This is a genomic window from Kordia aestuariivivens (assembly GCF_014397005.1).
Lineage (GTDB): Bacteria > Bacteroidota > Bacteroidia > Flavobacteriales > Flavobacteriaceae > Kordia > Kordia aestuariivivens.
In genome coordinates this window covers 1-379,465 of the sequence record NZ_JACGWS010000005.1, presented here as the reverse complement: position 1 = coordinate 379,465, position 379,465 = coordinate 1, and the positions used below count along the sequence as shown (strand labels likewise).

Below are 379,465 nucleotides of genomic sequence, written 5' to 3'. Positions count from 1 at the left end.
ACTTGGAGGTAAAAGACTTAACTGATCTTGACAATAGGTCTTAAAAATAACTTTTCTGCTCATTCTTAAAGTTAAGAATTACTTCAAAAAATTGCAAAAAAAAAGACTGCCTTTTCAGACAGCCTCTGTTTTATTAAGTTATAGATTACTTTTTAATTATTTTTCCAGTAAATGTTTTTTCTTCTGAAATGACTTTTATAAAATAAATTCCTTCAATAAAATTTGAAATATCAACTTGAAATTTACTTGTATTTGATTGTTTGAATTGATTAGAATACATCAATCCTCTACTCATACTATAGATTTCTACTTTGAAATTTTGAATTACCTCAGTTAATTCTACAGTTACAATACTGGTTGCAGGATTCGGATATAAAGTAATTGGAATATCTTGTTGTGACGGTTTGTATTGAGGAATTAATTTTGGCGTAGGAGCTAAATTAAGTGCAGTCTCAAAATAGTTAGCTGTTGCAATTGTTCTGCTTTGAAAATTCCCTGTACATCCTTCAATATAAGACCTAAATACACTTCCTGAACGCGCTAAGAAATTATGAGTCATTAATACTTCATTTCCAGCATGATATATTCCTGTGGCGGAAGATTCTATAGTGTTTGAAAGTGTAATAGTTTGATTCGCTTGTTTAGTCTCAGTCTGCCCCGAATTAACATTTGCAGTTATGGTAGCATTTTCTGGACATTCTTCTATTAATTGAAATGGAGAAGTATACGTAAGGGTTTGTCCAGATCTATTATCTGTCCAAACAGGATATACCTGTCCACCTCTTGCAGAGATTCCTAAATAATCACCCATATAACCGCCAGCCAATCCTGGAATTGGAGCAGGAGTAAAGGCTACATCACTTACTCTAAAATCTTCCCAAGTATTTCCTCCATTTGTAGAGGTAGCTACCCAAGCTTCAACTTGCGCAGCACCAACATCTCTATCGTCATAAAAAATTACACTTAAATCTCCTGTAACAGGATCGCATGTAATCCATGGAAAATACTGCACATTTCCAATAGGATCTTGATTTACTCTTATCGGTGCCGACCATGTATTCCCTTGATTGGTAGAACGAATCATATATACACTAATGTCATTCCCTGTATTAGTTCCTGGTACGCCTTGATTGCTCCAAACTACATAAATGTTTCCATCATTGAGACCTCCGCTAATATCTACTGCCATCACAGGGAAGGAGTTTGTTCGCATATTTTTCCCATGAGGATTTGCTAAACCTCCAGTAAAACCAGGTTGCCAACGTATTCCTCTGATATTATTTTGGATACGTGTAGCGGCAGTAAAAGTTACGCCCCCATTAGTAGATCTTGCAAAACCTATAGCGTTTTCTCTAGCTGGGAAAGCATCATAAATAGCCCAAGTAGCATATACTTCTCCATTAGGTCCCGTTTGGATATTTACACCTTGATTAAACCTTACAGCATTAACAGCATTACTTATCGTTATGGGAGCTGACCAATTTTGTCCATCGTTCGTAGACCTAGATAATGCAATTTCTCCTTGATTTCCAGTATTTCCACCAAATAATGCTAAGGGAGTCCAAGCACTGTAAAGATTACTTTCAAATGCGCTTGTAGTGCTATTATCAACCCACAAGTGATTTTTGTCTAATAATTCATTTGCACCTGGATTTGCTATCATTGTAGATGTCCAAGTTGCTCCATTATTTGTAGAGATGGAGATGCCTTGACCTGAATTTGCAGCGATATTACCTATATAACTTACGCCATTATTATTTATAGCTGCCGCTGGATCTCCTCTATTATTTCCGCCTGCACCTCCGGTATTACCAACCCAATTGATGCCGCCATCGAAACTGAAGAGGGCATTTGTCCCAAATACAGTTCCATTGACTTCAGAATTATTTGAATTTAGTGCAATTTGATTATTCATTGGATTTACGAAAACGGAGTTTTCACTCTGAGAAACATTGTTTCCTGTTAGTAAAACTACATCTGGAGAATCTACAACGCCCATTTTTGAATTTATTATGGAACCTTTTTTCGTAGGTTTTTTAGATGGAACATTAGGGTTGAAAGGAGTTTTTCCTTGTTCAGCGCTTTCCTTCCAATAACGCCAATTGTCTATCGCTTTATTAATATCTTCTTTTTGAGCATGCGCCCACTGTGTGAAACTTATGCAGAAAAAAAATAGTAGTAAATAGTGTATCGTTTTTTTCATAATTATATTATTTACTTTCTTTTTTCAACATCTTTTTCAATAAAACCTTCATTTCATTTAGTTGCTCTTGCTGTGATTCTAAAATACGCTGCTGGTCTTCTATATTTTTATTTTGTTCAATAATATATAGCGTTAACTCTTCAATTTTTTCTTGTTGTATTTTTGTAATATCACCTAAATTTAATCCTTCAGTTTCTACTGTTTTTGCAGAAGGTACATTTGGTAAATGTCCATTTTCATTTATGTAGCTTTCTACCTCGCTCAAAGGTTTTAATTCGTATTCTTTTTCAAACACATAATCAGCCCAATCAGTTCGTACACGAACTTCTTTTGCTAGGATTCCTCCATTTACAAATAGTTTGTAATTTTGGTTAATATATATAGTAGGTGCGTAAGGTGTTCCAATATTAATATATCCTTGTTGCGGCTTTACGTGAAAAAATGCATTTAGTACGTCTGATCCAACAGTGGTGCTACCAACTACAAAATCTTGGAATACACTCAGCTTTTGTGTCACGTGTTCATCTCCATTTATTTTTAAGTAGTTAGTTGAAAAATCGCCATGAATGAGTGGATTAGATGTGTTGGAATTATCTATGTATAGTTTATTGCTGCCTAATTCACTGTAACCCGCATTCATACCAAGAAATATATTTCCTGTACCTGAAACGTTGCTGTATCCTGAACGGTACCCAAAAAAAGTATTGTTGTTACCTGTTACATGATTATACCCAGAAGCATTTCCTGTAAATGTATTGTACGAACTTGTTGTATTTCTAAATCCTGCTGAAGTACCAATAAAAATATTATTTCCTCCAGAAGTATTTGATTTTCCAGCACTACTTCCAATAAAAACTCCACTTGAGCCATAATTAACATCTCCAGCATAGCTACCCATAAAAGTGTTAGAATATCCTGAATTTCCTGTTCCAGTTCCAAAATAGGTGCTTCCATAACTTCCTGTTGCGGCATTTAATCCAGCCGTAGTAACTCCGTATTGAAAGTTTTGTACATGTGTTTCCTGTCCAATGAGTAGCATTGGTAAACTGATTAAAATTGTTAAAAGTAAATTTATTTTCTTCATGGTAAATTGGTATTTGGTTAATATTGATTTTAGTTATATCTAAAACTATACTTAATATCCTTTACAAGAAGTATAAATAAACGTCTACATTTTAAGGTTTTAACTTTCTTTTTGTTTGAAAATGTTTCTTATTTTATTAAAATAAAAGCTTTATAAATTTGATATGGCGTAGTTATGAATATTAATTTATGAAGAAGTTTGCAAGGATGATATGTAGACTTCGAGAATCTAAGTCTATAAACAAAAAAACTCCCATGTTTCCATGAGAGTTTATATATATTATAAGTGCGCTGAAACACTCGAAGCGAGTGGTAATTTAGCTTGTCGAAATTAATCTTCAACAATTACCCATTGTCCTTTTGAAATCAATGGTTCTGCTTGTTTGTACTTTACCGTTTTGTTTTCGCCTGTCATTACATTTTTAATCGTCACACGTTCGTTACGACCAATTTTTGGCTTATCGCGAACAATAGTTTCTGTAACTTGCGGACGTTGTCCTTGCGATTGTTGCATCGCTTGACGATTTGCAGCCGCTTTTTCATCACTATTTAATACTTCTTCTTTAGAAGTTTTATAGTTTTCTTTTTTACGTCTTTGCTCACGTGCTTCTTGAATACGATCTGGATTGTTGTCTGCCAATTCTCCTTTAAACAAGAATGATAAAATTTCACGATTGACTTTATCAATTACATCTTTAAACAATTCAAATGCTTCAAATTTGTAGATTAATAACGGATCTTTTTGTTCGTGCACAGCCAACTGAACTGATTGCTTTAATTCGTCCATCTTACGCAAGTGCGTTTTCCAAGCATCATCAATAATAGCTAACGAAATATTCTTTTCGAAATCTGTTACCAATTGTTTTCCTTGAGAATCATACGCATCTTTTAAATCACTGACAACATTCAATTCTTTTGTTCCATCAGTAAACTTAACAACAATTCGTTCGTATTTGTTTTCTGGGTTTTCATACACTTGTCTGATCACTGGATAAACCGCTTCCGCGTTTTTCTCCATTTTCTCATTGTAGTGTTTGAAAGCAGCTGTGTATACTTTTCCAATGATTTCTTGCTCTGTCATTTTCTCAAATTCCTCAGCAGAAATTGGACTTCCGATAGAGAAGTAGCGAATTAACTCAAATTCAAAGTTTTTATAGTCGTTAGCGGCTTTGTTTGTTTCCGTAATGATTTCGGTAGTGTCATACACCATATTCGAAATATCTACCTTTAAACGCTCTCCGTGTAAGGCATGGCGACGACGTTTGTACACAACTTCACGTTGCGCATTCATTACATCATCATATTCTAACAAACGTTTACGAATTCCGAAGTTATTTTCCTCCACTTTTTTCTGTGCACGTTCAATAGATTTTGTCATCATGGAATGCTGAATTACTTCACCTTCTTTCAATCCCATTCTGTCCATCATCTTGGCAACTCGGTCAGAACCGAATAAACGCATCAAATTATCTTCTAAAGAAACATAAAACTGTGAGCTTCCTGGATCTCCTTGACGACCAGATCGACCACGTAACTGTCTATCTACACGACGAGAATCATGACGTTCTGTACCAACAATGGCTAATCCGCCAGCGGCTTTTACTTCTTCACTCAACTTAATATCCGTTCCACGACCTGCCATGTTTGTTGCAATCGTAACTTGTCCTGGTTCTCCAGCTTCCGCTACAATATCTGCTTCACGTTGGTGTAGTTTCGCGTTTAATACATTGTGTGGAATTTTACGAATAGAAAGCATTCTTCCTAGTAATTCCGAAATTTCAACCGAAGTTGTACCAATTAACACAGGCCTTCCTTGTTTAGACAATTCAGTTACCTCATCAATAATGGCATTGTATTTTTCACGTTTTGTTTTGTAGATTAAATCTTCTTTGTCTTTACGTGCAATAGGTCTGTTTGTTGGAATTTCAACAACATCCAATTTGTATATTTCCCATAATTCTCCTGCTTCTGTAACCGCCGTACCTGTCATTCCTGATAGTTTGCGGTACATTCTGAAGTAATTCTGTAATGTTACTGTTGCAAAAGTTTGTGTAGCATCTTCAATTTTCACATTTTCTTTTGCTTCAATCGCTTGGTGTAATCCGTCAGAATAACGACGTCCATCCATGATACGACCAGTCTGCTCATCAACAATTTTTACTTTGTTGTCCATTACTACATATTCTACATCTTTTTCAAAAAGTGTGTAGGCTTTTAGTAATTGACTTAAGGTATGAATACGTTCACTTTTTACTCCGAATTCACGGAAAAGTTCTTCTTTGAGTTCAACCTCTTTTTCTTTTTCTAATTCTTGCGCTTCAATTTTGGCAATTTCTCCACCAATATCAGGCATTACAAAGAAATCATTATCATTGCTTCCTGCAGATAAATATTCAACTCCTTTGTCTGTAAGATCAATTTGATTGTTCTTTTCTTCAATCACGAATAATAATTCTGCATCTACTTTGTGCATTTCGCGATTGTTGTCTTGCATGTAAAAGTTCTCCGTTTTTTGAAGTAGTTGTTTTACACCTTCTTCACTTAAGAACTTGATTAATGCTTTATTTTTTGGTAAACCTCTGAAAACTCTTAATAATAAAAATCCACCTTCTTTGGTATCACCATCTTTGATCATTTTCTTAGCTTCCGCTAAAACACCTGTTAAATACTGACGTTGTTTTCCAACAATGTCAGCAATTTTAGGCTTTAAATCATTAAATTCATGTAAATCTCCTTGCGGAATTGGTCCAGAAATAATCAATGGCGTACGCGCATCATCAACTAATACAGAATCGACCTCATCGACAATTGCATAGTTATGCGGACGTTGTACCAAATCGTTTGGCGAATGCGACATATTATCACGCAAGTAATCGAAACCAAATTCATTGTTTGTTCCGTAGGTGATGTCAGCTGCGTAGGCTTTTCTTCTTGCTTCAGAGTTTGGTTGATGGTAATCAATACAATCAATGGTAAATCCATGGAATTGGAATATTGGTGCCATCCACGCGCTATCACGTTTTGCTAAGTAATCATTCACAGTTACCAAATGCACACCTTTTGCTGGTAATGCGTTTAAGTAAACAGAAAGTGTAGCAACCAAGGTTTTTCCTTCTCCTGTTTTCATCTCGGCAATTTTACCTTGATGCATGGTAATTCCACCAATTAACTGTACATCGTAGTGAATCATATCCCAAGTGACTTCCTTTCCAGCGGCATCCCAAGAGTTTTGCCAGATAGCATTGTCGCCATCAAGTGTTACATAATCGTGAAGTCCAGATAATTCTCTGTCGTACGGAGTTGCCGTAACATTTAGTTCCTTGTTATTTGTAAAGCGTTTTGCAGTTTCTTTAACCACAGCAAATGCTTCTGGTAAGATATCAAACAAGACAGCTTCCGTTATTTCGTATTCTTCGTCTCTAAGTTTATCAATTTCTTGATAGATATCTTCTTTACGTTCGATATCTGAAATTGATTCAGCTTCTTCTTGTAGCGAAGCAATTCTTTCGTTATTTTCTTTGCACGCTTCCGCGATTTGCGTTCTAAAGTGTGTTGTTCGAGCTCTAAGTTCGTCAAGCGTTAATTGTGACAATTGCGCTTCGTGCGCTTTTATCTTATCAACAATAGGCTTGAGTCCTTTTATATCTTTCTTGGATTTATCTCCAACAAAGACCTTTAACACTGAATCTAAAAAACTCATGGTTTATGTGGTTTTACATTAAACAAAAAAAAGTCTCAATATGGAGACTTTTTCCTTGTTTAACTTGTTTTAATATTCATCTTCGTTCCAGAGATAATCATCATCTGTAGGATAATCTGGCCAAATTTCTTCGATAGATTCATAGGTTTCACCTTCATCTTCGATGGATTGTAAGTTTTCAACAACCTCTAAAGGAGCTCCTGTTCTAATTGCATAGTCAATCAACTCATCCTTTGTAGCTGGCCAAGGAGCATCACTTAAGTGAGACGCCAATTCTAATGTCCAATACATATTTTTTGATATTAATTTTTTGCAAAAATAAATTTTTAAATGAAAAAGTCAAGTAAAAAAATCATTATTTACACATTATTTTTAAGAACGTTTTTTTAAGGATATGTATTTCCTTAATTTTTAGGTGATTACGAATTCTTTTTAGGAATCCATTTTATCTCGTTTGCTTGTAGATCATGGGACAACTTTCGTGCCAATACAAATAGATAGTCAGAAAGTCGGTTTAAGTATTTTAATGTATGCTGATCAAAAGGCTCAATTTCATAAAGAGCTGATGCTAAACGCTCTGCACGACGGCATACACAACGGGCAATGTGACAGAATGACACGGTTTGATGTCCGCCAGGCAAGACAAAGTGCGTCATTGGTGGCAATTCATCATTCATAGTGTCCATTTCTTTTTCTAACACAGCAATGTTGTCTTCTGAGATTCTAGGAATGTTCAATCGGTCTTTTCCGTTCTTTAAGGTTGCCTTTTCAGGATCGGTCGCTAAAACAGCTCCAACAGTAAACAACAAATCTTGAATTTCCATTAAAACCTCTTGATAGTGCGGATTGATTTCCTGATCTCTGATTAATCCTATGTGTGAATTGAGTTCATCAACAGTTCCATAACTATCAATTCGGATGTGGTGTTTGGGAACGCGTGTGCCGCCAAATAGGGCAGTTGTTCCTTTGTCACCTGTCTTCGTATATATTTTCATCTTTTCTTTTCGTAGCTTTTGGTTTGTGGTTTTCTTTTCTTTTTCTTTCAAAATGATCTTTCAGCTTTTTCTCAGTTTTCCTATTGGTGAGATATACAAATAATCCACCAATGAGTAATGCTGCTGGAAGTTTCCAATCAATCATCTTTAGGTTCTTTTTTTTGTTCTAAATGCTTTTTCATAAACACTTTGTTCTTGCGACTCATAGCACGCTTTTTATTTTTACGCGTATTTACAAATAAAAATGGCGCAAGTATAACGACGATCACGATGACAATAATTAAATCTCTCATCAGTTTGTTATTTATTTTGTTCCATCAACATGGTTAAATGCATACATTTATATAAATGACGATCATTTGTTTGTGATTGTTCCCAATCTTTTTGATGTAATTTTTTAATATAATTTAATCGCTTTGCAGCGCTCATCGGAATTAAATTCAAGAAAAACGCCCATTTTGAACTTCCTAAGATGGCTCTGCGTTCCACAACTTTAAATTCTGTATGAAAACGTTTGACTGTTTTTTTTGAAAATGGCCATTCCCAATCAGCATCTGACTGAAAAGGTCTGTACATTCCACGAATGATGCGCAATGGCCAACTTGTCTTTAACGGATCATACGAGATGAGTTTTCCATCAGCAGCTAGTTTTTCTTTGAGTTTCCCAAATAATAGGTCCAAACTTTCAAAATGGTGCAACACGCCATACGCGTATATAATGTCAAAGTCATTTTCTGCAAATTCGGGCGATAAAAAATCAATCGCTTTCGCTTCTGCATTTGGAAAATCTTTCAAGCGTTCGTTCAATTGTCCGATGGCTTTATCGCTCAAGTCAATTCCAAGATAACTTTTGGAATGTTCGGCTAGGTATAAACTCAAGTGATTTCCAGCGTAACAGCCTAAATCCAATACTTTTTTGTCTGACAAATCGCCCAACCAAGTTTTGTGCTTTTCATATACTTGCTCGTTGATTTGGAGCTCTTTTCTAAAATCAGATAATAATTTATTCCGCATAAAAGACCAAACTTTTGTCGCAGCATTCTTCTTCTTTACATTGTAAAATTCCTTCTGCTTTTTGTTCGTCTCTAAGACTTCTTCTAATTGTGTATTGCTCACTTTTTTGATTTTTTCGGGGCTAAACTACTAAATTACTTTATTTCTAAGAATTATGCTTAAATTTTGTTGTGAATCTCTTTGTATATTGTTTAGTCTAACACATATATTTTTTGCGTAAAACCGTGTGTTGTTAAGTAATTTTGTATTTCTTCTGCGTTTATTTTTTTGATAACGATTGCGTCGTATGTTGCTAGTTTTGACTTTAATTCGTCAATAGTATGCAAAGTTGTTAATTGCTTAAAGGTAAAAGGCTCACTGTTTGTTTGTACTGGTAACGCTTCATATTTTAAATGATACAGCGAAATATCTTCTATATTATCATACGTGATATACGCAATGTTTTGAATTTTTTCTTTGCTGATGAATGGTGCAATTTGTTTGCCAATACTAATTCTACTTTTCACACTTTCACTTGGCGTAGATTGTACTAAATTAGAAAAGAAAGAACGCGGTAAAACCATCATAAAAAATACTAAAACCGCAATTGCGTAATATGTGTACCTTCTTTTAGAATTATGAGTTAAAATGCTTAAAAAGAAAAAGAACGCTAAGAGCAAACTTCCCATGTAACGATAATAACTAGCCAATTCTCCTGCTTCTTTTTGCGTGATTTCATAAAATACAAAAGCATAAATGAATAGTAATAAAATTGCATAGCCAATAATGGCAAATAACATGGTTGTTAGTAATATTATGAAACTATATTTTTTCGGGAAATATGATAAAATCCGCTTGCGATGAAACAACACAATACTTGCGAGTAACGCAATGATAAAAAGTGCGCTAATGTTTATATTTGAAGCATCTTGCAGAAATGAAAGGTTGATTCCTGTGTACTTTTTTAGGTCTTTTTGAAGTGTTGCAGGTTTTAATACAGCACTTCCAATTTCTTGTTCACCAAAGAAAAAAGCATTTACAAACGAATCTCGAATACCATCATAATGTGCTGGAGGATTCATAATATTTTCCAAAGTAATTTGAGAAGTCGTTTTTGAAATTGGTTCTGCATTTTTAATAGAAATGTATGCTTTCCAACTTCCAAAACAGCCAAAAACAATCAATCCCGCCAATACTAAAGGTTTTATTTTTTGTAGAAATTGCTCACGAATGTTACTCGTAAAGAGATAATTTAGACCAATACAACCTAAACCAATTACGCTAAATAATATTCCGATCGGTTTTGTGAGTGTCAATGCGGCAAGTAAAACTGCTGTTAGCAATAATGCCTTATTTTTATCTTCAAGCAAAAAATAGATTGCCAAACTACTTCCTAAAAGCATTGCTATTGTATTATCTGCGTACAGAAAATAAATAGGCGTACATAATACTTGATACGCCACAAAAAGCATAATAGTTGTCAAGATTATATTGAGATACATTTTTTGACGTTTGTAGCAAATCATTGGGATAAAAGCCAACGAAAAAATAACATGCGCCGAAATACTGATGCCTTCATGCAAATTACCAGCAATTGTTTTATTAAAATAGTATTGAATTAGTGTTGTAATTCGCGGATATTCTGGGAAATCAGTAAAATTCAAGCCATAAATCTGATCAGTAATGACCAATTCTTTTAGCGCAACTGCCCAAAAACTAAACTCGTCCCAAGCGGAAAAATACGAATTTCCATAAGCCAAGAGACTTATCCCGAAAAGGACAATAAACAAACGCAACGGAAATTCTAGTAAAACTTCAGTTCGGTTACTTTTAAAATAGTGAAACGTGTAATACCCAAAACTCACAAAACCTAACACATATAAAAGATACGCGACTATTTGCAAGATATTAAACATCATTGCAATTGTCAATAAAATGCCAATACTGCAAAACGTAAGAATAGGCGTGAAGCCAGCATAAATTTTAAATTTACGCTGCATAAACAACATGCTTCCCAAAAGCGAGCATAATAATAGTATGGATTTTATAACGAGTAGTAGCATACAATTACAAACGTACAATAAAATGTTCTTTTACTTGTTCTTGACGAAAAAATACAAATCCCCAAAAAAAGGTGTCAATAGTGACCGTAACTTTCGGATGGTTTTTAATGATTTCCCACGCTTCCGACATTTCTTGACTCCAATGAATATCATCAAAAATAAATAGCGAATCGTTGTTTGCCGTTGTCAATAATTGTTCAAAATAACGAACTGTTGCTTCTTTTTGATGGTTTCCGTCAATGTAAACCAAGTCATAGCTCGTATTTGTGAGTTTTGCTAGCAAAGTTGAAAATTCGTCAACATAAACAGTTACATTCGTCAACTTATATTTTTTAAATTGCTTCTGCGCGATTGCTGCCGTTTCAGGACAACCTTCTAAAGTAGTAACTTTGGTTGCTTCTTTCATTGCAATCGTTGCCATTCCTAAAGAAGTTCCGAGTTCTAAACTATTTTTTATCCTAAAGTAGGAGACAAGTCGCGCTAACAGTTTGCCACGTTTTAGTGTAATTCCAGCATTTTTCGCGATGGCGGAAACTTTCCGTTTATTAGATGAAAAGACTCTGCTTCCAGCACCAAAATCTTTGACTTCAATTTCTGTGTGATCGTTTAATACATCGTTTCGATACTTTGAAATGGTTTGATACATTTCTTTTGATTCTTTATCGTAAAAACATTTCGTAATCAAATCATACACAAAAGGCGAATGCACACCATGTTGATTGGTGGATTTTATCAAAAATCTGAAATATGCAAAGATTTGATACCACATAGTTATGCTTCCATTTTTGCAGCCAATTCAAACCAACGTTCCGTTTTTTCTTCCGATTCTTTGATGATTTTCTGCAATTCTATTGATTTCTCTTGAATTTCTTCCTGCGACAATTCACTTGTCACAAAAAGTTGTTCTATCGTTTCTTTTTGCTCTTCCAAACGCTGAATGTCTTTTTCCAAACGTTTGTATTCTTTTTGTTCGTTGTGCGTCAATTTCTGATTTCCATCATCTTGTCGCCACGATTGCTTTTCTTTCTTTTCTCCTGCATTTTTACTTTTAGATTCAGGCACCACACTATCTTCATACACTCTAAAATCGGTGTAGTTTCCAGGGAAATCTTCAATAACGCCGTCTCCTCTAAAAATAAATAAGTGATCTACAATTTTGTCCATGAAATATCTATCGTGAGAAACCACGAGTAAACAACCAGGGAAATCGAGCAGAAAACTTTCCAACACATTGAGCGTAACAATATCTAAATCGTTTGTCGGTTCATCGAGAATTAAAAAATTAGGATTTTGAATCAAAACAGTACATAAATACAAACGTTTTAGTTCGCCACCAGATAATTTCTCAACAAAATCATATTGACGTTTTCTACTAAACATGAAGCGTTCTAGCAATTGCGCTGCCGAAATTAACTTTCCTTTTTTCAACGGAATGTATTCTCCAAACTCTTTAATAATGTCAATTACTTTTTGACCTTTTTTCGGATTGATTCCACTTTGTGTGTAATAGCCAAATTTCGTCGTTTCACCAACCACCACTTTTCCAGCATCTGTGTCTAAGTTTCCAGTAATCATATTCAAAAACGTAGACTTTCCAGTTCCGTTTTTCCCAATGATACCAATACGTTCTCCTTTTTTAAAGACGTATTCAAACTTGTCCATTAATACTTTATCTTCAAAGGATTTAGAAATATTATGGAGTTCCAGAATTTTACTTCCAACGCGTTCCATATTAATTTCCAATTGCACTTCGTGGTCGTTACGACGTTTGTGCGCTCTTTCTTTGATATCGTAAAAATCGTCAATTCTCGATTTTGATTTCGTCGTTCGTGCTTTTGGCTGACGACGCATCCAATTCAGTTCTTTTTTATATAAATTCTTGGCTTTTTCTACCGAAGCTTGCTCTGAAGCAATGCGCGCTTCTTTTTTCTCTAAATAATACGAATAACTTCCTTTGTAGCTGTATAATTGACCATCTTCCAATTCTACAATTTCATTACAAACTCTTTCTAAAAAGTAACGATCGTGCGTCACCATGAAAAGTGTAATGTTTTCCTTTTTGAAATATTCTTCTAACCATTCAATCATCTCTAAATCTAGATGGTTTGTTGGTTCATCCAAAATTAACAAATCGGGTCTGTTGATTAAAACTGTCGCTAAACCCAATCGTTTTTTCTGTCCACCAGAAAGATTACTCACTTTTTGCGATAAATCTTCTAGCTTAAGCTTGAATAAAATTTGCTTGTATTGCGTTTCAAAATCCCAAGCATTGTGCGCGTCCATCTTTTCAAATGCATGTTGATACGCTTCTGCATCATCCGGATTGAGCAATGCTTTTTCGTAATTGGCAATAATGTCCAACACAGGATTATCAGAGGCAAAAATGGTTTCTTCAACCGTAAGTTTTGGATCTAAATTTTCTTTTTGAGAAAGAAATGCTACATGAATTCCTTTTCGAGTCACAATTTGCCCGCTATCTGCTTCTGCATGTCCTGTAATGATATTTAATAAAGAAGTTTTTCCAGTACCATTCTTGGCAATAAAAGCAACTTTTTGATCTTTATTAATTCCAAAAGAAATGTCATTAAACAATACGCGTTCTCCAAATGACTTGGAGATATTTTCAACAGATAAGTAATTCACTTTATATATATTTTTTGCAAATTAAAAATAAAAAGATCATATAAGTCGCATAGAATTTTATTATTACTGTGTAAAACTTATATTTGCTAATTAAACTAATAGAATTTATTAATGAAATTGAAAGCCTCAATATCTATTTTAGTTACATTCTTTTTGCTAACTTCTTGTGTTTCCAATAAAGATTTGACTTATTTTGGTGATAAAGGTAACGGAGATGAGTTACTTGCTCAGAATATAAAATTAAACGAAAAACCTTATAGAGTTCAAATTAGTGATTTGCTATCCATAATGATTAAATCGTCTGATCAAAAATTGGTAGCGATGTTTCAACCAGTAGCGAGCGAAGATGGTTCTAACAATGGAACTTCCGAGCAAAGTTTATATTTTAATGGATTTACGGTAAGTAAGCACGGAAATATTGAAATTCCTACGCTTGGAAAGATGAATGTCCTCGCTTATACGTTGACTGAGATAGAAGAAGCAATCAAGAAAAAGTTGTTAGAAGATTATTTCAAAGAAGAAGCGGACCTTTTTGTTGTGGTAAAATTAGCAGGATTACGATTTACAGTTACGGGAGAAGTTGGTAACACAGGAATCTATGTTCTATACCAAGATCGTGTAAATATTATTGAAGCATTGGCAAGTTCAGGAGATATTACTACGGTTGGAAATAGAAAAGATGTATTGATCATTCGTCAATATCCTCAAGGACAAAAAATACATCATATTGATCTCACAAGTATTGAAGCATTTAACTCTCCATATTATTACATAAAACCTAATGATATGATTTATGTAAAGCCATTAAAACAAAAATCTTTAGGAACAGGAACAACGCTTATACAATCTATAACAACAATTGTTACGGTATTATCATTGGTAACAAGTGTAATAGTACTATCTAGAAATTTATAGTGATATGGAAGAAGAATTTGAAGAATTAAAATCACAAAATTCCTTCGATATCAAGGCACTTGCTTTTCGAGCGCTAAATTATTGGTATTTGTTTGTGATTACATTAGGAATAGCTTTCGTTGCTACGTATTTTTATAACAAGCAATTGGAACGAATTTATAGAGTAGAAAGCTTAATTTCTATAAAAGAAGAACAAAACCCTTTCTTTTCGTCGAGTATGAACCTAACGTTCAATTGGGGCGGTGCGAGTGACAAAGTAGAAACCATCAAAACAATTTTAAAATCTAGAGGACATAACGAAAATGTGGTACGTGTTTTAGAATCGTATATTCATTATAAAAAACAAGGCGAATATCGTTTAGAAGACATTCACACAAATGCGCCATTTATAGTCAGTTTGGATGAAAATCATCCGCAAATCCTCAATACGCCTATAAAAATTGTATTTACTGGTGACCAAAAATATACAACAACTATCGACTTTACCAATGCAGAAAGTTTTTCCAGTATAAATTATAAATTGAATAAAGCTGTTGGCATTATTCCTAAAGAAGAAGTGTTTTCTGATGATTTTGTTATAGATGAAGAAGCGGCTACAGATTACTATAAATTTGCACTCACGCCACGAAGAAATACAAACATTGAGGTTGGAAAAGAATATTTTGTTGTATTTACAAGCTTAAATTCTGAAATTTCCAAATACAGAGCTATCGCAGTCAACTTAAAAGTACAAGGAGCTTCTATGTTGGTGCTAAGTTTAACAGGTCCGAATAGAGCTATTTTAGCGGATTATTTGAATGTTACTTCAGAAATTTTAAAAGAAAAACAACTTGAAGAAAAGAATCAATTTGCAACCAATACGCTTGCGTTCATTGATAAAATGATTACTGGTGTAGAAGATTCTTTGCGAAAAGACGAATTAAAATTAAAAAAATACAAACAGGATAACAAAGTATTCAATCCATCCTTAAAAGGAGAAGAAGTTTTTGCTAAGCTGAATAAATATAGTATTGAGAAGAATGATTACATGCTGAAGCTTCAATACTACAAATTACTAGAAGATTATTTAATCAATAGTACAGATTTCAGATCGTTGCCAGCGCCAGCTTCTTCTGGAATTGAAGATGCAAATATTGTGAACAATGTATCTAAAATCGTTGGATTATCAATTAAACGTGCCAAACTAGGAGAAACCGTCAAAAATGATGTTTTCTTTAAAGAAATAGATCAAGACATACAATCCACAAAGAGCGTATTGCTTGAAAGTGTAAAATCTGCACGTTCATCTATAGATATTGATATTTCTAATGTCAATACTAGAACTGCAAGAGCAAATGCCGAATTTAGAAAGCTTCCAGAAGAAGAACAACAATTGTTCAATATTGAACGTAGTTATAAATTAAGTGAAGCTTCATATACATTATTATTGGAAAAGAAAAACGAAGCAGGAATTGTAAAAGCAGCCAATGTTTCGGATGTAAAAGTTATTGACAGTGCTAAAGATTTAGGGCAAGGATCAATTATGCCAAACACTCAAAAAAACTATTCCGTTGCACTATTTCTTGGACTATTAATTCCGATGGCATTTGTATTTCTAGTCACTATTTTAGACAATAATATCAATACGCCAGATGATATAAAAAACTTATCTAACATTCCTATTTTGGGAATTGTCAGTCGTAGTAGAGCTGAAACAAATTTGGCGGTATTTGAAAATCCTAAATCTTCGGTAGCAGAATCATTCCGTGGAATTCGATCAAGCTTGCAATACATTTACAAAAATATAGATAAAAACAAAACAAAAACTGTAATGGTCACTTCTTCAGTTAGTGGAGAAGGAAAAACATTTTGCTCTATCAATGTAGCATCTGTATTATCATTAACAGGAAAAAAGACAATTTTAGTAGGATTAGATTTGCGTAAACCTAAAATTTTTGGTGATTTTGGGATTACCAACGAATTTGGTACAGTAAATTATTTGATCGGACAAAAAACATTAGATGAAGTAATTCAACCAACAAAATATGAAAATTTAGATATTATTACGTCTGGACCAATTCCGCCAAATCCTTCAGAATTATTAATCAGTCAGCAATTAGACGAATTTATTGGGGAACTTAAACAACGGTACGATTATATCATTTTAGATACGCCGCCAGTAGGTTTGGTTGCGGATGCATTAGACCTCATAGATCACGTTGATGCTACTATATATATGATTCGACAAGATTATACAAAAAAGGCAATGTTGAATATCATCAATGATAAATATAAAAAAGGAGAAGTGAAAAATATAAGTCTTGTATTCAATGATTACCGCCAAAAAGCGAAATATGGTTATGGTTATGGATACGGTTATGGCTACGGTTATGGCTATGGAAGTTATGGAAATGGCTATCATGAAGACGAACAAAAAACAGTATTGTCGAGACTAAAAAGTCTTTTCCGAAAAAATAAAAACTAAACATCCCCAAACTATGAAATGCTCTAAAAAGTATTTCAGAACAAAGCGATTATGACGATATTAGGAATATCCGCATTTTACCACGATTCTGCCGCAGCTATCGTCCAAGATGGAAAAGTAATAGCAGCAGCACAAGAAGAACGTTTTACACGAAAAAAACACGATCCAGCGTTTCCTACGAATGCCGTTTCGTATTGTTTGGAACATGCTGGTAAAACAATAGATCAACTAGATGCGGTTGTCTTTTATGACAAACCATTATTAAAATTTGAACGTTTACTAGAAACCTATTATGGCTTCTCGCCGAAAGGTGTAGCGTCATTCATCACAGCAATTCCGGTGTGGTTGAAGGAGAAAATGTTCCTAAAAAAATTGATCAAAGATGAACTCAAAGAAGTACAATCGTTTGACAAGAAAAAACTAAAATTACTCTTTCCAGAGCATCACTTATCACACGCGGCAAGTGCATTTTATCCGTCGCCTTACGAAAAAGCAGCAATCTTAACCTTAGATGGTGTAGGCGAGTGGGCAACCGCTTCCATTAGTGTTGGAGAAGGAAAAAACATTAAAATGCTCAAAGAATTGCAATTTCCACATTCTGTTGGATTATTGTATTCTGCATTCACATATTTCTTAGGATTCAAAGTAAACTCAGGTGAATACAAACTCATGGGGTTGGCACCTTACGGGAATCCAGATTCGGAACGTGTTCGTAAATTCAAAGAAATCATCAAAACGAAACTCATCAAAATAAATGATGACGGTTCCATTTGGTTAGATCAAAAATATTTCAACTATGCGGTAGGTTTACGCATGGTGTATGATGACAAATGGGAAGCATTGTTCGGTTTCCCACGAAGAACCTCAGAATCTGAATTTGAACAACAACATTCCGATCTCGGTTTGGCAATTCAGGAAGTTACGGAAGAAATCATCATCAAACTTGCAAAACACGCCAAAGAAATCACAGGAGCCGATTATTTATGTATGGCTGGTGGAGTTGCACTAAACTGTGTTGCAAACGGAAAATTACAAAACGAAAACATATTCAAAGAAATATTCATTCAGCCAGCGGCTGGAGATGCTGGAGGCGCATTAGGAGCTGCATTAACGGCGTATCATCTATACTTTGAACAAGAACGTGAAATTGTACCAACAGATGCAATGCAAGGTTCGTATTTAGGTCCTGAATACTCAGACTTAGATGTAGAAAATATCAACAGGAAATACAGTGCAGTAGCAACACATTATTCAGATTTTAATGAATTAACAAAAGATGTTGCAACATACATTTCAGAAGGAAACGCCATTGGTTGGATGCAAGGACGTATGGAATTTGGTCCACGTGCATTGGGTCGAAGAAGTATCTTAGGTGACGCACGAAATCCTGAAATGCAGAAAAAACTCAACCTAAAAATAAAATATAGAGAATCGTTCCGACCGTTTGCGCCTTCAGTTTTGGCAGAAGATGTAAACGAATTTTTCGATTACGAAGGAATTTCGCCATACATGTTATTGGTGCATAAAATTCACCCAAAAATAAAGCATGAAGTTCCAGCAAACTATAACGAGTTGCCAATTCGTGATAAACTATATGTAGAACGTTCTTCATTGCCAGCAATTACGCATATTGATTTCTCTGGAAGAATTCAAACGGTTCACAAAGATACGAATGCTGAATATTGGGAATTGATCAATGAATTCAAGAAAATTACGGGTGTTGGCGTTGTGGTTAACACAAGTTTTAATGTGCGTGGAGAACCGATTGTTTGTTCACCAGATGATGCATATCGTTGTTTTATGCGAACGGAAATGGACTATTTAGTCATTGGAAACCATGTTTACAAAAAAGAAAATCAACCAAGTTGGCAAGATGCGGATGATTGGAAAGAAGAATTTTTATTAGACTAATTATTGTGTGGAAAACAATAAAATATAACCTAATTATACTATTAGTGCTTTTAGTGCTAGTTGAAGTGATTTTGCAGTTTTTTCCTGTGCCTGATCCGTACGAGAATGCGAAGAAAAACATGTTCTTTCCAACAGTTGGAAACCAATATATTGAATCGCAGTTCGATCAAAATTTAGCATTGCAATTTGCTACGGAAGATGGTTTATTAGGATTTGATACTTATAAAGAAACAACCAACTTTACAATCAATAACTATGGTTTTCGTGGTGATGAACTCATCGTGCCGAAACCAAACAATGAATACAGAATTTTCGCTATTGGCGGAAGTTCTACGGAAAGTTTATACATTGACGACACAGACGTTTGGACGCATGTATTACAAGAAAACCTGAATCGTGAAAATGATTCTACAATAGTAAAAGTATACAACGCAGGAAAATCAGGCGATAACATTCAAGATCATTTGGCAATGTTGTCACACCGAATCATTCACTTGCAACCTGATGAAGTCATTGTTTTCTGTGGAATAAATGATGTGACACGTTTAATGTTAGACAAAAATCCACTCAAATTCAATGTAACGAAAAAAGAAGACGCTGAAGTCAGTTTTGGAAACATGTTGGGTGTTTTTATGTATGAATTTCAAATTCCACGACGTTTATACTACGCGTTCAAAAGTAAAGATGAAGCGTTGGAAACGATAGAAATTCAATCGAACTATCGAAAAAAAGTAACCAAAACACAAGCGCGACCTGTTGAAAATCAGCTACCTGAAACCGATTATGGAAATTACAGTAATAAATTAAAATCGTTGATCGGTATTTGTCAAGCAAATGATATAAAGCTTATATTTGCGACGCAAGTAGTGACTTGGGATACGGAAGAAGAAGCATTGAAAAACTGGCATTGGATGACGTCCCGTGGCGGTATTCGATACAATGCGAAGAAACTGCAACAAAAAGTAGATAGCATCAATGCAATTACGGTGAATCAAGGGAAACAATTCAATATTCGGGTATTCAAAACAGATTCCATCATTCCAAAAACAAGCACGTATTTGTATGATGATTGCCATTTTAATCCTGAGGGAAGCAAAAAAATGGGCGACGAACTAGCGAAATTTATAAAAGACAAAAATAAATAGATTATGGAGTTTTTGAAGGACATGTTTAATTTCTTAAAAGAACGAAAAAAATTCTGGCTTTTGCCAATGATTATCGTATTACTACTATTAGGTGTCATCTTAGTATTAGCAGGTGGATCTGCCGTAGCACCATTTATTTACACATTATTCTAGTATATGAAATGAGCCTTAGTAATCAGTTGGTGCCAACCGATTTGATTATTGGCGAATTCCATTTGGCTTAATTCATAAAATAAAAAATATCAAATGAAAAAAGAGGATAATTCAAAAGTATTATTGGTTATTATTGCTGGGTTTTTAATAATCTCAGCCGTGCTAGAGTTTTACTATTTAAAAATTGATGCTGCAAAATATGTACGTTATGTTGCGTTAGGAATTGGTACAGCTTCTTTTTTCCCACCATTAGAACGATTAGTGGTTTGGATTTGGGAAAAAATTGCCATGGTTTTAGGTTGGGTCAATACAAAAATTATCCTATCAGTTGTGTTTTTTATCTTTCTGACACCATTTGGAATACTGTCAAGAATATTCTCAAAAAACGCATTACAACTCAAGCAAAGCTCTAAAACCACATTTGTAGAACGTAATCATACCTACACCAAAAAAGATTTAGAAAATATTTGGTAACCTAAAACAACCCAATTTGGACAAGCCCCAAAAAAATAATACATGGTTATTTGAAATATCTTCAAAAAGCAATCTCCTAGATTTCAAATTCAAAGAAATTTGGCAATACCGAGATTTACTGATGCTTTTTGTACGTCGTGATGTGGTCACACTATACAAACAAACGGTTTTAGGACCATTGTGGTATTTAATTCAACCATTACTAACGTCGGTTATATTTACGCTCGTATTTAACGGAATTGCAGACATTAGCACAGGAAGTGTAAATGCTTTTTTGTTTAACCTTGCGGGAATTACCATTTGGAATTACTTTGCAGAATGTCTCAAAGCGACTTCAGATACCTTTAAAAAGAACGAAAACATCTTTGGGAAAGTTTACTTTCCAAGAGTTATCATGCCGTTATCAATTACGGTTTCCAACTTATTAAAACTAGCAATACAATTACTAATATTTATTGCTTTCTATGTATACTTTTCATTAAGTGGCGATGCAGGAACGGTTTCAATATACATTCTGTGGACACCAGTGATCATTCTCATCATGGGAATGTTGGGCTTAGGTTTCGGAATGATTATTTCCTCCATGGTGACAAAATATCGCGATTTAACATTCTTAGTACAATTTGGAATTCAACTATTCATGTACATTTCGGCAGTAATGTATCCAATTGCAATTGTAAAAGATAAATTACCAAGTTATGTTTCTTGGTTGGTAGAATACAATCCGTTAGCACATGTAATAGAATCGTTTCGATACATGGTTTTTTCGGGCGCATACATGAAAGATCCAACAAACGATTTTTCGTCAGTTAACATTCTAGCGATGTTAGTGGTGGCTTTCGTTATCTTTCTTTTCGGACTCATTATATTCAATAGAACAGAACGTAATTTTATAGATACGGTATAATGGAGGAAAAAGAAGTCATATTACGCGTAGAAAATCTATCCAAACAATATCGTTTAGGTGTTATTGGAACAGGAACCATCAGTCACGATTTGAATCGTTGGTGGCATAAAATTCGTGGAAAAGAAGATCCATATTTACGTATAGGTGAGCGCAACAAACGTGCTTCCCTTGGAAAAACGGACTATGTTTGGGCAATCAAAGATGTAAATTTTGAAGTGCGTAGCGGAGAAGTACTAGGTATCATTGGAAAAAATGGTGCAGGGAAATCTACCTTGCTAAAAATTCTATCCAAAGTAACGATGCCAACAACGGGAATCATTCGTTCCAAAGGTAGAATAGCTTCCTTATTAGAAGTTGGAACCGGATTTCATCCAGAATTAACTGGAAAAGAAAACATCTTCCTAAACGGCGCTATTTTGGGAATGACCAAAGCCGAAATCAAAACAAAATTTGACGAAATAGTAGAATTTGCGGGTGTGCAACGGTATGTAAATACACCTGTAAAACGATATTCTTCTGGAATGAAAGTACGTTTAGCATTTGCCGTAGCTGCACATTTAGAACCTGAAATATTAGTGGTTGATGAAGTATTGGCAGTTGGTGATGCAGAATTTCAGAAAAAAGCCATTGGAAAAATGCAAGACATTGCCAAAGGTGAAGGACGTACGGTTTTATTTGTAAGTCACGATATGGATGCTATTCAAAAACTAACACAACGTACAGTTGTATTGTCAGATGGAGAAGTACTATTTGATGGCGATACGGAAAAAGCGATTCAAGCATACCTAAATCAAGGATTAGATACAAAACCATATTGTGAATGGGAAGATATGGATACTGCACCAGGAAACGACTTTGGTCGATTAAAATCGGCGGCAGTTCGCAATGAAAAAGGTGATTTATGCAATCGTTTCAGTGTTCGGGATGATATTTATGTAGAAGTTTCCTATTGGGATTTAAACACAGAATACAACAATACTGCAATAATTCATGTCGTAAACGAACGCGGACAACGTTTATTTGCGTCCAATGAATTCAATGCGCCAGATTGGTTAGACTTTCACAACAAAGAAAAAGGAATTGTGACGGCTACCTGTAAAATTCCACGTCATTTATTAGCAGAAGGACAATTCAATCTATTAATTGCGGTTGGAAATTACAATCCAGAAATCATTCACGCCATTGAAGATAATTTATTAAGTTTTGAAGTATTTGATGATACAACAGGCGATGGTGTTCGTGGACCTTATGCAGGAAAATGGCCTGGTATCATGCGTCCAATGTTAGCGTGGAACATAAAAAAAGAACCTTTAGACTCTAAATAACCTACGAATGAATCAAGCATATATAAAACTTCGAAAAGATATCATTGCATTGATTGAAGGTGAAAACCTCAAAGTCTTGGATGTTGGTTGTTCTAATGGAATCAATGGAAAATGGCTGCTCGATCAAGGAATGGCAACCGAAGTTATTGGTATAGAAACACACAAAGAATCGGTTGTAAATGCCAAACAAAATATCACGCAAGTCATTGAAAAAAGTATTGAAGACGAAGCATTGTTGGAAAGCTTGAAAGGTCAAGAATTCGATTATATCATTTTGGGCGATGTATTAGAGCATCTAATTGATCCGTGGCATGCACTGTCATCTTTGGAAAAATCGTTAAAATCGTCTGGAAAAATGATCATTTCATTGCCAAATGTACAACACTTAGAAACCTTAATTCACTTAGCATTCAAAGGGAAATTCCCGTACGAACCAAGCGGATTATACGATAAAACACACATGCGTTGGTTTACGCTGAAAAACATAGAAGAATTAGTCGATCAGGCAGGAATGGAAATTGAAGAATTAACGCGTGTAACACGTTTTAGAGCGTACAAAGGTGGATTTCCAATCATTCCGAGAATCTTCAAAAAACTTGGATTGTTCAAAAACTTCTTTACATTTCAGTACGTATTTCGCTGTGTAAAAAAATAACATGCTATTTTCAGCCATCATATTATCCAATACAAAAAGTCAGTCGATTTTCGATATGACGCTTCATTGTATTGAAACAATGATAAAAGCGGAAAAAGACAATACAAATGTTGAATTTGAGGTTTTATTGATAGAAAGTAACAAGCAAATTCACGATTCAGCGTTTCAATTTCCTGACTATGTAAAAGTCATCATTCCAAAAGAAAATTTTAACTTTCATGCCTTTTTAAACATTGGAATTAAAGCGTCAACAGGCGAATTTGTTGGTTTATTCAATAACGATTTAATCTTTAAAAAGAATTGGTTCACGGAAATTCTAAACGTAAAAAAGAAACATCCAAAGGTAGAATCGTTTTGCCCTGTAGATTATGATTCTAAATTTACACCTAAAAGTTTCTTCAAAGAAGCACCGTATCTATTTGGATATAAAGTTCGCCGTCATATAGTTGGTTGGTGTATCATTGCTGAAAAAAAACTATTTAAAAAAACGGGTTTATTAGATGAGCGGTTCAGTTTTTTCTATGCAGATGATGAATACAGTTTGATGCTTCAGAAATACAATAAAAAGCATGTCGTTGTGGCTGCGTCTGAGGTTTCACACTTAGAAAGTAAAGTTTCCAAAGAGCTAACACAGAAGAAAAGTGCTTTTTTTGACGATGTAGAAATTCCTGAAAAGGACATCCCAAGATATATATTTACGGAACAAAATCGTTGGATGTTGGTACGTAAAAAACTCTTGGAAGGTCACATCATTTTTCATAAAAAATGGGGAAGTCCGAAAATGGTTGCCATAAAATCAAAAATTGGACGTATTTTCATGGCAAATGGACTCGGTTTTCTCAATAAATACTTCATGTAGATGAATATTATCTTCCTTGTAAATAACACCAAAATTTCACCAAACGCGAATGGTGGCGCTTCGGTATATTTCAGTCACTTGGAATTATTGGCGAAACTTGGGTATAAGGTGCATGTGTTATTGGTAGATTTTAGCGACAAGCCAAATGGAGAAATCTCATCAAAAGTAAATTCTGAGTATATTCAAGAAATAAAAGGATTTTACAGTGAAATCAATCACTTTCAAGTAGCGCAAATTCATCCAAAAGGAATTGTGAATCGAATCAAAACGGCGATTTCAGCTCCTGAAAAATTTGAATATTTCTTTGTAAATTCTCAAAATGAAAATCTTTTAAAAGAATATATTTCTAAACATAAAATAAATCTCGTTTGGGCAGAATGGCGTTGGACCGCAATTTTAGCGCAGTATTCAAACCTAACAGTTCCGATTGTTTACGCACATCACGATTGGGAATTCAAACTGAGAAAATTAAAAAGTAGTTTATCATTGCTGGAAAAATTCCACCTCAAGCAAAAGAAAAGAGTAGAGTTGGACTTAGTTAAAAATGTTGCTGCCTGTATTTCAGCTTCGTTCACGGAAACGGAAGAAATCAAAGCGTACGGAAATCCAAAAGCATTATACATTCCGTTGACATACCAAGAAGTAACAATAACTCCAAATGATTCAGAAACTCCGTCAATTGTGCATTTAGGCGGCATGGGAACTACGGCAAACAGAATTGGTTTGGAACGTTTCTTAGAAGTATGTTGGGACGATTTAAAACAAAAAATTCCAACAATAGAACTAAAAGTAATCGGAAACTTGAAATATGCTTCCGATTCCTTAAAAAAACGATTAAAAGATCCGCAAATTAACTGTGTAGGTTTTGTGGAAGATTTGCAACCGGAATTAAAAGCGTACGATATTCACATCATTCCATGGGAATACAACACCGGAACGCGCACACGAATTCCGTTGGTTTTCAATTACGCGCAAGTATTAGTGTGTACAAAAGCGGCGGCAAGTTGTTATCCTGAAGTCATTCATGATGAAAACAGTATTTTAAGTGACGATTTAAACCAAATGAAAACACAATTACTAGATTTGTATAAAAACCAAGAAAAGCTGATATTTATAGGCGATAATGCTCGAAAAACGTTTCAAAACCACTTCACTGTTGATCAACAAGTTGAGAAATTGAAGGAGTTTGTGGAGTCAGTTGTCGGTTATGAGTTATGAGTTATGAGTTTTGGGTTGTCAGTATTAAGTTAATAAACAGATAAAATCATATAAAGATTTAGATACATATAAGGTCGCTTTTGATTTGGCTATTAAAGTGCATCATAACTAGAATGTATTTCGCAATTACAAATGATAAAAGAAATATACGAAATAGATGAAGTGACAACTTTACTATCTGATTATGAACAATTAGGAGGAAAACTATATAATTTCATCAAATATGTAGAAAAAGATTGGAAAACAACTAAAAATTAAGCATTTTCAACACACAACACACAACACACAACACACAACACACAACACACAACACACAACACACAACACACAACACACAACTGAGAAAAAATGAAAAAAACCTACATCATAGCAGAAATCGCACAAGCACACGACGGAAGTCTCGGCATGGCGCATGCGTACATTGATGCTGTGGCAAAAACGGGCGCGGATGCAATCAAGTTTCAAACGCATATCGCTGCTGCGGAAAGTAGCGTGCACGAACCTTTCAGAGTAAAATTCTCCAAACAAGATGCAACGCGTTACGAATACTGGCAACGTATGGAATTTTCGTTGGAGCAGTGGAAAGGGCTCAAAGCACACTGTGATGAAGTAGGGCTCGATTTTATTTCGTCGCCATTTAGCAATGCAGCAGTGGATTTGTTAGAAGAAGTTGGCGTAAAACTGTATAAAGTAGGTTCAGGTGAAGTCAATAATTTTCTATTATTGGAGAAAATCGCGAATACCAAAAAACCAATTATCATTTCTTCGGGAATGAGTTCGTTTGCTGAATTGGATGAAACAGTAGCGTTCTTAAAAGGAAAAAACTGCGAATTCTCCATCTTACAGTGCACAACGTCATATCCGACAGCGCCTAAGCAATTTGGGTTAAACGTTATTCAAGAATTAAAAGAAAAATATCAGGTTTCTATTGGTTTTTCAGATCATTCTTCAGGAATCGAAGCGGGAATTGCTGCTGCGACTTTAGGTGCGGAAATTCTAGAATTTCATGTGGTTTTTGACAAAGAAATGTTCGGTCCAGATGCAAAATCATCCTTAACATTTCCAGAAACGACACAATTAGTAAAAGCAGTCAGAAACATTGATGAAGCGTTGAATCATCCAATAGATAAAAAAGACAATTCGCAATTTTCGGAACTCAAACAAATATTTGAAAAATCATTAGCGGTTAATAAAGACTTGCCAAAAGGACATATCTTGACGTTTGATGATTTGGAAGCGAAAAAGCCAAAAAATTACGGAATCCTAGCGTCAAAATTTCAAGAAGTTATTGGTAAAAAGCTTGTGAAATCTATGAAACAGTGGAATTTTTTAAATGAAGAAGATATTCATGAAGCCTAAAAAAGTTGCCATTATACAATCAAACTACATTCCTTGGAAGGGTTATTTTGATATGATAAATAATTCCGATGTTTTTGTAGTGTATGACGAAATGCAATATACCAAAAACGATTGGCGAAATAGAAACATTATCAAAACCCAAAATGGAACACAATGGCTCACAATTCCAATACAAATGAGCGGGAAATTTGGGCAAAAAATAAACGAAACGGAAGTTTCTAACCAGATATGGCGAAAGAAACACTGGAAAACGATTGTTCAGAATTATAACAAAACGCCATATTTTAATACATATAAAGAAGTTTTTGAACAGTTATATTTAGATGTTTCAGCGACAAATTTGTCAGAAATAAACATTTCTTTTATCAAAACAATCAATAAAATATTGAATATTGAGACTGAAATTATTCAAAGTAAAGATTTGCAATTTAAAGGAAGTAGAAATGAACGATTGATCGAAATTTGTCAACAACTAAATGCAACAACGTATATTTCTGGTCCGAAAGCTAAAAATTATATGGATACTGAATTGTTTGAAACTCATAATATCAAAATAGAATGGGTTGATTATTCAGGATATCCAGAATACCATCAAAAATATTTGCCATTTGAACATGGTGTAACTATATTAGATTTAATATTCAATGAAGGCCCAAATGCTCATAAATTCATGAAAAGTTTCTAAAATGGACATATCGATTGTTGTGCCAGTATATAATGGCGAAAAAACCTTAGAAGCGTTGCATTCACAAATTGTTACATTTTGTGAAGCAGAACAGCTAAAACATGAAATTATTTTTATAAACGATTGCGGCCCTGACAATTCACTCACTGTCTTAAAAAAGCTAAAAGAAGCATTTCCTGAACATATAAAAGTGATAGAGTTGACTCGAAATTACGGGCAGCATAATGCTATTATTGCAGGTTTTACGGCGTGTTCTGGTGAAATGATTATTACGATGGATGAAGATTTGCAACATCAACCAAAAGACATCAAACGTTTGCTGAGTAAGCAAAAAGAAGGAGATTACGATGTTGTGTATGGTGTGAACGAATCCTTAGAGCATTCACGATTTCGGAATATAACTTCTAGAATTCTGAAAAAAGTCCTTTCCTATGCTATTGAAAATTTACACAAAGAGTATTCTGCTTTCCGATTAATTAAACGTGACATTGCGTTGCAATTGGTTGGCATGCGAAATTCATACACATTTTTAGACGGTTATCTAAGTTGGATTACGAATAATGTAGGTAGTACTAGAGTAGAGCACAAAGAACGATTTGCAGGCGAGAGTTCGTATACAACGAAAAAGTTGGTTGAACATTCGATCAATATTCTCTTTACATTTTCAAACATTCCAATTCGTATCTTATCCTATTCGTCCATTTTGATATTTTTTATCACTTTAATTTACAGTGTGTATATTGTGGTTCGGAAGTTAATATATGATGATTTAATTGCAGGTTTTCCAACCTTAATTATCGCTGTCGGAATTGGCGTGAGTTTTCTTTTACTAGGTTTAGGAATTATTGGCGAATACACATACAGAATCAATTTGAAAACGACCAAGAGACCAAATTATACCATCAAGAAATAGCATATGAATACTATCAAATTGGCATACATAGGATATGGAGTTTTGGGAAAGCAAGTTGAAAATTTGCTAAAAAATGCAAACATCAAGGTTTCAGAAACGCTAATTTTTGATGATGTGCAAGCGCAGAAAAGCGCTGACAATTCATATAAATTTGATGCATATAAAAGCAAATTACCTCACGATTATTTAGTCTGTATTGGTTTAGGTTATAAATATTTAGCACTCAAACAAGAAATTCAAAATCATATAAAAAAACAAGAAAATCTGTTGCTAACATTTGTGCATCCAAGTAGTTATGTTGCTTCTGATGCAATTATTGAGCAAGGTGTAATTATTTATCCAATGTGTACTATTGATGCCGGCGTGACTATAAAATCGGGTGCTTTAATTAATAATTCAGTCACTATTTCACACGATACAACTATTGGAGAATGCTGTTATATTTCGCCTGGCGTTGTAATTTCTGGTCGTGTCTCTATTGAAGAACGTACCTTTATCGGAACAGGTTCTCTAATTTCAAATGATGTCAATATTGGCGCTGATTCTGTGATAGGAATAGGAAGTTCGATAACAAAAACAGTACCTGCAAAAACAAAAGGTTTGGGAAATCCTTTCCTTCTGAAAAATATACAATTGTAATGATACCATTCAACAAACCATACATCATAGGAAATGAGCTTTCATACATTACGGATGCGGTTCAATGTGGGAAAATTTCTGGAAACGGAAAATACACCAAACTATGTCAAGAATTCTTTGAAAACGCTTACGGATTCAAAAAATGCTTGCTGACCACTTCATGTACAGATGCGTTGGAAATGGCGGCAATATTGCTCAATATTGTTCCAGGTGACGAAATCATCATGCCAGCGTTTACCTTTGTTTCTACTGCAAATGCATTTATATTACGAGGCGCAAAAATTGTATTTGTTGATAGTAAAGACAGTAATCCAAACATTGACGAAACGAAAATAGAAGCGTTAATCACAGAAAAAACAAAAGCAATTGTCGTTGTACATTATGCAGGAATTCCATGCAATATGGACTACATTATGAATATTGCAAATACAAATAATCTATATGTAATTGAAGATGCTGCACAAGCGATTGATTCGTTTTACAACGGAAAAGCACTTGGAGGTATTGGACACATGGGAACATATTCCTTTCATGAAACCAAAAACATTCAATGTGGCGAAGGTGGCATGTTGATGATTAATGACGAAAAATTTAAAGAACGCGCAGAAATCATTTGGGAAAAAGGAACCAACAGAGCTGCTTTTTTTCGTGGCGAAATTGACAAATATGGTTGGGTTGACATTGGCTCTTCGTTTTTGCCATCTGAACTCAACGCAGCGTTTCTATTTGCACAATTAGAAAACTTAGAAAAAATTCAATCCAAACGAAAACAAATTTGGAACGCATATTACGTAGGTTTACAATTGCTTGAAGAAAATGGACATCTGCAATTCTTCAACTTAGAAGAACATGTTTCTAATGGACACATGTTTTATATGGTTTGTAAAAATTTAGAAGAGCGCAAACAACTCATTCAACACCTAAAACAGCACAACGTACATGCAGTTTTTCATTACCAATCATTACATCTAAGCAATTACTTTGCAGATGAACATGATGGTAGAACGTTGGGAAATGTTGAAAAATATTCAAATCAACTCGTACGATTGCCTTTATATTACGATCTAACGATTGAAGAAGTAGAAAAAATAATAAAAGATATCAATGCTTTCTATGAAGTATAAATTCCCATCAAAAAAGAAAAACATATACTATCTTATTTCTGTATATTATATATTCATATTTGCAATTCTTTTCTTTACTTCTTTAAATTATAACTATGTAGAAGGTGACGATGCGTCTATCATTTTACACCACTTATTTGGAAGAGATGCGGCACTGCAAAAACCATTTTCATCTTATCATTCACTATTTGATACATACCTTGGTTTCTTTGGTTTGGCAAGTGAAGTTGCTTACCGAAAATTTGCGTTGCTTTCCACGTTCATCATGACGTTGGCTTCGTTGTCAGTATTGTCATATTGTGTATTAGTAAAAACGAAACAGACCAATTTAAAAGGCACTTTCTTTCTTTTAATGTTAGTTCCTTTCATGATACCAGAATTACTATTTGAAGGATTATACATAAATCCAACGATGCATTCTTTCTTCTTTTTACTATTATCTTATTGCAGTTTATTGCACTATTTCAAGAAAGGAAAAAACTATTTTTTAATACTTACAGCGATTGCATTCGGAATTGCAACAGGATTTAGATGGGTAAACGGATTCTTTATTTTCTTTTTACTAGCAGAATTGTTCTTGCATTACAGTCAAGTCAACAAAATCGAAAATAAAAACGTCTTTACTGATAAAAGGTTTTACGCAACAAGTATTATATTTGGCGTAAGCTGTATACTTACGATACTGACTTTTATCGCTATTTCAGGATATTCTATTATTGACATCAAAGACACATTTCTTTTTGCGAGGTCATACATGGCGGAACCAATCAGTACGAGTACAAAAATAAAAGCTGCATTCATCAATAATTTTACATTCTTAACGCCAGCTTGTGTCATTTTATTCATCCTAGGAATCGTTGCAACAATAAAAAAAGAAAGCAAGCTCTTATTGCCCCTGTTGCTAACATATTTGCCTTTTGCCATTCTAATAACAGCGGTTGGAACATTTAAAACAATGATTTTTGTATTTCCTGCTTTTCTGTTAATTGTACTTACAGGATGGAATTATTGTTCGAAACGTGTTCGCTTATTGATACTTATTGTCATCTTTATTCCGTGGCTAATAGGCGTAAAAGTGAATTACAATAACGTAGTTTGGGGACCAGATTTTACATTCTCAATCAAAAATAATTCAGACAAAAAAACAGCAAATTCAGACATTGGAATCACGCTGCATGGTGGTTTGGCAATTCCAACACCTGAAGGGCCAAGACCGTTAGGTGGTTTCTTTTCTGTACTTTTGGGTGGAGAATGGTATGCAATTGTTGAAAAAATAAATCAAGAAAGAGAAGACGCTTTTCAATTTGCTATAAAAAATAATGTCCGAATTCTTCAAGGTTCAGATCATTGCATGATGTACACAAAACTCTTTGAAAAAGGATATACAAGTAATGATCCGCTGTTTTATACTAAAAATGGCTTATACTGTGAACGAACATTTACAAACGCAACGGGCGATCAATTAGAAGTAAACTTTTTTATCTTGCGAGATAATCTATACGATAAAGCATCTATGATACAATTTGGGAATGAGAAAATGGTATTTTACTCCGTGATTCCAAACTTTCTAAGCAAATTAGAAAATAAATATCAAGAGCAATTTCAACGAAAAGGTGCTTTTTGGGGAATATTAGAAATTGAAGAATAAGCACACGATGAAAAAAAGAAAAATATGTGCTGTCGTTACAGCAAGACCATCTTACAGTAGAATAAAAACTGCGTTAAAAGCAATTCAAGAGCATCCAGAACTCGAATTACAGTTAGTTGTGGCGGGTTCGGCATTGCTTGGACGTTACGGAAATGCTGTCAATGTCATCGAAAAAGATGGTTTTAAGATCGATGAAAAAGTGTTCATGGTATTAGAAGGCGAAAGCCCAATGGCAATGGCAAAAACTACTGGTTTGGGCGTCATGGAACTTTCAAATGTATTCTACAATCTAAAACCCGATGCGGTCATTACGATTGCAGATCGTTTTGAAACCATTGCAACGAGTATTGCGGCGGCATATCAAAACATTCCATTAGTTCACATTCAAGGTGGAGAAGTGACGGGAAACATTGATGAAAAAGTACGTCATGCAAATACTAAATTAGCTGATTTACACTTGGTTGCTTCGGAAGATGCAAAAGAAAGAGTCATCAAGCTAGGAGAAGATGAAGACTATGTTATCAACACAGGATGTCCGTCTATTGACATTGCCAAAGAAGTATTAGCTGCTGTAGATCACAGTTTCAATCCGATTGAAAAATATGGTGGCGTTGGAGCTGATTTAGACCTTTCTAACGGATATTTAGTCGTGATGCAACATCCAGAGACAAGTCGTTATAAATCGGCAAGAGAAGACGTATTATGTACGTTAAAGGCGATTCATGAGCTAAACATGCCAACTTTTTGGTTTTGGCCAAACGTAGATGCAGGTTCGGATGGAACTTCGAGTGGAATTCGTCATTTTCGTGAAGTAAACGATCCAAAAAACATTCGTTTCTTCAAAAACATGGAGCCAAACGACTTTTTGCACTTGCTAAAAGACAGCGATTGTTTGATAGGAAACTCTAGTGTCGGAATTCGCGAATGTTCCTTTATTGGTGTACCAACAGTAAATATTGGAACACGTCAAAATCGTCGTAAACGTGGGAAAAATGTAGTAGATGTCGCATACGATACTGAACAAATAAAAGAAGCGATTCACGAACGAATTGCTAAAAAAGGAAGACTTTCAGAAGAAATTTACGGCGATGGAAACTCTGGAAAACGCATTGCAGACGCACTGGCAAACACAAAACTAATTGCGCACAAAACGATTATGTACTAATGTTATTCAACTCATTAGCGTTTCTCATATTTCTGCCAATAGTATTTAGCTGCTATTGGTTTTTGCTTCAAAAACAGCTCAGATATCAAAATATCTTAATTCTTGGAGCAAGTTATGTGTTTTATGGTTGGTGGGATTGGCGATTTTTATCCTTAATCATTTTCAGTACAATCGTTGATTACTCAGTTGCGAAAGCAATGCATAAGGCAACATCAGATTCCAAACGAAAATATTTTTTATACATAAGTTTAGCAATAAATCTCGGATTATTAGGGTTTTTCAAATACTTCAATTTCTTCATAGAAAGTTGGGTTGATCTCTCGCAAAGTATCGGTTTACGAGCTAATATAAGTACGCTAAGCATTATTTTACCTGTTGGAATTTCATTTTATACGTTTCAAACCTTAAGCTATACAATTGATGTATATCGTAGAAAAATTGAGCCAGAAACGGACATTATAAAATTCTCTGCATTCGTAGCGTTTTTTCCGCAATTAGTTGCCGGACCTATAGAACGTGCGAGTAACTTATTACCACAATTTTCATTAAAACGGACCTTTTCCTATGAAAAAGCAGTTTCAGGAGTTCAACTTATATTGTGGGGATTATTCAAAAAAGTAGTCATTGCAGATTCATGCGCAACCTATGTAAATATCATTTTTGAAAATAGTGAAAACTACAATTCGAGCACACTAATTTTGGGGGCAATATTCTTTGCATTTCAAATATATGGTGACTTTAGCGGTTATTCAGACATTGCAATTGGCGTTGCACGATTGTTCGGTTTTGATTTAATGACAAACTTCAAAAAACCCTATTTCTCAAGAGACATTGCCGAATTTTGGCGCAGATGGCACATTTCATTGTCCACTTGGTTTCGCGATTATGTGTACATTCCGCTTGGCGGAAGCAAAGGAAGTTTAGGAATTAAAATTAGAAACGTATTTATCATATTTTTGGTCAGCGGATTTTGGCATGGTGCCAATTTGACATTCATCTTTTGGGGATTATTAAATGCACTATTTTTCATTCCACTATTATTATTAAACAAAAACCGTTCAAACACAAACACCGTTGCAGAAAACCATGTATTTCCTTCATTATATGAGCTTTATCAAGTGGTAAGTACATTTATCATTGTAACGTTTGCTTGGATATTTTTTAGAGCAGAAAACTTAAAAGCAGCGTTTACATACCTTCAACATATTTTTGAATGGACAACAGACAAAATCACATATGGCTGGAATTTAGAAATTCTCATTCTTTTAATCCTATTCATAGTCATCGAATGGGTCACACGTACAAAAGAAACGCTACAACTACAAAATCCGTATTTTAGATGGATCTATTATATCGGAATTACACAACTGATTTTATTCTACGGTGCTAAAAACAATGTGGTAGATTTTATTTATTTTCAATTTTAGATGAAACAATTTTTAAAGAAAATAACACTATTCGGAATCGTATTCATAGTAGTAAACGCACTAATTTTTGTGAGTTTACAACGTGAAAGCTTTGGGTTGGTCACTGAAAACAATCGAACTTCATTCATTGAAAATCAAGTGCATACGCCTAAAATAATAATTTCTGGCGGTTCCAATGTTGGCTATTCGTTGGATTCAGAATTGTTATCTAAAAATTTACAGCAAGAAGTGTACAATGTTTCATTTTCAATCTCGCATGACTATGAATATGTGTTGAATTATATCGCTTCAAGCCTTAAAAAAAACGACACATTCTTGTACATTCCTGAATATGATCAATATTATATCAACAATGAAAACACAATGTCAGATGCGCTTTGCGTGAGTATTTACAACAAACCATCAACCTTTCAATACCTGAACTTTCAGCAAAAAATAAATTTTCTAACGAAAGTTCCAAAACTAAACATTCTGTTGCTTTACAAAAACCTGAAACATCTAGTTTCTAACAAAACTATCATGTTAAAAACGGATAATCGTGGTGATTATGTAACACATTTAGAGCAATCTGCAACTTGGAAAAAATCAGCAATCACACGCTATGAAAAGTATAAGTATGATCATAAATTGAGCAATCAATTCAAAAATGCATTACTCAAAGCGCAAAAAATAGCCGAAAGTAATGGTGCTATTTTTTACATATCATATCCTTCCATCGCACAATCACAGTACGACGAGCGTTTTTCAAAAGATTTAAAAAAATTCTACAAAAACAGTGGTTTAAAATTGATTGGACAACCAGAAACCTATATCTTTTCAGACGATTTAATATTTGATCATCCGTATCATTTGACGAAAGAAGGACGGAAAAAGCGAACTCAATTTTTAACAAAAGACATTCAAAAAGGATTTACACAAAAATAGAATGAAAATCTTAGCAATCATACCGGCAAGAGGCGGAAGCAAAGGTGTTCCAGGGAAGAATAAAAAATTACTTCTTGGAAAACCGTTAATTCAGTACAGTATTGACGCAGCGTTGCAATCAAAACACATTACGGAAGTTGTGGTCACGACGGACGATGAAGAAATTATTTCTATTGCTAAGTCGCTTGGTGCGAATGTTCCCTTTGTAAGACCAAAACACTTGGCGGAAGACACAACGCCAACATTACCAGTCATTCAGCACGCAATTTCACACTTTGAAGCGGAAGGAAAACTGTTTGATGCGATCTGTTTATTACAACCAACAAGTCCATTTCGACCCAAAGGTTTTTTAGACAAAGCGCTCGAAACATTCATAGAAAAACAAACAGACGCGTTAATTTCTGTATTAGAAGTTCCACATCAATACAATCCGCATTGGACGTTTGAACCAAATAAAAATGGTATCTTAGAGATAGCAACTGGCGAAAAAAACATCATTCCCAGACGACAAGAATTGCCAAAAGCATATCATAGAGATGGAAGTATTTACATCACAAAAACGAATATCATTCAAAATGAAAATTCTTTATACGGAAATTCACTATCTTATATAGTTTCTGATTCAGCATACTATGTAAATATTGATACGCAAGAAGATTGGCAAAAAGCGGAGGAATTAGCTAAAAACATTACACTTTGAAATTTGAAAAACATACCATAACAAACTTTCATATTTCCTTTGACAAAAAAGCATTTCATGTGGAATTGTTCAAAGCGGAAAAACAGGGAAGTACATTGTATTGGATTGAAGATGATCACTACGAAATCATTTGGTATTCGTCAGATCATCATGAAGAAAAAATTAGAGATTTCTTAGAAAAATTACACTATCATTTTGAAGAAACGCTAGAAAGTATATACAATTATGTTGGTGGTATTTTTGAAATTTTTATTCGCAATAAAGAAAATCATAAACTATTAATTGTAAATGATTTATATGGTGTAAATGGAAGTTTTAGTTTAATTAAAAATAATCAACTTAATTTCTTCTTAAACTTTCAAAATTTCAATCAACTTGAAGTTCCTTTAGAATTAGATGTAATTGGTTTGCAAGCACACTTTGCGTTTGGGTATCAAGTGAAACCATTTCCATTACCATACAAAAATATTACACAAATTGAAGGCGGGAAACTCCATACATTTGATTCAGCATTAAAACACGAAACAACAGCTTTAGCAATCAACTTTTCAAACAATAAACCATCATTTTCGTTAAAAAATGGTATGAATGCTACTGAAAAGCTATTCATTGGTGCCACTGCAGGAAAAGATAGTTTGGCATTGTTAAGTCAAGTAAAAGAAGGAAGCGAATATATAAAAGCAGGAAACTTCGGGAATATCTATTCCGCAGACGTCATTCAAGGAAAGGAAATCGCGGTCAATCTCGATTTAGAATATAAATATACAACCTTGTGTGATGAAGACGAATTTGAGCACTATGCAAGGCAAATAGCGATGATTTCTGGCGGATTGGCAACAGTTTCGTACGTAGACATGTTAAAATTTGTTGATGAAGGAATTCCAGAAAACTACAGTTATGTCATGGGTGAAGCAGGCGAGTGCGTGCGTATGTTTTTCCCAGAAGATACCAATCTAGCGAAAGCGATGCATAACTATTTAACGCCAAAAGAATTTTTATTAGATTCATTTACAAATGATTATCTAGGTTTTTTAAATCAATATCCTGAAAATATTTCATCGGCTGTTGCCGAAAACTACACAGGAAACTCCAATGCTGAAATCTTAGTCAATTTTTACAGAAACGGACGTTTGCCAGGCAATTTTGGAAACAGACACAAGCTTTTATCCGTTTTTAGAGATAAAATTACACCGTTTTTACATGAAGATTTCATCAAGCAAACGCACAATTTGCCTCATGAACGCTACGAAAATGATAAAATTCATGAGCAAATCATTTATGATAGTAACCAAGATTTATTGCAATTCTTTAAAAACCCGATCAAGTCCGAAATCTCTGTGCAAGGTTGGAATGAACGTATTTCTGACGATACAGGAAACGTGTTGTATAAGCTCTTGGAAAAACACATTCACGCCTTAAAAACTGTCTTTGACATGGAAAAAGTATTACAACTTGTAAAAAAGCAGCAAAAAAGTCCGAATAGAGGTGTCTATTTTCTTTTTAGAATCGTTTCAATGGCTATATTTGTCGACAGTATCAAAAACGCTGTTGCCCCATGCGAAAAAAGATAATTTCCATATTTGTTGGATATCAAAGTTTTGAAAATCATTACGCAAGTGATTTCTTTGAAGTTCCACAAGAATTTGACATGTTGGTTTGGCACAATGTGAAATCGTCTGCATTGGAAAAATTACCGAATTCTATTCAAACACAACAACTTCCAAGCTTTGATTATCAAGGGAAAACCGACTTTTTACGCTATCTAAAAGCAAAAACAACCTTACGTTACAACGACAAAGTTCAAGCGCGAAAAGATCATTTATTATATAGAGTTTCACCTGGGAAAAGTAATTTGAAGAAGAAACTAAAATTTGATATAATTAGTTTTTTATCACGTTTTTACGCTTCAAAAAGTGGAATTCAAAAATTAGAAGACAAATTCTTCAAGCAAACTAGAATTTCTAACTATTACAAAGAATGTTTAGCGTATTTAAAAGCTGAAAAACCAGACATCATTTATTGTTCGCATCAAGTGTCAAGTTTATCGCTCGCGCCTGTATTGGCGGCACGTGACTTAGGAATTCCAGTAGTAAGTTTTATTCACTCTTGGGACAATCTTCCGAAAGGAAACAAAATGCTAAAAGCCGATCATTACTTTGTTTGGAGTGATTATATGAATGCCGAAATGCAGCAATATTACACGGATGAAGTCAACGAAAATAAGATTACAGTTACGGGAACGCCGCAATTTGCATGTTATACACAATCTGAATATTTAATTGAAAAAGATTTATTTTATAACGCATACAAGTTGCCAAAAGACAAGAAATTGCTTTGTTTCTCAGGAAATTTTACGTCTATCGGAATGGATGATCCGTTGTATTTAAAAGATCTAGCGGAAGCTGTAAAAGCGCATAATCAAACGAATACTGAGCAATATCATGTGATTTTACGGGCGAATCCTGCGGATTACAATCAAGGATTCATCCCAATTTTGGCACACTATAAAGATGTCATTACGGAAGTCATTCCAACTTGGAATCATGAAGAATTTCCGTTGCCAGAAACCTATAAAGTCAATTCAAATTTAGGCGTTTTATACAGTACATTACAATATAGTAGCGCGATTTTCAATATTGGTTCTACGATGGCGCTTGACGCAATTTTACTCGGAAAACCAGCGTATTACTGTCATTACAAGCAACCAAACGGGCACAAGGATTTCAATATTGATCGTTTGTATCAATTTGTACATTTCAAAACGTTTGATAAACATCCGAAAGCTGTTCATATTTTACAATCTAAAAATCAAATAATCAATATGTTACAAGATTTTGATACCTTAGAAGTACAAAATCGCGAGGAACGCAAAAAATGGGCAGAAAGCATTGCTGCACATCCATTAGAAAACGTACAACAGCGCATGTATACAGCGTTTCAAAACCTATTGAGCTAATGCATATCGGTTTTTTACTTCCCGAATATCCACACGAAAAACTCCCGAAAGCTGCGGGAATAGGAACGAGTACGAAAAATTTACTCAAAGCGTTGGTTGATGCAGGAATTAAAATTACGGTATTTACGTATTTTCAAGATCATCAAGAAGTATTTCAAGATGGAAAAATCACGATTCATAAAATAAAATTGCGGAAATATCCTGTGTTGACATGGAAAATCAACGAAGGAATTATTGAAAATTATATCAACAAAATCATTAAAAAAGATCAAATTGATGTGTTGGAAGTAGTTGATTGGACAGGCATTTCGGCAAATATGACTTTCAACATTCCACAAGTAATGCGTTTGCACGGAACAGATACGTTTTTCTGTCATTTAGAAGGCAGAGAAATTAAAAAAGCAAATTACAATCGTGAGAAAAATGCTTTTCAAAAAGCAGATAAAATCATTGCAGTAAGTCAGTTTGTAGCAGAGAAAACGAATTCGTTATTTGCTGAAAGTAAGCAAGTTAAAGTCATTCCAAACGGAATTTATATGAATGATTTTCAGCCAGATATTACAAAGCGAAAAGTGGGTGTTATTTTATATTTTGGAACTTTAATTCGTAAAAAGGGAATTTTAGAATTGGCACATATTTTCAATGAATTGATTCAGAAAAATAGTAATTGCAGTCTGTTAATCGTTGGAAATGATGCGATTGATGCTAAAGAACAGCGTTCTACATGGGAAATCATGCAAGAGCAATTAAGTGAAATAGCTTTACAGAAAACCAATTACGTTGGAAAAGTCAATTACGACAAAATGAAGGAATTGATCAATGAAGCGAGTGTTTGTGTATTTCCTTCGTTGGCAGAATCGTTCGGAATGGTTACAATTGAAGCGATGGCAATGGAAAAACCATTCGTAACTACCGATTATCCTTGGGCAAAAGAAATCGTAGTAGATGGAGAAACTGGTTTTTTGGTAAACCCAAAATCGCATAAAAAGTTTGCAGAAAAAATTAACCTATTATTGATCGATGAAGAATTTGCTTCCAATATGGCAAAAAATGCCCGAAAAGAAGCCGTTGAACGATTTGATATTATGAAAATTGCGCAACAAAATATAGAAGTGTACGAATCACTAATTGCAAAAAATGATTAAAAAAGTACTCAAAAAGCTTAAAAAACGACGAAAAAAGTTCCAAAGTCACCCATTAATTAATGGAAATGGATATGATGCGTTGTTTCGATATATAAAATTTAATGCGATTCAAACGATCAAACCGAAAACCAGAATTTACAATTGGATTCACGGTTTAAAATTTTATGCTAAAAAAGGTGATGCAGGAATTGTTTCAAATATTTACATAAAACTAGCTGATTATGAGGATTCTATGTTTTTGATGCATCATTTGCATGAAAATGATCTATTTGTTGATATTGGGGCAAATGTTGGACATTTTACGTTATTAGCTTCTGGAGTTTCCAAAGCGCGAACAATTGCGATTGAGCCAATTCCGAATACCTATGAAAAGCTTCAAAAAAACATCAATCTTAATAACTTACAAGACAAAGTTGAGTGCTTAAATATTGGTTTAGGAGAAGATAAAGGCGAATTGAAGTTTACAAAAGGCTATGATGTGATGAATAGAGTAGCGCTTGAAAATGAAAATGTGCCTACAATTTCGGTTCCTGTCCAAAAACTAGATGAAGTATTGCAAAATGAACAGCCAACATTTTTAAAAATTGACGTTGAAGGTTTTGAATATTATGTTTTAAAAGGCGCAACAGAAACCTTGAAAAAAGAATCACTAAAATATATTCTGTTAGAATTCAATAATTCGGGTTCTAGATTCGGAATTTCAGATGAAAAAGTCTTTGATTTTGTGACTTCGTACGGATTCAAACCACTTTCGTATCATGTTGATAAAAAAGAAGTTACCTTAGAAAATTCATTTCGAACAGATAAATTCAACACCATATTCATCAGAGCATAAACTATTATGAAATTCACTCTCATTATATGTACATACATGCGCCCGAAACCATTGCAAACACTTTTGCAATCGGTTACGGAGCAAACTTTGTATCCTGATGAGATTTTAATCATTGATGGCTCAACAAATGATGAAACGAAAGCAATGCTGGATGAAAATCCATACAAAAATCTAATCTATTTTAAGGTAGACGATTCAGAACGTGGCTTGACAAAACAACGCAATTTTGGTATCCGAAAGGTTACCGAAACTAGTGAAATCGTTTGTTTCTTGGATGATGATACGATTTTATCAAAAACATACTTTGAAAACCTAATCGGAACGTATAAAGTGTATCCAAAAGCTTTAGGTGTTGGCGGTTACATCACAAATGAAGTCAAGTGGACGCAAATTACAGAAACAGAAAAACCTACGTCTACATCATTTTATTATGATGGTTGGTTTAGAAGTGAACCTTTGCGTTTCCGAATACGAAAAAAGCTAGGATTACTCGATGATACGAAACCGTGCATTATGCCAACTTTTGCACATGGAAGAGCTGTAGGGTTCTTTCCGCCTTCAGGAAATATATATCATGTAGAAGTTTTTATGGGCGGCGTTTCGTCGTTTAAAAAAGAAATTTTTAAGCAACTAAATTTTTCCACTTATTTTGACGGATATGGTTTGTATGAAGATACCGATTTTACATTGCGCGTATCAAAATTGGGTCAATTGTATCTCAATACGGCGGCACAATTAGAACATCATCATGATGTTGCTGGTCGACCAAATCAGTATAAATATGGCAAAATGGTTGTCAAAAATGGTTGGTATGTTTGGCGTGTAAAGTATCCGAATCCGACAGTAAAAGCAAGAATAAAATGGAATGTAACCACTTTGTTCTTGGCGTTTCTCAGATTTACAAATATATTTACCCATCAAAATAGGATGGAAGCCTTTACTGAATCCGTTGGTAGAATAGCGGCTTGGTTCACATTATGGTTTCAAAAACCCCAAATAAAGTCATGAGTTTGCTCAAAACTATATATAAAATGCTGCCGTCAAAAGGCTTGAAAGAATCGCTTAAACAAGTGTATTTTAATGCAATTCGCAAGGAAAAATTTAAGCGAACTAGCAAAGGGTATTCGACTATATTTTCAGGTGAATTAGAAGTTGTAACAAAACTTCCAATGTATTATGTTGTCAAAGATATCAATAGATACGAGACGTTTTACACCGTTAAAAAAGACGATATTGTGATTGATGCTGGCGCGAATCATGCGTATTTATCTATTTATTATGGTAAAAAAGTTGGCGCAAGCGGAAAAGTATTTGCTTTTGAACCAGACGCGATTAATATTGTGGAAATGGAAGCGAATATTGCATTAAATTCAAGTGTTAAAAATATTCAAATTCAAGAAGAATTAATCTGGAATGAAAACACAAAATTAGAATTTTTTGAGGCTGGAAGTGTTTCTTCATCTATTCACTACAAACCTGAAAATGCTACCGCTATTTTAAAAGATGCCATCACGATTGATTTTTTCCAAAAACGTGAACAATTAGATCGTTTAGATTTCATCAAAATGGACATTGAAGGTGCCGAAATTGAAGCGATGGATGGTTTGGTTGAAGTGCTAGAAAAATTTAAGCCAAACTTCGCAATCGCAAGTTATCATTGGGTAAACGAGGAACAAACTTATAAAAAAGTAGAAGCTTTTTTCAAAGCAAAAAAATATCCGTACAAAACCGTTTTTTATAAAGACGGAGAAGTCATAACCTTTGCAGGAAATAGCATTGCCTAACATGAATTTTTTAATCGTCACACACGTTTTACACGCCAAAAAGGAGGCGAAATTCTTTGCATACGCTCCGTATGTGAAGGAAATGAACTTGTGGTTAAAATACGTTGATAAAGTCACGATTGTTGCGCCATTGTTGCCAAACAAAGAAATTCGTCCGATAGATATTGCCTACGAACACGATCAGATTGATTTTAGACCGATTCCAGCGTTTAATTTATTAAGTGTCAAGTCGAGCTTGAAAGCGCTTTTGGTGTTGCCGATTATCTTTTTTAGAATTATTGCCGCTATGCGAAAAGCAGATCATATTCACTTGCGATGTCCTGGAAACATTGGTTTGATTGGTTGTGTGGCACAAATTTTCTTTCCGTCAAAAACAAAAACGGCGAAATACGCAGGAAATTGGGACCCAAACAGCAAGCAACCTTTTAGTTACCGATTGCAAAAACGAATTTTATCAAATACGTTTTTGACAAAAAATATGAACGTTTTAGTCTATGGTGATTGGCAGCATCAAACAAAAAATATCAAGTCATTTTTTACGGCAACGTATAGAGATACAGACAAAGAAGCAGTTAATGTTCTTACATTAGATGGAATTATCAAGTTTAGTTTTGTCGGTTCATTATCAACAGGAAAACGTCCGTTATTAGCGGTTCAGATCATAGAAGATCTTAAGAAACGTAGTTACAATGTACGATTAGACATTTATGGCGATGGCGTGATGCGAAACGAATTGGAACGTTATATAGAAAAAAATAAATTACAAGAATACATTATATTACATGGAAATGTAGCTGGTGAACAGATTCAAAAAGTACATAAAACATCACATTTTATGATGCTGCCTTCAAAATCGGAAGGTTGGCCAAAAGTTGTTGCAGAAGCTATGTTTTGGGGAAGTTTACCAATTGTGACTAAGATTTCCTGTGTTCCGTATATGTTGGATGAAGGAAATCGTGGTATTTTGATTGATCCAACTTTGGAAAATGCAGTAACCGAAATTGAAAATGTATTGAATGATTCCGAAAAGTATCAAGAAAGTGTACAGAATGCAATTGCATGGAGTCGCACATATACGCTTGATACTTTTGAACAAGAACTAAAATCATTGTTATAAATGCTCAACGTTTACACAGATACCAATTTTATAAAAGCACATTCAAAAGGAGAGAAGTTTCCGTTGATTTATGCCTTGTTATTTGATGAACGAAACGAGTTTCCAGAAGTAAAAAACTATTATCAAATCGTTGAAAATATTCAAGAAGCTGAAGTAGCTTTTTTACCATTTTCATGGAATTATTACTTAAATAATAACTTGCAGTCAGAAGCAGAACGATTTATAAATCAATGCTATACAATTAATTTAAAAGTATTAACGTATGTTTCTGGTGATGAAGGTGTAATGCCTACGAATAAAGATGTATACGTTTTTAGAAATAGTGGTTATAAAAGTAAAAAGTTGGCGAATCAGATTGCGTTTCCGGCGTTTTTTAAAGATCCATTGGTGCATTATATTGAGAAAGAAAACCATCAGGTTCGGATAAAAGGTGAGAAACCTGTGATCGGATTTGTTGGGCAAGCAACGCCAAATTTGTTGAAAGCTGCGAAAGATATTGGCTTGATTGTCTATCGAAACCTAAAATATCATTTAGGAAAATCGTTATTAGAACCGCAACAATGGTTTGCTGCGCCATTTATGCGTTATAAATATTTGAAACGATTAGAGAAAAATACAAAGATTGAAACGAATATTATTTACAGACAACGGTATAGAGCTGGCGTGCGAAAAAATCGTTCTGTTGATAAAACGACGTATGAATTTTACGAAAACCTCAATGATTCCGATTATATTTTTAATTTGCGTGGTGCGGGAAATTTTTCAGTTCGATTTTATCAAACATTAGCGATGGGACGAATTCCTGTTTTGATTGATACCGATTGCTTGTTACCACTGGAAGGAATCATTGATTGGACGCAACATTGTATTCGCATTCCGCAAGGAAAGGAACACGAAATGGAACAACGATTATTGGAGTTTCATCAAAATTTGACACAGGAACAATTTGAACACATTCAGAAAGAAAATAGAAAATTATGGGAAGAATATTTAACCTTAACAGCATTCTTTGCTAGGATTCATGATCTTTTGAAAAATGGAAAATTGTAGCCTTTGAGTGCCTCAGGCTACTTATTTCTCGATACAAATTTGTTTTACAAATTCACTCGAAATGACGGTTTAGAACAAATTATAAATTATTTTACTCATAAACTCATAAACTCATAAACTCATAAACTCATAAACTCATAAACTCATAAATGAAAACCCTTCAAGTCATAGACACTTTAGATACCGGCGGCGCTGAAAAGTTAGCCGTTACGTATGCGAATGCGTTGGTAACGGAAGTGGAAGCTTCGTTTTTGTGTGCAACACGAAAAGAAGGGTTGCTGAAGAATCAGGTTTCAGAAGAAGTTGGGTATTTGTTTTTGAATCGGAAAAGCACGTTTGATTTCGCTGCTATCAAGCGATTGAAAGCTTTTATTAAAGAAAATGAAATTGATATTGTACATGCACATGCAACTTCGTTTTTTATAGTGTTTTTGACGAAAATGATCTATCCGAAGTTTAAAATGGTTTGGCACGATCATTACGGAAATAGCGAGTTTTTGTCTGAAAGAAAGTCGTTTGCACTAAAAATAGCTTCATATGCGATGAATGGAATTATTTCTGTAAATCAACAGTTGAAAGAATGGGCAGAAGGAAACTTGGCAATTGATAAAGTAACGTATTTATCAAATTTTCCTGTAAAGAACGAAACAGTAAAAGCAAGCACAAAATTGCATGGAATTGATGGAAAACGCATTGTGTGTTTGGCAAATTTACGTCCGCAAAAAGATCATTTTTTATTGTTGAGAGCTTTTAAAAGTATTCAAAATGCACAAAAAGATTGGACAGTACATTTGGTAGGAAAAGATTTTGAAGATGAGTATTCGAGAAAAATTAAATTATATATTCACGATCATGGATTGAGCGAAAACGTGTTTGTATATGGAAGTAGGGAAGATGTTTCACATATTTTGGCGCAATGTGCTATTGGTGTGCTATCTTCACAATCTGAAGGTTTGCCAATTGCATTGCTAGAATATGGACTGCATGAGTTAGCCGTGTTGGCAACCGATGTCGGCGAATGCAAACGCGTTGTTTCTGACGAAACGAAAGGGTTTTTAGTAGCTTCTAAAAATACAGAAGCTTTTACAAAAAAGTTACAGTATTTGATTGAAAATGAGAACGATCGTGCCGCAAAGGCAAAAAAAATGAATGAACATATTCAGCAACATTTTGCACAAGAAGCAATTGTGCAACAGTTAATTACATTTTACAGCGAATTGTAATGAGTAAGCAAAAAGAAATCATGGAAAAACGCTTGGCGGCACTAGGAAAATCTACGTTTCTTAAGTTGACGCTATTTGCCATTTTGGTTTCTTATTTCTACAATGTGGCAGTAATGCAATACAGTGTTACCGGAAATAATGAAATGCGATTGTATGATTTTGTGGGGATGTTGGTTATGTATCATTTTTATCAAAATAGAGTCATTTTGCTTTGGTTTATAAAGCGTGAAAAGTATACACATTACTTGTGGATTTTTATTCAATGGGCTATGTTTACGATGATTTTCACGTTTTTCACTAGTTATTTGATTGGGAAATTTTTGTGGATTTTACGAACCATATTATTCATGTATCATTTCTTGATATTTTACTTTTCGTTTGTGTTTTTCCTGATTCTTTTGCGGGATATGAAAATATTACGACAATTTATATATTTACATATTATTATGGCAATTATAGCTTCGTTAGTCGTGTTGTTACAGCACTTTGGAGTCGTTGCTTATTTATGGAGTGATGTGGACAGAAAATCATACGGAGGCTTTTTATCAGGGATTTTAGGACCAAATAAGATTGTATTAGGAATGGTCATGATGATTTCCATTATTACATTTATTGGAGTTTTTATTCAGAAAGAATTAAAAATCAACAAAATAATATTGATTGCAGGAATTGTTTTTACGTTAATTGGCTTAGGTTTAAGCGGTTCTCGGACGAGTTATGTAGGCGTTTTGATTTTTTTGATCTATTTCTTTGTGCGTTCTACGGGGAAATTTATTTATATGTCAATTGTTATCGGAATAGCAATTATAGGGATTACCAATTACGATCCAGAAATATTTTCAATTGTTACCGATGTGTTTGAAGGAAGAGTTGTCAATAAAATTTCAGATCCAACGTTGATTGCGAGTGGTGATGTAAACCAATTGTACGAAGATTTAGGCGCAGGACGAAAAAACTTGTCTTTAATGTATGTTGATTATTTGTTTAATCACATATATGTTGTTCCATTTGGCTCTGGATTTAACAACTTTATATTGGTTGGAAATTCGGCACATAATATTTACTTAACATTGATTAATGAAGTTGGTTTGGTAGGTTTGTATTTCTATGTTCGTTGGTTGTTAAGTTACTTAGGTTTAGGATTCAAGCGTTTCAAATATTTAGAAATCACGCTCAAAGGTTTAGTGATTGCGACCATGGTGACATTATTATTTGGAGAACAATTATATGTTTACCGCCCTGTTTTTGCTATATTGGGCTTGTTTTTATTTGCAACAGCAATATTACTAAGCCCTCGATATTACACAAAGTCATGACAAACTTTTCCGAACATAAAATAGGTGTTGTTATTCCATACTATAATGCAGCAAAGCATATAGAAAAAGTAGTGGAAAAACTGCCCGAATATATTGATACCATTATCATTGTAGATGATTGTGGAAAAGAACCCTTACCCGAAAATTTAGTTGCAGAAACAAAATTAACAGACAGAATTGTGGTTGTAAAAAACAAGAAGAATTCTGGTGTTGGTGGCGCAACTAAAAGTGGTTTTAAAAAAGCCATCGAATTAGAGCTTGACTATGTTATAAAAGTAGATTCGGATGATCAAATGGATAGTGCATTCATTCCTGACTTATTACGTCCATTGATTGAAAATACCGCAGAATACGCAAAAGGAAATCGTTTCAAAGACTTTAAAGCATTGCGGCAAATGCCGTTGACGCGAAAAATAGGCAACTTAGGACTTTCCTTTTTGATAAAAGCTGCTTCGGGATATTGGAATAATTTCGATCCAACAAATGGCTTCTTTGCGATTAAAGTAGATTTACTAAAAAAACTAGATTTCAATAACATTCATCGTGATTATTATTTCGAATCTTCACTAATTTCAGAATTGTATTTTCATGAAGCGAGAATCAAAGATGTACCAATGCCAGCCAATTATGGCGATGAAAAATCGAGCATGCAAGTCTGGAAAATACCATTCATCTTCATTCCAAAATTGACAAAAACATTCTTTAAACGTATTGTGAAAAGTTACTTCATTTACGATTTCAATATTGCCTCTATATACTTATTATTCGGTTTCCCGATGTTTCTCTTTGGGTTGATATACGGAGTTTATAACTGGATTCATTACGCTTCCATAGGCGAATTTACACCAACCGGAACTATCATGTTAATTACGGTTTCGCTAATTCTTGGGTTTCAATTACTTTTGCAAGCCATTCAGTTTGACATCTTAAAAGCTCCAAAATCTGTGTCATGAATCGCAAACATAGCATCGTAATTTTACTCAATATATGTATTGCTTTCGGATATTATTTGGGGAATTTATCCGTAAACGAAACACACTTAAGTTCAGATTTACATAACATCATTCCAATCTGTCTCAAAATTGATGATCCAACGTTGTTTCAACAAGATACTTTTTTGAATGACATTAACAATGTAAAATATTACACACCTTTCTATATTGAAACGCTGCGTTTCTTAGCAAAATTCACCGATGGAAACTATGTGCAAGCGTTGAATTTATTGACGTTTATTTGTCACATTCTATTTGGATTGCTTTGGTATTTCTTACTATTTAGAATCACGAAAAACTTTTGGGTTGCACTTTTTGTGTCTTTGCTCATGCGCGGAATTGTTTGGATTCCAGGTTTTGAATATTGGGGAATTTCCGATTTATGGTCCATGTTGCCACGTGTTGTATACTATGCAGTTTTACCATTGCCATTTTTACTCTTAAATTTTAAAAACAACACAAAATTATATCTAGCAGCATTTTTGGCAGGATTGCTTTTTAACTTTCACCCAATCACAGGTTTAAGTGGAATATTGCTCTTCATCGGATTCATTTTTTGGTATTCGTATCTAGAAGAAAAACGTTGGAAAGCATTATTTCGTAAGCAAAACATACTTTCTTTAGTATTTATTTTTATAGGAATGGTGCCGTTTTTTCTAAGCTATGTCACAAATATTTCCGTAAAAACAGATTACGATTTAACCTTATACAAAGAAGCATTGGCATTAAAATATCCAAGCTTTATTACAGAGCCAACTACTTTTTGGAAAGAATGGTTTACATTCAAATATGGCGCTTACTTTTCAATCGTTTTTGCGTTTGTTGTACTCGCGTATTTAAAAGGAACACACAAAGACCGATTGCGAAGTAACTATTTAATTGGTTTGGCTGCTTTACTATTCATACTTCCAAACTTGGCAACGTTTATTGAACTTGCAGTAAATTCTATGTTTGATTTGAATATTAGAATGTCGTTTCAATTAGTTCGGATGCAGAAACTATTAATTTTGGCGATCTATTTTGCAATTGCATTCATCTTGGATATTTTATACAGAAATGAAAACTTTAAAAAAGTCTTTCCGTATATTTTTGGAGGATTTCTATTGATCTTAATTTTTGGAAAACATAGTGAATTTGACAAATTTCCATTCGTGTCAAACGATATTATCAGACGCGTATTGCCAAACTCTTTAAGTGTTGGAAGCATTGAAAACGGGCAAGAAAGTGAAGATTTGAATGAAGTATTAATTTACATTCGTGAAAACACGCCCAAAGATGCTGTATTTTTTGCGCCCGATATTGGTAGATCAGGTGGAGAACGTTCGGTTGTTTTAGACAGTAAAGGCGCTAATATGTTGATTGAAGGAAATCCAAAACGATTTGTGCAATGGTATCATGACTATCAAACATTCAACACATTACCACGCTTAGAATCAAACCAATATTTACGTGATTATGGTGTAGATTATGTATTAATTTATATAGATTTGCCAGAATTTGAATTGCTGTTTCAAAAAGGAATATGGCGAGTGTATAAAGTGACAAAATAGTGTGAAGCTTCTAAAAAAAATCATAGGACTTATTTTCATTCTCGGAATACTATTTTCGGGCTACATTGGCTATTGTTACTTTATGAAAAAACCAGTGCCATTCTTCGGACGAAAAATAACTGGCGCGTATTATTCAATTGCTAACGGAACTTCCACAAATCCATTGCAATGGAATATAAAAGATGCAAAAGTATTTAATAGAGACACAAATAACATTCCGTCATCATTGCTCATGGCAGATCCTTTTTTACATCAAAAAGATGGAAAATGGTATGCTTTTTTTGAAATTATGAGCGGAAAACATGCCGATATTGGTGTTGCCGTAGAAGAAAATGGACACTGGAAGTATCTAGGAATTTCCCTTGATGAAACGGTTCACTTATCATATCCGTTTATCTTTGAAAAAGGAGGAACAACGTATATGATTCCTGAAACAAAACGTCATGGACAAGTGCGATTGTACAAAAGCACGAACTTTCCTTTCGATTGGGAAGTTGAAAAAGTATTGATTGAAGATAAGCGCCTAGTTGATGCAACTTATCTTGAAAGAGATGGAGTTTCGTATCTTTTCGCCACAGAAAATCAAGATTTACGATTGTACATTTCTGATAGTTTATTTGGCGATTTTAAAGAACATCCAATGTCGCCTGTACGTTCAGGAAACTATACACGTTCTGCAGGTCGTGTGTTGCAAGATGAAGGAAAGACAATTCGCTTTGCACAAGATCATTTTGGAGGTTACGGACGTGCGGTTTATGGTTTTTCAATCGATTCAATCTCAAAGACATATTACAAAGAAACGGTATTAAAAAATAACCCAATTCTAAAAAATCAAGGAGAAACTTGGGCAAAAAATGGAATGCATCACATAGATATTCATAAATTGCCAAACGGAACGTATAAAGCCATTTTTGATGGTTATGGATATGGAACAGAGAAAATTACGTTTAGCCTAAAAAACAACTTTTAACCTACAAGAAACATGAAAGCAACAAAGAAAGTTTTCAAAACAGAAATTATAAAACGCCTAAAAGCACAAGGAACTGACGAAGTTTTATCAGAAGCGGCTTTGCCTGCGTACGCGCATAAAAACCCACTAATTGATCATATCTTTTGGAAGCGTCTAAAAGTAGTTGCTGATTATGTGAAAAAGAAAAAAAATGGTACGCTAAAAGTATTAGATTTTGGTTGTGGAACAGGAGTAATGTCGTATGAATTGGCTTCAAATTCACACGAAGTTGTTGGCTTGGATTTAGACTTGCGACCTGTGCATTTACTCAAACAAGCGATCAAATATCCTGATTCTATTACTTTTATGGAAGGCGATTTGTTTGATAAAGATTTAGAAGAAAACTCGTTTGATGTAGTTATTGCGCTTGATGTTTTAGAGCACATGAACGATGAACAGCTCATAAAATACATGGAAAAGTTCAGAAGTTTACTAAAAGATGATGGTGAAGTAATTATTTCAGGACCTACGGAAAACTTTTTGTATAAAATAGGAAGAAAGCTTGCCGGACAAGATTTCACAGGAGATTATCACGATTCTGAAATACAATCAATTCGTAAAATTGTAAGCAAAACGTACAAAGTAAAAAGTTTGGCAAAAATATTACCAATCTTACCATTATTTGATGTCTTTGTAGCGCACAAAAAAGCATGATAGTTTATGTTGGAAATATCGTTTCTGGTCACGGAAAAACGGCAACAACCATTGAAACCTTAGGGAAATTACTCCAAGAAGATGGTTTTGAAGTGCGATTGACTTCCAATAAAAAAAATAAAATCCTGCGCATGTTTGACATGCTTTGGACGGTTTTTAAATACCGAAAAAAGGTAACTACTGTTTTAATTGATACATATAGTACATCCAATTTTTACTATGCATATTTGGTGAGTAAGTTGTGTATATTATTGAAAATCAAGTATATTCCGATTTTACATGGTGGAAACTTAGAAGAACGTTTAAAAAATAGCAAATCTAAAAGTGACACAATCTTCAAGAATGCAAAAGTGAATGTGTGTCCGTCATTATTCTTGAAAACTACATTTTCAAACTACGGTTACACAAACTTAGTGCATATTCCAAATAATTTAGAATTAGATCAGTATCCTTTCAAGAATCGTGAAAACGTAAAAGCAAAACTTTTATGGGTGCGATCGTTTGCCGAAATATACAATCCACAACTCGCTGTTCGGGTAGTGCACAGTTTGAAAGCTAAAGGAATTGAAGCTTCTTTGTGTATGGTTGGACCCGAAAAAGATGCTTCTTTTCAAAAAACAAAACAGTTGGCTTCAGAACTCAATGTTGAAGTCACATTCACGGGGAAACTCTCAAAACACGATTGGGTTTCACTTTCTGCGGAGTACGATATCTTTATAAATACTACAAATTTTGACAATACGCCGATCAGTCTCATTGAGGCAATGGCGCTCGGAATGCCGATTGTTTCCACGAATGTTGGTGGAATTCCATATCTAATCGAAGATCAAAAAGATGGTTTATTAGTCAAACAAAATAGTGTAGATGAAATGGTCAACGCGATTGAAAACCTTGTAAAATCTCCTGAATTAGTTCAAAAGATCACTCAAAACGCAAAAAATAAAGCAACGCAATTCGATTGGGAAGTTGTGAAATTGCAGTGGAAAGCGTTATTGTCAGATTCTTAGACTTCTTTTTTAATTTGATAATTTGAAAATGATGTTTCAAAGCCATCTCGACTGCGCTCGATGTGACATTTAGTAAAATTCGAAATTCCAATCGTCAGTTCGAGCGCATTCGAGAACAATTTTGAAATGTAATTTTCAAATTATTACATCTTCAAATTAACGAATTGATCACTTTACCTTCAATAACACATTTATACTTCCTGCTAACAACTCTTCTTCGGTGTAGTTTTCGAAGTCTTTGTGGAGCGTTAATTCCTTGAATTTTTTATACTTCTCAGAAGCTGTATCGCAGGTGTCATAATCTAACGAAACGACTTCAAAACCAGCTTCATCAAAGATTTCTAAATAATCAGGCAAGCGCAATCGATTGTGATAATCAAACTTTGTATGTTGCTCTTTCCATTCCTCAGGACTATACTTTAAAAAGTCATAATACGAAAGCGATGTATCGTTGTAAGCTCTGTGATCACTTGGCGAAATCATGTGCAAAATATAAAACGGCTTTGGCAATTTTTGCACAAAATTTTCATGAATCCGCAACAATTCTGCTGGTGGAATGTGTTCTAAGACAAATCGAGAAAAAATCAAATCAACCGCATCATTTGAAAGTGAATCTGGGTTTGCTAAATCCTTGTTCGGGTAGTATTTAATAGTGCTTGGCAATTTATACCTACCTTTTTCCGTAGTAACATCAATTTGAAACTTATCTTTAAAATACGCGTTTAGTTTCGCAATGGTTTTTGCATCGTAATGTTCGTTAATATCATACGTAACCACATTGGAAGCTTCTGCAAAATACGTGAAAAAGTAAGGAATAATCGGAGCCCAACCTGAACCTAATTCGAAAACTGTTTTGTCTTTTAATTCAATATTGGCTTCTGCCAAAATTTTTAAAGCTTCCTGAAATGAGCGATCATTCGTCTTAATTTTATAGTTTACACTGTTTCTGTTTAGAAACTTCTGTAATTGGTGATAAATACCGTAGCCAATCTTGTTGGGCAAGATATCTAACGATTTAAAAATTAAAGACTTGATTTTATGATTCATGAATGATCGGGTTCAATTGCAAAATAACAAATAAAAAATGATTATTTTCATCTGTTTATCTATATTAGATTAATTTTGTCAGATGGAATTTGTCTATAATCATATCAGTCGATCATAATTGATTGTTATGGCACATTTTATAACAGATTCGTTTTTAAAAAACCATGCTTCATAAACTCATTTTCAATATTGGCGAACGTTTACGGAATCCTTCTATTCGGAAGTGGTTTGCGTTTTTGAAACAGTCAGAAGCTTGGTCTATAGAACAATTAGAAACCTATCAATTAGCACAATTAAAGGAACTGATTTCTTTCGCGAAAGCAAATTCAACATATTATAAAGATAAATTTAAAAGTATTGATAGTAAGTCATTTAAATCTTTAGAAGACATTCAACAATTGCCGTTATTGTCAAAACAAGATGTGATTCAGTTCAACGAAAAAATTCACACGAAACATACCTTTAAAAAAGTATTTACCGCGACAACTTCAGGTTCTTCGGGCGATCCACTAGTGTATGAACGTGAAGAAAGTGCTGATTCTTTCAACAGAGCGTCTATTTTTAGAGGTTATTCATGGCATGATGTGCAGCCTTGGGAACGCAATGGTTATTTTTGGGGATTTGACTTTTCACGATTTAAACGATTCAAAATAAGTGTTTTAGATGCATTACAAAATCGTTTCCGCGTGTTTGATTACAAAGAAAAAGCATTCAAACGTTTTGTGCATAAATTGCAGCGTGCACGTTACATTCACGGGTATTCTTCCATGATTTATCAAGCTGCAAAGCTCATTAATGATAAAAAGTTGCCAAAACCGAAACATATTAAAATGGTGAAAGGAACTTCGGAGAAAATTTACGACAGTTATAAAGCCGAAATTGAAGAAGCGTTTGGTGTGCCAATTATTAGCGAATATGGCGCTGCAGAAACTGGTATTATTGCTTTTGAATGCCAAGAAGGAAACATGCATATTAACATGGAAGGTGTTTTTGTAGAAGAAATTGATAATCAAATTGTGGTGACGAATTTGCAAATGAAAACGTTTCCAATTATTCGCTATCAATTGGGCGATTATATTGAATTGGCAGCTAAAGATAGCAAGTGCACTTGTGGTAAGTCGCATTACATTCTTAATGAAGTCACCGGAAGAATAGGAACAAACGTCTATGGAAAGAAAGAAATTTACCCAAGTCTTTATTTTTATTATATTTTTAAAAATTTAGGAAAAAAACATCACCTAAAACTTACGTATCAAATTATCCAAAAAGAAAAAGGAATCCTTATATTTAACCTCGAAGAAAACCTAACTGACAAACACGAACAACTGCTAAAACAAGAGATTTTCAATTATTTTTCCGATGATATTACCTACAATATCAATCAAAATGTGAAGAAAAAAGCTGGCGACGGCAAAACTAAAAGTTTTATCTCTTATATTTAGTACTACATTATGGCCTCAAAATCTAACATACATTTCGAAATCTCGGAACGAAAACTGCTACTTAGGGTTGTTGATGTAGCTGCGCTATTTTTTGGTTTATACATCGTATCCAATATATTTGATTTTGATTATTTTATGATCAGGAAAGAGCGCTGGTTATGGATGGTAGTTTTGGTGTTGTATTATGTGCTTTTCTCTACAATTTTTGAATTGTATAGTTTGCAGAAATCAAGTCGCTATGACACTACGTTTCAAGGCATTGTGCTTACGGTTTCTATTACCGTATTGTGTTATTTATTGACACCTTTCTTTACACCTGAACTGCCTGAAAATCGATTGCAAATTATATATTTTTTCTTAGCAATTTCTGTCGCGATCTTTTTGTGGCGTTGTGCGTATATTTTCTTTATTTCTTCACCAAGATTTTTCAAAAATATCTTATTGATCGGAAGTACGGAAGAAATTAAAATTATGTCCGATGCAATTCAAAAAAACACAAAATACTATAAGATTGTTGGTTATATAGATTCAAGTTTAAACTTAACAATTAAAAGTAACGAATTAACTGATATAGAAGAAATTACAGATTTGAATCTGAAAGAAGTTGTCCAGGAAAAAGCAGTTTCAGAAATTATAATCGGAAGTAATGAACGGGAAGAATTGAGCAAGCCATTGTTTGATGGTTTGATTGCTTTGTTAGAAACTGGTTTGCCGATTAAAGAATACATACAAGTGTATGAAGAATTGACATTTCGCGTGCCTGTACAATATATTGGAAAAGATTTTTACAAGTATTTTCCGTTTAGCCGAAGCAATCAAAACAAGCTATATTTGTTTGCGCATCGGTTGTTTGATATTGTTTCTTCGATATTTGGATTATTGGTAAGCTTATTATTTCTTCCGTTTATACTCATTGGAAACTTGATAGGAAATCGTGGTCCATTATTATATACACAAAAACGTGTTGGGAAAAATGGTGTGCCTTTTAAGATTTACAAATTGCGTAGTATGGTGATTGATGCAGAAAAAGATGGTGCAGTTTGGGCAGCAAAAAATGATGCACGGATTACGAAATTTGGTAGTTTCTTGCGGAAGTCGCGATTGGATGAAGTTCCACAGTTTATCAATGTTTTAAAAGGCGAAATGAGCATGATTGGTCCACGACCAGAACGTCCTTCATTTGTAAAAAAACTTTCGGAAAGTCTCACCTTTTATGAAATTCGACATGTAGTAAAACCAGGTGTAACAGGCTGGGCGCAAGTAAAAACCGAGTACGGCGCTTCTATGGAAGACAGTTTGCGTAAGCTTCAATACGACTTGTATTATATAAAACATAGAGGGTTTTTCTTAGATTTAAACATTATTGTCAAAACCTTGAGTACTGTGTTGTTTTATCGTGGGCGATGATTTTCTGGACTTGATTAGACTTTGTTAGACTGACTTAGATTTTTAGACTTGTTGGATTAGAAACTAACTAACAAACTATTTCAAAACGTCTCTACGAGTGATTTTTTAGAATGAAATGAAGAAAAGGTGTATCGAGAAGTACTATGAAAATAATATCTTTTGCCACGAATTCACAAATGTTTTTTTAGTTTATTTATTCTTATAACAGAGTAACCTGTCTTTGCAGTAGATTTTAAATAGTGACGGACTACATTTCTTAAAATTTTTCTATCTTAGAAGAAGAAAGAAAAACACATCATTTTTTCTCTCTATATTTCCTCCAAATGAATTGATTCAACATCAATGAAAATAAACTAAAAACTCGTTTTAGAAGCGGAATATATGGCAACAAATACATTGAACTATCAATACAATGCGCTTTCAAGTTTACAAAAGAAAGCTGGACAAGAAAATTTACTATTATCAAAGTTTAATGAAGTTCACAAAGGAAATTCTCCTTGTTTTTTCTGGGGAAAACTCAATAATCCGTATGAATTGTCAAGATGTTTAATTACACTTTCAAACATTGTACAATCAAGTTTTAACTTATCACCATTTCAATTGGCATTGCTAAAAGATCCTATTGTAACAGCCGGAAATAATCAAATACGATTTGAAGGTTTTTCACATTGCGCAGGCGTGTACGCTAGAGTAGATGTATTGGAAAATGGACAAGATGGCGAATTCATCGAAAACGGAACAACCAACGTAGATTTTAATACGCCGTTGATTTCTGAATTGGGAAAGATTAAAAAAAATGACGAATTAATCTTATCTGTCGGACAAAAAGAAGTTGGTTTTCATAAAGAAGGCGAGAGTTTTATAGAACGAAAAGTACCATTGCCCACAAAATGGATTAAAGGATTAACGACAGTTCAACACTATTTCTCAGAATCAGATTATGCGTTGACACTGAATAGAATTCAAGCATTGCAACTTTTTAAAACGATTCCTTCTGGAAAAGTAAAAATCGATTATTATCTAATCAAAAGAGGAAGTAAATACCTGTTTAGTCCGCTAAAAGCAGCAAACGCAGTCTGTATTGGCGGAATTCATCGATTAAAATTATTGCAGCCATTAATTCCATTGATCAAAGAATTAAAAGTATATCCACAAAAAGATATGCAATCGATCACCTTTACATTATGTTTCAACGAATTGAATTTCGTGTTTTCTCTTTCGAGAGATTTCTGGCGTGGATTTTCTGGAGAAGGTGCAGCTTTGGAAGCATTAATAGAAGATTTGCCAGATTCATTAGTACAAGCATTTGACAATTATTCATATACAAACCAAGAATTTAATCCAACATTACTTTCGTTTGAAGAAGGCATTGATATTTCTAAAATAGACAAATTGGCCACTAAATTATCCGCGATGGGATTGTTAGGCTATGATTTGGACAAAAACGGATTCTTCTACCGAAGATTGCCTTTCAAGCTAGATCGAATTCTATCCTTAAACCCAAGATTAAAAGGCGCAGAGAAACTTCTGGAAGAAAATAAAGTAGTTATCACTTCAAAAAAAGATAACGAAATAGAAGCAAAGGTAGCTGGTAGCGGCGTACAACATTATGTAGTTTTAAAAGGCGATACGCAAAAATGTACCTGTACTTGGTTTAGTAAAAATCAAGGTGAACGCGGTGCCTGCAAGCATATCTTGGCGGTAAAGAAAAAAACAAAATCTTAAGTATATGTTTATAGAAGAACTGAAAGATATTGTAAAGCACGAAAAAGATGTCGTTCCTTTTTTGAAGAAATTGACTTCAAAAGAGAAAAGAGAATTTGTTCCTGAGCTAAAAAAGTTAGCAGATATTGTATTTGAACGCAGAGATGTAACGGAGAAAACGAAATGGGGAATGTCGTATTCTTCAGAGTCAACACATACGGATAAACAACGAGCAATTGTTGATATGGCGCGTTTTGTCTGTTTTAATAAGACAGAAGCAAGAAGAATTTTTACAAACAATAACTTTCTTTCTAATGATGATGTAATTGCAAATATACTTCCATGGTTTATACCTAAATGGTATAGTGATTTACTCAATGAAACTAATTCTTGGGGTTTGACTTATGAAAAGCTAATGCTATTATATTCTAATGGTTATTTAGAACCATCTAGCGAGCTGATTGTAGCCAGATTACCAAGTATTATTGTGAAAAGTAGTTGGGAAAATAAAGAGCATAAAAGTTTTTACACACCAGAAGTTTTAGAGGAGTATAAAGAGACCTTAGAAACACATATTTGGTATTTATTTGAAGCCGAATCTGGGATTAATAACTTTAATTATTATAACAAATTTGACAATCATAAAGGAGTAGACGATGCTTGGATATATACGATAATCAATCTCGTAGAGAAACAAAAACTAGATCGTGAAAAAACGCTAATTGCCACAATTTACACGGCTACAAAAGGATTTAATCAAAACTTAAGTGGTTGGTTTTTTGATTTACTTATAAAATTAAACCCAACAAAAGAAGAAGTATTGCGCTTGCAAGATGAATTTTATGCAGCTTTAAATGCGCCACATTCGAAAGTCGTAAACACAGTTTTAAAATACTTTAAAATCGTTGCGACGGATAAAAAATTTAAGCATGCAACTTTTGTTGAAAATGCTTCTATATTATTGAGTTCAGAAGTGAAATCGGTGGTAAGTTCTAGTTTAATGATGTTGGATAAAATTGCAAAAACACATGCTTCATCTCAAAGTATTGTTTGTAAAACTGCGTCAGAGGCATTGTTACACACGGATGAAAAGATTCAAGTTAGAGCTGCAAAGATTATTGAAAAATATGGCGATTCGACAAATGAAGAATTGCGAGACGAAATAGAAATGTACACTGATGGTTTGTTGTATGCTGCCAAAGAAATTCTGAGCGAATATATAAGCGCCGAAACTGAAGAAACCAATGAAGAAGAAATTGACGCAATTGAAGAAATAACAATACTTTCAGAAGAAAATAAATTACCAGTATATGAAACGATAGATGATCTTATTTTCTTTGTGAGTCAGGCAATAGATAATAATGAAGTCTATCACATTGATTTGTTATTGGCGAATTTACCAAAATTGAACCTTTTGATCAATTCAGAAAACGCATCAAGATTAGCTCCAATTTTAAAACGCTCTTTTGATCTTGTATTTATTACAGAATGGATTACACAAGTTGGAAATATTGAGGTTGCAGCAGCAGATTACATCAATGATTTTGGTAAAATGTTGGTGCGAAAATATCCTGCGGAGTTGCGAGACTTCTGGAGATATACGGTAGAAAAAACGAAAGATATCAGGCATTATGAACGTGATAATAAAGATTACTCAGTTGAATTAGAGAAGCGCTCCATTCCGGGGTATATTTATAATTTGTATCGTTTTTTATTCATAAGATCGAAAGAATTTATCCAAAAAGGACAAGCATTTCCGTTGTTATCAACGCCAACACATACGCCATGTTGGATTGCTCCAGCAGTATTTTTGGATCGAATTCTCCAATATCAAAATACAAATAAGAAGTTTGATTTCAACGATTATCAAATCGCGATTGGTCGTTTGCCGATTACTGAATGCACCAAAGAAATTACTGAAAAAATTGCTCAAATTCAATCCAAAGAACTCCAAGAAGTACTGCGCTACCATTTTAACTTGACAAGTTTAAAAGAAAGCAAGATTATGCGACCAGCATTGTGGATGCAAAGCATTTTGAGTAAAAAAAATGCGGAAGATATCAACTATTTTGAGGAAGATTTAGGTTATTCATTACAAAAAGAAATGGCTTTCTATACTTGGGCATGTATGTCGCGAGAACGTACCTTTAAATTATATGATTATCAAGCTGGAAAATATACAAATGAAAAAGTAACTGAAAAGAAATTATATTTTAATGAATTTCTCCCCAAAAAATTTGAATATGCATCTTTACTTACGAGTATAAAAGATTTTTTCAAAGGCAACAAACGCAAAGTTGTACATCAAAATAGCATCTACAAATTTATCCGCATTAGAAAGCAGCAATTTACAACCTTAATCCAGCCAAATGATGATTTGAAGTTTTTGCTTTTAACACCAAACAATCCATGTGTTTTTTTAAGTCAAGTGATTCATAACAACCTGCAGGAATCCACATTTTTTGATGAAGGCACCAGAAAGAATATGATCAATATTTTAAAAGGATTGTATGAAATATGGAATCGTGAGGATTATTTTGAAACGACGTATTTGTTTCTGGCAACAGGATTTTTGTGTAGTGATAAAGTAGCAAGAGACATTGCGGCAGAAATCTGGATAAAAGCAAATTCAACAGCAACGATGAATAATGTGCTTTTAGGTAAAACGCTAGGGAAACTTCAATTTGGGGATTATGCACCAATGAAACGATTCACAGATCTGATCACAGAAAGCATGTTTGCCATATCTACACTACACAATAAGCGTTTGTTTGAACTTATAAATGCAATGATTAGCACGATGAATGATACGCCAATACGAGGCGTAAAAAAACTATTAGAACTCTTTTTAGAACTCAAACGCACATTCCCAGAAGCTGCAATTAGTGATGAAACGACAGAGAAACTGACTGTTTGGAAAACTTCAAAAACGTTGAAGGCTGTTGTGGAGAAGTTGATTTGATTAGTTTGAAAGATGCATACTTACACTTCCTTCAACCTCAAAAAGTAATACGTCAAATACGCATACCGAACTGCCAACGCAATCAATAAGGGAATAGCGGCTAACGCAAACTGTTCAAAATCTATCAGCCATAAGAAAGTTAATACAACGAGTAATACCAACAAAAAAGCAGAATGTCTCCACAATGCTTTGCATTCTTGTTTTTTAGCTAAGAATTTGTACGCAAACAATACATTTGGTGCAAACAACCAGAATACGTTCATGTTTGTGTATGTCGCGGTATGGTCAGTAGCAAACCAAAGTAATAGAATCACAATTCCAGCGATTCCATTGACTAATAATATGGTGAAATCTAGCCAGCGTGTGCGTTTACTGTTTTTATAATCAAGAAAAGTAATGATCAAAACAATCAATAGTAAGATGGAGAATATTATGTATGGACTAAATAGTATATTTTTGCTTGTAGCAGCGTTTTCAGGCGCTTCTAAGATCAAATTGGTTTCTTTGACTAATGGAGTACCGTCTTGTTTTGTGGCATTCGCAAACGCTTTAAAAACATATTCGGGTAAAAACTGGTATTCTTTCGGTTCCGCAACTTTATCAATGACAGCTCCTAAAGCAATGTCAATTCCGAAACTTGACCACGAATTGGAATCTAAGTTAGCGTGAATTAAATCTCTAAAGCTATTTTCTTCGGTTAAATGATCTTCATTAAAAATAAATGCATCTCCAAAATTCTCTTGAATAATGTCTCTTTTTTTCGTCGCACAATTATTGAAGAAGAAATCATATTTATAATTCCTGTTTTCTTCTTTGTAATTATTCTCTAAGTATTCAAATAACTGTCGGACTTGTTCCGGAGTGAAATCTAACACTTGGGCTTTTACCCAACGTTTTTCTTGTTTATAGGTATATATAAATCTTTTAAAACTACTTCTGCCAAGTTGATACGGAAGTTTTCCGCGTGCAAATTTTACATAAAATAAAGGTGTGTCAAAATCAAAGGTTCCGTAGTTGTAAACCATATCATAACCATACACAGGATCTTGGAAACGAAATGCGCTATGTCCAAAGGAAGAGTACAATTCTTCGCCAGCACTACAAGTTATGACTGAAAAATAGGCTTCTGAAGATATTTTTACACGATTTGCTTCTTGCCCAAACAGCATTCCTGCATATAAAAAGAGTAGAAGTAGACTCGCTTTTTTCATTATCTAAATAAGCTCCAATCGATTTTTAATGAGAATACATTTGAATACACAGCTGCGCTTTGATCACCAATATCTGTCAACGCGTAATCAACTTGAATTCCTTTGTATTTAAAACCAATTCCAATATTTGGTTGAAACGTCAACGATTCAGAACCAAAATTGTTTTCGTTTTGGAAATTTCCAACGCCAGCGCGTAAAAATACCAAATCGGTATAGGCAAATTGAAGTCCGACAGCAGGCGTAATACTTGCAAACGAAGTAGAAATGATGTCATTTGTTTCTGCAAAACGCATGTTTAAATCCACTTCCGCCGTTAAGGTATAATCATAACTAAACGTAAATGATCGCGCAACTCCGAATTGTAATTTAGGAATCGTAATTTCGGTAGTTTCTGGTAAATCTTGTGTTGGAATTTGATCGCTTACAGCGCTGAATAAATCTTCATCAATGCTCCACGTGTTGAATGTTGTCGTGATATCACGTGCCATCAAACCAAATTTCCAATCTTTATGTTTAAATTGAATTCCTAAGTCAAATCCAAATCCCCAAGAAGAAGCAAAATCCCCAATAATTCTACGAATTACTTTGGCATTAATTCCATAATTTAATCCTTGTACGGGCAATTTTCGTGCATACGAAAACGTAATTCCGTAATCGGCAGTAGAGAAGAGGCTGATTCTATTAAAATCAATATTTCCTTGACTATCAATTAATTGTGTAGTATTTAAGATATCATCAACTCCAAAACGAATTAATGAAATTCCCCAAGCACTTCTATCGTCAATTGGCATTGCAAACGCAGCATAATCATACAAAGCAATATTTGCAAAATAACTAGAGTGCATTAACGCCATTTGTTTGTCTTCCAAACCGATCAATCCCGCAGGATTCCAGTATCCAGAATTTACGTCATTAATATTAGCAACAACGGCATTTCCCATACCAAAAGCGGCAGCGTCAACACCAATATTCATAAATTCATTGGAATACTTAGCAACAGATTGACTGTACGCTTGGTGGGTAATTATTATAAAGAGGAGAACTAATGACTTTTTCAAGAGTGTAATTTTTTATACAAAGATGCAATTTTCTAACCTAATAAACTCAAAAAATACACAGATATTGTATGGATTCACAGAACATTTTCACTTCTTTTCAGTGGAGTTTATAAACTTTAATTATTTTTACAAAAAATCAGATACATGAATATCAAGAAACACATTCCAAACTTTATCACTTTATTAAATTTATTTTGCGGTTGTTTGGCTGTAATTTTTGCGGTGAAAAATCAATTAGAAATTGCCGCATTTTTTGTGTTTTTAGGAATATTTTTTGACTTTTTTGACGGCCTGGCAGCCAGATTGTTGAAGGTGCAAAGTGAATTGGGTTTACAACTAGATTCGTTAGCAGATATGGTAACCAGTGGTGTTGTTCCCGGAATTTTCATGTATCAATTATTTAACAGATCCTTAGATATACACGAGAAAGTGAACGACGGACATTCTTGGTCAGATTCGTGGCATTGGTTTCAAAATGAAGTACAATTATTGCCGTTGTTTGGACTTTTAATTGCGCTTGCTTCTGCGTATCGCTTGGCAAAATTCAATATAGATGAAAACCAAACCTCATCGTTTATCGGATTGCCAACTCCAGCAAATACCTTATTAATCATCTCTTTGCCATTAATTTTAATGTATCAAGGAAGTGAAATTGTGGATGCGATCATTTTAAACAAATGGTTTTTAGTGGGAATGACCTTAGTAAGTAGTTATTTACTCAATGCAAACATTCCGTTATTTGCCTTAAAATTTAAAGATTGGAGCTTTAAAAACAATGCTGTAAAGTATATTTTCTTAGCAATATGTATTGCATTATTACTCTTTTTACACTTTTTAGCCATTCCGATTATTATTTTGCTATACGTAGTACTTTCGATTATTAAGAAGTAAAAAATAAAACGAACCGCGAAGTTCGCTTTAAAGTTTTAGATGTCTCCATCAGTAGCACCAATGAAACCGCCAACGATTAATTGAGCGTTTTCGATTTGGTAGTGTGCAAGTTGATTTAATGCTTTCATAATAATGAGTTTTAAAATTAATAATGAAGCTAAAGTAGTAGAGTAGTGCTAGTAATAATAATTAAGTATCTGACAATTCACGGAATTATCAGATATAGAAAAAGTAAAAACTAATTAGTATTATAGTTTTATATGAATGTATTCTTGAAAAATTAGAAGGTTCTCTTTATAAAATTATATAGAATTCATATTAATTATAAAACACGAAAAAGGCGGTATTCTTTAATTAGAATACCGCCTTTTTTATGAAATTTGATGTTATTATTTATAACAAAACATTACTGCACAGTTACCGTAAACGTTGATGAAATATCCGTTTCACCACCTGCATCTGCCAAACCTGTATTTGGTTTTGTTGGCTCATGACGTAAGGTTACTGTAAATGTTCCAGTGCTTGCTGCGCCAGTTGTTAAATCGAAAGTAATTCCTAACGGATTCATATTTGCATCAAGATCATAATTTGATGTTGTCAAATCTAAGCTTGCGTTTGTTGTATAAAAAAATTGGTGTTCTTCAGCTTCCGCCTGTACTTCCGACGTAATATTATCCGCAGGCGTAACCGTTTCGTTTAACAAAACTACAGCTCCGTTATAGGTTGTCATTGCGGCTAAATCACCAGACACAGTAATTACTGGATCATTTGGTCCATCTCCATCCAAATCACTTGATTCTAATGTAATTGCTGTTCCACCACCAGTTGGCGTTAATGTAACTGTTACGGTTGTAATCAGTTCTTCTTCATTCACAGGAACTGGAGCGTCATCATCACTAGAACATGCGATAAAGAGTGAACTAAATAGGGTAATAATTACTAAAGTTGAAAATTTATATGTATTCATAGTTGTCTTTTTTTAATACGTTATTTTTAAATTGATTGAAAAATTTCTACCCAAATCATCTGCATAATAACGCACACGGTTTAAGTAATTTCTATAATTAGTATTGAATATGTTTGAAACAGATACACCAACATTTAGCATAGATGTTTTACTGAGCTTAAAATCAGCACTAGAATTTAAGTGTAGTAAATGGTATGCGTCTGGTGACGTACTTACATCTACCAATTCTTGGGTATTTGTTTCTGGAATGAAAACTTCAAAATTATTGTCTGGGAATTCATTTTGTCTAAATGTATATTCACTTTTGACTTCAAATCTGAAGTTTTTAAAATTACTATTTTGATATACTAAGCCATTTGTAATATTTACAGGTGGAATGTCTATCAAAGGAAGATCTAATGTTCTGTCATATCCTTTTACCATTGAAAATTGATGAAAGAAATTCAAATTTTTCGTGAATACAAGTGACGCGTCAATGTCAACTCCTAATAAGCGAGCATCAGTTTGTCGGTATTCCCATACTTGGAAGTTGCCACGTATGGTTTGTTGAATTTCTGTTGGTTCAATGATCATAAAATCATTGATTAAATTGATATATGGATTGATTGAAAAACCAAAGACAGTTCCTTTTTTTTGCAATGTTAATGACACTTTGTGTGCGATTTCCGAATTGAAACGTACATCTCCTAATTCTATGCGCGATGCGGAATGATGCAAACCTTCACTAAATAATTCTGATGGATTTGGTGCGCGAGATACCAACGAATAATTAGCAAATAGTTTGTATTGATCATTAAATGTATAGCGAATACCTAATGTTGCGGAAGCATTCGAAAAGTTTAGTTTTGGATTTGTCAAAATTTGGTTTCCAAATTCTTCTACAATAATATCAGGAATTAATTCATCATAGTTTCGGTCTTCCCAAAAAGAAGTGCGGTAAAATTTTTGCGCATCGATATGAATATAATCAAAACGACCGCCAAATTCTACCAACCAATTCTCATTAATAGATATATCGGCAATACCATAAATTCCAACATTAATTCGTTCATAATCTGGAATTAATCTTCTGACACCTGTATTTGGGTTGGCAATATTTTCTTGATATTGCGTCATCAAACCAGTTTTCAGGTTAAAAAGATCAGTATTGTTTGTATCTAAGTCAAGACGTATTGTATGTGAATTCAGTGTTAAATCTAATGATGCATTATCAGTATCATCACCACGTCGCACATCGAATTCCAAACGGTTATTTTGTTGAAAATCGTATTGGAAACTAATTTTCCCTAATTTTTTAAAGTTTTTAAATCCACGTATTTTAAATAGATGATGTGTTACATCTTGCTTTGGAGCGTCTATTTTATATGTGAAATCTCTAATAATTAATGGAATACCACTATTAATGGCACGCACTTGGTCACTTGCACCGCCAATGTGCGACGCACTCAAAATGCCAATTTCATTTTTAAAGAAAGAATAATACGCTTCTACACCATAATCAAAACGATTGATCCCAATTCTGGCAGCAATGTTTCGACCAAAAACACCCGTATTGCTCAGTACATAATCTGGAGCTTCATAGTCGCCGTAGCGTTTTAGCGTTCCTTGTACTGAACCATACCAACCATTCTGGTAGCTTTTGGTAAGTGTAGATGTCAAAATTCCGCCACGACCATTTGTTGCGGCAGACATGAGCGTTTTTCCATATATTGTATCTTTTACAGGAATTTTGGAAGCTTCTGTAATTATGATCCCACCAACGGCATCACCACTATATTTTAAGGAACCAGCACCTTTAATAAGGGTAATATTACCGATAGCATTCACATCAACACTTGGAGCGTGTTCAGCTCCCCATTCTTGATCTTCCATTCGGACACCATTATTCATCACAACAATACGACTACTGTGTACACCATTTATAATAGGTTTTACTACAGCATTTCCTGTATTGAGAGAAGAAACACCACTCAACGTATTTAAAATGTCTCCTAAAGAGCCATTACTATAACGATCTAATTGTTTTTCCGTTATTTTTTGCTCGAAATTTGTTTTGGTTTTTCTTCCATAAATTGAAGCATTTAACGTAATTGCATTTAGCTCTTCTAAGTGATGTTCTAAACGAAAGTTTTTTTCCGTATTACCAGAAACCTTCACTTTAAAAGCTTGTGTTGCACAATTAGGGTGTGATATTTGGATTGAGTACGTTCCTTCGCAGAGTTTCGTAAAAGCAAACGTTCCATCAATTGAGGACTGCGTTACTTTTTCAAATCCGGCGATAATAAGCGTTGCGCCTGGAAGCACAGAATCATCATGTAAATCAATTACTTTACCAGTCAGTGTAAAATTGCAATTTTCTTGTGCTTTTGCAAAAAGTCCACTACATAGCAGTAATATATAGATATATTTACGCATGTAAATTCTTAATTAAAAAATAAAATGTTTTAAAATGTTTTAAATCAAGAAAAGATTGGTGGTGCACGTAATTGTTTGCTCGTAAGCGGTGCATAATTACATAGAGGCGTAGTGGAGCCTAATGTTGTTTTGAAAATTATTGGAGGCAATTCTAATTTTGGAAGACTTGTAACTTCATAAATGAAATTTGTAAAGTGATAAGTACACGAATCACAATGCAGATTGCCTTCATGAATGTGTGCTTTTTGTTCTTTACACCAAGTGTACTCGTGATCTTCCGTTAATTGATGTGAAAACTGTATCAAAGAAGGCAACACCAATGTTACAACGAACAGTGATGCTATGGTAATTTCTTTTATTTTTTGTACAACTTTCATAATTTCTCCTTGCAATCTTAGTGAAATTAACCACTAATGATCTTAACAAAAGTAACGAATACTTTTATGTAAAAAAAATTAACTTTTTTAGAATTCACGCTTTAGACAAAGTAGGAGCGGTTTGTTAAAGAGATTCAATTCAATTTATTAGATTTAAAAATCGAGTTTCTTTTCTCGCAACTCAAAGTTTTGTCCTAAATACACTTTTCTAACCATTTCATCTTCAGCCAATTCTTTTGGTTTTCCTGCTTTTAATATGTTTCCTTCAAACATTAAATAGGTTCTATCGGTAATCGCTAATGTTTCTTGTACGTTGTGATCGGTAATTAAAATTCCAATGTTTTTATTTTTTAAATGTGCAATGATTCGCTGAATGTCTTCTACTGCAACTGGATCAACACCAGCAAAAGGTTCATCCAACAATACAAAACTAGGGTCTGTTGCTAAGGCACGTGCAATTTCAGTACGTCTTCGTTCTCCACCAGACAATAAATCGCCACGGTTTTTACGAATGTGACCTAAACCAAACTCTTCAATGAGCGATTCCATTTTCATGACTTGCTCTTTCTTTGATAGTTTGGTTAATTGTAATACACTTAAAATGTTTTCTTCAATGCTTAGTTTTCTAAATACAGAAGCTTCTTGCGCCAAATAACCAATTCCGTTTTGCGCACGTTTGTACATTGGATAATTGGTGATTTCCATATTGTCCAAAAAGATTTTTCCGCCATTAGGCTTTATCAATCCTACAATCATGTAAAAAGAAGTAGTTTTTCCAGCTCCATTTGGACCTAGTAAACCAACAATTTCTCCTTGATTTACTTCCAATGAAATTCCTTTTACAACTTTTCGTCCTTTGTAGGACTTCATGATACTATCGGCTCTTAAAATCATATATTTTGTTCATTAAACAGCGTAAAAATACTATTTTCAGTAGAACACTGATACTTTTTAATACTAAATTAACGTCGCTAAATCTATATCTTATCTAAACTCTAACAGCGAAGCGATCTAAATTCTAGTAGCAAAGCGGTCTAAAATCTAATTTTGCGATTGTTCTTCTAATGCTTCCCAATATTCGTAGGCTCTGCGTAAATGTGGAATTACGATTGTTCCTCCAATTAAAGTTGCAATACTTAAGGTTTCCATCACTTGTTCTTTGCTCAAACCTTCTTTGTAACATGCTTCTAAATGATATTTTACACAATCATCACAACGCAATACAGTAGAAGCTACCAAACCTAGTAATTCCTTAGTTTTTACATCTAAAGAACCTTCTGAAAAAGCATTTGTATCTAAGTTAAAGATTCGTTTGATTACTTTGTTATTGTCTGCTAAAATTTTATCATTCATTTTAGCACGATATGTATTAAATTCCTCTACTTGATTGCTCATTTTTTAATTTCTTTTTTAAATTTTTCTCAACTCTTTTTGATATGATGATTCCTACTTGGTACAGCAGCATTATTGGAATCGCTACCACAATTTGACTGGCAACATCGGGCGGCGTAATAATAGCGGAAAGAATTAAAACGACAACAAGCGCATGTTTTCTATACTTGCGTAAGAATGCAGGTGTGATTAATCCTAATTTTGATAGGAAATAGATGACTAGTGGTAATTCAAATACCAATGAAATCCCTAGTAATGTGTTTGTTAATAGGCTAATATGCGATTGTGCTAAAATTGTATTTTTTATCTGATCAGTAATCTTAAAGTTATAGAAAAAATACGATGACATTGGCATAATTACGTAGTAACTAAATAATAATCCGATGAAAAATAGGAATGAAGCTAAGAAGATAAACCATCTTGATTTTCCGCGTTCTTTTGGACTTAACCCAGGAGCGATGAATCGCCACATTTCATATAAAACATACGGAAAGGCAAGAATTAACCCTAGAATTAACGCTGTCCAAATTGCCATGGTAAACTGACCCGTAACATCAATATTGACCAAGTCATCATCAAATGTTAGTGAACAAAAGTCGCTATCGAGACCTATTAATTGAAAAGAATCACAGAAAAACTGATAGGTTACAAAAGTTCCATCTAAATGTACAATTAATAAATTGTCGTAAATAGGTTCTATGTATATAAATACAACACACGCTATGATAAATATGACTGCAAAACTGCGGATAAGATGCCATCTTAGTTCTTCTAAATGATCTAAGAATGACATTTCGTTTTTGTTTTTCCCCATTATAAGATTCCTTCTTTTACTAAATCATGCAAATGTACGATTCCTTTGTATTTTCCAGCCTCTTCTACCATTAATTGTGAAATTCCGTTGTCTTCCATGATTTCTAAGGCTTCAACCGCCATTGCATCGTTTTCAACTCGTTTTGGATTGGACGACATAATATTTGTAGCTTTCAAGTCGCCAATAAAATCATTATCAGCTAACATACGTCGAATATCTCCATCCGTAATGACTCCAATAATTTCATTTGTTTCATTAATAACGGCAGTTGCGCCCATCATTCCTTTGGAAATTTCTATAATGACATCTTTTACAGAACTATCTTCGTATACTTTTGGTTTTTGATTCACGGAAGCTAAATCACTTACGCGTAGGTATAATTTTTTCCCTAAAGCACCACCTGGATGATATTTTGCAAAGTCCTTGCTTGAAAAACCTCTTAGTTCTAATAAACAAACCGCTAATGCATCTCCTAAAACTAACTGTGCAGTTGTGCTTGTTGTTGGCGCCAAATTGTTTGGACATGCTTCTTTTTCCGCGTACGCGTGCAATACATAATCGGCTTGTATGCCTAAAAATGATTCTTTATTGGATGTAATTGCGATTAATTTATTGTTACTATTCTTAATCAAAGGAACTAACACTTTGATTTCGGGAGTATTACCACTTTTTGAAATACAAATTACAGTATCATGTTCTTGAATGATTCCTAAATCACCATGAATTGCATCTGCGGCATGCATAAAAATTGCTGGTGTTCCTGTGGAATTCAGTGTTGCAACGATTTTTGTGGCTATGTTGGCACTTTTCCCAATTCCTGTAACGACAACTCTTCCATTAGATTCATAGATATATGAGACAGCTTCTGCAAACTCATGATCAATTAAAGGAATTAAATTTTGGATCGCATCACATTCTGTTTGAACGGTTTGCTTGGCAACACTAATAATGTTATCTTTATATTTCAAAATGAATAAATTTAAAAAATTGTTGTTACTAAAGAAAATAGTATCTTTAGTGTATGCAAATGTATGTAAAATAGTAAAAAGATAGAATGAGTTTAGTAGAAATTGACTTATATAAGGAACTAAAGAAGCACTTCGGGTTCGGTCAATTCAAAGGACTACAGGAAGAAGTTATTAAAAGCATCATCAGCAATAAAAACACCTTTGTAGTTATGCCGACGGGCGGTGGTAAATCTTTATGTTACCAATTGCCAGCGTTAATGACAGAAGGAACTGCTATTATTGTTTCTCCCCTAATTGCCCTAATGAAGAACCAAGTAGACGCGCTCAGAGGAATATCTTCTCAGGACGGTATTGCACATGTATTGAATTCTTCGCTTACCAAAGCAGAAATCAGACAGGTAAAAGAAGACATTACAAATAAGGTTACAAAACTGTTGTATGTCGCACCAGAATCATTAACTAAAGAAGAAAATGTAGAGTTCTTACGAACTGTTAAAATTTCTTTTATGGCAGTTGATGAAGCCCATTGTATTTCAGAATGGGGACACGATTTTCGTCCCGAATACAGAAATCTTAAAAGTATTATTGGAAAAATTGGAGATAATATTCCAATTATTGGACTCACAGCGACCGCGACCCCAAAAGTGCAAGAAGATATTCTTAAAAACTTAGGAATGTCAGATGCAAAAACGTTTAAAGCGTCGTTTAATAGACCTAATTTATATTACGAAGTACGCCCAAAAACAAAGAATGTAGATGCAGATATTATTCGCTTTGTAAAGCAAAATGATGGTAAAAGCGGAATTATATACTGTTTGAGTCGTAAACGTGTAGAAGAATTAGCGCAAGTACTTCAGGTAAATGGAGTGAATGCAGTTCCATATCATGCTGGATTGGATCCAAAAAAACGCGCCAAACATCAAGATATGTTTTTGATGGAAGACTGTGAAGTCGTGGTTGCAACGATTGCATTTGGTATGGGAATTGACAAACCTGATGTTCGATTTGTGATTCATCATGATATTCCAAAAAGTATTGAAAGTTATTATCAAGAAACTGGACGCGCTGGAAGAGATGGCGGTGAAGGTCATTGTTTGGCTTTCTATTCCTATAAAGATATTGAAAAGTTAGAAAAATTTATGTCTGGAAAACCTGTTGCAGAACAGGAAATTGGACATGCGCTTTTACAAGAAGTGGTTGCGTATGCAGAAACTTCTATTTCTAGGCGAAAATTTATATTACATTACTTCGGTGAAGAATTTCCAGATGATGGAGAAGGAGCAGAGATGGACGATAATGTTCGTTTTCCGAAAAAGAAAGTAGAAGCTCAAGATCAAGTAGTTAAGTTGCTAAAAACGATTCAAGATACAAAACAGACGTATAAATCGCGTAATGTTGTCAATGTATTGATTGGAAATGAAAATGCATTGATTAAATCACATAAAACGCATTTACAACCTTTTTTTGGGTTAGGAAACGCATTCAATGATAAATATTGGATGGCGTTAATTCGTCAAGTCTTAGTTGCTGGTTATCTTCGAAAAGATATTGAAACGTACGGCGTTATCAAGTTAACAGACGCAGGGAAAGCTTTTATAGAAAGTCCTGAATCATTTATGATGACGGAAGATCATGACTTTATTGATGCAAATGATAATAATATTATTACCGCTTCAAAAGGAAATGGTGTCGTTGCAGATCAAAAATTGATGACGATGTTGAAAGATTTGCGGAAGAAAGTAGCCAAACGCTTAGGAGTTCCGCCGTTTGTGGTTTTTCAAGATCCTTCTTTGGAAGATATGGCACTGAAATATCCTATTTCGATTGATGAAATGAAGAATATTCATGGCGTAGGAGATGGAAAAGCAAAGAAGTATGGTAAAGACTTTATCGATTTCATCAAAAAGTATGTTGATGAAAATGATATTCTTAGACCTGATGATTTAATCGTAAAAAGCACTGGAGTTAATTCTGGTTTAAAATTATACATTATTCAAAATGTTGATAGAAAGCTTCCGCTAGATGATATTGCAGCTTCAAAAGGTCTTAAAATGGTTGATTTCATTAAAGAAATGGAGCAAATTGTTTACAGTGGAACTAAGCTAAATATAAGCTATTGGATTGATGATATTTTAGATGAAGACCAACAAGAAGAAATTCATGAATATTTTATAGAATCTGAAAATGACAAAATTTCTGCTGCAATGGAGGAGTTTGATGGCGATTACGACGATGAAGAATTACGTTTGTATCGGATCAAATTTATCAGTGATGTAGCAAATTAACATACGACACAACAAGTTGTCAAAATTAAAAAAAGCTGTTTGAAGTAATATCAAACAGCTTTTTTATTGTTTTAAATTTTTTATAGAAAACCAGTATTTCGGGCTTGTTCTAAAAGTGATTCATCACCTTTCTTTTCTACATCAAATACTTCTTTTAAGTGTCGTTTGCGCTTTTCTATTGCTGCAAGTGATAGTGGAATGTATTCTGTTAAGTTTTTTGTTTTTATTCCTTTCGAAAGGTGGAATAGGATATTACGATCAATATCATCCAAGACAACTTCATTGATAATTCGCGTACGAAGTAATTTTGTTACTGTATGACTGTAATATGGCGGATCGGTCAATACTACTTGAAACGCACGCATTAATTCATCGGAAGTTACATCACTTTTTACTAAGAAACCATCTGGATTAATGTTTTTGAGAATATTGTGAATTCTGAAGTTATTATTAAACATTGTTAGAATCACAACTTTTGCGTCTGGAAGTAGTTCTTTTACTTTAATTCCTAAATCTTCTCCTGAAATAATTTTCCCATCACTTGATGGAGGTAATTTTATATCTAAAAAAACGACATCATACGGAGTTCCAGTAGATGCATTTTTAATTTTGCTAAATGCACCGTCACAACTGTCGGATGTATCAATCCGTAGTGTCATTTCATCGGAGTTAATGCCGAGTAAGGCATTTTTATAGCCTTCGATGATCATTGGATGATCATCTACAATTAATACTTTTATATCTTTCATATGTAAGGTTAAGTTCTACGTCATAGGAACGTCAACACTAATAGAGGTTCCTTTACCTGGAATTGAATTTATAGTAAATTGTCCATGAAGTAAAGCTACTCTTGATTTCATATTTTTAAGTCCTATACCGCTACTTCTTTTTTCTTGGTCAAAACCAACGCCGTCATCTTTAATGGTAAGGATAATATGATCATCATTCTTTTTAAAATCTAGTATTACGTTTTCTGCTTGCGCATATTTATTGATATTTTGAATAGATTCTTGTACAATTCGATAGATATTTATTTTAATATGCCCTGGAATATCTGTCCATACAATACGATCATCATCTTCAATTATATATTTAAAGTTAGTTATTTTCGACTGTTCCTCCAAGAGATTTGCAATCATTGTGCTATAACTCGTTGTAGAATTGAAATTATCGATCCCTAATTCATGCGAAATATTCCTTACTTCTTCCTCAATGCTTTGAAGTTCATAGATATATTGTTCTCTCATTTTCTTTGAACTCAAGTCATCTTTACTATTCAAACTTCCCAAGCTGAGTCGTGTACCAAATAATCTTCCAAGGATTCCGTCGTGTAATTCGAGAGAAATCCGTTCTTTTTCACGTTTTCTTCCTTCTTCAATTTTATCTTGCTGATCAATCATTAAGTTGTAAATCTCCTCATTGGCACGCTGTTGTTGCTGTTCCATTTCGAGTTCTTTATTACGAGTTCGCTGTTGCGTAATTACATAAATAAGGAAGCCAAAGAAAATCAGTGCTGTTGAAGTAGCAACAATCCAAGTGTTTTGAATGCTTAATTTTTTATTTTCAGTTATAACCACATCTGTTTCAAACTTGATACGAGCAAACTTATTCCGGATACCACGTTCGTAGATAACTAAACTATCGTTGAGTTTTATATACTCATTCAAGTATTTATTACTATTGTTAGGTTCTATTTTTGCAAGCAGTTTGTAATTATCTAAAAGGTGATCATATGATTTAATTTTTTTTCCTAATACCATTGCTTCCGTTGAAAATTTTAAACTTTGTATGGTATCTTTCTGTCGAAGATAATACTCCGAAAGGTGAATTTTATTAATAAGAAGTCCTACGGAAATATTGAGACTGTCTCTAATGTGCAAAGCTTTATAAAATAGATCAGGTAAATCATCATGATCATTTAATATAAATTTTGAATATGCCAAGTTATCTGTCAATGTTGCGTACAGTCTAGTATTTTTATAATAAATACTATCATAATTTAATCCTTCTTTGTATTTTTTAATAGCCAAAGCATGATTGCCTAAATTTCTGTAAACAATACCTATATTATTTAAAATAGTAGCTTCTCTTATGTCATCCTTACTACTTTTTCTGAGATATTCTAGTGAATCTTTATAACATTTAATAGCTTTTTCGTACTCTTCTAAATTATTATATATGATGCCAAGAAGGTTATAACAATTATATAAACTATTATAATCCTTTTGATCTTGAAATATTTCGATGGCATTTATGATTGCAATTTCACTTCCTGTATAATCCCTAACATCTTTTTGAATTTGTCCAATATTAAACCATATGGAAGCTACTTTTTTTAGTTCACCTATACTACTAAATATTTTTTTTGTGTTGTTGTAGAAATAGTAAGCACTATCAAGCTTTTTATTCTTTTTATAAAAAGCACCCATGTCCCAATAATGGTCGCCAAGCGTAATAGAATCTTTAAGTTTAGTAGATAACAAGACGCCTTCTTTGTTTACTTTTTTAAACATGAATTCATCATTAATTCTGTAATATGCATAAGATAATTTAGAATAATACACGTTTTTCAAAGAGTCATTTGATTCTCTTTGTGCTATTCTATATGCCTTGTCTAAAGAATCTTTTTTAACTTCAAATGAAAGACTTCTATCTTTAAAAATGTTTGATAAGTCTAAAATTCTTTTACTCGTTTGAGAAATTAGTACATTACATAAAAATAGTATAAAAAGTAGACAATATTTTTCTTTGGTTTTGAATATCAAAATAAGTAGGTGTTTGTCACAAATTTATCTTTTTTTTATTTAATATAAAAGCCTTCCGGTGGAAGGCTTTTATATTTAAACGAAATATGGTTGATTAATTTCCTTGTCCACTACCTTGACCTCTGTCAACTTCTGGATCTTCTTCATCTCCAGTTCCAGTTACATTTTCAAATATAGTATCATCTCCTGCATCAGAAGTGCTGTTTGGCTCACATGCTATAAATCCTAAGTTTACTACTAATAATAATGCGAATAATCCGAATACTTTTTTCATCTTTTTAAATTTTAATTAAGTTAGTTACTAGTTATTTTGTTACTCATTTTTTCCTACTACTATGAAAAGTCATTTTTTTAATGATTTTTTTAAGCTATTACCGTAATAGACTTCTTTTATAAAACCATATTTTCACAAAAAAATAAGCTTCTTTTTTATTTTAATGAAAACTCTCTTATTCTTGTTAACACCCAAAAGTTAAATTGTTTTCACTAAATTTTAAATTTAAAATCAAGCTAACTATCTGATAATCAGCAATTGAAATTAAACAGATTTTTAACTTGATTCTTAAATCAAGTTAAAGTCAAAAAATTTGGTTTCGCTACGGTTTTTCGATAAAATAAATATGGGATTCCAATACTATTATTAAAAAGATTATTTTCAACAGTGTATTTTGTAATTGTATTTTGATGCGTATCTTCGCACTTTAAATTAAAATATATATAATGGAAGACGGTTTATACGCAAAACTACATACGAGTAAAGGAGAAATCTTAGTAAATTTAACTTATAAAAGAACACCAGGAACAGTTGGTAACTTTGTTGCTTTGTCTGAAGGACAATTAGAAAATAATGCAAAGCCACAAGGAACTCCGTATTATGATGGATTAAAGTTTCATAGAGTTATTCCAGATTTTATGATTCAAGGTGGTTGCCCACAAGGAACTGGTACAGGAAGTCCTGGATATACTTTCGATGATGAAATTCATCCAGAATTGACACATAGCGAACCAGGAGTTCTATCTATGGCAAATGCCGGACCAGCAACTAATGGCAGTCAATTTTTTATTACACATATTCCAACTCCTTGGTTAGACGGAAAACATACCGTTTTTGGTCATGTTTTTCATGGACAAGAAATTGTTGATACAATCGCACAAGGTGATCATATTGATAAAGTTGAAATTATTCGTGTTGGAGCTGATGCAGAAGCTTTCAATGCTATAGAAGCATTCCGTTTATTTGATGGAGCAAAAGCAGCACGCATCAAAGCAGCAAAAGAAAAAGAAGAAAAAGAATTAGCAGAAATCGCAACAGGTTTTGATGCAACTGAAAGTGGATTACGTTATAAAATAATTCAAAATGGAGACGGCGTGCAAGCTGAAAAAGGAAAAACGGTTTCTGTACACTATAAAGGAATGTTTCCTGATGGTGGCGTTTTTGATTCTTCATACCAAAGAAATAAACCAATTGATTTTCCATTAGGACAAGGAAATGTAATTCCAGGTTGGGACGAAGGTATCGCTTTATTGAAAGTAGGAGATAAGGCTCGATTTGTAATTCCTCCACATTTAGCGTACGGTGAAAGAGGAGCTGGCGGCGGCGCTATTCCACCAAATGCTACGTTAATGTTCGATGTAGAACTAATGGATGTAAAATAAATAATACAAAACGCTCTGAAAATCTCAGAGCGTTTTTTTATACAATTATAAAATATGGATTTAGAAAAATTAAAATATCCTATCGGAAAAATTCAAATTCCAACTATAATAACCGCTGAACATATTTCAAATTGGATTACTATTTTAGAAAATTTCCCTGTACTATTAGAAAATTTAGTTACAAATCTTTCGCCTTCACAATTAAATACGCCATATCGCCCTGGCGGTTGGACAATCCGGCAAGTAATTCATCATTTAGCTGACAGCCATCACAATAGTTACACACGATTCAAATGGACACTAACGGAAGATCAACCTGTAATTAAAACCTATTACGAAGATCGCTGGGCTGAGCTATTTGATAGTAAAACTGCGCCCATCAAACTTTCGTTAGATTCTCTAAAGGCATTACACGCAAAGTGGACGTACTTTTTAAAAGGATTAACAGTTGCAGATTTAGAGCAAATTTTTATTCATCCGGATGGAAATGAAAAAGTAAGTCTCAAGGAAAACATCGGAATCTACGCGTGGCATTGTAATCATCATTATGCACATATTGAACAATTAATGATTCGTGAAGGTTGGAAGTGAAATTTTAAATGCTGAATTTTAAATTATTTCTCGACACAAAATTCTATCGAATTTCACTCGAAAAGGTGATTAGTTATAAACTAAAGAATTATTTTTTTCATAAACTCATAAACTCATAAACTCATAAACTCATAAACTCCTACTGAATCCACTTAATTCCACAACCAATACTAGGTTTTTGACTTTCTGAGATTTTTTCTCCATTCAGTAACGCATCTAAAGCGGTACGAATATCATTTCCAGTAACAGGAATTCCGTTATTTGGACGCGAATCATCTAATTGTCCTCTATATACTAATTTCGAATCATTATCAAAAATATAAAAATCAGGTGTGCAAGCTGCATCATACGATTTGGCAACTTCCTGTGTTTCATCATACAAATATGGAAACGGGAATTGATGTTTCTGTGCGTTCAGTTTCATTAAATATGGCGCATCCGCGGGATAATTGACAACATCATTACTCGAAATTGCAACAAAACCAATTCCTTTCGCTTGATAATCGTTGGCTAATTTTACAATTCCTTCATTTACATGAATCACAAACGGACAATGATTGCAAATAAACATAACAACCGTTCCGTGTGTTCCTTTTGTATGTTCTAATGAAATTGGTTTGTCCGTAATTGTATCAATTAAAGTGAAACTTGGAGCTGTTGTTCCCAAAGGAAGCATATTTGAAGGTGTAAGTGCCATTTGAAATATTGTTTTTAAAAGGGTAAATTTACTCAAAAAAATACAATGGGAGATTTAACTTGGAACGATTTTGAAAAAGTAGACATGCGCATTGGAACTATTATCGAAGTGAACGATTTTCCAAAAGCCAGAAAACCATCATATCAACTCACAATTGACTTTGGAAAGGAAATCGGAATTCGTAAATCATCTGCGCAAATTACCAAACGCTACACAATAGAAGAATTAATTGGCAAACAAATTATGGCTGTCGTTAACTTTCCAAAAAACAAATTGCGAACTTCTTTTCAGAATGTCTAGTAATGGGTGCAGTTGATGGCGATGATGTCATTTTAATGCAACCTTCTGCAAAAATCCCAAATGGTTTAAAGGTTTCGTAAACATATAGATTTTAAATGCTAAATGTTTAATTTAACTCATAACTCATAACTCATAACTAGATTTACATCATATCCGAAAAGAAAATTGCATTCATCAACAACTTATTCGTTCCGTACCAAAAGGCTCTAAAGTTAGTGTTGTCTGTAAAAACAATCACGCGTCCGCTTCCCATTCTAGAAGTTTGAAACGGAACGGTATTTTTTAAATTTTCTAAATTTTCCTCTGAAATATATCCGCTTAACAATGGATTATCTGTGTACTGAATAGGATTATTATAGCTTTTTTCATTGGGCGTGATGAATAACGTAGTGTTTCTAAACATTGGCAATTCGTCTTGTAAATAGCCAAAGTTGATCGGATGTGAACGATCGATTTTTGTATTAAAAATTGCACCACCAATCACTTGTGCACCATTGTGATTTCTTCTGTCTTCAAACGAAACATTTTTTGCATCAAGCTCTGTCTTTTTAAAATCGAGTGTAATGAATTTTTTATCGCTTAAAAAACGACTTGCATTGCGATATCCAATAATCGTTCCGCCACTTTTCACCCAAGTTTTCAATTTACTGGTGTGTTCTCTCGATAGCGAAGAAACATTTGGTAAAATAATATGTGTGTATTTATCTATGTTCATTCGACCAAAATTGCGAACATCAAGTTTTGTCAATGGAATTTCATACCGTTGATCGAACAAATGCCAAATTTCTCCAGCATCATACGAATTGATATTATCGCCAATTAGCATTGCAATTTTTGGTTGTTTGATCGCTTTAAAATTATTACTTCCCAAATCGATTCCTTCGGTTAAACCAGAAGAAACTGCGGTAATATTCAAGTGACTTTTGTTGGCAACATACGTTAAAAACTTTTTCATTTGTTGCGCATCTAATCGTTGATTTTGCGCAGGAATCATAATTGTTCCGTAATCATAATTTACACCTTCAAGTGTAAACGGTTTCATGGCAACTTTTGCGCGCAATCCTTTCGCTTTAATGAGTGCTAATGCTTTTGGTGAATAATATTCATTCCATTCAAACAAATACGCATAATTTCCACGTCCATTAACGATTCCGCTTGGCGCTTTTAAGTCCGTAACTTTGTTTCCTGCATTTGAAATAGAACCCAATTCATCGTGCGACAAATTGAACGCTAAGGGTAATGTCCACGCAGAAACATCATAAAACAAACTATCTTGAAATTTCGTGCGTTTCTCAAACATTGCTTTAATCAATCGGCTTTGACGTTGATTGGTTGGAACAATAAAACTTGCACCTTTTTTATACGTTTTTCCGTTCTGTGTAAAATCATTTTTTACTTCATGAAACGTAATTTGGTGTCGTTGCAACATCTCTGCAAAATGATACGTTTTTGCAATATCTTTTTCATCTCCAAAAACAATCGCTTTCGAGGAATTTGAAGTTGCTTCGCGTTTTGCATCTTTATAAAATTGTTGCTGATACTTTAAAATAGACGTTCGCATGTTTTGAGCAGCTTCTAGGGTAGACAAAGCGGCTGTAAATTGATTGCGAATCGCAAATGGAAAAGTAATCAAACCATTTTCACTTTCCTGAACGTGTCCGCGTGCGCTTCCTTGTTCAAATAAAATTCCGATACTTCCATTAATATCTGGAAACGTAGAACCTTTTCCATAATAAAAATCGTCAAAACTTTCTTCTGTATAATATAAGGAACCGATTTTGTCAAAAGCTTTTGCGTGATAGGTTGCAATTTCTTTCGTTAAATCTTGATTCATTTGTGGTGTTAATGGATGTGTTCGCGAAGGAATTCCTGGTTGAAAGAAAAACGACGAATTGGAACCCATTTCGTGATGATCTGTCAAAATATTCGGCATCCATTGGTGAAACGATTTAATCCGCGCTCTCGATTCTGGCAATTGCACAGGCAACCAATCTCTATTCATGTCAAACCAATAATGATTCGTGCGTCCGCGTGGCCAAGCTTCGGCAAACTCTCTATCGTTCGGATCGGTAATCAAATGTTCGCTTTTATGCATATTTACCCAACCCGCAAATCGCTGTAAACCATCAGGATTAAACGATGGATCTAATAAAACAACGGTATTTTCTAGCAAATTATCAATCTGAGTTCCTTCGGCTGCAGCCAAATGATATGCAAGCAGCAACGCTGCATTACTTCCGCTAGCTTCATTTCCATGAATGGAAAATCCTTGATACACCACAATTGGCATATTGGAAACATCTGCGTTTTGTCCGCTCGTTTCCGTTAATGAAACATGATTTTTTCGAATCGTCTCTATATTTTGATGATTTTTAGGCGAAGTAATCGTTAATAATAATAATGGACGATCTTCAAAGGTTTTTCCGCGATCTTCCAAGGTAATTCGATCAGAACTATTTGCAAGTACTTTCATGTACATGACTAATTTATCATGTGTTACGTGCCATTTTCCAACTTCATGACCAATCACGCTTTGTGGTGTTGGAATGTTTTGGTTATACGTAACTCCTTGTGGTACATAGTACGAAAGTGATGTTTTTTGTTGAGCACTTACTGTGAAAACACTCGAAAAAAGAACTAAAAAAACAAGCTTTATAAATTGAGACATTTGCTAAATTTGGTTGGTTTGAAATGCAAAAATCAACTATTTACTATCCAATTCAAAACGGGAATCCCGTATTTAACAAAAAAGAGTGTTTTTAATGTTAAATTATAAATGTTGAACTTTAAATTTAAAAGTGACTTTTACAAAATAATTTTTGATGATTTGAATTTTGAAACAAACAAATTAGGAATTATCAAAAGAACAGCGAACCGAAGTTCGCTGTTGCATGAAAAGTAATGTTATATTTCACATGGATTTGTACGTTTACTTTTTTCTGGAGGTGGTGGCGGACAGTTGTAAGAAGGATAACAAGGTCCTACGGTTGAGTGATTAATGGCTCCACCAGAAACTTTATGAGCATCTAAAATTGAAATATTTCTTTTGTTTAGATTTAAAGATCTAAGATTCTTTTTTTTCATGATATAAAATTTTATGAGTTATGTAGTAGAGTTCAAAGAGTAGAAAATCGTTACCCAATACATATTGAAATTTTTAATTAAAAATGATTTCTCTAAAATAATCCTTGATGATTTTGATTTGAATTTTGAAACGAGTAGTTTCGGTTGTTTCAAGAATATATTGTGAACAATTGCCAATAATGACAAAACTCGAAATAGTAACAGAAAGACTTACCTTAAGATTGATTAAGTCATCAGATTTGAATTCGGTTCATGAATTGCATTCTTTTCCTGAAGTAGATGCATACAATACATTGGGAATTCCAACAAACATTTCAGAAACGAACAAAATAGTCCAAGGTTGGATTGCTGATCAACAACAAAGCGAAATTGAGAATTACATTTTTGCAATTGAACATACATCAAATGGAGAATTCATAGGTTTATTTGGGTTCAAGCTTGGAAATAAAAAATACAAAAGGGCAGAAATTTGGTATAAAATTCATCCGAAATTTTGGAAAAAAGGTTTTGCAACAGAAGCTGTAAAAGCAATACTAGATTTTGGATTTGAAACACTCAAATTACACCGAATAGAAGCTGGATGTTCTGTCCATAATATAGGTTCCATCAAAGTGCTTGAAAAAGTTGGAATGATCCGAGAAGGTCGTGGAAGAGAAGTATTGCCTTTAAAATCGGGTTGGTCAGACTGTTTTGAATATTCCATATTGGAAATGGATGAACGAAAATAAACGTAATGTTACATTATGAAAAATCAATTACTAACTTTTATAACATTTATAATTTGTTTTACGGCTTGTAAAAGTTCTTACCGTCAAAATGCTTCGGAAACTATTAGTTTCATTGGAAAAGAAATTAAATCATACAAATCTGAAACACGTAATTATGTTGATGATGAAGCTTTCCATATAAGTGTATTGGTAGTATCAAAGGATCTTTTACCAAAACAAGAAACCATACGAGTTTATGATAATCGACCTTTGGGTAGAATAAAAAAAGTTGATGGCTATGATTATATTGAATATGTTCTTTCATCACCAATTTTTGAATTAAAAACAGATGACAAAGGGAAATTGGACCTTTATTTTGTTTCTGAAAAAGAATGCAAACTTGTATTTAGTTTTGGACACATAGTTATTAAACCAATTATTGGTAAAACTCTTGCAATAACAGTTTTTTCAGGAACATAGAAATATGCTTGAATCTGTCTACCATATCCAAAAATCTAACAGGTCTGAACAAGTCAAAAACGCCCAAAAAGTCTATCCAAAATAAAATTATAATATCTACACATAAATACTATATTTGCACCACGAAATTTTTTTATCAAAATTAAGACATGAAAGCTGGAATTGTAGGATTACCAAATGTTGGAAAATCAACCTTATTTAACTGTTTATCGAATGCGAAGGCACAAAGTGCAAACTTTCCATTTTGTACCATTGAGCCAAATTTAGGTGTAGTAAATGTGCCAGATGCACGAATTGAAAAGTTAGAAGAATTGGTAAAGCCTGAACGAGTGATGCCAGCAACGGTTGAAATCGTGGATATTGCCGGATTGGTTCGTGGAGCTAGTAAAGGTGAAGGATTGGGAAATCAGTTTCTTGGAAACATTCGTGAGTGTAACGCCATCATGCACGTTTTGCGTTGTTTTGATAACGATAATATTATTCATGTTGACGAAACCGTAGATCCAATTCGCGATAAAGAAACGATTGATATTGAACTACAATTAAAAGACTTAGAAACGGTTGAAAAGCGCTTAGAAAAAGTCAAAAGAGCTGCAAGAACAGGAAATAAAGAAGCGCAAAAAGAAGAAGCTGTACTTGTAAAATTTAAACTAGCTTTAGAACAAGGAATTTCTGCAAGAGCTGTTGAAGTTTCGGATGATGAAGCAGAATTGATGAAAGGTTTTCAATTATTAACAGCAAAACCAATCTTATATGTATGTAATGTGGATGAAGCTTCGGCTAAATCTGGAAATGCGTATGTTGACAAAGTAAAAGAAGCAATAAAAGACGAAGATGCTGAAATCATTGTATTAGCTGTTGGAACTGAAGCGGATATTGCTGAATTGGAAGACTATGAAGAACGTCAATTATTCTTAGAAGATATCGGATTAGAAGAAGCAGGTGTTTCTCGTTTAATTCGTTCCACGTATAAATTATTAGATCTACAAACCTACTTTACAGCTGGTGTAAAAGAAGTTCGCGCTTGGACGATTCCTATTGGTGCAACGGCGCCACAAGCAGCTGGAGTTATTCATACAGACTTTGAAAAAGGATTCATTCGTGCGGAAGTAATCAAATATGATGACTATGTAACTTATGGAAGTGAAGCAAAAGTAAAAGAAGCTGGAAAGCTTTCTGTTGAAGGAAAAGCTTATGTTGTAAATGATGGAGATGTAATGCATTTTCTTTTTAACGTGTAATTTTTTCTTTAGAAATACCTTACTTATACTAATAAAATACAAAGCGAACTTCGGTTCGCTTTTTGCTTATAAACAAATACTTAGCTAAAATTTTTGTATTTCATTTCCTTCATTAATGCTTAAAAAAGTACGATTAAACATTAAAATTTTTATACTATAACAGTAAACATTTAGACACATTCCGTTCGTAACTTAACATGGTAACCAAATAAATTAAATTATCATGAAAAAAATTACGTACGCACTCAGTGCACTGTTAATGCTATTCGTTATGAATACGCATGCTCAACAATCTGTAATCGATAACTTAGACGAAACTTTCGATTCCGCAGAAATCATTCGCATTGAAGCAAAAAGAGTAAAAGCTGCTTTAAAAGTATTAACTGTTGATTATTTAGTAAACAACAATGTCAATGCAGATGTAGCTACTTATCTTCAAATTATGGATGTAGGTATGGAAGTTGTAGAAGAATATAGCGATGAAGTAATTTATTACATTGGGCAAGCTGCACAAGGAAACAGCAATATCGATCCTAGTAGCATTCAAAGTAAAGCTTCTACCATTGAAGGAAATGAAGATTTCGTTCGTAACAAAAGTGCGTTACTAGCAACGGAAATTCAGCAAAACAACAGAAATACGGCGCGTCAATTAATCCGTGAAATCCGCGCATTACTCAACAATCAAATTGCACTTGCAAAAGAAATCAAAACGGAGGCAACTGCTTTAAAATCGTTGGCAATCACCTACAATGTTCGTGTTGAATTAGTGGACGAACGTACAGGCGCACCAGTTCCAGCAGGAACATTACCAGGATATGTAGCAACAAACCAAGCAACTGGCGAGAATATTTATCCTGATTATTACGATTTCAACTTGTTCTTCAATTTACCAGCTGGAACATATCGTTTTGATGCATACGATGGCTACTTTGATGGTGCTTCAAGTAGCACGGTAACTTTAGATACGAGCCTTGTTGGAAATGATGGATTCATCGTTGTAACGCTTCGTTATTGGTCAGAATAAAAGGCAATTATTAAAAATCATTTAAAAAAGCGCAATATTCACAAAAATATTGCGCTTTTTGTTGATTATTTTCAGTCGTTCATGTTTTATTTTTTGATGGTATGTAGTATATTAGCATCCAACCCTAATAGCACCTCAATCAATGACAGGAGACACACAATATACCGAAGACAACATACGTTCACTTGACTGGAAAGAGCATATCCGCATGCGTCCTGGAATGTATATCGGAAAATTAGGTGACGGTTCTTCTGCAGATGATGGAATTTATATTCTTGTCAAAGAAGTTTTAGACAATTCTATTGATGAATATGTCATGGGCGCAGGAAAAACGATTGAAGTTTCCATTCAAGGAACAAAAGTGATCGTGCGCGATTACGGTCGTGGAATTCCTTTGGGGAAAGTAGTTGATGTAGTTTCCAAAATGAACACAGGAGGAAAGTACGATTCCAAAGCGTTTAAAAAATCTGTTGGACTAAATGGAGTTGGTACCAAAGCAGTAAACGCATTATCTTCTTATTTTAGGGTAGAATCTTCTCGTGATGGAAAATCGAGTGCTGCGGAATTTGAACAAGGAAACCTAATTGATCAAGAATTTTTAGATGAAACTTCTCGCAGACGTGGAACAAAAGTTACGTTCATTCCGGATGAAGCTATATTTAAAAACTATAAATACAGAACAGAATATGTTGCGAAAATGCTTCGTAACTATGTATATCTAAATAGAGGATTGACGATTCTTTTCAATGGAGAAAAATTCTTTTCTGAAAATGGTTTAAAAGATCTTTTAGAAGACAACAATAACAAAGATGACATGTTATATCCGATTATTCACTTAGAAGGTGATGATATCGAAGTAGCAATCACACACAGTAAAACACAATACAGCGAGGAATACCATTCGTTTGTAAACGGACAACATACCACACAAGGTGGAACGCATCAAGCAGCATTTAGAGAAGCAATTGTAAAAACCATTCGTGACTTTTACGGAAAAAGTTTTGAAGCATCTGATGTGCGTAAATCAATCATTTCTGCGGTCAGTATCAAAGTAATGGAACCAGTTTTTGAATCGCAAACAAAAACTAAATTGGGTTCTACAGAAATGGGTGGAAATTTACCAACAGTTCGTACCTACATCAATGATTTTGTTGGGAAATATTTAGACAACTATTTACACAAAAACCCAGATGTAGCCGATAGTATGCAGCGCAAAATCCTGCAAGCAGAACGCGAACGCAAAGAACTATCTGGAATTCGGAAATTAGCGAAAGAGCGTGCTAAAAAATCAAACTTACACAACAAAAAACTACGTGATTGCAGAGTCCATTTGGGCGATATAAAAAAAGATAGACGTTTAGAATCTACCTTATTCATTACTGAGGGAGATTCGGCTTCGGGTTCTATCACAAAATCACGAGATGTAAATACACAAGCTGTATTCAGTTTGCGTGGAAAACCATTGAATTCGTATGCAATGTCAAAAAAGATTGTATATGAAAACGAAGAATTCAACCTATTGCAAGCTGCTTTAAACATTGAAGAATCTTTGGCAGACTTGCGTTATAACAACATTGTGATAGCAACAGATGCCGATGTCGATGGAATGCACATTCGGTTATTACTCATTACCTTTTTTCTACAATTCTTTCCAGAATTGATCAAAGAAGGACATTTGTATATCTTGCAAACACCACTATTTAGAGTTAGAAACAAAAAAGAAACATTTTACTGTTACAGTCAAGCAGAAAAACAAGCCGCCATAAATAAGCTTTCTGGAAAACCTGAAATTACACGATTCAAAGGATTGGGAGAAATCTCACCTGATGAATTCAAACATTTCATAGGAGAAGACATTCGCCTAGATCCAGTAATGTTAGATAAAGAAACCTCCATTGAAGAATTATTACAATTCTACATGGGAAAAAATACCCCTAATAGACAAGAATTTATTATTAACAATCTAAAGGTGGAACTGGACCTCGTAGAAGACAAATAAAGGGTATACTATGCGGTTTGATAACGCAAAATCAAGAAAGTGGATATCATTTCTCTACTTTTTTTTGGTAATAGGAAGTATTATAGCAATGCTGTATCTTTTCATTTTTAGAGAAGATTCCAATAAAATCAATATATGGTATAGTATTCCTGTTTCTTTGGTTATTTTTCTTGGATTTGTGTACAGTACGGCAAAATATTTTGAATTTGATAGTGACGGAAATGTATTAACGTTTATCAACAAAGGATTATTCATCTCAAATTTCATCAATTACAGAGAGCGAAGAGCTGAATTTCCAAAAGAAAAACTAAAGCGATATCGAATACAGAATTACATCATATTTAGTACACTCTATATCTATGTCAGATCAAGAAGCAACAAAACCAAGCGTGTACATTTTAATATCTCATTATTGAGCGGAAGAAAAAAGAAAGCGCTAAAAAAATCATTAGACAAAGTCATAAAGCATAACAAGGAAATTTCTTAATGGAAGAACATAACGACGAATTACCTGCTGAAAATCAGCAACATGATAACAATGTGCAAGAGACAATTACCAAAGTTACAGGAATGTACAAAGACTGGTTTTTGGATTATGCATCTTATGTAATTTTAGAAAGAGCAGTGCCTGCCATCGAAGATGGTTTTAAACCTGTGCAGCGACGTATTATGCATTCAATGAAAGATTTGGATGATGGACGTTACAACAAAGTTGCCAATATTGTGGGGCACACGATGCAATATCATCCGCACGGAGACGCAAGTATTGCTGATGCGATGGTACAAATTGGTCAAAAAGATTTATTGATTGATGCGCAAGGAAACTGGGGAAACATTCTCACAGGTGACCGCGCGGCAGCTTCTCGTTATATTGAAGCACGTTTATCAAAATTTGCGTTGGATGTTGTGTTCAGTCCAAAAATTACTGATTGGCAACTATCGTATGATGGACGTAGAAACGAACCTGTCAATCTTCCAGTAAAGTTCCCATTACTCTTAGCACAAGGCGCGGAAGGAATTGCGGTTGGTTTATCCACCAAAGTATTACCACACAACTTTATAGAACTGATTGATGCTTCCATCAAACATTTACAAGGAAAGCGTTTTCAAATTTACCCAGATTTCCCAACATCGGGAATTATGGACATCAGTAATTACAATGACGGATTGCGTGGTGGAAAAGTTCGCGTTAGAGCAAAAATTTCACAACTAGACAAAAATACGCTAGTCATTACTGAAATTCCTTTTGGAACCAATACGTCTTCTTTAATAGAATCGATTCTAAAAGCGAATGACAAAGGGAAAATAAAAGTCAAAAAAATTGAAGATAACACGGCCGCAGATGTAGAAATCTTAGTGCATTTGCCAAACAATATCTCACCCGATAAAACCATTGATGCTTTATATGCTTTTACAAACTGTGAAAGTTCTATATCACCATTGGGTTGTATCATTTCTGATAATACACCTTTATTCATTGGCGTTTCAGAAATGTTGCGAAGATCAACAGATCATACGGTTGAATTATTAAAATCTGAATTAGAAATTCAACTAGAAGAATTACAAGAGCAATGGCATTTTGCTTCGTTAGAACGAATTTTCATTGAAAACAGAATCTATCGTGAAATTGAAGAAGAAGAAACATGGCAAGGAGTTATCAATGCTATTGATGAAGGTTTAAAACCACACATTACGCATTTAAAACGCGCCGTTACGGAAGAAGATATTGTTCGATTGACCGAAATTCGTATCAAGCGTATCTCAAAATTTGACATTGACAAAGCACAACAAAAAATTGATGCTTTAGAAGATACTATTGCGGAAGTAAGACATCATTTAGCAAACCTAATCACGTATGCAGTTGATTACTTTACACGTTTAAAAAAGCAATACGGAGAAGGAAAAGAGCGTAAAACTGAAATCAGAATCTTTGATGATGTTGATGCGCGAAAAGTAGTCATTCGAAATACAAAACTCTATGTAAATAGGGAAGAAGGTTTTGTTGGAACTTCCTTACGGAAAGATGAATATGTAACAGATTGTGCTGATATTGATGACATTATCGTATTTACTCGTGATGGAATCATGCAAGTGACCAAAGTAGATGCGAAAACATTTATTGGTAAAAACATCATTCATGTTGCCATCTTCAAGAAAAAAGATAAAAGAACCATTTACAACATGATTTATCGTGATGGAAAAAGTGGTCTAAGTTATATAAAACGTTTTGCTGTTACTAGTGTTACGCGTGACAAAGAATACCATTTGACACAAGGAAACAAAGGTTCAATGGTTACGTATTTCTCTGCAAACCCAAATGGAGAAGCAGAAGTAATTACGGTTATGTTACGCCAGGCAGGAAGTATCAAAAAACTAAAATGGGATATTGATTTTGCAGATTTATCAATTAAAGGTAGAGCTGTTAAAGGAAATATTGTAACGAAATATTCTATCAAACGCATTGAACTCAAAGAAAAAGGAGTTTCTACCTTAAAACCTCGTAAAATTTGGTTTGATGATACGGTACAGCGCTTAAATGTTGATGCTAGAGGAGAACTCATCGGAGAATTCAGAGGTGAAGATCGTTTATTAATCATCAATCAAAAAGGAGAACTCAAAACCATTTTACCTGAATTGACCACGCATTTTGACGATGATATGATTGTGTTGGAAAAATGGAAACCAAAAAAACCAATTTCAGTTATCTATTTTGATGGAGAAAAAGAACGCTATTATGTGAAACGTTTCTTGGTTGAAAACACGTCAAAAGTTGAATTGTTCATTACGGAACATCCAAAATCACAATTGGAAATCGTAATGACTGATTGGCGACCAGTGGCAGAAGTTGTTTTCTCTAAACAACGCGGAAAAGAGCAAAAACCTCCAATGGAAATCAATATGGAAGAGTTTATTGCTGTAAAAGGTATAAAAGCGCTAGGAAACCAATTAACCACTGATAAAGTTCGCCAGGTCAATACCTTGGAATCGTTGCCGTATGAAGAAGAAGTTGAACTTCCACCTGAAGAAATAGAAGTAATCGATGAAGAAACTGTTGACGGAACTGAAACTATTGAGAAACCAAAAAGCGATACTGATTCAGGCGAAGAACCACCAATTGCTGGTGACGGACAAATTGGATTGTTTTAGACTTGTTCCCACTTAGGCGGGAATCTATTAGCAATTAACTAGAATACAACAGATTCTTTATTACTTTTCATAATGACGTATGATTTCTTATATACGTCAGATCGAGTGATTTTTGAATGCAATGAAAAAAATTGTATCGAGATTACTTTCAAGGAACATTTCTATATTTCAAAAAAGTCAACCTTTATTCAAATTCGTTAATATTTATCGGGATTGACTTATTGCATGTTGCTTATTCTTACTTTAGAAATACATAAAGGCGTTATCTGAAAAGCCTGAATAGAGTAAGAATCAAAAAAAACGAACATCATGTTAAAAAAAATTTTAAACATACAAAATGCAGAAACATTGAGTAAAGAAACACAATCAAAAATTAATGGAGGTATTATGATTTATTGCGATCGCGATTCTGATTGTCCACCAAATTGGGCATGTAGTGGTGGAGGATTTTGTTGTCCGGATCACTACTAATATTTGCAAATTGTTTTAGGGAACAATTATAAAGCGTCAATTTATCTTTGGATTGACGCTTTTTAATTTTTTTAGAGTTGTGGTACAAGAATTTTGCTCTATATTACACGAAATACTTAACAGAAATCGACTTTACTAACCCACTTATTTACGGAGTACCTTGCTTTTTAGGATTAATTGCACTTGAATTAACTTATAGTAAGCATGTTACAAAAGAAAAGAAAACGCTCTATAAATGGAAAGATTTAGCAGCTAGTATTAGTATGGGAATTGGTTCGGTCATTTTGGCTCCCTTAACTAAAACGATTGCTGCAATTGTTCTTCTTAATTTTGTTTACGAACTATTTAATCCAATTATAGGTGGTGTTCGTACCAATATCATGGGATGGGAATCGTTTGGTTATGCTTGGTATGTTTGGCTACTTTGTCAACTCGCAGATGATTTTAGTTATTACTGGTTTCATAGGCAAAATCACAACATTCGTATATTATGGGCTGCTCATGTTGTCCATCATTCATCAGATAATTTTAATTTAGGAACCGCTGTACGGAATGGCTGGTTTACCATTTTCTATAAAACATTTTTTTATATGTGGATTCCTGCAATTGGTTTTGCACCAGAAATGCTAGTCGTTTGTTTAGGAATAGAAGCTTTATGGCAATTTCAGCTGCATTCGCCTTACGTACCAAAGTTGGGAATTATAGAAAAAGTATTTAATACGCATACAATGCATCAAGTACATCATTCTAAAAATATTGAGTACATGGATAAAAACCATGGTGGATTTTTAAACATCTTCGATAAGATTTTTGGAACATGGAAAGCACTTGATGAAAATATTGAAATTAAATTTGGTGTTACGCATCCGCCTAATTCTTATAATCCTTTGGTAATCCTAACGCATGAGTATAGAGATATTTGGAAAGATCTTAAGAAATCTAAGAATTGGTACCATAAGTTTATGTACATCTTTGCAGCACCAGGTTGGAGTCATGATGGAAGTACTTTAACCATTAAGCAATATAGAAAACGACTTAAAGTAGATTTGACAACTGCTGATTTGGCTATTTCGGTAAAAAGTTAATTCTCATGTTCTCCTAGAAATATTTTTCATGAGTTATGAATTGTTTTATTGTGCCTAAACTAGCATATTGAAGTTAAAACGAAAACGATAAATGAGTCAATACGTCTTTTCAATTAGGGAATGAGCCAATGTCCATGAAAAGCAGTTTCAAAAATTGCAAAGGCTAACAACCAATTTTCTTCTTCTGCAGTTGGCGTGTCGGTTAACGTAATAATTGGCGTACCGAAACCTAAATCTTCAAAAACACCTTGCACAGAAGGATTATAATCAATATCATCATAATTTGGCGCGACATTAATCGTTGCCAATTGCCGTCCATTTAACGTTAGCGGAAAAAGTCCTTCACCCAAACGATGATGTGTTGTTTTAAACAATTGCAAGTCAAAAGAAGCTTTTATCGGATGTTTTGCGTGACCGATTGCAGTTTCATTCGCATTATAAATAGTTCCTGTTTTGTCGAATCGGCCTAAAAGTTCTTCATTACAATAAAACGTAGCTTCCAAGCCTGTAAAATCAAAATAAAACGTTTGTTTTTTTGTCATCGCGTATAAATGACCTTTCGTATGCATGCCGCGTTCAATACGTTCAAAAGCGACAATTGGTTTGCGTTGTTCGTTTAAAATAACACCTGAAAGTTTATAATACGTAACTGCTTTTGTATAATTAAAAACCATCGCATCCGTAACTTGACGAAACATTTCCGCTTTGTGCGGATGCAACTCTTTGCGTTTTTTCAACACATTGTCATATAGTTGTTGCTTTTCATTCTCGATAAATTCCGCAGTTTTAGGAGTGGTTGACTTTTTAATCACAAACGCAATTAACACGGTAAATCCACCGACAAATAAAATCGTTAAAATGATGATGATGGTAAAAAATGTGCCCATATTTGGTTTGCCAGTTTAAAATATCCGTTTCAAAAATCCTTTTTTATTTTCGTCAATCTTGCGCAATACAGCTTCTCCTTCAAATTTAAGCATATTAATTGACGTTGGATTTCCTAACAAATTAATTACAGAAGTATCATGTGCATCAATCGTGATGGATTCTGTTGCGTTGATCACTACTTTAGCTTGTTCGGTTGCCGTGACACTAATTTCTTTTGCAGTGAATTGTGGCGCGATAAATTCACCTTTTTCTTTCACTTCCAAAAATAAACTATCGGTTTGACCTTCTAACAGTACTTCCGCAAATTCCACACGCGAAGTTACTTTTGTAGCAGTTACGTTGGCTTTAATGTTTGAATCTTCAAAAGCGGTCAAAATCAATTCATTGGTATTAATTTGATACTGTTGTTCCGCATTTCCAAAGCTATTGATGGCTAACGAATCCGATTTAATTTTCAAATCAACTTCTGCGTCGCCCATGACGTTAATTTCTGCTTTGTTGATGTTTAATGTAGTGAGCGATTTCAATTCCGCTTCACTTTCAACATGAATGTGTTGTAAGCTATCCGAAATTGTTACGAAAATTTCTAACTTCTTACGACTGCGAATGTCTTTCGTTGTGGAAATACTTAAGGTTCCATCCACAACTTCAATAGAAAATACTTCATGTAAGTTTTCGTCTGTAATAACTTCCACTTGCGGCGATGTTCCGTTGATCAAAGTGATTTCGAGCGCTTCTTTCACTTCCAAGGCCGTAAACGGATCTAATTCATAAATCACAGTGGTGACTTCACGATTTCCTTTAATTTTCTCTTTCTTCTGTGCAAACGTTGAAATCGTTACGAATAGGAGGAATGTAGTAATTATATGGTGTTTCATGTTTTTTTATTTTAGTGAAACTCAATTTTTAGAAGCCTTTTTTGGCGAGCTAAAAATTGTAAGTTGAACTAACTCCGTTGAAGAACGGAGTCTGGTTTTAATATTTTTTATTCTTCCTTACAAAAATAGTATTTCGACTCCGCTCTATGCAAGTTGTTTGTTGTTTTTTTATCGAAAAGTGTACCAATTGTGATTTTTGGCGATAAAATGATTTGAATTGTCGGTGAATGTGTCGAAGTTGAATGGTTTATAAAACTTAGTATTTGTAGTATAGTTTAACTTAAATATGTAAAATTTAGATTGTTAATTATGTAATTTTGCATACACTTCTAATATAAAAATTAAATTAATATAACAAAATGAATATATTTAAAAAGAAACTAGAAGATTCAACTCCAAAAGAATTGAATTTCGAACCGATAGAATTATTTCAAACTTTATTTCATAAAGAAGGATATGCCTACTTAAGAGGAATACAAGAAGAGGTATTAAATTCTTGGCATAAAGATAGGAATCAAAGAGATGTTCTTTGTAAAATGAATACTGGTTCAGGTAAAACCTTAGTTAGTTTATTGATGCTATACTCTAAAATGGTTGAAGGAGTAGGGACAAGTCTTTATTTGTGTCCTGATAAACAACTTTTAGAGCAAACTAGAAAACAAGCTTTACTTTATGGAATTCCGATTTGTGAAATAGAAGAAGGAAATCAATTCCCTAATGATTTTTTAAATTCAAAAAGTATATTACTTTGTACTTTTCAAAAGATGTTTAATTCTAGATCAATTTTTGAAAGAGACAATATTGAAGTTGGCTCAATTGTATTAGATGATGCACATGTATGCTTAGATATAGCTAGAACAGCAACTACAATTCAAATTCCTTTTAAACATAAACTAAGTGATCGAATATTAAATCTTTTTGATAACGATCTCAAATATCAAGCTCCTGGTACATACCAGAATTTATTAAAAAATGATCCATATGCAAAAATAATGAAAGTTCCATATTGGTCTTGGTTGTCTAGAAGTCAGGAGTTACTGGAATTAATTGGTGAATACGATGATGATAAGGAGATACTCTTTTTTAAATGGGGTTTAATTGCAGATGACTTGAAGTCTTATGATTGTTTTGTCGGACCAAATGGATTAGAAATTGCGCCAACATATGTGCCTTTTCATAATGTAAGAGCTTTTAATGAAGCTAAGCATAGATATATTTTATCAGCCACTTTTGAAGATCAAATTGATTTAGTAAAGGATCTTGGAATTAGTAAAGAGAGTATTGAAAATGCTCTTATCCCTAAAGATCGTAAGGATGTAGGTCAAAGATTAATTTTGGCTCCTAACAGATTTGATTCAAATATAAAAGAGGAAAATATATTATTAATGGCAAAAGAGTACGCAAATTCTGGAATAAATGTTGTTGTTATGATTCCTTCTAGAAATAGAGCTAAAAAGTGGAAAGATATTGGTGCTACTATAATTGAAAATGAGCAAATTAACGAAAGTATAGAAGAATTAAAATCTAAAAAAGGAGGTTTGTATGTCTTAATGAATAGATATGACGGTGTAGACTTAAATGGAGATATGTGTAGAGTACTAATTTTAGACGGATATCCTTCATTTGCATCATATAAACAATCGTACTCTGAATTGAGACTTGAATCAGTTAAGTCATCATTAAAAGCACAAATAATTGAACAAGGTCTAGGAAGAGCAGTAAGGTCTGGAAGTGATTATTGTACTGTGTTTTTGATGGGTAAAAAATTATTACAATTCGTTGGGAATAAATCAAATTTAAAATATTTTACTCCCGTTACTAGAAAACAGTTGAATTTAGGCCTTACTATTTTAGAAGGTGAATCTAAAGAAGATTCAATAAAGACGATAAAAGATACTGCCTATTTATGCTTAACTCAAGATCAAGATTGGAGAAAATATCATTCTGAAATACTATCTCAAACAGAAGCTGATATTTCTGATGATAGATTGATTAAAAATCTGGAAATAGCAAAAATCGAATCTGATGCTATATCAAAATATAGGAGTCGAGATTTTCAAGGTGCATCTAGTATGATTATGAATGATATCGTTGATGCTTATTCTTTGACAAGTAAACAGAGAGGTTATTATTTTGAATTAGCAGCTCAATTACTCTATCAAGGAAATACCGTAAAATCAAATGATCTTCAACTTAAAGCATCAAGCACCACATCTCATATGCTTCAATCTATAAACGGTTACAATTATACTAAAATTTCTGGTGGAGAGGAGCAGGCTACTCAAGTATTAAATTTTGTTAAGCAATTTGATACAGCTCAAGATTTTAAGATTTATTTTGAAGACATTCTTGATGATTTACAATTCAATCCTGATATACATCATAGTAAATTTGAATTCTCACTAGCAGAAGTAGGTAGATTATTAGGCTTTCATGCACAAGAACCTGAAAAAGAATTTGGAAATGGACCAGATGTATTATGGGCCATGACAGATAATCATTTTTTAGTTTTGGAAGCTAAATCTAGAGCGATACATAGTGAAATAACAAGAGATAATATTGGGCAATTATTACAGTCAGGTGAATGGTTTAAAAAAGCATATGGTAATGCAGCGAATTATAATTTAGTAACTTTACAATCTCCAAGTATTAAAGGTTGGAATGTAAATCCAAGTGAAAACACTAGAGTTATTGATGAAAAATCTCTACTTTTAGTAAAGGATAATTTAAGGCAATTTGCTGAAGGAATAATTAATTTTGGGTGTGCATCAGCCACTAATAAAGAAATAGTAAAATTATTAGGTATTCATGGTTTTACATCGTCTGGATTTAGAAAAAAATTTTTAAAATCAATCACAGCAAAAAAAGGATAAATTATTATGAGTAAACCATCTAAATTCAGTTAATTTTTATGGTTTACTTATTTTTATGTATTATCACAAAAACTTAGCCTTCAACTCCGGCGTAGGAATCGTACAATGATCTTGCTTGCCAAACCATTTGTAACGATTTTTCGCAATAAAATTATACACCACATTGCGTAAGGCTTCCGGAAAAATATAAAACGCTTGCATCAATTTCCATGCGCCACCAAAATGCTTCATGATTTTTAAAGCCGCCGTAGACTTATGATAATACGCAACGCCAGGTTCATACAAAATAATAGAATCTAACTTGGAAGCGTCTATTTGTAAGTGATTCTGAATCGCAACACCAATATCCGATTGCAAAGACGCAAAGCGGAAAATATCGTTTTTATCATGTGAAATAATCTTGTTCACAGAATCATTACACAAATTACAAACTCCGTCAAATAATACTATTTTTTTATCTTTTGGTAAGGTGTCAATCATAATTATAACGTTTCCAAACAGGAATACAAAGATACGATAATGAAATTGTAAATTAAAAAGGTTAAATTTTAAATGTAAAAGTTAGGAAACTAGGAAGTCAAAGTACTTCTCGATACAATTTTCTCATGAAAATTACTCGAAATGACGTTTTACAAAACAAACAAATCAATGAACAAACGAATTACCAAAAAGGAAAGCAACAACGAAATTATAAATCTAAAATGTGTCACATCGAGCGCAGTCGAGATGTAAAAGGTTAAATTTTAAATTAAAAAGTAATTTGGTTAATAGCAAGAAGATTTCAACATTCCAAAAGTAAAGCGCGTCCAAAAGCAAAGCGATACTAAGAGCGAAGCGATTCAAAAAGCAGAGCGCGTCTAAAATAATCAAAGATTATTTCATCGCCTGCACCAACTCCAATTGATCCACAGAAATCGTCGTGGTAAACATTCCGTAATTCACAACGGCTTTTCCTCTTTCTAGCGTATCAATACTTCCAACTGCTTTTCCGTCGTGCATCCGAACGCGATCGCCAACTTTTAAAACAGGTTTTGGCTTGGAAGCTTCCTTTTTAGCAGCTTTCTTTTTCTCTACTTTCTTTTCTTCACGAATGACTGCAACTTTCTGAATGACTTCTTTCTTAGCCGTTTGTTGCTTAACTTTATGTATTTTCTTTTCCTGTACCGTTTGTTTTTTGCGTTTCGAATTCTCGGTTTCTACAATGCGTAAAAACTCAGAAATCAACGGACGTTTCTTTTTTGTATCAAAATAGCGATCGGCAATTTCGTTGATTTTATTCCCTAAATGAATCATTCGCTTATCATGATCGTATAATTGTTGGTAGCTTTCCAACTTCGTTTTTGTCTTGGTATTCAAAGCTTCCAAACGTTCGTTTTCTTCGCGCGCTTTAATTTCTTCTTCCTTCAATAATTTAGAAGTTTTCTCCATCGCGCTGCGTTCTTTCTGCAATTTTGCAATAGTTGCATCAAAACGAACTTTTCCACGTTCAATTTTCTTTTTAGCTCTGTTGATCAAACTATACGGAATTCCGTTTTTCTGCGCGACTTCAAACGTAAAAGAACTTCCAGCTTGACCTAACGCCAATTTATACACAGGCAATAAGGTTTTATTGTCAAACAACATATTTGCGTTGGTTGCATGCGGCAATTCGTTTGCCAATAATTTTAAGTTTGAATAATGCGTCGTGATGATTCCGAATGCTTCTCGTTCGTAAAAGACTTCTAAGAAGGTTTCTGCCAACGCGCCACCCAATTCTGGATCACTTCCAGTTCCGAATTCGTCAATCAAAAATAAGGTTTTATTATTGCATCGTTTCAAGAAATAATTCATCTGCTTCAAACGATAACTATACGTACTTAAATGATTTTCAATAGATTGATTATCTCCGATATCTGTCAAAATTCGTTCAAATAAACATACTTTACTGCGTTCATGCACCGGAATTAACATGCCACTTTGCAACATCACTTGTAACAATCCGATGGTTTTCAGCGTGATACTTTTTCCACCTGCATTTGGTCCAGAAATGACAATAATTCGATTGTCACTTTTGAGTTCAATAGTTTGCGGATAGGTTTTTTCGTTTCGTTCTTTATTCGTCAAATAGAGGAGTGGATGATACGCATCTTTCAGAAATAATATACGTTCTTCTGAAATTTCAGGCAAAATCGCATCCATAGATTCGGCGTATTTTGCTTTGGCATAACTCACATCTAAATCACTCAAAAAGTCTTGATATTGGGCTAAAAGCGATGCAAACGGACGAATATAATCAGTGAGTTCTTTTAAAATTCGCGTAACTTCTTCTTTTTCTTCATATTCCAAATTGGTCAACTCACGTGAATATTGCAGCGTAATTTCTGGCTCAATATATACAATGCTTCCCGTTTTAGAATTTCCCATAATGGCACCTTTGACTTTACGTCGATACATGGCTTTTACGGCTAAAACTCTACGATTGTCTACAACCGTTTCACGAATTTCATCTAAATAATCTGCTTGATTGTATTTGCTCAAGGCAGAAGAAAAACTCTGATTTATCTTTCCTCGAATGCTTAAAATTCCGCGTCGTATTTGTCCCAAACTCGGTGAAGCTGAATCTTTTACTTCGCCAAAACGATTGATCACACTATCAATTTGTGTGACTAAGTCTTTGGTAAATTCAATTTGTTCCGCTCTTGATTGTAAGGTTGGATAGTATTCTTGAAACTTCTTGAAAAACTTCAATAATAAATTTACAGCACTAGAAATCGCAGAAATCTTACGAAATCCTTGAATCTCCAAGAAACTATTTTCAATCGCTAATAACTTAATTTCCAATGAAATTCCATCAAACCCATGATTAGGAATCACGTTTTCGTTTGCAAAAGAGGCTAAATATTCATTTACGCACGCCAAATTCGTCAGCAATACATCTTTGTCCTCAAAAGGTTGTGTATTGTTAATTTTTTGCTTTCCGAATGCGGTAATAGCATGTGTTGAAACCTGTTGTAAAACCGTTTCAAATTCTAAATCATCTAATGTTTTGGAATGTATTTTAATCATTGTAAATTTGGACTAATTGTGAATCTGTAGGATTGCACAGATTTAAGCCGGTTGCAAAGGTACTTATTTAAAATTTTATTTAGAAATATGCAGAAAAAGATAATGTAGTAAGTTTTCAAATACTTTTTGATTAAGGTAAAAATGATGTTGATTTTGTTTTTTTCTTTGTGAAAGAAAAGAACATAAAAATTATAATAAAGACATGAATATAAAATTAGACGAAAGTTGGAAACACCATTTGAATGATGAGTTTGAGAAACCATACTTTAAAGAATTGTCAACTTTTGTAAAATCTGAATATGCACAATATCAATGTTTTCCTAAAGGGAAAGATATTTTTGCAGCATTTGATCATTGTCCATTTCACCGTTTGAAAGTCGTTATTATTGGTCAAGATCCGTATCATGGCGAAGGACAAGCCAATGGTTTGTGTTTTTCGGTCAGTGATGGAATTTCGCATCCACCATCATTACAGAATATTTTTAAAGAGATTAAACGTGATATCGGAATTGCACCGCCAGTTAGTGGAAACTTAGAGCGTTGGGCAAAACAAGGTGTTTTATTGTTAAATGCAACGTTGACAGTTCGTGCGCATGAAGCTGGGAGTCATCAAAAGCAAGGTTGGGAAACGTTTACGAATGCTGTGATTCAAATGATTTCAGAGAAAAAAGAAAATATTGTGTTTTTACTTTGGGGCGGATTTGCCAAGAAGAAAGGAGCAAAGGTTGATACCAATAAACATTATGTATTAACGTCTGGTCATCCGTCGCCATTAAGCGCAAACAGAGGTTTTTGGTTTGATAACAAGCATTTTAGTCGTTGTAATGATTATTTAGTCAGTAAACGTATTGAGGGAATTCGTTGGTAAATTTATTTTCATAAGAAATTAAATTTATGCTGCACTTTTACATTGAGCGGAGTCGAAGTGTGATTCAGTAGCTTATTATGTAAAAACGGTATAAAACACAAAAAGCTTGCAACACTAAATGTTGCAAGCTTTTATATATAATATATTCGGATATATTCTTTTTAGTAAACTTCTACACATGAAGCATCTTCAGTAGCTGTCATGATGTAGTTTTCTTTTGCATCGTCTGTATCTGCAAAGTTAACTCCTTTTCCCATACAGTTAGATCCACATGATGCTAGTAATAAACCTGCTGCTACGATTGATAAGATTGATTTTTTCATAATGATAGTTAGTTGTAATGTTAATAATCTGATAAATTGGTTTGTTTTAGAAAGTAATGTTTTGCCCTTACTACTTTCTGATATCAAATGTACTATGAGAACCGTTAATCGAAACATTTAATCGTTTACCTGTTTAAATTATCGTCAAGTTACATAAAAACGTCATTTTTGGTCGATTCGCAGAAGGAAAAGAACCATTCGTCGACACTTTTCCCCTTTCGAAAAGGGGAAAAAGCCCCTAAGAAAACAGGCGTTTCTACGCGGGTCAACAGGTAACATGTTGACCTACTGTAATTAACAATATAAATAGGCTGTGTAAAAAAAGCGTTCGGTTGAACGCTTCGACGAATGGTAATCGTAAGTTTTCAATTTAGATTATTGAAATTCAATTTGTACTTTTATTAAGTAAACATTGGATTAATAATACTATTCTCAATTTTTTCTTTTCTTTTACTTTGCTCGCACAAAGAAAAGAAACAAAAGAAAGTGCGCTTTTTCCATAGGTATTTTTAGCTGAAAAAGCTAAAACCGTATGTGTTTTCTAAATTTTTTAGTTCACGATTTTCTATTTTAAATTAATGAGTTCATGAATCTACGATTTCCAAGGCTTCAAAAATTTTTAACGAAAAACACCTACTATACTGCGGAAAAAGAACATATTACTGTGAAAAAAATTATTATATATTTTTTTGAATTGAAGTAAATTGAAACTATAAAATTTTATGTGTAAGCTTTTCGTAATCCCACTTTTCAGGAATGATAGCTAAGCTGAGAAGTTTGTCTTGTACTTTTGTAATGGTTTTTTCATCGATGAGTTCCTGACTCCATTCCGTAAGCGACAACCATTTTTGAACATCTTCTAATTGTTGCTCATAGCGTGTGGCAATCATTTGATCAATCTCAGGAATTTGTTTTAAATCCGACGTCATTTCGTTGATAATGCGCAATATCGTTTTAACGGTTTCTTCATCTTCAGCTAATAATTCATTTCGCACAGCAATAACAAAACATGGCCAAGGCGTAGGACAATCGTCAACTCTTCTAAAAATTCCTTGATCTACGAGTGGTTTTGTGGTAAAATGTTCCCACATGAAGTAATCACCTTTTCCTTTATTTAAACCGTCAATGGCGCCTTCTAAGTTATTGATGACTTCAAAACCTAAGTTATCCGTGTCCCAACCGTTATTTTCGGCATTGATATATGCCATTAAGTGCGAACCTGAACCATACCGACTAATTGCGGCATCAGTACCTTTTAAATCGTTTATGGTGTTGTATGTTGAGTCTGCAGCGACGTGAATTCCCCAAATTAAAGGCGATTGCACAAAAGTTTGTACTATTTTAGAAGGATTTCCATCAATAATATCTTTTATGATTCCTTCGGTAAGAATGACGGCAATGTCAATTTTTTCACTTCTAAGTGCTTTACACATTGCGCCAGTTCCGCCAGGATAATCTTTCCATCTCAAACTGATTCCTTCTTTTTCGTAGGCACGTTCTTTTAGTGTAAGATACCAAGCTAAGTTGAAATGCTCAGGAACACCACCAATATTTATTTTCTTCATTTGAGGCTTTTATATTATACTAATTTACCTAAAGTATATTGAATCAATGTATCGACTGTTTGTTTTGGTGCTTTGCTAAATTGCCCCAAAGGTCTGTTTGCAATGATCGCATTCATAGAAATAGCGCGATGTCCTAATAAATTTGCCAATCCGTAAATTCCAGCAGTTTCCATTTCTAGGTTTGTTATTTTTTTATCTTGATGATTAAAATTAGCTAGTTTATCATTTAGCTGTTCATCTTGAACGTTTAAGCGTATTTTTCTACTTTGCGGACCATAAAAACCAACATTTGTAGCTGTAAATCCTGCTATTGTTTGTTCAGATGAAAGTTGGTCGATTAATGCTGGATTGCCTTTCACTACATACGGAATTGATTTTTTGGGAGACCATTCGGTTTGTTTTACAAAAGCTTCTGCAATTTCAGTATTTAATACATGATCACTTTCGTAGAAGTGTAATAAGCTATCAAAACCAATTGCCAATTCGCTAATGACAAAACTATCTAAAGGAACATCAACTTGTATAGAACCGGAAGTTCCAATGCGAATGATATCAAGTTGTGTAAGGGTTGATTTCACTTGTCTCTTTTTGAAATCTACATTGACAAGCGCATCCAATTCATTGAAAACAATGTCAATATTATCGGTTCCAATTCCTGTTGATAGTACTGTAATACGTTTTCCTTTGAGTGTTCCTGTGTGTGTTACAAATTCACGCTTTGCCTTTTTTACTTCAATGGTGTCAAAATATTTACTGACCGCAGAAACTCTGTCTGGATCACCCACAACAATTACCGTTGATGCGATATCTTCTGGAAGAAGATTTAAGTGATAAATACTTCCGTCAGGATTTATAATTAACTCAGATGCTGCTATATTACTCATGTTTTGTAAGTATTTGTTTTGATGGATGATAGCAATATTCATATTTTTTACAATTGCCAAAAATGGTATCATCCGTAAGTTGATCATAGAAACTTTTTATATGATCCATGGCTAAAAGCCCGTGTCTATTCAATACTAAACGATCGTTTTTTGTTTCAAAGAAAGAAGCTAGTTTAGTAATTATATTTCGTATTTGTAAATCTCCAAAGCCATAATAACCTTGATATTGCAAGATGTAGCCTGTTAGTTGTAGCGTATTTTTGATTTCTTCTTTGTGAATAATTTTAAGGATATGCGTTTCTAATACATTCAATCCACTTTCTACAGATGGAAATCGTTTTAAATGCGCATTGATACAGTTTGTTAAGTACGGAAATGAAGATTTGACCATTACATATCTTTTAAAACTTACATGATCGTTTGTACAATATAAGCGCCATAATTCATCTGCCAATCTCAGGTCTTCTTTTGTAAGCTCTATTTTGTTTGTGTAATGATCGCTTAATTGTTCGTCGGTTAGTTCTCCCAATCCTTTTAGGTTGGTTTCTCCTTCAATCCAACCGCTGCATACTAAGTAGATAGGTGTTGAAAGTCCTAATTGTCTCAAATAGCTCAACGCTGCAATCATATTAATGTGACAGAATAAATCGTATTCAAACCATAATACAATCGATGTATATTTCGTGTAATCTGTCGTTAATAATGGTGTCAAAAAAGAAGTTGTATAGGTTTCTTCTGTTGCATTGAATTGTTGTAAATAGGCAATGCGTTCGTTTTTAAACGCTTCTGATTTTAAATCAAAAACGGTTTTTCCTTCGCACAACATTTCACGCCAAACGAGTTGATCGTCGTGAATTTCGATAGCTTCTAGTCGTTCAACTAAGCTATCACCATTGAGAATATGTAGTATTTTATGATTCATTTATCCGCCAACACGTTTTACATTATATCCTTCTTTTTGTAGAATTTGAACAATTTTATCACGATAATTCCCTTGAATGATAATTTCATTGTCTTTCACGCTTCCGCCAACGCCACATTTTACTTTTAACAGTTTTCCTAGCGCTTTTAAGTCTTCTTCAGTACCCGCAAAACCTCTGACAACAGTTACAGTTTTCCCACCACGACCTTTGTTGCTAAAGTGCGCTTCTAAGTATTGTTCGTTGTTTGCTAAGGTTTCATCAGCTGCATCATTCTTCAATTCAAAATCATCATTGGTGGAAAATACAAATCCACCTAAATCTTCTAAACTACTGAGTTTTTTCTTTGCCATGTATCGTTTCTTTTACGTTTTTCATCAATCAGTAAAACGCACACAATTATTTTGGTTTAAATATACTGAATTTACACGATGAGAAATATGAATTTTGTCATAATTCCTTTCAAAAAATAACACTAATAGCAATGCCATTAGTGTTATGAAAGATATTCGGAAATAGTTCGTTTTTCCTTGCGGTTGTTATTTTTTTACCAAACCTAGTTCAATGAGTCGCTGACTTAAAAATTCGCCAGCAGTAATATCATCAAATTTCTTTGGATTGTTTTCATCAATACAGTTTTCTAAGCAATCGAGCGGCATTTCGCTAATCGGATGCATAAAGAACGGAATAGAGTAGCGTGAGCTTCCCCAAAGTTCTCTTGGCGGATTTACCACTCTGTGTATGGTAGATTTTAGTTTGTTATTACTGTGACGCGATAACATATCACCTACATTAATGACCAATTCATCCGGATTCGCAATGGCATCTAACCATTCACCATCATGACGTTGTACTTGCAATCCTTTTCCATGCGATCCCATTAATAAGGTAATCAAGTTGATATCGCCATGCGCTGCGGCACGAACAGCATCTTTTGGTTCGCTTGTAATTGGTGGATAGTGAATTGGACGTAAAATACTGTTTCCGTTTTTGATGAAATTATCAAAATAAAATTCATCTAAATCTAAGTATAGAGCCAATGCACGTAATACATAAACGCCTGTTTTTTCAAGCATTTTGTAGGTTTCTTTTCCAACTTTATTGAATTCAGGCAATTCATTAACCGTAACATTAGCTGGATATTCAGCTTTTAGTTTATCATCGTCTTCTACATATTGACCAAAATGCCAAAATTCTTTTAAATCGCCAACTTTTCTGCCTTTAGCACTTTCTTTTCCAAACGAAACATATCCACGTTGTCCGCCAATTCCTTCTATTTCGTAACTACTTTTAGTCTCTATTGGTAACGAGAAGAATTTTTTGATTTCGTCATATAAATTATCTACTAATGTTTCGCTCAAAAAATGTCCCTTTAAGGCAACAAAACCAATGTCTTCATAGGCTTTTCCTATTTCATCAATGAATTTTTGTTTTCTTTTAGGATCATCAGACAAGAAATCAGTAAGATCTACACTTGGGATATTTTTCATGTAATTCAAGTTTAAATAGTTGAGAAACGCATGGTTGACTGTAAAACCAATTGTTAATAACTTTATAGCTGTTAAACGCTTGTTTTTACAAATGTAGCTAAAAATATACGGTTGAAAAAAGAGAGTTATTAACAATTTTAAAAATTCTTAGATTGTGTTTTGATGAACCGTTTTTTTTAGTCATTTTTGAATATCTATTTAATATGCATTATAACAATGCCAACCACAGAACAAACCATGTTATATAAAAAGGGAAATTTGACCAACGAAACGTTGATCTCGCTATATAAGAAAATGCTGAAACCGAGAATGATAGAAGAGAAGATGCTCATCTTACTTCGTCAAGGAAAAATCTCAAAATGGTTTGGCGGAATAGGGCAAGAAGCCATTGCTATCGGTGTAACTTTTGCGCTTACAAAAGATGAATATATCTTACCAATGCACCGAAACTTAGGTGTTTTTACAACGCGTGAAATTCCGTTGTATCGTTTGTTTTCGCAATGGCAAGGAAAAGCAAATGGATTTACAAAAGGTCGCGATCGAAGTTTTCACTTTGGAACGCAAGAGTTTAATATTGTGGGAATGATTTCACATTTAGGACCGCAATTAGGTGTTGCAAGTGGAATAGCGTTAGCAAACAAATTAAAAGAAAATAAACATGCCTGTGCTGTATTTACAGGTGAAGGTGGAACAAGTGAAGGAGATTTTCATGAAGCACTCAATGTAGCTTCTGTATGGAGTTTGCCTGTATTATTTTGTATTGAGAATAATGGTTACGGACTTTCTACACCAACATCAGAACAATATAATTGTGAAGATTTGGCAGATAGAGGCAAAGGCTACGGCATGGAATCGCATATTATTGATGGAAATAATATTTTGGAAGTGTATACGAAAGTTTCTGAATTAGCCGAAAGCATTCGTGAGAATCCGAGACCAATTTTACTCGAATTCAAAACGTTTCGTATGCGTGGACACGAAGAAGCAAGTGGTACAAAGTACGTTCCGCAAGAATTAATGGACGAATGGGCAGCTAAAGATCCGTTAGACATGTATCGTAATTTTTTACTGTTTGAAGGATTGCTTACTTCGCAAATTGATCAAGTGTATAAAACACAAATTACAGATGAAATCAACGAAAATCTACAACTTGCTTTTGAAGAAGAGAAAATAACTTCTACTAAAAGTAATGAATTAAATGATGTATATCAAAACTATACATATCAAGAAGTTAATCCAAATAATAAAGAAGAAAATATTCGTTTTGTAGATGCAGTTTCTGAAGGTTTGAAGCAATCTATGGAAAAGCATGATGACTTAATTATCATGGGGCAAGATGTTGCTGAATATGGTGGTGTTTTTAAAATTACAGATAAATTTATTGACTTTTTTGGAAAAGAACGTGTGCGCAATACACCAATTTGCGAATCTGCAATTGTTGCTGCGGCATACGGACTTTCAGTGAACGGAATGAAAGCTGTGATGGAAATGCAGTTTGCGGATTTCGTTTCAAGCGGATTCAACCCAATTGTAAACTTATTAGCAAAATCACACTATCGCTGGAATCAAAATGCAGATGTTGTGGTGCGAATGCCTTGTGGCGCAGGTGTTGGCGCAGGACCTTTTCATTCGCAAACAAACGAAGCTTGGTTTACAAAAACACCAGGATTAAAAGTGGTTTATCCAGCATTTCCGTATGATGCCAAAGGATTATTGGCAGCAGCGATTAACGATCCGAATCCTGTGTTGTTTTTTGAACACAAAGCCTTGTATAGAAGTGTGTATCAAGATGTACCAACAGATTATTACACATTACCATTGGGAAAAGCTTCTGTATTGAAAGAAGGAACTGACATAACCATTATATCGTATGGAGCAGCCGTGCATTGGGCATTAGATACGTTGGGGAAGAATCCTGAAGTTTCTGCGGACTTGATCGATTTGCGTTCGTTACAACCGTTAGACACCGAAGCAATTTACGCTTCCGTAAAGAAAACAGGAAAAGCAATCATCTTACAAGAAGATTCTTTGTTTGGAAGTATTTCTAGTGATCTTTCAGCAATGATCATGGAAAACTGCTTTGAATACCTTGACGCGCCTGTAAAACGATTGGCAAGTATGGAAACTCCAATTCCGTTTGATCAAAGCTTAGAACAGCAATATTTAGCGAAGAACGAGTTTGAAGCGGCTTTGATGGACTTGTTAGCGTATTAGATAGCTTAGATTTTTAGATTCTAATCCAAATCCTAATATTATATAATTAAGCAATCAAAAAACACCAGATGCACAAGATTTTCTTCAAATTCATACAACGATTCTTTTTTATCTCATTTTTTATAAATGTGCATGCGTTAACGGCTCAGTCTTTTGGGTATCTAAACCAAAAGGTGGATGTTTCAGTTCATCAAAACAAAGCATTTAAGTTTTCAGCAAGTATTAGAAAAGATACTTCTGATAAATACGCATCAACCTATTTATATTTGACTTTAAGTAACAGTTTGACTAAAGGTAAATCGTTACTATTTGAATCAACAGAGAATATGCCAGTAAGTAAAAATTGGCAGACGTTTACAATTGATGGTACGATTGATCCAACTGCGACTTCTCTTTTGTTTGGAATGACGTGCATGAACCACGGGAAATATTTTTTTGATAATTTCAAATTAGAGATTCAAAATGAAGATGGAGTTTGGGAAGAAATATCAATTATAAATCCTTCTTTTGAAGATAACCTTGATACTAAAAAACCTGTTTGGGGCAATACATCTATGGATTCTAATAGAGAATTTACTGCTAAGATTACTAATGAAAATCCAAACAGTGGTAACTATTGTTTAAAAATTGAACTAAAAGATTTTTATGGCTCAAATGATGAGAATGGGGCTTTTGTATATGTAAATGGCGTAAAATTATATTATGAAATTTATGGAGAAGGAAGTCCGTTATTATTATTGCATGGAGCCGGACAATCTATAAATGCTTTTAAAGATCAAATAGATTTCTTTTCAAAACATTATAAAGTAATTGCGCTCGATAGTAGAGGTAGAGGACGATCGACAGATAATGATGAAGAACTGACTTATGTAAACCAAGCAAAAGATGTAAAAGAATTTCTAGATGAGTTAAAGCTAGATGCTGTGGATATTATTGGTTGGAGCGACGGCGGAATTATAGGATTGATCTTTGCTATGGAACATCCTGAAAAAGTTAAAAAATTAGTAGCGATGGGCGCAAATATTCATCCAGATGGTTTATTTCCTCAACGGTTGAAAGAACATAAAGAGACTTTAAAGAAGCTAGAAATTGATGAGAAATCAAAAAAAACTATCAATTATAAGATTTATAAACAACTGATTAATTATCCACAGTTAAAGTTTGAAGATCTTAAAAAGATTGTTTCTCCAACGTTAATAATGGCGGGCGACCACGATGTCATTACAGATTTGCATACCGTGAAAATTTTTCAATCGATTCCAAAAGCAAATCTGGCGATATTTCCAAGTGAAACACATTGGTTTCCTGCAGCGAATCCAACATTGTTCAATAATACCGTATTTGATTTTTTACAAAAAGATTTTAAGAAGCCTAATAGATACTAAATTTGAAATCTCATCAAAGTTGCTGGAATCCTATTGAATTGAAAAATAAACTACCGTTAAAATTAATTCTTACATCTATGTACGCCATTTAATACAGGCGTATACAATTCGTAGACAGGTACTATTTTAGTACGATGCAAAAAATATTTATACAATTCAATAGCCTATATTTATTGAGGTACTTCCAAAGAATATAAATTATTGAAATTTATGAATGCACACGCTGAAAAAATAAATACAAACAAAAACCAATCCGTTGCAAATACTATTTCTAAAAAACAGCACACAAGTAACTCTTCTTTTCAATTTACGGATAATCGACCTGAAGCTGTAGCACAACTAAAATTACAAAACATGATGACTAACATCCCAAAAGTTAGTCTCACGAGTCAATTACAGAAGAATGTTACGTTTACTGGAAAAACCATTCAGCTCGTCAATCGTTTAACAATGCATTCAGCACCAAAGGACACAAGGTTATCGGGTGGAGGAAAAGGTTCTTCAGTTAATACAGGGAAAGAGGTAAGTGCAGTTATTGCTTCGAAAAATTTAACAGACATGAAACATTCTCGTGATGCATTAAAAAGGTCTATTAAAGTAAGAAGTAATTCTATGAACCCCGACGATAAACACGCAGGAAGAATAGCTCAAGAAAAAAGATGGCTGGCAAGACTAAATAAAGCTATTGCACCATTAGAAGCAGCTAGTACTGAACAAAGAAGAAGAATGCTAATGGGACGCAGACCAGGACCATCAGCACCACCATCTAATGTGCGAATGCCTGCAAATGCTGGATGGGGCGGAATACGCGCAGCAGCTCCAGCACCAGCGCAGCAACCAATACGATTTACACCACATGAAGAACGTCACGCGCTTGGATCTCTTTTAGATGATATCAATGCATAAGGTGTGAAATTTTTAACGGATATATAGCTATGTTCATTCATTGCAAAAATATATTTTCTGTAAAACCATGATTGCAGTGTAACAAACTTTAAAAATGATTGTCTACTTTTAAAGTCTCATTAGTTTTACTGCATGAAAAAATTAAATCCGTCCATCAAACATCACAGCCTAATAGGAGCATTTATTAGTGTTTGGATTTTTCTGTTTGCTTTTTTTATACGTCCTTTTGAACATGGAACAATGGATTTACAGGTATGGATTAAAGTCAGTCTTGGCTTTAGTTTAGTAGCCTTTCTATGTTATGGTTTGACAAGTTTTCTGCAAAAATTTGTATATCAAAAAGTTTCAGAATGGAGTATTCGACTCGAAATAATGAGTTTGCTTTTTTTCTATATATTATATACCATAAGCACGTATATCTATTATAAAAGCTCCATTATTAAAGGTATTTATGATTTTTTTGAATTTTTCACTGAAATCATTTTAATCGCCTCTTTAATTCTAACGCCAATACTCATCTTAGTTAGAATATATTCTATAAAATTAATTCCTGAAACAAGCGATGCTATTACCATTAAAGGAGATAATAAATTAGACATTTTAAAGATCAAACAATCGGAACTGATTTGTATTTCAAATTCTCAGAATTATGTTGAAATTTTCTTTCTGGAAAATGGTCAATTGAAATCAAAATTAATACGAAGTTCATTGAAAAAACTTGAAACAAATTTTGACTTTTTAATTCAAGTGCATCGTTCACACTTGATTAATCCCGCACACTTTAAATCGTGGAAAGATTCCACCACTATTTCATTGACACAACTAGAAATTCCTGTTTCAAAAAATTACAAAAGCCGTTTATTGGCATTATAATTTGTACCTAAAAAGCCGTTTTTTGTACCAAAACAGTACGTTTTCACCTAAAAAGACACGCTTTATACCTTCACAAGTAAATCATACATAAGAACGCTCATTTGATATTATTTTTGGCATTCATCAATCTAAAAATTTAATCAAATGAAAAAACTAGCTTGGCTCATTTTCGTGGGCTCCTGTTTATTATTTAGCTTTCAACCTGTAAAATACTTTTTAGCAGACGGACCTATTGGTTTATTAAATTCAAAACCACTAGATAGTAATATGTATAAAATTTCTTTTTTTATTCATATCGCTTTTGGCGGAATTGCATTACTCATTGGCTGGATCCAATTCAGTAAAAAATTCCGAAATAAGTATTTAAAAATACATCGAACTATTGGTAAAATTTATGTGACTTCTGTCTTAATAAGTGGTCCTTTTGCGTTTTATATTGGCTTTTTTGTTTACGGAGGAATTCCAACACAGATAGGATTTACGCTTGGTGCGTTATTCTGGATCATCGCTACATACATGGGCTATCATGCGATTAGAAACGGAAATGTAGCCAAACATAAAGAATACATGATGTATAGTTATGCTGGCACTTTTGCAGCAGTTACATTGCGACTTTGGTTGCCTATGCTAATGGCGTTCACAAGTTTTAAAGTAGCGTATGGAATCTCTGTTTGGTTAAGTTGGCTTCCAAATGTTTTTGTAGCATACTTAATTATTCATAAAAAAGATGCGCTTATCGCGATTTATAAAAAATATCGAATTAAAAGAGTTGTAATCGCAATGCTAATTTTAATAGCAACCGCATTTATTAGTTCGTATATGAGTCCGCAAACGTGGTTATATAAAAGCGCGACTTATGAAGGAACTGCTTTTGAAAAAGCAATAACGATCGCCAATTCCAGTTTTACAAAAGAAAAACTAAACGAAATTGACACCTATCTAAAGGAAGAAGTAAATACGACAAGCATGGTGGTTTTGGAACATGGTAAAATTGTCTATGAATACGGAGACATTTCGGAAATTAGTTACAATGCATCTGTTCGAAAAAGCATTCTTTCAATGTTGTATGGAAAGTATGTAACCAACGGAACTATTGATCTGAATCAAACTATTGGCGATATGGGAATTGACGAAGATGATGGTTTGTTGCCGATTGAGAAACAAGCCACCATTGATCATATTATAACTGCCAGATCTGGTGTGTTTCACCTGCCTGCAAATGGTGGTTATGACACCGATAATGTCAAAGAAAGAGGAAGTGTAGCTCCCGGAAGCTACTTTTTATATAATAACTGGGATTATAATGTTGCTGGATTTATTCTCGAAGAAAAAACAGGAAATACAGTCTATGAAGAATTAGGACAACAATTGGCAATTCCGCTTGGTTTTCAAGATTGGAATATTGAAAATCAATACAGATCCACAAATGAAGATAATTCTCGGTATTCAGCATATCACATGCATCTTTCTACCAGAGATATGGCAAAAATAGGACAATTAATGCTCCAAGAAGGAACATGGAATGGCAAACAATTAATTGATAAAGATTGGATAAAAAAAACAATTACAACAGTAACGCCAACGGATACTATTAGCAAACGATATTATAGAGATGCATCAAGTCCTGTGCAGTCTTCGTATGGATATATGTGGTGGTTGCATGAACGATTTTATGACAATCCCGATTTTGAAGGCGCATATTCGGCTAGAGGCGCTTTTGGACAATACATCACCGTAATTCCTAAGCGAGATGTCGTTATCGTGCATAAAACGACCGTAGACTTGCTTACGCTTCTTAGTTTTTCAGATCGAAGTTCAACTCCATATTGGCGCTATTTATGGATTCTAAGGACGCTTATGCTAGATGGAAAAAGCATTGAACAGTTAGCGACTGAAAAATCAACAGATGAAATTATTGAATTCATAAAAACGGAATATAACAAAGACTCTGAATATGCAGTTTCTGAACGTTTAATCAATGAATACGGGCAATTGCTAGCAGCCAACGAAAAACATGAAGAAGCAATCCAGTTTTACAAATTAAATTTAGAGCGTTATCCTTCGGGATATTACACACATCGAACCTATGAATATTATGGACATTCTTTAGTGAAACTAGGTAGGAGTGATGAAGCATTAACTATGTTTGAGAAATCATTAGAATTTCATCCAGATAATCAAGTAGCTAAAAAAGAAATTTCGAAATTGAAAAATAATTAAAGCAAAGCGGAAATAGTAGTTTATTGTAACATTCTGAATTTTAGCACGTCTTACAAGCTATCAATCAAAAAAACAATACAATGAATTCAAACAAAAAAACGGCAAGAATCGTAGGAATACTTTTCTTGCTCATTTTCGCTATTGGTGTAACAATGTATCAATTTTTACAAAGTTCACTCTTTGCAGATGATTTTCTCACAGCTACTGCTGCTAATGGAAATCAAATTATAATTTCTACCTTATTTGGAATTATAAGCGGTGTATTATCGATTACAATTGCAATATTATTATTGCCCATATTTAAGCGGCATAATTACAATTTGGCATTTATATATGTAGCATTCTCTATTCTAGGGTTTGTAGCCATCTTTGTTGATAATATCAGCGTGTTATCGCTGTTAGATTTGAGTAATGTATATGTAGAAAGTGGAAATAGTACTTCTGATTCACTACATCTTATGGGAACCTTGCTGTATGAAAGGCATTCTTGGACACATTATTTTTCACTATTAATATCTTGTTTCCCAGTCTTTTTCTTGTATTATGCATTGTACGTTTCGAAGTTAATTCCAAGAGTTATTTCGATATTCGGAATTGTTGCAGTATTGCTCATGTTTACTGAAATAGTGTTTTCCATTTTTGGAAATGGGATCAGTATGAATATGATGATGCCAATGGGCTTGGTTCAATTATTACTTCCAATTTGGTTATTAATTAAAGGATTTAATTCACAAGAAGAAGCAAAGTAGACTAGAAGAATACTATGTTTCCAACATAAAATTATTAGCAAAAGCGCAACAAATTCTGTTGCGCTTTTGTCTTTATTGGAAATTGTAGCAACGCTGAACATTAAAATTCTCTTAATGATTATGATTTTAGTTAAGAAACGTGTAGTTTCGATTTGAAACAAAAAAGATCACAAAAACAGATCAATTTTAATAACGTAATGCAAATGGATATTTTAGACTGGATACAGAATTGGTTCAAGAGTAATTGTGATGGAGATTGGGAACATGGTGATGGAATTCAAATTACTACCTTGGATAATCCAGGTTGGGACGTTGAAATTGATATCTCAAAGACTTCAATAGCGAGTATGAATCTAGATTGGATTTTGAACGAAAACAGCAAACAAGATTGGTATGGTGTAAAAATTGAAAACCAAAAATTTAACGCAGCAGGCGATTCTGGGAAACTAATTTTTCTATTAGGTTTATTCAAAGAAATGATTGAGAAAATTGAAAATAATACAATTGGCTGATAACGTATGATGCAACAAAACTGATATGGATAAGATCTTGATAATTGGCGGCACCAATTTTATTGGTAGAAATCTCATAGAAAAGCTGTCTGCAACTAAAAAATACGATGTAACAATTTTCAACAGAGGAATCACGAATCCTGAACTATTTCCTAAAATTAAAAGGATTATTGGCGATCGTAATTCCAGTGATGTAAAACGAATTCATCAAACGAATTGGGATTATATTATTGATCTTTCTTGTTATTTTCCACAATCGTTGATCGATATTTTAAGCGGACTTTCGTCAAATTTGAAAAAATACATTTTCATTTCAACCTGTTCTGTGTACGAAGATGTAAAAGTTAATTTTGGGATTGAAAACGATTTACTTAAAACCTGTAATAAAACTCAATTCAGCGATCAATCAACCAATTCGTACGGAAACAGAAAAGCTGAATGTGAACGAATACTTGAATCTTCTAAAATTAACTATACAATTTTACGACCTGATTTAGTCTATGGAAAATATGATCCGACAGATCGATTTTACTATTGGTTGCACCAAGCAAAAAAGTATGATAAAATCTTAGTTCCAAATCACGGGAAACCGTTATTTTCTTTAACGTATGTGCATGATTTAGTAACTGCAATTGAAAAAACGATTGTTGAAAAACCAGATAGAGAAAGCTACAATATTACAACGACGACAGAAGCTTCAATTCGACAAATAATAGACTTTACATTAGAAGAAACAGGAAACAAACCAATATTCATAAATGCGAGTTCACACTTTCTAAAAGCGAATAAAATAGCTGAATGGACTGATATGCCCGTTTGGATAGACAGTGAGTATTCCGTGTTTAACAACAAAAAAATAATTGACAATTACCAATTAAAATGTACGGACTTTAAAACTTCGGTGAGCGAAACTATCGAATATTACAATTCACTACATTGGCCAATTCCAAACTATGGAATCGATAGAGGAAAACAACTGAGTCTTATTGAAAAAATAGTGAATTAGATCACACTCGTTTCTTCATTCCAAATAGTACACGCGTAATTTTAAACGGATACACTAAGAATCTGTAAATCAGTATAATAATTGGGAAAGAAGTCACCAATAATAACAACATTTTTAATGGAATATTCAGCTCAAACTGAATGATGTAATACGCCAACACAATCAGTACTGTTTGATGCAAAATGTAAAACGGATAAATTGCTTCGTTGAGTTTTTGAACCAATACACTTTTCTTATTGAACCAAATTTGCGCGTATCCTAAAAGTGTCGTTACAAACGTCCAACCAACTAAACAGCAGACAATGTACCAAAGATTCCAACGTTGATTGATGGTTAAATATGGTGAAATCCATTCGCTCGGCATGAAATAGTACGCATAGAAAACGATCGTACTTATGATGAACAAAACGGCGTTTAATTTGCGAAACTGCTTCAAGTGAATCCAAGTACCTTCTGCGGAAGCGAACAAAATCCCCATCACAAAAAAGAAACCGTAATAAAAAGTGGAAGACAGATTTAAAATGTCTTTGCTGTCGCTTGGAAAGTATTTTTTTGAACTAATTAAAATCAAGATTAACGGAAGTACGCCAAAGAAAACGCCAAACTTTTTAGCCGTAATTTGTTCAAAAAAGCACAACAAACGATTTGATTTTGAAGATTTTAAGAATAAAATCAGTGGAATCACAGCTAATGAAATCCAAAATAGGTTTTCAATAAACCAAAGATGATTGATGCCAAAATCAGCATTTTTATACACCTCAAAATAGGAAGCATATTCGTTGATATGTTCAAAATAGGTTTGTGGCGGCACAATGATTAATACACCAAAAAACAGCGGAACAAGCAACCGAACAGCACGTTCTTTTGTGAATTGAATCCAAGTTCGTTTTGAAAAGGCAAAAATAGTTCCAGTTCCAGAAATTAAGAACAATAAGGGCAATCGAAATTGCTCAAAAAACACCATCATATCGTCTAATAATTTGCTCGAATCCGTATTCATGATGTGAAAATCATCGCCGTTAAAAGGCATTCCAACGTGATGAAGATATACTGCCAAAATCGCAATAACGCGTAACCAATCTAAATCATACCTGCGTAGTGTCGCCATAAAAACCGTTCCTTTTTTGATGTGACAAACATACTAATGATTTTCATAAAACCTCTTTGAATGTGACTGTTTGCAAGGGAAAGTGACGAAATACACGTTTCGACTTCGCTCAAGTAAAATAGTTCTTAATTACTACGGTATTACCATACAGGATTACTGATATTATTTTATAACTTTCATGTTAATCATAAATAATATATCATGAAAAAAAGAAATCTAAAGTCATTAGCGCTAAACAAAAAAGCAATTTCCAATTTTAAAATAAATCATATCAAAGGTGCAGGATCAAACCATACAAACTGCCGTTGGTGTGTAACGAATCGGTATGGAAGTTGTGATGATTAATAGTCTAATTGGAAGCGAGCTTCGGTTCGCTTTTTTATGTCATTTTTGAAAAATAAGCATTAAACGCTGTAATATTCGAGCGGGAAACAGGAACGGTTCCTGAATAATCTTCTAAGGACAATTGATAACCTTGCGCATTTCCTGTGCAAGCTGTTATTTTCTGCAAATTAACCAAGTAGGAGCGATGTGTTTTATAAATATTAGGAAATGCTTGCAACTGTGTTTCAAGTTCTTTTAATGTAATGCGAAGCAGTATTTTTTTGACTTCTGAATCATTATAAATGTAAATTTCGGTATAATTACTTTCCACTTTCGCGAATAGAAACTGCGCGATATCAAATTGATAATTCTCTGTGAAGGATGCAATATTGACAAGTTGTTGTTTGATGCTTTTATTCGGTGCTTGAAGCTTCAATCTTTTGAGGCTTTTAGTGCTTTTATAAATCAAGCGTTCTAAATTGAGCGGAAGCACAATAATCAATAACAAAGTGCCGACTAAGAACGTATTCCGAATTTCTTCAAAAAAGTACCGAAGCGACCAATTATTTGGATTGTCGTAAATAACATCTCGAATCAAAAAATCTGTAATTCCAATACAAAGTAGCAGAATTGATAAGTGAAAAATCTCTTTTCCCAATGTCCAACGCGAATCATCTTTCAGGCTCCAATTGACGATTGTAAAGTATACAAACGCAATCGGAAACGGTAAAAACGCATGAATAAACGAAATCCAGAAATAATCCATCTTATGCTCAGCAACATTCACTTCAAAAGGTTCAAAAGTATAGGAGAAGAAAAAACTCAATGCACTTATAATTCCTAAAAAAAGCAACAAACGCTGTGTATTTCTATATAAATACGGATACGGTTCTTGAAGGTATTTTATCAGCTTTGAAATCAAAAGGTTAGATTTGAGGTGCTAATTTAGGCTTTATCTTAAAAACTATAAATATTTAATTCAGTATTTAGTATAAGATTTTTGATTTGTTTTTGTAGTAATAGGCTTAACATTAAATTAACATAATATATTTTAAATATCTGTAAATTAGAGTATTAAACAATTTTATTATGTGGTACAATGATTTAAGACCTGACAGTGAGTTAAGAAATGATCGATATTCTTTAATCATGCTCGATGAAAAAGACAATTTTCAACGCATGATGACAGATGAAGACAAAAAGAGAACCATTCTCAATATGAACAGACTTAAAGCTGGAATTAGAGATCAAATACCAAACAAAAAAGTTGATCAAAACTTGCTATTAGCATCTTGGAATATCAAAAACTTTGGAAGATTACGAGACAGAACTCCTGAATCATTATACTATATCGCTGAAATTATAAGTGCTTTTGATATCATTTCAGTACAAGAAATCAATGGCAATCTTTCACACTTCAAAAAAATAATACGATTGCTTGGTAGTGATTGGAAATATACGCTAAGTGACGTAACCGAAGGTAATTCGGGTAATGATGAACGATTTGGTTTTATATATGATTCTAGGCGTGTTACGCATTCTGGACTATCAGGCGAAGTTGTAATTCCAGAAGATCTATTGTCTGCACAACCAATTTTAAGACAACTTAAAAGAACGCCTTCTTTTGCAGGTTTTGAAAGCGGATGGAAAAAGTTTTCAATACTAAGTGTACATCTACATCCTGGAGATGATAGTAATGGTCCTAATAAACCTACGGATCAAGAAATCCGAAAGGAAGAAGTAAAGCTTTTAATAGAAGTATTAAAAGAACGAATGAAAGATGCCGTAAATGATGAAAATCGGAATATGATCATTTTAGGAGACACCAATCTTTACAAAAATGATGATGATATCGTAAAACTAATTACAGATGAAGGTTTTTCAGAAAGTGAAAGCTTGCTTGGAAAATTTACAAATACGAGCCTAAATCAAATCTATGATCGAATATTTCTTAGAGTAAGCAAATATTTCAAACTCGTAAAAGATAGCAATGACAAAGAGGTTGGAGGCGTTTTTAATCTCTTTAACTATGTCTATATAAATACGCCCGAAGAAATAGCGAATTATCACGATTTAATGTTGGAACACAAGGATAATCCAGCAACCTTAACAAGTGATCAGAAGTTTATAAAATATTTTAATGCGTATTGGAAACGCAATCAAATAAGTGATCACTTACCAGTTTGGTTAGAAATAGAAACGGATAGCAGCGCTGGTTTTTTAAAAAATAAACTGGCTAAACTTTAGAAGGTTTATAAATTTCTTGGAAAAGCTATTGCGTAACAATCAATTTCTGTCCAACCTTTAATGTACTCGTTCTACGAATTGAATTCTCTTTGCACAAAGATGCAATCGAAACATTGTATTTATTAGAAATTCTCGATAATGTATCGCCGCGACGCACAGTATAAATCTTTTTTTCGTCTGCTTTACTTTGAATTGCCTCAGCTTCAGTTGTACAAACTTCTACTTTCGATTTGCGCTTAGAATTATGTCTGTATGCTGCTGTCCATTTTTTGGTGACCCAAATTTCGTTGCTTCGTATGGTATGCTCTTCATTTGAAAAATCAAACAAATATTCTGGGTGAATTGGAATTCCTTGAAACAATACTTCTAAATGCAAATGACTTCCGCGTGCATTTCCTGTCGTGCCACCTTTTCCAATAACTTGTCCTTTTTGAACCGTATCATTCACTTTTACAGATTGACGTGATAAATGTGCATACACAGTCTCTAAGCCGTTAAAATGGCGTACAACCACTGTTTTTCCGTGTCCGGAATGTCTATTTACATATCTAACAACACCATCAAACATTGCCATAACGTTATCGCCTGTAATTAAGTCAATATCAATTCCGTTGTGTGGTCTTCGATTTCGCCAACCATAACGTGATGTAATTACTTTTTTACGGTTTATCGGAGATGCGTACGTGCTATCTTCAAACGAAATATGTAACGGGTAGCTCTTTTTAACTTTCTTATAAGGATTAAACACTTTTGTGTTCCAGTTTTCAGCAATCCAATCTTTTTCATCGGAATCTTTTGGAATAGTATCGTTCTGTAATGCTTTCAGCGCAAGCGAAATAATAGGAGAAATAGTCTCAAAATGGTCTTTCTCAATTGCTAAGCTATCTTGTGTTTGACTGTGCACACAAATACTTATCATAAGTGCACAAACGATCAAAAAAAATGATTTCATACGGTAGTTCTTCAATTTAGTTTTATATAATAGATTTTTGGGGATCTGCATGTATAACGCATTCCTAGTAAAATAATTGTACTCTAATAGTTGGGATTTATTCTGTAATATATTTCATTGGATTCAGTCGTTTTCCGTGTTGACGGACTTCGTAGTGTAAATGTGGCGCTGTGGACAAACCAGTATTTCCAACATACCCAATAATGTCACCTTTTTTCACAGTGGAATTATTTTTTGTGTTGAATCCTTTTAAATGTGCGTACCAAGTTTCAAAACCATCAGCGTGTGAAATCGTGATTAAATTTCCCCAATTTCCTTCTTTTTCAGCTTTTAGCACAATTCCATCCGCAGTTGCAACCACAGGAGTTCCGGGTGTTGCTTTAATATCAATTCCGCCATGTGATGGTGTATTTTTCAACTTTGAATGCTTTCGTTTTACACCAAAATGGGAAGAAATATTTTTTATGTTTCCATTCTGAACAGGAAATAGTGAAGGCGTTCCGCTTGTTTCTATTTTTGTTGGAATAAACGTATTTGAATTTATAACTTCATTAGAATTTGTAAATGCCATAAACGCAAATGCGATGACAGGAATCAATAGAAAATACAAAAACTTTGAACGATTTCTGGAAGGTGATTTCGTGATCATTTCTATTCGTTTTTTGAGTGTTGGATGTGAAAAATAACTAAATATAGGATTGATGTTTTTTGGTTCGAGACTCTTCAGAAGTAATTCTAAATAAGTCGATTTCTTTACGTATTGCTTCAATACAAACGCATCTGCTTGAAATTCATGAATCGATTTTAACGATTTTCGATACAAATAGGCGAGTGGATGAAACCAGAAAAATGCAATAAACAGTTCCGTCAAAATGACATCGACAGAATGCAATTGTTTAATATGTGCTTTTTCGTGTGTAATAATGAGTTCGTCAATAGTTTCTGTGTTTGGAATAAAAATCCAATTGAAATACGAGAAAACTTCAGAAACGTCTGTTTTATAAAGTGTTGTATGGTGTAATTGTACTTTTTGTGCAGTTCTTTTTAATTTAACTAAAGAATAAGTCGTACGCATAAAACGTATCAAATAGCACAAAACACCGATCGCATAAGCGAATACAATCCAAAAGCCATAATCTATGGTTTGATGCGTCACAACAGGAGTTTCAGCTGCGAAATATTCAAAACCTGAAAACGCTGTAAAATTTTCAATCAAAGGCAATTGAGAAGCAAAATTTTGAATCTGTGGAAACAATTCCGCACTAAACGGAAGCAAGAGCGAAAACGGAATCAACAACAATAAAATACTTCTATTGACTGCATGAAACGTGAATTTGCTAAACAACCATTTGTACAACAAATAGAAGCCTCCAAACACAAAACTGACTTGTACTAAATATATAAGTGTACTATTCATTATTGCTTTTTAAATGTTGAATTTTTTCTTCTAACAGAGCTTTCATTTGTTCCAATTCGGTCAAATTGAGCGTGTCACTTTCTGCAAAAAAGGAAGCAAATTTGGTTGTAGAACCATTAAAAAAGTTTCCAATTACCTGTTTAAGATGTTGTGAAAAATAGCTTTCTTTTGAAACAGCAGGTGCATATTGACGAATTTTTCCGTAGGTTTCAAAATTCAAGAATTCTTTACGCACCAACACACGTACAACGGTTGAAATCGTTGTGTACGCGGGTTTTGGTTCTGGAAACTGTTCTACAATATCTTTTAAAAACGCTTTCTCAAGTTTCCACACATATTGCATCACTTGCTCTTCAGCTTTTGTTAACTCATTCATGCGGCAAATATAATAGAATATTTTAATATAACTATAAAAATAGTCATAAAACTATATTTGTAGTCATGAAAGTGATTAAAAGCTTGCGTGTGTTAAAATTAAAAGTTTAATAATCAGTATATTATGAATTTAATTTTGCTTGAACTTCATCAATATATTCTTGAATTTCATGTGTTTCAGGATCTAATTCAAGGGCTTTTTGGTAAAAACCGAAGGCTTTTGAGTATTCCTTTTTCTGAAAATGGTAAATGCCAAGGTTGCGGTATACATAACTATTTTGATCATCCAACGCAATTGATTTTTGTAGATCTTCAAAACCATCTTCAAGCTGTCCAAGCATAATTTTAGATAATCCACGATTGTCCCAAGCATACGAAAAAGTTTCATCTAAAGAGATCGCTTTGTTAAGATCAATAATTGCTTCTTCATGTCTATCTAATAATCCCAGTGCATATCCGCGATTGTTCAGAATATGGGCGTGTTTTGGATTAATTGCTAATGCCTTTTCAAACGAATCTAACGCATTAGCATAATTTTTATGATGAATCTCAATAACACCTATATTAACATGATCATGCACGTCATAAGAATCTTTATAGTTTTTGGAATAAACTTCTTGTAATTCAATGGCTTTCGCATATTTTTTTGCGGCTAAAAAAGAAGTAATCGTTGTTCTATTGAGTTCTCTATCTTTTGGAAGTATTTTGTTGCATTTTTCAAACAATTCAGCAGCTTTTACATATTCTTTATCAGTGTAATATGCCGTCGCTTCTTTATAAAGCTCATAAATAGGTTTTAGCTTCCATAAATGCAGCAAAGATTTTCCATCATTATTTGTAAACGTTCCGTCATGAAGTTGTATTGGTGTTTTTCGTGGAATGATATTGTAAGCAAAGTCGAGAAAACAGGTAAAAGCTAATGCAAAAAAGATGACATTCCATACACTATATTTTTCAAAAAATAGGAGTGATGCGCCAGCAATACACGCTATAAAAAATGTTGTTAACGGACCAAAAAGACTAATTAAGAAACTGCCTTTCCATGAAATATTCTTCCCGTGAGGAACGCATACACCGCCTTTCCATGTAAACACATTGTATTTAATAAAACATTCCAATCGTTTCATTTGAAACCGAAATGATTTCTCAGGATTTCCATACGAACCTATATAAACCGTTACACGATCATCCGAGTTGAGTAATGTTGCAATGGCGTGTCCAAATTCGTGAATAACAATCACCAATCTCCGAAATACCAAAAGAGAAATGATTAAAACAATGGTGTATTCTTGCCGCATGAATGGTTGTTAGTATTTTGTAAAGTTATGGGAAATTGGTGTTTAGTGTCACTGTAATGTTTAAAAAAAGCCAAAATATGGCACTTTTTGCATTTTTTTACACTAAAAAGACCATTTCTTCTATAAAAAACAAATGAGATCAGAGAATAATAAAGTAACTTTGTAGACTAATAAAGTAAATAATAATAATTTTAAAACTTGAATGGCAAAATCACAACAGACATTTAACAAAACAGAAAAAGAAAAAAAGCGCTTAAAGAAGAGAGAAGAGAAACGGAAGAAAATGGAAGCCCGAAAGGCTAATGCAAAAGAAAACGGGAAAAAAGGAATCGACTTTGTGTATGTAGATCATAATGGAAATCTAACAGATACGCCACCAGATCCATCTTTAAAAGTGGAAATAGAAATTGAAAACATAGAAGTAAGTATTCCAAAAACATTAGAATCTGACAAAGAAGTAATTGATCCTGTACGAAAAGGTAAAGTATCTTTCTTTGATTCATCAAAAGGTTTCGGATTTGTAATTGATGCTGAAAACAACGAAAAATACTTCACACACGTTAGTGGAATTATTGACGAAATAGCTGAAAATGACAAAGTTTCTTTTGAACTTGAAAAAGGACAAAGAGGAATGAACGCCGTGAAAGTTACCTTGATTAAAGAGTAATTATTTTTCTAAATATATAATTGAAAGAGTAAAAAATATTGCATTCGCTGTGTTTTTTACTCTTTTTAATTTTGTTAAATCATATACGATATATTATATTTGTCACATGATTGAAAAAATTAGTTACCGCGATCAAGTACGAAATATTCTTCTAGACCGTATGAAATCAGGAGAATTGAAAGCTGGAGACAAAATCTCGTTGGCACAATTGTCGCGCGAATTAGAAGTCAGCGTCACACCAATTCGTGAAGCATTGACACAATTGCAACAAGCCAATATTATCGTATCGATTCCAAATAGAGGTTTTGTACTGCCAATATTAAAAAAATCTGAAGTCAAGAATCTATATGAATTAGTGGCTTGCCTGGAAGGTTTGGCAATTGAAAACTCAGTCTACACACCTGAAGTCATTCAAAAACTAAAAGTGCAACACGCTATTTTTAAGCAAACTACAACAGCAATTGAACGTATAAATGCGGACATGTTATTTCATGAAGTGTTGGTTTCTGCCTACGAAAATCCCATAAGTCATGGAATTCTAAACGATTTAAAAATTAGGATTTTCTTCTACGAAAAAGGATTTATGAATATGGATGATTTTCATAAAGATTCAGAACATCATCACGAAAAAATCATCAAACACTTGGAAAACAACGAAAATAAAGAAGTGTCAACCATCATACGAGACAATTGGATGCAAATTTTAAACTATACGATATGATTCAAAAAATTCAACGAAATGTAGCTATCGCAATTTGTGCGTTCGGACTATTTTCATGCACAGAAAATTCAGCACCGCTAAAATATTCACAAGAAGCCGTAAAAGTGCCAACACTATTTGCAGAAGGAATTATTTCTTCCAAAATGCATAATGAATTTAATTTAGAATTTTCACCAAACGGTAAAACAGTCTATTTTACTCGCAGAGTAGATGGCGAACCGCAAAAAATTTTAGTTTCAACTTTTGAAAATAATACGTGGTCTGCGCCAAAATTGACTTCTTTTTCTATTTCTAGAGATGAAATGCCATCTATTACACCAAATGGAAAACAATTATATTTTGCATCTACACGACGAATTCCAACTGAAGAAAGTAAAGGGAATTTTGATATGAATATTTGGGTAACCGAAAAAGAAAATGATTCTTGGAGCGAAGCAAAACCTGTAGATTCTGTGATCAACAAAGTTCAAATTGAAGGTGAAAAATGGCCATCGTCCAACGAAAGTTCATTGTATACGCAAGATGGAAAAACGTTTTACTATTCAACAATGATGCGTAATTCCAAAGGAATCGGAATTTATACAACAACACTAGAAAACGGAAAATTTTCAACACCAAAACGAATAGAAGGTTTATTAGAAGATGAAAAATATTGGATTTCAGGTCCAACACTTTCTCCTGATGGTAATTATTTGCTATTCAATGCGTATGGCGTGAAAGGTGGAGTTGGTGGAGAAGACTTATATGCGAGTAAAAAAACTGAAAATGGTTGGTCAAAAGCTGTAAGTCTTGGAAATATCATCAATACGAAACATGAAGAAGGAGCTGCGAAATTTTCGCGTGATGGACACTGTTTTTTCTTTACCAGAGATGATAAAATAAGTGCTGAAGAAGACGGAATTTGGAGTATTTACTATATAGAAACCTCTTATTTAAAACTTGAATCATTATTTAATTAAACTATGAAAACACTATGTATTTCTTTGCTATTTTGTTGCTTTGCAACTGTAGCTTTTTCACAAATAGACACGCTTCAACAAAAAATGGTTCCGATGAGTTCTACCTATCAAAAGCCATATAAAGTGGGCAGTGTGTATTATCAAAACAACTCAAACAAACCGTTTACAGGAATTTTATACGGTAAATTTGAAAACGGAAACTATTTGACACTTCAAGAATATAAAAATGGTGTTGGAAACGGAACTTGGATCAATTACTACAAAAATGGAAATCTAAAAGAAGTTGGAACTTATGTTGAAAATAGAGTAGAAGGTCCAATTTCTGAATATTACGAAAACGGAATGCTCAAAGCTTCAGGGCAATTCAAACACTGGCGTAAAAAAGTGGGCGTTTGGAAACTATATCACAAAGATGGAACATTTGATAAAACAATTGATTACGGTAACTAGCAGTATTTCATAAAGATTCTTTAGATAAATTTTATATGCTTTCGATATAGTTAGAATGATTATCTTTAGTCCAAATCTAAAATTCATACATGTTTACGAAACTAAAAATAGTGTCTATCTTCTGTTTGATCTCTTTTGCTGCTTTCGCACAAGAAATCACACCTGCAAAACAATTCTGGAACACATTGCAAACGCATTGTGGAAAAGCGTACGAAGGCGCGTTAGAATTGCCAAAAGAAGATAAAGATTTTGGCGGAAAAACGCTTACAATGCATGTTCGGAAGTGTAGTGAAACCGAAATGAAGATTCCTTTCTTTGTGGGAGACGACAAATCGCGGACGTGGATTTTGACCTATAAAAATGATCGGATTACCTTAAAACACGATCACAGACATGAAGATGGTTCAGAAGATAAAATCAATTTTTACGGCGGAACAACTACAAATACGGGAAAAGCTGACATTCAAGTATTTTCTACGGATGAAAAAACACAACAAATGATTCCCGGAGCTGCCACGAATGTGTGGTGGATTACGATTGACGAAACGACATTTACCTATAATTTAAGACGTTTAGGCACCGATAGAGTGTTTAGAGTTGTCATGGATATAACAAAACCAATCAAAACACCAGAAGCACCTTGGGGCTGGAAAGAGTAATCATTTAATAAATCGATCATGTCAAAATCTATTCGAATTTTTACACTATTAGTGATTGCATTCATTGTTTTTTCTTGTAGCTCTTCAAAATTTCAGTCAAACTATATCAAAACGGAATTATACTTTGGGCTTTCCGAAGGAAATAGAACCATTTCAGAAAATGAATGGAATGCTTTTAAAGTTGAATTTCTAGACAAAAAGTTTTCTGGTTACACAGAAATAAATTCAAAAGGATTTTGGACAGATTCAATGAATGTAACCGTTTCTGAAAATTCTAAATTGGTCATCTATCTAAATAAAGGCACAAAAAGCGACAGTTTAGCCATCGCTTATGTGATCAATAACTATAAGAAAAAATTCAATCAAGAAGCTATTTTAAAGGTTGAAACGCCCGTAAATGCTTCATTCTAGCGTTGTATCTATTTTGGTAAAATACTCATCTGGAAACTAAACAATTGAGCTGGATCATACTTTTTCTTAACTTTTCGTAATTCGTTTAAATTCTTCTTGTTGTAATAAATTTCAAGTAGCTTCAAACGGTTTTCCTCTTTTTCAATATCGGGAACTAAGGTTTTATCGACAAAATTAATAAAAGAACCTTCTGTATACTTATTTAATGATATTCTAAAATCTTTTACCCACTTTAAGTATTCACTATTTCGTCCTACGTTTGTAAAAACATTTGAAACATCGTCCCACCAAGCTTGAATTTGTAACATATAAGGTTTTTGAGCATAACCAAAAGAGTTTTTACCTGCATTATTAGTAACGGCGCCGCCCATACAATGAAAACTCATATACATATTTACATCAGAGCGATAACAAGAGTTCTTTAAATATGTATACACTTGCTCTACTAATTTCTTATGATCAACATCATCTTTTGGAAAGCTTGAAGATACTTTATGCGGATGCGGTTGATCGCAAGTTGAACTTGGACCGCTACTTGGCAAGATTGTTAAACTTAGATCTTTACATTTCTTACCAATATGCATACTATATTCCATATTACCCGCCGGATTGATAAAGTCAGTTAACAAACGTTGATTTGCCGTATATGATAGTGTTGGAGTTGCATCTTTAGATTTCGTTTTAGATTTTAAAGCAGCCTTTTTTAACTTCGATGTATCCGAATATCCTACAGGGTTTTCGGAAAAAATATCATTTTTAAGTTCTTTTGGAAGGAATTCACCAAAATAATCATGTAACAATACTTTTAATTTCGTTCTTGAACCATAAAATTTTCCACCCATTCGCCCATGAACCCCAAATTCTTTACTATTTGGTAATTTTTCAATAATCATGGTGCAAGTAGCAGAAAGTTCTTCAACAATTCCATCCTTTTTAGCGTGTAATTCGGCCCATCTAGTAACCACTCCTTTGACATCTTTTGGTTTTTCCCATTGTAAACCAAACGTAGTGACTACGGGAAGTATAGAAACCAACTTGAATTTAAAACGTATTACAACACCAAAATTTCCGCCGCCGCCGCCTTTCAAAGCCTTGAATAAATCGGCATATTTATTTTCATTATTGGCGATGACTTTTTCTCCAGAGGCCAATACAAGTTCAATGTCCGTAACAGAATCACACGTTAATCCATACTTTCGTATAGAAGTTCCCCAACCGCCGCCTTGTGTCAATCCGCCAACATTTACAGATTGACAACCGCCACCGGGAATGGTTTTATGAATTTTTTCTAACTCTTCATACACTTGTCCCAATTGTTTTCCTGCCGGAATCCAAGCGGTATTTTTCTTTTTATCAATATCAGTAATTTTATTTATTTCAGACAAATCGATGATAATTGCATTATTGGCAGAACACATTCCTTCATGCTGATGTCCGCCAGAGCGAACTCTAAAAGGAACTTTATGATCTCTACAATAATTTATGCAGAAAGAAACATCTTCTGTGGTGTCACAATACACTACAGCAGCTGGCATGTAGCCAAAACGTGTATTCGAGATTACTCGTGCATAATGATACAATTCATCACCTTTGCTGATAATTTTAAGACCTTTTCGGGCGTTTTTTTTAATAGATGCGTTCATGAAAATAGGTGCGTTTTATAGTTGATTTAGATTTTAAAAGTAAGAAATTATATCGTGAAAAATCTATTTCTTTTTAAAAAATAGATGGTCCATTTACAATTAGTTTTCTCATTAATACATTACAAAATGATGTAGATCAATAAAGTTCTGTTATCTGTTTCGTATTTTTGTGAAAAGTAAAAAACAGAAAAATAATGACTAAAGAGATTTTATTACAACCATATACTTCTAAAAATTTACAACTCAAAAACCGCGTGATTATGGCGCCTATGACACGAAGTAGAGCCGATAATGACGGAAATATCCCAACAGACGAATTACAAGGTATATACTATGAACAAAGAGCTTCCGCTGGATTAATCATTACGGAAGGTGCACAAGTTTCCAAAGAAGCTGTTGGTTATATCAATACGCCAGGAATTTATTCGCAAGCACAAATTGAAGGTTGGAAAAAAGTAACAGATCGTGTTCATAATGAAGGTGGAAAAATTTTCATCCAATTATGGCATGTGGGAAGAAATTCGCATCCCGATTTTCACAATGGTAATTTACCAGTTGCGCCATCTGCCATTAATCCAAATGGAGAATCGTATACGCCAGAAGGTCCAAAAGCTACGGTAACGCCAAAAGCAATGACAAAAGCTGATATCGACAGAACAATTCAAGATTTTGTAACTGCGGGTAAAAACGCAATGGAAGCAGGATTTGACGGCGTGGAAATTCACTCATCAAATGGTTATTTATTTCATCAATTCTTTACAAATTGTTCCAATGAACGTACCGATGAATATGGCGGAAGTATTGAAAATAATGCACGATTTTTCTTTGAAACGCTTGACGCGATGAAACAAGCAATGCCAGAACAGAAAATTGGCGTTCGATTCAATCCGTCGTTGCATGGAATGTTCGGAATTGAAATGGACGAACAAACCATTCCAACTTTTGAATATATCATCAAAAAACTAAATGACTACGATTTAGCATACGTGCATTTATCAGAACCTTTTAACGATGTGTCGGATGTAAAACACGCCGTGAAAAACATCGCAAAACACTTTAGACCTTTATACAATGGAACGTTGATGATTAATACGAGTTTTGATCAAGAAAAGGGAAACAAAGTCATTCAAGATGGAGAAGCTGATTTGGTTGCTATTGGAAAACCATTTATTTCAAATCCTGATTTGGTGGAACGTTTTGAAAACAATATCGAATTAGCTGATTGGGACACCAAAACTTTTTACGTTCCAGGAAAAAAAGGATATACAGATTATCCGAAGGCAGAAATTACTCAAACTAACAAATAAAAACACACCATGACAACTATAAAAGCATACGGAACCGAGTCGCCAACGGCAGATTTGGAACTGATCCAGATTGAAAGAAGAAACATATTAGAAAACGACGTAAAGATTGATATTCTATACTGCGGCGTTTGTCACAGTGATATTCATTCTGCACGAAACGATTGGGGAAATGCTAAATATCCATTAGTTCCTGGGCACGAAATTGTTGGTCGTGTGCTAGAAGTTGGAACAGGCGTATCAAAATTCAAAGAAGGTGATTTAGTAGGTGTTGGTTGTTTGGTTGATTCTTGTCAAACATGTAGCGCTTGCGAAGATGATTTGGAACAATTCTGTGAAAAAGGCATGGTTGGAACATACAACGGACCTAACAAACATACAGGAAAACAAACGTTTGGTGGCTATTCTACAAGTATCGTAGTCAGAGAAGAATTTGTATTATTGGTTCCTGAAAACTTAGATATCAAAGCAGTTGCGCCACTTTTATGTGCCGGAATCACAACATTTTCATCATTAAATCATTGGAACATCAAAAAAGGAGATAAAGTTGGTGTTATTGGACTTGGCGGATTGGGACACATGGGAATTAAATTTGCGCATGCAATTGGCGCAGAAACCATTATGATTACGACTTCGCCAGACAAAGCTAAAGATGCAAAAAGGCTAGGAGCAGACGCGGTTTTAATCTCAAAAGATGAAGACGAAATGGCGAAACACAAAGGCAGTTTTGACTTTTTACTCAATACCGTTCCTGTAAAGCATGATATGAATCCGTACATACAATTACTAAAACGTGATTCAACAATGGTGATGGTTGGCGCTATTGAACCGTTAGAGCCAATGCACGGCGGAAGTATTATTATGGGAAGAAAAAGAGTTGCAGGATCATTAATTGGAGGAATCAAAGAAACCCAAGAAATGCTCGATTTTTGTGGAGAACATAATATTGTTTCGGATGTAGAAATGATTGATATACAAGAAATTAATAACGCTTTTGATAGAGTTACAAAGAATGATGTAAAATACAGATTTGTGATTGATATGAAGAGTTTGAAAACTAGTTAAGATGATTCAAATTATGAGTATTCTATCAAATGAGTTCGCATAAAACGTGTATGAGCAAAGAGAAGCGTTTCTATATTCGTAGTTTTGATAAAAATCAGATAGAAAGTAAATTAATAACAACTAATAAATACAAAATAAAATATGAATATAATTTTTGAATATCACGATGTTACCGCTAGTGAATCATTAGAAAAATTTGCAACAGAAAAACTAAATAAATTAGCAGAAAAATATCAAATGGTGATTCGTGCAGATGTATTTTTCAAAACAGAAAATACAACTTCGGACGAAACAGGAATGATTTGTAATATCCGATTGAGCCTTCCAGGACCGAGACTTTTCGCGGAAGCAAATCATGGGAACTTTAGAAGTTCGGTTTCAGAATCTGTTAGTGATTTGGAAAAACAATTACGCAAACGTAAAGAGAAGATGTCGAATCATTAAAATGAATCATCTATCTTTTTACCATTAAAAAGAAACTAAAAACGAAGAAAAATTAGTCATAAAAATTGCCACAGTGAATAGCTGTGGCTTTTTTGATTAAAAATGATACAAACGATAATTTTTAAATTTCGATTCTAGAAATAAGGTAGCACTTGCTTTTATACTATTTATTTAAAAATTGTATATTTGGTTTCCCTCACGAAAAAATTGTTCAAGCCAACCTTACTATTCAATGTATACAATCCCTAACAACGCATCAAAAAATGTGTTAAAAAGCGCATTTTGGAGATTTTCGCTTCTATTTATATTTTTCTATATCGTACCGAATGATATAGGGTATTTAGTTGGATATGAAAACTATGATCCAACCACTTGGAATCGTCCAATTATGTGGATTGGAGAAAATCTTTATGGTTGGGAATTTAATCTTGATCGATTGTTTCAAGGATTCGACTCCAGATTTGAAGTTAGTAGATACACATTCGTCACTTTAGCAGGACTTATTGGAACCTGTATTTGGCTTTTAATCGATCGTTACTTCAAAAAAAAATATACCAATACAGTCAAAATTGCGGTGCAAACGATTCTTCGTTATCACTTAGGTATTGTCTTAATAGATTATGGACTTTCTAAAATTTTCATGCTACAATTTGGAACTATAGGAATTGACACGCTGGAAAAAACTATTGGAGAAGTTTCAGGAATGGGCTTAATGTGGAATTTCTTAAGCTTTTCGGAAGTAGTAGTGATGTTTTCTGGTTGGATGGAATTTATAGGAGGTTTTTTATTATTCTTTAGAAAAACCACATTTTTGGGAGCTATGATTCTTCTTGGAATTATGGCAAACGTTGTAATTATGGATATAGGTTATGGAATTACATTAACCATGTTTGCAATTCTATTATTTTGTTTCATACTATTACTGATAAGCACACAATTAAAAAGTTTGTTTACGTATTTCGTATTAAATAAAACGACCAAACCTAACGCGTACAATCCATTAGTGAAAAGTAAAAAAATCCGAATCGTTTTTAAAGTATTTTTGCTCTCTTTGATAGGCTACTTTTATGCAAAAGATTATAGTGAGCGAATTGTAAATGAAACAGAAAATAGGTATGCATGGTTTACTAATTTACAAACCGTAGAAACCTTTGTGATTAACGGAGATACATTATCAACTGCAGCAAAAGAAAAGAATTCAAAAGCATGGAGAAAAATCTCATTTAATGGGCTTTCGTACTATACAGAATCTTTTGAAATCACTAAAGAAGACAATAAAAAAGAACGATTTAAATTTGAAATTGATTCTACAACACACAAAATACGTTTTCGTCCGTATCATGATGAAACAAAGGATTGGAATGAATTCTCTTATCAAAAAATAGCAAAAAGAAAATATACTTTTGAAGGTATTTATGAAGGAGATACTATTTATATAGCCGCAAAAACTAAACTTCTAAATGACTATATGTTAATGTATTACAAGAAAAAACAACTTCTTGATACTTATTATGAATAATTGCAACTAGAAACTTAAGCTTATTACTTTTTTAGATAATAATCTAAGTTGTGAAACTCATCAAAATATGTATATATTTGGGTTTCATCAATTAAAACCAATATGAACAATCCGTTACTATTCTTTTTATGCTCCATCGGCGTTTTTAATGGATTCTTGGCAAGTATATACTTTCTATTTTTTAGCAAGCAAAAACGCGTTCAAAACTTCTTTTTTGGACTATTATTGTTGTTATTAAGCATTCGAATTGGGAAATCGGTCTATACAATTTTCACCATACGAGAAGAACGCAACCTTTGGATACTACAAATTGGGTTATCTGCTTGTTTTCTAATTGGTATCGCGGTGTATTATTATGTAAAATCTTCTGTGGAAAACACAAAAGTAATTCCACGTTCATGGAAAATTCATATAGCAATCTTGCTAATTTTCATTGTAATTGTCGGATCAATAAAGCCTTATGCTACCAACCATTATTTTTGGACTACTTACTTCGTTCAGTTTATTTATGCGACTTGGGCAGTATATTTACTATTTTCTGTGTATCTGTTGAAAGATATTTTAAAGAAGCTATTCCAGAAAAATGTGCGCTGTACCATTTCTGAAATTTGGTTAGTAGCATTGACTGTGGCAAATATCTTGATTTTTACTGCATACATCATTGGTTATTTCTATCTCTATTTTGTTGGAACGATCACGTTTTCAGTGGTGTTTTATGTATTATTAATCTTTCTATTATTTGAAAAGAATCGCGATAGTATTTTTCAAGATATTCCAGAAAAATACCAAGCTAAAAAGATTGATACTACTGAAGAAGAACAACTAATTTCCGCCTTAAAAGAAGCCATGGAAACGCATCAATTTCACAAGAACACCAACGTAAAATTAAATGATATTGCCAAGGTTTTACACATATCTTCACACAAATTATCACAACTATTGAATGATAATCTTGGGAAAAACTTCGCATTATTCATCAACGAGTACAGAGTTACGGAAGCAAAACGCTTATTACAAGAAAACAATCAATTCACCTTAGAATCTATTGGGTTTGAAGCTGGTTTTAGTTCAAAATCAACATTTTACGCCACGTTTAAAAAGTTAATTGGTAAAACGCCTGCCGAATTTAAAAAGCAATTTTCATAGTCTTTTCGTCCAAATTTATAATACTGGACACTTCAATTATAAACAATCACTACATTTTTCACTTGTTTTTAGAGGTTTGACAAAATCTTTAAATAAAACAACATGAAACACTACGTTTTACTATTCATTACATTTTGTTCAATTCAATTTTCACAAGCGCAAACAGAACATTCTTTAGTAGAAAAAACACTTCAAAATTATATCGATGGAAGTTCGTATAACAAACTTGACATCCTAGAAAACGCGTTTACCGATAATGCTACTTTATACTTAACGGGCAGAGACGGCGAATTCAAAATATACACACCAACAGCATATACTGGTTTCTTCAAAAATAAAAAATATGGTGAATTCAACGGACGTTACGGAAAAGTGTTGGCTATTGAAATCGTAAAAGACATTGCAACCGCAAAAGTTGAAATCGCGGGCCCTGAAAGGAAATGGGTCTATATAGATTTATTTCTATTGAAAAAGACCGCAACTGGCTGGAAAATTATCAGTAAAACTGCCACTAGAGTAGACGAATCAAAGAACTAATTCATGAAAAACATCCTTGCATTTATTTGCTTATGTTGCTTTGTGAATGGTTTTTCACAAACGGCAACCGTAAAATATGTTGATACAAACATTAAAATTGACGGACAGTTTGACGAAGCTGTTTGGCAACAAATCCCAGAATACACAGGCTTTTACAACTATTTGCCAACGGATATTGGTTTGGCGGAGAATCAAACTTCTGTAAAGATTTTTCACAATGGCGAATATTTATATGTCCGTGCTATTTACAATGACACAACACCAGAAACACGTGTAAGCACTTTAAAAAGAGATGTTTCTATTGCGTTTAGTGATTCTTTTGTGATGATTTTAGACACGCAAAATCAAGAGCAAAACGGCTATTTCTTTGCCGTAAACTCTCTTGGAAATCAAACAGATGGTTTGGTTGGTCGCACGAATGCAGGATACAACTTAAGCTTTAGCTGGAATACGATTTGGCAATCAGCAGCGAAATTGAATGGAAACAAAAAGCAATATGAAATCGCGATTCCATTAAAATCCTTGAATTTCAATAAAGAAAATGCCGTTTTTGGAATTCAGTTTTATGTGCGAGATATCAAAAATAATTCGTGGACGGTTTTTAAAAATGTAAAACGAAACTATGCAAATCTCGATTTACGCTTTACAGAAAAATTTGCAGTTGAAAACCTGCCAAATACGGCTGCATCACGATTTACTTTGACGCCATCAATCACCACAAACTATCAGGAAGATTTAGAAAACAGAACCGATGAAACTACGTTTACGCCAAGTTTAGATCTTCAATACAATCTAACATCTTCTTTGAAATTGGATGCAACCATCAATCCAGATTTCTCACAAATTGATGTTGATCAGCAAGTAACAAATTTGACGCGTTTTGCGATTTTCTTTCCAGAGAGAAGAAACTTTTTCCTAGAAAATGCAGATTTGTTTTCAAACTTAGGTGTTGATGGCGTAAATCCTTTTTATTCCAGAAGAATAGGCGCGGAGAGCGCTGTTCAATTTGGCTTGAAGCTTTCCGGAAACATTGCACCAAAGACACGAATAGGAGTTTTAAACGTTCAAACTGATGAAGAAAACGAAATTGCTTCACAAAACTTCAGCGCGTTCGTTGGCGAGCAACAATTGACTAAAAACTTTACGGCAACCGCGTACTTAATCAATCGTCAGGAAACGGATAAATTCGAGTTTATAGATGATTACAATCGCGTTACAGGATTAAATATCAATTATAAATCGGACAATAATAAATGGATTGGAATTGCCAATGTTGGAAAGAGTTTCAACGATGGAATTTCTAAGAAGAATAACTTTTATAATGCAGGAATTTGGTTCAATAAGAGAGGTTTTGAGTGGAATGCAGCCATTAAACATGTTGGAGAAAATTATGTGACAGATGTTGGTTTTACACCACGATTGTACAATTATGACGCAATTAATGATGTTGTCATTCGCGAAGGCTATATACAAACGACTGTTGGCGTAGAATATCAGAAATTCTATGAGAATTCTAAAAGCCTGAATTCAGTTCGGTATGTAAACTATAGTAATAACACGTATTTTGATGAACTCGGAAATCAAAATCAGTCTTCTCACTTTTTAAATTCGGCAGTATTTTTTAAAGATTTATCCGCAGTTTATTATGTGATAAATTATGATGATATTGATTTAAAGTACGGTTTTGATCCGTTAGGCAATGGAAATTCATTACAACCCAATCGCTATCGTTTTGGAATTTTGAAAGTTGGGTATAATTCTGCCAACAATCAAAAGTTTCGATACAGAGTCAATGTTCAAAAAGGAACCTATTACAGCGGAAAACGAACAACCGCAGGCGCATACTTGAACTATCAATTATTACCCTTTGCAAATTTTGAGCTGACGCATGATGTTAATCATATTGATTTGAATGAATTAGGAAAAGAAACCTTTCATTTATCACGCTTTACGAGCGAAATCTTCTTTTCCAATCGTTTAAATTGGACAACATACATACAATACAACACGCAACGTGATAATTTCAACATTAACAGTCGCTTGCAATGGGAATACAAACCATTATCCTATATATACTTTGTGATTTCGGATAATTTCACACAAAATTTAGCTAGAAAAAATTGGGGAGCTGCCTTTAAAATGAACTATCGATTTGATTTTTAATTGCAAACCCTGTATGTTCAGATAGGTATTAGGTTAATTATTAATAGCTTATATTTGGTTAATGCCTTTTGTGCTAGATGTGTGCAAAAAACAAATTCCCTTATTAACTAAAGACTTATTAAATGACCAACTCTATTGCAAACTACAAAAATAGCTATCTGCTATGCGCGTTTATTTTTTTATTTTCTATCAACATAAATGCACAAAACTCACAATCACTATATAATGCTGTTCAAAATATTTATTCTGGGTATGCTAATATATCATCTAGTAATTGCAATGCAGCAAAGAATATGGTTGCAAAACTACAAAATTATACAGGTAATAGAGCGGCGGTTCCAGCTGCTAAAGCGTATAGTGTAAATTTCCCAAAAAAAGTTAATAACCCTACAATTGGTGATTTAGCCCGAGATAGAATCGCTAGAATTAAAAGTCAATTCAAATCGTGCTTTGGAAGTGTAAGTGGAAATTCTGGGTCTTTAACTTTGTACAATAAAGTTCAAAATATTTACGTAGGATATACTTCTATAGGATCTAACAATTGTAATGCTGCAAAAAATATGGTAGCAAAACTACAACGGTATACAAGTAATAGAGCTGCAGTACCAACTTCAAAAGCATACAGCGTAAATTTTCCGAAAAAAGTTAATAACCCTACAATTGGTGATTTAGCCAGAGATAGAATCGCTAGAATTAAAAGTCAATTCAAATCGTGCTTTGGAAGTGGAAGTGGAAATTCTGGGTCTTTAACTTTGTACAATAAAGTTCAAAACATTTACGTAGGATATACTTCTATAGGATCTAACAATTGTAATGCTGCAAAAAATATGGTAGCAAAACTACAACTGTATACAAGTAATAGAGCAGCAGTGCCAACTTCAAAAGCGTATAGCGTAAATTTCCCCAAAAAAGTTAATAACCCTACAATTGGTGATTTAGCCAAAGATAGAATCGCTAGACTTAAAAGTCAATTCAAATCGTGCTTTGAGCGTAAAGGGATTTCCAATTATATTCTTGAAAATCATCCCGGAGCATGGAAGTATGTTCATAATGGACGAGAATACCAATTTACTATCGATAGACGTGGTAATACTGTAGTTGGGTCTTTTAAAAAACATGGATATTCATATCCGCCAATTTACAAAGGTGCAAAAATGATGAAAAACAATCGCGTAAGGTTTCGTTTTGAATTGGGCGGAACACATGTAGTGAAACTTGAATTTGGTCATGTTTCATCGGGAACTTTTGCATACATTTCTCAATCTTGGAGTGAAAATGGTAAGTGGGTAAAACTAAATTTAGAACCTTTAACAGCTAAAAAACCAACGCCAGCACCAAACGCACCTCTTACGAAGGCTGATATTACGTTTTTAAATCAAACGCAATCAAACGTTGTTATCTATTGGGTTAATGGCAAAGGTGAAGAGGTAAAATATAAAACGCTGTCTCCTGGTAACGCTCATGTGCAAGGAACTTATAGTACTCATAAATGGCGCGTTCGACTTAATGGGCGTGTTCATCTTAATTATACGACCACAAAAGATACATCTCAATTAGTTCGTATTCGATAAAACAAAAGACACACAGGTAGCTTATTGACTACAATTCCCATCAATGATATTTTGTTGAGTAGGATTAAATTGATTGTTTAAAACATTGAATATGGATAAGGAAGTATTGCTCTGTAACGGAGCTTGCAGAATACAATAATTCGTTAAATTATCATTTCCAGCTATATAAATGGCGCTTTCAATGGTTACTAAACCTTGCAACGCATCTAGTGAAGTCAAAGCGTCATTATTTACAATACCTAAACTCGAAATGCTTGTAATGCTTTCTAAACCATCTAATGAAGTAACTCCGTTGTCGTTTATAGAAACTTGTTGAAGTGTTTGTGGTGTAATATTTCCCAATGCTTCCATTGATGCTAACGATGGATTGTCAAATATTGCTATCACACCGCCGCTTAGCTGTACTTGTCCAGTTGGAAATGGCGCGTCTGTAATTGTTGTAATTCCTTCAAGTCCATTCAAAGAAGTCATATTATCGTTACTATTTATGACTATTCCAGCAACAGAAGCTAAGTTTTCCAATCCGCTTAAGGAAGTTAACAAAGGATTGCTCTGTATTTCTATTTGTTTGGTCACTTGAATAATAGAACTTAAAGGAGATAAATCGGTAATATCTGATGGTATTATTGGTTGATCGTCAGAAGAGCGATCTCCTATGTTTAAATAGCCGTTAATTACATTGTACCCTTGCGCACCATACGCAACAACATCTGCTTGTGACCTTAGAATAAGATCTCCTTGAAATACAAGGATAGGAGCTGGCTGAACATTGTTATCACTCGTACAGCTTACTAAAATTGATAATAGCATGGTAAATAGGAGTATTTTTTTCATAGCAATGCGGTTTACTTTTAATATAGATACAGTAATGTACAAAAGGTTGCGTTATATAAATGAACTTATCTTGACTTTTTCTATTTCCTAAAAAATGGCCAAAATTCACCCATATTTCAGCGCCTTTTAAAAATAGTTTTATCTGAACAAACTTTTACTCATTTTGATATAATTTGTGATAAAGTTTAAATAGAGGAGAAGTACGCAAAATAATCTCCAAAAAATAAAAACAAGATTGTACATTTACACCTTTCCAAATATACATGAAAATAATACCTAAAAAATTTCTCATCATCCTAGCATTTATTGCTATCTATGTAATTTGGGGAAGCACGTATTTATTGAATAAAATTGCAGTCACTGAGTTGCCAGCATTTTTCTTGGCGTCCGTTCGTTTTGTTTTTTCAAGTGTATTACTCTTCGGAATCGCGATAGCGGTACGCGCGAAAATTAGCATCACAAAAAAGCAGTTTATAAATTCCGTAATCGTTGGTTTTTTATTCATGGTTTCCGGAAACGGTATTTTTCTTTTGGCACTAAAATATTTAGACAGTGGTTTTGCCGCGTTATTGGCGTCTACGCAACCATTATTTGTATTGATATTGATGCGTTTGCTCGATCATAAAAAGATGAAACTAAAGTCTATTATCGGGATTGTGTTGGGTATTATTGGTATGTATTTATTGGTAAGTCAGAAAGAATTAATCACTGATGAAGATACAATAAAAGGGATTTTGATGATTTTCATCTGCGTCTTAGGCTGGAGTTATGCGAGTGTTTTTGTTTCAAAAGCTGATTTACCCAAAAGTCATTTAGTCAGTACAGGCTATCAAATGGCGATTGCCAGTGTTTTATTAGCTGTGATCAGTGTTGTTTTAGGCGAAAATTGGACTTCACCATTAGATTGGAGTTATAATGTGCAATGGGCTATGTCGCTATTGATTCTCTTTGGAAGCATTGCGGCTTTTACGGCGTTCAATTACTTACTCAAAGAAGTTTCTACAGAAAAAGTTTCTACATCAGCGTATGTAAATCCTGTGGTTGCCTTGTTTTTAGGTTGGTACATCTTGGATGAACAATTAACTGCACAATCATTAATAGCTGCGGTAATTTTATTAGTAGGTGTTTATTTTATTACTTCTCGGAAGTAGGGTTGGGGTAAATAAAAATTTTTAGTAAAAAATAGATTCCTCCTTTATTGGCAAAAGCTATCGGAAAAGAATTTCTTAAAAATTTATAGTTTTTAGTTAATATCCTTAAACAATGCCTTTTTACTAATTGCTTCAAGTAGATTAGTTTCTTTTCCTATCGCTAAAGAATTGAACTCTTGGTAAGATTCATCTATTTCATTAATTAATGAAAATTCATCGTATTCTGGATCATATAGAATTCTCTTACTACTTTTTGCCAATCCACCAGCTAATAAAATATAAAAGCCTTCCATATCTCCATTTATATTACTAGCAAGTTCTTTGAGATGTTCTAGATTTTTTACTTCCATTTTGGTTAAAATTGTATATTGCAAGATATGAAATCATTTCCCAAAAGAGAATATTTTTTTAATTACACTATTCAAGCTTTGACTGAATTAGGAGGTTCTGGTTCTAATAATGAAATTAATAATAAAGTAATAGATATTCTTCAATTACCTGAAGAGTTATTGAACCAAATGCATAAAAATACTAACCAAACCGAATTTGAATATCAAATGGCTTGGGTTAGAACGATGCTAAAAAATCAAGACTTGATTGAAAATTCAAAACGAGGAGTTTGGGCTATTAAAACGAATCAAGAAATCACATTGCCAAAGTTTAAAATTCAGTTTGATAAAAATCTTGCAAAAAAAGTGGATGAAGAAATCACTGATGATGAAGAATGGAAAGAAAAGTTATTAAATGTTATTTCGAAAAACTTGTCTCCCAATGCTTTTGAGCGTTTGGTACAAAGAATTTTAAGAGAAAAAGGATTCTCTCAAGTTGAAGTAACAGGAAGAACAGGAGATGGAGGAATTGATGGAGTTGGTATTGCGAAAATAAATGGCATTCTTAGTTTTCATATCATATTCCAATGCAAAAGATATAAAGGGAAAGTTGGAGCTAAAGATATGCGAGATTTTCGTGGTGCAATGGTTGGAAGAACTGATAAAGGATTATTTATAACAACGGGGACATTTACGAGAGATGCGATAGCTGAGTCATCAAGAGATGGTGCTCCTGTTATTGATTTAATAGATGGAGACTTACTAGTTGAAAAACTTAAAGAACTTGGACTAGGTGTTTCTGTTCATTTTAAGGAGGAAGTTACAATTGATGAAGAATGGTATAAAAACTTTTAGTTAATATTTATTCATGTTTGGGATAGAAGTGAAAGACCTACAATAAGTCAAGTAAATTAAAACGGACTCATCTTTCTAGATAAATCAATAATAGGAAAGAATTACCCAACATCCAAACATTAAAATAACCACATCTTCCAAAACACTACCTATCTTTGCCAAAATTTATATTTCATGTCAAAACAGTTTTCAGATTTAGGTATTAGTCCAGCATTACAGCAAAGTCTTTCGGGGTTAAAAATTACGATTCCCACAGATATTCAAGAAAAAGTAATTCCGGTACTATTACATCAAAAAGAAGATTTGGTGGCAGTAGCAAAAACGGGAACAGGGAAGACTGCTGCTTTCGGATTGCCATTAATCCAACTCATTGATACTGAAAACACAGCCATTCAAGCTGTTATACTCACGCCAACAAGAGAATTAGGACAGCAAATTCATGCCAATTTAGCATCTTTTGCGGCGAACAGTCCTGAAATTTCTATTGCAGCTATATGTGGTGGCGTTCCTATAAAACCGCAAATAGAACGCTTAAAAGAGCCTACGCACATCATTGTAGCAACTCCGGGGCGATTGGCAGACTTAGTAAAACGAGAAGCCATCAACATCAAAAACATCTCGTATTTCATCTTAGATGAAGCGGATGAAATGGTCAGCGCTTTAAAAGAAGGATTGGATAGTATCATCAAAGAAATTCCAAAATCGAGGAGAACCTTACTATTTACGGCAACGATGCCAGGAACCATCAAACAATTGGTTCAAAATTACATGTCCAAGCACGTAATTCATATCGAAGCTGATATGAAAACTGTCGGTCACCAAGGAATTGATCATCAATATGTGGTAGTGGAACCGATAGAAAAGCTAGAAGTATTACTTCATTTCCTAAACTCAAAAGAAGGCGAACGCGGTATTATTTTCTGTAAAACCAAAGCTGCCGTCAACAAACTTGCAAAAAACTTAGCGATTAACAAATTCTCTTCTGGAGCCATTCATGGAAGCCTCTCACAAGGAATTCGCGATCGCATTATGGGACAATTCAGAGAAGGTTACATAGATATCTTAGTCGCTACTGATTTAGCAGCGCGTGGAATTGATGTAAAAGAAATAGCGTATGTGGTCAACTATCACTTGCCAGACACCTACGATGCGTATGTACACCGAAGTGGACGTACAGCCAGAGCAGGAGCAAAGGGACTAGCATTAACTGTGATTCAAAAAGAAGAAACGGACGATATTGTAGACTTTGAAACTGAATTGGGCATTACTTTCAAACCGTATCAAAAGGCAGATGCAAAAAGTATTGAAGACAATAATACATTGCTTTGGGCGAAGAAAATATTCAAAACAAAGCCAAATAGAGACATTTCCGAAGACTTAAAAGGAAAAGTGAAAACGATATTTCATCATTTAACCAAAGAGGAATTGGTAGATAAAATATTGGCAAATTATGTAGCTAAAACGAGCAGTACCAACGCAAAACCCGAAACTTCTAAAAAGAAAAATAGAAAGTAATCAATCTTTTAAAAAGATAAAAAACATAATAAATTGAAAATAAACCAATTAATATGTTGACTATCCAGAAAATGGTATCATCTTTGCAACTTAATAAATATTAAATTATACATTACGATGAGTAAAGGAACAGTAAAATTTTTCAATGACACTAAAGGATTTGGATTTATCACAGAAGAAGGTGTTGAAAAAGACCACTTTGTACACATTTCAGGATTAATTGACGAAGTTCGTGAAGGCGACGAAGTTGAATTCGATCTTCAAGAAGGAAACAAAGGATTAAACGCAGTAAACGTTAAAGTACTATAATATATATACTTCAAGTTTTACAAAAGCCCATCACAAGTTGATGGGCTTTTTTATTGCCATTAATTTTTACGATCGATTAAAAAATAGCATACGCATAACAGTTATACAATTTTATGAGCGAAAATAATCATAATCTAGAAATAGAATCTTGCATCGCTACACTACAGAAGTTACTAGAAGATACCAATCAACTTTTCGAATTACCAGAAGCACAAAGAATAGCACTTTATAAGGTTGCAGGCGAATTGTCTAGACCTAATCGGGATGAGTTTCAGCGTCGAAGAAAAGATGCTAAAAAATCTGCGAAGCGTAAAATGATTGCTAAAGATACGCATGCGCGAAAAACAACCGGAATTCGTTCTGCCCGTGAAGCAACATTATTTGTCGCTCCAAAAATACTGACTGCAGCGTTAATTGCAGATGATACTCCAGAATTAGAATCGCCCAGAAACTGCTATGTCTGCAAAACAATGTATACAAAATTGCATCATTTTTATGATACGATGTGTACCAGTTGTGGCGATTTGAATTATGCAAAACGCTTTCAAACCACAGATTTAAAAGGACAAGTAGCTGTCATTACAGGTTCTCGATTAAAAATAGGATATCACATAACATTAATGTTATTACGCTCTGGCGCGACTGTAGTGGCTACCACACGTTTTCCAGCAGATTCTGCCATTCGATTTGCTAAAGAAGACGATTACAAACAATGGAAAAACCGTTTGCATATTCACGGATTGGATTTGCGACACATTCCAAGCGTGGAAATTTTTTGCAATTACATCGAGCAAAAATACGATCGATTAGATATTTTAATCAACAATGCCGCGCAAACCGTGCGAAGACCTTCAGGATTTTATTTCCATTTAATGGAGAATGAAAAATTGCCCGTGGATCAACTTCCAAAATTGGCGCAAGAATTATTAAAAGATCATATAAGTTGTTTGCAAGAACTATCAGATTTAAGCATTGCAACATCTAAAACAAGCAAAAACAATGTGCTTCCAGTTACTTGGCACGGACCCGAACCTGGTATTGGATTGCGCAATTCGGCTGAGCTTTCTCAAATTCCGTATAGTTTTGATAACTCATTACAAACAGAAGAAGTGTTTCCAGAAGGACAGTTAGATGCTGATTTACAACAAGTAGACTTACGAAAAACCAACAGTTGGCGTTTGAAACTAGGCGAAATTGAAACCACAGAAATGGTAGAAGTACAACTCGTAAATGCAGTTGCTCCATTTGTATTGTGCAATCGATTATCAAATCTAATGATGAAAGAAAACACAGGTAAGAAACATATCATCAATGTTTCTGCCATGGAAGGGAAATTTCATCGGTTTAAAAAAGAAGACAGACATCCACATACAAACATGGCAAAAGCTGCTTTAAACATGCTAACACACACATCTGCAGCAACCTTCGCAAAGTCAGGTATTTACATGAATGCAGTCGATACTGGATGGGTAACTGATGAAGATCCTGCCGAATTATCTAAAAAGAAAGCCGAAATTCACGATTTTCAACCGCCATTAGACATTGTTGATGGTGCTGCGAGAGTACTAGATCCGCTAATTGACGGCATAAATACAGGGAAACATTGGTGCGGAAAATTTTTAAAAGATTATTTTCCTATCGATTGGTAGGTTTTTTAATTTTTTTGGCACTATCTTTGAATACTAATTAGTATTAATAAATTAAATATATTACAATGAGTAGAGGAACAGTAAAATTTTTCAATGACGCCAAAGGTTTTGGATTCATAACTGAAGAAGGTTCTAACAAAGAACATTTTGTACACATTTCAGGATTGATCGACGAAGTTCGTGAAGGAGATGAAGTAGAATTTGAACTTACAGAAGGAAAAAAAGGATTAAATGCAGTAAACGTAAAAGTTATCTAAGACATATATTTCCACTTTTTACAAAAGCCCATCACTAGTTGATGGGCTTTTTTGCGTTTATAATTTACTGATTTTCAGCTTGATAAATACATAATGTTATGAAGTGTTGAAGGCAATAATTAGTTCAGACAACAAGAAAAATCATCAAGATAAAATCCAATGATGAGAATGCTGAAAAGAAATAATTCTTTTATTCAATACTATTGTAGTTCATATACTATTAACATGTACTTTTGCGCCTTCAAATAAATTTTGACATGAAGCGCATAAACGAATATAAGAAACTCTTTGGAGTCGAAAACGAAATCGAATTAAAGACCTTAAAAAAGAGTTACCGTAATTTGGTAAAAGAATGGCATCCTGATAAATTCCAAAATGGAGATGCTTTACAAGAAGATGCAGAGCTCAATAGTCGTAAGATTATTGATGGATATCACTTTTTGGTAAGTATGGCACCTGAAACGAAAGAAAAAAACTTACCAGCATACACTGAAACGATTACCAATGGTAGTATTGCAGATTACCAACATAAAGGTTTATTGTTAGAATTTACTTTTACAGATGGTTCTACGTACGAATATTTTGGAGTTACCAAACAGATATTTCAAAAAATGATGAGTGCTGGAAATCTAAATCGTTTCGCCAAACGTAACATCTATCCTAAATTTACCTATAGAAGGACGCAACGTACGCTAGAAACCGCTTAATACGCGTTATTTTCACGTAGTTTCATTCTTGGCACGCTAATTGAATATGTATAAGTATTATTAAAAATTAAATATATTACAATGAGTAAAGGAACAGTAAAATTTTTCAACGATGCTAAAGGATTTGGTTTCGTAACGGAAGAAGGTTCAAACAAAGAACATTTTGTTCACATTTCAGGTTTAATCGATGAAATTCGCGAAGGCGATGAAGTTGAATTCGATCTACAAGAAGGAAGAAAAGGTTTAAACGCAGTAAACGTAAAAGTTATCTAATACATATACTTCAAGTTTTACAAAAGCCCATCACGAGTTGATGGGCTTTTTTTTGTGAAATTTTGAGAAGAATTAATTCAACTATTATTTTTTATCATCAGGACTATAAGGTGTATCAGTAATTACAGGTCTATTTCCAAAATTAAAACTTAACATACCATCGCCATTACCTTTCCAGTTCATGTGGCAACTGATACAACCTTGTTGATCAAAACTTGCAGCATCGATTGGACCAAATGGTCGTCCTTTTTCCCAAAACCAACGTACAACGCCATTTTTATCTTTTGTTTTATACATAATAGTGAGTTCAACTAAATCACTAAAAAGAGGATCGCTTGGTGGAGTCGTTCTAAAATTTTCTTTTAAAACAATACTTCCAAGAGGCAACGTAGTTATTGTTGGATTATCTTCATAGGCTTTCAATGCAATATCATTCACATAAATTTTAATGGTTTTTCCGTGTGGATTTTCGCCAGGAGTCGCTTTACTAAAAATATTATAGATATCGTCTGGCCAAGTTCCCCAGTTTTTATAAGGATTCACACGCATCACATATTTCATTAAGTCTGGTCCATTAGGTTCTGGTAATTTGGCAATTGGGTTTTGAGCTCTTCCCATTACCCAACTAAAATCGGAATAAATTGTAGGATTAGAAGATCGCGCAAACGCATGACAACCAATACAACTACTCGCTGTTTGATTGAAAGTTTCCATACTGCTATTCGCTAAGTTTTGCAAGATAGGATTTCCTACTCTGGTTTTATCTGTAGGCCATTGCACACCAATCAACTGATAATGTTCCCAAACCGATTTTTTCTCATGTAAATGCTCTTGATAGTCTTTATTTGCCTTTTTTACCCAATCAGGAATTGGGTTTTGTCTGGTGACTTGTGTCATTATTTGATCCGGACAATCTTGTTGTCGGCTATTATCTGGACAATATGGTTTCGCTTTTGAAGGATCATAAAAGGAAGGTGTAATTCCAGCTTTTTTTGTGGCTTCGGTTTCTACATTATCATTTTGCTCAAAAGTCATCCACACAAAATTAGGATTTGAAGGTGTTTTATACACAACGTGAAGTCCTACCAATCCTACTAATTGTTCGGAACAGTATTGTATTTTATGTTTTACTATTTTAGGAAAAGAGTCATTTTGAATAGAATCACTCGCCGGAATGTACACAATAGCTTTAGACGTGTGATACCGACTTATATCATCTTTTTTTGCATCTAAAATTCGCCAAGAAGCTTTCAGCTCCATACTTCCAACTGGAAAATTGATGTTACTTCCTGCCTGTTTTAAAGCATTATAGAATTGATTTTCTAATACATATTGAAACATCGGTTTGTTCATGTACACCTCATAATGCACCAGATTTGAATTTTTATCAATAAGTACGCCGCCAACAGCTTGATTCGTTTCCGTAATCAACGGACTTATTTTGGACGTAGTTCTTAGAATTTTATGATTCGAATTAATCGTGTCACATACGGTTTGATTTCCTGGAGTTGGTTTTCCCCAAGCAGTAGGCGTTTCAGCATTATCTAGAAAGATATCATAGGCTTCTTTGTAGTTTTCCCATTGGGTTCCTGTTCCGTCAGTTGTTGGTGCATTTATTGCCAAAAAAGTATTCCATGCAAACGTAGCCGCTTCATTTGGCGTTGCTCCAGTGCGCAAATCTGTTGGAAGTTTATCAGCTATAATAGCATATTCAGGATCACCGACATCTTTACAACTCGTTAATACATAAAACAATAGAAGTACATAAAAAGAAGTTTTCATAACGAAAATGATTGATTTTGAGAACATAAGATACTTTATAAATTGTAAACATGTATACTAACAACTTATATTTTTTTGAGATAAATATATTTTCAGTCAAAAAGATGCTTTAACAAGAAATCATGACTAATTAATAAGACTACATACTCATATAATTACTTCATTAAATCAATCTAAAAAACTACAAAATTGAGGTAAAACAGGAAAAAACCTGTAAAATATCAGGGAATTACACCGATAGTAAGAAGGAAAGAACCCTTGATTTAAGATACTTAGCGGTTTAACTTGCGGAGATCGAAAAATGATTCCTACAATATGGAATTGCTTTTTGGTGATATTTATAAATCAAAAACTATAGTATGAAATCAAAAAAAATCAAAAACACACCAGAGAGAATTAGTGTTGTTATTTCGCTTCACAATCCAGGAGGCACACTTTATGAAAAAGATGCACTAGTGCGTTTAGGAAGAATAAAACTTAAACGAGTAAAAGGAAAAAATCTATATTCAGGAAAAGTACAAAAAGGTAGTTACAAGCTATCAGTAACAACAGAAGATATGATTGCGCCTTCAAGAGTTCTTGAGGTAACAAAAAATGAAATTACACCTATCTACCTTGGAAAAAAAGGTTGGCCATCCTATCGTATGGGGAAAAACCGTGTGCCTTTTCAACCAGAAGAAAATATAATTGGATTGGTTTTTGAAACGCAGCCACCTTCGGAAAGAGAGTCGAAAAAACTCATGGAAAAAGTTTGTAAACAATTCAAAATGAAGCCACACAAACTTAAAAATGAAAAAGGGACAAATATTGCTGGTGATGGCGCTATGTGGATATTTAAGCTAAGGAATGCTAAAGATCTTGATAAGGTTAGAGCAAACGTTTCTAAACTTATGGAAAGAGATGTTAGAGTCGGAATTCCAGTTGATATGGGAACAGATCAAATCAAATTAATTGATCATCGCTTTGTCGTACGATTTAAAAATCACTTGAAGCCTAAAGATATCGATGGCTTAGTAGAAGAAACAAGTGGACGTATTTTAAGAAAATTTATTCAAGCGGGTAATACTTATTTAATTGAATTCTTAAAGGGAGATTGGAAAAACCACTTGCAACTAATGGAATCTTGGTATAAAGAAGACATCGTTGTGTATGCGGAACCAGATGTTATGGCAGAAATTACCGATGATGTATTTCCTGCTGATCCGCCAGATGATACGCTGTATGGAACACAAGCAAATTTAACGCTTCAAAACGCAGATCAAGCTTGGCAATTTTTGAATGGAATTAATCCTAATATTACTTTAGGAAGTACAAACGTAACCGTATGTTCATTAGATAGAGGAATAGACACGGATCATCCAGATATAGGAGGAAACCTTACCGATGGAAACCCACAACTGTCACAATGTTATGATTTTTCAGGCATGCAACCATGTACTGTAGCAGGATACGCACCAGATACAAGTCACGGAATGGGCGTTTATGGAATTATTGCGGCACTTACGGATAACAATTCGGCAGTTGCAGGAATAGCGCCTAATACACATCAAATTGGTTTAGAAAGACCTTTATCATTAGGAACTGCTAATTATGCAGACGTATTATTATGGGCAGCAGGTTTTACAACAGGAAACACAACTGTAGGTTGGCCAGCAGAACCGATTGCGAACGGAGCGGATATTATATCGTGTTCTCATGGTTCAAACGGGCTTGCTTTATCTGGTTTAATGGACGATACTTTTGAATATTTAAGTACGTATGGCCGTGGAGGATTAGGGACATTGGTCGTATATTCTGCTGGAAATGGAACACTCATAGGAGGTGTTACAGTTCCTCAATTAATCACAGGTTTTAGAACTTTTGCAGCACATCCAAGAACATTAGCTATTTCTAATTCTAATCAACCAAATGGATTAGGAATTGAAGTATTAAGTGGTACTTCAAATTTTGGTCCAGAAATAGATATTTGTGCCCAAGGTACTGGAGCGCCTTCTCTTAATGATGTGGGCGGAACACAAACGTTTGGTGGAACGTCCGCTTCTGCGCCAACCGTAGCAGCCGCGGCTGCATTGATGTTGTCTGCGGAACCGCAATTGACATGGATCAATTTACGTGATATTCTTAGAAATACTGCCGTTGTGATTGATGGTGCTAATGTAAATCCGGTAGGGCAATGGATCGCTGGGTTTAGCCAATGGTATGGCTTCGGAAGATTAGATATTCTCGCTGCTGTACAAGGTGCGAATGATTTTGATACTGGAGCAGTAAATCTTGTGATTAGAGATAATTTGTCAGATGACGGAACTATAGTGCCAACAGGAGGTACTTTTTGGAGAAGTCCTGATATTTGGATTAGAAATGCTAATCCGGCAGTAGAAGGATTACCAGATCCAGCTTATGGTGTTAATCCACCAAATCAAAATGCAATATCAGGTACGGATAATTGGGTCCGTGTCCGCGTAAAAAATGTTGGAACAACAGCTTCCTCTAATTTTTATGTTCGATTGTATTTAACTCATTTTGCTGGATCGCAGTTTGTATATCCAACAGATTTTATCCCATCAGGTAATCCAGGAGATCCAATTCCAAATCCTTTAGTACAAGGAACTTATTTGATAGGAGAAGCATTTGTGACTACACAAGCTAATGGTTCGGAAGTTATTTATGATTTCCAATGGCCTGCAGCAATGGTACCGCCAGAAACAGTAGGAGGAACTTCTTGGCATCCGTGTCTTTTAGCAGAAGTTTCACCACATACTGGGCCAACTCCGTCAGGAAATTTAGTCATAGACAATTCCAACCTTGGGCAACGAAATATTACAATTGATTATTCAGATGATAGTACTGATGATACCTATGAAGCTACAGGTGTTGTAGGCAATGCAGAAGATAAATCAACGATGAAGCGTTTGGTATTACACAAAGGAAGATTACCTAAAAAGAGTCCAATTTGGATTCGATTTTTAGATGAACGTGTTGAAAAAACGGCGTTAGAACTACTTCGTAAAAATCCATCATATAGAGAATATGATCTTAAACTGATGGAAGAACAGAACAAGTGCAAAAAGGCGAATGCATTAGTGAAATCTAAAAATGGTCGCACCTATTTTTATACGACAGAATCTCGATTAATCGTAAATGTACCAATGATTAATGGAAGATTGACACCAGTTGTAATAGGAACTGAGTATAGCGGCAAACCTGATAAAGATGGAATAGAACTCGTTCTTATTGAAGAGAACATGTCTAGCATACAATTGGGAGGATTTGCGCTACGAATTGAAGCTGAAAGGCCTAAGTAACATCCTATTTTAGTCAATAGTAATTGACTTGTAACTATTTAATAAAGCCTGTTTTGAGTATTCTAAATGAACTCGAAACAGGCTTTTTCTTATTAATTTAAACTATAGATAAAACGTATAGCTGATTAAAATTTATTTTTTTTGAAGATAATTTTATTTGAATGTATACCGTTGTTCTTCCGTTGAAGATGCGTTTAGTAATTGGTTGAATGTTTTGATGGTATTAAAATTACGTGTAATTTCTCCAGAAACTGCAATTCCAGAAATGCCCGTTTCTAATATATCAGAAACATCTTCTGTTGTGATGCCGCCAACGCCAATAATTGGAGTTTCGGTTTGTAATGCTTTTATAATTTCAGCATAACCATCTAAACCTAAAACCGGAGGCAAACTATCTTTAGTTGTCGTAAATCGAAAAGGACCTAAACCAATATAATCAACTTCTTTCGTAAGTAATGTTTCACATGTTGGCAAAGTGTTTGCGGTTCCACCAATCATTTGCCAAGTGTATAAATGCTTTCTCGCAATAGTAGGGCAGATGTCTATTTTTTCTATATGTACACCATCTGCTTTTACTTCTTTTGCTATTTTGTAATGATCGGTAATTAGCAATCTGGTTTGAAAATGCGCTGTGATTTCTCTAGCTTCTGTGGCTAATTTTAAAAGTTTTTTATCTGAAACATTTCTAAAACGTAATTGCACCAATTCTGCACCAGAAGCACACGCTTTCTGGATATTTTCCAACACTTCTTTTGGAGAATTTCCTTGAGTTATATAATGTAGTTTAGGTATGATCATCTAAGTGCTTACTATTTTAGAATATTCCATAAAATATGATTCAAAACGCTTTAATACTGGGTGCATTTTATCAGAATATAACACATACTGACATTTTTCAACACTACTCGTAATGGACATTAGCGCTTGATAGGCTGATTTTTGAACTAAAAATTCAGCATCGTCAATACTAAATATTTTTAATTGAGAAACGCTTAATCCATTCGTTAAGAATAACTTGTTCATTGTTACTGGCGTGGAAATAAGAATGTCTATTCCTTCAAATATTTCTGATTTTTGCACATCAATATGAAGTTGTTCATAACCAACATACACACGCAACGAATTGTGTTTTGTATACGTTAAAAAAGTCTCATATAAGGCTAAGGCTTTTTCTTTATTTTCTACCAAAATGACCGCTCTCGGAGCACTTCCAACGGCTTCACATTTTAATTTTTGTAAAGTGGTAAGAATAAGCGTGGTTGTTTTTCCACTATCTTTTGGAGCCGTGCAAAATACATTGGCACCACTTTTAATGACAGGAATACTATTACTCTGAAATGGAGTAGGAGTTGTTATTTCGAGAGTTGCTAACTTCTCTTGTATATTAGCATGTAATTTTTTAAAAGGCATAGAATTAAAGAGATAACTGTTTGGTGTACTATTTAGGGCAAATATACTACCTGTGAGCGAAATAAAAGGGAGAAGTTCCTTTTTCTATGCTATAAAATCAACTGAGGATTTTCATTTTTTTAAGTTCTCCATGAAAACTTGATGGTTGTTCCAATTCCTTTTTCTGATTCAACAGAAATAGTTCCATGATTTTCAGAGACAATTTTCTTTACAATGGAAAGACCAATACCTGTACTTTCGACTTCATCATTAAAATTTAATTGACTAAACATTTCGAAAATTTTAGTGTGATATTTCACGTCAATTCCTGGACCATTATCACTTACAGAAAATAAATATTCGTTTGGAAGCTTAGAGAATGAAATCGTAATTATTGCATTATTTTTATCGTTATGCTTGATAGCATTGTTAATTAGGTTTTGAAAAACATGTTCTAATTCAATTTTGTTGGCATAAATTTCAGCATCCTTTTCAGGAAGGTGAATTGTATGTTTATTTTCATTATCAACGACTTCTATAATTTCGCGAAGCAAATTGTTCAGGCCAAACGATTCTTTCTTCTTTTTCCCTTTCGCAATTTTAGAATATTCTAAAAGTCCATTGATCAACGCATCCATTTTAGAAACTCTATCTTTTAATAGTTTAAAATGTTGTTTGGCATCTTCATTTATAGTCATCTCCAAATCTTCTTCAATAAAAGAAACCAGCGTATGCATTGCTATTAACGGCGCTTTTAAATCATGTGATACAATATGATTGAAACTGTCTAATTCTGCGTTAGAATTCTCTAAATGCCTTAAATTTTCTTTTAGTTCACGATTTACAGTTGACAGTTTATTTGATTGTATTGAGATTTCTTTTTTCTGTGCAAGTGCAACTTCTTTTGTGCGTTCAAGTTCTTGAAAGGAATTGGAAAACCGCGTCATTAAAAGCATGGAAAGGAGCAAGAAAACTACAATGTAACCAAAATTCACGTATATCATAGCATTTCCACTTTCACCTAAAAAAGAAAAAATATGAACATAAAAAATAATAGAACCCAGTAACATGCTAACCAACATCAAAAGAGATTCATGTCGGTTACTAATGACCGCTTTTACGATTACAAACGTCACATAGATTAAATTTAAGATCATTAAAAGTAAGAATGGCAATAGTAATTCTGTAAAATAGGGTGCTGGAAGAAAAACAACGAGTAATGCAAGAAAATAAAAACTGTAAACTATAATTTTGGAGTATGGTTTGTGAACAAAATTGGAGAAAATTGTATAGAAAAATAGACTTGCGGATACGCCAGCTAAAAATAATATGATGTATTCAATTTTTGTCAATAGAATCCAACTCATGGATTCAAAAATTTCTGCAAAAGGCGCGTATCTGTCACTCAATGCCATGTACGATAACGACATACAAAGAATGGCAAAGTAGAGAATGGCTTTGTCTTTGTTCCAATAAAATAAAAAGAATAATAAAAAGAAGATTCCGATAAAGCCTAAACAGCCAATGAAAATCATATCTGCTATGATTTCTTTCGATCTTATATCATGAAGGAGATTGCTAAAGCCTAGTATAGGCGGTTCATCAATTCCTCCTTTATTATGATAAAAATTTGCGACATGAATCACAATTTCAAACTCAGTTTCATCCGTATTTAGCGGAAGAATTTGAGCAGCTCTTCTGTGTAGTGTCTCTGCTTTTGAAGTACCCACACGACCAATTTCAGCGATTAATTTTCCATTTACCCACAGTTTTGAGGAAGCGTACGCCGCCGGAATGTATAAGGAAACATGTGGTCTTTCTTTCGGAATAGAAATCTGTAATCTATATGTTGCATATCCAAAAGAAGGTAATTTTTCAGTTTCAGAAAGATTAAATTTTGTCCAATTGGTAAGTGTAACTTCCGCTAATGGTTTCTTTGCATTGAAGTTCCCAGGTTCTATAAATTCTTTCCAATAAAATTCCCAGCCAGCATTGAGTGCTATTTCGGTCGTTTTATCAATTGTTGTGTTTTGAAGATCAATTGCAGCAATATCATTTTCATTTGATTGTACAAAACCAAATGAATTCGGGATTGAAAACAGCACAAAAGCAAAACTGCATATAAAATTTATATGTTGTTTGGAGCACAGCCATGTATCTTTTAGAAAAAATCTTTTAAGTAGGTTCATATTACAATTTACCAAAATAGTTAATATAAATGACTTTCAAAAATTGTAGTCATATTATAAAGTTAGTCTAGTACCAAAATGGTTCGTCTAAAAGCTTTTTTTAAATGTAATGGTATGACTGACAATTATCATTTCTTTTCTTCTTACGGTAAGTTAATTTTAACCTTATGAAGAAAAAACAATTTTTACAATTTATTATTGGTGTTTTTGTTTGTACGATGTTATTCACTTCAATGTATTCTCAACAAAACCTTTCTGCAAAAGATATTGTTAAGAAGGCAGATGATAATATGCGTGGTAAAACATCGCAGGCAGATATCACTATCAAAATAATCAGACCTACTTGGAGTAGAGAAATGAATATGAAAGCTTGGTCTAAGGGTGATGATTATTCTATGATATTAGTTACTTCACCAGCGAAAGAAAAGGGTACTGTTTTTTTAAAGCGTATAAAAGAGGTTTGGAATTGGATTCCGTCTATTGAGCGCAGTATCAAATTACCTCCATCTATGATGTCGCAAAGTTGGATGGGAACCGATTTCACCAATGATGATTTAGTAAAAGAGGCATCTTCCACCGTTGATTATGATCATAAACTTTTAGGAAAAGAAATGATTTCAGATAAAGACTGTTATAAAATTGAAATGATTCCTAAGCCTTCCGCTGCTATTGTATGGGAAAAAGTGATTGTATGGATAGACTCTAAAGACTTTCTACAGCTAAAAGCAGAATTTTATGATGAAGATGGAGAATTAGTAAATATTATGAATTCTAGTGAAGTTAAGGAAGTAGGCGGTAGAAAAATCACTTCAAAGGTTGAAATGTTTCCTATTGATAAAAAAGGAAATAGTACTGTTATTATTTACAATGACATTGTATTTGATAAAGATATAAATGATAATTTCTTCACAACGAGAAATATGAAAAAATTAAAATGATGTTATTAAAACTTGCTTGGTTAAATATATGGCGTAATAAACGTAGAACAATCATTACCGCTACCTCTGTATTTTTTGCAGTGCTATTGGCAATAGTTTTCCGCTCATTAACCGATGGTGTTTACGATAATATGATTCATAATGTGGTGAGTTATTCTTCTGGCTATTTGCAAATTCATCAAAAAGGGTATTGGGATGAGCAGTCCATAGACAATACATTTCAAGAAGATCAACAGTTGTATCAGGTGTTACTTAAAAACTCAAAGGTGACGCACATTATGCCTCGTTTGCAAACATTTGCATTGGCTTCGTATGCTAACAAAACAAAAGGTGTTCTTGTTTTAGGCATAGATCCTATTAAAGAACGAGAGGTTAATAATCTACACGATAAAATTGTAGCTGGTGAATATATTGAAAGTGTTAGCGATAATGCGGTTGTTTTAGGAGAAGGTTTAGCGGCTCACTTAAAACTAAAAGTAAATGATACCTTGATACTCTTAGGACAAGGATATCATGCAAGTAGTGCTGCTGCAAAATTTAGAGTAAAAGGTCTTATAAAATTAGGCGCGCTTGAACTTAATAACAATGTGGTGTATATGCCCATACAACAATCGCAATATATGCATGGAGCAGAAAATCGGTTAACCTCTGTGTCGGTGATGTTAGATAAAGCAACCAATTTAAAAAAACTAAAACAATCTTTACAAGAATCCATTGATTCTAATACATACGAAGTAATGAGTTGGAAAGAGATGATACCAGAAATGGATCAATTTATAGAAGCAGATAGTACTGCACATTATATCATTATTGGTGTTTTATACTTCGTTATTTCGTTTGGGTTATTTGGCACATTGTTAATGATGATTTTTGAACGCAAACACGAATTAGGAATCTTGATAGCCATAGGAATGAAAAAGAGATTGCTGGCATTGGTGTTGCTATTAGAGTCCATCATGATTTCTTTATTAGGCTGTTTTGCAGGTGTTATTGGAGGTATATTGTTTATAAAATGGTTTACCATATATCCCATTCATTTAACGGGAGAGCTAAAAGAAGTTTATGAAGATTATGGTATAGAATCTATCATATACTTTTCTAGTCATGAAAAAATTTTTATCACTCAAACTTTAGTTGTTTTAATAGTATCTATTCTATTAGCCTTTTACCCAGGTTATAAGGTGATGAAGTTAAAACCAGTTGAAGCTATAAATAGTTAATTATGTTATTTCAAATTGCTTGGAGAAATATTTGGCGAAATAAAGCCAGAAGCTTAGTCGTAATAAGCTCCATTATTATTGGTGTGTGGGCTGGTATTTTCATTTTATCGTTTTCTTGGGGTTTGTATAAGAATAACATTAATGAATCGGTCTATAAACAATTGTCTCATATTCAAATACATCATCCCAATTTTGAAGAAGAAAAGGACGCTAAATTTACCATACTAAACACTGATGCGATTGTAAAACAATTTCAATCTGATGATCGCATTGCCTCAGTAAGTTCTCGTGTTATTTCAATAGGAATGATAACATCTCCAACAACAGCAAGTGGTGTAAAGATTTACGGAATTAACCCTGCTACTGAAGTTACACAAATAGCGTTAAATGAAAGTGTAAGAGAAGGCGCTTATTTTGATTCGGGAAAAGACAATGAGATTCTTATTGGGGAAAAACTAGCCAAAAAATTGAAGATTAAACTCAAAAGCAAAGTTGTGCTAACCTTTACAAATGTTAATTCAGAAATTATTTCTGGTGCGTTTAGAGTTGGAGCAATTTATAGATCAAAAAATATTTCCTTAGATGAAGTGAACGTGTATGTACAAAAAGAGCATTTACGAAAGTTGTTAGGGTTAAAGCCATCTGAGAGCAATGAAATAGCCATCTTAGTAAAAGATGAAGCACAATTAGATAACATAAAAAATTATAGTAAAACAGTTGTTTCTAAAGCAAAAGTTGAAGATTGGAAAGAGCTTTCACCTGAGCTAAGTATGATTATTGAATCGTTTAATCTGTATACTTATATCATTAGCGGTATCATTTTATTAGCATTAACATTTGGTATTGTAAACACGATGTTAATGGCTGTTTTAGAGCGTATTAGAGAACTGGGAATGTTGATGGCAATTGGGTTGAATAAGCGCAAAATTTTCATTATGATTATGTTAGAAACGTTTTATTTAACAGTAATAGGTGCTCCAATTGGCTTGTTAGTAGGATGGTTGACTGTTGCTATATTAGGAAAAACCGGAATTAATATTTCTATGTTTTCTGAAGGATTAGCATCGTACGGATTCAGTTCAATGATCTATCCTGTATTAGATCAAGAAAAATATGTAATTATCGCAACCATGTGTTTAATAACTGCCATAGTATCGGCTATGTATCCTGCTTATAAAGCACTGCAATTAAATCCATCAGAAGCAATACGTAAAATTTAAAGTTATGGTGAAAACAATTATAGATGCACATAATGTAAGTAAAACATTCAATCCAAAAACAGTACCAGTTCATGCGGTACAAAATGTGCACGTTCATATAGAAGAAGGTGAGTTCGTTGCTTTAGTTGGACCTTCTGGTTCTGGAAAATCGACACTATTGAATATGATGGGAGGATTGGATGAGCCAACAGCTGGAAGCGTCATTATTGATGGTGTTGAAATCACGAAACTATCAGAAAACAAGTTAATAGATTTTAGATTGCACAATATTGGGTTTGTATTTCAGTCATTTAATTTAATTCCTGTTCTTACCGCAAAAGAGAATGTGGGTTTTGTATTGCAGCTGCAGCATGTACCAAAAATGGAACGAGAAAAACGTGTCTTAACTTTGTTAGAAGAAGTAGGACTCAAAGATAAAATAAATAGTAAACCAGGAGAACTATCTGGTGGTCAGCAACAACGCGTAGCAGTAGCCAGAGCTTTAGCTTCAAAACCTAAAATAATACTAGCCGATGAACCCACTGCAAATTTGGATTCAAAATCCGCAGCTAATTTGCTGGATATCATGGCAAAATTAAATAAGGAAGAGAAGATTACTTTTTTGTTTTCAACCCACGATCAACGTGTGATTAAAAAGGCAAGACGTGTTATCACATTGGTTGATGGAAAAGTAGCGTCAGATGTACAACAAACACCGACCTAATCACAATGAAGAGACTCTTGGTTACATATTTGGTTGTGCTTATAAGCTTTAATTTAGTAGCTCAAGAGAAGGAACAACAATTGTTTTTATCAGGTTATGTAAAGAATCTTAATGAGTTTAGTTTTGTTGACCAATTAGATCAGTTACAATGGACAACCTTAGTACACAATAGACTCAATTTTAAATACACACCTTCCAATGAAATAAAAGTCAGATTAGAATTTAGAAACAGGTTGTTCTATGGAAATAATGTTAAAAACATATTCGGTTTTTCAGAGTTCATTTCTCAAGACAATGGTATTACAAATCTCTCCTGGAATATAATAGATAATAAAGACATGCTTTTCAATTCAACTATTGACAGGGCTTTAATTAATTATACAAAAGGAGATTGGGATATTACCATAGGAAGACAGCGTGTTAACTGGGGAATGAATTTAATTTGGAATCCGAATGATATCTTTAATACCTATAATTTTTTAGATTTCGATTATGAAGAACGACCAGGAAGTGATGCCATTCGCATACAATATTATTTAAGTGATTTCAGTAAAATTGAAGTCGCCGCAAAAAAGGGTAGAAGTAGTGATGATAAAATAGTGGCTGCTATGTATCAGTTCAACAAATGGTCCTATGATATTCAGTTAATTACCGGTATTTACCAAAAGGATTGGATGGTTGGTGTGGGTTGGGCAGGAAATTTAAAGAATGTTGGTTTTAAAGGAGAAGTCTCTTATTTTGTGCCTTATGAGGCATATTTTAACTCACAAAATGTGTTGAGTGCTTCTGTTTCTGTTGATTATGGTTTCAAAAAAGGAGTATATATAAATGGTTCTGTTTTATACAACGGTAGCGCAAACGACTCGTTTGGTAACATAGGGAGTTTGTTACTTGTCAATTTGAGTGCTAAAAATTTAATGCCTTATAAATATTCGGGATTTCTACAATTAGCCAAAGAATTCACACCTATTTTAAAAGCAGCTATGAGTACCATTTACTCACCAACCAAACATTCAGTCATTATAATTCCAAGTGTAGATTATTCAATTGCCACCAATTGGGAACTCAACTTCACTGGGCAATCCTTTTTTGAATTTCAAGATTATCAAACTTTAGGAAATAGTTTTTTTATAAGGTTACGTTGGAGTTTTTGAATATTTTGTAAGATAGAATCATTAAAAATAATCTCATAAAAATTGAATTCATGTTTTTAAAACTAAAATTCTAAATTCAAGATTCATGAATTCCTCTAAAGTAATATAAACCTTGTGATTAAAGACTAATGAATTAAATCTTCGCTTGATACGTATATAATTCATAATATCGACCTTGCTTCGCAATCAATTGGTCATGAGTTCCACGTTCTACAATATGTCCGGCTTCGATGACTAAAATTTGATCCGCTTTTTTAATAGTACTTAAACGGTGCGCAATAACAATGGTTGTTCTGTCTTTTATTAACTCCGCTAAACTTTTTTGAATTAACGCTTCACTTTCGGTATCTAGGCTTGATGTTGCTTCGTCTAGAATAAGAATCTTAGGATTTGCTAGAATTGCACGCGCAATCGCTAAACGTTGCCGTTGACCACCAGAAAGTTTTACGCCTCTTTCTCCAATTAAAGTTTCTAAACCTAAATCAAATCTGTCGGTAAATTCGTTTACATACGCTGCATTTACAGCATTTATGACTTCTGTTTCGGTAGCATTTGGCCTTGGAAACATAATGTTTTCACGAATTGTGCCTTCAAACAAAAATTCATCTTGTAAAACCACACCTAAATATTGGCGGTAACTACTCAATTTGACTTCTGATAAATCATGATTATCAATCGTGATTTTACCAGATTGTGGTGTTAAAAACGTAGCCGACAATCCTGCAATAGTCGATTTTCCAGAACCTGAACTTCCTACCAAAGCCGTTACAGAACCTGCGGGTGCTTTAAAGTTAATGTTATGCAAGACTTCTTTTCCTTCTTCATAAAAGAATGAAACATCATCAAATTCAATCGCACCTTTTATAGTTTTTAATTGAATATTTCTGTCTTCATTATCTTCTTCAGCAGTCAAATTCATGAGTTCTTCAGTTCTATCTAAACCTGCTAGTGCTTCCGTTAACTGACTTCCAATATTACTCATTTGCACAATTGGAGCAACCATGAACGCTAATAGAAATGTAAATTGTATAAAATCACCAAAAGTCAGTGTGCCTTGAATCATGTAATACCCACCAATTCCCATAACTCCAGTCGTTGCTATCCCTATTAAAAAGGTAGAAGAACTCGTCATTAAAGCGCTTACGGTCATACTTTTTTTAACATTCTTAAAAATATCGGCCACACCTTTTTCAAAAACTTTGCTTTCTTGATCTTCTGCATTGAAGGCTTTTATCACACGAATACCCGCTAAAGTTTCGGTTAATCGTCCTTTTACTTCAGCATTAATTTTTCCTCTGGCCCTAAAAATTGGTCGAATGTATTTGAATGATTTTAGGGCAATGATTCCAAAAATTGTCAAGGGTATAAATGTAAAAAGTGTCATCCAAACGTTCATTCTTAGTAAAATAACTAAGGTTAGAATAGCTGTAAATGTCCCGCCAACTAATTGTACTAATCCGGTTCCTATAAGATTTCGAACACCTTCCACATCACTCATGATTCTGGATACTAAAGCACCCGATTTTGTGTTGTCGAAAAAACTAATTGGCAACGATAATACCTTTTTTTGCACTTGAGCACGTAATTCACTAATTAAATATTGTGCTTGTATACTCAACACTTTGGTTAACAGAAAAGAGGTAATCGCTTGGACTAAAATGGCGCCAATCACAATAAAAATCACTGTATATAACTGATCGTAATCTTTATTAGGCACAGCTTCATCTAACAACACTTTACTTTGTAGCGGCAACACAAAACCTGACAAACTCCTAATAATTATCAATAGTAAGCCCAAAAAAACTAAATTCCGCCGAGGCCAAATAATCGTTTTAAAAGCCTGTTTCAAGGTCGCTCTTGGCTTTGATTTGTCTTTATTCTTTACTACTTCTTTTAGGTGTCTCATATGTGCTGGTAAATGCTATAATTTGTAAAAATAAGCATTATAGAAAGATTAACTGTTTAAACTGAAGATGCATACTTTAAAATATATAGAGTAGTAAGAATACGAACCTTTAAAGAACAGTACTTTTTATTATTGTAAGCTAAGTTTAACATCTTTTAACTCATTAAATATCAGTCGGTTGTTAAAATTGGTTAAAAAGGTTAAATCAGTTATAAAGAGTATGCAAAGGCTCGTAATATTCTTTTCTTTTGTTTTAACAATTTAAATTTTAAACAATGAAAAAATTAGTACTTATTACTGTGATGACAGTTTTTGGATTCACAACTATTAATGCTCAAGATGTTGAATTTGGGGCAAAAATTGGAGCCAATTTTGGATCACTTTACGGCGACAATACAGGAAATGTTGATCCTATACTTAGTATTATTAATTTCGGTTTTTATGCAGAAATACCTTTGAATGAAAAATTCTCTTTTCTGCCAGAACTAATGTATTCAACTCAAGGTTTTAGTATTGATGATCGTATAAAAGCACTAAATTATTTGAATCTTCCGTTAATGGGGAAATATTATGTGACAAAAAAGTTAAGTTTAGAAGCTGGTCCACAAATTGGTTTTTTACTTTCTACGAAAGGTAAATTAGAAAATGTAAGAGACGATTTTAAAACATTAGATTTTGGTGTAAACTTTGGTTTAGGGTATAAATTAGATAACGGATTAAATTTTGGTGTACGGTACAATTTGGGATTATCAAATATTAATAATATAAGTGGTTCTTCGGATAAATTAAGAAACGGTATATTCCAATTTACTGTTGGATATTCATTTTTCTAATTTCGTTTCATTCTTTACATATATAACATTTAAACAAAACAAAAAACCTGAACAATGTTAGTATTGTTCAGGTTTAAACTATTTTTTAATAATTGATGCTAGTTATTCAGCTGAAAGAGAATCCACTAATTCTAATTCTTCATTCATCGTATTAATTACGGGAACAGAATCTTTCAGTTCAATAAACTTTTTGATATGTTTCATTTCGCTTTCTTCACCTGAAAAATAAGGAAAAACGTCCATAATTGGAGATTCATTAATTGCAGGAATCGTATATTCTGCCATCGTATCTTTCATGGCAACAACCGTATTTTCATAGGCTTCTTTCACATCATTTCCTTGTATCAATAGGTATTGATTTGATTTGCGTTCTTTACCGCTTTCTTCATCAAAAGTAATCATCGCTACTCTGCATTTGAACCATCGATCAGAGTTCTCAAACGGATGAATTTCAGCATAATTAGCCACTTTTATATTTGTAATTTTAATTTCTTCACCTTCTCTCAAATAGGCAGCCATTTCTTGTGTTATTCTACTTTCTGCCTCGGTATAGGAAATAGCATCTACTAAAAATGGTTCTGTTTTTAGTTTTTGTTCTCCTGTTTCTTCATCAGTTTTTCTATATTTTACTTTGCATTCATACCATGTTGCGCTCATATCTTTTTGTTTTAAGGGAGCCAAATATATGATTTTGTTTTACCTAAAAAAGTCAAAAATTAGAATAGATATTCACAATTTTAAGAAGAATTTTATAGTTGTTTTAAATTGAGGAAGTTAGGTTTTTTTGTAAAATTGAAATTGAACAAGCATGTTTTTAAATAATATAAAGTCATGGCAATGAAAATCATATTATTTACTTGTTTAGCTAATAAAGATCAATCAATTTAAGACGTAAGTTGTTGAAAAGTAAAACATTTAAACTATGAAAAAACAAGTATAGGTACATTTGAATAGTTTACCATTTTTTTCGATATACTTTTACTGAAAAAGCGCTCAATAAAGTTTCGTTTTCTTGTTATTAAGGCTAGCATATCTGGTTTTGAACTTTCTAGTAGTGCTATTAATTTGTTTTTTACATTTTCACCATAAATGAGTTCAAAATGTATATTTTGACTGCTATTTACTTTGGTTACTTCTGTTTCTAATTGTGAAATTTTTTCTCGTTCTTGTTCTAAGTCTTCAAATTTTTCACTTATGTGAATTACTCGAAGATTCGATCTGTAGTATTTCCTTATTTTCTTGATAAACTCAATACAGGTTTTATCTTTTGTATGAAAATCTGTTGCAAAGACTATTTCAGCTAAATTATTGAACTTGGCTTTTTGAGGAATTGCCAATACAATAGATGTTGGATTGTGAATGGTTTGAGAAGCAAAACTTCCAAATATTCTATTCTCAAGTCCATTTTTACCAATAGTTCCCATTACAATCATAATTGGATCTAATTTTTCCATATATTCTTTAAGGAATAAGGTCCGACCTTGTACTATGTCATATTCAGCTTCTAGTCCAAAAGTTTCTATTTCTTCTTTCAGTTTTTTTAGTTTCTTTTCAGCTTGTTCTTCTAATTGTGTTATTATATCAAAAAGCATCATAGGGTTTTCTTCGGTAGATGCTAGCGAACCAATTTCAAGCGCATGTACTATTTTAATTTTACATGTTAGTACTTTACCCATGGCAATAGCATAATTCATTGCGTTTTTAGCACAATCAGAAAAGTCAGTCGGATATATTATTAGTTTCGATTTCATATGTTTACGACCTTTATAATGTTGTTTATTAAAAGAGTTTCAATTTTAATACTTAATGGTTTCTGACAAATACAACATATTAACTATCAAACTATTCACTCAAGTATTATTTATTAGTTTCTTAAATCATGTAAAGCTAAAATTGGAATGGTGGAATGATACATTAGGTTTTTTACCATAGGTTTCGATAAAATCCAGCTAAAGAAGCTGTGCTTTTTGTTAATAAAAACAACCATATCACTATTTCGACTTTCTATGAACGAATTTAGAGCCGATTGCACGTCTGTATCATGTGATATGTGAAAAGAGTATTCTAATTCTTCAAAATAATCTTTTAAAAGCCTTTGTTTATTAAGTTGGTTTTCATTGAGTTGTTTATGTTTGTTTAAAACGTGTAAAATACGTATTGCCGCGCCCGTATTTTTTGCGATGTCGACCAAGTATTGAAATTCGCTACTTTTGTAATGTGTTCGGTAACCTGTTGGAAAAACGATTTCCTTTATTTTTTTAAAGGTTGCTTTTGCGGGAATTGCTAAAACAGGACAGTTTCTAATTTTTTCCATCGCAAATACAGTCTGACTTCCATAAATTAGTGTTCTCGAATCCGTATTTCCTTTGGTACCCATTATAACGATATCGATATCGCGCTTTGCGATGATTTTTTTCATTATTTCTATTAAAGAACCAAACTCTGAGATCATATGGAATTGATGATTTGGTGAATTATTAATAACTGATAATCTGTCAAGAATATTCGTTAATCCTCCAATAGATTTTTGTTTAGATTTTTCCAGAGAATTTATAGCAGTGAGTTCCATTGTAAAAGCCTCTACATTATAAGTATTTAGGATGTAAAAATCACAAACGTTCTGTTTGTATAGATCAATAGCATAATCAATGGCATTTTGGGCATTTATAGAAAAATCTGTCGTAATGAGTATCCTTCGCTTCATCATGATATGTATTTGATAATAGTGTCATTAAATTTATTTTTTTATCAAAAATGTTGCAATGATATTTGTCAGTTTTAGATGTGATGAATCGTTTTGTAAGGGAAATTATCTTTTAGTTTTACGTATGAGTTTTTGTTATTATTAGGTATGAGACAGTTTTTTACACAAGTGAGTTTACGCTGAGCTTTTCGATAAACTCAAGATAAACTTTGTCGAAATGTAGGAGTGAAGTGGAATTAATTTATCAGAGTTTAAACGAATATCGAAATTTCATTTCATGTCTAATTACACTTTAATTAAGGACAATTAAAATCATAAAATTAGAACGTCAAAAACTCATGTAACAAGATTAACTCAATACGTTTCAAAATACGACGCATAATAGTTGCTAATATTTCTAAAAGCTTCTTTACATGGGTCAAAGAACACTAAAATTGAGTTTATAGAGTTGAGAATACTTTACAAATCTGACTTTTTTTCTTCGACAGAAGGAATAGTTGACTGTAGGTCTTTATTCAAATTTGGATAATTTTCTTCTCTTTGTTTCTTATTTGAATAAAAAATATTCCAAAATGTGAGTGCTATGTATGTAGCAAATATGATGCCTCCTATTATAAAAAATGATATGTCCATTATTTTCTTCTTTGTCTAATTGCTATTGCGAATAATAATATTGTTCCTGGCCAATGGGCTGAATATTGAGCTTCATCTGTCCTACCCATAATACCTAGACCTACAGAGTATAATAAACATATGAATGCTAAAATAACTGGATACCATTTTAAAATTACTTCTTTCATCTTCTAATAAGTTTTTGTAAATGTACAAAATGTTTAACTATTAATAGCAAATGTTAAACAAAAGTATATTACCTATTCATCTCTAGAAGTGCCTTTTAATTTCAAAACCTTAATTTGAACAATTCAGAAGGTGAATTGGTTTTTCTATTTTTCTAAAAAATTATTACTAAAAGCTTCTTTAATAAAGGTAATGGCACAATTTTTACACAAGCGAGTTTATGCTGAGCTTGTCGAAGTGTAGGAGAGAAGTGCAAACCGAACTTGTAAGGTTAACGATTTCTTAAAACAATAGGAAAGGTGCGAATAAATGAGAATTAACTCTTTTATAGTTTTGCTAAAGCTTCCAATTTTTTAAAAACAATAACCTTATACATAGCACTGACTGGGACTTTATTATTTTCAATTAACAAATATGTTCTGGTTGCCTTTGTAACTCTGTCCAAATTAGAAATATATGATTTATGTGTACGTTGGAAATTCTCAGATAATAAGGTAGTAATATTAATAAGTGTTTCGGAGATAAGGTACATTCTTGAATCGGTAAAAATTTTCAAATAATTTCCAAAACTCTGAATATACAGAATTGATTTAAGTGAAATATTAACGGGCATTCCATCATGTTTTATTTGAAGTTCTTCAGTTCCGCTATTTTTTTTAGTCTGTGTTATTTTTGAAGATGAAACTTTGTTGATGGCTTTCAAAAAGCGTTCAATTTTTACAGGTTTCAATAAATAATCTACAACACTATAATTATAACTTTCTAGTGCATACTCAGAATAAGCTGTGGTCAAAATAACTTTTGGCGATTTTATCATAGACCTCAAAATTTCCATGCCATTAAGTTCAGGCATTTCTATATCTAGAAAGATGAGATCAAGGTCATTTTGCTGAATAAAATTGATAAATTCAAGCGGATTCCCGGTGCTTAATACTAATTCAAAGTTGTCAATTTTTGAACAATAATCTTCTAACACTTTACGTGCTAGTATTTCATCATCTATAATACCAATTTTAATCATTAATTGTTTTTTATAATTTTGAAACCAATAAATCAATAGATAAATTTACATGATATTTTTCTTCTGTATCCTCAATTTTTAATACGTGGGAATTAGGATATAATAGCTTTAAACGTCTTTTTACATTTTCAAGACCCAGTCCTTTTCTTTTCGATATAGAAACCATAGAAGGTTTTGAATTTACTACACAAAAATGAAGAGTGGTATTTTTTATAGAAGCTGAAATATCAATGGTACTCTGTTCATTTGTACTTTGAGCACCATGCTTCACAGCATTTTCAACAAATGGGATGAGTAACATTGGAGAAATCTTTAATCCCAACAAATCTCCTTCAATTAGAAATTCAATAGTACAACGTTTACTCAACCTTTTTTCTTCAAGTAACAAATAATTTTCTATAAACTCAAGCTCTTCTTTTAATAAAACAATATCTTTTTTAGAACTCTCAATTTGATACCTCAATAATTCTGAGAGCTGCATAACAAGATCAGGAGTTTCAGGTGATTGCTGTCTGGAAAGTGAATAAATACTATTTAATGAGTTAAATAAAAAATGAGGATTTACCTGCTCTTTTAAATAATTAAGTTCCATCTCTATTTGTAATTTTTCTTTCTCAGCATTTTCTCTTTGGATGATCATATTCCGTCTTAAAAAAAAAGCAGCCATACCAGTACCTGTGGTATAAAAATGAAATAAAAAAGTTTTAGTAACACCAGACCAGTTGTTTTTAGTATAAGCTTCTAAATATGCCACAAAAAATATACTCCCAATGAGTAAGAGTCCGTATATAAAATATCTTTTCTTATCAAAAAAGCAAGGAATAAGAATAAAATGATTTATCCATATAGCTGCCATAATATTAAAGGCATATTTAAGTCCCCATAAAAAAAAAGAAAAAGGCGTATCATATCGATCTACCATCATCCACCCACTTAATAGTTCAAGGATGAGCACCAATACAAAAGCTCCTATGTTAAGGATAATAGTGTTCTTCAAAGATTTTTTAAGCATAAACATTTCATTTAGAAAAAATAAAGATAGTATCTATAAAAACAATATTCTATAATTTCTTATGAAAGCCATATATCAATGACGAAATGGCTTTGTCATTTAACCGTTGTGTTGATCATCTTTAAGATATTGAATCTAGATTATAAGATATCTTTATTCAACATTTAATGATGGATGCCGAACTTTTATAAACTATGAAAATAATGAAAAACATAACAGGACTACTACTTTTAACACTTCTTTTTCTTGCATGTAAAAACGAGCCAAAAAAAGACGCAGATACCTTAAGCACTCCAAGTCCAAAATATGAAACATATAACTATGCTGGATTTACAAAAGAAGAAATTTATGGATTCCATAAACGCATTTTTGAAGGAGGTAATTGGACCGAATATGGTGATCACGAACGATATTATTATCTCAATTTCTCCCAAATTCAAAAACACTCGCGCATACTTAGGTCAGATACGCCGAAAATCCTTGAAGAAACGCCAAGAGATGATGTGAAAAATTTTATAACGTCCACAGATTTAAAAAAAGGCGGTGGACTATCATTAAATGACTATGTACAGCAAGTAGAAGTTAATGGGTTAATTATAATTCATAAAGGCAAAATCGTCTTTGAAGGCTATCCGAGAATGTTCCCAACAGATTTGCATATTAATATGGTAATAACTCAAGTCTTTGTGAGTACTTCAATTGCTATTTTGGAGGATAGGGGTTTAATCGATACTAGCAAACCCATTGATTACTACTTTGATGCCCTTAAAAATTCAGGTTGGGAAGGCGTTCCAGTACTAGATATTCTTGCCATGAGTTCCGGAATTGATCGCGTCCCATTGGAGACGTATGAGGTAAGTTTTGACCCAATTATGGATTTAGCTACTGCAAAGTCTGCTAAGCCATCAGGAACGGAGTTCCAATGGTCGAATGCCGATGCTATGGTATTAACGTTACTAGTCGAAAAAATAAGTGGTCTTACCTTTCGCGATTTTGTGGAACAGGAAATATGGAGAAAGATAGGGTCAGAATATAGTGCCCTTTTAGGAATCAATAAAAATGGGAGCTCTATTTCATATGCTGATGGCATGTCAACAACACTTCGAGATCTTGCTAGATTTGGTCTTGCTTTTACGCCTAGTGGTAGAAAGAGCGCCAATCCAATAATTTCTGATGCGCACTTATCTAAAATCCGAAATGTAAATAAAAACCTCAAGGAGACGTCACGGAATTTTAAAGAAACGATATATAGCAGTTATCAATGGGGTGCCGTATTCGATGATGGCGATTTTTATAAAGGAGCACATGGAGGTCAAGGTCTTTATATATCACCTTCGAAAGATTTGGTTATCGCATTTTTCGGAACTGCCAATGTAGATCGTGAAAGAAGTCAACTTAGTGTCATTTCTCGACAGCTTTCCAAATCTGGATTGTTTGATCTTGAATAAAATGTCCTAGCTTAACTATATACTAATGCCTATCACTAATAAAAGAAGATACATATGAGAGCAATTAAATTATTAATACTATCAATCACTGTTTTTGCAAATACTGCCTTTGCACAAGAAAATAATAAAAAAGAGTTCACATCAAATAAAGAAAGAACTTCCTTAGTATCACCACAAATTCAGGTAATACCAATAAAAGATACTAAGACAGAAAGAAACTATGAACTTTATATAGAATTGCCTGAAGATTATGCTGAGAACAATACTAAAACCTATCCTGTCCTTTATTATACAGATGCTGTGTGGCATCGCGAAATACTATCTGCTTGCCAAGAATACATCCTTGAAGATGCAATTCTAGTTGGAATTTCTTGGCAATTAGATATCAATGAAGACCTAAAAAAAGAGAGAGGTGCGCATGTGAGTAGGTTTCGTGATTACTCGATAAGCAAACACAGCAATCCAGAAATTCAAACAAAATACCAATTCGGTCAAGCCAACACACATTTAGATTTTATTCGAAATGATGTAATTACCTATGTTGACAATACGTATCGAACTGACCCAAATAGTCGCACTTATTTTGGGTATTCACTGAGTGGTGAATTTGGCGCATATATACTAATGACGCAACCTGACACCTTTAACAATTACATTATTGGTAGTCCAACGATCAAAACTCTTGTTCCTTATTTATCTGAGCTAAATTCGAAATTCGGACCTTACGAGGCCTCAAATAGAAGCTCGAGTCTGAATGCCAATGTTTTTATTTCACATGGCTCATTAGAGCAAGAGATGGTTAAACCTATCGAGGAGTTCGTTAGTTTATTAAAAAATAGACAAGATGGAGGTTTATCTGTACTAAAAGAAGTGATTGAAGGTGATCATGGAATTGCATTTCCTACGACAGCAATTCGTAGTGTCACTTGGTTGGCATCCTTAATGAGCCATGTTTCAAGTAATAACAATGAGATCTCATTCTGGGATATTCCACATCTCAATAATGCATTTATTAACACAACTCCAGAGGACAGAAAAGACGGGATATCAGTGGATACATTATCGGTGAGTAGCAATGACAGAAACAAAATCCTTAAATTGTCTCAAGAGATTTTTGATGGCAAACATGGGAACTATGATGCATTACTCATTTCACACAAAAACAAATTAGTTTTTGAATCCTATTATAAAAAAGGTCGTATCAACTTGCCTCATGGACAAGCATCAGCAGTAAAAGCGTATACCAGTTTAGTTTTGGGTAGAGCTATTCAAATGGGGTATTTATCCATGGAAGACTTAAATAAACCTTTGATTAGTTTTCTAAAAGATGTTGATCCTGAAAAAATGACCAAAGGAGCCGAAAAAATCACACTTCATAAGGCATTGACCATGCAGGGAGGATTGACTATAGATAGGGATGCATGGAAAGAAATTGAGAAAGATTCCCTTCGATTAAAAGGTCAAGGGTTAGTTCAGACACTTTTGGAACAAAGTGAACCGATAACCTCAGAGTCTCAGACGTATTTGTATGGAAATTATAATCCAATGTTGGTAATGACGGTCATTGACGCGGTTGTACCAGGAACGGCTGAGGACTTTATTAAAAGGGAGTTACTCGACAAACTCGGTATTACAAACTATAAATGGTCAAATCATATTAATGGCTTTCCAGAAGCGGGTTGGCGTGCAAGTATCATGTCTCGCGATATGCTCAAATTGGGGCATTTAGTGCTCAATAAAGGTAAATTAAACGGCGAGCAGCTTATTTCTGCAGCATATCTTGCCAAAGCCACCAGTGGAATTGTAAAACCCACTCAAGATTGGATGCCCAAAGACTATCGTTCCGGTTATTTTTGGTATCAAACACTCGTAAAGGTTGGTCCTAAAAGTTACGATGCCACATTTGCTTGGGGAGGCGGTGGACAACGTGTAATAGTGATAGAAGAACTTGATTTAACAATTGTAATTTCTGGTCATGATGGAGAAGATAAAATAATGACTCAAATTTCTGAAATCATTATACCAGCGTTTGTAAAACAATAATCCCTATAAAATAATAAACTTAACTTTCATAAACCCGAACTTGTTTCGGGTTTTTTTTATTAAAACAAACGACAATAGCAGAAGAGTGGGCATGTGTATGGAATAAATTTACATCTATTTTTATATGACTAATATCATAAAAATTTGCACCATATTTCTTTAATTTTAAACAATCAAAAAGTTAAATTATGAAAACTTCAAACCAATCATTCATTAAAACTATCTGTTTAAATTTATTTATTCTTGGATTTTTATTTACAGCTTGTAATAATAGCTCTTCAAAAGATAAAACCAGTAAAACTGAAGCAGAGGAAATTGTAAAAGCTAACGATATCTATTGGAATGTTAAAGCCATTCACCCAGATGGACAAAGCTTAGATGTTAAAGCCTTTGATGAAGAAGGAAAATCTTTCGACATAAAGGCAATTCAAAACTCTGATCAAGATAGCTTCTTAGATATAAAAGCTATTGTAGATGGTGAGCAATTACCCGTCAAGATATTAGAGAGTAATACTAAATTTGCTCCTATTGCAGCTATAAATAATGAAGGAACTAAGTATTACATTAAAGCAATAACAGCAGAAGGGGAAAAACTGGATGTAAAAGGAGTTGCAAGATTTGAAAATATTGTCATTATGAAAGCCATTACCAAAAATGGGGATTTCTATGGAGTCAAAGCTATTTCACCAGACGGAAAACTTAATGATATTAAGGGAATAAAAATTAATAAAAATGAAAGAGAAATGTATTTAAAAGGTGTAGGTGTCCACGCACATGTTGTAGCGATGCACGCAGTTGCTAATGAAGATGACTTTAAAATACCTGTAAAAAAGAAAACAAAAACGAAAAAGAAAAAGAAAAGAGATTTTAAAAGAATTATCTGGAATATTAAGGCGGTAACTCTTGATGGTAAAAATTTAGATGTGAAAGCTTTTGATGCTGAAGGCAATATATTTGATGTAAAAGCAACACAAGATTCTAAACAACATAGCTTTATGAATATTAAGGCATTTGTAGGTAAATACGAGCTTCCTGTTAAAATAATGGAAAGTACAGACAAGTATGCACCTATCAGTGCTATTGGAAAAAACGGTACTATATACGAAATTAAAGCATTAACTGAGGATAATGTAAAACTTGATATTAAAGGTATTAGTCGTTCAGGTAATATTATTCATGTGAAAGCTATAAATGAAAATGGGGAATTCTATGCTGTTAAAGCTTTCGCTCCAGACGGAAAACTTAATCAGGTAAAAGGTATTAAGATTTTTGATAGAAAAGTAGAGATGAAAGTGCAAGGACATCCAATATATGCTCATTTAAAAGCTGTTAATCAATAATCGCCTATCGTGTTAATACCAAAATATTTAGGAAACACAACTGTTAAGCAAACCAACAATGGTTACATGAGTTATATTCTATTAGTAGCAGTAAAACCAATTCCAATAAAATAGGCATTGTAGTTAAATCTGTGTTTAATCAAATATTGTTATATTTGATAAAAAGAGGTGAACTATTTTAGACAATTCATAACACTACTTACGTTAACCCTGCTAATTAATTCCTGCCAACAAAAAGGAAATTCTATTGTGATTGAAGATGATAAGGATTTCAATAACATCGTTGCGAATTCTGTTGATAGAGACTTAGAGGATATCAAGAAAGATGGAGTCCTCAGAGCTTTAGTGGTTTATAGTAGTACGAGCTACTTTCTTTATAGAGGAGAGGCTATGGGGTTTGAGTATGAGCTTCTAAAACGGCTAGCAGCGCATCTCAATTTAAAGCTCGAAATCATTATATCTGACAACCTCGATTCAGAATTTGAAGTCTTAAATAGAGGAGATGTAGACATGATTGCCCATGGAATGACCATCACCAATCAACGCAAATGGGAGGTTGACTTTACAGAATATTTATATCTTACCAGGCAGGTACTTGTACAAAAAAATCCTGATAACTATAGAGATATATCCTGGAGTTCCTGGCAAAAAGAGTTGATTCATGATGCTATAGAATTGAATAATGATACTGTTTCAATACGCCTAAATTCTGCGTACTATGAGCGTTTAATGAGCTTATCAAATGAAATAGGAGGCAATATTATAATCGATACATTAGATAGTGAATTAAGTACAGGTGAAATCATTGATATGGTGGCTGATGGAAAAATAAAATACACTATTGCAGACGAAAATCTCGCCAAAATAAACGCTTCCTACAAGCCTATTCTAAATATTGACGTTCCCATTTCCCTTTCACAGCGTATTGCTTGGGTTACGCGGAAGAAATCTCGAAATTTCCGAGATGTTATCAATAAATGGATTAAAGCGCAAAGAAATACAACTGACTATCGCGTTATTTATAATAAATATTTTAAAAATAAGCGTTCTTTTCAACGTCGCTCCAAGAGTGAGTATTATAGCCTAAAGAATAATCAAATTAGTAGATATGATAACCTGATAAAGATCCATTCAAAGAAAATTGGATGGGATTGGCGATTACTCGCTTCCGTAATCTACCAAGAATCTAAGTTCGACCCAGATGCCAACTCATGGGTAGGAGCTAAAGGGTTGATGCAGATAATGCCAGTAACAGCGAAATCTTTAGGTATAAAAAACCTGTCGGACCCTAATGAAAGCATCCGAGGTGGTGCTACCTATTTAAATCAAATTTACGACCAATTCATTGAGGTTTCGGACTCCCTCAACAGAATTAAATTAACAATGGCATCATACAATTGTGGCTTGGGTCATGTTAAGGATGCGCAACTTCTGGCAGAGAAAAATGGCTTGGATCCAAACATTTGGACAGCTAACGTAGAAGCTATGCTATTAGATTTAAGCTTACCAAAAAATTACAAACAGCCCTTTATAAAACACGGTTATGTACGTGGCTCTGAACCCGTAATGTATGTAGATAAGATCTTTGAGCGCTATGAACAGTATAAAACATTTATTCAATTAGAATAACTATCTATCTAAAGTTTCTAAAAAGTTTCTTCACGAAAGGTACTAGAACAATTTTTACACAAGCAAGTTTACGCGGAGCCTTTCGATATACTCAAGATATACACCTTAATCTAACTTATTTTCAATCACATAATTTCCCCAATCTACCAAAGATTGTATCACGGGCACTAAAGTTTTCCCGAATTCAGTTAAGGAGTATTCTACTTTTAGAGGAGGCTTAGAGGCATAAACTTTCCGCTTTATAATTCCATCATTTTCCAATGTTTTTAACTGTAAACTCAATGTGCGTTCAGTAGCTGTAGGCATCATTTTTCTTAGTTCATTATAGCGTAGCGTATTATACTTCAAGCTGTATAAAATTACAGCCTTCCATTTTCCTCCAATAATTCCCATCACTAAACTGGTACAACAAGGATATTCTTTTTTGTTAAAGGTGTACATATTTCAAATTTATTTAAACTATCATTTTCGACCGTTATTGCAAATATAGAATACTATACTTAATATTGCAACTATATAAAGTATAGTAATAAAATTATAATAACAAAAGCACTTAAAATGATAAACTATGAACGCTATTTTAATTGATAGTATAGGGTATGGAGGTCTAGTCATCAATTTATATTCAATGTCAACCAAAGGAGAATATAAGTTAAGGTTAATCTCACTAATCGCAAATATAATTTACATTGTATACGGTGCATTAATTAGCGCAATTCCAATAATTGTAGGATGCACTATTGCTGTATTTCTACATGGGTATCATCTAAAACGATTAAAAATTAAAAAGAATAACAATGATTAAAATAAAAATAGCTGAAGAAGCAGATACAGCCATTTTAGCACTTTTAGGAAGAATAACGTGGGCAGAATCTCATGGTCATTATATAGATGATAAAAGCAATCTATTAAAATACTTAGACGAGAACTTTTCAGTTTCTAAAACGAAACAAAATATAAACAATCCTAAGAACCTTTTCTACATTATGTATGTCGATGATTTACCTGTTGGTTACGCAAAATTAATACTAAACGCAAAACAGGAAAGTATTGTCTCTCTAAACAATTGTCGTCTTGAAAGGATCTTCATCTTAGATGATTTCATCCCGTTGAAAATTGGACATCAGTTACTTACTTTTGTTGAAGAAAGAGCCAAAGAGTTAAGATTGGATACCATGTGGCTTTCTGTTTACATAAAAAACAGTAGAGCCATTAGATTCTATGAGCGGAATGAATTTAAAAATGTTGGAGAATTAAATTTTTCGGTCAATGGAAAAGAATATGAAAATATCATTTTCTCAAAAAAAATGATCTATAGCGAAAACCCTTTATAATACGTAGGAGCGAAGTGGAATAGTTGTGGAATGGTATTTAAATTATATTATGCCAAAAGATTAACACAACAATCATAAATATGTCATAATGTCTTACTTTTTACTAAGATTTTTTTTTGGTATATCTTTTGCCTATTACTACAATGAATTAAAATCTTAGATATAATATGGAAGAATTAAAAATTGGAGATGTAGTAATACTAAAGTCAGGTGGACCAAGAATGACTATTTATAATGTACTCAGTAATAATGTATATTGTCAATGGTTTAAAAATGAAGAATTAATTCATGGTGATTTTGAGAAGGGCGTACTAGAATTAGACAACTAAATTGCAAACCTTTTACTTCCGAGAGGAATAATAATCTTTTCGGAGGTGACAGAGTGGCCGATTGTGGTTGTTTGAAACACAACTGAACGTTTTAACGTTCCGTGGGTTCGAATCCCATCCTCACAACAAGGAAAACCTCTAATTAGAGGTTTTCCTCATTTAGATACTTTCATAGATTTAAAAACCTTTGAAATTTTTATCACTCAAACTTCCCAGTTCCATAATTAACACGTTTCTTAAAATCTATAATTTCATCTTTTAATTTTCTATTAGCATTCTCGATAAGTTCATTTTGAAGCTTCATAATCTTTAATAAATCGTGAATTGCATTTAAGTTATCAAGTTGTGTATAAACGATTTTCTCTAAGTCTGCTTTTGTGTATTTTGGAAATGGCATAAAGTTTGGAATAAAATTATTAACAATAAATATTTAACTAAAAATTACATTTATATAATTTATACTTATATAAAGTTAACCCAAACTTATAATTTAATTTTTATAAACGCAAGTTTAAATTAATAAAATGTAATCTAAACTTATGTTTTATTAAGAATGTATTATATATTTAGAGAAGAATACAACAACAAATATGGCAGTAGAAAGAATAAATAGAATAAAAGAAGTATTAGTAATTCAAGGAAAATCGCAAGTTTGGCTTGCAGAAGAACTTGGAAAAAGTACAACTTCTGTAACTGCATTTTGCAATAATAAATCTCAACCACATTTAAAGGATTTAAAAAAGATCGCAGAAATCTTAGATATAGATATTAGAGAGTTGTTAGTTTCTACAAAAGAATAATCATTAATCGAAAGTCAAACGACCTCAGATATTTTTTAATGTAGTTTGGAATAAACGCTAATTCTAAACTTTTCTTGTCTATTATGGATTCCCGTAAAGTATTATCTACAATTTCAATTATTTTTGAATTAGAATATAGTAATATAAATTACAAATAATTAAAATTCAGTAGAATATGGAAATTCAAGCAATTAAACCAGGACCAAAGCCTAAAAAGAAAGATGGTAGTCTTGACAAAAGAAGAAGAGATAATAAAGATACTCCAGGTAACAAACCTTCGTTAAAACCTAGCAAATCAACCAAATAGAAAAAATTCTGAATTATTGATCACTTCTTGGATATTATAACTTATGGATATTTTTGATTATAATTTTAACAATAGTTAAATCTTTAGTAATAAGAGAAATAATAAGAATTTTTATTATAAACACCTTAGATACAATTTAGATACAATGAAAAATTTGAAATATATAATTTACGTTACAATTTTTATATCAAGTTCTATATTTGCACAGAATAACAATACTGATTTCAAGCGTATAGATTTATATCATCACGCATTAATGAGGCATAATAAATCTGATAATCTCCAATCCGTAAATTATCTTAAAAATAATAATTTGGATTTGTATCATCACGCGTTAATGAGAAGTAATAAATTTGATAATCCTCAGTCTGTAGATTATCTTAAAAATAATAATTTAGATTTGTATCATCACGCATTAATGAGAAGTAATAAATCTGATAATCCTCAGTCTGTAAATTATCTTAAAAATAATAATTTAGATTTGTATCATCACGCATTAATGAGAAGTAATAAATCTGATAATCCTCAGTCTGTAAATTACTTAAAAAAGAAAACATAATACTTCGCACTTCCGCAGGTTTTAATAAATTTTCGAAAGTTTGCTTTTATGCAGCATAAACTTCATTTTGCAACAATAAATCTCAACCACATTTAAAGGATTTAAAGGATTTAAAGGATTTAAAAAAGATCGCAGAAATATTAGATGTGGATATTAGAGAATTATTAGTTTCTACTAAGTGATTAATTAAAATTTAAAACAAAAGAAGTCTGTTTCTTTATTTCAAGTAATTTAAAACTCCATGGAATTTCTTCATAAAAACGAAAATCAAACAAATAACATAATAATTTTTATTCATGGTTTTGTTGGAGGAGAAACAACTTGGGTAAAAAATGGTAAAGAAAAATCTCTAATTGACATGATATTAGAAGATCGAAACATTGATATAGGATATGATATTAGTTTATTTACCTACTACACAAAATTATCAGACTTTATTACAAGAAAAGGTTTTTCATTATTTAGAAAGCAAAGAATTGTTAACAACTCAATAGATGAAATAGCCAAACTTTTAAGTTCAGAAGTAAAATACTTTTGTAAAGAATATGACAACATTATTTTAATAGGTCATAGCATGGGAGGTTTAATTGCTAAAAAATTTATTTTAGATGATTTACAAGAAACTCCTAATTCTAAAGTGCAACTATATTTTTCTTTAGCATCTCCACATTCAGGAGCTAATTTAGCTATTTTGGGAAAACTTATTTTAAAGAATCCTCAGATTAGTGGTATGACACCTTTAAGTGATAATATAAGAAAAATAAACGACGAATGGATTAGGTCTAAAAATCTACCAAAGCGATTATATTTTCAAGGATTGAGCGATAACATTGTGCCAAAAAATAGTTCAATTGCTCTAGATAGAGATAAACAAAATGTTATTTACTCTAATGATGACCATTTTAGTATCATCATACCAAAAGAAGATAATTTGGTTGTTTTAGAAGCACTGAAAAGAGAGTTAAAAGATTTTTTAATAAAAAGTCATACTAAAACAAACAAATTTGTCGATGAAGAAATTAAAAGATTTAGAAGAAAGTTATTGACTTCTAAAAATATAAGTGACTTCGAAAAACTTCTTTTTGATGTTAAACTCTTCAAAGAAAAATATCCTGAAACTTATGAGATCGAAAGAATCATTACTGATATAAAAAAAAGTATCAAATATGAAAATGCTCGGATTCTTATTAATAATAATTCTTCTAAAGAAAGAGGACGACGTAAGCGTAAGGTTGGTGAAATTTTTGTCGAAGAAAAATCAGGTAATGGCTGTGGTTGCTCGATCTTGTTGATTATTGCTTTTTTGATTTTATTGATTATATATCTAAGAAGGTAATAAACGACCTCAGAAAACTTTGGTCAAAACAATAGGCGAGTGAGCGTCTATATTTTAGAGTTGAAGCAGTATTGTTGTTGAGAGTTCTGCATTGTATTTGATTTCTAGAATAATATAAATAATTCTACACGCTTCTAGAATATAGCGAACGAACCGTAATTGTTTCCAAAGTTTTATATTATTTAATAGGAATGATTGAGAATCAATTCTATTAAATACATTCCTTAAAGTAATTTTATCAAGAAAAAGACAAAATAAAAAACTACAAAAGGTTCTCATTAAAACACAAAAGCTATTTAACATAACGAAAAGCCAAAAAAGGTTTTTGTAAAAATGAAAAGTTAGCATAGTTATAGAAAATTCTTCGCAGAAAATTTTTATAATTATGCGACAGGGAAAATAGCTCGCAAATAATAACAAGCATAGTCATAAAATGACTGTAACATAATTATAAGCCATATACCGCAAATAAACGTTTCAGGCTTAAAATCGTTTTAATATATGAATCATCCACTGGATAATCCCTATATTAAAAATGTATTATAATTTATATTATGTTAAATAGAATATTTCAACTATCACAAGCAACAACAACGTTTACAGCAATCTCCTAATCCTCTATTGCTTCTAAAAGGAAAATATTTTTGATAAGAATAAAAAATATTCAATTGTAAGCTGTGTTTTTCAGTTAGGTATTATCTAGTCTTTATTCTAATATCTAAAAGCGCAGCGATCTTATATCTATTGACAGCGAAGCGGTCAAAATCTATTGATAGCTATTTAACAAACATTTCGCTTTTAAAAAGAATAAACTCTCCTAGAAACTGTACTTTTGCGCAATGATTCCAAAGAAACAATCGCAAACAGAATTTATCATATTAATGGCATCGCTGATGTCTATTGTGGCGCTCTCCATTGACGCCATTCTACCAGCTTTAGAAGCGATTGGAATCTCCATCGGAACCACACAATCTACGGATAATCAATTACTCATTACAATGATTTTCTTAGGTTTAGGCTTTGGACAACTCATCTTTGGACCGATTTCAGATAGTGTCGGACGAAAACCAGTCATCTACGTCGGATTCATCCTATTTGTACTCGCAAGTATTCTTTGTGTCCTAGCTACAAGTGTTGAAATGATGGTTATCGGACGAATATTACAAGGAATCGGACTCTCAGCGCCACGTACAATTAGTATTGCGATGGTTCGCGATAGTTTCAGTGGCGATTATATGGCAAAAATAATGTCGTTTATTGTCGCTATTTTCATTCTAGTTCCTGTGGTTGCACCTGCGTTAGGAAAACTAATGCTCGATGCTTTTGGTTGGCAATCCATCTTTATCAGTCAATTGATTTTTGGAGCATTCGTCATGATATGGCTCTGGAAACGACAACCAGAAACCTTAGATCCTGACAACAAAATAAAACTCTCCACAGCACTATTTGTCAATGGTTTAAAAGAATTCATGAAATTCAAAACGTCCATTGCATTTACCATAATCTCTGGATTAATCACAGGTTCGTTTATGGTATATTTAAGCGCATCACAAGAAATATTTCAAAATCAATACGGATTGATAGAAGAATTTCCATACCTATTTGCTGCTTTAGCAATTTCGGTTGGTTTTGCTACTTTTTTAAACGGTACTTATGTTGTAAAATACGGAATGTACGCAATGGTAAAAGTATTTATGATTGCATTTACGGTAATTCCAATGCTCTATCTTTTACTTTTCTACGGTCAGCCGAATCCGAATGTGTATATTCTATTAGCATTTTTCGGGTTGCAGTTTTTCTCAATAGGTTTCCTTTTCGGGAATTTACGCTCGTTGGCGATGCAACCTGTCGGACACATTGCTGGAATTGGCGCCGCAATCAATGGTTTTGTTTCCACAATCATGGCAGTTCCTATTGCAACATATATAGGTGGTTTTGTAAAAACAACAGCTTCTCCTCTATTTGTCGGATTCTTAATTTGTGGCTGCTGTTCCTTGCTGATTCTCTGGATTTTAAGTAGAATTACAAATAAATCGCTTTCACTCGCTGCATAATTTGTGAAAACATAATCTTTTAATTAGTTTTACTGCAACAACCTCGATCAACCAATAATGAAAAATTATTTCATAGTAGCTTTTTTAAGCTTGCTTTTATATACCCCAACTTTACAGGCGCAACACTCTGTAGCACGCGATTGGAATGAAGAATTACTAAGTGCTATTCGTAACGATTTTGCACGTCCAACGGTGCATGCGCGCAATCTATTTCACAGTGCAATTGCCATGTATGATGCGTGGGTAATCTTCAACAATCCATCACAAACAGTATTTTTAGGGAAAACCTACGGAAACTACACCTGTGCTTTTAACGGAATTACAACTCCTTCTAATCCTGTCGCAGCACAACACGAAACCATAAGTTACGCGATGTATCGTTTACTTACACATCGTTTTGCAAGTTCTCCAGGTGCAGCCACTTCCCTAGCGAGTTTTGAAACACTATTTACATCCTATGGATATGATTCAACTTTCACGTCAACAGATTACAGTTCTGGTTCGTACGCAGCTTTAGGAAACTATTTAGCAAATGAAATCATCAATTTTGGCTTGCAAGATGGTTCCAATGAACAAAATGGCTATGCAAATCAATTCTATACGCCTTCAAACAATCCGCTCATTTTGGAACTGTATGAAGATAACAGCACTATCAATCCCAACAAATGGCAACCGTTAGCATTTGATGTATACATAGATCAAAGTGGAAATCCTTTTCCATTAAACACACCAGATTTTCTAAGTCCAGAATGGGGAGAAGTCATTCCTTTTTCCTTAAAAACTGAAGATTTAGAAATCATCAATGATGGATTTGATTGTTATATCTACAACAATCCGGGTGCGCCCGAATACATTCAAGATTCCAACAATAATGATGGAATTGACGATCCCTACAAGTGGCATTTTGCACTAGTTTCGTTATGGTCTTCACACTTAGATCCTGCCGATAATACCATGATTGACATTTCGCCCGGCGCGATCGGAAACCTTGATACGACTCAGTTTCCACAAACATTTCAAGAATATCAAGCATTCTATGACATCTATCAAGGTGGCGATCCAAGTGTCGGTCGAAGCCTAAATCCTGTGACGAATATGCCATACACGCCACAAATGGTAAAAAGAGCCGATTATGCACGTGTTTTAGCAGAATATTGGGCAGATGGACCCGATTCTGAAACGCCTCCAGGGCATTGGTTTACAATCATGAACTATGTGAGCGATCATCCATTGGTACAAAAACGTTTGAACGGTTCTGGACCAATCTTAGATGATTTACAATGGGATGTAAAATGTTATTTAGTGCTCGGCGGCGCAATGCATGATGCAGCGATAAATACTTGGGGACTCAAAGGATATTACGATTATGTACGACCAATTTCGGCAATTCGGTATATGGCTGGAAAAGGACAAAGTTCAGATAATACGCTCCCAAGCTACGATCCGCATGGTTTGCCATTAATTCCGGGATATATTGAACTCATAGAAACTGGTGACGCTTTAGCTGGCACTGCTGATGAAAATGTTGGAAAACTAAAAGTATACGCTTGGAAAGGACCTGATTATATCAATGATCCAACCACAGACATTGCGGGTGTAGATTGGATTTTAGCATCCAAATGGTGGCCATATCAACGTGGAACCTTTGTAACACCGCCGTTTGCGGGTTATGTTTCCGGACATTCTACATTTTCAAGAGCTGCCGCAGAAGTACTAACCTTACTCACAGGCGATGAATATTTTCCTGGCGGGATGGGAACATTTGACATTCCACAAGATAATTTCTTAGTCTTTGAAAAAGGACCAAGTGCGCCATTCACACTACAATGGGCAACTTATCGTGATGCTTCAGATCAAACGAGTCTATCAAGAATTTGGGGCGGAATTCATCCTCCGATTGATGACATTCGCGGACGCATCATAGGAGAAAAAATAGGTATTGATGCATTCAACAAAGCAAATCAATATTTTGTATTAAGTACAGAAGAATTTGACACAAAAACTACTAGAATTTATCCTGTTCCATTCACTGATCAATTAACGATTGAAACCGAAAACGATCAAGTATCAAACTTGGAAATCTACAGTATTGACGGACGTTTATTGTTTACGGAAATCATCAATTCCAATCAAAAAACATTCAAAATTCCAAACTTACAAACAGGAATTTACTTCCTAAAAGCTTATGATTTTAATGGTAAAGTAATACTTCAAGAAAAAGTTATAAAGAATTAAAATACAGTAATTTAGTTGTTTAAAATCAGTGTTTTATTGAAGCAGATAATTATACATCTGATTCTTTTGTAAGTTTCTAATCTATATGTAAGAATAATTTTATTAACTTTAAAGAATATATTAAAACCAACCATGTATTCTACTAAAAAATTCTACACCAAAATTGTATTCATCTTACTTTTGTGTTTCACAACACATAAAACTTTTGCGCAAGACCCTGATCTATTACGGACTTGGTATATGAGCTATGTTATTAATGACTTTAATCCTACGCGCCATTATCCTCCAGCTGTCATCACACAACCTGCTACAATTACATTTCTTGATACGGGCGATGCCATAAACATCATAGGATTTAGTGGCTGCAATACCTTCCAAGTACAAGCTACGTATGGTACCTATACTAATTTCTATGGAATTGTCAATATGAATACAAGTACAACAGGCACTGACTATTGTTCTAATGCGTATGATTTTTGGGAAGGGAGATTTTTCTGGATGCTTGATTCAGGGGAACTAACGTATATATTAAGAACAGTAAATGGTGTTGATTACTTAGATTTAGAACATCCATTAATGAGTGGAATTTATCTACAAAGTCAACCTTTGAGCGTTGAAGAAAATAGTAGTACTGAAATACGGATATTTCCAAACCCAGTTGCTGAAACATTATATGTGACCATTGCCAACGAACAAATTAAATCCTTTGTGATTCATAACATTCAAGGACAAAAGATAAAAGAAGCTAAAAATAGCAATAACGCGTTAGATGTGAAGTCTTTAGCTAAAGGTGTTTATTTCTTAGAAATCGTTACTGATAAAGGAAAATTTACACATAAGTTTATTAAGAAATAGTATCATTCTATTTGTTCTTTGCTACGAATCCACTAATAATTTCTTTTATTTCTATACAAACTCAGAAATCAAAAATATAACCAAGCGTCATTTCGAGTGATTTTCTGTCATATCAAGCTCAGTCGAGATAGATAGAAAATTATATCAAGAAGAAGTATTGCTGCTATTTTACAACAATTGACACTTATTTTACATTTTTTTGACACTTTCCACGCCTATACTTTCATACGTCTATGACAACAGCAATCACAGGGATATTATATGACAAACCGTATGATTTTCCTTTGATACCTTTGGCTAAATTTATGGTTGAAACTATTGAAAAAGATGGTGTTGATAAAGGAATTCAGTTTTACAGAGATCATAAAGATTCGACAGATTATCATGCAAGCGAACGGGAACTTATTGTTGCAGGATACAAATTTTTACACGCAGGAAATGCTAAAGATGCAGCCAAAATTTTCAAGTTAAGTACAGAAGTATTTCCAGACAGAGACAATCCGTACGATAGTTATGCAGAAGCACTCATGACGCTTGGAAAAAATGAGGAAGCGATCACCAACTATAAAAAGTCTTTAGAGTTAAATCCAAAAAACAATAATGCGATTGAAATGCTTAAAAAATTAGGCGTTACGTATAGTACAGATTTAATAAAGACAGACGATTCTTGGGGAAAAGAATTATTTGCGATTCCATTACACTTTGCTCCAGATATTAAATTGAAAGGTTTTGAAGATGCACGCTTTCCAAAAGGTTGGAATGATACCAAAAGCCCACATTTTTGGACCTACGCTTTTGCATGGAAAGTCAATATTGACAAGGTGTTAACAATAGCACAAGTAGAAGACTATATAAAAAAGTATTACGATGGTTTATTAGAAGGTGTTAACAAAGAACCAGCCTTTGTATTACCTAAAATAACTGTAGAAATCACAAAAAATGAAGCTGGTAATTTTATTGGCAAAGCAACCATTTACGATACTTTTATTACTAGAAAACCACTAGAGTTAAACTTTCATATTGAACAAACCTTGTGTGATCAAAATAACAAATCCATCATATTATTTAGAATTTCGCCTAAAAATTTTGGGCATCCTGTATGGAGGGATTTAATGGCGATAGAGGTTCTTCAACATGGTTGTGATGACTAATTTATGTGGTCATCGTAGTTATAACCGAACACTAGGGATTTTAATTAAAATTTATTTGAAGCTGCAAAAAGGACTTGTTAATATCTAATGAACTACAATAGTATTGAATAAAAGAATTATTTGTTTTTATTATTTTATAAATTCAATTTCTTCTTTCACAAACCATTTCATATCTACTATATTTCTTGCAAATAATTCTGGCTGTGCTGTATATGCTACAATTGCAAGACTTTCTTTGGCTCTACTGCACGTAACATAAAGTAGTCTTAATGTTTTATCCAAACTTGTTTCTCTACCTTCTTCCATCCTTCTAATGTCAGATGCAGTATGTCCTTTAACTCCAAGTAATTTTTCATAATTAAATAAATTTCCTCGTGCTTCGGAATCATCTAATATTACCATTACTCTTTCGAACTCTCTTCCTTTAACACCTTGATGAGTGCCAAAGTTAGCCTCATCTGTAACATATTTTTGGTATAGTGCTACTTGGTCGAAAGTTGCTGAAAGTGCTTTATCCCATGCTTCTATAACATCATCTTTATCTTCTTCTCCCTCTTGACTTTCTGCTTTTTCAATAATTAATAATTCTTCTTGAGTTCTATTTGCAATTGGAATTAAAGAATCTGGAATAACAAAAAGACGTGAATTGGCTATATATTTTAGTATGTCCAGTAATGTTGGAATATTATCATCCCACAAAGAAAATAATTTACTTACCGCTTTATTCGCCTTTTCAATCAATTTGCTCTGCTCCTTTGATCTTTTAAGCATATCTCTACTTATAATTGGAGATTTTTCTTTTACAATTCGAGCTATTTCAAATTTATCTTCATTTTCCCAAGCATTAAATAATGGAAGAATTGTATTTGTAAAAAAACTTATTCCCGAAAGAGTGCCATCTAAAGCTCCTTGTTTTATTTTATTTGTATTATAAAGTGGAAGAAATAAATCATCAAAGCCCATTCTTCTTGCTGCCATATGATGCTCAAGCGTTAATGTTTTTACTTCAGAATCTTCTCCATACCATTTCTTATCGTCTGTAATGCTAACCATTTTTTCAGCTATACTTTTCTCAATAACTTTCTTGTCAGAGCATGGAATTTGCACTACAAAAAGTCTGGCGAAACCTTCTCCTTTATCACTTCTTGGCTTTTGTTGTTGCTTATCTCCTTCTTCTCTTATTTTATTTATCAACTTAACTATTCTTTTTGGACTTCGATGATTAAGTTGCTTTTTGGGAGTCAGCCAGTCTGTAGGTATATCGTCTTCCAATTTTTCTTTTCCATCCAAATAAATACGCTGCATCATATCTCCAATTATGCCAAGTGTGAAATAATCTTTATGTTGCTTTTGTACAGTAAAAAATGATTCCATTAAACTTTTATTAGTGTCTTGACTTTCATCAATTAATAATATTGGATATTTTCTGACTAATATATATTGCATTAATTCTTTATTATTAAGGAAGAATGCACCTAACTCAATGACTTCGCTATGATTTAATGAATCTTTACTAATGTTATCTCCATTAGGACTATAAACGAATTCTTGAATATCTTTGAGTACTAATAATCTTTTAGTCTTTGATTCTATTTTTTTTGCTCTATCAATTGAGGTTTTATTAATACCTCTTGATCTACTTTGTTTATCCTCTAAATCAATAATGTCAACTTTTAATTTGCTAGTCAACCATTTTTTTATGTCTATAGTAAAATGCTTAATAAGATCCCATGTAAAACTATGTATAGTAGAAACATTAAATAATGGATTATAATCTATTCTACTTTTAATTTCATCACATGCTGCATTTGTATAAGTTATAACTGCTATTTTTTGATTATTCAATTTTAGACGATCATTATGTTCATCCTTTATAAAATCTAACACATTAGTCAATGTTCTGGTTTTTCCAGAACCTGCTCCAGCAAAAAGAAAAAAGCTTTTAGGGTTATTAAAATCCAAGTTATCTTTAATTTCTTTTTCAACTATATCATCAATATTTATATTTGATTCTGTTACCATTTCTTTTAAAACTGTTGATCTTTAGAAAGTTTTTCATTAAGCCAAATTAATCCTTCCTCTATATACTTAGGTACTTTTAACTTCTCAGGGTCAGCTAGAAAAAGTAAATCTAGTGCAAAAGCAGCTTTGTCTCCTGAAGCGCTATTTCTTAATGTTTCATAGATATCATTTTCAAAGCTTTCAACTGGACTGTCATTTATAACTTTTTTGAATTTTTTTATTAACCTTAGCCCCTTTAGTGACTTAAAGTAATTTATATTATCATATACAAGTGAATCCTCAAAACTAGTAGCATAAACATTTGTCTCTTTCTTATCTTTATTTACGGTAATTTTTTGAGGAATTTGAAATGCAACCTTAACAAGCTCATCTTTTGTTACTTTTAATTTAGAATCTAAATCCATTAGAGAATCTATTGATTTAATCTTTGGAACCCATTTAGAAATAGTACTATTACCAGTTTCGTACCCTTTACTTTTTTTAGGTAAAACAGACTTTCTATTATCTTTTGGGTTAATTGGGTCGAGGTCAGTTATAATAAGAGTTAAAACTCCTAAATCCTCGATTAAAGATTTAAGTTTATGTGCATGACTTCCAGCAATTTCAACTAATGATAAATAAGATTTAGATAAGTCTTTATGGTGATGATTAATGAAATGCGGTATTAACATTCTTTCTGCAGAGCCTTCAATAAGTACAACAGCATCTGCAAAAAAGAGGTCACAATGTGTAGTTTTTAAATATCGAATAGCAAATTTTGTTGTTGCATCTTCATCACCAAAAGTTTTTGATAAATTAATTACTCTAGAAGTCGCAACATCTTTATTTGAAGACAATAACCGTTTAAAATATCTCAAACAAATAAAATCTACTTCATGGGCAATATGGTTTGAATGTGTACTAACCACTAATTGAGTTGTGAACTGTTTATTCTTACCTAATTCCTTATGAGCCCTCAGTATGTCGTATGCTTTGTTTATGAATACTTGTTGCACTTGTGCATGTAAATGAGCTTCAGGTTCTTCTATTAGAACCAAATGCAAAGGTTCAAATATCTCATCTTCATCTTCGTTTTTAGATTTTTTTCCAACTTTCATCCATTCATCTCTAAACCTAATGAGTTCAAACACCATTGATATCAAGTTTTGATAACCTAATCCATTAGTTTGTTCTGGCAGAGAAAGCAGTGTCTTTTTTCCATCTTTATCTTTCATTATCTCAAACTGAATAGCAGAATCATGACTGATTCCATCCAGTGGTGAAATTGAACTCGAGATTGTAATGTTTGGGTTTCCAAACCCAGGATAATTCAAATCACCTAGTTCTAATAATGATGGTGCAAAACTTGTTTTTAATTTATCATCAAAAGCTTTCGTTGCATTATCAATTGCGCTTAGTGCATCTAAATCATCTTCAGTCGGTTTATCTTCAGGACTAAGGTGCTGACTATAATAATCTCTAAACTGAGTTGAAAGAGGTTTTAAACCATTATGATCATTTGAAAAACCTCTTTGAGCATTTATCGTACTAACTTTTATTAACCCTTTAAATGAGTTTTTATCAATAGGGACACTTTTTAATGATAACTCTTGAGGTACTTGATTTTGACTTTTTAAGTCTCCGACTTTTGAAGGGTCTAGTATATATGATTTAATAGTAAACAGTTTTGATAACTTTAACTTATGGTCTAAGAATGTCCATATATCTTTTGGCCACAATTCTAGCTCTCCTTTTGACTTCCCTTTAAGTTTAATAGCTGCATCAAAATCATTTTTGAATTCTAAAAATAAGGTTTCTAAATTTGTAGGTTCATACCTTAATCGAATACCTAATAGCCCACTTTTCCAATCTAAAGTTGGTATTAAGTGATGAACATAATGAAGTTCTTTATCATTTACATTTAGCCATAAATCAATTTGAGGTAGAAAATTTGCTAAATCTATTAATTGCTTTTGCCAATATTCTTCATTTTTATTATCATCAGAAAGCCACTTTTTAGCAAGGTTATTAATTTCAAGCCAATTGTCGAGAGTAAAATCACGAGTCGTAAACTTATTTTTTTCAGTTAAAAAAAATGAAAGTGAATCCATAGCGGAAGTCTTACCACTATTATTAGGTCCAACAAAAATAGTTTGCTTTTTGCCTATATCAATGTGACAAGTTTTAAGTTTTCTGAAATTTTGAATGTCAATAAAATTAATTTCCATTTTTTAGTATAATATTAAGCTTTTACTAAAAAAATACATGTAGCAAATAAGCTTATGCTCTTTTAGTTAATTATCGGTTAAATCAAATATACAGCATTTTAACAAGTAACACTTTACGGAAAACCGTAACTAACTGAAATTTGGAAAGAATAATCTCAATGTTAGATATTATCATCTTGCTCTAATTTGAGAAATAAGAGCTAATAAATAATATATGCAAAATAGAATTTTAGATTCCTGCCTGCGCAGGAATTAAACAACCTCACTCTCAAAAACAACATTCCCCGCCAAAGTCTTATGCACAGGGCATTTTGCTGCAATCTCTTTCAAGCGTTGTTTTTGTTCGTCGGTAAGATTTCCAACAAACTTTAACTTCTTTGTAATGAAATCAATACGTGTGGGTTTTTCCATCGGAATGTTTAATTCGGTATTCTTCTTTTTACTGTGCGATATATAAACAAATACTTCTTGTAAATCCCATTGTTTTCGATCGGCGTACATTTTTAAAGTCATGGTAGTACATGCTGCCAAACCTGCATATAAATATTGGTATGGCGAAGGTCCAAAATCGTCGCCACCAACAGAAATAGGTTCATCGGCAATCATATCATGGTTTTTAGTTTGAATGTTTGTAGTGAAATTATCTTCCATCAAATTCAAATGACCCACCAATTGTTCGCCTTCGGTGTCTAACATTTGGTTTTCTAACTTCGGGAAATAACGTTCCACCCAAGTTCCAATCATATTTCCAGCATAGCGACTGTCACGAATGTCGGTTAACAAATGATCTGCGTTGTCCAAAGACACAAAGCTTTTCGGATGATGTGCGTTTACGTATAACTCTTTCGCATTATCAATTCCAACAATGGCATCAATCGGCGAATGTAGAATTAATAAGGGTTTTCGTAAGTTTTTGACAATTTTTGGCAAGTCTGTCTTATCAAAATCAGACACAAATTCTTTATTAATAGAAAAAGGTCTACCGCCAATATTGACTTGCACGTTCTCGTTTTCAGGAATTTCATGAGCGCCATGCGAAAACAAGTGTTTTACATGACTCACATTTGCAGGCGCGCCAATCGTAGCCACTGCTTTTATATCATTCAATTGTGAAGCTGCAACCAATACTGCAGCGCCACCAAGTGAATGTCCGACCAACAAACACGGTGCTTCGTAATTGTCTTTCATGTATTGCTGAACCGCTAATAAATCAGACACATTTCCTGAAAAGTGACTTTCTGCAAATTCGCCTTCACTTCGACCCAAACCTGTAAAATCGAAACGAACCACACCAAAACCATGCGTTGTGAGCATTCTACTAATATTCTTTACCGCATTTAATGTACTGCTACATGTAAAACAATGCGCAAATATGGCGTAGTAATTCGGTTTTTGATTCGCTGGTAATTCTAAAAATGCGCTGAGTTTATGACCTTGTGGGTTTGCTATTTGGAGTTTTGTGCTTTTCATTTATTGGTGTTTTATACTAAAATTTTATTAGAACTTGATTTGACTGTGTTCAGAAATAATGAGCTAGCAAACGGAATTGCGAAGCGTAGCTTCAAGCATGCAGTTTAGCTAGTGAATGGTGCGCAGCAATTTCCTATACACAGGCTTGATTTTTTGGTTCGTTTTTTATCAAGAAAAAATGAACGTAAAAGGTATTTTTATTTCTTTTTAATTAACGAAAATTCAATTTATATGATTTTGGTTTCAAAGTATTCTCGATAGCTACGCTCAGTATTTTCAATCAAAATGTATTTTAATTTCAATAATGCTTGAACTGAAAACCGTCAACTGAGAACTGTCAACTGAAACCTAAAAACCATCAACCCGAATTTAGTCGATTATAATCAAAAGACTTACAATGACAAAAAATCACTTGAGCTGAAGTATTATTTCTGAGACCTGAAAACCGTCAACTGAAAACTATCAAGAACTACACGACAACATAGAACAACCTACTTTATTTCGCGCCCATTCGGGACGTTTTGCGTACCATTTTTCAAATTCTGGTTGTTCATTGTACGGACGTTTTAAAACTTCGTATAATTCGTTTAAAACTTCGTAATTTCCTTTGTCTGCTGCGTCAATAGCGAGTTGCGCCATGTAATTTCGCAATACAAATTTCGGATTCACTTCATACATTTTAAATTTTCGTGTTTCGTCTCTATCGCTTTCTTCTTGCAAACGATCGATGTATTTGGTAAACCAAGTCGTCCAAGCGTCCGTTGTTGCACCTGCCAAGCCTATAGGTTTGTAGAACGATTTGTGTATTTTTTGAAAAGCTTCTTGTGGGGTATTTTTCTTTTGGATGCGTGGTAATTCACGGAAGAAAATGGTCATATCGGTTTCAGTCAATTGTAGATTTTGCTCTAAATCTTCAATGAGTTGTTCGTCGCCCGTTTTTATTTCGGCGAGACCGATTTTTTTAAACATCATTTCCACATATTTCTTGTCAAAATTAGTTTGATAACTTTCTAAAATAGCTTCCAATGGTTTTGCGTCTTCTATCAATGGAAATAGTGCATTTGCCAACTGAACTAAGTTCCAAAGCACAATGCCTGGTTGATTTCCAAACGCATAGCGATGATGTTGACTGTCGGTTGTATTTGGTGTCCAATTTGGATCATAACCTTCTAACCAACCGTAAGGTCCGTAATCAATGGTTAATCCAAGAATGGACATATTATCGGTATTCATCACACCATGTACAAATCCGACACGTTGCCAATGCAAGACCATTTCTAGCGATGCATTGACTACTTTTTGAAAGAATGCAATATATTTTTCTTTTCCTTCCGTTTGAATGTCTTTGTGGAAATGGCGAATTGTATAATCAGTTAAATTTTGAAGATTCTTTATGTCTTTTCGAGCTGTTAAGAGTTGAAAGTTCCCGAAGCGAATGAAACTCGGTGCCACTCTACACACGACTGCACCTTTTTCATAATCCTGGTTTCCATCATACATCATATCGCGCAACACTTCATCTCCCGTTAGTGCTAATGATAATGATCGTGTTGTCGGAACGCCTAAATAATGCATGGCTTCACTGCATAAATGTTCGCGAATGGAAGATCGTAAAACCGCCAAACCGTCCGCAGTTCTTGAATACGGCGTCTCTCCTGCTCCTTTGAGTTGCAATGCCCACGGTTTTCCATTCACACGAATTTCAGCCAAATTGATCGCGCGTCCGTCGCCCAATTGTCCTGCCCAATGTCCAAATTGATGTCCGCCATAACACATTGCGTACGGTGCCGTTTTTGGATAGACTGTTTTTCCTGTAAATACGTTTAAGAATTCTTCAGAAGTCGTATCACGCTCTAATTCGAGCATTTCGGCTACTTCATCCGCTACATGAATTATTTTTGGGTTTGAAGGAATTCGTGGTGTAACATACGAATAACAGGCTTCAAATACTTTTCGAGGCGTATTATTTTTGTTTGGATCTGCGGGTAATTCTTTATTGAACGTATCTTTTATGTTGAGTTTCATCTGTTGCAATTTCTTTTTTTAGTGTCGAATAAATGGTTTGACACTATTTTCTTTTATAGAAACGTAAAGATACCAATTATTCTTTTGAACATAGGATGCGGTTTGTGTGAGAGTTTGTTAGTTTTGCAGATGATTTTATACGAAGACGATTTTGTAATTGCGGTGGCAAAACCCAATAATATGTTGGTGCATCATTCGTTGATGGCGCGAAATCAGTCTGATGAACAAACCTTGGTGAGTTTGCTTCAAGAAAAGTATGAAAAACAATATTTCCCGATTCATCGGTTGGATAGAAAGACTTCAGGAATTGTGCTTTGCGCGAAAGAGAAAGCCTTTGTAGCGCCATTTCAAGCGTTGTTTACGTCAGATCAGATTCAAAAAGTGTATTATGGCATTGTGAGAGGATTTCCGCCTAAAAGTGGCGTTATTGATTCTCCTGTAAAAGGTCGTGATGCGAAAGTGCATAAAACGGCATTGACACATTTTGAAACCGTTGCGAATGTAACTCTGCCAATTCCGGTACAACCGTTTCCAGAATCGCGGTATAGTTTGATAAAGTTACTTCCAAAAACGGGTCGCATGCATCAATTGCGTGTACATTTAAACAAAATAAATCATCCATTAATTGGCGATCCAAAATACGGCGATCGATTTCACAATCGAATGTTTCAAACTGAATTTAAAATGTCAAACTTATTTTTACACGCTACTTCTCTATCGTTTCAGCATCCTTTTTTAGAAAAAGCAATTGTTATTAATTGTCCTTTCCCAAAAGATTGGCAAGAGATTGCTAAACGATTTAAATGGAATTTGCCATAAGAGAAACTATTCTACCAATTTAATTTGTAAAAAGAAGTTTTTATCTGCAGAATAGTCTGTTTTATTGGCAATTTTTGGTGCACCATCTACGCCTGCTTCACAGGTAACATCAATTGCTGCTTGCGTTGTTTCTGGTCCATATTCTATCCATGTAATTGTCCCTGATGCAGGATCGTACGTTACATTTCTAGCTGCATTGAAGTGATCGTGAGATCCGGTTGAATGAACATCCGCTTGAGCAGTACGGCTCCATGATTGACACGCTTCGCCAGTGGTGAAAATGAGATCTTTATTTGTGTCTGTATAGGTGGTTCCGTTTATAAGAAATACGCCAACGGTAATCGTAGCCGGAGTTGTTGGTTCTGAATCATCATCTGAACAACCAAAAATGAGGAGTGTTGTTGCTAAAAATAAAAATTTGAAATTATGCAAATACGTTTTTGGGGAAAAGTTGTTTCTCATATTGGTTTGTTACTATAGTTTGGCTAAATATATGAAATATTTCCTTCTAGCATGTAGAAGTCTAATGGATCATTAATTTGTTTTGGGTAACAGAACATGATACTTTAAACTTCATAATAGTATTAATCATAAAAATCATTTGATATGAAAAAAAAGAATTTAAAGAATTTACAACTGAACAAAAACGTAGTTAGTAATTTCAAGAATCGCAGCCTTTCTGGTGGCGCAGCTATAACTGCTGATGTAAAAGATTGTCCTGACAATACACTAGCCGATGGCTGTAAAACACTTGGCGCATGCCCTTATGAACCTATATCACAAACCGAATTGTTTGTAGATTGTTGTACTATAATATAAGTATAAGTGGTAAAGCGAGTTTTGGCTCGCTTTACGCTTCTTTTTTATTCTACTCTTAAATTATAGAATGTCTATTGAAATCTTTAGTTTTGTGACTTAAAGATTTTTGAATGGCAATAGTTTCTGCATTAGGCTTAATTATTATTACCTGTATCGTAATTTGGCGTGCGTGTGATGGCTTTGAAATGGCTTCCGATTTTTTAGGAAAAAACATGAAAGATGGCGTTAAAGGTGCTACGATTAATGCGATTGGAAGTAGTTTACCCGAATTGTTTACGACCTTGTTTTTCTTGTTTGTATTGAAAGATAGCGATGGTTTTTCTGGAGGTGTGGGTACGACTGCTGGAAGTGCCGTTTTTAATGCAATGATTATTCCCGCAGTGGTCATTATGGCTGTGATTGGAAAAGGAATTGTGAGTAGAATTAAAGTGTCTAAAAAAGTCATTAAACGTGATGGAATTTCGCTTATACTATGTGAAATTGTATTGATATTGTTGATTACAGTCACCGAATTAGATTGGTATCACGGTTTAACATTGATGCTTTTGTATGTGGTTTATATTGTATATATGCTATCGACACAAGGTCGGGGAATTGTAGCTAACGGCTACGAAGCTGAAGCTAATGGTGGAAACCGAACTATTGCTTTTTTTAAAGGTGATTTGGCAACGACTGTCTTAGGTGATAAAAGAATAAATTTAAAAAGAGCATGGATTTTAATGTTGCTTTCCGTGTTTTTTATTGCAATTGCCTGTTATTGGCTTGTAGAAGCTTGTGAACAATTTGGACAAGCCATCGGAATGCCAATTTACTTTGTGTCCGTAGTCTTAGCTTCTGCCGCTACCAGTGTTCCTGACACGATTATTTCATGGAAAGATGCGATGAAAGGAAACTATGATGATGCCGTAGCCAACGCATTAGGAAGTAATATTTTTGATATTTGCTTTGCACTCGGTTTCCCGTTATTCCTTTTTACGTTGATTTACGGTCCTATTTATATGAGTCCTGAAACCTTGGAAAATGTTGGGCAATTGCGTGTGCTATTGTTGCTTATTACAATTGTAGCTTTCTTTATTTACTTGGTTCCCAAAACCATTCGGAAGTCGCATGGATATTTATTAATTACACTGTATGCACTTTTTGTAATGTATATTGTTTTGAAAGGAATGGATAGTGATTTAGGCGCAGTTAGAAGTATTTCTGATTCACTTTCAAGTATTTCTAATTTCTTTGGCAATCTATTCTAAACGTATATAGCTTCTATTGACTATTAGATTTTATTAAAAAAGCGAGCCGAAACTCGCTTGATATCTTAAGGTATTTTATTAACTAAAAGATACCGGACAACACAACTCATTACTTGCTGCATATCCTGGCAAACAGGGTCTTGGCGGTGCTACAGATTTTCGGTAACACCCATTTCCTCCTCTTCCGCCTTGCAACGAAGTTTGTGCTATTTTACTTAGTTTTTCAGTTCCATTTACATTTAAAATGTCTTTTAACATAATTAATAGTTTTTAAATTAATAATGAAACGAAAATAGGCTGTGAATTGAAGCTATACTAGGAAAGCATCCTTCGGTTTATAAACGAAAGGCAGTATTGATATGTAGAAATATGGCACGAAATCAAGGTGAAAAAAAGCGAGCCGAAACTCGCTTGATACTCATTATGCAATTGTACATTGACAAGAATAATCATCAACCGTATCTGCACACCAAGTTGTACAAAATGTTGTCGGCGGTGGAACGTTAATAATAACTGTTGTTTTTCCTCCTGTTACTTCGTCTTGCATTAATGCAGAAATCGATCTTTTATTCAAAGACATTTTCTTTAAGCTCTTACTTTTCATAATGATACTTTTTGTGATTAATTATTCTCTAATTTACTTGTAAGCTATTTTAAAAAAAAATTATTCATCCATCAAAAAATAGTTTTGTTCTCGTAATTTATGAATTTCGAGTATGAAGGATTATTCATTAAATGATGAAACACAGTAGTTTTCATTATATTTTTTGGTATCACTTTTGATGTTAACATTTCATTAACATTAAAACCGAATTATTATGAAAATGTCCAGAAATACCATTTCCGGCGTAAATGCAGGCTCTATGGCCGATATTGCGTTTCTATTATTGATCTTTTTTTTAGTAACGACTACGTTCGAAGAAGACGAAGGAATTAAAAGTGTGATTCCCAAACCTTGTCCCGTTGGTGTAGATTGCAGCTCGGATGTTGCAAAAAAGAACATTTTTACCATTCAATTGAACAGAAATAACGAATTGATGGCAAACAACGAAACGATTACTATTGAGGAACTTCGTGAAAATGTAAAAGCTTTTATTGACAATAATGGCGATGAATCGTGTGATTATTGCAATGGAGTAAAAAAAGAAACCCTATCAGATAATCCTCAGAAAGCTATTATTTCAATTCATACTGATCGAGAGGCTTCGTACGATCGTTATATTGGTGTTCAAAACGAATTGACTGGCGCATATTACGAATTGCGTGAGGAATTGAGCAAAACAAAATTCAATAAAAGTGTGGATAATTTAACCGAAGAAGAATTGAAAATTTTACAAGATTCGTATCCGTTTCGGATTTCTGAAGCTGATGTGAAATAATAAGAAAAAGCCCGATACATGATATGTATCGGGCTTTTTAGTATGATTAATTGTTTGATCTCTATTGTCTAATAAATTTCTTGGTTAGTGTTTTGTTTCCATCTGAAACTTCAATGAAATACACACCTGATTGTAATTTATCTACATTTATTTGATTGCTTTCTGTGCCAGCTAATACCGCTTGTCCGTACAAGTTGATAATTCTGTATGCTGTTACGTTTCCGCGATCTAATTTGATATTTAGGATGTTTCCACGAACAGGATTCGGGAACAGCGTTAATGTGTTTGCCATACCAAAGTCCGTTACTGTTGCATCATCTGGATTTTTTGTTTGTGTACTTTCTTGACGTGCTGCTAATGCTGTTTTTAATACAATATTGTCAATAGCAATATCTGCTTGCCAAGTACTTCCAGTAATTCTGTTGAAACGCAATTGTACGCTTCCTCCAACATATTGAGAAATATCAAGAATAACGTTGAACCAACTATTTCCTTTATTTCCAGATTCGCTCCATAAAGTTGTCCACGACAATCCGTTGTCGTTACTTGCTTCTACTGCTATTGTTCCCATATCTGCTGCTCCAAACATGTGATAGCTAAAGCTGAATTCAGCACTAATTTCATTTGTTAAATCATAACAAGGAGAATTAATCACAGCTTGTTTGTTAGGATAACCAGTTCCATTTCCAGATGCTTCAACGAAAATGTAGAAATTTCCAGCTGCTGCGTTTGAAGGTCCAGTTCCACTTGATGGTGTTCCGTTTGCATCAACAGTCCAATTGATATCATCCGCTGTAGATTGTGTCCAATCGCCCAATGTATTCTCATAGCTTTGTGCATACGGATAACTTCCAATTCCACCAGAACAACCTTCTACTATAACTTCTTCATCTGTTAAACTCACATTGTCAATAGCAATATCTGCTTGCCAAGTACTTCCAGTAATTCTGTTGAATCGTAGCTGTATATTACTTCCTGTATATCCTGAAATATCTATGATTGCTGTTTGCCATGCATTTCCTTGATTTCCTGTTTGATTCCAGATTGCTGCCCAAGTTGCTCCGTCATCTTCACTAATTTCAACAGCTAAACTTCCCATATCAGTTCCGTACATGTGATAGTTAAAACTGAAAGTCGCTTCCGTCAACGCACCAAGATCAAAACATGGCGATGTTAAAATTGCTTGTTTGTCAGGATACCCAGTTCCATTACCAGAAGCTTCTACATATATATAAAAGTTTCCTTCAATTGCACTCGTTGGTCCAGTTCCATTTGATGGTGTTCCGTCTGCATCTAGTGTCCAATCAATATCATCTGCTGAAGATTGTGTCCATCCGCCAAGCGTATTTTCAAAACCTTCTGTATACGGAAATGTGTTGATTCCGTTGTTACAACCGATACTTACTTCATTTACATTTACCGTACGCACCACTTCAATTGCTGCATTTCCTGCTGCATCGCTAACATTGTAACGAACTGAGTATGTTCCCGCGGAAGCGGTATTCACCGTTCCACTAATGATAATGTTTGGCGTTAGGTTTCCATCTAGATTATCCGTTGCTGTTGCGCCTGATTCTGTGTAACTGTCGCCAACATTCAAGTTGATCGTTGCGTTTCCGTTTAAAGTAATTACAGGGATTATAGTATCTGCGATAACATTTACCGTGCGCACCACTTCGATTGCTGCGTTTCCTGCTGCATCATTTACATTGTAACGAACTGAGTATGTTCCCGCGGAAGCTGTATTTACAATTCCTGAAATAATAATGTTTGGCGTTATGTTTCCGTCTAGATTATCTGTTGCTGTTGCGCCTGATTCTGTATAACTGTCGCCAACATTTAAGTTGAGCGTTGCGTTTCCGTTTAAAGTAATTACAGGAATCGTAGTATCTGCGAATACATTTACAGTACGCGTCACTTCAATTGCGGCATTTCCTGCTGCATCGCTTACATTATAACGAACTGTGTATGTTCCCGCGGAAGCGGTATTCACCGTTCCACTAATGATGATATTTGACGTAATGTTTCCATCTAAGTTATCCGTTGCTGTTGCTCCAGATTCAGTATAACTGTCGCCAACATTCAAGTTGATTGTTGCGTTTCCGTTTAAAGTAATTACAGGAATTGTAGTATTTGCGATAACATTTACCGTGCGCACCACTTCGATTGCCGCGTTTCCTGCGGAATCATTTACATTATATCGAACTGTGTATGTTCCCGCGGAAGCGGTATTCACCGTTCCACTAATGATGATATTTGACGTAATGTTTCCATCTAAGTTATCTGTTGCCGTTGCACCTAGTTCTGTGTAGAAATCACCAATATTCAAGTTGATACTAGCATTTCCGTTTAAAGTAATTACAGGGATTATAGTATCTGCGATTACATTTACCGTACGAACCACTTCAATTGCGGCATTTCCTGCTGAATCATTTACATTGTAACGAACTGTGTATGTTCCCGCGGAAGTGGTATTTACATTTCCACTAATGATAATACTTGACGTTAAGTTTCCGTCTAGATTATCTGTTGCTGTTGCGCCAGATTCTGTATAACTGTCGCCAACATTCAAGTTGATCGTTGTGTTTCCGTTGAGCGTAATTACAGGGATTATAGTATCTGCAAGCACATTTATAGTACGTACAACTTCGATTGCGGCGTTTCCTGCTGAATCATTTACGTTATAGCTAACTAAGTATGTTCCAGCCACAGCTGTATTTACGTTTCCTGAAATAATAATGTTTGGTGTTATGTTTCCGTCTAAGTTATCTGTTGCCGTTGCACCTAGTTCTGTGTAGAAATCACCAATATTCAAGTTGATACTAGCATTTCCGTTTAAAGTAATTACAGGGATTATAGTATCTGCGATAACATTTACCGTGCGCACCACTTCAATTGCTGCGTTTCCTGCTGCATCATTTACATTGTAACGAACTGTGTACGTTCCAGCGACAGCTGTATTTACATTTGCACTAATGATAATGTTTGGTGTTAAGTTTCCGTCTAAGTTATCTGTTGCCGTTGCACCTAATTCTGTATAACTGTCTCCAACATTCAAGTTGATTGTTGCGTTTCCGTTGAGTGTAATGACTGGAATTGTAGTATCTGCGATAACGTTTACCGTACGAACGACTTCGATTGCGGCGTTTCCTGCTGCATCATTTACATTGTAACGAACTGAGTACGTTCCCGCGGAAGCGGTATTCACCGTTCCACTAATGATGATATTTGACGTAATGTTTCCATCTAAGTTATCTGTTGCTGTTGCTCCAGATTCAGTATAACTATCACCAACATTTAAGTTGATCGTTGCGTTTCCGTTGAGTGTAATTACTGGAATTATAGTATCTGCAAGCACATTTATAGTACGTACAACTTCTATTGCGGCGTTTCCTGCTGAATCATTTACGTTATAGCTAACTAAGTATGTTCCAGCCACAGCTGTATTTACGTTTCCTGAAATAATAATGTTTGGTGTTATGTTTCCGTCTAAGTTATCTGTTGCCGTTGCACCTAGTTCTGTGTAGAAATCACCAACATTCAAGTTGATTGTAGCGTTTCCGTTTAAAGTAATTACAGGAATTGTAGTGTCAGCGATTACATTTACCGTGCGCACCACTTCGATTGCTGCGTTTCCTGCTGCATCACTAACATTGTAACGAACTGTGTATGTTCCCGCGGAAGCGGTATTTACACTTCCACTAATAATGATGTTCGGTGTTAAGTTTCCGTCTAAGTTATCTGTTGCTGTTGCGCCTGATTCTGTATAACTGTCGCCAACATTTAGGTTGATTGTTGCGTTTCCGTTGAGTGTAATGACTGGAATTGTAGTGTCTGCAAGTACAGTTATTGTTCGAACGACTTCAATTGCTGCGTTTCCTGCTGCATCGCTAACATTGTAACGAACTGTGTATGTTCCAGCGGAAGCGGTATTCACCGTTCCACTAATGATAATACTTGACGTTAAGTTTCCGTCTAAGTTATCTGTTGCTGTTGCTCCAGATTCAGTATAACTATCACCAACATTTAGGTTGATCGTTGCGTTTCCGTTGAGTGTGATGATTGGTGCTGTCGTATCTGGATCAGCAGATATGATGTTTACCGTATAATCTTCAACTTCTCCATACGTAAATGTTTCGCATACCGTTGGAATTGCATTGTATTTCATAGAAACACGCATTCTGGTTGCTCCATCAGTTGCCGTTGCAGGAATTGTAAATGTTCCGCTTACTGGAGTTGCTTGCGTATTTCCTTGCGTCCAAACTTGTTCTCCAACATCCGTAAAATCTCCATCTTTGTTATAGTCAATCCAAACTGAATAAGCTTCATTGTATACTGTTCCTGTCCAAGTTGGCGTTACCGTAATGGTATGTTGTTCATTTTTTATTAAATCTGTACTTATATTTGTGAAATCTGAATAAAAACGTGCGTCAGAAGCATTATCAATAGCTCCCAATTGTACTCTACTTATGAATTCATCATTGACATTGGTACTTGCAGATGCACAGTAGTTTAACGGAACGATGTTTTCAAGTGTCGTTATTGTTACTTCATTACTTGATGCGGATTCGTTTCCAGCTGCATCAAGAGCTGTCATCCTAAATGTGTAGGTTGTGTTTGGCGATAAACCTGTTACCGCATAGTTGGTTAGCGTACTCGCTTCTCGAAATGTTCCGTTTTGATATACATTGTAATTAACAACATTTATATTATCTAGCGAACTACTCCAAGATAAGTCAGTAGTAGTTTCGGTAGTGTTTGATGCTATTAGGTTTGCAGGTATTGTTGGTGCTTCGAGATCTGGTGTTGCTATATTTACGATTGTGATATTTTGATTGCTTGAGAAATATCCGCATGTTCCAACCGAATAGGTTACTGTGTAATTCCCAGGTAATGAACTTGATGCATTTATTTCTCCAGTGGTAGCATTGATGACTAATCCCGCTGGCGCAGCAAATGTTCCGCCATTGACGCCTGAAATTGTTGGCGATGGATTGGTATCGCTGAGTGCATAGCTATTTGCAGCGTATGAAAATTGTGCGTAGTTGTTGTAATGTGTATTGATAAATTCTAATAGAACTGCCGCATAGTCTTTTGCAAAAGGAACTAAGGTTTGTGGTCTTGTATCGTATACTTGACCGTTGTAGGTTCCTAAATCACGCACACGTCTGTTGACTTCTGTCATGATTCCGTCTATGTTTCCAGCGCCACCAGTTCCGTCACTTGTACCACTACCCGATCCGTGTCTGCGATTGTTATAGAAATCTCCATCAAAGTATGCGTTTCCATTTGGTCGTGTATCATCACAGGTTCCGCCACCATTGTTAGTTGCACTTGGTACAGCTCTGTATCCGTTGGTTCCGTTTTGTCCGCAACCAGGATAGTTTTGATTTGCGTAGAATGTTCCTGCGGCATTTTGAAATAGTTCACCTATACTACTGTCTCCACGAATGAGTTCTTCATGGGTAAAGCTGTTTAGGTTGTTTGTTACTAAGTTTCTAATCGTAGATTTGTTGATAATGTTTGTAGCGTTTAAATCCGATGCGTTTAGTTCGGCAGCCGTAATATTGTATCCAGCTTCTATTCTAGGAACTGAGTGACTTTGTCCGTGCAAGTCAATGTATACACCTTTTCCCCAATTTGATTCAACTGAAGCACTCGCTTGATCGAGAAATCCGTGAAAAGCATTCCAATGGTCTGTTGCATTTGAGTTTCCGCAAGTAGCTTCGTTTATTTCACGATTTGGATCTAGTTTTGATCTGTGCAAATTGTTAATGATTACATGCGCATAACAACCAGTAAGGGCAAATATTTCTTTTTGAATTTCACGAATTAAGATATCTGTATTGTCGTCACGTTCATTGGTTCCACAACTACGATCGGGTAATGAACTGTCATTGTCTGGATAGAAAACACCTCCAATAGTTTGTCCTGATTGTTTTACGCCTCCGTGTGGCGCAGATATGATGATTGGTAAATTCCCTGGAATGTATTCAATGTAGTTACGTGTGTCTCCTGAAGTTTGTTCGTAAAAGATGGATACGCCTGGTGTTTGTGCATTTAAATAGGAAGCAAAAAGGCATAGCACAACAAGGTGTAAAATTTTTTTCATAGTTTTTTAATCATTAGGTTAAGTTCAAAAGATTGCTTTGGGACAAGTAATCTGTTAAATCCATTTTATGTTGTTTAAATAGACATTTTGGGGCGTAAAATGTGTATTTCTTGGCTATTTTTAATAGTAGTATAAAACTAGTTTCATTTGATGCCATCTCTAGCGTATTAAGTCGACTGCACATAAAAGATCGTTTAAACGTTATTTTTCATCGTTGAAATGCTTATTTTTTGTTCAAATCAAACTAAAATCATTAAAAGTTAAGAATAAAGACCTTGTTTAAAATATAATTTACTTTATATTAAATAAGGTATTCACGCACAAACAATCTTATTTAATCTACTAAGTATTTATGTGAGAATAATATTCACAAAAAAAGGACGCTATTATATATAGCGTCCTAGTCAAGAAAGTTTTTAGTATGTTGTTATGCTTTTAAAACATCCACGTGAAACATTGGGTTTTTATTGAATTGTTTCCAGTCTTTATCTAAAGCGGTATATAAATCGTCTATTTCTTTCGTTTGTTCATCAGAAAGTTTCACTTGTTTACTTTTTTTAAGTTTAATGATATAGTCCATCAAAGTATAACACGTTGTGAATTGACCACACGCTATTAACGTATCCATACGATCTTTTGCAATATCATTTTTGTCCCACCAAAGTGTAGTTGGTGTTTCAGAAGCTATTAAGGCTGTGCTTTCTAATAATTTTGATGGTTGTGTCGTAATTCCTTTATTGAATGGTCCTTTTCCATATACAGTTTTAGCGCCATTTAATTGATATACGGTAGATGTAACGGATCTGAATTCGCATCCTTTTGAAAAGTATAAAAACTTATAATTTAAGCGTCGTATTTGTTTTAGAAAGATATCATTTACCATAATTACGGTAGTACTTATACGTTCTGTTAACATGCGTTGTACCAAATCTAAACGCAATTTTCGAAAGCTTAATACATCATCTACTAGCGGAGCTGGAACATTTTTCTTAAACATAGACGAAACCCAATTGATTGCGATACCTTTGATGATTCCTGCTACAATTCCAAAAATGGTGAGTAAGATTCCAATTCCTGTAATGATTCCACCAACGATGTATAATGCCGGCCATGACTGTCCTTTGATAATTTCTAAAGAATTTAAAACCATCATTAGGATTCCAACTACTAATAAAATCCAATATAAAGGCTTTACACTAAAATAGCTTAGTATTTTTGAAAGACCACTTTTTACCGTTGTACCTTCATAAATAGCTTTTGGTTCTGGTTGCCATGGATCCATTTTATAACTTGCTACATCACTTACTATGATTAAATCTAGTTCGCGCTTTATTTTTTCCTCTTTTTCTATACCATCATCACCTTTTACTTTGTGTACTTCTCTTCTTCGCTCACTAATGTTAATCATGCTTCCAATTCCTTGATTGTCAGCAATTCCACCATCCATAATTCCGACACCATCGCTAAAAATCTCTAAACTTTTTAACGCTTTGTAATCAACACTTTGTTGATCCTTTATATAATCATCAGGAAATACTAAGGGTTCAAAACCTAATGGAAAACAGGAAGATGATGCAACTATATCCGCTAATGGTATTTCATTTGATATTTTATTAAGTTGTGAATTATTTAAAGGCTTGTTTGCAAACATTCCTGTGTTTTGAAAACGAAACGCCAATCCATACGAAAACTCAGTCGCGTTGAAACACATATATTTTAAATGTGACTTAGTTGGTAGTTTTTCAAATGTTTTAAAATCTCCTTTGTAAATGTCCATATCTGCATAGGTCAACGCAAATGCATTGATCAGCGATCTTTTTTTGTGTGGATTTTTCTTCCAAACTTCATCATTGCTCAATTTAGCAATTGCTGTTTGGAGGAGTTTATCATTTTCAGCTTCAAACGCCTTATAAAAATCGGAAAAGAATTTTTTAAATTCATAATCATTTTTTATCGCTGCTTTTGAGTATGCAACACCAAATAGTGTTCCTCCACTTACAGTACTAATTGCTTCTACTTTTTTTACTAAAGCTGCATTTTTATACTGTATTTTTTCTAAATAGGAAACGACTCCTAGTGAGAAGAATGTTGCTCGGTAACCTCCACCACTAAAGCAAAGTCCGATACTTTCAAATGGAATAAAATCTTCTTGCATGATGCGTATTGTTTACGTTGTTATTGTTAGTTAATTCTATACTTCTTGGCTACAAAATGTTTGAGAAAGCTTCTCAAATATAAGGATTTAACTTTAGATGTTGGTATGTTGGTATGTTGGTATGTTGGTATGTTGGTATGTTGGTATGTTGGTATGTTGGTATGTTGGTATGTTGGTATGTTGGTATGTTGAAAATACAAAAACTAATAAACCTTAAACTATTAAACTAAATAAACAAGGAAAACCAACCTAATGATTTTCCTTGTCTTGAATTTACTATAGCGTTGTTAGTATATAGTTGGCATTCAAATTTTAAATATTTATTTTATTGCTACATCTGGTGCTGTCAATCCGCCCCAAATTGCTTTCATTTTGACAATACTCTTCGTCGCTTTCATTTCTTCCAGAATGTTGTTGACTGAGTTGTATGCGGAGTCTAACGCGCCAACAATCCAACCATGATGTACAGAGCAGCATTCGCCTGCAATGTTTAATGCGCCATCAAATTCAGGCGTTAATAGTGTTGGATATAGGTTTTTGAATTGTCCCGGATTGAATAATGCAAAAGCGCCACCGCCTGCATGTTGATCCCAAAACCATGTTTTTGTTGTGACTCCATCATTATAACCTGCGTAGTAATCGTAAATATTTATTTCTGGATACATAAATTGTATTCCTTTTAAACATTCGTTTACACGTTGTTGATCGGTTAATGCGCCCATGCGTTCTGCATCTTGTGCCCATGAATAGACTTGTAAAACTCCTTTTTCTGCGTCAAATCCGTACGATGGATATACTATTTGTCGGTTAGATCGATCACTTGCAGAAACCCCTAATCCTACTTCGTATTGACGATTTTCTCCTATTTCTTTCCAGAATTGTTTGTTGAACGTAATAAACGCCTTAAATGCTGGCATATAGTTACATTCACGCAGTGCACGTGCTTTTGCAAATGATAAGTCATCAAAGAAGTTTGTTTTCTTTTGTCCGCTTAAATACGCACCATTTGGCAACGTACTAATTACATACGCATATTCTTTTGTCAGTTCTTCTTTTTGTCCGTCATGCTTATGCTCAATTTCTAAGCGCATTCCTCCTTTGTTATCATATAATTTTTCATCATAAACTGCCTGAATTACTTTATGATTCATGAATACACGTTTCTTTTTCTTTGAAACGTCAGGGTTTGTATTGGCAGTTCCTTTTGGATCTGCTGGCGGAACAGTTGATGGCGGTTCAGCATCTTCTGTTAGGTTTGGTGGTGAGTATCCATATTCGTTGTTTTGCCCTTTCGCCATTCCTATTAAGACTTGTGCTAAGCGTCCATCATCGGCAGTGACTCCATTTTCAAGATTTAATACGGTACGACATGCATCTGGAAAGTGTTGCATTCCTTCGTTCATCGTGATCATATAGATATTTGGATCTGTTCGATCGTACGAATTTTTACTTCCGTCCCAATCGTACACCGCAATCACCATTTCTACAAAAGAAACACTGTACATTCCTGTTCCTACATTGGTAGTTTCTAAGTAACTCGCAATGTTGAAGGATAGATTTTCGCAGGGTGCGCCCATTGCTGGATCGTAATATTCTTCTAAATCCGCCAGCGTAAATACGTTTGTCAAGTATGCCCACATGGAATAGTTGTCATAACGCATCAATTTGGCAAATCCGGTTTCAAATGATTTGTTGATCGCATCAATGAAAGGTCCGTTTACTTTGTCGAGAATTATATTAATTGGCAAGTATTTGTTACCGTTTTCATCTGTTTTTTCAGTTACCCAAACTTCCTTTATATCACCGCCTTCATTTCTTCCAAAGTTCAATGAGTTTAAACTTGCTCCTTTGGCGAAGATTGGTTTTTTCATATTGTTATAACGCAAACGCTGATAGTCAGAATTGTAATAGAATTTACGCCAACGCAACATTTTATCCGTCATTTCATTTCGTTCCAATACATAGTTTAGCGATAACGCCAAGTGTTGTACTGGCAACATATCATCTGAGAATTGCGGAACACGCATGCCTCCTACTTCACCGTATAATCCTTTGTTTACGTCACTTTTCGGATCGTAATCAGCCGAATACCAGGTATCAATTCGTCCACCAACACGGTCAGAAGCTTCAAAGATTTCAAATTCAATTCCGAGTGATTGTAATATGAGTCCGGCATACAATCCTGCAAATCCGCCGCCGATGATTCCCACGAGTGGTTTTTTGTCAGCAGGATCAGCAACTTCAATGATTTGTTTTTTGATCAATCCGATTTTATCGGTTTTTGATCGTTGTTTTAGTAAGGTTTCTTTGTAGTCGTCACCATGATTTTTGATGATATAATCGGAAAATGCTTTTCGTACAGATCCTTTGGTTTTTTTACCTTTATCTGAAGATTTATTCCCCGGATGAAATGAAAGATAACTCATGTGTTTTTGGTTTAGAGGTTGTTGATTAACAATATGTAGTGCATCAAGATACAGCTACAAAAGTTAGTGTCAAAACTAAGCATCTTCTGAGGGAAGTGCAATGGGGATTTATACGTGATTTTCTTAGTTAGACTTCTTGGGTTGTTGGACGTGTTAGACTGGTTAGACTATTAGACTTCTTGGACATGTTAGATTGATCGTCAAACTGAACTTGATTCAGTTTCACATAAAGTTGCTAAATAATAGCTGATTGATATGTTTTGATCATGTTGCGTAATTACGAGCCTTTTCGACTCCGTTCAAGACGAACTTTAGCGAAGTAATCTGTTTATTGGAATTCCTAGAGACTAAACTCTACAATTTACCTTCGCAATATTGGGTTAACCCTATCAAATACTATTTCAAAGCGGTTCATTATTATAATTTTAGGATTGTTTAATAGTTGTGAGTCCACTTGGAAATGGTACGAAGCGGTTGTTTGTCGCTTCGAGTCGGTATTTTGTAGACTATAACGGGTTCGTTAAGGGGTAAAATGCCTTACGGAACCGAATATATTCTTTAATCAACTATTAATAAATATTAATCAACGTCAAAAAGATATTATGATAACCTGAAGGAACCTATAGGAAACTACTTTTATTGTTTATGGGACCTGGAATATTATTTAGTGAACTGCTTCGAAATACTGTATGAATACTTAATAGCCTATTCTTCTGCTTCTTTTAGTTTATTTTGCCAATATTCTTCAACATTGATGTCCCATTTTCTTAATGTAGTAAATGCAGCTTCTAAGTAGTTTTGTATATATGGAATCTCTTTAAAGGGCAATAAGTGAGAAACGGCTTCGTCCGTAAATTGAATCGATTTCTCTTTATTAATTTTTGAATCTTGATAAAAAATACCCAAATTAATTTTTGTTATTGCTAAATCAGGTATATAGGTTTGTGGATTATCTTTTGCTAATTCTTTTCTAATGCTTAGTGCTTCTAGATGTGCATTTTCTGCCTTGTCAAACTCATTTTTAACTTCTTGAAGTATTGCTAAACCATTTAATGTACCTGCTACATCAGGTAAATAAATTTGCGGATTATGATTAGCAAGTTCCTTTCTAATATGCAATGCTTCTTCATATACTTTTTCAGACTTTTTAAACTCATTGATTACTCTTTGTAGAATGCCTAAGTTATTTAGTGCCATGGCAACATTGGGCAAATAGGCTTGTGGATTGTACTCAGCTAATTCTTTATAAATATCTAGTGCTTCATTAAGTACTATTTCTGCGTTTTTGAATTTACTTTGGATTCTTTGTAGATTCCCTAAATTATTCAGCGTGTCTGCTACATCAGGTAAATAGGTTTGTGGATTTTTTTTTGCTAGTTCTCTTCTAATTTCTAATGCTTCTAAATATACTTTTTCTGCATTTTCAAATTCATTTGATTCTTTTTGAAGTATAGCCAAATTATTTAGTGTCATTGCCACATCAGGTAGATACACTTGCGGTTTCTTTTTTGCAAGTTTTCTTCTAATCTCCAAGGCTTCAGCATAAACTTTTTTAGCTTTTTCAAATTCATTAGTATCTTTTTGCAGCACTCCTAAATTATTAAGTATTATGGCTATTTTAGGTAGAAATGTTTGTGGATCACTTTTTGCTAACTCTCTTCTAATTTTTAATCCTTCTACATACGCTTTTTCAGCTTTTTCAAATTCATTCATATTATGCAGAAGTGTTCCAAAATTATTTAGCACCATTGCTAGATCCGTCAAATATTTCTTAGGGTTGTTCGTAGCTAATTTTCTATATATGTTTAGGGCTGCTGTATATACTTCTTCAGCTTTTTTAAATTCATTTATCTTATTTTGTAAATTCCCTAAATTATTCAGCGTCGAAGCTTTTTGTTCATTATTTCCAGCTTTTTGCAAGCATTGTTGATAATAATCATATGATTTTTGGTATTTATGAATGAAGTAAAAATAGTCAGCTGCTTCCAAGCAGTTGTCCCAACTTCCATAAAGACTTACCGCTTTTTCATAATTTTCACTTGCTTCTTTATATTTATGATCAACACGAAGTATTTGTGCTTTCAGAATCCGTGTTTCAGCTGTTTGCTTTATACTTTCTATTGCTTTTTGTTCTGCTACTTCCAAATTAGCATCATCCAATACAGCTAAGGCATCTTTAATTTTTCCAGCAATGAAGAGTTCAAAAGCTTCTCGGTATAAAGTTGTGGTTTCACTTAAATTTTTGCCTTCTAATTCCGTTAGAAAGTGTTTTACATGGGTTTCTAATTGTTGTTTTTCTTCTTCTATTTTTATAATTTCATTAGATAATTTCAGCACTTTTTCATCTAATAGTCCTTCTATTTTTTCTTTATCCGAGAGACTTTTACGCAATATTTTAATTTGTGCTTCCTTATCTTTTATAAAAGGTTTTAAGAACTCTTCAAAGGATTTTCGTTCTTCAGTATGGTTTCCTGCTGTATCAATGTATTGAAAGAGAAAAATATTATCACTTTCGCCTTTTTCAACTTTATTAATTTTTCTTTCAATATGAATGCTTGGGTTAATAATTATTTGAGTTCCGCTTCCTTGATTGTAATAGTTATGCTGTTCCCTAAATTTACTTATTAATAGTTCCAATAATTCAGTATTTATTTCAAATTCATTGGATTTAGATTCTTGTTGGTCTTTCCATTGCGTTAAGAGAGAAGTCGGATACGCTTCAATTTTAATATCAATAATTTTATGACAAGCTTCGCATAAGAGTATTAAGTTTTCAAAGCTTCTACGATACTCATCATCAGAATTTTTATTGTATCTAGGACCATTTTCTGATGCAGCTTCTATGTGACAAATTTCTCCTAATGGAACTCCATCTTTAATTATTGGATTTTTACATGTAGGGTTAGAACAAGTATTGTTAGATAATCCGTATAATAGTTTAACTGTAGAAGGTGTTGGTGCTTTTCTTGACATATATTCTTTCTATTTGGCAGCATAATTCCATTAACATATCCTAAAAATAAGAAATAAATTCTTACGCTTCGTGTTTAGACTGCTTGGATTGTTGGATTTTTTGACTCCTTAGCTATTTGGTTTGTTAAACTGAAAAGAGAATTTTGATGTGATGCTGTTCTCGATACACCAAATCACAGATTTGGCACTCGAACTGACGATATCTTTGAAATGACATCCTATAAAATTACTAAAGGCTAAGAGCCAAAAGCTAGAAGCTAAAAAAGCACATTCTCCACTGTGAAGTGAAAAATGTGCTTTGTAATTTGATTGATGAAAATCGTTGTTATTTCTTATAACGCTCTAAAAGTGCTTTCATGTCTTTGTCCTTGTTTTTAACTGCATAATGCATTGGATAGTTATTATGGCGCGTTACAAAGTATGGATCTGCGCCTGCTTCTAATAATACTTTTGCGATTTTTGTGTTTTTAGCTTTGACAGCTTTTATCAAGGCAGTTCCTACGTTTGGAGCTTCTTTGTCTACTTTTGCTCCTTTTGATAGTAGCAATTTCACAATTGCAGTATGTTCATTACGAACAGCATAAATTAATGGCGTTCCTACGTTGGCAACTTCTTTGTCAATATCTGCGCCTTTGTCTAATAATAACTTTATGACATTAGCATGTCCATTGCGCGCAGCGTATAGTAATGGTGTGCCAACATTCGCAACTTCTTTGTCAATGCTTGCTCCTTTTTTTAATAATAGTTTGATAGCATCAATATGACCATTTCGCGCAGCATACAATAACGGCGTTCCAACATTCGCGACTTCTTTGTCTACATCAGCACCTTTATCCAATAGTAATTTTAATGTTTCCGTATGATTATTTCGAGCTGCATACAACAATGGTGTTCCAACATTGGCGACTACTTTGTCAATATCTGCGCCTTTATCAAGTAATAGTTTGATGACTTCTACATTTCCATTGCGCGCTGCATATAATAACGGTGTTCCAACATTCGCGACTTCTTTGTCTACATCAGCACCTTTGTCTAATAATAGTTTGATGGCTTCCGTATGTCCATTTCGAGCAGCATATAGCAACGGTGTTCCAACATTTCTAACTTCTTTATCAATACTTGCGCCTTTGTCTAGTAAGAGTCTTAAAATGTCTAAATGGCTATTTCGCGCAGCATATAGTAACGGCGTACCAACATTCATCACTTCTTTGTCAATGTCAGCTCCTTTGTCTAGTAATAGTTTGATGGCTTCTGCATTTCCATTACGAGCAGCATAGATTAACGGCGTTCCGACATTCATAACATGTTTGTCGACATCAGCTCCTTTACTTAATAGGAATTTTAGAATTTCTATATTTTTGCCACGAGCGGCAAAAATTAAAGGTGTTCCAACGTTTGTAGCCGTTTTGTTTACATCAACTCCTTGCCCGTGAATGTATTTTACAGCATCTAAATGTCCTTTGTTTACTGCAGAAATTAAAGCTGTTCCATGATTTGTGTATGCTTTATCAATGGAAACTCCATTGGCAACTAATAGTTTTAAGAATGCCACAGAACCTTCCGAAGCTGCAGCTAAAGCTGGTGGTTCGTTATCTTTTGAATAAAAATCAACTTTTGCGCCAGCATCAAATAAGAGCTTTCCAACGACTAGATTTCCGTTACGTGCGGCTGCCACTAAAGGCGTTTGCGGTTTTCTGTTTCTATATATGTAGTCATTTGTACGTGTTTCTATAAAACCAGCATTTTTGTCTACACAGTTTGCGTCTACTGTTTTTAGCAATGTTTTTAGTGCTGGAATGTCATTGTCTTCAATTGCTTTTAATAGTTTGGCACATTCAGAAGAATCTTCGTCACTTATGGATGAAGTATTTTCAGTTTCTTTAGTGATTACAACTGTATTTTCTGAAGTATTGTTTTCAGGTTCGTCAGTTGTATTTGTGTCTACAATGGGTTTATCGAAGCGAGTACTTTCTGCGGCAGCGGCCGTTAAAGGTTTATTTAAGAAAAGTAGCATCACTACTAATGTTGGCGCTAGGAACGTATATTTCCAATAGCTATGTGGATTGGATTTTTTGGAATTCATTTTTACGATTCGTTTTTTGATTAATGATTGATTGTAATTCGTTGTAATGGTCAACGGTTTTGTGTACGTGGCAATCTTTAGTAAGCTTAATTGATATTGATCATTTTGAATGGAAGTAGTATTGAGTAAAGCTGCATCTGTCTGAAATTCAATGTTTTTCTCAACAGATTTTCGGTAGATCCATACAAACGGATTGAACCACAAGAATACTTTTACCAATTCAGCCAATAGTAAGTCTAGACTATGCTTTTTGTCTACATGCACACGTTCATGCGCAAGAATTTGTTCGTACGTTTCGTAGTCATAGTTTTCAGGATTGATAAAGATGTAATTGAAAAATGAGCACGGTTCTTTGATACTTTCATGATTGATGATAATTGCATTTTCATCCCGGATTTTATCATCACTTCGTATTATTTTTAGACAGATACTCAATATTTGAAAGAGTAAATGCAATGCAAAAACAATCACACCAAAGAAATATATTGCCAAGATCCAATCTAACAAGCTTATAGAAGGTTTGGAAGCTGCAATTGCTGTTTTCGCTTCTGTGGTTTCTATAGGTTGTATACTTACTGTATCTGTACTACTTTCTTGAGTTTCTAATGGTAATAAGTTCGCTCCTTCTTTAGAATTTTCCTGAGTTTCCATCGCCGTAATGACTTTAGAAACATATCCTTGATTCGTCACTAATTGTGGTAAGGAAACAAACGGCAATATAAACGCAAGTGCCAAACATGCAATGAGATACCAACGATTTGCCGTGTAAAAACTTTCTCTTTCTAGAAATAGTTTATAGAATACTAGAAAAATGATGAGCGTTACGGATGCTTTTAGAAGAAGTGCGATCATGATTCTTTGTTTTTGTTAGATTTGATCAATTCAACTAATGCTTCAATTTCTGTTTCAGAGAGATTTTCCTCTTTCGCAAAATATGCCATCATTTTAGGAAACGAATTTCCAAAGAACTTCTTTTTGATACTTCCCAAATTATCATCACGATACGCTTCAAAATCAACTGCAGAACTGTATTGATGCGTATTTCCGATCATTTCAGATTGCAAAACACCTTTTTTTACCAAAATTTTCACAATAGTAGCTACTGTATTGTAATGTGGTTTTGGTTCTTGAAGGTTGTCAATAATATCACGAATGAATGCTTTTTTCAATCGCCATACGATTTGCATGATTTGATCTTCTCTTTTCGTTAGTTTTTGCATAGTTTCTAAAAGATTACACTGCAAACCTACTAACTTTTTAGTAGAACTACTAATTATTTAGTAGATAAAATGATTAATGTTTTAGCAAACAAGTGTTAATTATCTGTTTTTCAGAATATTGTAACTACTAATTTTTTAGTAGTATATTCATTTTAAAACTGTTTTTGACTGCGCTCGAACTGACAATTGTGCTTTATTACGACATTACGGGCGATAGTGGAGTAATCTGTTAATCGACAATCAGATTGCCACAAGTTTTTTCAAAACTCTCGCAATGACGTATTGAAATTTTATGTCACTTCGTCATTATCATCATCTACTTTACCGCTTATGATGCGTTCGTATATTTTTTTGACATCTTTAGCTAGATTCGTGTCAAATTCTGGATCATTATCATGTTCGATTGCTGCACGAATGGCTTCTTCAATGATATACCAAGCCATGTTTCTGTTTTTGAAGTCAGCTACCGGTTTTGCAATATATGGCAATGCAGTGTATTTTCCGAGATCATATTTTGCATCTTTTCTGTACCAGCGACAGAAATCTAAAATGATAGGAATTATTTTAACTTGTCTGTTTAGCAACACATTGTCTGCTATTTCTTTTTGACGGCGTTCTATGGCTGTTTTTATTTCATGCTCTTTGATATATTTTGTTGCCAAGAAATTTGGGCTCACCATAAAGAAAATAATATCTGCCTGTTTAAATTTATCTTGAATTTCCTTATTCCATTCCGTTCCTGCTTCTAATTGCGAGCAATACCAAGGATTTTCTATCAAACCGTCGTCGTGCAATGGCACTAAGTTTTTGATAAATTCATTTACTAATTTTAAATCATCTTTGGAATAACTAATGGCTACTTTTTTCATTTTCCCTTTGTCTCTGTCTGCTAAATATTGATTGAATCGGAATACCGAAAACGCTTTGAACGATGTTTCATCGTCATAATCAAATGCTTTAATAGTGTATATTTTATTGCTTACATTTTTGTAGAGTTCGTTGACATTTACATAATATTTGCCATCTACACTTACGGAAACAGTAACTTTTTCGCTATTCCAATCTGTATTTTTAGTTCCAATTCCTTTTCCTTTCAATTCAAAATTTTTAAAACCTGTGCGATCTAAATTATCATCTTTACTTTCCAATTCATACCTTGGTTCTTTAGATGTATGTATTGTTTTTAGAATAAAATCGACCACTTCTTTTTGTAATTGCTGATTCTTTTCTTGTTGATCGCCATATAATAACAAACGCATTTGTTTTCGATCATATTCTACCAATAACAGCTGTTCCTCTTTTTCAATGACCAATCCTTTCTGCCAAAATAAATATGTGTCACCTTCTGATTCTTTAATTTTACTGCCATATTGTTGAAAAATATCTAACAGAATGCTATTCATCAAATACTGATCAGATGACACAATAATGCTTGCAACTCCGAACGTATAGTCTTTTAATAGTTGTAACCAAACTGGCGATTTCTCAGGTAGGTATTGTGGTGCATACCAATCACCATCTTGTGCTTTAAAGATTAATTTGAAAGCACTTAACAAGATTTCTAATTCGTCTACTTTTATACCTAAATTATTATTTTTGGCTGCATTTTCAATTTCATCGGTAAGTTTTCCTTGTTTTTCTTGTAATTTTTCATTGAGAATTTCGGTATAAATTAAATCCAATAATAATTCTGGTTGTGTAAATACTTTGTTTGGTAATTGCTCATGAAAATATAATAAACAACCCAATCTGTGCAATGTTTGCAAAATGATACCATCTTTTTGATCAAACTTCTTTTTGTACGCATCCAATGTCCAAACCTTTTTAATTGACTTGTTCAAACCATTTCGGATTTCTGAGTATGTTGGCGGATGAAGATTTTTTTGATACAACATATCAATCCGTTCTTCTAATAATTCAAACATACCTTGTAAACGCTTTTCGTGTTTTAAACTCACCGAACAGGCATTAAGCATAAATGGTGGTTTATCTTCATGGACTTCATCTTCGTGTGGTGAATAGATATTAAATTTCTCTAAATAAGTTTGATCTGGAAAGTGTGTATAAAACTCTATGTTTTCTTTTTCATCAATATGATCAATATAGTTTTCGATCAAGACAATTTCTATGGCACTTTCGCCTTTGCTTAGCTGCTCAGCGCAACGAAACCAATAATCCAATTGAAATACTTCTTCATTTGCTACACGCGTTTCCAGCTTCTTTTTAGACCATAATAACACATGTAATGCATCTGGGCTGAAAAACAATTGATGTGTCGCATGAAAGTATTCTTGTCCACCAAAATCCCATATATGTAATTGGGCATTACTTTTGGGAATATCTAATTCTTCGTATACCAAGCCATGTGTAGAATCACTATTTAAAGGATATTGTTTTTTTTCTTTTTCAGTTGAATACCGTTGCTGCCATAAGTGTAGTAAGTTCGATTTTCCAATATTTGTATTTCCTAACAACAATACTTTAACATCTTTTAAAAGGACTTTTCCGCCTCTTTTTTCATTTTCTTGCAGCCAACGAACGATTTCTTGTGCGGAGCTTTTTAGGATAGTCTCTGGAAGGTTTTTGATTGGGTTTTCAGAAAGTTTCAACGCTTTTAACAAAGTTAATTTTGATAAAACACTAATATCACTAATTTGATTACTAGAAAGATATAATTGAGTTAGAGAAGTTAATTTTGATAAAACATCAATATCTTTTATATTATTATCAGCCAAATACAAAATTTTTAATGAAGTGAAGTCAGATAAGAAATTAATATTGGTAATTTGACCTTTAAAAATAAACAATGTATTTAGAGAGGTGAGTTTTGAAATAGCACTATAATCATGGATATTGTTGCTAGATAGATGTAAATCCTCTAATGACGATAAAACTGACAAAACATCAATATTAGTAATTTTATTATAGCTAAGATATAAATGACTTATAGAATCAAGTTTTGATAGAGTACTAATATCACTAATTTGATTGTTATCAAGATCTAGAGTAGTTAATAAGATGAGTTTTGATAATGCGCTAATATCTCTCAATTGATTTGAAGAAATATCCAACTTTTCAAGTGAAGTTAGCTTTGATAACGCACTAATATCACTAATTTGATTTTCAGAAAGATCCAATTTTGTCAAAGAAGTTAAATTTGACAAGGCATTGATGTCACTCAATTGATTAGTAGAAAGGTCTAAAATAGTCAACGATGTTAATGTTGACAAGGGAAGAATATCATCTAATTGATTCCCAGAAAGATTTAAACTAGTCAACGAAGTTAATGTTGACAAAGCCATAATATTATTAATTTTGTTTTTTTGAAGATTTAACTCTCTTAATGAAACTAAATGCATTAAAAAATTAATATCTGACAGTTCTTTATCTATAAGGTTCAGTTTTATAAATCTATTTTTTTCATTTAATATATAATCATCTTTTTGAAGTCTATATCCTAATTCAAATTCTACGTAATCAAGTTCGTTTTCGTATTGGATTTCCATACAGTTTTCTGTTTATTCTTAGTTGATTTCCTAAAAATAAGAAATAAATTCTTACGCACTGTAAGAGATTGAAAGATTCAAGAATTAAATAATTGAAGTATTCGCTTTTCAAAGCTGTTCTCGATACACCAAATTACAAATTTGGCACTCGATGTTGTAAAGGTTAGAATTTCTCAACGTTACTTCGAGTGATTTTCGCAGTGAAACGAAGAAAATAGTATCGAGAAGTATTCTGACAAAAAAAAAGCCGCTATCCACAAAGAATAACGGCTTTAGTATATAAAAACTGAGCTTGCGAAGTATTTAGTCTAAATACTAAAATCTCAATACTTCGACTCCGCTCAGTACAAGTACTATCTAGTGATCATCATGATGCTCACTATGATTTCCAAATGGCTTGATAATGATTCCTACGCTGAAAATAAATCCGTCGTTCGGTGCATAGATTTCTGAAAACGTAGGATTGCTCACTGTTGGTGTTACCAATGGTGAAAGACGACTTTGTCTACGATCGGTAAAGTTTTCAAAGTTGGCGTAAATTCCGCCCCAATCAAAGTTACGCATCGCTAAGAATCCCATTGTGACGAAATCTCTGGTTTCTGTTCCGTTGGATAAAAACTGTGTTCCTGTGTAATAAGTTTCATAACCCAAACGCCATGTGCTCGTTTCGTACATAATCACACTTCCTGCATTGTGTTTTGCGGTTAATGGTTTTTGTGGATTTCCAGGTAAGTAGCGAAGTTTTGCATCAATCAACGCATAGTTAAAAAACCATTTGAAAGCATTGTATGAGAATTTCACATTCGTTTCCGCACCTTTACTTAAGATGCTTCCTGGAGCATTTTCAAATTGAAATAAACCTGCTGAGTTTGTATTTAAAAGTAATCCATCTTCAATGGAAGTCACATAGAATAACTGATTGATCGAGAATCCAACAGTTTCATTGAAGATCTTGGTTTTATAGTTGAAATCAAGGTTTAAACCATACGAACGTTCCGCGTCAAGCGAATTTTGATCAATTCCTAATACATTCTGAAAGTTGACAAATTCCGCTTCTTCTGTAAAGATATCTGGCGTTTTGTACCCCAATCCACCACCAAATCTACTTGAAAATCCTGAATCATTTTTATATAATAAAGAAACTCTTGGCAATATAAAAATTCCCCAACCTGAAGCGACATCAGTTCGTAAACCTGCTTCTAAAATCCATTTCTCAGATAAGTCAAACGTAGAGTTTACAAAGGCTCCAAACGTCACATCGTTTTGATCGCGTTGAATTGGTGAATTTTCATCTTCGTTAAAATTTGTCGTGTATAAATTCGCGCCAAGCGTCCAATCATTTTTTTCATAATTGTGCTGTAACGTCACTTCTGTAAAGGAATTGAATTGTTTTCCTTTGAATTGCATATTGGGTACATTTAATTCACGATCAAAATACGAAATACTGTTTTTGATGCTAAAGTTTCGCAATGAATCTAGTTTTGTCGTATATACTGCCTGACTGCTCAATCGTTTGGAAATATTCTCTTCTGTATATTCAGGTGTGCCGTTTCCGTCATTTTCAACCGTATTAATATCGCCACCAATTCGATCATCATACGTACCATTTAGACCAATCCAAAACGTAGTATCTTCTGATGGATAGTAATAGAATTTTGGGTTGATCGCAAAAGAGGTAGTTTCAGGCAAGTTGCTAAAACCATCATCTTCCGGATCGTATATTTTTTGATAGTTTCCAGAACCGTATAGACTAATTCCGTATTTTTCATTTCGCTTGCTGTAAAAAACGTTTACCGTACTTCCCAACGCATGTGTTTGCGTAAGCATAATGTCTAATGCTGGTTCATAATCGGGCGTTTTTGAGACTAAATTGACCAAACCTGCAATAGCGCCGCCGCCATATAAGGTAGAAGCACTTCCTTTGATGATTTCAAATTGTTTTAAATCTAATGGTGGAATTTGCATGATGCTCAATCCACTTGAAAATCCTCCGTATAACGGAAAACCGTCACGTAATAGTTGCGTGTAACGTCCGTCTAACCCTTGAATTCTAATGTTTTGGTTTCCGCTACTTAGCGATGTTTGCTGCATTTGAATTCCAGTGCTTTCACGTAAAACCATGGAAATATTCGTAGGATTCATCATGTTTTTTTCGCCTAATTCTTCGCCTCCAATTACTTCAATTCGTGTTGGAATTCGGCGAATGTCTCGCGAACTACGTGTAGATTGAATGATTACAGCGTCCAATTCGCCTTTTGATTCTTCCATGTAAAAAATCAATTCTTTTGACGATGGCAAGGTAACTTCCGTTTCTATGGTTTTGAAACCTACAAACGAAATCATTAAATGGTGTGTTCCGCTTGGAATTTCTTTGAATGTAGCAATTCCATCCGCATTTGTAATCGCACCTTTTTCTAAGTCTTCAAATAAAACCGTTGCGCCTAGTAAAGGTGTTTTTTCGTGTTCTGAAAGTACTTTAATAGTGATGTCGTTGTTTTGTGCGTTGACAACTCCGCATAGTATGAATAGGAACAAAACGCTCCATAAGCGTGTTTGCATAATTATATATATTTTTTGTTTGATAATCGACACTTCGAGAACCTCAGTGTCCTAAAATTTGTACTAGTTTGTTTTTAAACTGAAAATTGAGGCGGTTGCCAGATAGAACACAAAATATTAAATCGGTAATGTGATTCGTAGTGTGAGTTTACTTTTGTAGAGATATTGATTTTTGAATGTAATGTGAATGTTGACGGCACATGATTGGTTACTGAAATTCCACAACAGTTACACACACAAAGCATTGCGCAAGTGTCATCATGATCGTTTTGATGATTGTGTTCCATGCTAATTTCGGAGCCGTTTTCGTGTTCCGCGTTCAGTCCGTCTGAACATGGTTTTAACGCCAAGGCAAGTATTAGAAATCCGAGTATGAAACTGATGCTTTTCATTTGTCTTACAAATATAGGAGAAAAGTTTTTGATAAATATTAAGGTGGTTGAGGAAATCCGTAAGGAAGTTTCAAAATAGATTTAGAAATTTATGGAATAACCTTAAAAAATTAAAATTTATGAAGAAAATTAAAACATCTAAAAAAACTCTTTTGATATTATTTACTTGTTTTATTTTTAGTAGTGTACTAACTGCTCAAAGTAAAATGGAAAACTTTTTCAAATATGAAGGAGCTAAAATGTTATCTCAAATGGCACATCCTTTAACTGATTATGAAAAATTAAACTATGTAGTAGAAGGTAATGCTATCTTTGTTCAAATGAAAACTGGCTATTTTGAAACCATTTTAAAAATTTATTGGGATGGGACTATTTTTTATAAAATAGAAGTTGGAGAAAATGATATAGTTAGTGCTTTCAGCGTGCTTGAATATATGAAAGATATGCTTGTAGATTTAATTGAAGACGATTCTACAAATGAAAACTATATTAAAGATAGATTTAAAGCTAGATATGGGAATTCAAAATTAAAAGGATCAGAATTAGCCTGTATGATATTGACGTTTGCTTGGTATGCATATTAAGTAAAAGCTATATTGTAAACCTGTTAATCCATTCCAGGAAAGCTAGTCACAAACTTTACTTTGATGTCTGCAAAGCTTTCAGCAACATAGACTTTTAAGTCTTCACCGTATTCTACAACTTGCCATTCGCCACAATCATCGGCAAAACTTTCTACGAGTTTTACTTTTAAATCGGGAAAACTATTGACAATTTTGATTTTGATATCAGCATTGCTCGCTCTTTCTACGAAACGAATTTTTCCATATAGTTTTTTCCCTTCAAATTTACAATCATCGTCTTGCGTTTCAGGCTTAGTCGCTGAGATACAAAGCGAACTGATGATAATGAGAAGTATGCATTGAAGTGTGTGTTTCATGGTGATTAAAATTTAATTGACGGTCTTTATTTTAGCGGATTTATAAATAGAACGTCACTTCGAGTGATTTTTTAGAATGAAATGAAGAAAAATTGTATCGAGAAGCATTTAGTTAAAAAAGTAGATCTCAATACAAATTTGTTTCACAAATTCACTCGATCTGACGTTGTTATATTGTTTCAAGGTCACAATCACACAATCCAATAATCATTCCAACAATCTAACCTTCTAATAATCCAAGAAGTCTATATCAACGTAATACGTACTTTTTTCTTTTTCAAATGTGTTTCAGAAGTAAGTTTGATAACTTCTTTGGCTTTGGAAGCGGCAACTGCCACAAATGCACAATCGCTTTTGAGTTCAATCATGCCAATTTCATCTTTGGTTAGTTTTCCTTTTTTCATGAATAATCCAGCAATGTCTCCTTTGGAAATTTTGTCTTTTCGTCCACCAGAAATAAATAAGGTTTTCCAGCCAGAGGCTTTCGGCCGTGCGCCAGAAGATAATTCTTCAACAACTTCCACATTTGAGATAAAATCTGGAACCGTTTCTTTTTCCCATTGCAATACAAACGCCGTTCCTTCCGCATGCATACGCGCAGTCCGTCCGTTACGATGCGTAAATTCTTCGCTTCGCATTGGCAATTGATAGTGAATGATGTATTTGATTTCAGGCACGTCAATTCCTCTCGCAGCTAAATCGGTTGCAATGATGATTTGATGTGTTCCGTTTCTAAATTTGATCAATGCACGTTCTCTGTCTTTTTGCTCCATTCCACCATAAAAACAACCATGCGGAATGCCTTTTGACGAGAGAAAATCGCTTACATATTGAATTGTATTTTTGAAATTACAAAAGATGATTCCGGGTTGATTCGCGACAAGCGAAATTGTATTTAATAAGGTATCTAATTTATCTTTTGATGGAGAAAGAATCCGTTTTACGGTTAGTTTCGCTATTTTTTCGCCTAAATAGTTAATTGATAGCGGATTTGTCATTCCAACAAATCGTGGAATGTCCATATCTTTCGTTGCTGACGTTAACACGCGTTTTTCAACATTTGGCAATAACGAAATAATGTCTTTCATTTCATCTTCAAAACCAACTTCAAGTGATTTGTCAAATTCATCCAACACTAAGGTTTTGATTTCTTTGGTAGGAAAGGTTTCTCTACGCAAATGATCGGCAACTCTTCCGGGCGTTCCTACTAAGATTGCTGGACGATGTTTTAGATCTACTTTATCTTTTGAAAAGTTACGTCCACCATAGACTTCATTGGTTTTGAAACCAGTTCCCATGTCGCGTGTTACTTGTGCAATTTGAATTGCCAATTCGCGCGAAGGCGCTAAAATAATGACTTGTACTTCATCATTTTTAGGATCTAATTCTTCAATGATTGGCAATAAAAAAGCCACTGTTTTTCCTGTTCCTGTTGGTGATAACAGAATTGTATTTGGATGCGAACTGATCGCGAGTTTCGCTTCTTCTTGCATTGGATTGAGAGTTGTAATGCCCAATTTTGCTAAGATTTCACGCTGATTTTTAATGATTTTTGACATGCTGCAAAAGTACAGTTATTTGTATGAATTGAAAGCGTAAATGATTGAAAAACTACAGATGTTATTCTCAATACTAACTTCTCAATACTATTTACTTATTTCTCCACCTCTTCAAGCGTATAAATCAATAGCTGACTTTGACGATTCATCGGTAATGCCAAGAGTTTTTTCTCAGGAATGTATAAGATATCGCCAACACTCATTCCAACAGTTAAAATGTCTTCTGCGTCGCCATTGGTATTGATTTTTATGATTTTCCCTGTGTTCCAAGCAGAAATTAAGAAATTGTCTTTTTCATAAACTTGCGCGCCATCTAAATTTCCAAGCGTATCTTTTGAAACTTTCATGATTTCTTTGGTCTGCATGTTTAGTTTGAGGAAATTCCCGCTTTGTTTTGCCTTCTCACCATCTCCAACAACATTTCCCCAAGCTGATACATACATGGTATCATCAACTAATAATAAACCATTTGGATGTTCTAATTGATCACTATTGATGAATTCTGAGAACGTTCCGTCAGGTGCTAAAGCAAAAATTGAAGATTTTGAGGTATCAGAAACATATACCGTTCCATCCTTGCCAATTTCGACATCGTTTAGAAATTCTGCTTCTTCATTGGTATGATTTCTAATGACTTTTCCTGAGTTTAGATCAGCTTCAACCAAATCAACAACATCACTTACATATATTTTATCGCCTTTTATGGCAATTCCTTTTGGATCGTTTAAGCCTGAAACAAACGTAGTATCTACCACTTTTCCGTCAAGCGAGATTTTTGCAATACTTCCATCTCCTTTTTCTCTGTTTCCGATTAGAGAAACATATAATGCGTCACTATTTTTATCGTATACAACAGATTCAGCATGTGTTAAGCCAGTTACTTTAAGTAATAGTTCAGGAGTTAAAACCGTTGCTATGTTTTCATTTTCAGATGTTTTTTCAACTTCTTTTTTGTCATTTTTACACGCGTAAAAGAAACTGACAAGTAGTATAATCTTAATAAAATTTTTCATTTGATTGTTTTTTGATAGTTTGTTACTAAAATACATATTCAAGCGTAATATTTGTAATTTAGTTTTAGTATTTTGCATTTATGAGAAGAACTTTACAACAATATTTATTATTCACATTACGATCTATTGCTTTTTGGGTTTTAGCCTTTGGATTTTTTATCATTATACGCTATTTCGGTGTTTTTGAGGAAAAAGGTGTGAGCATTCTCCCAAAATATGAATTACCAATCTTAGATTTATTAACCTATGTTGCGATTTCTTCAGTTCCTTTCGGGATTTTTTATGCAGCCATTGAGTTTTTGTTTGATCGGTATTTAGCCAAAAGTCTCGCTTTAGGTGTTGTTGTGTTTACTAAAACTTTTATTTATTTAGTGACGCTTATTATTTTAGTTAGTTCTGTTGTTGAATATACAGGTTATATGTTGGATGTTTCTTTGAATGATGATGGCGGTTGGTGGCGTACAAATAAAACGTTTTGGTCTATTGTTATCTTTTTTGTTGTAGCATCTTTAGTATTTTCTTTTATCAAGATTGCCAATGAAAAATTTGGGCGTGGCATTTTTATTAAAATGTTGCTTGGAAAGTATCGCAAACCGAAAGAAGAGAAACGAATTTTTATGTTTTTAGATTTGAAAGCTTCTACCACTATTGCCGAACAGTTAGGACATTATACGTATAGTCAGTTGATTCAGGATTGTTTTTATGATTTGAATATGATTACTCGAAAGTTTGATGCCGAAATTTACCAATATGTGGGCGATGAAGCCGTTTTGAGTTGGAAATATACACATGGAATAAAACGAAATAATGCATTGCAATTGTATTTTAACTTTCAAGAAAGAATCGCTTCTAGAAGTAATTATTATCAAGAAAAATATAATTTAATTCCAGAGTTTAAAGCTGGAATTCACGGTGGAACCTTGATGGTTACTGAAGTTGGAACGATTAAGAAAGAGTTGGCATATCACGGTGATGTGATCAATACGACAGCCAGAATTCAATCTGTATGCAATAAATACAATGCCAGTGTTTTAATTTCTGAAGTTTTATTGAAAGACATGAAGCTTCCCGAAACATTCGACACAAAAAAAATTGATGATTTATTGCTTAAAGGCAAAGCGACAACCATCAATATTTATGATGTTTCAAAAATTGTTTAGTCCGTTTCTTCGAGAAAGAAAAAGTCATTTATCGATTTGTCAAAAACCGTACTTAGCTTGAGTGCTAAAACCGTTGAAGGCACATAACGCCCTTTTTCAATGGAATTGATCGTTTGCCTAGAAACTCCAATTTTCTTTGCTAAATCGTCCTGTGTGATGTCTAAAATAGCGCGTTCTATCTTGATTCTATTCTTCATTATAGCCTTTTTTTAATCATGTAGAAAAATAATAAATACATCGTTAGTAAAAACCAGAGTACTTGAAAATCGCCAACATCGGTTAAAGGTTCTTTATCTTTTTCAACAAATAACGCCACAATATAATTGATCAATGGCTGAATCAGCGTATAGACAACACCTGCAATAAATGCCATAGAAAACGCTTGCCCGCGAATGGTACGAATCATTTCATCTTCTACTTTTTCTTTAGAAATTGCTATAATTAGTAAACCAACTAATACAACTCGTTTTAGAATGAATTTTAGTGTAATGGCAACATCGATATCAAATAGTTTTCGTGCAAATAAAAATAGAATTGAGAGTGCAACTAATGCAACACCAAATTTTTTGAATGTATGTGGCAGACCAAAGTTTTTAAATTTTTCAAACCTTCTTTTATCTGCTTCACAAAATGTTTCTTTCGCCATAATATAATTTTAAATTGACAAGTATGTTTTATATAATGACAAATATACTTTACATTTTGTAAAGCACAAAAGTTTTTTGAACTATTTTATAAATGAAATCGTTATGAAGTATTGATAGTGTTCTCGACTGCGCTCGAACTGACATGTTAAGATAACGTGAAATCTAACACTACGCTCCGCTATATGTGCTCTATTAAAAATATCTAATAATAAAAATGGATTCCTGCCTTCGCAGGAATGACAAAGTCTAATGTTCTAAGTAAGTCCAATAATCCAAGAAGTCTAAAAATCTAAGTAAGTCCAAGAAGTCTAGTTTACTCTTTCACAATAATCATAGTAGCTTTAATGCCCGTAGTAAGGTTCCACTCGTTTGCAGAAATGAGTTCTCCTTTGTCATTATATACGCGGAATTCGGCGGTATTTGGTCCAGAAGAACCTTGATTTAACGCCTGAAAATCTATTTTGTTGAATCCTTTTTCTAAGGTTACATTTATTTTTTTATAAGCAGCTTCCAATCGGATGTTGTCGGCTACAATCACATCATTTACATACACACGAACGCGATCGCCATCAACAAATTCGTGATCTCTACACACAATTTCAACAAATTTTCCATTGCTTCTAAAATCACCTAAGTATTGCACTACTTTATATTCGGGACGAATTTCTTTGTCTTTGTTATTCAGTTTGCGCTCAAATTCTTTATTCCGCGTTACAAATTGCTCTTCTCCTGTAAAGTAAACTTCTTTTTCTTCTTTTAAGGAAGTGCGTTTCGATTCGGGCAATTTTATCAAAGTTGTACGTTTGTTCACCAATAAACTTGGTATTTTGAACTCCATAAAATTAGGAGCTTTCTCTTTCGGCTTTAAAGGTTCTTTGAGCTTAGGAAATGGTAATTTGATGCGACCTTTCGTAATGTCAACATCTGTAGTTTTGTTTTTAGTCGTATCTTTTTGACCATGCATAGCAAACATCCCAACAAGGATGAAAATAGCTACTATGCGAAATTTTGTTTGTATGTATTTTGGAAACAACATTTATATTTTCTGATCAATTGCAAATATGTACTACAATAGTACGTATTTTTTAATGACAATTTCAGATGTTAACACACAATTATCATTCCACTATTGAACTGCTTAAGTCCAAGAAATCGCTGTAAGTTCTAAATGAACGATTTTTTTGATTCCCAAATTGATGTCTTTTCGCTTCCAAAAACCACTATTTGGATGATGCACTTGGTACTCTACATCAATCACACGCGAGAGTTCTTGCGATATAACACCTTTAAACGCACGCGTACTTCCGTTGACATAGTAATCGAACTCATATCGTTTCAAATAGTTCATGAAATCGTTTCTATACTTAAGATTAATCCAACCATAAAACCAAAAATTCAAGCGTGTTTGGTTGCTTCCTGTTTTCCCTAGTAAGTAATGTAATGAAGTTTGATACGGAACTAAGGTATAAAATGTGACTTCAAAATTAGTGATTTCGCTAGACGCGATTTGGTTCATCAATTCTAAAAAACCAGTTTTAAAACTTTGAAAATATCCTGCAAGCGGATTCATAGCGCGAAACTCATTTTTATAGTCAAATTCATTTTTATCGGGCGCTTCTACCGTAAAAAGTACTTTTGTATGTGTTATATTTTCTGTTGGAACAGTTTGTGGTTTGCCATTTTCTATCCAAAAAGTCCATGGTTTCACCAAATGCGGCGCTCTAAAAAAACGATCTTTTATGATGACAAAATCACCTTGCACGTCAAAAAACTCTTCATCTTCATTTTTAATAGACTGAAAATCAGAAATTTTAAGACTCGTAACACGTTTACTTTTTCTGTTATATACAGGAATCGTTTGAACAACTTTCATATAGGGGAATGCTTATGGACTGCATATTTAAGTAATCTTATTCAGATTAGAAACTATTTTTTTTAACAATCAATTTGTTAATTTCTTTTTCTGATTCTTCAAAATGGTATATAAAAAGGAAAGAGAGCGCAAGGCTCTCTTTCGGGGTTTAGGGGGATCTTGTTTTGTGATGTATCACAATAACATGTCAAAAGTGCAACTATTCTCACTTTGTTAAGTTAAAAAACGCCCATAAAACTTTAAGTTACGATGAAATGAGAGAAAGTACTGTTTAAATGTTTTTGTAGACTATTAATTTAACTAACAATAAAAAACGTCCTTAACTTTTACATTAAGAACGCTATCTGGTCAATATATTTAAGCCGAATTGACCAGTGTGCGAAAATATTAACTAAACAGCAAATTGATTGTTAATGTTTTTCCTTTTAAAGATACTAAAAAAAGAGCCCAATAAAGAATCGGGCTCATAAAAACTAGTTAAAGTTTTTTATAGTATTGCTGAACTGCAAACCTACTACTTTTTATTTTTTGTAAGAAATTATATTCTCTATAAATATATTTTTCTCAGTTATTTAACTAAATTTCTCACTTTTTTTAAAACACACAAGCGTACGCTTTATCATATTCGTAAACTAAAAAAAGAGAAACTTTACGTTTCTCTTTTTTTATACTTTAACTTTAGGGTTATTTATCTGTTCAATTTTGAATCCAATCGGTCTTTCACAAATTCTACTTGTTGTTTGCCGTGTTGCAATGCATTGCCGTCTTTATCAAGATTTACCATGACAATATTATCAACGGTTAAAATGGTTTCGTGTGTCATTTTGTTTCGTACTTCACATTTTAATGTAATTGACGATTTTCCAAATTTTACTACCTCAATGCCAATTTCAACAATATCTCCTTTTCTGGCAGAACTGCGAAAGTCAATTTCCGAGATATATTTTGTAACAACTTTAGGGTTTTCAAGCTGAATAATAGCGTATAACGCCGCTTCTTCATCAATCCAAGCTAACAATCGACCACCAAATAATGTTCCATTAGGGTTCAGATCTTCGGGTTTAACCCATTTTCTAGTGTGAAATTTCATGCTTTATTTTTTGTGAAAATACGGTTTCCTTCGCCCCTATTTTTAGATTTTAAATAGAGTTTGTTTATATAGGTTTCAGTTCTTTTGATGATGATTGAATGTACCCTAAAACAAGGTTTGTGGTTTTTGTGGAGGCAAAATTGTTTTTGGAACTGTTAAGCTTGTGTGCAATCGCTCATTGAGCTTTTTGATGAAGTATGCAGAAAGCAATGGCGATTCTACTTCCAGGTTTTGATGAATGAAAAAGTGAATGTTTTGCAAACCGTAATCAATCCATTGTTCCAAACGATCAACCCAATCGTCCAAACGTGAATAATCACTTTCATGGTTTGCGCCCACATAACGAATAAATGCTTCATTATTTGTCATGCGCATGTGCATAATATCACGCCTTCCTGCCGTATCGACCAATACGTTGGCAATATTGTTTTCTTGCAATAGATGGTATAATTCGTTTGCAATTTTTTCATCATTATACCAATCTGGATGTCTAAATTCTATGGCTAATGGCACTTCTTTTGGCCAGAACTCAGCAAATTGCACAACTCTTTCAAAGTCTTTTGGAGAAAAGTTGGAATGCATTTGCAAAAAGATGGTTCCGAGTTTTTCTTGTAAGTGTGTTGCATTGAATATATACTGATCTACCAATGATTCTGTGGCTTGCAGGCGTTTCCAATGACTGATTTCTTGTGTTATTTTCGGGAAAAATCGAAAGTTATCGGGTGTTTTATCACGCCATTTTTCAAATTGTTCCGCTGGAAACATGCGGTAAAAGGTGGCGTTGAGTTCTATGGAATTGAATTGTGACGCATAGTATTGCAATTCATCTTTTGTGCCTCGTGGATAAAATCCTTTTAAATCTTGTTTGTTCCATTTGGCACAACCAACATAAATAGAAGGTGTTGCGTCATTTTTGTACGATTGTAAAACTACTTCAGTTTCTGGATGATTCTCCGGTAAGGTGAAATCTATATTTTCAGGATTGGTTACTTTTCCAAATTGCATGCGTCTGTATTTTTTCAACCATAAAAATAAGGATTTCTTAGTCAAAATATAATTGATTTCCCTATTTTATCGCTGTTAATAAATCGGTTAACAAGTTGTTGATAACCTGTTCATTATCAAGGTTATTATTTTTAAATTTAATAAAACTTATTGTCATGAACGATCGAGAAAACGATTTAGTAAAAGCGCGACCTCAGATTTCCTCAAAGTTACTTTCTGAGAATATGTCTAAAGACGAGCGCTTTCAAAACACAACTTTACGTCCTGTAATTAAGCTTCAAAGTCCATTATTAATTGCTGTTTTCCGAAATTATATTCAGAAACATAAAAATGTATTTCACGGATTATCCACAGAAAAGCGATTGCTGTATATTGAAAATGCGATTCAGAAAGATATGAAGTTTCGAAATTCAGTCAAAGGTATGATCATTGGGCAGTTTACCCTAGAAGAGTATGATTTATACATTGAAAATTCGTCTTCGTTAAATAAACGAATGATGAATATTATTACGGAACGATTGAAAGATCATGTGCTTCTTTTTGAGAAAAACGAGGTGTTGAGCGCGGTTGTGTAAGCTATTTAATTACTCCAACAATGAAACACCGTTTAAATCGGTAGTTAGCACTTCGCTCATATAATTAAAAAATGGGCGAATTGCTTTAAAACTGTCATCCACTTTTGTCATAAAGTCAGACGAATTTACTTCTTTGTCCGTAAATTTCTTGGTGAATATAAATTGTTTCTTTTTGATTAAATCAATCGCAACGTGTTCTTTGTCAAATCCTCTAGGAGCCGTTTTCAATTCATCTCCAACAAGTTCGCCCCAAACATTTTTGAATGATTTTTCGGTAATAATCTTTCTAATTTCAGTAGCATCCATTTCGATTTCTTTCCGAATGCGCATTAAATCATCTTTATTTGGCTCCCAAAATCCTGTCGCAATAAATGATTCATCATTTGGTGCAATATGTAGATAATATCCTCCACGAAGCTCAGGTTTTACTCTGTTAAAACTACCGCCAAGATGTGTTTTATAAGGCGTTTTATCTTTTGAAAAGCGCACATCACGGTAAATGCGGAATACTTTTACTTTATCAATCTTATCGTGTTTATTTAGATGTTCTGATAATTGATTGTAAAATTGTTTTACTTCATTTTCAATCTCTTTGAATTCTTTTTTGTTTTCAGTAAACCATTCTCTGTTATTATTTTTCTGTAGTCTTTTTAAAAAAGAAAAGGTTTCGCGAGGGATTGTTTCGTGCATTATTTTTGTTTTTTTACTAATGTACAAAATAATTAGTTTCACCAAAAATATCACGTATTTGGATTTGCAATTACTTTACAAGTTTAAAAGCGAACACTGAATGTTCGCTTTTAGAATATCAAAAATTATCCTATGGGATACTTCCACAAACTCCTTCCGAACAATGAATTGTTGGACACCATATTACCGTTATAATAACACATGTTGGGCCAACAGAACTCGCTGCTCCGCCACCATTTATGCTATTTACAGAAAGTTTTGAGACTTTTTCTTTTTTAAGAAGTAAGCTTTTAAGATTTCGTTTCTTCATGATTTATGATTTTGAAGTTAATAATAAACCAAGAGTACGCCATCCTAATAAGACTAAAAAACAAGACATGTGACTATTTATAAATTCTCACGATCAGTGAATAGTGATTCATTTTTTGTTTCAAGAAGCAGTTTCTGATTTAAAGACAGCCAAACGATTTGTCCAATATTGGCTTTGCTCCCATCTTTTTTCCAAATCATAATGTGCGATTAATTTGTGCAAATACGCCTGAAACGCATTTTCTACCACATAGCGATACACATCCAATGCTTCTTGTTTTCCGTGTAGAAAATCTGCCACAGCATGTCCGCCATAAAATCCAGATGCCAATGCAGATGTAATTCCATACGAAGATATTGGATCAAAAGAATATGCAGCATCACCAACTGCTAACCAGTTTTTCCCAAACGGAATTTGCAAACAACTAGTACCAGCAGGCATTATTTTAGTGCTTTCTATTTCAATATTTTGAATCGTTTTTGAGAGATGAATGGTATTTTGTAATTCGTCTTGAAGAAATGTTTTTAAGTTTTCCTTAGCGGGAATGAGCTCTTTGAGTGTAAAAAACATCATTGTGACTTCATTTTTAGCAAAAGGCGCTACATACCACCAACCATTTTCAGTGGCTTCTACACTAATTTCATGTGGAATTTCTGATGATAGTTTCACGTTAAACGTGATGGCAAACTGTGTATCTAAATTTTCTTTTTGAACGCCTAAATGTCTACAAACCGATGCTTTTCTGCCAGTTGCATCCACAATAAAACTACTTTTCAGCGTGATGGTTTCCGCATCGTTTTCAATGGTAGCAATGACTTCTTTTTCGCCAGAAACTACTTTTTTAAGCTTGAAACCACTATAAAATGAAGCATTTGTGTTTTTATACAAGTTTTGCAATTGTGTTTCAAAGTGCAATCGATCTAACAAAAAACCAGGTCCCAATCGGTCAGCAATGAATTCTTTTTCTTCCAAACGATCGCTTCCCCAACAACTTTTATTTCCGTAATAGACTGTATGTTTTTTGTTTTCCGCCAAGGATAAAATCCCTAATTGTTTTAGTAAAGGTTTCGCATTTGGTGGAATGGCTTCTCCCGATTTCCGAATTGGTGTTTTATGCGCTTCTACCACACAACAATGAATGCCTTTTGCACACAAAGTAATAGCGGTGGCGATTCCTGCAGGACCGCCACCAACTATAATTGCTTGATATCTATGCTTATCGTTCTCCACGTGAGAATGATCTTCTTTTTCGTTTGCTTTCCGATGATTTATCAGCCGCTTTTGTTGCTTGTAATAAACGTTTCGCTTTCACTTTTTCGTCATCTTCAATAGTTTCTGCTCTTAATACTTGCGCAAAAGTTGCATCAACTTCATCAGTATGGAAATCACGTCCTGTTTCTTTCCAAACTACATCTGGCAAGAAACCTTGTTCATTATTTGAAGCGTCATCTTCCGTTTTTGTAATGATTCCCAATTCGTGCCATTCTGAAATCATTAAGTTGATTTTCGTTTGGTACACAGTTCCTAAATCACGCAACCAATCTTGACGGTAATCAAAATGTTTTAAACGTTGTGCTATGTTTAGTTTTCCAGCTTGTATGCTGCGTACATAACTATCTTCACTTAATATTTGATTTGGTACACGTGCTGCCCAAAATGATGGCAATGGTAAATAAGTCGTTACATCATAACCAGATAAACAACTTGCTTCATCCGTTTGCCAAGGAACACCTAACCAACGTGTTAATGCGCCTGGTCCACTTTTAGATAATGGTCCATCTTTTCCTAAAGCAATTGCTGGTGAGAGTAAGGGTCCGAAGTTCAATTCGGTTGCTTCGCCTTCTTTGACAACATTTAAGCGATATGGTTTTTTCCACATTTCTTTCACGCGCATTGGCCAAGTAAGCTCAATTCCAGGATGAAAAGGACCGCCTAAGCATTCTTCCATTGGAGCTTGATTTAATGCATTTACTTGCTGTGCTGGTGATAATTCATCAAATGGAACCTGTTTTTGTGGTTTTCCTGTTTTGAAATCACCATTTGCCCATTTTTCTAAACGTGCATATTGTGTGCGTGTGATTGGTAAATCGACAATGGCAATTTTATCATATTCGCCAAATCCATCTCCATAGAATGGTGGTACTTTTTCAGGTGTATATTCGTTAGAATCTGGATTGCGGAACCATTCAAACACACGCGTACGCAATGTTTGCGCACCTGCTAAAGGACTTGCCAATTGTTTTACTAATTCAGGATTTGTAAAGTCTGAAGGAGAATTTTTACCAAATAACATAAAGAAACCTGAGTTTACCCATTGCGTATCGGTCATTCTTCTTAACATTGGATAGATATGTTCCCAGAATACAACTCCTTTCGCTGCAGGATCTGGATAGTTCATTTCACGAATGAATAAGTCTTGAACTACATCATTCATCGTGACAACTCCGTACAGTCCTGGACCAAAGTTTGGTGGCGTTACCGCAACATTTCCAGGTTCAGCTTCAAACTTTTTCCCGTTGATAGTTACCGTAGCACGGACAACTCCATCACAGGTATCATCATGCCAGCCTTCATTGTTTGCGAATGTAATTGCAGGTTTGTTATCTTCTGAAGCGGATTTTCCATCGCCACCAAAAAATAATAATCGACCTTCATCGTCCGTTTCTACATGACCGAGTTTTACTTTTTTACCAAAGAACCGTCCATCATTAAAATTATATTTCTTTCCTTTTTCATTTTTTCCAGTAATGCTTACGGGTGTCGGCGTAATTGCCAATTGTTCTCTATCATCTCCTGTAATGCTTGAATTTCTGTATGCTGAAGGAATTCCTGCGCCGGGTAAATCCAATGCATTGTTAAACATATACCAAGCCGATTTTACATTGGCAACGTCCAAACGCCACTGAATGTTACTTTCTTTCGTTTCTGTAATTTCTCCTAGTGGGTTGCCATTTTTATCAAAAGCATAGATTCTAAAACGTGCAACTTGCTTTTTTACACGTCCTTTTTTGTCTTTGTAGCCGCCTTTAGGCTTAATTTCAACGCCAGGTAAGTCTGGTGCAAAAAAATACTCATCAGAATTCCCTATTCGGGATATTCCAATCGGAGGATAAATAGCTACGCTACTAATTTCGTTTGTGTTCATAGGTTTAAAAGTTGGTTATATAATTTTTTACTTCTATAAAATCTTTATAATTATCAATATCATAAGTTATTGAAGGAATCATTTTAAGAATGTAAAATAGTTTAAATCTATAAGATATACAATGCGTACTTGTACTCGTTTTTTGTTTGTCAGATGAAATTCGAAAAATATTAATTTGGACTACTATTGAGGTTTCAAATTATGCTTATTTCATAATATAAAGAAACCATGCTTGTGATAAAAATTAAGCGTACCTTGCGCATTCAAAAGGAAATGAGGTTTTATCATAAAGATTGTCATTTCACAAACAATTTTTATGTCATTTAAATCATTAGGATTATCTGATGCATTATTACGTGCAATCAGCAAAAAAGGCTATACTGAGCCTTCTACCATTCAAGCAAAAGCAATTCCATTAGTATTAGAAGGTAAAGATGTGTTGGCTTCCGCCCAAACTGGGACAGGAAAAACAGCAGGTTTTACATTGCCAATATTACAATTATTGTCAGAACATCCGCCACAACGCAGAAGACCTATCAGAACGTTAATTTTAACGCCAACGCGTGAATTAGCTGCACAGATATATGCCAACGTACAAGAATATAGTATGTTTTTAGATATTCGTTCTACCGTTATTTTTGGTGGTGTGAATGCAAGACCACAAATTTCAACTTTACGAAATGGTGTGGATATTTTAGTTGCGACACCCGGAAGATTGCTCGATTTGCAAAGTCAAGGAGCATTGTCATTAGCGAAAGTCGAAATTTTAGTTTTAGATGAAGCCGATCGTATGTTGGATATGGGATTTTTGCGCGATATTAAACGTGTACTTGCCTTAGTTCCAAAGAAACGTCAGAATTTATTGTTTTCGGCAACATTCTCAAAAGAGATTAAAACGTTGGCGCAAACTATTTTAAACAACCCTGTTTCGGTGAAGGCAACACCTGAGAATACTACTGCGGAGAAAGTTATTCAGAAAGCATATAGAGTTGATAAACCTCGAAAATCTGATTTGTTAATTAAATTGATTTCTGAAGGCGATTGGAGTCAGGTTTTGGTGTTTACACGAACAAAACATGGTGCTAACCGATTGAGTAAGAAGTTAATTTCTAATAATATTAGTTCGGCTGCCATTCATGGAAATAAAACACAGAACGCTCGTACGAAAGCTTTAGATGGTTTTAAGAAAGGAACCGTTCGTATTTTAGTTGCGACAGATATTGCCGCGCGTGGTTTGGATATTCCATTGTTACCACATGTGGTGAATTATGAATTGCCAAATATTCCTGAAGATTATGTCCATAGAATTGGTCGTACAGGACGTGCTGGTGCAAGTGGAGAAGCAATTTCGTTAGTTTCTGCGGAAGAGTATGATTATGTACGTGGAATTGAGAAATTGTTAGGTCATAAACTAGAATCGGAAGAGATTGAAGGTTTTGAAGCAGATCCAAATTATACACCACCAGAACCAGAGAAACGTGGACAACGACCTTCTCGAAAGCCTAAACAGCAATCAAAAGGAAATTCTGGCAATAGCCAAAGAAATAAAAATTCGAATTCTAATACAGATAGTTCTGCTAAGAAGAAGAAACCGAATTCTAGGAGAAGACGCTATTAGACTACTTTGACTCGTTTCCGCGAAGGCGGAATCTCTTGGAACGCTTCGCTGTTGGACTCTTTGTAAGATTAGATTTTAAATAAAAGAGGCTTTTTGAAAACCTCTTTTATACTTTTCAGATTATCCAAGATCATCCGTAATGATAATGTCTTGTGCGTCTGCTGTTCCACCTTGAATATTGTGTGGATTTTCAATGATTTGTGTTTTGAATTTTTCTAACATGTTTTTGAGTTTTAAATTAATACTAAACATAAAATTAGATTATAAAACATCCAAAAACAAAGAGCTACACCGTTGGTTTATGAATTGAAGGTTGTTGCACTTCAACTTTGCTCAGTGTGAAAGTTGTGAGTTTATGAGAAATTAATTTTAATAGTGAACCAAACGTTTTTTCGAGTAATTTTCGAAGAAAATTGTATCGAGGAACACTTTTTCATCTAATAATTCAATATTTAGCATTTACAAATCTTTAAACGTCATTTTATGAAGCATTAAACCGGAAGCTGGCGCAATGTAATTGACTTCTAGTGTAGAATCTGGCAATAACGAACGCTTGATGAAGTCTACATCGAGTTCGTGTTTTCCTAATAGGATTAAGGTTCCCATCATCATGCGAATTTGATGTCGCTTGAATCCTGCACCTTTTACACGCAATACATAACTATTTTCTGGAAAGAAATTTGCTGTATAGATATCGTTTTTTACAATTTCACACAATTCTATTTCACCTTCTAAAATGGTATGTTCTGTTGGTTTGTAGCAATAGGTTTTTAAGTAGTGATTACCTTCAAAGAGCTTTGCTCCTTTTTTCATCAATTCGAGATCTAAATCACCTAAAACATTGGTCATATAAGGTGCTGCAAACGGATGGTATTTTTCTCCAAATGCAAATAGATAGATATATTCTTTTACTTTCGGATGCTGAATGATGTTGAATTTCTCATCTGTTTCCGTAATCGCTAATGCGCGAATGTCTTGCGGTAAGTTTTGATTGAAAAGCGGTAAAAATTCAGGAATATTAAGCGTTTCATTGTCTAGGAATAATTCAATCGCGATTTCATTTGCTGAAACTTTCGCATCGGTGCGACCAGAAGCTAATAATTTGAAATTTTTATGTCCAAATACATACGCTAATGTACGTTCTGTCATACGTTGCACCGTATTCACTTCAGGTTGTTTTTGCCAACCGTGATAGCGAAATCCTAAGTATTGTAATGTGATGAGATAGTAATAACGTTTTCTTTGCAATTTTTTTATTGTTTTGGTTTTTGGGTTTGCATCTCGACTGCGCTCGATGTGACAGGTTTTTGGTTGTTTGTTTTGTCTAGAAGCTTCTCAATACTGATAAATCAAAACTAATTTAGGTTGTTTTGAATAAGATGAAACTTAAACCAAAAAGCACTAAGGGAATCATCCAGAGTTTCCAAACTTCAGTACCTTTTGTGTTTTCTTTAATGGCATTATTTTTTATCTGCAACAGGCGTTTTCCATTAAAGAATAGCGAATTGAAAATATAGAGTGCAATTCCTGCTAAAATAAAGTATCCTATTGGTGTATAAATATCATAGAATCTCAAAAAACTACTGTTGGTTGCTCGCACTAAAATGATGCATAACACACACAAAAGACCCAAGTGAACTGCTGTAATGTATTGCGTTGCCAACGATATTAGCTTTTGGTGCTTTCGTTTTTTTGGTTGCGATTTGTAACTTAGAATCGCTTTGTAAAATAATTGTTCGAACATGATTTTTTGCTAAAGACAGTACAATGATACTTTAAATTTTGCAGAAAGGATAATTTTGTTGATAGTTGATTACTCGCTTTGCTCGTGGTTTTTTGTTGATTTTTTTATTTGGTTGCTTCGCTCTTCGTTATTTGCTAGTTTATGAGTTGATTTAAGGAAATATCTGCCTCAAAAAGCTACGAGTTATTAATTTACATTTCCTTTATAAGATCTCGATAGTGGAATTTCAATATCAGGATCTAGTGTAATTACAGTACTCGTACGTGATTTGATAAAGTTTTTGTTGATAATATATGACCGATGCACTTTTATGAAATTTGGAGGAAGTAATTTCATCACTGAAGACAATTTATTCCGATCAACAATATTTTTACCATTCACATGAAATTCTACATAATTCCGATCAGATTTTAAGTATTTAATCTCATCCAAATACAGTGTAGTTTTATTATTTAAAACAATATTTTTTCGAGCCACTTTTTCAGCAATAATATGTTTTTCTTCCTCTATTATGGTCACCAATTCCTTGTATTTTTTATTTCGATTAAGGACAATAAATACGGAAATGGATAAAAGCAGAACGATCAGTAAGACAATGAAAAAGTTCTTTTGAGTAAAAGATAAAGAATCGAAAAGTTGTTGGTTTTCAACCTGGAGTTGATTTCGTTCATCCTTAAAATGCAATATTTCAGTTAATGCCTTTTTTTGATTGTTAATGATCTGTTTACTTGTTGCATTCGTATACGCTTTATACTTACGTTCAGCATCTAGGTTAAACCCTGTATAATAAGTGCTTAATGTCTGATACGTTGTATAGATATAGTCTAAATATTGAGCAGTGTCTACTTGCTTTAAATTCAATTCCAATTGTTCTGCATAGTGTTTTGCAGAATCTTTTTGTTTCGTTTTTAAAGCATAATCAAGCAAATAGTTATTCGCATTTAGTGCAACAAAAGGACGTTGTGTTTGGTACGCATAAAACTTGAATTTTGAAATGTATTTTCTATAATCGTTTAAATTATTAGTTGTCTTAGCAATTTCAGATAGATGTTCATATTTCGAAAATACAATCCGAGTATCTTCGGTATCTGAAATGTTTAATAAAATAGCTTTGCTTTTATCATAGCTACGATCATGAATGTAAAATTTGGCCAAATATAGTTGTGAAAAAGGATGCCAATGCAACAAACCATTATCTAGCAAATACGTATCTAAGGCAAGTCCTTTTTGAATAAGTGGGGCTATTTCATCAGAAGTAATTGGGCGTGGTAATAATTGATACGATAAATCAAGTTCCGTAATTCTTGAAGCTGCAATTTCAATACTATCGCCAGTTTTTACGGCAATTTCAACTTCAATCTGGTTATGCGCAATAGCTTTCCCTAGCTCCTATTTGTTTCTATAAAGCAATGCTATTCTACCGATGGCTTCCGTAGCAATTATATAATTTTTTGCAGCATACGCTTCTTCATATACACGATGAAAATCTTTTAAAACACTATCCGCGGGAAGGTTTGTAAAACGGAGTTTATTTTTACTATGCTGTAATTCCAATTTTAAAGACAAAGGATCTCTATACGGAATGTTATTTTTATTGATTAATAAAGTAGCACGATTATACAGTTCAAAAATAAGTGTAGAATCATTTTGATAAGAAGCCTGATCTATTTCACAGATGAGTGCATTCAGTTTTAAGAATTGGCTATCTGATTGTTCAGCGTGTTTCTTTATAGAATCTAAATACTGTAATCGAAGTGTTTCATTGTTTTCAGCTACTGCTTGCTCAAAAAGTTTTGTGTAATGCGTACTTCTCAAGGAATCGTTCCCTATATTTTGTCCATACAATTTGGGAATTCCTATCAAAAAGAAAAGGAAGAAAAAACAATAAATATGGTTCGTTTGTCGATTCACGTAGTTATGTATTATTCTAGCTAAGATAGATACTTTACTAAAAATAGCGCTACTAATCGATTCCAATTACTAGCGCTACTATAGCATTATTCGTTATTTTATAATCAATTTCAGTACAGCCTTCTTGCTTTCTGAGCGTATTTGAACAAAATACATTCCTTGTGCTAAATTAGCAATATCAAGATACATTAAATCTGTTTGATGGTCATTCAGTGTTTTTACAAGATTTCCAGTTAAGTCATAAAGTGATACTTTAATGTCTTTTAAAGATGTATTAAATTTTAATGTTGTTTTTCCTGAAGCAGGATTTGGGCTTAAAAATATTTGTGATGCAAATGATACTTCTTCGATGTTTAATATACTTGGGTTTTGAAAAACTCGTACATGACCAGCATTAGATCCATTGCCATCATTTTGGTTTGCCCCCGAAGCAAATATGCCTCCATTGTTACTAATACTTACAGAACGTCCAAATGTATCTCCTGATGTTTCTGCATCAACATCACTATGTACCTGAGTCCAAGTTCCGCCAATATTTTCAAACACACGAACATGACCAGAACTTAATCCTAAACCATCTCCATCATTGGCAACAGCTCCTATGGCTACGATAGTTCCATCATTATTTAAACTTACCGAACCACCTGCACGATCGCCACTATTTTCCCCGTTAATATCAGCTCCAACTTGAGTCCAAGTTCCGCCACTATTTTCGTAAATTCGTACATGTCCTTGCTGACTGTTGTTTAAAAAAGCGCCAATAGCAAGGATATTGCCTGTACCATTTATGCTTACAGAACTTCCAGATCGATCACCAGCAGCTTCTCCGTCAATATCAGCTCCAACCTGAGTCCAAGTTCCACCAGTATTTTGATAAACTCTTACATGTCCTGCAAAACTGTTATTTCCAAAAGCTCCAATAGCAACAATGTCTCCAGCATCATTAAGACTCACAGATGCGCCAGAAAAGCTATCCATAGTTTCCCCATCAATATCGCTTCCAATTTGCGTCCAAGTTCCTCCAATATTGTTATATACACGAACATGCCCTGCAGTACTACCTGCACCATCATTCAAATCAGCTCCAACAGCCAAGATATTTCCAGAAGCGTTTAGACTGACAGAAATCCCGAAACGGTCTTCAGCAGCTTCTCCGTTAATATCGCTTCCAATCTGTGTCCAAGTTCCACCAATATTTTGATACACACGAACATGTCCGGCATTAGTCGCTGTACCATCATTTCTAGCGGCTCCAATGGCAACAATAGTTCCTGCATCGTTTATGGCTACAGAAACTCCAGATTGATCATCAGGAAATTCTCCATCGATATCATTTCCAATTTGCGTCCAAGCTGGACCAATTTTTTCGAAGACACGTACATGACCAGATAAAGTGCCATTTCCGTCATTTGCAATAGCTCCGATTGCAACAATAGTTCCATTTGCACTAATGGCTACAGCTCCTCCGCTTTCGTCAAAAGAAAATTCGCCATCAATATCGCTGGCTATTTGAGTAAACTGAGCAGACATTAGTATTGGCAGGCATAATAGATATAAAAAAAAGTAAAGTTTTAGTTTCATTTTATTTAGATTTTATAAAGTTTCTAAACAAAACTATCTAAGAAATGTATATCAAATTAGATTAAGGGACGAATAACATAAAAGAGTTGACGAATGAAAGTAACGACCCAAATGGAGTTAAAATAGCTGATTGAAATACGCTTGTAATGGTTTATGAGTTTATGAGTTTATGAGTTTATGAGTTTATGAGTTTATGAGTTTATGAGAAATTACTTTTTTTCAATTTAAAATTTTACATTCAATATTTATAATTTCATACTACTTCTCGCGGCTTTTTAGCACATTCACAATATCATTTAACTTGAAACCTTTTGCTTGTAATAAGATTAAGTAGTGAAATAACAAATCGGCACTTTCGCTTAAGAATAAATCGTCATTATCGTCTTTTGCTTCTATGACAACTTCAACCGCTTCTTCTCCAACTTTTTGTGCAATTTTGTTCATCCCTTTGCGGAATAAGGAAGCGACATAACTTTTTTCATCTTCTTTGTTTTCTTTACGATCTTGAATCGTATTTTCTAATTGGCTTAAAAAACCATACGAAGTTGTATTTTCTTCATTCCAACACGTGTCTGAACCTTTGTGACAGGTTGGTCCAACTGGATTCACTTTGATTAGTAACGTATCGTCGTCACAATCATTTTGAATACTCACTAGGTTTAAAAAGTTTCCACTTTCCTCGCCTTTTGTCCACAAACGTTGCTTTGTTCTACTAAAGAAAGTTACTTTGTTTGTTGCTACCGTTTTTTGATACGCTTCTTCGTTCATGTAACCCAACATTAATACGTTTTTTGTACTATTATCTTGAATGATCACAGGAACTAACCCGTCGTTATTTTTATTGAAATTGATGTTCATTATTTTTTGCTTTTAGCTTCTTGCCGTTGGCTGTTAAGTTAGTTGTTGATTTGTTGTTTGCTCGCTTCGCTATTTGTTTATTCGTTCGTTATGAAAAATACTTTTAAATTTATATTCCTACGTCATTTCGAGTGGTTTTCGGAGAAAACTGTATCGAGAAACTTGATGATTTCAAAGTACTTCCAAATACAATTTTTCTTCATTCCATTCTGAAAAATCACTCGAAGTGACGTTTTTAAAACCTATATTCTAACGTTAATTCCATTACTTTTTAAATTTTCTTTTAACTCAGGAATGCCAATTTCTTTGAAATGAAATACGCTCGCAGCCAACGCCGCATCTGCTTTTCCGTCTATGAATGTGTCTTTGAAATGTTTCATATTTCCTGCGCCGCCAGAAGCTATAATTGGAATGTTTACGATTTCGGATAACTTTGCTAGTGCTTCATTGGCAAAACCATCTTTGGTGCCGTCGTTGTCCATGGATGTGAATAGAATTTCACCTGCGCCACGTTCTGCGACTTCTTTTGCCCAATCGAATAGTTTGATGTCTGTTGGCACTTTTCCACCCACTAAATGTACAATCCATTCGCCATCAATTTGTTTGGCATCAATGGCAACGACAATACATTGATTTCCAAATTTAGCAGCCAATTCATTGATTAATTCAGGTCTTTTTACAGCTGCCGAATTGATCGAAACTTTGTCTGCGCCCGCTTGTAACAAACGATCCACATCTTCCGTAGAAGAAATTCCGCCACCAACTGTAAATGGTATATCTACTTGTGAAGCCACATCTAAGACTAATTTTTGCAATGTTTTTCTACGTTCTTCCGTTGCCGAAATATCTAAGAAAACCAATTCATCTGCGCCTTCATCGGCGTATATTTTAGCCAATTCCACAGGATCGCCAGCATCGCGTAAATTCACGAAATTGATCCCTTTTACCGTGCGTCCGTTTTTGATATCCAAACACGGAATGATTCGTTTTGTAAGCATAATTTTATACTAATTTTTCAAGTTGTTTGAGTGAGATTCTATTTTCGTAAATTGCTTTTCCGATAATGACACCTTCACAACCTAATTCTTTCAATCTTGGCAATTCATCAAACGTGGAAATTCCACCAGAAGCGATTAATTTCAATCGAGAATCACATTCCGCAATGATTCGTTTATACAATTCAAATGATGGACCTTGTAACATTCCGTCTTTCGCAATGTCTGTACAGATTACGTATTGTATGTTCTTTTTGAGGTATTCTTGAATGAAAGGAATCAATTCTTCGCTACTTTCTTCTTGCCAACCGCTAATTGCGACTTTTTCATCCATAGCATCTGCGCCCAAAATGATGCGTTCTCTACCATATTTTTGAATCCATTGTGTAAATAATTCACGATTTTTCACCGCAATACTTCCACCTGTGATTTGCTTTGCGCCACTTTCAAAAGCAATGTGTAAGTCTGCATCCGATTTTAATCCGCCACCAAAATCAATTTTCAGAGTTGTTTGCGCCGCTATTTGTTCTAATACTTTGTAATTGACGATATGTTTTGCCTTTGCGCCGTCCAAATCTACAATATGCACGTATTGAATGCCAGCATCTTCAAATTGCTTCGCAACTTCCAACGGACTTTCATTGTAAATCTTTTTTGTATCATAATCACCTTTGGAGAGTCGGACACATTTTCCGTCGATGATATCTATTGCTGGTATGATTCTCATTATTTCTTTGCTTTTAGCTTTTTGCCTTTGGCTGTTAGTTTTGTTCTTTATCTCGACTGCGCTCGATGTGTTGATTTGTTCGTTTGTTCGTTTGTTTAAAACTTATACCTAATTAGTAGTTCTACGTCATTTCGAGTGAAATTCGATAGAATTTTGTATCGAGAAACCTTATCGTTTCAAAACGCTTCTCGATAGTTCTACTGAGTTTATCGAAGTACAATTTTTCTTCATTTCATTTCGACTTCGCTCAATGTAAAACATTTCTAAAAATCACTCGAAGTGACGTTTCTGACTTCTTACTATTATAAGTTTAGAAAATTTTGCAATAATAAACTCCCTGCTTTACTACTTTTTTCTGGGTGAAATTGAACACCGTAAAAATTATCTTTTTGCAATGCAGAAGCGTATTTTAGTTCATATTCGCTTTCCGCGATCATTTCTGGTGATTTTTCAGCGTAATAACTGTGAACCAGATACATATATTCATTTTCACGAATGCCTTCAAATAAAGGACTGCTCAGGTTTTGAACTGTATTCCAACCAATTTGTGGCACTTTGACACTTTCCGAAAAACGAACGACATCTGTATCAAAAATTCCCAAACCTTCTGTATTTCCTTCTTCAGAAGCATTGCACATGAGTTGCATTCCCAAGCAAATTCCCAAAACTGGTTGTGTTAACGTTGGAATAACTTTATCAAGTTTGCTTTCACGTAATTTTTTCATCGCACTACTCGCCTCGCCTACGCCCGGAAATATCACTTTGTCTGCGTTTCTAATTTCAGCTACATCATTACTCAATATCGCATCAACACCTAATCGCTTGAGTGCAAATTTGATACTTTGTATGTTTCCTGCTCCGTAATTTATGATGACTACTTTCATTAACTGGCTTTTTGCTTTTGGTTGTTAGCTATTGGATTTTGCTGATTTGATCGCTTCGCTATTTGTTCGTTTGTTTGTTTGTTTGTTTTGCGATTGGATTTTTTAATTTAAAATTTAGCATTTTACATTTAGAATTTCCTAAAGCATTCCTTTTGTTGATGGCAAAATCATTTTCTCAACATCACGTTTTACAGCCGCTTTGATTGCTTTTGCAAACGATTTGAAGATCGCTTCAATTTTGTGATGTTCGTTGGTTCCTTCTGCTTTGATGTTTAAATTGGCTTTTGCACCATCTGTAAACGATTTGAAGAAATGATAAAACATTTCTGTTGGCATCTTTCCAATCATTTCACGCTTGAAATCTGCTTCCCAAACCAACCAATTTCTTCCGCCGAAGTCAATGGCTACTTGCGCTAAACAATCGTCCATTGGCAAACAGAATCCGTAGCGTTCAATGCCTAATTTGTTTCCTAACGCTTCCGCGAACACTTCTCCTAGCGCAATTGCTGTATCTTCAATGGTGTGATGTTCATCAACTTCTAAATCACCTTTTACGGTAATATCTAAGTCCAATTGTCCATGACGCGAAATTTGATCTAACATGTGATCAAAAAAGGCAATTCCTGTATCAATGTTCGATTTTCCTGTTCCGTCTAAATTCAAATCGATTTGAATTTTCGTTTCGTTCGTATTTCGTGTCAACGAAGCTTTGCGTTCTTTTGCTTTTAGATACGCATAGATTTCGTCCCAATCATTCGATTCTAAACCAATATATTCATCTAATTCCGAACGTTTTACCGTAATTTCATCTGTTCCCAGAAACGTTTCATCGTTGATGTAAATTCCTTTTGAACCCAAGTTTTTCGCCAATTCGATGTCTGTCAAACGATCGCCAATGACAAATGAGTTTTTCAAATCGTATTCTTCTGAAAAATATTCTGTCAACAAACCTGTATTTGGTTTGCGCGTTGGTGCATTATCTTTCGCAAACGTTCTATCAATTACAATATTATCAAATACAATTTCTTCATTTTTAAGTGATTGCATGATAAAGTTGTGCACTGGCCAAAACGTAGTTTCTGGATATACTTCCGTTCCCAAACCATCTTGATTGGTAATCATCACCAATTCAAAATCGAGTTCGTTGGCAATTTTTCGCAAGGCAGAAATTGCTTTCGGATAGAATTCTAGCTTTTCAAAACTATCAATTTGTTCGTCTGCCGGTTCTTTGATGATCGTTCCGTCACGATCTATGAATAGTACTTTTCTTTTCATAATATTTTTTCATTCCCGCTCTCACTTCGACAAGCTCAGTGACCGCGCTATTTTTTATATTTTACTTTCTTGTGTGAAACTGAATCAAGTTCAGTGTGACGTTTCTATTTGTTTTCGTCATGCTGAACTCGATTCAGCATCACATCATTTTATTATCAGGATTTCGAAATTGCCAACAATTCCTCAATCAGTTTTTTATTTTCAAGTTCCGTTCCAACCGTTAATCGCAAGCAGTTTTCACATAATGGTTGCGTAGTTCGGTTTCGAATTACGACCCCTTTTGCAATTAATTGATTGTAACGTAAGTTCGCATCATCTACTTTAACTAAGATAAAATTAGCATCAGAAGGAAAGATTTTCGTAATGAAATTCACATTTTTCAACGCTTTTGTTAGATAGTCTTTGTTGTTTTGAATTTGCGCAATTTCTAATTGTACACCTTCTTGATCTTGAATACGTTCCAACGCATACGCCTGCGTGAGCAAATTTACGTTATACGGCGGTTTAATTCGGTTTAATATTTCAATAATTGCCAATGAAGCATAACAGATTCCAAGTCTAATTCCTGCCATTCCATACGCTTTTGACAGCGTTTGTGTGATGATAAGATTTGGAAATTCCTCCAATCGATTTAACCAACTTTCCTCTTCAGAAAAATCTATGTATGCTTCGTCTATGACTATAATTCCGTTAAATTCTTTGAGTAATTTTTCAACTGTTGCGTTGTCAAAACTGTTTCCCGTAGGATTGTTTGGCGAACAGAGAAATAGAATTTTACTGTTTTCGTTTGCTGCATTTAGAATTTCGTCCTCTTTTGGTTCAAATGATTCAGAAAGCAATACTTCTTTCGTTTCAATGTCATTAATTCCTGCCAAAACATTGTACATTCCGTAGGTTGGCGGTAATGTAATGATGTTGTCTTTTTTTGGTTCGCAGAACGCTCTAAATATTAAATCGAGAATTTCGTCACTTCCATTTCCTAGTACAATGTTGTTTGGATTACAGTTCTTCACTTCTGCTAGTGCAACTTTTACAGCTGTTTGTTTTGGATCTGGATAGCGATTGACACCATTTTCAAACGGATTTTCGTTCGCGTCCAAAAACACCATTTCGCTTCCCGAAGCTTTGTATTCATCTCTTGCTGATGAATACGGTTTGAGTGTTTTTATGTTTTCTCTGATGAGAGAATTTATGTTGATTGTTTTCATCTGTCTAGCTTTTAGCTGTTAGCTCTTTGCTTTTAGCGCATCTAATCGTAAGGTTACTGCATTTTTGTGCGCTTGTAAACCTTCGGCTTCTGCCATGAGTTCGATAGCATTTCCAATGTTTTGAATTCCTTCTGGCGTGATTTTTTGAAATGTCATACTTTTTTGAAAACTTGCTAGGTTTACACCTGAATAAGCTTTCGCATAGCCGTTTGTTGGTAAGGTATGATTGGTTCCAGATGCGTAATCACCAGCACTTTCGGGCGTGTAGTTTCCAACAAATACAGAACCCGCATTTTGAATTCCGTTGGTGTAGAAGTCTTCATCGTTTGCACAGACAATAAAGTGTTCTGGTCCGTATTCATTAATTAGTTCTAGTGCAATTTGATCATTCTCAACATAAATTAATTTTGAATTGTTAATTGCTTTTGTAGCGATTCCTTTTCGTGGTAAAACTCCTAATTGTGCTTCCACTGCCGATTCTACTTCGTCTAAGAACTTTTTTGAAGTTGTCACTAAAATCACTTGACTGTCCGTTCCGTGTTCCGCCTGACTTAGCAAATCTGAAGCTACAAAACTTGCATTTGCTGTTTCGTCCGCCACAACTAAGAGTTCACTTGGTCCAGCAGGCATGTCAATGGCAACTCCGTATTTAGTTGCTAATTGTTTCGCGACTGTGACAAATTGATTTCCTGGACCGAATATTTTGTAGACTTTGGAAATGGTTTCCGATCCAAATGTCATTCCGGCAATTGCTTGAATTCCGCCCACATTGTATACTTTAGTGATTCCGCATAGTTTTGCTGTGTATAGGATAGCTGGATTTACTTTCCCTTCTTTGTTTGGTGGCGTACACAAGATGATTTCGTCACAACCTGCAATTTTCGCAGGAACCGCCAACATTAAGATGGTTGAGAATAATGGCGCCGTTCCACCAGGAATGTACAATCCGACTTTTTGAATGGCTCTTTTTTCTTGCCAACAGCGAACACCTTTTGTCGTTTCTATTTCAATTTTTGGCGTTTCTTGTGCTTCGTGAAATTTGGTAATGTTCGTTTTCGCTAGTGCGATGGCAGCTTTGAGCTCATCAGAAACGTTCATACTCGCAGCGTCAATTTCAGCTTGACTGACAACAAAATTGTCCAACTTTACATTGTCAAAGAACGAGGTGTATTTTTTGATAGCTTGATCGCCATTTTTTTGCACTTCGGAGAATATTTGCGAAACCGTTGCTTCAATGTCGTCAACAGTTTGCGTTGGTCGCTCCAAAATTGTATTCCAATCTGCTGGTTTTGGGTTGAATATTTTGTTCATTATAGTACCATTTTTTCGATTGGACATACTAGAATCCCTTCTGCGCCATTTTTTTTGAGCTCGTCAATTACGTCCCAAAAGTCTTCTTTTTTGATTACTGAGTGTAGTGAACTCCAACCTTCTTGTGCTAATGGGAGAACTGTAGGGCTTTTTAATACGGGCAATATTTTACTGATAGCGTCAATTTTGTCGTTTGGCGCGTTGAGAAGAATGTATTTTGAAGTTCGTGCTGTGAGTACCGATTGAATTCGGAATTGCAGTTTTTCAAGTACTAATTTTTCTTCTGCTCCAATTTTTGGTGAAACTGCTAATACAGCTTCACTTCGCAACATAACTTCAACTTCTTTTAGATTGTTTTTGAATAGTGTGCTTCCGCTCGAAACTATGTCGCAAATAGCGTCTGCAAGGCCTATGTTTGGTGCAATTTCCACCGATCCGTTGATGATGTGCAATTCAGCATTTACGCCTTTTTCTTTGAGGTATGTTTTTACCGTTTCTGGGTACGAAGTTGCGATTCGCTTGCCTTCAAAGTCTTTTACAGAATTGTAGGTTTCTCCTTTTGGAATGGCAAGTGAGACTTTACATTTGGAGAAGCCAAGTTTTTCTGCAATGGCAATATTTTCACCTTTTTCGATGAGTACATTTTCTCCGATGATTGCGATGTCTACAACACCATCTCTGAGGTATTGTGGAATGTCGCCATTTCTGAGATAGAATACTTCAAGTGGAAAGTTACGCGCGGCAGCTTTGAGTTGATCTTTTCCGTTGTCAATGTAGATTCCGCAATCTTTTAAGAGTTTTAGCGAATCTTCATTTAATCGTCCCGATTTTTGGATAGCAATTTTTAGTTTGTTCATTGGTTTTTTTTTATGCTTGAACACCAAAATTGGGCATAAAAAAACCCGCTTGATGTGTTCAAACGGGTTTTAAATATATTTTAGAATTACTTCAATACATCCTCAGCTCGCTTGATGACAAGTATGAAAATGATGATGATGCAATTGGATAAACGACATTGTTTTTTCTTTGTTTGATGCAAATATAAGTAATATTTTTTATTGCTAACATGTCTTTTTTGAATTTATTTTTTGCCGTTTATCGAAAATATGTGACAATACACTCGTTTTTAGTTTTTTAAATTATGAAATCTTGTGATATCAAAAATGAATTCCTATTTTTAAAATATTAATAGTTAGCCCACCTATGAAACATTTTGTAATTGCTTTTGTATTTTTATGTACATGGCTTTATTTTGGCGTTCGGTATTACGAATGCAGTGTAAAGAAGCTTTGTGAAGTTTCTGAGCCAATTCCGGTTGTTGAACCTCCAAAAGTTGTTGAGAAAAAACCACTTACCTATTTACCTTTTTCAATTGCAAAGAATTCCGAAACTGTCACTATTATTGATAGTATTTCAAACCCTTTACAATCCTTTTTTGATTATTTAAATGCGAATCAGCGAAAAGAGTTAGTGATTACGTCCTTTTTTAGTAAGGATGAAAACGGATCTATTGCAGGTTCTCGCAATGAATCTTTACAGAATGTGTTGAAAGATTTTGGAATTAATCTTGATCGTGTTGTGATGCAAACCAAACAAGGAGATTTTAAGTTTTCGGCAAACGATCAATATGCAAAAGGATTTGCATACGAGTATCAAACGATGTCTGAGGAGCGCATGAAGTCTATTGATAAAGGAATTGCTTCTAAGATTTTGTATGCAGGTTTTGGTTCAAAAACGTTTCAACCTGATAATACATTGAATGCTTACGCGCAAGAATTAAAGAATTATTTAGCAAAACATCCTGATAAACAAGTTGAAATTATTGGTCATACCGATAGTAATGGTGAAGCTGAAGCGAATCAGTGGATTGGAAAAGAACGCGCTAAAAGTGTGATGGAATATTTTGTTTCACAAGGTATTGATCCTTCCAAGTTGACTATTTCTTCTAAGGGTGAAACTTCCCCTATTGCATCAAATGCTACTTTAGAAGGACAACGATTGAATAGACGAATTGAAATTAATATAACTAATTAACTGATTGTATGACACTTATATTTATACAGAACCTTACACCGACTTCTAGTTGGGAATATTTTGTAGTATTCTTGATAGGATTTGGTTGTTTTTTGATTGGATGGATTTTTTCGAAACGCAAGATGAAACGCAAATACGAAAAGTTATTAGCTGATTGTGAATCTGAGAAAACAGAGATTAGTATGGATGTTTCTTCATCGCAAGGTGTGCGCGCTGTGAAAACACGAGAACGTTCAGGAAAAGCTGTGGATTCAAGCGAAACGACACAAATTGATCTTGAGAATTCCCCATTGAATTTTGAGAGTTTTGGTTTTGCCAATCCTTCTCAGAAAGACGATTTGAAACGAATTAAAGGTGTTGGACCATTTATTGAAGAGAAGTTGAATACGATTGGAATTTACACTTTTGAACAGATTAGTCGGTTTTCACCAGAAGATATACAAACCGTTACCGAATTGATTGCCTTTTTTCCAGGACGCATTGAACGCGACGATTGGAAAGGTCAGGCAGGAATTTTGAAGAAAGGTGGCGATACTGATTTTAGCAAGCGATTGAGTACGGATAAGTAGACTGGTTAGACTGGTTAGACTGGTTAGACTGAAAAGTATAAAAAAAGGGAAACAATTATGTTTCCCTTTTTTGTTTTGTGTTATGTTTTATTTTATTGATTTCCAAGAATGATTGGCAACCCACTGTCTCCTGAACCTATAACGATTACTTTGCTATTTGGTGATTCTGATAATTTTAATGTTGCTTCTATTCCTTTGTCTTGTAGAATTTTATCTGTTAAAGATGCGCTTAATATTTTGTTGGCATCTGCTTTACCTTGCGCTTCAATGATTACTTTTTCAGCTTCTTTTGCCGCAGTTACTAATCTGAATTCATATTCTAATGATTCTTGCTCTTGTTTTAGTTTACGCTCAATTGCTTCCTTAATTGTCGGAGGTAATGTTACATCTCTAACTAGTACAGCATTTAATTGAATGTATTGTGGCTCTAGAATTTTTTTGGTTTCTTCAAAAATTTCTGTCTGAATTGCATCACGTTTTGTAGAATATAATTGTTCTGGCGTATACCTACCAACTACACTTCTTGTTGCAGATCTAACCGCTGGTTTAATTACGTCATCTTCATAATTTTCTCCTCTAGTTTGGTGCAATAATGCTACGGTAGCAGTTGTTGCTTGATATAATACAGATGCGTCTAATCTAATTTCTAATCCATTTGAAGATAATACAGCCATTTTTTCTTCAAATAATTCTTGTTGTCTTACATTGTATTTGAATACTTGATTCCAAGGTGCTACAATTTGAAATCCTTCTCCTAAAGGCGCTTCTTCAGTTTCTACTCCACCAATCCACTTATATAATACTCCTCTTTCTCCTGAGCCAATAGTTACTGCTGATTTTGCTATTAGTATAATTAATCCAATGACTACAATTAGTATTGGTATTCCAATTTTTGGTAATTTATCCATCTTGTTATTTGTTTTTATTAAATGAGTCCGTAATATTTTCGTAGAAACCACTCTAATGCAAGACTAATTGCAATTAATGCGAGTAGATATTTCCAATCTATCAAAGATACGACCTTTTCGTTACTTTTCTCAATGGTTTTGAAGCGTTGATCGTTTATTAGTTCAGAAATAATCGCTTGTGAGTCGTTATTGATATGAAATGCCTTTCCGTTTGATTTTGCAGCAATGGCTTGCAATCGTTTCGTATCGGCATTTAAAAATTGCTTTTCAATATCGAATTCTAGTATTTTAAAACTTCCCGATTTGCTGCTATTTTTCCCTTCTGCTCGTACTGTAAAATTATACGATGCTGGCGGCAAGTTGTTTAAATCAACAGTGTAAAACCCGGCATTTAGCAACATTGGATATGTGGTTACTTTTTCGGTGTCTTTGTTTTTGATGATCGCTGTTAGGTTTGCATTCGCATCAAATTCATAGGAAGGATTGAAATATTGTGCTGTGAGTTGAATTTCACGATTTCCATAGTAAAACGATTCGTAACCAACGGTTAAGCGTTCTCGTTTTTTACTGGAAGCTAAGTATTGTATTAGTTTCCCCAGAAATGTATCAAATTCTATAAAGTTTTCTTGCGCCAAGAAACTGTGCGCGCGCCATTTCCAGATATCTTCACCTGCAAGTATTGCAGCTCGTTTGGTATCGTTTGTATACGTTGCTAATAATGCGCCATTGGTTGAAACACCCGAAATTACTTGCGATAGAATGATTTCATGAGCCGTATTAAATTCTACTTCGCCAAAAGCATTTTGTAATGGTGGATAGTCTGAAAAGTCAATATTTTCAATTAGAAAGTTTGTATAGTTGGTGTTTAATTTCCCCTGTACTTCTTCCGTTTCGTCCAAATCATCTTTGTAGAAGTTAGTTTGTACATCATTTAAGAAATTCCAATCGGTTTGTGTTCCTGTAATGGTCAGTGTATTTTTTTCTAATCGATTTACATTTTCATATACTTCCGTGAATTTTCTCGTTGGTTGATAGAGAATAACTAGTTGATAGTCATTTAGTTTACTTGAAGCTTCATTGGGTTTTAAAATATCTACACTTCGCAGTTCGTTACTTTCTAAACTCTTTTTTAACGCTCCTAAATCTGGATGAATCATATCAGCAATTAACGCAATTTTTACTTTTTGATCAATGACTTCCACTGCAAAGTAGCGTGTGTTGTTTTGTTTGTTTTTTTCAGTGTTTAATGGTGTCAGCGTTGCGCGCAATGTTTGTACACCAATTTTTGTTGCTGAAATAGTTAGGTTGACAACTTTTGAATTGTCCGTTGGCGAAAATGTCAATTCTTTACTCGCCAAGCGTTTTCCATCGGAAGTTAGGACTAAGTTTGTCTGAATCGTTTCATTTCCGGTATACGTCGCAATTACTTCTACTGGAAATTTATTTTTTAGGTATGCGTATTTATTCGCGTTAAGCTGATCAATTTTAAGATCAATGTATGTTATTGTATCACCTGCAATGACAGGAAATATTGGTTGTTTTATTTTTGAGGAAAGAAATTGGTAATCATTCCCATAAGTTTGATTTCCGTCTGTTATTAATAGTGTTGGCGCAATCGCATCTTTGTAAAGATTGTTGATGTCTTTTAGCGCTTTGCTAATGTTTGTTTGATGCCCAGAGAAGTTTACAGAGTCACTTTCTTTTAGTTCTCTTGCGAATGTATACGTATCTATTTCAAATTTATCTTGAAGTAGTTTTGAGTTTTTTAAGGCATTTAGTATTTCTAGGACTTTTGCATCATAGCCCAATTCGGTAACTGAAGAAGAATTATCAACCGCAATTGTTAGGATTGGTTTTTCTTCGTAGTAACTTTTTTGTTTAAATTTTGGATTGATGATTAAGAGTAATAAGGCAAATAGGCTTAAAAATCTTAAAAACGAAAAAAGCACTAATTTTTTAGTGCGTTTTTTCGTTTTGTAGTAGTAATGAAATATCGCGACAAGCGCTGATATGAATACTGCTATACAGATATATACAATGATTGTAGTTTGCAATAGTTAGTATTTAGATATTTTTTTAGAGATTTCTTTTAAATCTTTAGGCTTCAAGTTATATGACATCATTTTCGATTTAGAATATATTACCTCTCCTGTTTTACTATTTATGATAGATAGTACTTTTATAAATGCATTTTGATGATAGACTAAATAGTAAAAGTCCTCATCGTTCAGAATTTTTTCGTTTAATTCTGCATCAGGAATAACCTCATATTTATGCTGATAATCTATAAATAGTTCTTCTTCTGTGATTTGTTTTTTTGCTTTTGCAACTTTTTTACCCGAGTACGAGTAAATAAAATTTTGTGAAAAATACAGCGTTTTATTTTTAAGAACTCCTATTTTTTCCTTATTGATGTAATCATCAAAAGTATCAAAGCTTTCTTTTTTTTCAAAACTACTATTGACAAACTGTAAGTAATTTTTCAAATAACCCAATCTGTAATTCATCAAATCGCCGCTAAGAGAATCTTGACCTGATACTACTTGTCGTCGCAAAGGAATATCAGCAGTAAAGTAAATGGCTCCAACACGATCCGCTCTCCAATCAAAAATTCTTTTTCCCTTCTTAATTTTATCTTTTGTAATTTTAGTAATAACGGAAAAGTCTAAATAATGATACGATGATGTTGCTCTCGTTGATATTCCTTGACTGTAAACTATATAATTACGAAATCTTGCATAAGATGTTCCTTCTTTAAAAATGGTGTTATCGATATCTTTATCTTGGATTATTTTATAAGGGGTGAATTTCCAAACTTGCTTCAATAATTTTTCATAATCCTCTTTTGTATATTTGTCGCTTTCCTCAAAGATAAAATAGGTTACTGGAGAATTCGCAAATTTTTCTAATGATTTTTTACTTAAATTTTTATGTTTTCCATAAATTAGAAAGCTTCCTATACGTGCTTGAGCAATTACAATTGTACTGAAAAAAAGGAAAAAACTTAGAGATAGTAAAGCCGTCTTTTTCATTTATTTTGTTTTTATGATTTCAAAAGAGTCTAAGAAACGTTTAATACTTGGGTTTTCATCATTTGCAGTTAAACAAATTACTTGTGTAATAAACATTGAATTTTCAACTAGATATGCATTGATATATATAAATCCACCTTGAATAGCAATTTTGATGCTTCTTCCCGGATATCCGTTAAATTTTACTTTGTTATCAAATTCTAACTTTCCTTGTACGTTTGATACAGCTCCATTTACAGCGCCATCAAGTACCGTTGCATTGTATTCTTCGTCAGCATTTGTAAATTGCTCTTCTGGGTAATCAGATCGAATTACGGAATATACCGCGTTGTCATCACCCGAAGCTGGTGCGTGCATAATCATGTGCATGTCTAACTCGCCAACAGCAGTGTTCACTTTTTGCACAGTACGTTCTGGTTCTTGTGGGTAGTATGCAATAAATGATAAGTCTTCCGCTTTATACTTTTCCCAGTTTTGAGCGTTTAACGCTCCAAATGACAGCATAAATACTGCCATTAATAAAAATGCTTTTTTCATACGTTATTATTTAGTTATGTCAACATTCCACCGTCAACGTTCAATACTTGTCCTGTGACATAAGCTGACATATCACTCGCAAGGAAAACACATACATTTGCTACATCTTCAGGAGTTCCACCTCTTTTTAATGGAATAGCATCTCTCCAACCTTTTACGACATCTTCTGGAAGTTTCCCTGTCATTTCAGTTTCTATAAAACCTGGTGCAATTACATTACTGCGAATGTTTCTTGAACCTAATTCTAAGGCAACTGATTTTGAGAATCCAATCATTCCTGCTTTTGAGGCTGCATAGTTGGTTTGTCCGGCATTTCCTTTTACACCAACAACAGAACTCATGTTAATGATAGAACCTTTACGTTGTTTCAACATGGTACGTTGAACTGCTTTGGTCATATTGAAGACAGATTTTAAGTTGACTTCGATTACTTTGTCAAAATCTTCTTCTGAGATTCGCATTAAAAGATTGTCTTTTGTGATTCCTGCATTATTGATTAATACATCAATCGAGCCAAACTCTTTTAATACTTCCGCTGCCAAATCTTGTGATTGTTGATAGTCTGCAGCGTTACTTTTGTATCCTTTTGCTTTTACGCCTAATTCGTTTAATTCTTTTTCTAGTTCGTTAGCAGCTTCAACAGATGAACTGTATGTAAATGCTACATTTGCCCCATGAGCTGCAAATACTTGCGCGATTCCTTTTCCTATTCCTCTACTCGCGCCAGTAATGATAGCTGTTTTGCCTTCTAGTAATTTCATTCGTATTATGGTTGATTTATTTAATTCAAATATAGTTAGAATAGTTAGGTTGACAATAAGATGTTTTATGATTATTTAGAAAAAAACAACTTCTATTTGTAATAACTATCTAATGATAAGTTGATTATAAATGTATCAAAAAAAACTGGGAGATTTTATCGAATTTACAAAAATGCATGGAAAAACTGTAACAACATTTTTTTTTATTCGTCATATAAGGATATCTAACAAAAAACAAAATTATGAAAAAACTACTGCTTTTTTCCTTTATACTGCTTTTTATGGCATGCAAAGAGGAAACCAAAAAAGTGCCTGAGCTTGCAGAAAAGCAACAAGCGCCAAAAATTTCAGTTAAAGATTTCTTTAAAAATTCTGAAAAAAGATCCTTCAGCTTATCTCCAAATGGTGAATATATTGCGTATTTAGCTCCTTATAAAGATAGAATGAATATTCATGTCCGAAAATTTGATAGCGATGCTGTAACAAGAGTTACAAGTGTTGAAGATCGTGACCTTTCTGGGTATTTTTGGGCAAATGACGATCGTTTAGTATTTATTAGAGATGAAGGCGGAAATGAAAATTTTCACCTTTTTGCTGTAAATAAAGATGGAACCAACGAAAAAGATTTAACACCTTTTGATGGTGTACGCTCTCAAATTATTGATGCGCTTGAAGATAATCAAGATGAAATGATTATTGGCTTGAATAAAAGAATTCCGCAAGTTTTTGATCCATATCGATTGGATATCAATTCTGGAGCATTAACCTTACTTTATGAAAACCCTGGAAATATTACAGGTTGGCAAACAGATCACGATGGAAAGTTGCGCTTAGCCTATGTAACCAATGGTGTTGATAATACAATTATGTACAGAGCTACAGAAGCTGACCCTTTTACAGAAGTTATTACTACCGATTTTAAACAAACCTTAACTCCACAATTTTTCGATTTTGATAATGGCGATGTTGTGTATGCCGCTTCTAATTTAGGCAGAGATAAAGCCGCTATTGTAAAGTACGATTTGAAAGCAAATAAAGAAATTGAAGAAATTTTTATGGATAGCGAAGTGGATGTGGATGGTATTTCATATTCTTCAAAAAGAAAAGTACCAACGTTTATTAATTATACAAGAGCAAAACTGAATAGAAAGTTTTTAGATGCAGAAGCTGAGAAACTTTTTAAGATGTTAGAGGAAAAACTTGGAGAAGACAATCAATATTATATTACTTCTAGCAATAAAGATGAAGATAAGTTTTTAATATATGCAGGAAATGATAAAACGAGAGGTGCTTATCATTTTTATGATAAAAACACTGGCACTTTAAAACATATGGCAGATTTAAGTCCTTGGATTAATTCTGATCATATGGCAGATATGAAACCTATCACCTACACTTCTAGAGATGGCATGACAATTCATGGATATTTAACGTTACCTGTTGGTGTGAAAGCAGAAAATTTACCAGTAGTTGTGAATCCACATGGCGGTCCTTGGGCTCGTGATAATTGGGGATTCAACCCAGAAGTGCAATTTTTAGCCAATAGAGGTTATGCAGTTTTACAAATGAATTTTAGAGGATCTACAGGTTACGGGAAACAATTCTGGCAAAGTTCATTTAAAAAATGGGGACAAGAAATGCAAAACGATATTACTGATGGCGTAAAGTGGCTTATTAAAGAAGGTATTGCAGATGAAGATCGTATTGCTATTTATGGTGGAAGTTATGGAGGTTATGCAACATTAGCTGGAATTACAAATACACCTGATTTGTATGCTGCTGCTGTTGATTATGTAGGCGTATCAAATCTGTTTACGTTTATGGAAACGATTCCTCCATATTGGGAACCTTATAAGAAAATGTTATATGAAATGGTGGGCGATCCTAATACGAAAGATAGCATTATGATGAAGGCAAATAGCCCAGTATTTCATGTAGATAAGATTAAAGCTTCATTGTTTATTGCGCAAGGTGCTAATGATCCGCGTGTGGTTCAAGCAGAATCTGATCAAATGGTAGCTGCTTTGAAAGAGAATGGAATTACCGTAGAATATATGTTAAAAGAGAATGAAGGTCACGGATTTAGAAATCAAGAGAATCGATTTGATTTTTATAATTCAATGATTGAGTTTTTGAATAAAAACATGACTACGAAAGTTAAAGGATAATATATAAAAAAAGCGCTTCGAGAGAAGCGCTTTTTTATTGTTTGATTTTCTTTTTATTGTTTGATTTCTTTTGCTTTTTCGTAATTGAAAAGATAATCGATGTCCATTTCTTGAATTTTACCAAGTTTTGCTAAGGCATCCATGTCTACATCTTTTTTGTTTCCAATCACCATTACATTGTATTGTTCACCTTTGATGTTTTCGTCAAAGAACCCTTTTAAGTCAGCGAGCGTCATTTTCTCAATAGCTTTGTACATTTCTTCTCTGTGATCTTTATCAATTCCAAGTTTTTGAAGTCTTTCGTACGTCCAGAAAATGTTTGATTTTGTGATACGCTGTGCTGCTAGTTTTTTCAAAGTCGCTTCTTTTGCTGCTTCAAATTGCTTTTCAGCTTCTGGCATATCGTTCATTAAGTTCATCATTGCCTCTACTGCTTGCGGCATTTTGTTTGCTTGTGTTCCAATATACGCCATTACATAGTTAGAATCTTCTTTGTCTGAAGCTTGACTGTAATATGAGTATGCTGAGTAAGCTAATGATTTAGATTCTCTAATTTCTTGGAATACAATTGATGATAAACCACTTCCAAAATACGTATTAAATACTGTAGAAGCTGCCATGTTTTCAGCTTTGAAAGGACTTCCTTTTGCCAAGAACATCATTTCAGCTTGTACCATATCGTAATCAACGAAGAATACATTTCCGCCAGTTTCTTGCTCTACATATTTGATTGCTTCTGGATATTCTTTTAGTTCATTCGCAACTTTGTGATGTTCGTTTAATGCTGCAACTGCCGCATCAATATCTTTTCCGAAGTAGAATATACGTTGGTCAAAGTTTTTGAAATCTTTTACCAAGTCAACAAGTTCTTGCGGATTCATTCCATTTAATTCACTATTGCTGTATATGTTACGCAAACGAGAGTTTTCGCCATATTTTGCATAGTTCATTAAACCTCTTTGTAAGATGCTTCCTTTTCGTGTTTTCGTGTCTTGTCTTCCTTTAATGATTTGCGCCACATATTTATCATACGCTTCCTGATTTGGCACCGCATTATTCCACAAGTGTGATAATAACTCTAATCCTTCTGGTAAGTTTTCTTTTAGTCCATTTAAACCAACATACGATTTTTCAGCACCAGTACTTACGTAATAGCTAATTCCTAGCTTGTAGAATTCTTTCTTTAATTCTTCAGGAGAATATTTATCAGTTCCTAAGTATTCCATTAACCCAACTCCTAAACCAAGTTTTTTGTTATTATCACTTCCCATGTCAAAGATGATATTCATATCAAATAAGTCATTTTGCTCATTGTCAATGTATGAAACCTTGATTCCATTAGAAAGTTTTGTTTCTTTAATCTCTGATTGGAAATCAACATATTTAGGCTGTAAAGACGCAGCTTCTGTTGCGTTGAAGGCTTTGATGAATTCTGAACTTTTATCTCTGTTTAAGTTTACAGGCGTAATTCCTGGATTTTCAACTTTTACGATTGAATTATCAGTTCCTTTACGTTTGTACGTTACGACATAGTTGTCTTTGTAGTGTTTGTTAGCAAAGTCTACTACTTCTTGTTTTGATATTTTACGTAAATCTTCTAAGAATTTTACTTTGTTAGCCCAATCTTCATGATGAATAAACGCATTTACATACGCATCTGCCAATGCTGTACTACTTTCGTATTGTCTTGTTTGACTCAGTTTTAAATCGTTGATAACCGCTTCAATCATCCATTCTTCAAATTCTCCTTTTTTAAGTTTTTCAACTTGTTCTAAGAGTAAGTTTTTCACGTCATCTAATGTTTGTCCAGCTTTAGGCGCTCCATATAATCTATGGTAGCCATAATCATTTAAAAATGTTGGAGAACATCCTGCGTATTGTACAAGTTGCTTTTGATTTAAGTTTAAGTCGATTAAACCTGCATTTCCGTTAGAAAGAATCATATCTACTAAGGTTACAAGCTTTTCATCCTCTGTGTTTACTCCACTGGTACGAAATGCTATTGATATTGATTCAGACGTTGGTCCTAATACTTCTTTTACAACTGGAGACGTGATTGCCTCTTCTTTTGGTAATGTTGGATGCACCACTTCTTTTTTCTCCATTTTACCAAATGTGTTATTTACTTTTTGAATCGTTTCTTCAAAATCGAAATCACCAACTAATACCATTGCCATATTGTTTGGCACATAGTATTTGTCAAAGTAGTTGTGAATTGCTATCATCGAAGGATTTTTCAAGTGCTCAGCAGTACCAATCGTATTTTGTTGTCCGTATGGATGATTTGGAAATAAACCATCTAACATTGCATAGAGTGCTTTTCTTCCATCACTATCTTGTGTTCTGTTGAATTCTTCAAATACTGCTTCTAATTCTGTATGAAATAAACGCAATACTAATTGACTGAAACGCTCATTTTCAAGCGTTAGCCATTTATCTAATTCGTTTGCAGGTATTTTATTCGTATACACTGTTTGCTCAAACCACGTATAGGCGTTTGTACCTGTTGCACCTAAAGAACCAACCATTTTATCATATTCATTGGCAACACTATAATTGGAAGCTTCTAAAGATACTTCGTCAATTTTTTTGTACAGTGCTTTCTTTTTTTCAGGATCTGTTTCTGCTTTATGCTGTTCATATAAATCAGAGATTTGATCTAAGTATACTTTTTCTTTTTCCCAGTCAATAGTACCAACTTCATCAGTTCCTTTGAAAACCATGTGCTCTAAGTAGTGTGCTAAACCAGTAGTTTCTTTTGGATCGTAGTTAGAACCTGCTCTTACCGCAATGTAGGTTTGTATTTTTGGTTCGTCACTGTTTTGACTTAGATAAACTTTGAGTCCGTTATCTAGTGTATACAAACGCAATCCGGTTGGATCGTTTGATACGGTTTCGTACGAAAGACCATTTGCATCTTTCTGTTGCGTTACTTTTACTTCTTTAGAAGCAGTTGTATCGCCGGTTTCTTTACAGCCGAAAATCGCAAGTGCACCTACGAATAGTAGCAGTAGTTTGAATCTTTTCATTATAATTTTTTGATTAGTTTGTAGTATTTAAACGTTAAAATTATGATTATTATATGTGTAATTATAATAATCATAATTTTTTAACATTTATTTAGTTCATGCTGTATACAGTATGCTAGCTATAAATATTATGTTTTCAATAAGATGTTAAATTCTTTACTTGATGAATTTTGGTGTTTTATTAATCAAAATTGACAGCTATTAAAAAAAGTGAGCCTAAGCCCACTTTTTACTTTTTTTCATGATTTATTTAATGTTAACAAATTCCAGCGCCTGGACACGAAATTGTTGGACCGCATTCCAAGCCAGTTCCTGTTCCAGTAGTAGTGTTTCCACAAGTTCCATCTGCTGATGGACCTGGACAGTTAGCATCATGTGTTGGGCAACAAATTCCTAAAGGAATACAAGATTCTGTTTTGAATCCTCCTATAACTGAATTTTGCGTTCTTAAATTTGAGATTGATTTTTTGTTAAGCGATAAGCTTAGTAAATTCTTTTTTTTCATAATTTCAAGGGTTATATAGTTAATAATCGATCTAAAACTATACAATCAAAACATACCCTGAAAGAAAATCTACTCTGAATTCATAAATCTTAAGTACTAAAAAAAGCGTGCTAAACCTTTGTAAACATTGATTTTTTTATACAAAAAAAAGCGCAGTACCATTTGAATGATACTGCGCTTTATATATTTAGAACGAAGTAATTATGCCATTACTTCTGCTACTTTTTTTCCAATTTCTGCTGGAGAGTTTACTACGTGAATTCCACATTCGCGCATGATTGCTTTTTTAGCTTCTGCTGTATCATCAGCTCCACCAACAATTGCTCCTGCATGACCCATTGTACGTCCTGCTGGTGCCGTTTCTCCTGCGATGAAACCAACTACTGGTTTTTTACTTCCGCTTGCTTTGTACCATTTAGCCGCATCCGCTTCTAATTGACCTCCGATTTCTCCAATCATCACTACACATTCGGTAGCTGGATCGTTGATTAATAATTCAACCGCTTCTTTTGTAGTTGTTCCAATGATTGGATCTCCACCAATACCAATAGCAGTTGTGATTCCTAATCCTTGTTTTACTACTTGATCCGCAGCTTCGTATGTTAATGTTCCTGATTTAGAAACAATTCCAACTTTTCCTTCTTTGAAAACAAATCCTGGCATGATTCCAACTTTTGCTTCTCCTGGCGTAATTACTCCTGGGCAATTAGGTCCAATTAAACGACATTCTTTGTTACTGATATATGCAGCAACTTTTGTCATGTCTGCAATTGGAATTCCTTCAGTAATTGTAATGATTACTTTGATTCCTGCTTCCGCAGCTTCCATTATTGCATCTGCAGCAAATGCTGGCGGTACAAAAATGATCGTTGTATCAGCTCCAACTTTTTCAACAGCTTCAGCAACTGTATTAAAAACTGGTTTGTCTAAGTGTGTTTGTCCACCTTTTCCTGGCGTTACACCACCAACTACATTAGTTCCGTACTCAATCATTTGACCTGCATGAAATGTTCCTTCACTTCCTGTAAATCCTTGAACAATTATTTTTGAATCTTTGTTTACTAAAACGCTCATTTGATATTTGTTTTTTGGCTGCACAAAAATAGTTTTTTATAAAGTATTTATAAAGTATTTTTTGAGTTTTATCTGTAAATACTTTTGAATGCTCTAAACTATTTGTTTTCTAAGTTTTTTATTCGTTCGATCAATTCTGGTATTTGGCGAATTGATGCAATTTCTTTGTATTTTTTTCTGAAATCATCTGCTGGTGTTCCAAAGTAGCTTTTTCCACCTTCCAAACCTTTGCTTACGCCTGATTGTGCTGAGATTACTGTCTTTGCTCCTATCGTGATTCCACTTGTAATTCCGACTTGTCCCCAAATGGTAACTTCATCTTCAATGATCACACAACCTGCAATTCCTGTTTGCGAAGCAATTAAACATTTTCTGCCAATTACAGTATCGTGACCAACATGCACTTGATTGTCAATTTTGGTTCCTTCTTTTATGGTTGTATCACCTGTAACACCTTTATCAATGGTACATAATGAACCTAAATCTACATTGTCTTCTAACACAACACGTCCACCAGAACGTAATTTATCAAATCCTTCAGGACGTTTTTTGTAATAGAAAGCATCTGCTCCTAAAACTGTTCCTGAGTGAATGATTACATTGTTTCCAATGACAGCATTGTCATATATTGCCACATTTGCATGAATGATACAATCGTTTCCAATCGTAACATTATTCCCAACAAAACAATTTGGCTGAATTACAGTGCGTTCTCCAATCGTAGCCGATGGTGCAATGGATGCCGAAGCACTTATAAATGGTCTGAAATGATCGGTTAGCGTATTGAAATCTCTGAATGGATCATCTGAAATTAATAATGCTTTGCCTTCTGGACACTCAACTTCTTTATTAATTAATACAATGGTTGCTTTAGATTCTAAAGCTTTGTCATAGTATTTTGGATGATCAACAAATACAATATCGCCAGCTTCTACCACATGAATTTCATTCATTCCATGTACTGGAAATGAATCATCACCAACATACGACGTTTGTATGATTGCAGCAATTTCTTTTAGTGTGTGTATTCTAGGGAATTTCATGTATTCGTTTTTTTAAATTAATTCAGAAGGAATAAAATTAAAAAAAGCCCAACGAATTGAGCTTTTAGAATTGTTATTCTTTTATACGTTCCATGTAGGAACCTTTTTCTGTTTCAACTTTAATTTTATCACCTTCATTGATGAATAAAGGAACATTGATACGTGCGCCAGTTTCAACAGTTGCAGGTTTTGTAGCATTTGTTGCTGTATTTCCTTTCACTCCTGGTTCTGTATGTGTAACTTCTAAGATAACACTTGCAGGCATATCTACTGATAATGGCGCATTGTCTTCAGAGTTAATCAAAATTGTTACGACTTCTCCTTCTTTTAATAAATCTGGAGCATCTAAGGTTGTTTTTTGTAATGTGATCTGATTGTAATCACCAGTATTCATGAAGTGAAATGTATCACCATCATTGTATAGATACTGAAATTTGTGAGTTTCTACACGAACGTCGTCAATTTTATGTCCCGCTGAAAATGTATTGTCAATTACTTTTCCTGTGGTTACACTTCTTAATTTTGTACGAACAAATGCAGGTCCTTTTCCTGGTTTTACGTGTAAAAATTCTATGATTTTGAATATATCGTGATTGTAACGAATACACAATCCTTTTCTAATGTCTGATGTTGATGCCATTGATTATTGTTTTATTTTAGTTTGAAGCAATATACCCTTTCATGATACCTCTGTGTGAGTTTTTGATAAATTGTAATATTTCATCGCGCTCTGTAGTGGCTTCCATTTCTGCTTCTATGATTTCTGCAGCTTGCGTATTGTTGTAATTTTTTTGATATAGTATTCTAAAGATGTTTTGAATCTCTCTTATTTTTTCTGTTGTAAAACCTCGTCTACGCAATCCAACAGAGTTGATTCCTACGTATGATAAAGGTTCACGAGCAGCTTTTACGTATGGTGGCACATCTTTACGAACTAATGATCCACCTGTAACAAACGCATGATTTCCAATGGAACAAAATTGATGTACCGCAGTCATTCCTGCTAAAATTACATGATCGCCCACAGTAATGTGTCCAGCTAATGTACTGTTATTCGAAAATATACAGTTATCACCAACAATACAATCGTGTGCAATGTGGCAATACGCCATGATAAGGCAGTTTTTACCAATTTTTGTTTTCATACGATCGGTGGTACCTTTGTTAATGGTTACACATTCGCGTATGGTAGTGTTATCACCTATTTCTGCAATGGTGTCTTCTCCTTGGTATTTTAAATCTTGTGGTGGCGCTGATATTACCGAACCTGGAAAGATGTTGCAGTTTTTACCGATTCTTGCACCTTCCATGATGGTTACGTTTGAGCCAATCCAAGTTCCTTCACCAATAATTACATTGTTATGGATAGTTGTAAAAGGTTCTACAACCACATTTTTTGCAATTTTGGCACCTGGATGAACATATGCTAAAGGTTGATTCATCTACTATATTTTAGTTATTTCTACTGTTTAATTTTTGATCATAGTGAAATCACTATGCTACTTTTTTACAATGTCTTCTTCTTTTTTCCTAGCAATTTGCGCCATTAATTCTGCTTCGGCTACTAATTTACCATTTGCATATGCATACGCTTGCATGTGGCAAATCCCTCTACGAATTGGCGTTATTAAGTCTGCTTTGAAGATTAATGTATCACCCGGAACTACTTTTTGCTTGAATTTTACTTTGTCAATTTTCATGAAAAAGGTAAGGTAGTTTTCTGGATCTGGAACCGTACTTAGTACTAAGATTCCTCCTGTTTGCGCCATTGCTTCTACTTGCAATACACCTGGCATTACGGGCGCTCCTGGAAAGTGACCAACGAAAAACGGTTCGTTCATCGTTACATTTTTTACACCAACCACATGACTATCAGATAATTCTAATATTTTATCGATGAGTAAAAATGGTGGTCTGTGTGGCAACATCGTCATGATTTGATTGATATCCATTAATGGAGTTTGATGCAAATCGTATGTTGGCACTTTGTTGCGCTTTTCTATTTTTATGATTTTGGACAGTTTTTTTGCAAATTGTGTGTTTACAAAGTGTCCTGGTTTGTTTGCGATTACTTTTCCGCGAATGCGAGTTCCAACTAAAGCTAAATCGCCAATAACATCTAGCAATTTGTGACGTGCAGCTTCGTTTGGATGATGTAAGGTAAGGTTGTCAAGAATTCCATTTGGTTTTACCGCAATGTCATCTTTACCAAAAGCAACTCTTAGTTTGTCCATTGTTTCTGGTGATAGTTCTTTATCAACATATACAATAGCGTTGTTAAGATCGCCACCTTTTATTAAACCATGTTCTAATAGCATTTCGAGTTCATGCAAGAAGCTAAATGTTCTTGAACTTGCAATATCTTTTTTGAAGTCAGAAATATGTTTTAAGGTCGCGTTTTGAGTTCCAAGCACTTTTGTGCCAAAGTCAACCATGGTTGTTACTTGATATTCATCTGATGGAATGATTGTAATTTCACTTCCAGTTTCATCATCAATATAAGAAATGACATCTTTTACAATGTATTCTTCTCTTGGTTCATTTTGTTCTACAATTCCAGCTTCTTCTATGGCTTCTAAGAAAAATTTTGCCGAACCATCCATTATTGGCGGTTCAGATTCGTTCATTTCAATGAGAACGTTATCAATTTCCAAACCAACTAACGCAGCTAATACGTGTTCGCAAGTTTGAATTCTGACACCTCTTTTTTCTAAAACAGTTCCACGCTGTGTATTGACAACATAGTTTGCATCCGCTTCAATGATTGGACTTCCTTCCAAATCAACTCGCATGAATGCATATCCATGATTTTCTGGTGCAGGTTTAAAAGTTAGTAATACTTCTTTTCCTGTGTGTAATCCTACGCCTTTTAGAGATACTTCTTTGGCGATGGTTGTTTGTTTAACAATAATTTCACTCATTGTTGTTTATTTTTTTTTCGATTTGATTGATAGTTTTTGCTATTTTAGGAAGGTTTTTGAAGTATACATACGATTTGTTGTAATCTCCATAGTTTAAAGCTGGTGAACCTTGTAATGTTTCTCCATCTTTTACATTTCTTCCAATTCCTGATTGTGCTTGAATTTTGACATTATCACCAATGGTAATGTGTCCAACAATTCCAACTTGTCCGCCAATCATACAGTTTTCGCCAATTTTGGCAGAACCTGCAATTCCGGTTTGCGCTGCGATGACTGTGTTTTTACCAATTTCAACATTGTGTGCAATTTGAATTTGATTGTCAAGCTTTACTCCTTTTCTTATGATGGTTGATCCTAAAGTTGCTCTGTCAATAGTTGTTCCAGCACCAATGTCAACATTGTCTTCTATAATTACATTTCCTATTTGCGGAACTTTGTGATATTCACCTTTTTTATTCGGCGCAAAGCCAAATCCGTCAGCACCAACAATAACGCCACTATGAATGACACAGTTATCACCAATGACTGAATCCGAGTAAATTTTAGCGCCAGCGAAAATAACCACATTGTTTCCAATGGTAACATTATCGCCAATATACGCATTTGGATATACTTTTACATGATCGCCAATTTTTACATTGTCGCCCATGTATGAAAACGCTCCAAAGTAGAGTTCTTTCCCATACTTAGCCGATTCCGAAATAAAAGTAGGCTGTTCAATTCCAACTTTATTTCGTTTTGCTTTATCGTAGTATTCTAAGAGTTTAGAAAATGATTTATACGCATCATCAACTTTGATTAATGTAGTAAATAATTCTTCTTCAGCTTCAAAGTCATTATTCACAATAGTTATGGATGCACGCGTACTATATATATACTGAGTATATTTAGGATTAGCCAAAAAAGTCAAAGAACCTTCTATGCCTTCTTCTATTTTAGAAAGTGTGGATACTTCAGTGTTTGGATCACCTATGATATCTCCTTCTAAAATACCCGCTATTTGTGTCGCTGTAAACTTCATTCCCGCAAAAGTATAAAAAAACTCCTAAAGTTTGTCTTTTGGGTAACATATATAATATTTTGTTACCGTTTTAGATAATGCTTTTAGGTTCAATTGATCCGAAGCCTTGACAACATCCTGAACTTTTCCTGACTTCATTAAGATATTTATGTTCTGACTTGTGGTTTTGTATGCTTGATTTGAGATTTCGCCTGAGAATACAAAATACGCTGCTTCCGCTTCCGAAATGCTGTATTTTTTCATCAAGTTTTGTGTCTCACTTTGGAGCTTATTATCTGAAATCTTTTTGTTTTTGATTTTAATTTTTAATAAATCACGATTGATGATCATTTCACATAAATTCGATAATATAAAATCGTCTTCGTTCATCCACTCTTTCATGGCTGAAATGATGTCGTAATCGTCCAACTTCGCAAATCTATCTAATACTTCGTGATTAAAATCTTCAATAGAGATTTCATTTTGAATGAAAAAAGATAATGCCGCACTTGCCTTTAGTTGCGTTCCTTGAAGCGTTAACTCTTTTGCTCTTTTGAGCACACGAATGAGCAATTGTTCTGCTACCAGACTCGTTTTATGCAAATATACTTGCCAATACATTAGGCGTCTGGCAACCAGAAATTTTTCCACCGAATAGATTCCTTTTTCTTCTATGACTAATTCATCATTCACTACACTTAACATTGTAATGATGCGTTCCGAATTGATATTTCCTTCCGCAACTCCTGTATAGAAACTATCACGCTTTAAATAATCGGCTCTATCCATGTCAATTTGACCAGATATTAACTGATACATGAATTTTCTTGGGTAGTTTCCTTTGAATATTTCGATGGCAAGCGTTAAACTTCCGTTAAATTCTGTGTTTAATTGTTCCATCAACAACAATGAAATCTCTTCATGATGCACACTATTTACAATACTATGTTCCATAGCATGCGAGAAAGGTCCGTGGCCAATATCGTGTAATAAGATGGCAATTAACAAGGCCTGCTTTTCATCTTCCGAAATTTCAACACCTTTAAAACAAAGGACTTGAATTGCTTTTTGCATTAAGTGCATACAACCCAACGCATGATGAAAACGTGTGTGATGTGCGCCTGGATATACCAAGTATGACATGCCCATTTGTGTAATTCTGCGCAAGCGCTGAAAATACTTATGCTCTATAAGATCAAAAATGAGCGGATTGGGAATTGTAATAAATCCGTAAATTGGGTCGTTTAAGATTTTAAGCTTATTTCTAGTATTCAATGTGTAATTTTTTATACTTTTTTTAGAATAAGCACAAATATAAGTACATTACAAGATACCTTACTAACAATTTACAAATAAAGACATACATGAGTGCATTCAAGATTCTTTGGGTTGATGATGAAATTGATTTATTAAAACCACATATTCTCTTTTTAGAGAAGAAAAACTACGAAGTAACAACGTGCACTAGCGGTACGGAAGCTATAGAAATCATAGACGAGCAAAATTTTGATATTGTTTTGTTGGATGAAAATATGCCAGGCCTAACAGGTTTGGAAACCTTAGCTGAGCTGAAAGAAAAACAGAATAATCTTCCTGTCGTCATGATTACAAAGAGTGAAGAAGAATATATCATGGAAGAAGCTATTGGCTCCAAGATTGCAGATTATTTGATAAAACCTGTGAATCCAAACCAGATTTTATTGAGTTTGAAGAAGAATTTGGACCATTCGCGATTGATTTCTGAAAAGACAACTTCTAATTATCAGCAAGAATTCAGAAAGATTGCGATGGATATGGCAATGGTAAATTCGATTGAGGAATGGATTGAGTTGTATCAAAAATTAATCTATTGGGAATTGCAATTGGAAGATATTGAAGATACTGGCATGTTTGAGATTTTGGAATCGCAAAAGACAGAAGCCAACGTTCAGTTTGGAAAGTTTATTGATAAGAATTATCCTGATTGGTTCGGAAATGATGATGCGCCAATTATGTCGCACACATTGTTCAGAGAACTCATTGCTCCAGAAATTAGCAAAGCACAACCAACTTTATTAGTTGTAGTTGATAATTTACGCTACGATCAATGGAGAGCTTTTGAACCTGTTTTAAATACACATTATAAAAAAGAAAAAGAAGTTCCTTTTGTGAGTATTCTGCCAACCGCGACACAGTATGCTAGAAATGCTATTTTTTCAGGATTAATGCCTTCCGACATGGAAAAACTACATCCCGAGTATTGGAAGAATGATACTGATGAAGGCGGAAAGAATTTGCATGAAAATGATTTCTTAAAAGCACAATTGAAGCGTTTAGGGTTAAACATTAAGCATGAATATCACAAAATAACCAGCTTAAAAGGCGGAAAGAAGCTCGCAGACAACTTTAAATCGCAAAAAGACAATGACCTTACAGTTGTGGTTTATAACTTCGTAGACATGCTCTCACACGCTAAAACCGAAATGGATGTTGTAAAAGAATTGGCTTCAGACGACAAAGCATATCGTTCACTGACGCTGAGTTGGTTTAAAAATTCTCCGTTGTTAGATATCATTCAACAATCGCAACGTTTAGGATTTAAATTGATTATCACGACTGATCACGGAACTATCAACGTAAAACATCCATCTAAAGTAGTTGGCGATAAGAATACAAGTTTGAACTTGCGTTATAAAACTGGAAGAAGTTTGACGTACGAGCAAAAAGATGTGTTGGCAGCAAAAGATCCTAGCACAATTCATTTGCCTTCCATTAACATGAGTAGTTCGTTTATTTTTGCAAAGACAGATTTATTTTTTGCGTATCCGAATAATTACAATCATTATGTGAGTTATTTTAGAAATACGTACCAGCATGGTGGCGTTTCGTTGGAGGAAATGATTATACCGTTTGCAGTAATGTTACCCAAGTAGAAATACCTGAAACTGACGTATAATTGCTTTTCATTTCTTTTAGTATTTGAAAAAACAGTAAATTTGTGTATTGTGTTAAAAATTAAATAGTAGTGCAAAGAGAATATAATCTTTCTGAAATAGAAGCAATAGCAGCAGGCATTCTTGCAGCATCGAAATATAAAATTATTGCTTTTCATGGAGAAATGGGTGTTGGAAAAACAACTTTAATCAAAGTATTAGCAAAGCAATTAGGCATTACCGAGCTTACAAATAGTCCAACATTCTCAATTGTAAATGAATATCGTTCTGCTGACGCAATCATATATCATTTTGATTGTTACCGAATTGAAGATGAAATAGAAGCGTATGATATTGGCATTGAAGATTACTTATATAGTGACGCTTGGTGCTTCATAGAATGGCCAGAACGCATTAAAAACCTATTGCCTAATGAAATTACAAAAGTGCACATTAAAAAGATAAATGAACAATTACGCTCAATTCATCTAAAAAATTGAACACTTTAGCGAAAAACAAAAACTATAACCTGAAAATAAACCCAAAAGACTGACAAATTAATGACTTTTACTGTATCTTGATAGAAAATTCTTATAGATAACAAAAAGTAAAAAAATGATAAAAATACGTAGAAAATAAAATATGGTAATTTCCTGAAAATCATTTGTTTAATAGATATGTTTGCGTCATCGTAAAACTAAAACCTAAACAAAATGAAATTAAGAAATTATTTATTCGCAGCAGTCGTATTAGCATCAGTAACATTTGTGTCTTGTAACCCAGATAGCATTGCAGACGAAGATAACCCATACCAAACCGAAGAAAAAATCGATAAGAAAGATATCAAAATTCCTGGGGAAGACTAATACCAATAGAAAATCTAGGTTTCAATCAAAAATTGTAGTAAATACAATTGTAGCACTACTTATAGCGATTACTCCATATTTGTTTCAATTATATGAGTATGTACCGAAAGATACTAATATTTGGGAAACATCATTTTTTACTATAACAGATACGAATTATAAAAATGTTAGAGTATTGGTTTGGGCAAGTATGAATAAAGCCATACCTCTATTATTAATGATATTATGGTTTTTGACTTGTAATAAGTGGTGGTATCACGTAATTTTGATTCCTATGTTTATGTTTGCTTTTCAGTTATTTGGAGCAATAAATGATAAATCTAGTATATTAGATGTTGTGGAAATTTATTGGTTGATTCCCATAATGATGATTGTTATACCTTTTGTTTATTTTATCAGAATAAAATTGATGGATAAATTAGTATATGGTATTGACTTAAAAAAGATAGATGCTGAATTAGAGGAATACGACCGAAAAGAGCGAGAGCAACAAAATATATCAGGCGCTCAAGAATAAATAATAAAAGTTCATTGAAATACAAGATATCCTATTTTCTATACATTGCGTTAGTTTTTAATAAAACCAACAAAAATACGTAGAAAATATATTATGCTCTTTTTGAAGGTAACATTTGGTTATTCAATAAGTTTGACCCATCGTTAAACTAAATAATCTAAACAAATGAAAACTAAATTCTACCTTTACCTATTAGCAGCCGTATCAACAATATTATTTGTATCTTGTAATCCAGATAGCATTGCTGATGAAGACAACCCATACGAAACAGAACAAGGAGTTGATAAAAGAGAAATCACAAGAGGAAACGTCGGTTAGAAAGAAATTACTTATTGACACCTTAATCATCTTATTGATATTTCTTTCTCCATTTTTATATTATTTATATGAATATTCTCCTGATGGAGATATATGGAAGACTAGTTGGTTTACCATTACAAGTAATGGATATCAAGATTTATACATTTCATTTTGGATGTATTTAAGCAAAATTATTCCATTGTTACTATTAATACTATGGTTTTTAACCTGTAAACATTGGTGGTATCACATAATTTTAGTGCCAATTGCCATGTATGCATTTCAATTAGCGAATGCACTTTATAAAAATACTTTGAAGGTTGATGAAATTGAAATATACTGGTTGATTCCAATATTAATGATCATCACACCCATAGTATATTTAATTAGAGTAAAATTATTTGAAAAGTTAGTATTAGGAATTGATTTAAAGAAAATTGAAGCTGAACTCGATGAATACGATCGTAAAGAAAAAGAGGCTCAAAATGTAAATGAAATAAAATAAATCTGTATATTCGCGAAAATACTTACGAAATAAATACAAAAAATTATAAATTCTACGGCTTTTGTTCGATTGACCCAAATCTAACAAAAGTACGTAGAAAATATATTATGCTAATTTTCTGATAATTAGTTGGTTATTCAATAAGTTTGCTTCATCGTTAAACTAAATAACCCAATTATCAGATGAAAACTAAATTCTACCTTTACCTATTAGCAGCCATATCAACAATATTATTTGTATCTTGTAACCCAGACAGTATTGCTGATGAAGACAACCCATACGAAACAGAAGAAAAAGTTAAGAAAAACATCAAAACGCCTCCTAATGGGTAGTTTGATAGCTCTTATTATTGCTATATCACCTATAATATATTATTCATATGAAAGTTTCCCTGATGTAAAAGTTTGGGAAACTTCTTTATTTACTTATGATAGCTCTTATTACGAAAGCGTACAAACTTCGGCGTATTGGATAATGTCAAAACTAATGCCTCTAATATTTTTAATCCTCTGGTTTATAACTTGTAAAGATTGGTGGTATCATGTAATCTTGATCCCAATAGCAATGTATATATTTCAATTAACAAGCATAATAAATGACGATATACAATCAGTCGATGAGGTTGAAATATACTATGTACTTCCCGTGATGATGATCATAGTTCCCATCGTATATTTAATTAGAATCAAACTCTTTGATAAATATGTTTATGGTATTGATCTCAAAAAAATAGATGCAGAGCTTGCGGAGTATGAACGAAAAGAACAAGAAATGGAAGAAGCCAATAAATAGTATTTTATTACTTCATTTTTATTTGTAACTTCATGTTTTAATCAATAATAATGCCTCATGCCGGAATCTTTATCTCCTTTTACCAAACAACAATTACTTCCACAAGAGGAAACACTCGAAATTTCAAAACACAAGCAAGAATTATTTATTGGAATTCCTAAAGAAACTTCGTTTCAAGAGAAACGAGTTTGCTTAACACCAGATGCCGTTGCTGCAATTATAGCACACGGACATCGTGTTTTGATTGAAAGTTGCGCCGGAAAAGAAGCTAATTTTTCAGATAAAGATTATACAGAAGCTGGCGCAGAAATTACTAATGACACACGAAAGGTGTTCTCCTGCCCTATTATTTTAAAAGTGGAACCGCCAACAATTGAAGAACTTCAATTATTGAATCCGCAAACGATTTTAATTTCAGCTTTACAGATAAAAACACGTTCTAAAAAATATTTTGAAGTATTAGCTAGTAAACGTGTGACCGCACTCGCCTTTGAATACATTCGTGATGAAGATGGCACGTATCCAGCAGTACGTTCCTTAAGTGAAATTGCCGGAACTGCCTCCATTTTAATTGCTTCCGAATTAATGGCAAATGTCAATAACGGAAACGGATTGATGCTTGGAAATATTAGCGGCGTTCCACCTGCGGAAGTTGTCATTGTCGGTGCAGGAACGGTTGGAGAATTTGCTGCACGTTCCGCATTAGGATTGGGTGCAAATATTAAAGTTTTTGATAATTCCATCACAAAACTTCGCTGCATTCAGATCAATTTAGGACAACCTGTATATACATCAACCATACAGCCAAAAAATTTATTAAAAGCGTTAAAACGTTGCGATGTTTTAATTGGCGCTGTGCGCGGAAAAAATAGATCTCCTATTTTAGTTACAGAAAGCATGGTCAGTCACATGAAAAAAGGGGCCGTCATTATTGATGTCAGCATCGATATGGGCGGTTGTATTGAAACAAGTGAAATTACTTCACACGATAAACCAACGTTTAAAAAACATGGCGTTATTCATTATTGTGTGCCAAATATTCCAGCTAGATATTCCAGAACCGCTTCAGTATCAATCAGTAATATGTTTACTCCATATTTACTAAAAATTGCGGATGATGGCGGATTAGAAAATTCGTTACGTTTTGATAAAGGATTGAAAAATGGGTTGTACTTTTACCACGGAGTTTTAACCAATAAATCAGTAGCAGATTGGTTTGATCTTCCATATAGAGATATTAATTTATTAGTTTTTTAGCAGATGAGCAGTCTTTTAAGACGTACAGGATTTTATTTAGGTGGTGTAGCCATTGGTTTGGTGATTTTTGCATTTTTAATTCGTGGACGTGGTGTAAAATGTGAGTTTGATTATTTTCCAAATGCACGTACTTTGAAAAATATTCGATTGAAAGAACGTCACTTTTCTCCTGAAATTCGCCAATTGATTGATAATAAAGAAATTGACACTGCCGAAATTTCAAACATTCTCAGGTATGGAGATGTTGATTTCTCAAGAAGTAAAATCAAAGTCGATTCTTGTAAATTGTACATTATTGAAGGAATGCTTCGCAATAAAGAAATTGAACTTACTGTGCATAATTGCGATAGTACTGCCCGAATTCAGACGATTAAAAGGATTGACTAAAACACTTGTTGTTGACATTAGACCGCTTCGCTTTTAGATAATAGAATAAAGACTAACTAACTGAAAGTGAAACTTATACGTTATCGCCTTAAAATTTATAATTTAACGCTGGATTATTCCTTTTTTAAGTTCCCGTAAATATCCAACTCGATTGCTTCACCTTTACCAAACTTATTTATTTCTTCTACCTGTGTTTCTTTGTCGCCAACCACTAAATAAAACATATCATCTTCTTGAATATGTGTTTTAATTATATTTTGAAAATCTTCTAAACTCATATCCACAAGTTCTTTTTGCTCGTTTTCAAGATAATTGAACTCTTTATTATATTTACTAATTTGCGTAAGGATTCGTAATTTATCTCCAAGTTCCTCGTAATCTTTCGCGCTACTTTTTAAAATTTTATTTTTCGTAATTGTAACTTCTTCTTCACTAAAATCTTTAGAATAATTACTCATTAACCCTTTTATAATTTTCAAAGAAGGCAATGTAGCATTCGCTCGAACACTGGTTTGCACCACAAAAGGTGCTTTTTCTTCTAAATTTTGCAAGTAAGAATATGCGCCATACGTATATCCTTTTTCTATGCGTAAAGTTTGAAACAAACGTCCGCTTGATCCGCCTCCAAGAATTTGATTGGTATAGTCTAAATTATTATACATCGGATCAGATTCTGATAATGCTAATTTTCCTGAGTAAATCACAGATTGTTTTGCGCCAGGGAAATCAATGAAAAATATTTTCCCTGCTTTATCTTGCTTTGGTAATGTATAAGAAGGAATTTTTACTTCTGTAGATTTCCAGTTTTTACCCAAACCATCCAACGATGCTAAAACAGTGGTTTCGCCAACTGCGCCAGCAACATGAATATTGGCAACGCTTGCTGAAATATTATCAGTATAAAACTGTTTTAAATCGTCTAAAGAAATATTATTGATCGTTTCAGTAACTCCGATAGATGGAGTTCCTAAAATATGATTGTCTCCATAAATTAATTTTCGAAAAGATTGATACGCAATTGTCCTTGGATTCGCTTCTCTTCCTTTCAAATTAGTCAATAGTGAACTTTTAAGTCGCTCAAATTCAGACTTATCCCAACGTGGATGTAACACAATTTCTTCTACCAATTTGATTGTTTTGTCAAAGTTCTTCGCCAAACAATTTCCAGATACATACATACCTTCATCACCGCTTCTTATATCTATGGTAGCGCCCAACATTTCAATGGCTTCTTCTAATTCTGAAGAAGTTTTAAATTTAGTTCCTTCCATCATTAAATCTCCTAAAAGTTTTGCCAATCCAGCTTTGTCTTTTGGATCTAAATAATGTCCGCCATCAATCGTAATTGAAAAAGAAACTAATGGAACTTCATTATTTTCAATTCCATACACATTAATTCCGTTGGCCAATGTACCTTTCCAAACTTCTGGCGATTTGAACAATGGCAATTCGCCAAATTTAGGCTCAGAACGATCATGTTTTGTAACCGTTTTTTCATACTGCGCCTCTGCTCCTTGCCCAACTTCTTCGTTTGCTTTTCCTTGCACAATTTCTTCTTGATACACTTCTGCTTTTACAGCATTTTCCATCGCAAGATCCGTTTGTCCTTTTGGCACAAACGAAGTCATGATGTAATTTTTTCCTTTAATATATTTATTGTAAACACGAATTACATCTTCCTTCGTTACTTTGTTTGTAAAAGCAGCTTCTTTAATAACGTATGCAGGATCGTTGGCAAATACATTTCCATTAGCCAAAACAAACGCTTTATTCACAACAGATTCTGTTCCGTTATACAACTCAACTTCTTGCTTAGCTTTGATACGAACCAATTGCGCTTCATCAAAATTAGCTTCAAAATTCTTCAATCCTTCTTCAAGTGCAGCTTTTACAGTGTTTAAATTAGTTCCAGCATTTGCACGAACTCTAAATGTAAATTCGCCTGCCAATTCATTACTCGTATTGAATGAAGAAACACGCGGCGCTAGTTTTTTAGCAGTAACTACTTCTCTGTATAAAGGCGATTTTTTGCTTCCGCTTAACATTTGCCCCAAAATATCTAATGCATATTGGTCTTCATGAAACATTTCTACTGTTGGATATACCAAACGAAGTTCAGGAAGTTTTGCAAAATTATCTTCAAAGTATAATGATTTTGTTTCGGGTAATGTTACAGGCATTGGTTTCAACTTTGCAACTTCATTTCCTCGTTTAATTTCGCCAAACCATTTCTTAACGGCTTTTTTAGTTTCTTCAAGATCAATATCTCCAGCAATTACTAAGGTTGCATTATTTGGACCGTAATATGTATTATAGAATTCTGTTACATCTTCTAAAGTTGCTGCTTGTAAATCGGGAAGCGAACCAATAACTGCCCAATTGTACGGATGCTCTTTAGGATATAAGTTTGCACGAATAATTTCGAAAGTAAAACCATAAGGAACATTATCGTAATTCTGTCGTTTTTCATTCTTTACAACTTGTTTTTCACGTTCTAATGCTTCTGTGGTTACCGTGTTGATCATGTAACCCAATCTGTCTGAATCGATCCATAAAATTTTTTCAAATGCATCTTTAGGTACGACTTCATAATAAATTGTTGCGTCTGATGAAGTTGATCCATTTCGGGTTCCGCCCCATTCTGGAATTACTTTTCGGTTAGAACCTCTTGGTACATTTTCAGAATCATTAAACGCCATGTGCTCAAAGAAGTGCGCAAATCCTGTTTTTCCGGGTTTTTCTCTATTAGAACCAACATGCATTAACGTTGCAACGGCGACTATTGGATCTGAATGATCTTCATGCAAAACAACCTCAAGTCCATTATCTAAAGTAAATTTCTCATATTCAAGAGAAAAGGAAGTTTCTTCTTCAGTTGTATTATTTTCGTTTTGTTTACATGAATATGTGACAACAATAAATAATGCAAGAAGCAATATTGTAAATTTATTGATTCTCATAGATGGGTTCTTTAGGTTGTTTTATTCGTTTTGTAAAGGGAATTATAATTTACAATTTCCTTCTTTTCTTTTCTTGTTTTAATAAACTTAACTCTCTCGATGTTTGTCCTGCAACTGACGTATTTTCCTCTGCTCTTCGTATCAAGTAAGGCATTACATCTCTTACAGGTCCAAAAGGTAAGTATTTTGCTACGTTATATCCTTCTTTTGCCAAGTTAAAACTGATATGATCGCTCATTCCGTATAACTGACCAAACCAAACACGCGAATCACTGTTCGCTACTTGCTTCGCTTTCATGATTTCTGCAACTTTATACGAACTTTCTTCGTTGTGTGTTCCGGCAAAAACAGCCATACAATCTAAGTTTTCAAGCATGTAAACAACTCCAGCATCAAAATTCTCATCTGTAGCTTGTTTTGATATACATATAGGGGAAGTATATCCTTGTGCTATTGCTCTTCTGTTTTCTTTTTCCATGTAGGCACCACGCACTAATTTCATTCCAATGTGGAAACCTTGTGCTTTGGCATCAATATGCAATTGTTTTAAGTAATCCAATCGATCCCAACGATACATTTGAAGTGTATTGTAAACAATTGGTTTCTCTTTATTATATTTTCGCATCATATCAGCGACAATTTCATCTGCAGCATCTTGCATCCAGCTTTCTTCGCCATCAATTAATAATGCAACGTCCATTTCGTGTGCTTTTTTACAAACCGTGTCAAACCGTGTCAATACACGATTCCATTCTGCTTGTTCATCCGTTGTTAAAGTTTCATCGTTTCCAACTTTTTCATACAAATCAATTCGACCAAATCCAGTAGGTTTAAAAACAGCAAATGGAATTGCTTGTTTTTCCTTTACAAAATTTAAAATTTTCAAGATTTTTTCCAGCGTTGCATCAAACTGTGCTTCTTCTTCTTTTCCTTCTACTGAATAGTCTAAAACACTGCAAACACCTTTTTCAAACATTTTATCTACTACTGGAATGCATTCTTCTTCCGAAGTTCCTCCACAAAAATGATCGAAAACAGTAGCTCTAATTAGACTTTCTACAGGCAAATGCGCTTTTATTGCGAAGTTTGTGACGGCTGTTCCAATACGGACTAGCGGTTGATTGGCAATGAGCTTGAATAAAAAATAAGCTCTTTCTAGTTGAGAATCTGTTTTTAAAGCAAAAGCGTTCTCAGTATTATTAAAAATAGGATCCATTTATAAAGAATTACTTTCACAAATATAGTTATTGAATTATTATTTTATTGTTTAAAAAAGGCTTTATTTTGTGACTATTAAAAGTTTTTTTTTAGTCTATGAATTCTATTCAAGCAACGAATTATTTCGTTCATTTCAATACAAATTGTTACACAAAACTTCACGAACACCTAAGCAATTCAAATTACTCAAAGATTTTTGTTTTGGTAGATTCGGATACACATACGCATTGTTTACCTAGTTTTATGGGCAATTTGCCTACTGAACTCGCTATTGAGATTATAGAAATTCCTTCTGGTGAAATTCATAAAAATATTGAAACATGTACTGGAGTTTGGAATGTACTTTCTGAGTTAGATGCTGACCGAAAGAGTTTATTAATCAATGTTGGTGGCGGTGTTGTGACGGATCTTGGTGGATTTGTGGCTTCTACTTTTAAACGTGGAATTTCATATATTAACGTTCCAACTTCTTTGTTAGCAATGGTTGACGCTTCTGTTGGCGGAAAAACAGGAGTTGATTTAGGCACTTTGAAGAATCAGATTGGTGTGATTAATATTCCCGAAATGGTTTTGATTGATACTTCTTTTTTAAATACGTTACCAGCGAATCAAATGCGCAGCGGTTTGGCAGAAATGTTAAAACACGGATTGATCTATGATGAAGCATATTGGAAAAAGATGATTGATCTTGCTAATTTTACAATTGAAGATTTAGACGATTTGATCTACGAATCAGTTCAAATTAAAAACACAGTAGTCACTGAAGATCCAAAAGAACAAGGAATGCGCAAAATTTTAAATTTTGGACACACACTTGGTCACGCAATTGAATCGTATTTGTTAACACACGAAACAAAAGAAGCGTTGTTACACGGAGAAGCTATTGCAGTCGGAATGGTGCTTGCAAGTTATATTTCCAGCCAACAAGAAGGCTTTTCAACAGAAAAATTAGCTGAGATTAAACGTGTAATGCTCAATATGTATGGAAAAGTTGAATTGAACCATACGGACTATGAAGCTATTATCGAGTTAATGAAATACGATAAGAAAAACTCTCACGGAAACATCAATTTTGTACTATTGAGTGACATCGGAACGCCAGTTTTAGATAAAATTGTACCCAATACTATTATCATAGATGCTTTCAATTTCTACAACGCATAACCTTAAAAAGACATTAAGGTGACATTAATGCTTTCTTTTCAAAAAAAATAGTTGTACTTTTAGTATAGACTAATTAATAAGTGATTCCCACTATTTACCTATGACCGTAGTATTAATTTTAAACGATTATTCCTATGAAAAAAGCAATCATAGATTATAAGAAAGTGACGCCAGAACTCTTATTGCTCCTACAAGAGCGCTATCCTGGCGGTTATAGAGATCGCGATATTATTACTTTTGACGATCACCATAACAATACTATTGAAGCTGTTGAAGTAAAAACAAACGATACCATTTATTTGGTAAAAGTCAGTAGCAAATTACACTATTCTATGGCGAATATAGATAGTGATTCTGACGATTTAGACGAAATTGCGCCTACGCCAGATATTATTAGTGATCTGTCGGAAGAGTAATTACAGATAGCGTTCTTTTATGACACGTACATGATGTCGCTCATGACCTGTGACAACGTGTGCAATAGCACGAACAGACATATTGCTTCCGCTTGCAACACCTACTCTAGCAAACATGTCATCAGAAAACCCTTGAAACATCGTAATTGTTGCTTGACGAATTGCATTGTATTCGCGTAACATTTCCATGCTATTGCGCTCATTAGCATCCGAAAATGGAACATAATCATCTTGTTCAAAACCAGGCAATTCAGTTTTGTCATTTCGCGCAAAGCGTAATGCTCTATTGCAAAAGATACGTTCGGTATCCATAATGTGTTGCAACACTTCTTTTATTGTCCATTTTCCTTCTGCATACGCACTTCGCAACTTTTCTTCTGTTAAGGAAGTCATTAGGTCATTGATACTTGTCACACCTTTTTCAAGCGCATCTAATACATCTTCTCCTTTTAAATGTTGAACGTATTGACTATAATACGGATTGTACTCTGTAGGTTCTGGAAATGGTATCATGTGTAGTTTTTTAGTTTTTTTGCGTGATGAAGATACTATTATTTCATCATTTGAAAAAATTTGTAACGTCACATTAGTCGTAAGAAATTCACGTTTTAAACAAATGAATCCATATTGTTCTGGAAATTCGCATGTTAAAAAAAGACAAGCCAATCATAGCAGCAGCAATCATCAAGAAAATTTGAAAATTATCTCCAATTCCAACGATATACGAAAGCATTATAAACAAACCAACTGCTCCTGCAATGGTTAACATATAACTGACATACATTGCACCAAAAAAATAACCCGGCTCTTTTTCAAATTTATACTTACAAACGCTACAATGCGCGTGCATTTTTGGCATTCGTAGTTTATATAACAATCCTTTTTTCTTAAAAATCTTCCCTTTATTACAACTAGGACACGTTCCTTGATAGATATTTTGAAGTGTATTTCCCATGTTTTTTATTTTAATACAAAGTTAGAAACCAATCAAATCGAATAAAGTTTGTATTTTCACTTTTTATAGCACAAAAAAGACATTTACAAAGAAATGAAATTATTACCTGTTTACAATATTTCACAATTTAAAGAAGACAAACCAAGCAAACACTTATATTGCAATCGGTTTGAAGAGCATTTGCGCACACATCCGTTTATTGAAAAACCACACATACATGATTTTCATTTAGTTGTCCTATTTACAAAAGGAACAGGAACACATATTGTCGATTTTAATACCTATGAAATTAACGCAGGAAGCGTATTTGTATTACAACCCGGACAAATGCATCATTGGAATTTATCAAAAGATATTGATGGCTTTATTTTATTTCATTCGAAAGAATTTTACAATGTACATTTCAGACATAAGCAAATAAACGATTATCCGTTTTACTATTCCACTTACAACACACCTAAATTACGTTTGAACGCACCACAAACACAAACTATTACTTCATTTTTTGAAATGATTCTTGCTGAATATACTTCACGAAAACTTTTCAATGAACATTCAATTTTAAATTTATTAGATTTAATTTATATTGAACTATCACGTCACTACATTACACCTACACAATTACAAGTCAAGCGATATCATACTATTTTACGCAGCTTTGAAGAACTCCTTGAACAATTTTATAAGTATGAAAAAAAACCTTCTTTTTATGCTAGTAGATTAAATATTACATTGAAACATTTGAATCGAATCTGCAAAGAAACATTACAAAAAACAGCAACAACAGTCATTACAGACAGAATTATTTTGGAAGCAAAACGATTATTATTAACACCTGAATTAGCTGTAAATGAAATTGCAAATCGACTCGGATTCGAGGATTACTCCTATTTTTCAAGATTATTCAAGCAAAAAACACAACGAACTCCTTCAAGTTTTCGGAGTTCAGCGTATTAGATTATTTAATCGTCAATAATCTAACCATTTTCACCAAAAGGCAAAGAGATTAACTTACTACAATTCAAGGAATTGTGGTAGGCTTTATTAGCATCAACTTCGCATTTTCACTACTATTGAGTTATTATTAACTTTTAAAATCATATCAATTATGGAAAAATTTAAAAAATTTCAATTGCCAAATGTTACAACAGTAAGAATAATTGGAGGCAATGGAGAAGATGAAGAAGGGCCTATTACTAACTTAGGTACTGTTACAAATGAAGGTGACGCATAATCACTCCTATTTTAACGAAATAAGCTTTAATACTATTTAATTAATTTTAAAATCATATCAATTATGGAAAAATTTAAAAAATTTCAATTGCCAAATGTTACAACAATAAAAATTATTGGAGGAAATAACGGAAGTGAAGATGTACCTATTACTAACTTAGGTACTGTTACAAATGAAGGTGACGTATAATCACTCTTGTTTATAACAGTATGCTGCAACATAAAAACATTCAGATTAACTGTATTAAAGTAAGCCTGAATGTTTTTTTTATAGTGTATAATCTCCTTTTTTAAACTTCTAAGAAGTCTAACATTCAAAGCGGTAGCTGAGCTTGTCGAAGCTACGCTGAATTTCGACTCGCGTTAATGTTTCCAAACAACGAACGTGTCACCATTTTTTCATATACTTTTAGTTCGGCTTCATTTGCTTCTGGATCTTTTTGTAATTCTTGTATTTTGCGCAATGCAAATTGTTGAATCGTTAACAACGGTAAAACAATCTTTTCACGCGCATGAATTGACGCTTTTCCAGCGGGCTGATTTTGCATTAATTCATCATAGCCAGTTACTTTTAGTAACATTGCTTTTGTACGTTCATACTCTTCAAAAATGATGCTCCAAAATTCTCCAAACTCCTCATTTTGTTTCATATATGCGGTTAACTTAAAGAAAGACTTCGTTAAGCTCATCATACTGTTTTCAAGTAATGTGCGGAAAAATGCAGAGTTTTTATATAATGTTAATACTTGATCAAATTCTCCTTTTTTCTCCATCTCTTCTAGCGCAGTTCCAACACCATAAAATCCTGGAACATTTTGCTTGAGTTGACTCCAACTTCCTACAAACGGAATGGCACGTAAGTCTGAGAAATTGAACTCTTTAGACTTAGAACGTTTTGATGGACGACTTCCAATATTGGTCTTTGCATAATATTTCAACGTACTCATTCGCTCCAAATACGGTAAAAACATCGGATGCTTTTTAAAGGCAACATACGTGTCATAACTTACCGAAGCAAGTGCTTCCATGGTCTTTTTATCATCTTGTGAAAATTCTGCAGTAGTGTTTGAAAATATTTCGTTTGAGATTCCTGAACTCAACAATTGCTCTAAGTTGTATTGACACGAATCCAAGGTTCCAAAGTTTGAACTAATTGTTTGTCCTTGCACTGTTAATTGAATTTCTTCATCTTCAACCGTACTTCCTAAAGACGCATAGAATTGGTGTGTTTTTCCGCCTCCACGTGCTGGCGGTCCGCCTCTACCATCAAAGAAGATTACTTTAATGCCATATTCACGAGAAACTGCTGTGAGTTCTTCTTTTGCTTTAAAAATACTCCAGTTTGCCATTAAATAGCCACCATCTTTCGTTCCATCAGAGAAACCTAACATTATGTATTGTTTGTTGTCACGTGCTTTTAAATGCGCTGCATACGCTTCATTTTCATATAAAGTTCGCATGACTGCTTGCGCTGCTTGCAAATCAGGAACCGTTTCAAATAATGGCGAAACGTCAACATTTGGTTGTTTCCAATCGCACAAACGCAACATGGTAAATGCTTCCATAACATGTAATGCCGATTGATTGTTACTGATTATATATCGATTTGCGCCGCGTTCACCATTACGAGCTTGAATGGTTTTCATTGCATAAATAGACGAAATTGTTGAATTTGTAATTTCATCCTCAAAATATTCAGGCTGAATAACTTGGGTTACTTCTGAAAGTAATTTTATTTTTTCTTCTTCGGTTACATTTATGTAGCTTCCTGAAAACAAAGCAGTTCCTTTAGTTTTCATAGTACTCACAATGTTTTCAAATACACCTTGATGCACACGTGAATCTTGACGAATGTCTAACATCGCAAAGTGATATCCAAAAAGCTTTACTTTATTAATTAAATCATCAATCTCCGCACAGAATAAGGACTTATGATCTGTAACAACCACATGCCTGATCGCTTTCAGTTCTTTTTCAAACTCATCTAACGACAACATTCCATCTTCTTTTCGCAAATACACGTTCTTGTAGAACATCGTTTCCAATCGCGCCAAACGCTTCTCTACACCATCAAATGTAAGTCTACGCTTAAGTTTACGAATGTCGCGATGATAATTTAACAAAATCGTACTCCGCAAACGTTCGGCTACTTTTAGTGTGATTTCAGTCGTTACAAAAGGATTTCCATCACGATCACCACCTGGCCAAAAGCCTAAATCAATAACTTGGTTGTCAATTTCCTCGTCCTTAAATATATTTTGCTGAATGTAATTGTATATTTTACTTGCCGCATGATAGAAAACGTTCTCCAAATACCAAATTAAACTCACTGCTTCGTCATAAGGTGTTGGTTTTTCTTTTTTAAAGAAAGGAGTTTTTCCTAATTGCGCTAATAATTTTTTAATGGATAATAAATCATTTTTTTCAATCGCTTCCGCGAGATCCGTAATGATTCCTAAAACCTGCCCAGGATAGAACTGCGTTGGATGCGCCGTCAATACAGGGCGAATTTTAAAGCGCTTTAAATGAATTTTTAATGCGTCTAGTTTGCCTTTTTCTTCTGCTTCTTCCTTTATATTTCGCAACGTTCCTCGTCCATCCATATTATTCACAATTGGAAACGAAGCATCTTCTACCGCATCAAATAAAACTACCTGACGTTCAATATATTGAATAAATCGAAAGAGCAAATTAGTTTTTTCCTTTTCGTCTTTATCTTCTACATAACGTTCAAAAAATTTGTCTACAATTTCTGTTGGATTTTTGTCAATTGCGTACCCTTTTTCACAAATCTCACTAAATAAAGGCAATAACACACCTGTATTGGAGATTTCATCAAAAGGCAACGTCATAAAAATACTGTTGTAAATTTGATATTTAGAAGATATATTTTCTTGAAAACGCTCTAGTTTTGGCTTGCGAGACATAAGTTTGGTATTTTGGTATTAAAAGATGTTTATTCAAATGAAAGGTTTAAAACCTTAGATTCTAATTTTTAAATGGATTCGCTTAATTAATAATTTATAGTTCGTCTTTCAGACTGCTACAAATTAAGTCATAAGATCCTGATTTTCATCAGGATTAGTTCAACTAGTAATTTATAGTTCGTCTTTCAGACTTCTACAAATTAAGTCATAAGATCCTGATTTTCATCAGGATTAGTTCAACTAATAATTTCTAGTTCGTCTTTCAGACTGCTACAAATTAAGTCATAAGATCCTGATTTTCATCAGGATTAGTTCAACTAATAATTTCTAGTTCGTCTTTCAGACTGCTACAAATTAAGTTTCACTAATAAAAAAACCCTTACACGAAAAGCGCAAGGGTTTATGCTATTATTTCGTTGTCTTTTTATAAATCATTAAAGATTGAGTGCATCAAACGGTTTTTATCGTTGATACTTTCTTCTAGTGAAATCATTGTTTCTGTACGCGATACACCTTCAATATCATCAATCATAAAAATGATGTCTTTGGCATGTTTGGTATGTTTTGCACGTACTTTACAGAAGATATTAAATTTTCCTGTCGTAATATGAGCTACCGTGATATATGGAATTTCATGTATTCTGTTTAACACAAATTTGGTTTGCGAGGTTTTTTCCAAGAAAATACCCACATACGCGATAAATGAATATCCTAATTTTTGATAGTCTAACGTTAAGGAAGAACCTTTAATGATTCCAGCTTCTTCTAATTTTTTCACACGAACGTGAACCGTTCCTGCAGAAATTAATAATTTTTTTGCGATGTCTGTAAATGGAATTCTAGTATTCTCAATCAACATGTCTAATATCTGATGATCTACTTCATCTAACCTAAATTTTGCCATGATTATCTTATATTATTTTTTAAAGATAATGCAAAAAAAACAAAAAAAATCGAATAATAATGCATAAAACAACATAAGATATGTTAACTAATTGTCAATTTTATTGAATTTTCTTAAATATTCCATAACGTCAACATCCAACGAAAACGATTGAAATATATAGGTCTGAGCGATTGGCTCCTGAAAATCAATTATTTTGTGTGCGAACGATTTTTTTAGCATTTTTTTGTCTTCAATGTACGGTTCAAAGTCAATTTTGCCATTATTTAGGATTTCTTCGTACATCACGCCAAGATCAAAAGTTTCATTTTGGTCCGTTTGAACGTTTTTTAGCACAAGGTCATAATGTAGTTTTTCATTCTCAGGAATTTCAAAATAAGCGTCTGTAAACCTTCCTTTAATTTCATTGGAAGCAATATATTGAATTGCATCGATCATTGCATAAAAAATCAATTCTCGTGTTTTTTCACGATGGTAATCATCAGGGAAATGCCCAGCTTCAAATAAAATAGTTGGTGTTCCAAGTGATTGAAACGTATCGCCAACACAATTCAGATTGAAACCATCATCATACCTTCCTACATGATTTGGGATGAGTTTTTGCAGCATTTCGTTCATTTTAACAATGATTTCCATGCTTTTCTGACGATTTAGAGTAATTGATCTCGCTGCGTCTTCCGAAGGCGTTAAAAAAGACACTATCGCCGATTTATCAAAATTTCCAGCACTAAATATCGTTCGTTGCCCATGAAGATTGAAGCAAAAGTCAGGTTGAAACTCATTATATATAGTTCTTAATACCACACTTTCTGGTTGTGAACGCACTTGCGCATCTCGATTTAAGTCAATTTCATTCGCATTTATACGTGTATACGCTGCAGCTCCATCCGGATTTAACATCGGAATGATACAGATTGTACAGTTGCTTAAAATAGTTTCTGCAACAGCTGAAGGTTCATTTAAAAAGTTTATTAAATCAAAAACGGCTTTCGTAGTTGTGGATTCGTTTCCGTGCATTTGTGACCACATCAATATTTTTTTCGTTCCATTTCCGATTGTTAGGGAATGAATAGGGCGCTCTAAAACTGAAACTCCAATTTGTGTTAGATTGAATTTTTTTGGCAGTTTTTCCAATAGGGAAGATATATGTTCGAGCGTGATGTAACGACCGTGTAAAGTTGCTTCAAAATGTGTGCGATACCAATTTGATAAGTGATGTGTGTACATAAATTGTTCTGATTACAGATTACAAATGTAAACATTGTTTATTTTACAATTGTAAACATGCTTATGTTACAAGTGTGTTTATTATTGTAAACAAGTATCCATTATTATGAGCCATGCAAGCACACAAAGATGTAGTAGATAATAGTAATTAAACATTTTATGTATTAAATATCTGTATTTCAATATTTTAAACAACATTACTTAAAGTAATTTATAACCGTTAGCAATGAATTAACAAAGTTTATTTGGTTGCTTTGCACAATCTATTTACTTTTGTAAACACAATTACACGCTAACAATTGTTTACAATGATAAACACTACCGATTTTTCAAAAAGATTAAAAAAAGTCATTGAATATTACGGACTTTCGGCGTCTGCATTTGCCGATAAGTTAGCGGTACAGCGCTCTAGTATTTCACATATTTTATCTGGTAGAAATAAGCCAAGTTTGGAATTTATCATGAAGATTTTAGGGAATTTTCCAGAGGTAGAATTGTATTGGTTAATGAATGGAAAAGGAAGTTTTCCAAAAATTACTTCCGCAGAAAATGTAAGTACTCCAACTTCAACTTCGCGTCCAAAAATTGAACAGCAATCAATTCAACAATCATTTCCTTTGGGTGAAAAAGTTGCATCCACCATTCCGGAGAACGGGAAAATAATTGACAAGATTGTTATTTTTTACACCGACGGAACTTTTGAAGCATATCAAAAATAAGCGCATTCCTTTCCAGCAATCTTAATTTTTAGTTTCTTTGTATTTACATTCACACCTAAACTACACATTCGTGAAAAACTTCATTTTTAGTATTTGCATCTTAATATTGACAACTTCATGTTATAACGTAGAACAAAATTGTAAAGACTTCCAAATAGGAACTTTTGAATTTACATACGAAATTAATGGAGAAACCAAAACAGGGAAATCTATACGTACAGATAGCTTAAGCATTGATTATTATGATAATAAGATTGATACGTTTACCATTCGTTGGGTGACCGATTGTGAGTTTATAGGCAGAAAGCTCCATCCTATTGATTTTGCAGATAGCAAGCCTATTCAGATGAAGATTATTTCTACGAAAGAAGATTCATATTTGCTTGAATATTCATTGTTAGAAGATCAATCAACAAAAAAACGTGGAACCGTTAAAAAAATAAAGTAGTATGTTCGAAATTTTCGCAAATCCCGATGTTTGGGCAGCCATTATTACGCTGACCTTGTTAGAAATTGTTTTAGGTATTGATAATATTATTTTTATTTCTATTGCCGCAGGAAAGTTACCTGATAAACTTCGCAAGCAAGCGACTAATATTGGCTTGGTTTTGGCAATGGTGATGCGGATTGTGCTGCTTTTTGGGATTTCATTCTTGGTAGCGATGAAAGCACCTTTTTGGCATCTTAATAAAAGTTGGATTTCTGGTGGAATCAGCTGGCAAGCCTTGATATTGTTTGCAGGCGGACTTTTTCTTTTGTATAAAAGTACCAAAGAAATCCATGAAAAAGTTGTCGATCGTGAGCATGACGAACGCGAAGTAAAAAGTCATCGTTCTACAACATTGACCAAAGCAATCGTGCAGATTACCATGATTAATATTGTGTTTTCTTTTGATTCAATTTTGACAGCAATCGGAATGACGAATGGAATTTCTGAAAATCCAACAGACGCGTTAGTTGTTATGGTGATCGCCGTAGTTGTTTCAGTGATTATTATGATGTTGTTTGCAAATCCTGTGGGGAATTTTGTAAACCAGAATCCTTCAATTCAGATTTTAGGATTGTCATTTTTAATTTTGATCGGATTTATGCTGATTGCAGAATCGGCGCATATTTCACATTTAAAAGTGTTTGGACAATCTGTGGGCGCAATTCCTAAAGGATATTTGTATTTCGCTATTGCCTTCTCGTTAATGGTAGAATTTTTGAATTTGCGGATGGCGAAGCGGAAAACGGCTTAAGGATTAGGTATTAGGTATTAGGTATTAGGTATTAGGTATTAGGTATTAGGTAAGTTTTACTTTTACATTTAAAATTTAGCATCTTACATTTATAATTTCAAAAGCTACTTCAAAATCTCATCCAATGCTTGAAAATATTCAGGATACGTGACTAAGTTGTTGTGCAACGCACCTTCTATGGTATAGATTTTTTTAGTACCACTACCCGACTTTTTATAGAGTTTTTGTCCGTGTTCATAAGGAACAACCATATCTTTTGTTCCATGAATGATGTACGTTGGGATGGAAATCTGCTGAATGTTTTCATTGTTCTGAAAAGGATATTGCAACAACCATTTTAAGGGTAAAAACCAGAAACTTTTGCTCGCAATGTCATATACACTCGTAAATGTAGATTCTAATAGTAATAATTTAACGGAGCGTTCTTTAACTACATGCGTTGCAAACGCACCACCAAGTGAACGACCAAAGATCGTGATTTGAGTTGCAGAAAATTTCGTTTGACAATAGTCATAAAATAACAAACCGTCCGCAAGCATCGCTTTGTGACTGCGTTTACCACTACTTTTACCATATCCGCGATAATCCATAATGACGACATCGTATTGATACCGACCAGAAAGTTCTTCTGCCCATTTTCCCCAATATTCAAGTGTTTGTGCATTTCCATGAAAGTATAATAACACTCCTTTCGGATTTGCCTGTTTGTAGTGCAATCCATTTAATACTGCGCCATCAGAAGCTTTTAAGAATAATTCTTCAAAAGGAACTTCGGAAGTGTATACGTGATCTTGTGGCAAAGATTCGCTGCGAAATATAAGTTGTTCTTGAAAATTGAGTAGCATCATTGTAGTGAACAAATATACTATAATGATCGCAATACCTGCAAATTTTAGATATTTTAGATACTTCATTTACTCCTTTTTTCTTCTGAAGTTTAGACTTGAGGTTTGCGGATCTATTTCTTTAGGCAATTCTGAGTGTAATATTTCTTCTAGGAAGCGATGATATTGCGGATATGTATGCATATTATTGTGTCCGCCATCGATCACAGGATATAAACGTGTCCAATTCGGATTAATTTTAGAAAGCTTTACGCTTGTTTTGAATGGAATGAGCTTATCACTTGTTCCATGAATGATTTTGATCGGACATTTTACATATTCAATCCAACGATAAGTTTTTACTGGAAATCGTAAGATTAACGCCATTGGCATGATGGGTAAAAAACGTTTTGTAATGTGTTTGACACTGTAATATGGCGCGTCGAGGATGAGCAGTCGAGGATTGTTATTTGATGCTAATTTCGTTGCAAAACCAGATCCTAACGATCTTCCATAAAGCGTGATGAATCGTTCATCTACTTGGTCTTTTAATCGATCGTACACATATTGTAAATCCCTCTTAATTCCTGCTTCCGTGCGTTTTCCTGTGCTTTTACCATATCCACGGTAATCTACCATTAATACATCAAAACCGTGTCGTGTAAAGTCTACCGCAAACTTTCCCCAACCTTTAATGCTTCTAGAGTTTCCTTTTAGGTATAAAACTACACCTTTTGGATTTTTCACTTTAAAGTGAATTCCGTTGATATTTACGCCAGGATCGACTTCTATATTATATTCATCAAAGAGTTGATTTTCATAATCGAACTTAAAATCGCTCGGCAACTTTTCCGCTTTAAAAATAAAACGTTCTTGCAGAAAGTATAAGGCTACATTCGCAAGAATATAAACGATGATAAAAATGATGATTCCGATTGCCCAATATGACATTTATACGTGTGTTTTTAGAGGTTTAAGATAGGAAATCTTTAGGAAAAATATAAGTATTCACTTATTTTTACTTCATAAGTACTGCAACTACAGCTTTACTTGAGAGAAACGCAATGTTAAGTATAAATTTAATTTAATATTTGCGCGAATAATAATTAACCAAAAATATATAAACCCATGAAAAAAACACTATTTATTATTTTTTTACTATTGTGTGCATTCACGATAAAAGCGCAAGTAATTAATGAAATTCATGTAATTCCAAGTTCAACTATAGATGCCTTAGATGTCGAACTAAGATATAGTCTTTTAAGCCCTGATGACCCAGCAATTTTTACAATTAACAATGATTTAGTAGTCAGCCATATTGAAAACTTAATGACTTATCGTCTTGCTGAGCTTGAAAATGATAATTTAGATGGTGGAAACCCTAATGTTTATTATGCTAGAAGAGTACAATCACATATTTTATTTTATTATTACTTTGAAAATATAGGAGATGAAGATAAAAAAGATGACCACTTAGAATTTTTTAAAGACTATTTTGAATTATTACTTGGAGAACAATGCTATGCAGGGTCTGTAATACCAAACCCTTGTAACTTATCTCACGGAGGTTTTGGTTCAAACACTACAAGTACGGATATAGTGAATGCGTTAACAACAGGTATTGCTTTAGAGGCATATCTTGATGCTCGAAAATTTTTAAAAACTGTTTGTTATAATAATCCTAATGAGCCCATAATGCCTATCTCGGAAACTGAGTTTGAAGATCGCATTCTACAAGCAAAAAATGAACTTCTCGCATATCCTGAGTATAATAATCAATATTTTAATTTAACCGCTACCGCTTTTATGGCTTTAAGCAAGCACATAGATGCCTACAATGACCAAGCAAGTAAAGATTTTTTAGTAAATAAGGGAAGTGAATTATTGAATGTAGGACATCCATTGCGATCAGATGTAAATACTTCTACACAATGGCACTATGCGCAAGATTGGTCTAGTACATATGCATGGAATGAAGGATTTCAAGTAGATGGTTCATGGAAAAGTTTTGGAAGAGATAGAAGCTATACGGAAACTGCTCTTCCAAATGTAAATCCAAGAGTATACGATGCCTATGAAAGATGGCACGATTCAGAATTAGATTATCATGGTATTATGATTGAAGGCATAGCACAACTATACCGGAGGTTAAGTGATCCAACGCTGAAAGCTAATGCAAGGAAAAAAGTGATTGCTAGCATCAATCATTTAATTGACTACAATGGTACAATTAATGGCTTGGAGAATACCACTTTTGAACCATTCTTTGTAGACTTACCGGCTGATTCTTATTATGGAGAATTAAGCCAAACAAGATTGACTACCGATTTCAAAGTTGCTAAATATCATAGGGAATCTAGTGATTACGATCCTGGTGATTTAGGTACTAGTGCCGTGATTGGAGCACAAATACTAAGAAGTCTTATTGTTTCAAAGAATAATTTAAAAACAACATTACTCCCAACAGATATTGATAGACTTAATAAAATGATTGATGGTATGGCTTATGGTATTATACAAGATCCAGCGAGTTTGGCAGTACAACAATTTTACGATCTTGCTCTGTATTTAAACAGAGATGCCATAAACGGAAACTTCCCAGGAACGCAATACACAAACGATAAGTTAATTGTTTCTTTTGAAAATAAATTAATTAGTGCTTTTCATCAAGATGATGTTCCTGCTGGTGATAAGTTAGTTAGAGTAGATAACTTTTACATACACGAACAAGAAAGTTATCAGATGGTTTCTGGAGATTTTAGTGGTGATGGAGATGATGAAGCAATTATTTCATTTGAATACGGAAACATTTACAGATACACCGAGAATACTGATGGAAGACTGACTACAAGCGAACGAATTTACGACGATGGAGTATTAACACTCACGCTTGAAAGTGGAGACTTTAACGATAACGGTAAAGACGAACTTATTGTCGCGCTGGATAACGGAGAAATTCGCAGATATGAAGAAGATTTAAGCGGAGATTTGACACTTATTGAAACTTTTTACTCAAATACGAGTAGAACTATACAAGCTATGAAAGCGTTAGATTTTAATAATAATGGAAAAGATGAGCTTATAGTCGCCTTTGATGATGGTTCAATTAGAAGATACAGAGTGAACACTCCTGGGGATTTAGCTCCTATATTACATCCTATAAATTACATTCCAAACCAATTCGTTACAGCACTAGAATCTGGAGATTTTGATGGTGACGAGAATGAAGAATTGATACTACTTTATGATCATGGAGTAATTAAAAGGTATAAAGAAGAAAATATAGGCGGAACTTTGTCGGTTACAAACGAAACAGTTTATGCTAGTGCCAGCAATGCTCTAAATATAAAAGCTGGAGATTTTGATGATGACATGAAAGATGAGTTAATTATTGCTCTTGACGATGATACAATTTGGAGATATAAAGAAAATGTTTCAGGAGTGCTTACAGCCAATATCAACGGCCCTTTCTATAATCATAATCAATCAGTAAAAGCACTAGCAGTTGGAGATTTTAATAATGATGATACGGAAGAATTAGTTATTTCTTTTCAGTACGGATTGATTTATAGATATTATGAAAATAGCTCTGGAAACCTACAAATTAAAGAAGGTATTTATAATTGTGATAATATTACAAATACAATGGTTGTTCTAGAAAAAAACAGTCCCGTATCAAGAGCGAATGCGCAACAAGATTTGTTATTTGAAGAAGCTATACATATTGACATGAAAGCATTTCCGAATCCAGTTTCAAATATGTTAAAAGTTAGCGGACTTAACTCTGAAGCTAGTTTTTCTATTTACAGTTTAGAAGGAAAATTAATTACAAAAGGAATTGTTCAAAAAGATGGTGAAATTGACTTTTCGAAGCTCTCTAAAGGTTTTTATATTTTAAAAATTGCTAATAATAGTATATTTAAAATTATAAAAAAATAGTATTATCTTTTAGAAAAATAGTTCAGTAAAAAAGCAGTTGACGCTATACAAAAAGTACAAAGTCAACTGCTTTTATTTTTTAATAAAATAGTTCACAAATTACACCTGATTCATGGGCGATCATATTCATATATAAATCTGTATTGATACAAATTTCATGAATTTTTAATCTTCACTATAATCTACCTATAACATTCATACTTTCGTTTTTTGATGTTTTAGATCGTAATTCTTCCAAATTTTACGATTATTTTGAAGTTTCTTGTAAACTTAATAGCACTGTAAGAATAGATTTTTGCAAAAAAACAATTAAATTTACATTCCCCCGCCTTAAAATCTTTTGTAGTAACCCACAAAATTTATTTTTAAATTATTAATATGAAGTATAAAATTATCCTGTTTGCCTGTATTGTATTAAGTAGTACTTTTTGTTTTTCACAAGGCGAAGCCAACATCTGGTATTTTGGGGAAAATGCGGGTTTAGATTTTAATAGCGGAACACCTGTTGCAATTACTGATGGACAAATTGATACTCTTGAAGGTTGTGCAACAATCTCAGATTCTTCAGGACAACTCCTATTTTATACGGACGGAATTACTGTTTGGGACGTAAACCACAATATTATGCCAAACGGAACAGGATTGCAAGGGAATCCTTCAAGCTCTCAATCTGGTATTATTGTGCCTTTCCCAAATGATACCACTCGATATTATATTTTTAGTGTGAATCATAATGCAAGTGATGGAGGTCTTTTTTATAGTGTTGTTGATCTTACGCTGAATGGCGGGACTGGTGATATCGTTGCTGGACAAAAAAATATAGAATTATTACGAAAAAGCGCAGAGAAAATAGCTGCCATAAATGATGACGGAAATGGATATTGGGTTATTGCATACGCAGGACTAACAGGAAATGAAACTACTTTTAATACATACCATGCTTATAGAATAACAGATTCAGGAATTAATACGGTTTCAGTTACATCGTCGTATCCAAGTTGTTCTAGTTCGGACGGAAGAGGATATTTAAAAATTTCGCCTGACTCACAAAAAATTGTCAATTGCAATCAAATTTTAAATCATGTTTGTATGCATCGTTTTGAGAATACATCAGGAATCGTAAGTCCAGAAATAGAGCAATTACAAACAAATGGTAGGCCATATTGCGCTGAATTTTCAGCGAGCTCAGAAAAGCTATATGTTTCTACTGGTGGCGTTTCTAATGGATCAACATCCTTATTTCAATTTACGTTGTCTGCCGCAGATGTTCAAGCTTCAAGAGTCTTAATTCATTCTGAAACTCAAGAACGTGGAGCACTGCAATTGGCTACCGATGGAAAAATTTATTATGCGCGTCCAGACAGAACTTTTATGGGCGCAATAAACGATCCAGAAGCTGACGGAGTTGCCTGTAACTATGTAAATCAAGCTGTTGATTTGAATGGCAGAATGTGCAAACAAGGACTTCCTCCATTTATACAATCATTTTTAAACGTTGGAATTCAGACTACTGAAACTTGTTTCGGAGATGCAACAGCATTCACGGTTAATGCGAACGAAACACTTGTTTCCGTTTTATGGGATTTTGGAGATTCTACAACGTCTACCCTAGAAAATCCTACACATACCTATGCTTCTCCTGGAGTTTATATGATAAGTGTTACCGTAAATTCGCCAACACAATCCATAACCCGAACGAGCACAGTTACAATTTATGATCTTCCAATTGCAAATTCAATTGCAGATGTTATTGTGTGTGATGATGTTTCCAATGATGGCAGCGAAACGCTAGATTTAAGTACTAAAGATGCAGAAGCGTTATTAGGACAACCGATAGGAAGCAATTTTGATGTTAGCTATTACGAAACCATGGATGATGCAGTAAATGATACGAATGTATTACCAACAAATTATACCAGTTCAAATAATAATCAGGAAATATTTGTAAAAGTATTCAACATTGATAATCCAAACTGTTATGCTATAAGTAGTTTTAGGTTCATTATAAACTTGAGTCCAGTTCCAGAAACTATTGCTGATATCAGTATTTGTGATACTTTTAATGATACGCAAGAATCTGTAAGTTTATCTCAATTTACAAGTCAAGTTTTAGGCGCTCAAAATGCTTCAGATTTTGATGTATATTATTATGAAACGATGGCCGATGCGGATCTTGACACAAACAGATTATCTGCAAATTATACAATTCAAAATGCCACGCAAACCATTTTTGCTCGAAAAGAAAACAGTCAAAACTCAACCTGTTTTGTGGTGACTGATTTCACATTCATATTACAAACACAATATGTGGCAAATGCTGTAAACGATTTAATTGTGTGTGATGATGTTAGTAATGATGGTACTGAGTTATTTGATTTAAGTGTTCAAGATGTATTCATTGCAAATGGGCAAACTGGCGCATTCTCTATTAAATATTATACGTCACAAGTAGATGCTGATGCAGATACAAATGAAATTTCTACGAATTTCTCTAACGATACTAACCCACAAGAAATTTTTGTTCGCATCGAAAATGATGTAGAACCAACTTGCTTTGATACGACTTCGTTTTTTATAGAAGTTAAAGATGTTCCTAATGTTGACACAAGCGAAATGATATCGTACTTATGTACGAACGAAAGTGTGACCATTAGTGCGGATGGAGGTTTTGACGAATATTTGTGGTCAACAGGAGAAACGACAACATCAATTACGGTAACCGAACCGGGAATTTACACAGTAACTGTCACCACTAATTATGCTTCATCGCCAGCTGTAAGTTGTAGTAATACACAAACCATACGCGTTATAGAGTCAGATGAAGCTGTCATAACCGATGTCATCATTCAAGATTGGACATTTAATAGCAATCAAGTTGAGATTATTGCGGAAGGAATTGGTGATTACGAATATTCTATTGATGGATTCAACTATCAAGACAGCCCAATTTTCATGAATCTATTAGCTGGAAATCTAACCGTTTATGTAAGAGATAAAAATGGTTGTGGTGTGGTAAGTCAAGAAGTAAGCCTACTATTCTACCCTGGGTTTTTCACACCAAATAGCGATGGATTCAATGATTTTTGGCAAATAATTTCTTCAGAGTATGAACTAGATTTACGTATTTATATATTTAATAGATATGGAAAATTATTAAAAATTCTAAAACCAGAATCACAAGGTTGGGACGGAACTTACAATGGAAAGCAAATGCCATCATCCGATTATTGGTTTTTGGTAGAACGCCCCAGCAATGGATTGTCGTATAAAGGACACTTTACCTTAAAGCGATAACTTTGTAAGAATCGCATCCAAAATAAACGATTCAAATATACATCATAAAAAAGCAGTTAACGCTATACGAAAAGTATAAAGTTAACTGCTTTTATTTTAGTCTGAAAATTTTAACAACCTACGCCTGTGTTGAGCCCATTGCAAGATTCCCCAAAAGAGTTGTTTCCTATAGTTTTAGTGGTATCAACTGTAACACAGCTTCCTACATGTATTGTTTCGCATATTTCCTCTGTTTCATAACAACTTGCCATTGTTGGATAAAACGTAGTTCCTGCACCAGTAGTTTCAGTTTCAGTATCTGCGCCTCCATATTTATTTAGCATGTTTAATTTAGAAACTTTATGTTTTTTAAGTTTTAATAATTTAAAATTTTGTTTTTTCATAATTTATTTGAGTTTTAATGTTACTGTGAACAAAGTAACATTAAAACACATTGCTACGAAAGTTTATGCATTGACAGTTCATAAACTATCAATTGTTTTATTCCTTTTCACGAAGCTTTTTTAGGTATTGAGAAGGATAAATTCCCGTTTCTTGTTTAAATGCTTTTGAGAACGTTTCTTGGCGTTTAAACCCAAATTCTTCGGCAATGGCTTGTATGGTGTACGAACGCAATTTATCATCATTTTTCAAGCGTATCAATGCAGCATTAATTCGTAATTCGGTTATATATGCCTTGAAGGTTTTATGTTTGTAATTATTAATCACATTCGAAATATAGGATGTATTAGATTGTAGTTTATCCGCAACATAACTCAAGCTGCAATCGATCGATAGGTATTCTTCTTTTTCTTCAAATTTTTTAAGCTTTTCAAGAATCAAAGCTGCTTTTTGGTCAGTTACTTTTTCTGAAATAGTAGATGTTTTATTTTTTTCCTGCACTTGTATTTTTTCTAATTCAGCAACCTTTTTTAATACATCTGAAACGTGTTTTTTTACTTTTTTTACTTTTTTTCGATACCATCCAATACTAAAAATTAATAAAACAGTTAATATTCCTGCAATAAAATATAGTTGTTGTTTTTTCTTTTCCGTTGCAAGTATAATTTTTTTTAATTCCTCTAATTCTGATATCAATTCAGGAATATCATTTTTAACATATACTTCATTCATTACTTTGACATCATCAACTCTTTCTTGATCAAATAGTCCTATATAGCGTTCCAAACGCGCTTGTCCTTTTTCTATTTCGCCAATAGCTGTATAACAAACGGCTAGTATTCTATTGAGTTGTCTTTCATTAGAATAGCTCTTTTCAGATTTTTGTATTAGACTATCAACCATTTCTAAATACGTAATCGCTTGCTGGTATTTTTTGAGTTTTGCATAACTTTTTCCTATATAAAAATAGGCGTTGCATAACGTAGCTTCATTATTATCTTCTTTAGCATACGTAACAACTTCTTCTGCTAATGTTATGCTTTCTTGATATATACCTTCTTCAAAACGAATAACAATTTCGGTCAGTAATAAATTATAATATACAATTGTATGTGTAGTTTTTGAGCATTTTCGCAAACCCAAATTACTGTAATACCGAGCTTCTTTAATATAATCTTCACCTGTTGTTTCTTTCATACGCAAATACGTATCAGCGATATTCACATATAATGAAAGTTCATAAGATAATTTTGTTTCATCATCAATGTTAGATTTCTCTAAAACAGCTAAGCTTTCTTTGAAAATTTTGATAGCCTCTGTATAATTTTTATGCATTTTTTTTATAAATGCAATATTTGAAGCCGTTATAATTTCATTTCTAATATTTCTATTTTTCTTGGCGTATTCTTTAGCCATTATATGTGAATTGAGTGCTTTTGAATTTTCACCCATATCAGTAAACACCATTCCTTTTAAATTAAAGCATTGATAAAGCATTACACCATTTTTCTCCTCTTCTTTTAATAATAAAGGAATGGCTTTCTCTACATACTGTAATGTTTTTGAATTATTCGTCAAATAAAAATTACAGTATGCTAATCCATAAAATGTTCTTGCAATTTCAGCTGTATCATTAGTTTGCTTTGCGACTTCATGAGCTTTTTGCATGTATACAAGTGCAGTTGCTGGATTTTTACCTATATTTTGAACATAAAGCTTCGTAAGTTCATCATACGACTTTGTAGCCAACGAATCTGTTTGCGAAAATGCACTAGAAATTGTGCAGAGATAAAAAAATAGAATAAGGATTTTGAAAATTGGAGAACAGAAATACTGTTTGACATTCAACATGTAGTAGTTTTGAAATAAGAGATTAACAAGATAAACAATCTTCATATATCTATACGTATGAATTGTTTGAATATTGTTACTTCAAATTCTCTAAAATAAAATCAACTGTTTTGTTAGTATTTTTGTTTTCCTTGTAAGAATCTGTAATGTGTTTGGAATCTAAAGCACAACCATTTTTTGCTAAGGATTCAATATTGTCTAAATAATCTAACGAAATTTTTCCACGCAATAACGGATTCATGTCTTTACCCGATTTATAGTAATCATAGATTTTTTTCAATCCAGATAAGTATAAATAATCTTTGGTAAATCCACCACCACGATGCGCGCGAACCGAAATATTAAACGCCGTTTCTTTATCTAAATCATAGGTGTTGACAAACTTCCGAAAGGTTGTCGAAAACGAATATCCTTTTGCCAAACTGTCAACTGCAATAACTCTATACGCCAATTCTTTCAAACGTTTTACGGTCAAATTATTGCTCATATATTCTGAAAAAACCGCCAAACCTTCTTGTGTTTCTTCATAATTTGGAAATCCGTTGGAGAATATTTTTAGCGGATGCAACAATCCGTTCATTGTTGTCACCATGTGCACGCCAATTTCATGATTGGTTAACACTGCAATTTCATTATCTGAAAACGTATGATTTTCATTGATAACGAGCGTTTTGATGTTGTTTAACACCATGGCAATTGCGCTCATATCTTTTGAAAATTTTATTTGATATGAAAAATCGTATTGTTTTGAATATTCGCGGAAAAGTGCTTCCGTTTCTTTAGGAGAATATTTTGGTTGAAATTGTGCTTCTGAAGCGTCTTCTTCTTCAAAATGCAAAATGAACTTTGCATTTTCTACATCTTGTTCTGTTGGCGTACCAAACGAACGCAAACTATTATAATAAAATTTTCGTTTCGTTCCAATGGTTTGAATGCATTGTACCAGTCCTGAATACGCATATATTGTATCTTCATACAACTCTCTAGTATATTCGTTTTCAATCAGCTCTACTGGTTGTGAAATAAGTGTTCTATGCAATTGAAAACGATCAAAATCAATTTCAGGATACTTAAATTTTGGATCTGTTAAGTATTTTGATTTGAAGAATTTTTCTTTCTCTTCTTCTATGTTTATAGGATTGACATAACTCAACAACTCGATCTTTTTTACGACGTCGTTTATGTTATTGTCTATTTCAAAAAGCACTTTGCTCGCTACATTAATATCATTCATTCGTACAATTCTTCTTATTTATATTCTGCGTAGAATTTATCTGCATGCATTGGTACAAGCACTTTTAATGCGTGTTCTAAGGCTGCAACAACTTCCGGAAACATGATCTGATTAATTTCGTCGCAATATATCTTTTTTACTTCAGTTGCCAAAACTAAAGTATTGCTAAAATGCTGTGTAATGAATTTTAAAAAATACCCATTCCCTTGAAATGTATCGTTAATTTTTGATGTGGACGCAATTCCGTTTGGCAATTTGATTTCGGACAACATGCTGCGCCAGTCTTCGATGGTTTCACCAAAACGCTCATTGTCTACATTTGCTGTTCCAAAATTGAAGGTTGGCACTTCTCTATCCCAACGTTTCCAGTTGTATGAATGCATATCGTATACAACACACACACCAAATTTTTCTTCTAGTTTTTCAATCAATGCATGCACTACTTTGTAGAAATTTGTATGTTTATCCAAACTCTTTTGCTTCATTGCTTCAGGAAGCGGATTGTGCCATAATTGTTTTCCCCATGCGTCTTCGTAAATAGCACTTTCGGGCGCACGATTTAAGTCGTACTCAAAACGTGAATCCATTCCAGCTATTACTATTGGATGCGATTGTACCATTTCTTTCGTTGCCGGATCTTCTTCAAACCAACGATCATATTCGGTATGCATACAGTTTTCCCAAAGTTCACGTCTAAACTGATGTCCGTCGTGTACAGCGCCGCATGCATACGGAACATACGCGTCAATTTTTATTGTAAAAGAATACTCTGATGAAACTGCTTCAAATAGTTCTTCGTTTTGAATTTTTGCAATGATTTGCGCTATGGTTAGTTTTTCCATGTCTACAACTTATTTAATCGTAAATAGTTTAATACTTTTTTTAATATCAAATACGCCTTTTACATCGCGCGTGATACGAACATCGGCTTTATACTCTAAATTATCTTTTTTTAAGATCGTTTCCAAGTCTTTTTGTTTTTCTTCGGCAGCAGCCAACTGTTTTTTATAGTGTTGTAGCGGTCGAAATGCGATTGCTAATAAAATTCCACCAGCTGCAATTGTTGCTTGAAATATAGGAAATTCAGTCCATTCTACTGATTGCGCATACAATCCAACTAAGATCACAATAATTGCAATTGTTCCTAAAACAGCAGCATCTTTCAATATTCCTTTGCGTGCGAGTTTTAGTGTTTCTAATTCAACATGCACAGCTAGGACTTCTTCTTTTAGAGGTTCATCTAGAATTTTCTCTTTGCTAGTTTCTGTAAGATTTGATACTTTCATCGATTATTTTACCTGTATAAATTCCCCCATTCTGTCCATGAACCATCGTAAACTGCATATTCTTTATACCCTACATATTCAGCGGCTAACGCCAAAATACACGCGGTAATTCCTGTGCCACATGAAAATACAAAGTGTGATTCTTCAGTTTGAAGCAATTCAAAAATTGCTTTTAGTGCTGCTTTCGATTTGAATTGATTGCTTACTAAAAGTTCCGTGTATGGAAGATTTTTTGAAGTCGGAATCTGTCCGCTACGCAAACCTACACGCGGTTCTGGTACTTTTCCTGTAAATCGTGCTTCTGATCGCGCGTCCAAAATTAAGCTTGACTTATTTTGAACCTCTTGAAGCATTCTGTCAAAGTTTCTAAACAAATCCAAACGATCTTTTCCTTGAAAATTACCTCGATTTCCAATGTATGTTTTTTTAGCCTCAGAAGAAAATCCAGCTTCTTTCCATAAAGGAAACCCACCATTTAAAACCGCTATATTGTCAAATCCCATTGATTTAAACATGTACCAAACTCTCGGAGCCGAATAGATTCCTAACTCGTCATACACAACAATGGCACTATCATGATTGATTCCGAGTTTCTGTGCTTCTTGTGTAAATGTTGCAACGCTTACCATTGTATTGGGAAATGGCGCATTTAGTTCGCTAAAAACTTTTTTAATATCAAAAAAGCGTGTGTTGGGAATTTGCTGAGTTTCTGCTTGCGAAGAAGCATTGACCACTTTCGGAATGGTTCCGTTTAAAATAACAAGATTGGTTGCATGAAGATTTTCGTGCAACCAATCTGTTGATACTATTGGATTCGTTAATTGAATATTCATTAAGCTTCGTCTACCGTTTTGCGCAGTCGAACGCGTCTGTCAAATGCTTGTAGTTTGTCCGTTACTTTACTTTCAACAAAGTCAATTACCTTTTCTTGTAGTTTTGCTTTGTAAACTTTGTTAATGTATGTAATTCCTCCTGGCGACATTACATTTACTTCTACGAGTTTTCCGCCAATCACATCAATTCCAACAAAATACAATCCATCATTGACTAATTTTGGACCAATTTGTTTGCACAATGCTTTTTCTTCTTTGGTTAACGTATGTTTTGCTATTGTTCCGCCGGCACTTACATTCGATCGGTGATCGTCATTTCCAGGGATTCGACGCATTGCTCCTATCGGTTCGCCATTTAGTAATAAAATTCGAACGTCTCCTTGATCAGCACCTTCTATATAATCTTGAAGAATTACGTAGTTAGATGAACCATCGCCACTCGTAATGTAAAAATCTAATAATGATTTAATGTTATTCATGGCTGATTTTTCAATCAGAATTACTCCTGAACCTCCAAAACCGTTTAATGGTTTTAGAATCATTTTATCAGCTTTCGATTCTTTAATTTGTTCAACTAAATAATCTTTATTTTTTGATACATGTGTATTTGGAATAATGTTGCTATGCGCATCACCAAAAGCCGCTGTGTATAATTTATTATTTGCTTCTCGCATTCCTTGAAGCGAGTTTACAATGAATACATCATCTTTCACAGAATCCAAAAAGTTTAACATAATTGGATCTAATGGCGGGTTTGCTCTCATGAATATGACATCAAAACCAGCTAACGGAAGCATTTCTTCACGCAATACTGCTTTTCCATAAAATGCTTTTAATGTGCTTGGCACTTTATCCATTCTACTAATTACAGTACAAAAAGCATTGGTTACGCTATCACGAATGGTTAAGTTAGAAGGCGTACAAATTGCAGCGCCATGTCCTCTTTTTACACATTCTTTGATTAAAGCTAGACTTGTATCGTTTTCTGGGTCGATTTCTTCCCAAGGATACATTAAGAAACAGATATTCATTGAGGTTATATTTTGGTTGGTTTATTTGATCTTTTAAATTTATATAAAATAGTTGATTTTTACAGAATTATTTTACGGCTTCGTAATTATCGTCCCAATTTTTAGGTTTTGGTTCGCCCAATTTCCCAACAGATTTGGCCACAACCATAGAAACTGTAGCATCTCCAGTAACATTTACAACAGTTCTACACATATCTAAAGGTCTGTCTACTGCAAATATTAATGCCAATCCAGCTTCTGGAATTCCAGCATATCCTAAAACTCCTACTAACATTACCATTCCAGCACCAGGAACCGCGGCACTTCCAATGGAAGCCAATGTAGCTGTTGCTATAATTCCTAATTGCGTTGCAAAATCTAATTCCATACCAAAAGCTTGTGCAATAAATACTGCTGCTACTGCTTGGTATAAACTTGTTCCATCCATGTTAATGGTTGCTCCAATTGGCAACACAAAACTTGATACTTCTTCTTCTACACCTAAATGTTCTGTAACACGTTCCATAGTAACTGGTAAAGTTGCGGCACTAGAACTTGTAGAGAATGCTAATAATTGTGCTGGAGAAATTCCATCAAGAAAGAATCTTGGTGATTTTTTTGTAAAAACATACACGATTGTAATGTAAATACATATCATCAACAACAAACCACCAACAACGGTTATTGCATACCAACTAAGTGCGATAAATAAGTCTATACTGGGCGATTCTACAACAATTGCTGCTAACAATGCAAATACTCCGTAAGGTGCTGCAAGCATAATTAAATCGACCATTTTGAGGATGACTTCATTGAAACCATCAAAAAAGCTTTTAACGGTTTTTCCTTTTTCTTCTGGAATTAAGATCAAACTAACTCCAAAGAATATAGCAAAGAATATGATTTGTAGCATATTTCCATTGTCCGTTGCCGCTTTAAAAAGGTTTTCTGGCACCAAATCTTCTAACGCTTTTAATGGACCAGCATTTTTCTGATCTTTTGCAGTTTCTTTATATTTTGTAGTGTCTCCACTATAATTTTCAATCATTTCTGTTCGCGTTTCTTTTGAAATCGCTTTTCCTGGTTGGACAATATTTACAAGCATTAAACCAATAGTTACTGCAATAACAGTAGTAATGATATAAACACCAATGGTTCTTCCGCCCATTTTTGAGAGCTTAGAAATATCTCTTAAATCTGAAACACCTTTTATCAATGCTGCAAGAATTAAAGGAATAGCAATCATTTTAAGACAGTTGATAAACATTTTTCCGAAAGGTTTTATCCAATCTTGAACAATTTCTTTTCCTCCATCAAAAGTAGTCATGAGCAATCCGACAAGGACTCCTAAAACCATTCCTAAAATAATTTTCCAGTGTAGTGCCATTTTTTTCATATATGCTAAGTGATTCGTTTGTGAAACGTGAGTTTGTTATGATTTTGAAGTAAATATATTTGCAATTGGTTTCCTTAAAAATAGAATAATTATTCCAACTAAGATATATAATAAATTGTTATATAAGTTTTGTTTAAGTACTTCAGGACTTTTAAAAGCAAAACTATAACTGTTTACGTTACTTTTTAATAGTGTGTAACCATCTTGTAATATGTAGGGAATTGTAGTAAATAAGAGATAAACACCCATCATTGCAATGACTATTTCTACAATGTAATTGCTATCTGTTTTAGAAAAATCGAATTGTGTTGCTTCAAACCCTTTATCTAATCGTAAAAAGCTTACAATTTTTGCTGCGAATGCAAGCATCAAATACACAATTGCAAAAAAGAGTAAAATGACCCCAATAAAGCCAAATAGAAACGTTGCGTCATCTATTTGATTAAAATAAATAATATTTGATATAACCGGAATAATTCCTTCAATGAGAATGTATATGGCGAATATTTTAACAACAGCTACGAAAAAGTCTTTTACACTCATTATTTGATGGTTTTGTTTAATAAGTAATAATCCGCTAAGACCAATGCTGCCATAGCTTCTACGATAGGAACGGCTCTTGGCACAACACACGGATCATGACGCCCTTTTCCTGTCATTTCCACAATATTTCCATCTTTGTTGATGGTATCTTGTTTTTGCATAATGGTTGCCACAGGTTTGAAAGCTACGCTGAAATAAATATCCATTCCGTTGCTGATTCCACCTTGAATTCCGCCAGAAAGGTTACTTTTTGTCGTTCCGTCTGCGTTGAAAATATCATTGTGTTCGCTTCCTTTCATTTTGGAACCTTCAAATCCGCTTCCGTATTCAAAACCTTTTACGGCATTGATGGATAACATGGCTTTTCCGAGTTCGGCGTGTAATTTATCAAAAACGGGTTCTCCCAATCCGACAGGGACATTTTGCAAAACACACGTAATGGTTCCGCCAATAGTATCACCTTCTTTACGAATTTCTCTAATTTTTGCCTCCATTTCTGCAGCTTTCGCTGGATCTGGGCAACGCACAGGATTGCTTTCTGTTAACGTAAAATCTAATTCTTGATATGGAATGTCTAAAGAAATCGCTCCTACCGATGATACAAACGCATTAATTTTAATACCTGAAAGAAATTGTTTTGCAATTGCGCCAGCCACCACTCTAGATGCTGTTTCGCGAGCCGAACTTCTTCCGCCGCCTCTATAATCGCGATGTCCGTACTTCTGATCGTACACATAATCTGCATGCGATGGACGATAGGTTTCTTTAATATGTGAATAATCGTGTGATTTCTGATTAGTGTTGTGAATAGCGAATCCAATAGGAACGCCTGTTGTTTTTCCTTCAAAGATTCCCGAGTAAAAAACAACCGCATCTGGTTCTTTCCGTTGCGTAACAATGGCAGATTGTCCTGGTTTTCTACGATTCATTTCCTCCTGAATCATTTCCATATTTAATTCTAATCCTGCTGGACAACCGTCAATAATTCCGCCAATTGCTGCTCCATGCGATTCTCCAAAAGTGGTCAATTTGAATACTGATCCAAAGGTATTTCCTGCCATAGCCTATTTTTAACAATTGTAAATTTAATCTAACAGATTCAAAAACCCAACAAATGGGTGAAATTTACTTAACATTTGACCATTTCTATTGATAAATTGGTAACATTCAAGCAACTAAGCTTCACACTATTTTTCATCAAATTTTGTCGTTTGCGATTTATTTGTCTTGTGAAATAAGATTTCGTGAAAAAACGAAAAATAAAAATGGTTTTGATCGTCCATAAAATTAGTGTTTGAACTCCTTCTTTTTCAAAAAAACATCCTGTAAAGTATTGTATATGTCGTAGGAAGCACTTAATTTGACGACTTTAAATACTACTGATGAAAAACATAGCTAAAGCTTTTGGAATTTGCATACTGACACTACTTACTTCGTGTGGAAGTAGTGATGACCCCGCAACTACGGATGACGGATTAGAAACACCTGTATTGCCTGCAAATTATTTTCCTGCGAGTGTAAATAATTACTGGAATTACGATGTCTCGATTACTGATAATGCAAATGCTGTTACTACAGCAGAAGATTCATTGTATGTCGCTTCAAGAAGCGGAGATACATTTATGTTAGACGTAAACGCGAATAATATTGCAAGTGGCTCAATGAGTACTTTGTTAGCAAATGGAACACTTACTGAGCAAGGAACTGCGCTTACACTGAATGGAAGTTTGGATTTTCCAATTGATTTAGGCATTGCCGCCATTCCTTTTGAAGGCGCTGTTTTATATGATTCAAGTGTTGCAGATAATACAACTCTTTTCTCCTCTTCAGATATGTTTACGCAAGATCTTCAAGGATTTCCAATTACAATTGCATACAGTTTAAGTTCAGAGAAAATTGAACGCTTGGCGAGTTTTACCGTAAATGGCGAATCATTCTCTGATGTTGAAGTGGTGGATTTAAAACTGGAACTAAGCGTGAGTACGTCTGTTGATATATTAGGAAATCCTACAACATTTTCTATTCTTGATCCGCAAGATGTATTGACTACACGTGCATATTACGGTCCAAATGTTGGATTATTAAAAGCGGAATCAGAAATTCGTTTTACGTTAAACCCAACAACCGTAGCACTTTTACAAACGTTCAATATCAATCTAGGGATTCCTACGAGTGGTTCAGGGACGAATGTTGAAGAATTGACTTCGTATTTGGTTAATTAAAGACTTACTTAGATTTTTGGACTTCTTGGATTGTTTAGATTGTTAGATTGTTAGATTGTTAGATTGTTAGATTGTTAGAAAAATATTTTAAATTCAATCACAATCGTCATTTCGAGTGATTTTTTGGAATGAAATGAAGAAAAATTGTATCGAGAAATACTCTTAATACTGAAATTGTCGAAGCATGATGAGAAGTTGAATCAAGTTCAGCTTGACGACTAAGAAGTCTAATGTACAAAAAGCGAAGCAAGTCTAAAAGCGAAGCGTTCTAAAAGATTCCCGCCTACGCGGGAACTAGTCTAAAAGCAAAGCGTTCCAAGAGCGAAGCACGTCTAAAGCAAAGCGTGTCTCAAAACCGTAATCGGATGCAACGCTTCTTTTTGTGTTCCATCTTTAATTTGATGTCTACAACTTGTGCCATTTGCAGCAATGATTGCATTTACTTCTGCTGCTCTAACTGCAGGAAACAGTGATTGTTCGCCAACATTCATGCTAACTTCGTAATGTTCTTTTTCGTATCCGAATGAACCTGCCATTCCACAGCAACCAGAAGCAATAATGGTTGGTTTGTAGTTTTTGGGAAGATTCAAAATGTCAAACGTACATTTCTGATTCGACAGTGCTTTTTGGTAACAATGCACATGAATTTTAACGTTTTTTTCTTCTTGTGTAAACGATTCCGAAGTGATTTCGCCCGCTTGAATTTCAGCAGCTAAAAATTCTTCAATTAAATATACATACTTCGCAATTTGCTTTGCGGCTTCTTTATCGTCTGCCAAACGAATATATTCATCGCGAAAAGTGAGAATTGCTGAAGGCTCAATTCCGACTAAAACAGCATTTTCATTCAAAATATCTTTAAACAGATTCACATTTGCGTTTGCTGCTTTTTTAGCTTCCTTTAGGAAACCTTTTGAAATGAAGGTGCGTCCGCTTTCCTCATGTGGAATATGCTTGATTTCATATCCAAGTTCCGATAAAACGATTAACGCATCTTGTCCAATATCAGATTCTAAATAGTTGGTAAATTCATCACTAAAAAGATATACTTTTTTAGCTTTTGAACTATTTATATTTAATTGATTTAAAGTTTTTTGAATTATTTTATCTAAAGTTTTACTTGAATTAATTGGCAATGTACGTTCAGCGGCAACGCCAAGTTTATTTTTGATGATTTTTGAGGTAAAACTATTGGTTTTTACAAAGTTTGAAAGTCCCGGGAACTTACTTGCCAATTTGTTTGATTTCGTTGAAAATGCAAACGCTTTATCACGAAAAGTGGGCTTGTTCGATTTGTAATATTGATGTAAAAATTCTGCTTTTAAAGCGGCAACATCTACATTACTTGGACATTCGCTTGCGCAGGCTTTACAGCTCAAACACAAGTCAAAAACTTCCTTTAATTCTGTGTGATCAAATTTGTTTTCTTTCTCGGATTGTGTCAAAAATTCACGCAATGCATTTGCTCTTGCGCGTGTGGTATCTTTCTCGTTTTTTGTAGCTCTGTAACTTGGGCACATCGTTCCTGAAAAGGAAGCAGGTTTTCTACAATCGCCCGAACCATTACATTTTTCAGCTGCTCGCAAGATTCCTTCACTGTCCGAAAAGTCAAATATGGTTTCTATTTCAGGTTCTTCCCGATCGATTTCGTAGCGCAAAGACGTATCCATCTTGGCTGCATCTACGATTTTCCCTGGATTGAAGATATTTTTTGGATCAAATACGCTTTTGACATCTTTTAGTAATTCATAGTTCTTCTCACCTATCATGATTGGAATAAATTCCGCACGGACAATTCCATCGCCGTGCTCACCACTGAATGAACCTTTATATTTTTTGACCAATTTGGCAACATCACGCGTTATTTTTCGAAATAATACAACATCTTCTTTCTTCTTTAGATTCAAAATTGGACGCAAATGCAATTCTCCTGCGCCTGCATGCGCATAATACACTGCTTTTTGCTCGTACTTCGCCATCAATTCAGAAAACTCCGCAATGTAATTTGATAAATCTTCCAACGCAACTGCAGTATCTTCAATACACGCCACGGCTTTTTTATCGCCAATAATATTTCCCAATAAACCTAAACCTGCTTTTCGCAATTCCATTGCTTTAGAAATATCGTCACCTTTTAAGATTGGATAATGGTAACTTTTTCCTTCTTTCTTTAAAGAAGCCAATAAATCAGCGGTTTGTTTTTCTAAGTCTTCTATGTTGGTTGATCGTAATTCTAGTAGTAAAATCGCTTGTGGATCGCCTTTTACGAAAAATCTATTTTTGGCTTGCGCCAGATTTGACTTTGTACAATCTAAAATGATTTTATCCATCATTTCACAGGTATACAAATTATGTTGCATTGTGAGTGAAACCGACTGTAAACAAGCTTCAATGCTTTCATAGTGTGCTGCAACTACACAATGATGTGTTGGTGGCAATTCGTCTAATTGTAATGTAATTTTAGTCGTAAACGCTAAGGTTCCTTCACTTCCAGAAAGTAGTTTGCACATATTAAAGCGTTCGCCATCTTTCGTAAAAGGTTCAGCATTGAGCAATTCGTCAATGGCGTAGCCTGTATTTCTTCTATGAATGGTCGCTTTTGGGAATTCAATTCGTATTCTCGCTTGATTGTTTTTATCAATCAGCATTTCGTATATTTTTTGATAAATAGCGCCTTCAAGGGTCGTTAACGCACGTTTTTGATGAAATTCTTCTGTGGTAATTTCTCCAAAAGTAACTTCCGATCCATCGGAAAGTAACACATCCATTGAAACAATTTTATCACGCGTTACGCCATATTGAATCGAAGTCGTTCCAGATGAGTTGTTTCCGACCATTCCACCAATCATACACCGATTGGACGTTGATGTGTTTGGTCCAAAAAATAAATTAAAGGTTTTTAAATACGCATTTAATTCATCGCGGACAACGCCAGATTGAACAGTGACCGTTTTTGCCGTTTCATTGATATCTAAAATTCGAGTAAAGTGTTTAGAAACATCCACTACAATACCTTCACCAACACATTGTCCAGCTAAAGAAGTTCCTGCAGTCCTCGGAATTAAGGAAGTATTGTGTTTAGCAGCAAAATTTATCAACGTTTTTAGATCGTCACTATTTTTAGGATACGCAACAGCTAACGGTAATTTGCGATATACGGAAGCATCAGTAGCGTATAAAATTCTGTGTAAATCGTCATAAAAAATAGTACCTGCAAAGACCTGCTTCAATTCTTCCAATTTCGCTTTCATCCTACTGATTTGAGTGCTTTTTGTAAATTTTTCAGCAATATAAACTTATTTTTTTAGTTATAATACAAGAATTAACAAGACTGTAATTTTAAAACATAAACAGATGAAAAAGTTAGTTATTTTAAGTATTTTATTTTTAGGATATTTGGCTTCTGCACAACAGATTGCAGAGAATGCCATCGGTTTAAGAATTGGAGGAAATAACGGATTTGGAACCGAAATTTCGTATCAACGTGCATTAGGCGACACTAATAGATTGGAACTCGATTTAGGCTGGAAAGATAATGACGATTATGATGCATATAGGCTTACAGGATTGTATCAATGGGTTTGGAATATTGATGGAGGATTTAATTGGTATGCTGGTGCTGGTGGCGGAATTGGAAGTTGGAATAGCAACCGAAATGCTACGAATGACGGTTTTTATGCATTCTTCGCTGGTGATGTTGGAATTGAGTATAATTTTGATTTCCCACTGCAACTTTCATTGGACATACGACCTGAATTTGGCTTTGAGAAAGGATTCAATGATGACCTTGATATGGACTTGGCATTAGGTGTCCGTTATCAATTTTAATTTTACTAGGGAAATTCTACACATTTGGTTAAATTTGCGCGTTTAACAATTAAATTATTCAATATAAAATGTATACAAACGTGAAAAAAGTATTTTTAATCGCATGTATTGCTAGTATGTTACTATTTACTTCCTGTGCGGAAACAGAAAGTAAACCTCAAAAATTTGCAGTAGAAACAACTATTATCGGTACTCCTGACGGTGTTCGTGCATTTTTAAAAGTTCATAATGAAAATGGAAAACCAGTACCAAAAGATACTGCAATTGTACAAAATGGCAAGTTTATATTTACTGGAGAAGTTGAGTATCCACAAATGGGCTATGTGTTTGTAAATGGTGCTCAAGGAAGTTTTTCTGTTATTTTAGAAGAAGGTGATGTAAAAGTTGAAGCCTATAAAGACAGCTTGTCGCAATCAAAAGTATCTGGCGGTAAGCACAACCAAGAATATACTGATTTTATTTCAGGTTCTAGAATATTAAGCGCTAAGATTATTAAAGCTAGGGAACGTTATGGAGAATTCATAAAGTTAAAATTGACCGATTCTGTTGTAATTGCTCGAAAGCAGATGTCTGATTTACAAAAAGAAGGACTTACCTACCAGGAAGACTATGTAAAAAAGCATCCTACATCCTATATTTCTGTGTTAATCGTGAATCGTTTGTTGAGAAACAAATTGACAACTGCGCCAAAAGCTAAAGTATTTTATGATGGACTTCCGAATGACATGAAAAAAGCCAAAGTTTCGGAAGATTTATTTATTAAAATTACTGAATTATTAAGAGCTTCAGTTGGTTCAGTTGCCACAAACTTTTCAGCGCCAAATCCGGAAGGAAAAACGATTTCTTTGAATGATATTAAAGGAAAAGTAACCGTTATTGATTTTTGGGCAGCTTGGTGTGGACCTTGCCGTAAAGAGAATCCGAATGTGGTGAAAATCTACAATAAGTATCATGCTGATGGATTGGAAATTATTGGTGTTTCTTTAGATGGTCGTGTAAATCAGAGAAATGCAAGAGAAGATTGGATTCGCGCTATTGAACAAGATGGATTGCCTTGGCACCAAGTTTCAAATTTAGCTGGTTTTAAAGACGGAATTGCACGTAGTTATAATGTTCGCTCTATTCCTTCAACTTTTATTTTGAATGAAAAAGGAGAGATTGTAGCAAAGAATTTACGTGGCGCTCAATTAGAAGCGAAGATTAAAGAGTTGCTTGGAAAGTAGTTTTTCGGGTATTAGGTATTAGGTATTAGGTATTAGGTGAAATTATTTTTTAATTTAAAATTTAACATTCATTAATTCAACATTTCAAAATCTGATTTTCAGCAAGTTACTTTTTTACTTAAAAAAACGTATATTTTTTATTTGCATGGTTCAAAAACAATAGTATATTTGCAACCGATTTAAAAACAAATCGTACGTGTTGGGGAGATACTCAAGCGGCCAACGAGGGCAGACTGTAAATCTGCTGACTACGTCTTCGCAGGTTCGAATCCTGCTCTCCCCACGAAACAAAAAACCGATCAAAATTTGATCGGTTTTTTTGGTTTTAATACTTTCTAATAAACGTTGTTATGAAGCTACTCTTGCATCGCTTTAATATGCTTCGCCAACGCCTCACCTACTTGCTTATGCCCTTTTTTGTTCCAGTGAGCATCTTCATCAAAATAAGAAGATTCGTCCAATACAGGCATTGGGTCTAAGTAATCTATATGGAAAGTTGTTAATTGTCTTTTAATGGCTTTGTAACTATTATCACCATTGATGACTTCTTGAAGTTTATCTTTTAATTCATCATGAATGTGTGGATTTTTCTTGGAGAAGAAATAATTCTGAGGAATTAAAACTACCGTCAATTTTCCACCGCGTTCTTTGACAATTTTGTCTAATTCTTGCAAAGCGACAATTCCTCTATTTTCGGTTAAATCTTCTTTTCCCGTTTCTAACGCAACACTATTGGGCGCATTCGGCAAGAGGTTTTCAAACAACATGTCACGGTAATGCGTACGATTTACAGTTTTTACGACCAATTTCGTGAAATAGCTGTATTTGATTAGTTTGTTAATTGGAAATACATATAATTTTGGTGCATTGTAAATAGAACCATCATCCGAAATCATTCGCAATGGAATTTCTAGCGTGTTTGCTGCTCTGTCGTAATTTGTTTCTAAAACGTCAGAACTCATATCATTTCCGATGTACATTCCAACAATTACATGTTTTGGGCGTAAATCGGTATTGTTTCGTACAAAATACTCGTAATGTTCTGGTTGAAAACCACTTAAATACGCATAGTTTGCAACGTTGTAATTTTGAAGTGAATCTGCAAATACATTCGAATAGCGTTCTTCTACTTCTACACCATGACCAAACGTGAACGAATCGCCAAAGAAAGCAACCTGAACATCTTTGTTGTCATACGTAGTGTTTTCGCGCAATCCTTTTGCATTCGTTTTGACAGATACATTGAATTCTCTGTATGCCCAACGTGAAGAATAGTTTTCTTTTACGGGAACAACAGCTGTTTTTACCGTTTGAATAGCGCCACTTTCGGTCTGTTTTTTATAGATTGTTAACGGAATGTGCGTGTATGAAGTATTTGTTTCAGTCGTTTTTGAACTTGAAGAACCTGTAAATCGCAATACGAGATACGAACCAATTTCTAAGAAAATCAGCGTAATTACAAAGATGATCAAATACTTTTTTAGATTTTTCAGGAACTTCTTCATATTCGTTGCTATTTTACTGTTTAATTTGATTGCTCTTTGAAGATTCGCATTAAATCTTCCCAAGTTTATTCATGACAAATAAAATAATGATCGGAACTGCCATTGCAATCACAATCCATGTATCTTGATAGAGTATTTCTTTGCGAAGTGCCAACGTAATGACAAATCCCGCGACAGCGCCACCAAAATGCGCATCATGACCAATGTTTCCTGATCTTTTTTTCATTCCATAGATGGAAAATAATAAGTATCCGACTGCGAATAGATATCCAGGAATAACAATGTTTATCATCATATTTGGTCGTAAGAGAATTGCCGAAAATAAAATTCCGGAAACGGCGCCACTTGCACCTAAAGCGTTGTAATGATGTTCATCTTTATGAAAGTAAAATGAAAGTAAACTTCCCAATAGTAAGCTCGCAAGATAGATTAATAAGAAATTTGTAGCACCTAATGAATGGACAACGCCACCCGCAAAAAAGTACAGTGTAATCATGTTAAATGCTAAATGTTGTATGTCTGCATGCAAAAATCCTGACGTAATCATGCGCAAATATTCTCCGCGATGAATGGCGCCAACATTGAACATATATGTGCTTCGAAAAGCATAATCATCAAACCCTTTGAGTGATATCAAAACGTTCCCCACAATTACTCCAATAGTTACGAGTTCTAAATTCATCTTATTTTAGCCTTTATTAAGTGCCAAATATAGCTATATTTGCCTAAATTTTGTACACTTATTATGCAGCTTATCGCGTTCATTCTTATTTACCCAATACTTTGGTTGATTTCTATTCTTCCATTCCGGTTATTATATCTGTTCTCTGATTTTTGTTATGTACTTGTCTATTATGTTGTAGGATATCGGAAGAAAGTTGTACGTGAAAATTTAGCCTTGGTATTTCCTGAGAAAAGCGATGCAGAACGCTTGAAGATTGAGAAGAAGTTTTACCATCATTTGTGTGATATGTTTTTGGAAATGATCAAATCATTGACAATTTCTGATGCATCTTTACGGAAACGATTCGTATTTCCAAATATTGAAGTACTCAACGAATATGAGCGACAAGGACAAAGCATTATTTTAATTTCTGGACATTATGCCAATTGGGAATGGATGAATATTGTAAAGGAATATGTTTCGCTACACGGATATGGAGTTTATAAAAGATTGACAAACAAGTATTTTGATAAATTAGTCCGTGATATTCGCGAGAAGCGAAATTCTACCTTAATTACCACTAAAGATACATTTAGAACCATCAAACAGAATCAAATTGATGGAAAATTAGCCATTTATTATATGGTAAGTGATCAATCACCAAAACCATTACCGCATTATTATTGGACTGATTTTATGAATATTACGGTTCCGTGTTTTAACGGTTCTGAGGTTTTAGCGCGTAAAGTTGATATGCCTTTTATTTATTTTAAGATTGAAAAAGTAAAGCGCGGACATTATCAAGGAACTTTCATTCCATTAACACCAGAAGGAATTAAAAATTATCCTGAAAACGAACCTACAGAGTTGTTTTACAGAGAATTAGAAAAGCAATTATACGAAGCTCCAGAATATTATTATTGGGTTCATAAACGCTGGAAACACCGCGATAAAGTACCGCCTGAGTATCAGAAATAGTTAATTTATAGTTTTCATGAAAGCTTCCACAGTAGAATTTAAAGAAAATGAAATTGTAATTGTTGGGGCAAAATCTCCAATGATTATACGAATCGTTTTGGGAATTTTGATGGTTATATTTTTACTAATCCCAATATTTGTTGCAATATATAGAGTTTCAGAAGGTTTAGGGCTTCATTTCTCAATAGTACTAATAGCCGCTTTTACTTGGGCATTTGCATACTTTTTTTTGAGAACAATTTTATGGAATTCGTTCGGAAAAGAAATCATTACATTAACTCCTGAGTTTATTGAATACGAAGCTGATTACAAATTATTTAAAGGCGCAAAAGTTGCTATTTCTGGAAAAGATTTAGAATTTACGTACATTGAAATGGAAAAAGAGACTCAAACTTTTATTATTTGTGATGCAGTACCAGAATTGATTGAGAATGTATTGCCAATTTCAATACACAATATGCGAAAACTGGAAAGTAAGATTACAGATTACTATCGAAAGTTAACATAATTACACTACTCTACCTTCTTTCGCTGCTTTACTATCTAACGAAGTTCCAATAGCAAGTCCAACCGCCAAACCAATTGGTAAACCCAATGCAATGTTACCAAAAGCAACGCCCCAAGGCATACCAAATGCCATTCCCAAAGCCATCCATATACTCATGTAATAGCCTTTGTGCACTAATTTATGTTTGATCGTTGCCGTATTTTTGATTTTACTTTTCTTTTTCATAAAATCACGACGAAGTTGTTTATCACTAAAACCTGCTACTGTCGGAATTGCCAAAACAAGCACATCCATTTGTTCTTGAAAATCGTGCAAAGCTTCAGAAGAAGAAGCATGTGTTGCCATTTTTTCTAGCAATCGTTTTAAATAATCTGTTTCAGCTTTTTTGTGAAGTGCCTCTGTAAAAGAAGCTGTTTTTTCCTCAATTGTATGAATCGTTTCGTTTTTCCAAATAGTATATGTAGTTTCCATAATGGTTTGTTTTGTAAGCATACTAAATAAGTAGTGTGTTTGTGTATTTTGTTACATTTATGGTCTACCTAACTAGTACATAGAATTTTCGTAGCGTCCTCTAATCATTCTTTTTAAGACATCCAAGACTCCGTTCTACAACGGAGTTAGTTCAACATACAATTTTGAGTTCGCCAAAACTGGCTTCTTAAAAATTTATTTCACTAAAATAAAAAAAGCCATCCAAATGGACAGCTTTCTTAGTATACTTTAACACTTATGCTTACAAATTTGCAATTGCTTCAATTTCTTTAATGATTCGTTGTGCTAACTCATCTGCTGCTGACTGTGACTGCGCTTCCGTGTAAATTCGGATAATAGGTTCTGTATTAGATTTACGTAAATGAACCCAGTTTTCTGGGAAATCAATTTTTACACCATCAATCGTAGAAACGTCTTCGTTTACGTACTTTTCAGCCATCGCTTTTAAAATTCCATCAACATCTAATTCTGGTGTTAATTGAATTTTATTTTTACTCATAAAATAACTTGGATAGCTATCTCGCAATGCGCGAACAGTCATTTTTTTCTCTGCCAAATGTGTCAAGAATAACGCAACGCCAACTAACGAATCTCTTCCGTAATGTGATTCAGGATAAATGATTCCACCATTTCCTTCACCACCAATGACAGCATTGTTTGCTTTCATTAACGTAACCACGTTTACTTCACCAACAGCACTCGCTTGATACATTCCGCCGTGCTTTTCAGTAACATCGCGTAACGCTCTTGAAGATGATAAGTTTGAAACTGTATTTCCTTTTGTTTTACCTAACACAAAATCTGCGCAAGCAACTAAGGTATATTCTTCGCCAAACATTTCGCCATCATCACAAATAAATGCCAAACGATCTACATCTGGATCAACGACAACACCTAAATCTGCTTTTTCTTTGACAACCAATTCAGAAATATCCGTTAAATGCTCTTTCAATGGTTCTGGATTGTGCGGAAAATGTCCGGTTGGATCACAATATAATTCTACCACATCCACGTTTAATGCGCGTAATAACTTTGGAATGGCAATTCCTCCCGTAGAATTTACACCATCAACCACTACTTTAAAGTTTGCTTTTTTGATGATTTCTGCATCCACTAACGAAAGGTTTAGCACTTCATCAATATGAATATCAATGTAGGCATCATTTCGCGTTACTGTTCCTAAATCGTCAACTTCAGCAAAGTCAAACGCATCACTTTCTGCAATTTCTAAAATTTTCGCGCCATCAGCACCATTTAAAAATTCTCCTTTATGATTTAGTAATTTTAAAGCGTTCCATTGTTTTGGATTGTGACTTGCTGTCAAAATGATTCCACCATCAGCTTTCTCCAAAGGAACTGCTATTTCTACCGTTGGTGTTGTTGACAAATCTAAATCGATCACGTCAATTCCTAAACCAACCAAGGTATTTACTACTAAATTTTGAATCATCGCTCCAGAAATTCTGGCATCTCTACCAATAACTACTGTAAGTTCAGATTTGTTATATTCTTTTTTCAACCAAGTTCCGTAAGCACTTGCAAATTTTACAGCATCGATTGGTGTTAAATTGTCACCAACTTTTCCTCCTATAGTTCCACGAATTCCTGAAATTGATTTGATTAAAGTCATAATATATTATCTAAATTTATTTTTTAATTTTAAAAACGGTTTTTCAAAATATACATACGAAAAATGCGATACAATGATGGTTACACCAAATACAAGTCCGTACGAAAGTAGGATAACTACAAAGTCTGGCATTTGTATTTTGTCAACCAATTTTAGCAGTACCAATCCTATCAATTGCATAACAAGCGCATGATACATGTATATTCCGTATGATATTCTCCCTAAATAATTCACAAAGGAATTTCGAATATTAATCACAGGACTGTAACTCAACGTCAATATTACAAAACTAAACAATATCATTCCTATAAAGTGATATAAATTTAGGTTAATTCCTTGTAAAATATTCGTGCAAAAATACAATGTAAATACTAATAATATCAATACTTTAAAATATTTATGTATGCGATTTCCAATGTCGTATTTTTCATGAAGAATGGCAAACAATCCGCCTGTTGAGAAATAAAAATATAAAAAGTCAAACTTACGTAAGAACGGAAAAATATCAGTCGCAAAAAGGACAAAGTATCCAAGCGTAAAAATGATCAAAAATGTACTGAAAAATCTTTTATTTAAATACGCTAATGTTGGCGCAATGAATAAATAAAACTGTTCTTCAATTCCTATTGACCACAATATCTCAATAGCGCCACCAGGTTGATACAAGCCTGAAGCCACATTCGGTAAGAAAAAAGTATACAATAACACAGCGTTTACAATGTCATAATCGTTTGCATACGGAATTCCCAAATATTCCAACACTACATTGTAATATAAAAAGCCGACGATCATAATTAAAAAATACAATGGATAAATCCTGAGTATTCTTCTCATATAAAATTTTCTAATACCTACTTTTCCTGTATTTTCTCGTTCTCGATATAATAAACGAATGATTAAAAAACCACTTAATACGAAAAATACATACACAGCTTCTGTTCCTTTATGAAATACTGAGAAATCATCAAAATATGGCAAACCTCTATTCTTAAAAAATTGAGGAATATGAAAAATCATTACAGTGAACGCTAATAGAAAACGTAATGGGTTTAAATTTGGAAGTATCAAGTATGTTTTTTTACAAATATAATATTCTTAGAAAAATATTCTCACTAAATTTAACAAATGAACTTCTTAGCACATATTTATCTATCGCATAATGATGACGAAATAACAATTGGAAATTTTATTGCGGATAGTATTCGTGGAAAAAAGTATAAAAATTATCCGCCCGAAATTCAACGTGGTATTCTATTGCACAGACATATTGATACATTTACAGATGCGCATCCAACAGTGCGACAAAGCACCAAACGCTTGCATAAAAATTACAGCCATTATAGTGGCGTGATTGTAGATATTCTGTACGATCATTTTTTGGCGAAAAACTGGAAAAACTATTCCGATGTTCCGCTAGAAACGTATGTGGATGATTTTTACAATTTACTAGAAGATAATTATGATTTGCTTCCGCTGAATGTACAACGCTTACTCCCACACATGATTCAAGACAATTGGTTGTTGAGTTATGCATCTATTGAAGGAATTACAAAGGTTTTGGAAGGTATGAATCGGCGAACACAAAATCGTTCCAAGATGAATTTGGCAGTTGTAGAACTTCAAGAATTTTATACTGAATTTGAAGCAGAATTTACTTCTTTCTTTGACGAATTGATCGAATTTTCAAAACAAAAATTAAAAGAATTATAAAAATACATACATGAAAAAAACATTGCTTTTTAGCATCTTTTGCATACTCTTCTTCTCTTGTAAAAAAGAAAAAGTAATAGGTGTCATTTCTGAAACAGCCATGGTTGTTTCGGCACGTGAAGAAGTTTCAAATATTGGTAATTTAATTCTTAAAAAAGGCGGAAATGCCTTTGATGCCATGGCAGGAATGGAATTAGCACTCGCAGTTGCCTATCCGTATGCAGGAAGTTTGGGTGGCGGCGGATTTATGGTGTATCGTTTGGAAGATGGTACTATTGGTTCGTTAGATTATAGAGAAAAAGCGCCGTTGGCTGCAACCAAAAACATGTATATAGATTCCATTACTGGAAATATTATTCCTGATAAAAGTACGCTTGGCGCGATGGCGGTTGGAATTCCTGGAAATATTGCGGGAATTTTTGCCTCACATGAAAAATTTGGAAAGTTGCCAATGTCCGAAATTTTAACTCCAGTGATTGCTTTGGCAAAGAAAGGTGTGATTGTGACCGAAAAACAACAGAAACGCCTAGAGAAGTATCGGGATGGTTTTTTGAAGGTGAATGACTCCAATTTCTTTCTCGCGAAAGCATGGAAAGCAAACGACACCATTAAACGTGTTCAATTAGCAAAAACATTAGAACGTATTAAACTTAATGGTCGTGATGAATTTTATAAAGGAGAATCGGCTCAGATTTTAGTGGATTTTATGCAGAAATCTGGCGGAATTATGACACTGGAAGATTTGGCTGCGTACGATGTAAAATGGCGAACACCAATTACGTTTATGTATGATGATTTACGCGTGATTTCAATGTCGCCACCATCAAGTGGAGGAATTTGCTTGGCAGAAATTATGAAAGCGATTGAACCGTATGAGTTGGACAAATTTGGACATAATACCGTAAAATCGATTCAATTGATTACAGAAGCAGAACGCAGAGCGTATGCAGATCGAAGTTTCTTTTTGGGCGATCCTGATTTTGTGACGATTCCGACAGAAACCTTATTAAGTGATGATTATATTAAAGAACGAATGTCTTCGTTTTCTTTTGAGAAAGCAACGCCTTCAACGGAAGTTTCGCATGGTAACATTGAAATTGTGGAAAGTGACGAAACTACACATTATTCTATTGTAGATCCGTTTGGAAACGCGGTTTCTGTAACCACAACGATTAATGGCGCGTATGGTTCTAAGTTGTATTGTGAAGAATTAGGTTTCTTTTTGAATAATGAAATGGACGATTTTAGTTCTAAACCCGGTGTCGCAAATAGTTATGGCTTGATTGGCGCTGAAGCGAATAGTATTGCGCCCGAGAAACGCATGTTAAGCTCTATGACACCTACAATTGTAGAGAAAAATGGTAATTTATATATGGTTGTCGGAACGCCCGGCGGATCCACCATTATTACATCTGTTTTACAAACTATTTTGAATGTTCATGAATACAATATGGGCATGCAAGAAGCCATCAATCAACCACGATTTCACCATCAATGGTTGCCCGACGAAATACGAATGGAACCGAATAAATTTGATGAAAAGTTGCAAAAGAAATTAGAGAATCTTGGATATATAATCAATACCGAAAGAACTCCGATTATTGGAAAAGTAGAAGGAATTTTGATCTTGCCTGATGGGAAGTTAGAAGGCGGCGCAGATCCTCGTGGAGATGATAAAGCGGTTGGGTTTTAGACTCGTTCCGCGTAGGCGGGAATCTCTTCTCTTAGACTTGTTAGACTGTTAGACTGTTAGACTGTTAGACTGTTAGACTGTTAGACTGTTAGACTGTTAGACTGTTAGACTGTTAGACTGTTAGACTGTTAGACTGTTAGACTGTTAGACAAAATTAAATTTTAGCCTTTTGCTTTTAGCCATTGGGTTTTGAAATTTTAAATGTAAAAGTGTTTTAGTTTTCAATACTCAAGACTAATATCTAAATACTATTTTTTATCATGGAATTCGTAACAAAACTACAAGAAGCGTTTCAGGCAAACGCCAATATTGACAACCAGAAACAAATGGAAGTTTATATGCGTTATTTGTTTCGGTTTCATGGCATTAAAGCACCAATTCGGAAGCAATTGATTAAAGAACTCCTACCCGATTATAAATCGTTTTTACAAGAAAATATTCGTGCGGTTGTGACTGAATTGTATAATTTACCGCAACGTGAGTATCATTATACCGCAATGGAATTGTATCAAAAGTTTTCTAATAAGAAATATGAATTGAAAGATGGACGCTTTTTTACACGCATGATTACCACACATTCTTGGTGGGATTCTGTGGATTTCTTGGCAAAACATGTGTTTGGGAAATATTTGCTACAGTTTCCTGAACAGAAACGAAAGATGCTTGATTTTTATTCAAAAAGTGATAATATGTGGTTGAATCGCGCTGCGATTTTGCACCAATTGAGTTATAAGAACGAAACTGACCAAGCGGAATTATTCAAACAATGTATAGTACATAAGGAATCTGAAGAGTTTTTTATTCAGAAAGCGATTGGTTGGGCGTTGCGCGAATATGGAAAGGTGCAACCAGAAGCTGTTTTAAATTTCGTGAAAACGACAAAATTGAAAGAATTGAGTGAACGGGAAGCGATTCGGAGGTTGATTTAGACTTACTTGGACTTACTTAGACTTACTTAGACTTACTTAGACTTACTTAGATATTTTAGATTGTTAGAGTATTGGAGTATTTTGCCACGAATCCACGAATATTTTATGGTAGTACTATAATTATTACAAATACACATTCGTAACCAACTGCGCTACTGTAGCATGATCGCTTCCGCCAGCAGGTTCAATGGTAATGTTTAGTGAAGCAGCTTCATCAATGTATTGTAAGATAACAACATCTTTGCTTTTATCAATAATTCCCATATTGATCATTTCACCATCAACATCTGCCCACATTTGATAGGTTTTGTCCGCAGGCAATGCAGGAAGTTTTTGAGCGTTTACAACCGCCGATTTACTTTCGTGATTGATGTACGCTGTAGCCAATCCGCCAGGAATTTTATCGTTTCCTTTTAATGCGTATTGTAACGTATTTGGATCTTTGACAACTTCTGCCAATAATTGAGAATCTTTAAGGTTTCCTTCCAGATTCGCGATCTGCTGTTTTATCGTATTTAATTCTTGTTGTGTTACTTGTAAATTGTCTTGTGCAGTATTCCATTGCGTAAACATCCACAATGAACTTACCATGAATATAGCGGCAATTCCGGCAGCAATCCACATCAATACTTTAGGGTTCACACTTTTAGGTGCTGGCGGTTCTTCTTTTGGAAGTGTTTTTACTTTTGGATCATCATCTTGTATCGCAACAAATAGATTGTTTTTAATAAAATTGGGTGGTTGCACCGCATTTTCAAAAGCGATATTTTCAAAATCGGTTTCAATTTCCGAATACTTTACAGCTAAAATTTCATCTTCGGCTAACATTTTTTCGAGCGCAGCAATTTGCTCTTTAGGTAAAGTACCCAAAAAGTATTGTTCTAGCATTCCGCTTTGTATGATAGTATCTCTATCTTTCATGTCAATAATTCTAATATACAGATCAATAGCAACAATTCTTTTCCATATACAACACGCAACTTTTCTAACGCTTGACGTACATACGATTTAAAAGTTCCCAACGGAACGCCCATTTCTTCATGTGCTTCTTTGTGTGTAAGTCCGTTAAAATATACGAGTCGTAATGCTTTTTGATGATGTGCATCTAATTTAGACAATGCTCCTTTTAATTCTGTATGCAATTCTTGATTGTCTTCTACGCCTTCATCTTCATATACACTTAAATCTTCTAGTTGGATGAGTTTATCCTGTTTTCTTAAAAAATTTAAGGTTGTATTTCGAGCTATTCTATACAACCATGTGTAAAATTTTCCCTTCGATGCATCATATAGATGTGATTTATCCCAAGCTTTCATAAAAGTTTCTTGCAAAATTTCTTGTGCAGCTTCTTCATTTCTACACATACGAATAATGACACCATATATAGCACCCGAATAGTTGTCATATAACTTTGACAACGCAGCTTCGTCACGATTTTGAAATCGCTCAATAAATAAGGTATCGTTTTTCACTTCTCAGAATAAATCTTGTCAAATTTAAGAAAAAAATTAACCAAGCTCATCCAAACACTAAAAACATGTGTATATAAAATTGAAAGCGTTTAAGTATTCATAAAAAAATTTAAACGTCAAACAAAAAGAATCTAAAAACAAAAACAAAGAATTATGAAAAAATTAATCCTAACAATTACAACTGCAGCTCTATTTTTATTTACTGCGAATGTAAACGCTCAAAACCAAGATGTTGTTGATGTAGCAGCTTCTAACGACAGTTTTTCAACATTAGTTACTGCTGTAAAAGCTGCCGGATTGGTAGAAGCATTAAAAGGTGAAGGACCGTTTACAGTATTTGCACCAACAAACGATGCATTTGCTAAAATTGATGCGGCTACTTTAGGTTCATTACTAAAACCTGAAAACAAATCAAAATTAACAAGCATTTTAACGTACCACGTAATTCAAGGAAAATTAACTGCAAAAGACGTAGTTGCTGCTTTGAAAGCTGGAAAAGGAAAAGTGACGCTCACAACACTTAGCGGAGCAGAAATAACAGTTGTTCAAAACGACAAAGGAATTTGGTTGAAAGATGCTAACGGAAACTACAGCATGATTTCTAGTACAGATGTCATGGCTAGTAATGGAGTAATCCACGTAATCGATAGCGTAGTGATGCCTAAATAGTGTTAGTTAGTTTTACAATGAAGGGAATAGTTTCTAAAAGCTGTTCCCTTTTTTTATGCAATTGATTTTTACTTTCATCAAACTGAATAGCTAAAAAGTCTAGAAACCGTTCGATTGTTGGTATTGTTTTTGAATTGACTACTAATTCCTAGTAATTATTGTAAATTTAATATTTAAAAGTAAAAACAAACATCACATGCGAAACCAGACAATATTTTCGATAAAAAATATAGCTTTTCTTTTTTTCATTAGTTTGATATATCTCGCTTGCGCGAAAGAACAAAAACAGGAAACTCCAAAAACAAACGAACTCGCATTACAAGAAGAAACGATCGTTACAGAAAGTTTGATAAATCCCGAAGGAAAAACCATTCTTGCACGTTTCAACACACCAAAAAACTACACAAGAATTCCGCTTGAAGCAACTCATTTCGGAACCTATTTGCGAAATTTACCGCTGAAAGCATTCAACAGTACCGTAAAATACTTTGACGGTCGCGAAAAATACAATAACAATGTCTACATCTCAGTGGTCGATATGGAAATTGGCACACGCGATTTGCAACAATGCGCAGATGCAGTTATGCGTTTACGCGGCGAATACTTATTTGCACAAAAACGATTAAACGATATTCACTTCAACTTTCTATCGGATGGCAAACCAAGATATTTCAAGAAATATGCAAATGGCGATCATTCGTATAAAAAATTTAGAAAATACATGAATTATATCTTCGCGTATGCGAACACAGCTTCCTTACGAAAAGAACTCTCAAAGGTAACTGACATTAAGGATATTCAAGTTGGCGATGTATTCATTCAACAAGGAAATCCGTTCGGACATGCCGTTATTGTAGTTGATGTGGCAAAAAATGAATTGGGTGAAAAAATATTCATGCTGGCGCAAAGTTACATGCCAGCGCAGGAAACTCAAATCTTAGTCAACAAACAAAATTCAAAGTTAAGTCCTTGGTATAAAGCCAAAAAAGGCACATTACACACTCCCGAATGGACTTTTGAAAGTACTGATTTAAGACGATTTAAAGAATAAAAACGATGCTACCCAAAAACTAAAACCAAACCAATGAAAAAAACATTCAAAATTCTAGGAAAACTCGTCTTAGTCATTATCACCATTCTATTATTGCTACTTGCTTTTGTCTATATAAAATACAACGAACCCTTGCCAAAAGGTGTCGTTGGTGCAGAAGCTGATGCATTGGCCACAAAAATGCTAACAGCGGTAGATCATGAAGCCTATAAAAACACACGCTATTTAAGTTGGACATTTCGTGGTGGACATCACTATGTTTGGGATAAAGATCAACACAAGGTTGATGTTTCTTGGAGTGATACAAAAGTTGCTTTAAACTTAAAACAACCCAAAGCGAGTACTGTTACTATTAATGATCAGCAAGTTGAAGCAAATGAAGCATCAATACACATTGAAAAAGCACTTTCCTACTTTAACAATGACTCTTTTTGGTTGGTTGCGCCACATAAGGTATTTGATGAAGGTGTTACGCGTAGTATTGTCACACAAGAAAACAACGAAAAAGCACTATTAGTAACCTATACAAACGGAGGCACAACTCCGGGCGATTCTTATTTATGGATTTTAGATGAAAAAGGATTTCCAAAAGGCTATCAAATGTGGGTAAGTATTATTCCTATTGGTGGATTATATGCTTCTTGGGAGGATTGGAAAACGATGGAAAGTGGCGTTTCATTACCAAGCATGCACACCTTATTAATTATGGATATTCCTATGAAAAATGTCAAGGCTTGGAATTGAATCATTGCGAATCTGCTAAATTTTAACACAAAAAGCTTATAAATATTGAATGATTTTTATCGTATTTTAAAAAAAGAATTAACTTTACCGTACTTTTCACTAAACTAATTAACTAAAAATTATGAGAAAGAATTACTTTTTTATATTACTATTACTTCCCCTTTTTGCTTTTTCACAAGGAAAATCTTTTTGGAAAAAAACAGACAACGTAAGCTTTCAACAGAGTGAGTTGCTAGAAAGAGCTTCTACTCCTATTGCTTACGATGTGTACACATTAGATATCAATAGTTTAAAACAGCTATTAGCTGCAGCTCCTGATAGAGATCTTAACATTGGGTCTGAAATTGTTGTTCAGTTTCCAAATGCAGAAGGAAAAATGGAAGACTTTGAAGTATACAACGCTTCTGTAATGGAGCCAACGTTTGCTGCTAACTACCCAGAAATTCAATCGTATGTTGCTGTCAGTAGAGAAAACACAGGAACAATCATTCGCTTTTCTACAACAGTTTTAGGTTTTCATGCAACGGTACAAGCTATTGGAAAAACACTCTACATTGATCCATTAACAAATGATTTACAAACATACATCATGTATGAAAAAGAAAATCTATACTCAAACTTTGAAGATAGAATTGGATGTCTTGTAGATGAATCAACAGAAAACAGAACAAATGCTGATGCAGCTTTCGCTCCAGAAAATGCAAATGATGGAACCTTAAGAACATTCCGTTTGGCATTATCATGTACACAAGAATACGCTAACTATCATATCAATGCTGCTGGACAAGGTGCTGCAACGGACGCTGTAAAAAGAGCAACCGTTTTAGCTGCAATGAACGTAACTATGACAAGAGTTAATGCTGTTTTTGAAAGAGACATGTCATTAACAATGACCTTAGTAGACAACACAAGTATTATTTTCTTAGCGGAAAATGATGGATTCACGGATAGTGATGCTACGTTATTAATTAATGAAAATCAAGCAATCATTGATGCAAACATTGGAACAGCAAATTATGACATCGGTCATGTATTTACTACTGGTGGTGGTGGATTAGCTGCACGTGGTGGTATTTGTTACAGTAATGCAAAAGCAAGAGGTGTAACAGGATCTCCAAATCCTGTAGGTGATCCTTTTGATATTGACTTCGTAGCACACGAAATGGGGCACCAATATGGTGCAAACCATACATTCAATGGTGGACAAGGATCTTGTTCTGGTGGAAACAGAAGTGCAACAACTGCTGTAGAACCAGGAAGTGGAACAACAATCATGGCGTATGCTGGAATTTGTGGTTCAGACAATGTACAAGGAAACAGTGATGATCACTTTCACGCAATTAGTATTGCCGAAATGTGGGAACGTATTACGCCTCCTGGAGAACCAACATGTTCTACAAATACACCAAACGGAAATACAGCTCCAGTTGTAAATGCTGGTGCTGACTATACAATTCCTTACGGAACAGCATTCACATTAAGCGGAACTGCAACAGATGCAAACGCTGGTGATGTATTATCATACTGCTGGGAACAAACTGATGTAGGAGTTACAACAAACGTACCTTCTACAACAAGCACTACAGACCCACAATTTAGATCATACTCACCTATGACAACTGGCGATCGTACATTTCCACAATTAAGCGATATCCTTGATAATAACTTAACACCTGCTTGGGAAGTAATGCCAAGTGTAGCTAGAACAATGGATTTTGCTTTAACAGTAAGAGACAATGGTTCTCCAAATGGTGGACAGACAAATAGAGCTAACATGACTGTTACAACTGCAAATACAGGTCCTTTTAGAGTAACAGCTCCAGATACAACAAACGAAAGTTTCTCAACTGGAACTAGTACAAATGTTACTTGGGACGTTGCTGGAACAACTGCAAACGGAATCAATACGAGTAATGTAAATATCTTATTATCTACGGATGGTGGACTTACTTTTCCAACTACATTAGCTGCAAACACTGCAAATGATGGAACAGAATCAATTACATTTCCTATCGTTTTTGAACCATATTGTAGAATTAAAATTGAAGCGGTTGGAAACATTTTCTTTGCAATCTCAAAATCATTCTCAATTGGAGCTACCGTAGTAGATGCGACTGTTTGTAATACATACACAACGGGAGCTATTGCAACTGCAATTCCTGATGGTGGTGGCGCAAACGTACAAGGAACACCAGTTTTTATTCCTGTAACAGTTACCGAGTCAACTCCAATTACAGATCTTAGAGTACGTGCTGACGTTACGCATTCATACATTGGAGATTTAATCATGCAATTACAAACACCAAATGGTGGAGGTTTCTCAAATATCTGGGCAAGAACATGTAATACTGCTCAATTTGGAAATATAGACGTAACGTTTAAAGACGGTGAAGCTGCAATTATGTGTGCAAATCCAACTACTGGATTATATGCGCCAGCGAATCCAATGACTGGATTTTTAGGAAATAATCCTTCTGGAACTTGGAACTTAGTATTTGTTGATTTCTTCAATGGAGATACTGGAGTTGTAAATGAGTGGTCTGTTGAACTATGTACTACTTCGACAACTGTTACACTAAGCAATGAAGAATTCACTTTAGAAAACTTCGCTTTATATCCAAACCCAAACAAAGGTGATTTCTCATTATCATTCAACTCAACTTCTGGAGAAAACATTGATGTCAATGTATATGATATCTCTGGAAGATTAGTACACACTAAAAACTACAACGCAACTTCAACTTTCAATGAAAACATTTCATTAAAGAATGTAAGCTCAGGTATGTATTTAATCTCTGTGACTGATCAAGATAAAACAGTAACTAAGAAATTGATTATCGAATAATCATATTTCTCAATCATATAAAAAGCTCCGAAATGTATGTTTCGGAGCTTTTTTTTTGTGAAACTCAATTTTAGGAAGCCTGCGAAGGCGAACCTCAAATTGTAAGCTGAACAAATCTCACTGAAAAGTGATATCTCTCATATTTTATCATACTATATGAATACACTATTCGAGTACACATACGATATCTTAATGTGGATTTCTGAGCATACTGGCTTCACGTACAAAGAAATCAATATCATTATATGGTTTATTATCATTCCACTTTCGTGGATGTGTCTCTTGGACAAAATTTATAAGCAGCGAAAATTCACCATTGGCTTTAGTGTGCTCGTTATCGCGTCACTCCTATTCATTCCCGATTTTACAAAATTCAGTGATTGGCTCTTTCAAAAATCAGTAGATTTCCTGAATCTTTTCAACACCTTCGGAAGTAACTATGTCGCTTCTTCCGTGATTATTTGTCTTTTCATTCCCATAGGAATTTATGTAGTTTTGATTCGGAAGGCTTTCTTTAAAAAAATAAATAATTAGGATTGTTGATTTTCTAAGTTATTAAAATAATTTTGGATCCAATCGTTAATATGATTATTACTATCTCGATATGCAGATAACTTAACTTTTGTAGTTCTTATCTCAATTTGAATTTTACAAATTGAATACATTATAAAATTATATTTTGAATTTTTCCCTTCTAAAAGAATATAATAGTCTTCGTTCTTTCTAGGGTCATTTTTTATTTTTTCAATTTTGTTAGAGAAATATTTTTCTGTTATATCTGTTATGATTTTAGTAAGTGGGATTTCTTGATGAATTTTATTAATTCTTTTCACATGAGTTACTAACTTTTTCTCTTTATCCACTAAATACAAATTAAATTCATCGTAATCATTAGGATTATCATCTACTATTTTGATTATAATATCTTCTTCATAATCATCTTTTGGATAACAATTATGCAAGAATATATTTTTCTGAGTTAAAAATTTTTCTTCTTTAGAAAAATCTCTAAAATTATATTTTAAATAACCCTTGAAATCAAGTTCTGCTTTATAATTATTACTCATATTAATATTATAGGCAGTCAATAAAAACTTTTCCTGAGTTGATAAATTATTAAAAAGTGTATTGAAATAAAACTCTTTATTTTCCTCTCTTATTTTCTTTGAAATAAAGGCAATAATCCCTGAAACTTCATCATATAAAATCTTGATAATATGATATCGTTCTATTTCATCAATTGGATTTGAGTTAGTTATATCTGAATCAAAGATATTTCTAGTTTTTAAAAAACTTGAATATTTCTTCAAATACCATTTTAAACTACCGTGAATACTTTCTAAAGCATCATAACCAGTAATATTTTCTCTAATTCGTTCTCTATCTTTAAAACTATTTACTAATTTTCTATGATTATCCAACAAATTAAAAAAAGTTGTATCTAGTTTCTGATCAAGCATAATACTTGCTTGCGCTTTAAATACTTCTTTTGATTCTCTTAGTTCTTCTCTATTCAGCTTTAAATCTGCTTGTTGATATTTAATTTCAATCTTCTGTCCAAGAAAAGCTATGTAGATAAAGAATAATCCTGCTAATGCCCATAATGAACCAGAAACTCCGCCAACAAAATCTCCAACCTCATTAAAATCATCTCTTTTCAAAATCCAATAATAAAGACCAATAATAAAAACGATAAAACCTAGCGCGACAAATAACCAACCAAAAATTTTAAATATTATAATTGCCTTTTTAGTTTTAGTAACTTCAGCGTCAAAACCTTCTTCATTCATAAAATTAAATTAAGTACTAAATATACTACTAAAATAAAGGAAATACACCATTGATTATAAATTCAATACTGATGAAAAATTGAGATTACACATTGTGATATACTGCTTCTAAAATTCGTACCTTTGCGTTTTGCAAAAAACTATGACGAAATACGAAGAAAATATAGAAGTGCAAGGTGCAAGAGTTCACAACCTAAAAAATATTGATGTTACGATTCCTAGAGAAAAATTAGTGGTCATCACTGGACTTTCAGGAAGTGGAAAATCATCCTTAGCTTTTGATACGATTTATGCCGAAGGACAACGAAGATATATCGAAACATTTTCTGCGTATGCGCGCCAATTTCTCGGCGGACTCGAACGTCCAGATGTTGATAAAATTGATGGTTTATCGCCCGTAATCGCCATAGAACAAAAAACAACGAGCAAAAGTCCACGATCTACGGTTGGAACCATTACAGAAATCTACGATTTTTTACGCTTACTATTTGCAAGAGCTTCAGATGCATACAGTTACAACTCTGGTGAAAAAATGGTGAGTTATAGTGATGAACAAATCAAAAGCTTAATTCTCAACGATTTCAAAGACAAACGTGTCAACATTCTCGCGCCAGTTATCCGTTCCCGTAAAGGACATTACCGCGAATTATTCGAAAACATTGCCAAACAAGGATTTGTAAAAGTACGTGTCGATGGTGAAATTGTAGACATTGAAAAGGGAATGCGCGTTGACCGTTACAAAACACACGAAATTGAAATCGTTATTGATCGTTTAGTTATTGATGATGAAGTTGACAATGACAAACGCTTAACAGAAACGATCAAAACGGCAATGTATCACGGTGATGATGTATTAATGGTCATTGATCAAGATGCGCCAAAAGAAGCACGCTATTTCAGTCGGAATCTCATGTGTCCGACTTCAGGAATTTCCTATCCGAATCCTGAACCGAATACATTCTCGTTCAACTCTCCAAAAGGAATGTGTCCAAATTGCAACGGACTAGGAACGCTTCACGAAGTAAATCAAAACAAAGTAATTCCTGATGCGAAAGCAACGATTAATGCTGGTGGAATTGCGCCTTTGGGCGAATATAAAAAATCATGGATTTTCAAACAATTGGAAATCATAGCAGAACGATACGAATTCAAACTAACAGATCCAATTAGCAAAATTCCGCAGGAAGCAATGGACGTAATTTTGAATGGTGGCAACGAAAAATTCTCGATTATTAGCAAAACGCTAGGTGTTACGCGTGACTATAAAATTGACTTTGAAGGCATCGTAAGTTTCATCAAAAATCAATACGAAGACAGCGATTCGGCTTCCATCAAACGTTGGGCAAAAAATTACATGGACAAAGTAAACTGTCCTGAATGTGAAGGTTCACGACTGCGCAAAGAATCTTTATACTTTAAAGTCAACGAAAAAAACATTTCGGAATTGGCAACTATGGATGTTGTAGAATTAGCGGCTTGGTTTGATGGTTTAGATGAAAAACTTTCGGAAAAACAACGCGCCATTGCTACGGAAGTTGTTAAAGAAATCGCCACACGATTACGCTTTTTATTAGATGTTGGTCTAAATTATCTTTCATTAAGCAGAAGTTCAAAATCATTATCTGGTGGGGAAGCACAACGCATCCGATTGGCAACACAAATTGGCTCACAATTAGTAGGTGTTTTATACATTTTAGATGAGCCAAGTATCGGTTTACACCAAAGAGATAACGAAAAACTAATCAATTCGCTTGAATCCTTACGGGATATTGGAAACTCTGTCATTGTGGTTGAACACGATAAAGATATGATAGAACGCGCCGATCATGTTATTGACATTGGTCCGCATGCAGGACGACATGGAGGTGAAATTATCTCAGAAGGAACGCCACAAGAAGTATTAAAACATGATACACTAACGGCTGCCTATCTCAACGGAAACAAACAAATTGCAATTCCAACTGAACGCAGAAAAGGAAATGGTAATAAATTAGTATTAAAAGGTGCCACAGGAAATAACTTAAAAAATGTTTCCGTTGAATTTCCATTAGGACAAATGATTGGCGTTACGGGCGTTTCTGGTAGTGGAAAATCTACTTTAGTAAATGAAACACTCTACCCTATTCTAAATGCGCACTTTTTCAACGCTGTAAAAGAACCAATGTCATACAAAAGCATCAAAGGTTTAGAGCATATTGACAAAGTAATAGACATCAACCAATCGCCAATTGGACGTACGCCGCGTTCAAATCCTGCAACATATACAGGTGTTTTTAGCGAAATAAGAAGTCTCTATGCAAAAACATCCGAATCGATGATTCGTGGATACAAACCAGGAAGATTCAGTTTCAATGTAAAAGGCGGACGTTGCGAAACCTGTCAAGGTGGAGGATTGCGCGTGATAGAAATGAACTTTTTGCCAGATGTATATGTAGAATGTGAAACCTGTAATGGGAAACGATTCAATAGAGAAACACTAGAAATTCGATACAAAGGAAAATCAATTGCCGATGTATTAAGCATGACGATGAACGAAGCCGTAAAATTCTTTGAACCGATTCCAAAAATTCATCGCAAACTAAAAACCATCAAAGATGTTGGTTTAGGTTATATTACGCTTGGACAGCAAAGTACAACGCTTTCTGGTGGCGAAGCACAACGTATCAAACTGGCAACAGAACTTTCTAAAAGAGATACCGGAAATACATTCTATATCTTAGATGAACCCACAACTGGACTACATTTTGAAGACATTAGAGTCTTGATGGATGTATTAAATAAATTAGTAGACAAAGGAAATACTATTGTGGTTATTGAGCATAATATGGACGTCATCAAAACGACCGATTATATCATTGATATTGGTTACGAAGGCGGAAGAGGCGGCGGACAAGTCATCACTACGGGAACTCCAGAAGAAGTTGCCAAACATAAAAAAAGTCATACAGCGCGTTTCTTAAAGAAGGAATTAGCCTTACAAACGAACTAATAAAAACAAAAAATGTTATGAAAAAATTGATAGTAGTTGTTGTTGGATTATTCCTAATTTCATGTGATAATACTGAAGAATACGATAAAATTGCAGGAGAATGGAATTGTACACAATGGATTGTAGAATCGACAGGAGAAGATAGATGCAACGATAATGTATACTTCAATTTCAAACGCGATAAAACATACGCTTCCAAAATAACTGGAGAAGAAGAAACTGGAGTTTATAAATTAGCAAACGGATTACTCTACTCTACGCCAAAAGGAAAATTAGAAATTGGCGTTGAAATTAATAAACTGAATAATGATACCTTGCAATTTATCATGAGCAGAGCTGGATCAAAAGAAATATTGACATTACTCAGAAAGAAATAAAATTACGTTTCGCTCACTATTTGAGTTGAAGATTATACCTAAAAAAGCTGTCTAGAAATTAATTCCAGACAGCTTTTTCAAGATAAAAAATGACTCAAATCTTTAACAAAACGCTTGTTGTGAGTGATATGGATCATGTGGATTATGTGGATCGCAATTACATGATTGTAGTCCTACGCATACAGTAGCACCATTCTGAGAGCTTAAACAAATTTGCTCTGATGGACATATTTCAATATCTTTTGTGATACATGGTAAATTATCACTAATAAAGCAAAAACAAGTATCAGTAAATCCTCCACCAAATTGTTTAGAACTCTCTAAATTTGAAATACGTTTTTTGTTAAGTTTTAATTTAGTTAATTTCTTTTTTTTCATGATTACCAAAGTTTAGATTAATCCCAATAAGATATAATATTTCATTAACATTTTGGTAAGTAAATACCGTATTTTAAATACGTTAAACCATTGAAAACTAAGTTTTTAACTTGCTTTTTTATATAAAAAAATTTGAAAAACGATAACATAGTCCCTATTTTGAAACAATATTTAATTTTAGATAGATTGTGTTTTTAGATCAAATAATACCTTGGTATGCTTTGATTAAAAAAGGAATTACCATAAAAATAAAACTGTCTAGAAATTACTTCCAGACTGCTTTTTAGCTATGCAATAATCCTATTGCAATCTATAACTTATCTAATTTCCCTTGCGCAACACCTGCGTCAACTTGTCCAAAAGGATTTCCTCTAAAGTATAATTTGATGCCTCCGTCTTTCATTCCTTTAAAGCTCAAGAAATACACTATCCCAAATGAAGTGTAAAAACAAGAAACCGTTTTTTATCCCCAAACATAATTCCCTATATCAGTAAATTCTTTTAGTGTTTGAAGTTTAAAATACTTTAAGATATTTTTAAAAAAAAGTTTGATTCATTTTTATAGAGAAAGTAGTATCTTAGCACGCTTTGATAAAAAATAAATGAACATGAGAAAAGAAAAGAACAACAAGGGTTGGAACGAAATAAAAACGAACGATTCTTGGGCACTTTTTAAAATAATGGGCGAATTCGTAAACGGATTCGAAAAAATGAGTCAAATTGGCCCATGTGTTTCCATCTTTGGATCTGCACGAACAAAACCAGACAATAAATACTACAAATTAGCACAAAAAATTGCGCATACAATCGTTGATCACGGTTATGGAGTCATTACTGGCGGTGGTCCAGGTATTATGGAAGCTGGTAACAAAGGTGCACATTTAGGTGGCGGAACTTCCGTTGGATTAAACATTGTATTACCGTTTGAGCAACATGACAATCCATATATTGATGCAGATAAAAGTATCAACTTTGATTACTTCTTTGTTCGTAAAGTAATGTTTGTAAAATATTCGCAAGGATTTGTTGTAATGCCTGGTGGATTCGGAACCTTGGATGAACTATTTGAAGCAATCACACTAATTCAAACAAAAAAAATTGACAAATTCCCGATTATTTTGGTTGGAACCGAATTTTGGTCTGGCTTAATGGATTGGGTAAAAGCTACATTATTAGACAAGTTCGCTAACATCAGTGAAGGCGATTTAGACCTAATTCATATCGTAGATAATGAAGACGAAGTATTGGACATCTTAGATGCTTTCTACAGAAAGTCAGCGCTAAGTCCAAACTTCTAAAAAAAGTACCGTAGAATAATTGCTCCCAAAAAAGAAAATGAAAAAGTTACTCATTATCCTTTGCTTCGGTTTAGGATTACTACAAATAAATGCACAGGAAAATATCAAGACGATGTTTTACAATCTCTTGAATTTTCCAGATATTTCTCCAGATCGAATTGATGATTTGGAACTGATCATTACTGACTATCAACCAGATTTACTCATGGTGTGTGAATTAAATGATGTATTTGGTGCTGGCGTAATTTTAACACGATTACAAACCATCAATCCAAATTATGCGCAAGCAACATTCTTTACAAACACTTCCGATGATGCTTTTGGAGATTTTGACGATTTACAAAACCTAATTTATTACGATAGCAGCAAATTCATATTAGAAGCGCAAGACATTGTACAAACTACGATTCGCGATTTTAATAGATATACCTTAAAATTAAATACAGTAAACCAAGTTGCGAATCCAATTCGTTTAGAAGTCTTTGTTGGACACTTAAAAGCTGGAAATTCTCCCGAAGACGAAATAAAACGTTTTTTAATGGCCGAACAACTCACTTCGTATCTTTCTACGCTTGACGCGAATACTTACGTGCTATTTGCAGGAGATTTAAACCTATACACGAGCAATGACATTACTTTTAATAAATTAACGGATCCTACAGAACACATTCCTTTAATAGATCCTATCAACCGTTTGGGCGATTGGCACAACAACAGTAGTTTCATTGATGTACTTACACAATCAACGCGTACACAAAGTGGTTTAGGTGGCGCATCTGGTGGTTTTGATGATCGTTTTGATTTCATCTTAACTTCTGGAAACATCTTGACAAATCCGGATTTATATTACGTACCAAACTCATACAAATCGTTTGGAAACAATTTAAATCCAAGCTGTTACAATAGTGCTATCAACTCAACAGATTGTGCGCCATTACCTGGTGCAACAACGATTTACTCACAAGCGCTTCGCAATGCATTGCATGACATGAGCGATCATTTGCCAGTTGTAATGGAATTAGAAACAAACGAGCAATTACTTAATACTTCTCAATTTGCAGAAGCGGCAACCTTCAACTTTATTCGAGGAAATGTTGTGGAAGATCAATTGTCATTTATGTTAAATTCTACACAAAAAAACAATGAATACGCGATATATGACGTTTTAGCGCGTAAATTGACATCTGGAAAGATGAATAATAATGATATTACAAACGTAGATGTTTCGTACCTACCGAAAGGCATCTATTATTTGAAAATCAAAAACTATACAGAAACTCAAAAATTTATCAAAAAATAAAATTGAATACAATACGCCGCCATTTCGCATTATACCTACTCCTACTCTTAAGCATTTCAGCTTTTGGGCAACATAAAAATACGCTTACAGCAACTGTATATGCGGAAGCTAAAAGGATTAAGGTTGTTCAAAAAATCACATACCAAAATGAAACGGGCAAAGTGCTCAATGAAATCTATCTGAACGATTGGAATCATGCATTCTCTGGAAAAGACACACCTTTAGCAAAACGATTTGCCGAAGAATACCGTAGAAATTTTCACTTATCTCGAAAGAAAAAAAAGGGAAATACTACAATTGAAGGAATTTCCACAAACGGAACATCTGCTAATTGGGAACGATTAGAAAAGCAAATAGACATTATAAAAGTAACGCTTGATAAACCATTGCAACCCAACGAAAGTGTTGCATTCGATTTAATTTACGAAGTAAAATTACCAAGTGACGAATTTACACGCTACGGTTACAAAGATGATGGCGATTTTAGTCTAAGATATTGGTATATCACGCCTGCCGCTTATAATGATGGTTGGAAATTATACAGCAACAAAAACTTAGATGATTTATATACAGAGCAATCAGAGCACAACATTACACTAATTTTCCCAAAGAAATTCAATGTAATATCAACTGCAGATACGGTTGTAAATGATGAAGAAGGCATTGTGCAACTTACAGGAAAAAACGTAAAAGACATTACCATTCTATTGCGTCAAAACGCTGAATTTAAAACTTATCAAACTGATAAAGTAAACATTACAACAAACTTAGATGCTTTTGGATTGGATGAAAAACAACGTGCAATTGCCATTGATAAAGTAGTACAATTTATCTATGAGAAGTTGGGCGAATTTCCGAGAGAAAACATGATGATCTCAAAAATTGACAACAAAAAAAATCCTGTATACGGATTGGGTCAATTGCCGTCATTCATCAGACCGTTTACAGATGATTTTCAATATGAAATTAAAGTATTAAAAGCTGTCTTAACCAAAAACTTAGAAGAATCTATGTGGATGGACACGCGAAAAGAAAAGTGGATTTCTGATGCGCTCGAAACGTATATGTTAATGGTATATGCGGAAACGTACTATCCAAATATGAAGCTAACAGGTGGATTGTCAAAAGTTTGGGGCGTTCGTTCATACGAATTTGCAAAACTAGAATTCAACGATCAATATCCGTTTCTGTACATGCTCATGGCGCGTAAAAACATTGATCAACCGTTAAGCACTCCAAAAGACTCACTGACAAAATTTAACAATAACATCGCCAACAAATACAAAGCTGGTGTTGGATTGAAATACTTAAAATCCTATTTTGATGAAACCATAATTGATGATTTTGTCAAAGAATTCTACACGACGAATCGTTTAAAAAAATCGAATCGTGCTGACTTTGAAAACTTGTTAAAATCAAAAGCACCAAAAGATATTGATTGGTACTTTGACAACTATGTAGATTCAAGAAAACGAATTGATTACAAGATTAGAACCGTTGAAAAAACAGATGATTCATTACAAGTTACCATCAAAAACAAATATGATGGCAACTTCCCTATTTCGTTATTCGGAATCAAAAATGATTCAGTAGTTTCAAAATATTGGATTACGGATGTTGGCGAAAAGAAAACGGTGACCATTCCACGTGAAGGCATTGACCGTTTGGTATTGAACTATGATAAAATCATTCCAGAATTCAACCAAAGAGACAACTGGAAATCGCTCAACGGATTTTTTGCCAACAACAAAAAATTAAAATTCACCTTCTTTAAAGATGCCGAAAACCCGCATTACAATCAAATATTCTTTGTGCCAATTGCACAATTCAACTTATATGACGGATTCACGCCAGGAATGCGTTTCTACAACAAAACATTCCTAACAAAGCGTTTATTGTATGATTTTAAACCATCGTACGGATTGCGTTCAAAACAATTGGTAGGTTCGGGAAGCATCTCGTATCGTCATGATATTGAAAGTAAAAGTGACTTATACTTTGCGCGTTTTTCCATGTCTGGAAATTACTATAATTACGAAGAAGGTTTAACGTATACGCGATTAGTGCCTAAAGTAACGTTTGGTTTTAGAAATCCAGATTTCAGATCAAATCAAAAAGCATTTTTAGACTTTAGATATATTATTGTACAACGCGAACAATCTACGGATATAGCGGTTGAAAATGAACCAAATTACAACGTTTTCAATGCGCGTTACGTATATTCAAACCCTGATCCAATTCGTCATTTTACCTGGTTTACGGACTTTCAATTAGCAAAACGATTCTCTAAAATTTCATTCAATTTAAACTATAGAAAACTATTCCAAGACAACCGACAATTAAATGTGCGTTTCTTCTTTGGGAAGTTCTTATTTAATGATACAAACTCTGATTTCTTTAGCTTTGCGCTAGATAGGCCAACGGATTATTTATTCGATTACAACTATTACGGACGTTCAGAAGACACCGGATTGTTCAGTCAGCAATTAGTCGTTGCAGAAGGTGGATTTAAGTCTAAACTAGAAAATCCGTTCTCTAACGATTGGATTGGAACGGCAAATGCGAGTTACAGTATTTGGAAATGGATTGAAGGTTATGCCGATATCGGAATCATCAAAAATACAGATGTAAATGCTCGATTTGTATACGACTCCGGAATTCGCTTGAACTTAGTACCTGATTATTTTGAATTGTACATTCCTGTATATTCTAACAATGGCTGGGAAATTGCACAACCAGGTTTTGATCAACGCATTCGATTTATTGTTACGTTAAGCCCAAAAACGTTGACGAAATTATTCACACGGAAGTGGTTTTAAGATTTTAGGTATTAGGTAATAGGTAATAGGTAATAGGTAATAGGTAATAGGTAATAGGTAATAGGTAATAGGTAATAGGTAATAGGTAATAGGTAATAGGTAAATTAAAAATCATTAATCTAATATGTCTTTACGAGCGAGATTTCTTTTGAAATTTAGTTCATTAGAAAAGCTCTAATCGCTTCATTTTCAATGGTAAAAAAATATTCAATTTTACGTTTAAAATATTAGACAATTGTCAGTCAAAAAGTGATTTTCTCACAAAAATTGAATAAATCGTAATAAAAATAACATTTCATTACATTATTATCATTTTTTTAATACTCTTCGCTATTGCAAATCCGCTCACTTTTTGTTAAGTTTGCAAGACTTCAATTCACGATACTCTATGCAAGCAAAAGTTGAGAACACACACGATATTTCATTCGATCAATTCAAAGAAGAAATCATGCAGGATTATACCATTGCGGTAACCAGCAGAGAATGTAGTCTTTTGGGTCGTAGAGAAGTATTGACAGGAAAAGCCAAGTTTGGTATTTTCGGTGACGGAAAAGAAGTTCCACAACTTGCCTTAGCCAAAGCATTTCAAAATGGTGATTTTAGATCGGGTTATTATCGCGATCAAACCTTTATGATGGCAATTGGCGAATTGGACATTCAACAGTTTTTTGCAGGATTGTATGCACATACCGACATTGAAGTAGAACCAATGTCTGCGGGAAGACAAATGGGCGGACACTTTGCAACGCACAGTTTGGATAAAAATGGTGAATGGAAAAATTTACTACAACAAAAAAACTCAAGTGCTGACATCTCTCCTACTGCTGGACAAATGCCACGCTTACTAGGATTAGCACAAGCTTCTAAAATATACAGACAGGTTGACGGAATTGATACTGAAAAGTTCTCTGACAACGGAAACGAAATTGCTTGGGGAACTATTGGAAACGCAAGTACGAGTGAAGGTTTATTCTTTGAAACCATCAATGCTGCGGGTGTTTTACAAGTACCAATGGTAATGAGTGTTTGGGATGATGAGTACGGAATTTCGGTACATGCAAAACATCAAACGACCAAAGAAAACATTTCTGAAATCTTAAAAGGGTTTCAACGTACAGAAACAGAAAAAGGATATGAAATCTTTACCGTAAATGGTTGGGATTATCCTTCCTTAATAGCAACCTACCAAAAAGCATCGGATATTTCACGTGCAGAACACGTTCCTGTGTTGATTCACGTACAGCAAGTAACACAACCGCAAGGACATTCTACTTCGGGTTCACACGAACGTTATAAGAGTAAAGAACGCTTAGCTTGGGAAGTTGAATACGACTGTAATGCACAAATGCGCAAGTGGATCATTGAAAATGGTATTGAGTCTGAAGAAAGTTTAACTGCCTTAGAAAAAGATATCAAAAAGCAAGTTCGCGACGGTAAAAAAGCGGCTTGGTCAGCGTTTGTAGCGCCCATGAAGCAAGAACGAGATGAAGCTATTGCTTTATTAGAAAACTTAGCACCATCAAGTCCTAACAAAGTTTTCATCAACAAACTAAAAGAAGAATTAGCTGCTATTGCAGAACCTATTCGCAAAGAAATTGCAGGATATACACGCAAAGCACTGCGTTTAGTCATTGGAGAAACTTCTAACGAAAAACAAGCTTTAAGTAATTGGATCAAAGCATACTTTGAGAAAATTCAACCAAAATACAGTTCGCACTTATACAGTGAATCTGATAAAAGTGTACATCATATTGAAGCGAATGCACCAATTTACGATGCTTCAGCAGATGAAGTAGACGCACGTTTAATATTGAGAGATAACTTTGATGCGATTTTTGCAAAATATCCTGAAGTTTTAATCTTTGGAGAAGATGCAGGAGAAATTGGCGATGTAAATCAAGGTTTGGAAGGAATGCAAGAGAAATATGGCGAATTGCGTGTTTCTGATACCGGAATTCGTGAAGCAACTATTCTTGGACAAGGAATTGGAATGGCGATGCGTGGCTTACGCCCTATTGCAGAAATTCAATATTTAGATTACTTATTATACGCATTGCAAATCATGAGTGATGATTTGGCAACCTTACAATACAGAACCAAAGGAACACAAAAAGCGCCTGTAATTATCAGAACGCGTGGACATCGTTTGGAAGGAATTTGGCATTCTGGTTCGCCAATGGGCGCGATTATCAACTCCATTCGTGGAATTCATGTCTTAGTGCCAAGAAACATGACCAAAGCCGCAGGATTCTATAACACATTACTAGAAAGTGATGAACCAGCCTTAGTGATTGAATGTTTGAATGGTTATCGTTTAAAAGAAAAATTACCAACCAATTTAGGTGAATTCAAAACGCCTTTAGGAGTTGTAGAAACCATCAAAGAAGGAACCGACATGACGATTGTTTCGTATGGTTCTACACTAAGAATCATAGAACAAGCTGCCAAAGAATTGCAAGCGGTCGGAATAGACATTGAAATCATTGATTGTCAATCTTTATTACCTTTTGACATTCATCATGATATTGTAAAAAGTGTTTCAAACACAAATCGTTTATTAGTTATTGATGAAGATGTGCCTGGTGGCGCTTCTGCGTTTATCATGCAAAATATTATAGACGACCAAGATGCGTACAAACATTTGGACAGCAAACCGCAAACTTTAACGGCAAAAGCACACAGACCAGCTTATGGAACTGACGGAGATTACTTCTCTAAACCTTCTGTAGAAGATGTATTTGAAAAAATTTACAGCATGATGCATGAGTCAAATCCAACGGATTTTCCTAAGATGTACTAATTACACGTCACATTCAACTTTTACGCTTAGCCAAGGTCGAAATGTCACATCGAGCATTATTGGAATCAAATATATTTTGATTCCAACTACCTAGCGAAGCTATCGAGATGCAAATATTCTAAAAACATACAAACGCCAGCTTCTTTGAGGTTGGTGTTTTTTTATGTAAAAATTCTTCAACTCATTAATAAATAGACACCTACATAGTACTGCAATTAACAACCTAAAAATCAATCTTTTAAATTTAAAAAATTCACATACGAGTATGAAGAATACTTATGAAATTGGAGTTTTGTCTAATATCGAAGATTTAATTTCCAAAATAAAAAAAGAGTTAAATTAAATGACTGCACACTAAGATGTTCGCAATAATTATGAAAATTGTGTAACCTATCTTGATTTTTATTCGTCTTACTAAGAAATAGAAATCATCATGAAAAAAATACTTCTTGTCTTTTCGACAATTGCATTCGTAGTAATAACTTCAACTGCTCAAGAAAAATTAAATCCTAAAGATACTTTTACTAAAATCGATACTTATTTAAGTAATGGAACAGATAATGGCTTTTCAGGAGCAATTCTAGTTATTAAAGAAGGTCAGTTAATTATAAATAAAGGGTATGGGCTAGCAAACAAGGACAGTAAAACGCTGAACAACCCAAACACTATTTTTGATATTGGTTCTAACACAAAACAATTCACTAGTACCGCAATTTTAAAACTTGTTGAATTGGGAAAATTAAAATTAACGGATCCTTTAAGCACGTTTTTCAAAAAGCTACCAATTGACAAGCAAAGCATCACCATACATCAATTATTAACGCATTCTGCAGGCTTTATAGAATCTATTGGACGTGACTTTTCAGAAATCTCACAAGAGGACTTTTTCAAAAATCTTTTCGCTAGTGAATTATTATCTGAGCCCGGAGAAAAATATTCGTATTCTAATACTGGATATAGCATATTAGGAAGAATCATAGAGTTAACTTCTGGTCAATCATACGAAACTTTCTTAAACGAGCACCTTTTTATACCAGCAGGCATGAAGCAAACTGGATATCTTTTGCCAAAATGGGATACGTTACAAATCTCGCGCGGTTACAACAGAAATGTATTAGATGGTGGATCAACCATTGCACGTTATCAAGAAACGAATGATGTTAATTGGCATTTAAAAGGAAATGGCGGAATTAACTCTACCCAAAACGATATGTTGCTTTGGTATAAAGCATTAAAATCTAATATAATATTGACACCCGAATCGTTCAAAAAGTTAACTACACTTTATGTTACGTATCCTAAAAGCACTTCTGGCTATGGTTACGGTTGGGGAGTTAAATATACCGAAGACAATACATTACGAATATCTCATAATGGCTCTAACGGAGCATTTGCACATTCTATAATCTGGTATCCTGAAGAAGATTTATATATTGTGTATGCAACAAATGCAAATAGCGCAAAAGTAGAATGGGTTGCGTATGTTGTTGCAAAAATAATTCTGGACGAAAGCTATTCTCCAAAACCAATAAAGCATAATGTGTACTCATTTACAATGAAGTATATAAAACAACATTCAACAGATAAATCGAAAAAACTCCTTGCGCTGCTTCAAGAAAATTACGCTGATGATTTTACACATTCAGGAGTTTTAAATAGAATTGGAAATATAGTATTGAAGTCAAATGAAAATTTAGCATGGGCATTAGAATTGTTTAAAATAAATGTTCAACTATATGATGACGATGGCAATCTTTGGGATTCATTAGGTGATGGATATAAGGCAAATAACCTAAAAGAAGACGCAATAAAAAGCTACCAAAAAGCAATTGAATTAGGATATAAAGATTCACAGAAAAAGCTAACAGAATTAAGTAAGAACTAGAATAACAAAGTTTGCTGACAACAATACTAACGAAGCTATCGAGATGCTAGTATTCTAAAAAACATACAAACGCCAACTTCTTTGAGGTTGGTGTTTTTTTATTCTAATTTCTGATTAATTAAAAATCCTTTAGATTTGTATATATAGATACTGTATCCTAAATATATGTTTGCCATACAGATATTAGCAGTAATTTGCACTTTACAATAATTAACTTCAAAACCTTATCTTAAATTATGAAGATAAACAGATTACAATTTTCAATTGATATTAAGGCAGAGAAAACCAAGATTTGGAATGCACTTTGGAACGAGGACTCATATCGTGACTGGGCAAGCGTATTCTTTGAAGGCTCTTATGCCATTACCGATAATTGGAAAGAAGGCAGTAAAGTATTATTTCTTTCTCCTGATCAAAGTGGTATTTACAGCTGCATCGAAACACATATTCCCAATAAAACTATCACGTTTAAACACATCGGAAATGTGGTAAAAGGAAAGGAACAACCTATTGATGATGAGACAAAAAAATGGTCAGGAACCACAGAAACTTATACACTTACGGAAGGAACAGATAGTAATACACTTACTGTTGAAATAGATGTCCTTGATGAGCATTTGAATTTTATGACAACCACATTACCAAAAGCGCTGGAAAAGGTAAAGAGTAATTGCAGCTAACACTCATAATCCATAATTATTCCCAAACCCAATAAATGAACTCCAAACACCGAATAGCTTCCATCCTAAAAGCAAATACACTCGCTGCTGAAATTACAGGTTTACAAACGTTTCATTTATCAGAACTAAACCTAACAACGGAACTAGAATTTGAATTGCCAACGAAGTTACGCTTAGGACATTTAGCAGAAAAGATTGTTGCTGAACTCATTAAATCATCAACTAATTACAAGGTGTTGTATGAAAACATTCAAATACGTGAAAATAAAAACACTATTGGCGAACTCGATTTTATCATTGAAAATATACTTACTAAACAGTTAATTCACTTAGAATTAGCGTATAAATTTTATCTTTTCGATCCAACGATTGCTGAAGAAACCATGCATAACTGGATTGGTCCGAACCGAAATGATTCTTTAAAAGAAAAATTAGACAAACTTAAAAGAAAACAATTCCCACTACTCTACCACAATTGTACGAAATCAACCCTTAATGATATAGAAACTGATAAAGTTACCCAAGCACTTTGTTTATTAGTTTCATTATTTATTCCCTACAAATACAACGAAAGTTTTAGTCCAGTTTATGAAAAAGCGATCAAAGGCTACTATTTTAATTTTGAAACATTTGTAAGTCTTGACAATTCAGCAAAAACCTATTATGTACCTACAAAAAAGGAATGGGGAATGGATCCATCTGAAAACGAAATTTGGACAGATTTTGCCGGTGTAGAAAACTATATTCGAATCTGCATGAAAGAAAACCAAGCGCCATTATGTTGGCAAAAACACAACGATTTATACATCACTTTTTTTATCGTTTGGTGGTAAGTTCGTTTTCTTTTACTAATTTAGACCTAGCCAGCGCAACTAACGATACTCGAATACGTTAGACATCATTGGAAAACAAAATAGTAAACTAAACACTAACAATCATGGAACACGAAAAAACAAAAATCCCAGCATGGTTTTGGGTAGTATCAATCATTTCACTTCTTTGGAATATAATGGGCGTACTTTCATTTGTAGCACATACGTTTATTTCTGATGAAGCTTTAGCGGCACTTCCAGCAAACGAAAAAGCACTTTATGGCGAATATCCGTTATGGACAACGATTGTATTTGCTATTGCCGTATTCGCTGGAACGCTTGGAGCTATCGGCTTAGTTTTGAAGAAGAAATGGTCCAAAATGGCTTTTATCATTTCCTTATTAGCTATCATTCCACAAATGACCCATAATTTGTTTTTCACAAAATCAATTGACGTTTTTGGCGCTGCACAAGCAGTTACTATGCCTGCGTTGGTTGTTGTCTTTGGGATCTTCCTTGTGTGGTTTTCAATATTTGGTATTAAAAAGAATTGGTTACAATAACTGATATATACTAAAAAAGATGAAGTATATATGCTCCGTAGCAATAAATGCGCCCATTGAAAAAGTTGTTGCGCTTTGGAAAGATGAAGCCAGTTTTGAAAAATGGCAAGACGGTTTTCAGTCCATTCAACACTTTGAAGGACAGCCTGACGCCATTGGTGCAAAATCAAAAATAATATTTCAGCAAGGCAAAAGGAAACTAGAACTGATAGAAACAATTCTTTCCAACAACCTTCCAGAAGAGAAAAAAGCATTGTATGAACACATACACATGATCAATACGCAAACGACCAAATTTGAGAAAATCAACGAAAACCAAACGCGGTACATTTCTGAAGTAGTATACACCAAATTCAATGGAATCATGCCAAAATTAATGGCAAAACTGTTTCCAGGAATGTTTAAAAAACAAAGTCAAAAGTGGATGGATCAATTTAAAAAATTCACAGAAGAAACTGAATAAAACAGCGTCTGAAGATCTAAATGATGACCAAAAAAATAAAAAACATACTCCGAGTACTATTTATTATGGCTAGCATAGCCTCATTATACTTCGTCCCATGGATTTTGGTCAAAGCATGGATTTTACCATTACCAGATACGGTTCAAGAACAAGTAAATGAAGCCATTGACCATGGATTTGATGGAATGATTGTATATGTGGACGAAGCTGGGAAACCGCCTGCATTTTATACTGCTGGCTGGCATGATCGAAAAAAGAAAATACCCGCCGACCCACAAGCCTTATTCAAGATTGCTAGTATCAGCAAGCTATATGTCGCTGTTTCCATCACCAAATTAGCCAAAGACAAACGCATATCTTTAGATAAAACACTTGCTGATTACTTTCCGGAACTTGTAGGTAGAATTAAAAATGCAGAAAAAATTACATTGCGATTAATGGTGCAACATCGAAGCGGCATTCCCAATTTTACCGACAATCCTGATTTTTGGAAAAACCGAGAGGATACTAGTAAAGATGCACTTGAATACGCACTTGATTTGCCTGCAAACTTTGAACCTGATAAAGGTTATGGGTATTCCAATACGAACTATTTGTTACTTTCCAGAATCATTGAGAAAGTGACGGGTTATAGTCGTCAACAATATTTCAAGGAAGAAATTTTAATCCCGCTTGGACTCAAAAATACGTTTGGTTCGCTTGATGAAGTAGATAATTTAGACAAAGTAATGAGTGGCTATTATGTTGGCATTGAAGACGATTTCAAAAATGAAGATGTAGGAATGATAGCTACAGCACAGGATGTTGGTATCTTCTTGCGAGCATTAAACGATGGTTCTGTATTTGATGAAGGTGAACAGGAAATTTATTCCTCAATTTACGAGTATGAACATGGAGGTTTGGTTCCTGGCTATCAAAGTCTTGCAGAATATCACAAAGACATTGATACTGTTGTGGTTCAATTTATGAATACAACTGATTTTGAAGGATACGAATGGAATCTATCGGAAATCGTAATTAACCGTATTGTAAAAATAGTGCGCAATAAAAAATAAATGGATAGTATTAGCCAAGCCGTTTTAGGTGCTGCGATTGGAGAAGCCGTTCTTGGTAAAAAAATCGGGAATAAAGGCGCTGTCGTAGGCGCAATTATCGCGACAATTCCTGACCTTGATGTGATTTTCTATTTGTTCTATGATAAGCTAGAAATGCTTAGCATTCACAGAGGTTTTAGTCATTCTATCCTATTCAGTATTTTGGGAGCACTCTTAATTGCTTTCGCGCTAAGCAAAATAAAATGGCTTCAAAATATCAAATTCAACAGACTATTATTATTTACGTGGCTCTGTCTTTTTACGCATGTACTGTTAGATACCTTTACGGCGTATGGAACACAACTATTTTTACCATTTAGCGATCAAAGAGTTGGTTTTGATAGTGTTAATGTAATTGATCCATTGTATACAGTTCCGCTAATTATTGGTTTAATCTTGAGTTTATGGAGCTACAAATCGAAACTAAAAAGAGCAACATTCAATAATTATGGATTGCTCATAAGTTCACTGTATTTGATCTTTACACTTATACATAAAGAATTTGTAAAAGCTGAAATTTCGACACGAATGGCTCAGGAAAATATTGAATACAATTCCTTACTAACCATGCCCGTAGGAATTGCAAATATCAATTGGTATGGGGTGGCAAAAGGACGCGATAGTATTTATATGCTGAAATATTCAATTTTGTCTGATATGGAAGATTCCATTGAAGCCTTTCCGATTCATGAAGAATACTTAGATTTAATTGATAAAAACGTCGCTAAAAAAATGCGTTGGTTTGCCAAAGGATTCTATACCGTTGAAAAAGAAGATAATAACATCCGAATCTACAACTTGCAAGTTGATATGCGCGGAATCATAAAAACGGGAACTAAAAAAGCACCAACCGCAGGATACTTTGAAATCTCAAACAAAGACGGCAACACCACTTTTTCTTCTGGAAGTATAAAAAATTAACAACAAAAATAGTCACCCAAATAAATATATACATTCTATCAATCAGCTGTTGCTTAGGTAGTTGTAATTTATTTTAGTATCTTGTTTACTTATTAACTTTAAAATTTTACATCATGAAAAAAAAAGATCTAAAAACTTTAAAACTTAACAAAAAGACCATTTCAAATTTTGAAATGATGAGTATTAAAGGGCAGGCTGCTGCAATCTCAGATTGGTCTTTATCCTCATCTTGGTGCTGTATTATTAAACATTTTACTGAAGGTGATTGCGTCGATACACTTGGTGATGATCATTGTTGGACACCAACTCCTGGTACTGGTTGGTAGAAAATAAACCTTTACAATACTAGCGATCTTCGGGTCGCTATTTTTTTGCTTCTTGCTTTCATAACTACTGTTTTAAAAAGTATTTTTCATTTTTCAGGTAACATTTTTTCATTTTCTGAACTCTAGGATATAAATCATAAAATTTTAAATCATGAAGAAAAGAAACTTAAAATCATTAAAGCTTAACAAAAAGTCAATTTCAAGTCTCTCTGGTAACAGTCTAAAAGGCGGCGCTTCGGATAGTCCTTCAATATGCCAAACATGTCCTAATCCATCAAGTGATGATCGTGGTCCTATTGTCATTACTTGGACGCTTCTTTGTTGGGAATAAGCTAAAACATACATAACACAAATTTATGAGCGAACTTCGGTTCGCTTTTTTATGCTTTACAACTACAAGTTTATTGATCAAATCCGCTGACATAAATTAGATGATTTAGGCTTTTACCTTTTTTTAATCTCTCCTTTATTTTCTAGATTAGAGTATTATTAATCTTTAAAACAATACGTTATGTTAGAAAAATTTGAACAGTACAAGACCGAAAATCTTCAACTAATTCTTGGTGGTGGGCAAGGTGGAACAGGTTTACCTTTAAGTGAAGATTAAATCTTAAAGCGAACTTCGGTTCGCTTTTCTTTTGTTACATTATTTCATACCTACAGTATTAAATGTTAATTAAGGTCTTACCGTAAATGATAAATAATTTAGTTACGTAAGTTTATTCTTTATTAATTTTAAATTCTATATCATGTTAAAAAACATTTCAAAATTGGGTTCTGTCTTGAATAAATCTGAGCAAAAATCTATTAATGGAGGAAAAGCTAGTTGTACTTTAAATTATTTATGGTGCCCACCTGGATGTGTATGTTATGTGGATACAGTACTTTGTAAACTTGTCCAAATATGTAACTCAAACCCTACTTCTTAAGGTTTTGTAAAGCGAACTTCGGTTCGCTTTTCTTTTGTTCATCGTTTTCATAACTACTGTTAGTTTAAAGTAATTTTACTCGCTTAAATTGCATGATTTAAGCTACTACCCTTTTTTAATGCATTCTTCATTTGATACCTTAGTTCTTTATTAATTTTAAAATCATTTAATCATGAAAAAAAGAAATCTTAAATCTCTTAAACTCAATAAGCAGTCTATTCTAAACTACATCCTTCATATATTAAAGGAGGAGTTAGCCTAGCATGTACTGATAACACTACTACTATAATGACTAAATGGTTAGGCTGCGGAGCTTCAGATAATTGCCCTCCTACTGGGAGTTTTGGTTGTCCTACAAGTGCTGCAATTTGTGACCATATATGTCCTTCAGATGTTTAAATTTATATAGTAGATTAAGCGAACTTCGGTTCGTTTTTTTTTTTGCTCTTTATTTCCATAACTACTGTTTTATTGATTTATAATTATTTTCTTAAATTGAATCACTATTAATTTTAAAACTTCACATTATGAAAAAAAAGGACATTAAATCGTTAAAACTTAACAAGTCCTCTATTGTTCGATTTGACAACAAGTCAATTAATGGAGGTGCTGGTTCAACTGGCTGTGGAACTTCAATAACTCCTGCCACATCAATTATAAATTTTACTAAAGGAGATTGTGTGGACACAATAGGCGATGATAGTTGCACTTGGTCACTATTATGTACCATTGGCTGGTAAGATGTAAGCGAACTTCGGTTCGCTTTTCCTTTTTTATATTTAAAAAAAACTATTTTGAGATGTACGTATTTTGAAAGGGTTTCTTGAATTTTAAATAAGATGTAATAGATTTCTTTTACAGGAGAGTACATCTATCAATATCTTAAGGGACTTGTGGAGCCCAAGTGTAAGATTCTATATTTATATACTTTACTTAGACGCAATTCAACAAATATCTCCACCTCAACGTTCAAATTCTACCAAAGAAGGTCTCAAATCGTATCATGAGTCGATATACGTCCGTAAAAACTGAAAAAGTTTAGTAGTTTTGGAATCATAAAAGATAGCAGTAAATGTTTCCAAACTTCAATATGTACAGTACGCCACTATTAATTCTTGTCATACAAGGGTTAATATTAGTTGCTTTATTGTTAAAAAGATATGTTGAAAAGAAAAACACTTCCGACGCTATACTGGCAATTCTACTACTGATTACCTCTTACCAACAAATTTGTTACACCGTTGGTTTTATGGGTTGGTATGATGTGTTTCGGAACACGAAGATCAATTACTTCCTGATTCCTGCGGCAACAGCGATTTCTCCGCTGATTTACTTATATGTAAGGTCTATTACGAAATCGAATTTTAAGTTTCAGAGAGCGCATCTATATCATTTTATCATTCCAATCGTTCTTGTGTTGTATCGCTTGACAATTTTCACCTATGATGCCATGCAACCTGGATTTGCAGAAACACAAAATGGAATCCTGAAAATTACGGTAGATGAAGCTATTGTACTTCCAATTTTAAATATTTTTGATTTTGCGGTGATGCTACTCTACTTGGCATTCACCATTCAACTTTACATAAATTACAGACAAAAAATAAAACAATATTTCTCTAATGTGTTTAAGCTAGAGCTGAATTGGATTCGGAACTTCCTCCTCGTATTTACGTTCTTATTTCTATACAGTTCCTTGCAAACGGTGATTGGTAGTGTAATTGTTGATTTGGGGTATCAAGAACGTTGGTGGCTGAATCTTGCAATGGCAATTTGCACCATTTACGTCGGCTTGAAAGGCTATTTTACCGATACTACCAAACTCAACAAACTAGATTTTAGTTTTTCGCCAAAGCAAATCTCAATTCCAGAAGATGCGAAAACAGCCAAAAAAGAAATCTCAGAGACTTCTATTGAAGCAATTGCGGCATTAATGCAACGCGAAAAGCCATTCCTAAATCCTGATTTAAACTTATCCGAATTGGCAAGTCAGGCAAACTTAACGCGCGGACAATTATCAGAAATCATCAACAGTGGTTTTCAAATGAATTTCAATGACTTTGTAAATTCCTATCGGATCAATGCGTTCAAAAGTATGCTCAAAGAAGGCAAACACAAACAACTTTCCTTACTCGGAATTGCCTATGAATGTGGATTCAATAGCAAAGCGACTTTCAATCGAGTTTTCAAAAAACTCACCAGCTTCTCTCCTACCCAATACTTGCAATCGCAAGCAGAATAAGGCGTCTCAAATCGTAAAAGAGGCAAAACTCACCGAAAATCAACTCTTAATTATTAATTAACTAGAGTTCGAGGCGACCTTCATAAGATTATAATTTCGGCAATTGTTAGTTGTTGTTACTATTCATTTTCTTTTTTAACTTCAGTTCCAAGTGCAACTCCAAGAACTAAACCAATGCCTGCTCCTAAAGAAATTGCAATTGCAATAGTATCTGTCAGGATACCAACACAAAGACCAATTCCGGTTCCAAAAACTAAACCTATGGCACTATATTTATTTTTCATAGTATGTGTTTTAATGAGTTTAAAATTTAACTAACCATTGATTTGTTACAATATGTAGCTTTTTCAAAATCTCTTATGTTCATAGAAATAATTGGAACTTCTGGGAACATTTGTTTCAGTTCTGTTACTATTAATTTGGAAAGGTTTGCTTTTTGAGAGGTCGTTCTTCCTTCCATGATATTGGCAAAAATGTGAATGAAATCATCCTTGGAATTTCCAATATTATAATGCTTAAAAGAATTGATTCTTACTTTAATATCTACTTTGTCAAAAAGTTGAGTGGATTCTGCTGTATTATATACATTTTGCATTATTTCCTCTGCTGATTTCATGGCAATAATGTCTTCTGAACAATCTATTACAAAGTGTGGCATATTGTTATTTGAATTTATTTTTAGTTCTCAATTCCTAGTGTTATTGCATTAGTCCATGCAAAACATAATCCTGTTAATAAGACTATTACAATAGCGTGATCTGTTAATTTTAATAATCCTCAAAACTACTAATTTAAAACAGAATGTTTAGTATACACACGTGCATACCAATATAAACTTGCTACGAGTAAAAATTCAGCAGCAATGATCCAGAATCCTATGGATGTGAAAAAACTATAATGATTTCCTCCATTTGGCATCACAAAAAATGGTACTGTGATGAATGCATCTAAAGCAACAGCCGTAAGTAACATTGTTTGACCAACTTTGAAACCATGCGTTTTGTGATCTTTTTTGTAATAAAATGCACAAGCGAACCAAACTAATGGCATTACAACAACAAACAAAACAATATTTGCTTGTGTATCTGCAGGTTCTAAAATAGGTATTGCATAAGAAATAGAATAAAATAGGATGCCAATTACCCAAATGGCGATGCCTAATAAAATGGCGCGTTTTGTTTTCATGTCTTTATAATTTTGTGTTAGCATCGTCAACTAGTAGTGTTGCGATACTGCAAAATTGATGAAAAGTCATGCGTTCTATTTGACCGTACAGGACAATGTTTTGACAGTTTACGCCAAACGGACATTTTTAAGTGATGTATCTGAATTCAGCTTTCAAACAAGGACACAAACAAAAAACTGCCCTTTAAAAATATAAAGGGCAGTTTGCTAACTAACCAACTGTGGGGGCAAAAAAAATCTATTTTTAGAATATTAATTTTTCTGAAAAACCAAGGTATCTGTTCCGCCATTTCCACCACTGACATCTTGTAAACTAATGGTCGTGGACGTATAACTTACAATATCCCAATCGTCATTCAAATCAAAGAATACGCTTGTCGTGGCTACATTGAAATTTATATTAAAATCAATATCATCGTCACTTGAGCTATCGTCATTACTGTTACTATCCGTTACCGACCATATACCTGCAACTTGATCTGTGCTATTTGTAGCAATGAGTGTTCCATCTGACTGAAACGTAAAGTCATAGTTGGTAAAATCGGTGGTTTCATCTTGTCCAGAATCAATATAGCTTGTAATTCTCCACGAGTCCGTTTCGGCAATGTTGATGACTTCATTAATAATCATGGAGTTATCAGTTATTATCATATCATCAGTATCACACGTAGTAGACATTAATGAAAAGCTAATCATTACTAAAAAGACATAATAAATTGTTGTTTTCATGATATAAAGTTTTTATAGTTTATCTAATATTAAGATGTCTGTTCCGCCGTTTCCGCCGCTTACATCTTGTACTTTGACTTGTGTGGAAGTAATAGAAACCACATCCCAATCATCATTCAACTCATCAAAAGGCATTGACGTTCCAAAATCTAATATCAATACGCTTCCTGAACTTTGCGTTGTCCATGTACCGTTTATAGGTGTTCCGTTGTCAGCGATAACAGTTCCATTGCTATCAAAATTTAATTGATATCCGTTGTAATCAGCAGTTTCATCGACTCCATCATCTGTATATGAACTTACAACCCAATTGCCACTACCTAATACGATAGACAGGTTATTTGGACCACCTCCAGAAGGATTGCGTTCAAAGGTTAAATAATCATTAGAACCATTGCCGCCACTAATATCTTTCAAGCGTATGATATCATTTGTAACTTCCAATACGTCCCAATCTTCCGCTAATTCATCTAAAGGAACCGAAGTACCAAAATTCAAATTCAATTCCAATGCAGTTTGATCACCCGCAGAAGTTGTCCAAAATCCAGGAGTTGCTGTTCCAGAAATAGTTGTTGTAGCATTTCCATCTGATGCAAAATTGAAAACATAGCCGTTATAATTTGCAGTCTCATCTGCATCATCAAAGTAATACGTAATGTACCAATCGCCCATGGTAAGTGCATTCGTTAAGGCTGTATCATCAACATTTCCGCCGCCAGTACCTGTACAATCACTTTCAAAACGCAAACGATCATCGCCAAGTCTCAAATCAACTTTTGTTTCGCCGTCCTGCTCTATTTCGTGTAAAATCCAAGTATTATTTAAGTCTGTGAAGTCAGGAACGGTAACGGTTACCGAGATATTATTTCCTGAGCCTGAAGCTGCCCAAGTTCCGGTGTAATTTCCGCCTACCGAAGTAATATTGATTGTTCCATTTGCCGTAAAATTAAAGGTATAGCCTGTGAAATTATCTTCTAAATCAATGTCGTTTCTCTCTAGTTTATCAACAGTCCAGTCAGTACATTGCGTAAGGATATTTGTGAGTTGATTGTCTGTACAATCATTACAATCATCATCATTATAATCATTATCATCATCTTCATCACAAGCATCTGCATAATCATTAATGGTCGATACTAGTTCGTTAAAATCATTTACGGTAATTGTCAAGCCATCAAAAGTTGTCACCGTAATCGGAAACTGAATATTAATAATATCATTGACATTTATAGTGTCTATAAAATTATACATCTGCTCATCCGTTTGAATCGTAATGGTGTCTAACAATTCATTGTTTGCATTGAAGATAGATGCTATAATCGGATATTGAAAGTCCAAACACTCAATATCATCATCACTCACATTCGGGCCATTACAATTGGCTGATAAGGCTGTAAATTCTGCTAAATTATTAATGGTGATTTGTGTATAATCTGCAGCAACAATCACAATTGGGAATTGGATTTGCAAATCATCGTTATCGTCTTCAAATTCATCAAAAATAGCTTCTATCGTATTAAAATCGTCTTCAGAATCTACAATAATTTCCAATCCGTTTACAAACACCGTAACTGGCAATAGAATATTAAAGCAGTTTGAGTTGTCTATAATATTATCCGCTGAACCATCATTGGTGGCGATGTTCTTCATAAGTATAGCGGCTGGTGAATTTGCTACGAGTACCTCTTCTTGAGGCGCTTCAATAATTTCAACTTCTTCTGTTCTGCAAGAAGTAAATGTCAGCATCGCAAATAGAATGCTTACTGCTAAAAGGTTTTGTATAATTTTCATAGTTGTATTATTTAATTAGTTCTTTCTTTTGCTAATAGAACAACCCATTTTGCAAAACTCCTGATTTTTATTTTATTTTTTTTTGTGTACATTACATTTATAAACCAACTGCTTTGCCAAAAATACCCGAAGACCATATATGTGAAGAAAGCGTTTTTGAAAAAACGTACCATAGCTTTTCAAAAAGTTTACACGACTACCTATATTATAAATACGGAAACCTTTGCAATCCGAACGATACGACGCAAGAAGCATTTATTAAACTATGGGATAATTGCAAAAAGGTATCCTTCGCGAAAGCAAAATCTTTTTTATTTACCGTCGCAAACAATCTGGTATTAAACCAAATAAAACATCAGAAAATAGTCTTAAAACATCGGCAAATTGTTCCTAAAAATCATACCAACGAAACGCCTGAATTTTTGATGGAAGAAAATCAGTTTTTGGAACGATACAATGCAGTATTGGCAAATATGAAGGAAGAATTCCGAGTTGCGTTTCTATTAAGCAAAGCTGAAAACAAGAAACACAGAGAAATTGCGGAGCTTTTAGGCGTTACTACAAAAGTGGTAGAATACAGAGTGTATTCGGCATTTGCCATCCTTAAAAAAGAATTAGAAGGATTCAAATTAAAATAATTTCAGGAGAAAACGAAGTACGGTTGTTATACTAATAGTAAAGAGCGAGATTCATGGACAAAGATAATTTATTACAAAAATGGTTAAATAATGATTTGACTGACGCTGAAGCAGCTGAATTAAAAGCACAGGACGATTATGAATTCAATAAGAAAATCATAGAAAGTGCGACTCAATTCAAAGCTTCGGAAGTCAATACGGTTGCTGATTTTAATACATTTAAAGAACGCTATCAGCAGCAGCAACAAAAACCTGCTAAAAAAGTACGCGCGCTATATCCAATACTGCGTGTAGCTGCTATTTTAGTCTTTGCGTTTGGAATTTACTTTACACTCTTTTTAAATACAACCTCAACAATTATTACCCTTGCGGGAGAAAAAACAACGATAGAACTTCCTGATGCTTCCGAAGTTTCGCTAAATGCACTTTCATCCATTGCCTATACCAAGAAAGATTGGGATTCCAACAGAACAATAGAACTTTCGGGGGAAGCTTTTTTTAAAGTAGCCAAAGGAAAAAAGTTTGATGTCGTGACCGAGGACGGAACGGTAACCGTATTAGGAACTCAGTTTAATGTAAAACAACGTGCAAATTACTTTGAAGTGGTTTGTTATGAAGGAATTGTAAAAGTAGTTTCTGATACGATTGTACGGCAACTTACTGTTGGTGATAGTTATCGAATTTATGATGGAAAGTTTACAGAGAAAAAGATCGCAGCAAAAGCACCGAGTTGGACACAAAACTATAGTTCGTTTACAGCAGTTCCAATAAAAGAAGTTTTCGTGGAACTCGAACGTCAATTTGATATTAAAGTCTCATTCAAAAATACGAATGAAAATCGCTTGTTTACAGGAGGATTTAGTCATGAAAACCTGCAAAATGCACTCATGACCATCGCAGAACCTATGAACTTGCAATATGAACTACAAGCAACCAACAGCGTCATAATTTATGACAAACAGCCATAACATACGAACGATTTTCTTAACGTTGGTGTTGAGCCTTTCTTTTTCGATTCACGCACAAGTGAACGACCAAGGAACAAAAAAACTCGTGATTATATTACAAGAACTTCAAGCGCAGTTTAATGTACAATTTAACTATGCAGAAGATCAAGTTGCGGATGTTTCTGTTACAACTCCGCCAGCATATACGTCGCTTTCCGAAATCATCTCCTATTTAGAAAAAAATACAGCACTGACGTTTACACGAGTCGATGAAAAGTTCATTCTTGTAAAGCTTAGAGACGAATTGCTGTTGTGTGGCTATCTCAAAGATAAAGACAATCTCAAACCCATCGTATCCGCAACGGTACAAGGTGATAAATCTGCAACAATAACGGATGAAAACGGCTTTTTTCAGTTGCGCATTCGGAGTCTAAAAGAACAGATTAGCATCCGACACATCGGCTATAAAACGATTTTGAGAAGCTACGAGCGTTTTTTTAAAAGTGATTGCGGATTTATTTACATGCGTTCACAAGCAGAAAGTCTTTCACAAATTACCATTTCAAATTATATAACTTCTGGAATTCATAAAATGACTGACGGTTCGTTTAACATCAACTTTAAAAGTTTTGACATGCTACCGGGCATGATTGAAAATGATGTATTGCAAGCCGTTCAAGCGTTTCCAGGAATCCAAAGTACGAATGAAACCGTTTCTAACATTAACATTCGCGGTGGCACACACGATCAAAACTTATTGCTTTGGGATGGCATCAAAATGTATCAATCGGGACATTTCTTCGGATTGATCTCTATGTACAATCCGCAAATTACACAGCAAGTCTCATTACTCAAAAACGGAAGCGATCCCAGCTATACAGATGGTGTTTCCGGAACCATCAGCATGCAAACGGACAAAAGTCTCAATCAGACATTAAAAGCGAGTATTGGAGCTAATTTTACAGATGTGAATGCTTTTGTAGATGCGCCATTGGGAAAGAAATCGTCCATTCAGGTGGCTGCCCGAAAATCGCTGAACGACTTTGTAGAAACACCAACGTACAAAGCCTATTTTGAACGCATAGAAGAAAATACCGAAGTGGAAGAAAATCAGCCAAATATTATAAATTCGGACAAGACCTTTGATTTTTATGATGCATCGTTTCGTTGGCTCTACAAAATAAATGATACGAATGAAATACGTTTAAACGCGATACTGGTTTCTAATAAATTAAATTTTAATGAAACGGCAACCATTGATATGATGGAGGAATCGCGGGAAAGTAGCTTAACGCAGAATAGTTTTGCTGCGGGATTATTTTATAGAAATATCTGGCGCGATAAGTTCATCACAACGCTAGAAGTCTATGAAACCGATTACAGACTCAAAGCCATCAATGTAAATATCTTAGATGCGCAACGGTTTTTACAAGAAAACAGCGTTTCAGAAACAAGCGCAAAATTACAAGTTGAATATTTGCTGAATGACAAACTAACCGTGCTTGGCGGCTATCATTTTGTAGAAACCGAAGTCACGAATTTAGATGATGTTGACGAACCTGTATTTCGTTTTCTCGTTTCAGAAGTAGTCCGAACACATGGTGTATTCTCTCAGGCAACCTATACTTCTCATGATCAGAATACATATCTAAAACTAGGCGTTCGCCACAATTATATAGACAAATTCAAAAAGCACCTTACGGAACCGCGTTTTAGTTTTACTCAAATCGTTGCAGACAAATTTACGGTGGAAGTTTTAGGAGAATTAAAGCATCAAAACACCTCACAAATCATCAACTTTCAAAATGATTTCTTAGGCATCGAAAAACGAAGATGGCAACTGTCCAACGATCAAGATATTCCTGTGATTAAGAGTCAACAAGTTTCCACAGGCATTAGTTACAACGATCACGGATGGTTAGCGAGTGTTGAAGCCTATCACAAAAAAGTAACAGGAATTACGTCACAAAGTCAAGGATTTCAAAATCAATTTGAATTTACCAAGAGTCAAGGAAACTATCAAGTGCTTGGATTGGGTGTTTTAGTCAGAAAAAAAATCGCCAACATCAACACCTGGATTAGTTATTCGTTCATGAAGAACGACTATGAATTTAAAGAACTAGAAAGTGCTCGTTTTCCAAGTAATTTTGACATTACGCATGCGTTTACCTCAGGAATAACGTATACGCAAAAGAATTTAAAAGTTGGTTTGGGATTCAATTGGCGCTTTGGAAAACCGATTACCGAACCCGTTTTAGGAAACGAACTCATCAATCAGGAAATAAACTTCAATACCACCAATAGTTCACGGTTGGATGATTATATGCGCTTAGATCTATCGGCAGCATATAAAATAAAAATCAGTCCCAAACTAAAAGCCGATGTCGCCTTCGCCGTTTGGAACATACTAGATAGAGAAAACCAAATAGAGCAGTTTTTTGATGTGACTGACGACCGTATTGATGAAACCACACAATTTTCTTTAGGAATGACGCCTAATGTATCGTTTCGATTGTTTTTTTGATGCTTAGATAAATTCATGAAGCATCTTTAACTCTTAAATCAAAAGTTCGAACTTAGACTGTTTGTGATTACGCTTATAACAAATCTTTTGTTTTTTTTACGGAAACCCGTAAGAATGGTGCACTGTTTTTTAGTACTATTATCAAATAAATTGATAACTGTGTGAAAGAAGTGGCAAAAGATACTATTGTTATAACCATATCAAATATAAATGGGATTACTAGGTGACATAGATGAATTAAAAAAATATTGGGAAAAATCCTCTAAGAGTTCAAAAGTTATTTTTCTCTTCATTGTATTCTTCACGTTTAGTCCTATAGCCTCAATATCAGATACAGTTTTCGCATGGAAAGGTTTTTTTCTTGTTGGAATTGAGTTTTATAACTCAACTATAGTCGATCCAATAAAAAGACTATTTGAATTTTTAAATCTACAGTATTCTATACAATCAATAAATCTTATTTTTATATGTAATATAATTTGTGGATCATTGTTACGATATTTATTGTATAAATTTAAAACTAATAGAGGTACATTAAATTTTACACATATTATTTTTTCTTTCTGTTACTCTTTTTTCCCTGTAATAGTACTTTTAATAGTTCTAGAAGGAAGTAGTCAAAATATATTATTTGATATTTGCTTCATGCTCATTTTTTTATTTGCATTATATATTTTATTAAGAAGATCAACTAGGAAAGAAAAAATTATAATATTTCTACCAATAATAATTTCGATTCTTTTAGTTCTCGTTTTAGCAGCAATTAGCGCTGGATGGAGTAGATAAAATAACAAGAAAATTACCTAACACTAACAAATGCAAGCAATAAACTCTTTTTTCAGCAAAGTAAAATCGCTAAATCAAATATAAATGGGACTACTCGGAGACATAGATGAATTAAAAAATAAATGGAAAAATGCTTCCTTATCGTTAAAAATTTTAGTCATTTTAACATCTTTTATTAATCTAAATGCTATTGCCTCTTTATCGGAAACAATTTTTAAATGGAAAAGCTTTATTTTAGTTGGGATTGAATTTTATAATTCTACAATAATAGAACCGATAAAAACATTATTAGAATTTTTCCATCTAAATCTTAGTGAAACGTTGATTAATTTAATTATTGTGAATACAATGATTTATGGTTCTCTATTAAGATTATTATTTTGGGAGGAAAAACCCATCAAATCAAATAATTTAAAAGACTCACTACCTATTGTTTTTATTATAGCTTTTAATTTTTGGTTAGCTACATTTGCGTATAGAATAGTTATTTATCCTATAAATTTTATTGCTTTCTTTGCTCCTGTATTGTTTTTAGGTTATTTTTTAAAAATTACAAGCTTGAATAAAAAAGAAAAAATGATACTACTGTGGCCAATCATAATCCCAATTATTGCAGTTTTAGTTGCAGCCGCTTTTAACGCTGGATTGAGTAGATAAATTAATAGAAGTATAAGTTTAATAAATTAAGATAATACACTGTAAATGAGAGATTTTTTAGAAAATTATGAACTTTATGAAGAGTATTTATTATTAGAAGGTTATACTCTAAACAATGAACATTATACTGATTACAGTGAATTTAGATCACAGAGGTTTGAATATTTCTGCCCTAAAGAACGTTCTAATAGACCTTTTGAGTTAGAGTTTCCAAATAGTATATTAAATACTTTAAAGTCTAGAGTTAGTCCTAATATGTTTAACCATGAATATAATACAATTCCTGAGGAAAATTTTATTGATGAAAAGTTAGATTATACTTTTTGGATATTAGGTAATTGTCAATCTTGTAATAAACATAAAATTCATTTTTTATTAAATGTATTTAGTAATAAACCAATTTCTAACATTCGTGATAATATTAGGAATATTAGATTAGATAAAAGGCATGAAAATAATTTTCCTAATACAAACATTTATATAAGAAAAATTGGTTGTTCTGATATTAAAAAGGTTGAAGTTGACAAAGCAATTTCTAAACATTTCGATAGAGAAAGTAATAATTGGTTGTTTAAAGCAAAGAGTTTGTTGAAATTAAGAATGGGTATAGGGGCATTTGCATACTTTAGAAGAATAATAGAAAAAGAACTAATTAATATAATTAATGAGATCAAGGAACTTCCTGATTCAGAATCCAATGAAATCCAAAAATTGCTTGACAAATATCATGCTAATAAAACTACAAGTACTATCTACGAGAACATATACGCGTATTTGCCAAATTCTCTTAAAGAACTTGGTGAAAATCCTATTAAATTATTATATAAACAAACCTCTGGTGGATTACATTCAATTTCGGAGGAAGAATGTTTAAAAAGAGCTAATAGCATTGAAATCATTCTTGAATTTACGATTAGAAAGATACAAGAAGAAAAATCTGAAATTAAATCAATGAAAGATGCAATTAAAAAATTAAAATCATGAATAATATTAGATTATTAAAATGATTAGAATTTATTTTGAAACCCTATTCTTCCTTAGCAACCACTACTTCCGTATCCGATCCATAAAACTTATTAAAAATGACGCTTGCCGTTAGGTCTCCGGTTACATTCACGGCTGTTCTAAACATTCCTAAAATTCTATCGATTCCAATAATGATAATAAGTCCATCTATTGGAATTCCTGCACTCTGTAGTACGGATGCAAGAATAATGACTCCACCACCCGGAATGGCAGGCGTTCCGATGGACGCGGCCACAACTGTAGCGGTGATTAATATTAAGTTTATCATGGTAAGCTCAATGCCATACGCTTGCGCCATGAACAAGGTAGTCACACATTGAAACAAAGCCGTACCATCCATGTTTATGGTTGCCCCAACTGGAATCACAAAATCACTAATGTTAGAAGATACGCCTAATTTCTCATCTGCTGTTTTCATCGATACTGGCATCACAGCTGCGGAACTGGCGGTAGAAAATGCCAAGAGCTGCGGTTCGCGGATTAAGCTCAAAAATCGAAAAGGATTCTTCTGCGTGAAAACAAAGACGAGTATCAAATAAAAGATCATTAAGAGGATCAACCCTATAATAACAACGATCATATAATATCCCAAACCAAGAAATATTTCAATGCCAATTTTGGATAACAAGGCAGCTATTAAACCAAATACAGCATACGGCACAAGCCGCATTGCCCATGAAACGACAATCATGCAAATCTTTTGAATTGCTTCGGTAAAACGAATGATAGGTCTTGCAGTATCGTGTTTGAGCTGGGTAATCGCAACACCAATGATGATGGTAAATATGACGACACCGAGCATTTCTCCCGTTAAAATGGATTCCAATGGATTGTTTGGAATGAGCTTAGAAATAGTCTCTGGAATGTTTTCCATCAAGCTTGTTTGTTCAGTAGCTTCTGTGGGTAGCTTTTCTCCATTGTCTGGAAATCCTCCCAACTTAAAAAAATATTCACCGGGTTTCATAATGAGTGTGACGAACAAACCAATAGTGATGGCAATCACTGTCGTAAAAACGAAATATAACAACAGTCGTAATCCAAAGGATTTTAAGTTCTCGGAGGTGTTGGCTACAATTCCCGAAATAATAGACGCAAATATCAACGGAATCATAATCATTTGAACTAACCTCATAAATATTTGACCCGGTAAATCGAGCCAATTGGCTAAGGACAAACTAAAATCTTCTGAAACAAGTCCTGTAGACGGATTGATTAACATTCCAAACCCAACACCTAAAACCAATCCAATAATTACCTTAAGCCATAAACGCCCTTTTATAAGGCGATCTAAATGGACTGCTAAACTATTAAGCGATGTAATTTCTAACATGGTGGGTTTATAGTTTAAATTTCTCAAATGATTTCCCTGTAAACGTATACACTCCGGCGTTATGTGTTCCTAGCCAGAGCACTCCTTGATTGTCTTTGTATATTGAAAATAGTAAAACATCCGCATCGCCCTCTTTCATTGGGTAATGAATGAGTTCCGTTCCAGTATGTCTCCAAACACCATTATTGTAGGTTACCATCCATAAATCGCCAGTATCATCTAAAGTCATTGACATAAAATACGAACTTTCTACTTCTTTACGTTCAATTCCAAGCACTCGTTGATAGTGTAGTGGTTTGAGCGCATCCGTTTGTATGCTATCGGGTAGTATTTTGTATTTGTATTTTGGGTTGCAAATCCAGATATATCCAGCTGTATCTTCTACAATGGAACGAATCCCAAAAGAACCGCCTTCAGGTGTTTCGGTTAACTGCTTTTCATACATCCAACGAATATCATTTCCATCATATTGATAGATCCCTAAACTAGAAGTGCCAAACCACATTGTTCCTTTCGTGTCTTTATAGATATAATAAACGCCATAAGGATTGAAACTCGCATTCGGATATTTCGAATTAAATTCGTCTTCCATTTTATTCTTTGGAAACTGTAAATGGTATAAACGTTCTCCGTCATATCGATAAGGACCACTATGCTCCCAACCCATTCTAAACCATAAATCGTTCGGTGTTAACTTCCATTCATTCTTAACAGCACTATTCTCTACGATCTCTAAAGTTGTAAACTGTTTTCCATCAAATTTGCTTACACCTGTTGTGGTGTCGAAATAGATATTTCCAAAGTTGTCTTCTTGGATTCCCAAAACAGTACTTCCAATAAATCCATCTTTAACAGTATAAAGAACCAGATTTTCCCCGTCATACTTATAAGCTCCTTGATCAGTTCCAACAAACCAAATATTATTTTTAGAATCTTGGAAGATAAGCCCAATTTTTTGCCCAATTTCCGAAACAACGTTCCCAAGCGGAATCGCTTTTTCAGAAGTATGATCGTTTTTTGATTTACTTTGTCCGTTGCATGAAGAAAATGCAGCTAAAATCCCCATGATTAGAAGTATTTTAAATGGTATCATCTTTAAACTCATGCGCTTTTTTCTTTGGTTTTCCATTTTTAGCTTGCTTACAACAATGGAGTAAACGTGTTTCCGTATGGTTAAGTAGCTAATTTAGTAAATACAAACTGAATAGAAAGCCCTTGCAGATTTTCTATTCAGTTTGCACCAACAATTAATTATAATCGTTGTTGGATTTGTTTTACTATTTTAACGTGAGTTCGATATAACTTCACTTTCAATGTTTTGTTTCTTAGCTTCTCGACTGCGCTCGAAGTGACAAAGTGCTGATTTTATGGAGTTTTGGGTTTGTAATAGTGGTTTATTATATCGAGCTCACGTTATTTTAGTTTAATCCCAAATTGAACTTGATGATCCTGCGTATTTTCCTGCTCCCAAGAAAACAAGTGAAACTGCACCAAATAAATACAGCCCTTGTAATTCTATAGCCCAACCTCCGAATTGATTTAAGGAAAAGATATCAGATGTATGCGCCATCAAAATTGCTATTAGCATATTAAACGCTACTATCAAACTGGCTAATCTTGCTCTATAGCCTACTATAATTAATAGTGGTGCCACTATTTCTCCAATAAACACAAAGTAGGCAATAAACGCTGGCAAGCCTACACCACTTAATAAGGTTTTGATGAAGGAATAGTTAGAAGACATATTCGCAATACCATGAAATAGTATTAGTACGCTTATACTCACTCGATGAATTAGGAGTCCTGTGTCTTTATTTTGAATTCTTTGTAAACTTTTCATTCTCTTTATTTTTTAGTTCCTAAATACTGTTTTCCATTCGCTCCCCAATTCCCTAATGGAATTTCATCAATAACGACATGGGTTGTTTCTGGGTTTTTGTCAAGTATGTCTACAACTAGTTGTGTAGCACCTTCTATTAATTGACGTTTTTGTTTTTGTGTTACTTGTTCGTCAGTAACTCTAATATTAATGTATGGCATAACTTTTTATTAAATTAATTACCGTACAAAGGTGCTAAGAACCTGAAGTTTCAGAAAGGAGGTTTGTCACTTCGTTGAAGTGATATACGTCACATGTAGTGACAATTGAAAGAAATAAAGTTATGAGTTTAATCGGCTAAGTGTTTCTCTAGAAACACCTAAATAGGCAGCAATCATTTTTTTAGGAACACGTTGGGAAAGTTTTGGATATTGTTCTAAAAGTAAGTTGTACCGTTCTTTCGAAGAGTTTTTCAATAAGGATAGAATTCTATTTTGAAGTGCAATACGACCAATTTTACTTTTTTTAGCCCAAAAGCGTTCCATTTTGTGCATTTGAGCAGTCAGTTTATCTCTATTTTCAAAAGAAATATATAGTAACTCACTATCTTCAATACAATCAATAGCGGTTTTAGACTTGGTTTGTTTTACAAAAGATTCATAATCTGTAATCCACCAATTTTCCATTCCAAATTGAAGAATATGTTCTTTTCCTGTATCGTCAATAAAATAACTTTTTAGACACCCTTTTATGATCCAATATTCTTTATTGACAATTTCTCCTTCTTGCACTATATATTGATGCTTCCGTTTTTTGATTTGCTCAAAATGACTCAAAACAAAATCAAACTCTTCATCAGTAAGGCTGATTATTTCTTCAATATGTTGTCTCAGAGGATGCATCATTTTAATTCTTGCTAACAATAGAATAAAGGATCTATTTCCTTTATAGTTAATGTATGTTTCGCTACAAATCTAATGGATTTTCGATGAACTTAAAATTCTTCCCTGCAACTTATGTATATATTTCTGCTGTTTTGCGCTACTCTTGTTTCAAAGTCTAGATTTCCACCTCCGCGGGAACAAGTCCAACATTTCGACTCTGCTCAATATGCTACAATTGAAGTAGTTTGAGCAGAGTCGGTATGTATACTTACTATTTATGCCTAAATACTACCGTAAAGGCTCCAAGAACTTCTCCTTCCCATAATTGTTTCACTACTAATGAATACTCTTTTTTAGGTAGTTTGTCTAGTACTTCTTTTGATGGCAACTTATACGATAATTTTAAAGCTGCATCTCTCACTAACTTAATATTTTTTATTGCATGCACTTCTTTTTTTACAAAGTCGCCAGCAATACCTGCAGTTTGTATGGTTGCTGGAGTCATCGTATTAAAAATTAAGTTCTCCTTAAGTTCACCAACGTCAAGCACTTTTAGAACAGATTTTCTTTTTAATCTGCGGTCAAGCTTTAATCCTTTAAAATTGGCGTATTTAAATGCCTTTCTATTTGCTTTTAAATCGAGTTTCGCTCCGGGTATGAAATTTTCCAAATCCAATTCAATGTCATAAATATCTTTTGAACTTTGAAACCTTTCAATAAGTACAGACACATTACCTACAAGATTAGGAAGCACATCGACCACATTCATATTTTTGTACGCTATATTATTTGTATTTCTAACATAATTGAGATATTCTGATAAATTGGATATTAATGTATGATCTGGCGCAGGATCTAAAGCATCACTTATTACAGCAATCATACAATAGTGTCCTGTTGCCGGAATCATGGCAGCTGGAAAAACAATCGTATTCGATACTCTACTCGTTCCTGGAGCAATTCCCAACTGCACATCAGATCCCACAGGAATCCATAAAGCGGGAGAGCCAAAGGTCGTAGCTGGCGACAAGAATACATTGATAGTTACATCACCACTTGCAGCTCCTCGGTTTTGTAATCGTATGTACACAAAATTATCTTGCCCTCTTTCAATATTTTGCGATAAATTAGCATTGCTCATATTACCTAAAGTACCTGCTGGATTGCTAACAATATTTTGACGATTTATAATATCTGGACTGTTCCAAAGAGCTCCTCCTGGATAAGGTTCTACGCCTGTATCAGAAATATTGTCTCTAACATATAAATCAGGACCAATACCCACAGCGTTAAATCCGTTTTTCACCTGTGTTAACACATTCAAATCAGTAGGGAATAAATCAAGACAAGCATCTAACATGGCAGCTCTAAAATCTAAGAAAGTAGCATTTGGCTGTCCTACTAAATTAACAGTCATGCATCTATACAATAATGTTTCGGCAATATTTTGACCAATTGCATTTACAGTAATACCACTAATAGTATGTGTTCCTCCTATCGTTAATAGATAGAATAAGTGATTAATAATACCACTATTAATATGCACGCCACCATTATCAGCAGATCCAATATAACGTTGCGAATAATGAGAAGGTTGGTGTCCGTTAATAACGCTATTAATAGGATCAGCAACATTCCAAAGTCCTCCATTAGTAGGCTCAATCATATTTCGCAATGCAGGAGCAGTCGTTTTTAGCCAGCACGATTCACCTATAAGCCAATTATTAGTAATAAAGGCAGCGAAAATATCGGAAAAAGCTTCATTTAACGCTCCCGATTCATTTTGATAGATAAGTCCACACGTATATTGTGTTACTCCGTGTACAAATTCGTGTGCAATTACATCATCAGTACATAAATAATCAAATCCTGGAGCAGCTCCTGATCCGTCACCAATTAGCATTTGAGTTCCGTTCCAATAGGCATTATCGGTGTTAGTGCCGAAATGTGCTACGGATAATACATTTCCACCCAAACCATCAATACTGTTTCTAGCGTGTACTGTATTAAAATAATCAATCACATCCGAAGTATAGATATGAGAATCTACTTCTGCTCCTTGATTAGCGCCTCTTGGCGTTGTCGTATTATTATTCCAATTATTATCAGCATCCACAGAAATAGTAGATCCGTCATTGGTATTAATTACTGGACCTAAGCCACCAGTTCGTGTGGTGTCTCTTAGCGAGAAAGTAGTTCCGTCGTCCCAAGCATTAACAGTATTCGTACCAGAATATACGCCTGTACCATTTCCTACAGTAGAAATTGTTTGCATATTATCGTAATAATTGATAATCGCTCCTGTATGTGCATCTACATATACTTTCCATATATGTGAACCTCCATGATGTTCTGCCAACATAGGATATTCTTTTTCTGAGCAATTGCGTTCTCTTTTTAAGGTGAATAAATAACTTAAGCGCAATGTCTGTTCTTTATCGATATGAAACAATAACGCTGGCTTATCATAAGTACCTTCCGTATTATGAATTACTTTTTTAATGTTTTTAAAAGCCACATCGGCCTTTAGTTTAGGCTTTGCAGAAATGGGAATTTTTGATTGTAATAAGTTTTTCACTCTTTTTAACTTCCCTTTTTTATTTACATTGAATTGAACGACAGCTCCTTCAATTTTAATACCTTCATGGTATTGTTGATACGTAAATGTTGTTCCTTTTTCCGTATCTTTTGCTTCATTAATTAGCTTGGTCGATTCTGGGTCAATCTTCCCAAACAAATCAGCATGCTTGTTTGCAAATTCCCATAATTCCTTTTCCCAACTTTTCGAATCTTTCGACAAAGTAGCGAGTTTTCCATTTAGGTATTGTACCGTTTGTTGTTGCTCATTGTACTTAAACTTTAGTTGTGGGTCTTGCTTTAAAAAAGCAAGTAACTTTTTTTTTGTTTCCATAATTATATGATTTATAATTTTAATTGAAAACAAAGATTGTTAAGAATACAACCTAAAAATATAATGAGTCGATAAACGGTATTTATCAATTGAATATGTATACACTTGATTAGATGAAGTAAATGTCTATAAAAATTTTATGTTTTTGTCATATCATTAAATTACGAACCTACTAAAAAGCAATCCAATTAGTCTTTAAGTGCCTCAGACTACTTAGTTTGTCTAAACTTCACTACCTGATTATACTGCCTTGCCAATTCATAAATTTCGGAATAAACTTGTGTGTATGCTTCATTCGCTTCCAAGGTCATAAAAGCTTTTATACGTGCTACCAAGGCACGATACGCTACAATACCATCATTGCGCAGCGTGGAAAAGCTTATTCTTGGATTGGCAGCCGTTTCCGATATGCTGGCTAAATAACGTTCGTTAAACAACGTATTGATCCGCTGCAATTCTACAACCCATTCCGAAAGTTGTAACAGTACAACGGCTTCCTGCATCGTAGGATCAGTATTCCAATCGGCAAGCATGCTATCTATGGTCGCTGTTTCTGCCTGGTAATTCATGCGTGTCACATTTTTACCATAACTAGTAAAGTTGAACAACAAACGTTTTGCAGCTTCTTGCTTTACAAGGTCAAAATGATGTGTATTTCCTTCCAAAATACTTTTAATTCCGCTGTACATACTGCCGCGTTTCGTATCCAAATCGAGTAATACTTGGGTAACTTTATTGCTTTGATCGTGTTGAAACACAGCATCCAATGCTGCTGTACTTGTTGCCAATGCATTACGCTGTTCGGTTACTCCTAACAGTTGCACATCATACTGATTTACCAATTCCAACACATCTTTCAGATATTGAAGGAACTCACTGTTTCGATAGTTTCCTAATCTGGGTTTATTCATTATACTCGTTTTTGAAGATTTCACAATCTTTTTACCTTTTCAGGTAATTTTATTCAATTATTTTAAAGAAAACTATTGTTGGATTGAATTTACATCAATGTAAATTGCTTCCATCAACTGTTGAAACATGCTAAACTAATATTAGTGACTTCCAACAAGTGTTAAAACGTGTTTTCAGCAATGCTAATAGTTTCCAACAACTGTTGAACCTTATTAAACCAATACAAGTAACCTCCAACAAGTGTTGAAATGTGTTTACAGTAATACATCTAGATTCCAACAACTGTTGCAACGTATTTACAGCAATGTATCTAGTTTCTAACAACTATTGAAACCTATTTACAACCATACGACAGTTTTCCAACAACTGATACATCATATTTGTAGCGATGTTACGAGCTTCCATCAGTAAACGAAAGCGAGTCACAACTCCGTTTTACAGCATGAAACTCTAAAAAATCCACGAAAAATCCTAGCACAAATGTATAAGCGTCGTAAATAGTTCATAAGCGTTGTTTTTTAGATATATTTAGATCATTAGAAGCTTAGATTGTTAGACTTTTTTGATTTAAAACTTCAGCCTGACTTTGATATGAGTTGAGATTAATCTAGTTTTAACGACATCCGCAAAGAAAAATATTAAAAAATGAATCTCATAGACTTTATTATTGGTGCATTACTAGCCAATGCAATGCCACATCTAATTTTTGGATTGACCAAAACGCACTTTCTTGGAATGTTTGGCTATAGTCCAAAAGGAAATATCATGTATGCAGTTCTTCAGTTTGTCCTATGCATTATACTATACTGCTATACTTATGGATATGAAGGATTATTAGAAAACGGATATTTGGTTGGAGGAATTACGGTGCTTGTACTCTATTTTGTTTTTGGAAAGTTAGTCATTCAATTTTACGGGAAACAAGAAAAAAACGTGTAAGCGTTGCTTTTTAGACATATTTAGATCATTAGAAGGTTAGACTTTTTGATCTGAATTCAATATTTTTCAACTTCCAATTTGATTGAAAAGAAGCAACCCGTCAATCGTGTTACACTACAAACAGATTACTTCACTAGCGTTCGTGATGACGGATCATAAGAATATACAGCGAAGCGACCCAAAAGCGAAGCGACCCAACAACTAAGCGATCCAAAAGCGAAGCGATCCAAAAGCAAAGCAACCCAAAAGCGAAGCGACATCAACAAAAAAACACTTCTGTTATTAGATTTACTCTTTAATCACTTTAAAAGTTGTTTTGCTTTTCTCTGTTTCAGCAGATAAAAAATAAATATTACTCGATAAGTCTGACAAGTCTATCTGTACATTATTAGTAACATTCGTTGTGTCTAATGTTTTAATCAAGCGACCAGTTAAATCGTGTATGCTTATGTTTTTTAATTTTATATTTTCTGGATTCTTTAGTGTCACAAAATTTGATGTTGGGTTAGGATATATCGTCAAACTTGAAGTATCAAAACGAACAGCATCAATACCCAAAGTTGGGCAAGATGTATTATATACAGGACTTATATTTCCACTGGAACTACAATCAGCAAAACCATTTGCGTTCACATAAATACTCAAATATTCACCAGACGCAGCTGCTGTGAAACTTAATCCTGCAAAGGTCCCAGAAATTTGTGATGCATTGTAAATCTCAGTTCCTCCAGTACCACTTCCAAGAGGACCAGAATAGACAACGATGAAATCAAAAATAGGTTCTATGGAGCCAGCTATAAAATCGACAGTGATTAGATCGAAAGGATTGCCTGTGCCTATAACTGCAATAGCTTGTAAACCATTGTTAGTGTAACAAACTCCCGAGTCTATTCCTGTTTGACTACATTCAATTACGGGTATAGTTGTGCAAGATGTATTAAATACTGGACTAACACTTCCTTCGGTCGTACAATCAATAATACCATTTGCGTTCACATAAATACTCAAATATTCACCTGGCGCTGCAGCTGTGAAACTTAATCCTGCAAAGGTACTAGAAGTATGTATTGCATTGTAAATTTCAGTTCCCGCAGTGCCACTTCCAAAAGTACCAGAATAGACAACGATTTCATCATAATAAGGCGTTATGGATCCTGCTGTAAAATCGACCGTGATTAGATCGAAAGGATTGCCTGTACCTATATTAACTGCAATAGCTTGTAAACCATCAGTACTATTGTAACAAACTCCCGAATCTGCTCCTGTTTGATTACATCCTATTGGTAGAGTTATACAAGATGTATTATATACAGGGCTTATATTTCCTCGGGTCGAACAATCTCCAGAACCATTTGCGTTCACATAAATACTTAAATATTCATCGGGCGCAGCTGCTGTAAAACTTAATCCCGCAAAGGTACCGGAGGAAGCTTGTGTTGCATTGTAAATCTCTGTTCCTCCAGTACCACTTCCCAAAGCACCAGAATAGACAACAATTTCATCAAAATCAGGCGCTATGGAGCCTGCTGTAAAATCGACCGTGATTAGATCAAAAAGACTGCCTGTGCCTACATTAACTACAATAGCTTGCATACCATCAGTACTATTATAACAAACTCCAGAGTCTACTCCTGTTAGACCACATCCAATTGATGGAGTTATACAAGATATATTATATACAGGGCTTATATTTCCTTCGGTAGTACAATCTGCAGAACTATCAGCGTTCACATAAATACTCAAATATTCACCTAGTGCTGATGTGAAACTTAATCCAGCAAAGCTACCTGAACTTTGTGATGCATTGTAAATCTCAGTTCCCGCAGTGCCACTTCCAAAAATACCAGAATAGACCACGATTTCATCACAACAAGCCTCTATGGATCCTGCTGTAAAATCGACCGTGATTACATCAGTAGGATTGTCAGCACCTATATTAACTACAATAGCTTGCATACCATCAGTACTATTATAACAAACTCCCGAGTCTATTCCTGTTTGGTTACATTGAACTGAACAAGATGTATTATATACAGGACTTATATTTCCACTGGAACTACAATCAATAGAACCATTTGCGTTCACATAAATACTCAAATATTCACCTGGTGCAGCAGCTGTAAAACTTAATCCTGCAAAGCTACCTGAACCTTGTGATGCATTGTAAATCTCAGTTCCTCCAGTACCACTTCCAAGAGGACCAGAATAGACCACGATTTCATCACAACAAGCCTCTATGGATCCTGCTGTAAAATCGACCGTGATTACATCAGTAGGATTGCCTGTGCCCAAATTAACTACAATAGCCTGTAAACCATCAGTACTATTATAACAAACCCCCGAGTCTACTCCTGTTTGGTTACATTGAGCGAAACAAGATGTATTATATACTGCACTTATACCTCCCGAGTCCGCACAATTTATAGAACCATCTGCGTTCACATAAATACTTAAGTATTCACCTGGTGCAGTTGCTGTAAAACTTAATCCTGCAAAGCTACCTGAATCTTGTGATGCATTGTAAATCTCAGTTCCTCCAGTACCACTTCCAAGAGGACCAGAATAGACAACGATGAAATCAAAAATAGGCTCTATGGAGCCTGCTGTAAAATTGACAGTAATTAGATCAGTAGGACTGTCTGAACCTATATTAACCGCAATAGCATGTAAACCATTGTTTGTGTAACAAACTCCAGAATCTATTCCTGTTTGACCACATTGAGCCGAAGCACTCATTTGGAAGCAGCAATTGATAATAAATAATAATACTAATTTTTTCATGTTTTAGAGGGCTTTAAGGGGGTGCATTATTAGATATGGATAATCTGTGTGGTAATAATTCAAGCTCTTGTTGATTAGGGATTTGGTTTAAATTACCAAACTTGAAATATAATTCTTATTTATTGATAAATAACTATATAACACCTCATTAAATGCGGAATGAAAGTAATCCAACATTATGATAGAAAATACCTAGCGAAGCTACAAAGCAACCCGTCAATCGCGTTATACTACAAACAGATTACTTCACTAGCGTTCGTAATGACGGATCATAAGAATATACAGCGAAGCGACCCAACAGCGAAGCGACCCAACAGCGAAGCGACCCAACAGCGAAGCGACCCAACAGCGAAGCGACCCAACAGCGAAGCGACCCAACAGCGAAGCGACCCAACAGCGAAGCGACCC

333 protein-coding genes, 1 tRNA gene and 1 pseudogene are annotated in these 379,465 nt (G+C 34.0%); 178 read left to right on the top strand and 157 right to left on the bottom strand.

The genetic code is table 11. The features are described 5' to 3' along the window. Positions 1-145 precede the first annotated feature (145 nt). The 11 genes from H2O64_RS10815 to H2O64_RS10765 form a co-directional block, all read right to left on the bottom strand. Positions 146-2,203: a T9SS type A sorting domain-containing protein gene (locus H2O64_RS10815; RefSeq protein WP_187562209.1), complete on the bottom strand. Its 2,058-nt coding sequence runs from the start codon at positions 2,201-2,203 to the stop codon at positions 146-148. Positions 2,204-2,210: 7 nt separating this feature from the next. Continuing rightward, positions 2,211-3,287, bottom strand: coding sequence for a hypothetical protein (locus H2O64_RS10810; RefSeq protein ID WP_187562208.1), 1,077 nt, complete (start codon positions 3,285-3,287; stop codon positions 2,211-2,213). A gap of 330 nt (positions 3,288-3,617) precedes the next feature. Further along, entirely contained in the window at positions 3,618-6,986 is a 3,369-nt protein-coding gene (gene secA / locus H2O64_RS10805; RefSeq protein ID WP_187562207.1) for a preprotein translocase subunit SecA, read from the bottom strand. A 69-nt stretch (positions 6,987-7,055) separates the two neighbouring features. Continuing rightward, positions 7,056-7,277, bottom strand: a complete 222-nt coding sequence (locus H2O64_RS10800; protein ID WP_160128010.1) for a DUF2795 domain-containing protein — start codon at positions 7,275-7,277, stop codon at positions 7,056-7,058. A gap of 128 nt (positions 7,278-7,405) precedes the next feature. Then, the gene (locus H2O64_RS10795) at positions 7,406-7,981 is read right to left on the bottom strand and encodes a cob(I)yrinic acid a,c-diamide adenosyltransferase (RefSeq protein WP_187562206.1); all 576 of its coding nucleotides are present in this window, start codon (positions 7,979-7,981) and stop codon (positions 7,406-7,408) included. Then, entirely contained in the window at positions 7,956-8,126 is a 171-nt protein-coding gene (locus H2O64_RS10790; RefSeq protein WP_187562205.1) for a hypothetical protein, read from the bottom strand. Before H2O64_RS10790 ends, H2O64_RS10795 begins: the two co-directional genes overlap by 26 nt. Continuing rightward, complete coding sequence (locus H2O64_RS10785; protein ID WP_187562204.1) at positions 8,119-8,274, bottom strand: hypothetical protein; 156 nt, start codon at positions 8,272-8,274, stop codon at positions 8,119-8,121. Before H2O64_RS10785 ends, H2O64_RS10790 begins: the two co-directional genes overlap by 8 nt. Before the next feature lie 7 nt (positions 8,275-8,281). Beyond that, positions 8,282-9,097: a class I SAM-dependent methyltransferase gene (locus tag H2O64_RS10780; protein WP_187562203.1), complete on the bottom strand. Its 816-nt coding sequence runs from the start codon at positions 9,095-9,097 to the stop codon at positions 8,282-8,284. Positions 9,098-9,186: 89 nt separating this feature from the next. Next, on the bottom strand, positions 9,187-10,974 hold the full coding sequence (locus H2O64_RS10775; RefSeq protein ID WP_187562202.1) for a hypothetical protein: 1,788 nt from the start codon (positions 10,972-10,974) through the stop codon (positions 9,187-9,189). Positions 10,975-11,041: 67 nt separating this feature from the next. Beyond that, positions 11,042-11,806: an O-methyltransferase gene (locus H2O64_RS10770; protein ID WP_187562201.1), complete on the bottom strand. Its 765-nt coding sequence runs from the start codon at positions 11,804-11,806 to the stop codon at positions 11,042-11,044. Positions 11,807-11,808: 2 nt separating this feature from the next. Next, positions 11,809-13,680, bottom strand: coding sequence for an ABC-F family ATP-binding cassette domain-containing protein (locus H2O64_RS10765; protein ID WP_187562200.1), 1,872 nt, complete (start codon positions 13,678-13,680; stop codon positions 11,809-11,811). 111 nt (positions 13,681-13,791) lie between these two features. Between H2O64_RS10765 and H2O64_RS10760 the strand changes: the two genes are divergently transcribed. The 37 genes from H2O64_RS10760 to H2O64_RS10585 all read left to right on the top strand — a co-directional run bounded on the left by H2O64_RS10760 (position 13,792) and on the right by H2O64_RS10585 (position 52,928). Continuing rightward, the gene (locus H2O64_RS10760; protein ID WP_187562199.1) at positions 13,792-14,595 is read left to right on the top strand and encodes a polysaccharide biosynthesis/export family protein; all 804 of its coding nucleotides are present in this window, start codon (positions 13,792-13,794) and stop codon (positions 14,593-14,595) included. 4 nt (positions 14,596-14,599) lie between these two features. Beyond that, positions 14,600-17,059, top strand: a complete 2,460-nt coding sequence (locus tag H2O64_RS10755) for an exopolysaccharide transport family protein (protein WP_187562198.1) — start codon at positions 14,600-14,602, stop codon at positions 17,057-17,059. Between the two features lie 51 nt (positions 17,060-17,110). Beyond that, positions 17,111-18,970 (top strand): carbamoyltransferase family protein, encoded by a 1,860-nt coding sequence (locus tag H2O64_RS10750; RefSeq protein ID WP_187562197.1) that lies wholly within the window; start codon positions 17,111-17,113, stop codon positions 18,968-18,970. Between the two features lie 5 nt (positions 18,971-18,975). After that, entirely contained in the window at positions 18,976-20,115 is a 1,140-nt protein-coding gene (locus H2O64_RS10745; RefSeq protein ID WP_187562196.1) for an SGNH/GDSL hydrolase family protein, read from the top strand. Between the two features lie 3 nt (positions 20,116-20,118). Further along, a complete protein-coding gene (locus tag H2O64_RS10740) occupies positions 20,119-20,268 on the top strand; it encodes a DUF5989 family protein (protein WP_187562195.1) in 150 nt (49 codons plus the stop codon). 93 nt (positions 20,269-20,361) lie between these two features. Further along, positions 20,362-20,742 carry a hypothetical protein gene (locus H2O64_RS10735; protein WP_187562194.1) on the top strand — a complete coding sequence of 127 codons (381 nt, stop codon included), beginning with the start codon at positions 20,362-20,364 and terminating at the stop codon, positions 20,740-20,742. 16 nt (positions 20,743-20,758) lie between these two features. Beyond that, the gene (locus H2O64_RS10730; protein WP_187562193.1) at positions 20,759-21,649 is read left to right on the top strand and encodes an ABC transporter permease; all 891 of its coding nucleotides are present in this window, start codon (positions 20,759-20,761) and stop codon (positions 21,647-21,649) included. Further along, positions 21,649-22,974 (top strand): ABC transporter ATP-binding protein, encoded by a 1,326-nt coding sequence (locus H2O64_RS10725; RefSeq protein WP_187562192.1) that lies wholly within the window; start codon positions 21,649-21,651, stop codon positions 22,972-22,974. The genes H2O64_RS10730 and H2O64_RS10725 overlap by 1 nt, the downstream gene beginning before the upstream one ends. A 7-nt stretch (positions 22,975-22,981) precedes the next feature. After that, on the top strand, positions 22,982-23,629 hold the full coding sequence (locus H2O64_RS10720) for a class I SAM-dependent methyltransferase (protein ID WP_187562191.1): 648 nt from the start codon (positions 22,982-22,984) through the stop codon (positions 23,627-23,629). A gap of 79 nt (positions 23,630-23,708) precedes the next feature. Further along, positions 23,709-24,488: a glycosyltransferase family 2 protein gene (locus H2O64_RS10715; protein WP_187562190.1), complete on the top strand. Its 780-nt coding sequence runs from the start codon at positions 23,709-23,711 to the stop codon at positions 24,486-24,488. Then, positions 24,489-25,706 (top strand): glycosyltransferase, encoded by a 1,218-nt coding sequence (locus H2O64_RS10710; protein WP_187562189.1) that lies wholly within the window; start codon positions 24,489-24,491, stop codon positions 25,704-25,706. It abuts the gene before it with no gap. 132 nt (positions 25,707-25,838) lie between these two features. Further along, positions 25,839-25,964, top strand: a complete 126-nt coding sequence (locus H2O64_RS24205; protein WP_262890642.1) for a hypothetical protein — start codon at positions 25,839-25,841, stop codon at positions 25,962-25,964. A gap of 90 nt (positions 25,965-26,054) precedes the next feature. After that, positions 26,055-27,065: an N-acetylneuraminate synthase family protein gene (locus H2O64_RS10705; protein WP_187562188.1), complete on the top strand. Its 1,011-nt coding sequence runs from the start codon at positions 26,055-26,057 to the stop codon at positions 27,063-27,065. Beyond that, on the top strand, positions 27,055-27,750 hold the full coding sequence (locus H2O64_RS10700) for a WbqC family protein (protein WP_187562187.1): 696 nt from the start codon (positions 27,055-27,057) through the stop codon (positions 27,748-27,750). Before H2O64_RS10705 ends, H2O64_RS10700 begins: the two co-directional genes overlap by 11 nt. A gap of 1 nt (position 27,751) precedes the next feature. Beyond that, a complete protein-coding gene (locus H2O64_RS10695) occupies positions 27,752-28,663 on the top strand; it encodes a glycosyltransferase family 2 protein (protein ID WP_187562186.1) in 912 nt (303 codons plus the stop codon). 3 nt (positions 28,664-28,666) lie between these two features. Continuing rightward, complete coding sequence (locus tag H2O64_RS10690) at positions 28,667-29,302, top strand: acetyltransferase (protein WP_187562185.1); 636 nt, start codon at positions 28,667-28,669, stop codon at positions 29,300-29,302. Then, a complete protein-coding gene (gene rffA / locus H2O64_RS10685) occupies positions 29,302-30,426 on the top strand; it encodes a dTDP-4-amino-4,6-dideoxygalactose transaminase (protein WP_187562184.1) in 1,125 nt (374 codons plus the stop codon). The genes H2O64_RS10690 and rffA overlap by 1 nt, the downstream gene beginning before the upstream one ends. Further along, on the top strand, positions 30,416-32,074 hold the full coding sequence (locus H2O64_RS10680; protein WP_187562183.1) for a hypothetical protein: 1,659 nt from the start codon (positions 30,416-30,418) through the stop codon (positions 32,072-32,074). Before rffA ends, H2O64_RS10680 begins: the two co-directional genes overlap by 11 nt. A 7-nt stretch (positions 32,075-32,081) precedes the next feature. Further along, the gene (gene neuC, locus H2O64_RS10675; RefSeq protein ID WP_187562182.1) at positions 32,082-33,239 is read left to right on the top strand and encodes a UDP-N-acetylglucosamine 2-epimerase; all 1,158 of its coding nucleotides are present in this window, start codon (positions 32,082-32,084) and stop codon (positions 33,237-33,239) included. Further along, positions 33,239-34,666 carry an MBOAT family O-acyltransferase gene (locus H2O64_RS10670; RefSeq protein WP_187562181.1) on the top strand — a complete coding sequence of 476 codons (1,428 nt, stop codon included), beginning with the start codon at positions 33,239-33,241 and terminating at the stop codon, positions 34,664-34,666. Before neuC ends, H2O64_RS10670 begins: the two co-directional genes overlap by 1 nt. Then, positions 34,667-35,590 carry a hypothetical protein gene (locus tag H2O64_RS10665; RefSeq protein ID WP_187562180.1) on the top strand — a complete coding sequence of 308 codons (924 nt, stop codon included), beginning with the start codon at positions 34,667-34,669 and terminating at the stop codon, positions 35,588-35,590. Position 35,591: 1 nt separating this feature from the next. Next, positions 35,592-36,290 carry an acylneuraminate cytidylyltransferase family protein gene (locus H2O64_RS10660; protein WP_187562179.1) on the top strand — a complete coding sequence of 233 codons (699 nt, stop codon included), beginning with the start codon at positions 35,592-35,594 and terminating at the stop codon, positions 36,288-36,290. Beyond that, positions 36,287-37,861 (top strand): hypothetical protein, encoded by a 1,575-nt coding sequence (locus H2O64_RS10655; RefSeq protein WP_187562178.1) that lies wholly within the window; start codon positions 36,287-36,289, stop codon positions 37,859-37,861. The genes H2O64_RS10660 and H2O64_RS10655 overlap by 4 nt, the downstream gene beginning before the upstream one ends. After that, entirely contained in the window at positions 37,846-39,246 is a 1,401-nt protein-coding gene (locus tag H2O64_RS10650; protein ID WP_187562177.1) for a glycosyltransferase, read from the top strand. The genes H2O64_RS10655 and H2O64_RS10650 overlap by 16 nt, the downstream gene beginning before the upstream one ends. After that, complete coding sequence (locus H2O64_RS10645; protein ID WP_187562176.1) at positions 39,246-40,391, top strand: glycosyltransferase family 4 protein; 1,146 nt, start codon at positions 39,246-39,248, stop codon at positions 40,389-40,391. Before H2O64_RS10650 ends, H2O64_RS10645 begins: the two co-directional genes overlap by 1 nt. Further along, complete coding sequence (locus H2O64_RS10640; RefSeq protein WP_187562175.1) at positions 40,384-41,226, top strand: FkbM family methyltransferase; 843 nt, start codon at positions 40,384-40,386, stop codon at positions 41,224-41,226. Before H2O64_RS10645 ends, H2O64_RS10640 begins: the two co-directional genes overlap by 8 nt. A 6-nt stretch (positions 41,227-41,232) precedes the next feature. Beyond that, positions 41,233-42,234 carry a glycosyltransferase family 2 protein gene (locus H2O64_RS10635; RefSeq protein ID WP_187562174.1) on the top strand — a complete coding sequence of 334 codons (1,002 nt, stop codon included), beginning with the start codon at positions 41,233-41,235 and terminating at the stop codon, positions 42,232-42,234. Continuing rightward, the gene (locus H2O64_RS10630; RefSeq protein WP_235982835.1) at positions 42,231-43,010 is read left to right on the top strand and encodes an FkbM family methyltransferase; all 780 of its coding nucleotides are present in this window, start codon (positions 42,231-42,233) and stop codon (positions 43,008-43,010) included. The genes H2O64_RS10635 and H2O64_RS10630 overlap by 4 nt, the downstream gene beginning before the upstream one ends. A gap of 1 nt (position 43,011) precedes the next feature. Then, positions 43,012-44,127, top strand: coding sequence for a glycosyltransferase family 4 protein (locus H2O64_RS10625; protein ID WP_187562173.1), 1,116 nt, complete (start codon positions 43,012-43,014; stop codon positions 44,125-44,127). Then, the gene (locus tag H2O64_RS10620; RefSeq protein ID WP_187562172.1) at positions 44,128-45,177 is read left to right on the top strand and encodes an exostosin domain-containing protein; all 1,050 of its coding nucleotides are present in this window, start codon (positions 44,128-44,130) and stop codon (positions 45,175-45,177) included. It begins immediately after the preceding gene. A gap of 149 nt (positions 45,178-45,326) precedes the next feature. Continuing rightward, entirely contained in the window at positions 45,327-46,400 is a 1,074-nt protein-coding gene (locus H2O64_RS10615; RefSeq protein ID WP_187562171.1) for a glycosyltransferase family 4 protein, read from the top strand. Beyond that, positions 46,400-47,716 carry a hypothetical protein gene (locus tag H2O64_RS10610; protein ID WP_187562170.1) on the top strand — a complete coding sequence of 439 codons (1,317 nt, stop codon included), beginning with the start codon at positions 46,400-46,402 and terminating at the stop codon, positions 47,714-47,716. Before H2O64_RS10615 ends, H2O64_RS10610 begins: the two co-directional genes overlap by 1 nt. Then, complete coding sequence (locus H2O64_RS10605) at positions 47,713-48,669, top strand: glycosyltransferase family 2 protein (RefSeq protein ID WP_187562169.1); 957 nt, start codon at positions 47,713-47,715, stop codon at positions 48,667-48,669. The genes H2O64_RS10610 and H2O64_RS10605 overlap by 4 nt, the downstream gene beginning before the upstream one ends. Next, complete coding sequence (locus tag H2O64_RS10600; RefSeq protein ID WP_187562168.1) at positions 48,666-50,258, top strand: hypothetical protein; 1,593 nt, start codon at positions 48,666-48,668, stop codon at positions 50,256-50,258. Before H2O64_RS10605 ends, H2O64_RS10600 begins: the two co-directional genes overlap by 4 nt. A gap of 1 nt (position 50,259) precedes the next feature. Then, on the top strand, positions 50,260-51,228 hold the full coding sequence (locus H2O64_RS10595) for a glucosamine inositolphosphorylceramide transferase family protein (protein ID WP_187562167.1): 969 nt from the start codon (positions 50,260-50,262) through the stop codon (positions 51,226-51,228). 12 nt (positions 51,229-51,240) lie between these two features. Next, positions 51,241-51,921 (top strand): class I SAM-dependent methyltransferase, encoded by a 681-nt coding sequence (locus H2O64_RS10590; RefSeq protein WP_187562166.1) that lies wholly within the window; start codon positions 51,241-51,243, stop codon positions 51,919-51,921. Continuing rightward, a complete protein-coding gene (locus H2O64_RS10585) occupies positions 51,918-52,928 on the top strand; it encodes a glycosyltransferase family 4 protein (protein WP_187562165.1) in 1,011 nt (336 codons plus the stop codon). The genes H2O64_RS10590 and H2O64_RS10585 overlap by 4 nt, the downstream gene beginning before the upstream one ends. 168 nt (positions 52,929-53,096) lie before the next feature. On the opposite strand, the gene H2O64_RS10580 is transcribed toward H2O64_RS10585, so the two are convergent. After that, complete coding sequence (locus H2O64_RS10580; RefSeq protein WP_187562164.1) at positions 53,097-53,975, bottom strand: class I SAM-dependent methyltransferase; 879 nt, start codon at positions 53,973-53,975, stop codon at positions 53,097-53,099. 164 nt (positions 53,976-54,139) lie between these two features. Between H2O64_RS10580 and H2O64_RS10575 the strand changes: the two genes are divergently transcribed. From H2O64_RS10575 to H2O64_RS10560, 4 genes are all read left to right on the top strand, one after another. Next, positions 54,140-55,417: a phenylacetate--CoA ligase family protein gene (locus tag H2O64_RS10575; RefSeq protein WP_187562163.1), complete on the top strand. Its 1,278-nt coding sequence runs from the start codon at positions 54,140-54,142 to the stop codon at positions 55,415-55,417. 9 nt (positions 55,418-55,426) lie between these two features. Then, positions 55,427-56,824 carry a sugar transferase gene (locus H2O64_RS10570; protein WP_187562162.1) on the top strand — a complete coding sequence of 466 codons (1,398 nt, stop codon included), beginning with the start codon at positions 55,427-55,429 and terminating at the stop codon, positions 56,822-56,824. A gap of 381 nt (positions 56,825-57,205) precedes the next feature. Beyond that, the gene (locus tag H2O64_RS10565) at positions 57,206-58,549 is read left to right on the top strand and encodes an SWIM zinc finger family protein (RefSeq protein ID WP_187562161.1); all 1,344 of its coding nucleotides are present in this window, start codon (positions 57,206-57,208) and stop codon (positions 58,547-58,549) included. 4 nt (positions 58,550-58,553) lie between these two features. Continuing rightward, on the top strand, positions 58,554-61,490 hold the full coding sequence (locus H2O64_RS10560) for a DUF6493 family protein (protein WP_187562160.1): 2,937 nt from the start codon (positions 58,554-58,556) through the stop codon (positions 61,488-61,490). Positions 61,491-61,510: 20 nt separating this feature from the next. On the opposite strand, the gene H2O64_RS10555 is transcribed toward H2O64_RS10560, so the two are convergent. Beyond that, on the bottom strand, positions 61,511-62,701 hold the full coding sequence (locus H2O64_RS10555) for a lipoprotein N-acyltransferase Lnb domain-containing protein (RefSeq protein ID WP_187562159.1): 1,191 nt from the start codon (positions 62,699-62,701) through the stop codon (positions 61,511-61,513). Then, positions 62,701-63,759 carry a putative type IX sorting system protein PorV2 gene (locus H2O64_RS10550; protein ID WP_187562158.1) on the bottom strand — a complete coding sequence of 353 codons (1,059 nt, stop codon included), beginning with the start codon at positions 63,757-63,759 and terminating at the stop codon, positions 62,701-62,703. The genes H2O64_RS10555 and H2O64_RS10550 overlap by 1 nt, the downstream gene beginning before the upstream one ends. A 144-nt stretch (positions 63,760-63,903) precedes the next feature. Here H2O64_RS10550 and H2O64_RS10545 point away from each other — a divergent pair, with 144 nt between their 5' ends. Continuing rightward, entirely contained in the window at positions 63,904-64,650 is a 747-nt protein-coding gene (locus H2O64_RS10545; protein ID WP_187562157.1) for a CDP-alcohol phosphatidyltransferase family protein, read from the top strand. Positions 64,651-65,056: 406 nt separating this feature from the next. Here the strand turns inward: H2O64_RS10545 and H2O64_RS10540 are convergent, their stop codons facing one another. The 7 genes from H2O64_RS10540 to H2O64_RS10510 form a co-directional block, all read right to left on the bottom strand. After that, positions 65,057-65,617, bottom strand: a complete 561-nt coding sequence (locus H2O64_RS10540) for a type 1 periplasmic binding fold superfamily protein (protein WP_187562156.1) — start codon at positions 65,615-65,617, stop codon at positions 65,057-65,059. A 12-nt stretch (positions 65,618-65,629) separates the two neighbouring features. Continuing rightward, positions 65,630-68,032 carry a TonB-dependent receptor gene (locus H2O64_RS10535; protein WP_187562155.1) on the bottom strand — a complete coding sequence of 801 codons (2,403 nt, stop codon included), beginning with the start codon at positions 68,030-68,032 and terminating at the stop codon, positions 65,630-65,632. A gap of 44 nt (positions 68,033-68,076) precedes the next feature. Then, the gene (locus tag H2O64_RS10530) at positions 68,077-68,409 is read right to left on the bottom strand and encodes a hypothetical protein (protein WP_187562154.1); all 333 of its coding nucleotides are present in this window, start codon (positions 68,407-68,409) and stop codon (positions 68,077-68,079) included. Between the two features lie 153 nt (positions 68,410-68,562). After that, positions 68,563-69,303 (bottom strand): LPS export ABC transporter ATP-binding protein, encoded by a 741-nt coding sequence (gene lptB / locus H2O64_RS10525; protein WP_187562153.1) that lies wholly within the window; start codon positions 69,301-69,303, stop codon positions 68,563-68,565. A gap of 147 nt (positions 69,304-69,450) precedes the next feature. Then, positions 69,451-69,804 (bottom strand): carboxymuconolactone decarboxylase family protein, encoded by a 354-nt coding sequence (locus H2O64_RS10520; protein ID WP_187562152.1) that lies wholly within the window; start codon positions 69,802-69,804, stop codon positions 69,451-69,453. Further along, positions 69,779-70,594 carry a twin-arginine translocase subunit TatC gene (gene tatC / locus H2O64_RS10515; protein ID WP_317173824.1) on the bottom strand — a complete coding sequence of 272 codons (816 nt, stop codon included), beginning with the start codon at positions 70,592-70,594 and terminating at the stop codon, positions 69,779-69,781. The genes H2O64_RS10520 and tatC overlap by 26 nt, the downstream gene beginning before the upstream one ends. A 20-nt stretch (positions 70,595-70,614) precedes the next feature. Beyond that, entirely contained in the window at positions 70,615-71,583 is a 969-nt protein-coding gene (locus tag H2O64_RS10510; RefSeq protein WP_187562150.1) for a KpsF/GutQ family sugar-phosphate isomerase, read from the bottom strand. A gap of 86 nt (positions 71,584-71,669) precedes the next feature. Here H2O64_RS10510 and H2O64_RS10505 point away from each other — a divergent pair, with 86 nt between their 5' ends. After that, on the top strand, positions 71,670-73,868 hold the full coding sequence (locus H2O64_RS10505) for an ATP-dependent DNA helicase RecQ (protein WP_187562149.1): 2,199 nt from the start codon (positions 71,670-71,672) through the stop codon (positions 73,866-73,868). Between the two features lie 80 nt (positions 73,869-73,948). Here H2O64_RS10505 and H2O64_RS10500 read toward each other — a convergent pair whose 3' ends face one another. The 3 genes from H2O64_RS10500 to H2O64_RS10490 form a co-directional block, all read right to left on the bottom strand. Next, positions 73,949-74,617 (bottom strand): response regulator, encoded by a 669-nt coding sequence (locus H2O64_RS10500; protein ID WP_187562148.1) that lies wholly within the window; start codon positions 74,615-74,617, stop codon positions 73,949-73,951. A 15-nt stretch (positions 74,618-74,632) separates the two neighbouring features. Beyond that, a complete protein-coding gene (locus H2O64_RS10495) occupies positions 74,633-76,633 on the bottom strand; it encodes an ATP-binding protein (protein WP_187562147.1) in 2,001 nt (666 codons plus the stop codon). Between the two features lie 94 nt (positions 76,634-76,727). Next, complete coding sequence (locus H2O64_RS10490; RefSeq protein WP_187562146.1) at positions 76,728-76,907, bottom strand: hypothetical protein; 180 nt, start codon at positions 76,905-76,907, stop codon at positions 76,728-76,730. Positions 76,908-77,353: 446 nt separating this feature from the next. Between H2O64_RS10490 and H2O64_RS10485 the strand changes: the two genes are divergently transcribed. Both H2O64_RS10485 and H2O64_RS10480 read left to right on the top strand, forming a co-directional pair. Further along, on the top strand, positions 77,354-78,289 hold the full coding sequence (locus H2O64_RS10485; protein ID WP_187562145.1) for a peptidylprolyl isomerase: 936 nt from the start codon (positions 77,354-77,356) through the stop codon (positions 78,287-78,289). 54 nt (positions 78,290-78,343) lie between these two features. Then, positions 78,344-78,880, top strand: a complete 537-nt coding sequence (locus tag H2O64_RS10480; protein WP_187562144.1) for a YfiT family bacillithiol transferase — start codon at positions 78,344-78,346, stop codon at positions 78,878-78,880. Between the two features lie 139 nt (positions 78,881-79,019). Here H2O64_RS10480 and H2O64_RS10475 read toward each other — a convergent pair whose 3' ends face one another. Continuing rightward, positions 79,020-79,577, bottom strand: coding sequence for a thioredoxin family protein (locus tag H2O64_RS10475; protein ID WP_187562143.1), 558 nt, complete (start codon positions 79,575-79,577; stop codon positions 79,020-79,022). Between the two features lie 45 nt (positions 79,578-79,622). On the opposite strand from H2O64_RS10475, the pseudogene H2O64_RS10470 reads away from it, so the two are divergent. Beyond that, positions 79,623-79,957 (top strand): annotated as a pseudogene (locus tag H2O64_RS10470) (tRNA-binding protein). 62 nt (positions 79,958-80,019) lie between these two features. Here H2O64_RS10470 and H2O64_RS10465 read toward each other — a convergent pair. Both H2O64_RS10465 and H2O64_RS10460 read right to left on the bottom strand, forming a co-directional pair. Next, positions 80,020-82,545, bottom strand: coding sequence for a M14 family metallopeptidase (locus H2O64_RS10465; RefSeq protein WP_187562142.1), 2,526 nt, complete (start codon positions 82,543-82,545; stop codon positions 80,020-80,022). A 236-nt stretch (positions 82,546-82,781) separates the two neighbouring features. After that, positions 82,782-82,961, bottom strand: coding sequence for a hypothetical protein (locus tag H2O64_RS10460; protein WP_187562141.1), 180 nt, complete (start codon positions 82,959-82,961; stop codon positions 82,782-82,784). A 179-nt stretch (positions 82,962-83,140) separates the two neighbouring features. On the opposite strand from H2O64_RS10460, the gene H2O64_RS10455 reads away from it, so the two are divergent. The 9 genes from H2O64_RS10455 (at position 83,141) to H2O64_RS10415 (ending at position 93,115) form a co-directional block, all read left to right on the top strand. Next, the gene (locus H2O64_RS10455; RefSeq protein WP_187562140.1) at positions 83,141-83,689 is read left to right on the top strand and encodes a GNAT family N-acetyltransferase; all 549 of its coding nucleotides are present in this window, start codon (positions 83,141-83,143) and stop codon (positions 83,687-83,689) included. Between the two features lie 15 nt (positions 83,690-83,704). After that, positions 83,705-84,148, top strand: coding sequence for a hypothetical protein (locus tag H2O64_RS10450; RefSeq protein WP_187562139.1), 444 nt, complete (start codon positions 83,705-83,707; stop codon positions 84,146-84,148). 149 nt (positions 84,149-84,297) lie between these two features. Beyond that, positions 84,298-85,389 (top strand): redox-regulated ATPase YchF, encoded by a 1,092-nt coding sequence (gene ychF / locus H2O64_RS10445; RefSeq protein WP_187562138.1) that lies wholly within the window; start codon positions 84,298-84,300, stop codon positions 85,387-85,389. Positions 85,390-85,612: 223 nt separating this feature from the next. After that, the gene (locus H2O64_RS10440; RefSeq protein WP_187562137.1) at positions 85,613-86,413 is read left to right on the top strand and encodes a hypothetical protein; all 801 of its coding nucleotides are present in this window, start codon (positions 85,613-85,615) and stop codon (positions 86,411-86,413) included. A gap of 142 nt (positions 86,414-86,555) precedes the next feature. Next, positions 86,556-88,412, top strand: a complete 1,857-nt coding sequence (locus H2O64_RS10435) for a DNA topoisomerase IV subunit B (RefSeq protein WP_187562136.1) — start codon at positions 86,556-86,558, stop codon at positions 88,410-88,412. Positions 88,413-88,500: 88 nt separating this feature from the next. Beyond that, positions 88,501-88,899, top strand: a complete 399-nt coding sequence (locus tag H2O64_RS10430) for a hypothetical protein (protein ID WP_187562135.1) — start codon at positions 88,501-88,503, stop codon at positions 88,897-88,899. Beyond that, a complete protein-coding gene (locus H2O64_RS10425; protein ID WP_187562134.1) occupies positions 88,899-91,559 on the top strand; it encodes a DNA gyrase/topoisomerase IV subunit A in 2,661 nt (886 codons plus the stop codon). The genes H2O64_RS10430 and H2O64_RS10425 overlap by 1 nt, the downstream gene beginning before the upstream one ends. A 309-nt stretch (positions 91,560-91,868) precedes the next feature. Next, positions 91,869-92,030 carry a hypothetical protein gene (locus H2O64_RS10420; protein ID WP_187562133.1) on the top strand — a complete coding sequence of 54 codons (162 nt, stop codon included), beginning with the start codon at positions 91,869-91,871 and terminating at the stop codon, positions 92,028-92,030. Positions 92,031-92,155: 125 nt separating this feature from the next. Further along, positions 92,156-93,115 (top strand): sterol desaturase family protein, encoded by a 960-nt coding sequence (locus H2O64_RS10415; protein ID WP_187562217.1) that lies wholly within the window; start codon positions 92,156-92,158, stop codon positions 93,113-93,115. A gap of 113 nt (positions 93,116-93,228) precedes the next feature. Here H2O64_RS10415 and H2O64_RS10410 read toward each other — a convergent pair whose 3' ends face one another. Both H2O64_RS10410 and H2O64_RS10405 read right to left on the bottom strand, forming a co-directional pair. Further along, positions 93,229-94,002, bottom strand: a complete 774-nt coding sequence (locus H2O64_RS10410; RefSeq protein ID WP_187562132.1) for a hypothetical protein — start codon at positions 94,000-94,002, stop codon at positions 93,229-93,231. A gap of 15 nt (positions 94,003-94,017) precedes the next feature. Next, positions 94,018-94,881 (bottom strand): GIN domain-containing protein, encoded by an 864-nt coding sequence (locus H2O64_RS10405; RefSeq protein ID WP_187562131.1) that lies wholly within the window; start codon positions 94,879-94,881, stop codon positions 94,018-94,020. A gap of 359 nt (positions 94,882-95,240) precedes the next feature. Between H2O64_RS10405 and H2O64_RS10400 the strand changes: the two genes are divergently transcribed. Further along, a complete protein-coding gene (locus H2O64_RS10400) occupies positions 95,241-97,754 on the top strand; it encodes a DEAD/DEAH box helicase (RefSeq protein WP_187562130.1) in 2,514 nt (837 codons plus the stop codon). 63 nt (positions 97,755-97,817) lie between these two features. Here the strand turns inward: H2O64_RS10400 and H2O64_RS10395 are convergent, their stop codons facing one another. Continuing rightward, complete coding sequence (locus H2O64_RS10395; RefSeq protein ID WP_187562129.1) at positions 97,818-98,234, bottom strand: thiol-disulfide oxidoreductase DCC family protein; 417 nt, start codon at positions 98,232-98,234, stop codon at positions 97,818-97,820. A gap of 125 nt (positions 98,235-98,359) precedes the next feature. Here H2O64_RS10395 and H2O64_RS24200 point away from each other — a divergent pair, with 125 nt between their 5' ends. After that, entirely contained in the window at positions 98,360-98,494 is a 135-nt protein-coding gene (locus H2O64_RS24200; protein ID WP_262890641.1) for a hypothetical protein, read from the top strand. A 133-nt stretch (positions 98,495-98,627) separates the two neighbouring features. On the opposite strand, the gene H2O64_RS10390 is transcribed toward H2O64_RS24200, so the two are convergent. After that, positions 98,628-100,799: an endonuclease MutS2 gene (locus H2O64_RS10390; protein WP_187562128.1), complete on the bottom strand. Its 2,172-nt coding sequence runs from the start codon at positions 100,797-100,799 to the stop codon at positions 98,628-98,630. A gap of 202 nt (positions 100,800-101,001) precedes the next feature. Here H2O64_RS10390 and H2O64_RS10385 point away from each other — a divergent pair, with 202 nt between their 5' ends. Beyond that, a complete protein-coding gene (locus tag H2O64_RS10385) occupies positions 101,002-101,667 on the top strand; it encodes a uracil-DNA glycosylase (RefSeq protein ID WP_187562127.1) in 666 nt (221 codons plus the stop codon). 161 nt (positions 101,668-101,828) lie between these two features. On the opposite strand, the gene H2O64_RS10380 is transcribed toward H2O64_RS10385, so the two are convergent. From H2O64_RS10380 to H2O64_RS10355, 6 genes are all read right to left on the bottom strand, one after another. Further along, positions 101,829-101,990: a hypothetical protein gene (locus tag H2O64_RS10380; protein WP_187562126.1), complete on the bottom strand. Its 162-nt coding sequence runs from the start codon at positions 101,988-101,990 to the stop codon at positions 101,829-101,831. A gap of 710 nt (positions 101,991-102,700) precedes the next feature. Then, the gene (locus H2O64_RS10375; RefSeq protein ID WP_187562125.1) at positions 102,701-103,555 is read right to left on the bottom strand and encodes a substrate-binding domain-containing protein; all 855 of its coding nucleotides are present in this window, start codon (positions 103,553-103,555) and stop codon (positions 102,701-102,703) included. A gap of 14 nt (positions 103,556-103,569) precedes the next feature. Beyond that, the gene (locus H2O64_RS10370; protein WP_187562124.1) at positions 103,570-104,439 is read right to left on the bottom strand and encodes a nucleoside phosphorylase; all 870 of its coding nucleotides are present in this window, start codon (positions 104,437-104,439) and stop codon (positions 103,570-103,572) included. Beyond that, positions 104,432-105,361, bottom strand: coding sequence for a DUF1835 domain-containing protein (locus H2O64_RS10365; protein ID WP_187562123.1), 930 nt, complete (start codon positions 105,359-105,361; stop codon positions 104,432-104,434). The genes H2O64_RS10370 and H2O64_RS10365 overlap by 8 nt, the downstream gene beginning before the upstream one ends. Beyond that, complete coding sequence (locus tag H2O64_RS10360) at positions 105,362-105,712, bottom strand: translation initiation factor (protein ID WP_187562122.1); 351 nt, start codon at positions 105,710-105,712, stop codon at positions 105,362-105,364. A gap of 186 nt (positions 105,713-105,898) precedes the next feature. Beyond that, entirely contained in the window at positions 105,899-106,849 is a 951-nt protein-coding gene (locus H2O64_RS10355; protein WP_187562121.1) for an isopenicillin N synthase family dioxygenase, read from the bottom strand. 216 nt (positions 106,850-107,065) lie between these two features. Here H2O64_RS10355 and H2O64_RS10350 point away from each other — a divergent pair, with 216 nt between their 5' ends. The 8 genes from H2O64_RS10350 to H2O64_RS10315 all read left to right on the top strand — a co-directional run bounded on the left by H2O64_RS10350 (position 107,066) and on the right by H2O64_RS10315 (position 116,714). Then, positions 107,066-109,063 (top strand): alpha-ketoacid dehydrogenase subunit alpha/beta, encoded by a 1,998-nt coding sequence (locus tag H2O64_RS10350; protein WP_187562120.1) that lies wholly within the window; start codon positions 107,066-107,068, stop codon positions 109,061-109,063. Between the two features lie 68 nt (positions 109,064-109,131). Then, a complete protein-coding gene (locus H2O64_RS10345) occupies positions 109,132-110,448 on the top strand; it encodes an alpha/beta fold hydrolase (protein ID WP_187562119.1) in 1,317 nt (438 codons plus the stop codon). A 210-nt stretch (positions 110,449-110,658) separates the two neighbouring features. Further along, on the top strand, positions 110,659-111,354 hold the full coding sequence (locus tag H2O64_RS10340) for a hypothetical protein (protein ID WP_187562118.1): 696 nt from the start codon (positions 110,659-110,661) through the stop codon (positions 111,352-111,354). A 132-nt stretch (positions 111,355-111,486) separates the two neighbouring features. Then, a complete protein-coding gene (locus H2O64_RS10335) occupies positions 111,487-112,227 on the top strand; it encodes a LytTR family DNA-binding domain-containing protein (RefSeq protein WP_187562117.1) in 741 nt (246 codons plus the stop codon). Positions 112,228-112,371: 144 nt separating this feature from the next. Then, positions 112,372-114,447, top strand: coding sequence for a DUF2306 domain-containing protein (locus H2O64_RS10330; protein ID WP_187562116.1), 2,076 nt, complete (start codon positions 112,372-112,374; stop codon positions 114,445-114,447). 80 nt (positions 114,448-114,527) lie between these two features. Further along, positions 114,528-115,196, top strand: coding sequence for a DUF4386 domain-containing protein (locus H2O64_RS10325; RefSeq protein WP_187562115.1), 669 nt, complete (start codon positions 114,528-114,530; stop codon positions 115,194-115,196). Between the two features lie 203 nt (positions 115,197-115,399). Then, the gene (locus tag H2O64_RS10320) at positions 115,400-115,708 is read left to right on the top strand and encodes an immunity 53 family protein (RefSeq protein WP_187562114.1); all 309 of its coding nucleotides are present in this window, start codon (positions 115,400-115,402) and stop codon (positions 115,706-115,708) included. A 25-nt stretch (positions 115,709-115,733) separates the two neighbouring features. Further along, positions 115,734-116,714 (top strand): NAD-dependent epimerase/dehydratase family protein, encoded by a 981-nt coding sequence (locus H2O64_RS10315; protein WP_187562113.1) that lies wholly within the window; start codon positions 115,734-115,736, stop codon positions 116,712-116,714. Position 116,715: 1 nt separating this feature from the next. Here the strand turns inward: H2O64_RS10315 and H2O64_RS10310 are convergent, their stop codons facing one another. Further along, on the bottom strand, positions 116,716-117,822 hold the full coding sequence (locus H2O64_RS10310) for an acyltransferase family protein (RefSeq protein ID WP_187562112.1): 1,107 nt from the start codon (positions 117,820-117,822) through the stop codon (positions 116,716-116,718). 201 nt (positions 117,823-118,023) lie between these two features. On the opposite strand from H2O64_RS10310, the gene H2O64_RS10305 reads away from it, so the two are divergent. Next, the gene (locus H2O64_RS10305; RefSeq protein WP_187562111.1) at positions 118,024-118,167 is read left to right on the top strand and encodes a hypothetical protein; all 144 of its coding nucleotides are present in this window, start codon (positions 118,024-118,026) and stop codon (positions 118,165-118,167) included. A gap of 34 nt (positions 118,168-118,201) precedes the next feature. Here the strand turns inward: H2O64_RS10305 and H2O64_RS10300 are convergent, their stop codons facing one another. After that, complete coding sequence (locus H2O64_RS10300) at positions 118,202-119,068, bottom strand: LytTR family DNA-binding domain-containing protein (protein ID WP_187562110.1); 867 nt, start codon at positions 119,066-119,068, stop codon at positions 118,202-118,204. Between the two features lie 167 nt (positions 119,069-119,235). On the opposite strand from H2O64_RS10300, the gene H2O64_RS10295 reads away from it, so the two are divergent. Continuing rightward, on the top strand, positions 119,236-120,393 hold the full coding sequence (locus H2O64_RS10295) for an endonuclease/exonuclease/phosphatase family protein (protein WP_187562109.1): 1,158 nt from the start codon (positions 119,236-119,238) through the stop codon (positions 120,391-120,393). A 25-nt stretch (positions 120,394-120,418) separates the two neighbouring features. Here H2O64_RS10295 and H2O64_RS10290 read toward each other — a convergent pair whose 3' ends face one another. The 4 genes from H2O64_RS10290 to H2O64_RS10275 all read right to left on the bottom strand — a co-directional run bounded on the left by H2O64_RS10290 (position 120,419) and on the right by H2O64_RS10275 (position 124,435). Then, positions 120,419-121,345: a M23 family metallopeptidase gene (locus H2O64_RS10290; RefSeq protein ID WP_187562108.1), complete on the bottom strand. Its 927-nt coding sequence runs from the start codon at positions 121,343-121,345 to the stop codon at positions 120,419-120,421. Positions 121,346-121,442: 97 nt separating this feature from the next. Next, positions 121,443-122,762 (bottom strand): M23/M56 family metallopeptidase, encoded by a 1,320-nt coding sequence (locus tag H2O64_RS10285; protein ID WP_187562107.1) that lies wholly within the window; start codon positions 122,760-122,762, stop codon positions 121,443-121,445. Then, positions 122,755-123,138, bottom strand: a complete 384-nt coding sequence (locus tag H2O64_RS10280) for a BlaI/MecI/CopY family transcriptional regulator (RefSeq protein ID WP_187562106.1) — start codon at positions 123,136-123,138, stop codon at positions 122,755-122,757. The genes H2O64_RS10285 and H2O64_RS10280 overlap by 8 nt, the downstream gene beginning before the upstream one ends. Before the next feature lie 121 nt (positions 123,139-123,259). Further along, the gene (locus H2O64_RS10275; RefSeq protein WP_187562105.1) at positions 123,260-124,435 is read right to left on the bottom strand and encodes a tetratricopeptide repeat protein; all 1,176 of its coding nucleotides are present in this window, start codon (positions 124,433-124,435) and stop codon (positions 123,260-123,262) included. A 202-nt stretch (positions 124,436-124,637) separates the two neighbouring features. Here H2O64_RS10275 and H2O64_RS10270 point away from each other — a divergent pair, with 202 nt between their 5' ends. The 6 genes from H2O64_RS10270 (at position 124,638) to H2O64_RS10245 (ending at position 128,302) form a co-directional block, all read left to right on the top strand. Then, positions 124,638-125,102, top strand: a complete 465-nt coding sequence (locus H2O64_RS10270; protein WP_187562104.1) for a cold-shock protein — start codon at positions 124,638-124,640, stop codon at positions 125,100-125,102. 106 nt (positions 125,103-125,208) lie between these two features. Then, a complete protein-coding gene (locus tag H2O64_RS10265) occupies positions 125,209-125,823 on the top strand; it encodes a GntR family transcriptional regulator (RefSeq protein ID WP_187562103.1) in 615 nt (204 codons plus the stop codon). Next, positions 125,820-126,782, top strand: a complete 963-nt coding sequence (locus H2O64_RS10260) for a TolB family protein (RefSeq protein ID WP_187562102.1) — start codon at positions 125,820-125,822, stop codon at positions 126,780-126,782. The genes H2O64_RS10265 and H2O64_RS10260 overlap by 4 nt, the downstream gene beginning before the upstream one ends. Before the next feature lie 3 nt (positions 126,783-126,785). Beyond that, positions 126,786-127,232, top strand: a complete 447-nt coding sequence (locus tag H2O64_RS10255) for a toxin-antitoxin system YwqK family antitoxin (protein WP_187562101.1) — start codon at positions 126,786-126,788, stop codon at positions 127,230-127,232. 89 nt (positions 127,233-127,321) lie between these two features. Next, positions 127,322-127,891, top strand: coding sequence for a hypothetical protein (locus tag H2O64_RS10250; protein ID WP_187562100.1), 570 nt, complete (start codon positions 127,322-127,324; stop codon positions 127,889-127,891). Between the two features lie 18 nt (positions 127,892-127,909). Beyond that, on the top strand, positions 127,910-128,302 hold the full coding sequence (locus tag H2O64_RS10245; RefSeq protein ID WP_187562099.1) for a DUF3574 domain-containing protein: 393 nt from the start codon (positions 127,910-127,912) through the stop codon (positions 128,300-128,302). Positions 128,303-128,310: 8 nt separating this feature from the next. On the opposite strand, the gene H2O64_RS10240 is transcribed toward H2O64_RS10245, so the two are convergent. Beyond that, a complete protein-coding gene (locus H2O64_RS10240; RefSeq protein ID WP_187562098.1) occupies positions 128,311-129,945 on the bottom strand; it encodes an FAD-dependent oxidoreductase in 1,635 nt (544 codons plus the stop codon). A gap of 194 nt (positions 129,946-130,139) precedes the next feature. On the opposite strand from H2O64_RS10240, the gene H2O64_RS10235 reads away from it, so the two are divergent. From H2O64_RS10235 to H2O64_RS10200, 8 genes are all read left to right on the top strand, one after another. Further along, complete coding sequence (locus H2O64_RS10235) at positions 130,140-131,252, top strand: alkene reductase (protein WP_187562097.1); 1,113 nt, start codon at positions 130,140-130,142, stop codon at positions 131,250-131,252. 9 nt (positions 131,253-131,261) lie between these two features. Next, positions 131,262-132,314, top strand: a complete 1,053-nt coding sequence (locus H2O64_RS10230; protein ID WP_187562096.1) for an NAD(P)-dependent alcohol dehydrogenase — start codon at positions 131,262-131,264, stop codon at positions 132,312-132,314. A 141-nt stretch (positions 132,315-132,455) separates the two neighbouring features. After that, on the top strand, positions 132,456-132,758 hold the full coding sequence (gene hpf / locus H2O64_RS10225) for a ribosome hibernation-promoting factor, HPF/YfiA family (RefSeq protein ID WP_187562095.1): 303 nt from the start codon (positions 132,456-132,458) through the stop codon (positions 132,756-132,758). 232 nt (positions 132,759-132,990) lie between these two features. Then, entirely contained in the window at positions 132,991-134,277 is a 1,287-nt protein-coding gene (locus H2O64_RS10220; protein WP_187562094.1) for a DoxX family protein, read from the top strand. A 102-nt stretch (positions 134,278-134,379) separates the two neighbouring features. Next, positions 134,380-135,423, top strand: a complete 1,044-nt coding sequence (locus H2O64_RS10215) for a helix-turn-helix domain-containing protein (protein ID WP_187562093.1) — start codon at positions 134,380-134,382, stop codon at positions 135,421-135,423. Positions 135,424-135,525: 102 nt separating this feature from the next. Then, a complete protein-coding gene (locus H2O64_RS10210) occupies positions 135,526-135,960 on the top strand; it encodes a nuclear transport factor 2 family protein (protein WP_187562092.1) in 435 nt (144 codons plus the stop codon). A gap of 3 nt (positions 135,961-135,963) precedes the next feature. Next, entirely contained in the window at positions 135,964-138,123 is a 2,160-nt protein-coding gene (locus H2O64_RS10205) for a DUF5916 domain-containing protein (protein ID WP_187562091.1), read from the top strand. A 122-nt stretch (positions 138,124-138,245) separates the two neighbouring features. Beyond that, positions 138,246-139,694: a hypothetical protein gene (locus H2O64_RS10200; protein ID WP_187562090.1), complete on the top strand. Its 1,449-nt coding sequence runs from the start codon at positions 138,246-138,248 to the stop codon at positions 139,692-139,694. A gap of 21 nt (positions 139,695-139,715) precedes the next feature. Here H2O64_RS10200 and H2O64_RS10195 read toward each other — a convergent pair whose 3' ends face one another. Next, positions 139,716-140,528 carry a receptor L domain-containing protein gene (locus tag H2O64_RS10195; protein WP_187562089.1) on the bottom strand — a complete coding sequence of 271 codons (813 nt, stop codon included), beginning with the start codon at positions 140,526-140,528 and terminating at the stop codon, positions 139,716-139,718. A 263-nt stretch (positions 140,529-140,791) separates the two neighbouring features. On the opposite strand from H2O64_RS10195, the gene H2O64_RS10190 reads away from it, so the two are divergent. Further along, positions 140,792-141,679, top strand: a complete 888-nt coding sequence (locus H2O64_RS10190; RefSeq protein ID WP_187562088.1) for an EamA family transporter — start codon at positions 140,792-140,794, stop codon at positions 141,677-141,679. A 92-nt stretch (positions 141,680-141,771) separates the two neighbouring features. Here H2O64_RS10190 and H2O64_RS10185 read toward each other — a convergent pair whose 3' ends face one another. Then, on the bottom strand, positions 141,772-142,029 hold the full coding sequence (locus H2O64_RS10185) for a hypothetical protein (protein ID WP_187562087.1): 258 nt from the start codon (positions 142,027-142,029) through the stop codon (positions 141,772-141,774). 27 nt (positions 142,030-142,056) lie between these two features. Between H2O64_RS10185 and H2O64_RS10180 the strand changes: the two genes are divergently transcribed. The 7 genes from H2O64_RS10180 (at position 142,057) to H2O64_RS10150 (ending at position 147,573) form a co-directional block, all read left to right on the top strand. Then, positions 142,057-142,863, top strand: a complete 807-nt coding sequence (locus H2O64_RS10180) for a restriction endonuclease (RefSeq protein ID WP_187562086.1) — start codon at positions 142,057-142,059, stop codon at positions 142,861-142,863. 174 nt (positions 142,864-143,037) lie between these two features. Next, a complete protein-coding gene (locus tag H2O64_RS10175; RefSeq protein WP_187562085.1) occupies positions 143,038-144,378 on the top strand; it encodes a DEAD/DEAH box helicase in 1,341 nt (446 codons plus the stop codon). A 117-nt stretch (positions 144,379-144,495) separates the two neighbouring features. Continuing rightward, positions 144,496-144,687 carry a cold-shock protein gene (locus H2O64_RS10170; RefSeq protein ID WP_187562084.1) on the top strand — a complete coding sequence of 64 codons (192 nt, stop codon included), beginning with the start codon at positions 144,496-144,498 and terminating at the stop codon, positions 144,685-144,687. A gap of 113 nt (positions 144,688-144,800) precedes the next feature. Next, positions 144,801-146,336 (top strand): SDR family NAD(P)-dependent oxidoreductase, encoded by a 1,536-nt coding sequence (locus H2O64_RS10165; protein WP_187562083.1) that lies wholly within the window; start codon positions 144,801-144,803, stop codon positions 146,334-146,336. Between the two features lie 65 nt (positions 146,337-146,401). After that, entirely contained in the window at positions 146,402-146,593 is a 192-nt protein-coding gene (locus H2O64_RS10160; RefSeq protein ID WP_187562082.1) for a cold-shock protein, read from the top strand. Between the two features lie 257 nt (positions 146,594-146,850). Then, positions 146,851-147,300: a KTSC domain-containing protein gene (locus tag H2O64_RS10155; protein ID WP_187562081.1), complete on the top strand. Its 450-nt coding sequence runs from the start codon at positions 146,851-146,853 to the stop codon at positions 147,298-147,300. Positions 147,301-147,381: 81 nt separating this feature from the next. After that, the gene (locus tag H2O64_RS10150) at positions 147,382-147,573 is read left to right on the top strand and encodes a cold-shock protein (RefSeq protein WP_187562080.1); all 192 of its coding nucleotides are present in this window, start codon (positions 147,382-147,384) and stop codon (positions 147,571-147,573) included. A gap of 84 nt (positions 147,574-147,657) precedes the next feature. Here the strand turns inward: H2O64_RS10150 and H2O64_RS10145 are convergent, their stop codons facing one another. Continuing rightward, the gene (locus H2O64_RS10145) at positions 147,658-149,355 is read right to left on the bottom strand and encodes a cytochrome P460 family protein (RefSeq protein WP_187562079.1); all 1,698 of its coding nucleotides are present in this window, start codon (positions 149,353-149,355) and stop codon (positions 147,658-147,660) included. 359 nt (positions 149,356-149,714) lie between these two features. Here H2O64_RS10145 and H2O64_RS10140 point away from each other — a divergent pair, with 359 nt between their 5' ends. After that, positions 149,715-152,657, top strand: coding sequence for a S8 family peptidase (locus tag H2O64_RS10140; protein ID WP_187562078.1), 2,943 nt, complete (start codon positions 149,715-149,717; stop codon positions 152,655-152,657). 153 nt (positions 152,658-152,810) lie between these two features. Here the strand turns inward: H2O64_RS10140 and H2O64_RS10135 are convergent, their stop codons facing one another. The 3 genes from H2O64_RS10135 to H2O64_RS10125 form a co-directional block, all read right to left on the bottom strand. Continuing rightward, entirely contained in the window at positions 152,811-153,455 is a 645-nt protein-coding gene (locus H2O64_RS10135; RefSeq protein ID WP_187562077.1) for a thiamine phosphate synthase, read from the bottom strand. Next, complete coding sequence (locus H2O64_RS10130; protein ID WP_187562076.1) at positions 153,456-154,067, bottom strand: DEAD/DEAH box helicase; 612 nt, start codon at positions 154,065-154,067, stop codon at positions 153,456-153,458. A 119-nt stretch (positions 154,068-154,186) separates the two neighbouring features. Then, positions 154,187-156,151, bottom strand: coding sequence for an ATP-binding protein (locus tag H2O64_RS10125; protein WP_187562075.1), 1,965 nt, complete (start codon positions 156,149-156,151; stop codon positions 154,187-154,189). A gap of 251 nt (positions 156,152-156,402) precedes the next feature. Between H2O64_RS10125 and H2O64_RS10120 the strand changes: the two genes are divergently transcribed. From H2O64_RS10120 to H2O64_RS10100, 5 genes are read left to right on the top strand one after another with little or no spacing between them, the layout of a single operon-like run. Further along, on the top strand, positions 156,403-157,173 hold the full coding sequence (locus tag H2O64_RS10120) for an outer membrane lipoprotein-sorting protein (protein ID WP_235982832.1): 771 nt from the start codon (positions 156,403-156,405) through the stop codon (positions 157,171-157,173). Then, on the top strand, positions 157,170-158,393 hold the full coding sequence (locus H2O64_RS10115; protein WP_187562074.1) for an ABC transporter permease: 1,224 nt from the start codon (positions 157,170-157,172) through the stop codon (positions 158,391-158,393). Before H2O64_RS10120 ends, H2O64_RS10115 begins: the two co-directional genes overlap by 4 nt. Before the next feature lie 2 nt (positions 158,394-158,395). Further along, complete coding sequence (locus H2O64_RS10110; protein WP_187562073.1) at positions 158,396-159,613, top strand: ABC transporter permease; 1,218 nt, start codon at positions 158,396-158,398, stop codon at positions 159,611-159,613. Positions 159,614-159,617: 4 nt separating this feature from the next. Further along, positions 159,618-160,316, top strand: coding sequence for an ABC transporter ATP-binding protein (locus tag H2O64_RS10105; RefSeq protein WP_187562072.1), 699 nt, complete (start codon positions 159,618-159,620; stop codon positions 160,314-160,316). Between the two features lie 5 nt (positions 160,317-160,321). Then, a complete protein-coding gene (locus tag H2O64_RS10100) occupies positions 160,322-161,470 on the top strand; it encodes a hypothetical protein (RefSeq protein WP_187562071.1) in 1,149 nt (382 codons plus the stop codon). 133 nt (positions 161,471-161,603) lie between these two features. Here the strand turns inward: H2O64_RS10100 and H2O64_RS10095 are convergent, their stop codons facing one another. Further along, positions 161,604-163,376 (bottom strand): ABC transporter ATP-binding protein, encoded by a 1,773-nt coding sequence (locus H2O64_RS10095; protein WP_187562070.1) that lies wholly within the window; start codon positions 163,374-163,376, stop codon positions 161,604-161,606. Positions 163,377-163,651: 275 nt separating this feature from the next. On the opposite strand from H2O64_RS10095, the gene H2O64_RS10090 reads away from it, so the two are divergent. Next, the gene (locus H2O64_RS10090) at positions 163,652-164,209 is read left to right on the top strand and encodes a porin family protein (RefSeq protein ID WP_187562069.1); all 558 of its coding nucleotides are present in this window, start codon (positions 163,652-163,654) and stop codon (positions 164,207-164,209) included. A 102-nt stretch (positions 164,210-164,311) separates the two neighbouring features. On the opposite strand, the gene H2O64_RS10085 is transcribed toward H2O64_RS10090, so the two are convergent. The 6 genes from H2O64_RS10085 to H2O64_RS10060 all read right to left on the bottom strand — a co-directional run bounded on the left by H2O64_RS10085 (position 164,312) and on the right by H2O64_RS10060 (position 169,744). Further along, positions 164,312-164,866: a DUF4494 domain-containing protein gene (locus H2O64_RS10085; protein WP_187562068.1), complete on the bottom strand. Its 555-nt coding sequence runs from the start codon at positions 164,864-164,866 to the stop codon at positions 164,312-164,314. Between the two features lie 263 nt (positions 164,867-165,129). After that, positions 165,130-165,960: a universal stress protein gene (locus tag H2O64_RS10080; protein WP_187562067.1), complete on the bottom strand. Its 831-nt coding sequence runs from the start codon at positions 165,958-165,960 to the stop codon at positions 165,130-165,132. A 113-nt stretch (positions 165,961-166,073) separates the two neighbouring features. Further along, on the bottom strand, positions 166,074-166,916 hold the full coding sequence (locus tag H2O64_RS10075) for a universal stress protein (RefSeq protein WP_187562066.1): 843 nt from the start codon (positions 166,914-166,916) through the stop codon (positions 166,074-166,076). 629 nt (positions 166,917-167,545) lie between these two features. After that, the gene (locus H2O64_RS10070; RefSeq protein WP_187562065.1) at positions 167,546-167,713 is read right to left on the bottom strand and encodes a hypothetical protein; all 168 of its coding nucleotides are present in this window, start codon (positions 167,711-167,713) and stop codon (positions 167,546-167,548) included. 323 nt (positions 167,714-168,036) lie between these two features. Continuing rightward, positions 168,037-168,732: a LytR/AlgR family response regulator transcription factor gene (locus H2O64_RS10065; RefSeq protein WP_187562064.1), complete on the bottom strand. Its 696-nt coding sequence runs from the start codon at positions 168,730-168,732 to the stop codon at positions 168,037-168,039. Between the two features lie 10 nt (positions 168,733-168,742). Further along, complete coding sequence (locus tag H2O64_RS10060; protein WP_187562063.1) at positions 168,743-169,744, bottom strand: sensor histidine kinase; 1,002 nt, start codon at positions 169,742-169,744, stop codon at positions 168,743-168,745. A gap of 203 nt (positions 169,745-169,947) precedes the next feature. Between H2O64_RS10060 and H2O64_RS10055 the strand changes: the two genes are divergently transcribed. From H2O64_RS10055 to H2O64_RS10040, 4 genes are all read left to right on the top strand, one after another. Beyond that, positions 169,948-171,192, top strand: coding sequence for a serine hydrolase domain-containing protein (locus H2O64_RS10055; protein ID WP_187562062.1), 1,245 nt, complete (start codon positions 169,948-169,950; stop codon positions 171,190-171,192). A 54-nt stretch (positions 171,193-171,246) separates the two neighbouring features. After that, entirely contained in the window at positions 171,247-173,235 is a 1,989-nt protein-coding gene (locus H2O64_RS10050; RefSeq protein WP_187562061.1) for a serine hydrolase, read from the top strand. A 188-nt stretch (positions 173,236-173,423) separates the two neighbouring features. Next, positions 173,424-174,575, top strand: coding sequence for a DUF7486 family protein (locus H2O64_RS10045; RefSeq protein WP_187562060.1), 1,152 nt, complete (start codon positions 173,424-173,426; stop codon positions 174,573-174,575). 249 nt (positions 174,576-174,824) lie between these two features. Further along, positions 174,825-176,204: an MltF family protein gene (locus H2O64_RS10040; RefSeq protein ID WP_317173823.1), complete on the top strand. Its 1,380-nt coding sequence runs from the start codon at positions 174,825-174,827 to the stop codon at positions 176,202-176,204. A 105-nt stretch (positions 176,205-176,309) separates the two neighbouring features. On the opposite strand, the gene H2O64_RS10035 is transcribed toward H2O64_RS10040, so the two are convergent. Next, on the bottom strand, positions 176,310-176,645 hold the full coding sequence (locus H2O64_RS10035; RefSeq protein ID WP_187562058.1) for a winged helix-turn-helix transcriptional regulator: 336 nt from the start codon (positions 176,643-176,645) through the stop codon (positions 176,310-176,312). Positions 176,646-177,001: 356 nt separating this feature from the next. Here H2O64_RS10035 and H2O64_RS10030 point away from each other — a divergent pair, with 356 nt between their 5' ends. Beyond that, entirely contained in the window at positions 177,002-177,538 is a 537-nt protein-coding gene (locus H2O64_RS10030) for a GNAT family N-acetyltransferase (RefSeq protein ID WP_187562057.1), read from the top strand. Between the two features lie 167 nt (positions 177,539-177,705). Next, positions 177,706-177,867, top strand: coding sequence for a YodC family protein (locus tag H2O64_RS10025; protein WP_187562056.1), 162 nt, complete (start codon positions 177,706-177,708; stop codon positions 177,865-177,867). Between the two features lie 199 nt (positions 177,868-178,066). Here H2O64_RS10025 and H2O64_RS10020 read toward each other — a convergent pair whose 3' ends face one another. Next, positions 178,067-178,264 (bottom strand): hypothetical protein, encoded by a 198-nt coding sequence (locus tag H2O64_RS10020; protein WP_187562055.1) that lies wholly within the window; start codon positions 178,262-178,264, stop codon positions 178,067-178,069. 193 nt (positions 178,265-178,457) lie between these two features. Between H2O64_RS10020 and H2O64_RS10015 the strand changes: the two genes are divergently transcribed. The 8 genes from H2O64_RS10015 to H2O64_RS09985 all read left to right on the top strand — a co-directional run bounded on the left by H2O64_RS10015 (position 178,458) and on the right by H2O64_RS09985 (position 187,164). After that, positions 178,458-178,667, top strand: a complete 210-nt coding sequence (locus tag H2O64_RS10015; RefSeq protein WP_187562054.1) for a helix-turn-helix transcriptional regulator — start codon at positions 178,458-178,460, stop codon at positions 178,665-178,667. Positions 178,668-178,842: 175 nt separating this feature from the next. Then, a complete protein-coding gene (locus tag H2O64_RS24195; RefSeq protein ID WP_262890640.1) occupies positions 178,843-178,974 on the top strand; it encodes a hypothetical protein in 132 nt (43 codons plus the stop codon). A 145-nt stretch (positions 178,975-179,119) separates the two neighbouring features. After that, on the top strand, positions 179,120-179,533 hold the full coding sequence (locus tag H2O64_RS10010) for a hypothetical protein (RefSeq protein ID WP_187562053.1): 414 nt from the start codon (positions 179,120-179,122) through the stop codon (positions 179,531-179,533). A gap of 241 nt (positions 179,534-179,774) precedes the next feature. Further along, complete coding sequence (locus H2O64_RS10005; protein ID WP_187562052.1) at positions 179,775-180,869, top strand: PGAP1-like alpha/beta domain-containing protein; 1,095 nt, start codon at positions 179,775-179,777, stop codon at positions 180,867-180,869. 839 nt (positions 180,870-181,708) lie between these two features. After that, positions 181,709-182,923 (top strand): multidrug effflux MFS transporter, encoded by a 1,215-nt coding sequence (locus H2O64_RS10000; protein WP_187562051.1) that lies wholly within the window; start codon positions 181,709-181,711, stop codon positions 182,921-182,923. 57 nt (positions 182,924-182,980) lie between these two features. Then, positions 182,981-185,158 carry a T9SS type A sorting domain-containing protein gene (locus H2O64_RS09995; RefSeq protein WP_187562050.1) on the top strand — a complete coding sequence of 726 codons (2,178 nt, stop codon included), beginning with the start codon at positions 182,981-182,983 and terminating at the stop codon, positions 185,156-185,158. Between the two features lie 132 nt (positions 185,159-185,290). Beyond that, a complete protein-coding gene (locus H2O64_RS09990; protein ID WP_187562049.1) occupies positions 185,291-186,013 on the top strand; it encodes a T9SS type A sorting domain-containing protein in 723 nt (240 codons plus the stop codon). A 233-nt stretch (positions 186,014-186,246) separates the two neighbouring features. After that, positions 186,247-187,164 (top strand): tetratricopeptide repeat protein, encoded by a 918-nt coding sequence (locus H2O64_RS09985; protein WP_187562048.1) that lies wholly within the window; start codon positions 186,247-186,249, stop codon positions 187,162-187,164. Positions 187,165-187,293: 129 nt separating this feature from the next. Here the strand turns inward: H2O64_RS09985 and H2O64_RS09980 are convergent, their stop codons facing one another. The 4 genes from H2O64_RS09980 to H2O64_RS09965 all read right to left on the bottom strand — a co-directional run bounded on the left by H2O64_RS09980 (position 187,294) and on the right by H2O64_RS09965 (position 194,888). Beyond that, complete coding sequence (locus tag H2O64_RS09980) at positions 187,294-189,186, bottom strand: UvrD-helicase domain-containing protein (protein WP_187562047.1); 1,893 nt, start codon at positions 189,184-189,186, stop codon at positions 187,294-187,296. A 5-nt stretch (positions 189,187-189,191) separates the two neighbouring features. Then, positions 189,192-191,393 (bottom strand): ATP-dependent endonuclease, encoded by a 2,202-nt coding sequence (locus H2O64_RS09975; protein ID WP_187562046.1) that lies wholly within the window; start codon positions 191,391-191,393, stop codon positions 189,192-189,194. 252 nt (positions 191,394-191,645) lie between these two features. Beyond that, positions 191,646-192,863, bottom strand: a complete 1,218-nt coding sequence (locus H2O64_RS09970; RefSeq protein WP_187562045.1) for a bifunctional alpha/beta hydrolase/OsmC family protein — start codon at positions 192,861-192,863, stop codon at positions 191,646-191,648. A 462-nt stretch (positions 192,864-193,325) separates the two neighbouring features. Beyond that, complete coding sequence (locus tag H2O64_RS09965; protein WP_187562044.1) at positions 193,326-194,888, bottom strand: protein adenylyltransferase SelO; 1,563 nt, start codon at positions 194,886-194,888, stop codon at positions 193,326-193,328. A 129-nt stretch (positions 194,889-195,017) separates the two neighbouring features. Here H2O64_RS09965 and H2O64_RS09960 point away from each other — a divergent pair, with 129 nt between their 5' ends. After that, positions 195,018-195,707 (top strand): pseudouridine synthase, encoded by a 690-nt coding sequence (locus tag H2O64_RS09960; RefSeq protein ID WP_187562043.1) that lies wholly within the window; start codon positions 195,018-195,020, stop codon positions 195,705-195,707. 6 nt (positions 195,708-195,713) lie between these two features. On the opposite strand, the gene H2O64_RS09955 is transcribed toward H2O64_RS09960, so the two are convergent. Further along, positions 195,714-196,169, bottom strand: a complete 456-nt coding sequence (locus tag H2O64_RS09955) for a hypothetical protein (protein ID WP_187562042.1) — start codon at positions 196,167-196,169, stop codon at positions 195,714-195,716. 144 nt (positions 196,170-196,313) lie between these two features. On the opposite strand from H2O64_RS09955, the gene H2O64_RS09950 reads away from it, so the two are divergent. Beyond that, positions 196,314-196,526, top strand: coding sequence for a hypothetical protein (locus H2O64_RS09950; RefSeq protein WP_187562041.1), 213 nt, complete (start codon positions 196,314-196,316; stop codon positions 196,524-196,526). A gap of 110 nt (positions 196,527-196,636) precedes the next feature. Next, the gene (locus H2O64_RS09945) at positions 196,637-197,773 is read left to right on the top strand and encodes a sodium:calcium antiporter (RefSeq protein WP_187562040.1); all 1,137 of its coding nucleotides are present in this window, start codon (positions 196,637-196,639) and stop codon (positions 197,771-197,773) included. 78 nt (positions 197,774-197,851) lie between these two features. Here H2O64_RS09945 and H2O64_RS09940 read toward each other — a convergent pair whose 3' ends face one another. Beyond that, the gene (locus tag H2O64_RS09940) at positions 197,852-198,031 is read right to left on the bottom strand and encodes a hypothetical protein (RefSeq protein WP_187562039.1); all 180 of its coding nucleotides are present in this window, start codon (positions 198,029-198,031) and stop codon (positions 197,852-197,854) included. 163 nt (positions 198,032-198,194) lie between these two features. Further along, positions 198,195-198,377, bottom strand: coding sequence for a hypothetical protein (locus H2O64_RS09935; protein WP_187562038.1), 183 nt, complete (start codon positions 198,375-198,377; stop codon positions 198,195-198,197). 214 nt (positions 198,378-198,591) lie between these two features. Here H2O64_RS09935 and H2O64_RS09930 point away from each other — a divergent pair, with 214 nt between their 5' ends. Further along, complete coding sequence (locus H2O64_RS09930; protein WP_235982830.1) at positions 198,592-199,152, top strand: ExbD/TolR family protein; 561 nt, start codon at positions 198,592-198,594, stop codon at positions 199,150-199,152. A 61-nt stretch (positions 199,153-199,213) separates the two neighbouring features. Here the strand turns inward: H2O64_RS09930 and H2O64_RS09925 are convergent, their stop codons facing one another. From H2O64_RS09925 to H2O64_RS09885, 9 genes are all read right to left on the bottom strand, one after another. Continuing rightward, entirely contained in the window at positions 199,214-205,264 is a 6,051-nt protein-coding gene (locus H2O64_RS09925; protein ID WP_187562037.1) for an immunoglobulin-like domain-containing protein, read from the bottom strand. Positions 205,265-205,691: 427 nt separating this feature from the next. Next, positions 205,692-207,419 (bottom strand): patatin-like phospholipase family protein, encoded by a 1,728-nt coding sequence (locus tag H2O64_RS09920; RefSeq protein WP_187562036.1) that lies wholly within the window; start codon positions 207,417-207,419, stop codon positions 205,692-205,694. A gap of 320 nt (positions 207,420-207,739) precedes the next feature. After that, positions 207,740-209,845, bottom strand: a complete 2,106-nt coding sequence (locus tag H2O64_RS09915) for a flavin monoamine oxidase family protein (protein WP_187562035.1) — start codon at positions 209,843-209,845, stop codon at positions 207,740-207,742. Positions 209,846-210,550: 705 nt separating this feature from the next. Continuing rightward, positions 210,551-212,818 (bottom strand): tetratricopeptide repeat protein, encoded by a 2,268-nt coding sequence (locus H2O64_RS09910; protein WP_187562034.1) that lies wholly within the window; start codon positions 212,816-212,818, stop codon positions 210,551-210,553. Between the two features lie 325 nt (positions 212,819-213,143). Next, positions 213,144-215,753: an ankyrin repeat domain-containing protein gene (locus H2O64_RS09905; RefSeq protein WP_187562033.1), complete on the bottom strand. Its 2,610-nt coding sequence runs from the start codon at positions 215,751-215,753 to the stop codon at positions 213,144-213,146. Further along, positions 215,750-216,121 (bottom strand): BlaI/MecI/CopY family transcriptional regulator, encoded by a 372-nt coding sequence (locus H2O64_RS09900; protein ID WP_187562032.1) that lies wholly within the window; start codon positions 216,119-216,121, stop codon positions 215,750-215,752. Before H2O64_RS09900 ends, H2O64_RS09905 begins: the two co-directional genes overlap by 4 nt. A 290-nt stretch (positions 216,122-216,411) precedes the next feature. Next, complete coding sequence (locus tag H2O64_RS09895) at positions 216,412-219,627, bottom strand: leucine-rich repeat domain-containing protein (RefSeq protein ID WP_187562031.1); 3,216 nt, start codon at positions 219,625-219,627, stop codon at positions 216,412-216,414. Between the two features lie 357 nt (positions 219,628-219,984). Further along, positions 219,985-222,186: a TonB-dependent receptor gene (locus H2O64_RS09890; RefSeq protein ID WP_187562030.1), complete on the bottom strand. Its 2,202-nt coding sequence runs from the start codon at positions 222,184-222,186 to the stop codon at positions 219,985-219,987. A gap of 74 nt (positions 222,187-222,260) precedes the next feature. Further along, entirely contained in the window at positions 222,261-222,578 is a 318-nt protein-coding gene (locus H2O64_RS09885) for a DUF6660 family protein (protein ID WP_187562029.1), read from the bottom strand. 119 nt (positions 222,579-222,697) lie between these two features. On the opposite strand from H2O64_RS09885, the gene H2O64_RS09880 reads away from it, so the two are divergent. Further along, on the top strand, positions 222,698-223,162 hold the full coding sequence (locus H2O64_RS09880) for a hypothetical protein (protein WP_187562028.1): 465 nt from the start codon (positions 222,698-222,700) through the stop codon (positions 223,160-223,162). Between the two features lie 23 nt (positions 223,163-223,185). Here the strand turns inward: H2O64_RS09880 and H2O64_RS09875 are convergent, their stop codons facing one another. The 3 genes from H2O64_RS09875 to H2O64_RS09865 all read right to left on the bottom strand — a co-directional run bounded on the left by H2O64_RS09875 (position 223,186) and on the right by H2O64_RS09865 (position 226,090). Next, a complete protein-coding gene (locus tag H2O64_RS09875; RefSeq protein WP_187562027.1) occupies positions 223,186-223,518 on the bottom strand; it encodes a hypothetical protein in 333 nt (110 codons plus the stop codon). A gap of 245 nt (positions 223,519-223,763) precedes the next feature. Further along, a complete protein-coding gene (locus H2O64_RS09870) occupies positions 223,764-225,077 on the bottom strand; it encodes a DEAD/DEAH box helicase (protein ID WP_187562026.1) in 1,314 nt (437 codons plus the stop codon). 95 nt (positions 225,078-225,172) lie between these two features. Continuing rightward, entirely contained in the window at positions 225,173-226,090 is a 918-nt protein-coding gene (locus H2O64_RS09865; RefSeq protein WP_187562025.1) for an SMP-30/gluconolactonase/LRE family protein, read from the bottom strand. 80 nt (positions 226,091-226,170) lie between these two features. Here H2O64_RS09865 and H2O64_RS09860 point away from each other — a divergent pair, with 80 nt between their 5' ends. Continuing rightward, complete coding sequence (locus H2O64_RS09860; RefSeq protein WP_187562024.1) at positions 226,171-227,250, top strand: adenylate/guanylate cyclase domain-containing protein; 1,080 nt, start codon at positions 226,171-226,173, stop codon at positions 227,248-227,250. On the opposite strand, the gene H2O64_RS09855 is transcribed toward H2O64_RS09860, so the two are convergent. The 6 genes from H2O64_RS09855 to H2O64_RS09830 all read right to left on the bottom strand — a co-directional run bounded on the left by H2O64_RS09855 (position 227,247) and on the right by H2O64_RS09830 (position 231,865). Beyond that, the gene (locus H2O64_RS09855; protein WP_215907147.1) at positions 227,247-227,447 is read right to left on the bottom strand and encodes a helix-turn-helix transcriptional regulator; all 201 of its coding nucleotides are present in this window, start codon (positions 227,445-227,447) and stop codon (positions 227,247-227,249) included. The genes H2O64_RS09860 and H2O64_RS09855 overlap by 4 nt on opposite strands. Then, entirely contained in the window at positions 227,447-227,896 is a 450-nt protein-coding gene (locus tag H2O64_RS09850; RefSeq protein ID WP_187562023.1) for a hypothetical protein, read from the bottom strand. The genes H2O64_RS09855 and H2O64_RS09850 overlap by 1 nt, the downstream gene beginning before the upstream one ends. A 314-nt stretch (positions 227,897-228,210) precedes the next feature. Continuing rightward, complete coding sequence (locus H2O64_RS09845) at positions 228,211-228,870, bottom strand: hypothetical protein (RefSeq protein WP_187562022.1); 660 nt, start codon at positions 228,868-228,870, stop codon at positions 228,211-228,213. Positions 228,871-229,035: 165 nt separating this feature from the next. Then, complete coding sequence (locus H2O64_RS09840) at positions 229,036-229,770, bottom strand: hypothetical protein (RefSeq protein ID WP_187562021.1); 735 nt, start codon at positions 229,768-229,770, stop codon at positions 229,036-229,038. Between the two features lie 688 nt (positions 229,771-230,458). Continuing rightward, positions 230,459-230,860 (bottom strand): acyl-CoA thioesterase, encoded by a 402-nt coding sequence (locus H2O64_RS09835; RefSeq protein ID WP_187562020.1) that lies wholly within the window; start codon positions 230,858-230,860, stop codon positions 230,459-230,461. Positions 230,861-230,965: 105 nt separating this feature from the next. Then, positions 230,966-231,865: a DUF72 domain-containing protein gene (locus H2O64_RS09830; protein ID WP_187562019.1), complete on the bottom strand. Its 900-nt coding sequence runs from the start codon at positions 231,863-231,865 to the stop codon at positions 230,966-230,968. Between the two features lie 155 nt (positions 231,866-232,020). Between H2O64_RS09830 and H2O64_RS09825 the strand changes: the two genes are divergently transcribed. Further along, the gene (locus H2O64_RS09825) at positions 232,021-232,440 is read left to right on the top strand and encodes a glyoxalase (RefSeq protein ID WP_187562018.1); all 420 of its coding nucleotides are present in this window, start codon (positions 232,021-232,023) and stop codon (positions 232,438-232,440) included. A gap of 9 nt (positions 232,441-232,449) precedes the next feature. Here the strand turns inward: H2O64_RS09825 and H2O64_RS09820 are convergent, their stop codons facing one another. From H2O64_RS09820 to H2O64_RS09805, 4 genes are all read right to left on the bottom strand, one after another. Beyond that, on the bottom strand, positions 232,450-233,130 hold the full coding sequence (locus tag H2O64_RS09820; RefSeq protein ID WP_187562017.1) for a DUF2461 domain-containing protein: 681 nt from the start codon (positions 233,128-233,130) through the stop codon (positions 232,450-232,452). A gap of 130 nt (positions 233,131-233,260) precedes the next feature. Beyond that, the gene (locus tag H2O64_RS09815; RefSeq protein WP_187562016.1) at positions 233,261-233,440 is read right to left on the bottom strand and encodes a hypothetical protein; all 180 of its coding nucleotides are present in this window, start codon (positions 233,438-233,440) and stop codon (positions 233,261-233,263) included. 120 nt (positions 233,441-233,560) lie between these two features. Next, positions 233,561-234,670: an NAD(P)/FAD-dependent oxidoreductase gene (locus H2O64_RS09810; RefSeq protein ID WP_187562015.1), complete on the bottom strand. Its 1,110-nt coding sequence runs from the start codon at positions 234,668-234,670 to the stop codon at positions 233,561-233,563. Then, positions 234,657-236,585 carry a LodA/GoxA family CTQ-dependent oxidase gene (locus tag H2O64_RS09805; RefSeq protein WP_187562014.1) on the bottom strand — a complete coding sequence of 643 codons (1,929 nt, stop codon included), beginning with the start codon at positions 236,583-236,585 and terminating at the stop codon, positions 234,657-234,659. Before H2O64_RS09805 ends, H2O64_RS09810 begins: the two co-directional genes overlap by 14 nt. 316 nt (positions 236,586-236,901) lie before the next feature. Between H2O64_RS09805 and H2O64_RS09800 the strand changes: the two genes are divergently transcribed. Continuing rightward, entirely contained in the window at positions 236,902-238,203 is a 1,302-nt protein-coding gene (locus H2O64_RS09800; RefSeq protein ID WP_187562013.1) for a DEAD/DEAH box helicase, read from the top strand. Between the two features lie 459 nt (positions 238,204-238,662). Here H2O64_RS09800 and H2O64_RS09795 read toward each other — a convergent pair whose 3' ends face one another. The 13 genes from H2O64_RS09795 to hisG all read right to left on the bottom strand — a co-directional run bounded on the left by H2O64_RS09795 (position 238,663) and on the right by hisG (position 251,554). Next, entirely contained in the window at positions 238,663-239,451 is a 789-nt protein-coding gene (locus H2O64_RS09795) for a tRNA pseudouridine synthase A (RefSeq protein WP_187562012.1), read from the bottom strand. A 112-nt stretch (positions 239,452-239,563) separates the two neighbouring features. Next, positions 239,564-239,947 carry a hypothetical protein gene (locus H2O64_RS09790; protein WP_187562011.1) on the bottom strand — a complete coding sequence of 128 codons (384 nt, stop codon included), beginning with the start codon at positions 239,945-239,947 and terminating at the stop codon, positions 239,564-239,566. A gap of 186 nt (positions 239,948-240,133) precedes the next feature. Beyond that, entirely contained in the window at positions 240,134-241,102 is a 969-nt protein-coding gene (locus tag H2O64_RS09785; protein ID WP_187562010.1) for a LytR/AlgR family response regulator transcription factor, read from the bottom strand. A 234-nt stretch (positions 241,103-241,336) separates the two neighbouring features. Then, positions 241,337-241,762: a hypothetical protein gene (locus H2O64_RS09780; protein ID WP_187562009.1), complete on the bottom strand. Its 426-nt coding sequence runs from the start codon at positions 241,760-241,762 to the stop codon at positions 241,337-241,339. Positions 241,763-241,951: 189 nt separating this feature from the next. Next, positions 241,952-243,439: a T9SS type A sorting domain-containing protein gene (locus H2O64_RS09775; protein WP_187562008.1), complete on the bottom strand. Its 1,488-nt coding sequence runs from the start codon at positions 243,437-243,439 to the stop codon at positions 241,952-241,954. Positions 243,440-243,697: 258 nt separating this feature from the next. Beyond that, positions 243,698-244,297: a bifunctional phosphoribosyl-AMP cyclohydrolase/phosphoribosyl-ATP diphosphatase HisIE gene (gene hisIE / locus H2O64_RS09770; RefSeq protein WP_187562007.1), complete on the bottom strand. Its 600-nt coding sequence runs from the start codon at positions 244,295-244,297 to the stop codon at positions 243,698-243,700. A 242-nt stretch (positions 244,298-244,539) separates the two neighbouring features. Beyond that, a complete protein-coding gene (gene hisF, locus H2O64_RS09765) occupies positions 244,540-245,295 on the bottom strand; it encodes an imidazole glycerol phosphate synthase subunit HisF (protein WP_187562006.1) in 756 nt (251 codons plus the stop codon). Positions 245,296-245,299: 4 nt separating this feature from the next. Beyond that, positions 245,300-246,019 carry a 1-(5-phosphoribosyl)-5-[(5-phosphoribosylamino)methylideneamino]imidazole-4-carboxamide isomerase gene (gene hisA / locus H2O64_RS09760; RefSeq protein WP_187562005.1) on the bottom strand — a complete coding sequence of 240 codons (720 nt, stop codon included), beginning with the start codon at positions 246,017-246,019 and terminating at the stop codon, positions 245,300-245,302. A 302-nt stretch (positions 246,020-246,321) separates the two neighbouring features. After that, positions 246,322-246,903 (bottom strand): imidazole glycerol phosphate synthase subunit HisH, encoded by a 582-nt coding sequence (gene hisH, locus H2O64_RS09755; protein WP_187562004.1) that lies wholly within the window; start codon positions 246,901-246,903, stop codon positions 246,322-246,324. Positions 246,904-247,041: 138 nt separating this feature from the next. Next, positions 247,042-248,178 carry a bifunctional histidinol-phosphatase/imidazoleglycerol-phosphate dehydratase HisB gene (hisB, locus tag H2O64_RS09750; protein WP_187562003.1) on the bottom strand — a complete coding sequence of 379 codons (1,137 nt, stop codon included), beginning with the start codon at positions 248,176-248,178 and terminating at the stop codon, positions 247,042-247,044. A 155-nt stretch (positions 248,179-248,333) separates the two neighbouring features. After that, positions 248,334-249,386 (bottom strand): histidinol-phosphate transaminase, encoded by a 1,053-nt coding sequence (gene hisC, locus H2O64_RS09745; protein ID WP_187562002.1) that lies wholly within the window; start codon positions 249,384-249,386, stop codon positions 248,334-248,336. 18 nt (positions 249,387-249,404) lie between these two features. Next, entirely contained in the window at positions 249,405-250,697 is a 1,293-nt protein-coding gene (gene hisD / locus H2O64_RS09740) for a histidinol dehydrogenase (RefSeq protein ID WP_187562001.1), read from the bottom strand. Further along, entirely contained in the window at positions 250,697-251,554 is an 858-nt protein-coding gene (hisG, locus tag H2O64_RS09735) for an ATP phosphoribosyltransferase (protein ID WP_187562000.1), read from the bottom strand. Before hisG ends, hisD begins: the two co-directional genes overlap by 1 nt. 346 nt (positions 251,555-251,900) lie before the next feature. Between hisG and H2O64_RS09730 the strand changes: the two genes are divergently transcribed. Beyond that, positions 251,901-252,731, top strand: coding sequence for an OmpA family protein (locus tag H2O64_RS09730; RefSeq protein WP_187561999.1), 831 nt, complete (start codon positions 251,901-251,903; stop codon positions 252,729-252,731). A 122-nt stretch (positions 252,732-252,853) separates the two neighbouring features. Then, positions 252,854-253,300: a hypothetical protein gene (locus tag H2O64_RS09725; protein WP_187561998.1), complete on the top strand. Its 447-nt coding sequence runs from the start codon at positions 252,854-252,856 to the stop codon at positions 253,298-253,300. A 92-nt stretch (positions 253,301-253,392) separates the two neighbouring features. On the opposite strand, the gene H2O64_RS09720 is transcribed toward H2O64_RS09725, so the two are convergent. From H2O64_RS09720 to fabG, 5 genes are read right to left on the bottom strand one after another with little or no spacing between them, the layout of a single operon-like run. Continuing rightward, a complete protein-coding gene (locus H2O64_RS09720; protein WP_187561997.1) occupies positions 253,393-254,208 on the bottom strand; it encodes a prohibitin family protein in 816 nt (271 codons plus the stop codon). A gap of 17 nt (positions 254,209-254,225) precedes the next feature. Beyond that, entirely contained in the window at positions 254,226-256,262 is a 2,037-nt protein-coding gene (locus H2O64_RS09715) for a VWA domain-containing protein (protein ID WP_215907146.1), read from the bottom strand. A gap of 3 nt (positions 256,263-256,265) precedes the next feature. After that, a complete protein-coding gene (locus H2O64_RS09710; protein WP_187561996.1) occupies positions 256,266-257,240 on the bottom strand; it encodes a hypothetical protein in 975 nt (324 codons plus the stop codon). Then, the gene (locus H2O64_RS09705) at positions 257,241-257,777 is read right to left on the bottom strand and encodes a hypothetical protein (RefSeq protein ID WP_187561995.1); all 537 of its coding nucleotides are present in this window, start codon (positions 257,775-257,777) and stop codon (positions 257,241-257,243) included. It lies immediately after the preceding gene. A gap of 14 nt (positions 257,778-257,791) precedes the next feature. Beyond that, on the bottom strand, positions 257,792-258,538 hold the full coding sequence (fabG, locus tag H2O64_RS09700) for a 3-oxoacyl-[acyl-carrier-protein] reductase (RefSeq protein WP_187561994.1): 747 nt from the start codon (positions 258,536-258,538) through the stop codon (positions 257,792-257,794). A 242-nt stretch (positions 258,539-258,780) separates the two neighbouring features. On the opposite strand from fabG, the gene H2O64_RS09695 reads away from it, so the two are divergent. Further along, positions 258,781-260,706 carry a S9 family peptidase gene (locus H2O64_RS09695; RefSeq protein ID WP_187561993.1) on the top strand — a complete coding sequence of 642 codons (1,926 nt, stop codon included), beginning with the start codon at positions 258,781-258,783 and terminating at the stop codon, positions 260,704-260,706. Positions 260,707-260,759: 53 nt separating this feature from the next. On the opposite strand, the gene H2O64_RS09690 is transcribed toward H2O64_RS09695, so the two are convergent. The 9 genes from H2O64_RS09690 to H2O64_RS09650 all read right to left on the bottom strand — a co-directional run bounded on the left by H2O64_RS09690 (position 260,760) and on the right by H2O64_RS09650 (position 271,553). Further along, complete coding sequence (locus tag H2O64_RS09690; RefSeq protein WP_187561992.1) at positions 260,760-263,735, bottom strand: M16 family metallopeptidase; 2,976 nt, start codon at positions 263,733-263,735, stop codon at positions 260,760-260,762. 256 nt (positions 263,736-263,991) lie between these two features. After that, the gene (locus H2O64_RS09685) at positions 263,992-264,240 is read right to left on the bottom strand and encodes a hypothetical protein (RefSeq protein ID WP_187561991.1); all 249 of its coding nucleotides are present in this window, start codon (positions 264,238-264,240) and stop codon (positions 263,992-263,994) included. Positions 264,241-264,441: 201 nt separating this feature from the next. Further along, positions 264,442-265,314, bottom strand: a complete 873-nt coding sequence (gene sucD / locus H2O64_RS09680; protein ID WP_187561990.1) for a succinate--CoA ligase subunit alpha — start codon at positions 265,312-265,314, stop codon at positions 264,442-264,444. A gap of 98 nt (positions 265,315-265,412) precedes the next feature. Then, complete coding sequence (gene lpxD / locus H2O64_RS09675) at positions 265,413-266,357, bottom strand: UDP-3-O-(3-hydroxymyristoyl)glucosamine N-acyltransferase (protein ID WP_187561989.1); 945 nt, start codon at positions 266,355-266,357, stop codon at positions 265,413-265,415. A 73-nt stretch (positions 266,358-266,430) separates the two neighbouring features. Further along, the gene (gene efp / locus H2O64_RS09670; RefSeq protein ID WP_187561988.1) at positions 266,431-266,997 is read right to left on the bottom strand and encodes an elongation factor P; all 567 of its coding nucleotides are present in this window, start codon (positions 266,995-266,997) and stop codon (positions 266,431-266,433) included. Positions 266,998-267,013: 16 nt separating this feature from the next. Further along, complete coding sequence (gene lpxA / locus H2O64_RS09665; protein WP_187561987.1) at positions 267,014-267,799, bottom strand: acyl-ACP--UDP-N-acetylglucosamine O-acyltransferase; 786 nt, start codon at positions 267,797-267,799, stop codon at positions 267,014-267,016. A 57-nt stretch (positions 267,800-267,856) separates the two neighbouring features. Continuing rightward, complete coding sequence (locus H2O64_RS09660) at positions 267,857-269,278, bottom strand: bifunctional UDP-3-O-[3-hydroxymyristoyl] N-acetylglucosamine deacetylase/3-hydroxyacyl-ACP dehydratase (protein WP_187561986.1); 1,422 nt, start codon at positions 269,276-269,278, stop codon at positions 267,857-267,859. Continuing rightward, entirely contained in the window at positions 269,271-270,299 is a 1,029-nt protein-coding gene (gene lpxD, locus H2O64_RS09655; RefSeq protein ID WP_187561985.1) for a UDP-3-O-(3-hydroxymyristoyl)glucosamine N-acyltransferase, read from the bottom strand. Before lpxD (H2O64_RS09655) ends, H2O64_RS09660 begins: the two co-directional genes overlap by 8 nt. Before the next feature lie 24 nt (positions 270,300-270,323). Beyond that, complete coding sequence (locus H2O64_RS09650; RefSeq protein WP_187561984.1) at positions 270,324-271,553, bottom strand: HD domain-containing protein; 1,230 nt, start codon at positions 271,551-271,553, stop codon at positions 270,324-270,326. A gap of 89 nt (positions 271,554-271,642) precedes the next feature. Here H2O64_RS09650 and porX point away from each other — a divergent pair, with 89 nt between their 5' ends. From porX to H2O64_RS09610, 9 genes are all read left to right on the top strand, one after another. Continuing rightward, positions 271,643-273,190: a T9SS response regulator signal transducer PorX gene (porX, locus tag H2O64_RS09645; RefSeq protein WP_187561983.1), complete on the top strand. Its 1,548-nt coding sequence runs from the start codon at positions 271,643-271,645 to the stop codon at positions 273,188-273,190. Between the two features lie 92 nt (positions 273,191-273,282). Then, positions 273,283-273,690 carry a tRNA (adenosine(37)-N6)-threonylcarbamoyltransferase complex ATPase subunit type 1 TsaE gene (gene tsaE / locus H2O64_RS09640; protein WP_187561982.1) on the top strand — a complete coding sequence of 136 codons (408 nt, stop codon included), beginning with the start codon at positions 273,283-273,285 and terminating at the stop codon, positions 273,688-273,690. A 213-nt stretch (positions 273,691-273,903) separates the two neighbouring features. Next, positions 273,904-274,056: a hypothetical protein gene (locus H2O64_RS24030; protein WP_235982828.1), complete on the top strand. Its 153-nt coding sequence runs from the start codon at positions 273,904-273,906 to the stop codon at positions 274,054-274,056. A gap of 79 nt (positions 274,057-274,135) precedes the next feature. Next, positions 274,136-274,573, top strand: a complete 438-nt coding sequence (locus tag H2O64_RS09635) for a hypothetical protein (RefSeq protein WP_235982826.1) — start codon at positions 274,136-274,138, stop codon at positions 274,571-274,573. Positions 274,574-274,820: 247 nt separating this feature from the next. Beyond that, the gene (locus H2O64_RS09630) at positions 274,821-275,378 is read left to right on the top strand and encodes a hypothetical protein (RefSeq protein ID WP_187561980.1); all 558 of its coding nucleotides are present in this window, start codon (positions 274,821-274,823) and stop codon (positions 275,376-275,378) included. A 182-nt stretch (positions 275,379-275,560) separates the two neighbouring features. Beyond that, positions 275,561-275,710: a hypothetical protein gene (locus tag H2O64_RS09625; RefSeq protein WP_187562219.1), complete on the top strand. Its 150-nt coding sequence runs from the start codon at positions 275,561-275,563 to the stop codon at positions 275,708-275,710. After that, positions 275,703-276,170: a hypothetical protein gene (locus tag H2O64_RS09620; protein ID WP_235982823.1), complete on the top strand. Its 468-nt coding sequence runs from the start codon at positions 275,703-275,705 to the stop codon at positions 276,168-276,170. Before H2O64_RS09625 ends, H2O64_RS09620 begins: the two co-directional genes overlap by 8 nt. 57 nt (positions 276,171-276,227) lie before the next feature. Beyond that, positions 276,228-277,427: an alanine dehydrogenase gene (locus tag H2O64_RS09615; protein ID WP_187561978.1), complete on the top strand. Its 1,200-nt coding sequence runs from the start codon at positions 276,228-276,230 to the stop codon at positions 277,425-277,427. Between the two features lie 3 nt (positions 277,428-277,430). Continuing rightward, positions 277,431-277,814, top strand: a complete 384-nt coding sequence (locus H2O64_RS09610; protein ID WP_187561977.1) for a DUF4258 domain-containing protein — start codon at positions 277,431-277,433, stop codon at positions 277,812-277,814. A 113-nt stretch (positions 277,815-277,927) separates the two neighbouring features. Here the strand turns inward: H2O64_RS09610 and H2O64_RS09605 are convergent, their stop codons facing one another. After that, entirely contained in the window at positions 277,928-280,774 is a 2,847-nt protein-coding gene (locus H2O64_RS09605; protein WP_187561976.1) for a M16 family metallopeptidase, read from the bottom strand. A 49-nt stretch (positions 280,775-280,823) separates the two neighbouring features. Then, positions 280,824-281,990: a proline dehydrogenase family protein gene (locus H2O64_RS09600; RefSeq protein WP_187561975.1), complete on the bottom strand. Its 1,167-nt coding sequence runs from the start codon at positions 281,988-281,990 to the stop codon at positions 280,824-280,826. 98 nt (positions 281,991-282,088) lie between these two features. On the opposite strand from H2O64_RS09600, the gene aroB reads away from it, so the two are divergent. Both aroB and H2O64_RS09590 read left to right on the top strand, forming a co-directional pair. Continuing rightward, positions 282,089-283,156: a 3-dehydroquinate synthase gene (aroB, locus tag H2O64_RS09595; protein WP_187561974.1), complete on the top strand. Its 1,068-nt coding sequence runs from the start codon at positions 282,089-282,091 to the stop codon at positions 283,154-283,156. Between the two features lie 134 nt (positions 283,157-283,290). After that, a complete protein-coding gene (locus H2O64_RS09590) occupies positions 283,291-283,572 on the top strand; it encodes a hypothetical protein (RefSeq protein ID WP_187561973.1) in 282 nt (93 codons plus the stop codon). Here the strand turns inward: H2O64_RS09590 and H2O64_RS09585 are convergent, their stop codons facing one another. Next, entirely contained in the window at positions 283,573-284,085 is a 513-nt protein-coding gene (locus H2O64_RS09585) for a DinB family protein (RefSeq protein WP_187561972.1), read from the bottom strand. A gap of 88 nt (positions 284,086-284,173) precedes the next feature. Then, the gene (locus tag H2O64_RS09580) at positions 284,174-284,527 is read right to left on the bottom strand and encodes a DUF983 domain-containing protein (protein ID WP_187561971.1); all 354 of its coding nucleotides are present in this window, start codon (positions 284,525-284,527) and stop codon (positions 284,174-284,176) included. Between the two features lie 93 nt (positions 284,528-284,620). On the opposite strand from H2O64_RS09580, the gene H2O64_RS09575 reads away from it, so the two are divergent. The 3 genes from H2O64_RS09575 to H2O64_RS24185 all read left to right on the top strand — a co-directional run bounded on the left by H2O64_RS09575 (position 284,621) and on the right by H2O64_RS24185 (position 285,950). Then, positions 284,621-285,484: an AraC family transcriptional regulator gene (locus tag H2O64_RS09575; protein WP_187561970.1), complete on the top strand. Its 864-nt coding sequence runs from the start codon at positions 284,621-284,623 to the stop codon at positions 285,482-285,484. Positions 285,485-285,635: 151 nt separating this feature from the next. Further along, positions 285,636-285,761 carry a hypothetical protein gene (locus H2O64_RS24190; RefSeq protein ID WP_262890639.1) on the top strand — a complete coding sequence of 42 codons (126 nt, stop codon included), beginning with the start codon at positions 285,636-285,638 and terminating at the stop codon, positions 285,759-285,761. Between the two features lie 63 nt (positions 285,762-285,824). Next, a complete protein-coding gene (locus tag H2O64_RS24185; RefSeq protein WP_262890638.1) occupies positions 285,825-285,950 on the top strand; it encodes a hypothetical protein in 126 nt (41 codons plus the stop codon). Positions 285,951-286,101: 151 nt separating this feature from the next. On the opposite strand, the gene H2O64_RS09570 is transcribed toward H2O64_RS24185, so the two are convergent. The 3 genes from H2O64_RS09570 to H2O64_RS09560 all read right to left on the bottom strand — a co-directional run bounded on the left by H2O64_RS09570 (position 286,102) and on the right by H2O64_RS09560 (position 290,818). Further along, positions 286,102-288,687 carry a phosphoenolpyruvate carboxylase gene (locus H2O64_RS09570; RefSeq protein WP_187561969.1) on the bottom strand — a complete coding sequence of 862 codons (2,586 nt, stop codon included), beginning with the start codon at positions 288,685-288,687 and terminating at the stop codon, positions 286,102-286,104. Positions 288,688-289,111: 424 nt separating this feature from the next. Further along, positions 289,112-289,591, bottom strand: coding sequence for an Lrp/AsnC family transcriptional regulator (locus H2O64_RS09565; protein ID WP_187561968.1), 480 nt, complete (start codon positions 289,589-289,591; stop codon positions 289,112-289,114). 87 nt (positions 289,592-289,678) lie between these two features. Beyond that, positions 289,679-290,818: a M14 family metallopeptidase gene (locus H2O64_RS09560; protein ID WP_187561967.1), complete on the bottom strand. Its 1,140-nt coding sequence runs from the start codon at positions 290,816-290,818 to the stop codon at positions 289,679-289,681. Positions 290,819-291,126: 308 nt separating this feature from the next. Here H2O64_RS09560 and H2O64_RS09555 point away from each other — a divergent pair, with 308 nt between their 5' ends. The 3 genes from H2O64_RS09555 to H2O64_RS09545 all read left to right on the top strand — a co-directional run bounded on the left by H2O64_RS09555 (position 291,127) and on the right by H2O64_RS09545 (position 292,778). Then, the gene (locus H2O64_RS09555) at positions 291,127-291,537 is read left to right on the top strand and encodes a helix-turn-helix domain-containing protein (RefSeq protein WP_187561966.1); all 411 of its coding nucleotides are present in this window, start codon (positions 291,127-291,129) and stop codon (positions 291,535-291,537) included. 70 nt (positions 291,538-291,607) lie between these two features. Beyond that, positions 291,608-291,985 carry a hypothetical protein gene (locus H2O64_RS09550; protein WP_187561965.1) on the top strand — a complete coding sequence of 126 codons (378 nt, stop codon included), beginning with the start codon at positions 291,608-291,610 and terminating at the stop codon, positions 291,983-291,985. A 1-nt stretch (position 291,986) separates the two neighbouring features. After that, positions 291,987-292,778, top strand: coding sequence for a TerC family protein (locus H2O64_RS09545; protein WP_187561964.1), 792 nt, complete (start codon positions 291,987-291,989; stop codon positions 292,776-292,778). 104 nt (positions 292,779-292,882) lie between these two features. On the opposite strand, the gene H2O64_RS09540 is transcribed toward H2O64_RS09545, so the two are convergent. After that, the gene (locus H2O64_RS09540) at positions 292,883-293,692 is read right to left on the bottom strand and encodes an alpha/beta hydrolase (RefSeq protein ID WP_187561963.1); all 810 of its coding nucleotides are present in this window, start codon (positions 293,690-293,692) and stop codon (positions 292,883-292,885) included. Next, on the bottom strand, positions 293,693-294,553 hold the full coding sequence (locus H2O64_RS09535; RefSeq protein WP_187561962.1) for an alpha/beta hydrolase: 861 nt from the start codon (positions 294,551-294,553) through the stop codon (positions 293,693-293,695). It lies immediately after the preceding gene. Positions 294,554-294,730: 177 nt separating this feature from the next. On the opposite strand from H2O64_RS09535, the gene H2O64_RS09530 reads away from it, so the two are divergent. Next, positions 294,731-297,541 carry an FG-GAP-like repeat-containing protein gene (locus tag H2O64_RS09530; protein WP_187561961.1) on the top strand — a complete coding sequence of 937 codons (2,811 nt, stop codon included), beginning with the start codon at positions 294,731-294,733 and terminating at the stop codon, positions 297,539-297,541. 378 nt (positions 297,542-297,919) lie between these two features. Further along, complete coding sequence (locus H2O64_RS09525; RefSeq protein WP_187561960.1) at positions 297,920-300,835, top strand: T9SS type B sorting domain-containing protein; 2,916 nt, start codon at positions 297,920-297,922, stop codon at positions 300,833-300,835. 110 nt (positions 300,836-300,945) lie between these two features. On the opposite strand, the gene H2O64_RS09520 is transcribed toward H2O64_RS09525, so the two are convergent. The 10 genes from H2O64_RS09520 to aroC form a co-directional block, all read right to left on the bottom strand. Beyond that, positions 300,946-301,218 carry a hypothetical protein gene (locus H2O64_RS09520; RefSeq protein ID WP_187561959.1) on the bottom strand — a complete coding sequence of 91 codons (273 nt, stop codon included), beginning with the start codon at positions 301,216-301,218 and terminating at the stop codon, positions 300,946-300,948. A gap of 97 nt (positions 301,219-301,315) precedes the next feature. Further along, positions 301,316-303,067 (bottom strand): helix-turn-helix domain-containing protein, encoded by a 1,752-nt coding sequence (locus tag H2O64_RS09515; protein ID WP_187561958.1) that lies wholly within the window; start codon positions 303,065-303,067, stop codon positions 301,316-301,318. A gap of 76 nt (positions 303,068-303,143) precedes the next feature. Further along, the gene (locus H2O64_RS09510) at positions 303,144-304,301 is read right to left on the bottom strand and encodes a flavohemoglobin expression-modulating QEGLA motif protein (protein ID WP_187561957.1); all 1,158 of its coding nucleotides are present in this window, start codon (positions 304,299-304,301) and stop codon (positions 303,144-303,146) included. Positions 304,302-304,315: 14 nt separating this feature from the next. Next, positions 304,316-305,143, bottom strand: coding sequence for an N-formylglutamate amidohydrolase (locus tag H2O64_RS09505; RefSeq protein WP_187561956.1), 828 nt, complete (start codon positions 305,141-305,143; stop codon positions 304,316-304,318). Positions 305,144-305,152: 9 nt separating this feature from the next. Beyond that, on the bottom strand, positions 305,153-305,587 hold the full coding sequence (locus tag H2O64_RS09500) for a hypothetical protein (protein WP_187561955.1): 435 nt from the start codon (positions 305,585-305,587) through the stop codon (positions 305,153-305,155). An 8-nt stretch (positions 305,588-305,595) separates the two neighbouring features. Further along, positions 305,596-306,420 (bottom strand): sulfurtransferase, encoded by an 825-nt coding sequence (locus H2O64_RS09495; RefSeq protein WP_187561954.1) that lies wholly within the window; start codon positions 306,418-306,420, stop codon positions 305,596-305,598. Next, complete coding sequence (gshB, locus tag H2O64_RS09490) at positions 306,420-307,451, bottom strand: glutathione synthase (RefSeq protein WP_187561953.1); 1,032 nt, start codon at positions 307,449-307,451, stop codon at positions 306,420-306,422. The genes H2O64_RS09495 and gshB overlap by 1 nt, the downstream gene beginning before the upstream one ends. 67 nt (positions 307,452-307,518) lie before the next feature. Then, positions 307,519-308,826: a dicarboxylate/amino acid:cation symporter gene (locus tag H2O64_RS09485; RefSeq protein WP_187561952.1), complete on the bottom strand. Its 1,308-nt coding sequence runs from the start codon at positions 308,824-308,826 to the stop codon at positions 307,519-307,521. Between the two features lie 36 nt (positions 308,827-308,862). Next, a complete protein-coding gene (locus H2O64_RS09480) occupies positions 308,863-309,369 on the bottom strand; it encodes a hypothetical protein (protein ID WP_187561951.1) in 507 nt (168 codons plus the stop codon). Then, positions 309,369-310,430 (bottom strand): chorismate synthase, encoded by a 1,062-nt coding sequence (aroC, locus tag H2O64_RS09475; protein WP_187561950.1) that lies wholly within the window; start codon positions 310,428-310,430, stop codon positions 309,369-309,371. The genes H2O64_RS09480 and aroC overlap by 1 nt, the downstream gene beginning before the upstream one ends. 321 nt (positions 310,431-310,751) lie before the next feature. Here aroC and H2O64_RS09470 point away from each other — a divergent pair, with 321 nt between their 5' ends. After that, positions 310,752-311,591, top strand: a complete 840-nt coding sequence (locus H2O64_RS09470; RefSeq protein WP_187561949.1) for a hypothetical protein — start codon at positions 310,752-310,754, stop codon at positions 311,589-311,591. A 332-nt stretch (positions 311,592-311,923) separates the two neighbouring features. On the opposite strand, the gene H2O64_RS09465 is transcribed toward H2O64_RS09470, so the two are convergent. Then, positions 311,924-314,842, bottom strand: coding sequence for an FAD-binding and (Fe-S)-binding domain-containing protein (locus tag H2O64_RS09465; RefSeq protein ID WP_187561948.1), 2,919 nt, complete (start codon positions 314,840-314,842; stop codon positions 311,924-311,926). Positions 314,843-314,945: 103 nt separating this feature from the next. Between H2O64_RS09465 and H2O64_RS09460 the strand changes: the two genes are divergently transcribed. The 3 genes from H2O64_RS09460 to H2O64_RS09450 all read left to right on the top strand — a co-directional run bounded on the left by H2O64_RS09460 (position 314,946) and on the right by H2O64_RS09450 (position 316,925). Continuing rightward, positions 314,946-315,419, top strand: coding sequence for a hypothetical protein (locus H2O64_RS09460; RefSeq protein ID WP_187561947.1), 474 nt, complete (start codon positions 314,946-314,948; stop codon positions 315,417-315,419). Between the two features lie 80 nt (positions 315,420-315,499). Next, positions 315,500-316,642, top strand: a complete 1,143-nt coding sequence (locus tag H2O64_RS09455; RefSeq protein WP_187561946.1) for a redoxin domain-containing protein — start codon at positions 315,500-315,502, stop codon at positions 316,640-316,642. 201 nt (positions 316,643-316,843) lie between these two features. Beyond that, positions 316,844-316,925: transfer RNA gene (locus H2O64_RS09450), tRNA-Tyr, on the top strand. 73 nt (positions 316,926-316,998) lie between these two features. Here the strand turns inward: H2O64_RS09450 and H2O64_RS09445 are convergent. Then, positions 316,999-318,147: an SGNH/GDSL hydrolase family protein gene (locus tag H2O64_RS09445; protein WP_187561945.1), complete on the bottom strand. Its 1,149-nt coding sequence runs from the start codon at positions 318,145-318,147 to the stop codon at positions 316,999-317,001. Positions 318,148-318,196: 49 nt separating this feature from the next. Further along, positions 318,197-318,829, bottom strand: a complete 633-nt coding sequence (locus H2O64_RS09440) for a rhomboid family intramembrane serine protease (RefSeq protein WP_187561944.1) — start codon at positions 318,827-318,829, stop codon at positions 318,197-318,199. A 63-nt stretch (positions 318,830-318,892) separates the two neighbouring features. On the opposite strand from H2O64_RS09440, the gene H2O64_RS09435 reads away from it, so the two are divergent. Together H2O64_RS09435 and H2O64_RS09430 are read left to right on the top strand one after the other, a co-directional pair. After that, positions 318,893-319,789, top strand: coding sequence for a lysophospholipid acyltransferase family protein (locus tag H2O64_RS09435; protein ID WP_187561943.1), 897 nt, complete (start codon positions 318,893-318,895; stop codon positions 319,787-319,789). Positions 319,790-319,805: 16 nt separating this feature from the next. Further along, positions 319,806-320,297 (top strand): hypothetical protein, encoded by a 492-nt coding sequence (locus tag H2O64_RS09430; protein WP_187561942.1) that lies wholly within the window; start codon positions 319,806-319,808, stop codon positions 320,295-320,297. Here the strand turns inward: H2O64_RS09430 and H2O64_RS09425 are convergent, their stop codons facing one another. The 3 genes from H2O64_RS09425 to H2O64_RS09415 form a co-directional block, all read right to left on the bottom strand. Continuing rightward, positions 320,298-320,768 carry a hypothetical protein gene (locus H2O64_RS09425; protein ID WP_187561941.1) on the bottom strand — a complete coding sequence of 157 codons (471 nt, stop codon included), beginning with the start codon at positions 320,766-320,768 and terminating at the stop codon, positions 320,298-320,300. It lies immediately after the preceding gene. A gap of 262 nt (positions 320,769-321,030) precedes the next feature. Beyond that, the gene (gene glmM / locus H2O64_RS09420; protein ID WP_187561940.1) at positions 321,031-322,419 is read right to left on the bottom strand and encodes a phosphoglucosamine mutase; all 1,389 of its coding nucleotides are present in this window, start codon (positions 322,417-322,419) and stop codon (positions 321,031-321,033) included. 6 nt (positions 322,420-322,425) lie between these two features. Beyond that, entirely contained in the window at positions 322,426-323,487 is a 1,062-nt protein-coding gene (locus H2O64_RS09415; RefSeq protein ID WP_187561939.1) for an acyltransferase family protein, read from the bottom strand. A 57-nt stretch (positions 323,488-323,544) separates the two neighbouring features. Here H2O64_RS09415 and H2O64_RS09410 point away from each other — a divergent pair, with 57 nt between their 5' ends. The 3 genes from H2O64_RS09410 (at position 323,545) to H2O64_RS09400 (ending at position 326,751) form a co-directional block, all read left to right on the top strand. Beyond that, positions 323,545-324,129 (top strand): acyl carrier protein phosphodiesterase, encoded by a 585-nt coding sequence (locus H2O64_RS09410; protein WP_187561938.1) that lies wholly within the window; start codon positions 323,545-323,547, stop codon positions 324,127-324,129. A gap of 10 nt (positions 324,130-324,139) precedes the next feature. Further along, on the top strand, positions 324,140-325,822 hold the full coding sequence (gene ggt, locus H2O64_RS09405; protein WP_187561937.1) for a gamma-glutamyltransferase: 1,683 nt from the start codon (positions 324,140-324,142) through the stop codon (positions 325,820-325,822). Between the two features lie 260 nt (positions 325,823-326,082). Next, positions 326,083-326,751, top strand: coding sequence for a DNA alkylation repair protein (locus tag H2O64_RS09400; RefSeq protein WP_187561936.1), 669 nt, complete (start codon positions 326,083-326,085; stop codon positions 326,749-326,751). 123 nt (positions 326,752-326,874) lie between these two features. Here H2O64_RS09400 and H2O64_RS09395 read toward each other — a convergent pair whose 3' ends face one another. Together H2O64_RS09395 and H2O64_RS09390 are read right to left on the bottom strand one after the other, a co-directional pair. After that, a complete protein-coding gene (locus H2O64_RS09395) occupies positions 326,875-327,672 on the bottom strand; it encodes an anti-sigma factor (protein ID WP_187561935.1) in 798 nt (265 codons plus the stop codon). After that, a complete protein-coding gene (locus H2O64_RS09390) occupies positions 327,669-328,223 on the bottom strand; it encodes an RNA polymerase sigma factor (RefSeq protein WP_187561934.1) in 555 nt (184 codons plus the stop codon). The genes H2O64_RS09395 and H2O64_RS09390 overlap by 4 nt, the downstream gene beginning before the upstream one ends. Before the next feature lie 153 nt (positions 328,224-328,376). On the opposite strand from H2O64_RS09390, the gene H2O64_RS09385 reads away from it, so the two are divergent. The 5 genes from H2O64_RS09385 to H2O64_RS09365 all read left to right on the top strand — a co-directional run bounded on the left by H2O64_RS09385 (position 328,377) and on the right by H2O64_RS09365 (position 334,066). Beyond that, positions 328,377-328,892, top strand: a complete 516-nt coding sequence (locus tag H2O64_RS09385; RefSeq protein WP_187561933.1) for a fasciclin domain-containing protein — start codon at positions 328,377-328,379, stop codon at positions 328,890-328,892. 196 nt (positions 328,893-329,088) lie between these two features. Continuing rightward, positions 329,089-329,943: a DUF4846 domain-containing protein gene (locus H2O64_RS09380; protein ID WP_187561932.1), complete on the top strand. Its 855-nt coding sequence runs from the start codon at positions 329,089-329,091 to the stop codon at positions 329,941-329,943. A gap of 33 nt (positions 329,944-329,976) precedes the next feature. After that, on the top strand, positions 329,977-330,687 hold the full coding sequence (locus H2O64_RS09375) for a hypothetical protein (RefSeq protein ID WP_187561931.1): 711 nt from the start codon (positions 329,977-329,979) through the stop codon (positions 330,685-330,687). A 121-nt stretch (positions 330,688-330,808) separates the two neighbouring features. Further along, on the top strand, positions 330,809-333,532 hold the full coding sequence (locus H2O64_RS09370) for a zinc-dependent metalloprotease (RefSeq protein ID WP_187561930.1): 2,724 nt from the start codon (positions 330,809-330,811) through the stop codon (positions 333,530-333,532). 156 nt (positions 333,533-333,688) lie between these two features. Next, the gene (locus H2O64_RS09365) at positions 333,689-334,066 is read left to right on the top strand and encodes a hypothetical protein (protein WP_187561929.1); all 378 of its coding nucleotides are present in this window, start codon (positions 333,689-333,691) and stop codon (positions 334,064-334,066) included. Here the strand turns inward: H2O64_RS09365 and H2O64_RS09360 are convergent. Beyond that, positions 334,063-335,322 (bottom strand): UbiA family prenyltransferase, encoded by a 1,260-nt coding sequence (locus tag H2O64_RS09360; RefSeq protein WP_187561928.1) that lies wholly within the window; start codon positions 335,320-335,322, stop codon positions 334,063-334,065. The two genes, H2O64_RS09365 and H2O64_RS09360, sit on opposite strands and share 4 nt — an antisense overlap. A 142-nt stretch (positions 335,323-335,464) precedes the next feature. On the opposite strand from H2O64_RS09360, the gene uvrA reads away from it, so the two are divergent. Then, positions 335,465-338,311, top strand: coding sequence for an excinuclease ABC subunit UvrA (uvrA, locus tag H2O64_RS09355; protein ID WP_187561927.1), 2,847 nt, complete (start codon positions 335,465-335,467; stop codon positions 338,309-338,311). A gap of 17 nt (positions 338,312-338,328) precedes the next feature. Then, complete coding sequence (locus H2O64_RS09350) at positions 338,329-338,688, top strand: lipocalin-like domain-containing protein (RefSeq protein ID WP_187561926.1); 360 nt, start codon at positions 338,329-338,331, stop codon at positions 338,686-338,688. A gap of 102 nt (positions 338,689-338,790) precedes the next feature. On the opposite strand, the gene H2O64_RS09345 is transcribed toward H2O64_RS09350, so the two are convergent. Continuing rightward, positions 338,791-339,066, bottom strand: coding sequence for a hypothetical protein (locus H2O64_RS09345; protein ID WP_187561925.1), 276 nt, complete (start codon positions 339,064-339,066; stop codon positions 338,791-338,793). Positions 339,067-339,674: 608 nt separating this feature from the next. Here H2O64_RS09345 and H2O64_RS09340 point away from each other — a divergent pair. The 15 genes from H2O64_RS09340 (at position 339,675) to H2O64_RS09270 (ending at position 357,198) form a co-directional block, all read left to right on the top strand. Next, on the top strand, positions 339,675-340,364 hold the full coding sequence (locus H2O64_RS09340) for an LOG family protein (RefSeq protein ID WP_187561924.1): 690 nt from the start codon (positions 339,675-339,677) through the stop codon (positions 340,362-340,364). Positions 340,365-340,401: 37 nt separating this feature from the next. After that, positions 340,402-341,664 carry a T9SS type A sorting domain-containing protein gene (locus H2O64_RS09335; protein WP_187561923.1) on the top strand — a complete coding sequence of 421 codons (1,263 nt, stop codon included), beginning with the start codon at positions 340,402-340,404 and terminating at the stop codon, positions 341,662-341,664. A gap of 2 nt (positions 341,665-341,666) precedes the next feature. Beyond that, positions 341,667-344,483, top strand: a complete 2,817-nt coding sequence (locus H2O64_RS09330) for a gluzincin family metallopeptidase (protein ID WP_215907145.1) — start codon at positions 341,667-341,669, stop codon at positions 344,481-344,483. A 388-nt stretch (positions 344,484-344,871) separates the two neighbouring features. Then, positions 344,872-347,283: an alpha-ketoacid dehydrogenase subunit alpha/beta gene (locus H2O64_RS09325; protein ID WP_187561922.1), complete on the top strand. Its 2,412-nt coding sequence runs from the start codon at positions 344,872-344,874 to the stop codon at positions 347,281-347,283. A gap of 433 nt (positions 347,284-347,716) precedes the next feature. Then, complete coding sequence (locus tag H2O64_RS09320; protein WP_187561921.1) at positions 347,717-349,168, top strand: serine hydrolase domain-containing protein; 1,452 nt, start codon at positions 347,717-347,719, stop codon at positions 349,166-349,168. Between the two features lie 236 nt (positions 349,169-349,404). Beyond that, entirely contained in the window at positions 349,405-349,848 is a 444-nt protein-coding gene (locus tag H2O64_RS09315) for a hypothetical protein (protein WP_187561920.1), read from the top strand. Positions 349,849-349,883: 35 nt separating this feature from the next. Further along, entirely contained in the window at positions 349,884-350,681 is a 798-nt protein-coding gene (locus H2O64_RS09310; protein WP_187561919.1) for a DUF1853 family protein, read from the top strand. 104 nt (positions 350,682-350,785) lie between these two features. Further along, on the top strand, positions 350,786-351,223 hold the full coding sequence (locus tag H2O64_RS09305) for a hypothetical protein (RefSeq protein WP_187561918.1): 438 nt from the start codon (positions 350,786-350,788) through the stop codon (positions 351,221-351,223). A 19-nt stretch (positions 351,224-351,242) separates the two neighbouring features. After that, a complete protein-coding gene (locus tag H2O64_RS09300) occupies positions 351,243-351,686 on the top strand; it encodes an SRPBCC family protein (RefSeq protein ID WP_187561917.1) in 444 nt (147 codons plus the stop codon). A gap of 65 nt (positions 351,687-351,751) precedes the next feature. Further along, entirely contained in the window at positions 351,752-352,741 is a 990-nt protein-coding gene (locus tag H2O64_RS09295; RefSeq protein WP_235982820.1) for a serine hydrolase domain-containing protein, read from the top strand. After that, entirely contained in the window at positions 352,742-353,701 is a 960-nt protein-coding gene (locus tag H2O64_RS09290; RefSeq protein ID WP_187561915.1) for a metal-dependent hydrolase, read from the top strand. A gap of 113 nt (positions 353,702-353,814) precedes the next feature. Next, complete coding sequence (locus H2O64_RS09285; protein WP_187561914.1) at positions 353,815-354,027, top strand: hypothetical protein; 213 nt, start codon at positions 353,815-353,817, stop codon at positions 354,025-354,027. A gap of 151 nt (positions 354,028-354,178) precedes the next feature. After that, on the top strand, positions 354,179-354,358 hold the full coding sequence (locus tag H2O64_RS09280) for a hypothetical protein (protein ID WP_187561913.1): 180 nt from the start codon (positions 354,179-354,181) through the stop codon (positions 354,356-354,358). Between the two features lie 1,125 nt (positions 354,359-355,483). Next, the gene (locus H2O64_RS09275; protein WP_187561912.1) at positions 355,484-355,696 is read left to right on the top strand and encodes a hypothetical protein; all 213 of its coding nucleotides are present in this window, start codon (positions 355,484-355,486) and stop codon (positions 355,694-355,696) included. Between the two features lie 332 nt (positions 355,697-356,028). Further along, positions 356,029-357,198 (top strand): helix-turn-helix domain-containing protein, encoded by a 1,170-nt coding sequence (locus tag H2O64_RS09270; RefSeq protein WP_235982818.1) that lies wholly within the window; start codon positions 356,029-356,031, stop codon positions 357,196-357,198. A gap of 119 nt (positions 357,199-357,317) precedes the next feature. Here the strand turns inward: H2O64_RS09270 and H2O64_RS09265 are convergent, their stop codons facing one another. From H2O64_RS09265 to H2O64_RS09245, 5 genes are all read right to left on the bottom strand, one after another. Next, complete coding sequence (locus H2O64_RS09265) at positions 357,318-357,482, bottom strand: hypothetical protein (protein ID WP_187561911.1); 165 nt, start codon at positions 357,480-357,482, stop codon at positions 357,318-357,320. 26 nt (positions 357,483-357,508) lie between these two features. Further along, positions 357,509-357,856 (bottom strand): 5-carboxymethyl-2-hydroxymuconate Delta-isomerase, encoded by a 348-nt coding sequence (locus H2O64_RS09260; protein ID WP_187561910.1) that lies wholly within the window; start codon positions 357,854-357,856, stop codon positions 357,509-357,511. A 128-nt stretch (positions 357,857-357,984) separates the two neighbouring features. Continuing rightward, the gene (locus H2O64_RS09255; protein WP_187561909.1) at positions 357,985-358,383 is read right to left on the bottom strand and encodes a DUF5367 family protein; all 399 of its coding nucleotides are present in this window, start codon (positions 358,381-358,383) and stop codon (positions 357,985-357,987) included. A gap of 252 nt (positions 358,384-358,635) precedes the next feature. Beyond that, the gene (locus H2O64_RS09250; RefSeq protein ID WP_235982816.1) at positions 358,636-359,112 is read right to left on the bottom strand and encodes a hypothetical protein; all 477 of its coding nucleotides are present in this window, start codon (positions 359,110-359,112) and stop codon (positions 358,636-358,638) included. A 12-nt stretch (positions 359,113-359,124) separates the two neighbouring features. Beyond that, positions 359,125-360,903: a lipocalin/fatty acid-binding family protein gene (locus tag H2O64_RS09245; RefSeq protein WP_187561908.1), complete on the bottom strand. Its 1,779-nt coding sequence runs from the start codon at positions 360,901-360,903 to the stop codon at positions 359,125-359,127. A 113-nt stretch (positions 360,904-361,016) separates the two neighbouring features. On the opposite strand from H2O64_RS09245, the gene H2O64_RS09240 reads away from it, so the two are divergent. From H2O64_RS09240 to H2O64_RS09220, 5 genes are all read left to right on the top strand, one after another. Then, positions 361,017-361,541 carry an RNA polymerase sigma factor gene (locus tag H2O64_RS09240; RefSeq protein WP_187561907.1) on the top strand — a complete coding sequence of 175 codons (525 nt, stop codon included), beginning with the start codon at positions 361,017-361,019 and terminating at the stop codon, positions 361,539-361,541. Positions 361,542-361,594: 53 nt separating this feature from the next. After that, complete coding sequence (locus H2O64_RS09235; protein WP_187561906.1) at positions 361,595-362,509, top strand: FecR family protein; 915 nt, start codon at positions 361,595-361,597, stop codon at positions 362,507-362,509. Then, the gene (locus tag H2O64_RS09230) at positions 362,493-365,012 is read left to right on the top strand and encodes a TonB-dependent receptor (RefSeq protein WP_187561905.1); all 2,520 of its coding nucleotides are present in this window, start codon (positions 362,493-362,495) and stop codon (positions 365,010-365,012) included. The genes H2O64_RS09235 and H2O64_RS09230 overlap by 17 nt, the downstream gene beginning before the upstream one ends. Positions 365,013-365,882: 870 nt before the next feature. Then, a complete protein-coding gene (locus H2O64_RS09225; RefSeq protein WP_187561904.1) occupies positions 365,883-366,455 on the top strand; it encodes a hypothetical protein in 573 nt (190 codons plus the stop codon). A gap of 45 nt (positions 366,456-366,500) precedes the next feature. Beyond that, entirely contained in the window at positions 366,501-367,439 is a 939-nt protein-coding gene (locus tag H2O64_RS09220; protein ID WP_187561903.1) for a hypothetical protein, read from the top strand. Positions 367,440-367,482: 43 nt separating this feature from the next. Here H2O64_RS09220 and H2O64_RS09215 read toward each other — a convergent pair whose 3' ends face one another. The 7 genes from H2O64_RS09215 to H2O64_RS09185 form a co-directional block, all read right to left on the bottom strand. Next, entirely contained in the window at positions 367,483-368,811 is a 1,329-nt protein-coding gene (locus H2O64_RS09215; RefSeq protein WP_187561902.1) for a dicarboxylate/amino acid:cation symporter, read from the bottom strand. A 7-nt stretch (positions 368,812-368,818) separates the two neighbouring features. Next, positions 368,819-369,916: a ligand-binding sensor domain-containing protein gene (locus H2O64_RS09210; RefSeq protein ID WP_187561901.1), complete on the bottom strand. Its 1,098-nt coding sequence runs from the start codon at positions 369,914-369,916 to the stop codon at positions 368,819-368,821. A 318-nt stretch (positions 369,917-370,234) separates the two neighbouring features. Continuing rightward, on the bottom strand, positions 370,235-370,651 hold the full coding sequence (locus tag H2O64_RS09205) for a DoxX family protein (RefSeq protein ID WP_187561900.1): 417 nt from the start codon (positions 370,649-370,651) through the stop codon (positions 370,235-370,237). A gap of 5 nt (positions 370,652-370,656) precedes the next feature. Then, positions 370,657-370,851 carry a tautomerase family protein gene (locus H2O64_RS09200; RefSeq protein WP_187561899.1) on the bottom strand — a complete coding sequence of 65 codons (195 nt, stop codon included), beginning with the start codon at positions 370,849-370,851 and terminating at the stop codon, positions 370,657-370,659. 120 nt (positions 370,852-370,971) lie between these two features. Continuing rightward, positions 370,972-371,535 carry a Crp/Fnr family transcriptional regulator gene (locus H2O64_RS09195; protein ID WP_187561898.1) on the bottom strand — a complete coding sequence of 188 codons (564 nt, stop codon included), beginning with the start codon at positions 371,533-371,535 and terminating at the stop codon, positions 370,972-370,974. Positions 371,536-371,785: 250 nt separating this feature from the next. Next, a complete protein-coding gene (locus tag H2O64_RS09190) occupies positions 371,786-374,425 on the bottom strand; it encodes a M4 family metallopeptidase (protein WP_187561897.1) in 2,640 nt (879 codons plus the stop codon). Between the two features lie 209 nt (positions 374,426-374,634). Continuing rightward, entirely contained in the window at positions 374,635-375,336 is a 702-nt protein-coding gene (locus tag H2O64_RS09185) for a DUF6261 family protein (protein ID WP_187561896.1), read from the bottom strand. Between the two features lie 646 nt (positions 375,337-375,982). Between H2O64_RS09185 and H2O64_RS09180 the strand changes: the two genes are divergently transcribed. Continuing rightward, entirely contained in the window at positions 375,983-376,276 is a 294-nt protein-coding gene (locus H2O64_RS09180; protein WP_187561895.1) for a hypothetical protein, read from the top strand. A 288-nt stretch (positions 376,277-376,564) separates the two neighbouring features. Here the strand turns inward: H2O64_RS09180 and H2O64_RS09175 are convergent, their stop codons facing one another. Then, positions 376,565-379,057: a T9SS type A sorting domain-containing protein gene (locus H2O64_RS09175; RefSeq protein ID WP_187561894.1), complete on the bottom strand. Its 2,493-nt coding sequence runs from the start codon at positions 379,055-379,057 to the stop codon at positions 376,565-376,567. Between the last annotated feature and the right edge of the window lie 408 nt (positions 379,058-379,465).

Excerpts from the sequence above, each read along its gene's own strand:
- rffA (WP_187562184.1), top strand. The coding sequence starts at position 29,302 with ATGATACCATTCAACAAACCATACATCATAGGAAATGAGCTTTCATAC.
- H2O64_RS10405 (WP_187562131.1), bottom strand. The coding sequence starts at position 94,881 with ATGAAACACCATATAATTACTACATTCCTCCTATTCGTAACGATTTCA.
- H2O64_RS10135 (WP_187562077.1), bottom strand. The coding sequence starts at position 153,455 with ATGATCATACCTAAACTACATTATATAACTCAAGGAAATTCTCCAAAA.
- H2O64_RS10460 (WP_187562141.1), bottom strand. The coding sequence starts at position 82,961 with ATGAAAAAAAAGAATCTTAGATCTTTAAATCTAAACAAAAGAAATATT.
- H2O64_RS09370 (WP_187561930.1), top strand. The coding sequence starts at position 330,809 with ATGAGAAAGAATTACTTTTTTATATTACTATTACTTCCCCTTTTTGCT.
- H2O64_RS09820 (WP_187562017.1), bottom strand. The coding sequence starts at position 233,130 with ATGCACGAAACAATCCCTCGCGAAACCTTTTCTTTTTTAAAAAGACTA.
- H2O64_RS09685 (WP_187561991.1), bottom strand. The coding sequence starts at position 264,240 with ATGAAAAAAAAGAATTTACTAAGCTTATCGCTTAACAAAAAATCAATC.
- H2O64_RS09935 (WP_187562038.1), bottom strand. The coding sequence starts at position 198,377 with ATGAAAAGTAAGAGCTTAAAGAAAATGTCTTTGAATAAAAGATCGATT.
- H2O64_RS10265 (WP_187562103.1), top strand. The coding sequence starts at position 125,209 with ATGATTGAAAAAATTAGTTACCGCGATCAAGTACGAAATATTCTTCTA.
- H2O64_RS09485 (WP_187561952.1), bottom strand. The coding sequence starts at position 308,826 with ATGAAAAAAATGGCACTACACTGGAAAATTATTTTAGGAATGGTTTTA.
- H2O64_RS24190 (WP_262890639.1), top strand. The coding sequence starts at position 285,636 with ATGGAAAAATTTAAAAAATTTCAATTGCCAAATGTTACAACAGTAAGA.
- H2O64_RS10215 (WP_187562093.1), top strand. The coding sequence starts at position 134,380 with ATGAACAATCCGTTACTATTCTTTTTATGCTCCATCGGCGTTTTTAAT.
- H2O64_RS10630 (WP_235982835.1), top strand. The coding sequence starts at position 42,231 with ATGAGTTTGCTCAAAACTATATATAAAATGCTGCCGTCAAAAGGCTTG.
- H2O64_RS10710 (WP_187562189.1), top strand. The coding sequence starts at position 24,489 with ATGAATATTATCTTCCTTGTAAATAACACCAAAATTTCACCAAACGCG.
- H2O64_RS10450 (WP_187562139.1), top strand. The coding sequence starts at position 83,705 with ATGAAAAATCAATTACTAACTTTTATAACATTTATAATTTGTTTTACG.
- H2O64_RS09295 (WP_235982820.1), top strand. The coding sequence starts at position 351,752 with ATGGCTAGCATAGCCTCATTATACTTCGTCCCATGGATTTTGGTCAAA.
- H2O64_RS10465 (WP_187562142.1), bottom strand. The coding sequence starts at position 82,545 with ATGTCTCAATTTATAAAGCTTGTTTTTTTAGTTCTTTTTTCGAGTGTT.
- H2O64_RS10770 (WP_187562201.1), bottom strand. The coding sequence starts at position 11,806 with ATGTGGTATCAAATCTTTGCATATTTCAGATTTTTGATAAAATCCACC.
- H2O64_RS09280 (WP_187561913.1), top strand. The coding sequence starts at position 354,179 with ATGAAGAAAAGAAACTTAAAATCATTAAAGCTTAACAAAAAGTCAATT.
- H2O64_RS10430 (WP_187562135.1), top strand. The coding sequence starts at position 88,501 with ATGCTGTATCTTTTCATTTTTAGAGAAGATTCCAATAAAATCAATATA.
- H2O64_RS10280 (WP_187562106.1), bottom strand. The coding sequence starts at position 123,138 with ATGAATGAGTTAACAAAAGCTGAAGAGCAAGTGATGCAATATGTGTGG.
- H2O64_RS10660 (WP_187562179.1), top strand. The coding sequence starts at position 35,592 with ATGAAAATCTTAGCAATCATACCGGCAAGAGGCGGAAGCAAAGGTGTT.
- H2O64_RS10340 (WP_187562118.1), top strand. The coding sequence starts at position 110,659 with ATGAATGCACACGCTGAAAAAATAAATACAAACAAAAACCAATCCGTT.
- H2O64_RS09860 (WP_187562024.1), top strand. The coding sequence starts at position 226,171 with ATGAGAAGAACTTTACAACAATATTTATTATTCACATTACGATCTATT.
- H2O64_RS10420 (WP_187562133.1), top strand. The coding sequence starts at position 91,869 with ATGTTAAAAAAAATTTTAAACATACAAAATGCAGAAACATTGAGTAAA.
- H2O64_RS10690 (WP_187562185.1), top strand. The coding sequence starts at position 28,667 with ATGAATACTATCAAATTGGCATACATAGGATATGGAGTTTTGGGAAAG.
- H2O64_RS10220 (WP_187562094.1), top strand. The coding sequence starts at position 132,991 with ATGTATACAATCCCTAACAACGCATCAAAAAATGTGTTAAAAAGCGCA.
- H2O64_RS09510 (WP_187561957.1), bottom strand. The coding sequence starts at position 304,301 with ATGAATGATATTAATGTAGCGAGCAAAGTGCTTTTTGAAATAGACAAT.
- H2O64_RS09830 (WP_187562019.1), bottom strand. The coding sequence starts at position 231,865 with ATGCAATTTGGAAAAGTAACCAATCCTGAAAATATAGATTTCACCTTA.
- H2O64_RS09315 (WP_187561920.1), top strand. The coding sequence starts at position 349,405 with ATGAAGATAAACAGATTACAATTTTCAATTGATATTAAGGCAGAGAAA.
- H2O64_RS09575 (WP_187561970.1), top strand. The coding sequence starts at position 284,621 with ATGAAATTATTACCTGTTTACAATATTTCACAATTTAAAGAAGACAAA.
- H2O64_RS10455 (WP_187562140.1), top strand. The coding sequence starts at position 83,141 with ATGACAAAACTCGAAATAGTAACAGAAAGACTTACCTTAAGATTGATT.
- H2O64_RS10565 (WP_187562161.1), top strand. The coding sequence starts at position 57,206 with ATGGCAACAAATACATTGAACTATCAATACAATGCGCTTTCAAGTTTA.
- H2O64_RS10535 (WP_187562155.1), bottom strand. The coding sequence starts at position 68,032 with ATGCGTAAATATATCTATATATTACTGCTATGTAGTGGACTTTTTGCA.
- H2O64_RS10720 (WP_187562191.1), top strand. The coding sequence starts at position 22,982 with ATGAATCAAGCATATATAAAACTTCGAAAAGATATCATTGCATTGATT.
- H2O64_RS10555 (WP_187562159.1), bottom strand. The coding sequence starts at position 62,701 with ATGAAAAAAGCGAGTCTACTTCTACTCTTTTTATATGCAGGAATGCTG.
- H2O64_RS10480 (WP_187562144.1), top strand. The coding sequence starts at position 78,344 with ATGGATTTAGAAAAATTAAAATATCCTATCGGAAAAATTCAAATTCCA.
- H2O64_RS10185 (WP_187562087.1), bottom strand. The coding sequence starts at position 142,029 with ATGGAAGTAAAAAATCTAGAACATCTCAAAGAACTTGCTAGTAATATA.
- H2O64_RS09265 (WP_187561911.1), bottom strand. The coding sequence starts at position 357,482 with ATGAAAAATAAATATAGTGCCATAGGTTTAGTTTTTGGAACCGGAATT.
- H2O64_RS09275 (WP_187561912.1), top strand. The coding sequence starts at position 355,484 with ATGAAAAAAAAGGACATTAAATCGTTAAAACTTAACAAGTCCTCTATT.
- H2O64_RS09400 (WP_187561936.1), top strand. The coding sequence starts at position 326,083 with ATGGAATTCGTAACAAAACTACAAGAAGCGTTTCAGGCAAACGCCAAT.
- H2O64_RS10790 (WP_187562205.1), bottom strand. The coding sequence starts at position 8,126 with ATGATTGATTGGAAACTTCCAGCAGCATTACTCATTGGTGGATTATTT.
- H2O64_RS10045 (WP_187562060.1), top strand. The coding sequence starts at position 173,424 with ATGAAAACTTCAAACCAATCATTCATTAAAACTATCTGTTTAAATTTA.
- H2O64_RS09465 (WP_187561948.1), bottom strand. The coding sequence starts at position 314,842 with ATGAAAGCGAAATTGGAAGAATTGAAGCAGGTCTTTGCAGGTACTATT.
- H2O64_RS10180 (WP_187562086.1), top strand. The coding sequence starts at position 142,057 with ATGAAATCATTTCCCAAAAGAGAATATTTTTTTAATTACACTATTCAA.
- H2O64_RS10800 (WP_160128010.1), bottom strand. The coding sequence starts at position 7,277 with ATGTATTGGACATTAGAATTGGCGTCTCACTTAAGTGATGCTCCTTGG.
- H2O64_RS10545 (WP_187562157.1), top strand. The coding sequence starts at position 63,904 with ATGAATATCAAGAAACACATTCCAAACTTTATCACTTTATTAAATTTA.
- H2O64_RS09325 (WP_187561922.1), top strand. The coding sequence starts at position 344,872 with ATGCAAGCAAAAGTTGAGAACACACACGATATTTCATTCGATCAATTC.
- H2O64_RS10305 (WP_187562111.1), top strand. The coding sequence starts at position 118,024 with ATGAAAAAAAGAAATCTAAAGTCATTAGCGCTAAACAAAAAAGCAATT.
- H2O64_RS09470 (WP_187561949.1), top strand. The coding sequence starts at position 310,752 with ATGAAAAACATAGCTAAAGCTTTTGGAATTTGCATACTGACACTACTT.
- H2O64_RS09500 (WP_187561955.1), bottom strand. The coding sequence starts at position 305,587 with ATGAAAGTATCAAATCTTACAGAAACTAGCAAAGAGAAAATTCTAGAT.
- H2O64_RS10740 (WP_187562195.1), top strand. The coding sequence starts at position 20,119 with ATGGAGTTTTTGAAGGACATGTTTAATTTCTTAAAAGAACGAAAAAAA.
- H2O64_RS09300 (WP_187561917.1), top strand. The coding sequence starts at position 351,243 with ATGAAGTATATATGCTCCGTAGCAATAAATGCGCCCATTGAAAAAGTT.
- H2O64_RS09340 (WP_187561924.1), top strand. The coding sequence starts at position 339,675 with ATGAGAAAAGAAAAGAACAACAAGGGTTGGAACGAAATAAAAACGAAC.
- fabG (WP_187561994.1), bottom strand. The coding sequence starts at position 258,538 with ATGAAATTACTAGAAGGCAAAACAGCTATCATTACTGGCGCGAGTAGA.
- H2O64_RS10600 (WP_187562168.1), top strand. The coding sequence starts at position 48,666 with ATGAATCGCAAACATAGCATCGTAATTTTACTCAATATATGTATTGCT.
- H2O64_RS10560 (WP_187562160.1), top strand. The coding sequence starts at position 58,554 with ATGTTTATAGAAGAACTGAAAGATATTGTAAAGCACGAAAAAGATGTC.
- H2O64_RS10080 (WP_187562067.1), bottom strand. The coding sequence starts at position 165,960 with ATGAAATCGAAACTAATAATATATCCGACTGACTTTTCTGATTGTGCT.
- H2O64_RS10775 (WP_187562202.1), bottom strand. The coding sequence starts at position 10,974 with ATGCAGCGTAAATTTAAAATTTATGCTGGCTTCACGCCTATTCTTACG.
- H2O64_RS10290 (WP_187562108.1), bottom strand. The coding sequence starts at position 121,345 with ATGAAATCATTTTTTTTGATCGTTTGTGCACTTATGATAAGTATTTGT.
- H2O64_RS10190 (WP_187562088.1), top strand. The coding sequence starts at position 140,792 with ATGAAAATAATACCTAAAAAATTTCTCATCATCCTAGCATTTATTGCT.
- H2O64_RS10605 (WP_187562169.1), top strand. The coding sequence starts at position 47,713 with ATGACAAACTTTTCCGAACATAAAATAGGTGTTGTTATTCCATACTAT.
- H2O64_RS10160 (WP_187562082.1), top strand. The coding sequence starts at position 146,402 with ATGAGTAGAGGAACAGTAAAATTTTTCAATGACGCCAAAGGTTTTGGA.
- H2O64_RS09940 (WP_187562039.1), bottom strand. The coding sequence starts at position 198,031 with ATGTTAAAAGACATTTTAAATGTAAATGGAACTGAAAAACTAAGTAAA.
- H2O64_RS09230 (WP_187561905.1), top strand. The coding sequence starts at position 362,493 with ATGACAAACAGCCATAACATACGAACGATTTTCTTAACGTTGGTGTTG.
- H2O64_RS09805 (WP_187562014.1), bottom strand. The coding sequence starts at position 236,585 with ATGAACACAAACGAAATTAGTAGCGTAGCTATTTATCCTCCGATTGGA.
- H2O64_RS09290 (WP_187561915.1), top strand. The coding sequence starts at position 352,742 with ATGGATAGTATTAGCCAAGCCGTTTTAGGTGCTGCGATTGGAGAAGCC.
- H2O64_RS10670 (WP_187562181.1), top strand. The coding sequence starts at position 33,239 with ATGTTATTCAACTCATTAGCGTTTCTCATATTTCTGCCAATAGTATTT.
- H2O64_RS09260 (WP_187561910.1), bottom strand. The coding sequence starts at position 357,856 with ATGCCACACTTTGTAATAGATTGTTCAGAAGACATTATTGCCATGAAA.
- tatC (WP_317173824.1), bottom strand. The coding sequence starts at position 70,594 with ATGTCATTCTTAGATCATTTAGAAGAACTAAGATGGCATCTTATCCGC.
- H2O64_RS10325 (WP_187562115.1), top strand. The coding sequence starts at position 114,528 with ATGAATTCAAACAAAAAAACGGCAAGAATCGTAGGAATACTTTTCTTG.
- H2O64_RS09525 (WP_187561960.1), top strand. The coding sequence starts at position 297,920 with ATGAAGTATAAAATTATCCTGTTTGCCTGTATTGTATTAAGTAGTACT.
- H2O64_RS10425 (WP_187562134.1), top strand. The coding sequence starts at position 88,899 with ATGGAAGAACATAACGACGAATTACCTGCTGAAAATCAGCAACATGAT.
- hisB (WP_187562003.1), bottom strand. The coding sequence starts at position 248,178 with ATGAAAAGAAAAGTACTATTCATAGATCGTGACGGAACGATCATCAAA.
- H2O64_RS10650 (WP_187562177.1), top strand. The coding sequence starts at position 37,846 with ATGCGAAAAAAGATAATTTCCATATTTGTTGGATATCAAAGTTTTGAA.
- H2O64_RS09430 (WP_187561942.1), top strand. The coding sequence starts at position 319,806 with ATGAAAGCTTCCACAGTAGAATTTAAAGAAAATGAAATTGTAATTGTT.
- neuC (WP_187562182.1), top strand. The coding sequence starts at position 32,082 with ATGAAAAAAAGAAAAATATGTGCTGTCGTTACAGCAAGACCATCTTAC.
- H2O64_RS09815 (WP_187562016.1), bottom strand. The coding sequence starts at position 233,440 with ATGAAGAAACGAAATCTTAAAAGCTTACTTCTTAAAAAAGAAAAAGTC.
- H2O64_RS09710 (WP_187561996.1), bottom strand. The coding sequence starts at position 257,240 with ATGAAAAAGACGGCTTTACTATCTCTAAGTTTTTTCCTTTTTTTCAGT.
- H2O64_RS09555 (WP_187561966.1), top strand. The coding sequence starts at position 291,127 with ATGATAAACACTACCGATTTTTCAAAAAGATTAAAAAAAGTCATTGAA.
- H2O64_RS09570 (WP_187561969.1), bottom strand. The coding sequence starts at position 288,687 with ATGTCTCGCAAGCCAAAACTAGAGCGTTTTCAAGAAAATATATCTTCT.
- H2O64_RS10795 (WP_187562206.1), bottom strand. The coding sequence starts at position 7,981 with ATGAAAATATATACGAAGACAGGTGACAAAGGAACAACTGCCCTATTT.
- H2O64_RS10395 (WP_187562129.1), bottom strand. The coding sequence starts at position 98,234 with ATGATTGACACCTTACCAAAAGATAAAAAAATAGTATTATTTGACGGA.
- H2O64_RS10090 (WP_187562069.1), top strand. The coding sequence starts at position 163,652 with ATGAAAAAATTAGTACTTATTACTGTGATGACAGTTTTTGGATTCACA.
- lptB (WP_187562153.1), bottom strand. The coding sequence starts at position 69,303 with ATGATTTTAAGAGCCGATAGTATCATGAAGTCCTACAAAGGACGAAAA.
- H2O64_RS09990 (WP_187562049.1), top strand. The coding sequence starts at position 185,291 with ATGTATTCTACTAAAAAATTCTACACCAAAATTGTATTCATCTTACTT.
- H2O64_RS10365 (WP_187562123.1), bottom strand. The coding sequence starts at position 105,361 with ATGAATCATAAAATACTACATATTCTCAATGGTGATAGCTTAGTTGAA.
- H2O64_RS10230 (WP_187562096.1), top strand. The coding sequence starts at position 131,262 with ATGACAACTATAAAAGCATACGGAACCGAGTCGCCAACGGCAGATTTG.
- H2O64_RS10640 (WP_187562175.1), top strand. The coding sequence starts at position 40,384 with ATGATTAAAAAAGTACTCAAAAAGCTTAAAAAACGACGAAAAAAGTTC.
- H2O64_RS10020 (WP_187562055.1), bottom strand. The coding sequence starts at position 178,264 with ATGCCATTTCCAAAATACACAAAAGCAGACTTAGAGAAAATCGTTTAT.
- H2O64_RS10140 (WP_187562078.1), top strand. The coding sequence starts at position 149,715 with ATGAAATCAAAAAAAATCAAAAACACACCAGAGAGAATTAGTGTTGTT.
- H2O64_RS10250 (WP_187562100.1), top strand. The coding sequence starts at position 127,322 with ATGTTTACGAAACTAAAAATAGTGTCTATCTTCTGTTTGATCTCTTTT.
- H2O64_RS10435 (WP_187562136.1), top strand. The coding sequence starts at position 86,556 with ATGACAGGAGACACACAATATACCGAAGACAACATACGTTCACTTGAC.
- H2O64_RS09775 (WP_187562008.1), bottom strand. The coding sequence starts at position 243,439 with ATGAAACTAAAACTTTACTTTTTTTTATATCTATTATGCCTGCCAATA.
- H2O64_RS10310 (WP_187562112.1), bottom strand. The coding sequence starts at position 117,822 with ATGGCGACACTACGCAGGTATGATTTAGATTGGTTACGCGTTATTGCG.
- sucD (WP_187561990.1), bottom strand. The coding sequence starts at position 265,314 with ATGAGCGTTTTAGTAAACAAAGATTCAAAAATAATTGTTCAAGGATTT.
- H2O64_RS10195 (WP_187562089.1), bottom strand. The coding sequence starts at position 140,528 with ATGAAAAAAATACTCCTATTTACCATGCTATTATCAATTTTAGTAAGC.
- H2O64_RS10370 (WP_187562124.1), bottom strand. The coding sequence starts at position 104,439 with ATGAGTAATATAGCAGCATCTGAGTTAATTATAAATCCTGACGGAAGT.
- H2O64_RS09580 (WP_187561971.1), bottom strand. The coding sequence starts at position 284,527 with ATGGGAAATACACTTCAAAATATCTATCAAGGAACGTGTCCTAGTTGT.
- H2O64_RS10570 (WP_187562162.1), top strand. The coding sequence starts at position 55,427 with ATGGCCTCAAAATCTAACATACATTTCGAAATCTCGGAACGAAAACTG.
- H2O64_RS10785 (WP_187562204.1), bottom strand. The coding sequence starts at position 8,274 with ATGAGAGATTTAATTATTGTCATCGTGATCGTCGTTATACTTGCGCCA.
- H2O64_RS09210 (WP_187561901.1), bottom strand. The coding sequence starts at position 369,916 with ATGAGTTTAAAGATGATACCATTTAAAATACTTCTAATCATGGGGATT.
- H2O64_RS10755 (WP_187562198.1), top strand. The coding sequence starts at position 14,600 with ATGGAAGAAGAATTTGAAGAATTAAAATCACAAAATTCCTTCGATATC.
- H2O64_RS10505 (WP_187562149.1), top strand. The coding sequence starts at position 71,670 with ATGAGTTTAGTAGAAATTGACTTATATAAGGAACTAAAGAAGCACTTC.
- hisF (WP_187562006.1), bottom strand. The coding sequence starts at position 245,295 with ATGCTTACAAAACGAATCATTCCGTGTTTGGATATCAAAAACGGACGC.
- H2O64_RS09425 (WP_187561941.1), bottom strand. The coding sequence starts at position 320,768 with ATGGAAACTACATATACTATTTGGAAAAACGAAACGATTCATACAATT.
- H2O64_RS10540 (WP_187562156.1), bottom strand. The coding sequence starts at position 65,617 with ATGAATACATATAAATTTTCAACTTTAGTAATTATTACCCTATTTAGT.
- H2O64_RS09310 (WP_187561919.1), top strand. The coding sequence starts at position 349,884 with ATGAACTCCAAACACCGAATAGCTTCCATCCTAAAAGCAAATACACTC.
- lpxD (WP_187561989.1), bottom strand. The coding sequence starts at position 266,357 with ATGAAATTCCCTAGAATACACACACTAAAAGAAATTGCTGCAATCATA.
- H2O64_RS09980 (WP_187562047.1), bottom strand. The coding sequence starts at position 189,186 with ATGGTAACAGAATCAAATATAAATATTGATGATATAGTTGAAAAAGAA.
- H2O64_RS10610 (WP_187562170.1), top strand. The coding sequence starts at position 46,400 with ATGAGTAAGCAAAAAGAAATCATGGAAAAACGCTTGGCGGCACTAGGA.
- H2O64_RS09835 (WP_187562020.1), bottom strand. The coding sequence starts at position 230,860 with ATGAAATTTCACACTAGAAAATGGGTTAAACCCGAAGATCTGAACCCT.
- H2O64_RS10355 (WP_187562121.1), bottom strand. The coding sequence starts at position 106,849 with ATGAAAAATATCCCAAGTGTAGATCTTACTGATTTCTTGTCTGATGAT.
- H2O64_RS09620 (WP_235982823.1), top strand. The coding sequence starts at position 275,703 with ATGGGTAGTTTGATAGCTCTTATTATTGCTATATCACCTATAATATAT.
- H2O64_RS09865 (WP_187562025.1), bottom strand. The coding sequence starts at position 226,090 with ATGAAAAATTTTATTAAGATTATACTACTTGTCAGTTTCTTTTACGCG.
- H2O64_RS09410 (WP_187561938.1), top strand. The coding sequence starts at position 323,545 with ATGAACTTCTTAGCACATATTTATCTATCGCATAATGATGACGAAATA.
- H2O64_RS10050 (WP_187562061.1), top strand. The coding sequence starts at position 171,247 with ATGAGAGCAATTAAATTATTAATACTATCAATCACTGTTTTTGCAAAT.
- H2O64_RS09540 (WP_187561963.1), bottom strand. The coding sequence starts at position 293,692 with ATGAAGTATCTAAAATATCTAAAATTTGCAGGTATTGCGATCATTATA.
- H2O64_RS09385 (WP_187561933.1), top strand. The coding sequence starts at position 328,377 with ATGAAAAAATTAATCCTAACAATTACAACTGCAGCTCTATTTTTATTT.
- H2O64_RS09995 (WP_187562050.1), top strand. The coding sequence starts at position 182,981 with ATGAAAAATTATTTCATAGTAGCTTTTTTAAGCTTGCTTTTATATACC.
- H2O64_RS10810 (WP_187562208.1), bottom strand. The coding sequence starts at position 3,287 with ATGAAGAAAATAAATTTACTTTTAACAATTTTAATCAGTTTACCAATG.
- secA (WP_187562207.1), bottom strand. The coding sequence starts at position 6,986 with ATGAGTTTTTTAGATTCAGTGTTAAAGGTCTTTGTTGGAGATAAATCC.
- H2O64_RS09925 (WP_187562037.1), bottom strand. The coding sequence starts at position 205,264 with ATGAAAAAAATTTTACACCTTGTTGTGCTATGCCTTTTTGCTTCCTAT.
- H2O64_RS09180 (WP_187561895.1), top strand. The coding sequence starts at position 375,983 with ATGAATCTCATAGACTTTATTATTGGTGCATTACTAGCCAATGCAATG.
- H2O64_RS10750 (WP_187562197.1), top strand. The coding sequence starts at position 17,111 with ATGACGATATTAGGAATATCCGCATTTTACCACGATTCTGCCGCAGCT.
- H2O64_RS09600 (WP_187561975.1), bottom strand. The coding sequence starts at position 281,990 with ATGGATCCTATTTTTAATAATACTGAGAACGCTTTTGCTTTAAAAACA.
- H2O64_RS09900 (WP_187562032.1), bottom strand. The coding sequence starts at position 216,121 with ATGCAAAAACTAACGAAAAGAGAAGATCAAATCATGCAAATCGTATGG.
- H2O64_RS10110 (WP_187562073.1), top strand. The coding sequence starts at position 158,396 with ATGTTATTTCAAATTGCTTGGAGAAATATTTGGCGAAATAAAGCCAGA.
- aroC (WP_187561950.1), bottom strand. The coding sequence starts at position 310,430 with ATGGCAGGAAATACCTTTGGATCAGTATTCAAATTGACCACTTTTGGA.
- H2O64_RS10070 (WP_187562065.1), bottom strand. The coding sequence starts at position 167,713 with ATGAAAGAAGTAATTTTAAAATGGTATCCAGTTATTTTAGCATTCATA.
- H2O64_RS09690 (WP_187561992.1), bottom strand. The coding sequence starts at position 263,735 with ATGAAAAGATTCAAACTACTGCTACTATTCGTAGGTGCACTTGCGATT.
- H2O64_RS10200 (WP_187562090.1), top strand. The coding sequence starts at position 138,246 with ATGACCAACTCTATTGCAAACTACAAAAATAGCTATCTGCTATGCGCG.
- hpf (WP_187562095.1), top strand. The coding sequence starts at position 132,456 with ATGAATATAATTTTTGAATATCACGATGTTACCGCTAGTGAATCATTA.
- H2O64_RS09545 (WP_187561964.1), top strand. The coding sequence starts at position 291,987 with ATGTTCGAAATTTTCGCAAATCCCGATGTTTGGGCAGCCATTATTACG.
- H2O64_RS10375 (WP_187562125.1), bottom strand. The coding sequence starts at position 103,555 with ATGAAGAAAATAAATATTGGTGGTGTTCCTGAGCATTTCAACTTAGCT.
- H2O64_RS09630 (WP_187561980.1), top strand. The coding sequence starts at position 274,821 with ATGAAGACAACCCATACGAAACAGAACAAGGAGTTGATAAAAGAGAAA.
- H2O64_RS10485 (WP_187562145.1), top strand. The coding sequence starts at position 77,354 with ATGGAAGACGGTTTATACGCAAAACTACATACGAGTAAAGGAGAAATC.
- H2O64_RS10170 (WP_187562084.1), top strand. The coding sequence starts at position 144,496 with ATGAGTAAAGGAACAGTAAAATTTTTCAATGACACTAAAGGATTTGGA.
- H2O64_RS24195 (WP_262890640.1), top strand. The coding sequence starts at position 178,843 with ATGGAAATTCAAGCAATTAAACCAGGACCAAAGCCTAAAAAGAAAGAT.
- H2O64_RS09380 (WP_187561932.1), top strand. The coding sequence starts at position 329,089 with ATGCGAAACCAGACAATATTTTCGATAAAAAATATAGCTTTTCTTTTT.
- H2O64_RS10295 (WP_187562109.1), top strand. The coding sequence starts at position 119,236 with ATGTGGTACAATGATTTAAGACCTGACAGTGAGTTAAGAAATGATCGA.
- H2O64_RS10815 (WP_187562209.1), bottom strand. The coding sequence starts at position 2,203 with ATGAAAAAAACGATACACTATTTACTACTATTTTTTTTCTGCATAAGT.
- gshB (WP_187561953.1), bottom strand. The coding sequence starts at position 307,451 with ATGAATATCTGTTTCTTAATGTATCCTTGGGAAGAAATCGACCCAGAA.
- uvrA (WP_187561927.1), top strand. The coding sequence starts at position 335,465 with ATGACGAAATACGAAGAAAATATAGAAGTGCAAGGTGCAAGAGTTCAC.
- H2O64_RS09320 (WP_187561921.1), top strand. The coding sequence starts at position 347,717 with ATGAAAAAAATACTTCTTGTCTTTTCGACAATTGCATTCGTAGTAATA.
- H2O64_RS10390 (WP_187562128.1), bottom strand. The coding sequence starts at position 100,799 with ATGATTAAAATACATTCCAAAACATTAGATGATTTAGAATTTGAAACG.
- H2O64_RS10615 (WP_187562171.1), top strand. The coding sequence starts at position 45,327 with ATGAAAACCCTTCAAGTCATAGACACTTTAGATACCGGCGGCGCTGAA.
- H2O64_RS10085 (WP_187562068.1), bottom strand. The coding sequence starts at position 164,866 with ATGAGCGCAACATGGTATGAATGCAAAGTAAAATATAGAAAAACTGAT.
- H2O64_RS09960 (WP_187562043.1), top strand. The coding sequence starts at position 195,018 with ATGATTTTATACGAAGACGATTTTGTAATTGCGGTGGCAAAACCCAAT.
- H2O64_RS10645 (WP_187562176.1), top strand. The coding sequence starts at position 39,246 with ATGCATATCGGTTTTTTACTTCCCGAATATCCACACGAAAAACTCCCG.
- aroB (WP_187561974.1), top strand. The coding sequence starts at position 282,089 with ATGAATTCTATTCAAGCAACGAATTATTTCGTTCATTTCAATACAAAT.
- H2O64_RS10490 (WP_187562146.1), bottom strand. The coding sequence starts at position 76,907 with ATGAAAAAAGTATTCGGATTATTCGCATTATTATTAGTAGTAAACTTA.
- H2O64_RS10620 (WP_187562172.1), top strand. The coding sequence starts at position 44,128 with ATGCTCAACGTTTACACAGATACCAATTTTATAAAAGCACATTCAAAA.
- H2O64_RS09660 (WP_187561986.1), bottom strand. The coding sequence starts at position 269,278 with ATGAGTGAAATTATTGTTAAACAAACAACCATCGCCAAAGAAGTATCT.
- H2O64_RS09615 (WP_187561978.1), top strand. The coding sequence starts at position 276,228 with ATGCCGGAATCTTTATCTCCTTTTACCAAACAACAATTACTTCCACAA.
- H2O64_RS09285 (WP_187561914.1), top strand. The coding sequence starts at position 353,815 with ATGAAAAAAAAAGATCTAAAAACTTTAAAACTTAACAAAAAGACCATT.
- H2O64_RS09605 (WP_187561976.1), bottom strand. The coding sequence starts at position 280,774 with ATGAGAATCAATAAATTTACAATATTGCTTCTTGCATTATTTATTGTT.
- H2O64_RS10115 (WP_187562074.1), top strand. The coding sequence starts at position 157,170 with ATGATGTTATTAAAACTTGCTTGGTTAAATATATGGCGTAATAAACGT.
- H2O64_RS09515 (WP_187561958.1), bottom strand. The coding sequence starts at position 303,067 with ATGTTGAATGTCAAACAGTATTTCTGTTCTCCAATTTTCAAAATCCTT.
- H2O64_RS09195 (WP_187561898.1), bottom strand. The coding sequence starts at position 371,535 with ATGATGCATCCTCTGAGACAACATATTGAAGAAATAATCAGCCTTACT.
- H2O64_RS09800 (WP_187562013.1), top strand. The coding sequence starts at position 236,902 with ATGTCATTTAAATCATTAGGATTATCTGATGCATTATTACGTGCAATC.
- H2O64_RS09560 (WP_187561967.1), bottom strand. The coding sequence starts at position 290,818 with ATGTACACACATCACTTATCAAATTGGTATCGCACACATTTTGAAGCA.
- H2O64_RS10385 (WP_187562127.1), top strand. The coding sequence starts at position 101,002 with ATGAATATAAAATTAGACGAAAGTTGGAAACACCATTTGAATGATGAG.
- H2O64_RS10705 (WP_187562188.1), top strand. The coding sequence starts at position 26,055 with ATGAAAAAAACCTACATCATAGCAGAAATCGCACAAGCACACGACGGA.
- H2O64_RS10210 (WP_187562092.1), top strand. The coding sequence starts at position 135,526 with ATGAAACACTACGTTTTACTATTCATTACATTTTGTTCAATTCAATTT.
- H2O64_RS09895 (WP_187562031.1), bottom strand. The coding sequence starts at position 219,627 with ATGGAAATCCAATACGAAAACGAACTTGATTACGTAGAATTTGAATTA.
- H2O64_RS10625 (WP_187562173.1), top strand. The coding sequence starts at position 43,012 with ATGAATTTTTTAATCGTCACACACGTTTTACACGCCAAAAAGGAGGCG.
- H2O64_RS09245 (WP_187561908.1), bottom strand. The coding sequence starts at position 360,903 with ATGAAAATTATACAAAACCTTTTAGCAGTAAGCATTCTATTTGCGATG.
- H2O64_RS09825 (WP_187562018.1), top strand. The coding sequence starts at position 232,021 with ATGAACGATCGAGAAAACGATTTAGTAAAAGCGCGACCTCAGATTTCC.
- H2O64_RS10260 (WP_187562102.1), top strand. The coding sequence starts at position 125,820 with ATGATTCAAAAAATTCAACGAAATGTAGCTATCGCAATTTGTGCGTTC.
- H2O64_RS09480 (WP_187561951.1), bottom strand. The coding sequence starts at position 309,369 with ATGAGTGTAAAAGACTTTTTCGTAGCTGTTGTTAAAATATTCGCCATA.
- H2O64_RS09930 (WP_235982830.1), top strand. The coding sequence starts at position 198,592 with ATGAAAATGTCCAGAAATACCATTTCCGGCGTAAATGCAGGCTCTATG.
- H2O64_RS10030 (WP_187562057.1), top strand. The coding sequence starts at position 177,002 with ATGATTAAAATAAAAATAGCTGAAGAAGCAGATACAGCCATTTTAGCA.
- H2O64_RS09445 (WP_187561945.1), bottom strand. The coding sequence starts at position 318,147 with ATGAAGAAGTTCCTGAAAAATCTAAAAAAGTATTTGATCATCTTTGTA.
- H2O64_RS10665 (WP_187562180.1), top strand. The coding sequence starts at position 34,667 with ATGAAACAATTTTTAAAGAAAATAACACTATTCGGAATCGTATTCATA.
- H2O64_RS09695 (WP_187561993.1), top strand. The coding sequence starts at position 258,781 with ATGAAAAAACTACTGCTTTTTTCCTTTATACTGCTTTTTATGGCATGC.
- H2O64_RS09360 (WP_187561928.1), bottom strand. The coding sequence starts at position 335,322 with ATGAATGAAGAAGGTTTTGACGCTGAAGTTACTAAAACTAAAAAGGCA.
- H2O64_RS10240 (WP_187562098.1), bottom strand. The coding sequence starts at position 129,945 with ATGAACGCATCTATTAAAAAAAACGCCCGAAAAGGTCTTAAAATTATC.
- H2O64_RS09185 (WP_187561896.1), bottom strand. The coding sequence starts at position 375,336 with ATGAATAAACCCAGATTAGGAAACTATCGAAACAGTGAGTTCCTTCAA.
- H2O64_RS09235 (WP_187561906.1), top strand. The coding sequence starts at position 361,595 with ATGGACAAAGATAATTTATTACAAAAATGGTTAAATAATGATTTGACT.
- H2O64_RS09255 (WP_187561909.1), bottom strand. The coding sequence starts at position 358,383 with ATGAAAACAAAACGCGCCATTTTATTAGGCATCGCCATTTGGGTAATT.
- H2O64_RS10575 (WP_187562163.1), top strand. The coding sequence starts at position 54,140 with ATGCTTCATAAACTCATTTTCAATATTGGCGAACGTTTACGGAATCCT.
- H2O64_RS09305 (WP_187561918.1), top strand. The coding sequence starts at position 350,786 with ATGGAACACGAAAAAACAAAAATCCCAGCATGGTTTTGGGTAGTATCA.
- ychF (WP_187562138.1), top strand. The coding sequence starts at position 84,298 with ATGAAAGCTGGAATTGTAGGATTACCAAATGTTGGAAAATCAACCTTA.
- H2O64_RS09345 (WP_187561925.1), bottom strand. The coding sequence starts at position 339,066 with ATGAAAAAAAAGAAATTAACTAAATTAAAACTTAACAAAAAACGTATT.
- H2O64_RS10760 (WP_187562199.1), top strand. The coding sequence starts at position 13,792 with ATGAAATTGAAAGCCTCAATATCTATTTTAGTTACATTCTTTTTGCTA.
- H2O64_RS09725 (WP_187561998.1), top strand. The coding sequence starts at position 252,854 with ATGAAACGCAAATACGAAAAGTTATTAGCTGATTGTGAATCTGAGAAA.
- H2O64_RS10155 (WP_187562081.1), top strand. The coding sequence starts at position 146,851 with ATGAAGCGCATAAACGAATATAAGAAACTCTTTGGAGTCGAAAACGAA.
- H2O64_RS10330 (WP_187562116.1), top strand. The coding sequence starts at position 112,372 with ATGAAAAAACTAGCTTGGCTCATTTTCGTGGGCTCCTGTTTATTATTT.
- H2O64_RS09945 (WP_187562040.1), top strand. The coding sequence starts at position 196,637 with ATGGCAATAGTTTCTGCATTAGGCTTAATTATTATTACCTGTATCGTA.
- H2O64_RS09350 (WP_187561926.1), top strand. The coding sequence starts at position 338,329 with ATGAAAAAATTGATAGTAGTTGTTGTTGGATTATTCCTAATTTCATGT.
- H2O64_RS09395 (WP_187561935.1), bottom strand. The coding sequence starts at position 327,672 with ATGAAAGATAGAGATACTATCATACAAAGCGGAATGCTAGAACAATAC.
- H2O64_RS10520 (WP_187562152.1), bottom strand. The coding sequence starts at position 69,804 with ATGAGCAATCAAGTAGAGGAATTTAATACATATCGTGCTAAAATGAAT.
- H2O64_RS10475 (WP_187562143.1), bottom strand. The coding sequence starts at position 79,577 with ATGGCACTTACACCTTCAAATATGCTTCCTTTGGGAACAACAGCTCCA.
- H2O64_RS10335 (WP_187562117.1), top strand. The coding sequence starts at position 111,487 with ATGAAAAAATTAAATCCGTCCATCAAACATCACAGCCTAATAGGAGCA.
- H2O64_RS10585 (WP_187562165.1), top strand. The coding sequence starts at position 51,918 with ATGATAGTTTATGTTGGAAATATCGTTTCTGGTCACGGAAAAACGGCA.
- H2O64_RS09730 (WP_187561999.1), top strand. The coding sequence starts at position 251,901 with ATGAAACATTTTGTAATTGCTTTTGTATTTTTATGTACATGGCTTTAT.
- hisH (WP_187562004.1), bottom strand. The coding sequence starts at position 246,903 with ATGAAAGTAGTCATCATAAATTACGGAGCAGGAAACATACAAAGTATC.
- H2O64_RS09435 (WP_187561943.1), top strand. The coding sequence starts at position 318,893 with ATGCAGCTTATCGCGTTCATTCTTATTTACCCAATACTTTGGTTGATT.
- H2O64_RS10410 (WP_187562132.1), bottom strand. The coding sequence starts at position 94,002 with ATGGGCACATTTTTTACCATCATCATCATTTTAACGATTTTATTTGTC.
- H2O64_RS10500 (WP_187562148.1), bottom strand. The coding sequence starts at position 74,617 with ATGAAAGATATAAAAGTATTAATTGTAGATGATCATCCAATGATCATC.
- hisC (WP_187562002.1), bottom strand. The coding sequence starts at position 249,386 with ATGAAAACAATCAACATAAATTCTCTCATCAGAGAAAACATAAAAACA.
- H2O64_RS09375 (WP_187561931.1), top strand. The coding sequence starts at position 329,977 with ATGAAAAAAACATTCAAAATTCTAGGAAAACTCGTCTTAGTCATTATC.
- H2O64_RS10150 (WP_187562080.1), top strand. The coding sequence starts at position 147,382 with ATGAGTAAAGGAACAGTAAAATTTTTCAACGATGCTAAAGGATTTGGT.
- H2O64_RS09460 (WP_187561947.1), top strand. The coding sequence starts at position 314,946 with ATGAAAAAGTTAGTTATTTTAAGTATTTTATTTTTAGGATATTTGGCT.
- H2O64_RS09585 (WP_187561972.1), bottom strand. The coding sequence starts at position 284,085 with ATGATACCATTTCCAGAACCTACAGAGTACAATCCGTATTATAGTCAA.
- H2O64_RS10275 (WP_187562105.1), bottom strand. The coding sequence starts at position 124,435 with ATGCGGCAAGAATACACCATTGTTTTAATCATTTCTCTTTTGGTATTT.
- H2O64_RS10130 (WP_187562076.1), bottom strand. The coding sequence starts at position 154,067 with ATGCCTTTTAAAAAATTACATGCTAATATACAAGAGAAGTTAGCAACT.
- H2O64_RS10095 (WP_187562070.1), bottom strand. The coding sequence starts at position 163,376 with ATGAGACACCTAAAAGAAGTAGTAAAGAATAAAGACAAATCAAAGCCA.
- H2O64_RS24200 (WP_262890641.1), top strand. The coding sequence starts at position 98,360 with ATGAAAATTACTCGAAATGACGTTTTACAAAACAAACAAATCAATGAA.
- H2O64_RS09840 (WP_187562021.1), bottom strand. The coding sequence starts at position 229,770 with ATGAAAGTTGTTCAAACGATTCCTGTATATAACAGAAAAAGTAAACGT.
- H2O64_RS10000 (WP_187562051.1), top strand. The coding sequence starts at position 181,709 with ATGATTCCAAAGAAACAATCGCAAACAGAATTTATCATATTAATGGCA.
- H2O64_RS09365 (WP_187561929.1), top strand. The coding sequence starts at position 333,689 with ATGAATACACTATTCGAGTACACATACGATATCTTAATGTGGATTTCT.
- lpxA (WP_187561987.1), bottom strand. The coding sequence starts at position 267,799 with ATGAATCAACCTTTAGCATATGTTCATCCAGGTGCCAAAATTGCAAAA.
- H2O64_RS09885 (WP_187562029.1), bottom strand. The coding sequence starts at position 222,578 with ATGAAAAGCATCAGTTTCATACTCGGATTTCTAATACTTGCCTTGGCG.
- H2O64_RS10075 (WP_187562066.1), bottom strand. The coding sequence starts at position 166,916 with ATGATGAAGCGAAGGATACTCATTACGACAGATTTTTCTATAAATGCC.
- H2O64_RS09965 (WP_187562044.1), bottom strand. The coding sequence starts at position 194,888 with ATGAAACTCAACATAAAAGATACGTTCAATAAAGAATTACCCGCAGAT.
- H2O64_RS09720 (WP_187561997.1), bottom strand. The coding sequence starts at position 254,208 with ATGGATAAATTACCAAAAATTGGAATACCAATACTAATTGTAGTCATT.
- H2O64_RS10165 (WP_187562083.1), top strand. The coding sequence starts at position 144,801 with ATGAGCGAAAATAATCATAATCTAGAAATAGAATCTTGCATCGCTACA.
- H2O64_RS09610 (WP_187561977.1), top strand. The coding sequence starts at position 277,431 with ATGAGCAGTCTTTTAAGACGTACAGGATTTTATTTAGGTGGTGTAGCC.
- H2O64_RS10025 (WP_187562056.1), top strand. The coding sequence starts at position 177,706 with ATGGAAGAATTAAAAATTGGAGATGTAGTAATACTAAAGTCAGGTGGA.
- H2O64_RS10700 (WP_187562187.1), top strand. The coding sequence starts at position 27,055 with ATGAAGCCTAAAAAAGTTGCCATTATACAATCAAACTACATTCCTTGG.
- H2O64_RS09225 (WP_187561904.1), top strand. The coding sequence starts at position 365,883 with ATGGGACTACTCGGAGACATAGATGAATTAAAAAATAAATGGAAAAAT.
- H2O64_RS10015 (WP_187562054.1), top strand. The coding sequence starts at position 178,458 with ATGGCAGTAGAAAGAATAAATAGAATAAAAGAAGTATTAGTAATTCAA.
- H2O64_RS10285 (WP_187562107.1), bottom strand. The coding sequence starts at position 122,762 with ATGAATAGTACACTTATATATTTAGTACAAGTCAGTTTTGTGTTTGGA.
- H2O64_RS09890 (WP_187562030.1), bottom strand. The coding sequence starts at position 222,186 with ATGCAAACACGCTTATGGAGCGTTTTGTTCCTATTCATACTATGCGGA.
- H2O64_RS10205 (WP_187562091.1), top strand. The coding sequence starts at position 135,964 with ATGAAAAACATCCTTGCATTTATTTGCTTATGTTGCTTTGTGAATGGT.
- H2O64_RS09220 (WP_187561903.1), top strand. The coding sequence starts at position 366,501 with ATGAGAGATTTTTTAGAAAATTATGAACTTTATGAAGAGTATTTATTA.
- H2O64_RS24205 (WP_262890642.1), top strand. The coding sequence starts at position 25,839 with ATGATAAAAGAAATATACGAAATAGATGAAGTGACAACTTTACTATCT.
- H2O64_RS10725 (WP_187562192.1), top strand. The coding sequence starts at position 21,649 with ATGGAGGAAAAAGAAGTCATATTACGCGTAGAAAATCTATCCAAACAA.
- H2O64_RS09440 (WP_187561944.1), bottom strand. The coding sequence starts at position 318,829 with ATGAATTTAGAACTCGTAACTATTGGAGTAATTGTGGGGAACGTTTTG.
- hisD (WP_187562001.1), bottom strand. The coding sequence starts at position 250,697 with ATGAACAAAATATTCAACCCAAAACCAGCAGATTGGAATACAATTTTG.
- H2O64_RS09950 (WP_187562041.1), top strand. The coding sequence starts at position 196,314 with ATGAAAAAAAAGAATTTAAAGAATTTACAACTGAACAAAAACGTAGTT.
- H2O64_RS10715 (WP_187562190.1), top strand. The coding sequence starts at position 23,709 with ATGATAAAAGCGGAAAAAGACAATACAAATGTTGAATTTGAGGTTTTA.
- H2O64_RS10735 (WP_187562194.1), top strand. The coding sequence starts at position 20,362 with ATGAAAAAAGAGGATAATTCAAAAGTATTATTGGTTATTATTGCTGGG.
- H2O64_RS10060 (WP_187562063.1), bottom strand. The coding sequence starts at position 169,744 with ATGCTTAAAAAATCTTTGAAGAACACTATTATCCTTAACATAGGAGCT.
- H2O64_RS10120 (WP_235982832.1), top strand. The coding sequence starts at position 156,403 with ATGAAGAAAAAACAATTTTTACAATTTATTATTGGTGTTTTTGTTTGT.
- hisIE (WP_187562007.1), bottom strand. The coding sequence starts at position 244,297 with ATGAACATCAATTTCAATAAAAATAACGACGGGTTAGTTCCTGTGATC.
- H2O64_RS09335 (WP_187561923.1), top strand. The coding sequence starts at position 340,402 with ATGAAAAAGTTACTCATTATCCTTTGCTTCGGTTTAGGATTACTACAA.
- H2O64_RS09590 (WP_187561973.1), top strand. The coding sequence starts at position 283,291 with ATGAAAAAAGCAATCATAGATTATAAGAAAGTGACGCCAGAACTCTTA.
- H2O64_RS10245 (WP_187562099.1), top strand. The coding sequence starts at position 127,910 with ATGTCAAAATCTATTCGAATTTTTACACTATTAGTGATTGCATTCATT.
- H2O64_RS10440 (WP_187562137.1), top strand. The coding sequence starts at position 85,613 with ATGAAAAAAATTACGTACGCACTCAGTGCACTGTTAATGCTATTCGTT.
- H2O64_RS09215 (WP_187561902.1), bottom strand. The coding sequence starts at position 368,811 with ATGTTAGAAATTACATCGCTTAATAGTTTAGCAGTCCATTTAGATCGC.
- H2O64_RS09270 (WP_235982818.1), top strand. The coding sequence starts at position 356,029 with ATGTTTCCAAACTTCAATATGTACAGTACGCCACTATTAATTCTTGTC.
- H2O64_RS09845 (WP_187562022.1), bottom strand. The coding sequence starts at position 228,870 with ATGTTTGCTATGCATGGTCAAAAAGATACGACTAAAAACAAAACTACA.
- H2O64_RS24185 (WP_262890638.1), top strand. The coding sequence starts at position 285,825 with ATGGAAAAATTTAAAAAATTTCAATTGCCAAATGTTACAACAATAAAA.
- H2O64_RS10100 (WP_187562071.1), top strand. The coding sequence starts at position 160,322 with ATGAAGAGACTCTTGGTTACATATTTGGTTGTGCTTATAAGCTTTAAT.
- H2O64_RS10580 (WP_187562164.1), bottom strand. The coding sequence starts at position 53,975 with ATGAATCATAAAATCAAGTCTTTAATTTTTAAATCGTTAGATATCTTG.
- H2O64_RS09915 (WP_187562035.1), bottom strand. The coding sequence starts at position 209,845 with ATGAGTTATCTTTCATTTCATCCGGGGAATAAATCTTCAGATAAAGGT.
- H2O64_RS10680 (WP_187562183.1), top strand. The coding sequence starts at position 30,416 with ATGAAGTATAAATTCCCATCAAAAAAGAAAAACATATACTATCTTATT.
- H2O64_RS10530 (WP_187562154.1), bottom strand. The coding sequence starts at position 68,409 with ATGAAAGTTGTACAAAAAATAAAAGAAATTACCATAGCATCACTGTTC.
- hisA (WP_187562005.1), bottom strand. The coding sequence starts at position 246,019 with ATGAGAATCATACCAGCAATAGATATCATCGACGGAAAATGTGTCCGA.
- H2O64_RS10010 (WP_187562053.1), top strand. The coding sequence starts at position 179,120 with ATGAAAAATTTGAAATATATAATTTACGTTACAATTTTTATATCAAGT.
- H2O64_RS09505 (WP_187561956.1), bottom strand. The coding sequence starts at position 305,143 with ATGGAAAAACTAACCATAGCGCAAATCATTGCAAAAATTCAAAACGAA.
- ggt (WP_187561937.1), top strand. The coding sequence starts at position 324,140 with ATGAAAAAAACATTGCTTTTTAGCATCTTTTGCATACTCTTCTTCTCT.
- H2O64_RS10270 (WP_187562104.1), top strand. The coding sequence starts at position 124,638 with ATGGCAAAATCACAACAGACATTTAACAAAACAGAAAAAGAAAAAAAG.
- H2O64_RS09970 (WP_187562045.1), bottom strand. The coding sequence starts at position 192,863 with ATGAAAAGCACAAAACTCCAAATAGCAAACCCACAAGGTCATAAACTC.
- H2O64_RS09880 (WP_187562028.1), top strand. The coding sequence starts at position 222,698 with ATGAAGAAAATTAAAACATCTAAAAAAACTCTTTTGATATTATTTACT.
- H2O64_RS09910 (WP_187562034.1), bottom strand. The coding sequence starts at position 212,818 with ATGTCAAGAAAAGCACCAACACCTTCTACAGTTAAACTATTATACGGA.
- H2O64_RS09565 (WP_187561968.1), bottom strand. The coding sequence starts at position 289,591 with ATGGCAAAATTTAGGTTAGATGAAGTAGATCATCAGATATTAGACATG.
- porX (WP_187561983.1), top strand. The coding sequence starts at position 271,643 with ATGAGTGCATTCAAGATTCTTTGGGTTGATGATGAAATTGATTTATTA.
- H2O64_RS09920 (WP_187562036.1), bottom strand. The coding sequence starts at position 207,419 with ATGCAAGAAGATTTTATTCCATTTGAAAGTATCGGACTTTGCTTTAGT.
- H2O64_RS09190 (WP_187561897.1), bottom strand. The coding sequence starts at position 374,425 with ATGGAAACAAAAAAAAAGTTACTTGCTTTTTTAAAGCAAGACCCACAA.
- H2O64_RS09200 (WP_187561899.1), bottom strand. The coding sequence starts at position 370,851 with ATGCCATACATTAATATTAGAGTTACTGACGAACAAGTAACACAAAAA.
- H2O64_RS10055 (WP_187562062.1), top strand. The coding sequence starts at position 169,948 with ATGAAAAACATAACAGGACTACTACTTTTAACACTTCTTTTTCTTGCA.
- lpxD (WP_187561985.1), bottom strand. The coding sequence starts at position 270,299 with ATGAAGTTTACAGCGACACAAATAGCGGGTATTTTAGAAGGAGATATC.
- H2O64_RS10360 (WP_187562122.1), bottom strand. The coding sequence starts at position 105,712 with ATGGCAAAGAAAAAACTCAGTAGTTTAGAAGATTTAGGTGGATTTGTA.
- H2O64_RS09905 (WP_187562033.1), bottom strand. The coding sequence starts at position 215,753 with ATGATCGCACTTCTTCTAAAAGCATCCGTAACGCTCATCATTTTTCTA.
- H2O64_RS09870 (WP_187562026.1), bottom strand. The coding sequence starts at position 225,077 with ATGTCAAAAATCATTAAAAATCAGCGTGAAATCTTAGCAAAATTGGGC.
- H2O64_RS10235 (WP_187562097.1), top strand. The coding sequence starts at position 130,140 with ATGACTAAAGAGATTTTATTACAACCATATACTTCTAAAAATTTACAA.
- H2O64_RS10345 (WP_187562119.1), top strand. The coding sequence starts at position 109,132 with ATGCACAAGATTTTCTTCAAATTCATACAACGATTCTTTTTTATCTCA.
- H2O64_RS09850 (WP_187562023.1), bottom strand. The coding sequence starts at position 227,896 with ATGGCGAAAGAAACATTTTGTGAAGCAGATAAAAGAAGGTTTGAAAAA.
- H2O64_RS24030 (WP_235982828.1), top strand. The coding sequence starts at position 273,904 with ATGAAATTAAGAAATTATTTATTCGCAGCAGTCGTATTAGCATCAGTA.
- H2O64_RS09205 (WP_187561900.1), bottom strand. The coding sequence starts at position 370,651 with ATGAAAAGTTTACAAAGAATTCAAAATAAAGACACAGGACTCCTAATT.
- H2O64_RS09705 (WP_187561995.1), bottom strand. The coding sequence starts at position 257,777 with ATGAAAAAAGCATTTTTATTAATGGCAGTATTTATGCTGTCATTTGGA.
- H2O64_RS10400 (WP_187562130.1), top strand. The coding sequence starts at position 95,241 with ATGAATATATTTAAAAAGAAACTAGAAGATTCAACTCCAAAAGAATTG.
- H2O64_RS09985 (WP_187562048.1), top strand. The coding sequence starts at position 186,247 with ATGACAACAGCAATCACAGGGATATTATATGACAAACCGTATGATTTT.
- H2O64_RS09520 (WP_187561959.1), bottom strand. The coding sequence starts at position 301,218 with ATGAAAAAACAAAATTTTAAATTATTAAAACTTAAAAAACATAAAGTT.
- H2O64_RS10315 (WP_187562113.1), top strand. The coding sequence starts at position 115,734 with ATGGATAAGATCTTGATAATTGGCGGCACCAATTTTATTGGTAGAAAT.
- H2O64_RS09955 (WP_187562042.1), bottom strand. The coding sequence starts at position 196,169 with ATGAGAAACAACTTTTCCCCAAAAACGTATTTGCATAATTTCAAATTT.
- efp (WP_187561988.1), bottom strand. The coding sequence starts at position 266,997 with ATGGCATCAACATCAGACATTAGAAAAGGATTGTGTATTCGTTACAAT.
- H2O64_RS09250 (WP_235982816.1), bottom strand. The coding sequence starts at position 359,112 with ATGAAAACAACAATTTATTATGTCTTTTTAGTAATGATTAGCTTTTCA.
- H2O64_RS09175 (WP_187561894.1), bottom strand. The coding sequence starts at position 379,057 with ATGAAAAAATTAGTATTATTATTTATTATCAATTGCTGCTTCCAAATG.
- H2O64_RS09875 (WP_187562027.1), bottom strand. The coding sequence starts at position 223,518 with ATGAAACACACACTTCAATGCATACTTCTCATTATCATCAGTTCGCTT.
- H2O64_RS10590 (WP_187562166.1), top strand. The coding sequence starts at position 51,241 with ATGAAAGCAACAAAGAAAGTTTTCAAAACAGAAATTATAAAACGCCTA.
- H2O64_RS10695 (WP_187562186.1), top strand. The coding sequence starts at position 27,752 with ATGGACATATCGATTGTTGTGCCAGTATATAATGGCGAAAAAACCTTA.
- H2O64_RS09790 (WP_187562011.1), bottom strand. The coding sequence starts at position 239,947 with ATGTTCGAACAATTATTTTACAAAGCGATTCTAAGTTACAAATCGCAA.
- H2O64_RS10065 (WP_187562064.1), bottom strand. The coding sequence starts at position 168,732 with ATGATTAAAATTGGTATTATAGATGATGAAATACTAGCACGTAAAGTG.
- H2O64_RS10635 (WP_187562174.1), top strand. The coding sequence starts at position 41,233 with ATGAAATTCACTCTCATTATATGTACATACATGCGCCCGAAACCATTG.
- H2O64_RS10350 (WP_187562120.1), top strand. The coding sequence starts at position 107,066 with ATGCCAACCACAGAACAAACCATGTTATATAAAAAGGGAAATTTGACC.
- H2O64_RS09535 (WP_187561962.1), bottom strand. The coding sequence starts at position 294,553 with ATGTCATATTGGGCAATCGGAATCATCATTTTTATCATCGTTTATATT.
- H2O64_RS09975 (WP_187562046.1), bottom strand. The coding sequence starts at position 191,393 with ATGGAAATTAATTTTATTGACATTCAAAATTTCAGAAAACTTAAAACT.
- H2O64_RS10175 (WP_187562085.1), top strand. The coding sequence starts at position 143,038 with ATGTCAAAACAGTTTTCAGATTTAGGTATTAGTCCAGCATTACAGCAA.
- H2O64_RS10255 (WP_187562101.1), top strand. The coding sequence starts at position 126,786 with ATGAAAACACTATGTATTTCTTTGCTATTTTGTTGCTTTGCAACTGTA.
- H2O64_RS09855 (WP_215907147.1), bottom strand. The coding sequence starts at position 227,447 with ATGAAGAATAGAATCAAGATAGAACGCGCTATTTTAGACATCACACAG.
- H2O64_RS09495 (WP_187561954.1), bottom strand. The coding sequence starts at position 306,420 with ATGAATATTCAATTAACGAATCCAATAGTATCAACAGATTGGTTGCAC.
- H2O64_RS09625 (WP_187562219.1), top strand. The coding sequence starts at position 275,561 with ATGAAAACTAAATTCTACCTTTACCTATTAGCAGCCATATCAACAATA.
- H2O64_RS10145 (WP_187562079.1), bottom strand. The coding sequence starts at position 149,355 with ATGAAAACTTCTTTTTATGTACTTCTATTGTTTTATGTATTAACGAGT.
- glmM (WP_187561940.1), bottom strand. The coding sequence starts at position 322,419 with ATGACTTTAATCAAATCAATTTCAGGAATTCGTGGAACTATAGGAGGA.
- H2O64_RS10105 (WP_187562072.1), top strand. The coding sequence starts at position 159,618 with ATGGTGAAAACAATTATAGATGCACATAATGTAAGTAAAACATTCAAT.
- H2O64_RS09530 (WP_187561961.1), top strand. The coding sequence starts at position 294,731 with ATGAAAAAAACACTATTTATTATTTTTTTACTATTGTGTGCATTCACG.
- H2O64_RS10035 (WP_187562058.1), bottom strand. The coding sequence starts at position 176,645 with ATGTACACCTTTAACAAAAAAGAATATCCTTGTTGTACCAGTTTAGTG.
- H2O64_RS10005 (WP_187562052.1), top strand. The coding sequence starts at position 179,775 with ATGGAATTTCTTCATAAAAACGAAAATCAAACAAATAACATAATAATT.
- H2O64_RS10380 (WP_187562126.1), bottom strand. The coding sequence starts at position 101,990 with ATGAAAAAATCAATCTTATCAATCGTAGCAGCAGGTTTATTACTAGCA.
- hisG (WP_187562000.1), bottom strand. The coding sequence starts at position 251,554 with ATGAACAAACTAAAAATTGCTATCCAAAAATCGGGACGATTAAATGAA.
- H2O64_RS10320 (WP_187562114.1), top strand. The coding sequence starts at position 115,400 with ATGGATATTTTAGACTGGATACAGAATTGGTTCAAGAGTAATTGTGAT.